This window comes from Rahnella bonaserana (genome assembly GCF_019049675.1).
In the GTDB taxonomy this organism is placed as follows: Bacteria; Pseudomonadota; Gammaproteobacteria; order Enterobacterales; family Enterobacteriaceae; genus Rahnella; species Rahnella bonaserana.
In genome coordinates this window covers 115,343-503,987 of sequence record NZ_JAFMOW010000067.1, presented here as the reverse complement: position 1 = coordinate 503,987, position 388,645 = coordinate 115,343, and the positions used below count along the sequence as shown (strand labels likewise).

The 388,645-nt window shown below is 52.1% G+C and carries 333 protein-coding genes, 4 tRNA genes, 1 rRNA gene, 1 other RNA gene, 1 riboswitch and 1 other annotated feature; of the genes, 181 read left to right on the top strand and 158 right to left on the bottom strand.

The features are described from left to right. Positions 1 to 4 precede the first annotated feature (4 nt). From rrf to aceK, 5 genes are all read left to right on the top strand, one after another. A 5S ribosomal RNA gene (gene rrf, locus J1778_RS21740) occupies positions 5 to 120 on the top strand. Between the two features lie 459 nt (positions 121 to 579). Then, entirely contained in the window at positions 580 to 1,509 is a 930-nt protein-coding gene (gene metA, locus J1778_RS21735) for a homoserine O-acetyltransferase MetA (RefSeq protein WP_217174923.1), read from the top strand. Between the two features lie 365 nt (positions 1,510 to 1,874). Then, positions 1,875 to 3,473 (top strand): malate synthase A, encoded by a 1,599-nt coding sequence (aceB, locus tag J1778_RS21730; RefSeq protein WP_217174922.1) that lies wholly within the window; start codon positions 1,875 to 1,877, stop codon positions 3,471 to 3,473. Between the two features lie 40 nt (positions 3,474 to 3,513). Continuing rightward, on the top strand, positions 3,514 to 4,836 hold the full coding sequence (aceA, locus tag J1778_RS21725) for an isocitrate lyase (RefSeq protein ID WP_217174921.1): 1,323 nt from the start codon (positions 3,514 to 3,516) through the stop codon (positions 4,834 to 4,836). A gap of 54 nt (positions 4,837 to 4,890) precedes the next feature. Further along, the gene (gene aceK / locus J1778_RS21720) at positions 4,891 to 6,603 is read left to right on the top strand and encodes a bifunctional isocitrate dehydrogenase kinase/phosphatase (protein WP_217174920.1); all 1,713 of its coding nucleotides are present in this window, start codon (positions 4,891 to 4,893) and stop codon (positions 6,601 to 6,603) included. Between the two features lie 46 nt (positions 6,604 to 6,649). On the opposite strand, the gene iclR is transcribed toward aceK, so the two are convergent. Beyond that, positions 6,650 to 7,492, bottom strand: a complete 843-nt coding sequence (iclR, locus tag J1778_RS21715; protein WP_217174919.1) for a glyoxylate bypass operon transcriptional repressor IclR — start codon at positions 7,490 to 7,492, stop codon at positions 6,650 to 6,652. A 266-nt stretch (positions 7,493 to 7,758) separates the two neighbouring features. Here iclR and metH point away from each other — a divergent pair, with 266 nt between their 5' ends. Further along, positions 7,759 to 11,442 (top strand): methionine synthase, encoded by a 3,684-nt coding sequence (metH, locus tag J1778_RS21710; RefSeq protein ID WP_217174918.1) that lies wholly within the window; start codon positions 7,759 to 7,761, stop codon positions 11,440 to 11,442. A 235-nt stretch (positions 11,443 to 11,677) separates the two neighbouring features. Here metH and J1778_RS21705 read toward each other — a convergent pair whose 3' ends face one another. Then, positions 11,678 to 12,388, bottom strand: a complete 711-nt coding sequence (locus J1778_RS21705) for a UTRA domain-containing protein (protein WP_217174917.1) — start codon at positions 12,386 to 12,388, stop codon at positions 11,678 to 11,680. A gap of 204 nt (positions 12,389 to 12,592) precedes the next feature. On the opposite strand from J1778_RS21705, the gene J1778_RS21700 reads away from it, so the two are divergent. From J1778_RS21700 to J1778_RS21670, 7 genes are all read left to right on the top strand, one after another. Beyond that, positions 12,593 to 13,651, top strand: a complete 1,059-nt coding sequence (locus J1778_RS21700) for an ABC transporter substrate-binding protein (protein WP_217174916.1) — start codon at positions 12,593 to 12,595, stop codon at positions 13,649 to 13,651. Between the two features lie 85 nt (positions 13,652 to 13,736). Next, positions 13,737 to 14,534: an alkaline phosphatase family protein gene (locus J1778_RS21695; protein ID WP_217174915.1), complete on the top strand. Its 798-nt coding sequence runs from the start codon at positions 13,737 to 13,739 to the stop codon at positions 14,532 to 14,534. A gap of 26 nt (positions 14,535 to 14,560) precedes the next feature. Further along, positions 14,561 to 15,403, top strand: a complete 843-nt coding sequence (locus J1778_RS21690; RefSeq protein WP_217174914.1) for an ABC transporter permease — start codon at positions 14,561 to 14,563, stop codon at positions 15,401 to 15,403. A gap of 22 nt (positions 15,404 to 15,425) precedes the next feature. Then, the gene (locus tag J1778_RS21685; RefSeq protein WP_113876665.1) at positions 15,426 to 16,211 is read left to right on the top strand and encodes an ABC transporter permease; all 786 of its coding nucleotides are present in this window, start codon (positions 15,426 to 15,428) and stop codon (positions 16,209 to 16,211) included. A 2-nt stretch (positions 16,212 to 16,213) separates the two neighbouring features. After that, entirely contained in the window at positions 16,214 to 17,206 is a 993-nt protein-coding gene (locus tag J1778_RS21680) for an ABC transporter ATP-binding protein (protein WP_217174913.1), read from the top strand. Beyond that, positions 17,203 to 17,859 (top strand): HAD family hydrolase, encoded by a 657-nt coding sequence (locus J1778_RS21675; protein ID WP_217174912.1) that lies wholly within the window; start codon positions 17,203 to 17,205, stop codon positions 17,857 to 17,859. The genes J1778_RS21680 and J1778_RS21675 overlap by 4 nt, the downstream gene beginning before the upstream one ends. 15 nt (positions 17,860 to 17,874) lie before the next feature. After that, on the top strand, positions 17,875 to 19,527 hold the full coding sequence (locus J1778_RS21670) for a Na/Pi cotransporter family protein (RefSeq protein ID WP_217174911.1): 1,653 nt from the start codon (positions 17,875 to 17,877) through the stop codon (positions 19,525 to 19,527). A 65-nt stretch (positions 19,528 to 19,592) separates the two neighbouring features. Here the strand turns inward: J1778_RS21670 and panS are convergent, their stop codons facing one another. Together panS and lysC are read right to left on the bottom strand one after the other, a co-directional pair. Beyond that, positions 19,593 to 20,510: a ketopantoate/pantoate/pantothenate transporter PanS gene (panS, locus tag J1778_RS21665; RefSeq protein ID WP_217174910.1), complete on the bottom strand. Its 918-nt coding sequence runs from the start codon at positions 20,508 to 20,510 to the stop codon at positions 19,593 to 19,595. Between the two features lie 92 nt (positions 20,511 to 20,602). Then, complete coding sequence (gene lysC / locus J1778_RS21660) at positions 20,603 to 21,991, bottom strand: lysine-sensitive aspartokinase 3 (RefSeq protein ID WP_217174909.1); 1,389 nt, start codon at positions 21,989 to 21,991, stop codon at positions 20,603 to 20,605. Positions 21,992 to 22,100: 109 nt separating this feature from the next. Beyond that, a riboswitch (Lysine riboswitch) is annotated at positions 22,101 to 22,288 on the bottom strand. Between the two features lie 228 nt (positions 22,289 to 22,516). Here lysC and pgi point away from each other — a divergent pair. The 4 genes from pgi (at position 22,517) to ubiA (ending at position 26,359) form a co-directional block, all read left to right on the top strand. Then, a complete protein-coding gene (gene pgi / locus J1778_RS21655) occupies positions 22,517 to 24,163 on the top strand; it encodes a glucose-6-phosphate isomerase (RefSeq protein WP_217174908.1) in 1,647 nt (548 codons plus the stop codon). Positions 24,164 to 24,414: 251 nt separating this feature from the next. Beyond that, entirely contained in the window at positions 24,415 to 24,822 is a 408-nt protein-coding gene (gene psiE / locus J1778_RS21650) for a phosphate-starvation-inducible protein PsiE (RefSeq protein WP_217174907.1), read from the top strand. An 89-nt stretch (positions 24,823 to 24,911) separates the two neighbouring features. After that, positions 24,912 to 25,451 carry a chorismate lyase gene (gene ubiC / locus J1778_RS21645; RefSeq protein ID WP_120163848.1) on the top strand — a complete coding sequence of 180 codons (540 nt, stop codon included), beginning with the start codon at positions 24,912 to 24,914 and terminating at the stop codon, positions 25,449 to 25,451. Between the two features lie 41 nt (positions 25,452 to 25,492). After that, positions 25,493 to 26,359 carry a 4-hydroxybenzoate octaprenyltransferase gene (gene ubiA / locus J1778_RS21640; protein ID WP_217174936.1) on the top strand — a complete coding sequence of 289 codons (867 nt, stop codon included), beginning with the start codon at positions 25,493 to 25,495 and terminating at the stop codon, positions 26,357 to 26,359. Between the two features lie 102 nt (positions 26,360 to 26,461). Here the strand turns inward: ubiA and plsB are convergent, their stop codons facing one another. Beyond that, positions 26,462 to 28,945, bottom strand: a complete 2,484-nt coding sequence (gene plsB, locus J1778_RS21635; protein WP_217174906.1) for a glycerol-3-phosphate 1-O-acyltransferase PlsB — start codon at positions 28,943 to 28,945, stop codon at positions 26,462 to 26,464. 130 nt (positions 28,946 to 29,075) lie between these two features. Here plsB and J1778_RS21630 point away from each other — a divergent pair, with 130 nt between their 5' ends. The 4 genes from J1778_RS21630 (at position 29,076) to J1778_RS21615 (ending at position 32,236) form a co-directional block, all read left to right on the top strand. After that, positions 29,076 to 29,444, top strand: a complete 369-nt coding sequence (locus J1778_RS21630; RefSeq protein WP_217174905.1) for a diacylglycerol kinase — start codon at positions 29,076 to 29,078, stop codon at positions 29,442 to 29,444. 119 nt (positions 29,445 to 29,563) lie between these two features. Further along, entirely contained in the window at positions 29,564 to 30,172 is a 609-nt protein-coding gene (gene lexA, locus J1778_RS21625) for a transcriptional repressor LexA (protein ID WP_047605531.1), read from the top strand. 298 nt (positions 30,173 to 30,470) lie between these two features. Then, complete coding sequence (dinF, locus tag J1778_RS21620) at positions 30,471 to 31,835, top strand: MATE family efflux transporter DinF (protein ID WP_217174904.1); 1,365 nt, start codon at positions 30,471 to 30,473, stop codon at positions 31,833 to 31,835. Positions 31,836 to 32,026: 191 nt separating this feature from the next. Continuing rightward, the gene (locus J1778_RS21615; RefSeq protein ID WP_112287077.1) at positions 32,027 to 32,236 is read left to right on the top strand and encodes a CsbD family protein; all 210 of its coding nucleotides are present in this window, start codon (positions 32,027 to 32,029) and stop codon (positions 32,234 to 32,236) included. 159 nt (positions 32,237 to 32,395) lie between these two features. On the opposite strand, the gene zur is transcribed toward J1778_RS21615, so the two are convergent. Further along, complete coding sequence (zur, locus tag J1778_RS21610; RefSeq protein WP_217174903.1) at positions 32,396 to 32,905, bottom strand: zinc uptake transcriptional repressor Zur; 510 nt, start codon at positions 32,903 to 32,905, stop codon at positions 32,396 to 32,398. Positions 32,906 to 33,251: 346 nt separating this feature from the next. Between zur and dusA the strand changes: the two genes are divergently transcribed. After that, positions 33,252 to 34,259, top strand: a complete 1,008-nt coding sequence (gene dusA, locus J1778_RS21605) for a tRNA dihydrouridine(20/20a) synthase DusA (RefSeq protein ID WP_217174902.1) — start codon at positions 33,252 to 33,254, stop codon at positions 34,257 to 34,259. A gap of 193 nt (positions 34,260 to 34,452) precedes the next feature. Next, a complete protein-coding gene (gene pspG / locus J1778_RS21600; protein ID WP_217174901.1) occupies positions 34,453 to 34,689 on the top strand; it encodes an envelope stress response protein PspG in 237 nt (78 codons plus the stop codon). A gap of 395 nt (positions 34,690 to 35,084) precedes the next feature. On the opposite strand, the gene J1778_RS21595 is transcribed toward pspG, so the two are convergent. Further along, positions 35,085 to 36,068: a quinone oxidoreductase gene (locus J1778_RS21595; RefSeq protein WP_217174900.1), complete on the bottom strand. Its 984-nt coding sequence runs from the start codon at positions 36,066 to 36,068 to the stop codon at positions 35,085 to 35,087. Between the two features lie 182 nt (positions 36,069 to 36,250). Here J1778_RS21595 and dnaB point away from each other — a divergent pair, with 182 nt between their 5' ends. Both dnaB and alr read left to right on the top strand, forming a co-directional pair. After that, complete coding sequence (gene dnaB / locus J1778_RS21590) at positions 36,251 to 37,657, top strand: replicative DNA helicase (RefSeq protein ID WP_113876676.1); 1,407 nt, start codon at positions 36,251 to 36,253, stop codon at positions 37,655 to 37,657. Positions 37,658 to 37,836: 179 nt separating this feature from the next. Then, on the top strand, positions 37,837 to 38,916 hold the full coding sequence (gene alr / locus J1778_RS21585; protein WP_217174899.1) for an alanine racemase: 1,080 nt from the start codon (positions 37,837 to 37,839) through the stop codon (positions 38,914 to 38,916). A 3-nt stretch (positions 38,917 to 38,919) separates the two neighbouring features. Here the strand turns inward: alr and J1778_RS21580 are convergent, their stop codons facing one another. Beyond that, positions 38,920 to 39,699 (bottom strand): transporter substrate-binding domain-containing protein, encoded by a 780-nt coding sequence (locus J1778_RS21580; protein ID WP_217174898.1) that lies wholly within the window; start codon positions 39,697 to 39,699, stop codon positions 38,920 to 38,922. A 135-nt stretch (positions 39,700 to 39,834) separates the two neighbouring features. Between J1778_RS21580 and J1778_RS21575 the strand changes: the two genes are divergently transcribed. From J1778_RS21575 to J1778_RS21560, 4 genes are all read left to right on the top strand, one after another. Beyond that, complete coding sequence (locus J1778_RS21575; RefSeq protein ID WP_217174897.1) at positions 39,835 to 40,299, top strand: Lrp/AsnC family transcriptional regulator; 465 nt, start codon at positions 39,835 to 39,837, stop codon at positions 40,297 to 40,299. A 245-nt stretch (positions 40,300 to 40,544) separates the two neighbouring features. Continuing rightward, complete coding sequence (locus J1778_RS21570; protein WP_217174896.1) at positions 40,545 to 41,177, top strand: YitT family protein; 633 nt, start codon at positions 40,545 to 40,547, stop codon at positions 41,175 to 41,177. 150 nt (positions 41,178 to 41,327) lie between these two features. Next, positions 41,328 to 42,521, top strand: a complete 1,194-nt coding sequence (locus J1778_RS21565; protein ID WP_217174895.1) for an amino acid aminotransferase — start codon at positions 41,328 to 41,330, stop codon at positions 42,519 to 42,521. Between the two features lie 268 nt (positions 42,522 to 42,789). Then, positions 42,790 to 43,143 (top strand): MmcQ/YjbR family DNA-binding protein, encoded by a 354-nt coding sequence (locus tag J1778_RS21560; RefSeq protein ID WP_217174894.1) that lies wholly within the window; start codon positions 42,790 to 42,792, stop codon positions 43,141 to 43,143. On the opposite strand, the gene J1778_RS21555 is transcribed toward J1778_RS21560, so the two are convergent. Continuing rightward, the gene (locus tag J1778_RS21555) at positions 43,125 to 44,045 is read right to left on the bottom strand and encodes a pyridoxamine 5'-phosphate oxidase family protein (RefSeq protein WP_217174893.1); all 921 of its coding nucleotides are present in this window, start codon (positions 44,043 to 44,045) and stop codon (positions 43,125 to 43,127) included. The two genes, J1778_RS21560 and J1778_RS21555, sit on opposite strands and share 19 nt — an antisense overlap. 6 nt (positions 44,046 to 44,051) lie before the next feature. Next, a complete protein-coding gene (locus J1778_RS21550; protein WP_217174892.1) occupies positions 44,052 to 44,672 on the bottom strand; it encodes a glutathione S-transferase family protein in 621 nt (206 codons plus the stop codon). A 101-nt stretch (positions 44,673 to 44,773) separates the two neighbouring features. Here J1778_RS21550 and J1778_RS21545 point away from each other — a divergent pair, with 101 nt between their 5' ends. Both J1778_RS21545 and J1778_RS21540 read left to right on the top strand, forming a co-directional pair. Then, positions 44,774 to 45,691: a LysR family transcriptional regulator gene (locus J1778_RS21545; protein ID WP_217174891.1), complete on the top strand. Its 918-nt coding sequence runs from the start codon at positions 44,774 to 44,776 to the stop codon at positions 45,689 to 45,691. Positions 45,692 to 45,806: 115 nt separating this feature from the next. Then, positions 45,807 to 46,988 (top strand): alpha/beta hydrolase-fold protein, encoded by a 1,182-nt coding sequence (locus J1778_RS21540; RefSeq protein ID WP_217174935.1) that lies wholly within the window; start codon positions 45,807 to 45,809, stop codon positions 46,986 to 46,988. Between the two features lie 84 nt (positions 46,989 to 47,072). Here the strand turns inward: J1778_RS21540 and uvrA are convergent, their stop codons facing one another. Next, positions 47,073 to 49,928, bottom strand: coding sequence for an excinuclease ABC subunit UvrA (gene uvrA / locus J1778_RS21535; RefSeq protein ID WP_217174890.1), 2,856 nt, complete (start codon positions 49,926 to 49,928; stop codon positions 47,073 to 47,075). Positions 49,929 to 50,254: 326 nt separating this feature from the next. Here uvrA and J1778_RS21530 point away from each other — a divergent pair, with 326 nt between their 5' ends. After that, positions 50,255 to 50,797, top strand: a complete 543-nt coding sequence (locus tag J1778_RS21530) for a single-stranded DNA-binding protein (RefSeq protein ID WP_015698972.1) — start codon at positions 50,255 to 50,257, stop codon at positions 50,795 to 50,797. A 99-nt stretch (positions 50,798 to 50,896) separates the two neighbouring features. On the opposite strand, the gene J1778_RS21525 is transcribed toward J1778_RS21530, so the two are convergent. Together J1778_RS21525 and J1778_RS21520 are read right to left on the bottom strand one after the other, a co-directional pair. Next, positions 50,897 to 52,309: an amidohydrolase family protein gene (locus J1778_RS21525; RefSeq protein ID WP_338019653.1), complete on the bottom strand. Its 1,413-nt coding sequence runs from the start codon at positions 52,307 to 52,309 to the stop codon at positions 50,897 to 50,899. A gap of 112 nt (positions 52,310 to 52,421) precedes the next feature. After that, complete coding sequence (locus tag J1778_RS21520; protein WP_217174888.1) at positions 52,422 to 53,276, bottom strand: LysR family transcriptional regulator; 855 nt, start codon at positions 53,274 to 53,276, stop codon at positions 52,422 to 52,424. Between the two features lie 319 nt (positions 53,277 to 53,595). Between J1778_RS21520 and J1778_RS21515 the strand changes: the two genes are divergently transcribed. The 5 genes from J1778_RS21515 to J1778_RS21495 all read left to right on the top strand — a co-directional run bounded on the left by J1778_RS21515 (position 53,596) and on the right by J1778_RS21495 (position 59,748). After that, positions 53,596 to 55,503, top strand: coding sequence for a metallophosphoesterase family protein (locus tag J1778_RS21515; protein WP_217174887.1), 1,908 nt, complete (start codon positions 53,596 to 53,598; stop codon positions 55,501 to 55,503). A gap of 299 nt (positions 55,504 to 55,802) precedes the next feature. Then, positions 55,803 to 56,960 carry an FAD-dependent urate hydroxylase HpxO gene (gene hpxO / locus J1778_RS21510; protein ID WP_217174886.1) on the top strand — a complete coding sequence of 386 codons (1,158 nt, stop codon included), beginning with the start codon at positions 55,803 to 55,805 and terminating at the stop codon, positions 56,958 to 56,960. Between the two features lie 127 nt (positions 56,961 to 57,087). After that, positions 57,088 to 58,662, top strand: a complete 1,575-nt coding sequence (locus J1778_RS21505) for a hypothetical protein (protein ID WP_217174885.1) — start codon at positions 57,088 to 57,090, stop codon at positions 58,660 to 58,662. A 199-nt stretch (positions 58,663 to 58,861) separates the two neighbouring features. Beyond that, positions 58,862 to 59,191 (top strand): hypothetical protein, encoded by a 330-nt coding sequence (locus tag J1778_RS21500; RefSeq protein ID WP_217174884.1) that lies wholly within the window; start codon positions 58,862 to 58,864, stop codon positions 59,189 to 59,191. A 17-nt stretch (positions 59,192 to 59,208) separates the two neighbouring features. Beyond that, positions 59,209 to 59,748 carry a hypothetical protein gene (locus J1778_RS21495; protein ID WP_217174883.1) on the top strand — a complete coding sequence of 180 codons (540 nt, stop codon included), beginning with the start codon at positions 59,209 to 59,211 and terminating at the stop codon, positions 59,746 to 59,748. Between the two features lie 54 nt (positions 59,749 to 59,802). Here J1778_RS21495 and J1778_RS21490 read toward each other — a convergent pair whose 3' ends face one another. Beyond that, positions 59,803 to 60,294 (bottom strand): hypothetical protein, encoded by a 492-nt coding sequence (locus J1778_RS21490; protein ID WP_217174882.1) that lies wholly within the window; start codon positions 60,292 to 60,294, stop codon positions 59,803 to 59,805. 54 nt (positions 60,295 to 60,348) lie between these two features. Next, positions 60,349 to 61,251, bottom strand: a complete 903-nt coding sequence (locus J1778_RS21485; RefSeq protein ID WP_217174881.1) for a LysR family transcriptional regulator — start codon at positions 61,249 to 61,251, stop codon at positions 60,349 to 60,351. A gap of 120 nt (positions 61,252 to 61,371) precedes the next feature. Between J1778_RS21485 and J1778_RS21480 the strand changes: the two genes are divergently transcribed. From J1778_RS21480 to J1778_RS21470, 3 genes are all read left to right on the top strand, one after another. Then, on the top strand, positions 61,372 to 62,112 hold the full coding sequence (locus tag J1778_RS21480; RefSeq protein WP_217174880.1) for an SDR family oxidoreductase: 741 nt from the start codon (positions 61,372 to 61,374) through the stop codon (positions 62,110 to 62,112). A 116-nt stretch (positions 62,113 to 62,228) separates the two neighbouring features. After that, entirely contained in the window at positions 62,229 to 62,483 is a 255-nt protein-coding gene (locus tag J1778_RS21475) for an AbrB/MazE/SpoVT family DNA-binding domain-containing protein (protein ID WP_232829799.1), read from the top strand. After that, on the top strand, positions 62,483 to 62,827 hold the full coding sequence (locus tag J1778_RS21470; RefSeq protein ID WP_217174879.1) for a type II toxin-antitoxin system PemK/MazF family toxin: 345 nt from the start codon (positions 62,483 to 62,485) through the stop codon (positions 62,825 to 62,827). Before J1778_RS21475 ends, J1778_RS21470 begins: the two co-directional genes overlap by 1 nt. A 21-nt stretch (positions 62,828 to 62,848) precedes the next feature. Here J1778_RS21470 and J1778_RS21465 read toward each other — a convergent pair whose 3' ends face one another. Together J1778_RS21465 and J1778_RS21460 are read right to left on the bottom strand one after the other, a co-directional pair. Further along, on the bottom strand, positions 62,849 to 63,229 hold the full coding sequence (locus J1778_RS21465; protein WP_217174878.1) for a tautomerase family protein: 381 nt from the start codon (positions 63,227 to 63,229) through the stop codon (positions 62,849 to 62,851). Between the two features lie 116 nt (positions 63,230 to 63,345). After that, positions 63,346 to 64,251 (bottom strand): DMT family transporter, encoded by a 906-nt coding sequence (locus J1778_RS21460; protein ID WP_217174877.1) that lies wholly within the window; start codon positions 64,249 to 64,251, stop codon positions 63,346 to 63,348. A gap of 188 nt (positions 64,252 to 64,439) precedes the next feature. Here J1778_RS21460 and J1778_RS21455 point away from each other — a divergent pair, with 188 nt between their 5' ends. The 3 genes from J1778_RS21455 (at position 64,440) to J1778_RS21445 (ending at position 66,595) form a co-directional block, all read left to right on the top strand. Continuing rightward, positions 64,440 to 65,318, top strand: a complete 879-nt coding sequence (locus J1778_RS21455) for an AraC family transcriptional regulator (RefSeq protein ID WP_217174876.1) — start codon at positions 64,440 to 64,442, stop codon at positions 65,316 to 65,318. Positions 65,319 to 65,403: 85 nt separating this feature from the next. Then, positions 65,404 to 65,937 (top strand): GNAT family N-acetyltransferase, encoded by a 534-nt coding sequence (locus J1778_RS21450; protein WP_217174875.1) that lies wholly within the window; start codon positions 65,404 to 65,406, stop codon positions 65,935 to 65,937. A 34-nt stretch (positions 65,938 to 65,971) separates the two neighbouring features. Further along, complete coding sequence (locus J1778_RS21445) at positions 65,972 to 66,595, top strand: glutathione S-transferase family protein (protein WP_217174874.1); 624 nt, start codon at positions 65,972 to 65,974, stop codon at positions 66,593 to 66,595. A 233-nt stretch (positions 66,596 to 66,828) separates the two neighbouring features. Here the strand turns inward: J1778_RS21445 and J1778_RS21440 are convergent, their stop codons facing one another. After that, positions 66,829 to 67,944 carry an SDR family oxidoreductase gene (locus tag J1778_RS21440; RefSeq protein WP_217174873.1) on the bottom strand — a complete coding sequence of 372 codons (1,116 nt, stop codon included), beginning with the start codon at positions 67,942 to 67,944 and terminating at the stop codon, positions 66,829 to 66,831. A gap of 454 nt (positions 67,945 to 68,398) precedes the next feature. Here J1778_RS21440 and J1778_RS21435 point away from each other — a divergent pair, with 454 nt between their 5' ends. Next, positions 68,399 to 69,256 carry a PA4780 family RIO1-like protein kinase gene (locus J1778_RS21435; RefSeq protein WP_112287042.1) on the top strand — a complete coding sequence of 286 codons (858 nt, stop codon included), beginning with the start codon at positions 68,399 to 68,401 and terminating at the stop codon, positions 69,254 to 69,256. A gap of 20 nt (positions 69,257 to 69,276) precedes the next feature. Here the strand turns inward: J1778_RS21435 and modA are convergent, their stop codons facing one another. The 3 genes from modA to J1778_RS21420 all read right to left on the bottom strand — a co-directional run bounded on the left by modA (position 69,277) and on the right by J1778_RS21420 (position 71,881). Further along, a complete protein-coding gene (gene modA, locus J1778_RS21430) occupies positions 69,277 to 70,017 on the bottom strand; it encodes a molybdate ABC transporter substrate-binding protein (RefSeq protein WP_217174872.1) in 741 nt (246 codons plus the stop codon). Positions 70,018 to 70,064: 47 nt separating this feature from the next. Continuing rightward, on the bottom strand, positions 70,065 to 71,153 hold the full coding sequence (locus J1778_RS21425; RefSeq protein ID WP_217174871.1) for an ABC transporter substrate-binding protein: 1,089 nt from the start codon (positions 71,151 to 71,153) through the stop codon (positions 70,065 to 70,067). 95 nt (positions 71,154 to 71,248) lie between these two features. Continuing rightward, positions 71,249 to 71,881 (bottom strand): LysE family translocator, encoded by a 633-nt coding sequence (locus J1778_RS21420; protein ID WP_217174870.1) that lies wholly within the window; start codon positions 71,879 to 71,881, stop codon positions 71,249 to 71,251. 156 nt (positions 71,882 to 72,037) lie between these two features. On the opposite strand from J1778_RS21420, the gene J1778_RS21415 reads away from it, so the two are divergent. Further along, positions 72,038 to 72,841, top strand: a complete 804-nt coding sequence (locus J1778_RS21415; protein ID WP_217174869.1) for an inositol monophosphatase family protein — start codon at positions 72,038 to 72,040, stop codon at positions 72,839 to 72,841. 246 nt (positions 72,842 to 73,087) lie between these two features. After that, on the top strand, positions 73,088 to 74,650 hold the full coding sequence (locus tag J1778_RS21410; RefSeq protein WP_217174868.1) for a methyl-accepting chemotaxis protein: 1,563 nt from the start codon (positions 73,088 to 73,090) through the stop codon (positions 74,648 to 74,650). A 16-nt stretch (positions 74,651 to 74,666) separates the two neighbouring features. Here J1778_RS21410 and J1778_RS21405 read toward each other — a convergent pair whose 3' ends face one another. Continuing rightward, positions 74,667 to 76,763: a putative bifunctional diguanylate cyclase/phosphodiesterase gene (locus tag J1778_RS21405; RefSeq protein WP_217174867.1), complete on the bottom strand. Its 2,097-nt coding sequence runs from the start codon at positions 76,761 to 76,763 to the stop codon at positions 74,667 to 74,669. 266 nt (positions 76,764 to 77,029) lie between these two features. On the opposite strand from J1778_RS21405, the gene J1778_RS21400 reads away from it, so the two are divergent. From J1778_RS21400 to J1778_RS21390, 3 genes are all read left to right on the top strand, one after another. Then, positions 77,030 to 77,698 carry a glutathione S-transferase family protein gene (locus J1778_RS21400; protein WP_217174866.1) on the top strand — a complete coding sequence of 223 codons (669 nt, stop codon included), beginning with the start codon at positions 77,030 to 77,032 and terminating at the stop codon, positions 77,696 to 77,698. A 546-nt stretch (positions 77,699 to 78,244) separates the two neighbouring features. Beyond that, positions 78,245 to 79,612 (top strand): NCS2 family permease, encoded by a 1,368-nt coding sequence (locus J1778_RS21395; RefSeq protein ID WP_217174865.1) that lies wholly within the window; start codon positions 78,245 to 78,247, stop codon positions 79,610 to 79,612. A 215-nt stretch (positions 79,613 to 79,827) separates the two neighbouring features. Then, positions 79,828 to 81,477, top strand: a complete 1,650-nt coding sequence (locus J1778_RS21390; protein WP_113876704.1) for a Na+/H+ antiporter — start codon at positions 79,828 to 79,830, stop codon at positions 81,475 to 81,477. An 81-nt stretch (positions 81,478 to 81,558) separates the two neighbouring features. Here J1778_RS21390 and J1778_RS21385 read toward each other — a convergent pair whose 3' ends face one another. Then, positions 81,559 to 82,437 carry a LysR family transcriptional regulator gene (locus J1778_RS21385; protein ID WP_217174864.1) on the bottom strand — a complete coding sequence of 293 codons (879 nt, stop codon included), beginning with the start codon at positions 82,435 to 82,437 and terminating at the stop codon, positions 81,559 to 81,561. A 144-nt stretch (positions 82,438 to 82,581) separates the two neighbouring features. On the opposite strand from J1778_RS21385, the gene J1778_RS21380 reads away from it, so the two are divergent. Further along, entirely contained in the window at positions 82,582 to 83,004 is a 423-nt protein-coding gene (locus J1778_RS21380; RefSeq protein WP_217174863.1) for a CidA/LrgA family protein, read from the top strand. Continuing rightward, positions 82,997 to 83,686: an LrgB family protein gene (locus J1778_RS21375; RefSeq protein ID WP_217174862.1), complete on the top strand. Its 690-nt coding sequence runs from the start codon at positions 82,997 to 82,999 to the stop codon at positions 83,684 to 83,686. The genes J1778_RS21380 and J1778_RS21375 overlap by 8 nt, the downstream gene beginning before the upstream one ends. Positions 83,687 to 84,303: 617 nt before the next feature. Here the strand turns inward: J1778_RS21375 and J1778_RS21370 are convergent. The 20 genes from J1778_RS21370 to msrP form a co-directional block, all read right to left on the bottom strand. Beyond that, on the bottom strand, positions 84,304 to 85,065 hold the full coding sequence (locus J1778_RS21370) for an amino acid ABC transporter ATP-binding protein (protein WP_274388783.1): 762 nt from the start codon (positions 85,063 to 85,065) through the stop codon (positions 84,304 to 84,306). An 8-nt stretch (positions 85,066 to 85,073) separates the two neighbouring features. After that, positions 85,074 to 86,183, bottom strand: a complete 1,110-nt coding sequence (locus J1778_RS21365; RefSeq protein WP_420804094.1) for an amino acid ABC transporter permease — start codon at positions 86,181 to 86,183, stop codon at positions 85,074 to 85,076. Positions 86,184 to 86,192: 9 nt separating this feature from the next. Then, a complete protein-coding gene (locus tag J1778_RS21360) occupies positions 86,193 to 87,371 on the bottom strand; it encodes an amino acid ABC transporter permease (RefSeq protein ID WP_217174861.1) in 1,179 nt (392 codons plus the stop codon). A gap of 216 nt (positions 87,372 to 87,587) precedes the next feature. Beyond that, complete coding sequence (locus J1778_RS21355) at positions 87,588 to 88,613, bottom strand: amino acid ABC transporter substrate-binding protein (RefSeq protein WP_112290395.1); 1,026 nt, start codon at positions 88,611 to 88,613, stop codon at positions 87,588 to 87,590. 417 nt (positions 88,614 to 89,030) lie between these two features. After that, positions 89,031 to 89,216 carry a hypothetical protein gene (locus tag J1778_RS21350; RefSeq protein ID WP_217174860.1) on the bottom strand — a complete coding sequence of 62 codons (186 nt, stop codon included), beginning with the start codon at positions 89,214 to 89,216 and terminating at the stop codon, positions 89,031 to 89,033. Positions 89,217 to 89,304: 88 nt separating this feature from the next. Next, positions 89,305 to 90,222 carry a kdo(2)-lipid IV(A) palmitoleoyltransferase gene (lpxP, locus tag J1778_RS21345; RefSeq protein WP_217174859.1) on the bottom strand — a complete coding sequence of 306 codons (918 nt, stop codon included), beginning with the start codon at positions 90,220 to 90,222 and terminating at the stop codon, positions 89,305 to 89,307. Between the two features lie 418 nt (positions 90,223 to 90,640). Further along, positions 90,641 to 91,069, bottom strand: a complete 429-nt coding sequence (locus J1778_RS21340; RefSeq protein ID WP_217174858.1) for a DoxX family protein — start codon at positions 91,067 to 91,069, stop codon at positions 90,641 to 90,643. Positions 91,070 to 91,289: 220 nt separating this feature from the next. Then, a complete protein-coding gene (fis, locus tag J1778_RS21335) occupies positions 91,290 to 91,586 on the bottom strand; it encodes a DNA-binding transcriptional regulator Fis (protein WP_004097144.1) in 297 nt (98 codons plus the stop codon). 21 nt (positions 91,587 to 91,607) lie between these two features. Next, complete coding sequence (gene dusB / locus J1778_RS21330; protein ID WP_112290402.1) at positions 91,608 to 92,573, bottom strand: tRNA dihydrouridine synthase DusB; 966 nt, start codon at positions 92,571 to 92,573, stop codon at positions 91,608 to 91,610. Positions 92,574 to 92,961: 388 nt separating this feature from the next. Continuing rightward, positions 92,962 to 93,699: a carbonic anhydrase gene (locus J1778_RS21325; protein WP_217174857.1), complete on the bottom strand. Its 738-nt coding sequence runs from the start codon at positions 93,697 to 93,699 to the stop codon at positions 92,962 to 92,964. A gap of 147 nt (positions 93,700 to 93,846) precedes the next feature. After that, positions 93,847 to 94,731 (bottom strand): 50S ribosomal protein L11 methyltransferase, encoded by an 885-nt coding sequence (prmA, locus tag J1778_RS21320; protein ID WP_217174856.1) that lies wholly within the window; start codon positions 94,729 to 94,731, stop codon positions 93,847 to 93,849. 43 nt (positions 94,732 to 94,774) lie between these two features. Continuing rightward, on the bottom strand, positions 94,775 to 96,220 hold the full coding sequence (gene panF, locus J1778_RS21315; protein ID WP_217174855.1) for a sodium/pantothenate symporter: 1,446 nt from the start codon (positions 96,218 to 96,220) through the stop codon (positions 94,775 to 94,777). Then, positions 96,210 to 96,452: a YhdT family protein gene (locus J1778_RS21310; protein WP_217174854.1), complete on the bottom strand. Its 243-nt coding sequence runs from the start codon at positions 96,450 to 96,452 to the stop codon at positions 96,210 to 96,212. Before J1778_RS21310 ends, panF begins: the two co-directional genes overlap by 11 nt. 98 nt (positions 96,453 to 96,550) lie before the next feature. Further along, positions 96,551 to 98,491, bottom strand: coding sequence for a M60 family metallopeptidase (locus J1778_RS21305; protein ID WP_217174853.1), 1,941 nt, complete (start codon positions 98,489 to 98,491; stop codon positions 96,551 to 96,553). A gap of 302 nt (positions 98,492 to 98,793) precedes the next feature. Then, positions 98,794 to 100,761, bottom strand: coding sequence for a M60 family metallopeptidase (locus tag J1778_RS21300; protein WP_217174852.1), 1,968 nt, complete (start codon positions 100,759 to 100,761; stop codon positions 98,794 to 98,796). Between the two features lie 275 nt (positions 100,762 to 101,036). Next, positions 101,037 to 102,386 carry an acetyl-CoA carboxylase biotin carboxylase subunit gene (gene accC, locus J1778_RS21295; protein ID WP_112290409.1) on the bottom strand — a complete coding sequence of 450 codons (1,350 nt, stop codon included), beginning with the start codon at positions 102,384 to 102,386 and terminating at the stop codon, positions 101,037 to 101,039. Between the two features lie 11 nt (positions 102,387 to 102,397). Beyond that, the gene (gene accB, locus J1778_RS21290; protein WP_013577296.1) at positions 102,398 to 102,862 is read right to left on the bottom strand and encodes an acetyl-CoA carboxylase biotin carboxyl carrier protein; all 465 of its coding nucleotides are present in this window, start codon (positions 102,860 to 102,862) and stop codon (positions 102,398 to 102,400) included. Between the two features lie 32 nt (positions 102,863 to 102,894). Then, positions 102,895 to 103,347 (bottom strand): type II 3-dehydroquinate dehydratase, encoded by a 453-nt coding sequence (gene aroQ / locus J1778_RS21285; RefSeq protein ID WP_013577295.1) that lies wholly within the window; start codon positions 103,345 to 103,347, stop codon positions 102,895 to 102,897. Positions 103,348 to 103,588: 241 nt separating this feature from the next. Beyond that, entirely contained in the window at positions 103,589 to 104,191 is a 603-nt protein-coding gene (gene msrQ, locus J1778_RS21280) for a protein-methionine-sulfoxide reductase heme-binding subunit MsrQ (RefSeq protein WP_217174851.1), read from the bottom strand. Between the two features lie 19 nt (positions 104,192 to 104,210). Further along, positions 104,211 to 105,212: a protein-methionine-sulfoxide reductase catalytic subunit MsrP gene (gene msrP / locus J1778_RS21275; RefSeq protein WP_217174850.1), complete on the bottom strand. Its 1,002-nt coding sequence runs from the start codon at positions 105,210 to 105,212 to the stop codon at positions 104,211 to 104,213. A 388-nt stretch (positions 105,213 to 105,600) separates the two neighbouring features. Between msrP and csrD the strand changes: the two genes are divergently transcribed. The 8 genes from csrD (at position 105,601) to tldD (ending at position 118,294) form a co-directional block, all read left to right on the top strand. After that, entirely contained in the window at positions 105,601 to 107,535 is a 1,935-nt protein-coding gene (gene csrD, locus J1778_RS21270; RefSeq protein WP_217174849.1) for an RNase E specificity factor CsrD, read from the top strand. Positions 107,536 to 107,890: 355 nt separating this feature from the next. After that, positions 107,891 to 108,934, top strand: coding sequence for a rod shape-determining protein MreB (gene mreB, locus J1778_RS21265; protein WP_013577291.1), 1,044 nt, complete (start codon positions 107,891 to 107,893; stop codon positions 108,932 to 108,934). Between the two features lie 275 nt (positions 108,935 to 109,209). Next, positions 109,210 to 110,217 (top strand): rod shape-determining protein MreC, encoded by a 1,008-nt coding sequence (gene mreC / locus J1778_RS21260; protein ID WP_217174848.1) that lies wholly within the window; start codon positions 109,210 to 109,212, stop codon positions 110,215 to 110,217. Further along, positions 110,214 to 110,702, top strand: a complete 489-nt coding sequence (mreD, locus tag J1778_RS21255; RefSeq protein WP_217174847.1) for a rod shape-determining protein MreD — start codon at positions 110,214 to 110,216, stop codon at positions 110,700 to 110,702. Before mreC ends, mreD begins: the two co-directional genes overlap by 4 nt. Positions 110,703 to 110,709: 7 nt before the next feature. After that, positions 110,710 to 111,303, top strand: a complete 594-nt coding sequence (locus tag J1778_RS21250) for a Maf family protein (RefSeq protein ID WP_217174846.1) — start codon at positions 110,710 to 110,712, stop codon at positions 111,301 to 111,303. Then, positions 111,293 to 112,762, top strand: coding sequence for a ribonuclease G (rng, locus tag J1778_RS21245; RefSeq protein ID WP_013577287.1), 1,470 nt, complete (start codon positions 111,293 to 111,295; stop codon positions 112,760 to 112,762). The genes J1778_RS21250 and rng overlap by 11 nt, the downstream gene beginning before the upstream one ends. Positions 112,763 to 112,860: 98 nt before the next feature. Next, on the top strand, positions 112,861 to 116,706 hold the full coding sequence (yhdP, locus tag J1778_RS21240; RefSeq protein ID WP_217174845.1) for an AsmA2 domain-containing protein YhdP: 3,846 nt from the start codon (positions 112,861 to 112,863) through the stop codon (positions 116,704 to 116,706). Between the two features lie 142 nt (positions 116,707 to 116,848). Further along, on the top strand, positions 116,849 to 118,294 hold the full coding sequence (gene tldD / locus J1778_RS21235; RefSeq protein WP_217174844.1) for a metalloprotease TldD: 1,446 nt from the start codon (positions 116,849 to 116,851) through the stop codon (positions 118,292 to 118,294). A 57-nt stretch (positions 118,295 to 118,351) separates the two neighbouring features. On the opposite strand, the gene aaeR is transcribed toward tldD, so the two are convergent. Next, positions 118,352 to 119,290: an HTH-type transcriptional activator AaeR gene (gene aaeR / locus J1778_RS21230; RefSeq protein ID WP_217174843.1), complete on the bottom strand. Its 939-nt coding sequence runs from the start codon at positions 119,288 to 119,290 to the stop codon at positions 118,352 to 118,354. 274 nt (positions 119,291 to 119,564) lie between these two features. On the opposite strand from aaeR, the gene aaeX reads away from it, so the two are divergent. From aaeX to aaeB, 3 genes are read left to right on the top strand one after another with little or no spacing between them, the layout of a single operon-like run. Continuing rightward, a complete protein-coding gene (gene aaeX, locus J1778_RS21225) occupies positions 119,565 to 119,768 on the top strand; it encodes a p-hydroxybenzoic acid efflux pump operon protein AaeX (protein ID WP_120508338.1) in 204 nt (67 codons plus the stop codon). 7 nt (positions 119,769 to 119,775) lie between these two features. Continuing rightward, positions 119,776 to 120,711, top strand: a complete 936-nt coding sequence (gene aaeA / locus J1778_RS21220) for a p-hydroxybenzoic acid efflux pump subunit AaeA (protein ID WP_217174842.1) — start codon at positions 119,776 to 119,778, stop codon at positions 120,709 to 120,711. 10 nt (positions 120,712 to 120,721) lie between these two features. Further along, positions 120,722 to 122,680 carry a p-hydroxybenzoic acid efflux pump subunit AaeB gene (gene aaeB / locus J1778_RS21215; RefSeq protein WP_217174841.1) on the top strand — a complete coding sequence of 653 codons (1,959 nt, stop codon included), beginning with the start codon at positions 120,722 to 120,724 and terminating at the stop codon, positions 122,678 to 122,680. Positions 122,681 to 122,745: 65 nt separating this feature from the next. Here aaeB and J1778_RS21210 read toward each other — a convergent pair whose 3' ends face one another. Next, a complete protein-coding gene (locus J1778_RS21210; protein WP_217174840.1) occupies positions 122,746 to 123,327 on the bottom strand; it encodes a maltose acetyltransferase domain-containing protein in 582 nt (193 codons plus the stop codon). Between the two features lie 185 nt (positions 123,328 to 123,512). On the opposite strand from J1778_RS21210, the gene J1778_RS21205 reads away from it, so the two are divergent. The 3 genes from J1778_RS21205 (at position 123,513) to J1778_RS21195 (ending at position 125,839) form a co-directional block, all read left to right on the top strand. Beyond that, positions 123,513 to 124,973 (top strand): NAD-dependent succinate-semialdehyde dehydrogenase, encoded by a 1,461-nt coding sequence (locus J1778_RS21205; protein ID WP_217174839.1) that lies wholly within the window; start codon positions 123,513 to 123,515, stop codon positions 124,971 to 124,973. A 117-nt stretch (positions 124,974 to 125,090) separates the two neighbouring features. Further along, positions 125,091 to 125,540 carry a ribonuclease domain-containing protein gene (locus J1778_RS21200; RefSeq protein ID WP_217174838.1) on the top strand — a complete coding sequence of 150 codons (450 nt, stop codon included), beginning with the start codon at positions 125,091 to 125,093 and terminating at the stop codon, positions 125,538 to 125,540. A gap of 5 nt (positions 125,541 to 125,545) precedes the next feature. Then, positions 125,546 to 125,839: a barstar family protein gene (locus tag J1778_RS21195; RefSeq protein WP_112290436.1), complete on the top strand. Its 294-nt coding sequence runs from the start codon at positions 125,546 to 125,548 to the stop codon at positions 125,837 to 125,839. 53 nt (positions 125,840 to 125,892) lie between these two features. On the opposite strand, the gene yjgA is transcribed toward J1778_RS21195, so the two are convergent. Beyond that, positions 125,893 to 126,444: a ribosome biogenesis factor YjgA gene (gene yjgA, locus J1778_RS21190; RefSeq protein WP_112290437.1), complete on the bottom strand. Its 552-nt coding sequence runs from the start codon at positions 126,442 to 126,444 to the stop codon at positions 125,893 to 125,895. A gap of 227 nt (positions 126,445 to 126,671) precedes the next feature. Between yjgA and pmbA the strand changes: the two genes are divergently transcribed. Both pmbA and cybC read left to right on the top strand, forming a co-directional pair. Further along, a complete protein-coding gene (pmbA, locus tag J1778_RS21185) occupies positions 126,672 to 128,012 on the top strand; it encodes a metalloprotease PmbA (RefSeq protein WP_217174837.1) in 1,341 nt (446 codons plus the stop codon). A gap of 159 nt (positions 128,013 to 128,171) precedes the next feature. Continuing rightward, on the top strand, positions 128,172 to 128,558 hold the full coding sequence (gene cybC / locus J1778_RS21180) for a cytochrome b562 (protein WP_217174836.1): 387 nt from the start codon (positions 128,172 to 128,174) through the stop codon (positions 128,556 to 128,558). Positions 128,559 to 129,186: 628 nt separating this feature from the next. On the opposite strand, the gene rnk is transcribed toward cybC, so the two are convergent. After that, positions 129,187 to 129,597, bottom strand: a complete 411-nt coding sequence (gene rnk, locus J1778_RS21175; protein ID WP_217174835.1) for a nucleoside diphosphate kinase regulator — start codon at positions 129,595 to 129,597, stop codon at positions 129,187 to 129,189. Between the two features lie 398 nt (positions 129,598 to 129,995). Here rnk and J1778_RS21170 point away from each other — a divergent pair, with 398 nt between their 5' ends. The 10 genes from J1778_RS21170 to J1778_RS21125 all read left to right on the top strand — a co-directional run bounded on the left by J1778_RS21170 (position 129,996) and on the right by J1778_RS21125 (position 138,921). Next, positions 129,996 to 130,346 (top strand): PRD domain-containing protein, encoded by a 351-nt coding sequence (locus tag J1778_RS21170; RefSeq protein ID WP_217174834.1) that lies wholly within the window; start codon positions 129,996 to 129,998, stop codon positions 130,344 to 130,346. A gap of 44 nt (positions 130,347 to 130,390) precedes the next feature. Then, positions 130,391 to 130,756 (top strand): glycine-rich SFCGS family protein, encoded by a 366-nt coding sequence (locus J1778_RS21165; RefSeq protein WP_217174833.1) that lies wholly within the window; start codon positions 130,391 to 130,393, stop codon positions 130,754 to 130,756. Next, complete coding sequence (locus J1778_RS21160) at positions 130,756 to 131,055, top strand: DUF4312 family protein (RefSeq protein ID WP_047605601.1); 300 nt, start codon at positions 130,756 to 130,758, stop codon at positions 131,053 to 131,055. Before J1778_RS21165 ends, J1778_RS21160 begins: the two co-directional genes overlap by 1 nt. 32 nt (positions 131,056 to 131,087) lie before the next feature. Next, a complete protein-coding gene (locus J1778_RS21155; RefSeq protein ID WP_056776226.1) occupies positions 131,088 to 131,864 on the top strand; it encodes a DUF4311 domain-containing protein in 777 nt (258 codons plus the stop codon). A 13-nt stretch (positions 131,865 to 131,877) separates the two neighbouring features. Next, a complete protein-coding gene (locus J1778_RS21150; protein ID WP_217174832.1) occupies positions 131,878 to 132,525 on the top strand; it encodes a DUF4310 family protein in 648 nt (215 codons plus the stop codon). Positions 132,526 to 132,605: 80 nt separating this feature from the next. Next, positions 132,606 to 133,739: an amidohydrolase/deacetylase family metallohydrolase gene (locus tag J1778_RS21145; protein ID WP_217174831.1), complete on the top strand. Its 1,134-nt coding sequence runs from the start codon at positions 132,606 to 132,608 to the stop codon at positions 133,737 to 133,739. Beyond that, the gene (locus tag J1778_RS21140) at positions 133,729 to 134,856 is read left to right on the top strand and encodes a DgaE family pyridoxal phosphate-dependent ammonia lyase (RefSeq protein ID WP_217174830.1); all 1,128 of its coding nucleotides are present in this window, start codon (positions 133,729 to 133,731) and stop codon (positions 134,854 to 134,856) included. Before J1778_RS21145 ends, J1778_RS21140 begins: the two co-directional genes overlap by 11 nt. Next, positions 134,853 to 135,593, top strand: a complete 741-nt coding sequence (gene dagF / locus J1778_RS21135; protein WP_217174829.1) for a 2-dehydro-3-deoxy-phosphogluconate aldolase — start codon at positions 134,853 to 134,855, stop codon at positions 135,591 to 135,593. Before J1778_RS21140 ends, dagF begins: the two co-directional genes overlap by 4 nt. A 120-nt stretch (positions 135,594 to 135,713) precedes the next feature. Beyond that, a complete protein-coding gene (locus J1778_RS21130) occupies positions 135,714 to 136,913 on the top strand; it encodes a lactonase family protein (RefSeq protein ID WP_217174828.1) in 1,200 nt (399 codons plus the stop codon). 88 nt (positions 136,914 to 137,001) lie between these two features. Further along, positions 137,002 to 138,921: a BglG family transcription antiterminator gene (locus tag J1778_RS21125; RefSeq protein WP_217174827.1), complete on the top strand. Its 1,920-nt coding sequence runs from the start codon at positions 137,002 to 137,004 to the stop codon at positions 138,919 to 138,921. 207 nt (positions 138,922 to 139,128) lie between these two features. On the opposite strand, the gene npr is transcribed toward J1778_RS21125, so the two are convergent. From npr to J1778_RS21070, 11 genes are all read right to left on the bottom strand, one after another. Further along, positions 139,129 to 139,401 carry a PTS phosphocarrier protein NPr gene (npr, locus tag J1778_RS21120; RefSeq protein ID WP_112288366.1) on the bottom strand — a complete coding sequence of 91 codons (273 nt, stop codon included), beginning with the start codon at positions 139,399 to 139,401 and terminating at the stop codon, positions 139,129 to 139,131. Continuing rightward, positions 139,398 to 140,252 (bottom strand): RNase adapter RapZ, encoded by an 855-nt coding sequence (gene rapZ, locus J1778_RS21115; protein WP_013577261.1) that lies wholly within the window; start codon positions 140,250 to 140,252, stop codon positions 139,398 to 139,400. The genes npr and rapZ overlap by 4 nt, the downstream gene beginning before the upstream one ends. A 67-nt stretch (positions 140,253 to 140,319) precedes the next feature. Next, positions 140,320 to 140,802: a PTS IIA-like nitrogen regulatory protein PtsN gene (gene ptsN / locus J1778_RS21110; RefSeq protein ID WP_192878634.1), complete on the bottom strand. Its 483-nt coding sequence runs from the start codon at positions 140,800 to 140,802 to the stop codon at positions 140,320 to 140,322. A 98-nt stretch (positions 140,803 to 140,900) separates the two neighbouring features. Continuing rightward, positions 140,901 to 141,188, bottom strand: coding sequence for a ribosome hibernation promoting factor (gene hpf / locus J1778_RS21105; RefSeq protein WP_013577259.1), 288 nt, complete (start codon positions 141,186 to 141,188; stop codon positions 140,901 to 140,903). Positions 141,189 to 141,211: 23 nt separating this feature from the next. Beyond that, positions 141,212 to 142,645 (bottom strand): RNA polymerase factor sigma-54, encoded by a 1,434-nt coding sequence (gene rpoN / locus J1778_RS21100; protein ID WP_217174826.1) that lies wholly within the window; start codon positions 142,643 to 142,645, stop codon positions 141,212 to 141,214. A gap of 102 nt (positions 142,646 to 142,747) precedes the next feature. Next, a complete protein-coding gene (gene lptB, locus J1778_RS21095; RefSeq protein ID WP_217174825.1) occupies positions 142,748 to 143,473 on the bottom strand; it encodes an LPS export ABC transporter ATP-binding protein in 726 nt (241 codons plus the stop codon). Between the two features lie 5 nt (positions 143,474 to 143,478). Beyond that, the gene (gene lptA, locus J1778_RS21090) at positions 143,479 to 144,036 is read right to left on the bottom strand and encodes a lipopolysaccharide ABC transporter substrate-binding protein LptA (protein WP_217174824.1); all 558 of its coding nucleotides are present in this window, start codon (positions 144,034 to 144,036) and stop codon (positions 143,479 to 143,481) included. After that, complete coding sequence (gene lptC / locus J1778_RS21085; protein ID WP_217174823.1) at positions 144,014 to 144,583, bottom strand: LPS export ABC transporter periplasmic protein LptC; 570 nt, start codon at positions 144,581 to 144,583, stop codon at positions 144,014 to 144,016. Before lptC ends, lptA begins: the two co-directional genes overlap by 23 nt. Then, on the bottom strand, positions 144,580 to 145,146 hold the full coding sequence (kdsC, locus tag J1778_RS21080) for a 3-deoxy-manno-octulosonate-8-phosphatase KdsC (protein ID WP_217174822.1): 567 nt from the start codon (positions 145,144 to 145,146) through the stop codon (positions 144,580 to 144,582). The genes lptC and kdsC overlap by 4 nt, the downstream gene beginning before the upstream one ends. A 16-nt stretch (positions 145,147 to 145,162) precedes the next feature. Further along, positions 145,163 to 146,149, bottom strand: a complete 987-nt coding sequence (gene kdsD / locus J1778_RS21075) for an arabinose-5-phosphate isomerase KdsD (RefSeq protein WP_217174821.1) — start codon at positions 146,147 to 146,149, stop codon at positions 145,163 to 145,165. Positions 146,150 to 146,168: 19 nt separating this feature from the next. Continuing rightward, positions 146,169 to 147,146, bottom strand: coding sequence for a calcium/sodium antiporter (locus J1778_RS21070; RefSeq protein WP_112288373.1), 978 nt, complete (start codon positions 147,144 to 147,146; stop codon positions 146,169 to 146,171). Positions 147,147 to 147,453: 307 nt separating this feature from the next. On the opposite strand from J1778_RS21070, the gene mlaF reads away from it, so the two are divergent. The 7 genes from mlaF to murA all read left to right on the top strand — a co-directional run bounded on the left by mlaF (position 147,454) and on the right by murA (position 152,344). Further along, the gene (gene mlaF, locus J1778_RS21065; protein ID WP_217174820.1) at positions 147,454 to 148,257 is read left to right on the top strand and encodes a phospholipid ABC transporter ATP-binding protein MlaF; all 804 of its coding nucleotides are present in this window, start codon (positions 147,454 to 147,456) and stop codon (positions 148,255 to 148,257) included. Positions 148,258 to 148,272: 15 nt separating this feature from the next. Further along, positions 148,273 to 149,055, top strand: coding sequence for a lipid asymmetry maintenance ABC transporter permease subunit MlaE (mlaE, locus tag J1778_RS21060; RefSeq protein WP_217174819.1), 783 nt, complete (start codon positions 148,273 to 148,275; stop codon positions 149,053 to 149,055). A gap of 3 nt (positions 149,056 to 149,058) precedes the next feature. Then, complete coding sequence (mlaD, locus tag J1778_RS21055; protein ID WP_217174818.1) at positions 149,059 to 149,625, top strand: outer membrane lipid asymmetry maintenance protein MlaD; 567 nt, start codon at positions 149,059 to 149,061, stop codon at positions 149,623 to 149,625. A 41-nt stretch (positions 149,626 to 149,666) separates the two neighbouring features. After that, complete coding sequence (gene mlaC / locus J1778_RS21050; protein WP_217174817.1) at positions 149,667 to 150,299, top strand: phospholipid-binding protein MlaC; 633 nt, start codon at positions 149,667 to 149,669, stop codon at positions 150,297 to 150,299. After that, positions 150,296 to 150,589, top strand: a complete 294-nt coding sequence (gene mlaB / locus J1778_RS21045; RefSeq protein ID WP_112288378.1) for a lipid asymmetry maintenance protein MlaB — start codon at positions 150,296 to 150,298, stop codon at positions 150,587 to 150,589. The genes mlaC and mlaB overlap by 4 nt, the downstream gene beginning before the upstream one ends. 173 nt (positions 150,590 to 150,762) lie before the next feature. Then, complete coding sequence (gene ibaG / locus J1778_RS21040) at positions 150,763 to 151,017, top strand: BolA family iron metabolism protein IbaG (RefSeq protein WP_013577246.1); 255 nt, start codon at positions 150,763 to 150,765, stop codon at positions 151,015 to 151,017. A 67-nt stretch (positions 151,018 to 151,084) separates the two neighbouring features. Beyond that, a complete protein-coding gene (gene murA, locus J1778_RS21035; protein ID WP_217174816.1) occupies positions 151,085 to 152,344 on the top strand; it encodes a UDP-N-acetylglucosamine 1-carboxyvinyltransferase in 1,260 nt (419 codons plus the stop codon). Between the two features lie 71 nt (positions 152,345 to 152,415). Here murA and degS read toward each other — a convergent pair whose 3' ends face one another. The 3 genes from degS to zapG all read right to left on the bottom strand — a co-directional run bounded on the left by degS (position 152,416) and on the right by zapG (position 155,493). After that, complete coding sequence (gene degS, locus J1778_RS21030; protein WP_217174815.1) at positions 152,416 to 153,483, bottom strand: outer membrane-stress sensor serine endopeptidase DegS; 1,068 nt, start codon at positions 153,481 to 153,483, stop codon at positions 152,416 to 152,418. Between the two features lie 87 nt (positions 153,484 to 153,570). Beyond that, entirely contained in the window at positions 153,571 to 154,938 is a 1,368-nt protein-coding gene (gene degQ / locus J1778_RS21025) for a serine endoprotease DegQ (protein ID WP_217174933.1), read from the bottom strand. Positions 154,939 to 155,091: 153 nt separating this feature from the next. Further along, on the bottom strand, positions 155,092 to 155,493 hold the full coding sequence (gene zapG / locus J1778_RS21020) for a Z-ring associated protein ZapG (protein WP_217174814.1): 402 nt from the start codon (positions 155,491 to 155,493) through the stop codon (positions 155,092 to 155,094). 285 nt (positions 155,494 to 155,778) lie between these two features. On the opposite strand from zapG, the gene zapE reads away from it, so the two are divergent. From zapE to J1778_RS20980, 8 genes are all read left to right on the top strand, one after another. Continuing rightward, on the top strand, positions 155,779 to 156,915 hold the full coding sequence (gene zapE, locus J1778_RS21015; protein WP_217174813.1) for a cell division protein ZapE: 1,137 nt from the start codon (positions 155,779 to 155,781) through the stop codon (positions 156,913 to 156,915). Between the two features lie 319 nt (positions 156,916 to 157,234). Next, complete coding sequence (rplM, locus tag J1778_RS21010; protein ID WP_013577239.1) at positions 157,235 to 157,663, top strand: 50S ribosomal protein L13; 429 nt, start codon at positions 157,235 to 157,237, stop codon at positions 157,661 to 157,663. Between the two features lie 16 nt (positions 157,664 to 157,679). Then, positions 157,680 to 158,072, top strand: a complete 393-nt coding sequence (gene rpsI, locus J1778_RS21005) for a 30S ribosomal protein S9 (RefSeq protein ID WP_013577238.1) — start codon at positions 157,680 to 157,682, stop codon at positions 158,070 to 158,072. A gap of 333 nt (positions 158,073 to 158,405) precedes the next feature. Further along, on the top strand, positions 158,406 to 159,047 hold the full coding sequence (gene sspA / locus J1778_RS21000; protein ID WP_217174812.1) for a stringent starvation protein SspA: 642 nt from the start codon (positions 158,406 to 158,408) through the stop codon (positions 159,045 to 159,047). 3 nt (positions 159,048 to 159,050) lie between these two features. Next, a complete protein-coding gene (gene sspB / locus J1778_RS20995) occupies positions 159,051 to 159,545 on the top strand; it encodes a ClpXP protease specificity-enhancing factor (RefSeq protein ID WP_217174811.1) in 495 nt (164 codons plus the stop codon). 164 nt (positions 159,546 to 159,709) lie between these two features. Beyond that, on the top strand, positions 159,710 to 160,507 hold the full coding sequence (locus tag J1778_RS20990) for a transcriptional regulator NanR (protein WP_217174810.1): 798 nt from the start codon (positions 159,710 to 159,712) through the stop codon (positions 160,505 to 160,507). A gap of 165 nt (positions 160,508 to 160,672) precedes the next feature. Then, positions 160,673 to 161,572 carry an N-acetylneuraminate lyase gene (gene nanA / locus J1778_RS20985; RefSeq protein WP_217174809.1) on the top strand — a complete coding sequence of 300 codons (900 nt, stop codon included), beginning with the start codon at positions 160,673 to 160,675 and terminating at the stop codon, positions 161,570 to 161,572. An 89-nt stretch (positions 161,573 to 161,661) separates the two neighbouring features. Beyond that, positions 161,662 to 163,155, top strand: a complete 1,494-nt coding sequence (locus J1778_RS20980) for an MFS transporter (protein WP_217174808.1) — start codon at positions 161,662 to 161,664, stop codon at positions 163,153 to 163,155. Positions 163,156 to 163,233: 78 nt separating this feature from the next. Here the strand turns inward: J1778_RS20980 and J1778_RS20975 are convergent, their stop codons facing one another. Together J1778_RS20975 and gltB are read right to left on the bottom strand one after the other, a co-directional pair. Next, positions 163,234 to 164,652 (bottom strand): glutamate synthase small subunit, encoded by a 1,419-nt coding sequence (locus tag J1778_RS20975; RefSeq protein WP_217174807.1) that lies wholly within the window; start codon positions 164,650 to 164,652, stop codon positions 163,234 to 163,236. A 9-nt stretch (positions 164,653 to 164,661) separates the two neighbouring features. After that, on the bottom strand, positions 164,662 to 169,119 hold the full coding sequence (gltB, locus tag J1778_RS20970; RefSeq protein ID WP_217174806.1) for a glutamate synthase large subunit: 4,458 nt from the start codon (positions 169,117 to 169,119) through the stop codon (positions 164,662 to 164,664). An 871-nt stretch (positions 169,120 to 169,990) separates the two neighbouring features. Here gltB and arcB point away from each other — a divergent pair. Next, a complete protein-coding gene (gene arcB, locus J1778_RS20965; protein WP_217174805.1) occupies positions 169,991 to 172,330 on the top strand; it encodes an aerobic respiration two-component sensor histidine kinase ArcB in 2,340 nt (779 codons plus the stop codon). An 895-nt stretch (positions 172,331 to 173,225) separates the two neighbouring features. After that, complete coding sequence (gene mtgA / locus J1778_RS20960) at positions 173,226 to 173,948, top strand: monofunctional biosynthetic peptidoglycan transglycosylase (RefSeq protein ID WP_217174804.1); 723 nt, start codon at positions 173,226 to 173,228, stop codon at positions 173,946 to 173,948. A 69-nt stretch (positions 173,949 to 174,017) separates the two neighbouring features. Here the strand turns inward: mtgA and dolP are convergent, their stop codons facing one another. The 4 genes from dolP to J1778_RS20940 all read right to left on the bottom strand — a co-directional run bounded on the left by dolP (position 174,018) and on the right by J1778_RS20940 (position 177,689). Further along, on the bottom strand, positions 174,018 to 174,593 hold the full coding sequence (dolP, locus tag J1778_RS20955; RefSeq protein ID WP_217174803.1) for a division/outer membrane stress-associated lipid-binding lipoprotein: 576 nt from the start codon (positions 174,591 to 174,593) through the stop codon (positions 174,018 to 174,020). Positions 174,594 to 174,602: 9 nt separating this feature from the next. Next, positions 174,603 to 175,193 (bottom strand): DnaA initiator-associating protein DiaA, encoded by a 591-nt coding sequence (gene diaA, locus J1778_RS20950; RefSeq protein WP_217174802.1) that lies wholly within the window; start codon positions 175,191 to 175,193, stop codon positions 174,603 to 174,605. A 30-nt stretch (positions 175,194 to 175,223) separates the two neighbouring features. After that, entirely contained in the window at positions 175,224 to 175,592 is a 369-nt protein-coding gene (locus J1778_RS20945) for a YraN family protein (protein ID WP_217174801.1), read from the bottom strand. 63 nt (positions 175,593 to 175,655) lie between these two features. Further along, positions 175,656 to 177,689 (bottom strand): penicillin-binding protein activator, encoded by a 2,034-nt coding sequence (locus J1778_RS20940; RefSeq protein ID WP_217174800.1) that lies wholly within the window; start codon positions 177,687 to 177,689, stop codon positions 175,656 to 175,658. Between the two features lie 61 nt (positions 177,690 to 177,750). Between J1778_RS20940 and rsmI the strand changes: the two genes are divergently transcribed. From rsmI to J1778_RS20925, 3 genes are all read left to right on the top strand, one after another. Continuing rightward, the gene (gene rsmI / locus J1778_RS20935) at positions 177,751 to 178,620 is read left to right on the top strand and encodes a 16S rRNA (cytidine(1402)-2'-O)-methyltransferase (protein WP_217174799.1); all 870 of its coding nucleotides are present in this window, start codon (positions 177,751 to 177,753) and stop codon (positions 178,618 to 178,620) included. A 25-nt stretch (positions 178,621 to 178,645) separates the two neighbouring features. Further along, an RNA gene (rnpB, locus tag J1778_RS20930) (RNase P RNA component class A) lies at positions 178,646 to 179,024 on the top strand. Between the two features lie 251 nt (positions 179,025 to 179,275). Then, on the top strand, positions 179,276 to 180,907 hold the full coding sequence (locus J1778_RS20925) for a methyl-accepting chemotaxis protein (protein WP_217174798.1): 1,632 nt from the start codon (positions 179,276 to 179,278) through the stop codon (positions 180,905 to 180,907). A 78-nt stretch (positions 180,908 to 180,985) separates the two neighbouring features. On the opposite strand, the gene J1778_RS20920 is transcribed toward J1778_RS20925, so the two are convergent. Continuing rightward, positions 180,986 to 181,690, bottom strand: coding sequence for a pirin family protein (locus tag J1778_RS20920; RefSeq protein ID WP_217174797.1), 705 nt, complete (start codon positions 181,688 to 181,690; stop codon positions 180,986 to 180,988). A 110-nt stretch (positions 181,691 to 181,800) separates the two neighbouring features. On the opposite strand from J1778_RS20920, the gene J1778_RS20915 reads away from it, so the two are divergent. Further along, positions 181,801 to 182,706 (top strand): LysR family transcriptional regulator, encoded by a 906-nt coding sequence (locus J1778_RS20915; RefSeq protein ID WP_217174796.1) that lies wholly within the window; start codon positions 181,801 to 181,803, stop codon positions 182,704 to 182,706. A gap of 41 nt (positions 182,707 to 182,747) precedes the next feature. On the opposite strand, the gene J1778_RS20910 is transcribed toward J1778_RS20915, so the two are convergent. From J1778_RS20910 to J1778_RS20865, 10 genes are all read right to left on the bottom strand, one after another. Next, positions 182,748 to 183,731 carry a glutathione S-transferase family protein gene (locus J1778_RS20910; protein ID WP_217174795.1) on the bottom strand — a complete coding sequence of 328 codons (984 nt, stop codon included), beginning with the start codon at positions 183,729 to 183,731 and terminating at the stop codon, positions 182,748 to 182,750. A 173-nt stretch (positions 183,732 to 183,904) separates the two neighbouring features. Then, positions 183,905 to 184,297 (bottom strand): DoxX family protein, encoded by a 393-nt coding sequence (locus J1778_RS20905; protein WP_112288087.1) that lies wholly within the window; start codon positions 184,295 to 184,297, stop codon positions 183,905 to 183,907. Between the two features lie 239 nt (positions 184,298 to 184,536). Continuing rightward, positions 184,537 to 184,821, bottom strand: a complete 285-nt coding sequence (locus J1778_RS20900) for a YqjK-like family protein (RefSeq protein WP_217174794.1) — start codon at positions 184,819 to 184,821, stop codon at positions 184,537 to 184,539. Beyond that, on the bottom strand, positions 184,818 to 185,225 hold the full coding sequence (locus J1778_RS20895; RefSeq protein WP_217174793.1) for a phage holin family protein: 408 nt from the start codon (positions 185,223 to 185,225) through the stop codon (positions 184,818 to 184,820). The genes J1778_RS20900 and J1778_RS20895 overlap by 4 nt, the downstream gene beginning before the upstream one ends. A gap of 2 nt (positions 185,226 to 185,227) precedes the next feature. Next, positions 185,228 to 185,530 (bottom strand): ElaB/YgaM/YqjD family protein, encoded by a 303-nt coding sequence (locus J1778_RS20890; protein ID WP_013577208.1) that lies wholly within the window; start codon positions 185,528 to 185,530, stop codon positions 185,228 to 185,230. 158 nt (positions 185,531 to 185,688) lie between these two features. Further along, the gene (locus J1778_RS20885) at positions 185,689 to 186,066 is read right to left on the bottom strand and encodes a DUF1090 domain-containing protein (protein WP_217174792.1); all 378 of its coding nucleotides are present in this window, start codon (positions 186,064 to 186,066) and stop codon (positions 185,689 to 185,691) included. A gap of 141 nt (positions 186,067 to 186,207) precedes the next feature. Continuing rightward, a complete protein-coding gene (gene mzrA, locus J1778_RS20880; RefSeq protein WP_217174791.1) occupies positions 186,208 to 186,591 on the bottom strand; it encodes an EnvZ/OmpR regulon moderator MzrA in 384 nt (127 codons plus the stop codon). Beyond that, a complete protein-coding gene (locus J1778_RS20875) occupies positions 186,588 to 187,271 on the bottom strand; it encodes a DedA family protein (RefSeq protein WP_217174790.1) in 684 nt (227 codons plus the stop codon). The genes mzrA and J1778_RS20875 overlap by 4 nt, the downstream gene beginning before the upstream one ends. Positions 187,272 to 187,665: 394 nt before the next feature. Then, complete coding sequence (exuR, locus tag J1778_RS20870) at positions 187,666 to 188,442, bottom strand: transcriptional regulator ExuR (protein WP_217174789.1); 777 nt, start codon at positions 188,440 to 188,442, stop codon at positions 187,666 to 187,668. 189 nt (positions 188,443 to 188,631) lie between these two features. Then, positions 188,632 to 189,924, bottom strand: coding sequence for an MFS transporter (locus J1778_RS20865; protein ID WP_217174788.1), 1,293 nt, complete (start codon positions 189,922 to 189,924; stop codon positions 188,632 to 188,634). A 960-nt stretch (positions 189,925 to 190,884) separates the two neighbouring features. Between J1778_RS20865 and uxaC the strand changes: the two genes are divergently transcribed. From uxaC to J1778_RS20790, 15 genes are all read left to right on the top strand, one after another. Then, a complete protein-coding gene (gene uxaC / locus J1778_RS20860; RefSeq protein ID WP_217174787.1) occupies positions 190,885 to 192,297 on the top strand; it encodes a glucuronate isomerase in 1,413 nt (470 codons plus the stop codon). Positions 192,298 to 192,464: 167 nt separating this feature from the next. Beyond that, positions 192,465 to 193,916: a tagaturonate reductase gene (locus J1778_RS20855; RefSeq protein ID WP_217174786.1), complete on the top strand. Its 1,452-nt coding sequence runs from the start codon at positions 192,465 to 192,467 to the stop codon at positions 193,914 to 193,916. A gap of 10 nt (positions 193,917 to 193,926) precedes the next feature. Then, entirely contained in the window at positions 193,927 to 195,417 is a 1,491-nt protein-coding gene (locus J1778_RS20850) for a UxaA family hydrolase (RefSeq protein WP_217174785.1), read from the top strand. A gap of 96 nt (positions 195,418 to 195,513) precedes the next feature. Further along, on the top strand, positions 195,514 to 196,068 hold the full coding sequence (locus tag J1778_RS20845; protein ID WP_217174784.1) for a YgjV family protein: 555 nt from the start codon (positions 195,514 to 195,516) through the stop codon (positions 196,066 to 196,068). 183 nt (positions 196,069 to 196,251) lie between these two features. After that, positions 196,252 to 197,931, top strand: coding sequence for an alpha-amylase family glycosyl hydrolase (locus tag J1778_RS20840; protein ID WP_217174783.1), 1,680 nt, complete (start codon positions 196,252 to 196,254; stop codon positions 197,929 to 197,931). 106 nt (positions 197,932 to 198,037) lie between these two features. After that, positions 198,038 to 199,330 carry an ABC transporter substrate-binding protein gene (locus J1778_RS20835; protein ID WP_217174932.1) on the top strand — a complete coding sequence of 431 codons (1,293 nt, stop codon included), beginning with the start codon at positions 198,038 to 198,040 and terminating at the stop codon, positions 199,328 to 199,330. A gap of 30 nt (positions 199,331 to 199,360) precedes the next feature. Then, a complete protein-coding gene (locus J1778_RS20830) occupies positions 199,361 to 200,242 on the top strand; it encodes a carbohydrate ABC transporter permease (RefSeq protein WP_217174782.1) in 882 nt (293 codons plus the stop codon). Then, positions 200,229 to 201,074, top strand: coding sequence for a carbohydrate ABC transporter permease (locus tag J1778_RS20825; RefSeq protein ID WP_217174781.1), 846 nt, complete (start codon positions 200,229 to 200,231; stop codon positions 201,072 to 201,074). Before J1778_RS20830 ends, J1778_RS20825 begins: the two co-directional genes overlap by 14 nt. 44 nt (positions 201,075 to 201,118) lie before the next feature. After that, on the top strand, positions 201,119 to 202,171 hold the full coding sequence (locus J1778_RS20820; protein ID WP_217174780.1) for a D-guloside 3-dehydrogenase: 1,053 nt from the start codon (positions 201,119 to 201,121) through the stop codon (positions 202,169 to 202,171). 12 nt (positions 202,172 to 202,183) lie between these two features. Further along, the gene (locus J1778_RS20815) at positions 202,184 to 202,975 is read left to right on the top strand and encodes a sugar phosphate isomerase/epimerase family protein (RefSeq protein ID WP_217174779.1); all 792 of its coding nucleotides are present in this window, start codon (positions 202,184 to 202,186) and stop codon (positions 202,973 to 202,975) included. 15 nt (positions 202,976 to 202,990) lie between these two features. Then, a complete protein-coding gene (locus J1778_RS20810; RefSeq protein ID WP_217174778.1) occupies positions 202,991 to 204,049 on the top strand; it encodes a Gfo/Idh/MocA family protein in 1,059 nt (352 codons plus the stop codon). After that, complete coding sequence (locus J1778_RS20805; RefSeq protein ID WP_217174777.1) at positions 204,046 to 206,292, top strand: glycoside hydrolase family 65 protein; 2,247 nt, start codon at positions 204,046 to 204,048, stop codon at positions 206,290 to 206,292. Before J1778_RS20810 ends, J1778_RS20805 begins: the two co-directional genes overlap by 4 nt. Further along, positions 206,282 to 206,965, top strand: coding sequence for a beta-phosphoglucomutase (pgmB, locus tag J1778_RS20800; RefSeq protein ID WP_217174776.1), 684 nt, complete (start codon positions 206,282 to 206,284; stop codon positions 206,963 to 206,965). Before J1778_RS20805 ends, pgmB begins: the two co-directional genes overlap by 11 nt. Positions 206,966 to 206,974: 9 nt before the next feature. Beyond that, on the top strand, positions 206,975 to 208,063 hold the full coding sequence (locus tag J1778_RS20795) for an ABC transporter ATP-binding protein (RefSeq protein WP_217174775.1): 1,089 nt from the start codon (positions 206,975 to 206,977) through the stop codon (positions 208,061 to 208,063). A gap of 54 nt (positions 208,064 to 208,117) precedes the next feature. After that, positions 208,118 to 209,128, top strand: coding sequence for an OmpG family monomeric porin (locus tag J1778_RS20790; protein ID WP_217174774.1), 1,011 nt, complete (start codon positions 208,118 to 208,120; stop codon positions 209,126 to 209,128). 45 nt (positions 209,129 to 209,173) lie between these two features. Here the strand turns inward: J1778_RS20790 and J1778_RS20785 are convergent, their stop codons facing one another. The 13 genes from J1778_RS20785 to arcA (J1778_RS20725) form a co-directional block, all read right to left on the bottom strand. Next, complete coding sequence (locus J1778_RS20785) at positions 209,174 to 210,205, bottom strand: LacI family DNA-binding transcriptional regulator (RefSeq protein ID WP_217174773.1); 1,032 nt, start codon at positions 210,203 to 210,205, stop codon at positions 209,174 to 209,176. A gap of 100 nt (positions 210,206 to 210,305) precedes the next feature. Continuing rightward, complete coding sequence (locus J1778_RS20780) at positions 210,306 to 211,037, bottom strand: proteasome-type protease (protein ID WP_217174772.1); 732 nt, start codon at positions 211,035 to 211,037, stop codon at positions 210,306 to 210,308. A 24-nt stretch (positions 211,038 to 211,061) separates the two neighbouring features. Continuing rightward, positions 211,062 to 211,856 (bottom strand): transglutaminase family protein, encoded by a 795-nt coding sequence (locus tag J1778_RS20775; protein ID WP_217174771.1) that lies wholly within the window; start codon positions 211,854 to 211,856, stop codon positions 211,062 to 211,064. Then, on the bottom strand, positions 211,856 to 212,797 hold the full coding sequence (locus J1778_RS20770) for an alpha-E domain-containing protein (protein ID WP_217174770.1): 942 nt from the start codon (positions 212,795 to 212,797) through the stop codon (positions 211,856 to 211,858). The genes J1778_RS20775 and J1778_RS20770 overlap by 1 nt, the downstream gene beginning before the upstream one ends. After that, positions 212,791 to 214,242: a circularly permuted type 2 ATP-grasp protein gene (locus J1778_RS20765; protein ID WP_217174769.1), complete on the bottom strand. Its 1,452-nt coding sequence runs from the start codon at positions 214,240 to 214,242 to the stop codon at positions 212,791 to 212,793. The genes J1778_RS20770 and J1778_RS20765 overlap by 7 nt, the downstream gene beginning before the upstream one ends. A 208-nt stretch (positions 214,243 to 214,450) precedes the next feature. Next, positions 214,451 to 214,837 carry a 2-iminobutanoate/2-iminopropanoate deaminase gene (ridA, locus tag J1778_RS20760; RefSeq protein WP_217174768.1) on the bottom strand — a complete coding sequence of 129 codons (387 nt, stop codon included), beginning with the start codon at positions 214,835 to 214,837 and terminating at the stop codon, positions 214,451 to 214,453. A 55-nt stretch (positions 214,838 to 214,892) separates the two neighbouring features. Further along, on the bottom strand, positions 214,893 to 215,357 hold the full coding sequence (pyrI, locus tag J1778_RS20755; protein ID WP_013577172.1) for an aspartate carbamoyltransferase regulatory subunit: 465 nt from the start codon (positions 215,355 to 215,357) through the stop codon (positions 214,893 to 214,895). Positions 215,358 to 215,376: 19 nt separating this feature from the next. Continuing rightward, complete coding sequence (gene pyrB / locus J1778_RS20750; protein ID WP_112288103.1) at positions 215,377 to 216,312, bottom strand: aspartate carbamoyltransferase; 936 nt, start codon at positions 216,310 to 216,312, stop codon at positions 215,377 to 215,379. A 245-nt stretch (positions 216,313 to 216,557) separates the two neighbouring features. Beyond that, positions 216,558 to 217,064 carry an arginine repressor gene (locus J1778_RS20745; RefSeq protein WP_217174767.1) on the bottom strand — a complete coding sequence of 169 codons (507 nt, stop codon included), beginning with the start codon at positions 217,062 to 217,064 and terminating at the stop codon, positions 216,558 to 216,560. A 61-nt stretch (positions 217,065 to 217,125) separates the two neighbouring features. After that, positions 217,126 to 218,529, bottom strand: a complete 1,404-nt coding sequence (locus J1778_RS20740) for a YfcC family protein (RefSeq protein ID WP_217174766.1) — start codon at positions 218,527 to 218,529, stop codon at positions 217,126 to 217,128. Between the two features lie 53 nt (positions 218,530 to 218,582). Next, positions 218,583 to 219,590, bottom strand: a complete 1,008-nt coding sequence (gene argF, locus J1778_RS20735) for an ornithine carbamoyltransferase (RefSeq protein WP_217174765.1) — start codon at positions 219,588 to 219,590, stop codon at positions 218,583 to 218,585. A gap of 31 nt (positions 219,591 to 219,621) precedes the next feature. After that, positions 219,622 to 220,533: a carbamate kinase gene (arcC, locus tag J1778_RS20730; protein WP_217174764.1), complete on the bottom strand. Its 912-nt coding sequence runs from the start codon at positions 220,531 to 220,533 to the stop codon at positions 219,622 to 219,624. A gap of 22 nt (positions 220,534 to 220,555) precedes the next feature. Continuing rightward, entirely contained in the window at positions 220,556 to 221,776 is a 1,221-nt protein-coding gene (arcA, locus tag J1778_RS20725) for an arginine deiminase (RefSeq protein ID WP_217174763.1), read from the bottom strand. 703 nt (positions 221,777 to 222,479) lie between these two features. Between arcA (J1778_RS20725) and J1778_RS20720 the strand changes: the two genes are divergently transcribed. Further along, positions 222,480 to 222,950, top strand: coding sequence for a NanQ anomerase/TabA/YiaL family protein (locus J1778_RS20720; protein ID WP_113876795.1), 471 nt, complete (start codon positions 222,480 to 222,482; stop codon positions 222,948 to 222,950). Here the strand turns inward: J1778_RS20720 and J1778_RS20715 are convergent. Both J1778_RS20715 and argF (J1778_RS20710) read right to left on the bottom strand, forming a co-directional pair. Next, entirely contained in the window at positions 222,931 to 224,733 is a 1,803-nt protein-coding gene (locus tag J1778_RS20715; protein ID WP_217174762.1) for a sugar phosphorylase, read from the bottom strand. The two genes, J1778_RS20720 and J1778_RS20715, sit on opposite strands and share 20 nt — an antisense overlap. Positions 224,734 to 224,908: 175 nt before the next feature. Beyond that, positions 224,909 to 225,916: an ornithine carbamoyltransferase gene (argF, locus tag J1778_RS20710; RefSeq protein ID WP_217174761.1), complete on the bottom strand. Its 1,008-nt coding sequence runs from the start codon at positions 225,914 to 225,916 to the stop codon at positions 224,909 to 224,911. A 168-nt stretch (positions 225,917 to 226,084) separates the two neighbouring features. On the opposite strand from argF (J1778_RS20710), the gene rraB reads away from it, so the two are divergent. Then, on the top strand, positions 226,085 to 226,510 hold the full coding sequence (rraB, locus tag J1778_RS20705) for a ribonuclease E inhibitor RraB (protein WP_217174760.1): 426 nt from the start codon (positions 226,085 to 226,087) through the stop codon (positions 226,508 to 226,510). Between the two features lie 110 nt (positions 226,511 to 226,620). On the opposite strand, the gene J1778_RS20700 is transcribed toward rraB, so the two are convergent. From J1778_RS20700 to J1778_RS20685, 4 genes are all read right to left on the bottom strand, one after another. Then, positions 226,621 to 228,054 carry a 6-phospho-beta-glucosidase gene (locus tag J1778_RS20700; RefSeq protein WP_217174759.1) on the bottom strand — a complete coding sequence of 478 codons (1,434 nt, stop codon included), beginning with the start codon at positions 228,052 to 228,054 and terminating at the stop codon, positions 226,621 to 226,623. A gap of 64 nt (positions 228,055 to 228,118) precedes the next feature. Further along, entirely contained in the window at positions 228,119 to 229,651 is a 1,533-nt protein-coding gene (locus J1778_RS20695; protein ID WP_217174758.1) for a PTS transporter subunit EIIC, read from the bottom strand. 147 nt (positions 229,652 to 229,798) lie between these two features. Continuing rightward, positions 229,799 to 230,539 carry a MurR/RpiR family transcriptional regulator gene (locus J1778_RS20690; RefSeq protein ID WP_112289436.1) on the bottom strand — a complete coding sequence of 247 codons (741 nt, stop codon included), beginning with the start codon at positions 230,537 to 230,539 and terminating at the stop codon, positions 229,799 to 229,801. Between the two features lie 41 nt (positions 230,540 to 230,580). Beyond that, positions 230,581 to 231,084, bottom strand: a complete 504-nt coding sequence (locus tag J1778_RS20685) for a GNAT family N-acetyltransferase (protein WP_217174757.1) — start codon at positions 231,082 to 231,084, stop codon at positions 230,581 to 230,583. Between the two features lie 257 nt (positions 231,085 to 231,341). Between J1778_RS20685 and J1778_RS20680 the strand changes: the two genes are divergently transcribed. Both J1778_RS20680 and J1778_RS20675 read left to right on the top strand, forming a co-directional pair. Further along, the gene (locus J1778_RS20680) at positions 231,342 to 232,532 is read left to right on the top strand and encodes a YjgN family protein (RefSeq protein ID WP_217174756.1); all 1,191 of its coding nucleotides are present in this window, start codon (positions 231,342 to 231,344) and stop codon (positions 232,530 to 232,532) included. Positions 232,533 to 232,535: 3 nt separating this feature from the next. Then, entirely contained in the window at positions 232,536 to 233,561 is a 1,026-nt protein-coding gene (locus J1778_RS20675) for a M48 family metallopeptidase (protein ID WP_217174755.1), read from the top strand. 63 nt (positions 233,562 to 233,624) lie between these two features. Here the strand turns inward: J1778_RS20675 and J1778_RS20670 are convergent, their stop codons facing one another. From J1778_RS20670 to pepA, 3 genes are all read right to left on the bottom strand, one after another. Then, complete coding sequence (locus J1778_RS20670) at positions 233,625 to 236,480, bottom strand: valine--tRNA ligase (RefSeq protein ID WP_217174754.1); 2,856 nt, start codon at positions 236,478 to 236,480, stop codon at positions 233,625 to 233,627. Then, a complete protein-coding gene (locus J1778_RS20665; RefSeq protein WP_112289445.1) occupies positions 236,473 to 236,958 on the bottom strand; it encodes a DNA polymerase III subunit chi in 486 nt (161 codons plus the stop codon). Before J1778_RS20665 ends, J1778_RS20670 begins: the two co-directional genes overlap by 8 nt. Before the next feature lie 116 nt (positions 236,959 to 237,074). Further along, on the bottom strand, positions 237,075 to 238,586 hold the full coding sequence (pepA, locus tag J1778_RS20660) for a leucyl aminopeptidase (protein WP_112289446.1): 1,512 nt from the start codon (positions 238,584 to 238,586) through the stop codon (positions 237,075 to 237,077). A gap of 277 nt (positions 238,587 to 238,863) precedes the next feature. On the opposite strand from pepA, the gene lptF reads away from it, so the two are divergent. After that, the gene (gene lptF / locus J1778_RS20655; RefSeq protein ID WP_112289447.1) at positions 238,864 to 239,958 is read left to right on the top strand and encodes an LPS export ABC transporter permease LptF; all 1,095 of its coding nucleotides are present in this window, start codon (positions 238,864 to 238,866) and stop codon (positions 239,956 to 239,958) included. Then, entirely contained in the window at positions 239,958 to 241,028 is a 1,071-nt protein-coding gene (gene lptG, locus J1778_RS20650) for an LPS export ABC transporter permease LptG (RefSeq protein ID WP_112289448.1), read from the top strand. Before lptF ends, lptG begins: the two co-directional genes overlap by 1 nt. Positions 241,029 to 241,105: 77 nt before the next feature. On the opposite strand, the gene ampH is transcribed toward lptG, so the two are convergent. Further along, a complete protein-coding gene (gene ampH, locus J1778_RS20645; RefSeq protein ID WP_217174753.1) occupies positions 241,106 to 242,245 on the bottom strand; it encodes a D-alanyl-D-alanine-carboxypeptidase/endopeptidase AmpH in 1,140 nt (379 codons plus the stop codon). 219 nt (positions 242,246 to 242,464) lie between these two features. On the opposite strand from ampH, the gene J1778_RS20640 reads away from it, so the two are divergent. After that, a tRNA-Leu gene (locus J1778_RS20640) sits at positions 242,465 to 242,549 on the top strand. A gap of 186 nt (positions 242,550 to 242,735) precedes the next feature. Then, complete coding sequence (locus tag J1778_RS20635) at positions 242,736 to 244,031, top strand: tyrosine-type recombinase/integrase (RefSeq protein WP_217174752.1); 1,296 nt, start codon at positions 242,736 to 242,738, stop codon at positions 244,029 to 244,031. Positions 244,032 to 244,068: 37 nt separating this feature from the next. On the opposite strand, the gene J1778_RS20630 is transcribed toward J1778_RS20635, so the two are convergent. Beyond that, a protein-coding gene (locus J1778_RS20630) for an IS3 family transposase (RefSeq protein WP_217174751.1) occupies positions 244,069 to 245,144 on the bottom strand; the annotation gives its coding sequence in 2 pieces (ribosomal slippage) (positions 244,069 to 244,886 and positions 244,886 to 245,144; 1,077 coding nt in all). A gap of 237 nt (positions 245,145 to 245,381) precedes the next feature. Between J1778_RS20630 and dptF the strand changes: the two genes are divergently transcribed. The 3 genes from dptF to dptH are packed head-to-tail and all read left to right on the top strand — an operon-like array spanning position 245,382 to position 253,364. Further along, the gene (dptF, locus tag J1778_RS20625) at positions 245,382 to 246,980 is read left to right on the top strand and encodes a DNA phosphorothioation-dependent restriction protein DptF (RefSeq protein WP_217174750.1); all 1,599 of its coding nucleotides are present in this window, start codon (positions 245,382 to 245,384) and stop codon (positions 246,978 to 246,980) included. Continuing rightward, positions 246,980 to 248,335: a DNA phosphorothioation-dependent restriction protein DptG gene (gene dptG, locus J1778_RS20620; RefSeq protein ID WP_217174749.1), complete on the top strand. Its 1,356-nt coding sequence runs from the start codon at positions 246,980 to 246,982 to the stop codon at positions 248,333 to 248,335. The genes dptF and dptG overlap by 1 nt, the downstream gene beginning before the upstream one ends. Then, positions 248,316 to 253,364, top strand: coding sequence for a DNA phosphorothioation-dependent restriction protein DptH (gene dptH, locus J1778_RS20615; RefSeq protein WP_217174748.1), 5,049 nt, complete (start codon positions 248,316 to 248,318; stop codon positions 253,362 to 253,364). Before dptG ends, dptH begins: the two co-directional genes overlap by 20 nt. Positions 253,365 to 253,648: 284 nt before the next feature. On the opposite strand, the gene dndE is transcribed toward dptH, so the two are convergent. The 17 genes from dndE to J1778_RS20530 form a co-directional block, all read right to left on the bottom strand. Continuing rightward, entirely contained in the window at positions 253,649 to 254,008 is a 360-nt protein-coding gene (gene dndE / locus J1778_RS20610; RefSeq protein WP_217174747.1) for a DNA sulfur modification protein DndE, read from the bottom strand. Beyond that, a complete protein-coding gene (dndD, locus tag J1778_RS20605) occupies positions 254,008 to 256,017 on the bottom strand; it encodes a DNA sulfur modification protein DndD (RefSeq protein WP_217174746.1) in 2,010 nt (669 codons plus the stop codon). Before dndD ends, dndE begins: the two co-directional genes overlap by 1 nt. Next, positions 256,007 to 257,641 carry a DNA phosphorothioation system sulfurtransferase DndC gene (dndC, locus tag J1778_RS20600; protein WP_217174745.1) on the bottom strand — a complete coding sequence of 545 codons (1,635 nt, stop codon included), beginning with the start codon at positions 257,639 to 257,641 and terminating at the stop codon, positions 256,007 to 256,009. Before dndC ends, dndD begins: the two co-directional genes overlap by 11 nt. After that, positions 257,638 to 258,723, bottom strand: coding sequence for a DNA sulfur modification protein DndB (gene dndB, locus J1778_RS20595; protein WP_217174744.1), 1,086 nt, complete (start codon positions 258,721 to 258,723; stop codon positions 257,638 to 257,640). Before dndB ends, dndC begins: the two co-directional genes overlap by 4 nt. Before the next feature lie 461 nt (positions 258,724 to 259,184). After that, entirely contained in the window at positions 259,185 to 259,814 is a 630-nt protein-coding gene (locus J1778_RS20590; RefSeq protein WP_238484824.1) for a hypothetical protein, read from the bottom strand. Then, positions 259,811 to 260,536 carry a hypothetical protein gene (locus J1778_RS20585; RefSeq protein WP_217174743.1) on the bottom strand — a complete coding sequence of 242 codons (726 nt, stop codon included), beginning with the start codon at positions 260,534 to 260,536 and terminating at the stop codon, positions 259,811 to 259,813. The genes J1778_RS20590 and J1778_RS20585 overlap by 4 nt, the downstream gene beginning before the upstream one ends. Before the next feature lie 17 nt (positions 260,537 to 260,553). Next, positions 260,554 to 261,654: a type VI secretion system baseplate subunit TssG gene (gene tssG, locus J1778_RS20580; RefSeq protein WP_217174742.1), complete on the bottom strand. Its 1,101-nt coding sequence runs from the start codon at positions 261,652 to 261,654 to the stop codon at positions 260,554 to 260,556. Beyond that, positions 261,618 to 263,393, bottom strand: coding sequence for a type VI secretion system baseplate subunit TssF (gene tssF, locus J1778_RS20575; RefSeq protein WP_217174741.1), 1,776 nt, complete (start codon positions 263,391 to 263,393; stop codon positions 261,618 to 261,620). Before tssF ends, tssG begins: the two co-directional genes overlap by 37 nt. Beyond that, entirely contained in the window at positions 263,393 to 263,926 is a 534-nt protein-coding gene (gene tssJ, locus J1778_RS20570; RefSeq protein WP_217174740.1) for a type VI secretion system lipoprotein TssJ, read from the bottom strand. The genes tssF and tssJ overlap by 1 nt, the downstream gene beginning before the upstream one ends. Then, entirely contained in the window at positions 263,913 to 267,281 is a 3,369-nt protein-coding gene (locus tag J1778_RS20565) for an ImcF-related family protein (protein WP_217174739.1), read from the bottom strand. The genes tssJ and J1778_RS20565 overlap by 14 nt, the downstream gene beginning before the upstream one ends. Continuing rightward, positions 267,274 to 268,689, bottom strand: a complete 1,416-nt coding sequence (locus J1778_RS20560; RefSeq protein WP_238484823.1) for a hypothetical protein — start codon at positions 268,687 to 268,689, stop codon at positions 267,274 to 267,276. Before J1778_RS20560 ends, J1778_RS20565 begins: the two co-directional genes overlap by 8 nt. Further along, positions 268,686 to 268,940 (bottom strand): PAAR domain-containing protein, encoded by a 255-nt coding sequence (locus tag J1778_RS20555; RefSeq protein WP_217174738.1) that lies wholly within the window; start codon positions 268,938 to 268,940, stop codon positions 268,686 to 268,688. The genes J1778_RS20560 and J1778_RS20555 overlap by 4 nt, the downstream gene beginning before the upstream one ends. A 112-nt stretch (positions 268,941 to 269,052) precedes the next feature. Next, positions 269,053 to 269,784: a T6SS immunity protein Tli3 family protein gene (locus tag J1778_RS20550; RefSeq protein ID WP_217174737.1), complete on the bottom strand. Its 732-nt coding sequence runs from the start codon at positions 269,782 to 269,784 to the stop codon at positions 269,053 to 269,055. Beyond that, on the bottom strand, positions 269,781 to 270,512 hold the full coding sequence (locus J1778_RS20545) for a T6SS immunity protein Tli3 family protein (RefSeq protein ID WP_217174736.1): 732 nt from the start codon (positions 270,510 to 270,512) through the stop codon (positions 269,781 to 269,783). Before J1778_RS20545 ends, J1778_RS20550 begins: the two co-directional genes overlap by 4 nt. Then, a complete protein-coding gene (locus tag J1778_RS20540) occupies positions 270,509 to 271,246 on the bottom strand; it encodes a T6SS immunity protein Tli3 family protein (protein WP_217174735.1) in 738 nt (245 codons plus the stop codon). Before J1778_RS20540 ends, J1778_RS20545 begins: the two co-directional genes overlap by 4 nt. 10 nt (positions 271,247 to 271,256) lie before the next feature. Next, the gene (locus tag J1778_RS20535) at positions 271,257 to 273,419 is read right to left on the bottom strand and encodes a T6SS effector phospholipase Tle3 domain-containing protein (protein WP_217174734.1); all 2,163 of its coding nucleotides are present in this window, start codon (positions 273,417 to 273,419) and stop codon (positions 271,257 to 271,259) included. Positions 273,420 to 273,421: 2 nt separating this feature from the next. Beyond that, a complete protein-coding gene (locus J1778_RS20530) occupies positions 273,422 to 275,929 on the bottom strand; it encodes a DUF2345 domain-containing protein (RefSeq protein WP_217174733.1) in 2,508 nt (835 codons plus the stop codon). Between the two features lie 699 nt (positions 275,930 to 276,628). Here J1778_RS20530 and J1778_RS20525 point away from each other — a divergent pair. Then, positions 276,629 to 277,549: an alpha/beta hydrolase gene (locus tag J1778_RS20525; RefSeq protein WP_217174732.1), complete on the top strand. Its 921-nt coding sequence runs from the start codon at positions 276,629 to 276,631 to the stop codon at positions 277,547 to 277,549. Here J1778_RS20525 and J1778_RS20520 read toward each other — a convergent pair. After that, a complete protein-coding gene (locus J1778_RS20520) occupies positions 277,503 to 277,862 on the bottom strand; it encodes a hypothetical protein (RefSeq protein ID WP_217174731.1) in 360 nt (119 codons plus the stop codon). The two genes, J1778_RS20525 and J1778_RS20520, sit on opposite strands and share 47 nt — an antisense overlap. Before the next feature lie 629 nt (positions 277,863 to 278,491). Here J1778_RS20520 and J1778_RS20515 point away from each other — a divergent pair. Beyond that, on the top strand, positions 278,492 to 279,628 hold the full coding sequence (locus J1778_RS20515) for a porin (RefSeq protein WP_159281382.1): 1,137 nt from the start codon (positions 278,492 to 278,494) through the stop codon (positions 279,626 to 279,628). 66 nt (positions 279,629 to 279,694) lie between these two features. Here the strand turns inward: J1778_RS20515 and J1778_RS20510 are convergent, their stop codons facing one another. Continuing rightward, positions 279,695 to 279,916: a hypothetical protein gene (locus J1778_RS20510; protein WP_217174730.1), complete on the bottom strand. Its 222-nt coding sequence runs from the start codon at positions 279,914 to 279,916 to the stop codon at positions 279,695 to 279,697. Positions 279,917 to 280,437: 521 nt separating this feature from the next. Here J1778_RS20510 and J1778_RS20505 point away from each other — a divergent pair. Further along, positions 280,438 to 281,271 (top strand): HNH endonuclease, encoded by an 834-nt coding sequence (locus J1778_RS20505; protein WP_217174729.1) that lies wholly within the window; start codon positions 280,438 to 280,440, stop codon positions 281,269 to 281,271. Positions 281,272 to 281,303: 32 nt separating this feature from the next. Here J1778_RS20505 and alsS read toward each other — a convergent pair whose 3' ends face one another. Together alsS and budA are read right to left on the bottom strand one after the other, a co-directional pair. Further along, on the bottom strand, positions 281,304 to 282,980 hold the full coding sequence (alsS, locus tag J1778_RS20500; protein ID WP_217174728.1) for an acetolactate synthase AlsS: 1,677 nt from the start codon (positions 282,978 to 282,980) through the stop codon (positions 281,304 to 281,306). A 26-nt stretch (positions 282,981 to 283,006) separates the two neighbouring features. Then, positions 283,007 to 283,789, bottom strand: a complete 783-nt coding sequence (budA, locus tag J1778_RS20495; RefSeq protein WP_129639670.1) for an acetolactate decarboxylase — start codon at positions 283,787 to 283,789, stop codon at positions 283,007 to 283,009. Between the two features lie 103 nt (positions 283,790 to 283,892). Here budA and J1778_RS20490 point away from each other — a divergent pair, with 103 nt between their 5' ends. Then, entirely contained in the window at positions 283,893 to 284,780 is an 888-nt protein-coding gene (locus J1778_RS20490) for a LysR family transcriptional regulator (protein ID WP_112289474.1), read from the top strand. On the opposite strand, the gene yfiB is transcribed toward J1778_RS20490, so the two are convergent. Genes yfiB through yfiR form a run of 3 tightly spaced genes read right to left on the bottom strand, consistent with a single transcriptional unit; the run spans position 284,767 to position 287,150 of the window. Beyond that, positions 284,767 to 285,264 (bottom strand): outer membrane lipoprotein YfiB, encoded by a 498-nt coding sequence (gene yfiB, locus J1778_RS20485; protein WP_112289475.1) that lies wholly within the window; start codon positions 285,262 to 285,264, stop codon positions 284,767 to 284,769. The two genes, J1778_RS20490 and yfiB, sit on opposite strands and share 14 nt — an antisense overlap. Before the next feature lie 15 nt (positions 285,265 to 285,279). Further along, positions 285,280 to 286,560 (bottom strand): diguanylate cyclase DgcN/YfiN, encoded by a 1,281-nt coding sequence (gene dgcN, locus J1778_RS20480; protein ID WP_217174727.1) that lies wholly within the window; start codon positions 286,558 to 286,560, stop codon positions 285,280 to 285,282. 2 nt (positions 286,561 to 286,562) lie between these two features. Next, complete coding sequence (gene yfiR, locus J1778_RS20475; RefSeq protein WP_217174726.1) at positions 286,563 to 287,150, bottom strand: regulatory sequestration protein YfiR; 588 nt, start codon at positions 287,148 to 287,150, stop codon at positions 286,563 to 286,565. Between the two features lie 597 nt (positions 287,151 to 287,747). On the opposite strand from yfiR, the gene J1778_RS20470 reads away from it, so the two are divergent. The 3 genes from J1778_RS20470 to J1778_RS20460 all read left to right on the top strand — a co-directional run bounded on the left by J1778_RS20470 (position 287,748) and on the right by J1778_RS20460 (position 292,315). Further along, positions 287,748 to 289,031: an HAAAP family serine/threonine permease gene (locus J1778_RS20470; protein WP_217174725.1), complete on the top strand. Its 1,284-nt coding sequence runs from the start codon at positions 287,748 to 287,750 to the stop codon at positions 289,029 to 289,031. Positions 289,032 to 289,136: 105 nt separating this feature from the next. After that, positions 289,137 to 290,504, top strand: a complete 1,368-nt coding sequence (locus J1778_RS20465) for an L-serine ammonia-lyase (RefSeq protein WP_217174724.1) — start codon at positions 289,137 to 289,139, stop codon at positions 290,502 to 290,504. Positions 290,505 to 290,662: 158 nt separating this feature from the next. Further along, a complete protein-coding gene (locus J1778_RS20460) occupies positions 290,663 to 292,315 on the top strand; it encodes a dihydroxyacetone kinase subunit DhaK (RefSeq protein ID WP_217174723.1) in 1,653 nt (550 codons plus the stop codon). Between the two features lie 70 nt (positions 292,316 to 292,385). Here the strand turns inward: J1778_RS20460 and J1778_RS20455 are convergent, their stop codons facing one another. After that, entirely contained in the window at positions 292,386 to 293,861 is a 1,476-nt protein-coding gene (locus J1778_RS20455; RefSeq protein WP_217174929.1) for a SulP family inorganic anion transporter, read from the bottom strand. 429 nt (positions 293,862 to 294,290) lie between these two features. Between J1778_RS20455 and J1778_RS20450 the strand changes: the two genes are divergently transcribed. Continuing rightward, positions 294,291 to 296,465 (top strand): YgiQ family radical SAM protein, encoded by a 2,175-nt coding sequence (locus J1778_RS20450; protein ID WP_217174722.1) that lies wholly within the window; start codon positions 294,291 to 294,293, stop codon positions 296,463 to 296,465. On the opposite strand, the gene rhaM is transcribed toward J1778_RS20450, so the two are convergent. The 5 genes from rhaM to rhaB form a co-directional block, all read right to left on the bottom strand. Then, complete coding sequence (gene rhaM, locus J1778_RS20445) at positions 296,440 to 296,754, bottom strand: L-rhamnose mutarotase (RefSeq protein WP_217174721.1); 315 nt, start codon at positions 296,752 to 296,754, stop codon at positions 296,440 to 296,442. The two genes, J1778_RS20450 and rhaM, sit on opposite strands and share 26 nt — an antisense overlap. A gap of 227 nt (positions 296,755 to 296,981) precedes the next feature. Beyond that, on the bottom strand, positions 296,982 to 298,130 hold the full coding sequence (fucO, locus tag J1778_RS20440) for a lactaldehyde reductase (protein WP_217174720.1): 1,149 nt from the start codon (positions 298,128 to 298,130) through the stop codon (positions 296,982 to 296,984). 248 nt (positions 298,131 to 298,378) lie between these two features. Further along, positions 298,379 to 299,203, bottom strand: a complete 825-nt coding sequence (gene rhaD, locus J1778_RS20435) for a rhamnulose-1-phosphate aldolase (protein ID WP_217174719.1) — start codon at positions 299,201 to 299,203, stop codon at positions 298,379 to 298,381. A 52-nt stretch (positions 299,204 to 299,255) separates the two neighbouring features. Then, a complete protein-coding gene (locus J1778_RS20430; RefSeq protein ID WP_217174718.1) occupies positions 299,256 to 300,512 on the bottom strand; it encodes an L-rhamnose isomerase in 1,257 nt (418 codons plus the stop codon). Then, on the bottom strand, positions 300,509 to 301,993 hold the full coding sequence (rhaB, locus tag J1778_RS20425) for a rhamnulokinase (RefSeq protein ID WP_217174717.1): 1,485 nt from the start codon (positions 301,991 to 301,993) through the stop codon (positions 300,509 to 300,511). Before rhaB ends, J1778_RS20430 begins: the two co-directional genes overlap by 4 nt. Before the next feature lie 339 nt (positions 301,994 to 302,332). Between rhaB and rhaS the strand changes: the two genes are divergently transcribed. Then, positions 302,333 to 303,160 carry an HTH-type transcriptional activator RhaS gene (gene rhaS, locus J1778_RS20420; protein ID WP_217174716.1) on the top strand — a complete coding sequence of 276 codons (828 nt, stop codon included), beginning with the start codon at positions 302,333 to 302,335 and terminating at the stop codon, positions 303,158 to 303,160. Between the two features lie 81 nt (positions 303,161 to 303,241). Further along, positions 303,242 to 304,114, top strand: coding sequence for an HTH-type transcriptional activator RhaR (gene rhaR, locus J1778_RS20415; RefSeq protein WP_217174715.1), 873 nt, complete (start codon positions 303,242 to 303,244; stop codon positions 304,112 to 304,114). Between the two features lie 45 nt (positions 304,115 to 304,159). Here rhaR and rhaT read toward each other — a convergent pair whose 3' ends face one another. Next, positions 304,160 to 305,194: an L-rhamnose/proton symporter RhaT gene (rhaT, locus tag J1778_RS20410; protein WP_217174714.1), complete on the bottom strand. Its 1,035-nt coding sequence runs from the start codon at positions 305,192 to 305,194 to the stop codon at positions 304,160 to 304,162. Between the two features lie 585 nt (positions 305,195 to 305,779). Then, a complete protein-coding gene (locus J1778_RS20405; RefSeq protein ID WP_217174713.1) occupies positions 305,780 to 306,871 on the bottom strand; it encodes a GGDEF domain-containing protein in 1,092 nt (363 codons plus the stop codon). 303 nt (positions 306,872 to 307,174) lie between these two features. Here J1778_RS20405 and J1778_RS20400 point away from each other — a divergent pair, with 303 nt between their 5' ends. Further along, positions 307,175 to 307,456 carry a DUF1435 domain-containing protein gene (locus tag J1778_RS20400; protein ID WP_112289049.1) on the top strand — a complete coding sequence of 94 codons (282 nt, stop codon included), beginning with the start codon at positions 307,175 to 307,177 and terminating at the stop codon, positions 307,454 to 307,456. Between the two features lie 133 nt (positions 307,457 to 307,589). On the opposite strand, the gene J1778_RS20395 is transcribed toward J1778_RS20400, so the two are convergent. The 4 genes from J1778_RS20395 to J1778_RS20380 all read right to left on the bottom strand — a co-directional run bounded on the left by J1778_RS20395 (position 307,590) and on the right by J1778_RS20380 (position 309,056). Continuing rightward, positions 307,590 to 307,676 (bottom strand) — tRNA-Leu (locus J1778_RS20395). Positions 307,677 to 307,716: 40 nt separating this feature from the next. Continuing rightward, positions 307,717 to 307,802 (bottom strand) — tRNA-Leu (locus tag J1778_RS20390). 36 nt (positions 307,803 to 307,838) lie between these two features. Beyond that, a tRNA-Leu gene (locus J1778_RS20385) sits at positions 307,839 to 307,924 on the bottom strand. A gap of 193 nt (positions 307,925 to 308,117) precedes the next feature. Beyond that, entirely contained in the window at positions 308,118 to 309,056 is a 939-nt protein-coding gene (locus tag J1778_RS20380; protein ID WP_217174712.1) for a LysR family transcriptional regulator, read from the bottom strand. A 125-nt stretch (positions 309,057 to 309,181) separates the two neighbouring features. On the opposite strand from J1778_RS20380, the gene J1778_RS20375 reads away from it, so the two are divergent. Continuing rightward, positions 309,182 to 310,174 (top strand): aldo/keto reductase, encoded by a 993-nt coding sequence (locus J1778_RS20375; RefSeq protein WP_217174711.1) that lies wholly within the window; start codon positions 309,182 to 309,184, stop codon positions 310,172 to 310,174. A gap of 4 nt (positions 310,175 to 310,178) precedes the next feature. Here J1778_RS20375 and rsmC read toward each other — a convergent pair whose 3' ends face one another. Then, positions 310,179 to 311,225 (bottom strand): 16S rRNA (guanine(1207)-N(2))-methyltransferase RsmC, encoded by a 1,047-nt coding sequence (gene rsmC / locus J1778_RS20370; protein ID WP_217174710.1) that lies wholly within the window; start codon positions 311,223 to 311,225, stop codon positions 310,179 to 310,181. 114 nt (positions 311,226 to 311,339) lie between these two features. On the opposite strand from rsmC, the gene J1778_RS20365 reads away from it, so the two are divergent. From J1778_RS20365 to deoD, 12 genes are all read left to right on the top strand, one after another. Further along, positions 311,340 to 311,753 (top strand): DNA polymerase III subunit psi, encoded by a 414-nt coding sequence (locus tag J1778_RS20365; protein ID WP_217174709.1) that lies wholly within the window; start codon positions 311,340 to 311,342, stop codon positions 311,751 to 311,753. Continuing rightward, positions 311,722 to 312,165: a ribosomal protein S18-alanine N-acetyltransferase gene (gene rimI / locus J1778_RS20360; protein WP_217174708.1), complete on the top strand. Its 444-nt coding sequence runs from the start codon at positions 311,722 to 311,724 to the stop codon at positions 312,163 to 312,165. Before J1778_RS20365 ends, rimI begins: the two co-directional genes overlap by 32 nt. A 145-nt stretch (positions 312,166 to 312,310) precedes the next feature. Further along, positions 312,311 to 313,900: a peptide chain release factor 3 gene (gene prfC / locus J1778_RS20355; RefSeq protein WP_217174707.1), complete on the top strand. Its 1,590-nt coding sequence runs from the start codon at positions 312,311 to 312,313 to the stop codon at positions 313,898 to 313,900. 414 nt (positions 313,901 to 314,314) lie between these two features. Next, complete coding sequence (locus J1778_RS24755; RefSeq protein ID WP_217174706.1) at positions 314,315 to 316,870, top strand: PKD domain-containing protein; 2,556 nt, start codon at positions 314,315 to 314,317, stop codon at positions 316,868 to 316,870. 437 nt (positions 316,871 to 317,307) lie between these two features. Beyond that, the gene (osmY, locus tag J1778_RS20345; RefSeq protein WP_217174705.1) at positions 317,308 to 317,898 is read left to right on the top strand and encodes a molecular chaperone OsmY; all 591 of its coding nucleotides are present in this window, start codon (positions 317,308 to 317,310) and stop codon (positions 317,896 to 317,898) included. A gap of 317 nt (positions 317,899 to 318,215) precedes the next feature. Then, a complete protein-coding gene (locus J1778_RS20340; RefSeq protein WP_013577105.1) occupies positions 318,216 to 318,377 on the top strand; it encodes a DUF1328 domain-containing protein in 162 nt (53 codons plus the stop codon). Positions 318,378 to 318,601: 224 nt separating this feature from the next. Next, positions 318,602 to 319,831, top strand: a complete 1,230-nt coding sequence (locus J1778_RS20335; RefSeq protein ID WP_217174704.1) for a patatin-like phospholipase family protein — start codon at positions 318,602 to 318,604, stop codon at positions 319,829 to 319,831. Further along, entirely contained in the window at positions 319,828 to 320,613 is a 786-nt protein-coding gene (locus tag J1778_RS20330) for a TatD family hydrolase (protein ID WP_217174703.1), read from the top strand. The genes J1778_RS20335 and J1778_RS20330 overlap by 4 nt, the downstream gene beginning before the upstream one ends. Positions 320,614 to 321,168: 555 nt before the next feature. Further along, positions 321,169 to 321,948 carry a deoxyribose-phosphate aldolase gene (deoC, locus tag J1778_RS20325; RefSeq protein ID WP_217174702.1) on the top strand — a complete coding sequence of 260 codons (780 nt, stop codon included), beginning with the start codon at positions 321,169 to 321,171 and terminating at the stop codon, positions 321,946 to 321,948. 90 nt (positions 321,949 to 322,038) lie between these two features. Beyond that, entirely contained in the window at positions 322,039 to 323,367 is a 1,329-nt protein-coding gene (deoA, locus tag J1778_RS20320; RefSeq protein ID WP_217174701.1) for a thymidine phosphorylase, read from the top strand. Positions 323,368 to 323,454: 87 nt separating this feature from the next. Next, a complete protein-coding gene (deoB, locus tag J1778_RS20315; protein WP_217174700.1) occupies positions 323,455 to 324,678 on the top strand; it encodes a phosphopentomutase in 1,224 nt (407 codons plus the stop codon). A 160-nt stretch (positions 324,679 to 324,838) separates the two neighbouring features. Beyond that, positions 324,839 to 325,558: a purine-nucleoside phosphorylase gene (gene deoD, locus J1778_RS20310; protein WP_013577098.1), complete on the top strand. Its 720-nt coding sequence runs from the start codon at positions 324,839 to 324,841 to the stop codon at positions 325,556 to 325,558. A 68-nt stretch (positions 325,559 to 325,626) separates the two neighbouring features. Here the strand turns inward: deoD and J1778_RS20305 are convergent, their stop codons facing one another. After that, entirely contained in the window at positions 325,627 to 326,415 is a 789-nt protein-coding gene (locus J1778_RS20305; RefSeq protein WP_217174699.1) for a YtjB family periplasmic protein, read from the bottom strand. Positions 326,416 to 326,562: 147 nt separating this feature from the next. Between J1778_RS20305 and serB the strand changes: the two genes are divergently transcribed. The 5 genes from serB (at position 326,563) to J1778_RS20280 (ending at position 333,104) form a co-directional block, all read left to right on the top strand. After that, positions 326,563 to 327,531 (top strand): phosphoserine phosphatase, encoded by a 969-nt coding sequence (gene serB / locus J1778_RS20300; RefSeq protein ID WP_217174698.1) that lies wholly within the window; start codon positions 326,563 to 326,565, stop codon positions 327,529 to 327,531. 28 nt (positions 327,532 to 327,559) lie between these two features. Continuing rightward, the gene (radA, locus tag J1778_RS20295) at positions 327,560 to 328,942 is read left to right on the top strand and encodes a DNA repair protein RadA (RefSeq protein WP_217174697.1); all 1,383 of its coding nucleotides are present in this window, start codon (positions 327,560 to 327,562) and stop codon (positions 328,940 to 328,942) included. A 101-nt stretch (positions 328,943 to 329,043) separates the two neighbouring features. Then, the gene (gene nadR, locus J1778_RS20290) at positions 329,044 to 330,303 is read left to right on the top strand and encodes a multifunctional transcriptional regulator/nicotinamide-nucleotide adenylyltransferase/ribosylnicotinamide kinase NadR (RefSeq protein WP_217174696.1); all 1,260 of its coding nucleotides are present in this window, start codon (positions 329,044 to 329,046) and stop codon (positions 330,301 to 330,303) included. Positions 330,304 to 330,648: 345 nt separating this feature from the next. Then, positions 330,649 to 332,229: a DUF3300 domain-containing protein gene (locus J1778_RS20285; RefSeq protein WP_217174695.1), complete on the top strand. Its 1,581-nt coding sequence runs from the start codon at positions 330,649 to 330,651 to the stop codon at positions 332,227 to 332,229. A gap of 17 nt (positions 332,230 to 332,246) precedes the next feature. Further along, on the top strand, positions 332,247 to 333,104 hold the full coding sequence (locus tag J1778_RS20280; protein WP_217174694.1) for a DUF2950 domain-containing protein: 858 nt from the start codon (positions 332,247 to 332,249) through the stop codon (positions 333,102 to 333,104). A 66-nt stretch (positions 333,105 to 333,170) separates the two neighbouring features. On the opposite strand, the gene J1778_RS20275 is transcribed toward J1778_RS20280, so the two are convergent. Continuing rightward, entirely contained in the window at positions 333,171 to 334,172 is a 1,002-nt protein-coding gene (locus tag J1778_RS20275) for a zinc-binding alcohol dehydrogenase family protein (protein ID WP_217174693.1), read from the bottom strand. A 99-nt stretch (positions 334,173 to 334,271) separates the two neighbouring features. Between J1778_RS20275 and J1778_RS20270 the strand changes: the two genes are divergently transcribed. Continuing rightward, entirely contained in the window at positions 334,272 to 335,180 is a 909-nt protein-coding gene (locus J1778_RS20270; protein WP_217174692.1) for a LysR family transcriptional regulator, read from the top strand. Between the two features lie 65 nt (positions 335,181 to 335,245). On the opposite strand, the gene ettA is transcribed toward J1778_RS20270, so the two are convergent. The 3 genes from ettA to J1778_RS20255 all read right to left on the bottom strand — a co-directional run bounded on the left by ettA (position 335,246) and on the right by J1778_RS20255 (position 340,851). Then, positions 335,246 to 336,913 carry an energy-dependent translational throttle protein EttA gene (gene ettA / locus J1778_RS20265; RefSeq protein ID WP_217174691.1) on the bottom strand — a complete coding sequence of 556 codons (1,668 nt, stop codon included), beginning with the start codon at positions 336,911 to 336,913 and terminating at the stop codon, positions 335,246 to 335,248. 200 nt (positions 336,914 to 337,113) lie between these two features. Further along, positions 337,114 to 337,794, bottom strand: coding sequence for a transcriptional regulator RcsA (rcsA, locus tag J1778_RS20260; RefSeq protein ID WP_217174690.1), 681 nt, complete (start codon positions 337,792 to 337,794; stop codon positions 337,114 to 337,116). A 318-nt stretch (positions 337,795 to 338,112) separates the two neighbouring features. Further along, complete coding sequence (locus J1778_RS20255; RefSeq protein WP_217174689.1) at positions 338,113 to 340,851, bottom strand: cation-transporting P-type ATPase; 2,739 nt, start codon at positions 340,849 to 340,851, stop codon at positions 338,113 to 338,115. Between the two features lie 593 nt (positions 340,852 to 341,444). On the opposite strand from J1778_RS20255, the gene sltY reads away from it, so the two are divergent. Together sltY and trpR are read left to right on the top strand one after the other, a co-directional pair. Next, positions 341,445 to 343,364, top strand: coding sequence for a murein transglycosylase (gene sltY, locus J1778_RS20250; protein ID WP_217174928.1), 1,920 nt, complete (start codon positions 341,445 to 341,447; stop codon positions 343,362 to 343,364). Between the two features lie 54 nt (positions 343,365 to 343,418). Then, the gene (gene trpR, locus J1778_RS20245; RefSeq protein WP_217174688.1) at positions 343,419 to 343,754 is read left to right on the top strand and encodes a trp operon repressor; all 336 of its coding nucleotides are present in this window, start codon (positions 343,419 to 343,421) and stop codon (positions 343,752 to 343,754) included. A 23-nt stretch (positions 343,755 to 343,777) separates the two neighbouring features. Here trpR and yjjX read toward each other — a convergent pair whose 3' ends face one another. Continuing rightward, positions 343,778 to 344,311, bottom strand: coding sequence for an inosine/xanthosine triphosphatase (gene yjjX / locus J1778_RS20240; protein ID WP_217174687.1), 534 nt, complete (start codon positions 344,309 to 344,311; stop codon positions 343,778 to 343,780). A 51-nt stretch (positions 344,312 to 344,362) separates the two neighbouring features. Between yjjX and gpmB the strand changes: the two genes are divergently transcribed. Then, positions 344,363 to 345,010, top strand: a complete 648-nt coding sequence (gene gpmB, locus J1778_RS20235; protein WP_217174686.1) for a 2,3-diphosphoglycerate-dependent phosphoglycerate mutase GpmB — start codon at positions 344,363 to 344,365, stop codon at positions 345,008 to 345,010. A gap of 12 nt (positions 345,011 to 345,022) precedes the next feature. Here gpmB and robA read toward each other — a convergent pair whose 3' ends face one another. Beyond that, the gene (gene robA / locus J1778_RS20230; RefSeq protein WP_095924588.1) at positions 345,023 to 345,886 is read right to left on the bottom strand and encodes an MDR efflux pump AcrAB transcriptional activator RobA; all 864 of its coding nucleotides are present in this window, start codon (positions 345,884 to 345,886) and stop codon (positions 345,023 to 345,025) included. A 208-nt stretch (positions 345,887 to 346,094) separates the two neighbouring features. Here robA and creA point away from each other — a divergent pair, with 208 nt between their 5' ends. After that, positions 346,095 to 346,577 (top strand): protein CreA, encoded by a 483-nt coding sequence (creA, locus tag J1778_RS20225; RefSeq protein ID WP_217174927.1) that lies wholly within the window; start codon positions 346,095 to 346,097, stop codon positions 346,575 to 346,577. Between the two features lie 108 nt (positions 346,578 to 346,685). Here the strand turns inward: creA and arcA (J1778_RS20220) are convergent, their stop codons facing one another. Next, positions 346,686 to 347,402: a two-component system response regulator ArcA gene (gene arcA / locus J1778_RS20220; protein WP_112168192.1), complete on the bottom strand. Its 717-nt coding sequence runs from the start codon at positions 347,400 to 347,402 to the stop codon at positions 346,686 to 346,688. A 664-nt stretch (positions 347,403 to 348,066) separates the two neighbouring features. Between arcA (J1778_RS20220) and J1778_RS20215 the strand changes: the two genes are divergently transcribed. The 5 genes from J1778_RS20215 (at position 348,067) to thrC (ending at position 353,832) form a co-directional block, all read left to right on the top strand. After that, on the top strand, positions 348,067 to 348,753 hold the full coding sequence (locus tag J1778_RS20215) for a tRNA/rRNA methyltransferase (RefSeq protein ID WP_217174685.1): 687 nt from the start codon (positions 348,067 to 348,069) through the stop codon (positions 348,751 to 348,753). 216 nt (positions 348,754 to 348,969) lie between these two features. Beyond that, positions 348,970 to 349,038: a thr operon leader peptide gene (gene thrL / locus J1778_RS20210; RefSeq protein ID WP_071823645.1), complete on the top strand. Its 69-nt coding sequence runs from the start codon at positions 348,970 to 348,972 to the stop codon at positions 349,036 to 349,038. Beyond that, positions 348,977 to 349,093 (top strand) — a sequence feature (Thr leader region). (Overlaps the previous gene by 62 nt.) 34 nt (positions 349,094 to 349,127) lie before the next feature. After that, positions 349,128 to 351,587 carry a bifunctional aspartate kinase/homoserine dehydrogenase I gene (gene thrA, locus J1778_RS20205; RefSeq protein WP_217174684.1) on the top strand — a complete coding sequence of 820 codons (2,460 nt, stop codon included), beginning with the start codon at positions 349,128 to 349,130 and terminating at the stop codon, positions 351,585 to 351,587. Between the two features lies 1 nt (position 351,588). Further along, positions 351,589 to 352,518 (top strand): homoserine kinase, encoded by a 930-nt coding sequence (gene thrB, locus J1778_RS20200; RefSeq protein ID WP_217174683.1) that lies wholly within the window; start codon positions 351,589 to 351,591, stop codon positions 352,516 to 352,518. A gap of 24 nt (positions 352,519 to 352,542) precedes the next feature. After that, positions 352,543 to 353,832: a threonine synthase gene (thrC, locus tag J1778_RS20195; protein ID WP_217174682.1), complete on the top strand. Its 1,290-nt coding sequence runs from the start codon at positions 352,543 to 352,545 to the stop codon at positions 353,830 to 353,832. Between the two features lie 68 nt (positions 353,833 to 353,900). Here the strand turns inward: thrC and yaaA are convergent, their stop codons facing one another. Further along, on the bottom strand, positions 353,901 to 354,674 hold the full coding sequence (gene yaaA / locus J1778_RS20190; RefSeq protein WP_217174681.1) for a peroxide stress protein YaaA: 774 nt from the start codon (positions 354,672 to 354,674) through the stop codon (positions 353,901 to 353,903). Between the two features lie 112 nt (positions 354,675 to 354,786). Further along, positions 354,787 to 356,214 (bottom strand): alanine/glycine:cation symporter family protein, encoded by a 1,428-nt coding sequence (locus tag J1778_RS20185; RefSeq protein WP_217174680.1) that lies wholly within the window; start codon positions 356,212 to 356,214, stop codon positions 354,787 to 354,789. Between the two features lie 275 nt (positions 356,215 to 356,489). On the opposite strand from J1778_RS20185, the gene tal reads away from it, so the two are divergent. The 3 genes from tal (at position 356,490) to J1778_RS20170 (ending at position 359,620) form a co-directional block, all read left to right on the top strand. Further along, positions 356,490 to 357,443, top strand: coding sequence for a transaldolase (gene tal, locus J1778_RS20180; RefSeq protein WP_015698727.1), 954 nt, complete (start codon positions 356,490 to 356,492; stop codon positions 357,441 to 357,443). Between the two features lie 124 nt (positions 357,444 to 357,567). After that, positions 357,568 to 358,155 carry a molybdopterin adenylyltransferase gene (gene mog, locus J1778_RS20175; protein ID WP_217174679.1) on the top strand — a complete coding sequence of 196 codons (588 nt, stop codon included), beginning with the start codon at positions 357,568 to 357,570 and terminating at the stop codon, positions 358,153 to 358,155. Between the two features lie 142 nt (positions 358,156 to 358,297). Further along, positions 358,298 to 359,620, top strand: a complete 1,323-nt coding sequence (locus tag J1778_RS20170) for an MFS transporter (protein ID WP_217174678.1) — start codon at positions 358,298 to 358,300, stop codon at positions 359,618 to 359,620. 60 nt (positions 359,621 to 359,680) lie between these two features. On the opposite strand, the gene satP is transcribed toward J1778_RS20170, so the two are convergent. Beyond that, a complete protein-coding gene (gene satP / locus J1778_RS20165) occupies positions 359,681 to 360,280 on the bottom strand; it encodes an acetate uptake transporter (RefSeq protein WP_217174677.1) in 600 nt (199 codons plus the stop codon). A 317-nt stretch (positions 360,281 to 360,597) separates the two neighbouring features. Between satP and dnaK the strand changes: the two genes are divergently transcribed. From dnaK to nhaR, 4 genes are all read left to right on the top strand, one after another. Beyond that, a complete protein-coding gene (gene dnaK, locus J1778_RS20160; protein WP_112287001.1) occupies positions 360,598 to 362,499 on the top strand; it encodes a molecular chaperone DnaK in 1,902 nt (633 codons plus the stop codon). A 99-nt stretch (positions 362,500 to 362,598) separates the two neighbouring features. Continuing rightward, the gene (dnaJ, locus tag J1778_RS20155; RefSeq protein WP_217174676.1) at positions 362,599 to 363,732 is read left to right on the top strand and encodes a molecular chaperone DnaJ; all 1,134 of its coding nucleotides are present in this window, start codon (positions 362,599 to 362,601) and stop codon (positions 363,730 to 363,732) included. Between the two features lie 228 nt (positions 363,733 to 363,960). After that, a complete protein-coding gene (gene nhaA, locus J1778_RS20150) occupies positions 363,961 to 365,136 on the top strand; it encodes a Na+/H+ antiporter NhaA (RefSeq protein WP_217174675.1) in 1,176 nt (391 codons plus the stop codon). Between the two features lie 66 nt (positions 365,137 to 365,202). Then, a complete protein-coding gene (gene nhaR, locus J1778_RS20145; RefSeq protein ID WP_217174674.1) occupies positions 365,203 to 366,090 on the top strand; it encodes a transcriptional activator NhaR in 888 nt (295 codons plus the stop codon). 83 nt (positions 366,091 to 366,173) lie between these two features. On the opposite strand, the gene rpsT is transcribed toward nhaR, so the two are convergent. Beyond that, entirely contained in the window at positions 366,174 to 366,437 is a 264-nt protein-coding gene (rpsT, locus tag J1778_RS20140; protein WP_013577064.1) for a 30S ribosomal protein S20, read from the bottom strand. A gap of 439 nt (positions 366,438 to 366,876) precedes the next feature. On the opposite strand from rpsT, the gene ribF reads away from it, so the two are divergent. From ribF to J1778_RS20105, 7 genes are all read left to right on the top strand, one after another. After that, positions 366,877 to 367,815 (top strand): bifunctional riboflavin kinase/FAD synthetase, encoded by a 939-nt coding sequence (ribF, locus tag J1778_RS20135; RefSeq protein WP_013577063.1) that lies wholly within the window; start codon positions 366,877 to 366,879, stop codon positions 367,813 to 367,815. A 61-nt stretch (positions 367,816 to 367,876) separates the two neighbouring features. After that, on the top strand, positions 367,877 to 370,693 hold the full coding sequence (gene ileS, locus J1778_RS20130) for an isoleucine--tRNA ligase (RefSeq protein WP_217174673.1): 2,817 nt from the start codon (positions 367,877 to 367,879) through the stop codon (positions 370,691 to 370,693). Continuing rightward, positions 370,693 to 371,199: a signal peptidase II gene (gene lspA, locus J1778_RS20125; RefSeq protein WP_217174672.1), complete on the top strand. Its 507-nt coding sequence runs from the start codon at positions 370,693 to 370,695 to the stop codon at positions 371,197 to 371,199. Before ileS ends, lspA begins: the two co-directional genes overlap by 1 nt. Before the next feature lie 5 nt (positions 371,200 to 371,204). Further along, entirely contained in the window at positions 371,205 to 371,675 is a 471-nt protein-coding gene (gene fkpB / locus J1778_RS20120) for an FKBP-type peptidyl-prolyl cis-trans isomerase (protein WP_112286994.1), read from the top strand. Beyond that, positions 371,656 to 372,609 carry a 4-hydroxy-3-methylbut-2-enyl diphosphate reductase gene (gene ispH, locus J1778_RS20115; RefSeq protein ID WP_217174671.1) on the top strand — a complete coding sequence of 318 codons (954 nt, stop codon included), beginning with the start codon at positions 371,656 to 371,658 and terminating at the stop codon, positions 372,607 to 372,609. Before fkpB ends, ispH begins: the two co-directional genes overlap by 20 nt. A gap of 137 nt (positions 372,610 to 372,746) precedes the next feature. Beyond that, on the top strand, positions 372,747 to 373,325 hold the full coding sequence (locus J1778_RS20110) for a glucose-6-phosphate isomerase family protein (protein WP_217174670.1): 579 nt from the start codon (positions 372,747 to 372,749) through the stop codon (positions 373,323 to 373,325). Positions 373,326 to 373,374: 49 nt separating this feature from the next. Next, positions 373,375 to 374,103: a glucose-6-phosphate isomerase family protein gene (locus J1778_RS20105; protein ID WP_238484836.1), complete on the top strand. Its 729-nt coding sequence runs from the start codon at positions 373,375 to 373,377 to the stop codon at positions 374,101 to 374,103. 74 nt (positions 374,104 to 374,177) lie between these two features. Here the strand turns inward: J1778_RS20105 and J1778_RS20100 are convergent, their stop codons facing one another. Genes J1778_RS20100 through J1778_RS20080 form a run of 5 tightly spaced genes read right to left on the bottom strand, consistent with a single transcriptional unit; the run spans position 374,178 to position 378,504 of the window. After that, positions 374,178 to 374,999 carry a PTS system mannose/fructose/sorbose family transporter subunit IID gene (locus J1778_RS20100; protein ID WP_217174668.1) on the bottom strand — a complete coding sequence of 274 codons (822 nt, stop codon included), beginning with the start codon at positions 374,997 to 374,999 and terminating at the stop codon, positions 374,178 to 374,180. Continuing rightward, positions 374,999 to 375,796 carry a PTS mannose/fructose/sorbose/N-acetylgalactosamine transporter subunit IIC gene (locus J1778_RS20095; protein WP_217174667.1) on the bottom strand — a complete coding sequence of 266 codons (798 nt, stop codon included), beginning with the start codon at positions 375,794 to 375,796 and terminating at the stop codon, positions 374,999 to 375,001. The genes J1778_RS20100 and J1778_RS20095 overlap by 1 nt, the downstream gene beginning before the upstream one ends. Positions 375,797 to 375,808: 12 nt before the next feature. After that, positions 375,809 to 376,303: a PTS sugar transporter subunit IIB gene (locus J1778_RS20090; RefSeq protein WP_217174666.1), complete on the bottom strand. Its 495-nt coding sequence runs from the start codon at positions 376,301 to 376,303 to the stop codon at positions 375,809 to 375,811. A 9-nt stretch (positions 376,304 to 376,312) separates the two neighbouring features. Then, on the bottom strand, positions 376,313 to 376,741 hold the full coding sequence (locus J1778_RS20085) for a PTS sugar transporter subunit IIA (RefSeq protein ID WP_217174665.1): 429 nt from the start codon (positions 376,739 to 376,741) through the stop codon (positions 376,313 to 376,315). Positions 376,742 to 376,743: 2 nt separating this feature from the next. After that, complete coding sequence (locus J1778_RS20080) at positions 376,744 to 378,504, bottom strand: class I mannose-6-phosphate isomerase (RefSeq protein WP_217174664.1); 1,761 nt, start codon at positions 378,502 to 378,504, stop codon at positions 376,744 to 376,746. Positions 378,505 to 378,740: 236 nt separating this feature from the next. Between J1778_RS20080 and J1778_RS20075 the strand changes: the two genes are divergently transcribed. After that, positions 378,741 to 379,754 carry a LacI family DNA-binding transcriptional regulator gene (locus tag J1778_RS20075; protein ID WP_217174663.1) on the top strand — a complete coding sequence of 338 codons (1,014 nt, stop codon included), beginning with the start codon at positions 378,741 to 378,743 and terminating at the stop codon, positions 379,752 to 379,754. A gap of 41 nt (positions 379,755 to 379,795) precedes the next feature. Here J1778_RS20075 and J1778_RS20070 read toward each other — a convergent pair whose 3' ends face one another. Together J1778_RS20070 and J1778_RS20065 are read right to left on the bottom strand one after the other, a co-directional pair. Then, positions 379,796 to 380,662: an SMP-30/gluconolactonase/LRE family protein gene (locus J1778_RS20070; protein WP_217174662.1), complete on the bottom strand. Its 867-nt coding sequence runs from the start codon at positions 380,660 to 380,662 to the stop codon at positions 379,796 to 379,798. A 160-nt stretch (positions 380,663 to 380,822) separates the two neighbouring features. Continuing rightward, positions 380,823 to 381,968, bottom strand: a complete 1,146-nt coding sequence (locus J1778_RS20065; RefSeq protein ID WP_217174661.1) for a porin — start codon at positions 381,966 to 381,968, stop codon at positions 380,823 to 380,825. A 684-nt stretch (positions 381,969 to 382,652) separates the two neighbouring features. On the opposite strand from J1778_RS20065, the gene dapB reads away from it, so the two are divergent. From dapB to carB, 3 genes are all read left to right on the top strand, one after another. Next, on the top strand, positions 382,653 to 383,474 hold the full coding sequence (dapB, locus tag J1778_RS20060; protein ID WP_217174660.1) for a 4-hydroxy-tetrahydrodipicolinate reductase: 822 nt from the start codon (positions 382,653 to 382,655) through the stop codon (positions 383,472 to 383,474). Between the two features lie 477 nt (positions 383,475 to 383,951). Next, on the top strand, positions 383,952 to 385,124 hold the full coding sequence (carA, locus tag J1778_RS20055; RefSeq protein ID WP_217174659.1) for a glutamine-hydrolyzing carbamoyl-phosphate synthase small subunit: 1,173 nt from the start codon (positions 383,952 to 383,954) through the stop codon (positions 385,122 to 385,124). A gap of 17 nt (positions 385,125 to 385,141) precedes the next feature. Further along, positions 385,142 to 388,366 carry a carbamoyl-phosphate synthase large subunit gene (gene carB, locus J1778_RS20050; protein WP_217174658.1) on the top strand — a complete coding sequence of 1,075 codons (3,225 nt, stop codon included), beginning with the start codon at positions 385,142 to 385,144 and terminating at the stop codon, positions 388,364 to 388,366. Positions 388,367 to 388,645 lie beyond the last annotated feature (279 nt).

Genomic DNA, 388,645 nt, shown 5'->3' with positions numbered 1-388,645 from the left:
TTTGCCTGGCGGCACTAGCGCGGTGGTCCCACCTGACCCCATGCCGAACTCAGAAGTGAAACGCCGTAGCGCCGATGGTAGTGTGGGGTCTCCCCATGCGAGAGTAGGGAACTGCCAGGCATCAAATAAAGAGAAAAGCCCCGTACGAAAGTGCGGGGCTTTTCTCTTTGTTGCTATCAGGTGGTTGGCTGCACGAGAAGAGAGTAGGACAAAAGGCACAGCCTTTTGAACGTTGCGCAGCAACGACCCGAAGGGTGAGCCACGGAGTGGGTCATCAACTGCCAGGCATCAAATAAGTGGAAAGCCCTGTACTGACGTACAGAGCTTTTTGCTATGTAAAATTTGGGGTGTTTTGAACGTTATTTGTCCTAAAACCTTAAGCATATCCTGATCCTGCCACTCCTATTTATCTCTCATCTTCTCTGAATTTTCATCCTTTATAACCATATCTTCTAATTTAATGACGGAAGCTGAAACATTTTCACTTACCACTTGCAGACTCGACATCTTAGTCAAAACCCGCTATCTTCGGCTATCTAGAAGTCTAAACGTATAAATGGATGCAGTGAGGAAGTTGTTATGCCGATCCGGGTTCCAGATGAACTACCAGCCGTGAATTTCCTGCGCAATGAGAACGTCTTTGTCATGACGTCCTCACGTGCGAAAACGCAGGAAATCCGTCCTCTTAAGGTGCTGGTTCTCAACCTGATGCCGAAGAAAATTGAGACTGAAAATCAGTTTTTGCGGTTGCTTTCCAACTCTCCTCTGCAGATTGATGTGCAGCTACTTCGCATTGATAGTCGTGAGTCTAAAAATACCCCTGCTGAGCACCTCAATAACTTCTATTGCGACTTTGAAGACATTCAGCATGACAACTATGACGGCCTGATCGTCACCGGTGCGCCTCTGGGATTGGTCGACTTTTGCGATGTGGCCTACTGGCCAGAAATCGAGCGCGTCATTCACTGGGCGAAAGAGCATGTGACATCTACGCTGTTTGTATGCTGGGCGGTTCAGGCTGCACTGAATGTGCTTTACGGTCTGCCTAAAATGACCCGTGAGGCTAAGCTCTCAGGGGTGTATCCTCATCAGACGCTGCAACCCCTGGCGTTACTGACCCGCGGTTTCGATGAAAGCTTCCTGGCTCCTCATTCGCGTTATGCAGATTTCCCCGCTGATGTGCTTCGCCAGCATACGGATCTGGATATCTTCGCGGAATCCGATGAAGCCGGTGCGTATCTCTTTGCGACGAAAGATAAGCGTATGGCCTTCGTGACGGGACATCCTGAATATGACGCTGGCACGCTGGCCGGAGAGTATCTGCGAGACGTCTCTGCGGGTTTATCGCCTGATATGCCTTATAACTATTTCCCGCAGGATAACGCCGAGTTGGCGCCAAAAGCGACCTGGCGTAGTCATGGTCATCTGTTATTCACTAACTGGTTGAATTACTACGTTTATCAGATCACTCCGTTTGATCTCCGCCAGATGAATCCGACACTCGAGTAAATCCCCCTGATCCCTTTTAGCAGACGAGCTTACCGTTCGTCTGCTCTTACCCCTTCGATCCCTTTCTCAGAACTACTCTCTTTCTCACACGTATTACTGGATCCGAAATTCATTACCATTTCATGAAAAATTTATTTCATCTTATCTTATTGATTAAAAAAAGAACTTTTCAATTTAAAAAATAAAATGGAAATCGTTTTTGATTTTATAGAATTGCTGATTACGCTTAAATCTATCGGGCAATAAATGACCAGAGAAAAATTGCCTCAGGAACATGAGTGCATCTCCGGTGTATTTCAAACCGTAATAGTGTCTGTTCAGTGAAGCGGTCTGGCAGATTAAGCAGATAAATCAGGAGAAAAGCGATGTCAGAGCAAATTACACGCAGTCATCTTGGCTTTACGCGTCGTTTTGGCGAGAGCGAAACGCAAATTCTGACCGAAGATGCCGTGGATTTTTTGTCCGAGCTGGTCGTACGTTTTACCCCGTTGCGTAACCGCTTACTGGCCGACCGTATTGCCGTACAGCAGAAGATAGATCAGGGGACGTTACCTGATTTTATTTCGGAAACTCATTCCATTAAAAATGCAGACTGGAAAATACGCGGTATCCCGGCTGATTTGCTGGATCGCCGGGTAGAGATCACCGGCCCTGTCGAACGCAAGATGGTGATTAATGCGCTCAATGCCAATGTGAAAGTCTTTATGGCGGACTTTGAGGATTCTCTGGCTCCTGACTGGCAGAAAGTCATCGAGGGGCAGATCAATTTACGCGACGCGGTGAAAGGGACAATCACCTACACCAATGAATCCGGAAAAATTTATCAGCTCAAACCTGATCCGGCCATCCTGATCTGTCGCGTCCGCGGGCTGCATTTACCCGAAAAGCATGTGACCTGGCAGGGTGAAGCGATTCCCGGCTCGCTGTTCGATTTTGCTTTGTATTTCTTCCACAACTACCGCGCTTTGTTGGCAAAAGGCAGTGGCCCTTATTTCTATCTGCCAAAAATGCAGTCTTATCATGAGGCTGACTGGTGGAGCCAGGTCTTCAGTTTTGCCGAAGACTATGCCGGGTTATCGCGCGGTACGATTAAAGCGACGGTACTAATTGAAACCCTGCCCGCCGTTTTCCAGATGGATGAAATCCTTTATCACCTGCGTGATCATATCGTCGGCCTGAACTGTGGTCGCTGGGATTACATCTTCAGCTATATCAAAACATTGAAGAATCATGCTGATCGCGTATTACCCGATCGTCAGTCTGTGACTATGACTCAACCCTTCCTCAGTGCGTACTCACGCCTGCTGATTAAAACTTGTCACCGTCGTGGCGCATTTGCCATGGGCGGCATGGCGGCCTTCATCCCCAGCAAAGACGTCAAGCGCAATGAATGGGTGCTGAACAAAGTCCGCACAGACAAGGAGCTGGAAGCTAATAACGGACATGATGGTACCTGGATCGCACACCCCGGGCTGGCTGACACCGTGCTTGAAGTGTTCGACAAAGCGTTGGGTAACCGTTCAAACCAACTGGATGTCTTACGGGAAGAAGATGATGAAATTACTGCCGGACAATTGCTCGAACCCTGTTCCGGCGAACGCACCGAAGAAGGTATGCGCGCCAATATCCGCGTCGCAGTGCAATACATTGAGGCCTGGATTTCCGGTAATGGCTGTGTGCCGATTTACGGGTTGATGGAAGATGCCGCCACCGCTGAAATCTCCCGGACATCGATCTGGCAGTGGATCCATCATGGCAAGTCGCTAAATGACGGTCAGCCGGTCACCAAACCGCTGTTCCGCCGCCAGCTCAATGAAGAAATGCTGGTCATTCAGCAGGAGTTGGGCGAGCAGCGTTTCAGCGCAGGCCGCTTCACACAAGCCGCTGCACTGATGGAAAAAATCACCACACAGGACGAGTTAATCGACTTCCTGACCCTGCCGGGCTATCAGCTGCTGGCCTGAACCTTCATACCCTACACATAAAAAGACCGGAGCATTCGCCATGAAAACAACCCGTACTCAGCAAATTCAGCAGCTTGAAGAAACCTGGAACCAGCCACGCTGGAAAAATATCACCCGACCTTACACGGCGGCAGAAGTGATCAGTCTGCGTGGCTCAGTAAATCCTGAATGTACGCTGGCTCAGCACGGTGCGACCCGTCTGTGGAATTTACTGCATGGCGCTTCGCGTAAAGGTTATGTGAATTGCCTCGGCGCGCTGACCGGCGGGCAGGCATTACAGCAGGCGAAAGCCGGGATTGAAGCCATTTATCTGTCCGGCTGGCAGGTGGCTGCCGATGCTAATACCGCTTCCAGTATGTATCCGGATCAGTCGTTATATCCGGTGAATTCGGTACCTGAAGTGGTGGCGAGGATTAACAATACCTTCCGTCGCGCGGATCAGATCCAGTGGGCGAATAACATTGAGCCCGGTCAGCAGGGTTATACCGACTATTTCCTGCCGATTGTGGCTGACGCTGAAGCCGGTTTTGGCGGCGTACTCAATGCCTTTGAGCTGATGAAATCCATGATTGAAGCCGGTGCTGCAGCGGTTCATTTTGAAGACCAGCTTGCCGCTGTTAAAAAGTGCGGACATATGGGCGGAAAAGTTCTGGTGCCAACACAGGAAGCCGTGCAGAAACTGGTTTCCGCGCGTCTTGCCGCCGATGTTCTCGGGGTGCCGACGTTGCTGGTGGCGCGTACCGATGCCGATGCCGCAGATTTACTGACGTCCGATTGTGACCCTTATGACAGCCAGTTTATTACCGGCGAAAGAACGCATGAAGGTTTCTACAGAACGCATGCGGGTATTGGACAGGCTATCAGCCGGGGGCTGGCTTATGCGCCATACGCTGACGTGGTGTGGTGCGAAACATCAACGCCGGATTTGAAACTGGCGCAGCGTTTTGCCGAGGCCATTCATGCCAAATTCCCGGGCAAACTGCTGGCCTACAACTGTTCGCCATCGTTTAACTGGAAGAAGAATCTCGACGATAAAACCATCGCCAGTTTCCAGGATCAACTGGCCGCAATGGGCTATCAGTACCAGTTCATCACGCTGGCGGGCATTCACAGCATGTGGTTCAACATGTTCGATCTGGCTCATGCCTACGCACAGGGCGAAGGGATGAAGCACTATGTCGACAAAGTGCAGGAACCGGAATTCGCTGCCATCAGTCGTGGCTACACTTTCGCTACCCATCAGCAGGAAGTTGGAACGGGCTATTTCGACAAAGTCACCACCATCATTCAGGGCGGGCGCTCCTCGGTGACCGCGCTGACCGGTTCTACCGAAGAACAGCAATTCTCATCCACATCGCACTGACTCTCTTCCTGGCCCGGGGAAATCCGGGCCTTTTTCTCTTTTGGAGTTGCCACTATGCGTATAGAACTGTTGATTGCACAGACTATTTTGCAGGGATTCGACGCACAGTACGGCCGCTTTCTGGAGGTGACATCGGGGGCACAGCAACGCTTCGAAAATGCCAACTGGCCGGCGGTACAGGCGGCGATGAAGCAACGTATTCATTTGTATGATCACCATGTCGGACTGGTCGTCGCCCAGCTTAAATGCATCACCGGCCAGCACTTTTATGATGCCGCATTCCTGATCCGCATAAAGGAATGTTACTCCGAATTACTTCCTGATTATCCCCGGGCAGAAATTGCCGAAAGTTTCTTTAATTCAGTGTATTGTCGGATATTCAAACATCGTGATCTGACGACAGATAAGCTTTTTATTTTCAGCGAGCAGCCTGCCCGGAAACCACATAATTGTTCCCGTCCCCTGTCACGTGAATATCCGGTGCAGAGCAATCTGATAGCAGTATTATCAAAAGTGCTTGATGACCTGCCGGTACGTTTACCATGGGAAGACGCGAACCGGGATGTTGATTATATTGCCACGGCAGTGCAGCAACGCTTTTCCGCTGAGTGGCTTGCGGATGCAGATATCGAGATCGCCACCGAGATTTTTTATCGCAATAAGGCCGCGTGGATTATCGGAAAAATCAGGGCAGGGTCGCAGGTATTTCCGCTGTTATTGCCGGTTCATCTCAGCCATCAGAATCAGTTATTTGTGGATACCTGTCTTACTGAAGGTAATGATGCCAGCATCGTTTTCGGTTTTGCCCGCTCATATTTCATGGTGTACGCCCCACAGCCCGGTGCGCTGGTTGAATGGTTGCGTGAGATATTACCGGCGAAAACCACCGCTGAACTTTACAGCGCCATCGGCTGCCAGAAGCATGCAAAAACTGAGTGCTACCGGGAGCACTTACGCTTTATGGCGCAAACCGACGAGTCGTTTATTATTGCGCCGGGTGTCAAAGGCATGGTCATGCTGGTCTTTACTTTGCCCGGCAGTGATCGGGTATTCAAAGTCATAAAAGATAATTTTGCGCCGCAAAAAGAAGTAACTGAAGCGCAGGTCATGGCCTGCTATCAGTTAGTGAAAGAGCATGACCGCGTAGGGCGGATGGCTGACACTCAGGAATTCGAGCATTTTATTCTGCCAAAGAAAAACATCAGCCCTGAACTGAGGGACGAATTACGGCGCGAAGTGCCCGCCAAAATGGAGGATCTGGGTGACAGTATTGCGCTGCGTCATCTGTATATCGAACGACGTATGACACCGCTGAATTTATATCTGGAGCAGGCGAGTGAGGCGCAGCTTCATGATGTGATTGAAGAATACGGTAATGCCATCAAGCAACTGGCGGCGGCAAATATCTTTCCCGGCGATATGTTGTTTAAGAATTTTGGCGTGACCCGTCATGGTCGTGTGGTGTTTTATGACTACGACGAAATCTGCTATATGACCGAAGTGAATTTCCGCGACATTCCCGCACCACGTTATCCTGAGGATGAACTGGCCAGCGAACCCTGGTACAGCATTGCGCCCGGTGACGTTTTCCCGGAAGAATTCCGGTATTTCCTGTGCAGTGACAAGCGTCTTGGCCAGATTTTTGCGTCGCTGCACGACGACCTGTTCAGCGCTGGCTACTGGCGCGGTTTGCAGCAGCGCATCCGTCAAGGGCATGTCGAAGATGTGTTTGCTTATCGCCGTTCCCAGCGCTTTAGCCGTCGCTAAAACGCGTATTCATCCCGCCACATTCCGGCGGGATTTCATCAGCCTGTCAGTGTTTCCCGCCGCCATATGCCTGCGTAATTTCTTTCGCAGCATGGATCACCAACGCACCCAACTCCGTCACCCGGTCATCGGTAATCCGCGAGATCGGGCCCGAGATGGAAATGGCCGCGTACGCATCATTATGCTCGTCGTAAATGCAGGTCGCCACGCAACGCAAGCCGAGGGCATGTTCTTCGTCATCAAAGGCATAGCCACGCTTACGCGTATCCGCCAGTTCCTGCTTCAGGTTCGCCGGAGAGGTTTTTGTCAGCGGCGTATAGCTGTGCAGGCCAATTTTATGCAGTAGTTTTGCCAGACGTTCTTCCGGTAATGTCGAAAGAAAGGCCTTGCCGGCACCCGACGCATGCATCGGTAATTTTCCGCCAATCGGCGCGGACATTCTCATCAGCGCATTACATTGCACCTGATCGATAATGATCGCCTGATAATCACTGTGATCCAGCACGGCCAGATTCACCGTTTCGCCAGACTCTTCCATCAGGCGGCGCAACATCGGGTGCACCATCGCCAGTAAATTCCGGCTCTGCAGGAAACTGCTGCCGACGACAAAAGCGTGCGAGCCAATGGTCCACAGACCCAGATCGCCGACCTGACGGACAAAACCCTGTTGCTGCATAGTGGTCAGCAGGCGATGGGTCGTGGAATTCGGTAATCCTGCCTGCTGAGCAAGATCTGTCAGCGCCACGCTGCCCTGGGCTTCAGCGATATATTCCAGCAACTTAAGGCCACGTGTCAGTGACTGGACCTGCCCGGTTGCGGCACTGCTTGTTGCAGTCGCGCCTTTGGTTTTCTTAGCACGTTTGGCCGGAGCCGATACGGACGTTGCCATGAGCCTGTTCCTTGTAAGATGCGCCAAACGCTGGCGAAGAAAAAATCATTTTTGGAATTGGTTTTCGTTTTTACAGTATGGATCGCAACCTGCCTTTGCGCTCATCCGATGTGTTGCATTGCATTTGCGGGAGGCGTTCCTGTATTGAAAAAGTCTCATGTCTGCGCGGACTTTTGGTCAGGGAAGGTATGCTAGGATGTTGACCATAATTTCCGGCGCATGAATGCACAATTTGCCGGGTGTGAGTGACGGGTGATGAGGTGAAAGTGACTAATCGAGTTGAGGCGCTACATAAGCAACTGGCACAGCGCATTTTGGTTCTGGACGGCGGCATGGGCACCATGATCCAAAGCTACCGTCTGGAAGAAGAAGATTACCGTGGCGAACGTTTTGCTGACTGGGAAAGTGATCTTAAAGGCAATAACGATCTTCTCGTGCTATCAAAACCTGAAGTGATCGTCGAGATCCATAACGGTTATCTGGCTGCTGGCGCCGATATTCTCGAAACCAATACGTTTAACTCCACCACCATCGCGATGGCCGATTACCATATGGAATCGCTGTCGGCTGAAATTAACTATGAAGCCGCACGGCTGGCACGTCAGTGCGCCGATGAATGGACCGCCCGTACGCCGGATAAACCACGTTACGTCGCCGGTGTGTTAGGCCCGACCAACCGTACGGCGTCGATTTCCCCTGACGTCAACGATCCCGCCTTCCGTAATGTGTCTTTCGATCAACTGGTCCAAGCCTATCGCGAATCGACCCGTGCGCTGATTGAAGGCGGCGCAGATCTCATCATGATCGAAACCATCTTTGACACGCTCAACGCCAAAGCCGCCACATTCGCGGTTGAAAGTGAGTTCGAAGCGATGGGCATTGTATTGCCTGTGATGGTTTCCGGCACCATTACTGATGCGTCCGGCCGCACATTATCGGGCCAGACCACGGAAGCATTTTATAACTCACTGCGTCACGTTAAACCGCTCACCTTCGGCCTGAACTGCGCGCTGGGGCCGGATGAATTACGTCAGTATGTTGCTGAATTATCCCGTATTGCAGAATGTTATGTGACGGCTCACCCGAATGCCGGTTTGCCCAATGCCTTTGGTGAATACGATCTGGAAGCCAAAGAAATGGCGGAGCACATAGCCGAATGGGCGCGCTCGGGCTTTCTGAACATCGTCGGCGGCTGCTGTGGTACCACGCCTGCACATATTGCGGCGATGGTGAAAGCCGTCGAAGGTGTGCCGCCACGTGCGTTGCCAGTTATCCCGGTTGCCTGCCGTCTGGCGGGGCTTGAACCGCTGACTATTAACCCGCAAACACTGTTCGTTAACGTCGGTGAACGCACCAACGTCACAGGTTCCGCACGATTTAAGCGGCTGATTAAAGAAGAAAAGTATTCGGAAGCTCTGGCTGTAGCCCGTCAGCAGGTGGAAAGTGGTGCGCAAATTATCGACATCAACATGGATGAAGGGATGCTCGACGCCGAAGCGGCGATGGTGCGTTTCCTCAACCTGATTGCCGGTGAGCCGGATATCGCCCGTGTGCCGATCATGATCGACTCCTCCAAATGGGACGTCATTGAAAAAGGTCTGAAATGCATTCAGGGCAAAGGGATTGTTAACTCCATTTCCATGAAAGAGGGCGAAGAAGCTTTCCTTCATCACGCCCGCATGGTGCGCCGCTATGGTGCTGCCGTAGTCGTCATGGCATTCGATGAAACCGGACAGGCGGATACCCGCGCCCGCAAAATTGAAATCTGCCGTCGGGCCTACAAGTTGCTGACAGAAAAAGTCGGTTTTCCGCCGGAAGATATCATTTTTGACCCGAATATTTTTGCCGTTGCTACTGGCATTGAAGAACACAACAACTACGCTGTCGATTTCATCGAAGCCTGCGCCGATATCAAAGCACAGCTGCCGCATGCGCTGATTTCCGGTGGTGTTTCCAACGTTTCCTTCTCGTTCCGTGGCAACGAACCGGTGCGTGAAGCCATTCATGCTGTGTTCCTGTATCACGCCATCCGCAACGGTATGGATATGGGCATCGTCAACGCCGGTCAGTTGGCGATTTATGATGATTTACCTGCTGAACTGCGCGACGCCGTTGAAGATGTGATCCTCAACCGCCGCGACGATGGTACTGAGCGTCTGCTTGAACTTGCCGAAAAATATCGTGGCAGCAAAGACGATGGCGAAGCGAGTAAACAGCAGGCGGAATGGCGCAGCTGGGAAGTCAAAAAACGCCTTGAATATTCTCTGGTGAAAGGCATTACCGAATTTATCGAACTGGATACCGAAGAGTGTCGCCAGCTGGCTGCGCGGCCTATTGAAGTGATTGAAGGTCCGCTGATGGACGGCATGAATGTTGTCGGTGACCTGTTTGGTGCCGGTAAAATGTTCCTGCCGCAGGTGGTGAAATCCGCACGCGTAATGAAGCAGGCCGTGGCCTACCTCGAGCCGTACATCGAAGCCAGCAAGGAGAAGGGCCAGACCAACGGCAAAATCTTGCTGGCGACGGTCAAAGGCGACGTGCATGACATCGGCAAAAACATCGTTGGTGTGGTGCTGCAGTGTAATAACTACGAGATTATCGATCTCGGTGTGATGGTGCCGACCGACAAAATCCTGAAAACGGCCATTGAAGAAAATGTGGATATCATCGGGCTTTCGGGTCTGATTACGCCGTCGCTCGACGAAATGGTCAACGTGGCGAAAGAGATGGAGCGACGTGGTTTCACCATGCCGTTGCTGATTGGCGGCGCGACCACCTCAAAAGCGCACACCGCGGTTAAAATCGAACAAAACTACAGTGGCGTGACTTGTTATGTGCAAAACGCATCGCGTTCTGTCGGCGTGGTGTCTGCGTTGCTGTCAAAAGATCAGCGTGAAGCCTTTATCGAAAGAACACGCAAAGAGTACGACACCGTGCGTATCCAGCATGGTCGTAAAAAGCCCCGCACACCGCCGGTCAGCCTTGAGGTCGCCCGCGATAACGCGATGATCATCGACTGGGACAATTACACGCCGCCTGTCGCTCACCGGCTGGGTATCCAGAAAGTGGAAGCCAGCATTGAAACGCTGCGAAATTACATCGACTGGACGCCGTTCTTCATGACCTGGTCGCTGGCCGGTAAATATCCGCGCATTCTTGAAGACGAAGTCGTCGGTGAAGAGGCAAAGCGGTTGTTCAAAGATGCCAATGACCTGCTGGATAAACTATCCATAGATAAATTGCTTAACCCGCGTGGTGTCGTCGGTTTGTTCCCGGCAAACCGCAAGGGCGATGACATTGAAATCTATAGCGATGAACGTCGTGAAGACGTGCTGGTCGTCAGCCATCATTTACGTCAGCAAACAGAAAAAACTGACTTCGCCAACTACTGTCTGGCGGACTTTGTTGCGCCTAAATCCAGCGGCAAGAAAGATTACATGGGCGCGTTTGCCGTTACCGGTGGGCTGGAAGAAGACGCGCTGGCTGAGGCGTATGACAAGCAGCATGATGATTACAATAAAATCATGATTAAAGCGCTGGCAGACCGTCTGGCAGAAGCGTTCGCAGAATACCTGCATGAAAAAGTACGTAAGGTTTACTGGGGCTTTGCGCCGACAGAAAATCTGAGCAATGAAGAACTTATTCGCGAGAATTATCAGGGGATCCGTCCGGCTCCTGGTTATCCTGCCTGTCCTGAGCACACTGAAAAAGGCCAGATCTGGAAACTACTGGATGTGGAAGCCAACACCGGTATGCAACTCACAGAATCCTTTGCGATGTGGCCGGGCGCGGCGGTATCAGGCTGGTATTTCAGTCATCCTGACAGCAAATATTTCGCCGTGGCGCAGATTCAGCGTGATCAGGTTGAGGATTATGCAGTGCGTAAAAATATGCCGGTCGCAGAAGTCGAACGCTGGCTGGCGCCAAACTTAGGTTATGACGCCGACTGATCTTGTAAATGTCCGCGGATTCACGGGCATTTACAGCTGGCAGATAAACCTTAATACTCCCGCTCTCTGGAAGTGAAAACAGGCAGAAGAGTAAAGCGTCCGCGCCATGAATGGCGCGGTTCGAGCCATCAGGGGTGATTTTACGGCGTCTTTACGATCTGCTTGTTTTCATTGATTCTGACATTCATCCTCAGCCCTCGTCCGTTTCCACCGGCCATTTCTCTGCTTCTTTAAATCAGTTCACTTCCACATCAATGTGCAGCGCGTCATAGCGCCAGTATTCCAGATCGCAGTCGATGACCCGGTCATGCTGGTCACGGTTAATACGCGTAATAAACAGCGCCGGACTGCCGGAAGCGACTTTCAGTGCATGTGACGCTTGTTCTGGCAGCAAAGTTGGCACCATGTCGAAACGCACGCGGCCATAATGGATGTCATAGTGGGATGCATACAAATCAGTCAGTGATGTCGTGAGATCTGCGTCAAGAATGCCCTGAAAATACAGCGGATTAAGATAGTGCTCGACGTACAAAACCGGGCGTTTATCGATATAACGCAACCGGCGGATACATATCACCTCACTCTCTGACGGTAACAGTAACTTCTGGCAGACCGTATCACTGGCCCTGCAATGCTTCGCATCGATCACTTTGGTCTGCGCGCTACGTCCCTGATCTTTCGCCATCGCGTGAAAGTGACTTCTTTGCAGCGGGTTGTAGACAATGCGCGGAGGTGACACAAACCAGCCCCGGCGTACTTCCCGGTAAATCAGCCCCTGTGCTTCGAGCTGGCTTAATGCTTCCCGTAACGTGATACGGGTTGTGGAAAATTGTTCACTCAACGCCCGCTCAGAAGGCAGCCTTCCCTCGGCAGAAAATGCCCCGGCCGCAATACTTTCGCTCAATGCCTTGCAGATAACAGCAAGGGTGGTCTGCGTTTCACTCATCGGTCAGCAAGCCTCATTTCAGTGCATTTTTGCACCAATCTGAATCTTCATTGTGTAAATAGTGTGCGCTTGTTAACAGCTATAAGCTTAAAACTGCTGCTTTTTCACGCTGACATATAATTATCACAATTGAGCGTTAGATTGGCTTGGTTCTTGCTGGACTAGACCAGCACTTCACACACACTACCATCCGGAGCATCCGTTATGAAACAGTTGTTCGCTTCTGTGTTAACCAGCGCGCTTGTCCTCTCCGCTTCTTCGGCATTTGCCGCTGAACCTCCTGCTGCACTCCTGAAAGCGGCGCAAGCCGAAGGAACCGTAAACAGCGTCGGTATGCCTGATGACTGGGCGAACTGGAAAGCCACCTGGAGTGATCTGAATACCAAATACGGCCTGAAACACAGCGATACCGACATGAGCTCCGCGCAGGAAATCGCGAAATTCCTGGCGGAAAAAGACAATGCCAGCGCCGATATCGGTGATGTGGGTGCGGCCTTTGGTCCGGTTGCTGTTTCTAAAGGCGTCACTCAGCCTTATAAACCCACCACCTGGGATCAGGTGCCAGACTGGGCGAAAGATAAAGACGGTATGTGGGCACTCGCTTACACCGGCACAATTGCGTTTATCATCGACAAATCACAGGTTAAAGATGAGCCGCACAGCTGGGCTGATTTGCTGAACAGCAAATATAAAGTCACCATTGGTGATGTGAGTACCGCAGCACAGGCCGCGAACGGTGTTCTGGCGGCAACCTACGCGATGGGCGGGAACGAAAAGGATCTGAAACCGGGTCTGGAATATTTCGGCAAACTGGCGAAAGCAGGGCGTCTTAGCCTGACTAACCCGGTCATTGCTTCTCTGGAAAAAGGTGAAGTGCAGGTTGGCGTGGTCTGGGATTTCAATGGTCTTAGCTATCGCGACAAAATCGACAAGACCCGCTTCGACGTGGTGATCCCCTCTGATGGCACCATCACTTCCGGCTATACCACCATCATCAACAAATTCGCCAAACACCCTAACGCCGCCAAACTGGCGCGTGAATATATCTTCTCAGATGCGGGACAGATCAACTTAGCGCAGGGTTATGCCCGTCCAATCCGTGCTGACCACATCACTCTGCCTGACGATGCAAAAGCCAAACTGCTGCCTTCCAGCGAATACAAAAATGCTCACCCGATTGCCGATCCGGCTGCCTGGGATAAGAGCGCAAAAACCTTGCCTCGTCTGTGGCAGGAAAACGTCATGATCAACATGCAGCAGTAAATCTTTAAGCAAAAATAAGAAAAACCGGACAGCGAAAGCATTGGTTCAATTACAACACCTGTATGAAACGAAAGGCATAAGTGTAATGAAAAGTATTCTGGTAGTACTCGACGGCCTGAATTATCAGGTCAGTCGCGACGCAATGGGTTATTTACAGGCTCAGTGTGCCGCAGGACGCGGCCGCTTGTACCAACTGGAATGCGAACTGCCATCGCTGTCCCGGCCACTTTATGAATGCATTCTCACCGGCATCACGCCGGTAGTGAGTGGTATTGTGCATAACCATGTTGACCGGTTATCCACGCAACGCAGTATTTTCCATTATGCCCGCGAAGCCGGTCTGACGACGGCGGCTGCGGCTTATCATTGGGTCAGCGAGTTGTATAACCGCACACCGTTTGACCCGCCGTGTGACCGCCATACCAGCGATGAGTCGCTGCCTATCCAGCACGGTCATTTTTATTATGATGACGCTTACCCTGATTCGCATTTGTTCGACGATGCAGAAAGTCTTCGCCGCCGCCATGATCCCGATTTTCTGCTGATCCACCCGATGAACATTGATGATGCCGGCCATAAATTCGGCCTGTCGACGCCGCAATATCGCAACAAAGCGCGAACGGCGGACGGTATTCTGTCGCGCTATCTGGGCGGCTGGCTGGATGCGGGTTATCAGGTGATTGTGACCGCCGACCACGGCATGAATGATGACCGCAGCCACGGCGGTATTTTGCCGGAAGAGCGCCAGGTGCCGCTGTTCGTCTTCGGCAGTGCGTTCAGCTTCAAAGATGCCGCACCGCTGCAGACTGAGCTGTGCGGAACCCTTTGTCAGATCCTGAATATTGCCCACGACAAGCCACATTGCACGGCATTACTGGCCTGAATCCCGTCACTTTTAGAGGATAACCGATGAAAGCTAAGTGGATTGCGGCGCTGTTTATGTTGCCATTTCTGGTATTTTTCATCGCTTTTCAGCTGGCTCCGCTGGCCTGGATTGCGGTGAGCAGCTTTTACAGCGAAACCTATGAAGCCTGGGGACTGGGCAATTACAGCGACATTCTGACGTCACCGTTTTATTTGCAGGCGATGCGCTTCTCGCTGGATATTTCCATCTGGTCGAGTTTGTACGGTTTGCTTATTGCGTTAGTGGGCAGTTACTCACTTCGCCAGTTAGGGCCGACAAAGCTTCATGATTTCGTAATGTCATTTACCAACATGACCAGCAACTTCGCGGGCGTACCGCTGGCGTTCGCCTTTGTGATTCTGCTCGGCCTGAACGGCTGCCTGACATTGCTGCTGAAAAAATATGGCCTGATGGAACATTTTGACCTGTATTCGAAAGACGGGCTGATTGTTCTCTATACCTATTTCCAGATCCCTCTTGGGGTGTTGCTGATGTATCCGGCCTTTGATGCCCTGCGCGAAGACTGGCGTGAATCTGCGGCGTTGCTGGGTGCGGGGCGCTGGAGTTACTGGCGGCATATCGGCATTCCGGTGCTGTTCCCGGCGCTTCTGGGGACCTTTGTGATTTTGCTCGCCAACGCACTGGGCGCGTATGCCACGGTGTACGCGCTGACCACCGGCAACTTTAACGTGGTGCCGGTACGTATCGCCGCGCTGGTGTCGGGAGATATTTCACTCGACCCGAATATGGGCAGTGCGCTGGCGATGTTACTGGTGGTGCTGATGGCGTTTATCACGCTGATTCATCAGTGGTTATTACGCAAAAGTTATCTCAGTCAGCGCAGCTGATTGCCTTAATAAGGAACGTAAGATGTCGCGCTCTGAAGCGATTTACCACCGTGTGGTGATCTGGGTTTTACTGATTGTCCTGATGTTGCCGTTGCTGGCGACGCTGGTGTATGCGCTGGTGCTGGAATGGGGAGCTACCATTTTGCCGAGCGGTTTTACGCTCAAATGGCTGGTGGAACTGTGGAGCGATCCGCGCTTCCTGATTGCGCTATGGCACTCGCTGCTGGTTTGTTTCGGCACGCTTTTCCTGTCGCTGGTGTTGATCCTGCCACTGATGTTTGTGATTGCTTACTATTTCCCGAAGCTCGATGCGCTAATGAATATCCTGATCCTGTTGCCGTTCGCCGTGCCGCCGGTGGTGTCATCGGTGGGGCTGATGCAGCTCTATTCCGCTGAGCCGCTGGCGCTGACCGGCACACCGTGGATCCTGATCGGCTGTTATTTCACCATCGCCTTGCCGTTTATCTATCGCGCCATCTCCAACAATATGCAGGCGATAAACCTGCGTGATCTGATGGATGCGGCGCACCTGCTTGGTGCCAGCACCTGGAAAGCCGCGCTGCTGGTGGTTTTACCGAACTTACGCAAGGGAGGAATGATTGCCGTGCTGCTGTCGTTCTCGTTCCTGATCGGGGAATTCGTATTCGCCAATCTGCTGGCGGGCAGCCGCTATGAAACGGTGCAGGTTTATCTCTATAACATGCGCAATGGCAGTGGCCATTTCACCAGCGCATTGGTCATCTCCTATTTCATGGTCGTCCTGATTTTCACCTGGGTGGCGAACATGCTGAACAAAGGAAAGAGCTGATTATGTCGTATTTGCAGGTCACTCAACTCAATAAGTCTTACGGTCCGACGCAGATTTTCAACAACATCGATTTTTCAGCAGAAGAGGGCGAATTCGTCACGCTGCTGGGGCCAAGTGGCTGCGGGAAATCCACGTTGCTGCGCTGTCTGGCCGGCCTGACGTCGGTCGATAGCGGAAAAATTCTGATCCAGGGGCAGGATATCGTGCCGTTACCCCCACAACAGCGCGGCATCGGCATGGTCTTCCAGAGCTACGCGCTGTTTCCTAATATGACGGTGGAAGCCAACGTCGCGTTTGGTTTGAAAATGCAAAAGATACCTGCTTCCGAACTTCATCGACGCGTGGGCGAAGTGCTGGAACTGGTGGAGATGAACGATTACGCCAAACGTTATCCGCATCAGCTTTCCGGCGGTCAGTGTCAGCGTGTGGCGCTGGCGCGCTCGCTGGTGACTCAGCCGCGTCTGCTTCTGCTCGATGAACCCCTTTCCGCGCTCGATGCCCGTATCCGTAAGCATTTGCGTGAGCAAATCCGCCGCATTCAGCGCGAAATGAACCTGACGGCGATTTTCGTCACTCACGATCAGGAAGAAGCGCTGACCATGTCAGACCGGATTGTGCTGATGAACAAAGGTCAAATCGTCCAAAATGCCGATGCCGAAACCCTGTATACTGAGCCCGTGGATGCGTTTGCCGCGGGCTTTATCGGCAGCTACAACCTGCTGAGTCCTGAACAGGCGATGGCACTGACCGGCATTACGTATACGGGCCGCGTCGCCATCCGTCCGGAGTCGGTGACGATATGCGAACTGATTGAAGGCATTCCGGCTAAAATTCTCAGCCACAGCCTGCTTGGCAACGTGGTGCGCTATCGTGTTTTAGCGCACGGTGTCGAGCTTTCTGTGGATGTCTTAAACCGATCTGTGGCTTCACTTCGCGCCGATGGCAGCGATATTGGTCTACAGTTAGATCTTGTTACGTTACGGGAAGTTGCATGAAACTGGCGCTGTTTGATCTCGATGAAACCCTGATTAGCGGCGACTGTTCCAGTCTTTGGTCTGCCTATATGGTGGCGAATGGCTGGGTGGCAGATGAGCAGGCTTTCCTGCAACAGGATGCCGCGCTGATGCAACAATATGCCGTGGGTAAGATGGATATGCAGGAGTACATGCGCTGTACTTTGGCACCACTTACCGGACGCAGCGAAAGTGACGTCGCGGCAATGGTCGCGGGTTATATTCAGGCTGTGATTGCACCGCGCATTTATGCGCAGGCGCGTGAGTGTCTGGCCGCTCACCGCGCACAGGGCGACCGGACTGTGATTATTTCCGCGTCCGGAGAGCATCTGGTGCAGCCGATTGCCCGTTACCTCGGTGTTGAGGAAACGCTGGCGATTGGTGTGGAAATAAAAGACGGGCGCTTTACCGGCGCCACGCAGGGGACGATGACCTATCGTGAAGGCAAAGTTTCGCGGTTGCTTGAACTCATCAATCAGGACGATTCCCTGCTGCAACAAGCCAGTTTCTATTCGGATTCCCATAATGATCTGCCATTACTGACCCGTGTGGGTCAGCCGGTGGCGGTGAATCCGGACGCCATCCTGCTCCAGCACGCCCGGCAGGCAGGATGGCCGGTCTATGCCTGGCGTTAATGGAGCTGTTCTTTCGTGTTAACCCTTTTGCATCTGTTATCTGCTATTTCTTTACTCGTATGGGGTACGCACATTGTGCGTACCGGCATCATGCGCGTTTTTGGCGCCAATCTGCGGCGTGTTCTGAGTAACAGTGTCGAGAAAAAACCGCTGGCGTTTGTCGCCGGTATTGGCGTGACCGCACTGGTACAAAGCAGTAATGCGACGGCGCTGCTGGTCACTTCATTTGTGTCGCAGGGGCTTGTTGCTCTGGCACCGGCGCTGGTGATTATTCTCGGCGCAGATGTCGGGACCGCCGTGATGGCGCGTATCCTGACGTTCGATCTCTCCTGGCTTTCCCCGCTGCTGATTTTCGTCGGCGTGGCCTTCTTCCTCAGCCGTAAACAAACCCGCGCCGGACAAATGGGGCGTGTCTGTATCGGGCTGGGTCTGATTTTACTGGCGCTGGAACTGATTGTGGGCGCGGCAACGCCGATCATGCAGGCGTCCGGCGTGAAAGTGCTGTTTTCATCCCTGACCGGTGATGTGCTGCTCGATGCGCTGACCGGCGCAGTGTTTGCGATCATCAGTTATTCCAGTCTGGCGGCGGTGTTGCTGACGGCAACGCTCGCAGCGACCGGCGTTATCTCGCTCAAAGTATCGTTGTGTCTGGTGATTGGTGCCAACCTTGGCAGCGGGCTGCTGGCGATGATCAATGCCAGCAAAATGAACGCCGCAGGCCGACGTGTCGCGCTGGGCAGTACGCTGTTTAAACTGATTGGTTTAGTGATTGTGCTGCCGTTTGTCGGGCCGCTTTCGACGCAACTGGCGCGTCTTGGCATTCCGGACGAAGAACTGGTGATTTATTTTCACATGTTCTACAACCTGATCCGCTGTCTGGCGATGGTGCCACTGACCGCGCCGATGGCAAAGATTTGCCAGATGATGATTGCCGATGTGCCGGAAGATGATCCACGTTTGCGTCCGCGCCATCTGGATGTCAGCGCGATCGATACCCCGACGCTGGCGCTGGCTAATGCCGCGCGTGAAACGTTGCGTATGGGTGACGTGGTCGAGCATATGCTGATCCTCAACCGCGAAGTGATGCACGGTAAACTGGCGCAGGACCGCGAAGTACGCCGTCTCGACGATGATGTGGATGTGCTTTACACCGCCATCAAGCTGTATCTGGCACAAATCAATAAAGAAGGTCTTGGCGAAGATGATTCCCGCCGCTGGGCTGAAATCATTGAAATGGCGCTGAACCTCGAACAGGCCGGTGACATTATCGAGCGCATGACCGGCGATATCACTGCCAAATCTCACGCCACGCGCCGGGCATTTTCGCCGGAAGGGCTGGTGGAGCTGGATGCTCTACATGAAAAATTGCAGGATAACCTGCGTCTGAGTCTGGGTGTTTTTCTGTCGAATGACCTGACCAGTGCGCGCCGTCTGCGCCGTTCTAAACACCGTTTCCGTATTCTCGACCGGCGTTATGCGCACGCCCACGTTGACCGTTTGCATCAGCATAACGTGCAAAGCATCGAAACCAGTTCGCTGCATCTCGGTCTGCTGGGTGACATGAAACGTCTGAATTCGCTGTTCTGTGCGGTGGCGTATAACGTGCTGGATCAGGACGAGCAGGAAGATGAGCAGCGCGAACCGAATGACGACATGAAACGGGTTTAACATCATTGTTCGTCAAGAAAACAACGGGTGCTGTAAAAAGCGCCCGTTGTTTTATGGATGGTCAGTTAGTCTTTTTTAACCGGTTTACCGGACCAGTAACCGGCCAGCAACGAGCCTGAGAGATTGTGCCAGACCGAGAACAGCGCGCCCGGCAATGCAGCCAGCGGAGTGAAGTAGATTTTCCCCAGCGTGGCAGCTAAGCCTGAGTTCTGCATCCCGACTTCCATCGCCAGTGTGCGGCAGGTGGTTTCGTCAAAGCCAAACAGCTTCCCGCCCCAGTATCCGCTCAGCAGGCCAATACCGTTGTGCAGAATGACCGCTACTATCACGATAAGTCCGACGGAACCGATAAAGCCCTGACTGCCCGCTACCACGGCGCTGATAATGGCCACGATGCAAATCATGGAGAAAAGCGGCAGCAGCGGTTCAATACGTTTCACGGTTTTCGTGAACAGATGATGAATAATCAGACCGGCTAAAATCGGGATAACCACGATCTGCAAAATGCTCAGCAGCATGCCTTCCACATCCACTTTGATGTGCGTATCGACATACAAACGTGTCAGCAGTGGTGTAGCGAAAACGCCCACCAGCGTGGAAACCGCAGAAATGGTCACGGAAAGCGCAACGTCACCTTTGGCAAGATAAATCATCACGTTAGAAGCCGTTCCGCTGGCAACGCTGCCGACCAGGATCATGCCCGCCGATAAATCTGCAGGCATATGGAACAGCTTTGCCAGCACCCATGCCGCCAGCGGCATCACCAGATAATGCAGGAACGTCGCCGCGGCAACCGGGCCGGGACGGGAAAGCACGCGTTTGAAATCACCGAATTCGAGGGTAACGCCCATCGCGAACATAATCAGCATCAGCAGTGTGGAAACGTGCGGGCCGATTGGGGTGAATGTGCCGGGCGAATAATAGGCCGCGACGGATAACAGCAAGGCCCACAGCGGAAACAGGCGGGTTATTTTGGCTAACATTGAGGATGATCCTTGTCTTTGTTGTTTTGCAAAAGTACAGACAAAAAAAGACCGGGCACATGGCCCGGTCTTCTCAGATACCGCGCCCGTCGTTATTCGAACAGGTTACGGTGTAGAGTTTTAACGACCTGATCGGCATCATTGCCCGGCACCAGGAAGCACAGGTTGTAACTGCTTGCGCCGTAGCAAATCATGCGGATATTGAACGGATCCAGCACGCCGAATACTTCTTTGCCAACGCCACAGGCCTGCGACAGCTTGTTGCCGATGATGGCGACCAGCGCCAGATTTTCTTCCACTTCCACGCGGCACAGTGAGGATAATTCTGTCAGCAGCGAGGTGGTCAGCAGGCTGGCATCAGAAGAGGTCGAACCGGTGGTATCCAGCGTCAGCGCTACGCTGACTTCGGATGTGGTAATGAGATCCACGGAAATGCTGTGACGCGCCAGAATGCCAAACACTTCGGCGAGGAAACCGCGTGAATGCAACATGCTCAGGCTGTGCAGCGTGACCAGCGTTTGTCTGCGACGCAGGGCAATCGCGCGGAATAGCGGCGGGTTGTCAGTGGTATCACACACTAACGTGCCACCGCCCGACGGATCTTTGCTCGACCCGACAAACACCGGGATCCCGCGACGTACTGCCGGCAGTAATGTGGCAGGATGCAGAACTTTCGCGCCAAATGTCGCCATTTCAGCGGCTTCTTCAAAGGCGATATGATCAATGCGTTTTGCCGCGGGCACCAGACGTGGATCGGTGGTGTAAATCCCCGGTACGTCCGTCCAGATATCGACACGGACGGCGCTCAGCGCTTCGCCCAGCAACGCCGCTGTATAGTCACTGCCGCCACGGCCAAGTGTCGTGGTGCGGCCTTTGCCTTCAGAACCGATAAAGCCTTGTGTGATGACCAGCGCGTCCTGCAGGCGCGGTTGCAGTTGCTGCACGGTGAGCTCGCTCAGTGCCTGCGTGTCCGGCTCTGCACGACCGAAACGATCGTTGGTGCGCATGATTTTACGCACGTCGAACCATTCCACCGGCACGTTGCGCTGGCGGATGATTTCAACAAACAGCAGGGTAGACATCAGCTCGCCGTGGCTGACCAGTTCGTCAGTCAGCGCCGTTGATGTCGCGAGGCTGGCGGCTTCGGATAACATCGCGATGTTTTCCAGCATGCGGCCCAGCTCTTCGCGGATCACCGTCGGATTGTCAAGCCGGTCGATAATGGCATTCTGGATACGGCGAATTTCATCAAGCAGGAACGCCCGGCGCTCAGCTTCTTTGCCTTCGGCCAGCTCGACTAATAAATTGGTGACGCCCGCAGAGGCGGAGAGAACAACCAGACGCACTTCAGGGCGCGACAGAACGATATCTGCACTGCGATTCATGGCGTCGAAATCCGCTACGCTGGTACCGCCGAATTTGGCGACGATAACGTTGCCCAGAGGCTGCGGGTTGGCGTTGCGGGTTGCTGCGTAATTCATGTAAAACCTCGTGTCAGGGTCGTCATACCAGACGGCCATCTATTCCATAAACTTTAAGAATTGGCACAAGGGGAGAGCGGGAAGGGGGCAGACGTAGAAATGCTACGATACACCCAGAAGCGCCCCACCTTGTCGACATCCTCTCGGATGCCCGGTGACAACCCAGGGGATTCAGCCCCTGTAGTCGATCATATGCCTGCCGCGGGCTTCAGACCTCGGCGTCGCTCCCCCTGATGTACCTTCGTAGGATTCGGCTCCTCCGATACACTTCCTGGGCGACGCGCCTCTTCTGGCTCACGCGACACGCGCGTGAGTTAGGTGCTTAGGAATAACGGGTTATGGCGCGTCTGTCAACGGTCTCGCGGCCCCTGCGCCACATTTTGAGCGATTCTCATCTAATATTGTTCTCTGTCATTGTGATTTAGCAGATCTGACCTATCGCAAGAAAAGGCATCTCTTCCCGGGAAGTTCAGGATACAATCGGGACAGTTACCTCATATTTATTCTCAGCCTAAGAGCATTGCTATGAAAAATATCAATCCAACTCAGACCGCTGCCTGGCAAGCCCTGCAGCAGCATTTCGACAAGATGAAAGATGTGCAGATTAGCCATCTGTTTGCTGAAGATGGTGATCGTTTCTCCAAATTCTCTGCCACGTTTGAAGACCAGATGCTGGTCGATTTCTCCAAAAACCGTATCACTACAGAGACGCTGGACAAACTGCAGGCGCTGGCGAAAGAGACCGACCTTCAGGGTGCCATCAAATCGATGTTCTCTGGCGAGAAGATCAACCGCACAGAAGACCGCGCCGTGTTGCACGTTGCCCTGCGTAACCGCAGCAACACGCCAATCGTCGTGGACGGCAAAGATGTGATGCCGGAAGTGAATGCGGTTCTGGCGAAAATCAAAAGCTTCACCGAACGCGTTATCGGTGGCGAGTGGAAAGGTTATACCGGCAAAGCCATCACTGACGTGGTGAACATCGGTATCGGCGGTTCAGACCTCGGCCCGTTCATGGTGACCGAAGCGCTGCGTCCGTACAAAAACCACCTGAACATGCATTTCGTCTCCAACGTGGATGGCACACACATCGCCGAAACGCTGAAAGATTTATCACCGGAAACCACACTGTTCCTGGTCGCATCAAAAACCTTCACCACCCAGGAAACCATGACCAACGCCCACAGCGCGCGTGACTGGTTCCTGAAAACTGCTGGCGACAACAAACACGTGGCGAAACACTTCGCGGCGCTGTCTACCAACGGTAAAGCGGTGAGTGAGTTTGGTATCGACACCGACAACATGTTCGAATTCTGGGACTGGGTCGGCGGCCGTTATTCACTGTGGTCCGCAATCGGTTTGTCCATCGCCCTGTCTGTTGGTTTCGATAACTTCGAACAACTGCTGAGCGGTGCCCATGCGATGGATAAACACTTCGCCAATACCCCGGCGGAGAAAAACCTGCCGGTTCTGCTGGCGCTGATCGGTATCTGGTACAATGATTTCTACGGCACCGAAACCGAAGCAATTCTGCCATACGACCAGTACATGCACCGTTTTGCTGCTTACTTCCAGCAAGGCAACATGGAATCCAACGGTAAGTTCGTTGACCGTAACGGCAACCCGGTGGATTACCAGACGGGCCCGATCATCTGGGGTGAACCAGGCACCAACGGTCAGCACGCGTTCTATCAGCTGATCCACCAGGGAACCAAAATCATCCCTTGTGACTTCATCGCGCCGGCTATCAGCCATAACCCGCTGAGCGATCACCACGCTAAACTGCTGTCTAACTTCTTCGCACAGACTGAAGCGCTGGCATTCGGTAAATCTCTGGACGTCGTCGAGAAAGAATTCGCCGAGCAGGGTAAAAAACCGGAAGACGTTAAACACGTCGCACCGTTCAAAGTGTTTGAAGGTAACCGTCCGACCAACTCCATCCTGCTGCGTGAAATCACGCCTTACAGCCTGGGTGCGTTGATCGCGATGTATGAGCACAAAATCTTTACTCAGGGCGCTATCCTGAACATCTACACCTTCGACCAATGGGGTGTGGAACTGGGTAAACAGCTGGCGAACCGTATCCTGCCAGAACTGGAAGGCGACAAAGATGTTACCGGCCACGACAGCTCGACTAACGGCCTGATTAATCGCTTCAAAAACTGGCGCTAATCCCTCGTCATCCTTCGCGCTGCCTCGGCGTTGGCTGCCTTCATGAATCCCGGTCACATACTTGTGTATGCTCCCGGGAGTTCACTCAGTTGCCGCCTGGATGCAGCACGAATGATTTAGAGGAACGTGCCGAATTATTTCTAAATAAAAGGGTTAGCTTTCACCGGCTGGCCCTTTTTTAATGCTCGTTTTCTGGTGCGGACTCTGTGGTATTCTGCGGGTATTCATAACAAAAGTGGGATGTAGATCACATGGCAGGATCAAAACGCGCAATGATGATATCCGTCATTATGCAGCGAATCTTGAACATTTTCTTATTGGGACTGGCCGCGATCCTGATGATTTTTATCGGGCGCGAAACCTATCATCTGGCGATGGTGTTGTTCGTTAATAACGACCAGTCTTCGTCGTATTTGCTGATAGAGGGAATTGTCATTTACTTCCTCTATTTCGAGTTTATTGCGCTGATTATTAAATACTTTTCTTCGGGCTATCACTTCCCGTTACGTTATTTTATTTACATCGGTATCACCGCGATTATCCGTTTGATTATCGTCGACCACAAAAGTCCTTATGACACACTGGTTTACGCCTGCGCGATCCTCGTGCTGGTCGTGACGCTGTTCCTGGCTAACGGCGAACGTTTGCGCCGCGAATAAAACAGGCCATTACTGCCCCGCATTCATGCGCTAGAATGCGGGGCAGATAATTCATTGGAGGTATGAATACCTTCATTACGGAGCCGTTGATGTCTGATTCCCATTCCCCCGAACAATCCCCGATCCACTGGTTTGACGATCCCTCGCAGGTGCCTGCGGATGTCGCCGACTGGCTGATGGAAATGGGATCCATGACCCGCCGGTTTGAAAAGCAGGGTGTTACCGTCACCGTGAAGCCGCAAAACGAATGTTTTGTCAGCCGCGAGGAACTGGGTGAAAGTGAAGCACAGCAGTTGCCGGAAAGTGCCCGTTACTGGATCCGCGAAATCGTGCTGTTTGGTGATGCCGAACCCTGGCTGTTGGGCCGCACGGTCATTCCTGAAGAAACGCTGACCGGGCCTGATCTGGCGCTGGTTGATCTGGGCACTGTGCCCCTCGGGCGCTATCTGTTTAGCGGCAACAACCTGACCCGCGATTACATTCACCTGGGGCAATTGCAGAGTGAACAGGGCGATTTATGGGCGCGTCGTTCCCGTCTGCGTCTTTCAGACAAGCCGCTGCTGCTGACTGAAATTTTCCTGCCGGACTCGCCGGTGCATCGCCCCGAGGGTAAAGTGAGCAAGGCATGAGCCAGACTAATCAACAAGGAGAACAGAGAGTGTCAGGAAGTATGACTCAGGGCACATGGCGTGATTACTGCCGCCTGATGCGTATTGATAAACCTATCGGCTCGCTGTTGCTGCTGTGGCCAACATTATGGGCATTGTGGGTCGCCGGTGGCGGAATGCCGTCGGCTAAGATTTTGCTGGTTTTCGTGCTGGGCGTTTTCTTTATGCGTGCAGCTGGTTGCGTGGTCAACGACTACGCAGACCGTAAATTTGACGGTCATGTAAAACGTACCGCGAACCGTCCGTTGCCGAGCGGTGCGATTAGCGGCAAGCAGGCGAAAATGCTTTTCGTCGGGCTGGTGCTGGTGTCCTTCCTGCTGGTTCTCCTGCTTAACCGCATGACGATTTTGCTTTCTCTGGCCGGACTGGCGCTGGCATGGATTTATCCGTTTATGAAGCGGGTCAGCCATCTGCCACAGGTCGTTTTAGGCGCTGCATTTGGCTGGGCAATTCCGATGGCGTACGCGGCGGTAAGCGAAAGCGTACCGCTCAGCTGCTGGCTGATGTTTGCTGCCAATATCTGCTGGACAGTGGCTTACGATACGCAATATGCCATGGTGGATCGTGATGATGATTTGAAAATCGGCGTGAAATCGACAGCGATTCTGTTCGGACGTTTTGACACGCTGATTATCGGGCTGCTGCAACTGGCGACGTTAGTGCTGATGGGCATTGTCGGCCATCTTTCCCAGCTTGGTGCGCCGTTCTACTGGTCGCTGCTGCTGGCTGCTGCGCTGTTTATGCATCAGCAGAAGCTGATTGCTAAACGCGAACGCGATGCCTGTTTCCTGGCTTTCCGTCAGAACAACTATGTCGGGCTGGTGCTGTTCCTCGGCATTCTGATGAGCTTGTCATCGTTCAGTTTCTGAGATTTCCAGACCTTAGACGGTATCCATAAAAAACGCCCGGACTCTGTAAAAAGTCCGGGCGTTTTGTTTTTGCCGCCTGCTGGTGGCTGGCGCTAATACCGGTTAATGATCGGTATCGCGCACATCCATCTTCGGCTCAGCCGGTGGCTCCGTCGGTTGCGGCAGCTCAGAAGGCATTCCCGCACTCTCGATCGTCAGCTTGATATCCGGCGTCATCAGGTCACTGAGCATGATGTAAATCTCACGTGTTTGTTCCTGAATAGCATCTCCGGTATCACTGATATAACCTTCTGCGCGCAGTGTGCCGACCAGTGTAGAGAACACCGCTTTGTCGAAGAACTCCGGTGCATTTATACCGTGCAATACCGACAAACGCTGCGCCATAATCCGGCTCTCTTTCTCCAGCGCACCGCGGTTGATGCTTGGATTATTGGTGAGCAGGGAGAAGGTAATCGCATAACGTTGCAGCGTTTCACGCACACCTGCGGCCAGCAGTTGCAGGGTACGGATACGTGCAGGATTCAGCGTCAGTTCATCGTCTTCCAGATGAATGATTTGCTGACGCGCCAGTTCCAGCGTCAGAACATCCAGCACCTGCGGCAGTTCAGCCGTATCGTAGTGCATAAACAGTTCGGCTTTCAGCATCGGATAAATCAGTTCTACCTGATGCAGTAATTCTGCGCGGGTGACCTGACGGTGATGCATCACGATGCTTGAAATCAGGGACGGCAACACCAGCATATGATGGATGTTGTTGCGGTAATACGTCATCAGCACGGCCTGCTCGCGCGGCAGAACGATGATGTCACCGATGTTGTCTTTCTCGACCTGGAACTTGTTCATGTTCAGCGCGTGATCGAGCAACTGATCTGCGGTCAGATCTGGCACGGTAGAATCCGCGTTGTAAGGCACGTTGCGCAGCAGTTGCAGATAGCAGTCGATTTGTTCGGTCAGCTGTTCACGGGTCAGTGAACGCTGGCGCGATGCCAGCAGTGCGGTACAACACAGGTTCATGGCGTTAGCCGCGGCTGAGTTGTTGATACGCACCATAATCTGCTCTGCCAGATCCTGCACCGTCGGCGTCAGCCAGCTCGGACGTTGCGCTTCGATCGGGTCGATCGCTTCACGCCAGGTGGGTACGTTCTGGTTCAGATAAGTGGTCAGATGCAGCGGCTCACCGAAGTTCACATAACCCTGACCGAGGTTGCGCAGTTTACGCAGCCCGTTCAGCATCTGCGTCAGGCTTTCTTTCTCTTTGGTCGCCCCGCGTAACTCTTTGGCGTAGGTACCCACTTCCATCACGTGCTCATAACCGATGTAAATCGGGACTAACGTAATCGGACGTGAACCGCCACGCAGCATGGCCTGAATGGTCATCGCCAGCGTACCGGTTTTCGGTTCCAGCAGACGTCCGGTTCGCGAACGGCCACCTTCCACAAAGTATTCGACCGAATAACCGCGGCTGAATAACTCGCCCAGATATTCGCGGAAAACAGTGGAATAAAGCTTGTTGCCTTTAAAGGTACGGCGGATAAAGAACGCACCCAGACGACGGAAAATCGGGCCAGCCGGCCAGAAGTTCAGGTTGATACCGGCAGCGATATGCGGCGGCACCAGCCCCTGGTGATAGAGTACGTAAGACAGTAGCAGGTAGTCCATGTGGCTGCGGTGGCAGGGCACATACACAATTTCCTGACCATCAAGCGCCAGCTGACGGACACGCTCAGCATTGTTGACGTTGATACCTTTATACAAACGGTTCCACGTCCAGCTCAGCACGCGATCTGACAGACGCACGGCCTCATATGAGAAGTTCGCCGCGATTTCTTCCATCAGTGCGATAGCATTCTGCTGGGCTTTTTCGTGGGAAATTTTCTTGCTGCGGGCTTCGTCTTCAATCGCTTTTTCGATGGCTTTGGAAGCCAGCAGTTTATTGAATAAATCCTGACGAGCCGGAAGACGCGGGCCGACTGCCGCCAGACGCTGGCGGGAGAAATGCATACGCGCCACGCGAGCCAGTTTCTGGGCGATGGTTTTGTCTGTGCCGTGCTCTGTCGCCATATAGCGCAGGGAAACGGTATTGGAGAAACGGACAAAACTGTCACGTCCGAGCCACAGCACAGCGAAGAATTTCTGGATACCATTCAGTACGCGCAGATGCGGCGTATCATCCTGACCTTCACGGCCGGGTGCCCGACCAAACATCACGGAAACCGGCAACATCTGAATGTCTAATTCCGGGTTGTTGCGGTGCAAATCCAGATAGTCGTGGAACAGCTTTACGGATTCCTGCTTCGGCGTGTAATACGAGAACACACGCGGGCCTTCAGCAATGAAAACATGACTTGGCAGCAAATTTCCGTCGATTTCCAGCGGAATAAGGGGATCGGGCAGATTCTCTGCCAGACATTGCGCACGCAACGTCAGCAAGTCCGCTTTGGAGTTGTAAGGCAATACGTACAAAATCGGGCGCGTCGGGTCTAAATGCAACTCGGTAACCGGATCTGAAGGTATGACCTTGCTCTTTACCAGCAATGAGAGTGGTAAATTCAATAATGTGTAATAAAGTCTACGCCAACCTGACATAAAAACGTGAAGCCTCTTGTTAGCCATTTCGCCGCAAGGATACCAGAAAGATCCGTGGAGATCTGTGGTCATATAAAAGCTAAAATACGGCACACTTTTAAGGACAACCCTTCAAGGATCAGTACCCGAAATGGCGAACCAAGTCACTGGATTTACCCGAATTTATAAAGCAGCCGGTTATTCCTGGAAAGGATTGAAAGCCGCATGGCAAAACGAAGCGGCTTTTCGCCAGGAAGCCAGCGTCGCTATCCCGTTAATTTTGCTATCTTTCTGGCTCGATGTGAGCACGGTTGAACGCATTTTGCTGGTAGGCTCCGTGGTGCTGGTCTGCGTCACCGAGTTGCTCAACAGTGCAGTGGAGTGCGCGATTGACCGTATCGGCTCTGAATTTCACGTGCTCTCAGGTCGTGCAAAAGATATCGGCTCAGCTGCCGTACTTCTGACCATCATATTGGCGATTTTTATCTGGGTCAGCATCTTTTGGCCGCGATGGTTCTGATCTGGAAGCTGTATTCCAGGAATCACCGTTATGCCCTGTTTTTATTCAATCTTAGGTTTTCATTGACCGTTTAGCTGTATATACTCACAGCAAGACTGTATAAACAACCAGGGGGCGGAATGAAAGCTTTAACGACCAGACAACAAGAGGTCTATGACCTTATTCGCGATCATATCTCCACCACCGGTATGCCACCGACTCGCGCAGAGATTGCATCGCGTCTGGGTTTCCGTTCTCCCAATGCGGCGGAAGAGCACCTGAAAGCGCTGGCACGTAAAGGCGTTATCGAGATCGTTTCCGGTGCATCTCGTGGTATCCGTCTGCTGATGGAAGAAGAAGAAGGTTTACCGCTGATCGGCCGCGTTGCCGCCGGTGAACCGTTGCTGGCACAGCAACATATCGAAGGGCATTATCAGGTTGATCCCGCGATGTTCAAGCCGAGCGCTGATTTCCTGCTGCGCGTCAGTGGGATGTCGATGCGTGATATCGGTATCCTGGACGGCGATTTGCTGGCTGTGCATAAAACGCAAGATGTGCGTAATGGACAGGTTGTCGTGGCGCGTATCGACGATGAAGTCACCGTTAAGCGTCTGAAAAAACAGGGTAGCGTGGTGCAGTTATTGCCTGAGAACAGCGAATTCCAGCCGATCGTGGTGGATTTGCGTGAACAGAATTTCAGCATTGAAGGGCTGGCCGTAGGCGTCATCCGTAACGGCGACTGGATCTGACCTTCGTACTTCGGGCTATCTCTGCGTTGGCTGCCTTCGCGAACCCCGGTCACATACTTGTGTATGCTCCCGGCGTTCGCTTAGTTGCCGCCTTGATATAACTCGAATTACTCGGTCAGATATGACTGAGTCAGAAATTGCTGTGTCAGATAGAGAAGACTAAAACACATTGAATATGGATGGCGGCCGCCTCTGGCATCCATGTGAATTCAAAGAGAAATGCGTTTCTCTCATCATCGCCCCGAAAGGGGCGATGTCATTTACAGGCATAACCTGAACCTCCGGCATGAAATTCTCTATGCAACATCATTCCCTGCGGCAATCATTCAAAAACACCTTTTTAAGCCCCGCCGATAAAGCGCTCTGGACGCTGGCGTTGCCAATGATATTTTCAAATATCACGGTGCCTCTTCTTGGTCTGGTGGATACCGCAGTGATCGGTCATCTCGACAGCGCGGATTATCTCGGTGGCGTGGCGGTTGGTTCGATGGTGACGACTTTCCTCTTCATGATGCTGCTGTTTCTGCGCATGAGCACCACCGGTATGACCGCGCAAGCGCTGGGCGCACAAGATAACCAGTTGCTGGCGCGCGCTTTCGTGCAGCCTTTTCTGCTGGCGATACTGGCGGGCGTCTTCATCCTGTTGTTCCGCCATCCACTGATTGCACTGGCATTTCATATCGTCGGGGGCAGCCAGCCGGTACTGGAACAGGCGAAGCTGTTTATCGACATTCGCTGGTACAGTGCGCCAGCATCTCTGGCGAATCTGGTGATCCTCGGCTGGTTGCTGGGGATTCAGTATATTCGCGGGCCGGTGATTTTGCTGATTGCGGGAAATCTGCTGAATATTATCCTGGATATCTGGCTGGTAATGGGGCTGGGGCTGAATGTTCGTGGCGCGGCGATGGCAACCGCCAGTGCGGAGTATTTCACGCTGTTCATCGGGCTGTATTTTGTCTGGCGGGTGATGAAACGACGCGGTATTACCCGTGCAGAAATCACTTCCGCATGGCGCGGTAATTTGCGCCGTCTTCTCGGACTTAACCGCGACATCATGCTGCGATCATTGCTGTTGCAACTTTGCTTTGCCTCACTGACCGTACTGGGCGCGCGGCTGGGCAGTCACATTGTGGCGGTCAACGCCGTTCTGATGAATCTGCTGACCTTTACCGCATTTGCACTCGATGGTTTTGCTTATGCCATCGAGGCGCATTCCGGTGAGGCGTTCGGAGCGCGCAATCGCGAAAAGCTGCTGAACGTATGGCATGCCGCATGCCGTCAGGCAGGGCTGGTGGCGCTGGCCTTTGCGCTGATGTATGCCTTAGCAGGCGAGACAATCATTAATGCACTGACGTCTTTACCGCAATTACGTGAGCTGGCGGATCATTATCTTGGCTGGCAGATTGTATTACCGCTGGTGGCAGTGTGGTGTTATCTGCTCGACGGGATGTTTATCGGCGCCACGCGCGGGCGGGATATGCGGAACAGCATGCTGGTAGCAGCGCTCGGATACGGACTGACGCTCCTGACCTTACCGGTGCTGGGAAACCATGCGCTGTGGCTGGCGCTAACCGTTTTCCTCGGCTTGAGGGGGCTTTCACTGGGATGGATATGGCGTCGTTACTGGCAGCGCGATACCTGGTTTTCTTCTCCCGGACACTGAATTCGAAGTGTTTTATCAAAGAGATAAATCTCTTGTTGCCGTTATTTCCTGCTTTGGAATAATCCTAATAATGGTTTTTAGCCCTGTTCGGGGAGGATTAATCCAGATTCTCTACTAACCTTAGAAGTGTTAAGGACGAGCTGCCGGAACAAAACGCAGCTCCATAAACCCAAGGTAACAGGAGATATTTTATGAATAAGGACCAAGCCGACGGTAACTGGAAACAGTTCAAAGGGAAAGTGAAAGAAAAATGGGGCAAACTGACCGATGACGACCTGACAGTGGTTGAAGGTAAACGTGATCAGTTGGTTGGTAAGATCCAGGAGCGTTACGGCTATCAGAAAGATCAGGCCGAGAAAGAGCTCAAGGAATGGGAAACCAGCAACAAATATCACTGGTAATACGCGACTCCCCCTCGCGTGTCAGTGACGTATCCTGAGATTTAGCTGCTCCTACCCGGAACGCTTCAGGATACGGGTACAAGGATGTACCCAACTTTACGTCTTTACTTCGTTATGCCTTACCTTTACCAATTCCCCCTGCTCAAGCACCTAAATCCCTTAGCGTTTTTTAACCACAATACTGTGGTCATGATCGCAGTGCTCATGGCTTTCACAGGTTTCCACGACCTTACATTCCGCGCATAAACCGTGGGCTTCCACGACAGAATGGCGAAGCTCAAAGCCGGATTCCGACGCCAGTTTCGCCAGACGTTCTTCAATACCGTCAGTGGTTTTTTCCGTCACCAGCCCGCAGCGGTCGCAGATAAACAACGCTGACGTGTGGCTCGGCTCTTCGAAATGGTGGCAAAGCACGTAGCTGTTAGCCGATTCAACCCGATGGATAAAGCCTTGTTCAAGCAGAAAATCCAGCGCGCGGTAAACCGTCGGTGGTTTTGCCTGTGGCTCACTGACACGCAGCAGATCCAGCAAATCATAGGCGCTGATGGCACCGGGTTGTTGCGTCATCAGGCGCAGTACTTCCAGCCGCTGCGGCGTAAGACGAACATTGCGCTGCTGGCAAAGTTCTTCAGCTTGCGAAAGTAATTTTTCCGGATTATTCAGGGTCATAGCAACGTTCTCTGAGCGCAGATTGGGTTCGATAGGCCACATCATGCGACCATTGTTGATTTTATCATGCTTAGGCTAAAACGACGAATTATGCGCCATTCAACCCGCCATTGCGTCCAGCGCCTGTCTCCCGGCGACTCTCTTACCCAGCAAATGTCGCTGAACAGCACGACGATTAACATTGCGGAATGGGAGTGCTATGTCTGCAAGCCAATAAACCACGCAAGATGCCGAATCTTTGTTCTGTGGTATAATCACCGATTAACTTCCCTCTGGCGTTGCGCCGGAGGGAGCGCCACGAACCCCTTCAGCGAATGTCAGGCCGATGTCAGAAACTCAACACGCAATGCCCCAAACCACTCCGTTCTCCGCCCAGCGTTTTTCCGTTGCGCCGATGCTCGACTGGACCGATCGCCATTGTCGCCATTTTCACCGGCTGATGACCGGCCAGACGTTGCTGTATACCGAAATGGTCACCACCGGTGCCATTATTCACGGCAAAGGGGATTATCTCGGGTTTGGCGATGCTGAACATCCGGTGTCATTGCAGCTGGGTGGCAGCAATCCAGCTGATCTGGCGCATTGCGCAAAACTGGCAGAAGAACGGGGTTATGACGAAATTAACCTCAACGTCGGTTGCCCGTCAGATCGCGTGCAGAACGGCATGTTTGGTGCCTGTCTGATGGGGCAGGCGTCACTGGTAGCGGATTGCATCAAAGCCATGCGCGATGTGGTTTCAATTCCGGTGACAGTCAAGACCCGTATCGGTATTGACGATCAGGACAGCTATGAATTCCTGTGTGATTTCATCCGTCAGGTGTCTGAAAACGGCGGCTGCGATACCTTTATTATCCATGCGCGTAAAGCCTGGCTTTCCGGCCTCAGCCCGAAAGAAAACCGTGAAATCCCACCGCTCGATTACCCGCGTGTCTATCAGCTCAAGCGTGATTTCCCGCATCTGACGATGGCGATTAACGGCGGTATTAAAACCCTCGAAGAGGCCAAAACGCATCTGCAATTTATGGATGGCGTGATGGTCGGTCGCGAGGCTTACCAGAACCCGGGCATGTTGCTGAATGTCGATCGTGAGTTGTTCGGCTGCGACGCGCCGCTGAAAACGGGTCCGGATATTATCCGCGCGCTCTATCCGTATATCGAAGCTGAACTGAGCAAAGGCACCTATCTGGGCCACATTACCCGCCATATTCTTGGCCTGTTCCAGGGCGTGCCGGGGGCGCGTCAGTTCCGTCGTCATCTGAGTGAGAACGCTCATAAAGCCGGCGCGGGCATTGATGTCGTTGAACAGGCATTGCAGATGGTCGCTCACCCACAGGCAATGACGGCGCAGGCCTGAAAAATCAGGTGAGTAAAATCACTATCTGTTAGTCAATTTTACTATTTTTTCGCAGGTCGTTCGTGCCTGCGAATTATTTTCTCTCTGTAATTCAATCTGTTATTTATCTCATCACACTGGCACGTTTCTTGTAATAACTAGCTTGTGTTCTGACATCACGTCTTATTGCACATGGCTTATTAAGGAGCACCCGATGCTGGAAATTCTCTTCGTGCTTGGTTTTTTCTTTATGCTGATGCTGACCGGCATTTCGCTGCTGGGCATGGTCGCTGCGCTGATCGTCGCATTTGCGTTCATGATGCTGGGTGGGTTTCTGGCGATTGTTATAAAAATGTTGCCTTGGCTGGTTTTGGCCGTGGTTGCCGTGTGGATTTACCGGACATTTATTAAACCTGATCAGCCAAAATATCGCCGCCGCCGTTTACCGTAATTTTTAATGTCGATAAGTGGTTTCTGTAACTGCATGAAATACTGGCGATTAACGCGGCTCTTTTGAGCACAAAAAAATGTAATCGTTGCAGCAATAACTTTTGCTTATGTGCTAGCGATCACAAGCTGGGTCAGAATGTGCGGTCGAAATGCATAAATCATATTTTTTAACATGGGTGACTGTTAGGATGGAATTCATTGGCAGCCAGCAGGCTGTAAACCGAATTCATCAAGTCCGCTGAGGCACACAATAGTCACTTAAGTGACATCGCCCTGTGGATTTACCTGGCAGTACCCCTACAGCAGTACCCGTCTGAAATCAGAGGTCGTCTGAGTCAGACAGTAAGAAAGGCTTCCATATTCTGGAAGCCTTTTTTGCATTGGTTTAGGGAACTGTTATGGGATCAGTAAACTTGAGCCTTGCGTTACGCGGCTTTCCAGCGTTTCATGCGCGCGTCTGGCTTCAGAGAGCGGGAATTTTTGTGCGTCGCTGACGTCCACTTTTATCGCGCCGCTGGCAATAAGTGAAAACAGCTCGCTGCTCGCATGTGCCAGTTCTTCGCGATTGGTCACGTAGCCATTCAGGGAAGGGCGCGTGACGAACAGCGAACCTTTCTGATTGAGGATCGCCAGATCCACGCCTTTCACCGGCCCTGAAGCGTTACCGAAACTGACCAGCAAACCACGGCGTTTCAGGCTGTTCAGCGATTTCTCGAAGGTGTCTTTACCGACGGAATCGTACACCACACCGACTTTTTCACCGCCGGTCAACTCCGCCACGCGGGTGGCAATATCTTCTTTCTGATAGTTAATGGTTTCCCATGCACCGGCCTGTTTAGCACGTTCGGCTTTTTCGTCCGATCCTACGGTGCCGATCAGTTTTACACCCAGCGCTTTTGCCCACTGGCAGGCAATCAGGCCTACACCACCGGCAGCTGCATGGAAAAGAATGGTTTCACCCGCCTTTACCTCGTGGGTCTGGCGCAGTAAATAGTAAACCGTCAGCCCTTTAAGGAAGGACGCCGCCGCCTGTTCAAAACTGATGGCATCCGGCAGCAGGGCAATTTTTTCCTGCGGCACGTTATGGAATTCACTGTAAGCCCCGAGCGCCGATTGCGCGTAGACCACGCGGTCGCCCGGCTTAATACCGGTCACGTCGCTGCCGACTTTACTGACAATCCCTGCCGCTTCAGTCCCTAAACCGGCCGGAAAACTGGCGGGCGCATACAGACCGCTGCGCACGTAAGTATCGATATAGTTAATACCGATGGCCTTATTCTCAACCTGAACTTCGCCAGCCTGCGGATCTTGTGGCTGATAATCAACGTATTGCAGAACCTCGGGGGTACCTGTTTCAGAAAACTGGATGCGCTTTGCCATGTTTTTCCCTCGTGATGGAGTCTGATTTCAACCCTAGGCTAAATGTCCGGGACAATCCAGATTTTCGGCACGAAGGGTTAATACCCTTTTGAAATGGTTTATACTGTCGCGCGAGTCTGGCTCCGATTTTTGGAAACCGGACGCTCATAAAACAGGCGCTTAGAGCAGGAACTAATCCACAGATGGCAGCAAAAAAACCGACCAATCAACAGAACGAAAACCGCGATCGCCAGATGGAAGGATTGAAACTTCCGCCGCATTCGCTGGAAGCTGAGCAATCCGTTCTGGGCGGGCTGATGCTGGACAACGAACGCTGGGATAACGTCGCCGAGCGTGTGGTCAGCAATGACTTCTTCAGCCGCCCGCATCGCCTGATTTTCACCGAAATGCAGCGTTTGCTGGAAATGAGCAAACCGATCGACCTGATTACGCTTTCTGAATCTCTGGAACAGAAAGGGGAACTGGACTCCGTCGGCGGTTTCGCCTATCTGGCAGAACTCTCGAAAAATACACCCAGTGCGGCGAACATCGGTGCTTACGCCGACATCGTGCGTGAACGCGCCGTGGTGCGCGAAATGATTTCCGTCGCCAATGAAATTGCCGATGCGGGTTATGATCCGCAGGGCCGCAGCAGCGAAGACCTGCTGGACTTAGCCGAATCCCGCGTATTCCAGATTGCCGAATCCCGCGCCAGTAAAGACGAAGGTCCGAAAAGCATTGACCGCATTCTGGAAAGCACCGTTTCGCGTATCGAAGAATTGTTCCAGCGCCCGCACGACGGCGTGACCGGAGTTTCAACCGGCTATGCCGATCTTGATAAGAAGACCGCCGGTCTGCAAAAATCGGATCTGATTATCGTGGCGGCGCGTCCGTCGATGGGTAAAACCACATTTGCGATGAACCTCGCCGAAAACGCGGCGATGATGCAGGACAAACCGGTTTTAATCTTCAGTCTCGAAATGCCCGGCGACCAGATCATGATGCGTATGCTGGCGTCGCTTTCCCGCGTTGACCAGACCAAAATCCGTACCGGTCAGCTTGATGACGAAGACTGGGCGCGAATTTCCAGCACTATGGGCATTCTGCTCGAAAAACGTAACATGTATATCGATGATTCCTCTGGCCTGACGCCAACGGAAGTCCGTTCGCGCGCGCGACGTATTTTCCGTGAACACGGCGGTCTGAGCCTGATCATGATCGACTACCTTCAGCTGATGCGCGTTCCGTCGCTGTCTGATAACCGTACGCTGGAAATTGCCGAAATCTCCCGCTCGCTCAAAGCGCTGGCGAAAGAATTACAGGTGCCGGTGGTAGCGCTGTCGCAGCTGAACCGAAGCCTGGAGCAACGTGCCGATAAACGCCCGGTCAACTCCGACTTACGTGAATCCGGCTCCATTGAGCAGGATGCCGACTTAATCATGTTCATCTATCGTGACGAGGTTTATCACGATAACAGTGAAGAAAAAGGCATCGCGCAAATCATCCTCGGTAAACAGCGTAACGGCCCGATCGGTACCGTCCGCCTGACCTTTAATGGTCAGTGGTCGCGATTTGATAACTATGGTGGCCCGCAATACGACGAAGACTAGTGCGGAGCTAGCTTACTTGCCATTTTGAACCCGGGCAGTGCTCACTTTTTTTGGAAAGATTGGCTCACGTACTTTGTGTACGCTCCGGTTTTTCCGCGCTGGCCGAACGCAAACTGGCTGCGCCAATAACGCGCCTTTAGGCTGCTAAAACCTCAATAATTTCATGCAAAGGACTCAAAATGAAAGCGGCTACGGCTGTCATTGATCGCCGCGCTCTGCGACACAATCTGCAACGGGTGCGTCATCTGGCACCACAAAGTCGTCTGGTTGCGGTAGTGAAAGCAAACGCTTATGGGCACGGTCTGCTGGAGACGGTGCATAGCTTGCAGGATGCCGATTATTACGGCGTTTCCCGTCTCAGCGAAGCGCTGATGCTGCGCAAAGCCGGTGTTGTAAAACCTGTTCTTCTGCTCGAAGGCTTTTTTTCCGCCAGTGAATTACCGCTGCTGGTTGAACATCAGCTCGATACCGCGATCCATAGCATCGAACAACTGGAGGCGCTGGAAAATGCCGACCTCGCGCGTCCGCTGAATGTCTGGCTAAAACTCGACACCGGAATGCACCGTTTGGGCGTCCATCCGGCGCAGGCAGAAGCCTTCCATCAACGCCTGAGTGCCTGCAAAAATGTCGTTCAGCCGGTCAATATGATGAGTCACTTCTGCCGTGCCGATGAGCCGGAAAGCGATGCCACAACGAAACAGCTGAACAGCTTTAACGCGTTTACCGAAGGCAAGCCGGGGCAGAAATCGATCGCGGCTTCCGGCGGGATTTTGCTGTGGCCGGAATCGCATATGAATCTGGTTCGCCCCGGCATTATTTTGTACGGCGTCTCACCGATGGAAACCGGCGCGGCCAGCGATTTCGGGCTGCAACCCGCAATGACGCTGACCTCCAGCCTGATCGCCGTGCGTGACCATGCTGCCGGTGAACCGGTCGGTTATGGCAGCACCTGGGTCAGCGACCGTGATACCCGCCTTGGCGTGGTCGCGATGGGGTATGGCGACGGTTTTCCGCGCAGTGCGCCGAATGGCACGCCGGTTTTAGTCAATGGCCGCGAAGTGTCGATTGCAGGACGCGTATCGATGGACATGATCACCGTCGATTTAGGGCCGGAAGCAACAGATAAAGTCGGTGATGAAGTGATTTTCTGGGGCGAGAAATTACCGGTTGAGCGCATTGCGCAGGCAACCGGTATCAGTGCTTATGAGCTGATTACCCAGCTTAGCGAGCGCGTTGCCCGCATTTACATTGGCGATTAAACCTTAGTTCTTAACGCCCAGCCACTGGCTGACAATCTTCTGATAGTCGCCGGTGGCTTTACTCAGGTGCAGCCACTGGTCGACATACATCTTCCAGCTCACGTCATCACGCGGCAACATGTAAGCTTTCTCGCCATATTGCAGCGGCTTTTTCGGGTTTACCGCACAGAGTTTCGGGTAATGTTTCTGCTGGTATAGCGCTTCTGACGCATCCGTAATCATCACATCGGCTTTCTTATCCAGCAGCTTCTGGAAGATGGTGACGTTATCGCTCAGCGTCAGCGTGCCTTTTGGCAGATGGCTGTGGACAAAGGCTTCGTTGGTACCGCCCTCCGGTTCAATCAGGCGCACGGATGGCCGGTTCAGCTGTTCAATCGTCTGGTACTGACGCACATTTTCGCAGCGCACCAGTGGGATTTTCCCGTCCTGATCTAACACGTTAGCGAACCAGGCTTTTTGCTGGCGTTTCAGCGTGACGGAAATTCCGCCCATCGCGATATCACAATGACCTGCGTTCATTTCGTCCGGCAATGATTTCCAGGTCACTGGCACCCAGTTCACTTTTACGTCCAGACTCGCGGCCAGTGATTGCGCCATGGCGATATCAATGCCTTCATACTCGCCGTTTTCTTTTAAAAAAGTATAAGGTTTATAGTCGCCGGTGGTGCAGACATTCAGCGAGCCTTTCTGTAATACGCGCTCAAGATGGGAAGACGTGGTATCCGCTTTTGCGAAAACGGGCAAAGCAGACAGTAAGGCGAGAGAGCAGAGTACTTTTTTCATTATTTTTTCCTTGCGTTTAAATCTTGCGCAAGTATAAGAAAAAACAGCCGATAAGTATTTATAACTCGTTATTGTGGGAATGCTTTTTGCAATAAGAATGCGACATATAAAAATTAAAACGACAGGAAAGGTGCCATGTACAGCGTTGATGATTATGACCTGAAAATTCTGACCTTATTACAAGCTAACGGAAGACTGACCAACCAGGAATTAAGCGAACTGGTCGGGCTGTCTGCCTCGCAATGTTCACGTCGCCGGATTGGTCTGGAACAGGCTCAGTTAATCCTCGGTTATCACGCGCGTCTGGCACCGGAAGCTCTCGGTTTAGGGATGATTGGTCTGATTGAAGTCAGACTTATCAACCATTTGCCAGCGCAGGTTGATGCTTTCCACAGCATGCTGGGGGAAGTGACTGCGATTATTGATGCCTATAAAACAACCGGTGATGCGGATTATTTGCTGAAGGTCGCGGTGAAGGATTTAGCCGGTTTAAGCACGTTGATCAGCCAAATTCTGTCAGTGCATAAAAGTGTGGCTCATGTAAAAACATCGGTAGTCCTTAACCGTTTAAAAGAAAACGGGTTATTAACGCTGAGCTGAGAATATTACCCCTCTGTTTTGTGCGCACTGTTATGGTGATTTGTTTTGGTGCAGCCTCACTATAATGGTGCGTTATATTGAATTAATATGCGTCATTTGTGCATGTAAAGAATAATTAACGCGTTATAAAATCTTATTTTCGATTTTTAATGCAAATTTTGTGCGCGAATATTGCCTTAATTCCTTATCTCATTAATTATCTCAAAATCTGTCTTTGGTATTATTATTTTGGGGTACGGGGAATTATGGCAAATGTTGAGGACATCAAACAGCCGGTGGAGCAGCCGCGCATCGGGCATACGCTAATTGAAGATGCCCTGGCGATCATTATCGGTACGCTGATGGTTTCTTTTGGCGTCGTGATGTTGCGTCAGGTCGGCGCGCTGACGGGCGGCACAGCGGGAATGGCATTTCTGGCGCATTACGTGACACAGATTTCGTTTGGTACCGCCTTCTTTATTATCAACTTACCTTTCTATTATCTTTCTTTCCGCCGCATGGGGTTGCCGTTCACGCTGAAAACCTTTGCTGCCGTTGCGCTGGTTTCCGTGTTCTCCGATCTGCATCCGCTGTTTGTGCATTTCGATCATCTTCAGCCGTTCTACGCCACGTTATTTGCCAACGTAATCATGGGGATCGGCTTCATTGTGCTGTTTCGCCATAAAGCCAGCCTCGGCGGCGTAAACATTCTGGCGTTGTTCCTGCAGGACAAATACGGCATTCGCGCCGGTAAACTGCAAATGGGCGTGGACTGCTGCATCGTGCTGGCGTCACTGTTTGTCGTCAGTTATGAGATGCTGATTGCTTCGGTGCTGGGCGCGGTGATCGTCAATCTGATCATCGCGATGAATCATCGTCCCGGGCGCTACAGCGTCTGAAGAAATCACTGCACAAAAAATGCCCGATAGATGACAACATAGTTGTCATCTTTTTTAACGAACTTTGATAGTCTGTGAAACAGTTGCGATGCGCCGGGCTGCCGGACGTGGATCGCCGCGCCACTCAACCAAACCAAGGAGATGTATACCGTGTTCCAACATGTCGATGCCTATGCCGGTGACCCGATTTTGTCGCTGATGGAAAGCTTCAAGACCGATCCGAGACAAGATAAGGTAAACCTGAGCATCGGTCTTTATTACGACGAGCAGGGTATTATTCCGCAACTGGCTGCGGTGGAAAATGCAGAGAACCAGCTGAACGCCGGTCCACAGGCTGCGTCAGTGTATCTGCCGATGGAAGGTCTGCCGGCATACCGCGCAGGCATTCAGGAACTGCTGTTTGGTGCCGATCATCCGGCGCTCAAACAACAGCGTATCGCGACCATTCAGACCGTTGGCGGTTCCGGCGCGCTGAAAGTCGGTGCAGATTTCCTTAAGTTTTATTTCCCGAATTCAGAAGTTTACGTCAGTGACCCGACCTGGGAAAACCACGTGGCTATCTTTGGTGGCGCAGGCTTCAAAGTGCATACTTATCCGTACTTTGATGCAGAAACGCTGGGTGTGAATTTCACCGCGATGATTGAACGCCTGAAAACCTTGCCGGCGCAAAGCATCGTGCTGCTGCATCCGTGCTGTCATAACCCGACGGGTTCTGACCTGACACCAGCGCAGTGGGATCAGGTGATTGAAGTCACTAAACAGCGCAAGCTGATCCCGTTCCTCGATATCGCTTATCAGGGTTTTGGCGCGGGTATTGATGACGACGCTTACGCCATTCGTGCGATGGCGACGGCAGGCGTGAACTGCTTCGTCAGCAACTCCTTCTCGAAAATTTTCTCCCTGTACGGTGAACGCGTCGGCGGATTGTCCGTGGTGTGTGAAGACAGCGAAGCCGCAGGCCGCGTGCTGGGCCAGCTGAAAGCGACCGTGCGTCGTAACTACTCCAGCCCGCCGAACTTCGGTGCGAAAGTGGTGGCGAAAGTCCTGAGTGACAGCGCCCTGAACGCGCAATGGAAAGCCGAAGTTGAGAAAATGCGCACCCGTATTCTCGAAATGCGCCACACGCTGGTCGACAGCCTGAAAACTGCATTGCCAGGCCGCAATTTTGACTACCTGCTGCAACAGCGCGGGATGTTCAGCTACACCGGTTTCAGCGAAGCGCAGGTCGTTCGTCTGCGCGAAGAATTCGGCGTGTACCTGATCCTCAGCGGGCGTGTCTGCATGGCGGGTCTGAATCACCATAATGTGAAACAGGTGGCTGAAGCTTTCGCCGCCGTTCAGTAAATCCCCGTCATACTTCGGGCTACGGATGCGTTGGTCGCGTTCACTCACCCCGGTCACAGGGTACGTCCCTGCTCCCGGGGCTTCCTGAACTTACCGCCTTTCCGTAACCCAAATTATTTAGGGGATTGGATGTGTATAAGGCTGACAGAAATGTCGGCCTTTTTCGTATTTGCGATCTGCTACCTTTCTTTTTTACGATGTTGCTGCACACTAAATAGACGATTCCGGTTCGCGGGATCGTCATCATCAGACAAGGAGAAAGGCCAAAATGACCAGTGCGGAATTGCTCGACTATTGCATGGGAAAACCCGGAGCAGAACAAAGTACCCAAAATCAGCTCGGTGCAAATCAGATAAAAGTGGGCGGCGTCATGTTCGCCATGTTTTGCGATTGTCAGGGACATGAAGCGGTTTCGCTGAAAACCAGCACCGGCATGGCCGGCAAGTTACGTGCTGAACACACCTGCATTCTTCCGGGTAAGAATCTCAACAAAGCGCACTGGAATACCGTGGTTCTCGATGGCACTTTGCCGGATTCTCAATTTTATTCCCTGATCGACAGTTCTTACCAGATGGTCGTCGCCGGCTTAGAAGAGCATCTTCGTCAGGAAATTGGCAGCTGATCGCCTGACCAGTTGCCGGTTTTCAGCGTCGCGGGTGAGAAATCCGCTGATGCCGCACGCCAGGGTAATGCGGCGCGAAAGCGCCACGCGCGGGTGATGTCCAGACTCCAGTAGCGTTCCGCGCCTTCCGGGCCCGGAAACTCTTCCGGCTGCCAGTGGATCTGCGTATGTCCCTGAAGATGCAAAATATCGCCGTTGTCGAAATCGATAAACAGCAACGCTGCGCGCGGTTCTGCCAGCAAATTACCCAGCGTATTCATGTACCTGTTACCGCGAAAATCCGGCACCCACAAACGGTTCCCGACCAGATGTGCGAATCCCGGCCGACCGCCGCGATGTGACACATCCGCGCCGCCGTGCGCGTGACTGGCGATGAAAAAGGTGTCAGAGCGGGCAATCAGCGCACGTGCGTCGGCATCCGGCTCCGTCATATCCTCCCGTGCGGGTAGGGGGAAACTGACCGGTACATCGGTCAATTCGCGGATCTGAATATACTGCGGACAATTGCCAAAACTCTGATCGACGACGATCTCGATCCGATTCTTATCGATACGCCCGATCCTGCCGTTCACGCGATTACGCCGCCGGTTGGAAAAGTCGATCCCCAGTCCGCCGATCTGTTTCCCTGGCTCTAAGGCGGCCAGCGCAGGATCGTCTGCCCGCCTTGGCGCATTAATGCGTAAATGCGACTCGTCAGGCGTGCGGATAAATCCGGCTGGCCCGGTCAGCAGGGTCGCTACCGGCCAGCCGTTTTCGTCCAGCGTTGAGATAAACAGATAGGGCAGCGCGGCGAAAAACAGCCGGTGCTGTTCCGGCATGGCTTCACGGATGCCGTGTGCTTCGACGTCAAACCCTGCCATGTCCTGAGCCAGGATTTCGTCTGCATGGAAAGGGTTCTTCATCGTGTTTTACCCCACAATTTCAGGCAGCGGCAACGCCGGAAGTGGCGTAAACCCCGGCAGACTTTCAATCCGTGCCAGCCAGCGCTGAATAGCCGGATAACCCGTCAGTGAAACGCCGCCTTCCGGTGCGGTCGCCACATAGCTGTAACAGGCCAGATCGGCAATGGTGGCGCGTTCGGTGGCCAGAAACTCACGGCTTTCCAGATGCTTTTCCAGCTGCGGCAGGAATTTCGCCGAAATCTGCAATGCGCTTTCGTAAATTTCCGGTGCAGAAAATTGTTTCACCATGCGGGCAGACGCCGGACCGAAACGCACTTCACCGGCGGCGCGGGACAGCCATTTCTGCACCTCAGCGGCCTGCAACGGATCTTCCGGCAACCAATGGCTGTCCGGCGCATAGCGTTTTACCAGATACACCAGGATCGCATTGCTGTCGGTGAGCACGTGCCCGCCGTCGATCAGAACGGGGATCTGGCGCAGCGGATTCAGCCGGGCAAATTCTTCTGTCTTGCGCACATCGGCTCCGGCTTCAGTGGCCTCAAATGGCAGACTGAGCATGTTCAGCAACAGGGTCACGCGGTGGCAGTGGCCGGAAAGCGGCGTGCTGTAAAGTGTAATAGCGGGCATGGGCGGTCTCCTTTGTGGGTCTGAAATAAAGATTACTCTTGCGCCAGATGATTGTGATCCACGAAGATTGAAATTGAGTGTTTCACTTTGTGGAAGAATCTATGGATCGTTTAGACGAAATGGCGATTTTTGTCGCCGTACTTCAGTATGGCAGCCTGGCGGAAGCCGCCCGTAAACTTCACCGGTCGCCGCCCGCGATTACCCGCGCCATTGCCTCGCTGGAACACCGTTTCGGCGCAAGACTGGTCGAGCGCACCACGCGCAGCCTGGCATCGACTGAGGCGGGCGCACGGCTGGCGGAAAAGGCACGGGTCCTGCTCAGCCAGTATCAGGACGCGGTGGAAGACACTGCCGAAACTCAGCTCAGCGGCCTGTTGCGTATCACCGCGCCGGTGCAGTTCGGGCGTAAACATGTCGCGCCGCTGGTGATGGAATTTCTGGCGCAACATCCTGATATGCAAATCGAAATGATGCTTAATGACCGCAATCTGGATCTGATCGACGAAGGGTTGGATTTGGCAGTGCGTATCGGACATCAGGAAGATTCAGGCAAAGTGGCGCGTAAGGTCGCGGAAGTCACCCGCGTTCTGGTCGCCAGTCCCGCATATCTGGCGCAGCATGGCGAACCGCAGCATCCGTCAGAACTGGCCGCGCATCAGACGGTGATGGGTACGCTGCGTACGCAAATCCGCGAATGGCGTTTCGGGCCACATGAGGATGATCTGCGCGTCCGGCTTTCGCCGCGCTTGCTCACCAATGACGTCGAATCACAGCTGCTGGCGGTGCGCAGCGGGCAGGGGATTGCCCGATTACTGTCTTATCAGGTGAGCGACGATGTGCAGGCGGGCCGCATGATCCGGCTGCTGCCAGATTTTGAACCGCTGCCGTTGCCGGTTCAGCTGGTCGCGCAACAGGTGCAGCAAATGCCGCGCAAGGTACGGACATTCTGGGATTATGCTTATCAGCGGCTGAGTGCGCTTCCCCAATTGCATGCGTTAAACGCATCCTCAGAACAGTGACGCTGATCACGCTTATATGCGGTAAAAATAACCTACTCTGAGAGTTGTGCAAAAACAGTGAGTTACTTCAGGACAGGTTGTCCGTTTGCTCACGCCAACCCAGAAGGAAAGGATGATGACCCGTAACCGGCTGAATCTTGCCACGCTTTTAATCCTGGCGCTCAGTGCGCCGGTCTCCCTGACTGTCTCCGCGCAAAGCCTGCCGCAAGATCCTGATGCATCGGTGGCCGCGAAAAACTACATCACCGTAGTAAATCCCGATTCAACCATCACTTACCGGCTGTATGCGCCGACCGCCGAACACGTTGACGTGGTGACCGGCGCGACGCCGGTGACGTACATTCCGCATCAGATGACCAAAGATGATAAAGGCGTCTGGAGCTGGACGTCGGATGCGCAGAAACCAAATCTCTATGAATATTTCTTCAACGTTGATGGCTTGCGTATTGCCGATCCGGGCAGTGCGATGCCCAAACCACAGCGTCAGGTAAACACCAGCCTGATCCTGGTGCCGGGCAGCATTCTGGATGTGAAAAACGTGTCGCACGGTGAAGTCCGCACGCTGACCTATCATTCCGCTGCGCTCAATTCCGAGCGTCAGGTCGCGGTGTGGACGCCGCCGGGTTACAGCGATGCATCACAGCCATTGCCGGTGCTGTATTTCTACCATGGTTTTGGTGACACCGGTCGCTCGGCGCTGGATCAGGGACGCATTCCGCAAATCATGGATAACCTGCTGGCGGAGAAAAAAATCGCGCCGATGCTGGTCGTCATTCCTGATACCGAAACCGACGCCAAAGGTGTGGTGCCGGAAGATTACGTCACCAAAGATCGCCGCAAGGAATTCTACCCCCGTAATGCGGCGGCGGCCGATAAAGAGCTGACCGGCGACATTATCCCGCTGATTTCCAAAACCTTCCGTGTGCGCGATGACGCCGCCGGACGCGCACTGGCCGGGCTTTCACAGGGTGGTTATCAGGCGCTGGTCAGCGGCATGACCCACCCCGACCAGTTCGGCTGGCTGGCGACCTTTAGCGGTGTCAGCACCACCACCGTACCCAATGCGGATGTGGCGAAACGCTTCTCTGAACCGGAAAAAATCAACGCGCAGCTGAAAAACTTCACCGTCGTGGTGGGGGAAAAAGATGTGGTGACGGGCAAAGACATTGCCGGACTGAAATCTGAGCTGGAAGAGAAAAAGATTAAATTTGATTACCACGAATACCCGAATCTGGGTCACGAAATGGACGTCTGGCGTCCGGCCTATGCGGAGTTTGTGCAGAAGATATTTAAGTAAGGTTTCAGGAGTCGCTCCTTCCCCTGCGAAGAGGGAAGGAGCTGATTGGCGCTATCACCTCTGCGCCGGGGAGGCGCTAAACCGTTAAGCGCTTTTCTTCGCCTGCTGGCTGTGACGTTCCAGTAACGGTTTCAGGAAACGTGCAGTATGCGATTCTTTGCATTCTGCGACGGTTTCCGGCGTACCGGCGACCAGAATTTGACCGCCACCTGCACCGCCTTCCGGGCCGAGATCGACAATCCAGTCCGCGGTTTTAATCACGTCCAGATTGTGTTCAATCACCACGATGGTGTTGCCCTGATCGCGCAGCTGATGCAGCACTTCCAGCAGTTGCTGAATATCGGCAAAGTGCAGGCCGGTGGTCGGTTCGTCGAGAATATACAACGTCTGACCGGTGCCGCGTTTGGACAGCTCACGCGCCAGTTTCACGCGCTGTGCTTCACCGCCGGACAGCGTGGTTGCTGACTGGCCGAGGCTGATGTACGTCAGACCGACGTCGATCAGCGTCTGCAATTTACGCGCAAGCGCAGGGACGGCATCGAAGAACTCACGCGCTTCTTCAATCGTCATCTCCAGCACTTCGTGGATGCTCTTGCCTTTGTATTTAATTTCCAGCGTTTCACGGTTATAGCGTTTGCCTTTGCACTGATCGCACGGCACATAAATGTCCGGCAGGAAGTGCATTTCGACTTTGATCACGCCGTCACCCTGACAGGCTTCGCAGCGTCCGCCTTTGACGTTAAAACTGAAACGCCCCGGCGTATAACCGCGTGAACGGGATTCCGGCACACCGGCAAACAGTTCGCGAACCGGCGTGAAAATACCGGTGTATGTCGCCGGGTTAGAACGTGGTGTACGACCAATCGGGCTCTGATCGATGTCGATGACTTTATCGAAATGTCCCAGACCTTCAATTTCACGATACGGCGCCGCTTCGGCAATCGTCGCACCGTTCAGCTCGCGCTGAGCCAGCGGGAACAATGTGTCGTTAATCAGCGTCGATTTACCCGAGCCGGACACGCCGGTGATACAGGTAAACAGGCCTACCGGCAGCGTCAGCGTCACATCTTTCAGGTTGTTACCCTTAGCGCCAGACAGCTTCAGCACTTTGGTAGCATCCGCAGGTACGCGCTGTGCCGGTACAGAGATTTCACGTTTGCCGCTCAGGAACTGGCCGGTCAGTGAATTTTCCGTCGCCATAATGTCTTCAGCGGTGCCTTCTGCCACCACTTCGCCACCGTGAACGCCGGCACCCGGACCGATATCAATAATATGATCGGCAGCGCGGATCGCATCTTCGTCGTGCTCGACCACAATCACCGTGTTACCGAGGTCGCGCAGGTGGATCAGGGTTTCCAGCAGCCGTTCGTTGTCGCGCTGATGCAGACCGATAGACGGCTCATCCAGCACGTACATTACGCCCACCAGACCGGCACCAATCTGGCTTGCCAGACGGATACGCTGGGCTTCGCCGCCGGACAGCGTTTCCGCAGAACGGGACAGCGAGAGGTAATTCAGGCCGACGTTCACCAGGAATTTCAGGCGATCGCCAATCTCTTTCAGCACTTTCTCAGCAATTTTGGCGCGCTGACCGCTGAGTTTCATATTGCGGAAGAAATCCATCGCATGGCCGATGCTGAAATCAGAGATTTCCGGCAGCGTAGTTTCCTCGACAAACACGTTACGCGCTTCTTCACGCAGGCGTGTGCCGCGGCAGGACGTACACGGACGGTTGCTGATGTATTTCGACAGTTCTTCACGTACCGCGCTGGATTCCGTTTCTTTATAACGGCGTTCCATATTGTGCAGCACGCCTTCAAACGGATGGCGACGGATAGACGTATCACCACGATCGTTAATGTATTTGAATTCAATAGTGGTTTTGCCGGAACCGTGCAGGATCGCGTGTTTTACGTCGCTACTCAGTTCGTTAAATGGCGCTTCCACGTCGAAATCATAATGCTCGCCAAGAGAGCGCAGCATCTGGAAATAATAGAAGTTACGGCGATCCCAGCCGCGGATTGCGCCACCGGCCAGTGACAGTTCCGGGTTTTGCACCACGCGTTCAGGGTCGAAGAACTGCTGCACGCCCAGCCCGTCGCAGGTCGGACAGGCACCGGCCGGGTTGTTGAACGAGAACATGCGTGGTTCAAGCTCGCGCATACTGTAGCCGCAGACCGGACAGGCAAAGTTAGCGGAGAACAGCATTTCATCGGCTTTCGGGTCATCCATATCGGCGACCACGGCGGTACCGCCGGAAAGCTCGAGCGCGGTTTCAAACGATTCCGCCAGACGCTGTGCCAGATCATCACGCACTTTAAAACGGTCAACGACCACTTCAATGGTGTGCTTTTTCTGCAATTCTAATTTCGGCGGATCGGACAGGTCACACACTTCACCGTCGATACGCGCACGGATATAGCCCTGCGATGCCAGGTTTTCCAGGGTCTTGGTGTGCTCGCCTTTGCGGTCTTTAACAATGGTCGCCAGCAGCATCAGGCGCTGGCCTTCCGGCTGCGCGAGCACGTTATCCACCATCTGACTGACGGTCTGGGCTGACAGCGGAATATTATGATCCGGACAGCGCGGCTCGCCCACACGGGCAAACAGCAGACGCAGGTAGTCGTGGATTTCGGTGATCGTCCCGACGGTCGAACGCGGGTTGTGCGACGTTGATTTTTGCTCAATCGAAATCGCCGGAGACAGACCTTCAATATGGTCGACGTCCGGTTTTTCCATTAAGGATAAAAATTGGCGTGCATAGGCAGACAGCGACTCGACGTAGCGGCGCTGGCCTTCGGCGTACAGCGTATCGAACGCCAGAGAGGACTTGCCTGAACCGGATAAGCCGGTGACAACAATCAGTTTGTCGCGCGGGATAATCAGGTTGATATTCTTGAGATTATGGGTGCGTGCGCCCCGAACTTCGATCTTATCCATTCATCATTCCCGGATTAACTTGATAGCTCACCGTGCCGGTGACCGCCGTGAAAACCTGTTTCGCGCCAGCCATCGAATCGGGCACAGAGAAGAACGTAACGCGCAATTATGACACAAATCACAGCCTGTGCCACCCCAAAACCTGAATGTATATCCAGTACTGGATGTAACGATGGAATGTTTGCTGAACAATCTGGAAAGAAAATCGCATCCTCAGACATCCATGGTACGAAGGTATCGTTTTATGGTTATAATGCTGCAAAGTGTGACCTTCCACACCTCGGATTGTGGTTTCAGCCACGACATACATCATCAGGAGAATCCACATGGCCAGCAGAGGCGTAAACAAAGTTATTCTCGTCGGTAATCTGGGACAAGACCCGGAAGTCCGCTACATGCCTAACGGCGGCGCGGTTGCCAACATCACTCTGGCAACGTCTGAAAGCTGGCGTGATAAAGCCACCGGCGAGCAGAAAGAAAAAACTGAATGGCACCGTGTGGTGTTGTTCGGCAAATTAGCGGAAGTCGCAGGCGAATACCTGAAGAAAGGTTCTCAGGTTTATATCGAAGGTGCACTGCAAACCCGTAAATGGACCGATCAGGCTGGCGTTGAAAAATACACCACCGAAGTCGTCGTTAACGTGGGCGGCACCATGCAGATGCTCGGCGGTCGTGCCAGCGGCGGCGCACCAGCAGGTGGCGGTCAGCCATCCGCAGGCGGCCAGCAGGGCGGTTGGGGTCAACCTCAGCAGCCACAAGGCGGCAACCAGTTCAGCGGCGGCCAGCAGGCTCGTCCGGCTGCGCAAAACAACGCGCCAGCACAGAACAATGAACCACCAATGGATTTCGACGACGATATCCCGTTCTGATTGGTTGCCTTCGGGCATCAATGTCGGACATCGTGTCAGAAAAGCAAAAAGCCCCGAAAGGGGCTTTTTGTTGTCCGGCGTTTACTGCTGTCTACTCCTTCACACTTTCCCCACCGCACCGAACACTAATCTGCCCTGATGGAACGTCGCCTTAACCTCTGACACCCGCGCGACCGCTTCGGCGGAGCAGCTGGCGTCGACCAGGATCATTTCGGCGTTGTCGTTCACCGCAGGCCACTGGCGTTTGCCACTGTCGTCGAGCGGCAGGACGTTGCCGGTGGCGATGGCGAGAGAGCGGGTCAGGCCGAATTCGTCGGAGTTGCCGTAGAGCTGAGCGTAGAGGCTGGCTTTTTCCAGCATGCTGCCGGTGCCGAACGGTGACCAGTGGTCGATCACGCTGTCGGTGCCGGTCATGACGAATACGCCGTTCTGGCTGAGCTGCAGCAAAGGCATGTTCAGTTTGCCGAGTGGAATAGTCGAGGCGACAGTGAACTGCTGTTCGGCAAGTCCGGCGATCACGTCGTCGAGTTCCGCGCCCTGCATCATCGCCAGCGCGAAACCGTGGCTGAGCGTCACCTTGCCTTTCAGTTGCGGGTTTTTCTCCACGGTCTGAATCATGTATTTCACCGCCGCAATCCCCGCTGGCGTGGTTTCATGCAGATGAATATCCACGCCTTTGTTGGTATCCAGCGCAATCTGGAACATCGCGTCGAGGGATTTTTCCATCGCGCCGTCCACGTTGGTCGGATCCAGCCCGCCGACGTACTGCACGCCCATTTGCATCGCTTCGCGCATCAGGCCATCGACTTTCGAATGCAGTAAACCGTGCTGCGGGAACGCCACGATTTCACAGCTGAAATCCTGCTGATGTTTTTCCAGCGCAATCTTCAGATGCTCAAGACTTTTCAGGCCGCTGACCGGGTCGATATTGCAATGGCTGCGCGCCACAGTGGTGCCTTTGGAATGCAGCAGACCGATGATTGCTTCCGCGTGTTCCACCGATGTTGGTAACAGTTGGGGGATCAGCACCTGTTCGCGGGCAATCATGTCCATGATGGTTTTGCCTTTACGCGGGCGCGGCGCTTCCCATTTGCCGCCGTAGAAGGTCTTGTCGAGGTGAATATGCATATCGCGCGTGGCGGGCAGCAGAAGTAATCCTCTGGCATCAAAAGCAGTCAAGGTGCTGGCAGGTGCATCTTTGGCTGGCTGGATCGCCAGGATTTTTCCGTTGTTGATTTCCAGATTGTACAAACCGGTTTTGGTGGCAACAACGATATCGCCTTCGCGCTCAAAACCCTCTTCCAGCCGCACATTGCGCAGCTGGTAATGCCGTGCAGAGATCGCGTTGATCTGGCTGGCATCATCACACTTTTCGTCCATGGCGCCTGTTTTAAACGGCGCGGCCGATGCGATGCCGGAGGCCATCCCTGCGGTGAGCAATGCGCCGGTGGCGGTGATTTTGGCGCTATGAGAGAGAAAGTTTCTGCGGCTTTGTTGCTGAGGATTTTGCACGTCGAATTCCTTAATCATGATGCGGGAGGATGCTGTTTCCCTTTCACCCTAAAAGATATCGCCGGTTCCGGCTGCGATTTTTCCCACTGTCTGTCAGTGGGAAACCTAATGGCTAACAAAGCTTGCAAAAATCCTTTAATTTTCCGGCCAGTGCGATTTGTGCCGGCGTCGCGTCGGGGCGATAAAACAACGCCAGTTCGACGTTATCCACCGGCGGCAAGCCGCTTTCGGCACCTAAAATCCGGTGCTCCGGCAGGCGGCAGCTGGCCGGCAATAAGGTGACGCCCAGTCCGGCGCCACTGGCGGCGACCAGCGCCGCGAGGCTGGCGCTGCTGTAACTGATGCGCCAGCTGCGTCCGAGGGCATCCAGCGCCTGACACAGTTCTTCGCGATATAACCCGTTGAGTGGAAATAGCACCAGCGGGATCGGATCTCTTTCAAACGCCGGAAATGCGGCGCTGTCGAGCCAAAGCATCGGCTCGGGGCGCGAGGCATTGGCTTTCTCGCCGGTCAGTTGTTTCACCAGAATGATATCCAGCATCTCCTGTTGCCAGGCGCGGCGCAGTTCGTGGCTCAGGCCGCTGGTGACATCGAGGCGGATATGCGGATGGGCGCGGCTGAACTGGGCCAGCAACGATGTGGTTGCGGCGGCAAAATCTTCCGGCACGCCAAGACGCACCACGCCGTCCGGCCACTGGTCACTCAGCGCGTCGTGCGCTTCACCGTTGAGGGCAATAATCCGTCGCGCATAACCGAGCAGCCGTTCGCCTTCTTCGGTCAGTTGCACCTGATGTGAGGTACGTTCCAGCAGCGGTTTTCCCAGCGATTCTTCCAGGCGGCGGATTTGCTGGCTGACGGTGGATTGCGACAGATACACACGGTCGGCGGCTCGCGTAAAACTGCCGGTCTCACAGACGGCGACAAAACTGAGTAACTGCTGCGGGCTGAACATCGGATAGCGATTCATTTAATAAATACTTATGGTTTACGTATTCAAAATATCAATATTTATCAGAGTACCAATCTTCGGCTTTGTACACCAGACAGACTATGAGGCTAAGAAGGTATATCAGAAGAGAGTTATTAATTATAAAGATTAAAACTAATTTCCCTGAGACCTGCTGATGGAAATTGATATTAGAATGGAAAGTGAAATTAACCTCTGGTAGCTATTAATATAGTAAGTCAACTTAATTGTATTGTTAGTAGAAAGAATAACTTTAGATTATTACATTGCGGTACAATCTCTTACTCATTGAAATGTTTTTTTCTAAAAAGTGAACAATATGTTTATATCTGGGAATAAAAATAAATATAATAAGTTAGCAGCTGTTATTGCAGTATGCTTGCCTCTTTATGCAGCAGCGGGTACGGACATTTCCCCTGGCAGTGCCGCCGGAGCGTATGTAACAAGCGGCTCTATATCGCCTAATCCCGCGCCGCGTCCTGATAAAAACGCTGATCCCCATCGGGATAAGTTGCCAATACCTGATGACACGAACGACTATGGCCGGATGAGAATTTCTACCGACATATCCCGTTATAGTTCCTCGGGCACACTTAAAAATGTGGATAATCTGCAATCAGGCGGCGTATCCGGTAGTAATGATAAATATATCCTGGATACCAAGACAACGGACCATAGTGATAATAATATCACCCCTATTATTGCAAAAGGGGAGATGAATTACATCGATAAAACGGGTAAAGAACATATCCGTCCTTACGAAGTCTCGACAGACAGTGTTGCAGAAACATTTGAAGCACTGAGTAATATGAAAGAAAAACTGAGGCAAGATGTTTTCGATGAGGCGCTGGAAACAGCCTCGACTTACGGTTCAATTGCTGCCCCTAAATCCTGGGGAGCTGACACTACCGTGGGTGAAATACATGCCCGTGATGTCAATGGTAAAAAAGAATTCTTTGAAGCGAAATTTAATGGTAATGCAAAATCGAAAAGCTGGTATTACCCTGAAAATAAAAAAGATAATGCCTGGTGGCGGGTTATTCATCCTGTTGAATATTATGCTATTACCTCTGACTGGCATTTTGGAGCGACAGAAGCCACCCCTCCTTATGATATGGTGCCAAGCAAAGCTAACTTCAAAAAAATAGATGCTATTAATAAACTGAAAGGTAAATATGGCGATGCTTTTCGCGGTACAATTATTAACGGCGATATCACCCACTGGGGACATGGTGGTGAATGGTCGGATGCTAAAGATGCCTTTGGTAAACTTAACGCACCTTACTGGTACGGTCTGGGAAATCATGATTACGACGGAAATATAAATGATTGTGGATTATGGGAAAACCGCTGTGCAATTCGCAGCATCCGTAATTTAGTGGATCATATTAACAGCAGAAAAGATGTCGTTTCTGTCGATTATGACGTCATGAATGGTTATAAATTCCCGACTCTGAGTACAAACTATATTGGTAGTTTTAGCTACAGCTTTGATATTGCAGGTATCCGTTTCATACAACTTAACAATGCGCTGGGTTATACCAAAGATATTTCCGGATTTAACTCTGACACTGCCCGTTATTATGATATCAAAGTCAGGAGTGGCGAGGGGTGGTTCCGCGATCAACTACGCGATGCCAGACTAAAAGGTAAAGCGGCAATAGTTCTTGAGCATGGCGGGGACAGTTATAATAATGACGCACCGTCAGCATGGGAACTGGAAGAAGAATATGATGCCACTATGGATTTTGATGGTCATTCACATATGCTCACATCAACCAACAGTGGCGCAGCTTTTTTTGGCGACATGTTAATTCTTGAACTTGATTATAATAATCAAACCGCAAAAACGTATCTGGTGCGTAATGATAAAATTGATGAAATGTCATTAGGTGATCAGGTGCCTTTGAAATTCAACGTCAGGGAGATCCAGCCTGTCGCTAAAAGCTTTGTTTTAAGTTTGCGGAATAAAGGCGGTTATACGGGGTATTATCGTGTTACTTATACCAACAGCAGTACGAAAAGCAATTTCAATCAAGAATATAAATTATATCTTGGGAATACCAAACAGATCATTATCCCTGCTGAAGCAACCAATGTGAAAGTCAAAGGCGTGACCGGAACCGGCAGAGCCTTATATACCCAGTCTCTCACTAAACAGGAAAATACCTGTATAGAAACATGGGGAACCTTGCCTCGTAATCTGCACTGGGGCTGGTGTAATTAATTTACTTTCGATTTTGTGAGTTCATATAACCACTCCCTCTGTCGGGGGAGTGGTTCGAGTATGTTTGTCTTCTACTACCCGCGCTTCAACATCTGGCCGCTTCTTGTGCCTTTTAACTTCATGCACCAGACTGGCCCGACTTCATACACTTGCTCCAAAACGGCGCCTCGTTTTAGCGCATTTCGCTTTCGCTTCGCCAGTTCCTGATTTCACTTAATATTGTATACAAGGCTTTGGCGGCAAATCGTCTTTCTGGTACAGAAATTGCTTTTCCCTAAGGAGACTCAGGGGAGAAAAATATGAAAGCGATCGTGATTGGTGGCGGTATTGGCGGTGCGTGTGCGGCGATTGCGCTGAAGCGTTTTGGCATCGAAACGGCGGTATACGAGGCGGTGAAAGAGATTAAACCTGTCGGCGCGGCGATCTCCATCTGGCCTAACGGCGTGAAGTGCCTTAATTATCTCGGCATGAAAGACGCGCTGCGTGAACTCGGCGGCAACATGCGTTTTATGGCCTACAAAGAATACCAGCAGGGTCAGACCATGACGCGTTTCAGTATGGATCCGCTGATCAAAAGTGTCGGCGAACAGCCATATCCGGTAGCACGCGCGGAACTTCAGTCGATGCTGCTTGATACTTATGGCCGTGATCAGGTGCAGTTTGGCAAACGCGTCACGCACGTTGAGGAATCTGCCGGCAGCGTCACCGCCTGGTTTGACGACGGCACATCCGCGACCGGCGATTTACTGATTGCCGCTGACGGCACCCATTCCGTTATCCGCCAGCATGTTCTGGGCTATGCGACAGAGCGCCGCTACGCCGGTTACGTCAACTGGAACGGTCTGGTGGAAATTGACGAAAGCATCGCGCCTGCCGATCAGTGGACGACGTTTGTCGGCGAAGGCAAACGCGTTTCGCTGATGCCGGTGAGCGGCAACCGTTTCTACTTCTTCTTTGATGTGCCGCTGCCGAAAGGTTTACTGCAGGATCGCACTACCGTGCGCGAGGATTTGCAGGGTTACTTTGCGGGCTGGGCGGAACCCGTGCAAAAGCTGATCAGCCAGATCAATCCTGAAACCACTAACCGCGTTGAAATCCACGACATCGACCCTTTCATGCAGCTGGTCAAGGGCCGTATTGCGCTGCTCGGCGATTCCGGCCACAGCACCACGCCGGATATCGGACAGGGCGGCTGTGCGGCGATGGAAGACGCGGTGGTGCTGGCAAATATGCTACAAACCAATTCGTTAGGCATTGAAGATGCACTGTTGCGTTATCAGGAAAAACGCGCGTATCGCGTCAAAGATCTGGTACTGAAAGCGCGTAAACGCTGTGATGTTACCCACGGTAAAGAGATGGCTGTGACCGAACAATGGTATGAGGATCTGAAAACCGAAACCGGTGAACGCATTCTTTCCGGAATGTGCGAAACCATTCTGGGCGGCCCGCTGGAATAGCGCAGTGACAAGCAGGAAATAACTTTTTACACCTCCTTAAAGTTTCCTGTGTTTTTGCCGAAAATAGCATCAGAAGGATCAAGGTATCCACTGGCGCTATGACGCAAAAACATAGGGACTCATCAGGATGACAGTTATCTCTGCGACAGGTAATCAGACGCTTAATACGCTGGTTACGTCAACAAAATCACTGACGGCCGTCAGTACTGCAGCCAGTCAGCAGCAGGCTTCGACGGCGCAATCCAGCGCAGTGATGATCGGCCAGACGGACACCACGTCGCCTGTCTACAACATCACTAAACCAGTACTGGTCTGGGAACGATCTTCCAGTGACCTGATGTCTTCAAAGCTCGCATCCAACTTCAGTAACGCCGGCAATGCGGCGCGATTTACCGGACTCGGTGCGGCTTTGCTTGAACGTTTTACTACCGACAGCAGCAGTTATTCCCAGTCAGTGATGAAGCAGACTTCCGCTCAGTCAGCCAGTTCGGCGGCTAACGTCGCCGCCCAAACTCAACTTCATACCAAAGCTGATAATCAGATAAGCCTGAGCATTAAAACCGCCAGCGGCGCGCTGGTGGATATCACTCTGGGCAGCGATGATGACGGTCTCGGCGTGCAAGTGAATGTCAGCAAAGGCACGCTCAGCGATGCCGATCGCAAAGCGCTGGCCGGTCTGGCAGAAGGTTTTCAGAAAGCGATTGATGGCCTGACGGCGCAGCCGCCGAAGCTGGATCTGAGCGGCCTGACAAAATTTGATACCTCGGTGCTGTCATCGGTGGATCTACACGCCACGCTGGGCACTACCCACACCCAGACGCTGGATTTCCATGCTGATGCCACTACCCGCTCAGTGAAATCTGCCGGTAACGCCGGAACGGTGGATATCAGCGTAGACATGAGTAAGCGCGCACTGCTGGGCACCGACAGCCAGCAGAAGCAGGCGCTCAACAGTTATCTGAAGCAAATCAACAGCGCAGGCAATCGCGGCAATGCCGATGAATCGCTGATGGCCATGTTCAAAGATGCCTTTACCGCCCTGAACAGCAATTACGGCGATACGGCGACGACGTACAAAAGCCGGGGTTCTGAGCCGGTCTATTTCTCGCTGACCAAAACCGATAAAAACATGATGACCGGGCTGGCGGATTTCACGGCGTCCATCTCGCAGACGCCGGTCGATACCACTAATCCGATGCGCCCGGACGAAACCGATACGTTCTCGTATCAGGTTTCACAGGCCAGCACGATCACCGGTACGGGTACGCAGGATCGCAACATCACCCAGAAGCAACAGTCACATCTGGTCGCCCGTTACCATCAGTCGCTGACGCCGGGTTTACAGCTGAATCTGACCAGCGACCGCAACTCGCAGAATTACCTTTACTATCAGATTGATGATAAGTCAGAAAGCACGACGTCTGTGCAATATCACAAGGGAGCGCTGGTGAGCGCGTCGGTCGATCAGTCGGCCAGCCACTTAACGCATATTCAGAAATATGTGAAAGGCGCGCTGGAGTCCGATATCACCACGCCGGAGTCCACCTCGAAAACCACTGACCTGCTCGGCAAGCTGCAATCCGCCTGGGAAAATAATGCCCCGCGCATGTCGTTCCGGGATTATCTGAATCATCAGGCCCTGCCTGATCTCAGCAGTCTGGTATTGATGGAGTCTGATCCTGCGGCATTAAAAAATAAGTAATATCTTGCAGTGACGTTATTAGATAATCGGAAAATATAAGCCTCTCTGAATATTTAAGTGAGGCTTTTTATTTCTGGAAGTGTGATATTTGTTCAGTTAAAAATCTTTTTTCCCAATATCCTATAAATGAAGTTATCTGATGGATCATGTGAATGTATTTATTATGAATGATATATTTCAATAATAGCTGAGGTCTAAAATGATAGAATGTGGTGGAGGTTCCGTAACTTTCGGCCAGCAGAGTATCAATACCATTGAAGAAATACGTCGAAAGAGAAAATTGGGAACATTACTTCAGGCACTGAATGCAACTAGTGTTTTTTATTCTATTTTCGTTAAAAATAATTCATTAACCAGTAGTTTTTACGTTACACAACAAGATTTCTTTATGTTTTCTAAGGCAGCGAAAGGAACCGGTGACCTTGTCAGGAACTTGATATATAGAGATATCGAAATGCTAATATTAACAACTGGATTGCAAGGTGAGGAACGTGCTTTTTGGATGTGTATGAAGGACAGTCTTCGTTAAACATTTAAGGAATGAATGTGAAGCTCTCACCATTAACCGCACTCTTACTCTTTTTTCCTCTGAGCGTATTTGCCACTCAGGGACTCTCGCCGGAACAATTAAGACTAAAGCAGGCAATGCTATCTGCGATGGACAGCCTGGGCAGACAAACCACGCTGTGTGACAAAAAAGAGCAACAAAAGCCGAAAATCACCGCAGAAGATTTGAAGCCTTTTGAACGGGAAACAATATCTACTGCGCTTATTTACTTTAAAAATGAATCATTGAAATCCTGTATTCAACAACAGGAATATGAATATATGCTGAGTATGATTGCCTATGCGGGCAGTTTTACTGAAAGCGCACATAGCGGGCAAGATTTTCAAACAGTGATCGAATCTTTGATTGTCCTTTCGCCGGGCGCAAATCCCTCAGTGGTAAAAACAGAAAGTCGGTTTTTAGCTTTACCGGCATCTTTACAGGAAAAACTTAAACAGACGTTCCAGTCGAAAACTTTCGATCTTGAATTTGTTCTCAATTATTACGACACCCACGGGCAGGGAAAAAGTAAATCCTGAACCAGTGCTGACGTATTAACAGCCCCATCGGGGCTGTTCTTTTCTCTTTAATGCTTATCTGGGTATCTCAAACTTCTTGCCTTTCACCACGATTTCATCAAATTGCAGATGATGCATAAATTCTCGCAAAATCAGCAAGGTGGCGGCGAAATCATTGCCGTCAGGGATCCCTTCGAAATGCGCAGGGCGGCCATTAATCACCAGCGCCAGCCGGTCGAAAGTGCGTTCCACGGCGTCGAGCGACAGCGTCATTATTTCGTTTTCCGCCTCACCGGCAATGCGGGCCAGCGCACGGATATCGTTGTCTGTGCTGAACAGTCTGGCGCCCGGTGGAATGTCATGCCGGATGCGGATCACTTCGTCTTCGACCACCATAATGGCGGTTTCCATTTCATCCGGCGTCGGCGGAGAATGGCGGAAATACCCGACGGATGTCAGCTGTGAGCCCAGTGTCAGCAGCAAATTCTTATCTTGGTTATCATCATTGCGGACGATAACCCGCGTTTCTTCGCTGCCGATATGCAGCAATACAGCAGGTGTGGTCATCGGCGTCTCCAGTCGTTAACGTTGTGACGTCATGCTTTCAGAGCAGAAAAACTATCATGTCAGATGCGGATCGCGTCGCGCAAATTCTTTCACCATCCAGTCGATAAACACCCGCACGCGCGGTGAAAGCTGGCGGTTACGCGGGTAAAGCAGGGAAACCGGTAACGAACCGGCCGGGAAATTTGCCAGGATTTGTACCAGATTTCCCTGTGCCAAATCCTCCAGCAGCCCGTAATGTGGCACCTGAATAATCCCCATTCCTCGCCGCGCCGCTTCCTTCATACTCTCCGCACCGTTGACCGAAAAACTGGTCGGCAGCTGGATTTCACGTCTTTTCCCCTGCACCTGAAACACCAGGGGCAACAGGCCGCCGGTGGCACTGGAACGAAAACCAATCATCCGGTGACCGGCGAGATCGTCCGGTGTTTCCGGTATGCCAGAACGTTGCAGATAGTCCGGGCTGGCGCAGGTAATTTCCGGCAGCGTACCGAGCGGTCGCGCCACCATATCGCTGTCTTTCAGTTCACCGGCGCGGATTACGCAATCTATCCCTTCACGAACCAGATCCACCAGCCGGTCGCCTTCGCTCATGTAAAACTCAATGTCGGGATATTGCGCCAGAAAATCCGGCAGGCCGGGCAGCAAAAAATGGCGCGCCATCGAACCGTGGACATCCACCCGCAATAACCCTTTCGGCTGCGCACCGGCAAAGGCCATTTCGGCATCTTCCACATCCGCCAGAATACGCAGACAGCGCTGATAATAAGCTTCGCCATCCAGCGTCGGGCTGACGTGACGGGTAGTGCGTTGTAAAAGCCGGATGTTGAGCCGCGTTTCCAGCTGCTTAATCGCGTCGGTCACCGTCGAGCGTTTCAGATTCAGCGCCTGCGCGGCCTGCGTAAAACTGCGCAATTCCACCACGCGGGTGAACAGCTGCATGCTGTCGAGTTTATCCATGATGATTGTTCGCTTTTTCCGGATAGTGATAACGAATATCAGGGAATTATCCGGCAGCGTCAATCGGCTACTCTTTCTTCAGCGACACCGAATCCGAATCACTGAACAAGGAAACTCCTCATGAATTCATCTGAACAGAAAGTCGCGCTGGTCACCGGCGCATCCCGTGGTATTGGCGCGGCGATCGCAGAACGTCTGGCGCGGGACGGGTTTACCGTGATCGTGAACTATTCACGCGGTGCGGCAGAAGCTGACGCGGTAGTCAGTAAAATCGAACAGGCGGGGGGAAAGGCCATCAGCGCGCAGGCAGATGTCAGCGATGCTGCGGCGGTCAGCCGGATGTTTGCCAGCGCGAAACAGGCATTGGGTGGTGTGGATGTACTGGTGAATAACGCGGGGATCATGACACTTTCCGCCATTGCCGACACCGGGGATGCCGCGTTCGATCGCCTTATCGACATCAACCTGAAAGGCACTTTTAACACGCTGCGCGAAGCGGCGAAACATCTGCATGACGGCGGGCGAATCATCAACTTCTCATCGACCGTGGTCGGTTTATATCAACCGACGTACGGCGTGTATGCCGCGACAAAAGCGGCTGTCGAAGCACTGAGCCGCGTGATGACCAAAGAAATGCGCGGCCGTCAGATAACCGTCAATACCGTTGCGCCCGGCCCGACAGCCACCGATTTATTCCTCAACGGCAAGTCGGATCAGCTGGTGGAAACCATCGCCAAAACGTCGCCGCTTGAGCGCCTCGGTCAGCCGGAAGACATCGCCTCCGTCGTCGCGTTCCTTGCCGGCCCTGACGGAGCCTGGATCAATGGTCAGACGCTGAAGGCGAATGGCGGGATTATTTAACTCACCCGATTAACGCAGAAAGATAAAAAGTCGGAATACAGCTCGCAAAAGCCCGTATCAGTCATACTGCGACGGGCTTTTGGTTGTATACTCTTTGTAGATACAACGGTGGAGAAATGAACATGCGCACTCGGGCCACATTACAGAAATGGGGTAACAGCATCGCCTTAAGGCTGTCAGGAAATTTGAAGTCAATTCCACAATTTGAGGAAGGCGATGTTGTTGATATCGAGATTTCGGAAGAAGGGCTGCAGATTCGGAAAGCCGATAAGCAAAAGGTCACGGAGGCCAGCCTGTTATCGGGGCTGAGCGCGTATAATGCTCATGCTGATGAATTGGCAGAACCGACTGACAAGGAGCTTGATTACTAATGTATTTACCGAAGCGCGGGGATATTTGCTGGCTGGATTTTGAGCCAACTAAAGGAAAGGAAATAGGCAAATATCGACCGGCGCTGATCCTGTCTCATGAAACCTATAATCAGGTTACCGGTCTGGTGATGTGTATGCCGGTGAGCAGCAGCATCCGCGGCGCACCGACCGAGGTGCCGGTCAACAATCTGAGCGCACCTTGCGTAGTTGCCACCACGTTGATCCATACGATGGACTGGCGTCACCGGCAGGCTAAGTTTATCGCTGTTGCTGAGGATGGCGTATTTAACGATGTGCTTGCCCGGATTATTCCGCTCATTGGCGGTGAGAGCTTACTGGCCTGAAGTTAATCTTCAGGCCAGGGATCACGCGTATTGCGCTTCACCGTTGCCGAAGGACCAGTTTTCTTTCGGCACTTCGACCAGGCTGATGAACACGTCTTCGAGGCGCAGTCCGGCTTTTTCGTGCAGTCCGTACGCCACGGCGTGATAGAACGCCTTTTTCATCTCGGTCGTGCGGCCGGAGTTGAGGGTTATCTGGATGACGATACAGTTCGGGCTGCGCTGGATATCCAGATAGTCCGGTGAAATCATCATTTCTGCCGGAGAGTGTTCGGATATAACAATAAACTTGTCGTTTTCCGGCACATTCAGCGTGGTGCGCATGGCGTCGTAGACCACATCGCCAACGGTTTTGCGGTAGGTTTCGGGTTTTCCTTCGACCATATCAATACGTACAAAAGGCATTTTATTCTCCTCATTATTTTCTGTAGGGCGCGCATCTTTGGGGATGCGGCCTTTCAGGTATGCAACACGAAGAGCCGGTGTGTCGAGCGATTTTTTGTACGCACCGGTAACCTGCCTTACGCTACAACGGTCTTCCTCCTGAACATCTCCAGCCAGGCCGGACGGCAGAACATCACCAGATTGCCCATCAGGATCAGCACCAGCCCGATAACCGCATTAGCGTGCCACTGATAACCTTCATAAAACGTGGAAACTGTCAGCGCGACCAGCGGGAACAGCAGGGTGCTGTAGGCTGCCTGACTGGCACCGATGCGCCCGACCAGCGTGAAGTAAATGCCGAAGGCCAGCACCGAGCCAAACACCGAAAGATAGACCAGCGAGCCGAGATATTGCGGCGTCAGGACGATGGCGAAAGAAGCACCCTGTATCAGACTCAGTGCGCCCATCACCGCGGTGCCGTAAAACATCGCGTAAGTATTGGTGGAAAGGACATCCAGGCCGTGGCGCTGATGGCGTGAGCTGATCATATTGCCGAGTGAGAATCCGTAGGTGCCGAGCAGGCTGAGGCCGATGCCTTTGAGCAGTTCCGGCGCGATATGTGCAGCGCTGAGATCATGCCAGAACAGCGTGATAATTCCCGCCAGCCCGAGAATTGACGCCGGAATAACTGCCGGTGCCAGTTTCTGGCGGAAAAACAGCATGCCGTTGAAAGCGTTAAACAGAACGGCCATCGAGAAAATCACCGATTCCAGCCCGCTGGTGATGTAAGCGGCCGCATGATAGAAGCAGTAAAAATTGAAGCAAAAAACGCAGCAACCCTGAACCATGCAAAACAGGTGATCTTTCAGCCCCAGGCGGCGCAACCGGCGTGTAGCCAGCAATGCCGCCAGCATGATCACCGCAGCCAGCAGGAAACGGTAGAAAATCGATACCGTTACAGGCACGTCTCCCTGTTGCAGGTAGATGGCAAACCAGGTGGTGCCCCAGATAATAATCACCAGAATATAAAGCAAAGCGTTCATGGGTTTCTCTCACTCAAAAAAGTAATGGCTGAGAGAAGTCTGCCGGAACCGCCGATTACAGGCTTTTAACGACTTGCGCTAAGTTGCATATTCTTGCGCATTTTTTTCGGCGGCGGGCAGCAAAATGTGGCTCTGCGGCGGTGAAAAACCGTAAACTGAACCTCTTCTTTCCTCCGCACGGACATGCCATGACTAAGGTTTATCAGGCTTTCGAAACGCTGCGTCAGCACAAAGCGGTTCTGCATGACTGTGTGGAGCTCGGTTCCGGCATTCAGCTGGCAGCGTGGTCGAACAAAAATGACATCGTGAATCAGGAAAGCGCCGATCATCACACGCTGAGCCTGTATGTTGCCGACGGCTATGAGTGTTATCACAAAACCCGTGCAGGGTGGCGCAACGGCGGCGGACCGGATCGCTTTTGTCTGATGCCGAAAGGCAGCATGTCGAGCTGGGACGTGCGCGACGATTTGTCATTTGTCCATCTGTATTGCACCGACGAACATCTGCGGCATCTGGTGGAACAAACCTGGGATCGCAGCCCGGCGGTAATCAATCTCGAAGAACGCACGTTCGAAGAAGATCCACAGATTACACTGTTGTATCGCCACTTTTTGCTCAGCAGTCAGTGGCAGGAAAACAGTAATCAGCTGATGCTGAGCAGCGCCGCCAATCTTCTGCTGGCGCATCTGGTCAAAAATTATACCCATCTGCAATGGGCAATGCCGACGGTGCGCGGCGGGCTGGCACCGCATATTCTCAATCGCGTGAAAGAGTATATTCACACCCATCTGGCGGAGCCTCTGTTGCTGCCTGAACTGGCCGCGCTGGCTGAACTCAGCGAATTCCATTTTGCCCGCATGTTTAAGCAAAGCATGGGCATGGCACCACATCAGTACGTGATGAACGCCCGGCTGATCCGCGCGGAAAATTTGCTGAAAACCAGTCAGATGGACATCACGGCTATCGCGCTCGAGTGCGGATTCAGTTCCACCAGTCATTTCAGTAACCGCTTTAAATCTGTCCGTGGCATGACGCCTTCAGCGCTGCGCGGCCGCATTATCGTCTGATTTTCATATCCCGTTAAAACCCCTCTTCCGGTCTGTCTGATTCCAGTGCTAATTTAATGGAAACTCATTTTATTCAGGGAAAACCATGCTGACCCAGGCACCCGTTATCGAAACCGAACGTCTGATTTTACGCGCCCATCATGTTGATGATTTTGAACATATTGCTGCGCAATGGGCCGACCCGGCGGTGGTGAAATATATCGGCGGCACACCGTCGGGTCGCGAAGCCAGCTGGAGCCGCCTGCTGCGTTATCCCGGCCACTGGCAGATGCTCGGTTTTGGTTACTGGATTGTGTTCGAAAAAACGGAGGGCGCCGAGGGCGCGTTTGTCGGCGAAATCGGTCTGGCAGATTATCAGCGCGACATCACGCCCTCGCTCAACGGTATGGCGGAAATGGGCTGGGTGGTTTCTCCGGCATTTCACGGCAAAGGTTATGCCTCGGAAGCTGCGCAGGTGGTGATCCGCTGGGCAGAAACAAATCTGGATCGTCAGCTATGCTGCATTATTGCGCCGGAGCATCAGGCTTCGATCCGTCTGGCGGAAAAATGTGGTTTTGTGACGAAAACCGATACCACTTATCACGGCTCAGCCACACGGATTTTTGTTCGTCCGTCGTGACCGGCCATTTGCATTCCACTTAACAGGGCAAATCATGCTGAAGATTCTGGGTAAATCACCGTCAATCAATGTGCGTAAAGTGTTGTGGACCTGCCACGAGCTGGGGCTGGATTACGAGCAGGAGCAGTTTGGTTCAGGTTTTCAGTCCACGCAGACAGCGGAATTTAAAGCGCTGAACCCGAATGCGATGGTGCCGGTGGTGCTCGACGGCGAGTTCGTGCTGTGGGAATCCAACGTGATTTGCCGGTATCTGGCGGCGCGGGAAGGGCGTGAGGATTTGCTGTCATCTGACCCGAAGCGTCGTGCGCTGACGGAACAGTGGATGGACTGGCAGGCCGGCGAGCTGAATAACGCCTGGCGATATGCATTTCCGGCGCTGGCGCGTAACAGTCCGCAACATCAGGATCCGGCGCTGATTGATGCCGGTGTCAGCGAGTGGAACCGTCATATGCAGATGCTGGAAGAACAACTGCAGCGCAGCGGCGATTACGTGCTGGGGGATAATTTTACGCTGGCAGATATTCCGCTCGGGCTGGCGGTGAACCGCTGGTCGATGACACCGATGCCACGCCCGGCGTTACCGGCAGTGACGGCGTATTACGACAGACTGAATCAGCGCGAAGGTTTTCGTCTGTATGGCCGAAACGGCCTCGTATAATCCCCGTCATCCTTCACACTGCTTCTGCGTTGGCTGCGTTGGCTGCGTTACTCGGCTCATCCGTGGACCTCGCTCCTGAAGGAGCCGCTGCAAGCAGCGTTCCAATCTGCTCCCTGCAGTTTGGTCATTCACCCCGGTCACTTACTCATGTAAGTGACCGGGGATTCATTCAGTTGCCGCCTTGATGCAACGAGAATGATTTAGGGGAGGTTAATATTTAACAGACACCGGTTTTATTTAAAATCCACCCGCATCAGTTCGCTGATAGATTGTCCGCGGGTAGAGGAAACACATTTATCAATATAACTTTTAAAAGCGGCAGGTTTAGGAATACCCATATTCAATAAGCGTGAGTTATCAAATTTAACGTTTAACTGGGCAAAGCCGCCGTAAAGTTTAATGGCGCGTAAAATGATTTTGTCATTACACGGGCCGAGCACATCTTTAAATTGCTTGCGGATGCCGGTAAAGTCCTGATAACTGATTTGCTCATATTCACTGATAATACGCGGCGCATTATTCGCTTTCGCCACAGACGTATCAATTTCATGGAAGGGGGTACACATCTCTTCGCCGGAAGAAATATGATAAAAGTTATGGCTGAGTTCAGTCGCCAGACATAATTTTGCCAGCACCATCGCGCAGTAATCTACCGGGATCACATCCACCTGATCGTCGAGCGTACAGGTAAATTTCTTCAGTTTTATCGCCATCATAAAGACCCAGAAAATGCTGCTCGAAGGCTGGCAACCGAACTGGGTATGACCGACGATAATCGACGGACGAGCGACGACAAACGGCAGTGACGGACATTCTTCCCGCACCAGATTTTCGATGGCGCGCTTGGACGCGGTATATTGCACCAGGTCTTCGTTCTGCTCGTTATCCGGCATACCTTCATAAAATACGCTGTCTTTATCAGGCATTGAGGCCATCGCCGTACCGACATGCACAAATCTTTGCAGCCCTTTAACCTGCGCCATGCGTTTGGCAAAGACCAGCGAGCCTTCAACATTCACACGCCACATGGCCGGGTTATTACCGAATGAAGCTATGGCGGCACAGTTAATGACATGCGTGACATTATCTAACCGCGAGTCCTGAATAAAACTTTCAGGGTCAGCTAAGTCACCGGTTAATATTGACTCTTCGCTCAGCGCAGAAAGTTGTTCATCACTGAGTTCAAATTTCTTTAAGTTATCGATAATTCTGGTGAGTCCCGTCGCATTATCGTCAGCCCTGACTAAAAGTAATAATTTATTTTGGGTGGTTAATTGCTGACGCAGAAAATATTCAACAACGGCTCCGCCAACAAAACCAGTGGCACCGGTAATTAATAGAGTGTTCATAATAGACAACCTGCAACGGGAAATTACCGGCACAGTACCACCTCCATTCTAAACGGAGCGTATACCGTTTCTTGCCCTTAATAAACGAAGACTAAACAGCACGAAAAGCTCAAGTCAGGGAAAAAGTTCCGGCGATATGAAAATATAATAACTGGCAGAGCTTATTTACAGAATGAAATGATTATCAGTCGTGAAATCATCATTTAAATCAAATACCCATCTGATGATGATCAGCGGGAAAACACCAGCAATGTCACACTTCTTTTTTGCGCAGAATGACAAGAACCTGTGCGCAGAAAGTATCCACTCCATCGCCACTACGTTAAACTGTACTCCTGAAGGCAGTAAGCGATAAGGATCAAGAAAGGATGACGCGAACGCGGTGTCTGGTGTGTAATGAAGGGAATATTGCGCAGGTCATTCCCTCATGCGCTGAAATAAGGTACAAGGCTGCATGAAAATCCCAAATAGAATCCAACCTCTGGTGGATGACGGCCTGATTGACGATGTGGTCCGTCGACTGAAAAGTGGCAAAGAGGCCGACGTGTACACCGTTTTATGCGGTGAAGAGATCCGTTGCGCCAAGGTTTATAAAGAAGCGACGCAGCGCAGCTTCAAACAGGCCGTACAGTATCAGGAAGGCCGTAAAGTCCGTAACAGCCGCAACGCGCGTGCGATGCAAAAGGGCACTAAGTTCGGACGTAAACAGCAGGAAGAATCCTGGCAGACGGCGGAAGTCGATGCGCTGTTCCGTCTGGCGAATGCCGGTGTGCGTGTTCCGCAGCCTTACATTTGTCTCGATGGTGTATTGCTGATGGAGCTTATCACCGACGCTGACGGTGTGGTCGCGCCACGCCTCAGTGATGTCATCCTGAGTGAAGAAGAAGCGGTGGCTGATTTTGAAACCATGATCCGTAATATCGTGCGCATGTTGTGTGCCGGTATCGTGCATGGCGATTTATCAGAGTTTAACGTGCTGATGGATGCTGACGGGCCGGTGATTATCGACCTGCCACAGGCCGTGGATGCCGCAGCCAATAACCATGCCGAATCGATGTTTGAGCGCGATGTGAATAACATGACCGAGTATTACGGTCAGTTCGCGCCGAAGTTGCTGGAAACGCGCTATGCCAAAGAGATCTGGGCATTGTACGAAGACGGCAAACTGACGCCGGAATCGCCGCTGACCGGCCTGTTTGCCGAAGATACGCATAAAGCGGATGTGGATTCCCTGCTGGATGAAATCATAGCCGCCGAAGATGAATACTATGATCGTCAGCGGGCAATGAAGGAAAGGGACCTCGATCACTGAGGTCTATTTTTTTCTTTTTTCTACTCCGGCATCACAGAATGCTTTCCGCAAAAACCGGCGTTCTGCAAAATATGCTGGCCGGTTTCTGAAAGAATAAATTCCGCCAGCGGTTTACCTTTTTCGGTGCAGGTGGCCAGCGCGTAGATAGCGCGGACATTATAATCGGCCGGAACGTTGAACACTTCCAGCTCGTCATTTTCCCGCAACAGCGTGGCATAACTGGTATAGCCGATAAACACATCGGCTTGCCCGCTGCAAATCAGCCATTCCGCTGCCAGTTTGCTTTCCGGCACTTTTGCTGAATTTTCACCGCCCACCAGCCGTAAGGCCTTATTGCGCAATGTTTCACCGGCGCCCGGATGGCGACGCTCAATATTTTCAAACATTTGCCAGGTATAGTCGCCGGAAGGATCACTTTTTGGCGTGGATGTCGCCAGCCGGAAACGCGAGTCGAGCAACACTTTCAGCCAGTTGAGCGTCTCCAGTTCCGGCACTTTACGCGCCGTCACACACAGGCTGTTGCCGCAAAAGTTGTCCACTGACAGCGCTTTACCATGCTGCTGTAGTGCCAGCGGGTGAGAAGTGTTGGCAGAAGCAAACAGATCGACTTTCTCACCCTGTTCGATGCGCTCACGTAAAAGCCCGGCAGGGCCGAATTCCGCATTGACTTTGGTGCCTGTTTTTTCCGTAAATGCTTCACACAACGGCTGCCATGCCCGGCGCAGGCTACCTGCGGCCAGCACTTTGATTGAATTTGTCATCAGGTCTCCTTGTCACATTGCCTCAACAATAAACGCCGGGGACGAGGTTATTTCCCCGCGCGCGCCGCGTCTGCCGCGGGTTTAAAATCCGTCCGGTAGAAGCGCTGGTAATAAGCGTCTGCCTGTTTTTGCATATCAATGTCTGCGAATTTTTGCGGATACAGTTTTTTCGCCATCCACAGTTCACCAAGCGCCAGTGCTTCGGGCATCGGGTAGCCCCAGGCTTTGGCATATTCAGGCATCAGATAAACCCGATGATTTTTAACGGCATCAATACTTTGCCATTGCGGATCACTGTTGATCTGCCCGACCACTTCCGGATATCTGTCCTGCACGAAGATCACCTGCGGATCCCAGGCTAACACCTGTTCCATCGCCACCTGTTTAAAGCCTTTCACGGTCGCGGCAGCCACGTTCATCGCGCCGGCATGTGACATCATCAGGCCGGTATATTTACCGGAACCGTAAGTGGTCAGGTCTGGATTTGCCATGTACGTGCGGATCCGTTTTTCAGGCGGAATACTTTTCAGACGATCGGCGGTCAGCTTGCGCTGTGAAAAAGTATAGTCGATCAATGCCTGAGCCTGTTTCTGGTGATTAACCACCTCGCCAATCAGCGCGATGCCTTTCTTCAGCCCTTCGGTGTACGCCTTATCTTCATCAGGCAGCACCGGATTCATTTTATGTTCTTCGCCTTTCGGATCGTCACGCAGTGAAATTGCCACCACCGCGATGCCGGTCTGGCTGATCTGGTCGATCATTTCCTGCGGCGCATAGTTGGTGATGAAAACCACCTGCGGATGCAGCGCGACCACGCTTTCCAGATTCACGCTGGTCAGGTCGCCCACTTCCGGCGTTTTTAATAATGCTGGCGCGAGGCGTGCATAACCGCTGCCCAGCTGTTTCTGCCAGTTATTCAGCACGCCCACAATGTCTTTGGTGGCATCGAGCTGAACCAGCAGATTCAGGGTCTGATGTTGCAGGACGACCACGCGATCCACGTTATCCGGGATCGTGACCTGACGGCCTAACTGGTCAGTTATCTGGCGTGAGGCCAGAGCGGAAGGGGAAGCAAAGCTCAGAGCCAGCCCGAGCAAAGCGAGCGAAGGTAAAAAGCGGGATGATAATGCGCGCACGAATAAATCCTCTGGTTTCGTTGTACAGAGGATTATATAGCGTTAAGGGGAAACTGAATATGACCGGTGACAACTGACCGGTGACAACTGACCGTTTATTTACGACCGTCGAGCAGCATACGCACCGCCAGCCCGCCCAGTACCGCACCCATAAACCAGCGCTGAAGCACCATCCACAACGGGCGTCCTGCGAGGAAAACGGCGATATAACCCGCAGAAAGGGCGATCAGCGCGTTTACCGTCGCACTGATCAGAATCTGCGAGCTGCCAAGAATCAGCGACTGCATCAGCACATGGCCCTGTTCCGGCACAATGAATTGCGGCAACAGTGTCAGATATAACACGGCGGCTTTCGGGTTCAGAAGGTTGGTCACCAGACCCATAGTGAACAGCTTTTTATTGCTGTCGCGCGGTAAATCTTTGACCTGAAACGGCGAGCGGCCACCGGGTTTCACCGCCTGCCACGCCATATACAGCAGATATGCTGCGCCACCGATGCGCAATGCGTCATAAGCGAACGGCACCGCCATCACCAGCGCGGTAATACCGAGCGCGGCAAAAAGCATATAAAACAGAAAGCCCAGCACCACGCCACCGAGCGAGATAAGACCGGCTCTTGGCCCCTGACACAATGAACGCGAAATCAGGTAGATCATGTTTGGACCGGGCGTTAACACCAGGCCAAGGCAAATCAGCAAAAACGGGATCCAGTGGGCGGCATCAGGCATGGCAATCTCCGGCGGAAAGCAGAAAAGTGAAGCACACAGATATAGAGTGTTTTGCGCTGTTTAAGCAAGCGTCAGGTTGTCATTTTTTATTCATCGATTCCGGTGCATTCTATGGAAATGACTTTTCTCCTTCAGACTGAATATTCAGGATTTATGATGACCAACACGACGATGTCCCCCCGTCTGGCGATGGCCAGTCAGATCGCGGCGCAGGCGGCTGAACTGGCGCTGGGCTTTTTTAACCGCCGGGACACCATTGAAGTCAGCAGCAAACGCACGCAGGATTTCGTCTCTGAGGCGGATGTGGCGGTCGAGCAGTTTATCCGTCGCCAGCTTGCAGAGCATTTTCCGTACGATGCCATCATCGGTGAGGAACTGGGCGGCGTGCTGACAGACGCGCCTTGCTGGGTGATCGACCCGATTGACGGTACCTCGAATTTCCTGCGCGGTTCGCCGCTATGGGGCGTGTCGCTCGGCCTGGTGGAGAACAAAAAGCCAGTGGCGGGCATTGTGGCGTTGCCGGTATTAAACGACCTGTTTGCCGCAGAATCCGGAAAGGGGATTTTCCTGAACGGAAAGCCATTCCGTCGCGATGATCGTTTTGGCGACGTGCAGATTGTATCGCTGGGTGACAGCTCGGACGACAAACTGGACGAAGCTTCGGCATTCTATCGGGGGCTTCGCGCCGCAGACTGGTCGGTGCATTGTTATCGCTGTACCACCATCGGCATGGTGTTTGCCGCCAAAGGCATTATCGACGGGCATCTGCAACGCCGCACGACGCTGTGGGACATTGCAGGCGGCGCAGTGCTTTGTCAGGAGGCCGGACTGCACACCCTGGTGAAATTCGCGAAAACGCCGGACGACACTGACAACTACCGGCATATGTCAGTAGCAGCCGGAACGCCGAATCTGATGTCTGACATCGCGCCGTTATGGCCGGATTATGACCCCCGGTAAACCTGAGTCGCCCGAAATATTGCATCGATTTTGCCCTCCCGCCCTGAGAGGGCAAAAAACGCAATGTGTGTTGCTGATCATCTTTTTAGCCCCGCGCATAACATGAAAAATTTGTCCAGTAACCATGGGGTTACATTTCGAAAGCCAGTGTTTAACAAAATGAAATATAGTTTCATTTTGCCATAAAGTTCCCTTTTTTCCGGCCGTTATGAGAGTTTCCTTTCACTGACTTTCTGATGTGTGCAGATGAAAAAATTCACCAATCTCTCCGTTCTTACCCGTTTACTCGGCGCTTTTGCGCTCGTGATGGCACTGATGCTTACCCTTGCCGCGATGTCTGCCTGGCTGCTCAACGGCAGTAATCAGCAGATCGAAAACTACCGGGCCTATCGTCTTCCCGGTGTGCAATATCCGCTGATTATGCGCGGCACACTGGCGGAATTACGCCTGCAGCAGGTGCAATACATTGCTTCGCCGCAAGGAGCGCCGCGCGACGGGCACCGGGTGGAAATTCAGCAAGCCATTAATACCTTCAAGACCGCCGAAAATGCGTATCAGAAGCTGAACAGCGGAGGCAGTAAATCCGACCTCTTTAAGCAAATCGTCAGGAATTTCGAACAGTTTTCGCTGGCAAATGATGAAGTTATTGCAGCAGTGGAACGCAACGATATTGCGCAGGCCACACAAATCAGCGGTGACAATTCACGTAAATACCGCACCCAACTGATGGCCGATCTGGCGAAGCTGGTCAGTGACGAACTTGCCAACAGCGAGAAGGCGGCCGCACAGACGCACAGCAGTTATCGAAATGCGAGCGTGATGTTTTTAGTGCTGGTCGCCGTGGCCTTTATTATTTCCCTGCTCATGGCGCTTTTGCTGGCACGAAATCTGATTGCACAGCTGGGCGGAGAACCGGCTTACGCGGCTTCGATTATGCATGAGATTTCGGCGGGTAATCTGGCAGCGAAAATTGCCCTTAAACCGGGAGATGAGAGCAGTTTGCTGGCTTCGCTGAATGGCATGAATGTGCAACTGAACAAAACCATTCATCAGATCATGCAGGGCAGCGAGTCGATAAATCACGCCGCCAGTGAAATTGAGCAGGGCAACGTGGATCTGTCGCAGCGCACGGAAGAGCAGGCGGCATCGCTGGTACAAACCAGTTCGAATATGCAGAACCTGACGGCGACCGTCAGCCAGAATGCTGAGAATGCGCGGCAGGCCAGCCAGCTGGCACACGAAACCTCGAAAACGGCCTCACAGGGCGGGGCGATTGTCAGCGGTATGCAGGCACATATGCGCGATGTTTCCGGCAGTTCCAGCGAAATCATTAATATTATCAGCGTCATCGAAGGCATCGCTTTTCAGACCAATTTACTGGCGCTCAATGCCGCCGTGGAAGCGGCACGCGCGGGGACGCAGGGTAAAGGTTTTGCGGTGGTGGCGAGTGAAGTCCGGGTGCTGGCTCAGAAAAGCGGGCAGGCGGCAAAAGAGATTAAAGATCTTATTCAGGACACGGTGAGTAAAATTTCCGAAGGTTCAGAGCAGGCCGATCGTGCCAGTAAAGCGATGAGCGAAATCGTGATTTCGGTGAATAAGGTGGCTGAGATTGTGAGTGAAATTTCGACCGCCAGTTCGGAGCAACACAGCGGGATCCATGAAGTGGGCATTGCGGTTGATCAGATGGATCAGGTGACGCAGCAAAATGCGGCGCTGGTTGAACAGGCTGCTGCTGCCGCGCAATCGCTGACGGAACAAAGCGTCGAATTGCGCAACGCTGTGCGGTTTTTCCGCACAGCGACCGCGTGAAGTCCGACGCCCTGGGTTAGTCAGGTTTATGATTGATGGAGAGCTGAGGTTCCCAGTCGGTATCGGGATGCTGGGCAATCTGTTGCGGCGTCATCGGACGACCCAGCAGATAGCCCTGCAACGTGTCGCAACCCAGCTGCGTCAGGAAATCCTGCTGCTGGGTGGTTTCCACGCCTTCGGCCACCACTTTCAGATTAAGGGTCTGGCCCAGAGCGATAATCGCCGAAACAATGCTGGCGTCTTCGCTGCCGGCAATCAGGTCATTAATAAAGGCCCCGTCGATTTTCAGCTCGCTGGCCGGCAGGCGCTTCAGATACAGCAGACTGGAATAACCGGTACCGAAATCGTCAATCGAGGCTTTCACACCGTATCGGGTCAGACGTTCGAGAATTTCTACACTGACGTCCGGATTACGCATTGCGGTGGTTTCTGTGACTTCAAGCGTCAGCATTTCCGGCGGGATCTGATGGCGTTCGATCGTCTCAATGACCATTTCGACCAGATTCGACTGCTCAAATTGCAGCGTGGACAGATTGACCGCCACCGTCCAGGTGGTGTGCCCTTCCAGATGCCATTCGCGCAGCTGGCGGCAGGCTTCATTCAGCACCCATTCGCCAATCGGGATGATCAGGCCGGTTTTCTCTGCCAGTGGCAGGAACACATCAGGACTGAGCGTTTTGCCGTCACGCTCCCAGCGCAGCAGCGCCTCGAAACCGCTGACCGGCCCGTAAGGGGCGATAAATTTTGGCTGATAGTGCAAACGTAGTTCATGGTGCTCGATAGCCAGACGCAAATCATTGAGCATCTGCAGCTGGTTTTGCGCGTTGGCATTCATTGAAGGCTGGAAGAAACTGTGCCCGTTGCGGCCTGAATTTTTGGTGTGATACATCGCTGCATCAGCATTGAGCATCAGCTCGCGCTCGTTTTCGCCATCGCCCGGATACACAGCGATGCCGACGCTGGCGGAAACCAGCAGTTCGTAGCGGGAGACGTAAAACGGACGGGCAATCAGATGCACCAGTTTATCGGCCAGCTGGGAAGCATCCGTTGGATCGGTGATTTCCACCAGCAGGACAAATTCATCACCGCCCAGACGTGCCAGCGTATCTGTCGCGCGCAGCTGGGATTTCAGCCGCTCAGTGACGGAAATTAACAGCTGATCGCCGATGTGATGACCAAACGCATCGTTAACGGCTTTGAATCCGTCGAGATCCAAAAACAGCACTGCAAACTGAGATTCTCCCCGCGAGGCTTTCTGAAACGCCTGACTGAGGCGATCTTCCAGTAAGAGACGGTTTGGCAAACGGGTGAGATTGTCATGCAGCGCCAGCTGAGTCAGTTCGCGATTAGCCTGCGCCAGCGACGAGGCCAGAATCGACGTGCGCGCCTGCATCCGGCCATCAAGAATAGAAATAATCAGGGTAATCGCCAGAATGGCCAGCGTCACCACAATCACCAGCAGCGCCAGCCAGTTGTTATCCACGCCGCTGAACGCCGCCATGCTGTGGCTGTCCATCGGGAATTGCGCCGCCGCCATGCCGATATAGTGCATACCGACAATTGCCGTGCCCATCACCACGGCGGCACTGATGCGCAACAGGCGCACATTCGGCGACTGCTGGCGCAGATGGAACGCCATCCACAGCGCCGCCCCGGAGGCGACAATAGCCACCACGACGGATAATGTGACCCAGCGGAAGTCATAAACAATCGGCGGCATCATCAGCATCGCTGACATTCCGGTGTAATGCATGGCCGCAATGCCGCCACCCATGAGTAATGCGCCCGCGAGTAAACGCAGGACAGGCAACTCTTGCAGGCACACCAGCCAGAGCGCAAACGCCGAGGAAATAATCGCAATCAGCATGGAAAGCAAGGTAATGACCGGGTCGTAACCCATTGGCATAGAGGAATTCAAGGCCAACATACCGATGAAATGCATGGACCAGATACCGATGCCCATTGCAATGGCGCCACCAATTAACCAAAGTCGGGAAGCCCTTCCCTCCGTGGTGGCAACCCGGCCAGCCATATCAAGCGCGGTATAAGAGGCAAGCATTGCAACAATGAACGAAAACATGACAAGCACATTGTTGTAATTACTGGAAAACATGTAAGGCTCCACAAACATAGAGTCGAAAGCGACGGGCTGATTTTTATCCGGCGATAATGGCATTAAGAATTATTAAAGGCGAATGAAGTTACGATAATTTTTTTCGTGTAATTAAGATTAATCCGTAAGTGATTTTAATCAAATAAAAAGATTTTCGCGTTATTAATCCTGATAAAAGAAAGGGTTTTTAAGCGAATGTGATACGGGCAGCGAAACCGTTGTCTATAGTTAACAAATAATTAAATACGACAGGGCAGAAAACATTCATGTTAACAGTTCATCATTTGGATAATTCCCGATCACAGCGAATCTTATGGATGCTCGAAGAACTGGGCGTACCTTACGAAATCAAACGTTATCAACGCGATAAAAAATCCATGCTGGCACCGGAGACGCTGAAAAAAGTGCATCCGCTGGGCAAGTCGCCGGTGCTGGAAGATAACGGCATGATCCTCGCGGAATCCGGCGCCATCATTGAGTATTTGCAGGAAGTGTACGATGAGGCCGGTGTGATGAAACCGACGGCGTTTGCCGAGCGGCAGCAGTACCGTTACTGGATGCATTACGCCGAAGGTTCGCTGATGCCGTTGCTGGTGATGAAACTGATTTTCAGCCGTCTGGGAAAACCGCCGATGCCGTGGCTGATCCGACCGGTGGCCGGGGCGATCGGGCAGGGCGTGCAGAAAAACTATCTGGATAAACAGATTTATACCCACATGGATTATCTGGAACAGCATCTGACCACGCATCCTTATTTCGCCGGTTATCAGTTCAGCGCTGCGGACATTCAGATGAGTTTCCCGGCAGAGGCCATAAATGCCCGTACAGGTCTGGATAAATACCCACATTTAAATGCATGGCTTTCAAATGTGACTGCCCGACCGGCTTATCAGCGTGCTCTGGAAACCGGTGGCCCTTTGAATATCCTGCGTTAATGGTTTTTAAGTCATCAGAAATTTATAGGGGAAGCGTTTTGGTTTTTTTCATCGCCGGAACGTATTCCCTTTTTATATTTCAGAGTGTTGAAAAGAGGGCGCATAACTGGCCGGAAATTTGCGCAATGAATGGCATCAGAAAATAAACCTTAATAAACGTCCTGTTATTTTTATTTCCTGTCTTTTTCTTCCCGGCATACCGTCTTCGTTCAGATTTATCTTCTCTGATTCCCTTCACGTGATGTCCGTGCGCAACCGTTACCGCACAGCAAACCGCCAGGCGGATACATTTCCACCACAATCGCGTTTTTATTGACCAGACAACGGTAAATTGTCGTCATTCGCAGTTGATGTGTGGTAATTAAAAACGAGATAATCGTTTGCGTTAATTTTTGTCCCGCCATACGCGATGCGAGTTAAACGTTTGCCTTGCCGTTCTGACGCCGTTTTCGGCGATTTCAGGCGACATATAAGGAAGTGAACGTGCTGAAACGGTTTCATAATGACCACGCCGGCTAATCAGTAGAGACATTCAGAGGATTTTCCATGTCGAGTCAACACACTCAGACGGGCAGCGCTGTTGCGCCAAAGGGCCCGTTTGATGCTTTTTTCAAAATCAGTGCGCGTGGCAGTAACGTCCGCCAGGAAGTGATCGCCGGCTTAACGACGTTTCTGGCGATGGTGTATTCGGTCATCGTTGTACCGTCAATGCTTGGCAAAGCGGGTTTCTCGCCAAGCGCCGTGTTTGTCGCGACCTGCCTGGTTGCCGGTTTCGGCTCCCTGCTGATGGGCCTGTGGGCTAATCTGCCGCTGGCCATTGGTTGCGCCATCTCTCTGACTGCCTTTACCGCCTTTAGTCTGGTGCTCGGCCAGCACATCAGCGTACCGGTTGCCCTTGGCGCGGTATTCCTGATGGGCGTATTGTTCACCATTATTTCGATGACCGGCATCCGGTCGTGGATTTTGCGCAACCTGCCGACCGGCGTTGCGCACGGAACCGGCATCGGTATCGGTCTGTTCCTGTTGCTGATCGCGGCCAACGGCGTGGGTCTGGTGGTGAAAAACCCGCTGGACGGTTTACCTGTCGCGCTCGGCGCCTTTACTTCTTTCCCGGTGATCATGACATTGCTCGGACTGGCGGTGATTTTCGGCCTTGAGAAACTGCGTGTGCCTGGCGGTATTTTGCTGGTGATTATCGCGATTTCCATTATTGGTCTGATTTTCGATCCTGCCGTGAAATATCAGGGTTTGTTCGCGATGCCTTCTCTGGCAGGGGCTGACGGCAAATCGGTGATTTTCGATCTCGACATCATGGGCGCCCTGAAAGCCGCGGTATTGCCAAGCGTGCTGGCGCTGGTGATGACGGCGGTATTTGATGCCACCGGCACCATCCGCGCAGTCGCCGGTCAGGCAAACTTGCTGGATGAAAACGGTCAGATCATCAGCGGCGGCAAAGCGCTGACCGCAGACTCCGTAAGCAGCATTTTCGCCTCACTGGTTGGCGCATCACCGGCAGCGGTTTACATCGAATCGGCAGCCGGTACGGCAGCGGGCGGCAAAACCGGCCTGACCGCGACGGTCGTCGGCGTGCTGTTCTTACTGATGTTGTTCCTGTCTCCGCTGTCTTATCTGGTACCGGCTTACGCCACCGCACCGGCGCTGATGTACGTGGGTCTGCTGATGCTCAGCAACGTGACCAAACTGGATTTCAGCGATTTCGTCGATGCGATGTCCGGATTGCTGTGCGCGGTGTTCATCGTGCTGACCTGTAACATCGTGACCGGCATCATGCTCGGTTTCAGCTCGCTGGTGATTGGCCGTATTTTCTCCGGCGAATGGCGGAAACTAAACGTCGGCACGGTGGTGATCGCCGTGGCGCTGGTGGTATTTTATGCGGGTGGATGGGCGATTTGATGCCGGCTGCATTTCTCCCTCCCCTGCGAAGGGGAGGAGCAAGAAAAACCCTTCATTCCGGCTCCGGAGAAAGGTGAGAAGCAAGCACCTCTCTGATGTAACCGCACGCACTGATTTAAATCACATCCCCTTTTGATCTACTATTCCTTAGTTCGCTCCGGACTCACTCACCTGCGTCTGGCTGAAATTCATAAAAACAAGAGTCTAAGGAAAGCATGGAAATATTCTTTACCATTCTGATTTTGATTCTGGTGGTGTCGCTCTCCGGTGTCGTCACCAGAATGTTGCCGTTTCAGGTTCCTCTTCCATTAATGCAGATTGCCGTCGGTGCTTTGCTGGCGTGGCCCAATTTTGGCCTGCACGTGGACTTCGATCCGGAACTGTTTCTCGTTCTGTTCATCCCGCCATTGCTGTTTGCCGATGGCTGGAAAACGCCGACCCGTGAATTCCTCCACCACGGGCGCGAAATTCTCGGGCTGGCGCTGGTGCTGGTATTACTCACCGTCGTCGGTATCGGTTATCTGATTTATATGATGGTGCCGGATATTCCGCTGGTGGCTGCGTTCGCGCTGGCTGCGGTGCTTTCACCGACCGATGCCGTGGCATTAGGCGGGATTGTCGGCAAAGGCCGTATTCCGAAGTCGATCATGAGCGTGCTTGAAGGTGAAGCGCTGATGAATGACGCGTCCGGTCTGGTGTCACTAAAATTCGCTATCGCTGTGGCGATGGGCACGATGATCTTTACCGTCGGGGGTGCCAGCGTTGAGTTCCTGAAAGTGGCGATTGGCGGCCTGATGGCGGGTGTGGCGGTGACGTGGTTGTACAGTAAATCGCTGCGCATCATGAGCCGCTGGAGCGGTGATGATCCGGCGACGCAAATCGTCTTCCTGTTGCTGCTGCCGTTTGCCTCTTATCTGATTGCTGAACACATTGGCGTGTCGGGCATTCTGGCCGCCGTCGCTGCCGGTATGACCATCAGCCAGTCCGGCATTATCCGTAACGCACCGCTGGCGATGCGCCTGCGTGCGAACAGCGTCTGGGCGATGCTTGAGTTTGTGTTCAACGGCATGGTGTTCATCATGCTGGGCCTGCAATTGCCGGGCATCCTTGAGAACTCAATCGATCAGGCAACGCACGACCCATCTATCGTGACGTGGCATCTGTTTGCTGACGTCGGGATTATCTACTTTGCGCTGCTGATCCTGCGTTTTGTCTGGCTGTGGGTGATGAAAAATTTCAGCAACCGTTTCCTGAAAAAGAAACCCCTGCTGTTTGGCAGCTACAGTACGCGTGAGTTGTGGGTAGCGTCTTTTGCCGGTGTGCGCGGGGCGATTACGCTGGCCGGTGTGCTGTCGATTCCGTTATTCCTCGCAGATGGCTCGGCCTTCCCGTCACGCTATCAGCTGGTGTTCCTGGCGACCGGTGTCATTCTGTTCTCGCTGATTGCAGGTGTAATTGCCTTGCCGTTCCTGCTCAAAGGCGTGGTGGTAGCCGATGGTACCGCTTATCGTGAAGAAGAACGGATGGCGAAATCTATCGCGGCAGAAGTGGCGATAGAAAGCCTGCATAAGATGGAAGAGCGTCTGGCGGCAGATACCGAAGAAAACATCGATGAGCAGACGCTGAAGGAAATCAGCTCACGGGTTATCGGGACTCTGCGACGACGCACGGCCAACCGCGATGATATGGAAACCGCGCTGAAGCTGGAAAACCTCGAGCGCCGCTTCCGTCTGACCGCACTGCGCGCTGAACGTGGCGAGCTGTATCACCTGCGCGCCACGCAGAAAATCAGTAATGAGACGCTGCAAAAACTGCTGCATGATCTCGATTTACTTGAAGCGCTTCTTGTAGAAAAAGAGGTGTAGCTTCTGCCTGAAATAAAAAACCGCGTGCGCTGCAACGTTCACGCGGTTTTTTTATCAACCGTCACTTCCCGCCACTTCCCGCTATTTCCAGTAATCCCTGCAAAGCGCGATCCACGCCTGGGCGCTGTGTGAAAGATAACTGCCCTGATGCCAGATAAGGCCCAGTTGCCACGGCATCAGCGGATCCAGCGGCAGCCACATCAGCGCATTTTTATCCAGCCGCTGACAGATAGGCTCCGGCAAAATCGCTACGCCCATGCCGGTTTGTACCATCGCGGCTAAGAAATCCCACTGACCGCTGCGTGCGGCAATTTTTGGCGTGAAACCGTGGGTGGAAAACGCATCCATCAGCTGGCGATACAACGCAAAATCTTCGTTATAAATCAGAATACTTTCATCAGCCAGATCACTGAACCCGATGCGCGTGCGGTTCAGCCAGTGCGGCGTACGGGGCACCACAACGCACATCGGATGACTGAACAGCAGCAGCGAGGCGATGGAAGGCACGGCGTCGGCAGGCAGGGCGGTGATCGCCAGATCCAGTTCGCCGGAGATCACCGCCTGTTGCACAGTCAGCCCGCCAAATTCGGAAATAATCAGTTCGATGCCCGGATATTGCTGGCGGAAACTGCTAATGAGCGGCGCGATTTGTGTGCCAACCATCGGCGGAATACCCAGCCGCAGGTGGCCGGATTTAAGCGAGTTGATATCTTCGAGTTCGGCTTCCAGCTGGCGGAATTCTTCAAGGATATTCAGCCCGCGCTGATACAGCGCCTGACCGCTGTCAGTCAGCCGCAAACGGCGCCCTTCACGGACGATCAGCGTGCATTCCAGTTCTTCTTCCAGATGACGCAGCATTTTGCTGATCGTCGGTTGCGTGACGAACAGCTTTTCCGCCGCGCGGGTAAAACTCTGCTGGCGAACCACTTCGACAAAATAGCGTAAGGTACGGACGTCCATGGGCTGATATTTCCCCGGTCAGATCGGCGAGTAACAAAGTATTCCAAACTGGAATCATTTTTATGATTTTAATTCATTTCTTTACCGGTTTCCTGCCAGCGTATACTTCATTTTCACTCTTTTCCCTCTTTCGAGGTCGTCCCCATGTTGCTGGCGTTGCGCACTAAAGCGCCGTCCCTGCTGACCCGCTGTCAGATCCCCGTTCAGGTGGTACTGTACGCGGTGTTATTCGTTATCGCCGATCGTCTGGTCACCGCATTACATCTGCCGTTACCTGCCAACATTGTCGGTATGCTGATGCTTTTGCTGCTGATCATGTTCCGTATTCTGCCGGTGAAATGGGTGAAAGCCGGATCCCGCTGGCTGCTGGCGGAGATGCTGCTGTTCTTCGTGCCTGCCGTGGTAGCGGTGGTCAATTACGCTCAGTTACTGATGATTGAGGGCTGGAAAATCTTTCTGGTGATTGGTGTCAGTACCGTGCTGACGCTCGGTGCGACGGCGGTGGTGGTCGATAAAGTTTACCGTCTGGAACAACGTCTGGCGGTAAGGAAGGCGAACCGTGACTGATTTACTCATCAGTATTTTGTGTTTTGTCATCACGCTCGGGCTGTATTACGCCAACAAGAAACTTTACCGTCAGAAACGCACGCTGCTGCTGATGCCGCTGGTGTTCACACCGATTGTACTGGTTGTCTTACTGGTGGTGACGCACACCTCGTATCAGGATTACATCGGCGAAACGCACTGGCTGTTATGGCTGCTCGGCCCGTCAACCATCGCGTTTGCGGTGCCCGTTTACGAGAATATGGCGGTGATCCGCCGTCACTGGATGTCGCTGAGTGCGGGCGTACTGACGGCGATTGTAGTTGCTGTCTGCAGCTCAGTCTGGCTGGCGCGGATGCTGACGTTGCCCGAAGAAATCCAGCGCAGTCTGGCAGTGCGCTCCATCACCACGCCGTTCGCGCTGGCAGCCGCGAAGCAAATGGGTGGTCAGCCGGATCTGGTGGCGCTGTTTGTGGTGATCACCGGCGTATTCGGCATGGCGGTCGGCGATATGCTGTTTCTGCGTCTGGCAGTGAAAAGCGGCCTGGCGAAAGGCGCCGGGTTTGGTGCGGCGTCACACGGTGCAGGGACTGCGAGAGCTTATGAACTGGGCGCGGAAGAAGGCGTGGTATCGAGTCTGGTAATGATGCTGGCGGGAGTGGTCACCGTGGTGATTGCGCCGGTGATCGGAGGGCTGATGTGGTGATGATCTTTTGAAAAAGATCTGAAACTTTAAGTTCAAATTCAAGGTCGTGGGCGTCGGCCCACACCGACCAGAGACCCGGTAACGCGCGGGCCTCTGGACTCCGCGCTTTTTTTACTGCGTGCTCCGCTCGCTGGCTATGTTTCAGGTGCCGCAGCGATAGCCGCAAAATTCCGCCGCTGCGCGGTGCCCTCCGTTCGGGTTACAACCCGCGCAAAAAGACGCGCGGTTTTCCACCTCTTCTCCGGCGGTATTTTGGAACCGGCCTCAACGTTAACTTCACAACCTCACTGATTTTTATATGAAGAACCGATTGGTTTTGAATTTAAGATCGTGCGGGCGATTCAGAAAGCTTGCTGCGCGAGAGGTTCGAGACGCAGGGCTCGAAACCCGAGCAAAGATACCGCGCAGCGGCAAGCTTTCCAGCCTGTCACTGTGGTGGCTGAAACATAGCCAGCGAGCGATAGCGCGCAGTAAAAAGACGTGGGAGATCCAAGAGGGGCTCGTCATGGCCCCTTTTGGGCGGTTTCGGCGCAGCGCGATAAGTGATCATCGCTATTGAGAAACCGAAATTTTCACACTTCTGTTCTTAAACGGCGCGCTTAAACACCGCCCGGTGTTTAATGAATCACCTGGGACAGGAACTCCCGCGTTCTTGCTGACTTCGGATTCGCAAAGAATTCCAGCGGCGGGGCTTCTTCCACGATCTCCCCGCGATCCATAAAGATCACCCGGTCGGCGACGGTTCTCGCAAAGCCCATTTCATGCGTCACGCACAACATGGTCATGCCTTCTTCTGCCAGCGTGATCATGGTATCCAGTACCTCTTTCACCATTTCCGGATCAAGTGCAGAAGTCGGTTCATCAAACAGCATGATTTTTGGTTTCATGCACAGCGAGCGGGCGATCGCCACGCGCTGCTGCTGACCGCCGGAAAGCTGGCCGGGGAATTTATTGGCATGTTCGGCAATACGCACGCGTTTCAGGTAATGCATCGCCAGCTCTTCGGCTTCTTTCTTCGGCATCTTGCGTACCCAGCATGGTGCCAGAGTGCAGTTTTGCAATACGGTCAGATGCGGGAACAGATTGAAGTGCTGGAACACCATGCCGACTTCGGTACGTACCCGTTCAATATTGCGCAGATCATCGTTCAGTTCAGTGCCGTCAACCACGATGCGGCCTTGCTGGTGCTCTTCCAGATGGTTAATGCAACGAATGGTCGTTGATTTCCCTGAACCGGAAGGGCCGCAAAGGACGATACGTTCGCGCGGTTTGACGCTCAGATTAATGTCTTTCAATACGTGGAATTGTCCGTACCACTTATTCACGTTTTCCAGCGTGATCATCATATTTTGGTTTTCAGTGACGTGATGGTCGCTCATGGTTTACCTCAGTGTGCGGAACGTCCGGTGTGAAAGCGTCTTTCCAGATGCTGGCTATAACGCGACATGCTAAAACAGAAAATCCAGTAGACGGCGGCGGCGAAGACGTAGCCTTCAGTCGACATGCCGAGCCATTCCGGATCGACGGTGGCTTGCTGTACGCTGCTGAACAGGTCAAACAGGCCGATGATGATCACCAGACTGGTATCTTTGAACAGCGCGATGATGGTGTTCACCAGACCCGGTATCACCATTTTCAGCGCCTGAGGCAGAATGACCAATCCCTGCGTTTTCCAGTAACCCAGCGCCAGTGATTCGGCGGCTTCGGTCTGGCCTTTCGGCAGCGCCTGTAACCCGCCGCGCACAACTTCTGCGACATACGCCGACTGGAACAGCACCACACCCACCAGTGCGCGCACCAGTTTGTCGATACTCGTCCCTTCAGTCATAAACAGCGGCAGCATCACCGAGGACATAAACAGCACGGTGATAAGCGGCACACCGCGCCAGAACTCAATGAACACGACCGACAGAATACGCACAATCGGCATACGTGAACGGCGTGCCAGCGCGAGCATAATTCCCAACGGTAATGCTCCGGCGATACCGACTGCGGCGATAATCAGCGTCAGCGTCAGGCCGCCCCACTGGCGGGTTTCAACGCGGCTCAGGCCAAAGAATCCGCCATACAGCATGAACCAGGTGAAAATCGGGAACAGTACCATCCAGCAGGCGATATAACGTCCGCGGCGCGGCGTGGCTTTGAAGAAAATGGGTGCCAGCGTCAGCAATCCGACAATCAGCGTCACATTGATGCGCCAGCGCTGATCAAACGGGTATAAGCCATACATAAACTGGCCGAAACGCGCGTGGATAAACACCCAGCAGGCACCGGCTTTGGTACAGTCAGTTCGCGCTGTGCCGACCCAGTTAGCCTGGAAAATCACCCAGTTCAGCAGCGGAGGGATCACCAGCCACATCAGCCATAAACAAAACAGCGTCAGCAAACTGTTGAACCAGCCGGAGAACAGGTTTTTACGCGCCCAGAGCACGGCGGTACCGAGTGGTGTACCGGGCTTCACGGCTCTGACTCCGGGAGGAAGTGTTGTCATCGTCATGGGTTTCCCTTAACGCTCGACCAGCGCGATACGCCGGTTGTAAATATTCATCAGGAACGAAATCACCAGACTGATGATCAGGTAAACCGACATAGTGATGGCAATGGTTTCAATCGCCTGACCGGTCTGGTTGAGTACCGTACCGGCGAACAGCGACACCATGTCCGGATAACCGATAGCGGCGGCCAGAGAGGAGTTTTTGACGATGTTCAGATACTGGCTGGTCAGCGGCGGGATGATCACCCGCATCGCCTGCGGCAAAATCACCTGTCGCAGCGTGACCGGATTCGGCAGACCGAGCGAACGGGCGGCTTCATGCTGACCGTGCGATACCGACTGAATACCGGAGCGAATAACTTCCGCAATAAATGTCGAGGTATAGACCGATAACGCCAGCGTTAACGCCGCCAGTTCCGGGATAAGCACCATGCCGCCGCGGAAGTTAAAACCGCGCAGCGCAGGAATATCCCAGTGCAGGGCAGGCCCGAAAATCAGGTGCGCCAGCGCCGGAAAGATCACCAGCATGGCAATCGCCCACGGCCAGATATGCCAGACGCGTCCTGTGTGGATCTGGCGGAAATGGTTGTAGCGTTGCAGCGCGACGATGCCAAAAATCGCCAGCAGCAGGGCGATAAAGCCTGCCAGACTGCCCGGCGCCAGTTCCGGCGAGGGCAGATACAGGCCGCGGTTACTGACGAAAGCCAGGTCAAACGCATTCAGGCTCTGACGCGGGCCCGGCAGATTACGCAGTACGGCGAAGTACCAGAAGAAGATTTGCAGCAGCGGCGGAATGTTACGGAACGTCTCGATGTACACCGTCGAGACTTTACGGATCAGCCAGTTATCGGAAAGGCGTCCTAAGCCGATAATGAACCCGAGGATGGAAGCAAAAACGATACATAGCGCGGAAACCAGCAGCGTATTCAGCAGACCGATAACAAATACGCGGGCGTACGTGTCGCCTTCCTGGTAGTCAATAAGATGCTGAACGATGCCAAAACCGGCACCCTTTTCAAGAAACGCAAATCCCGAGGTGATCCCTCGTGTTGTCAGATTGGTAATGGTGTTGTGGAGCAGGTAACCCAGACAGGCTACCAGCAACACCACCGCGAAAATTTGGTAAATCCAGGCCCGTACCGCTGGGTTGGTCAGCGAGAACGAGACTTTTCCGGTTGGGCGTTGCGACATTTTAACCTCGACCTGCAGGTAAAACAGTGGAAGTGATGCACCGGGGAACGACCGGTGAATCAGCTTCCTTTATCAGACTGAACTTTTGTTTATCCGAAGTAACTGGCGTTGCAGCAAGGCGGCAAGGGAGCCAATCCCGATGAGCTGACACTGGTCAGTGATTCGGGTGACCGAATGCCGCCAACGCCGCTACAACGTCAGGTACGAAGGGTAAAATCAACGGACAGGTGGTGCGTACTGGATCCCGCCTTTATTCCAGAGGGCGTTCTGACCACGTTTGATTTTCAGCTCGCTGCCCTGACCGACGTTGCGCTCGAAGCTTTCGCCGTAGTTGCCGACCTGTTTAACGATTTTAACCACCCAGTCATTAGGCACTTTCAGATCAGCGCCGTAAGTGCCGGTTTTGCCCAGCAGGTTGCTCATGTCAGGCGTGGTCGGGTTTGCCGCCAGTTGATCGACGTTGGCAGAGGTGACGCCCATTTCTTCGGCGTTCAGCATCGCGAACAGTGACCAGCGCACGATCGCCAGCCAGTCTTCGTCGCCACGGCGAACTACCGGCCCCAGCGGTTCTTTAGAAATCACTTCTGGCAGAACGATGAAGTCATCCGGTTTACCCAGTTTGATACGCAGTGCGTACAACTGAGACTGGTCAGATGCCAGGGTGTCACAACGGCCTGAGTCCAGCGCTTTGGCGCTTTCGTCTGAACGGTCGAAGGTCACCGGGGTGTAAGTCATTTTGTTGGCTTTGAAATAGTCAGCCACGTTCAGCTCGGTATCCGTACCGGCCTGCAGGCAGACGGTCGCGCCATCAAGTTCTTTGGCGCTTTTCAGGCCGGCTTTCTGGTGAGTCAGGAAGCCGATACCGTCGTAATAGTTTACGCCGGCGAAAATCATGCCCATGCCCGCATCGCGGGAAGAGGTCCAGGTGGTATTACGTGACAGGATGTCCACTTCGCCAGACTGCAGTGCAGTGAAACGCTCTTTCGCGGTCAGCGGGGTGTATTTCACTTTTTCAGCATCACCAAACACGGCGGCAGCCACCGCGCGACAGAGGTCAACGTCGATACCGGTGAATTTGCCTTTGGAGTCAGCGTAAGAGAAGCCCGGCAGGCCGTCGCTGATGCCGCACTGAACAAATCCTTTCTTTTTAACTGCATCCAGAGTGGTACCTGCATGAGCCTGACCAGCGAGTGTCACGAAGCTTGCTGCGGCAATCAGCGTTGAGAGCAATATTTTTTTCATAAGCGTCCTGTGAGACAAAACTGAAAATTATTATTGTATGAGTGCCGGAGCACCCTGTCTGTTTATGGGGCAACGCCCTCTGCACCTGTCATTGCAAAGGTAGTGCCAACATGAAAAACGCCCCATCAATCAAGTTACGCAGGGGAATTGCTCAGTAACATTGACGAGACGTATAAAATTTATTGCCCTGTTTAAGTGCGCGGTCAATGTGAGTGCTTTAAAAGGGGGCGGATTATTTCAATATTGGAGTGCAGATCGCGGTCTTTGAAGGGAAGGGAAATGCGGTGTCATATTTGGAAAAAAAATGAGATAAAACGATGAGTAATTCTCTCAGACCGGATGGTCTGAGAGACATTCAGAAACAGACAGGATCAGAGCAGGAGCTTTATCAGTGCAACGGAGAGAAAGGCGGGCGTGTTATTTAGCCTCTTCGGCGTTGCCTTTGATGAGTTTACGCGCGGCGGCAATTTGCTCGCTGTCCGGCGCTTTAGGTTTGGCTTTGTTCAGTGCGGTACTGAGGCCGGAGCGTCCCCAGAGGTCAAAACTGTCTTCATCTTTGAGATGGTCAAAGATAGAAGGTGTCGCGTCAGGTTTTTTAGCCATGAAAATTACAAATCTCTTATGGATGCTGTTCAAAGAAAAAGCCCGACGCAGTGGCATCGGGCTTCTGTTTTATCACGTCTGGCGCTAATCAATAAAGAGAAGGCGTTCCTGCCGGACGGGTTTTAAAGCGGCGGTGCAGCCAGAGATACTGATCAGGCGCACGCATAATTTCTTTCTCGATGACACGATTCATGTAAGCCGCAGCAGCCATTTCGTTGTCAATCGGGTAATCCTGCAACTGAGGCTGGATCACCAGCTCATAGCCTTTACCTAAGGCTTTGCGTACCAGTACCACAGTGACCAGCGCCGGTTTTGCCAGACGCGCCAGCATGAAGGTGCCGCTGGTCGTTGCCGCCTGATCAACGGCAAACAAAGGTGCAAAGACGCTGCCGCGCGGGCCGTAGTCCTGATCCGGTGCGAACCAGACCGCTTCGCCTTTTTTCAGCGCGTGAACCATACCGCGTAAATCTTTGCGATCGAGCATGGCCTTGTTGGAGCGCATACGTCCCCAGGTCTGGACGAATTCCATCGCTTTATTGTTGTGCGGACGGTACATGGCCATCATCGGCTGACATAAGCCCATCGCACGACCACCCAGTTCCAGCGACATGAAATGCACGCCAATCACCAGTACGCCTTGTTTGTTTTCCTGCGCCTTTTTCAGGTTGTGCAGACCGCTGACGTCAAACCAGCGTTTAACACGGGCATCTGACCAGAACCAGGCCATGCCGGTTTCCAGTAAACCCATGCCGAGGGATTCAAAATTGCTGACAATACGGGCTTCAACCTGATCAGAAGGCAGATCCGGGAAGCATAATTGCAGGTTACGGCGCGTTATCGATACCCGGCGTTTCAAAAAACGCATCGACGTACGGCCAAGCCAGATACCCAGGCGGTTTAACACCGGATAAGGCAGCTGAACCAACAGGAACAGGACGCCAAGGCCAAACCAGGTCAGCCAGTAGCGTGGATGTAAAAATGAAGCACGAAAGCGAGGAGAAGTCATAAAAGCCTAATCATCTGCATAAAAAACTGGGGTAACGCGTAAGGAGTTGGCTCATTCGCGATACGGATTGTCTGACATAGAGTGGGACAGCGCGTGTCGGCAAACGTTTTTGAAAAGACACAAGTTGACGCAATTTTTACTCTGTGAAGACACTTTTACAAGGCGGGATCGCGAAGCTGAAGGGCTGTCCGTAGGCGTTGAGCGAGCGAATACGACTCTTACGCAGAGTATAACATGCTGCCTGATCTAACCGGAGGGGGAAATTGTCCGATAAACGGGCTCTTTACCATTTATTTACGTCCATTTTTGGACGGTCAAATGAAAACGCTACGTTAAGAAGGGATTAGCTTTTGGAAAACAAAATGGTCTGTATGCGGTTTCAGCATGCCTGAGGAATCAGACATGCTGAAAAGGAATATCAGCGGTAGAGCGGGTTGCTCATAATGGAATAACGCCCGCTACCGTACAGTGCGATCACGATGGCTGCCATGAAGTAATAGACGATGTCTTCAATGGCCCAGGCACCCACCGGTGACAATGCAAATGTATGGTGTATACCCACCATCAGCCAGGCGACGACCATCGTCGCTGCAGCAGACAGGGCGGCGAGACGGGTGAAGATCCCCAATATCATCATGATCGGGGCGATGACCTCACCGATAATGACGCCGTAGGCGACAAACGCCGGAATCCCATAACCCGCCAGCATCCCCTGGATGCCGCCCAGCCCGTCATGCAGCTTATGCCAGCCATGAAAAATCAGCAGACCGTAAGTGATACGCAGAAGTAAAATAGCCAGATCAGGTTTGTTCATTGCCGCGGTAAAACGTAGATAAAGTTGCTTCATCAGTGTGACTCCCGGAGACGTTTTTATTGTCCGTATAAGGTAGTGCTTTATCGCAGAACGCAGGGGAGAATTATTCTCATTTGGGTTGATCTGGGTTAGGTTTTGAGCAAATTTTGGGCTAACGGTTTGCTGCTAAAGAATCGGTAAATATAAAAAACAGAAAACAAAAAGGCGCTCCCCTTGCGGAAAAGCGCCTTTTTAAGACACAGACTGATTAGTATCAGTTCATGCCGTATTTTTTCAATTTCTTACGCAGCGTACCGCGGTTGATACCCATCATCAGGGCCGCACGAGTCTGGTTGCCACGGGTATACTGCATCACCATGTCTAACAGTGGCTGTTCAACTTCAGCCAATACCAACTCATACAGGTCATTCACGTCCTGACCATTCAATTGAGCAAAATAGCCCTTAAGTGCTTGTTTTACCGAGTCACGCAGGGGTTTTTGGGTTACCTGATCCTGAGAATTAACGGTAGAAACGGTCAGTACGTCAGAATTCACGCGTTGTTCGAACATAGTTCTGTCAGCTCTTTTTTGTTACGCAAGATTTTCGAAATATGCTTCCAACGCCTCCAGCTGTTCGCTGGCATCCTCTATGGCGTTGAAGGAGCGCCGAAACTGGTCATTTGGGGCATGCTCCTGGAGATACCAGGAAACATGCTTACGAGCGATACGAAATCCCTTGCCTTGACCGTAAAAGTCGTGCAATTCCCGTACGTGCCCTAGTAACAAGCGCTGAACCTCACCCATAGGAGGTGGAGGTAACAGCTCCCCTGTGTCCAGATAATGCTGGATTTCCCGGAAGATCCAGGGTCTCCCCTGAGCGGCACGTCCTATCATCAGAGCATCAGCTCCGGTGTAGTCGAGCACCGCTCTGGCTTTATGCGGGTCAGTTATGTCGCCATTCGCGATAATCGGAATGGAAACACTCTGCTTAACTGTCCGAATACTGTCGTACTCTGCTTCTCCATTGAAGAGACAGGCACGGGTTCGGCCATGAATAGTCAGGGCCTGAATTCCACAGTCTTCAGCCAATTGGGCAATTTGTACACAGTTACGGTGTTCCGGTGCCCAACCAGTACGAATTTTCAACGTGACTGGCACATCTACCGCATTCACAACGGTAGTGAGGATTTGTTTGACCAAATCCGGATACTGCAATAATGCAGAACCCGCCAGTTTGCGGTTCACTTTCTTGGCCGGGCAGCCCATATTGATATCAATGATTTGCGCACCGCTTTCCACGTTAATTCGTGCAGCAGCCGCCATATCTTCGGGGTCACAACCGGCAATTTGCACGGCGCGGATCCCCGGTTCATCGTTATGTACCATGCGCAAACGTGACTTATCCGTCCGCCACACCTCCGGATTGGAGGAGAGCATTTCAGATACTGCCATTCCAGCCCCCATCGCATGACATAAGGCACGAAATGGTCGGTCAGTGATACCGGCCATCGGGGCCGCAATCAGGCAATTTGTAAGCTGGTGGTGTCCGATGCGCATGAACTAGGAATGACCATACTGATGTCCGCAAGGGCGCGTATATTACGCATTTTCGTTGCGATATGAAAGGCCAAACTTTGAGCAATTGGCTAAGAAAATGCCTCGCCAATGGCGAAATTCAGCGCAATTTGTTTTTTTATCTTGGTTTTACATTGAGTTATGTGACGTCGGTCAAATTGTGCGCTTGTGCAAATTCCTAATTTCTCTCTGAAACATCCTGTTATATCAGTTGAATCTAAGGGCAGATTTGACGTTTTAAGCATCAACTACCACAAAATTCCGTGATGCAGATCGTCTTTTGGTCAAAAAGTGACTCATTTTCAGAAACAAAGAAAGGCAACAGAAAGAGACGCAAAAGCGATTTCTGCGTCTCCTGGCTCTGACAAGATTATTCGTCGACCACCACACGGCCATGCAAACCCTGGACAGGGCGGTTATTTGCATGGTGCATGGCATGCCGGAATTTCTCCAGTTGCGCTTCTGACAGCGTCTGAGGTTGTTTCACGACCAGCCAGCGAACGCCTTCAGTGCACGGCGGCGTGGTCAGCGATCCGCTGAAGCGGTAATGGGTGAGATTTTTGGGCAGCAGACCTTCAAGACTGACTTTCTCTTTCAGCGTGACAGAATCGCCGGCTTTTTCCGGCATTTGTTGCCAGATCTTTTCCAGTTGCGGATTGGCCTTACCAGTTTCAAACATCACGGCAATCACCGCAACTTCCCCATCTGCATCCATATGCACAAAGTGCGCTTCCATCGGGAAGGATTTACCGTTGAGGGTATTTTCGCTCGGAGAGTGGAAGTGGAATTGCTGAAGGACAAACTTATCCCCGTCCAGCGTGGCAAAATCCCCCTGCTGAACGTTGACCTGCACGCTGTGGCCATTATTAATGACACTCACCGGCGGTAACTTATAGCTGAGTTTAAGCGGGCGGGGGTGCACCTGTAACGCCTCTTTAATATCGATAGGCGACTGCGCTTTGCCTTGCTCGCAAAGATGGAAGTCCGGGCTGAGTTTTGACCAGTTTTGCGGAGCAGCGTCGCCATCATAGGACCAGTGTGGGGCATTGGTCTCAGTTGCAGATACCGAAAATGCAGCGAGTGCAATAAACAGCAATTTTCCTTTCAAGAGATATCCCTTTCATTCGTTGAGTAATAAAAACCATGCGAAGTGTAAGGGTTAGGTGCGGCAGGGGAAATATAAGAAAAGGTCAGAAAAGGTTTTTGGGGCAAAACCCGCTCTTTATGCACAAAGATAAAGAGCGGGTGACAGCTATCAGGCTTTTTTAACGCCGGTGATACGGCACCATTCTTCTTTCTCGGCCACCGCATCCAGTTCGAACTTATCTTTGTACGCATCCGCCACGCTTTGCGCCTGGCTGGCGAGTACGCCGGAAAGTCCCAGATGGCCGCCTGCAACGGGCAGCACGCCAATCAGCGGTGCCAGTTCGCGCAGAGGACCTGCAAGAATGTTAGCGACGACCACGTCGGCTGACAGGTTCTCAGGCTGGTCTTTCGGCAGGTACAGGGACAGGCGCTCTGAAACACCGTTACGCTCGGCGTTATCACGGCTGGCCTGAATCGCCTGAGGATCGATATCGATCCCGACGACGTGTTTTGCGCCGAGTTTCAGCGCAGCGATTGCCAGAATGCCCGAACCGCAACCGAAGTCGATCACCGTTTTATCGGTCAGATCCAGACTGTCGAGCCATTGCAGACACATGGCGGTGGTCGGATGGGTGCCGGTACCAAATGCCAGACCCGGATCGAGCATCACGTTGACAGCATTCGGATCCGGCACATCGCGCCAGCTTGGACAAATCCACAGGCGCTCGCCAAAACGCATTGGGTGGAAGTTATCCATCCATTCACGTTCCCAGTCTTTGTCTTCCAGCTGTTCGATTTTATGCACAAAACCTTTGCCCAGCAGCGGTTCGTTTTCCAGCATGGCGACCACTTCTTCCATGTCGGTTTCCGCATCATACAGGCCGATGGCATCGGTATCGCCCCACAGCAGGGTTTCGCCCGGCAACGGTTCGAACACAGGATTATCGTGCGTATCCTGGAAAGTCACGGACACGGCGCCACTTTCGATAAGCGCGTCGCTCAGCGTTTCCGCGTCGTTACCGGTGGTATTAATTTTTAGTTGGATCCAAGGCATAGCCATTCTCTTCTTAACTATCTGTAAAATCAGTGCCGCCCGTTCAGGACGGCTTGAGTACGGTTTCGCGTGGCTGTTTGCCGAATTTATTGCCGACATAAAACGCCAGCAGGCTCAGCGACAGCGACGGCACAATCGGATGCAGACCGGCGATGTGCAGGTCGATACTGGCAAGCAGGGTATAACAAACTGCGCCAACAATCATTGAGCTCAGCGCCCCCGTGGCGTTGGCGCGCTCCCAGTACAAACCGAGCACCAGTGGCCACAGGAATACAGCTTCCAGTCCGCCAAATGCCAGCAAATTCAGCCAGATAATCATTTCCGGTGGACGCCAGGCGGCCAGCAGAACCAGTAATCCCAGCACAAACGTAGCCCAGCTCGAGAAGCGTTTAAGCTTACGCTCGTTGGCTAACTGTTCCGGCTTAATGCCGAGGTATAAGTCTTTAACGATAGTCGCTGATGACTGTAAAAGCTGTGCGTTGATGGTCGACATAATCGCCGCCATCGGCGCGGCAAGGAAAATACCGGCGGCAAAAGGCGGCAGCACGGTAATCATCAGCGTCGGGATCACCTGATCGGGAATTTTCAGATCAGGTAAGACCGCGCGCCCGAGCGCACCAGCCAGATGCATACCGAACATCAGAATGGCGACCACGATCGTGCCCAGCACAATGCCACGATGCACCGCTTTACTGTCTTTATAAGAGATACAACGCACGGCAGTATGCGGCAGTCCTATCACACCAAAGCACACTAAAATCCAGAAGGAGGCCATAAATGGCAGCGAAAGAACGTCATCTCCGCCGTGAACGGAAACCAGTTTAGGGTCGATTTGCTGGAGTTTATCGACCGCGCTGTGCAGACCACCGGCGGCATGAACGACGCCCACCAGCAGCAAAATGGTGCCCAGAAGCATCACCAGCCCCTGCATGGCATCGTTAAGTACACTGGCGCGAAAACCACCAAACGCGGTATACAGCGCGATACTGATGCCGAAAATCAGCAGACCGGTGTCGTAAGGAATACCGGCGGCGGTTTCCAGCAGGCGTGCGCCGCCGATGAACTGGACGGTCATCGCACCCAGAAACGCCACCAGCAGGCTCAGACTCGCCAGCCAGACCAGCAGACGGCTCTGATAGCGCGCAAACAGCATATCGTTCAGAGTGACGGCATTATAGCGCCGCGCCAGAATGGCGAATTTCTTGCCCAGAACGCCGAGCGACAGCCAGACCGCAGGCAATTGAATCATTGCCAGCAACACCCAGCCGAGGCCAAATTTATAAGCCGCACCGGGACCGCCGATAAATGAACTGGCGCTGATGTAGGTGGCAGTCAGGGTCATGGCCAGCACGAAGCCGCCCATTGAGCGATTACCGAGAAAATATTCGGTGAGGAAGTTGCCCTGCTCGCGGCGGGTATAGGCATAAACTGACAGCCCGAACACCAGCAGCAGATAGGCGATAAGTGGCAGCAGAACTTCAGTCTTCATCACTGTCCTCCAGCGGAATATCGCGGTAAATCACGCGAACCATCAGCCAGCTTAAAAGCACGAAAATCAGCGGAACCAGCAGGCAGGACATTTCAAACCAGTGTGGCAAGCCGGTGATACCCTGTTTGTTGTCAGGAATATAAGCGGCAAAACTCCATGCCAGCAGATATGCAATCGTCAGCCCAAACGCCCAGCGGGCTTCGCGGTTGGCTTGTAAGAAACGTTGATCCATAGGTTCACCGTAAAATGAAAATAAGGGAGGATTTTACGGATTATGACATTTTTAGCAGTAACTATTTGCCAGGCGATGAACTCGCCTGGCAAGGGGGGTTATTTAAGGATATTAATATTGAGTTTTAATTCAGATGCCCAATCAGCCTTGTACATGTCACGCCCCAGGATATGCGCTGTGCCATGATAAGTTCCAGCCGGAAGAGAAGCGTTATCCTCTGTTTTGTAATCAATTCGGATGAATTTAGTGGAACCCGATCCACAGTGTGCCGCACTGTTTAAGGTATAATTTCCACAGTTCCCCACGGATTTCTTACCGTGAAGTTTTACTCTAAACGAACGCTGCTTGCTGTCGGTTACATCAGCATAAAATACACTATCACCGTCTTCGAACCACACTAATGATGTCGGGCCCTCGTTAGGCGCAGGCAAAATAAAACCAATGTTATTAGCAACAGGATCAACCATGGTTGTTGTGGCATAAGAAGAGGAATAATCGCTGTTAAGTGTCATCTCATGTGTTTGCGCAGGTTGATAAGGTTTTGGCAGCTTCATTGCATTCACCGTATCGCTGGCTTGCGAAGAATAGGTGAGTCCCCAGTGATCATAAAACTCACGCAGATCGTTTTTAGAATACTTACTGGTATTCACAACGAACCAGTCTCTCAGTTCCTGCGGAGAATCCAGTTTAGAGCGGTTTTTAGCGTAGTCATAATCCGCACGGAAGGCTTTGCCTAATTGTGGATAAAGTTCAGGGTAGCTGAAGAGTAACTGGGCGAAGAGCGTCGCCCTTTTAAATTCGGTGCCAGACCCTGGATTATCAAAGTTGTAATGTTCCCCGGAAGCAATAAAGTTCCCCACCGCGTAAGCACTCCAGTCTAAGGCCTTGATATCTTTATTCCCATGACATGGCGTTGCAGGTTTTTCTCCACGGAAAAGAGTGCAATTTGCGACAGAGTAGAGATTCACTGTCACTTCGGTTAATGCTGACCATGACCAACTCTGTTGGTTATGATGACCAAATTCATGCCAGTCTCCCCAGTCGGTATTATCGGCCAGCTTGCTATTGAACCCTATCGCGGTAAAGCCCTGGCCGCCGACGGCATAGCAGCAATCATTATAGGTGGCGACGATTAAACCGCGAGATGGCTGGTTTAATGGGCCCGAACCGTCAAAACCATTAAGCGAGTCATCTTTAACTGTCATTGACAGGTACTGACTCATCGAATGGACCATGTTTGTAGCCGTTGATTTTTTCGCCGTTGCCGTTTTTACATTCATTCTGGAGCGACCGGTGAACATGAATATCTGACCAGACTTTGAATTGCTCTGGCTTAATCTCTCCCAGTCAGCCTGTGTACTTTGTCCCAGAATAAAGAAGAGCTGTTTGACCCCCCCTTCGAGAATTTCAATATTAACTGCCTTATCAACGTTAGGCATTTTAATATTACCGTCTGAGCAACCAATCAGTATTGTGCCGTTTTGTTTTACCTGATAAGTAGTGACTGTGCTCTTTGGCAAACTTTGAGAATCAAGCATATGATCCCCCTGATCGAAGCCGACGCCTGTTGCCACTGTGCACCATACGCCAGAAGGCATATCACCCACCATAAGTTTGACACTTTGTCCTTTGGTGACATATTCACGAGTCAGGAAATAGTTATTCCGGCCATGTGCACCGGTTCTGTCTCTGCCCTGGCTGTGAGTCTCCGTTATGGGAATATTATAAACATTTTCATTTTCGACCGGATAGACCTCGAAATTTCTTTTCAGCCAAAACAAGGGATCATTGACATTATTCGATCTGGCAGTGGTATTTTGCGAGTTTTTATTTAATTCATCTATGCTGGTTCCCAACTCAACTAATGCTTCCCTGAAACCATCGTTGTTAGCATGTTCATTCCACCAGGTTATATTTGGGGAGATAGTGTCATACGTTATCTCGGAGGATATACTTTCATATGTTGTGGCAAATGAATGAGTGGAAAGACTTAGACCAATAGATAAAAACAACGTGGTTCTGTTCGATAATATTCTCATATAAATTAATCTTCCTTGTTAATGTAAAAACCGCAAGGATAATAGCAGATGTTTTTAATGAATATAATTATAGATTCAGGTAATAGAATTGGGGTGAGTTATTAATAAAAGGAATTATTTACGATGGAACAAAAATAATCTCAGCCTGTTAGGCTGAGATTATGAGGATAATTATTTTTTCTGCAAACCGAGTTTTTCTCCAGATAGCGGATGTTAGTTCCACCGTGCTGGAATTTATTCATCCATTCGCATTCCAGAATTTTCTGTCGCATTTTTAATAAATGCGGCAGAGATTATGCGAGTTACTTGGTGATATCGAGGTTGATATTGACGTTTGCTGACCAGTCTTTCTTATACCAGTCACGGGCAATCAGCGCTACTTTGCCTTTATAGTGACCTGGCGGAAGACTCAGATTATTTTGGTCTCTATACGAAATATGCAGGTTCGATGATGTTCCTGACGGGCAAGTTTTCGCTGAGTTATAAGATAGTTGAGGGCAATCGCCATGGGAGTTTGTGGCAAGTAACTTCACGATAAAGCTACGATGCGCACTGTCCACAACGATTGCCTTTACATAACTATCTTCATCATTTTCCCAAACCAGTGACATTGTATTTTCATTGCCGTGATTAGTAACAAAGGCGGTATTAGTGCGATCGCTGTCGCCGTCTATGCTCAACGTTACTTTTGCCGACTCATTACCGCCTGTTTTAGTCAACGTGGCCGCATAACTTGTCGCTGGCTGAAGTGGTGCAGGCAATTGCATTGCAGCGATGGCACTGTCGGCTAAAGTACTAAAGTTTAATCCCCAGCGAGAGAAAAATTCGCGCAGGTCGTAACCGGAAAGACGACTGGTATTAGTCACGAACCAGTCCACTTTTTTCTGTGTACTGTTCAGTGTTGAGCCGTTTGCACCAGCCTGATCGGCTTCACGATAGGCCTGGCCAAGTTCTCCAAACAGGTTAGGCCAGGAGGTCATCAACTGACCAAACATCGTTGCTCTGCGGAAGACGTTGCTTTCACTTGAATAGTGCTGACTTTGGCCGGACTTCAGGAAATTACCCACCGCCTGTTGATCCCAGGTAAAACCTTTCAGGCCACTGTTGCTATGACATTTACTGATATCAACATCACCGAAACTCAGATAACAGTTTTGCAGGGCGTAAAGATCTTCGGTAACTTCTTCCTGGCCACTCCAGCTCCACTCCATTTGGTATTGGTGACCATATTCATGCCACTCCCCCCATAAGCTGTGAGACGGTATCGTATACTTATGATCGCCAATACCGACCTGACCCTGACCATCAGATGACCAAAAACCAGAGTTATAGTTAACGTACTCTAACCCACGGCTTGGCTCATGCAAATACCCCTTGCCACTTTGCAGTCCGTTTAATATGTCATAACGAACCGTCATCGTCAGATTCTCACGCAGAGTCTGGAGGATATTAGTATTGGCGGATTTTTTGAAGTTTTGATTGTTAACAATATAACGTGTTCTGCCATCGAAGAAGGCGGTAAAGCCTGAATTCGCGGCAGCATTAGCAGCTTCTTTCCACTCACTGTTGGTATTTAAGCCAAAGGTAAAGAGATCTCTTTCATAACCGCCGCTTTTTATCGTGATAGATGCCTGCTCATCTTTATGCTCGAGTGCCTTAGTTTGATCGACACAAGCGAACAATACCAACCCACTGGTGGTGGCTTTATAAGTGCTCAAGCCATTGGCTGTCAGGTGTTGTGTTTTTTCCGGGCCGGTTATATCTTCCAGTTTGCTATCTACAGCAATATCGCAGTAAACATGACTTGGGAACGCACCTGACTCAATAGTTAAGGTGTCGCCTGAGTTAACCCATGTATGGGTCGGGAAGAAGCCATTTCGGCCCGCAGAAGTGGTGCGATTGCGGCCATTAGCATGAACTTCCGTCATAGGGATGTTATAGCGTTTGTTCGCTGAGTTGTAATCCTGATAAATACTCAGCGTCCTTTTTAACCAGAACAGCGGATCATTAGAATCTGTAGCGCGCATTCGTATATCTTCAGCATTATTTTGCAGATATTCATATGTCAAACCTAATTCTTTAAGCGCATCATTGAAACCCTGATTGGTGTCATAGGGAGTCCACCAATTTTCTGCAGATGAGAGATTATTTACCGTTGAGAGGGATGATGAATTAAATATATAGGTTGAGTTATCTGACGCAGCGTATGTACTGGCTGATAATACGCTAACGATTAATACAGAGAGCGGGTTTTTCCATTTACTTATCACGAGATATTCCTTTAAATAATAGAGATAAAGCAATTCATCCTATCACCTTTTTAAAAGGGAATATCATTAAATTAATGGCTTAATTATATATTTAAAATTCTTTATTGATAACTATTCGTTTGATCAATTAAATAATGGGAAATGAATTATTGAATGAATTATTGTATGAGTGTTGAAGTGTTATATTAATAATAACAGAGAGGCATTATGTGGGGGATAAGATATCCCCGCTAATATAGTTAAGCGGGGATATTATTAAAAAATATCAGTAAAATTTATTTTTCCTGCAAACCGAGTTTTTTCTCCAGATAGTGGATATTCGTTCCACCGTGCTGGAAGTTCTCGTCGTCCATAATGCGCATTTGCAGATCAATGTTGGTTTTGATGCCGTCGATGATCAGTTCTGCCAGTGCATTTTTCATGCGGGCAATCGCCACTTCACGGGTTTCGCCGTAAGTGATCAGTTTACCAATCATGGAATCGTAGTACGGAGGCACAGTGTAGCCTGCGTAAATGTGCGATTCCCAGCGAACACCGAAGCCGCCAGGTGCGTGGAAGCGAGTGATTTTGCCCGGGCTTGGCAGGAAGGTGTTAGGGTCTTCCGCGTTAATACGGCATTCCACCGCATGGCCTTTGACTTTCACTTCGCTTTGTTTGATCGACAGCGGCTGGCCGGAAGCAATGCGCAACTGCTCTTTGATCAAATCCACACCAGTGATCATCTCGGTAACCGGATGTTCAACCTGGATACGGGTGTTCATTTCGATGAAGAAGAACTCGCCGTTTTCATACAGGAACTCGAAAGTACCTGCGCCACGGTAGCCGATATCCACACAGGCTTTTGAACAACGTTCGCCGATGAAACGACGCAGTTCTTCAGTGATGCCCGGTGCTGGCGCTTCTTCCACGACTTTCTGGTGACGACGCTGCATAGAGCAGTCACGTTCAGCCAGATAAACCGCATTGCCCTGACCATCTGCCAGTACCTGAATTTCCACGTGACGCGGGTTTTCCAGGTATTTTTCCATGTAAACCATGTCGTTGTTGAAAGCCGCTTTGGCTTCCGCACGGGTCATGTTGATGGACTGCTCGAGGTCTTTGTCGCTGCGAACAACACGCATACCGCGACCACCGCCGCCGCCAGAGGCTTTGATGATGACCGGATAGCCGATGCGTTTAGCGAAGGCACGGTTTTGGTCCATGTCGTCGCCCAGCGGGCCGTCAGAGCCAGGTACGCAAGGTACGCCAGCCGCTTTCATCGCGTGGATCGCAGAAACTTTGTCACCCATCAGGCGGATAGTTTCAGCTTTCGGGCCGATGAAGATAAAACCAGAACGCTCAACCTGCTCTGCAAAATCAGCATTCTCGGACAGGAAACCATAGCCTGGGTGAATAGCCACCGCGCCAGTGATTTCTGCCGCAGCGATAATGGCAGGGATGTTCAGATAGCTTTTTACTGAAGGTGCAGGACCGATACAGACGGTTTCGTCCGCCAGCAGCACGTGTTTCAGGTCACGGTCAGCGGTGGAGTGCACAGCAACGGTTTTGATGCCCATTTCTTTACAGGCACGCAAAATACGCAGGGCAATCTCGCCGCGGTTCGCGATAACAATTTTATCTACCATGGTACGCCTCGTTATTCGATGACGACCAGCGGCTCGTCGAACTCAACCGGTTGGCCGCTTTCTACCAGAATTGCTTTAACAACACCGGATTTGTCTGCTTCGATTTGGTTCATCATTTTCATCGCTTCAACGATACACAGGGTATCGCCGGCGTTCACTTTCTGACCCACTTCGATGAAGGCTTTAGCGTCCGGGCTTGGCGTACGGTAGAAGGTACCTACCATCGGTGAGCGAACGATATGACCGCTGATGGCAGCCGGAGCTGCTTCTGCAGGCGCAGCAGCTGGCGCGACCGCAGCAGCCAGACCTGGCTGTTGTTGTACAGGCATAGCGTATGCCTGTTGCATCATAGGATAAGCCTGCGCAGGTGCAGCACGGCTGATACGTACTGATTCTTCGCCTTCAGAAATTTCCAGTTCAGAAATGCCTGATTCTTCAACCAGTTCGATCAGTTTTTTGATTTTACGAATATCCATGGGTGTGATTCCGTACTCTTTTTGCGTAGAAATTAGTGGGTTTTTGACAAGCGATTAACCGCTGCCTGTAATGCAAAGTGGTAGCCATCTGCGCCAAGTCCGCAAATAACGCCCACTGCGATGTCGGAAAGATAGGAATGATGCCGGAACGCTTCACGGGCATGTACATTCGACAGATGGATCTCGATAAACGGAATCGACACCCCCAGTAATGCATCGCGCAGCGCCACGCTGGTATGGGTAAAGGCCGCGGGATTGATCAGAATAAAATCGACGTTTCCGCGTGCCTGATGAATGCGTTCAATCAGGACATGTTCTGCGTTGGATTGCAGATGGCTGAGTGCTACATCAGCAGCAGCAGCCTGAACTTCCAAACCTTTAACAATATCGTTGAGCGTGGTGTGTCCGTACGTTTCAGGCTCACGGGTGCCTAACAAATTCAGGTTAGGACCGTTCAGTAGCAAAATGTCAAACTTATGCGCCATTGTGAGCCTATCTCCGGCAATTAGACAAAGATTGTAGAAAATACCCTGATGTCACCGATTTGTCACCTATTTCGCGGCAAATCAGCCCGTCTCTTCAGCATGAGGTCGGGCATTATAATGATATCGTGGCAATTCGCAGCTAAATACTGGTCTTATCAGCGAAGATAATCAACCCTCGGCCGGTTAAGAGGCGCGCGATTGTCGATATTATGAGGGACAACACACATAAAAGTTCCACGGCTTATCGTAGCCACTGGCGGAATTTTTTATAACGAAATGCCAACAAGATGACGGCAAGTGTTGCATAGATGACCGGTTGCGGTGACAACACTTTTACCGACCAAAGGTAGTGGATCGGCGCAAGTATCGCGATGAGATAAATGAAATTGTGCAACTTCTGCCATGTTGACCCCAGTTTGCGCTGTGCCCACATTGGTGAAGTACAGGCCAGTGCCAGCAGGAGGATCCAGCAGATGATACCCAGCGTCAGATACGGGCGTGATACCAGTTCGCTGCCCAGCAGCCGGAGATTACTGATGCCCAGCTCGAGGAAGGAATAGCTGAGAAGATGCAGCGTTCCCCACGCGAAACACCATAAACCCAGTAAACGGCGGGTGCGGATCAGAAGTGGTTGTTTTCCGTAACGTGCGACAGGCGTGACCAGCAACGTGACCAGTAAAAATTTCAGAGTCATCCTACCGGTAAAATGCTGAATATCTTTGGCGGGATCGGCGCTGAACCAGCCCTGATTAATCGAAAGCACAATCCAGAAAAAAGGCAAAATGGCGCAAAGATAGATGATCACCTTCAGCCAGGTAATATTTGCAGGGCTTAAACGACGCATAGGTGAAACTTCCCCTTCCTTAATAGAACTTACGTAAGTCCATACCGTGATACATCGACGCCACCTGTTCTGCATAGCCGTTGAACAGCAAGGTTGGCTGACGCTGCACGTCGAGCAATCCGCCCGAACCGATAAATCGCTCCGTCGCCTGCGACCAGCGCGGGTGATCAACATCCGGGTTCACATTGGCGTAAAATCCGTATTCATTTGAGGCAATCTGGTTCCAGGTTGTCGGCGGCTCATCCTGGGTAAATTTGATGTTTACGATGGATTTAATCCCCTTAAAGCCGTATTTCCACGGAATGGTCAGGCGGATGGGCGCGCCGTTTTGCGGCGGAAGGGCTTTGCCATAAACGCCGACTGTCATCATTGCCAGCGGGTTCATCGCTTCATCTATACGCAATCCTTCAACGTACGGATAATTGAGCCCGCCGCCGATAAACCGGTCTTTCTGCCCCGGCATATGTTCAGGGTCATATAAGGTAGTAAACGCGACATAACGCGCATTGCTGGTCGGCTCGGCGAGTTTAAGAATTTCACTGAGCTGGAATCCAACCCACGGCACCACCATTGACCAGGCTTCCACGCAGCGCATGCGGTAGATCCGCTGCTCAAGCGGGAAGCGCTTCATAATGTCGTCCATATCCAGCGTCATCGGTTTAGCGACTTCACCTTCTATTTTTAACTTCCACGGCGATGTAACTAGTTGCCCGGCATTGGCTGCCGGATCTGCTTTATCCAGTCCGAACTCATAGAAATTGTTATAGCCGGAAACTTTATCTTCCGGTGTCAGCGGCAGATCATTCTGGTAGGCAGCAGGTTTGGTGAAATCCAGCGGCTTGCCCGCAGGCGCGGGCGGGCGGTCATGGCCTTTAAACCAGGAAAGCAGGTCCGCCCGGGCATTTTGCGGGATGGCCAGCGCCGCCGCACTGATACCCAGCGCCTGGAGTACTTTGCGCCTGTCATGGAAGATGTCTTCGGGGGTGACATCGGCTTCGGTTAGTTTGCGGGGCTTGAACATAGCATTCTCCGGCATTCTCTTTTATATGGTTCATTTTTATGGTTATAGACAGAGCATGGCGTGAAACCGGGGGTTTTGCGAGATGAACTCTCTAAATACCCGACTTAAAAAAAACGCCTTTGGCTGATTTTTAGCCATTTGCATAAGAATTCTGAATTGATTGTATTTTGCATTGCTATGATATCAATGTAAGCAAAGGGCACATTTCGGCCTGATAATGGATTGAAAGCGTGCCCGATGCGGCAGAAATAACGAAATATTCGATTAATCCTTTTTCGTAAATTTCTCCAGTCCCTCCCTTTTTCTGTTTTATAGTAGCGGCGTTTTTACGCAGCAGGCTCAGACAACGGGTTTGTGTTCACCTAACCGTAGCGAGTAAGGCACAGGGATGCGATTTACTACCAGACTATCGGCACTGATTTCGATGTTAGTCGCGCTGGCAATGCTGTTGATGTTGCTGGGCGTCACTTTCAGTTTTCTCTATCTCAATAAACAAAGTACAGAGCAACATCTTCAGGCGCTGGCGACGACCTATGATCAGGCGCTTCTGACGCATACCCCTGCGGAAGCCGAACGCTGGATGCCCCAGGCGATGCGCATGCTTGATGTCACTGATGTTGAACTCAAACTCAATGACACTACCGTTTATCAGTATCATGAAAATCCCAATTTGCACCGCTCATGGGACAGCGTAATCCCTGAATTCGAGACGGCAATTTTCCCGCTTATGCAGAACCATGCGATGTCTCTGCAGATGTCCTATATCGATCCTATCAGCACTTATATCCGCTCCCTGCGTTCTACGTTTGCGATTGGTCTCGCCATTCTGGTGATGCTGGGCATGCTGATGCTCAGTTTCCGCTGGTTGCGTCAGGAAACCGATGGCGTGGAAAAACTGGAAGACCGCGCCGTGCGGATATTACGCGGAGAACGCGAGGGACTGACCGGTGATGTTGGCGAATGGCCCCATTCTGCCAGCAGTGCTATCGATGTTTTGCTGACCGACCTCAACGAGGCCCGTGAACAGCGTAGTCGCGTGGACACGCTGATACGCGCGTATGCCCAGCAGGACGCACAAACCGGGCTGAGTAACCGCCTGTTCTTTGATAACCAGCTCGCCACGCAGCTGGAAGAAAAGGGCGCGCATGGCGTGGTGATGCTGCTGCGTTTACCTGATTTCGATATGATGCGCGAGACCCACGGTCAGGCGGTGGTGGAAGAATTACGCTCGGCGATGGTGAATTTATTATCGACGTTTGTCATGCGCCACGTGGATGCTTTACTGGCACGCTATTTCCACAGTGACTTTGCCGTGTTGCTGCCGCATCGCACCCTGAAAGAAGCGGAAGTGATGGCGGCTCAGCTGGTTAATGCGCTGGGCGTGTTGCCAACATCTTCGCTGATCGACCGCGACGCTCTGATGTACATCGGCATCAGCGCGTATCGTTTCGGTCAGACGCCGGATCAGGTCATGGATATGGTCGAGCAGGCCACCCGGCACGCGGCCTTCCAGGGAAGTAACAGCTGGTTTATCTACGATAAAAATGTGCCGGAAAAAGGCCGGGGAAGTGTGCGCTGGCGGACTTTGCTGGAAAACACTCTGGCGCGCGGCGGCCCGCGTTTATACCAGAAACCGTCATTCTCAAAAGGCGGTAAGCTTGACCACCGGGAAGTGCAGCGTCGCGTCTTTGACGGCGAACAGGAACTGCTTGCGGCAGAATTTATGCCTCTGGTGGTACAGTTTGGCCTGTCTCAGAGCTTTGACCGGGTCATGTTAAGTCAGATTATTCCGTTACTTAACCGCTGGCCGGATGAAACGTTGGCATTTCACCTGACGGTTGATTCATTATTGCAGCGCTCGTTTGTTCGCTGGTTGCGCGATACGTTGCTTCAGTGCGAAAGAACCCAACGAAATCGAATTTTGATTGAACTTGCAGAGGCAGATCTCTGTCAACATACCGACCGGCTGCGTCCGGCTATCAGGCTCTTGCAAGGTTTAGGCTGTCGTCTGGCCGTTACGCAGGCAGGTTTGTCGGTAGTCAGCACCTCTTATCTGAAAACTTTCCCGGTGGAGAGAGTCAAGCTTCACCCGGGGTTAGTGCGCGATATTGATAAAAGGGTGGAAAATCAGCTTTTTGTGCAAAGTTTGATCAGTGCGTGTGAAGGAACTCAGGCCCTGGTTTTTGCCTCCGGAGTGAGGACAAAAGAGGAGTGGGCCGTCCTGCTGAAAAGCGGGATCCACGGCGGTCAGGGCGATTTATTTGCTGTGCCGGAGCCTGTTGAACCGGTCGGTAAAAAATATTCACATAACCGCGATGTTTAAGTGACCGTTATGGGATTATTTAACGTAGAATGAGCCAGCTTTTGACCGACTCCCTTGCCTGGCCTCCGGTGCTAATTATCAGGCCGCAGATAAGCGGAAAATTTCGGTAAAAGTGTAAGAATTTATGTGCGGTGTTGCTACTTCGCCTAGGTGCCTGCCCGAGGTAAACCGAGCCTGCGATTCAGAATTATTTCGCAGTGCCATCAGCCTCAAAAAGTAACAACAAGTGAATGGCGACATCGCTGACAATTTTCACGGAAGCAGGACGTTTTTGCGCCTTGTCGCTGCTTCGCGTGGTTGGTAAAGTAGGCGGATTTTATTTTCCGCCCCCAGCTTGCAGGATTATCCTTTCGTTATGTTTAAGAAATTTCGTGGCATGTTTTCCAACGACTTGTCCATCGACCTGGGTACCGCCAATACCCTTATCTATGTAAAAGGACAAGGCATCGTGCTGAATGAGCCATCTGTAGTGGCTATTCGTCAGGATCGTGCTGGTTCACCTAAAAGCGTTGCTGCTGTTGGTCACGACGCTAAACAGATGCTGGGCCGTACTCCCGGTAATATCGCAGCCATTCGTCCTATGAAAGACGGCGTTATCGCTGACTTCTTCGTGACTGAGAAAATGCTGCAACACTTCATTAAGCAAGTTCACAGCAACAGCTTCATGCGCCCGAGTCCGCGCGTGCTGGTCTGTGTGCCAGTCGGTGCAACGCAAGTTGAACGCCGTGCTATCCGTGAATCTGCACAAGGTGCAGGCGCGCGTGAAGTGTTCCTGATTGAAGAACCGATGGCTGCGGCAATCGGTGCAGGCCTGCCAGTATCTGAAGCGACCGGTTCAATGGTGGTGGATATCGGTGGTGGTACGACTGAAGTTGCGGTGATCTCCCTTAACGGCGTGGTGTATTCCTCTTCTGTCCGTATTGGTGGTGACCGTTTCGACGAAGCTATCATTAACTACGTTCGTCGTAACTACGGTTCACTGATTGGTGAAGCAACGGCCGAGCGTATCAAGCACAGCATCGGTTCTGCTTATCCGGGCGATGAAGTGCACGAAATCGAAGTGCGCGGCCGTAACCTGGCTGAAGGTGTTCCGCGTGGCTTCACGCTGAATTCCAACGAAATCCTGGAAGCCCTGCAGGAACCGCTGACCGGTATCGTCAGCGCGGTGATGGTTGCACTGGAACAGTGTCCGCCAGAACTGGCTTCTGATATTTCTGAGCGCGGCATGGTGCTGACCGGCGGTGGCGCATTACTGCGTAACTTAGATCGTCTGCTGATGGAAGAAACCGGTATTCCGGTTGTCGTCGCAGAAGATCCGCTGACTTGTGTAGCCCGCGGCGGTGGTAAAGCATTAGAAATGATCGACATGCACGGCGGCGACTTATTCAGCGAAGAGTAATCTGAGCGAAGACTTGTGGTTTTGGGCAGGGTTTGTTGTAAACAAGCCTTGTCGTAGTGAACAAAATCAGTCTGCCCGGGAAGGTGGTTGTCCGTCAGGTAAAACCTGCAACGTGAAGTGTGCAGTGTTCAATGTGGATCCGCGCAAACACTGGCTGAGCGATAAACGCTTTGCCGGTGTTTTGTCTATCCCATGAGATTGCCGCCTTTTCTGTCAGGGGAAGTCTTTACTTCGACTGGCTGAAACCTTCTGTTGCCGAGGAACTCGCATATTTTATGAAGCCAATTTTTAGCAGGGGACCTTCCCTGCAACTGCGACTTTTTTTGGCTATTCTCACGGCCATTGTCCTGATTGTTGCCGACAGTAAAATAGGTACGTTTGTTAAAATTCGCACCTATATGGATACTGCCGTCAGTCCCTTCTATTTTTTGTCCAATGCCCCGCGTGAATTCTTAGATCAGGTCTCTTCTACATTTGCCACTCGTGGTCAGATGGAGCTCGAAAACCGCGCTTTGCGTCAGGAACTGTTGCTGAAAAACAGCGATCTGATGCTGCTTGGCCAATACAAACAAGAAAACGCCCGTCTGCGCGAACTGCTGGGATCTCCGTTGCGTCAGGACGAGCACAAGATGGTGACGCAGGTTCTTTCTACCAGCAACGATCCTTACAGTGATCAGGTGGTGATCGACAAAGGCAGCAACAATGGCGTGTATATCGGGCAACCGGTTATCAGCGATAAAGGTGTTGTCGGTCAGGTTGTGGCCGTTGCCGCACTGACCAGCCGCGTATTGCTGATTTGCGATGCGTCACACGCATTACCGATTCAGGTGCTGCGTAACGACATCCGCGTGATTGCTGCCGGTAGCGGATGTGCTGATGACTTACAACTTGAGCATCTGCCAAGCAATACCGACATTCGTGTCGGCGATGTGCTGGTCACGTCAGGTCTTGGCGGCCGTTTCCCTGAAGGTTATCCGGTGGGTGTGGTGTCTTCGGTCAAAGTGGACAACCAGCGTGCTTATACCGTGATTCAGGCGCGTCCGACCGCCGGTCTGCAACGTCTGCGTTATTTGCTGCTGTTGTGGGGTTCCGACCGGAATGGTGAGCACCCGTTGCCACCGGACGAAGTCCATCGCGTTGCCAACGAACGTCTGATGCAGATGATGCCGCAAGTCCTGCCACCTCCGGGTGATATGGGGCCTCCGGCACCGGTTCCGCCACCGGCCACCGGCACGGTTACCGCACCTGTCAGCACGCCTGCTGTTCAGGGAGTGACACGATGAACAGTTACCGGAGCCACGGGCGTTGGATTATTTGGCTATCCTTCTTAATAGCCATGTTGTTGCAGGTAATGCCGTGGCCGGAACAACTTTACATGTTCAGGCCGTCATGGCTGATGCTGATCCTGATTTACTGGGTGATGGCGTTACCGCATCGCGTCAACGTGGGTACCGGTTTTGTTGTCGGTTTCATCATGGATCTGATCCTGGGATCGACGCTGGGTATCCGGGCGCTGGCATTTGCCATCACCGCCTATCTGGTCGCGTTCAAATTCCAGTTATTCCGTAATCTGGCGCTCTGGCAACAGGCGCTGATTGTCATGGTGCTTTCACTGGCCGTGGACGTGATGGTGTTCTGGGGTGAATTCCTGGTCGTTAACGTTTCGTTCCGGCCTGAAGTTTTCTGGAGCAGTGTGGTTGACGGGATTCTGTGGCCATGGCTGTTCCTGCTGATGCGTAAAATTCGTCGTCAGTTTGCCGTGCAATGAGGATGTTATGACCGCACTTTATCTGGCCTCCGGGTCACCGCGTCGCCGTGAATTACTGACGTTGCTGGAGTTGCCTTTCGAGCGCCTGTCTACGGACGTGGCAGAAGAACGTCAGCCCGGCGAAGCACCGCAAGATTATGTTCTGCGGCTGGCGAGAGACAAGGCGCAGGCCGGTGTGGCGGTAGCAGCAGAAGATTTGCCGGTGCTGGGTGCAGATACGATTGTGGTACTTGACGGTAAAGTGTTGGAAAAGCCACGTGACGAAGCGCAAGCCGCTGTTATGCTTAATGCATTGTCTGGCAGGCAGCATCAGGTGATGACCGCGATTGCGTTTGCCGACCGGCGGGATTGTCTCAATACGTTGGTTGTGACAGATGTCACTTTCCGTTCACTATCCTCCGACGACATTGCACACTATATTCTGAGCGGTGAGCCCATGGATAAAGCGGGCGCTTATGGTATTCAGGGAAAGGGCGGTTGTTTCGTCCGTGAAATTCGCGGCAGTTACTATGCAGTTGTGGGTCTTCCTTTAGTGGAAACTCAGGAACTGCTAAATGAATTTTCTGCCTTACGCGAGCTTAGGAGAAAACATGACAGCTGAATTACTGGTCAATGTCACCCCGTCTGAAACCCGCGTGGCCTACATTGACGGTGGCATTCTGCAGGAAATCCATATTGAGCGTGAGACCAAACGCGGGATTGCCGGCAACATTTATAAAGGACGTATCAGCCGGGTTCTGCCGGGTATGCAGGCAGCATTCGTGGATATCGGCCTTGAAAAAGCAGCGTTCTTACATGCTTCGGACATCATGCCTCACACCGAATGTGTGGCGCGTGACGAGCAGAAAAATTTCCATGTGCGTGATATCGCAGAGCTGGTGCATCAGGGCCAGGATCTGATGGTTCAGGTGGTGAAAGACCCGCTGGGTACCAAAGGCGCGCGCCTGACGACTGACATTACCTTGCCTTCCCGCTATCTGGTGTTCATGCCCGGCGCTTCTCACGTTGGGGTTTCCCAGCGTATTGAAAGCGAAGCGGAACGCGACCGTCTGAAACGTATCGTCTCCGAATATTGCGACGAGCACGGTGGCTACATTATTCGTACCGCCGCCGAAGGCGTGGGCGAAGAAGAGCTCAAGCAGGATGCCGCCTACTTAAAACGCTTGTGGACCAAGGTGATGGAGCGCAAACGTCGCAACAAAACCAAGTGCAAGTTGTATGGCGAACTGGCGCTGGCGCATCGCGTTTTACGTGATTTTGCCGGTGAAGCGCTGGACCGTATCCGCGTTGACTCCCGTCTGACGTACGAATTGCTGGTGGAATTCACCAGTGAATACATGCCTGAAATGACCAGCAAGCTGGAGCATTACAGCGGCAAGCAGCCTATTTTCGATTTGTTCGATGTTGAGAATGAAATCCAGCGTGCGCTGGAGCGCAAGGTGGAACTCAAATCCGGCGGCTACCTGATTATCGATCAGACCGAAGCCATGACCACCGTGGATATCAATACCGGTGCGTTTGTCGGCCATCGCAATCTCGAAGACACTATCTTTAACACCAACACCGAAGCGACACAGGCTATTGCCCGTCAGCTGCGTCTGCGTAATCTCGGCGGCATTATCATCATCGACTTCATTGATATGTCGAATGAAGATCATCGCCGTCGCGTGTTGCACAGTCTGGAACAGGCATTGTCGAAAGACCGCGTGAAGACCGGCATTCACGGTTTCTCTGCGCTCGGTCTGGTGGAAATGACCCGTAAACGCACGCGTGAAAGCGTCGAACATGTGCTGTGCAGCGATTGTCCGACGTGTCACGCACGCGGTACGGTAAAAACCGTTGAAACCGTCTGCTATGAAATTCTGCGTGAAATCGTGCGTGTGCATCATGCCTACGATTCCGACCGGTTCCTGGTCTACGCATCTGCTGCGGTGGGAGAAGCCCTCAAGGGAGAAGAATCCCATGCGCTGGCCGAAGTGGAAATTTTCGTCGGCAAGCAGGTTAAGGTGCAGATTGAGCCGCTCTACAGTCAGGAACAGTTCGACGTCGTCATGATGTGATGTGCTGATGACTGGCTTGAAGCATCTGGTTGTTCAAGGTTTCCATTGCCGTCTGTGCGGGTGAAAACCAGCATGGAATGGAAAACAAGGAGAGAGGTTTGAGGCGACTGCCCGGTATTTTATTAACCACCAGCGCAACCCTTGTCGTGATAGTGGCTTTGGTGATCAGCGGCTTGCGTCTGGCATTGCCGCAGCTTAGCCGTTTTCAGGATCAACTGGTCGGGAAAGTAGAGGCGGTCACCGGCGTACCGATTGAACTGTCGCAAGTCAGCGCCAGCTGGAAAACCTTTGGCCCGATCATGGAAGTCCGTGGTCTTCAGGTCACATTACCGGAGGCCAAATGGCGGGTTCAGCGCATCACTATGGCGCTGGACGTCTGGCAATCACTCCTGCATTTTCGCTGGCAGTTCCGTGACCTCACCTTCTATAACCTGCAACTGGATTTAAACACTCCGCTCGGTGGCGAGGCCAATAAAGGCAACGGCATCAAGCCCGGCCGTGTCAGCGATATTTTTCTGCGTCAGGTTGACCATTTTGACCTGCGCAACAGCCGTATTACGTTCCCTACGCCTTCCGGTTCGCGTGCCGAATTCGATATTCCCCAGCTCACCTGGCTGAACAGCCGTAACCGCCACCGCGCCGAAGGGCAGCTCAGCCTTTCGAGCTTTAACGGTCAGCACGGCGTTGTACAGCTGCGTATGGATCTTAACGACTCAAACGGTTTGCTCAATAACGGCAAGATTTATATGCAAGCCGATGATATTGATATGAAACCGTGGTTCAGCCGGTGGCTGCGCAATAACACCGGTCTGGAAAGCGCAAACTTTAGCCTGGCGGCATGGCTGACAGTCCACAATGGCGATATTTATGCCGGTGATGCGCTGCTGAAAACGGGGTCCGCCACCTGGAAAACCGGTGACGATGAGCACCGCCTCGATGTTGATAATCTCACCTTACACGGCAGCCGTCAGGGAAATGGCTGGCAGGTTGGAACACAGCAACTGAACCTGAAAACGGATGGCGTCGCGTGGCCAAAAGGTCGCCTTGAAGCGCTTTATCTTCCCGAAAATAATGATTTCCTCGGCCCCTCGCAGGGCGAAGAATTACGTATCCGCGGCGCAAATCTGCAACTCGAACGCTTAGGACCGGTGATCCCAACCTTCTCATTCCTGACTCCCGCCATACTGGAGCGTTGGCAGGATTTAAAACCTGCCGGTAACGTCGACAGGCTCGCGCTGGATATCCCGATCAAGCAGCCGGATCACACCCGTTTTGATGCCAGCTGGCACGATGTCAGCTGGCAGCGCTGGGAACTGCTGCCGGGCATCAATCATTTCAGCGGCAGCCTCAAAGGCAGCGTGGCAGGCGGTCAGCTGGCGGTTAATCTCAAAGACAGTGTCTTAGCTTATGGCGAAATGTTCCGTGCGCCGCTGGAGATAGGCGCAGCAACCGGAACCTTTAACTGGACTAACACGAAAGACGGCTGGGCGCTGTCGGGCAAAGATGTGGACGTCCAGGCTAACGCGTTGTGGGCGAAAGGTGATTTCCGTTACGACCAGCCTGTTAAAGGCGAGCCGTGGCTGAATATTCTGGCGGGTATCCGCTTATATGATGCCGGACAAGCGTGGCGTTATTTCCCTGAGCCGCTGATGGGTAAACATCTGGTGGATTATCTGAGCGGCGCCATTCAGGCCGGACAAGTCGATAACGCAACGCTGACGTTCAACGGCAATCCTCATGATTTCCCGTTCAAAAAGAACGAAGGGCAGTTTGAAGTCTGGGTACCACTGCGCCACTCAACCTTTGAATTCCAGCCCGGCTGGCCAGCGCTGACCAATCTGGATATTGACCTCGACTTCCTCAACGACGGTCTGTTCATGAAAGCCGCGAATACCAAACTAGGCAATGTTGATGGCAATAATGTGGTCGCCAATATTCCTGATTACCTGAAAGAAAAGCTGTTTATCGATGCCGACCTGCGCGGTCAGGGTAAAGATATTGGCGACTATTTTATGGATACACCGCTGCATGATTCGCTGGGCTCGGCGCTACAGGAATTGCAGATTGGCGGCGAAGTGAATGGTCGCTTACATCTTGATATTCCGCTGGATGGCGAGATGGTTCGCGCTTCAGGCGGGGTGACACTAAAAGACAACAGTCTGTTGATTAAACCGCTGGACAGCACAATCAGCCATCTCAGCGGTCAGTTCAGCTATGACAACGGCAACCTGCAAAGTAACCGTCTTACCGGTGAATGGTTTGGCCAGCCGGTAAACGTGATGTTCAGCACGCAGGAGCTGGCGGATGACTTTAAGGTGCAAGTCGGTCTGGATGCTAACTGGCAGCTGGCAAAAATTCCTGGTTTGCCGGCAGCCGTAGCCAGCAAAATTTCTGGTGGTACCCCGTGGAAATGCGATGTGAATATCACGCTGCCGCACAAAGGTACGCCAACCTATACCGTCGATGTGAACGCCGACCTGAAAGATGTGAGCAGTCACTTACCTGATCCGCTGAGCAAAAAGGCCGGGCATGCGATGCCGCTGGTGGTCAATGTGAAAGGGGATTTGCACAGCTTTAATCTGGAAGGCGTACTGGCCGGAAAAGACCGATTCAACAGCCGCTGGTTGCTGGGCAAACAACTGAAACTGGATCGCGCATCCTGGCAGGCTAACGCGAAGAAAACGCCGCCATTGCCAGCAGACAGCAGCCTGACGCTGAATCTGCCGCCGCTGGATGGTGAAAACTGGCTGGGCCTGCTCTCGCCGGATAAAGCGACGCAGAGCACCAGGGGCGCCAAGGGTGCCAGCAGCAAACTTAGCGGGTTCAGCTTCCCGCATCTGATAACCCTGACTACGCCTGCACTGACACTGGGCGGACAGGTATGGAATGACCTGGCCCTGACTTCGGTGCAGGGGCGTCAGGGAATGGAAATCATCGCCAAAGGCAAAGAAATTGACGGTCAGCTGAATATGAATGACAACGGCCCCTGGCTGGCGAACCTGAAATATGTCTATTTCAATCCGCAATGGACCGTGGACGATGTCACCAGCAGCGGTCAGCCGGGCGGAAATCCGTTTGCGACCAGTAAGATTTCCTTTGCTAACTGGCCTGCGTTACAACTGCGTTGCGAGGCCTGCTGGTTCCTCGGACAGAACTTCCGCAGAGTGAATGCCGATCTCACCCCGCAGGGCGATCAACTGATGCTGCGCAACGGCCTGATCGACACCGGCGTAGCGCGGCTGAACGTTCAGGGCGACTGGAAGCAGAACGCACAGGGCGAAAATACCGGTCTGAAAGGCAAACTGACGGGTAAAAATATTGAACAGGCGATGTCATTCTTTGGTGTGACCACGCCACTGAAAGGCGCGCCGTTCGACATTAACTTCGACCTGCACTGGAAATCGGTGCCGTGGAAACCGGATATCAGCACGCTTAACGGCACGCTGAAAAACACGCTGGGCAAAGGCGAAATCGCTGATGTCGGCACCGGCCGGGCCGGGCAATTACTGCGTCTGGTCAGTTTCGACGCCTTGCTGCGTAAACTGCGTCTCGATTTCAGTGATACCTTCGGTCAGGGATTCTATTTTGATTCCATCAAATCCACGGCCTGGATTAAAGACGGCGTATTGCATACCGATGATCTGCTGGTTGACGGTCTTGAAGCGGATATTGCCATTACCGGTCAGGTGAATTTTGTTAATCAGCGCCTCGATCTGGAAGCGGTTATTGCGCCGGAAATCTCAGCGACCGTCGGCGTGGCTACCGCTTTCGTCATCAACCCGGTGGTGGGCGTGGCGGTATTTGCTGCCAGTAAAGTGCTGGCGCCGCTGTGGAATAAAATTTCGCTGATTCGCTATCAGATTAGCGGCACTATCGCAGATCCACACATCAACGAAATTCTGCGCAAACCGGTTGAACATCCAAAAGCCGCTGCCGCTCAGTAACGTCACCGGCGAAGGTGGCAGGAAACCTCGTTCGGGCTGTGTTAGGCTGTTAATAACCTTGTAACAATGGATTGTCCGGCGGGTTGACGTTTATATAACGCTCAGCCCGCCGGATTTTCGTCTAAAAAGAGAGTGAACATCTATGAGTCTGGCCTTAGTCAGTGAGCAGTTACTAACTGCTAATAATCTGAGTCATCAGGATCTGTTTTCCGTTTTGGGCCAGTTGTCAGAACGTCGTCTCGATTATGCCGATCTCTTTTTCCAGTCCAGTTTCCATGAAGCCTGGGTTATCGAAGACAGCATCATCAAAGATGGTTCTTACAATATCGATCAGGGCGTCGGCGTCCGTGCGGTAAGCGGTGAAAAAACCGGTTTCGCCTATGCTGACCAGATTACCCTGAATGCCCTGAATCTCAGCGCCACCGCGGCCCGCAGCATTGTTCGCGAGCAGGGCAATGGCAAAGCCCATACGCTGGGCGAAATTGCGTACAAATCTCTTTATTCTCCGCTGGATCCGCTGCAAAGCCTGCCGCGTGAAGCGAAAATCGACCTGCTGCACCGCGTAGACAAAATTGCCCGTGCGGCAGATAAGCGCGTGCAGGAAGTCAGTGCCAGCATTACCGGCGTGTACGAAACCGTGCTGGTTGCGGCGACGGATGGCACGCTGGCGGCGGATATCCGTCCGCTGGTGCGTTTGTCTGTCAGCGTTCTGGTCGAACAGGACGGACGCCGTGAGCGCGGCTCAAGCGGCGGCGGCGGCCGTGTCGGTTATGACTACTTCCTGGAAACGGTGAACGGCGAAGTCCGTGCCGAAGCTTTTGCCCGTGACGCCGTGCGTATGGCGCTGCTGAACCTGACCGCAGTGGCCGCTCCGGCTGGCGGCATGCCGGTAGTGCTCGGCGCAGGCTGGCCTGGCGTGCTGTTGCACGAAGCGGTAGGTCACGGTCTGGAAGGCGATTTCAACCGTCGCGGCACCTCAGTATTTAGCGGTCAGATGGGCAAACTGGTGGCGTCTGAACTCTGTACCGTTGTCGATGACGGCACCATGCCGGATCTGCGCGGTTCACTGGCGATTGACGATGAAGGTGTGCCGGGGCAGTACAACGTACTGATCGAAAACGGTGTGCTTAAAGGTTACATGCAGGACAAACTCAATGCGCGCCTGATGGGTGTTGCACCGACCGGTAACGGCCGCCGTGAGTCTTATGCGCATTTGCCGATGCCACGTATGACCAACACCTACATGCTGGCCGGGAAATCGACACCGGAAGATATCATCAGCAGCGTGGAATTTGGTCTTTATGCGCCAAACTTCGGCGGCGGTCAGGTGGATATCACGTCGGGTAAATTTGTGTTCTCGACTTCAGAAGCCTATCTGATCGAAAAAGGCCGCATCACCAAACCGGTGAAAGGCGCGACGCTGATTGGCTCCGGGATTGAAGCCATGCAGCAGATTTCTATGGTCGGTAACGATCTGGCGCTCGATAAAGGCGTTGGTGTATGCGGTAAAGAAGGTCAGAGTTTGCCGGTCGGGGTCGGTCAGCCAACCCTGAAACTGGATAATCTGACGGTGGGTGGTACTGCTTAAATTTTTTCCTGCCCTTGTAAAAGGGGAGGTCAGGTGGAGTTTTGTTTAGAGACGAACTCAACTCCACTGGGCCCCCTTTTTCCCCTGCCGGTAGCCCTGATAAACCTTGCTGACCCGTTTGAAATAATCCGACAGATAATCAATGCAGACCTGCACCTTTAGCGGCAGTTTGTCCTTTTCGGTATACAGCGCGTAGACCGGTCGCGGATCGGACTGATAGCTTCTGAACAAAATCTCCACTTCGCCTGCGTTAATTTCCTCAATCACCCACATCAGCGGCACATAGGCGATACCTACACCGGCTTTCAGCCAGCGGATCATGGTTTGTGAATCGTTGGTGACGAAGCGGCCTTGCGGTGTAATGCGGGTCGAAATGCCCTCAGGGGCGATCAGCTCAAATTCACTGTCGGGACGCACGCTGTATTCCAGCCACGAGAAATTCACCATATCGGCGGGCTTTTCCGGCGTGCCGTGCTGCGCCAGATAACTGCGCGCCGCACATACCACCATTGGCATTGAGCCTAAGCGGGTGCAGAACAGGCTGGAATCCTGTAACGCGCCGACGCGGATCACTACGTCCAGCCCGTCGGCGATTAAATCGGGCGCGGGTATGCCGGTCACAAGATTCACCGTCAGGCCGGGGTATTCGCTGAGCATTTCGGCGGTCATCGCAGCAAGAACATTTTGTGCCATTGTTGATGAACTGCCGATGCGCAATGTCCCTGTCGGGGTGTTGTTGAAGGCGTATAATTGTTCATGCACTTCACGCACATCGTGCAGCATTTTCCGGCAACCCTGATAGTAAAGCTTGCCCGCTTCCGTCAGACCAATACTGCGGGTGCTGCGATTTAATAATTTGATTTGTAACTCATTTTCCAGCTTTGAAATCGTCTGACTGATGGCGGAAACGCTCATGTCGAGGCGTCTTGCAGCGGCAGTAAAAGAACCGCTTTCCACCACCTGAGCGAAAATCGACATGCGTTTTAATCGGTCCATTGTTAACTCTGGCTTAAAAGTGATTTAGATCACGGAACGTTGATTACTTGATAATAAGCACGCTAATATACCCTTCCGGGCGATAATGCTCAGGTTTCAGTATTCCTGACATAATGCTTACTTTCGCACACTTCCCTGGCAACTCCACGGCTTCATTGATCTGCTCCCGTTGAATTATTTTCCTCCGGGGTCGCGTGCCGTTGCCTAAAATAATGAATAATGCGTGCGCGGGACGATACGTGTTTGTCCGTCGTAATAATGTAAGGATTTTTTGATGAGTTTGCTTCCGGTAATGGTGATTTTCGGATTGTCGTTTCCTCCGGTGTTTTTTGAAATACTGCTGGCGCTGGTCGTATTTTTCCTGCTGCGACGCGTGTTACAGCCCACCGGTATTTATGACTTTGTCTGGCATCCGGCGTTGTTCAACACAGCTTTATACTGCTGTCTTTTCTACCTGATCTCCTGCTTGTTCGTCTGAGGGCGTTGTGAAAAATTTCTCTATAAAAATAATACGTTATGCAATAACGTTGATTCTGGTCGTGCTGGCTGTCATCGCAATTTTCAAAGCCTGGGCGTTCTATACCGAATCTCCGTGGACCCGTGATGCCAAATTTACCGCTGATATCGTGTCTATCGCGCCCGACGTCACCGGTCTGATTACGGATGTGCCCGTGGTCGATAACCAGCTGGTGAAGAAAGGCCAGGTGCTGTTCAAAATCGACCAGCCGCGCTATCAGCAGGCGCTGGACGAAGCCAGCGCTGACGTCGCGTATTATCAGGCGCTGGCGGCAGAGAAAAAACGCGAAGCCGGACGTCGTGTAAAACTGGGCGTGCAGGCCATGTCGCAGGAAGAAATCGATCAGGCCAATAACGTGCTGCAAACCGCTGAACATCAGCTGGCAAAAGCGCAGGCGGCACGTGATCTGGCAGTGCTGGATCTCGAACGTACTGTCGTGGTTGCGCCAGCCGACGGCTGGGTCACTAACCTGACCGTACATCCGGGTAACTACATCAACCGTGGTTCGACAGCCGTGGCGCTGGTGAAGAAAAATTCGTTCTACATTCTCGCCTATCTGGAAGAAACCAAACTGCCGGGCCTGAAAAAAGGCGACCGTGCGGAAATCACCCCGCTGGGCAGTAACCGCATCATGCATGGTACCGTCGACAGCGTGGCCGCTGCGGTCACCAACAGCTCTTCCTCAGCCGCAACCAATGGTCTGGCGACCATCGACAGCAACCTCGAATGGGTGCGTCTGGCGCAGCGCGTGCCGGTGAAGATCCTGCTCGATGATGAAGACCAGCAGCATCCATATCCGGCAGGGACGACCGCGACCGTGGTTATCACGGGTCAGCATGACCGTAAGCAAGATGAAGGTTCTCCGTTCCTTCGTCTCCTGCATCGCCTGAGAGAGTTTGGTTAAGGCCGGAAAGATGAATAGCGTACTTATCCCGCGCATACGTTTTGCCTGCAAGCTGACGTTCGCGATCCTCGGCGCTCTGGTTCTCGGGTTCTATCTGCAACTTGAGACACCGCGCTGGTCGGCCATGACCGCCGCCATTGTGACCTCCGGCCCTGCGCTGGTGGCCGGCGGTGAACCCTTTGCCGGTGCTATTCGTCACCGTGGTTTCCTGCGTGTTATCGGGACTTTCATCGGCTGTATCGCGGCGCTGGTGATTGTTATCGCCACCGCCCGTGCGCCGGTCGTGATGCTGCTTTTATGCTGTATCTGGGCAGGCGTCTGCACCTGGTGGTCTTCGCTGGTGCGTATCGAGAACTCGTATGCGCTGGGGCTGGCCGGTTATACCGCGCTGATTATCGTGGTGACATCCGCCAGCGCACCGTTACAGACACCGCAGTTTGCCGTCGAGCGTTGCAGTGAAATTGTTATCGGGATTTGTTGCGCCATCGTGGCTGACCTGCTGTTTTCTCCCCGTTCAATCAAAAAAGATATCGACCGCGCCGTCAGTCAGCTGATGTTGGATCAGTTTGCGCTGATGCGGATTTGCGTAAATATCGGGACGAAAGAAGACATCGATAAGTCCTGGAATAACCTGGTGAAAAGCACCACGGCGCTTAACGGTATGCGCGGCAGTCTGATGATGGAATCCTCGCGCTGGCAGCGCTGCAACCAGCGTCTGAAAGCGCTGCACAGCACTTCGCTGAGTATGATCACCCAGGCCTGTGAAACCTACCTGATTATGCAAGACACGCCGGAAAGGTTGTCTCCTGAACTTAAAGCGCTGTTTGCAGAACCGGCAGACACCGTTGCCGATGTTCACCGCCGCCTGAAACAGCTGCGCCAGATGATTACCGGAATGCACAGCGATAACGTGCTGGTGACGCTCAGTGCCTGGACCGGCGCCGGAACGCGTGCGCTGTTGCTGATGAAAGGCGTTCAGACCAACAGCAGCATCAGCAGTATTGAAAGTGGCGTGCTGGAAGGTGAAGTGGTGATTCGTCCGGTGTCGGCAGAACGTCACCATGCGCTGATCAACGGCCTGCGTACGTTTACCGCGACGGCGATTGGTTGCCTGATGTGGTTATGGACCGGCTGGACCTCAGCCAGCGGCTGCGTGATTATTATTGCCGTGGTGACCTCGCTGGCGATGCGTACCCCGAACCCGAAAGGCATGGCGATGGACTTTATCGTCGGCATGTTGCTGGCGATCCCGGTCGGCTCGATGATGTTTATGTTGATCATGCCTTCGACGCAGCAAAGTCTGTTCCTGCTGTGTCTGATGCTGGGGATTTTCACCTTCTTTATCGGTATAGAAGTCACCAAGCGTCGTCTCGGTATGCTCGGTTTGCTGGCGGGCACCATCAATATTCTGGTGCTCAGTAATCCGATGAAATTTAACGTGACGTCTTTTCTCGACAATGCGCTGGGGCAGGCGATTGGTACGGTGATTGCGATGGCGGTGTTGCTGATTATTCGCGATAAATCCCGCGATAAAACCGGGCGTACATTGCTGAACCGTTTTATGAGCAGTGCGGTTTCGGCGCTGACCACCAAGGCGTATCGTCGTCGTGAAAACCACCTTCCGGCGCTTTACCATCAGCTCAATCAACTGCTGGTGATGTTCCCGAATGACATCGGTAAATACCGTCTGGCGCTGATGCTGATTATCGCTCACCAGCGCATGAAACTGGCCGAAGTACCGGTGAATGATGAGCTGTCGGCGTTCCACAAGAAAATCCGTAACACCGCTGATCATGTGGTTTCGGCGTCAGGCGAAGGTAAGCGGACTTACTATTATCAGCGTCTGCTGAAAGAGCTGGGTGAGTATCAGCAAAAGCTGGTCGATTACGACGCGCCTCTGAAAGTCACCGAGCCGGTGCGACGTCTGACAGAAATGCTCCATCGTTATCAGCATGCGTTTGTGGCGTAATTGCCCGTTAAAATAAAGGCCGGTGTTTAAAAGCTCCGGCCTTTTTTATCGCCTATATCAGGGCATTATTTCGTGAATGTTTCACGGTCAGCGGCGGTAATCGGGCGTATTACCCGGCACGGTACGCCAGCCGCGACCACACCGGCGGGAATGGACTTTGTCACCACGCTGCCCGCACCAATCACGCTGTTGCGCCCGATTGTCACGCCCGGATTTACCATCACTCCGGTGCCCAGCCAGACGTTATCTTCAATGACAATCGGCAGGGAGAATTGCTGTCCGGTGGCGCGGATTTCCGGGTCGATTGGGTGACCGGCTGTCGCCAGGGTGACGTTCGGCGCAATCATCACGTTATCACCGATTGTAACGGTAGCATCGTCCACCACCGTGAGATTGAAATTGGCGTAGAAGTTATTGCCGATATGAATATGGGTGCCATACGCGACACGCAGCGGCGGCTCAATCCAGCCGTTATCGCCCAGACTGCCCATGATGTCTTTCAGCATCCGCTGGCGTTTTTCTTCTTCTGAGGGACGGGTCAGGTTGTAATCGTACACCCGCTCTTTTCCCGCACGCCGTTCCTCCGGCAACCCTTCGCCCATGTCTGTGTAGAGTTCACCGATATTCATTTTTTCGCGCGTCGACATGCCTTCTTCCTTTGTAAAAATGGGGTGGAGTTCACTGCAGTTTACTGAGGGGTGTGAAAATTGTGAACGTATGACAATTCACTTTGCGATCTGTGTCTCTCAGTGCTGTCTGACTGACGCTTCTGCTCAAGCCGCTATACTTACTGAATAGATCGCTTAAAACGGCATAAATTAGGAGGATCCTCATGTCAGCCCAATCTCATAAACTCTCTGCGCATCCCTTATTTAAGACCGGCTATTTTGTCGGCGGAAAATGGCTTGAGGCCAAAAACACCTTCGATGTGCTGGATCCGGCGACGGGCGATGTGGTCGCCAAAGTATCAAAAGCCGGAAAGACGGAAACGGAAGCCGCCGTCAAAGCCGCCAGTGATGCTTTCCCAGCCTGGCGCAAAACCACCGCCAAAGAACGCTCCGAAATTTTGCACCGCTGGTATGAACTGATGCTGGAAAACAAACAGTTTCTCGGCGAGCTGATGGTGGCTGAACAGGGCAAGCCGCTGAAAGAGGCGCTGGGCGAAGTCGATTACGCCGCAAGCTATCTGCAATGGTTCAGTGAAGAGGCCAAGCGCGCCAACGGGGAAATCATTCCTCCGGCTAAACCGGGCTCGCGCATTCTGGCGACACGCGAACCGGTCGGCGTGGTGGCGGCGATTACGCCGTGGAATTTCCCGCTGGCGATGCTGACCCGCAAACTCGGTCCGGCACTGGCCGCGGGCTGTACCGGCCTCATCAAACCCGCCAGTAATACGCCGCTCTCGGCGTTTGCTCTGCTGCAGCTGGCAAAGGATGCGGGTGTTCCCGATGGCGTGATCAACGGCGTGGCGGGCGATACAAGCGCCATCAGCGAAGTGATTATGGCCAGTGACGCGGTGCGCAAAGTGTCCTTCACCGGTTCTACAGAAATCGGCAAAACGCTGGTGCGTAACAGCGCTGACACCATGAAAAAGGTGTCGATGGAATTGGGTGGTAACGCGCCGTATATCGTGTTTGATGATGCGGATATTGAAGCCGCGGTAAAGGGCGCCATTACCTGTAAATTCCGTAACACCGGACAGGTTTGCGTGTGTATCAACCGCATCTACGTGCAGGACGGCGTCTATGACGCCTTCACCTCACGTCTGACGGAGGAAGTGCGCAAACTGAAAGTCGGTAATGGCATGGACGAAGGTGTGACCGTAGGGCCGCTGATTAACATTCAGGGGCTGGAGAAAGTCGAAGAACACGTCAAGGACGCGCTGGAGAAGGGGGCGAAACTGATGGAAGGTGGTGAGCGACATAAACTTGGCGGCAACTTCTTCCAGCCGACGGTGATTATTGACGCCACCGACGACATGAAAGTGGCGCACGAAGAAACCTTCGGACCGCTGGCGGCCTGTTTCCGTTTCAAAACGGAAGACGAAGTGATTAAACGCGCCAACGACACACCTTTCGGGCTGGCGGCCTATTTCTATAGTCAGAATCTGCAACGTATTTTCCGCGTGGCTGATGCAATTGAAAGCGGCATGATCGGGATAAACGAGTGTGCGATTTCCAACGAGGCCGCGCCGTTTGGCGGGGTGAAAGAATCCGGTCTGGGGCGTGAAGGCTCGGTGCTGGGGCTGGAAGAATATCTGCAGGTGAAAACGCTGCATCTGGGAAATCTTTAAGTCAGCTTTCCAGAAATCGCTTTTTGAGAAACAATAAACAGGAACAGATTCATTCTGGCTACCGTTATTTGGCTACAAAAACTGGCTACAAAAAACTGGCTACAAAAAAGGACGTCAATGAAGGCATTTAACTGGCTGCGTGCGCGCAGTCTGATGATGGCTGCGGCTGTGATTGTCGGGCTGTGCGGGGGCGCGGGGCAGGTTGTCGCGAAATCGACATACAACCAGGGCACAATCGTTGCGGGCACCGATGAACAATCCGTGGTGAGTTATTTGCGCCAGAATCACAGATTGCCTGATAATTACATCACCAAGAAAAAGGCGCGTGAAGCGGGCTGGGATGCGCGTTCCGGCAACCTCTGTGATGTGTTGCCGGGCAAAGCCATCGGTGGCGACCGTTTCTCAAACCGGGAAGGTCGTCTGCCATCGGCCAATAAACGGGTATGGCGTGAGGCGGATATCAACTATCGCTGCGGGCGTCGCGGAGCAGACCGCGTGCTGTTTGCCAGCGACGGGCTGATTTACGTCAGTAAAGACCATTATCAGAACTTCGTTCGGGTGGAGTAATGTCGATGAATAAAGTGAGCTTCGATTTTAATCACATCCCGGATTTACCCGCATTCTACGCCGAGTTTGTCCGTCAGTTTGGTCTGACCGACAGCTTCGGTGCGAATCTGGATGCACTCTGGGATGAGGTGACAGGCGGGATTGCGCTGCCGGTTGAGATAGATTTCATTAATCTGAATGCCAGCCGCAAGCGGCGTTTCGGCGCGCTGATTCTTTTATTTGAAGAAGCTGAAGAAGAGCTGGAAGGGGATCTGCGGCTGAATCTGCTGGAGAAACCGGCAGTAAAGGCCAAAGGCTGAAAAGAAAAAACCCGCCATTTTCTGTTATGTAAAAAGGCGGGTTTTGGTTTTTTTTAGTCCTGACCTTCAGCCAGTTCGCGCAGATACTGGAAGATCTGGCGGTAAGATTTCGGCGGCTTATTCGCAGCTTTCTCTTTCTGTGCGTTGCGGATTAGCGCACGCAGCTGCTGGCGGTCAGCCTCCGGATACAGTTCCAGCACCGGCGGGATCGCATCATCACCTTCTTCAACCAGACGGTCACGTAGCATTTCCAGTTTATGGAACAGCGAAACCTGCTGGTTGTGGCGGTTTTTCAGTTTATCCAGTGCAGTCTGGATTGGCTCGACATCGCGGGAACGCAGCATTTTACCGATCAGCTGAAGCTGACGGCGGCGGCCTTCTTTCTTGATCTTCTGCGCTAAGTCGATCGCAGCGCGCAGATCGTCATCCAGCGGCAGTTTGTCCAGCGAGTTTTTACCCAGCTCAACCATTTCTGCACCGAGATCTTTCAGCGCCTCGGCGTCACGTTTGATTTCACTTTTACTGACCCAGATGATTTCTTCTTCATCTTCGTTCTCGTTGGTTTCGGGAACGTCATCGTGCCAGTCGTCAATTTTCTTTGTCATGGGCGCTTCCTCTTAACGAGGTAATCCTGTCAGTTTGATTGTGCTTTATTGCTTCGGCGGCATTATGCAGGGTTATGCCCCATACATCCATGTTCTGTTGCAACTTTGGGCATAACAACGCCGGAGGTAATGCGAAATTGTGGCGAGTCTCTGTTAGACTCAAAGGTATAAGTTTCTCAATACCAGTGTAGAACAATCCCTTTTATCTCATAAGCGATGACATGCCGATGAACGTAGTGAATCAAGTAGCGCAGCAGCGTAAAACTCTGGAACAGGCCGTATCTCAGGCTCTGGAACTGGCGAAAGCGGGTTCAGATGCCGCAGAAGTGGCGGTCAGCAAAACCACCGGTATCGGCGTCAGCACCCGTTTTGGTGAAGTCGAGAACGTGGAATTCAACAGCGACGGCGCACTGGGCATCACCGTTTATTATCAGAACCGTAAAGGCAGCGCGTCTTCCACCGATTTAAGCCCGGACGCTATTTCGCGTACTGTACAGGCGGCGCTGGATATCGCCCGTTACACGTCACCAGATCCCTTCGCGGGCGTGGCCGATAAAGAGATGCTGGCGTTTGGCGCGCCGGATCTGGATTTATTCCACCCGGAAGAGCTGGATCCCGATCGCAGCATTGAGCTGGCTGCCCGTGCTGAACAGGCGGCGTTGCAGGCTGACAAGCGTATCACTAATACCGAAGGCGGCAGTTTTAACAGCCATTACGGCATCCGCGTTTTCGGTAACAGCCACGGCATGTTGCAGAGTTATTGCTCGACGCGTCATTCGATTTCCGCCTCCGTGATTGCGGAACATGAAGGCGACATGGAACGCGATTACGCTTATTCCATCGCCCGTAAGATGAGCGACCTGAAAGACCCTGAATGGGTTGGCGCAGAGTGCGCACGCCGCACCTTATCGCGTCTGGCTCCGCGTAAATTACCGACCATGCAGGCTCCGGTGCTGTTCGCCTCGGAAGTGGCGACCGGCCTGTTCGGACATCTGGTCGGCGCAATCAGCGGCGGCAGCATTTACCGCAAATCGTCCTTTCTGCTCGACAGCCTCGGCAAGCAAATTCTGCCGGAGTGGCTGACTATCGAAGAACATCCGCATCTGTTGCAGGGCCTGGCTTCGACGCCGTTCGACAGCGAAGGTGTGCGCACCGAACGTCGCGATATTGTCAAAGACGGCATCCTGCAAAGCTGGCTGATGACCTGCTATTCCGCGCGTAAACTCGGTCTGCAAACCACCGGCCACGCAGGCGGCATCCACAACTGGCGCATCGCCGGTCAGGGGGATGATTTCGCGGGTATGCTGCGCAAGCTCGATAAAGGTCTGGTCGTGACCGAGCTGATGGGGCAGGGCGTCAGTGGCGTCACCGGTGACTACTCACGCGGCGCGGCCGGTTTCTGGGTCGAGAACGGTGAAATTCAGTATCCGGTAAGCGAAATTACCATTGCCGGTAACCTGAAAGACATGTGGCGCAATATGGTTGCCATCGGCAGCGATATTGAAACCCGCAGCAACATCCAGTGTGGCTCCGTACTGTTACCGGCAATGAAAATCGCTGGCGAATAATCCCCTTTAAAGCAGCGATCGCCCGATCGCTGCTTCTCCTCCCGCTACCATTCTTTACAAAAAATTCATCCCGTTTTCCTCTCTCTCAGCCTATTTTTATAAAGCCTTACAAGCAATGTCGTTTTATCTAACAAATAAATAACAATAGAGAGAAAGCTCATGCGTAAACAACTGATGGCGTTAGCGGTAGTCGCAATGCTGGGAAGCAGCACGGTGGCACTGGCAGCAGATTTAGAAACGGACATGGACACGATTTCTGATAACTACAGCAAAGTGCTGAAGACCAGCGATCAGGCCGAACTGACGACCAGTCTGGCTAATATGAAAGCCGCTGCGGAAGATGCGAAAAAAGCCACGCCCCCGAAACTGAAAGGCAAAGCGCCGGACAGCCCGGAAATGCAGGATTATCATAAAGGGCTGGATACGCTGATTGGCCAGATTGATAAAGCTTCAGAGCTGGCTAAAGCGGGCAAGGTAGATGAAGCGAAGAAAGAGGCAGAAGGGTTTAAGGCGACAAGGAATGAGAACCACAAGAAGTTTAAGTAAGCAGATGGCCGGTGTCTGAGCGGCATTCTCAATGCTGCGGGCGATGAAAATTTCGGTTTTTCAAACGCGGTGATCACCCGGCCTCTCGCGCCGAAACCGACCAAAGAGGGCTAAGACGAGCCCTCTTTGGAATCTCCACGTCTTAAACTGCGCGCTCCGCTCGCTGACTATGTTTCAGATACCACCGCGACAGGCTGGAAATCTTGCCGCTGCGCGGTGCCTTCCTTTCGGGATTGCAGCCTAAGGTCTGCAACCTCTCACTCAGCAAGATTTCTGAATCGCCCGTAGGATCTTAAATTCAACGGCAGATTGTTTGCATCTTTTAGATAAGTTTATTGGCGTGCTCAAAAATGGCACCGAATGAATGGTTCGAGACCAATGGCTCGAAGCCTGAAATGAGGGAATCGCGCAGCGATGACATTTTGCGCCACTCACCTATGCAGCAGAACATGTCCGTTGTACCAGCGATAGCGCGCAGTAAAAAGCGGAGGGAGATCCAAGAGGGAGAAAGCACTTCTCCCTCTTGGGCGGTTTCGGCGCTGCGCGTTAAGCGATCACCGCAGGTGAGAAACCGAAATGTTCTCGGTCTTTAGTAAAGCAGTGCAGCGGCTTCTGCAAAAGAAAACCCTTAACGTCTCAATTCCCCAGCCGCCTCTGGCTGAAACAACAATTCCAGCACTTCAATCCGGCTGTTCTCGCCATTCGGCATTTCCCACGTGATGCTTCCACCCACGCGCAACCCCAGCAGGGCGGCACCTAACGGGGCCATCACGGACAACTGCTCGTTGCTGTCTTTCAGCGCCGCCGGATACACCAGTGTGCGGATATGTTCTTCGCCGTCTTTACCTTCAGTAAAGCGAACCTTGCTGTTCATCGTAACCACGTCGGCCGGTATTTGCTCGGGTGGCAAAATCTCTGCGCGATCCAACTCTTCATTCAGTGCGTCAGCGACCGGGCTGCTGGCAAAAGCAGGTTGCGCCAGTAGTGTGTCCAGGCGTTCTGCGTCAAGTTCATTGATGATCAGTGTCGGTTTACTCATAACATTCTCCGTGGTTCCTTTCGCATCACCCGCTTCATGCGAGTGGGGTGCCGGTCGGCAAAAAATAACACCCCCGCGGGTTAACGCAGGGGTGTCAGTGATTTGCATGTGTTCTTTGATACTAGGCACTCTTAAGCGGAAATGAAAGCGTTGTGAGGGAATTAATCCGCATTGCGAAAATTCCGATTACCAGTGAAATACGCTGCTACAAGCGGCAATATTCAGTGATATGACGACTTAACTTTTCATTATGCGAATTGGATCTGCTCAGCGCATTGTATTTCCACTTCGAACTGGAAAAAGACCCACTACACAGGAAATCTTCCCGGAGTTAGGGTAAAGACAGACGAAATAAACGGCTGAAATAGTGAGTCAGGTAAGGAGAGAGGTAATCGCGAGTGAATAACGCAAGCGCATCTGTGAAAGGAACCGGGCGGATTGAATTGAAAGATGCCGCGGCGATAACAGAGCAAGTATTAAAAGATATTCAGACTATGCAAAGCGCTAAGAATATCTATACCACAGATGTTCAGTTGCAAATGTTAACGTCTCACGTAAAAGCCATGGTATTACGCGCCATTACCGGCGAGCCGTTACCTGAAGTCGAGAAAGATTTATTTGATGAAATTTCTGCCGAGTCAATGCAAATGGCAGAAGAAGTGGTCAGCTGGTTCGGAAATTTACCGATTGAGGAAGCCTATTTACTCTCGGTGCATTTTGAAGTCGCAAGAGACAACGAACCGAAATAACTTTTTTAGAATACAGCGAATTAATTAATCTGGAGATGTGAATTATGGGACAAGTAATAGTTGTGATCGGCGACCGTTTAGGTAAAGGCCAGAAAGTGGCGGCAGGCGTGGAAGCGGCTGGCGGAAAAGCCATTGTTGTCCCAGGTATGGCAGCAGATATGAAACTCGGTGACGTGATGAAAGCGGAAGGTGCCAGCTTAGGTATTTCCTTCTGCGGCAGTGGCGGCGCAGGTGCGATTACCGCACAAAACAAATACGGATATAAAGCCAAATACGGGATGCGTTCAGTGGATGAAGGCGTCACGGCAATTAACGAAGGCTGTCTGGTATTAGGGTTCGGATTTATGGATAAAGAAGAACTGGGTCAGCGCCTGGTTGAAGCTTATAACAAGAAGTATGGTCAGGCGTAATGAAGCAACAATTAACCACGACAGTTCGGGTTGAGGGAAAAGGCGAAAATAAGGCTGCCGCCTTTTCTTCCGCACTGAGTCAGGTTCAGAGAACTGTTCTCAAATCTTCTGCCAATAATGTCTTGCTGCGTATTGAACCGCAGGACGTCAAGGTAATAAAGGCAGAAGAGTCAGTTAAAAGAGAAAAGTTTCTGTTCTTTTTTCTGGCCAGGGAAAGAAAGAGTTATTACGTGGCGTTAGACATTACCGTCAACCTGACTGTTATTAATACGGAACAGGTAGTTTTTGTCACGAAATAAAAACGTTAGCTATAAATGACAAGGATATACTGATGTTTTTAATTATTTTATTTAAGTCGCTTATTATCGGCGGACTGGTTGGCGTGGGCGTAGGTGCGGGTGCCGCACGTATGTTCCATGCGCCTACCGTGCAAGGGATGGGGGCTTTTCGTACACTTGGGGAATTAAACTCCTGTGAAGGCGATCCGGCTTCGCATTTCTCATTTGGTCTGGGCTTCTTCTTTAACGCCTGGGCATCTTCCGTTGCAGCAGGTTCTTTCACGCAGGACGTTGACCATCGCATTATCCCTCACTGGGCTACCGCGGCGCTGATGTTCAAAAACCGCAATGTCGCCGAAACCATGCACGATCCGCGCAAGATGGCGATTGCCGGCGGCATCATTGGCATGATTGTGGTGGCCTTCCTCAACACCACGGCGTCAGCCGTTCCTCCGGCGTTACAGGTTACCGCGATTAAAGTGCTGGTGCCTGCGGCTAACCTGCTGGTGAACACCGTCATGCCGGTGATTTTCTGGCTGGCAGCGATTGATGCAGGACGTCGTTCCGGTTTCTGGGCCACCATTTTTGGCGGTCTGGCGCAGATGATTATGGGTAACGCCGTACCGGGTCTGGTACTGGGTATCCTGATCGGTAAAGGCGTCGAAGAAAGCGGCTGGAACCACGTGACCAAAGTGATGATGGCGGCGATTATCGCGCTGTTCGTCCTCAGCGGCTTCTTCCGTGGTTTCGACGTCAAACTGTTGCAGTCATTCATGCTGGATGTCCCGACATGGCTGAACGGCATTCACAATTCACTCAGCGGCAAGTAAGAGGAACATGACAATGGAAGAACAAGCCAAACGTGGTTTCTGGTACGCCGAGTGGTCGTTCCCGATTTTTGTCGGACTGCTGTCTTCCGGCGTTTTCGCCGGGACACACATGTATTACCTGTATGGCATCGGCGCGTTTAACGAAGTGGCGTTTGTGTCGATGTTGCGATCAGGCATGGACACCGGCGTGTACGGCGCAGTGGCGGCCTTCGGTGCCAGCTTCCTGTTTGCCCGCATCATTGAAGGTTCACTGGTCGGTATTCTCGATATCGGCGGCGCAATCCAGACGGGTATCGGTCTGGGTGTACCGGCGATGCTGCTGGGTGCAGGGTTTATCTTCCCGGTGGCTAACTTCGCAGCTTCACTGGTAACCGGTCTGATCCTCGGATTAGCCGTTGGTTACATCATCATTCTGGCACGTAAATTCACCATCAATCAGAGCAATTCAACCTACGGCGCTGACGTGATGATGGGCGCGGGTAATGCCTCCGGTCGCTTCCTCGGGCCGCTGATTATCCTGTCGGCCATGGCTGCCTCGACTCCTATCGGTCTGGGCTCCTTGCTCGGCGCGCTGGGGTTCTATCTGTGGCAGAAGCCAATTACCGGTGGTGCGATCCTCGGTGCCATGATCCTGGGCGCTATTTTCCCGGTTTCATTGTAAGAACAGCAACATAGCAGCAACTCAGCAGTAAAGCGGGCGGCGGGAACACTCCTGACGCCCGAGATTATGGAGAACGTCGTATGTATGACTTAATCATCCGCCAGGCATTACGCACAGACGGCAGCCTGACCGATATTGCTATTCAGGACGGCAAATTCGCCGCCATTGGCACGCTGGCAGCCGATGCCACTGCCCGCCAGACTCTCAATCTTCAGGGCAAGGTTTACGCCAGCGCGGGCTGGATCGACTCCCACGTTCACTGTTACCCAAAATCGCCGATTTATCACGACGACGCCGATCTGATTGGTGTCGCTTGCGGCGTCACTACCGTGGCGGATGCCGGCAGTACCGGCGCGAATGATGTCGACGATTTCTATCAGATCACCCGTGTGGCGAAAACCAACGTGTACGCGTTTCTGAATATCGCCCGCACCGGCATTGTCACGCAGAACGAACTGGCGGATATGACGCAGATCGACAAGGTCGGCGTGCGTGACGCCATCGCGCGAAATCCCGGTTTTATTATCGGCATCAAAGCGCGCATGAGCAGCAGCGTGGTCGGCCAGAACGGCATTAAGCCGCTGGTGCGTGCCAAAGAAATCCAGCAGGAAAATGACGACCTGCCGCTGATGGTGCATATCGGCAATAACCCGCCGAATCTCGATGAAATCGCGGATTTACTGACCTCCGGCGACATTATCACCCACTGCTATAACGGCAAGCCGAACCGCATTCTCTCGCCTGAAGGCGTACTGCGCGATTCGATTAAACGTGCGCTGAGCCGCGGTGTGCGGCTGGATGTCGGTCACGGTAGCGCGAGTTTCAGTTTCGAAGTGGCTGAACTGGCCATTAAACAAGGTATTTTGCCGCACACCATCAGCTCCGATATTTACTGCCGCAATCGCATGAACGGGCCAGTGCATAGCCTGGCGACCGTTATGTCGAAGTTCTTTAGTGTCGGTATGACCCTGACGCAGGTGATTGATTGCGTCACCTCGCACGCCGCTGATGCGCTGCGCCTGCCTGCTAAAGGCCGCCTGGAAGTCGGTGCTGATGCCGACCTGACCTTGTTTGAACAGCGTTTTGCGCCACAGGTATTTGTCGATTCCGAAGGACAGTCCGTGAAGGGCGAAAGTTTGCTGGTGCCTCTGGCCGCTGTGGTCGCGGGCGTCACCCTGTTAACCGAAGAAGGGAAATCTGCTCATGTCTTCTGAACAATCTTTATATGAAAAATATGATTTAAAACAGGTTATTAACGCCTCTGGTCGTATGACGGCGCTGGGGGTCTCTACGCCGCGTGAAGAAGTTGCAGCGGTAGTGAATACCGGTCTGAATCATTACTTCGAGATGAAAGATCTGGTGAATAAAACCGGCGCTTACATCGCGAAACTGCTGAACGTGGAAAACGCCGTGGTGGTGTCCTGTGCTTCCGCCGGGATCGCGCAGTCCGTAGCGGCTGTGATCGTCAAAGACGATGCCTGGCTGCTGGAAAACCTGCACACCGCACCGCTGGAAATCCCGCACGATATCGTGCTGCCAAAAGGCCATAACGTGAATTATGGCGCGCCGGTGGGCACGATGGTCACCATGGGCGGCGGCAAAGTGGTGGAAGCCGGTTACGCCAATGAATGTTCTGCCGCGCAGCTTGCTGCCTGCATCACACCGCGTACCGCCGCCATTCTGTACATCAAATCACATCACAGTGTGCAGAAAAGCATTCTGTCGGTGGCGGAAGCCGCTGCCGTTGCCCGTGAGCATAACCTGCCGCTGATCGTTGATGCTGCCGCAGAAGAAGACCTGACCTGTTATTACGAAATGGGCGCAGATCTGGTGATTTACAGTGGCGCGAAGGCCATCGAAGGGCCGACCAGCGGTCTGGTGCTCGGCAAAAAACAATACGTCGAATGGGTAAAACTGCAATCGGGCGGGATTGGCCGCGCAATGAAAGTTGGCAAAGAAGGCATTCTTGGCCTGACGCAGGCAATCGAAAGTTATATCACGCTGCCGAAAACGACCGGGCAGGAAATGGTCGACAAGATGACGCCATTTATCGCCAGCCTGAATGAAATCAACGGTGTCACCGGTCGCGTAGTCTGGGACAGCGCCGGGCGTGATATCGCCCGCACGGAAATTACTTTCGATGAAGCGGTGCTGGGCTGGAAAACCAAAGCCATTGTGGACGCCATGAAAAACGGCGACATCGCGATTTATTTCCGTGGTTACCGCGCCAACGAAGGCAAGATCGAAGTCGATGTGCGCAGCGTAACGCCACCGCAACTCGCCATCGTCGCACAGCGTTTTAAACAACTTTTCAGTGGAGAGAAAGCATGAAGCTGACCCCAAATTTCTACCGTGACCGCGTGTGCCTGAATGTGCTGGCGGGCTCGAAAGACAATGCCCGTGACATCTACGAAGCGGCTGAAGGTCATGTGCTGGTCGGTGTGCTTTCCAAAAATTATCCGGACGTCGCGAGCGCGGTGGCAGACATGAAAGAGTATGCCGCACTGATTGAAAACGCCTTGTCCGTCGGTTTAGGCGCAGGCGATCCGCGTCAGTCGCTGATGGTCAGCCAGATTTCTGCTCAGGTTCAGCCGCAGCATGTCAATCAGGTCTTTACCGGCGTGGGTACCAGCCGCGGGATGCTGGGGCAAAACGACAGCGTGGTCAACGGTCTGATTTCGCCGACCGGTAAACCCAGCTTTGTGAAGATCAACACCGGACCACTGAGTTCTGCTTCTGCTGACGCCATTGTGCCGGTGGAAACCGCCATTGCACTGCTGAAAGATATGGGTGGCAGCTCGGTAAAATATTTCCCGATGGGCGGACTGAAAACCCGTGACGAATTCGCTGCCGTGGCACGTGCCTGTGCAGAACAGGATTTCTGGCTGGAGCCGACCGGCGGTATCGATTTAGAAAACTTTGAGCCGATTATGGAAATCGCGCTGGCGGCGGGCGTGACTAAAATCATCCCACATATCTACAGCTCAATCATCGACAGCGCGTCGGGCAATACCCGTCCTGAAGATGTGAAAACCCTGCTGGCCAGCGTTAAAAAGCTGGTGGGCTGACGGCTCTGACCTTTCCTGCGCGGTAAGCCGTCTGCGCGGTTAAACACCCTGCATTCCTCAGCGACTGAGCGGGTGCAGGGTTCCCTCGTTTGTCTGATATCCCAAATTCTGAGGAAATGTATGAGAAACTGGTTTCTGATTTCAGGTTTAACCACCGCGATGCTGGCAGTGTCTGCCGTGCCGCTTTATGCAGCAGAAAAAACAATGACTTCGATGACTCCGCATTTTGCTTACGTCGGCACCTATAACCCGAACGGGGAAGGTGTCTACCGTTTTAAATTCGATCCGAAAACCGGCGCGCTGAGTGATAAAACCCTCGCCAGCCAGCTGCCGAATCAGGCGCAGATGGTGCTCAGCCACGACGGTAAAACGCTGTTTATCGGCAGTGAAATTGATAATTACAACGGCGGCAAACATGGCGCTGTGGCGGCCTATCGCATTGCGCCGGAAGACGGCAGCCTGACGCTGATTAACCAGGCGGATTCGCAGGGTGCAGGGCCGGTGTATTTATCGCTGACGCCAAAAGGTGATCATTTGCTGGTGGCGAACTACATCAGCGGCGTGGTGGCAGTGTTCCCGGTGGATGCCAGTGGAAAACTGAGTGAAGCCAGCAACAGCCAGCAGGATTCCGGACCGGCGGGAGCAGGGAAACCGGCGGCAGCGGCGGAGGGCAGTTTTGCTGTCAGCGATCATAACGGGCCGCACGCGCACATGATCGCCACCGATCCTTCCGGCAAGTTCGTGTTTTCAACCGATCTCGGCCTTGACCGGATCTATCAGTGGAAGCTCAACAGCGAAACCGGCGTGCTGGAAGCCAACGATCCGCCGTTTATCAAAGCCTCTTCAGAAGGTGCAGGACCGCGCCATTTTGTGTTTCATCCGAACGGCAAAGTGGTTTTCCTGATCAACGAGGAAGCCTCGACCCTGACCAGTTATCGCTTTGATACTACCCAAGGCACCCTGACGGAGTTGCACAGCCTGTCATCGTTACCGGCCGGTTTCAAAGGCACCAACTTTGCGGCCGGTATTGTGCTGAGCAAAGATGGCAAGCATCTGTATGTGGCGAACCGCCTGCATAACAGCATCGCGCAGATCAACGTGACCGGCGAAGGCGCGATGACGTGGAGTGACGAAACCTGGACGCGTGGCGATTATCCGCGAACGCTGACGTTGTCACCCGATGGCAAATATATTTACGCAATGAATCAACGAAGCGATAACATCACCAGATTCAAGATTTCTGGTGAAAACGGCAAACTGTCATTCGTAGATGATTATGTGGCTGTGGGCAGTCCCTCACAGTTGGTGATTGCGCCCTGACATCGTAATGCGTTAGAACCAAACCCTCTGTGTGGCAACCTTCCGGGTTTCTGCGCAGAGGGCGTATCCGCAATAATATGGAAGAACAATGGTGAGATTTCCCAATCAACGTCTGGCGCAATTGTTTGATGCGCTGCAAACCGAAACCCTTCCTCAGGATGAACTGGCAAAACGTTTGTCCGTTTCGACGCGCACGGTGCGTGCCGATATTACTGCGCTGAATGAAATCATCGCCGATTTTGGCGCGACGTTTGTACACAGCCGAGGCAGTGGGTATCAGCTGCGTATTGACGATCAGACGCTTTTCTCAACGCTACAGCAATCGACGCAACGAAAACCGAATCCGACGCCGCGCACTGCCGCTGAACGGGTGAAAACGTTGCTGATCCGCTTTTTGACCTCAGCTTTTTCATTGAAGCTGGAAGATCTGGCCGATGAATGGTTTGTCAGCCGGGGAACCCTGCAAAATGATATGGCTGAGGTGAGGGAGCATCTGGCTCGCTATCATCTGAATATCGAAACCAAACCGCGCTACGGTATGAAGCTGTTCGGCGCAGAACTGGCGATCCGCGCCTGTCTGACCGACCTGCTGTTTCAGCTTGATGCCGAAGAACAGGCGAATCCGCTGCTGAAGGCGGAAAGTCTGGAACCCGAGGCTCTGATACCGCTGACACGCTTTATGCATCAGGTGCTGACGCAGTCTTCTGTTCAGCTGACTGATGAGGGCGAGCAGTATCTGATCCTCTATTGTGCGGTGGCGATCAAGCGCATTACCGGCGGTTATCCGCTGACCGATTTTGATGCTGAAGACGGCGACCCGGCGGTGAAACAGGTCTCCATGCGGCTGGCTGCTGAGCTGAGAAATCTGGTCGGCAAGGAAATTCCGGCCTCTGAGGAAGCTTATCTGCGGGTGAATATCGCCGCACGTCGCGTACAGCAAATTCTGCCGACCGACATTAACGCTGATGATGACGAATCGCTGGTCGATTACATTCTGTCGTATATCAACTCGCACTATAACTATGATCTGCAGGGCGACAGGCAACTGCGCGCTGACTTGCTGACGCATATCAAGACCATGATTACGCGGGTGAAATATCAGATTAATATTCCCAATCCGCTGCTGAATAACATCAAACAGCATTATCCGATGGCCTATGACGTCACGCTGGCGGCAGTTTCCAGCTGGGGAAAATACACGCCTTATACGCTCAGTGAAAACGAGATTGGTTTTCTGGTGCTGCATATCGGCGTCGGACTGGAGCGACATTACAATATCGGCTACCAGCGGCATCCGCAGGTGATGTTTGTGTGTGACACCGGCAATTCAACCATCCGTATGATCCAGGCGCAGATTAACCGTAAGTATCCGCAACTGGTGATGAAACAGGTGGTTTCGCTGCGTGATTACGAGCAACTGGAGCATATCGACGAAGATTTTATTATTTCCAACGCCCGCATCACCGAGAAGAATAAGCCAGTGGTGGTGCTGTCACCGTTCCCGACTGAATACCAGATGGAGCAGCTCGGCAAGCTGGTGCTGGTCGACCGCACACGTCCTTATATGCTGGAAAAATTCTTCGACGAAAAACACTTCATGATCGTCAACGAGCCGATGACGCAGGCGGAGTTATTCCGCCATGTGTGTTCGCAGCTGGAAGAAGAAGGGTATGTCGATCAGGCGTTTTACCCGTCGGTGGTCGAGCGTGAGGAGATTGTCTCGACCATGCTGGGCGAAGGGATTGCACTGCCGCACTCGCTGGGACTGCTGGCGAAGAAAACCGTGGTGATCACGCTGCTCTCGCCGCAGGGCATTGCCTGGGGAGAAGGGGAAACCGCGCACGTGATTTTCCTGCTGGCGATCAGCAAAGCAGATTATGAAGAAGCGATGGCGATTTACGATTTGTTCGTGACGTTTGTGCGGGAACGCTCAATGAGCCGTCTGCTGAGCAGTGAAAATTTTGAAAGCTTCAAGGCCATTGCAATAGATTGCCTTTCCCGCATTTAGCCTGCGTCCTTGACGCCGCAGCGGCGTGAGCGGCGTTCGTTCACCCGAATCACTGACTGATGTCAGCTCATCGGGATTAATGAGCCTCGTCCCTGAGGCTCACCCTGCGGGCCAGCGCGAGCGCTGTTCAAATCGGTTCCTGACCGATTTGTCTCTCGCTTGCTGCCTTGCTGCAACGTCAATGACTATGGCTAAGAGTGAGGATTATTAGTCTTCGTCAAAACCTGAATTAATCAGATTTACGACGGCGCTGAGAGCCTGCTCTTCATCTGGCCCGGTGGCTTCGATTTCGATTTTCTGACCTTTCGGGGAATCAAGCATCAGCAGCGCGATCACGCTGCTGGCTTCTGCTTCAATGCCAGTGCCGTTGCGCAGCATCACTTCTGATTCAAAGCTCTGCACCAGTTCAAACAACTTCATCGCCGGACGGGCATGCATCCCTAACCGGTTTTTGATTTCTACCGTTTGTTTTACCGTCATGATTTGCGTTTTTCCAGCGTGCGATGGCGGGATTGCACATTTTTCCCGCGGGAACGGAAATAGTCGGCCAGTTGCTCGGCGATGTAGACCGAACGGTGCTTACCGCCGGTACAGCCAATGGCGACGGTCAGATAGCTGCGGTTGTTGGTTTCCAGCATCGGCAGCCACTGTTCGAGATAACTGCGGGTCTGGTAGATAAAGTTATGGACTTCGGTATGACGGTCGAGGAAGGCCGCCACCGGTTTGTCGAGGCCGGTCATCGGGCGCAGTTTCGGATCCCAGTGCGGGTTCGGCAGAAAACGTACGTCAAACACATAATCCGCATCAATCGGAATACCGTGTTTAAAACCGAAAGACTCGAACACCATCGTCAGTTCACGTTCGCGTTTACCCAGCAGGCGGGTACGCAGCATTTCTGCCAGTTCGTGCACGGACATTTCGGACGTGTCGATGATGAGATCGGCAGACGAACGCAGAGGCTCGAGCAGATCGGCTTCTTCATCAATGGCACTTTCGAGGGAGAGGTTTTTGCTGGAAAGCGGGTGCAAACGACGGGTGTCGCTGTAGCGGCGGATCAGCGTATTGCGGTCGGCGTCAAGGAACAGCAACTGCGGTGAGAAACTCTCCGGCAGTTGTGACATCGCATACTCATAAACTTCCGGGGTTTCCGGCATGTTACGCACGTCGATGCTGACGGCCGCTGACGTATTACGTTCAACGAGGGTCTGGGCAAGCTGCGGCAATAACACCACCGGCAGGTTATCCACACAGTAAAAACCCATGTCTTCCAATGCCCGTAGGGCAACCGATTTCCCGGAACCGGAACGGCCGCTGACAATCATCAGCACCATGGTGTCACTCCCCTGGCATTCAGTGTTCAGAATTCATTTTCCCGGCACCGTACCGGGAATCAGCAATTTATTCGTTTTCAGTCATTATCTGGAACAGTTCTTCGTCGCTTTGCGCACCACGCAGGCGGCGACACACTGTTTTATCAGCTAACTTCTTCGCGACCAAAGATAATGTATGTAAATGGGTTTTACATTGATCTGCCGGTACCAGCAAGGCAAAAAGTAAGTCTACCGGCTGATTATCGATGGCATCAAAAGCGATCGGTTGTTCCAGCTGAATGAACACCCCGACGGCACGTAAAGTATCTTCTTCCAGCTTACCGTGCGGGATGGCGATCCCGGCACCGATCCCGGTGCTGCCCATGCGTTCACGGGTCAAAATGGCGTCGAAAATCACCTGTGGCGACAAATTAAGTTGTCTGGCGGCCAGTTCGCTGATGATTTCCAGTGCGCGTTTTTTGCTGGCGCAATGAACGCCGCTTTTGGTGCATTCGGCATTAAGCACCGACGTTAATTGCATTGCTATATCGTTGATCATGTCATCTTTCACTTTTGCGCTGTTTCACCCTTAAAGCTATATCGGCTCGTTTCCCGAAGGTCACAAGCCGATGCCCGAAGGTTTGTAGCACAGGGTTGGCTACATGAATGTCAGTGCTGTTTCAGTTTGTCTTTATGTTTATTCAGCTGGCGGGCCAGTTTATCAACCAGTCCGTCAATCGCTGCGTACATATCCTGATGTTCCGAGGTGGCATGTAACTCGCCTCCATTCACATGCAAAGTCGCTTCGGCAACTTTTTGCACCTTTTCCACGCTCAACACCACATACACCTGATTAATCCTGTCGAAATACTGCTCAAGCTTGGCCAGCTTCGACGTGATGAATTCTCTCAGGGGATCCGTGATCTCAATGTGATGTCCGGTAATGTTGAGCTGCATAATGTCTTCCTTCTCTGTTGAGGTCAAACTAACTGTTTACGTTGGTTTGAGGGCGGGATGGACAAAGACTCTCGGTATTTGGCGACAGTTCGGCGTGCAACCATAATTCCCTGATCGGAAAGCAGGGTCGCTAACTTACTGTCACTGAGCGGTTTTACAGGATTCTCCGCTGCGATTAATTTCTTCACCAGCGCCCGGATCGCGGTTGACGATGCCTCGCCGCCGCTGTCTGTACTGACATGGCTGGAAAAGAAATACTTCAGTTCGAAAATGCCACGCGGGCTGTGCAGAAACTTCTGCGTCGTGACGCGTGAAATCGTCGATTCGTGCATTTCTACGGCGCTGGCGATATCGGCCAGCACCATAGGTTTCATAAATTCTTCACCCAGTTCAAAGAACGCCTGCTGCTGCTCAACGATACAGCGCGTGACTTTCAACAGCGTGTCGTTACGGCTTTCCAGGCTTTTGATTAACCACTTGGCTTCCTGCAGATTGCTGCGGATAAATTGCCCGTCGCTGTCGCTGCGTGCGGAATTACCCATCGCGGCGTACTGCTGGTTAATCTTCAGACGCGGAATGCTGTCGGAATTAAGTTCAACCGTCCAGACCCCTGACACTTTGCGCACCAGCACATCCGGGATCACGTATTCGGATTCGCCGGTATTGATCGACTGGCCCGGACGCGGATCAAGAGACTGGATCAGGAGCATCGCTCCTTTCAGTGTATCTTCTTTTAACCGGGTTGATCGCATAAGTGCGCGGAAATCATGGTTCGCCAGCAAATCCAGATGTTCGCTGATGATAAGACGGGCTTCGGTGATGAAAGGCGTGTCGGTCGCATACTGGGAAAGCTGGATCAGCAGGCAGTCGCGCAGATCGCGCGCGGCCACGCCGACCGGGTCAAAGCGCTGTACGCGTTTGAGCACGGCTTCCACTTCATCCATCGTGACGTTTTCATCCCCGACGCTTTCCAGAATGTCGTCAAGAGAAACGGTGAGATAACCGGTGTCATCGACCGCATCGACAATGGAGGTGGCAATGGCCGCATCAGTGTCAGAAAACGGTGTCAGCTCGACCTGCCACATCAGGTAATCCTGAAGGGTCTGGGTGGTTTCACCCTGATAAATCGGCAGCTCGTCGTCGCTGTAATCATTACCGGTGCCGGAAGGCGTGCCCGCGGTATAGATTTCATCCCAGGTCGCATCCAGCGGCAGCTCTTCGGGCATGTCTTTTTGCTCGAGTGCTTCGCGGGTATCTAACCCTTCGCTGTCGGTGGCTTCTACCGAGTCGATTTCTTCATGGAGGTCGGTTTGTTCAAGCAGAGGGTTGCTCTCCAGCGCGAGTTGGATCTCCTGTTGGAGCTCAAGCGTGGACAATTGCAACAGGCGGATGGCCTGTTGTAACTGTGGAGTCATTGCCAGTTGTTGGCTGAATCTGAGTTGCAAACCTTGCTTCATATCTTGGCTTTATTTCCGTTGATGAGTGAAAACGGCAACACTTCTGTCAGAGACGGCCCGTTTCATTTTAAGGCGAAACAGGCACGGTTCCGGCGGCACAGATCACAGACGGAATTCTTCACCAAGATAAACACGTTTAACTTGTTCATCAGCAAGAATATCGGCGGGTGTGCCGTGGGCGATTAATTTGCCCTGACTGACGATGTAAGCGCGTTCACACACGTCGAGCGTTTCGCGAACGTTATGGTCGGTGATCAGTACGCCGAGGCCGCTGTCACGCAAATGCTCAATGATTTTTTTGATGTCGATAACTGAAATCGGGTCAACACCGGCGAAGGGTTCATCCAGCAGGATGAATTTAGGGTTCGCTGCCAGCGCACGGGCGATTTCAACACGACGGCGTTCACCACCGGACAGTGACTGACCGAGGTTATCGCGCAAATGAGAAATATGGAACTCTTCCATCAGTTCATTGGCGCGATCGTTACGCTGTTCTTTATTCAGATCATCGCGGATCTGCAACACAGCCATCAGGTTATCAAAGACACTGAGGCGGCGGAAAATGGAGGCTTCCTGAGGGAGATAGCCAATCCCGCGACGGGCGCGGGTATGCAATGGCAACAGGCTGATGTCTTCATCATCGACGACAATACGGCCCGCATCACGCTGCACAATGCCGACGACCATGTAAAACGTGGTGGTTTTACCGGCCCCGTTTGGGCCCAATAACCCGACGATTTCGCCGGAGTTGACCATCAGGCTGACATCTTCAACGACCTTGCGGCCCTTGTAAGCTTTTGCCAGATTCTCTGCGATTAATTTAGCCATAACAATCAGTTACTCTTTTTGGTCGGCTGGCCCGCCGCTGCAGGTGTTTTCTGTTGCAGCTGCGAAGGAACCAGAACGGTCGTCACACGGTTACCTTTATCACTGAAGGCTTGCATTTGCTGTTTCTGCACCAGATAAGTAATACGGTCGCCTTTGACGTTGCTGTCGAGCTGTTCAAGATAAGCGTTGCCGGTCAGGGTCACCAGATCGTTTTCCACTTCATAGCGGACTTTCTGCGCATGACCTTTCACCGGCTTGCCGTTGTCCTGCATCTGATAGAACGTCACCGGGTTACCGTAACCTTCAACCACTTCTTTGCCGGAAACGCCTTGCGGACGAATGACCACAACTTTGTCCGCTTTAACCTGGATCGTGCCCTGATTTACCACCACATTACCGGTAAAGGTCGCGGTATTGGTATTCACGTCCAGCGCCTGATTAGCCGAATCAATGGTAATCGGTTTGGTCGTGTCATCTTTCAAGGCGAATGCCGGCACGCTGACGGCTAACAATGAGCTGACGATCAGGAGATTACGGATTTTATTTTTTGCTTTGAATTTCATAAGAGGTCGTTACCTTTTCGATCAGCTCTGCTGTTTTATCACGCAGATTACCACGCATTTTCATGCCGTTAGATGTAAAACCTGTACCATAAAGCGTTACTTCATCGTCTGAGGCAACGTCCTGTGTCGTCAGGTTAACCCGTGCATTGTCCGTTTTGATTCTTTGCAACTGCGAAGTCTCAGGTGTCAGGCTGTCTGCCTGCACATGCCCGTAAAGATAGAGCATTTTATCCTGAGTCAGCTTGGCCTTGTCAGAATGCAGCACCCACGTCGGGACTTTATTTTTGTCGTACATGGTCGCTACCGGATTGGTAAACCATGTCACCTGATCAGTGGTGTAATATTTCACCTGATCTGAAACCAGTTTATATGTCAGGCTACCAAGAGGATCGTACACCATCGTGACGGTGTGGGAGCTCTGGTATGTCGGATCCTGATCGTTGACTGCCGGCTGGATGTCATCGCTGTTGTCAGACATTGACCAGCCGATCAGAACCAGAACGATGGCGGTCAGCGCCAGAATAATCCAAAGTCTTGTTTTACTCATATCGAGAGCCCTTTGGCGTCCTCCAGCTTACCCTGTGCCAGTAAAATTAAATCGCACAATTCGCGTACTGCACCACGTCCGCCGGCAATGCGGGTGACATAATGCGCTTTCGGCAACAGGATAGGATGCGCGTCCTGAACGGCAACCGAAAGACCGACTTGTGCCATAACCGGCCAGTCGATCAGGTCATCACCGATGTAGGCCACTTCTTCGGCCCGCAAAGACAGTGTATCTAACAGTTCGCGGAAGGCCAAAAGCTTATCCGATTGTCCCTGATACAAGTGGCGTATACCGAGGGTTTTAGCGCGATCTTCCAGTAATTTCGCATTGCGGCCTGTAATAATCGCAACCTCAATGTCAGAAGTGAGCAGACAGCGGATACCGTAACCGTCGCGAACGTTAAAACTTTTCAGCTCTTCTCCCTGATTTCCCATGTAGATCAGGCCATCAGACATCACGCCATCTACATCGCAAATCAGCAGGCGGATAGCTTTCGCCCGTTCCAGCACTTGCGTGCTGACCGGACCGTAGCAAGTTTCCACCAGGGCTGCGCTATTACTCATTCAGGGGATTCCTCAATTAAACTACGCCAGCGCGCAGCATGTCGTGCATATGTAACACACCCAGCAACTGGTCACCATCAGCAACCATCACGCAGGTTATGTTTTTTTCCTGCATTAAATTCAGCGCATCCACCGCCAGAAGAGAAGGGCGGACGCGGATACCGCCTGTCGTCATCACATCGGCAATCGAGGCTTCATTGATGTTAACGCCCATATCGAAGATGCGGCGTAAATCACCATCGGTAAAGATACCTTCGATGCGCATCAGGTCGTTGCAGATAACCGTCATGCCCAGATTCTTGCGCGTGATTTCCAGCAAGGCGTCACGCAAAGAGGCGTCGCGGCTGACATGCGGAATTTCGTCACCGGTGTGCATAATATCGCTCACGCGCAGTAAGAGCTTGCGACCCAGTGCTCCGCCCGGATGGGAAAGGGCGAAATCTTCAGGTGTGAAACCGCGGGCTTCCAGCAGGGCCACTGCCAGCGCATCGCCCATGACCAATACCGCCGTGGTGCTGCTGGTCGGTGCCAGTCCCAGCGGGCAGGCTTCTTTGGGTACTTTCACGCAAAGATGTACATCGGCTGCTTTGCCCATGGTGCTTTCCGGATTAGACGTCATGCAGATAAGCGTGATGTCCAGACGTTTGAGTACCGGGATCAGCCCGAGAATTTCATGAGCTTCACCGGAATTGGAAATCAGGATCACAACGTCCTGTTTCGACACCATGCCCAGATCACCGTGGCTGGCTTCGCCCGGATGGACAAAGAAAGCCGGTGTGCCGGTGCTGGCAAAGGTCGCCGCCATCTTGCGCCCGATGTGGCCGGATTTACCCATTCCCATGACGACGACTTTGCCGTTGCAGGCGAAGATTTTTTCGCATGCACGGGTAAAATCGCCGTTAATGTATTGATCTAACTGCTCAAGTCCTTCACGTTCTGTTTTCAGCACATCACGCCCGACTGCCTGGAAATCAAAGTCGGAGGCGAAGGTAAAGTTAGCCATAATCAGTTCCTGACAAAGTTCAGAAGGCAATGCTGTCCGGTAACAGGAACAGAACCGCCATATAGGCGATAAATCCACACAGTAACAGTGCGCCGGCGAGATGTCCGATACGGTGTTTACGCATCAGGCACAGCCCTGAAAGCACGATACTGACCGCCAGCATGACCCAGTAATCGCGATGAAACGCGTCCGGGTTGAACGAGCCTGGCGCAACCAGCGCGGGTAAACCCAGCACCAGACAGGTATTAAAAATATTCGCACCAATGATATTGCCCAGTGCGATATCATCTTCGCCTTTAATGGCACCGGCGATAAACGTCGCGAGTTCCGGCAGGCTGGTGCCGATGGCGATAACCGTCAGGCCAATCACCAGTTCGCTGACGCCAAAGTAACGGGCAATGACTGTACTGTTATCGACAATCATGCCTGACGCCAGTGGCATGATGATAAAGCCCAGAGCCAGCCACAGAAATGCCACGGTGTTGCTGCTGTCCTGGGGAAGTTCGGACATCTGCTCGTACGTCAGCGTATCCAGCCCTTCTTTTTCGGCCGCGCGGGCGATTTTTATCACCAGCATCATAAACACGGCGGCACTGGCCAGCAGCAGAACGCCGTCAAACCGGCTGAGTTCCCCGTCACTTAGCACAAAACCACAGAGTGCTGTGACCAGTAACAATAATGGGAGTTCGCGGCGTAATATATCAGAACGAACGGAAAGTGGATGAATCAGGGCTGCACCGCCCAAAATCAGAAGAATATTAATGATATTCGAACCAATTGCGTTTCCGACGGCCAAATCCATCTGATCATTGATGGCGGCTGTGGTAGAAACCACCAGTTCCGGGAGAGATATTCCGACGCCGACGACGGTCATGCCAATCACCAGCGGAGGTATGCCTATTGAGCGTGCCAACACTGCGGCTCCGTACACCAGACGATCGGCGGCGTAAACTAACAGTAACAAGCCGACAATCATCAGTACGATAGCGAGAAGCATGAAACATCCTTTATTGGGTATAATGCGAGGTTCGTTGCCTTTGCAGGCAGGCGATTCCTTCGTCAACATGAGCTAAGGCAACATTTTCTCTGAAAACAAGGCCAGCAGGTTCCTGTATGTTAGACGATGAAGGCTTTTATTTTAAAATGATAATTCATCGATTTTGACCGTCTGTGGCGGAAAAGTAAAACGATGGCAACTTTGGTAACGAAACCGGGGTAAGTTTTTGTAAAAATACCAAAGTTATACGACACCCCATCAGGGTCAGACGTATTCTTAGCGAAAGCATTCCGAAGGGATAAACTGAATGAGTCAAAGCGAATCGAATCTGGTTGAGATCAAGGGCATGAGTTTCGTGCGCGGCGATCGTCCCATTTTCGAAGAGATCAATATGACCGTGCCACGAGGCAAAGTCACCGCGATCATGGGGCCTTCGGGGATCGGTAAAACCACCTTGCTGCGTCTGATCGGCGGGCAACTGACGCCTGACAGCGGAGAAATCTGGTTCGACGGAGACAACATTCCGACGTTGTCACGCCGTAAGCTGTACGAATCCCGCAAGAAAATGAGCATGTTGTTTCAGTCCGGTGCATTGTTTACTGACCTGACTGTGTTCGAGAATGTGGCCTTCCCGTTGCGTGAGCACAGTAAATTGCCGGAAGAACTGTTGCGCAGCACCGTGACCATGAAACTCGAAGCGGTAGGTTTACGCGGTGCCGGTGACCTGATGCCTGCTGAGTTATCTGGCGGGATGGCGCGTCGCGTGGCGCTGGCGCGTGCGATTGCGCTTGATCCGGAACTCATCATGTTCGATGAGCCTTTTGTGGGTCAGGACCCGATCACGATGGGCGTGCTGGTGAAGCTTATCGATGAGCTTAATCATGCGCTGGGCGTGACCTGTATCGTCGTCTCTCATGACGTACCTGAAGTACTCAGTATTGCGGATTATGCGTATATTGTGGCGGCACAGCATGTCATTGCTGAAGGTACACCAGAGGAATTGCAAAATAACCCTGATCCGCGAGTTCGCCAGTTCCTCGACGGTATTGCCGACGGACCGGTGCCTTTCCGTTTTCCTGCCGGTGATTACAAAACCGAGCTGCTCGGATGATGGAGTTCCTAATAAATGTTCATTAAGGCCTTAGCCTCTGTCGGGCGCCGCGGAATAAACACCTGTGCGTCTTTTGGCCGTGCCGGTCTGATGCTCTTTCGGGCGTTGGTCGGTAAGCCGCAATTTGCCAAACAATGGCCGCTGCTGATCAAGCAGCTCTACAGCGTTGGCGTGCTTTCCCTGCTGATCATCCTGGTTTCCGGCCTGTTTATCGGCATGGTACTGGGCTTGCAGGGATACCTGATTTTAACCACCTACAGCGCTGAGGCCAGCCTCGGTATGATGGTGGCGCTTTCCCTGCTGCGTGAGCTGGGTCCTGTGGTAACGGCGCTGCTGTTTGCTGGTCGTGCGGGTTCTGCCCTGACCGCTGAGCTGGGGCTGATGAAGGCCACCGAGCAAATTTCCAGTCTGGAAATGATGGCTATCGATCCGCTGCGCCGCGTTGTGGCACCGCGTTTCTGGGCCGGTCTGATTTCCATGCCTCTGCTGACGGCGATTTTTGTCGCGGTGGGGATCTGGGGCGGCTCGCTGGTCGGCGTGGACTGGAAAGGGATCGACAGCGGATTCTTCTGGTCAGCGATGCAAACTTCCGTAGACTGGCGGACTGACCTGCTCAACTGCCTGATTAAAAGCCTTGTTTTCGCTATCACCGTGACCTGGATTGCGTTGTTCAATGGCTATGATGCGATACCGACGTCCGAAGGGATCAGCCGGGCAACGACACGTACTGTGGTGCATTCGTCACTGGCGGTGCTGGGATTGGATTTTGTGCTGACAGCACTGATGTTTGGAAATTAAACCATGCAAACGAAAAAGAGTGAAATCTGGGTAGGCGCATTTTTGATCATCGCATTGATTGCGGTGTTATTCCTGTGTCTGAAAGTGGCCGACATCCGTTCAATCGGCTCAGACCCGACTTACCGTATTTCTGCGGACTTCGACAATATCGGCGGCCTGAAAAGCGGTTCTCCGGTCAAAGTCGGCGGCGTGGTGATTGGTCGCGTCAGCAGCATATCGCTTGATAAAAACTATTCTCCACGCGTAGAAATGGATATTGACCAGAAGTACAACCAGATCCCGAGCACCAGTACGCTGGCTATCCGCACCTCGGGTTTACTGGGTGAGCAATTCCTGGCGCTGAACATTGGTTTTGAAGACCCTGACATGGGAACGACTATCCTTAAAAACGGTGGCGTCATTCAGGACACCAAATCGGCGCTGGTTCTCGAAGACCTGATTGGCCAGTTCCTTTATAAGAGCGGCGACGGGAAAGCGGATCCGGATGCAGGGTCTGCGCCCGCAGCACCTGCGGGCGATTCTGCCCCTGCGCCTGACGCTAATACGGCTCCACAACCGGCTGCTCATTAAGAACTTGCTACTACGGATTCTCCATCAAAGAGGAAATGATTATGTTTAAACGTTTAGTGATCGCCGCACTGCTGGTGGTTATGGCTCCGCTGGCCAATGCTGCGGTTGATAAAACCAACCCTTACAGCGTGATGAATGAAGCGGCGAACAAAACCTTTACCCGTCTCAAAACCGAACAGCCAAAAATCAAGCAGGATCCTAACTACCTGCGCCAGATCGTGCGTGAAGAACTGCTGCCGTACGTGCAGATCAAATACGCCGGTGCGCTGGTGTTAGGTCGTTACTATCAACAGGCGACCCCCGCACAACGTGATGCGTATTTCGCGGCGTTCTCTGACTACCTGCAACAGGCTTATGGTCAGGCGCTGGCAATGTACAACGGGCAGAGCTACACCGTGCAGCCGGAACAGTCTTACGCAGATAAAGACATCATTGCTATCCGCGTGACCATTACCGATCCAAACGGTCGTCCGCCAGTGCGCCTGGATTTCCAGTGGCGTAAAAACAGCCGTACCGGTGAATGGCAGGCATACGACATGATCGCCGAAGGCGTCAGCATGATTTCGACCAAGCAAAACGAATGGGCGGATATCCTGCGTCAGAAAGGGATTGACGGTCTGACTGCGCGTCTGAAACAAGCTGCCGCAGAACCGATTACTCTGGATAAAAAATGAGTGAAGCATTGCGCTGGGAATCGCAGCCGCCGCGACTGACGTTGCACGGTGAACTGGATCGCGAAACGCTGGTCCCCTTCTGGGATGCGCGCAAAAAGCTGATGTCCGGGATTACCTGTCTGGATGTATCCGGGCTGGAGCGTGTGGACTCATCCGGTCTGGCGCTGTTAGTGCATTTGCGTGAAGAGGCCAGCCAGCAGGGCGTTTCTCTGACGGTTGCCGGTATCACCGACAGACTGAATACTCTGATTGCGCTCTACAATCTTCAGGACATTATTCCGGCTGCCTGAGCAAATAAGCCAGCAGTTCCGGTAGGTTAGGCGGCGGAATACCTGCCGTCGCCTGACGCTCTCCAAAGCCCCTGTGCGAAACTCTTGCTCAGGGGCTTTTTCGTGGTTTAAGAATTGCGCCGATCCCTATAAGATATCGGGCTGTTATGATTCTTTAGAAGAATAGATCCCCTATGGAAACGAGTGAAATTAAAGACGTGCTGATGAACGCATTGGCACTGGACGAAGCCCACATTACTGGCGATGGCAGTCATTTTCAGGCCATTGTCGTTGGTGCGATGTTTGATGGCATGAGCCGCGTGAAAAAACAGCAAACCGTTTACGCCCCGCTGATGGAATACATCGCCGACAACCGAATCCACGCACTGTCTATCAAGGCTTATACCCCTGAAGAATGGGCGCGTGACCGTAAACTGAGCGGTTTATAAGACTGCCGGAGTTCCGGCAGCTTCCTCATATCTGACCTGTCGTTTAAATGAATAGAGAGCAGTCATAATGGATAAATTTCGTGTACAGGGTGGGACTCGTCTAAGCGGCGAAGTCACTATCTCTGGTGCAAAAAATGCAGCACTTCCTATTTTGTTTGCCGCACTGCTTGCTGAAGAACCTGTTGAACTCCAGAACGTTCCTCACCTGAAAGATATCGATACCACCATCAAACTGCTGAGCCAGCTGGGCACCAAAATCGAACGTAACGGTTCGGTATTTGTGGATGCCAGTGCGGTAAACGAGTTTTGTGCACCATACGATCTGGTGAAAACCATGCGTGCTTCCATCTGGGCGCTGGGTCCGCTGGTGGCGCGTTTTGGCCGCGGTGAAGTTTCCCTGCCGGGCGGTTGTGCTATCGGCGCACGTCCTGTTGACCTGCACATCACTGGTCTGGAACAGCTGGGCGCGACGATCGTGCTTGAAGAAGGCTACGTGAAGGCGTCGGTAGACGGTCGTCTGAAAGGCGCGCACATCGTGATGGATAAAGTCAGCGTTGGCGCGACAGTCACTATCATGAGTGCCGCAACCCTGGCTGAAGGCACCACGATTATTGAGAACGCCGCGCGTGAGCCGGAAATTGTCGATACCGCCAATTTCCTGAATACGCTGGGCGCGAAAATTACCGGCGCGGGCACCGACCGAATCACCATCGAAGGCGTCGCACGTCTGGGTGGTGGTGTGTATCGCGTGGTTCCGGACCGTATCGAAACCGGGACTTTCCTGGTGGCGGCGGCGATTTCCGGTGGCAAAATTGTCTGCCGCGAAGCTCGTCCTGATACGCTGGATGCCGTTCTCGCTAAGCTGCGCGAAGCCGGTGCGGAAATTGAAGTGGGCGAAGACTGGATCAGTCTCGACATGCATGGCAAACGTGCTAAAGCGGTGACGTTCCGTACTGCGCCGCATCCGGGCTTCCCGACTGATATGCAGGCCCAGTTCAGCCTGCTGAATCTGGTCGCTGAAGGCACCGGTGTTATCACCGAAACCATCTTCGAAAACCGTTTCATGCATATTCCTGAGCTGATCCGTATGGGCGCTCACGCTGAAATTGAAGGCAGCACTCTGATTTGTCATGGCGTTGAAAAACTGTCTGGCGCTCAGGTGATGGCGACTGATTTGCGTGCTTCAGCCAGTCTGGTTCTGGCCGGTTGTATCGCAGAAGGCGTGACCGTGGTTGACCGTATTTATCACATCGATCGTGGTTATGAGCGTATCGAAGATAAACTGCGTCAGCTGGGTGCACAAATCGAGCGTTTTAAAGGCGAGTAATTTCTGAGCCTGACGCAATAAAAAAGCCGGAAGGGGAGACCTTTCCGGCTTTTTTCTGTATTCAACCTTTGTCAGTGATCAGGATATTCCTGCACAGTGACCTGCAGGGTCATCTCCTGGCCATCGCGGATGATTTCAACCGGGATCACCGTGCCAGGGCGGACTTCCGCCACTTGATCCATCGTCTCGATAGCGGACACAGCCGGTTTATTATTCACGTTAACAATCACATCCCGAACCTGCATTCCTGCATTTGCCGCCGGACCGTTCGGGGTGACTTCATTAACCACAATCCCCTGAATGCGATCCAGCCCGCTGTTCGGCCCGTGCAGAGGAGAAACCTCGCGACCGCTGATGCCGATATAACCGCGAATAACGCGACCATCACGAATAAGCTTGCCCATCACTTTGGTAGCCAGCGCTGTCGGGATTGCAAAGCCAATGCCTTCCGGCGTCGCGCCGTCATTACTCTGGTCAAATGACAGCGTGTTAATCCCCATCAGCTCACCCAGTGAGTTCACCAGCGCACCGCCGGAGTTCCCCTGGTTGATTGAAGCATCTGTTTGCAGGAAGTTCTGGCGACCGGACGGGCTCAGGCCAATGCGACCGGTGGCACTGATAATGCCTTGTGTGACGGTTTGCCCGAGGTTATACGGGTTACCAATCGCCATCACGACATCACCGACATGCGGAGTCCGGTGTGAATTAATCGGGATCACCGGCAGATTACCGGCGTTAATTTTCAGCACGGCCAGGTCAGTCAGGCTGTCAGAACCCACCAGTAAGGCTTCAAATACGCGGCCATCCTGCAACGCCACGATGATCTGGTCGGCATTATTAATGACATGTTTGTTGGTCAGGATATAGCCATTGTCATTCATGATAACGCCGGAACCCAGCGTACGAATGGCCAGTTCATTTTGCGAACTGTTGCCCATGTTGCGGTTATAGACGTTCACGACGGCAGGCGCGGCATGACGAACGCCCGAGTTATAGCTGACAGGTTCTTCGCTGGTTTGGGCGAAATTGCGTTCGAACAGCGGGTCTGTGATGTTTTTACGCAACATAGGTACCGCTGCCAGCAGAATGCCAGCAACAATCAGGCCGATAACAGCGGATCTCAATAGCTTAACAAACATGGGTGTATGGGATGCGAGATGAAAAGTGAGGGAAGAATAGCATGAGTTAATCGGACGCAGCAGCACCTGCGTCCGATTTTCAACGCTTTACGGCATGAATAAGTAGATATTTTGCCCTTTACGCACAATGCTCAGCGCAATCAGGTCCGGTTTGCTTTCCAGTATTTTGCGGAAGGCAGCCAGATTTTCGAGTGGTTCACGGTTTACGCCGATAATCACATCGTCTTTTTCCAGACCTATCTGATCCGCCGGTGTGTCTTTCTTCACGTCATCAACATGCACGCCTTTCGCGTTTTTATCCGCCGGATCACTGAGTGTCACACCCTGCAATGCAGGATTGAGTTTCTCAATGCTGACTTCCACGGCCGGGCTTTTATCCAGCGTGACATTGACGGTCATCGGTTTGCCTTCGCGCAACAAACCTATCTGCATGGTGACGCCCGGACCGGCGGTACCGACTTTCGCGCGCAACTCAGCAAAGCTGCTCAGTTTTTTGCCCTGAAGGGTGACCAGCACGTCGCCGGATTTAATCCCGGCTTTTGCCGCCGCCGAATCAGGCAGCACTTCATTGACGAACGCGCCACGCTGGCTGTCTAGTTTAAATGCCTGTGCCAGTTCCGGCGTCATTTCACTGCCGCGGATCCCCAGCAGGCCACGTTTCACTTCGCCGAATTCAATCAGCTGATGGCTGAGGTTTTTCGCCATGTTCACCGGGATGGCAAAGCCGATACCGACGCTGCCACCCTGGGAAGAAATAATGGCGGTATTGATGCCAATCAGTTCACCTTTCAGATCCAGCAGGGCGCCACCGGAGTTGCCTCGGTTAATTGAGGCATCAGTCTGAATAAAGTTTTCCAGCCCTTCCAGATTCAGGCCGCTGCGACCGAGAGCGGAAACAATGCCGGACGTCACGGTCTGACCGAGGCCAAACGGGTTGCCGACGGCGACAGCAAAATCGCCCACGCGCAGATTATCTGAATCGGCCATGGTGATTTGTGTGAGATTTTTCGCATCGATCAGCTGGATGACAGCGATGTCAGACTGATCGTCTTTACCGATAAGCTTGGCTTTATATTCGCGGCCATCATTGAGCTGGACGCTGATCTTGTCAGCGTTATTCACCACGTGATTGTTGGTGAGTACGTAGCCTTTAGCGGCATCAATGATCACGCCCGAGCCCAGGCCTTCAAAAGGCTGCGGCCCCGCATTTGGCTCCGGGTCTTGCTGACCAAAGAAGAATTTGTATTCCGGTGGCACATCCGCACTCGGCGGTTGAGTGCCTGAAACCTGAACGCCCACGACCGCCGGCAGCACTTTCTCCAGCATCGGCGCCAGGCTTGGTAAAGGTTGTCCCTGAACTTGTGTCGGTAAAGCAGCATTCGCCATAGGCGCAGAAGCGAAAGTTAATCCAAGGCTAACAGCTAACACACTGAGCAAAAATGACTTTTTCTTCATCACGATAACTCTCTCGCTTTCTGTAAGGGACGTCAGTTATGGACAATAGAACGGTGATTCACTGCACGGGAAGGGGCTTGAGAACGGCACATGCACGGAACATGTGCCGTAAATACGCCTGCACAACGATTGTCGTGCTGGCAGGCACGTCTGTTATTTACGAACCGGACGCTCGCCACGCAGCAAACCCGATGCGCCATCAGAATAATCACGCGGCATCTGTACCGGCACCTGATCGTTATCGGCTTCGGAACCGGTCAGGCGATAGTTGAACGGATTATCCTGTTCTGGCATATCAGGCAGCAGATTGTTGGAGCTTTTCGCCATATGCTGATAAAGCTGACGATAATCTGTCGCCATGTTATCGAGCAATTCAGCGCTGCGGGCAAAATGGCCCACCAGCTCCTGACGGTATTCGTCGAGTTCGGCTTTGCTTTTCTCCAGCTCGTTTTTCATGACTTGTTGATCACGTAATTTACGATTACCAAAGCGCATCGCTACCGCACCAATCGCGATACCGACCACTAATCCAATGACTGCATACTCCCAGGTCATAATGACTCCTATTTTGACTTCGTTGTCCCGCAGGGCTTTTTCACGTAACTTTTATGACTTAACTTTTTTACACAATGGTTTTAACGTAATTGTCACACGCATTCGTCATGCAATAGCTCCACTATAACCGTTAACCTTGTCAGAGTGGAATCCTGCCGGGAAAATCACTGCCGTCTGATGGTTTTTTAGCACACAGACAGCCGGGAAAAGCGGCGAACCTACGGCAAAAAAGCGGCTAAACGACGTGAAAAACTTAAAATTTTTTTCTCAGGGACGTTAACTAAGATGCAACCCAAATCACCACTTTTCGTTTATCAGAACGCCGTTGATGCTGGCGAGTTCCAGCCGGACGCGGTTCAGAAACAGGCTGTTGCCCAGCTCGACGCTATCTATCAGGCATTATCTTCCCGCCCGGCAGCGGAATCTGCGACCAGCCGCGGTGGTTTGCTGGGGCGATTTTTTGGCAAAAGCGCGCCAAAAACCACACAACGCCCGGTTCAGGGCTTATACATGTGGGGCGGCGTCGGGCGCGGCAAAACCTGGCTGATGGATTTGTTTTTCCACAGTCTGCCGGGAGAGCGCAAACTTCGTCTCCACTTTCACCGCTTTATGTTGCGCGTTCACGAAGAACTGACGCAGCTGCAGGGGCAGGAAGATCCGCTGGAAGTGATCGCCGACCGTTTCAAAGCGGAAACCGACATACTGTGTTTCGATGAGTTTTTTGTCTCGGATATCACCGACGCCATGCTGCTGGCCACGTTGCTGCAGGCACTGTTCGCCCGGGGTATCACCTTAATCGCGACGTCCAACATTCCGCCGGATTCTCTGTACCGGAACGGCCTGCAACGTGCGCGATTCCTGCCGGCTATCGATCTGATTAAAGAATATTGCGATGTTCTGAATGTGGACGCCGGGATTGATTACCGCCTGCGTACCCTGACTCAGGCTAATTTATGGCTGACTCCCGCTGGCGACGACACGACGGCAGCGATGCAAAATATGCTGGGAAAACTGACCGGCAATCACAGTGGTGAGGCCGGTACTGAGGCTGTCACGCTGGAAGTGAATCACCGCCCGATGCGGGCGATTGCTGCCGTCGATGGCGTGCTGGCGATAGAATTCCATACATTATGTGAAGAGGCGCGCAGCCAGCTCGACTACATTGCGCTGTCGAAAATCTATCACAGCGTACTGCTGCACAATGTGCCGGTGATGAAGGCGGACAATGAAAACGCAGCGCGGCGCTTTCTGGCTCTGGTGGATGAGTTTTATGAGCGCCACGTCAAACTGGTGGTTTCTGCCGCGGCGCCGATGTTTGAGATTTATCAGGGCGAGCGGCTGAAATTCGAGTATCAGCGCTGCCTGTCGCGTCTGCAGGAAATGCAAAGTGAGGAATATCTCAAGCGACCGCACCTGCCGTGATTATTGACTGATTATTTTTTGCTCGATTTGTGGTATAAGAACACGCAGTCCATCCTGCATGACGAACCCTTCTGTTGTCCTGAAGGAAATCTTCCTTTTCGTCGAAAAAGGGTTCGATCTTTGCAGGAGACTTCTCTATAATCTTGCGACCCCACGTTACTACAAAGTTTTTTTCCCGAAACTTTATAAGTGCCAGCATTGGCTATTCGAAGGGGTAGGTTTGCTGGACGATGGTCGTGTGAACCTCAAATACTTATTTTATAAACAAGTAAGCGTTCGGGTGTTCGCCAACGTGTAACTTTAATTGGGTAAGCTTTTAATGAAAACTTTTACAGCTAAACCGGAAACCGTACAACGTGACTGGTTCGTAGTTGACGCTACCGGCAAGACCTTAGGTCGCCTGGCCACTGAACTGGCTCGCCGTCTGCGTGGCAAACATAAAGCGGAATACACTCCGCACGTTGATACTGGTGATTACATCATCGTTCTGAACGCAGAAAAAGTTGCTGTAACCGGCAACAAGCGTAACGACAAGATTTATTACCATCACACCGGCCACATTGGTGGTATCAAGCAAGCGACCTTTGAAGAGATGATCGCTCGCCGTCCTGAACGCGTGATCGAGCTCGCGGTTAAAGGCATGTTGCCAAAGGGCCCGTTGGGTCGTGCAATGTACCGTAAAATGAAAGTTTACGCGGGTAACGAGCACACTCATGCGGCGCAACAACCGCAAGTTCTTGACATTTAATTCGGGATTATAGGCAATGGCTGAAAATCAATACTACGGCACTGGTCGCCGCAAAAGCTCCGCCGCTCGTGTTTTCATCAAACCGGGTAGTGGTAACATCGTAATTAACCAGCGTAGCCTGGAACAGTACTTTGGTCGTGAAACTGCCCGCATGGTAGTTCGTCAACCACTGGAACTGGTCGACATGGTTGAGAAATTCGACCTGTACATCACCGTTAAAGGTGGTGGTATCTCCGGTCAAGCTGGTGCTATCCGTCACGGTATTACCCGTGCACTGATGGAATATGACGAAAATCTTCGTGGCGAACTGCGTAAAGCTGGCTTCGTTACTCGTGATGCTCGTCAGGTTGAACGTAAGAAAGTCGGTCTGCGTAAAGCACGTCGTCGTCCTCAGTTCTCCAAACGTTAATTTTCTGCTGCTTTGCAGCTCAGTGCTTCGGCACGAAAATCAGCGTCAAAAACCCGGTGCTTCACCGGGTTTTTTTATGCCCTTTTTTTAGCAATTGCAGGGGAAATGATCTCCTGACACACAATTCCCCACGAAATCGTCTCACCGTCCACCACAGCCCGCGTAAAATCTGGTAAACTATCACACACTTTTGTGCCTATTCGCCGAGCAGTTGACGTTGCCGCGCTTCCTGGCTGGGTTCGCCTTGCCGATGGTTGTCTATGAAACTACGGGACAAAAACTGCAGGCTGGCGATAACTCGCTGTAATATTCTAGATAAACTTGGAGGTTTTCATGGCTGTCGCTGCCAACAAACGTTCGGTAATGACGCTGTTTTCCGGCCCGACCGACATTTTTAGCCATCAAGTACGTATCGTACTGGCGGAAAAAGGTGTCAGTGTCGAGATCGAGCAGGTTGAGATGGATCACCTGCCGCAGGATCTTATTGACCTCAACCCTTACCGCACTGTACCAACGCTGGTTGATCGTGAGCTGACCCTGTTCGAATCGCGCATCATCATGGAATATCTTGATGAGCGTTTCCCGCATCCGCCGCTGATGCCGGTTTATCCGGTTGCCCGTGGTGAGAGCCGTCTGATGATGCACCGCATCGAAAATGACTGGTATTCACTGATGCGTCAAATCGAGCAAGGTTCTGCGATTGAAGCGGACGCTGCGCGTAAGCAACTGCGTGAAGAGTTGCTGGCGATTGCGCCAATCTTCTCGTACATGCCTTACTTCAAAAGCGAAGAGTTCAGCCTGGTCGATTGCTACCTGGCTCCGCTGCTTTGGCGTTTGCCAGAGCTGGGCATTGAGTTGTCTGGTGCCGGTTCTAAAGAGCTGAAAGGCTACATGACCCGCGTCTTCGAACGTGATGCTTTCCTGGCTTCCCTGACCGAAGCAGAGCGCGAAATGCGTTTGCATACCCGGGGTTAAGGTATGGAGATGACCGACATGTCTCCGCGTCGCCCCTATCTGCTGCGGGCTTTTTATGACTGGTTGCTCGATAATCAGTTAACCCCGCATCTGGTGGTTGACGTGACGATGCCTGGCGTGATGGTGCCGATGGAGTTTGCGCGTGACGGACAAATCGTTCTGAACGTTGCGCCGCGTGCTGTTGGCAATCTCGAACTGGGTAACGATGATGTACGCTTTAACGCACGTTTTGGCGGCGTACCGCGTAACGTGTTTGTACCGATCGCTGCTGTTCTGGCGATTTACGCCCGTGAAAACGGTGCCGGTACCATGTTCGAACCTGAACCTGCTTATGAAGCCGAAGGTGCCTTTGACGGCGACCTGAGCGCGGATGAGCCTGCAGAGCCGACCATGTCAGTCATTGATGGCGATTTGCCGGATGTGGCTGAAGAAGACCCGGATGATGAACCGCCGACTCCGCCACGCGGTGGTCGCCCGGCATTGCGCGTTGTGAAATAACAACCCGACTCAGCCCGGTTTTACGCTTAAACCCTGCGATATTCGCGGGGTTTTTTATTGCCCTGAATTCATGGGCCTCTCCTTTCGCCTGTGCAGATTTGCTGTGTTATCATTCAAAAAATCATTCGCACACCTTCCATTAAACAGGGTCTGATCCCAACGCTATGAGCACATTCGACGAACAACCGGCAGATACCAGTGATACCTTCGGGCATGCAATGCGCCGCCGTCCGCTCACGCGCAAGAAGCTGTCGGAGATGGTGGAAGAAGAGCTGGAGCAGATGATCCGCAGGCGCGAATTCGCCGAAGGTGTGCAACTGCCATCCGAACGTGAGCTGATGACTTTTTTCAACGTCGGTCGTCCTTCGGTGCGTGAAGCGCTGGCGGCGCTCAAACGCAAAGGGCTGGTGCAGATCAGTAACGGCGAGCGCGCCCGCGTTTCCCGTCCTTCGGCTGAAACCATTATCAGTGAACTGTCTGGTGTGGCGACAGACTTTCTGGCGCGCCCGGAAGGGATTGCCCATTTCGAACAGTTGCGGATGTTTTTCGAGTCCAGTCTGGTACGCTACGCCGCAGAATTCGCAACCGACGAACAGATCGCACGCCTGGGTAAAGCGCTGGAAATGAACAGCCAGTCACTTGATGACAATGACTTGTTTATCCGATCCGATATCGAATTTCATCGTGAGCTGGCAGAAATCCCTGCCAATCCCATCTTCACGGTCGTACATGTTGCCTTGCTGGACTGGCTGATCGCGGCGCGTCCTTCCGTTCCTCAGGAAGAACTGCATGCGCATAACAACGTCAGTTATCAGCAGCACATCGAAATTTTCAATGCTATCCGTTCGCGGGATCCTGATGCGGCCGATGCTGCGCTGAAAGCTCATCTGAAAAGCGTGTTCGCGGCATATTACGCGGCAAAGCCCGGGCATGGATCGAAGAAGTCATCCGATCTGGACTGAGATCTTCCCCGCAATTTTTTTGATCGCCTCTGATCAGCCATAACTATTTCATATGCACGAGATCACATCTGAGGCTTCAGTTGTATTGTGTTTGTTTTTTGGTCTGGTATAACAGGTATAAAGGTATATCGATTTGCCTGAAAACCCATCAATTAAGAGGCGTATATGAAACAGAATCTGCGGGGCGTAATGCCGGCATTGCTCACCCCTTTTAATCAGCAACAGCAAGTGGATACCGACAGCCTGCGCCGTCTGGTACGTTTCAATATCGAACAGGGGATCGATGGCCTGTATGTTGGCGGCTCCACCGGCGAGGCTTTTCTGCAAAGCCCGCAGGAGCGCGAGCAGGTACTGGAAATCGTGGCGGAAGAAGCGAAAGGGAAGGTGACGTTAATCGCCCATGTTGGCGCCATCAGCACCCATGAAAGTCAGATGCTGGCCGCCGCTGCGCACCGTTACGGATTTGATGCCGTCTCGGCAGTGACGCCTTTCTACTATCCTTTCAGCTTCAATGAACATTGCGATCATTACCGCGCGGTGACGGATTCCGCCGAAGGCCTGCCGATGGTGGTATACAACATTCCGGCACTCAGTGGCGTGAAACTGACGCTGGAGCAGATCGGCACTCTGATCACACTGCCCGGCGTTGGCGCGCTAAAACAAACGTCCGGGGATCTGTATGAAATGGAAAAAATCCGCCGTGCGCATCCTGATTTAGTGCTCTACAACGGCTACGACGAAATCTTTGCCTCCGGTTTGCTGGCAGGAGCAGATGGCGGAATTGGCAGTACGTACAACGTGATGGGCTGGCGCTATATGGCGATCAAAAAAGCCGTACAGGAAGGGGACGTACAGCGCGCTATGCATGTGCAAAGTGAATGCAATAAGGTCATCGACCTGCTGATCACAACGGGTGTGTTCCGCGGACTGAAAACGATTCTGCATTACATGGATATCGTGACTGTACCGCTGTGCCGCAAACCTTTCGCACCGGTAGATGAACAATATCTGCCAGCCCTGAAGGCGCTGGCCGTGCAGCTTCAGGCGGAACGTAGCGCGTTCTGATCCCCGATGCCGGTCTGTCCGGCATCAGCAATCCTTTATCAGTCCTGACCAAAGGGCGGGTTAGTGCTAATCCGCCCGGGGGGTGACTTATGCGTAACAATTCCCGGAAGATCTCATGGTTTCACCATTTGACTAAACCGCAATGGAAAGCATTTTCGGCCGCCTGGATTGGCTACCTTTTGGATGGTTTTGATTTTGTCCTGATCGCATTAGTGCTGACAGAAATTAAAAGCGAGTTCGACCTGACCGGTGTTCAGGCGGCGAGTCTGATTTCTGCGGCGTTTATTTCCCGCTGGTTTGGCGGATTACTGCTTGGCGCAATGGGCGACCGTTACGGCAGAAAGCTGGCGATGATCACCAGTATCGTGCTGTTTTCTGTCGGAACGCTGGCCTGCGGTTTTGCGCCCGGCTTTACGGTAATGTTCCTTGCGCGCCTGATTATCGGTATGGGCATGGCGGGAGAATACGGCTCAAGTGCCACGTATGTCATTGAAAGCTGGCCAAAGCATTTACGGAATAAAGCCAGCGGATTTCTGATTTCCGGTTTCTCAGTGGGGGCAGTGATTGCCGCGCAGGTTTACAGCGTGGTAGTACCGGTCTGGGGCTGGCGTGCGCTGTTTTTCATCGGCATCTTACCGATTATTTTCGCTCTCTGGCTGCGGAAAAATATCCCGGAAGCGGAAGACTGGCAGGCAAAGTTTGCCCATAAGAAACCGGTCAAAACCATGGTGGATATTCTCTATCGCGGTAAGCATCGGGTGATCAACGTTGGTATGACGCTCGTCGCGGCCACCGCGCTCTATTTCTGTTTCGCCGGTGACGTGGGCAGTGCCGCTGTAATTGCTATACTGGGGCTGGTTTGTGCAGCTATTTTCATCAGCTTTATGGTGCAGGGCAGTGGCAAACGCTGGCCAACCGGTGTCACGCTGATGGTCGTCGTCTTCTTTGCCTTTTTATACTCCTGGCCGATTCAGGCACTCTTACCGACTTACTTAAAAACCGAACTGGCCTATTCACCCACGCTGGTGGCTCACGTGCTGTTCTTCAGCGGATTCGGCGCGGCGGTAGGTTGCTGCGTAGGCGGTTTCCTTGGGGACTGGCTGGGAACACGTAAAGCGTACGTGTACAGCCTGCTGGCCTCGCAGCTGCTGATTATTCCGGTATTTGCGATCGGTGGCGGGAATATCTGGGTGCTGGGATTACTGTTATTCCTGCAACAAATGTTGGGGCAGGGCATCTCAGGCATTCTGCCAAAACTGATTGGTGGCTATTTCGATACCGAACAGCGTGCGGCAGGACTTGGCTTTACCTACAACGTCGGGGCGCTGGGTGGCGCACTGGCACCGGTCATTGGTATAACGATCGCCCAGCATTTGGATCTCGGTACCGCGCTGGCCTCTTTGTCCTTCGGACTGACGTTTGTGGTGATCCTGTTGATCGGGCTGGATATGCCCTCGCGTGTTCAGCGCTGGATCCATCCTGACGCCTTGCGTACGCACGATACAATTGATGGCAAACCTTTCAGCGGTGCAATGAATAAAGCGAAGCCAGAAAATCCGAAAAACGGATTGATCAGAAACTGAATTTTGCAGGGATTTTCGTTCTGCCTAAAAACAACGGGGCCGCCATCGCTGGCAGCCCCGTTTTCATGACCGGCCGGATCAGACTTCGAGGAAGTTCATAATCCCTTCGGCCGCTTTACGACCTTCGGCGATGGCCGTTACCACCAGATCAGAACCGCGAACCGCATCGCCACCGGCGAAGATTTTCGGGTTGCTGGTCTGGAAGGCGTTGTCGCTGCCTTCAGGAGCAAGGATGCGTCCCTGGGAGTCCAGCTCGACGTCATGGGCTGCCAGCCATTCCATTTTGTGAGGGCGGAAACCAAACGCCATCACCACGGCATCAGCTTCCATCACATGTTCGGAACCGGCCACGATTTCTGCACGGCGACGACCATGTGCATCCGGTGCGCCCAGTTCGGTACGCGCCATCCGCACGCCACATACACGGCCTGAATCGTTCAGTTCGATGCTCAGCGGTTGCAGGTTGAATTTGAACTCCACACCTTCTTCGCGCGCATTCTTCACTTCACGACGTGAGCCCGGCATGTTCTCTTCATCACGACGGTACGCACAAGTCACATGGGTTGCGCCCTGACGAATTGACGTACGTACGCAGTCCATTGCGGTATCACCACCGCCCAGCACCACGACGCGTTTCTTATCCATCGTCACGTAAGGTTCTTCCTGGCTGTCATCGTAACCCATCAGTTGCTTGGTGTTAGCGATGAGGAACGGCAGGGCATCGTAAACGCCCGGCGCATCTTCGTTCGCCAGACCACCGCGCATGGACTGATAAGTGCCGACGCCGAGGAACACAGAATCGTATTCCGCCAGCAGCGCATCAATGGTGATGTCTTTGCCGACTTCGGTATTGAGCTGGAATTCGATACCCATCTCAGTGAAGATTTCGCGACGCTTGGTCATCACTGATTTTTCCAGCTTGAAGGCCGGAATACCGAAAGTCAGTAAGCCGCCGATTTCCGGATGGCGATCGTAAACCACCGCTTTCACGCCATTACGGGTCAGCACGTCCGCACAAGCCAGACCTGCCGGACCTGCGCCGATAATCGCCACACGTTTGCCGGTTGGCTGCACGTGAGACATATCCGGACGCCAGCCCATTTCGATGGCTTTATCGTTAATGTAGCGTTCGATATTACCGATGGTCACCGCACCAAACTCGTCATTCAGGGTGCAGGAACCTTCGCACAGTCTGTCCTGCGGGCAAACACGTCCGCAGACTTCCGGCAGGCTGTTGGTCTGGTGAGCGAGGTCGGCGGCTTCCATGATGCGACCTTCATTCGCCAGCTTCAGCCAGTTCGGAATGTAGTTGTGAACCGGGCATTTCCATTCGCAGTAAGGGTTACCGCAGGACAGACAGCGGTCTGCCTGCGATGCAGCCTGAGTTGCTGAGAACGGCTCGTAAATTTCCACAAACTCAATTTTACGGATCTTCAGCGCTTTTTTCGGCGGATCAACACGCTGTAAGTCGACAAATTGATAAACGTTTTGACTCATCTTAACCTCTTACTGCGCTTGTACCCGCAGCTCAGCTGCGGAACGACTACGGTGACCCAACAATGCTTTGACATCACTGGACTTCGGTTTTACCAGGGCAAATTTAGGCGCCCATTCCGGCCAGTTCGCCAAAATTTCTTCACCACGGGTCGATGCGGTCAACTGTACGTGTTCGATGATCAAACCGCGCAGATGCTCTTCATGGATAGCCAGATCGGCCACTTCCAGGACTTCAACCAGTTCCGGGTTAACGCGTTTGCGGAATTCGCCGTCTTCATCAAGAACGTAAGCGAAACCGCCTGTCATGCCTGCGCCAAAGTTGACGCCGGTACGACCCAGCACACACACAATGCCGCCGGTCATGTATTCACAGCCGTTATCGCCAATGCCTTCGACTACGGTGATCGCACCGGAGTTACGGACTGCGAAACGTTCACCCGCACGACCCGCTGCAAACAGCTTGCCGCCGGTTGCGCCGTACAGACAAGTGTTACCGATGATACTGGCTTCGTGGCTGCGGAACGCTGAACCGATTGGCGGGCGGATTGCAATACGGCCACCGGCCATGCCTTTGCCCACGTAGTCGTTCGCGTCGCCGGTCAGCATTAAATCGACGCCGCCTGCGTTCCAGACGCCGAAGCTCTGACCCGCGGTGCCGTTGAAATTAATACGCACCGGATCAGCCGCCATGCCCTGATCGCCATGTTTCTCAGCAATCGCACCTGACAACATTGCACCCACAGAGCGGTCCGTGTTGCGGATATCAAAGTAGAACGCTTTGCTCTGCTTAGAATCGATGTGCGGCGCGGCCTGTTCCAGAATGTCTTTGTTCAGCTGACCCTTGTCGAACGCCGGGTTGCTTTCGGTGCAGTACACCGCTTTACCTTCATGCGGCGTGGCGGTTGCCAGCATCGCAGAAAGGTCGAGATTGTTTTGCTTGGCGGTGAAACCATCCAGTTCAGTCAGCAAATCAGTGCGACCAATCAGGTCAACCAGCTGGCTGACGCCTAGTTCTGCCATGATTTCACGGGTTTCCTGCGTGATGAACCTGAAGTAGTTCACCACTCGTTCTGGCAGGCCGTGATAATGGTTACGACGCAGTTTGTCGTCCTGAGTTGCCACGCCGGTTGCGCAGTTGTTCAGGTGACAAATACGCAGGTATTTACAACCCAGCGCCACCATTGGGCCGGTACCGAAACCGAAGCTTTCTGCGCCGAGAATCGCGGCTTTGATGATGTCGAGGCCAGTCTTCAGGCCGCCATCCACCTGCAGACGGATTTTGTGACGCAGGCCGTTGGCGACCAGTGCCTGTTGTGTTTCCACCAGACCCAGTTCCCACGGACAACCGGCATATTTCACGGAAGACAGCGGACTTGCGCCGGTGCCGCCATCGTAGCCGGCAATAGTGATGAGATCCGCGTAAGCTTTCGCCACACCGACCGCGATAGTGCCGACGCCTGGTTCAGAAACCAGTTTCACCGAAATCATCGCTTTCGGGTTGACCTGTTTCAGGTCGAAAATCAGCTGTGCCAGATCCTCGATAGAATAAATATCGTGGTGCGGCGGCGGGGAAATCAGTGTCACACCCGGCACGGAATAACGCAGCTTCGCGATGTACGGCGTCACTTTGTCACCCGGCAGCTGGCCGCCTTCGCCTGGTTTTGCACCCTGCGCGACTTTGATCTGAATAACGTCAGCATTCACCAGATACGCGGGTGTCACACCGAAACGACCGGAAGCCACCTGTTTGATACGAGACACTTTATTGGTGCCGTAACGTGCAGGATCTTCGCCACCTTCACCGGAGTTCGAACGTCCGCCGATGCTGTTCATCGCTTCGGCCAAAGACTCATGCGCTTCCGGGCTTAACGCACCGATAGACATCGCTGCGGTATCGAAACGGGTATACAAACCTTCCGCCGGTTCAACCTGATCCACCGGGATAGGCTGCCCTTTCGGGGTCACTTTCAGCAGGTCACGCAGTGTAGCGACCGGACGTTCGTTAACCAGTTTGGCGTACTTTTTATAATCGTCGTAATCACCGCTGTTCACTGCGGCTTGCAGGGTGGTGACCACGTCCGGGTTATAGGAGTGATATTCGCCACCGTGGACAAATTTCAGCAGGCCGCCCTGATCCAGTGTTTTGCGTTTCAGCCACGCACGTTTGGACAGGTTCAGCAAATCCTGTTCGAAGTCGCTGTAACCGGCACCGCCGATACGGCTGACCACGCCGTTGAAGCAGGTGTTGCACAGATCCTTCGCCAGTCCGACCGCTTCAAACAGTTTTGAACAGCGGTAAGAGGCGACGGTTGAGATGCCCATTTTGGACATGATCTTGTACAGGCCTTTGTTGATGCCATTACGGTAGTTCAGCATCACTTCACGGTATTTCTTCTCGATAACCTGCGTATCGACCAGCTTGGCCAGCGTTTCGTAGGCCAGATACGGGTAAACCGCAGTCGCACCGAAACCAATCAGTACGGCGAAATGGTGCGGGTCGCGGGCGCTGGCGGTTTCAACAATGATGTTGGCATCGCAGCGCAGGCTTTTTTCCACCAGACGCAGTTGCAGCGCGCCGACGGCCATTGGCGCAGGCAACGGCAGACGGTTTGGTGCGATGTTGCGGTCAGACAGCACCAGCAGAACCGCGCCGTTACGTACTTTCTGTTCGCCTTCGTCACAGAGTTTCTGGACGAACTGCTCCATGTTTTGTTCGCTCGGATCGTAAGTCAGATCCAGCGTTTCTGCGCGATAGTGTTTGCTGTCGAGCGTGGTGAGCTGTTTAAAGTCAGACCACAGCAGGATTGGCGATTTGAAGCTCAGACGGTGCGCCTGACCTTCGGCTTCGCAGAACACGTTCATCTCGCGGCCAATGCTGGTCGCCAGAGACATTACGTGAGCTTCGCGCAGCGGATCGATTGGCGGGTTGGTCACCTGCGCAAACTGCTGGCGGAAGTAGTCATAAACGATACGCGGACGACTGGAAAGCACGGCGAATGGCGTATCGTCGCCCATTGAGCCGACGGCTTCCTGACCGTTTTCACCCAGAACGCGGATGATCTGATCAAGTTCTTCGCTGCTGTAGCCGAACTGCTTCTGGAAAGTTTCCAGTAACGTGTCTTCCAGCTCGCGGCTGCCGACCTGATCTTCCGGAAGATCTTCGAAAGGCACCAGACGCTGAACGTTTTTCTCCATCCATTGTTTATAAGGATGGCGGCCTTTCAGGTCGTTATCGGTTTCCGCTGAGTGGTGGATCTTGCCGCTGCGGGTGTCGATTACCATCAGTTCGCCCGGTCCGACACGGCCTTTTTCGACCACTTCGTCTGGCTGGTAATCCCAGATCCCGACTTCGGAGGCGCAGGTGATCAGCTTATCTTTGGTGATGACATAACGCGCAGGGCGCAGACCGTTACGGTCGAGGTTACAGGCGGCGTAACGGCCGTCTGACATCACGATCCCTGCCGGGCCGTCCCATGGCTCCATGTGCATGGAGTTAAAGTCAAAGAACGCGCGCAGATCATCGTCCATATCCGGGTTTTGCTGCCAGGCTGGCGGAACCAGCAAACGCATGGCGCGCAGCAAATCCATCCCGCCGGCCAGGAACAGTTCCAGCATGTTATCCAGCGAGCTGGAGTCAGAACCGGTTTCGTTGACGAAAGGCGAAGCGTCTTGCAGATCGGGGATCAGCGGCGTTTTGAATTTATAGGCACGGGCGCGCGCCCACTGACGGTTACCGGTGATGGTGTTGATTTCGCCGTTGTGTGCCAGATAGCGGAAAGGCTGAGCCAGTTGCCAGCGCGGGACGGTGTTAGTCGAGAAGCGCTGATGGAACAGACAAATTGCGGATTCCAGACGCAGGTCGGCCAGGTCTAAATAGAAGCGTGGCAGATCCGCAGGCATACACAGGCCTTTATAAATCGTGACCACGTTGGAGAAACTGCACACATAGAAGTCTTTATCCTGAATGCGTTTCTCAATGCGGCGGCGCGCCATATACAAGCGGCGCTCCATGTCACGCGGACGCCATCCGGCAGGCGCGTTGACAAAAATTTGTTCGATACGAGGCAGGGAGGAAAGCGCGATTTCACCGAGTACGTCCGGATTGGTCGGAACGTCACGCCAGCCCACCACGGACAGCGTCTCGTTTTGCAATTCTTCTTCTACAATGCGGCGGCTCGCCTCAGCTTCTTTTTCATCTTTGCTGAGGAATAACATGCCCACGGCGTAGTTTTTCGCCAGACGCCAGCCGCGTTCTTCGGCAATCATGCGGAAGAAGCGGTCAGGTTTCTGTAAATGAAGGCCACAGCCGTCGCCGGTCTTGCCGTCAGCAAGGATCGCGCCACGGTGTTGCATACGGGCCAGTGCGTGGATCGCAGTACGCACGACCTTATGGCTAGGTTCGCCTTCTATATGGGCGATCAGGCCGAAACCACAGTTGTCCCTCTCTTGGGATTTATCGTACAACATAACGTGAACCTCCCCAGGCTCTGCGAGACTCTCACACCAATCGCGAGCGGTCTTATTCACAGAGTTTGTCCGCAATTTCGCGCACTCTTGCGGTGCGTTGATTGCCCGGACATCTCCGTCAAAGGCCTCTCGTGATGGTTCTCACAAGTGGTGGTTGACTTGTTTTAATGAGGGAGTCTTCAATTACTGCATAAATATGACGAGTTGCTCACCCGTCGAGATTGCTTCCAGCGGACTCCCAACTTAGCGAGAAAGCACCATCAGGTCAAATGGCGAATTAACTTATATTAAAAGTGATATAAACGAGTTTAATTATTTGATTTATATGAACTAATTGCCATTTTTAATGGCATAATATCGGTGTGGTAAAGCGTGCAAAGTGTGAGCTGACTCACTATAGGAAAAGCCTCGGATCTCCGCACCGTGCTGGCAGGTGCTTATTTACCAGTATTTTATACTGGAAAAGTCTGCGGGCATGCGGTTTGTCACTGTTTTTAACGTGACAGTAATAATGTGTCTGAGCGAGGTTTGTAATAAGAATTATTCATATTGCCGGGAATGACTTTATTTGCAGTAATAATGAATAGTTATGCCTGCGCGAAAAGCGCCGAGAGGGAAGGGATTCGGAGAATAAAAGGAAAAGATGTTAGCCACAGGGCAGTTGGCGACTTTATCAGCCTCATAAAGCCGGCCGATATTAATAATATCCCCCCGTAAAATAGTCAATAACTCTGCCCTTATTTCCTGCATTGCACCATGACCAGCCCTTGTACGGTGCATCTCACAAACTTCACGCTCAATGATGACCCCGCCATCACGCCGGGGAGGTTTTGCGGTATGATTCAGCCGTCTTCGTTTTAAGGGAACCGTTATGAAGCAAATCCGGGTTTTAGCGCAGTATTATGTCGATCTGATGGTCAAGCTGGGGCTGGTGAGATTCTCACTGCTGCTGGCGTCTGCGCTGGTGGTGCTGGCGATGATCGTTCAGATGGCGGTCACCATGCTCCTGCGCGGGCAGGTGGAAAGTATCGACGTCGTTCGTTCTATCTTCTTTGGTTTGCTGATCACGCCCTGGGCGGTTTACTTCCTGTCGGTGGTGGTTGAGCAGCTTGAAGAGTCGCGTCAGCGTTTAGCGCGCCTGGTTGATAAGCTGGAAGAGATGCGCCATCGCGACCTCGAACTGAATCAGCAACTCAAGGACAACATTACCCAGCTGAATCAGGAAATCGCCGATCGTGTGAAAGCGGAAGAAGCGCGTCTGGCGGTGGTGGATAAGCTGAAACTGGAAATGCAGCATCGCGAACAGGCGCAGATCGAACTGAGCCAGCAATCGGCATTATTACGCTCTTTCCTCGATGCCTCACCGGATCTGGTGTATTACCGCAACGAAGACAAAGAATTCTCCGGCTGTAACCGGGCGATGGAATTGCTGACCGGCAAAAGCGAGAAGCAGTTGATTGGCCTGACGCCTGACGATGTTTACACCCCGGACATCGCCGAGAAAGTAGTTGAAACCGACGAGAAAGTATTCCGTCACAACGTTTCCCTGACCTACGAACAATGGCTGGTCTATCCGGACGGGCGCAAAGCCTGCTTTGAACTGCGCAAAGTGCCGTTCTATGACCGTATTGGTAAACGACATGGCCTGATGGGTTTCGGACGCGATATTACCGAGCGTAAGCGTTATCAGGACGCGTTAGAGAATGCCAGCCGTGAGAAGACCACCTTTATCTCAACAATCAGCCATGAGCTGCGTACGCCGCTTAACGGCATTGTCGGGTTGAGCCGCATTCTGCTCGATACCGAACTCGACAAAGAACAGCACAGCTATCTGAAAACCATTCACGTCAGTGCGATCACCCTCGGCAATATTTTCAACGACATTATCGAAATGGACAAAATCGAGCGTCGCAAAGTGCAGCTTGATAATCAGCCGGTGGATTTCACGGAATTCCTGTCGGATCTGGAAAACCTCTCCGGTCTGCTGGCTCAGCCGAAAGGTCTGAAGTTCGTGATGGAACCGGATCTGCCGCTGCCACGCAGCATCACCACGGATGGCACGCGCTTGCGTCAGATCCTGTGGAACCTGATCGGCAACGCCGTCAAGTTCACCCGCGAAGGCGAAATTGTTCTGAGTGTGCATTACGAACCGAACGATATGCTGCGTTTTGTGGTGCGCGATTCCGGTATGGGGATCCCGCAGGACGAGCAGGACAAAATTTTCGCCATGTATTATCAGGTGAAAGATCAAAACGGTGGCAAACCGGCGACCGGCACGGGCATCGGGCTGGCCGTATCAAAACGTCTGGCGCAGACAATGGGCGGCGATATTACCGTCAGCAGTGTGCCGGGGCAGGGTTCCAGCTTCACGCTCACCGTACGAGCACCTAAACTGGATGCACCGTCAGAACAGGTGGACGAAGAAGAAGATATGCCACTGCCTGCGCTGCATGTGCTGCTGGTGGAAGATATCGAGCTGAACGTCATCGTGGCGCGTTCGGTGCTGGAGAAACTGGGTAACAGCGTGGAAGTGGCCATGAACGGGCACGACGCGCTGGAGATGTTTGATCCTGACGAATTTGATCTGGTGTTGCTGGATATTCAGTTGCCGGACATGACCGGTCTGGATATCGCCCGCAAGTTACGCACTGATTACGCCGGTAAGCATCTGCCGCCGCTGATTGCGCTGACGGCGAACGTGCTGAAGGACAAAAAAGAATATCTGGATGCAGGAATGGACGACGTGCTGAGCAAGCCGCTGTCTGTTTCCGCACTGACTGCGATGATCCAGCAATTTTGGGATCATCAGCCTGAAGTTTCCGTTTCTGAAAAGGAGCCTGTAGTGATGAAAGACAGCGAATCGTTGCTTGATACCGCCATGCTTGAGCAGTACATCGATCTGGTTGGCGCGAAACTGATTTACCAGAGTGCAGATATGTTTGAAAAGATGATGCCGGGTTATCTCGCGGTTCTCGATTCGAATATGACGGCGCGCGATCAAAAAGGCATTGCAGAAGAAGGTCACAAAATCAAAGGCGCCGCAGGTTCCGTTGGCCTGAAGCATTTGCAGCAACTGGCGCAACAGATTCAGACCCCGACGCTGCCGGCCTGGTGGGATAATGTTCAGGAATGGATTGATGAGCTGAAGGCCGAATGGCGCAATGACATCAAAGTGTTACGTGACTGGACGGCAAACGCTGAAAAAAAATAACCCCAGCCGAGGCCGGGGTGCGCGAATACTGCGCCAACACCAGGGAAAGAGGTAACCCACGATAGTTTTTAGGGTTCGGTTTTCGCAGGTCTTGGAATTCAGTCTTAAAGTCTAATACATCCTGTAGCTATCAACATAACAAATATAAGCAGAACTGTTACAACATTCATTAAAAACTGTGATGTAGATTAGTCTTTGTCTATACAAAACATCAAGCCTTTATCGCAGGATTTTTGGCAGAATACAAATGAAGCATGTTGATGATGTATTGGTGACATGCAATTTTGCTTATGGAAGTGAACAGCCACAGGCTATTTAGCCGGTGGTTTTGCAACATTTACGGCTATGTAACCGGTTCTATAAAATGCAAAATCACTGGCAACTTACTGTAATTCATCGTTTATGTGTGATTTTTACTGAAATGCCATTTTTGGGCCCGAAAGAGATCTGAAATTTATTTCAAATGAAAAAATTTCACTTAGGGAACTGCATTTTTTTTCGGTTAAAAAGACGTACACAATGCTGATTTGATATGGTTTACAGGTGCCAGATTTGACTTAGGTGATCGCTTGCGATGGAATAATCGATGAGAATTTATTCACTTTCACCGATATTAATCATAAGCATTGCTTACGTTTCTGTTATGGGTTCATTCACAAGTATTTTACTTGTTTGTTTAAAAATACATCAGCGGGGGAAAAGTAACAATTCCCGACCCTTTGCCGGAACTCCTTGATGGTAGTGGGTAAATCGGAATTTTCCGCTCTGAATGTAAGCAAAAGTTTCATTCATATTGCTCAATTGTTAGCAGTGTTGAACTGCATTTCGCTAGCCTGTTATTGCAGGTTATTATCGAGATTGATTAGATGGTCGGATGTGTTGTGGAAAGCGCTAAATGAATAAAATTACTCGAAAGGGCCTCTGGCGCAAGCCACTCTTATGGCTGAAACGTGCGCTGATACTGTTACTCAGCTTATGGGTAGCAGGCATTCTTCTTTTTTCTTTTCTACCGGTCCCTTTCTCCGCAGTTATGGTGGAGCGGCAGGTTTCAGCCTGGCTGACCGGTGATTTTGGCTATGTCGCACATTCTGACTGGGTGCCGATGAGTGAGATTTCCTCACCAATGGCGCTTGCCGTGATGGCTGCTGAAGATCAGAAATTCCCTGAACACTGGGGATTTGATGTGGATGCAATTCAGTCCGTTCTGGATAAAGAGAGCGGAAAAATGCGCGGTGCCTCAACGTTATCCCAGCAAACGGCCAAGAACCTGTTCCTTTGGGACGGGCGCAGCTGGGTGAGAAAAGGGCTGGAAGCGGGCCTGACGGTCGGCATTGAAACGGTGTGGACTAAACGCCGGATACTGACGGTATATCTGAATATCGTGGAGTTTGGTGACGGCGTTTTTGGGGTGGAACAGGCTTCGCAGCATTTCTTCCATAAACCGGCCAGCCGCCTTACGGCTTCACAGGCGGCGTTACTGGCAGCGGTGTTACCAAATCCGCATCTGTTCAAAGTGAATGCGCCTTCCGCTTATGTACTGCGTCGCCAGCAATGGATACTGCGCCAGATGAGCCAGCTGGGTGGCGAGTCTTTCCTGCAAGAGCATAAGCTTCATTAGCGCCGGACGTTTTTGAGGAATAAAAAAGGACAGCCTGAGCTGTCCTTTTTCGTTATCACTTTCACGCCATTATTTAACGTAAGTAAATGCCGTGGTGACGTGTTTGACACCGCTGACGCCAGCCGCAATGCCTGCCGCCGATTTACCTTCTTCCTGAGTGACCAGACCCAGCAGGAAGACTTCACCGTTTTCAGTGGTCACTTTTACGTTAGAGGATTTCACTGAATCGCTGGTCAGCAACTGAGAGCGAACTTTAGTGGTGATCCACGTATCCGTTGAAGCCGTGCCCATAGTGACTGGCTTGCCTGTACGGATCTCGTTATACACTTCTGTCGCACCGTCTACACCCACAGCAATCTGTTTGGCGCGGGCGGCCATGTCAGGTGTCGGAGCCTGACCGGTCAGCAGGACTTTACCCTGATAGGCAGTCGCTACAATACGGGCTTCATCTTTCAGCTGTTTGTCTTTACTGATGGCATTGGAAACACGGGCTTCCAGAGTGCTGTCATCAACCTGAGTACCCACGGTACGCGGGTCAGTGGTCGTTTTGGTGGCCACGCCAGCCACACCAACCACAGCGGCTGCAACACAGCCTTGTAACAGAAGGGCGCTTAACAATACAGCAAAGAGAGGACTCGCCTTCATTGGATCTCCTTAATCGTCCTGGTGTGGGAACAGCGTATTATCTATCAGGTCACAGAGGCAGTTAACTGTGAGCATATGCATTTCCTGAATACGGGCGCTGCGATGGGATGGAATACGGATCTCAACATCGTGAGGGCCAAGTAAACCAGCCAGTTCGCCGCCGTCATAACCCGTCAATGCAACAATCGTCATATCGCGGGTCACCGCTGCTTCAACGGCTTTGACAATATCACGGCTGTTGCCGCGGGTAGAAATAGCCAACAGAACGTCACCCGCCTGACCTAACGCGCGCACCTGTTTGGCATAGATTTCTTCATGCAGACGATCGTTAGCAATTGCGGTCAGCACAATGTTATCTGCACATAGTGAGATTGCAGGAAGGCTCGGACGTTCAGTTTCAAAACGATTAATCAGACTGGCGGAAAAATGCTGAGCATTCGCCGCAGAGGTGCCGTTACCGCAGCACAGAATCTTATTGCCGTTGAGCAGCGATTGCACCAGCGTCATCGCGGCGCGTGAAATCGCGTCAGGCAAGGCTTCTGCCGCTGCAATCTGAGTTTGGATACTTTCTGTAAAGCAGACTTTGATTCTTTCCAGCACGGGTTTTGGTCCAGTCAGTCGTCGTAATATTTATTCCGCATTGAAAGCATCACGCAGCCATTCTACCTGGCTGCCTGTGATGGCTAATACATCAAAACGGCAAGATGATGTGTCAAAGCTTGCATTTTTTCCTGCAAGCCAAAAAGACGCCGCGCGTAACAGGCGCTGCTGTTTTTGAACTGTCACGCTGGCCGCCGCTCCGCCAAAATCAGCGTTACGCCGGTAGCGGACTTCTACAAACACCCAGGTTTGCTGGTCACGCATGATCAGGTCAATTTCGCCTGCACGGCAGGCCACGTTGGCGGCCACGAAGATTAACCCGGCTCTTTCAAGATAACGACGGGCAAAGGCTTCGTATTTATCGCCGCATGCCCGCGTTTTGGATAAAAAAAGTTTCATCAGTACGTCCTTGTACTTGCTAAGGCTGAACGTTCCCGTCTCAGCGGCGCGGTCTGGTTTCCCTTATGAAGAAACCGGCACCAGCGAGCCCTGGCGGTATTGCAGCCACGGCAGTTTGCGATGGATAACGCAATTCTCATTAGCGCTCAGATCGCCAGTGCTACCGGAAACCTGGAAGCCAGGCAAGGTGCGCATCTGGGAGAAATGATTCGCCAGACTCCAGGCATCAATCCCCATCGCGTAGAGGCGAACCAGCGAGTAGTCGTTGCCGAATTTCGCGGCTGCCTGCTGCATCAGCGCCGGGTTACTGCCAGCCAGTAACGGAATATCGCTAAACTGCACGCCTTCCATTTCCAGACGATAGTCCGGACCGGCACCTGCCTGATAGCTGCGGGAGCTGGCGTACACTGAAGGACGAACGCGACCATTCACGGCCAGATCCAGCATCGGTTTAATCAGCGTCAGCTCACCTTGTGTCGCCACCACGTAGACGGAGTCCACAGCGCCACCGGTGCTGCCCTGGGTAATCTGGGCATCTGTCGGTGGCGCCGGGATGGTAATGCCACCAATCGTCACGCCCTGTGCTTGTGCCGGTGCGGCAGCGTCACTGGCGATGACCGGTGTACCGGTCAGGCGGATACCGCTGCCGATAGAAGAACGCAATTCACTGCCTGAACCGAGACCTTGTTTCAGAACGGTGCCACCGCCCAGCTTCTGCCATTCGTTAGCAAAAGCCTGCGCGATGCGGTCGCCAAAGTTGCCACGCGGCACCAGTAACAGCGGCATACGTTTTTGCTCCGCCCACATATGGCGCGCAGCGTCCTGTGCCTCGTCTTCCGGCGAGAGCGCAAAGTAACAGATATTCGGGCTGTTTTTCTCAGTTTCTGGCTGATTAAGCGCTAAAACATTCAGCGGAGTCTGATCTGAAGAGAGTTCATTGACCTGATCTTTGAGCAGCGGGCCGACAACCAGTGTGGCGCCATCCTGCTGAGCTTGTGTCAGAAGCGCCGCCAGAGGCTGACCGTTGGTGTCATACACTTTCACCTGCGCATTGCTGCTGGCGGCAGGCGTGGTAACAGGTGCTGCCGGCGTCGCAGCAGGCTGTGTCTGAGCAGGATCGGTTTGCGGCTGGCTGGCATCCGGTGCGGAAGTACTCACCGCCGCGTTCGGGTCTGCCGGTGGCTGCGTCTGTGCATTCGGATCAGCAGGCGCTGCTTGTGGTGCAGGCTGGCTAAGCTGACCGTTCATAGCCGCATTGAAACCTTGCGAAATCGCATTCCCGTAAACCTGCGCCGGACCGCTCATCGGCAGGAAAAGCGCAATTTTGCCGGTCGAGGCTGGCTGGAAGCTCAGTACGTTATTAAGTTGTGTCGGCAGGGTTTTCGCTGCCGGATTCACCGGATAACGACGCTGCCAGTCTTTGATCCCGGCTTTCAGCAGATCAGGATCCTGCTTGTTGCTCTGCCAGACGCTCAGTAAATCCAGCCATCCCTGCAACGTGTTTTCATCGGCATTAATGACAATGCTGTTGACGTCCTGCGCGGACATTTGCGTCAGCGCTGTCCAGGTCTGGTCGATGTTGTCCTGATGCAGTTTGCCCTGCAACAGCGGTTCCTGAGCGATATACGCGCGGATCAGCCCGAGACTGGTGCGTCCCTGGCTGGTATCAATTTGCGCCTGATAGTAACGCGCTTTCTGATCATTGGTCAGATTGGTCGGGTCTATCTTACTCAGGCTGGTGGCCGCGGCCTGATAGTTTTTCTGCGCGACCTGCACTTCCGCGCTGGTCAGTTGCTGCTCGAGAGTTTGTGCGGCGGTCAGATTTTGCGGCACTTTAGCCAGTTGTTCAGCGGCCTGCGGCACTTTGCCTTCACGTATCAGGGCACGCACTGCAAGCAATTGCCAGTCAGCCTTGTTATCATCACCGCTTTGCTGTGCCTGTTGCAGATAATAGTCAGAGCTGCCGGACGCTGCACCCTGGACACTTTCTGTCGGCGCCTGTGGTGCCTGACCGGAACAGCTGGCGAGAAGCATAGCCACGATAATGGCAGGGAGTAAACGTCCCGAACGGGTACGAAAGGTCATTGAGGAAGGCATTCAGTTTCCAGTGATGTTTTTTCAAGATGCTCAATATTAAATCGGCAATCCGGATGAAACAATGAATCAAGACGATCAAGCAGATATTTCTGCCTCAACGCTGTATATCGTACCGACGCCAATTGGCAATTTAGGGGATATTACCCAACGCGCGCTGGCCGTACTGAACAGTGTAGATTTGATTGCCGCAGAAGACACCCGCCACACCGGATTGCTGCTGCAACATTTCGCGATCACCGCCAAAATGTTCCCGCTGCATGATCATAATGAACAGCAGAAAGCCGAGCATTTGCTGGCAAAATTGCAGGAAGGGCAGACCATCGCGCTGGTTTCCGATGCCGGTACGCCACTCATTAATGACCCCGGTTATCACCTGGTGCGTCGTTGTCGTGAGGCGGGTATCCGTGTGGTGCCGTTACCGGGTGCCTGTGCAGCAATCACCGCGTTATGCGCCGCAGGTTTACCTTCTGACCGTTTCTGTTACGAAGGGTTTCTGCCGGCAAAAACCAAATCACGTAAAGATACGTTGCAGGCTTTAATCGAAGAGCCGCGCACGTTGATTTTCTACGAATCGACTCACCGTCTGATCGACAGTCTACAGGATATGGTGGAAGTGTGGGGGCCGCAGCGTTATGTGGTGCTGGCGCGCGAACTGACTAAAACCTGGGAAAATATTCACGGTGCGCCGGTCGGCGAACTGCTGGCCTGGGTGCAGGAAGTTGAAACGCGCAGACGCGGTGAAATGGTGCTGATCGTTGAAGGCCATAAAGTCGATACTGAAGCGCTACCGGCAGAAGCACTGCGTACTCTGGCGCTCTTGCAAAAAGAACTGCCACTGAAAAAAGCCGCTGCGCTGGCTGCTGAAATCCACGGCGTGAAAAAGAATGCGTTGTATAAATACGCGCTTGACGAGCAAGAGGGTGACAAATAGGGCGTAATACCCTATTATCCGCCGCGGAGTTGACCAGACAGTCGCCGCTTCTTTGCCGTCCCTTTCGGGGGAGACAGAAGGAGGGGAGGAAAGTCCGGGCTCCATAGGGCAGGGTGCCAGGTAACGCCTGGGAAGCGCGAGCTTACGACAAGTGCAACAGAGAGCAAACCGCCGATGGCCCGCGCAAGCGGGATCAGGTAAGGGTGAAAGGGTGCGGTAAGAGCGCACCGCGCGGCTGGCAACAGTTCGTGGCATGGTAAACTCCACCCGGAGCAAGGCCAAATAGGGGTTCACATGGTACGGCCCGTACTGAACCCGGGTAGGCTGCTTGAGCCAGTGAGCGATTGCTGGCCTAGACGAATGACTGTCCACGACAGAACCCGGCTTAACGGTCAACTCCCTCGTCAAAAGAAAGCCCGCATAGTTAACACTGTGCGGGCTTTCGCCTTTTCCCCGTCCTGTCATTGAGCAGATTAATATCCGTCTGTATTTTGAGCCCAACAGCGATATTTATAGGCTTTTCACCATTTAATTCTGACTGAGAATTTTGCAGGATATTGTAATGCTCAGTTAAATAATTCAGTTTCTGGCAAAAGTTTTTCCGCAATACACCGATATTGTTCTTATTGATTCTTTTATTAAGGAAGAAAAGAACATGTTATTAAGTCGCATGAAAGTTGTAACGAGTTTGATGGTTATTGTTTGTTTATTCGGATTTTTGCAATTAACTTCCGCCGGGTTGTTCCTAAAGTCGCTGAAGCATGACAATGAAAATTTCAACGCTTTACAAACTATCCGCCAGCAGCAGTCCTTACTGAACAACACCTGGGTGGCGCTTCTGGATGCCCGCAGCAGTATCAGCATCGCTGCGATCCAATTTCTTGTGGATGGCAAAAAAGGTGATGCTGATATTGATGTAGATGATGTCCTTAATCTGGCCAGTCATTCCCTTAAAGAGGCAGAAACGCACTGGAAAAAATACTTATTACTGACTAAGATAGCCGGGAGTAATTCAGCAGAAATTCAACAAAAGTACGAAACCTTCCACCGTGCTTTGATTGAACTTCTTGGTTATATGAGAGAAGGTAATATTACCGCCGCCAATAATCAGCCTACGGGGAAATATCAGAAAGCATTTAGCGAGGAATATGATAAATATCTCGCACAAATTGACAGTAATTTCGCAAATGCAATGGTTGATAGCCACCAGTCTTACCAAACGGCTAAATGGGTCACGCTCAGTGTTCTGTTGGTGGTTCTCACGATATCCATCATTGTCTGGAAAGGCATCCAAAACGCGCTCATTACTCCCCTGAATAAAGCGATTGATTGCCTCCGTCTGATCGCCTCCGGTCAACTGAACACCCCGATAGATATTCACTCCGCTCATGAAATAAGCCAGCTTGTCAGTACAATTCGTCATATGCAGGACGAGCTGTCGCGAACCGTCGGCAATGTACGTGCAAGCGCTAACGTAATTCTCAGCGGTGCCGTTGATATTTCAACCGGGAACAAAGACCTTTCTTCACGTACAGAACAACAAGCTGTTGCGCTGGAAGAAACGGCGGCCAGCATGATTGAGCTATCAGCAACGGTAAAACAGAATGCCGAAAATGCGTCCCAGGCCAGCAAACTCGCGCTCAGTGCATCAGATATTGCCAGCCACGGTGGTAAATTAGTTGATAACGTTGTTCTGACGATGGGTGAGATCGCCAGCAGTTCGCAGAAAATTGCCGATATCACCAATATCATCGACAGCATTGCGTTTCAGACCAATATTCTCGCGCTGAATGCCGCGGTTGAGGCGGCGCGTGCGGGAGAAGAGGGACGAGGATTTGCCGTGGTGGCGGGTGAGGTTCGCAATCTGGCACAGCGCAGTGCAGAAGCGGCGAAACAAATTAAAACGCTGATCACTGATTCTGTCGATAAAGTCGGTACCGGTTCTGAGCTGGTGGAAAGTGCGGGTGAAACCATGCATGAGATTGTGCGTGCCGTTACGCGGGTGACGGACATTATGTCGGAGATTGCGTCGGCATCTGATGAACAAAGCCGCGGTATTGACCAGATAGGCATTGCTGTAACTGAAATGGATGGAGTGACTCAGCAAAACTCTCTGCTGGTACAAGAATCTGCAACTGCGGCGGTGTCACTTGAGGAGCAGGCAAAGAGCCTGACACAGGCGGTATCCGTATTTGTCATTAATACGCAGTCTGAGAGTTCAGCAGCATTTGACCCGTTCAGTGACAGAGCCGTCGACACGCCGGCCACACTTCCGGCATCTGCTTAAACAGCGTGTGGACTGGCTGTTAATCTCGCCTTGCAGGTTTGACGGCAAGCTTCGCTAACGGCGAAGCTTGCTGAAAATTCACACCGGCATATCAATCAGCAGTGCCCGCAAGGGTGTCATGGCGGAAACCGTCAGGCTGTTTTCCTGATGGATAAACGCGCCATCGCCACAGGCCAGTTTTTGTAGCTCGTGGCTGACCGAACCCTGCGCATCAATTTGACCGTGAATTGATTGCAGATAGGCGCGCGGTCCGCGTACCGGCAGCGTGATTTGCTCACCTGCTGCTAAATCCAGATGGTGGATCCACACATTTTGCCGCAGTTGCAGGCTGCCCTTTTCTCCGTCCGGTGAGGCGAGCAGGAAATGCGTGGTGTCCGGCAGCGTCATCTTCTGCGTGAGTGCATTTTCATGCTCGGGGCAGGCATCAAGCCACAACTGCATCCGCGTCAGCGGCTGACTGGCGCTGATGTTCAGTTCGCTGTAACTGACATTGGGCTGTGTCGATAATAATGCCGCTTCACCGGCTTGCGCCCGGATGCTGTTGCCTGCGCTGTCGCGATATTCCGCTGCGCCTTGCAGGATGATATTCAGAACATCCACTCGCGGATAGGTACGTGGCTGAAAACTGGCACCCGGCGCCAGCACTTCCTGGTTCAGGACGCGCAGTGACGCGTAACCCATCAGTTTCGGATCAAAGTAATGGCCAAAGGAAAATGTATACCGTGCCTGGAGCCAGCCAAAGTCAGCGGTACCGCACTCTTTTGCCGTTCTGCTGGTGATCATGGCGGTCGCCTCTCTTAAAAATTTCGATGTATAAATGGTAAGCGTCTGGACGTGCGATTGTTAGCCAGTTAATCTGGTCGCTATATTCAAATTTCCTGAAAGAGAAAAGAATGGCTAAGGATCGCGCACTCACACTGGAAGCCTTACGGGTCATGGATGCCATTGACCGCCGGGGCAGTTTTGCTGCTGCTGCCGACGAGCTGGGCCGCGTCCCGTCTGCGTTGAGCTATACCATGCAGAAACTGGAAGAGGAGCTGGATGTGGTGCTGTTTGACCGTTCAGGTCATCGGACAAAATTCACCAATGTTGGCCGTATGTTACTCGAACGTGGACGTGTGTTGCTGGAAGCGGCCGATAAGCTGACCGTCGATGCTGAAGCCTTAGCCCGCGGCTGGGAAACCCACATTACCATCGTGTGTGAGGCGTTATCGCCTGCTGCGCAGTTGTTCCCGCTGATTGAAAAGCTGGCGCTGAAAGCTAATACGCAGGTGTCGTTGATCACTGAAGTGCTGGCCGGTGCATGGGAGCGTCTCGAGCAGGGGCGTGCGGATATCGTTATCGCGCCCGATATGCATTTTCGCTCTTCCACCGAAATTAACAGCCGCAAGCTGTACAAACTGGTCAGCGTGTATGTGGCCGCGCCGGACCATCCAATCCATCTGGAAGCCGAGCCTTTATCTGACGTCAGCCGGGTGAAATACCGCGGGATTGCCGTGGCAGATACCGCCCGTGAGCGCCCGGTGTTAACCGTTCAGTTGCTTGATAAACAGCAGCGTCTGACCGTCAGCACGATTGAAGAGAAACGCAAAGCGCTGCTGGCAGGATTAGGCGTGGCGACGATGCCTTATCCGATGGTCGAGAAAGACATCGAGGAAGGGCGTCTGCGGGTGGTCAGCGCGGAATATAACCGTGAGACAGATATCATCATGGCATGGCGCCGTGACAGCATGGGCGAGGCAAAGGCCTGGTTCCTGCGTGAAATTCCAAAGTTACTGGCGACGCGGGAAGCGAAATAAACTGTCCTTCCCCTCGTGAAAGGGGAAGGAGTATAACGAAATCAAAAACGCGTATCGCGGCCGTGTTCAGACTCTAAATCCTGTGCCGGTCCGGTCGAAATAATCCCGTAAGGGTTGATGGTCGCGTGGCTGCGGTAATAGTGATTACGGATGTGTGCAAAATCCACCGTGTCGCGAATGCCCGGCATCTGGTAGATATCGCGCAGGAAACCGTACAGATTCGGGTAATCGCTGATGCGGTAACGGTCGCACTTGAAGTGCGTGACATACACCGGATCAAAACGCACCAGCGTGGTCCATAAACGCAGATCGGCTTCAGTCAGCTGGTTGCCGGTCAGATAACGGTGTTTACTCAGCAGTTCCTCGGCCCGTTCCAGCGCGGCGAAAACACCGTCAACGGCTTCATCGTACGCGCCCTGAGACGTCGCAAAACCCGCCTTATAAACGCCATTGTTGATCTGCGGGTAGACCCACTCATTAATTTCATCAATCGCCGGGCGCAACGCCACGGGATAATAATCCCCGGCTTTTGCACCCACGGCATCAAACGCGCTGTTAAACATGCGGATAATATCGGCGGATTCATTGCTGACGATGGTTTGCTGTTTTTTATCCCACAGGATTGGCACGGTGACACGGCCTGTGTAATCGTTCTGCGCCCGCAGATAGATTTCGTAAGCGTAGTTGAGATGATACAAATCATCGCCGGTTGCTGCCGGGAAATCAGTAGCGAAAGTCCAGCCATGTTCAAGCATCAGCGGGTGAACGACAGAAACGGGAATGATGTCTTCCAGTCCTTTCAGCGTGCGCATTACCAATGTGCGGTGCGCCCACGGACAGGCCAGTGAAACATACAGATGATAGCGGTCGCGCTCTGCGGTAAAGCCACCCACGCCGTGATCGCCAGGTGTGCCATCCGGCGTTATCCAGTTGCGAAACTGTGCTGCTGAACGTTTGAAATGACCCCCGGTCGACTTGGTGTCGTACCAGGTGTCCTGCCAAACGCCATTGACGAGTTGTCCCATATTTCCTCCTTCCCCATTATCCTTCGCGCCGCCGTGATGCAACCCGAAGGATTCAGGCGAGATTTACAGATAAATAATAAAAAAGGGCGAGGTGATTAATCACATCGCCCTGCAGGTCGCTCTTTTGTCTTATTTAATTATAGCTTGGTTGTTGCTCCCTGGTGCCGGGGCAATTACCAGTTTTTCTTGATCAGGCGGTCGATGCTGAATGCGCCCGGGCCGGAAGCGAACAGTACGAAGAAACCACCGGCGATAGACAGGTTTTTCATGAACATCATCTGGTTCACGCCCTGTGCGAAATCAGTGTGGAAAATCAGCGCAGTCAGAATGGTGAAGATTGCTGTGATCAGCGCTGTGGTACGGGTGAAGAAACCAAACAGAATCGCCAGACCGCCGCCGAATTCCAGCAAGATTGTCAGTGGCAGGAAGAAGCTCGGCACGCCCATAGACGTCATGTAACCGGCAGTCGCGGTATAACCGTTGATTTTGCCCCAGCCAGCAACGATGAACAGGATTGGCATCAGAATACGTGCAACCAGCAAAGCAGTGTCTTGTAACTTGTTCATTTTCTACTCCAGATTAATGTGCCCAAGGCGGGCTAAAATGTTACCGGTCCGGTCAGAAAATGTTTCATGCCGTTACCGCATCAGTTGATGACGAGATAATAAGTCGGATGGTTACGCTTTGTTAGCAAGTAAAACTGTTTGAATGCTTCAAATAAATTGAACAGTTGAGGGATTGTTATTCAAAAAGAAAAGGGCTGATTGATTTCCAATCAGCCCTTTTAACAGGAGGAGGTTTGAGGCTATTTATTGCCGATGGTTTTACGGAACAGCCTGATGGTGCCCCAGATGCCAAAAGCACGCCGTGACCAGCGAACAACCGCACTGGGGTGCCGGATACCGTAAACAGCCAGCAGGCTTGAGCCCACGACCAGATATTTACGCATATCCACCAGTTTTACCCAGTAATGATCCACTTTGGCGGTGGCCTCCAGCCAGTCAGAACCGGCCTGAGAAAGCTCGCCACGCTGACGCTCGATTTTGCGTAGCAGTCTGACTTTTTCGATAGCGCGGTCCGGAATACTCATTGCTCGTCATCCTTTTCCAGCAGGGCGCGATCGACATCCAGTTGCTTGCGGGTGAGGCTAAGCAGTGTGGAGCGCCTGGCTTTCGCCAGCGTCATTGCACCCAGGATCACTGCCAGGAGCAGCAATACGCCAGTTGTCGTGGCTATCGCCGTAAGACGATAGGCCGGATCGATGGCCCAGAATAAAACCACCAGCAAACTCATAAGACCAAAAGCGGTAAATATCAGGGTAATACCGGCCATGAGCAGTAATTGGAAAATATTGGCCTTTTCCTCTTCCAGCTCGACAACGGCCAGTCTGACACGGGTCTCAACTATGCTCACCACGACAGTGGCAATGCGTGAAACGATGTCAAACAACCCTTTACCCGGTCCTTGTGGTGCAGGTTTAATTGGCTCAGCCATAATTAGCGGCGGGCTAACAGAACGCCGATGACAACGCCGACTGCGGCACCAATACCGACGCCAGTCCAGGGTTTTTCATGCACGTAATCGTCGGCTTTACCGGCAATTTCTTTGGTCTGGTAGGCAATCTTATCGCCCGTATCGCTCAGACGTTCGCGGGTATCTTTGAGCAGGGATTCTGCTTTGCCACGCAGTTTATCGAGTTCAGCTTTCGGCTTATCGGTAGAGGTCTGAAGAACTTCTTCCAGCGTGTCTGCCAATGACTTGAGTTCAGCGCGCAGTTGTTCTGATGTATTACTAGCCATGTGTAAGTCACTCCATACGTTAACTGATTCGAACTTTTAACATAGCGGATATTCAGGTGATCGCAAATACGAATTATCTGTTACCACCCACAGAAACCCTGAAAAATCCGCTATATCGCGGTAAATCGAACTCCGGAAATCGACTCTGGCAGAAAGGATTACATAGCCTCAGCTTCTTTCAGTTCAGACTTCGCTTCGTCCAGTTTATGCTGTTTTTTGATGACTTTGTCATGATCGCCTTTTGCCTGAGCTTCTTTCAGCTCCTGCTCACGCTCCGCAACTTTCTCACGTTTTTCTTCAATTTTTTTCTGCTTTTCAGCTTGCAGACCGGCTTCGGTGCAATGTTCTTTATTCTCGCGCAGCGCTTTTTCCAGTCCGTCTACACGGTTCTGATTGTTGTGCACACGAGCTTCGTCGATTTGCTTCTGGATTTCGTTTTGCTTAGTGGCACAGGTTTCCGGCTGCGATGCCGCAAAGCTGGCCGTGGTGAACAACAGGGCAGGGGTTAAAACGAGGGCGGTTAACGTCAATTTCATCTTGTAGCTTCCTTTTGATAGTTAAGTGAGTGTGGCACTTAATGTCCTAAATGATTAGTTGAGTGAATAACTCGCTTTGAATGATATCACCGCTGAATGAGCGGTGATATCAGATGAATCCCCCTTTTGTCGCTAAGGGAATTATCCAAATTTCAGACTGTCGCGCTCCAGTTTATGGAGCCACTCTTTCGCGTGCGGCGGTTCGCAATACTGGATCATAAATCCCGGCGGCAAAATGTCCTGCAGGGCTTCTTCTGCCAGCTCGCGCTGAGATGAAGAATCCAGCTGAACCACCAGCCCGTCATTGAGCGGGGTGATACTTTTGATATGGATGCCCCGCTGACTGAGGCTCTGGTATACATAAAAGCCGTCAGGCAGTGACGTTCCGGTTCTGGCAGGACGGATTTGCAACGCGCTGGCAGGCACCGGCAGGTGCGATAATGCCAGTGCAAACATCGCCACAATCGCTATCAGCATCAGCATCCCCGGCCAGATAAATGACCGGCTTTTCAGCCTCTGGCTCATGATGCGCTCTTACCTTTGTTCTGACGGTCTGCATGTTTTTTCCGCCACAACACGACGATTGATCCCACCAGGCCGCCGATTAACAACAGCACCGGTAACAACATCAGGCAGTTCATGACCTGATCCTCATACTTGAGGAACAGCGGCGTTTTACCGAGGAAATATCCCAGCGAGGTCAGGATCAGGATCCACAACAAGCCGCTGACCCAGTTGAAAAACTGAAAACGGCTGTTGCTCAGTCCTGACAGGCCGGCAATCGTTGGCAAGAGTGTGCGGACAAATGCCAGAAAACGGCCAACTAACAGCGCCGAAAGGCCGTGTTTATGGAAAAGAGCATGTGCGCGTTCGTGGTAATGCACGGGGAGATGTGCCAGCCAGCTTTGTACTATTCGCGTATTTCCCAGCCATTTTCCCTGCGCGTAACTGAGCCAGCAGCCGAGACTCGCCGCACTGGTGAGCAGGAAAAGCGTTAACGGGAAATTCATCGCATCTTTGGCAATTAGTACACCGACCAGGATCAGGAGACTGTCACCGGGTAAAAAAGCCGCGGGAAGCAGGCCATTTTCCAAAAAAATGATCATGAATAAAATCAGGTACAGCGCCCAGACCAGTGAGGGGTCAGCGAGGGTTTTATAATCTTGTTGCCAGAGGGCATCGATGAGCGAGCTGATAATTTCCATCTGTCTTGTGAAACTCCATCATTTTCAGTGAGTCAGCAAAAGCATCAGCGGAGAAATTGTCTCGACGCTGTCTGCCGGGCTGATAGGGTAGCCAAGTCCCTGGCGGGTTGATTGTTCTGATGCCGTTAGTTTTGATGGCATTGTATTTACGCGTCATTTTGCTTTCTTAAACGCGGCTCAGACGGGTAAAAAAAGTGGTCTAACTGTAACAAAATACCAATAGCTCAGACAGGTAAATATAGCGCGTTGAGACCGATCATTTAAGTCTGCAGCGCGTTTGGGAAAGGGTTTTACATTGGCTGACACTACTCGACAGTGTCTGACAGGTTCAGCGAGGGAGAGAGCAGAAAGAGTAAAATGGCAGGTTGGGGGAATTAACCTGCCTTAAAGGGAATTATTTGGTATTGAGCACAGGGGGATCGAGATGCACAACCGGGTTTTCTGAGTACAGATAACGGTCTACATTGAATTCGAAATCATCACTGGTCGCGCGGAAAAGCATTTGTTTAGTGTTTTCCAGATGCTGCCACATCGCCAGTTTCGCAGCGTGCGGATCACGGCGTATCAGCGCTTTCAGGATCAGGTCATGATCCTCGCACCAGCTTTCAATGGATTTCTCATCGATATGCTCATGCAGTTTGCGCCAGTAAGGGTTGTGCAAACGCTGGCTCCACATCTTCTCGACAATGGTCGCCAGTGCGCTGTTTTGCGTCGCCTGGGCAACCTGCACGTGGAATTTCAAATCCCACTCAGAATCACGAAAACGATCTTCCTGCCGCGCGTGTTCCTGAATTTCCATCAGACGCATGATGTCTTGTTTCGTCACCTGAGTCGCGGCGAATTCAGCGATGTTACTTTCAATCAACTGCCGTGCCTGTAAAAGCTCAAACGGACCGGAGGTTCCAAACTCACTCCCACAATCCGGCACCACCAGATGGCGCTGCTGGTTTGACATGACATGGATGCCTGACCCTTTACGCACTTCCACGTAACCTTCAACTTCGAGCATGATAATCGCTTCACGCACCACGGTGCGACTGACATCCATTTCATCGGAAATCAGACGTTCGGCCGGTAACTTCTCGCCTACCGGATACAAACCTGTTTCGATGCGTTCCTTGAGCGTAGCAGCCAGTTGTTGATATAGACGTCTGGTGTCTGTGGATTCCATATGAGTGCTCTTTAAAGTAGTGAAACCTGTAAGAAGTAAGTGTCAGACAGACCTGTGAACTTATTATACAAGTGCCAGTATACGATTTACGAAAGGCTGTTGCACCGTGCATTGGGCAGAAAGGTTTTGGAGAAATGTCAGAAAACAGTAAAGCCCGGTAAAAGAGTTACCGGGCTTTAATACGACGGATCAGGCTTTTGCGGTTTTGAGCGGAGCCGGAGCCACTTCTGCTGCTGAACGGTTTTGCAGAACAGTCCAGATGATGATGGCACCGAGCAGGTCGAAGACCGCAAGCGCTGCAAACAGCGGGCTGAAACCAATGGTATCGGCCAGCGCACCCACCACCAAAGCAAACATGGTACTTGCCATCCAGGCCGCCATCCCGGTCAGACCGTTGGCTGTCGCCACTTCGTTACGACCGAACACGTCAGAAGACAAGGTGATCAGCGCGCCGGACAGTGACTGGTGAGCAAAGCCACCGATACACAGTAAAGCGATAGCCGCGTAAGGGCTGGTGAACAGGCCGATCATGCCAGGGCCAATCATCAGAACCGCACCCATGGTGACCACCATTTTACGGGAAACGATCAGGTTAACTTTGAAGTATTTCTGGAATAACGGTGGCAGATAGCCGCCCAGAATACAGCCGAGGTCAGCAAACAGCATCGGCATCCAGGCAAACATCGCGATTTCTTTCAGGTTAAAGCCATACACTTTGAACATGAACAGCGGGATCCAAGCATTGAATGTCCCCCAGGCAGGTTCAGCCAGGAAACGTGGCAGCGCGATGCCCCAGAACTGACGGTTACGCAGGATCTGCATGGCAGACATTTTCTTGCCATTGTTAGTCTGATGCTGTGCTTCCTGACCTTCCAGAATGTAATCACGTTCTTCATTGCTGAGTTTCTTCTGATCTTTAGGATGCTTGTAGAACACCAGCCAGCCCAATGCCCAGACCAGGCTTAACGCACCGGTAATGATGAAGGCCAGCTGCCAGCTGTGCATCACGATGCACCAGACGACCAGTGGTGGCGCAATCATCCCGCCGATAGAGGAACCGACGTTGAAGTAGCCGACGGCAATAGAACGCTCTTTGGCCGGGAACCATTCACTGCTGGCTTTCAGACCGGCAGGGATCATAGCGGCTTCGGCCATACCGACCGCACCGCGGGCGATAGCGAGGCCACCCCAGCTGCTTGCCAGCGCCGTTGCCATACAGAAGATGGCCCACATGATGGCGAACATGGCGTAACCGACTTTGGTGCCCATCACATCCAGAACGTAACCGGCTACCGGCTGCATCAGGGTATAGCAGGCGGAATAGGCGGCGATAATGTAAGAATATTGCTGTGTGCTGATGTTCAACTGGCTCATCAGCGTAGGTGCTGCGGCGGCAATAGCGTTACGTGTCAGATAACCCAGTATCGTGCCGCAGGTAACCAGCGCGATCATGTACCAGCGTAACCCTTTAATCTTAGCCATTTAACTCTCTCCCAGTAAATAATCCGGCGATGACAGCGACAGGCTGTCAGGGCGTATTTCGCGCCACCTCAATAAGCGTGGGGTTCTGGCTTTCCTTAACGTTTTCCGGGTACCACGCCGCCAGAGGATTTCACTGGGAGCTGCCCGATACTTATACGCACTGCGTTATTGTTATTTGTGCGTAAGGATCCGATGAACGTCCTGAACACCAGAATGAATACTTCGCCATGGTCTGATCGAGCCCGGGAAGTAATTTGCCCGGGCAACAGCGAAAGGACGTGGCAGGTAATCTCTGACGCTCTTGTCCGGGCGATGCAAAGATAACTTGTCATACAGATTTAAAATTTGAATGACATCACAAAACCACATTTATATTGTGTGGTTACTTAACTTTTTTAACTACAGAGTTATTTACTTGATTTTACAATGAAAAGTGAATTTATCTTGATGGGCTTCACACTTTTCAGAAAGTGATTAACAAAGATAACGAAATTAGCGAAACGTAATTGGTGTAACAACTTCACCAAATGATCACATTTAATCTGAACAGTTAATGAACAGGATTATTTGTCCAAAAATGACTGATAAAGTGTTTACCGGATGAAGACATCATTCGCTGAGGCCTGAAAGACGGGCTGGCGGCGGAATATGAAGCGCAGACTAAAAAGGAGTAAGCGGCAAAAGCCGTTTTGTTACATCTGGTACGAATTAACTTGTCATACAGATTTAAAGTTTGAGTGACATCACAAAATGACACTCTGATTGTGAGGATAATAGACAACAGCGGTTTTTAGCTTTAACGCTATTATTTTACAGAGAGTTAGTGGGTTTTTATGGTCTTAAATCGCTGGCTTGTGCAGGGTTAGCCCCCTAAAAAGAGCTGGACGACAATCTAAATTGGTGTGATAACTTCGCACCATTGAGTGACAACTCTACAGAATTCATGATGAGGAACCTAAGATGGCGCAGTTTTTAACGGAAGACTTCCTTCTCGACACAGAATTCGCACGTCGCTTGTATCACGACTACGCGAAAGATGAGCCAATTTTTGATTACCACTGCCATTTGCCGCCTGAGCTGATTGCCCAGGACTACAAATTTAAAAACCTGTATGACATTTGGCTGAAAGGCGATCACTACAAATGGCGCGCGATGCGCACCAACGGTGTGCCTGAGCGTATGTGTACAGGTGATGCCAGCGACCGCGAGAAATTTGACGCCTGGGCTGCAACGGTTCCTCACACTATCGGTAACCCGCTTTACCACTGGACGCACCTTGAATTGCGCCGTCCGTTTGGTATCACCGGCAAACTGCTTTCCCCGTCTACAGCAGGCGAAATCTGGGAACGCGGTAATGAACTGCTGGCGCAGGATGACTTCTCTGCCCGCGGCATCATGAAACAGATGAACGTGAAAATGGTCGGCACCACCGATGACCCGATCGATTCTCTGGAGCATCATAAAGCGGTTGCGCAAGATCCCAGCTTTGACGTCAAAGTGCTGCCAAGCTGGCGCCCGGATAAAGCCTTTAACATTGAAGCCGCGACCTTCGTCGATTACATGAAAAAACTGGAAGCGGCGGCCGATGTTTCCATTACCCGTTTCAGCGATCTGCGTGATGCCCTGAAAAAACGTATGGATCACTTTGCGGCGCACGGTTGCAAAGTTTCTGACCATGCGCTTGACGTTGTCGTGTACGGCGAAGCGGATGACGCGACGCTGGACGGCATTCTGTCCCGTCGTCTGAACGGTGAAACGCCGACTGCGCAAGAAATTGCTCAGTTCAAAACCGGTGTTCTGCTGTATCTGGCTTCTGAATATCAGCGTCGTGAATGGGTACAGCAGTACCACATTGGTGCGCTGCGCAATAACAACACCCGTATGTTCCAGCTGATTGGCGCAGACGTCGGTTTCGACTCCATTAACGACCAGCCGCTGGCAGAACCGCTGTCAAAACTGCTGGGCGCGCAAGGTCTGGCCGGTGGCCTGCCAAAAACTATTCTGTACTGCCTGAACCCGCGTGATAACGAAGTGATCGGTACCATGGTTGGTAACTTCCAGGGTGAAGGGATGCCGGGCAAAATGCAGTTCGGTTCCGGCTGGTGGTTTAACGACCAGAAAGACGGCATGCAACGTCAGATGACACAGCTTGCCAACCTGGGCTTACTGAGCCGTTTTGTCGGTATGCTGACCGACAGCCGCAGCTTCCTGTCCTATACGCGTCATGAATATTTCCGTCGCATCCTGTGCCAGATGATCGGCCGCTGGGTGGAAGACGGCGAAGCGCCGGCAGATATGGAGCTGCTGGGCAATATGGTGAAAAACATCTGCTTCGATAACGCCAAACAGTATTTCCAGATTGAACTGAACTGATCGGCATGAACTAAACAGTAATCACTAAACAGTACAACGGAGCGCAGGTTCCTGCGCTCCTGAAAAAACATATTTAATCAATAATTATCCCAACAGAGAACGACGGCCACGGGGCATTTATCCCGCCCTCAAAGACCGGAGTCTGAGCAAATTAAGGTGAATGTGAGATGCAAAGGTTAAATCGCCGTGACTTCCCTGGCCGTCAGCACCCGGACAAAATTATTCAATTTGGTGAAGGTAACTTCTTACGTGCGTTTGTTGACTGGCAAATCGACCTGCTGAATGAACACACTGATCTTGATGCCGGTATTGTCGTGGTTCGCCCGATCGATACTGATTTTCCACCTTCACTGAGCACTCAGGATGGTCTGTATACCACCATCATCAGCGGTCTGAACGAACAGGGTGAAACGGTGCGTGATACCCGCATCATCCGTTCCGTAAACCGCGAAATTAATATCTACCATCAGTTTGATGAATATCTGGCGCTGGCCCGTGACCCGAATATTCGCTTCGTGTTCTCCAACACCACGGAAGCCGGTATCAGCTATGTCGAGAGCGATCGTCTGGAAGATGCGCCTCCGGCCAGTTTCCCGGCCAAGCTGACCCGTTTGCTGTTCGAGCGTTTCACACATTTCTCCGGTGCGGCTGATAAGGGCTGGGTTCTGCTGCCCTGCGAACTGATCGACTATAACGGGGAAGCGTTGCAGGAACTGGTATTACGTTATGCGCAACAATGGGCGCTTCCGGCGGCATTTACTCAGTGGCTGGAAAACAGCAATACATTCTGCTCAACGCTGGTTGACCGCATCGTCACCGGTTATCCGCGCAGTGAAGTCGACAGCCTGCAGCAGGAACTGGGGTATCAGGACAGCTTCTTCGACAGCGCTGAACACTTCTATCTGTTCGTGATCCAGGGGCCGAAAAGTCTGGCGCAGGAACTGCGTCTGGACAAACTGCCGCTGAATATCCGTCTGGTTGACGACATCAAACCTTATAAAGAACGCAAAGTGGCGATCCTCAACGGCGCGCACACCGCACTGGTGCCGGTGGCCTTCCTGGCAGGACTGAATACTGTGGGCGAGTCGATGAATGACGCGCAAATCAGCCGCTTCGTCGAACTGGCGATCGCCGAGGAAATCTCGCCGGTGCTGGATCTGCCGCAGGATGAGCTGACGTCGTTTGCACAGGCGGTGCTCAGTCGTTTCCGCAACCCGTTCATTCAGCATCAGTTGCTGTCGATTGCCCTGAACGGCATGACCAAATACCGCACCCGTATTTTGCCGCAACTGCTGGCGAGTCAGGAAAAGAATCAGCTTCTGCCTCCGCGCCTGACCTTTGCACTGGCGGCGTTACTGGCGTTTTACCGGGGTGAGCGTAACGGTGAAGTTTATCCGCTGCAGGACGATGCACACTGGCTGAGCCGTTTCTCCGGCCTGTGGAGCGATGTGCGTAACGGCAGCCTGCCGTTAATCGGGCTGGTCGAAACGGTGCTGGCGGATGAAGAACACTGGGGACGTGACCTGAATACCGTGCCGGGTCTGACGGCGAAAGTGACCGGGCAATTGCAGGCGATTGAAGATCGCGGCATGCGTGATGCGTTGGCGGCTTACAGCTAAGAGAGCAACTATGCAAAGTATCATTCAAATTCATACCGCTGATAACGTCGCTGTGGCTTTGCGCGATATCGAGGCGGGCGAGCAGGTCGAAGCGGGCGGATATTCCGCTGTTCTGGCTCAGCCTGTGGCCCGTGGTCACAAGTTTGCCCTGCGCCCGATTGCGGCCGGGGAAAACATTGTTAAATATGGTTTGCCGATCGGGCATGCGCTGGCTGACATCGCGCCGGGTGTGCATATTCACTCGCAAAATGGCAAAACCAATCTCAGCGATCTGGACGAATATCAGTATCAGCCTGATTTCGCCACTTTGCCTGAACAGATGGCGGATCGTGATGTGCAGATCTTCCGCCGTAAAAATGGTCAGGTCGGGATCCGTAATGAGCTGTGGCTGATCCCGACCGTGGGTTGCGTCAACGGGATTGCCCGTCAGATCCAGACTCGTTTCCTGAAAGAAACCAACGACGCGGAAGGTACCGACGGCGTTTACCTGTTCACGCATCCGTTCGGTTGTTCACAGCTGGGCGACGATCACGTGAATACCCGTACCATGCTGCAAAACATGGTGCGCCATCCGAATGCGGGTGCGGTGCTGGTGATCGGCCTCGGTTGTGAAAACAATCAGGTGGATGTATTCCGTGAAACGCTGGGCGACGTTGACGAAGAACGCGTGCGTTTCATGACGCTGCAAAAATTCGACGACGAAGTGGAAGCCGGTCTGGAACGTCTGCGCGAACTGTATGCCGTAATGCGTGACGATAAACGCGTTCCCGGCAAACTCAGCGAACTGAAATTCGGCCTGGAATGCGGCGGTTCAGACGGCTTGTCCGGTATCACCGCGAACCCGCTGCTGGGACGTTTCTCTGATTATGTGATCGCCAACGGCGGGACTTCCGTGCTGACAGAAGTGCCTGAAATGTTTGGTGCGGAACGCATTCTGATGAGCCGTTGCCGCGATGAAGGTACGTTTGAGAAAACCGTTCACATGGTGAATGATTTCAAACAGTACTTTATCGAACACAATCAGCCAATTTACGAGAATCCGTCTCCGGGTAACAAAGCCGGTGGTATCACCACGCTGGAAGAAAAATCGCTGGGCTGTACGCAGAAAGCCGGTCAAAGCCCGGTGATGGACGTGCTGAAATACGGCGAACGTCTCACTACACCGGGTCTGAACCTGCTGAGTGCGCCGGGTAACGACGCCGTCGCCACCAGTGCGCTGGCGGGAGCCGGTTGCCATATGGTGCTGTTCAGTACCGGACGCGGCACGCCTTACGGTGGATTTGTTCCGACGGTGAAACTGGCAACCAACAGTGAACTGGCGGCGAAAAAACCGCACTGGATCGATTTCGATGCCGGACAACTGATCCACGATGTCAGCATGGATCAGCTGCTGGGTGAATTTGTGGATCTGATCGTGGCGATCGCCGATGGCCGCAAAGCCAAAAACGAACTCAATGATTTCCGTGAATTAGCCATCTTTAAAAGCGGTGTCACATTGTAACCACTCAGGTTTATCGTTAGGATGAAACGGCGTTTCAGTTATGAAGCGCCGTTTGCTTTTGCAGCGCAAGACCTCCACGTATGAGACTCCTGACAAATGACGTATTACTGGTTTGCCCAGTCAGTTGGTGTTGTGGCCTTCGTGGTCGGCATCACGATGTTTTTCAACCGCAGCGACCGCCGCTTCAAACAACAGCTTTCTGCCTACAGCGCCATTATCGGCGTGCATTTCCTGATGATGGGCGCAGCCCCCGCGGGCATGAGCGCCTTACTGAACTCACTGCGCACGCTGATTTCACTGCGCACCCGTAATCAGTGGATCATGGTTGTTTTTATCGTGCTGACGCTGGTGTTAGGGCTTAGCCGTGCCCATCACTGGGTAGAATTATTGCCAGTCGGTGCGACGGTGGTGAGTACCTGGGCGCTGTTTCGCACCAGCGGGCTGACCACGCGCTGCATTATGTGGTGCTCAACCTGCTGCTGGGTGGCGCACAATATCTGGCTCGGCTCGATTGGCGGATCGCTTATCGAAGGCAGTTTTCTGGTGATGAACGGCTTTAACATCATCCGCTTCCGCCGCCTGCAACTGCGCGGTATCGACCCGTTCGAGGTCGAGAAGAAGATAGTCCAGAAGATGGATGAGCAGGGGTAATCCCTGCTTTTTTAGTTCTCTTTTCGTATTCCTTCTTATTTTGAATCTGCTCACAAATCGCAATAATAATTCTGCGTTTCTTCCTGCATTGATTACTTCCTCCGGTTTGCCTCGTTGACAACTTCAGGTCTCAGGAGTAGTTTTCGATTCCGTGGGAGCGGTCCCACGGAAAAGGGAAAAATCATGGACGTTATTCAGGGATTACTGAAAGAGATATACGACGGGAAACTGACACCGGTATTATTAGATGATCTGATTACACGTATTGAAGTTGCCAGAAATCAGATTTCCTATACTGCCAAACAGGGATGGGATGAAAAAGATGTGGTATTGATTACCTATGCTGATCAGTTCACGAATAAAGAAGAAAAAACACTTTCAGTATTCGACGGTTTTTATCAGCAGCATCTGGCGGATATTTTTAATATTGTGCATTTTTTGCCATTCTATCCTTATTCATCTGATGACGGTTTCTCGGTTATTGATTATCAGCAGGTCAATCCGGTGGCGGGGGACTGGAAAGATATCCGTAAGCTCGGCCTGTCTGCACGGCTGATGTTTGATTATGTCTGCAATCATATTTCCGCGAGCAGTGAATGGTTTTTACAATATCTGGCGGGCAATCCGAAATATGAAAACTATTTTATTAGCCTGAACGAAAATAGTGATTTATCTGCCGTGACCCGTCCCCGCAGATCGCCGTTGTTAACGCCTTTCCGTTGTGAGAATGGCGAAACCCGTCATGTCTGGACCACCTTCAGCGCGGATCAGATCGACCTGAATTTTGCGCATCCTGACGTACTGCGCGACATGCTGGACGTGTTGCTGAAATACCTGTCGGAAGGCGCTGAATATGTGCGTCTCGATGCGGTTGGCTACATGTGGAAGGAACCCGGCACCTCCTGTATTCACCTGTCAAAAACACATCTGCTGGTGAAGTTATTCCGCGCCGTGGTGGATTATGTTTCACCCGGCACCGTGATTATTACCGAGACCAACGTACCGCATCAGGACAACATCAATTACTTTGGTAACGGGTTTGATGAGGCGCAGATGGTCTATCAGTTCCCGCTGCCTCCGCTGGTCCTGCATGCCATTCACAGTGAAAACGCTGAAACGCTGAAACGCTGGGCTGCCGGCCTGGAGGCCTGCACACCCGCGACCACCTTCTTTAATTTTCTTGCCTCCCATGACGGTATTGGCCTGAATCCGTTACGCGGATTATTGCCGGAATCAGAGATCCTGCAACTGGTGGATGCGTTGCAACAGGAAGGTGCGCTCGTCTCCTATAAAAATAATCCGGATGGCAGCACCAGCCCGTATGAAGTCAACGTCACCTATATGGATGCGCTGAACCGGCAGACGGACGACGATGATATCCGTCTGCAACGCTTCATGCTGGCACACGCCATTTTGCTGGCATTCCCTGGTGTTCCTGCGGTGTATATTCAAAGTATTCTCGGTTCACGTAACGATATTCAGGGGGTCAAAAGTGCTGGTCATAACCGGGCAATTAACCGGCAGAAATATGATGTCACGAAAATTGAACAGATATTGTCTGAACCTGACTCATTACGCGCGCGGGTATTTAGTGAACTGAAAAAATTAATTGCCTGCCGGACTGAACAGGCGGCATTTCATCCTTCCGCCCCGATGCAGGTCATCGCGTCGCATGAAAGCGTGTTTGCCTTTATCCGCGGGCAGGAAAATGAAGAAGTAATATGCCTGTTTAACCTTTCCGCTAAACATATCCAGGCCACTCTTCCTTCGGGGGATTATCAGGTCTTATCTTGTGATCATTCACTGAAGTGTGACGGGGGAATAACATTAAAGCCTTATCAATATATCTGGTTACGTCATTGAGTTAGTCATCATTCTAATGCTTGGTATTTAAAAGGGTGTGATATTTCACAGGCCAGCGATTCCGGCTGGCTATAAATTAGCAAAGGAGATGTCCATGAATATAAAAATGAAAAGAAAATATATCCTTATAACCCCGTTATTATTATCCACATTATGTTTATCAGCCTGTGAGGATGCCAAAGAGAAACAGGTCACCATTGAGTTTATGCATTCTTCGGTGGAACAGGAACGCCAGGTGGTGATTAATCAGCTCATCACGAAATTTGAACAGGAAAATCCGCAGATCACCATCAAGCCGGTGCCGGTGGAAGAAGATGCCTATAACACCAAAGTGATTACGCTGGCCCGTACCGGCGCACTGCCAGCCGTTATCGAAGTCAGTCACGATTACGCCAAAGTGATGGATCAGGAACAGCTGATTGACCGCGATGCTATCAGGCAGGTGATCGACGGCATTGGCGCTGATCAGTTCTATCCCGGCGTATTGCGCATCGTGCGCACGGAAGAAGGCCAGCATTATACCGGCGTGCCTATCCACGGCTGGATCCAGGGGATTTGGTACAACAAGTCACAACTGGCCGACGCCGGATTCTCTGCGCCACAAAACTGGCAGGATGTCACCCGCATTGCTGCGGCATTTAATCAGCCCGCGCAGAAAAAATATGGGATCGCGTTACCGACTGCCGAAAGTGTTCTGACTGAACAGGCGTTCTCGCAGTTTGCGCTTTCCAACGATGCCAATGTTTTTGATGCGCAGGGGAAAATTACTGTCGATACGCCTGCCATGCAGCAGGCACTGGATTATTACCGTCAGCTCGCCACTTTCTCGATGCCCGGTTCCAATGACGTCATGGAAATCAAAGACGCCTTTATGAACGGCACCGTGCCAATGGCGATTTACTCCACTTACATCCTTCCTGCGGTGTACAGCGAAGGCAAAGCGGCCAGTCTCGGGTTTGCCGTACCGACCGAAAAATCCAAAGCCGTCTACGGCACCATTACCTCCCTGACCATTTCCAACGGACTGGATACACCTGAACGTGAGGCTGCCGAACGTTGGGTGAGCTTCCTCGAAAAACCCGATAACGCGACAGCATGGGTGCTGATGTCGCCGGGTGCCGCGTTGCCGGTGACCAAAGGCGTGACCGGCAATGCTACCTGGCAGAACAATCCGGTGATCAAAGCGTTTGGCACATTGCCGCAAATGCTGGTTAACGAGTTTGCCAACGTTCAGGTGTTCGGCTCCGTCGGGGAGAAAAACTTCGCAGCAATGGGCGATATCACAGGCTCCGCAGTGCTCAGCGAAATGCTCAATGGCGTGACCGTCGGGAAAAAGGATCCGCAGCAGTCGCTGGCGGAAGGGCAAAAGCGTATCGAAACACTGATGCAAAAACGCTAAACGCAGGAGCCTGAATTCTCAGGGATGATCATGAAACCACGTAAATTTAACCATTCTGATGGCCGTTTTGCGCTGCTACTGCTCGCCCCCAGCATCTTTTTGCTGGGGTTGCTGGTGGCGTATCCGATGCTGTCGAATATCCAGATCAGCTTTTTGCAAATCCCGCTGAATCCTCGTCTCGATAACCGGTTCGTCGGGCTGGATAACTACATCAGCATTCTCACGGATCCCGGCTTTTATCAATCGCTGTGGGTGACGTTCTGGTACACCGCACTGGTCGTCGCGGGCAGTACCGGGCTGGGATTGGGTGTCGCGCTGTTTTTTAACCGTGAGTTCCGCTTTCGCAAAACGGCGCGTTCGCTGGTGATTTTATCCTACGTCACGCCTTCCATTTCGCTGGTATTCGCCTGGAAATACATGTTTAACAACGGCTACGGCATTGTGAATGTGATCGGTGCTGACATGCTGCACCTGTTCGACGATGCCCCGCTGTGGTTCGACAATCCTGTCAGCAGCTTCATTCTGGTGGTGCTGTTCGCTATCTGGCGCTACTTCCCCTACGCCTTTATTTCGTTTCTGGCGATTTTGCAGACCGTAGACAAATCGCTGTACGAAGCCGCAGGCATGGACGGTGCCAATGCCTGGCAGAAATTTCGCATCGTCACGCTGCCCGCCATTATGCCGGTGCTGGCTACGGTGGTGACTCTGCGCGCCATCTGGATGTTCTACATGTTTGCCGACGTCTACCTGCTGACTAATAAGGTCAACATTCTGGGTGTGTATCTCTACAAAACCGCCTTCGCCTTTAACGATTTAGGTAAAGCAGCCGCCATATCCATGGTGCTGTTTGCCTTGATCTTTATCGTTATCCTTCTTGCCAGAAAACGGGTGAATATCAATGGCAGCAACTAACCGCAAGATCCTGCGCAAAGCGGGCTTTTATGCCAGCCTGCTGATTTTTCTCGGTGCGATGTTATTTCCCTTTTTTATCATGCTGATGACTTCGTTCAAAAGCAGTGAAGAGGCAATTTCGCGCCATCCGACGCTGTTCCCGCAGCAGTGGGATTTCCATCATTACGTGGATATTTTCAATCCGCAGATTTTCCCGTTCCTCACTTATTTCAAAAACAGCCTGACCGTGTCAGTACTGGCCTCCGTGATCGCCGTATTTTTCGGCATCCTCGGCGCTTATGCGTTGTCGCGGTTGCGGTTTAAGGGGCGTATCACCATCAACGCCAGCTTTTATACCGTCTATATGTTTTCCGGCATTTTGCTGGTGGTGCCGCTGTTTAAAATTATTTCGGCGCTGGGGCTCTACGACACCACTACCGCGCTGGTGATCACCATGGTGGTCCAGACCTTACCGACAGCGGTGTTCATGCTCAAAAGTTACTTCGACACCATTCCTCACGACATAGAGGAAGCGGCGATGATGGACGGCCTCAACCGGCTGCAAATCATTTTCTACATCACCGTGCCGCTGGCGATCTCCGGCATCATTTCGGTATTTGTGTACTGCTTTATGGTGGCGTGGAACGACTATCTCTTCGCCTCGATTTTCCTCTCCAGTTCCGCCAATTTCACCCTGCCTGTCGGCCTGAACACGTTGTTCAGCACGCCGGATTATGTCTGGGGAAGAATGATGGCCGCCTCGCTGGTGACCGCGCTGCCGGTCGTCCTGATGTACGCGCTTTCGGAACGGTTTATCAAAGGCAATCTCACCGACGGCGGCGTAAAAGGCTGACGTTAATAACTCACATTGACTGATTAAAGATGAAGGAATATCCGATGAAAAAACTGGTCGCAACCCAGCCACGGGTGGCTGAACTGATGGATTATGAGGACCGCCCGGTCGCGGCAAATGAAGTCAAAATTCGCGTGAAATTTGGCGCACCGAAACACGGTACCGAAGTGGTGGATTTCCGCGGCGTCAGCCCGTTTATTGACGAAGAATTTTCAGCTGAATGGGGAATGTTTGTACCCCGTCCGGCGGATGCGCCGCGCGGTATCGTGTTTGGCGAATTCCAGCTCGGCAACATGGTGGTGGGCACCGTCTGCGAAAAAGGCGGCGAGGTGACGGATTACGAGCTGGGCGATGACGTCTGTACCTACGGGCCGTTAAGCGAAACGGTGATCGTCAACGCGGTGAACAATTACAAATTACGCAAAATGCCCGCCGGTTCCTCATGGAAAAACGCCGTCTGTTATGACCCGGCGCAGTTTGCCATGAGTGGCGTGCGTGACGGCAATGTCCGCGTTGGCGATTTCGTGGTGATTGTCGGTCTGGGTGCGATCGGGCAGATCGCTGTGCAACTGGCGAAAAAGGCCGGCGCCAGCATCGTGATTGGCGTCGATCCGCTGCAAAAACGCGGCGAGATTGCGCTGAAAAACGGCGCAGATGCCGTGTTTGATCCGATCGGTACTGACATCGGGCTGGAGATCAAAAAACTCACCGGCAAACAAGGGGCAGACGTCATTATCGAAACCAGCGGCAACGCCCAGGCATTGCAGGCGGCGCTGCGGGGTATCGCTTACGGCGGCACAATTTCTTATGTCGCCTTTGCTAAACCCTTTGCCGAAGGCTTTAACCTCGGACGGGAAGCCCACTTCAACAACGCCAAAATCGTCTTTTCCCGCGCATGCAGCGAACCCAATCCCGATTATCCCCGCTGGAGCCGTAAACGCATCGAAAACTCCTGCTGGGAACTGCTGATGAACGGCTACCTGAACTGTGAAGACCTGATCGATCCGGTGGTCATGTTCAGCAACAGCGCAGAAAGCTACATGAAATACGTCGATCAACATCCTGATCAGAGCATCAAACTCGGCATCACTTTCTAAAAGGACTTAGACATGAAAATCGGTACACAAAATCAGGCATTCTTCCCGGAAAATATTCTGGAGAAATTCAAATTTATCAAGGCAATGGGTTTTGACGGCTTTGAAATCGACGGCAAATTGCTGGTAAATCATCTCGACGAAGTGAAGGCCGCTATTGCTCAAACTGGCCTGCCGGTGATCACGGCTTGCGGCGGCTATGATGGCTGGATCGGTGATTTCATTGAGGAGCGTCGTCTGAACGGATTGCAGCAAATCACTGCGATTCTGGAAGCCCTTTCGCAGGTCGGCGGTAAAGGGATTATCGTGCCCGCCGCCTGGGGAATGTTTACCTACCGTCTGCCGCCGATGACCTCACCGCGCAGTCAGGCGGGCGACCGTCTCGCCGTCAGTGCATCGCTGCGGGAGCTGGAAAATGTCGCCAGACGCACCGGCACCACTGTCTATCTGGAGCCGCTGAACCGCTATCAGGATCACATGATCAACACGCTGGCAGAGGCACGTCGTTATATCGATGAAGGCCAGTTAGAGCACGTCAAAATCATCGGTGATTTTTATCATATGAGCATTGAGGAAGATTGCCTCAGCGCCGCGTTCCATCAGCAACGCGATCTGCTTGGTCACGTACATATTGCTGACAATCATCGTTACCAGCCGGGCAGCGGCAGTATTGATTTTGGTCGCGTATTTCAGCAACTGAAAGACGATGGCTACGACGGTTATATCGTCTACGAATGCCGCGTACGGGCAGACAATCCGGCGCAGGCTTATCAGGATTCACTGACTTATCTTCGCACTTTACTCTGACGGACAGACCGTAAAATGGAATTTATAACGAAACCGGCAGGCAAACTGAAAGTGGCGCTGGTCGGCGCCGGTCAGGTGGCGGAAAAGGTCCATGCGGCCTGCTACCGTCCAATTCCCGGCGTTGAACTGGTGGCGGTGGTGGATTGCGATCAGGCGCGAGCGGAGGCATTTGCCGGGCGCAACGGTATCGCCCGTGCCTGCACCTCGCTGGAAGAAATGCTGGAGGCTGAACGGCCCGACATCGTCAGCATCTGTACGCCCAACCTTTTCCATCATCAGCAGGTGATCACCGCATTGCAGCATGGCTGCCATGTTTTCTGCGAAAAACCGCCTGCCATGACTGCCGCGCAGGCGCTGGAAATGTGGCAGACAGCGAAACAAGCCGGAAGGCTGCTGGCCTATGATTTTCATCATCGTTTCGCCGAAGATGCGCACATTTTGCGTCAGAAAGTGGCAGCGGGTGAACTGGGCGATGTTTATGTCACTACCGCGCGGGCATTGCGCCGCTGCGGCGTGCCCGGCTGGGGAAATTTTACAGATAAAACGCAGTCCGGCGGCGGCCCGCTGATCGACATCGGCATCCATATGCTGGATGCCGCGATGTACGTGCTCGGTTTTCCGGCGGTGCGCAAAGTGACGGCGCAGATGTTTCAGAAAATCGGTAACCGCAGAAGTGAAGGCCAGTTCGGAAGCTGGGATCCGCAGAAATACAGTGTGGAGGACTCGGTATTTGCTGCCATTGAGTTCTGCAACGGCGGATTGCTGCGTCTGGAAACGTCGTTTGCGCTGAACATTCAGCCGCAGTCGGTGATGAACGTTGAATTTTGCGGTGATAAAGCCGGGGCGACGTTGTTTCCGGCGCAGGTGTATACCGATGAAAAAGGTGAACTGGTGAGATTATTCCACCGTGACGTTGCCGACGATCAGCGCCATCTGCGCAGCGTTCAGGCATTTGTGGCGGCGGTTCGCGGGGAAACGGTGAGTCTGGCGGATGCGGAACAGGGATACCGGATCCAGCAACTGGTGGCGGCTGTCTATAAGTCGGCAGAGTCAGGGGAGAGCGTGTATCTATGATTCAGCCTCAGATACTGCACGAAGCCCCGTTCTCACCGCATCGCCTGAATAAATACGCCAGCCTGCACGCCTGCGGTAACGGGCGGATCGGCATCCGTGGCTGTCATGAAGAAGCCTATACCGATCAGCAACGGGGCATGTTTGTTGCGGGTTTTTATCACCGAGCCAATGCGACCGAAGTCACCGAGCTGGTAAATCTGCCGGACATTACTGGCATGCGCATTGAGCTGAACGGCGAAAGCTTATCGCTGCTTTCCGGTACGCTCGAGTCCTGTAAGCGCGAGTTGCGCACCATGAACGGCGAGCTTTACCGCGAACTGGTCTGGCAGTCAGCTGGCGGTCAGCGGTTCAGAATCGAAACCCGCCGTTTTGTGTCGCTCTCCAGGCTGGCGCTGGTGGCCAGCCGTCTGACCGTTACCGCGCTGGATGCGGATGCGCATCTGAGCATGAGCACCGGCATTGATGCCACGCTCACCAACAGCGGCCGGCAGCATCTGAATGAATGTTCGGTGCGGGTTTTCGATCAAAACGTTTTACAGGGCGAGTACGGGACAACTGATGGACAGCAAAAGGCGATCATCACCAGCCAGTGCCTGTTTCCCGCCCGCGCCAGCAGCAGTTTTTCGGCGAAAAATCGCCAGTTACTGCAACATATCAGCCTGCCTTTAACTGCCGGTGAAGCGGTAACGCTGGAGAAATTCAGCTGGATTGCCACCTCTCTCGACGCGGATTTCCTGCCAGAAAACACCTTCGCAGCACGCTGTCTGGAGGCCCTGCTGGCACACGCGCAGCAAGGTTACGGACACCTGCTGATGGAAAATACCCGCCACTGGCAGCACTACTGGCAGACGTCGCGGGTCTGTGTTGAGTCAGATGATCCACAAGATCAATGTGCGCTGGATTTTGCGCTTTATCACCTGAAACTGATGATCCCGGCGCATGACGCACGCGCCAGCGTGGCGGCGAAAGGGTTGACCGGCGAAGGCTACAAAGGGCATGTGTTCTGGGATACCGAAATATTTATCCTGCCTTTTGCGCTGCTGAATGCGCCGGAACAGGCACGGAAACTGCTGGAGTATCGTTATCTGAACCTGGTGCAGGCGCAGGAAAAAGCCCGGCGCAACGGTTATCAGGGCGCGCTGTTCCCATGGGAAAGCGCATTCAGTGGTGAAGAGGAAACGCCTGAATTCGCCGCAATCAATATCCGCACCGGCCAGCGGCAACGGGTTGCGTCGGCACTGGCGGAGCATCATCTGGTGGCGGATATCGCCTACGCCACGGTGGGCTATTTTCAGGCCACGCTTGACCGTGAGTTTATGCAAGAAATGGGGCTGGCGTTGCTGAAGGAAACGGCGCGTTTCTGGATGAGCCGGGCTGAACGGCGTGGTAACCGGCTGGAAATTCTCAACGTTATCGGGCCGGATGAATACACCGAACATGTTGATAATAATGCGTTTACCAATTATATGGCGCAGTACAACGTGAAGGCCGCCTGTGTCTATCTGCGCGAATTCGATCATCAGGATGAGGCCTTCTTTGGGCAGGCCGCTGACTTTCTGACGCAACTGTATTTACCGCAGCCAGATGAACAGGGCGTGATCGCGCAGGATGATTCCTTCCTCAGCAAACCGCAGTGTGATCTGACAACCTATAAATCGCAGCAGGGCACCCAGGCCATTTTACTGGATTATTCCCGTGCCGAAATCAACGCGATGCAGGTGCTGAAACAGGCCGATGTGGTCATGCTGATGCATTTGCTGCCCGCGCAATTCACGCCGCAATGTCATGCCGCCAGTCTGAATTTTTATGAAGCACGTACGATCCATGACTCTTCGCTGAGTAAATCGGTGCACGCGGTTGTCGCTGCCCGGAGCGGGCAGGTCGCACAGGCATTGCAGTTTTACCGCGAGGCGTGCCGCATCGATCTGGGTGAAGAACCTCACTCTTCAGACGACGGTATTCATGCGGCAGCCACAGCCGCTATCTGGACGGGTGCGGTAATGGGTTTTGCCGGGCTGGATTATCAGTCAGGCGAACTGCATTTCCGGCCATCGCTGCCGCAGGGCTGGACGCGGTTACAGTTTCCCCTTTGCTGGCGTGGAACGCGCCTGACAGTGTCTCTCGAACGACAGCAATTTACCCTCAGCAAAACGGATGCTCAGCCGCTGAAGGTCTGGATCAACGGCCTCTCTCACACATTTACGGAAAGCCTCGTTCTGAAAGGATCTCATGATGAAAACTGAACCCCTGCCGCGAGCCGTGATCTTTGACCTTGATGGCGTGGTAGTCGATACCGCGCACCTGCATTTTATCGCCTGGCAACGGCTGGCGCAGCGTATCGGCATCTCAATCGACACGGCGTTTAATGAGCAACTCAAAGGAGTCAGTCGTCAGGCATCGTTGTTGAAAATTCTCGCTGCTGGCGGACAAACCGGAACTTTTACACAGGCAGACATTGACGCAATGGCAGCGGAGAAAAATGCAGATTATGTCGGATTACTCACCGGCCTGACGACGGCGGACATTTTGCCGGGGATCCGTGAATTGCTGCTCACATTGCGTGAACAGGGCGTGCTCACCGGCCTGGCGTCCGTTTCACAAAATGCCCCGCAGGTGCTCAGGGCGTTAGGTCTGGAAGGGGCTTTCGATTATGTCGCGGATACCCGCCGGATTGCGAATTCCAAACCGCATCCTGAAATTTTCCTCAACGTCTGTGAGGCGCTCAACATCGCGCCACAACAGGCCGTGGGGATCGAAGATGCCCAGGCGGGGATTGATGCATTACGTGCCGGAGGGATTTTTTCCATCGGCATTGGCGCCACGCTGGAAGGGGCCGATTACCGTCTGGATTCTACCGGCGGGCTGACGTGGGCCGTCATCAGGCAACAATGGTTTCGCCATCAGGCTGATATTTAAGGAAAAATTATGGCTCAGATTTCACTGCAACATATTCAGAAAATTTACGACAAGCAGGTTCACGTGGTGAAGGATTTCAATCTGGAAATCGCAGATAAGGAATTCATCGTGTTTGTCGGCCCGTCCGGCTGTGGTAAATCCACCACGCTGCGCATGATTGCAGGACTGGAGGAAATCTCATCGGGTGAATTGCTGATCGACGGCGTGCGCATGAATGACGTCGCGCCAAAAGATCGCGAGATCGCGATGGTGTTTCAGAACTATGCGCTGTATCCGCATATGTCCGTGTACGACAACATGGCGTTTGGACTGAAACTGAGAAAGATTGCGCCGGAAGAGATCAGTCAGCGGGTGGAATATGCAGCACAGATCCTCGGGCTGAAGGAGTATCTGGCGCGACGTCCGGGGGCGCTATCCGGCGGACAGCGTCAGCGGGTCGCGCTCGGGCGTGCAATTGTGCGTGATGCCAAAGTCTTTCTGATGGATGAGCCGCTGTCGAATCTCGATGCCAAGCTGCGGGTGCAGATGCGTGCTGAAATCAGCAAACTGCATCATAAACTTAATACCACGATGATTTATGTCACCCACGATCAGACCGAAGCCATGACCATGGCAACACGAATTGTGGTGATGAAAGACGGTGTTATCCAGCAGGTCGGCGCGCCAAAAGAGGTCTACAACCATCCGCAAAATATGTTCGTTGCTGGTTTTATTGGGTCACCGGCGATGAACTTCATTCGCGGGGCACTGGACGGTGACTGTTTTGTCACTGAAAGTCTGCGCATTCCGGTGCCGCAGGAGCAACTGGCGATACTCAATGCGCAAGGCTATCAGCGTAAGCCACTGGTACTGGGGATCCGTCCGGAAGACATCGCCGGAGCGGATCCTCAGAATGCCCATTTTGAGGCAAGAATTACGGTGGCTGAACTGACCGGCGCGGAATTCATGTTGTATTGCTCGATTGGCGGCCATGAATTTGTCTGCCGCTCAAATGCGAATAGCGACTATCAGGCCGGACAATTATTATCCCTGCGCTTCGATATGGCTAAATGTCATTTCTTTGATTGCGATTCTGAAAGCGTTATTTCCGATTTTTAAAAGAGGTTACCCGTTGTCTTAATATCTGTCCCTACTGTAAAAGGAATTATTATAATGAAAATAAAAGTAGCAGCCGCATTAATTTGTGGCGCATTTTGCTCGTCTGCATTTTCTGCAGAGAGCGAAAGTATTAATAAAAATGAAGATCATAATACACCTGAAATGCTGACACCGGTTCCCATCGGTAATGCAGCACTGCCTTCTGAACCCTGGAAGATTCAGATCGGCGCGATGCAGGAAACGGAGAACACAGAAGGTCAGGGCGATAAGGATGGCGCTTATGAACCCACGGTCTTTATCAACTTCAGCAAAGGGAAATGGAATCTGTACGGCGCGTTTTATCAGGAAGATCATAACGTCGATTATTCCGAAGATACCCGCAGCGACTGGTTTAATCAGATCGAGTTCGATGCGCATTATCAGTTCGTCGACAACGCAGATTATGCTCTGGGACTGATGCTGGGGTTCAGAAACTATCAGTGGCAATATAATGATGACAAAAAGAAAGATGATAAATCTTATCATACCCAGCGTTATACCATTCAGCCCGACTGGTCGGTGTCATTGAGTCCGGCATTAAAATTTAACGGCTGGATGGCGTTATATAATTATTACAATAATATGGATAATAACGGTTATCTGAACAAAGAATTTGAAGGTGAAACTGGTTTGAAATACAGCTTCACCGATGATATCGCGGTGCAGGTGAATTATTATTTAGATCGCGGATGGAATACCGGTGACAGTCAGCGCGGAGAGTTTTCCAAACAGGAAGCGCGCGTCTATTTGCCGCTGAGTGTGGATCTCTTCGCCAGTGGAAAAACGGTGCTGACGCCGTATGTTCGTCGCACGCTGGATACGTATTATTACAATGATGACCGGGGCGAGCGCGAAGGAGAAACTGATACCCGTTTCGGGCTGTTAATTAATCAGCCGTTACCCAACGGCTTTGCCATATCGCTGGAATATGCCTACGAATTGCAGCTGCACGATAATACCGATGCCAGCGCCAATGCGAAGACTAAGTTCCACTATACCGGTGTCGGCGTAACCTATTCCTTCTGATGCAGTGATTACTCCAACAGGAAGCGGTTCTTCCTGTTGGATTTTTTATTTTGCTGAAGACAGGCTTCTGGCCGAGCGATTTATCACTAACTGGGTGGGCACCAGCGTGCGGGAATGCGCGCACGGGCGGTCAAAAATTTTATCGAACAATACTCCGCAACCCAGCCAGCCTAATTCGCGGATCGGAATTTCAATGCCTGTCAGTTCGGGAGACAGTATCGGCGAAATATTATCACTGCTGTAACCGGTGACGGAAAGCTCGTCGGGTATGGATTTCTTCTGTTCATGCGCGGCGCGGTAAATACTCATGACTTTCACCGCATCGGTAGCGAAAACCGCGGTCGGTGCAAGGGGGCTTTTGAGCAAGGCCGTCGCGGCCAGACAGGCGCTTTCGGCGGTATAGCCTCCGTCAATCATCAGACCGGATTGCAAAGGCAGGCCGGCATCCTGCATGGCGCGTTTATAACCGGCAAGGCGATCAATGGAAACATGGTAATCCAGTGGCGCGTGAAGGCAGGCAATATCACGATGCCCGAGAGAAATCAGATGTTCCGTCAGCCGGTAACTGTCCTGAAAATTATCGGTGTCGACGGAGAAAACATGCTGATAAGTTCCCTCGATATTCCCGATGACTACTACGGGAACCTGATAATTATCGAGCTGCTCCAGAATATGTTCGTCGGCGGGTGAGCTGAGCATAATGACGCCTTTCACCATTTTCTCGGTTATTTTGGCGACACACTTCTGTAAATCTTCTTCGCTATTTTTAGACGTTTGCAAAATAACGTCAAAGCCTTCTTCTTCAGCACGAACGGCAATTGATTGCAGTATTTCAGAGAAGAAGGGATTACCGGAGGTTGTTTTGGTCGGGCGGGTAGAGATCACTAAAATCGCATCAAAACCGTCAGACGTCAGCGCACGTGCCAGTTTGCTGGGCTGATAATTCAATGTGCGGATAGCGTCCAGCACTCGTTCACGGGCGTCAGGCGAAATATTAGTTTGGTTGGTGATAACTCTGGAAACGGTAGACTTGGATACTTTTGCCAGACGGGCAATATCATAAATAGTCACTGCCACGATATTTTCACCTCAAATATCCGTATTAAGGACGGGATAGTGATAATACGGGCGTGGTCTGAGGTTGTCCATTTTCCCCAGACCTGATGAAGCGGATTATTTATTCTTCCAGTTTCAGCGGCGGTAACTGACCAAAAATACTCAGCAGGCCTTCGCCCCAGCCTTTACGGATCATGTCGAAATACGGGTGCGTTTCGGTGATGCGGTGCTGTTGCGCGGCGCTGAAGCTGTCGGTCGGATAGGTCATCACATCCAGCGGCAGGCCGACGGAAAGATTACTGCGCAGCGTCGAATCCATCGAAATCAGCGCACATTGCATCGCCTGATCCAGCGCGGTGTCGTAACTCAGCACGCGATCAATAATCGGTTTGCCGTACTTACTTTCACCGATCTGGAAATACGGCGTGTCGTGTGTGGCTTCGATGAAATTTCCCTGCGGATAAATGTGGAACAGCCGCAGGCCTTCCCCTTTTATCTGGCCGCCGAGCAACAGGTTGCAGCTGAAATCCGTGTTGCCGCCCTGATTCGCGCCGCTGTCCCGTGCAATTACTTCCCGTACCGTTTCCCCCAGCAGGCTGGCGGCATCGTACAGCGACTTCACGTTCAGCAGGTTTTCCCGCTCATCGTCTGAGCAGCGGCGATGCAGCAGGCTGATAATGCTTTGTGTGGTCGCCAGATTTCCGGCGCTCTGGATCACCAGCACGCGTTCATCGCTTTGATGAAAAACATGCAGTTTACGGAAGGTGGAAATATGGTCCACTCCGGCATTGGTGCGTGAGTCTGAAACAAACACCAGGCCTGAGGACAAGCGCATGGCCACACAGTAAGTCATAAAAATTTTCCTCAGGCGTCAGGTTTATTGTGGTACGTCGAGAATGGCAACGGCCGCGACAGTGCGCATGTCTTCACTTCCTCCACCCAACCGGATACCGCGGACCGGGCATGCATCAAGATAATCTATGCCGATAGCCAGTTTCAAATGCTGATTCGGCTTGCAGGTGTTATTGGTGACATCAAAGCTCTGCCAGCGGTCATCCAGCCAGGCTTCCGCCCAGGCGTGCATGGCCACATGTGCCGAATCTTCCGAGTAGAGATAGCCGCTGACGTAACGCGCCGGAATGCCCAGACTGCGGCAACAGGCCAGGAATACGTGAGTGTGATCCTGACACACGCCGGTTTGCGCCGAAAACGCCTGCGAGGCGCTGTCTTTCACCGTGGTAGTGCCGGGGTTATACGGCATTTTCAGCAGCAGTTCGCCCATCAGGTTACACAGGCTTTCATGCTGCGCCTGCGGACGGTAATAGCGGCTGGCGAAATCCCTGATCGCGCCGTCAGCCAGTGTCAGCGGGCTGGTGCGTAAAAACACCAGCGGTGAAAGATGCCCGCAGTTGTCATCCTCCGTATTGTCTTCGATCTCCACCACGCCGTTGGCGACAATAGTAATGGCCTGATGGGGCTGATCGAGAGTCAGGACATGCAGCACATTGCCATACGCATCGAGCGTGCGGGTGGCGTATTCCGGTAACGTCAGATCCCAGGACAATATCTTCTGATGGCTGGAATCCTGTGGCGTAAGGCGCAGATATTGCGTGCTGTGTTTAACCTGCTGCGCATAGCTGTAATGCGTCTGATGCGTGACATTGAGTTTCATTATTGAGCCTCCAGATAGGTTTGATGAATGCTCTCAGCGATGGCATTAGTCTGGTCAAGGAATTGCATTAACCAGGGGCTGAGGCCCATCTCAACAATTTCTTCCATTTCGGTGAAACGCAGCTGAGCGTGAAGGGTATGAACACGGCGGCGGGGCAGATTACCCGCCGTGCCGCCGATTTCCTCCAGCTGTTCGGCCATAATTTCGATGCACGAAAGCAGTGAGCGCGGTAACTCGCGGCGCAACACCAGCAGTTCGGCGATACGCTTCTGGCTGAGTTGTTGCTTGTACAGTGTGTGGAACGCTTCGCGGGCGCTGACGGCACGCAGCAACGTGTCCATCCGGTAGTATTCGCGCACCGGATCTTCATCGGCATTCAGCAACTGGTTTTTAGCATCCAGCAGGCGCGCGGTGCTGTCTGCACGTTCCAGCATGGTGCCGAGCCGGATGAAGTTCTGCGCATCGCTGCGCAATAAGGTACCGAACATCGCGCCGCGGAAAAGGTGTGAGCGCTCCTTAACCCAGTCAAAGAACGAGTCTGCACCGGCAGAACCCACGCCCTGACGGCGGATCAGTTTCATCTCAATCCAGGTGGCATTGATGCTTTCCCACACTTCAGACGACAGGCTGCCGCGCACCGCATGCGCATTGTTCCAGGCCATTTGCAGGCAACTGAAAATGCTGCTGTGGTTGAAACTGTCCAGTGCGAAAAAGTTGAGAAGGTTACTCATCGTCTCCTGCGGATAGTGCTCACTGAATAATGTGCGTGTGCCGGTCATGGTCAGCGGTACCAGCAGATCATTGTTTTCATCGCGGGCGTTGACGTCACGGATCGACATCATCGACAGCTTGTTAGTCACGTCCAGCAGGCGTGCAATATTCTCGGCGCGTTCCAGATAACGCGCCATCCAGTACAGTTCGCTGGCTGTTCTGCTTAGCATGCGTCATCCTCCGTTGGATTTTCTTCCAGCACCCAGGTGTCTTTGGTGCCGCCGCCCTGAGATGAATTCACCACCAGCGAGCCTTCCGCCAGCGCCACGCGGGTTAAGCCGCCGGGCACCAGACGGATTTCCGCACCGGTCAGGGCAAAAGGTCGCAGGTCGATATGACGCGGTGCCAGCCCGTTGCCGACAAAGGTCGGGCAGGTAGAAAGCGCCAGTGTTTCCTGTGCGATGTAGTTTTCCGGGCGGGTACGCAGTAATTCGCGAAAGCGTTCGATTTCCGCTTTGCTGGCGGTCGGGCCAATCAGCATGCCGTAACCGCCTGCGCCATGAACCTCTTTCACCACCATTTTTTCCAGATTCGCCAGCACGAAAGACAGATCGCTTTCCTTGCGGCATTGCCAGGTCGGCACGTTATTGAGGATCGGATCTTCCGCCAGATAGTAGCGGATCATCTCCGGCACATACGGGTAGATCGATTTGTCATCCGCCACGCCGGTACCGATCGCATTGGCCAGCACCACGCCACCGGATCGATAAACCGACAGCAGGCCGGGAACGCCAAGCATCGAGTCGGCGCGGAAGGCCAGCGGATCGAGGAACGCATCGTCGATACGCCGGTAGATCACGTCAATTTTGCAGGGACCGGCGGTGGTGCGCATAAACACCGCGCCGTCTTTGACGAACAAATCGACGCTTTCCACCAGTTCAACGCCCATTTGCTGAGCGAGAAAACTGTGTTCGAAATAGGCGCTGTTAAAGCGACCCGGCGTCAGCACAACTACGGTCGGATCGTTGACCGGCGTGCTTTCACGCAAGGTTTGCAGTAAGTGGGAAGGGTAGCGGGACACCGGTGCGATACGTTGTTCGGCAAACAGTTCGGGGTATAACCGCATCATCATCTTGCGGTTTTCCATCATGTACGACACGCCGGACGGCGTACGCAGATTGTCTTCCAGCACGTAATATTCGCCATCGCCGCCGCGCACCATGTCGGTTCCGGCAATGTGGGCGTAGGTATCGCGATGAAGATCAATGCCCTGCATGCACGGCTGATACTGATCGTTGGCCAGCACCTGTTCCGCCGGGACGATCCCCGCTTTGAGGATCTTCTGGTCGTGGTAAATATCGTGCAGAAAAGCATTCAGCGCCTGAACCCGCTGGCAGATCCCGCGATCGAGCATTTGCCATTCGCTGGCCGGAATAATGCGCGGCACGCTGTCGAACGGGATCAGCCGTTCTGCACCGTCATCTTCGCCGTAAACGTTAAAGGTAATTCCCACCCGATGGAACAACAGCGCAGCTTCCTCTTTTTTGCGCTGGACTGCCTGTTGATCAGCTTGCTGCAACCACTGCCAGTAGGCCTGATAATGGCTGCGGTGTTTGCCATCAGCCATTAACATCTCATCAAAAAAGGGTGAATCGGAAAGGTCAATCTTGATCATCATCACCTCACAAACTGGACAGGCTGCAATTGAATCGTTCAATAACAATGAAGATCAGGCATAAAGTGTGCCAGCGTGCAAAACGGGCTGAAAATCAGGGGAAATAAGGTGGGACTGCTTAATTATAGAGCGTGAAAGGGTTTCTTTGCCTGAAAATGGGGCAAAAAAAACCAGCCCGCAGGCTGGTCTGGTGCATGGCTGGCGCCAATTAACGGCGGACGGCGATGGCTTCGATTTCGATTTTCACGTCTTTTGGCAGACGGGCCACTTCAACGCAGGAACGCGCCGGGAACGCAGCGTTGTGTTCAGTGAAGAATGCTTCGTACGTGGCGTTAACCGTGGCGAAGTCATTCAGATCTTTCACGAAAACGGTGGTTTTCACGATGTCTGAAACTTTCAGGCCAGCGGCTTCAACGATCGCCTGCACGTTTTCCAGTGACTGACGTGCCTGCGCAGCGATATCGTCGGCAACTGCACCGGTTTTAGGATCCACAGGGATCTGACCGGAAGTGATGATCATGCTGCCCAGATCCACGCCCTGAACGTATGGACCGATAGCGGCTGGGGCGTTTTCAGTGCTGATTTCGCGGGACATAATGTCTCCTGATTTGAGTTAAGGTGAATAAAAAATTATCCCTCAGTATAAAGGGTTAATCATTGTTCAGCACCACCTGATGCTCAAACTCTTTCTCGCAGTATTTGCATTTCAGGTGCACACCGTCTGCGCGCTGTTTGACCGCAAAGCTGGAATCTACCGGTTCAAAACGGCTGATGCAGTTGCCGTTCGGGCAGCGCAACACGCCGACAATCCGGTCCGGCAGCGTCGGCATCAGTTTCTTCACCACGTCGTAATTGTCGATGCGGTTCACCGTCGCACGCGGGGCATACACTGCCAGCTGATTGACCTGTTCATCAGTCAGGAAGGTGTTTTCAATTTTGATGATGTCTTTGCGACCGAGCTCGCCGGAAGGCAGGTTCAGGCCGACGGTCACACGTTGCTCAGTCTGAGTAAACTTGAACAGAGACAGTAGCTTAAACCCGACCTGCGCCGGAATATGATCGATAACGGTACCGCATTTGATCGCTTCAACCTGAAGTTTATTGTCGTGAGTCATGATCGTTTTCTCCTCAAGTTTACTGTGCAGTGTCTGCGTTCAGAACCAGCGCCAGCAAAGCCTGACGCGCAAAAATCCCGTTACCGGCCTGCTGGAAATACCAGGCGTAAGGCGTTTTATCCACATCTGGTGTGATTTCGTCGATACGCGGAAGCGGATGCAGCACTTTCAGGTGCGGCTGAGCATTCGTCAGGTCGGCGGCGCGCAGGACAAACTGGGCTTTCACGTTGGCATATTCCGACGGATCCAGACGCTCTTTCTGTACGCGGGTCATGTACAGGATGTCGATTTCAGAAACCACTTCATCAATGCTGCTGTGCAGGCTGTATTCGATGCCTTTTTCTTCCAGCAGGCTCAGGATATAGCCCGGCATTGCCAGCGCATCGGGGGCGATAAAGTAGAAGCGGTTACCGTTAAATTTCGCCAGCGCCTGGGCCAGAGAATGCACCGTGCGGCCATATTTCAGGTCGCCGACCATGGCGATTTTGATGTTGTCGAGACGCCCCTGCGTTTCCTGAATGGTGAACAAATCCAGCAGGGTTTGGGTCGGATGCTGGTTCGCACCGTCACCGGCATTCAGCACCGGAATACCGCCGGAGAATTCGGTCGCCAGACGCGCCGCGCCTTCCTGCGGATGACGCATGACAATCGCATCGACATACGTGCTGATGACCGAAATGGTGTCGGCCAGCGTTTCGCCTTTTTTGCCGAGTGAGGTGTTGCTGCTGTCGGAAAAACCGACCACCGACGCGCCCAGACGATGCATTGAGGTTTCAAACGACAGACGGGTGCGGGTTGAGGCTTCGAAGAAACAACTGGCGATCACTTTGTGTTTCAGCAATTCAGGTTGCGGGTTGGCTTTCAGGCTGGCGGCGGTATCGAGAACCAGCTCCAGCTCTTCGCGACTGAGATCGTTGATCGAAATGATGTCTTTCTGATACAGCGGATTGGCCATAGTCATTCTCCTGTTCTTTACGCGTAAAAAGTGAGGCGCTCAAATTCCGGACAAAAAAAAGCCCCTCAATGAGGGGCTTTCAGTAAAACGGTAATACCACGGAAGAACAACGGCAGCGGGCTGCCTGATGGCACGGTGTCTGGTCGGTGATCTGAGCACAAAACGTGGCAATTGTTCATGGGTTCTCCCGGCAAATTGTCGCGCATTATAGGCGGCTCACTGACGGCGTCAAGCGGAAAAATGACCTAGGGCAAACGGTTGCTGCTGGGGTTTTCCTTTATCGCCAGTATCCGCCTGATTGTGCTGCAAACTCTGTCCAGCGCTGTCGTTTCCCGTGGTGCTACCAGCACGGAAGTGCTCGACGCGATCACCCCGAGCACTTCCGGCAGGCGGTGCTGATCGATAATCCGCCCCACAGCCCGGCCATAGCCCGACATGACATGAACCACTACAAACTGAGGATTGTGATCCACATCGGTGACCATTTCACTCACCGATCTCATGGCATCAGGAATAAGCTGAGACTGCTCATTCAGGGCATAAATCTTTTTGCCTTTGGCATTCTGCACCTTCACGACGCCCAGTGTTTTCAGTAATTGTGAAATGGTGGACTGGCCGATATTCCGGTATCCCGCGCGCTGGAATTCCTGCCGCAATTCTTCCTGTGATGAAAAACTCCGGCTGGCAATAAGCTGATGGCAGAGGATCAGTTGCTGGTGTTCTTTTTCAAGTGTAGACAACGTTCTTTTCATGGTTATGTTCCCGGTAAATAAAGGACGTCAACATGGCAAAAAAATCATTTTCTACAAAGACTTAAATCAAAGAACCGAGACTTAGCGTTAACATCAGCAATACCAGTAATATCCCCAGTAAGGGGGCGACCCATTTCAGCCAGCGAATATAAGGCACCCGTGCGATGGCCAGACCGCCCATCACCACGGCGGAAGTTGGCGTGACCAGATTCACCAGGCCGGAGGCGGACTGATACGCAGTGACCACCAGCTCTCGCCCGACATGGGCAAAATCAGCAAGCGGCGCCATAATCGGCATGGTCATCACCGCCAGACCGGAAGAAGAGGGCACCAGAAAAGACAGCACCACTTCGAGCAGGAACATGACGTTGATGAAAATCACGTTGGATAATCCTGAAACGATGCCTTCGGCGCTGTGCAAAATGGTGTGGGTAATCATGCCGTTGTCCATGATCACCACAATGCCGCGGGCAATGCCGATGATCAGCGCCACGCCGAGCAGGTCGCGTGCGCCATCGATAAAGGTCGAGGTCAGCTCCTCTTCACTCATCCGTGCAATCAGCCCTACCAAAATGGCTGCGGCAAGGAAAACGCCGGAGATTTCCCCCATCCACCAGCCTTTTACCGATACGCCATAAATCATCACCACAAAAGCCAGCGCGAAGATCAGCAGGATGATTTTGCGCACGCCGGTAAAGGGCAGCAGTTCATCGCTGCGGTTACCGAGGAAGTGGGCGCGGTTGCTGTCCCATTGATCAGCCACGATGGAGAGTGAGGGATCGCGGCGCACTTTGCGGGCATAGCGCATCACCCAGATCACGCAGATCAGCCAGCCGATGATCAGAATTGCTACGCGCAGGCCGATCCCATGGGTAAAGGGGATCCCGGCTGCATTGGCGGCAATCACCGTGGCGAAAGGATTGATCGTTGAGCCGAGCGTGCCGATGCCTGCACCGAGCAACACGGTCGCCGCAGCCACCAGCGGATCGAAACGTGCCGCCATCATCACCGGCACCAGCAGGGTATAAAACGGCAATGACTCTTCGGCCATGCCGTAAATCGTGCCACCGGCGGCGAACAGCGCCATCAGGATGGGGATCATCCACTCTTCTTTGCCTTTCAGCCGGACAGTGACCCGTTCAATTCCGGCATCGATGGCTCCGGTTTTGGTCACGATGCCGAGAAAACCACCGATGATCAGAATAAATAAGGCGACATCAATCGCGCCGGCCTGGCCGGTGGTGTGGTTGTACAGGCCATCAATGGGCGCGAGGAAAATATCCACCAGCCCCTGCGGGTTGCCGGTCACGGCGTGATAGGTGCCTGAGACGGGCACCTCTTTACCCAGGCCGGCATTCATCGCCATATCGTACTGACCCGCAGGAATAATCCAGCTCAGGCCGGCAACCAGCGCGATAAGCACAAATAAAATGGTGTAGGCAGAAGGAAATTTGAAGGTACGCATAAACGTAATCCTTAAAAAAAGGCGTGAAGGCATAACGCCTTCACGCAAGGGACTTAGTCATCGCCAAGTGTGGCGACCATGACCGCTTTTATGGTGTGCATACGGTTTTCGGCTTCATCAAAAACGATGGAATGCGGGGACTCAAAAACGTCATCCGTCACTTCCAGCCCTTTCATGCCGTAAGCGATTTCCAGCTCTTTGCCGAGGGTGGTTTCTTCGTTATGGAAAGCGGGCAGACAGTGCATGAATTTGACGTCAGGATTGCCGGTGGCGTTAAGCACCGCGGCGTTAACCTGATACGGGGTCATCAGGCTGATGCGTTCTGCCCAGGCGGTTTTGGCTTCGCCCATCGACACCCAGACATCGGTGTAAAGAAAATCAACGCCCTGTACGCCTTCTTCAACGTGCTCTGTCAGCAGGATCCTTGCGCCAGTGGTGCGGGCGATATCGCGGCAGACAGCGACCAGTGTCTCTTCCGGCCAGAAGGATTTTGGCGCGACCAGACGGATGTCCATCCCCATTTTCGCCGCACCGACCATCAGGGAATTCCCCATATTGTTCCGGGCATCGCCCAGATAAGCGAAGCTGATCTGGCTGAGTTTTTTACCCGGCGAGTGTTCAAGCATGGTCATCAGGTCGGCCAGGATTTGGGTAGGATGAAACTCGTCAGTCAGCCCGTTCCACACCGGCACACCGGAGAATTCCGCCAGCTCTTCTACAATTTTTTGCGCGAAACCCCGGTATTCAATGCCGTCGTACATTCGCCCTAACACACGGGCGGTATCTTTCATCGATTCTTTGTGTCCGATCTGGCTGCCGCCAGGGCCGAGATAGGTCACATGTGCGCCCTGATCGAACGCGGCGACTTCAAACGCGCAGCGGGTGCGGGTGGACGTTTTCTCAAAAATCAGCGCAATATTTTTTCCGCGCAGGCAGGGACGTTCCAGACCCGCTTTCTTATCGTCTTTCAGCGCCAGCGCCAGGGTAATCAGTTGCTGGATTTCTTCCGGTGTAAAATCGAGAAGTTTAAGAAAATGACGGTTTTTCAATGTAGTAGTCATAAATTATCCTGAATAATAAAGTGAGGGCGGGCTATTGCGCGCGGATACAGGTGCCTTTCAGACCGGCCAGAATGGCTTCGCCATCTTCCAGTGCACCAATCCCTGCCAGCCCGTGGCAGGCGTCGACAAACTGGCAGGCAGCACTCACTTTCGGTCCCATGGAACCGGCATCGAAGGCCATACCAGCGAGATCCCGCGGCGTGATGTGATGCAGCGGCCGCTGCTCAGGCGTGCCCCAGCCCAGGTACACCGCATCGGCATCGGTCAGGATCAACAGCGCGTCGGCCTGTAACTGACGTGCCAGCAGCGCCGCCGAGAGGTCTTTGTCGATGACGGCTTCCACGCCTTCCAGCCCGTCTGCGGTCTGATGAACCGGTACGCCGCCACCGCCATTGCAGATGACCAGATAGTGCTGATCCAGCAACGCACGAATGGCATCAATCTCGAAGATGCGCTGCGGTTGAGGAGAGGCGACGACGCGGCGAAAATGCTGCCCGTCGGCTTTCATCGCCCAGCCTTTTTCGGCAGCCAGATTTTCCGATTGCGCCTGCGTATAAACCGGGCCGATGTATTTCGTCGGGTTATCAAATGCCGGATCGAGCAGGCTGACTTCCACCTGCGTCAGCAGGGTGCAGACGCGGCTTTCCGGCAGACAATTTTTCAAAGCCTGTTGCAACAGATAGCCAATCATCCCCTGCGTTTGCGCCACCAGAATGTCGAGCGGGTAGGGCGCGACGGCCGGATAGGCGCTGTTTTGCAGTGCCAGCAATCCGACCTGCGGGCCGTTGCCGTGCACCAGCACGACGCGCCATTTCTGGCATAGCGCAGCCAGCGTGCCGGCAGCCAGACAGATATTTTTGCGCTGCAGCTCGGCCTCAAGCGGCTCGCCACGGCGTAACAATGCGTTGCCGCCCAGGGCGACAACCAGAACAGGTTTATTCATGAGATTTCCCCGGAGTCAGTGATCAGATGCCATCGCGTTCAAGCGGGCAGCTCATGCAGCGCGCACCGCCGCGGCCTCTCCCCAGTTCATCGCCCGGAATGGGGAGAACGGTGATCCCGGCTTTGTCGTATTTTTCGTTCGTCCAGGTGTTGCGTTCGTAGCCGATTACCACGCCGGGACGCACGGTGAGGACGTTATTGGCGTCGTTCCACTGTTCGCGTTCAGCCTCGAAGCTGTCACCGCCGGTGGTGATAAGTTTGATGTCATCAATGCCCAGCGCCTTACCGATCGCCCGCACGAACTGCGGTTCTTCGGTGCGGCGCAGGCCGCCGTGGCCGTCGTCGGTCAGCGTCCAGCACTGGGTGGTATCGCGCACGACTTCCGGGTAGACAGAGAAGGTGTCAAAGTCGATATGGGTCATGACGGTATCGAGGTGCATGCAGGAGCGATGTTTGGGTAATTGCAGCGCAATCACTTTGGTGGCTTGCTGATGTTTGAACAGCGAACGGGCGAGGAACTCCACTCCTTGCGGCGTTGTGCGTTCGGACAACCCGATTAATACCGCGCCACGACCAATGACTAATACGTCCCCGCCTTCCAGTGTCGCGTGGTCATAATTAAATTCATCATCGCCAAAGTAAGTAATAAATTCGTTATCAGCAAAGTGAGGATGCCAGCGATATATAGCGCGCAGATTATTGGTTTCCCGTTTTCTCGCCTCTTTTGCCATCGGATTAACCGACACGCCGTTATATATCCAGCAGGAGGTGTCGCGGGTAAATAAATGATTGGGTAATGGCTTAATCACAAAATCATTTAACTGATGCGTATCTGTGACCATATTATGAAACGTATCGGGGATTTCACTGTAAGTTAATCCACCGCTCATAAACCGGGCCGTTTGCCGGTGGGGTAAATCTGCCAGCCAGCCGCGGATTTCTTCAGCAAACTGTGGCCCCAGCCGGTAATCCGAGATTTGCCGGCTGAGAAGCCAGTCTTTGGCCTCGCGGTTGTCGAGGGTTTCGGTCAGCAGGTCAGTCAGCAATAAGACTTCCACGCCTTGCTGACGCAAGGTCTGGCTGAAAATGTCATGTTCTTTCCCGGCCCGCTCAACAGACAGCACATCATCGAATAATAATTCCTGACAGTTGGAAGGAGTCAGGCGCTGTAAACTTAAATTTGGCCGGTGAAGCATCACGCTTCGAAGCTGGCCTATTTCGGATCCTACATAATGCCGTTTCATATTTATCCCTTTTAGAAGACGAAATAATGCTCCGGTAAATTTCAGCTAAATTTCACATAAAGAAATCCCGTGGAGAATAAAACGTGTTATTCAGCCTGGAATGAAGTTTGCCTGGAACGAAGTGAATAATATTCCGCGCAGGCATTTAATATGTGACGTCGGTCGCATCAGAATAAACCCATGGCGATGGTTATCTGTTGATTGATAAACATCATTGTTTTATTTATTAGCTTATTCAGCAAAGTGAATAATCAACGAAATATCAGGGTAATTATTTTCACTAATCATCAATGACCGTATGAGATAATATTTAATCAGTTTTAATTCATTAAAAAATAAGGAGTTTGTTTTCTGTGTGCATAGAATGTCTTTTTTTATGATTAAAGATTTATAACTTCTCTAAAATCTTAAATAACTATTATTAATTTGGACTGCTTTGGATTGAATTAAATTTGTGATCGGTGGGGGAGTTTTTAGAAATAGTCCGTAAGACCAACAGGATGAAAGCGCCATACTGAATATCTTTTCAAATTTTATGCAATCTGACTGCATAACCATTGTTTCCCGGTGACAGGTGATGTTCTGTCGCAAAAATATTTCCTGTGAAGTCAAAATCTTGATCCCGCTCTGGCAACCGGATACCAAACAGGATTAGTATTTATGAAACGCCGTTTCACTCATGCATTACAAACCCGAGGTTATGATGATCACAGGAAACATCCACGCGCTGCATCTCGTTCCTTATCTGCCCGCTGAACTGCGCGAGGCCATTGAATACGTTAAACAACACATCACAGCGGACACGCCGCTGGGCAAACACGATATCCGCGGCGACGATGTATTTGTGTTAATTTCCAATGATTCCACCGCGCCACAGGCCGACCGCCGCGCTGAATTCCACGCCCGTAATCTGGATATCCAGATTGTGCTGAACGGTACCGAAGGCATGACATTCAGCAACTTACCGGCGGGTTATGTGGATACTGACTGGCTGGAAGATAAAGACATCGCATTTCTGGCCGCCGGTGAGCAGGAAAAAACCATGATCATGCAGACCGGCGATTTTGTGGTGTTCTATCCGGGAGAAGTGCATAAACCGCTGTGCGCGGTGGGCGAACCGGCCCATGTGCGTAAAGCGGTGGTTAAAATGAACGTCAGCGCATTGTCCGCTTAATGCTTATCGTGTAGCGCTTCGTGCGTTTGATCAGCTTCATCCGCCAGCGACGCAGCCTGCCGAGTCGTTCCGGCGCTTTAAGTTTGTGTTTGATCCACACCACCTGCCACGGCTGGAGTCGCATCTGGCCGTTAAATGCTTCCCCGCTAATCAGATCTTTGCCTTCCACACTCAGTTTCAGCACCTGCGAACGATCGCTGATATTGAAGACGCAGCTGATCCGATCCTCGGTTTTTGGATCATATCGCTCCATGGCAAACAGCGATTTACCCAGATCAAATACCCGCTGACCAGCCTGCGGGGAAAATGCCGGGTGTTCGCGGCGGTGCTTTATCAGCACCTGTAAACCGTAAAAAACGCGGGCACTCAGACTGTCCTTTTTCTCCAGTTCTGCCTCGACTTTCCCCAGATCCAGCTTTTTACGGTTGATACGGCGGTTGATGCCCGACTGATGCATACCGTCGAGATCGTTCTCACTGCCCAGCAGGCTGTGGATATAAATAGCCGGTACGCCGATAAACGACAGTAACAGCGCCTGCGCCGCCAGAAACTTGCGCGCTTTCAGTTCGGTATCGTCATCCGCTTCGGTGAGCGCGCTGAGGTAATTGATGTTCAGTTCGTAAGGGGAATGCGTGCCGTCGCCGTTATCTTTATAGGATACGCGACCTTCTTTACGCAGGGTTTCCTGCGCCATGTATTTGCGTTCGTCATCGCTGAGGAAGGTTTCTGTCGGACGCAGACCGATGCCGTCATGACTGGCTAAAAAGTTGAAATACGTGGTTTCAGGATAACGCGCTTCGGCATTCAGGCTTTGCGCCCATTGAGTGAGGGTGGTGGTGTCCTGGCGCAAAAAGGCGTGCAACGTGAGCGGCGGCAGCGGGAACTGATACACCATATGTGCTTCATCGCCTTCACCGAAATAACTGATATTTTCGTGATGCGGCACGTTAGTTTCGGTGATGATCCGTGTGCCGGGGATCACTTCATCGAGGATAGTCCGCCAGACTTTAATGATGTTATGCGCCTGCGGCATGTGGATGCAGCGCGTCCCGGCTTCCTTCCAGATATAACCAATCGCATCGAGACGGATCGACTGCCCCCCACTGGCCGCGTACTGCAACAGCACATCAATGCTTTCCAGCAGAACCTGCGGGTTTTTAAAATTGATATCGACCTGATCTTCACTGAATGTGGTCCACAGGTATAACTCGGTGCCGTCGTGTTTGATAAACGGCGTCAGCAGCGGCGACGCGCGCGGGCGAACGACGCGGCTGTAATCCAGCTCAGGATTTGAAGCAATAAAGTAATCTTTGTAATACGGATCGTCGTGCAGATAGCCTTTCATCCATTCGCTTGAGCGGGAGATATGGTTGATCACGCAGTCGAACATCAGATTGAAATTAGCCGAAAGATGATGAATATCCGACCATCCTCCGAGATGTTCGTCGATACGCCGGTAGTCAATCACGCTGAAGCCGTCGTCGGAGCTGTACGGATACATCGGCAGAATATGGATGTCGCTGATTATTTCGCGCAGATAGGTATTGGCGAAGTGATTAAGTGTCGCCAGCGGCGGTTGTTCACCGTGACGGATATTATCGCCGTAAGTAATCAGATAAATGTTGGTGCCATCCACCCAATCGGTCGAGCGGTGTTTGCCGTAATTCCATTTGTCGGCGAGATGCAGGATTTTTTTCAGCAGGTCGGCGATGTGTTCCCTGGGGTAAATCCTGCTTAACAGGCTTTCCAGCCGCAGGACATACTCAAGATTAACTGAGCTCATATCGGTTCCTTCTTACTGCGTTTCTGTTTTTTCTATTGAACAGGTTAAAACCAAAGCGCTCTAAAAAGGGTAGTTGAAAATGAGGTCTTCTGACGGGAACGGGCGGGATAAAGTGCAAAACGTTGTAAAAATCGGGGGAAAGAGAAGGGCGCAGGTGAGCGCGCCCTGAACAAAATCAGACGTTGCCGAGTGTGGCGACCATCACCGCTTTGATGGTGTGCAGACGGTTTTCCGCCTGATCAAACACCACGCTGTGGCTGGATTCAAAGACTTCATCCGTGACTTCCATGCCGCCTTGCAGGCCGTATTCTTCCGCCATTTGCTTGCCGAGCGTGGTCTGGTCGTCATGGAATGCCGGCAGACAATGCAGGAATTTCACCTGCGGATTACCGGTCAGGGCCAGCATCGCGCTGTTCACCTGATAAGGGCGCAGCAAATTAATGCGCTCTTTCCAGACTTCTTTCGGCTCACCCATGGAAACCCACACGTCGGTATACAGAAAATCAGCGTCTTTCACGCCGGCCGAGATATCTTCCGTCAGGGTGATATTACCGCCATTTTCTTTCGCCAGATGCTGGCAGGTAGCGACCAGTTCGGCTTCCGGCCAGCAGGCAGAAGGCGCGACCAGACGCAAATCCAGACCGGATAACGCGGCGGCTTCCAGCAGCGAATTGCCCATGTTGTTACGGGTGTCGCCCAGATACGCCAGACGCATGCCTTTGAGTGGCTGGCCCGGTAAATGCTCCTGCATGGTCAGCAGATCCGCCAGCAACTGGGTCGGATGGAATTCGTTGGTTAGGCCATTCCAGACGGGCACACCGGCGTATTGCGCCAGAATTTCCACTTTATCCTGACCGAAACCGCGATACTGAATACCGTCGTACATACGGCCAAGGACACGGGCGGTATCTTTCATCGATTCTTTATGACCGATCTGGCTGCCACTTGGGCCGAGATAGGTGACTTTCGCCCCCTGATCGTAGGCGGCAACTTCGAAAGAGCATCGGGTGCGGGTCGAGTCTTTTTCGAAGATGAGCGCGATGTTTTTGCCTTGCAGACTGGCTTTTTCGGTACCGTTCTTCTTAGCGGCTTTTAATTCTGCGGAGAGTTTCAGCAGTGACGAAATCTCTGACGGGGTAAAATCCAGTAACCTGAGAAAATGACGTTTACTCAACAAACTCATGATGTCGCTCCATAGCGCGTAAGCATTTCGGATTGAATTAAAATTCAATTTAACTGGATGAATATGCAATTACAACCCCGCCGAGAAAACTTTCTCTTTAATAGTGGAGACGCGCCCTGCGGTGTGTGAAAATAGCGTACAAACGTCACATTGATTGAGGACAGAGATATGGCAAACCGTGAATTGCTGGAAGAACAACGTGAAGAGACTCGCTTAATCATCGAAGAACTGCTGGATGATGGCAGTGATCCTGACGCGCTTTACACTATCGAACACCACTTATCTTCAGAGAAATTTGAAGTTTTGGAGAAAGCGGCAGTCGAAGCTTTCAAGCTGGGTTATGAAGTCACTGACGCTGAAGAACTCGAAGTGGAAGACGGTTCTGTTGTGATGTGCTGCGACGTTATCAGCGAAATCGCGCTGAAAGCGGAACTGATCGACACACAGGTTGAACAGCTGATGAACCTGGCGGAAGCCAACGGCGTTAACTACGACGGCTGGGGCACTTACTTCGAAGGCGATGACGACGAAGAAGGTGAAGAAGGCGAAGACGAAGATTTCGTTGATGAAGATGATGACGGGAAACGTCATTAATCTGGGGCCCTCCCCTGCGAAGGGAAGGGCCGGGGCGGGGGTTTATTAGCTTTAGCTTTGCCTTCTACACTCCCTCTCATCCTCCCCCTTCACACAGGGGGAGGAGTTAATTAAAGCACTTCCCCGTTACTCTCAATCACTTTCTGATACCAGCCGAAACTCTCTTTTTTCGAACGCGCCATGGTGCCGGTGCCGTCGTCATTTTTATCCACGTGGATAAAGCCATAACGTTTGCTGTACTGACCGGTAGTAAACGACACGCAGTCGATGCAGCCCCACGGCGTGTAGCCCATCAGATCCACACCATCTTCCAGCACGGCTTTCTTCATCTGCTCGATATGTGCTTTCAGATAAGCGATACGGTAATCGTCATGAATGACGCCGTCATCACCCGCTTTGTCGATAGCACCAAAGCCATTCTCGACAATAAACAGCGGCTTCTGATAACGCTCATACAAGATATTCAGAGTGTAACGCAGCCCGACCGGATCAATCTGCCAGCCCCAGTCAGACGCTTTCACGTGCGGATTCGGCACGCTGCCCGCAAAACCTGACAAACCGTTATCATCACTTGGATTGTGCGCTGAAATCGCGTTGCTCATGTAATAGCTCAGACCGATGTAATCCGCGCAACCGTCGCGCAATGCCTGTAAATCGCCGTCTTCCATCTTGATGTTGAAGCCGCGACGCTCCCACTCTTTCAGGGCATAGGCCGGGTAATAACCGCGCATATGGACGTCGCTGAACAGGAAGCGTTCGTGCATCGCTTCAACGGAATACATCACATCGTCCGGATGGCAGGAGAACGGATACAGCGGCACCATGGCGATCATGCAACCAATCTGGAAATCAGGATTGATTTCATGACCGAGCTTGACCACTTTGGCGCTGGCAACGAACTGATGATGCAGCACCTGATACATGGTTTCTTCCGGATTTTCCTGCTCGGTAAACACTACGCCGGAGCAGCAATAACCGAACAGCGGATATTTCCAGTTACGCTGGTTATTGATCTCGTTGAAGGTCATCCAGTATTTCACTTTGCCTTTGTAACGCTCCATCACGACCTGGCTGAAACGCACAAAGAAATCCACCACCTGACGGTTTTTCCAGCCGCCGTATTCCTTCACCAGATGCCACGGCATTTCGAAGTGGGAAAGGGTGATCACGGGCTCGATATTATGTTTGAGAAGCTCATCAAACATGTCGTCGTAGAACTGCAGACCCGCTTCGTTGGGCTGTAATTCGTCACCGTTCGGGAAGATACGCGTCCAGGCAATCGAAGTACGGAAGCATTTGAAGCCCATCTCTGCGAACAGAGCGATGTCTTCTTTATAATGCGAGTAAAAATCGACAGCTTCGTGATTCGGATAGCTGTAGCCATCAAGCACGCCGTCGGTCATTACGCGGTCAACGCCGTGCGCGCCGCCGGAAAGGACATCACAGATGCTGATGCCTTTGCCGCCTTTGTTCCAGCCGCCTTCTACCTGATGCGCTGCGACTGCGCCGCCCCATAAGAAATCTTTCGGTAACTGATGACTCATTTCATTCTCCCTGGATACTTGATGAGGGCAGATTGCTTCTGCCCTGTAGATCGTAATGTCAGATTTAATTCATTTCTGCCTGAGTTGTACGTCGGGTTTCTGCCTGTACTTTTTTGGTCGCGGCAACGTCGGTTTCATCTTTAAATCCGACCAGCCAGGTAAACAGCGCACCAAGCACAAAGGCGACGGTAATCGACAGCAGGAAACCGAGGAACTGAGGCATGTGGCCTTCTTTGAAGAACACCGGCAGTACGGCGATACCCGGCAGACAGTAGCTCCACGATACGGCGTTAAAGGAACCGGCAATCGCACCGCCAATACCGCCTGCCACACAGCTGCACAGGAAAGGTTTTTTCAGGCGCAGCGCCACACCGTAAATCGCAGGTTCAGTGATACCAAACAGGCCGGTGACGCCAGCAGACAGCGAGATACCTTTCATTTCGCGGCTGCGTGTTTTCAGGTACACGCCAAACATACTGCCGGTCATTGCGAAGACCGCGGAAGCCTGCAGACCGGTAAAGGTGTCATAACCGAGCGTAGCGTAGTTGCCGACGGTGACCGGCGTAATACCCCAGTGAACGCCCAGCGTTACCAGCGGCTGCCAGAATGCGCCAACCACGAAGCCTGCAATGGTCGGACTCAGGTGATAAAGCGTGTTATAAACGCCGCCAATCGCGCCACCAATCAGGTTTCCGACCGGGCCAAACACCAGCAACGTCATCGGTACCATAATCGCGATACAGAACATAGGTGTGAACAGGTTGCGGATAACTACCGGAAGCACTTTATTGAAGAAGTGTTCGATATACGACATTGCCCAGACCATCAGAATGATCGGGATAACGGAAGCCGTGTAACTCAGGTATTTCACCGGAATGCCGAGGAAATCGAGCGTCGGCGCTGAAACCGGAATACCGACTACGTTTTGCAGGATATTCGCCATATCAGGATTGCTGACCGCTTCACGCATCAGCTGTTGCATGGCCGGATCGGCAGAGTTGACGGACGTAATCTTAAACGCCGTCACCATATTCATGTAATCGGGGCTGATCAGCGCACAGGCCGTAATCACTGCGGTAAACGGATTGACGTTGAATTTTTTGGCTGCGGTAAATGCAATCATCACCGGCAGGAAGGTAAACGCTGTCCAGGAAACAAAGTTGAGAATACGGTAGGTGCCGCTGTTTGCGTCCATAATACCGACGGCGGCGAGGAAGGAGATAATCCCCTGCAAAATACCGCACGCCGCAAGCTGGTAAAGGAACGGCGTAAAGATGCTGGAGATAACATCCATGACGCGGCTGACGATCCCGACGTCAGGCGCGGAAACCGGCGCATTCTCATCTACATGGATCAGTTTCAGTACGTGTTTATAAGCGTCGCTCACGTGGTTACCGATTACCACCTGCATCTGGCCGCCGGCCTCAATCACCGTGATCACGCCTTTTACGCGTTTTAATTCTTCTTTATCGACGGCTTTATTATCTTTCAGAACAAAACGTAAACGGGTGGCGCAATGTGTGATGCTAATCACATTATTATCGCCGCCAATATATTTAACAATTTCCTGAGCTGTCTGAGCATAATCAATGGCCATTATTTATTATTCTCCTGGGGATATACAGAGGTGAGCTTTTTTGTTTTTTTACTCGCTGGCAGGAGTGTAGCAAAAGAAAGGGTATTGTCACGATATAACAAAAAACATGTTGGGTGATTTGTTACATCTTAAAAACACCCTGTTTTTTCATTGCGCTGAGTCACGTTTTATTAAAGGTAATTTCTTTCCGATGGTTTCAATAATATAAAGTACGGGGATCTGAGTGGTAATATTATATTGCCCTTCCAGCACGATTTGCGGCATATGGTAGGAGATATTGAGGTCTGCCATCCGCGCCAGCGTTGACGTCTCGCTGTTGGTCAGGCTGATGATCTTGCAGTTATGCTGACTGAACTGTGTGGCAAAACGCAGCACTTCTTCCGTTTCACCGGAGACGGAGAGAATAATCGCGATGGCGTCTTTATACATATCGCTGTTGATCGGGAAATAAGGGTCATCAATAAAGGTGCTGAATTTCCCGACATTAGAGAAAAAGCGTGCGCTGTATTTTCCGAGTGAACCGGATGTTCCCACGCCAACAAATATAATGCGCTGGGCATTCGCTATTTGTTTTGCCGCTTCATCAAGTAATTCATCGAACTCACTGTTATTAATACTTTTGAAATAGCTGATGATTTCGCTAATGCCGAATGAAACAGGCGGCTTTTCTTCATGTTCTAAAAACAGTTTAAAACGGATACGAAACTCAGAGTAACCGTCACAATCCATCTTCTTGCAAAAGCGCAGAACGGTTGTCGTCGAGACACCTGCCGCATCAGCCAGTTCACGAATGGTCATGTACATGACCTTATCGCCATTTTTGACGATGTAGTTATAGACCGTCAGTTCCAGTTCGTTTAACGCTGAAATGGCTTTGTGTGTGAACATGTGATGCCTGTTTGCAAAGAGCTGATAAAGAAGAAACGGTGTCAGAGATGTTTTAACATCGTCACTTCACAGTCGACATGGCCGGTATTACCCAGCGCGCCGTCAATGTGCTGAAAACCCAGACGCTCATACAGCGCGATAGCCTGTGTGAGACTGGCGGTGGTTTCCAGATAGCAGCGGGCAAAACCCTGTGAGCGCGCATGTTCAATGGCCTGAAGTGCCAGACGTTTCGCCAGCCCCTGACCGCGCAGAGAAGGCATGAAATACATCTTCTGTAATTCACACAAATCGTGTTCTGCGTCTGAGAGCGGAGCCACACCGCCGCCACCTGCGACCACACCATCCAGTTCCACCACCCAGTAAGCACAACGCGGCTGGCTGTAGCTTTCATACAGATGATCTAAATTCGGATCAGCGACGGTATAGCCTTTATCGGCAGTCAGGCCAAATTCGGCTGAAACGTGGCGGATTACGTTAGCGATGGCGGCATTATCTTCGGGACGGATCGGGCGCACCAGCACGCTGACAGGAAAGGTGGTCGTCATGTTGCTCACTTAGTTCCCACAATGAATAATCAAACAGACCGTTTTAATACCATCTTAGGGCGTGCAGATGCAACGCCGCAGGCGTGTCCCGCTGATTTTACTTATCTCAAATGAGAATTTATTTCATTGGCAGCGACAATAATTCGTTGCCTGAAAGGTCAGGGACATGATTAAATCTTCAGCGCTATATATCGTGCTACGCAACCTTCTTTTTTTAAGAAGGGTGTTTCTCATTCCTTTCAGGACGAAAGATAAAAATGTCAGATAATAATCAATACAACGATAACCTGCATCAGGTGCGTTTTCATGGCAAGGGCGGGGAATATTTCGCAATATGGCTGGTTAATGCATTATTAACCATCATCACTCTGGGGATTTACTCTGCCTGGGCGACTGTCCGACGTCGTCGTTATTTTTTAGGTAATACCGAAATTAACGGGGATCGTTTTGATTATCACGCAAAGCCGATTCAAATATTGAAAGGTCGTTTGCTGGTGATTGGCGGGATTATTGTTTTCTATATTCTTGCAGCGATACTCCCACAGTTAGCATTGTTGATTGCGCTGGCTTTTCTGGCGTTATTGCCGTGGGTGGTTATCCGCAGCTGGCGTTATAACGCGATCATGACCAGCTTTCGCGGTGTGCGTTTCAACTATCACTGCAAAGTCGGGCGTGCTTACTGGACAATGTACCTGTGCCCCATTTTATTAATGCTGGCGTTGTATATTCCGATTACTGCCGTAGTGTTGATTGCGGTCCAGATGGCCAGTATCAGCGCCATATTGATAAGCGTCGTCCTCGTTGCCGTGGCGCTGGTTCCTGGCGTTGCAGCAGTTCAGGGTATTATCAGCGCGATGACGCATGACCTGTACATTAATAATCACTTTTTCGGAAATACCGCTTTCCGCGCAGAGCTGAAAAAGTCGGCCTTTATTAAATACAGCTTATTAGCCATCGTATTATTCCTGCCTTTCCTGATTGTCGCATTCTGGCTGATGGGCTCTTTCTTCACCACGATGTACCAGATGGTGGCGATGGGGGCGATGTCTGATGATATGGCCGGCGCGATGCTGTTAAGTAACATGTTCAGCTTCCTTCTGGCTATCGTCGTGCTTTTCGTCGGTGCATTGGTTGTGGCGAGCTATCAGGTGGTCGCCGTGCGTAATTATGTCTTAAATCAGACGCACATCGGTGAGCGTGTAAAACTGCGTTCATCCATGAAAACCGCCTCTTATCTGGGACTGCTTTTCTCCAATGCGCTGATTGTCGTCTTCTCACTCGGCCTGGCAACGCCGGTGGCGCACGTCCGTGCTGCGCGATATATGGCAGACCGCACTGCGGTGGTCGGTGATTTGTCGCTGCTGGAAGTCGTCGCCCATCACGATGCAGCCAACACGGCTGTGGCGGAAGAAATGGCGCAGGCGTTCGACCTTGGCGTCGGTATGTAAAACATGATCATCGAAGGCTTTTATCAGCCTCCGGGACGGGCAGCACGTGAGGCTGCCCGCCTTTTTTTGGACGACGATCAGCGTCTGACGCTTGATACGCCACCTGGAATTCAGGTTTTTTCTCTGCGTGATATTGAGGTTTCTGACGCGCTGGGCTCCATTCCCCTGTTTCTGACTTTTCCCGACGGCGGCCGTTTTGTGCCTGCTGATGACAGTGCGTTCCGGCGCTGGCTGCGGCAGCACCGCAGGCCGGGCTGGATATACCGCATGGAAAGCCATAAACGCGGCGTGCTTATCACACTGGCAGCGACCTGCCTGCTGGTGGTCTTTTATATCTGGGGCGTGCTGCCGTGGGCCAGCAATGTGATTGCGCAAAGGATCCCCGCGACGATAGAACAAAATCTTGGACGTCACACGCTGACACTGTTGAGAGCCAGTGATTTCCGGGATTCGGCGTTGCCTGAAGATAAACAGAAAGCCCTTCAGCAACTTTTTCAGCAGGTGATCCCGCCTTCATTACGCCATGACCGTACGCCAGTCAGACTGAAATTGATGAATATCCCGGACGTCGCCAACGCGTTTATGCTGGCAGACGGCACGCTGATCCTCAGCGATAAACTGGTGGCACTGAGCCCCGGAGATGATGCACTGGCCGGTGTGATGTTGCATGAAATGGGACATCACGCATACCGGCATCCGATGCGTATGCTGGTGCGATCTTCGCTGGTCTCGCTGACGTTGTTGTGGATGACCGGCGATGTCAGCGGTATAGGCGATACGTTGTTGCAGTCAGCATCACTGGCGAATGAGCTGCAGTTTTCGCGCGGGATGGAGCGTGAGGCAGATGACTGGGCGATTGTGGAAATGAAGCGGGAAGGGCGTTCGCTGGAGCAAATGGCTGAGATTTACAGCCGCTTGTCCGCAGAGGGGGAGAATGATAAAGCGAATGAATATCTGCCTGACTGGCTGAGTACGCATCCTGCTATGGCGTCGCGCATTGAAGATATCAGAGAAGCAGCAAAGCCGTAGACGTGTTTTTTGCCCATAAAAAAGGCCGCTTACGCGGCCTTTGTCATTTTTGTTTTGGCGATATTACAGCGCAGCGATCGTGGCTTTCTGTTCTGCCAGTTTCACTTTTGCATCACCACAAGCGGCCAGACGTTCACGTTCTTTAGCGACAACGGCTTCAGGCGCACGCGCCACAAAACCTTCGTTAGACAGCTTGCCTTCGATGGACGCAATCTCACCATCCAGTTTCGCCATCTCTTTGTCCAGACGCGCCAGCTCGGCATCTTTATCAATCAGACCGGCCATTGGGATCAGCAGCTCTGCGCCTTCCACCAGTTTGGTGACAGATACCGGGCCTTTGTCGCCGGCAGGCAGAATGGTGATGGATCCCAGACGCGCCAGAGACTTAATGAAGCTCAGGTTCTGTTCCACACGACGCTGTGCATCCGCACTCGCGCCGCGCAGCAGCAGTTCCAGCGGCTTGGCCGGAGACAGGTTCATCTCGGCACGCACGTTACGGATAGCGATGATCGCCTGCTTGATCCACTCGAGATCGGCCAGCGCCAGTTCGTCGGCTTTCGCTGCATCAAACTCAGGGAAAGGTTGCAGCATGATGGTTTCTGCCGTGATGCCTTTCAGTGATTTCACGCGCTGCCAGATGGTTTCGGTGATGAACGGAATGATCGGGTGCGCAAGACGCAGCAGACCTTCCAGCACTTCCACCAGCGTATGACGGGTGCCGCGAAGCTGCGCTTCGTTGCCACCGTTCATGACCGGCTTGGTCAGCTCCAGATACCAGTCGCAGAACTGGTTCCAGGTGAACTCATACAGAATGCTGGCAGCCAGATCGAAGCGGTAGTTATCCATCGCTTCGCGGTAAGATTTCACCGTGCGGTTGTATTCCGCAAGGATCCAGCGGTCAGCCAGTGACAGCTCAAGTTCGCCGCCGTTCAGGCCACAATCCTGATCTTCGGTATTCATCAGCACGAAGCGGCTGGCGTTCCACAGCTTGTTACAGAAGTTGCGGTAGCCTTCAAGACGCTTCATGTCCCAGTTAATGTCACGACCGGTTGATGCCAGCGCGGCCAGCGTGAAGCGCAGTGCGTCAGTACCGTGCGGTTCGATGCCGTTCGGGAATTGCTTCTCGGTGCGCTTGCGGATTTTCTCTGCCAGCTGCGGCTGCATCATGTTGCCGGTACGTTTTTCCAGCAGGTCTTCCAGCGAGATACCGTCGATCATATCCAGCGGATCGATAACGTTACCTTTGGACTTGGACATTTTCTGTCCTTCGTCGTCGCGGATAAGACCGGTCATGTAGACGGTGTTAAACGGAACCTGTGGTTTGCCGTTTTCGTCTTTCACGAAATGCATGGTCATCATGATCATGCGCGCGATCCAGAAGAAGATGATGTCGAAGCCGCTGACGACCACGCTTGAAGGATGGAACGCTTTCAGATCAGGCGTCTGTTCTGGCCAGCCCAGCGTGGAGAACGTCCACAGACCGGAAGAGAACCAGGTGTCGAGCACGTCTTCGTCCTGAGTCAGCACAACGTCTGCGCCCAGATTGTTTTCACTGCGCACTTCCGCTTCGTCACGGCCAACAAACACGTTGCCTTCGGCGTCATACCACGCAGGGATACGGTGTCCCCACCACAACTGACGGGAAATACACCAGTCCTGAATGTCGCGCATCCAGCTGAAATACATGTTTTCGTACTGTTTAGGCACGAACTGGATTTCGCCTTGCTCAACGGCTTCTACCGCCACTTTTGCCAGCGGCGCAGTACGCACGTACCACTGGTCAGTCAGCATCGGCTCGATCACCACGCCGCCACGGTCGCCGTAAGGTACGGTCAGATCGTGAGGTTTGATTTCTTCCAGCAGACCGGCTTCGTCAAACGCAGCAACCACGGCTTTACGCGCAGCAAAGCGCTCAAGGCCACGGAACTGCTCAGGAATATCATTGGCGCATGCATCGCTTTCTTCGCCGTTAGTATCGAATACCTCAGCGGTCTGGCGGATATCGCCATCGAAAGTCAGGATGTTGATCATCGGCAGGCCGTGACGTTTACCGACTTCATAGTCGTTAAAGTCATGTGCAGGGGTGATCTTCACGCAGCCGGTGCCTTTATCCATGTCGGCGTGTTCATCGCCCACGATTGGAATACGGCGGCCCACCAGCGGCAGAATGATTTCTTTGCCGATGAGATCTTTATAACGCGGGTCTTCCGGATTGACTGCCACGCCGGTATCGCCGAGCACGGTTTCCGGACGGGTAGTCGCAACTACCAGATAATCTTTGCCTTCAGCGGTTTTCGCGCCGTCAGCCAGCGGATAACGCAGGTGCCACATGGAACCTTTGGATTCGCGGTTTTCAACTTCGAGGTCAGAGATGGCTGTACGCAGTTTCGGATCCCAGTTCACCAGGCGTTTGCCGCGGTAAATCAGGTCTTCTTTGTACAGACGTACAAACACTTCGCGTACGGCGTTTGACAGACCTTCGTCCATGGTGAAGCGCTCACGCTCCCAGTCCACGGAGTCGCCCAGACGGCGCATCTGACGGGTGATCGTGCCGCCGGATTCTGCTTTCCATTCCCAGATTTTGTCGATGAAAGCATCACGGCCATAGTCGTGACGGGTTTTGCCTTCTTCGGCCGCGATTTTACGCTCAACCACCATCTGCGTTGCGATACCCGCATGGTCGGTACCCGCCTGCCACAGCGTATTTTTACCCTGCATGCGCTGATAGCGGATCATGGCGTCCATGATGGTTTGCTGGAAAGCATGACCCATGTGCAAGCTGCCGGTAACGTTCGGCGGCGGGATCATGATGGCAAAGCTTTCTTTACTGGTATCACCATGCGGCTTGAAATAGCCCTGTTGTTCCCAGTGCTCGTAAAGCGGCTGCTCGATGTCTTGCGGGTTATATGTCTTATCCATTTCGCTTCGTATTTTCGTCGGTCGATGTGGTGACTGAGGGCGGCGTGGCCGTCGTCAAAGAGAAACCCACGCTGCGATAGGCTTTGTAGCGTTCGCGCGCAAGCTGTTTAAGGGAATCTTCGTAAGGAACGAAGTCTACCACTTCATGGAAAGCAGTAGCAAAATCTGCAAATTCTGGCATCAGGCTGATCAGCAGGTCGCGTGGCGCATTGCCGCGTTTCCCGGGCCAGCATAACTCGACCGGCGCACCAAAGCGCGGGCCTTCACCGGCCAGATTGTGCGGGACAAAGTGACTGGGATCGCGCTGCCAGAGCGCTTCATCCAGACGCTCAGCCTGTTTCTGATCTTCACAGGCCAGCAGAACACGTTTGCCCATCCGGTAACGTTCAGCGGCGACCAGACAGGCCAGCGCTTCGTGTGAGCTAAGCTCGCCACTGGCGTCGGGCGCATCGAGAAGAAAGAAGGTTGCCTGTTTCATGATGAGTTCACTGTGCTGCTGAGAAAAAAACAGGGGCGCAACTGGTGCGCCCGCCTGTGAGAGGTCTGGCGAACCAGACCCTGATACCGAAGATTATAACTTATTTAGCCGGGGAATCACTCATCGCCATCAAGCCCTGCGCGGTTCAGCAGGAACTGTGACAGCAGCGCAACCGGACGACCGGTCGCCCCTTTGTTCTTACCTGAACGCCATGCGGTACCGGCGATGTCCAGATGTGCCCAGCTGTATTTACGGGTAAAGCGCGACAGGAAGCACCCGGCGGTGATAGCACCACCTGGACGGCCACCGATGTTCGCCATATCCGCAAAGTTGGAATCCAGCTGGTCCTGATATTCATCAGCCAGCGGCAGACGCCATGCGCGGTCGCCCGCCTGTTCGGATGCACCGATCAGCTCGTGCGCCAGCGGATTGTGATTCGACAGCAAACCGGTGATGTGATGACCAAGGGCAATCACGCAAGCGCCGGTCAGCGTGGCAACATCAATCACCAGCTCAGGATCGAAACGCTCAACATAAGTCAGCGCATCGCACAGCACCAGACGGCCTTCGGCGTCGGTATTGAGCACTTCCACTGTCTGGCCTGACATGGTGGTCAGGATATCGCCCGGACGGAATGCCTGACCGCCAGGCATGTTTTCACAGCCTGCCAGCACGCCAATTACGTTCAGCGGCAGATTGAGTTCAGCGACCACACGCATCGCACCGTAAACGGCCGCAGCACCACACATGTCGTACTTCATTTCATCCATATCAGCCGCAGGCTTAATGGAAATGCCGCCGGAATCGAAGGTCAGACCTTTACCGACGAGCACGATAGGCTTAGCGTCCGGATTAGGATTTCCTTTATATTCCATCACCGACATCAGTGATTCGTTCTTCGAACCCTGACCTACCGCCAGATACGCATTCATCCCCAGCTCTTTCATCTGCTGTTCGCCGATGACGCGGGTAGTGATGTTGGTGCTGAACGCATCTGCCAGCTGACGGGCCTGTGACGCCAGATAAGCGGCGTTACAGATGTTCGGTGGCATATTACCGAGATCTTTCGCCGCTTTAATACCGGCAGAAACAGCCAGACCGTGCTGAATGGCGCGCTCACCGCTGGTCAGTTCACGGCGCGTTGGCACGTTGAAGACCATTTTACGCAGCGGACGGCGTGGTTCGGTTTTATTGCTTTTCAGCTGATCGAAGGTATAAAGCGATTCTTTCGAGGTTTCGACTGCCTGACGCACTTTCCAGTAAGTATTACGACCTTTCACGTGCAGTTCGGTGAGGAAGCAAACGGCTTCCATAGAACCGGTGTCGTTCAGGGTGTTGATGGTTTTCTGGATCACCTGCTTGTACTGGCGCTCATCCAGCTCGCGCTCTTTGCCGCAACCAATCAGCAAAATGCGTTCTGAAAGAATATTCGGTACATGATGCAGTAAGAGGGTCTGACCCACTTTGCCTTCAAGTTCGCCACGGCGAAGCAGGGCGCTGATGTAGCCATCACTGATTTTATCGAGTTGTTCGGCAATCGGTGACAGGCGGCGCGGTTCGAAAACGCCGACTACAATACAGGCACTGCGTTGTTTTTCCGGGCTACCGCTTTTTACGCTGAACTCCATGCACTCTCCTGAATCTTAAAGACAAGGGCGGGAGGTACGGCTAGAATGAGTCGCCGGAGACACTCTCCCGTCATTGTGTTAACGACCTGTGTTAACCTAAACGGCGTTAGTTTTTATTTTGGCGGCTATAAGCAAGTTCCTATAGGACACCCCAATTCTCGGTGTTGTAATACTATTTTAGCTGCGAAGGTTGCCATATGATGAGAATAAATGACGGATTAGCGATGAAACTAGCGATTTTCCTTCAAAAAGACAAGTTTTCACAGGCGTATTAAGCGTGATCATCATTAGATATCTGGTTAGGGAAACCTTCAAGAGCCAATTTGCCATTCTGTTCATTTTGCTTCTTATCTTCTTCTGTCAGAAGCTGGTAAGAGTGCTCGGAGCAGCGGTTGATGGCGATATCCCAACAAATTTAGTCCTCTCTCTTCTGGGCCTTGGCGTTCCGGAAATGGCGCAGCTTATTCTGCCGCTCAGCCTGTTCCTTGGCCTGCTGATGACGCTCGGGAAACTTTATACCGACAGTGAAATCACGGTCATGCATGCCTGTGGTCTCGGAAAACGCTCACTGGTCATCGCTGCAATGGTTCTGGCGCTATTTACGTCAATCTTTGCTGGCGCGAACGCCATCTGGTTGAGTCCGTGGTCGTCCAAACATCAGGACGAAGTGCTGGCAGAGGCGAAAGCCAACCCAAGCATGGCCGCGATGGTCGAAGGCCAGTTCCAGCAGGCACAAAACGGCAATGCGGTTCTGTTCGTCGGCAGCGTGAAAGGCAAAGAATTCCATAACGTCTTCCTGGCTCAGTTGCGTCCGAACGGTAATCAGCGTCCTTCTGTCGTTGTGGCAGATAAAGGCCACATGCTTCAGCGCGCTGATGGCTCACAACAGGTGATGCTGGACAAAGGCACGCGTTACGAAGGCACCGCATTGTTGCGCGATTTCCGTGTCACGGACTTCACCGATTATCTGGCGGTTATCGGCCATCAGACGGTGCAGCTTGATCCGAATCAGTCAGATCAGATGTCCATGACGCAACTCTGGAACTCTAACGAACCGGAAGCCAGCGCAGAGCTGAACTGGCGTTTAACGCTGATCGTATCCGTGTTTATTATGGCATTGCTGGTGGTTCCGCTCAGCGTGGTTAACCCGCGTCAGGGCCGCGTTCTCAGCATGCTGCCGGCAATCCTGCTGTATCTGATTTTCTTCCTGCTGCAAACCTCGCTGCGCTCTAACGGCGCGAAAGGCAAGCTGGATCCGTTCCTCTGGATGTGGGGAACGAACCTGCTCTACTTTGCACTGGCATTGGTGCTTAATGCGTGGGATACCTTGCCGGTTCGCAAGATCCGGGCGCGTCTGAGAGGAGTTGCCTGATGTTTGGCGTATTAGACCGTTACATTGGTCGCACTATTTTCAACACCATCATGATGACGTTGTTCATGCTGGTGTCACTCTCCGGCATCATCAAATTTGTCGATCAGCTGCGTAAAGTCGGGCAGGGCGGATATTCCGCCGCCGGTGCCGGGTTATACACCTTGCTTAGCGTGCCAAAAGATATCGAGATTTTCTTCCCGATGGCGGCGTTGCTGGGCGCATTGCTTGGCCTGGGTACGCTGGCGACGCGCAGTGAACTGGTGGTTATGCAAGCCTCCGGTTTCACCCGTATGCAGATTGCCGCTTCCGTAATGAAAACGGCGATCCCGCTGGTGCTTCTGACAATGGCGATTGGCGAATGGGTAGCGCCGCAGGGCGAACAAATGGCCCGTAACTACCGTGCGCAGCAGATGTACGGAGGTTCATTACTTTCCACGCAAAACGGTTTGTGGGCGAAAGACGGTCATGACTTTATCTACATTGAACGTGTAGCCGGTGAGAAAGAGCTGACAGGCGTCAACATCTACCACTTCAACGATCAGAACAAACTGCAGTCAGTCCGTTATGCCTCTTCGGCAACGTTCGATGGCGGTGAGTGGAAACTCTCTCAGGTCGATGAATCTGACCTGACGGACAACCTGCAGATCACCGGTTCTCAGACCCTGACCGGTGTCTGGAAAACTAACCTGACTCCGGACAAGCTGGGCGTGGTTGCGCTTGACCCGGATGCGTTGTCGATCAGCGGCCTGCACAACTATGTGAAGTATCTCAAGCAGAGCGGACAGGAAGCAAAACGTTATCAGCTGAATATGTGGAGCAAAATCTTCTCGCCACTGTCTGTTGCGGTGATGATGCTGATGGCGCTGTCATTTATCTTCGGACCTCTGCGCAGCGTGCCGATGGGCGTGCGTGTGGTAACAGGGATTTGCTTCGGTTTCCTGTTCTACGTACTTGACCAGATCTTCGGTCCGTTAAGCCTGGTTTACAACATTCCGCCGATTCTGGGCGCACTGTTACCAAGCGGATTGTTCTTCGTCATCAGCATGTTCTTACTGCTGAAAAAACGATAACTCCCCCAGTGCAGATAAACAAAAAGCAGGCTTCATAAGCCTGCTTTTTTTACGTCTGAAGATTGTCAGCCTGAACGTCAGATCTCGTTATTACGCACCAGATCGGCGACCAGATCGTTCACGCCATCACTCATATTTTTAAACTTGGTCAGTTCGCTGCGGGTGACCACCACGAACACGCCCACACCGCGCTGCGGCACCATCGCGACATACGTGATAAAGCCGCCGCCGCCACCGGTTTTCTGAATGATGCGCGGCAGCAACGGCGTTGGTGCCATCGTTACCCAGCCCATTCCCAGCGAGTCCGCCATACCCGGCACATCCATCCCTTTGAGCGACACCAGATCTGAACGTTTGTAATACATTTTCTGCGCCATATCGGCGGTAGTGGTGCGTTGTCCCAGGAACTGACGCATCCAGCGGCCCATATCGGCAGGTGTGGAATAAAGCCCGCCGCTGCCCGCTGCTGCAATGGTGTTGATGCATGGACTCGGACGCAGACCTTCCATCAGGCGCGAACACTGGCTGGCGTTTGGCGTCAGCGTGGTATCGATCATGCCCAGCGGTTTGGTGATTTGATCGCGCAGCAGTTGTGTATAAGGCTGATTAGCCGCTTTTGACAAGGCATCGGAAAGCAGGTCAAACGCCAGATTGGAGTAAGAGGCGCGAGCACCCGGTGGCACAGTGAGTTTTGCGACACTCAGCCAGCTCCAGCGATCGCTTTTGGTCGGCCAGGTGAAGACGGCACGATGCGCCGCGCCGCCCGGCTGCTCACGCGGCAGGCCGCTGGTGTGCGTAGCCAGATTCAGCAGCGTAATCGGATTAGTGCCGCTGTAAGCAGGCACGCGCGCACCGGCGGGCGCATATTTACGCAGCGGGTCATTAATGCTGACTTTTCCCTGCTGCGCCATTTTCACCAGCACTTCGCTGGTAATGAGCTTAGTCAGCGAGGCGATACGCACCACGGAGTCTTCACGCGGACGGATATCAGAACCCGGCTTTGTTTCCCCGAAACTGCGGAAAACCTGCTGATTATTATCAACGACCACCAGCGCCATTCCCATTGCGCCACTGCCGTAAAAGATGTGTTCTGCATGGTCATCCACGACCTGCGACGCCAGACGCGCATTTTGCTGCGCGTGGCTCCATAAAGGCGTACTGGCGAAGGCCAGCGCGAGGAGCGAAAGTGAGAGTTTTTTCAACAAGCTGGTATCCATCAACAGGGCAAGATCTATTCGTGATTTGTATACTAATGCGAAGTTTGAAAAACGGCATCGGAAAAACGCGGGCAAAACGAAGATTTTTGTCAGCAAATCCTCACCAGACTGTTGTGTATGACTGTTTTTTCAACACTTAAACCGGACAACACGGGATAACTATTGCGTGACCCGCTGGGCTGGGTATAATGCCCACGTTTTCCGCATACTACTTTCAGTGCCGAAGTGGCGAAATCGGTAGACGCAGTTGATTCAAAATCAACCGCCGCAAGGTGTGCCGGTTCGAGTCCGGCCTTCGGCACCATTAGTATGTAAATAGACCTCAACTGAGGTCTTTTTTTATGTCTAAAATCCAGCATTTACCTACCTTTCTCGCTATATTAACTCTCTCAAGGTCAACCGACTTCAACGTACATCTACCAACAGATGTTGGTACAGATGATGGTATTTCCGATTCGATAATGCTTGTACCAACAGGGAGGGGATAAGCATGGCTCTAACAGATATCAAAGTCAGAACAGCCAAGCCAATGGATAAGCAATATAAGCTGACCGATGGCAACGGTATGCATCTTCTCGTCCATCCTAATGGTTCTAAGTACTGGCGTTTGCAGTACCGTTTTGACGGCAAGCAAAAGATGCTGGCACTTGGGGTATATCCTGAAATCACATTGGCGGATGCTAGATCACGCCGCGACGAAGCGCGTAAGCTGTTGGCGAATGGCGTCGATCCAGGAGACAAAAAGAAAAGTGATAAGGTTGAGCAGAGAAAAGCCCATACTTTTAAAGAGGTGGCGATTGAGTGGCATAGCACCAATAAAAAGTGGTCTGAAGATCATGCCCATCGTGTGCTAAAAAGCCTGGAAGATAATCTCTTCGCAGAGCTCGGGGAGCGTAATATCACGGAATTAAAGACTCGCGATTTATTAGCACCTATTAAAGCCGTGGAGATGTCTGGACGTCTTGAGGTTGCTGCCCGTCTTCAACAGCGAACCACAGCAATCATGCGTTATGCTGTGCAGAGTGGATTGATTGATTATAACCCCGCTCAGGAGATGGCTGGGGCAGTTGCTTCTGGAAACAGGCAACATCGTCCGGCACTGGAGTTAAAGCGCATCCCTGAGTTACTTGAGAAAATAGATGGCTATACCGGCAGGCCGCTAACCCGCTGGGCAACAGAACTTACTTTGCTTATCTTTATTCGCTCCAGTGAGCTGCGTTTTGCTCGCTGGTCAGAGATAGATTTTAAAACGTCAATGTGGACAATCCCGCCGGAACGAGAGCCTATTCCTGGAGTGAAACATTCTCATCGCGGTTCAAAAATGCGTACACCTCATTTGGTGCCGCTTTCAAAGCAGGCGCTGGCGATCCTGAAGCAGATAAAACAGTTCTGTGGCGAACATGAGTTGATCTTTATTGGCGATCATGATCCGTGTAAGCCAATGAGTGAGAATACCGTAAACAGTGCGCTCCGGGTGATGGGCTATGACACTAAAGCTGAGGTTTGCGGTCACGGCTTTCGTACAATGGCCTGTAGTTCGTTAATTGAGTCAGGGCTATGGTCGAAGGATGCGGTTGAAAGGCAGATGAGCCATATGGAACGCAATTCGGTGCGGGCGGCGTATATCCATAAAGCGGAACATCTGGATGAGCGCAAGTTGATGTTGCAGTGGTGGGCTGATTTTCTGGATGCGAACCGGGAGAAAGGGATTACGCCGTTTGACTATGCGAAGATCAACCGGGGTAATGGTGACCTGCCCCCAGTATTAGATACAACCTTCAGTTAGTAATGTCGGTTGATTTTTCTTCATGCTTCCCGTTTCGTCAGCCTGCTGCAAATTCAGATGGCGTCTGGTAATTCAGCGATGAATGAGGTCGACACTCGTTATAATCCTGCCGCCAGTCATTAATGATTTTCCGGGCATGAAGAACATCGCTGAACCAGTGCTCATTCAGGCATTCATCCCGAAAGCGACCGTTGAAACTCTCAATAAATCCGTTCTGAGTTGGCTTGCCCGGCTGGATTAAGCGCAACTCAACACTATGTTCAAAGGCCCATTGATCCAGCGCACGGCAGGTAAATTCCGGGCCCTGATCGGTTCTTATCGTCTCAGGATATCCACGAAACAGCGCAATGCTGTCCAGAATACGCGCGACCTGAATACCTGAAATCCCGAAAGCGGCGGTGATCGTCAGACACTCCTTCGTGAAATCATCCATAAAGGTCAGGCACTTAATCCGGCGGCCGCTGGCAAGTGCATCCATGACAAAATCCATCGACCATGTCAGGTTCGGCGCATCCGGGCGAAGAAGCGGAAGCCGTTCAGTCGCCAGACCCTTACGGCGGCGCCTGCGTTTTACACCCAGACCGTTAAGGTGATAGATGCGGTAAACGCGCTTGTGGTTGACGTGAAGGCCCTCCCGGCGCAATAACTGCCAGATGCGCCGGTAACCAAACCGGCGGCGTTCAAGTGCCAGCTCTGTGATGCGTAGAGACAGTTGTGCGTCAGCAGCCGGACGCTGAGCCGAATAACGGCAGGTTGAAAGTGACAGACCAGCCAGCCTGCAGGCACGGCGTTGCGACAGACCCGTTGTCTCACACATGACTTCCACGGCTTCCCGCTTCTGGTCTGTCGTCAAAACTTTCGGCCCAGGGCCACCTGAAGCGCCTCCTTATCCAGCATGGCTTCAGCGAGTAGCTTCTTGAGACGAGCGTTCTCCTCTTCAAGTGACTTGAGCCGCTTCACTTCGGGGACTTCCATGCCACCGAACTTCTTACGCCAGGTGTAGAAGGTGGCGTCTGAAATGGCATGCTTGCGGCAGAGTTCCCGGGCCGAAACCCCGGCTTCTGCCTCGCGGAGAATACTGATGATCTGTTCGTCGGAAAATCGCTTCTTCATGGGGATGTCCTCATGTGGCTTATGAAGACATTACTAACATCGCGGTGTATTAATCAACGGGGAGCAGGTCACAGGAGGAACATATCAAAAACAGGCAGATACACAATTTAAATTACAGTCTCTTTCATCGATTTTTGTCCATTATGATGACACTCTATATTCGTATTGAAATCACAGTAATACAGTGCATTTTTTAGTAATATTTAACCTATTGATTATTTCAAGGAATAATGACCGTTGAAATTTGCACAAGCTCTCAGCATTCTCTCAAAGTCTTCACCGTATGCGGTCAGTACCGAGAGAGAGCACTATCAAGATCACCTCGTTGGATTCAAGAGATACATATACATCACGACAGATATAGAAGCGGATTTTAAAAAAGCACTCCTATCTGCTAAGTCCAATCAAGTCATCTTCCTATGCGGAAGTAGTGGTGATGGCAAGTCTGAGATCTTGACGCAGTACAGCCAAAAGCACAAAGTGACTCATGACTTCCATTTGGATGCGACTCACAGCTTCAATCCAAGCCAGACAGCCATTCAAGCTCTTGATCAAAGATTCACCCAGTTCAAGCAAAGTCATAAACCACTTGTTGTGGGTATTAACGTTGGTATGCTCGGCAATTATGCAGAAGAAGGTTCCAATGAGCATAGCGACATCAAAAAGGTGCTCAGAGACTTTCTCTCTCGTAAGCGATCAGCAATTCCAAAGCAGTACGTATTCTTGGATTTTGAAGACTATCCAAAATTCACCTTCAATGCTGAGGGCTGTGCATCAGACTTTGCAGAAAAATTTCTAAAAAGATTGACAGCACAAACGCTTGAGAATCCTTTCTATGCGCTTTATGACAAAGAGCTCAAATCTCTAGGTCATACTCGCCTGACGGCAAACTATGCGCTGCTGAGTCGCCCTTCAGTTCAGGAATCTCTGATCGGCTTATTACTCAAAGCCCGTCTTATCAAAGATCAGTTCCTCACGGCCCGAGCGTTACTGGATTTCATTTTCCAGTTGCTCGCGGCGGATGGCTACTTGTTCGACAACTTGTTTGCAGGCAGTGATAACGAGCTGTTATCCCGTATACAGGGTTTTGACCCAAGTAATCTGCACACGCGCACCGTCGATGAGTTTGTGCTTCAGCATGAGCTGGGCATTGAAGATGAGCGTTTCAATGCGTTTAGATCTAAAATTAACGAGCTTGGTTTTTACGAGGTAACCAAAGCAACGTCTTTTCTTCGCCTTTTCTATTTGCTTCGGGGTGACAAAGAACTCAGCAATGAGTTTGTAACGCCTATCCAAAACGAGTTCACAAACAATCTGGTAGAAACCTATGCATCTGTCTGGATGCGACATCGTGATTTCGATGGTTCAGGAAAGATGCGCAAACTGCTTGGCAGTTTCTACAAAGAAACGCTGATCGCAGCGCTTCACCGCTATTGTAATCGTCATGCCCCAACACTCGACAAAGACGAGTATTTAGTTTCTGAGCTTAATGGCTACAAAACGGCGGTGTCTCTTGAAGTTAAGGCCGATTTTTCAGCAATACAAAACAGTACACTCGAAAAAATAGGCACCTTCAATGTGTATCTGAAAGTCGATGAACAATCGCTTAAGCCAATGCCAATTAGCGTCAAACTACTTGAGCTTTTGGTCAAGATTGGGCAGGGGTATCGCCCTAACAAGCACGACAAAAATGCTGTTTTGTTACTTGATGAAGCATTGGAACAGATGCTGACAGTAGCTAAGCAAAAAGAGACCTTTTTTATTCTCAAGGGTGATAAGCGCTACAAAATCGTGAAAGAAGAAAGTGACTATTTTGAAGTGAGTGGTATGCACTAATGACGACCGATAATTTAACATTACCGATAAAGGCCGGTTTGCCACAAACGGTAGCTGATAAGTTCCAAAATAAGAATACGTTGAGCAGTTACATTCCCATTCGTACGCAAGGCAATGATTTTGACTGGTCATCAGTCGTGGGCTTAGTCCTGCGTGGATTACTTTGTAAAAAAATAGAAAAGTACAATTACCAAGATTTTACTGCGGATTGCAAAAACAACTTACAAAACAAATTGGGTGAAGAGGCATTTTGGAGTGTACTTGAAGATATGTATTTCACTAATGAAAATATATTCTCGGTAACCCCTGAGTTTCTGTTGTTTAAGAGCCAGAAGAGTCAAGATAACAAGTACACGCGCGACATGCGAATGGCATCCTTGTTTATTAACTTACTTCAAGGACAGCAAATTGAACGATTTGAATCTAACTTGAACTTCCTCGAAGAGGAGTTTCTTAAAACGCTTTTAGACAAAACAGAGTCAGATCGTGACAAGGACTTCCAAGTGACCGAGTCACCATATTTGCCCTATATAGCAGAGGCGTTTAAACGTGACCTTGAGTTTTTAACTGGTTATCCGAAATACCTGTTGGATGAGTTCGAGCGTTTCTTGGCATTCTATGGCTTTGCTTACACGGCTCAATTAAGCCTATCGTTGTCGGATTGGAAAACAGGTGAAGCCCCAACCGCGAAACCGCTGTATTTCATCATGGATCATGAGCGCGCCAGCAGTGAACGTATCCATATCAAAAAGCACGGTTACAAGCTTTTTAGCGAATCGTCTTTCAAGCTGTTTCCCTTCCTCTCTATGCTGGAAAATCTTCAACCAAACCCAGAAAAATTAAAAAAACCTTTGTGGCAATTGGCAAAGGATATTAAGAGTTCAGAGCGGAGTGATCTAGCTGGGTATATTGAAAATTACGCAAAAATGTTTCGCCACAACAGAAAACTTGAAACAGCAATACCTGAAAAAGCAGAAACCGCAATTGATTGGTTGGAATATGCTTTGAAGCTTGCTGAAGAACAGTTCAGAGACCCTAAAACCGACCGTCCGGGGACTATCAAAAAATATATTAAAGCGGTTGAAGAAAACATGGCTACTGGCTTCGTGCAAGCTCGTGGTCGCTCTGGTCGGGTGTTAGTACTCACTCAAGACCACATTATTTTGCTTACTAACCTGGTGGTGGGTAAGGAAGAAAAGCTTCGCTTCCATGAGCTGATAATTGGCTTACAGCAAAGAGGGATTTTTGTTGATAAGCAGACAGAACAAGAGCTTATTAAGTTCTATGAGCGAATTGGCAACGTTGAACGCATGAGTGATAGTGGAGATGCAGTGTATGTGCGCAAAACAATTTGAATCGTTTCTGGTTGAGCAGTTTTTACTGCACGCGAAAGGAAACATCCGCGCAGGCTATCGCTACCAGTTTAACTCTCCTGACCATGCTAATAGTCAGCGACTTTTCGATGCGCTCTTAGCGCGAAAAGGAGGAGAGAGCGAAGCTCGCAATGGTGTAGCGCTGAGCTATTTAGACCTAGAAGACTGCAAAGTGGTGCCAGTGCTTCATAGCGAAGATGCGTGTGAAACGGGCTTTACCGAAAACTACATCTCTAATTTGCGTGACGAAATAGCAAGCCAGGAAGGTCCGTTGAAGGGCTGTGCACTGGTGGTGATTCACAATAGTCGCCTAGATACTCTCATCAACTCGGCGGAAGATCTTGGCCAGTCTGGCCAGGTGTGGAGTCCAGGGAACATCAAATTCGCTCTTAGTGGCTTTATTGAGCAATCTGACAAATCTCGAGACGTTTCGCTTTGCCTTTTGGACGACCAATTTGACGCGATTTTGGAAGATGGTGCGACCATGTTCGGTTTCGAGTCTTTATACAAGGCAGTTGAGGATGGCGAGCTGTGTTTCAGCGAGCTAGGCATGTTTGAGGATCCTTTTGTTGCTGAGTTATCGGGCAATAAAAAACAGATCAAACAGCGCCTAGAAGAAAACCGTACGCTTTACCAAGAGTTGTCGTTTGAAGTAGAGCATTTTGGTCAGCAACTCGAAGAAAGGCTGAAAGGCTTTAGTAGTAGGTTTATCAAAGAACATTTTTCTGACGATGGTTGGAAAGATGTGGAGTTTGAAACTTATCGAGAAGAGATCAAAAGGAATAAGATTCAGAACCTTAAGCATGAAGGTGAAGACGAGACCAATAATGCGCAAGTGATTGGTCGCTACCCAAAAGAAACTAAAGCAGGATTGCGTGACCGTCACTTGATTATTGCACTGGAAGAAGGGCAAAGTGAGTTTGAACTTAAACTGAGCTTTTCTGGCATCAGCGATTTAAGAAAAGAGCAGTTTAAAGTCTCGCCAGCGAATGCACTTGGCAAACAAGAAGTCATCAGCACGCGCCTAACTAGTAAAGGGGCAAACGCTACTCTAGCAGCTAGTTATGCCAATGAGCCTTTGTTTTTCACGCTAGCATTGAAGCGTGACAATACCTCTGAACACCATAATTTCCGTTGCTTGGTTGTCAGAAAAGGCGAGTTTCACCTCGAGGCATTCAAAAACATTTTCGCCGTTGAGCCTTCAAAAAAACGCCTTACCTTGAAAACGGTAGACAACAGCTTGGTTATCAACCCGGCGCTAACTGCAAACCGAAGCCTAGATGATGTCGGTGAAGTGGTTGACCGCGCAGAATTTGGTGTTGTCGATTTTGAATCTTTGGCCAACGAGTCAGAAGAAATCAGCTTTGTGGTGAAATCAGGTGATAATTCCCTGACATTTTATATTGAGGGTGAACAGGTAGAAAGCAGCCTGTCCTTCCCATTGCTGCTTAACCAATCTCGCTTCCACAAATTGTTTGACGATCACGTGTTTGGCGAGCTTTATCCGAGTAAAGACGTTGTCGCGATCGATCATAGTGAATTTCGCGTCATGGAGCCGCGCATTAGCCTACTTCGTTGGGAAGAGTGTTTCGTTCAGCAAAAGCAAGTCTACCTAGCGGAATCCAACAGCATGGCGTTGGAACAGTTAAGGTCTATTGATGACGGTCTTCACTCAGCATACCAAGCACTGTTTGACTATCTAGCGAGCCGACGAACAACTATTTCGTTGGTTTCGTGGGGGCCTATATTTACGGCACTCGTGAAAGCGACCGTGGATGCATTCCTTGATTATTTCAACGCGATCCCAACTGGTGGCATGCTTACCAAAGAGCAAAAGCTTGTGATGCAAATCGGTTTGGTTCGCGAGAATGGTGAAGAATATTACTCGCCATTCCACCCAATGGTGTTGGCTTACTACTTAAATCTTTGTAATGAAATGCAAAAAGATGACAGCTTTGCTGACTTGCCAACTGTCACGTTCAATCGCTTGGGGCCAAGTGGACTGCTTCCGTATGTCTATCATCCCAAGCATGGGTTTGCCTACAACCAGCAAGTAACAGAAAACGGGTTTTGGGTTAAAAGTGTCCCTCACCAGAAAAGTTGTCTGAAGTTCGTTCGCAAGCTGGTTAAAGAAAAGATCAACGAGTTCCAAAAAGCGTTTCGCCACTTGTTTACCGGCTCAGAGAAGAGTGTGTTGGTGAATGCCGTGAATCAAGATCGTGCAGAAGAGTTATTCCTCGGTTTGGTTGACTATGTAAAAGATAACCTCGATAAAGCGGCATCAATTCATGTCAACCTCTACGATGATGAGCTGGTTTTCAATGCATTTGACCAGTTTGCAGAAACGTTCAATTACGAAGAATTAAAGTCTTGGTTGGAATTGGACCGAGAGAAAGTGCGAGAAAATGCCGACACCATTATCGATATTCTGCGAACCCGGCTAACTTACAGCAAGTTTACCAATGCTCAAAGTGAACGCGAAGGGCAAGCCTACTCGCACCTGTCTTTTTTCAGAAACAACGACAACGTGAAGTTAACGACCTTGAGCGTTGACGACATGCCTAGTGGTATTGCGTGTGATGGTCTGCTGACGGGCGACGCTTCTAAAAGTGATGAAGGCTCATACTTCACTGCATTTGGTTTGCAAAACGTTCAATATAGTAACCAACCACACTTGGAAATAGCGAAGTATGTTGGCTCGTTAATAGAACCAGCATTTAAGCCCAGCACACAATACACGGGGGCCAATGCTCCTGCTCTTGCGGTCAGTGAAGACTTTAAATCTCTGCTAGCGCGCTCTTATGACAGCTCGATTTGGACCACCATCATCGACCCGAAAGTGACGCTAGACTTCTTCCACGCCAATCAATGTATCGTGCTTATTCATTATTCTGATCAGTACACCAGCTCAGCCAGCTACGATGCGATAACCGTGACGGCACAGCGTGGTTTGTTCGAAAGGGTGGTTGCACAAAGTGGCGGCAAGCAGATTAACGAGTTCAATGCCTTCAATGGTGATTGGCTACTGAAGATGTTGACTTGCAACGACACCATTCGCAAAGAGCGAACTGGCATTATCGGCGCCTATAAATTTGCGACGTGTCTGGTGCACCAATCTGATATCACCTGGGTTCCGCTCTCAGTTGGTGAAATGATCCGCGTGTCGGGTAACATCGGCCTGAAAATGACCGACAGTGACTTCTCACGCAATGTGCAGAGATATAAAAAAGGCGCGATTTCAGATGATATACTGCTGGTGGGCTTTAAAGAGGGTAACCTTTATTTGCTTCCTGTCGAAGTGAAAACAGGCTCCACGCCAGACTACAAAAAAGCAGTACAGCAAGCGAATGAGCTTCGCCGCTATCTAACAGAGCTTTTGAGCGACGAGATACTGGCGTCGAAGCTATACCGAGGCTTGTTTATCCGCCAAGTGTTGATGCAAATCGACAAATACCGTCTGTACAACGTATTCAGCAATGACTATTTCGAAGCCCTGCTGGCAGAGAAAGAAGAGTGGCTACGCGGTAACTACGCGATTGCGGAGCTTGAGAACTATCCAGCAGGTCTAGTGGTTAGCCACCTTGAAAGCGGAAGCTGTTTCGAACCTGGCTATAACATGCAGGATGGCGTGTTGAAGGTTGACCTTCCTATGTCTTTGCTGCCTTCACTGGTGCAACACCCGCTTCAAGTATTAATGAACGAAAAGGACATCGCACAGATCTGCCATGTGCCGGCGGAGTATATGTTGGTGGGGCAGACAGCTTTGAAAAAAAGAGAGTCGCTCGTTCCATTAGACGTTGTGGTCGATAAGCCAGAGGATTTAAAACCGAACCTCCAAACAGAGGAGCCGTCAAAGTTAGCTGCAGAGCCAACCCCAGATTATGCGAGTGAATGCCGAGTTGAAATTGGTCAGAATACGCTTACCGGCGAAAAAGTTTTCTGGGAGTACGGGCACAAGGATTTAGCAAACCGTCACCTGATCATTTTTGGTAGCTCAGGGCAGGGTAAGACCTACTGTATACAAGGTTTGTTGATGAGCTTGGCCGATGCTCAAATTCGGTCGCTGGTGATTGATTATACAAACGGATTCTTGCCGAATCACCTTGAGCCGGAGTTTATTGAACGAACAAATCCTAAATCCAATATTCTTTGTAATGAGCCATTTGGTATGTCGCCATTTAGAGCTCAAAAGCAAGATTTTGGCGGGATTTTTCTAGAAGAGAAGCCTCATATGGTGGCTGGAAGGGTAGCCTCTGTTTTTAACAAGGTATATTCGACAATTGGCGAGCGCCAGATCGCAGTGCTCAATGAAGTGATTGAATCTGGTGTCCAACGATATGGTAGTGCTTATAGCTTACAGAATATGTTGGATGACCTAAACGAGGAAGAAACTGCAGGACCAGCACTTGCAAGCAAGCTGGCTCCTCTTGTTAAGTCTAACTTGTTTTCATCTGACAGTGATAAAAGTTGGAATGATGTGTTTGAGAGTGAACATCACCGCTCAACAATTATGCAACTTGCGTCGCTTAACCACGATATTTCAATGCTTTGTACTGAGTTTTTACTTTGGGATCTATACTCCTACGCATGTAGTTACGGTAGTAAGGAAAAACCGATTCCTATTGTATTGGATGAAGTGCAGAACCTCGATCATCGCCTGGAGAGCCCATTGGGCAAAATGTTAACGGAAGGACGCAAGTTTGGGGTATCCCTAATTCTGGCGACTCAAACGCTAAGTATGCTGCGTAAAGATGAGCAAGATCGTTTATTCCAGGCGTGTCACAAGCTGATTTTTGCACCAGCAAAAACAGAGACAAAGACGTACGCGAAAATTCTTGAACTGAGCATGCCAGGTACAAAGCAGGCTGAGTGGGAAAAGCAACTAGGAGACCTATCCAAAGGACAGTGTTTATCAGTTGGCTACCATTTGGATAACGGTCAGTTGAAGATGAGTGTTAAGAAAGTGAAGGTTTCCTCCATGTTATCCCGCCTGAACAATTCTAAGGGTTGAGCCTGGTAGGTCTATGGATCTTAGCTTTCTGAAAAATTTAGTTAATTTCGTGCTGGCGGCGAGGGGACTAAAGGGCCCCTCATAATCCTTTGATGTTGTTATATGCACTGGTAATCCCCCCTGCATTCAGGTTAGGAGAAAATTCTACTTATGCCTGCATCGATTTTTCGGGGGGATTACCATATGTCAGATCAAGTCGCGACTAATACAGATTACCGTTGTTAGTGTGCCATTTTCATGCTTTGTTAGCAAAGATGGGGTGAATATCGACTTATTATTTTCCATTATTTGTATACTCCATATACAAAATCTTTTACCGAGCGATAGTTTCTTAACCCCGCAATCCCATCCTCAACATGTGCTGCCCAGGCTTTAATCATATCCTTCTGCGTCATCTGTGGATAAAGCATCTTCAACACCAATTCTGTAGTCTGTAATGTCTCCCCCAGCCAGGTTATTTTATCCAGCATCAGCGAACCATCCAGCTTCTTACTATCGCGCTCAGGCGAGTAGCGAAATTCGCTTTCAACCGAGCGAAAAAACGCCAGCCGGGCGGCTACATTAGGTGTCATTCCGGTATATCCCTTTAGCTTTTTAAGCTGTTCTTCAGTCTGACGGCTAAGTGCCATTCGATTTGGGAGCATCAGATTGCCTCCTTGGTTAATTCCCAAAAATAGCCTGGCTTGAGAGTCGATGACTTTGTATTCGCATTAAAAACAATCTCATAAGCATGAGAAATATCATCACGCAGCTGATCGACAAAATAACGTTCATCCACTTCAGTATCGGTAGAAAGAAGAACAACCTGATGACTGGCATAAGGGAAGTAATGGTTAATTAATTTATCCCTATGCTGAGAGTCCAGGCGACCTAGCGGCGTATCTATAATCACTGGTAAATCCCGACCAGAAGTTTTTGCAAGCGCTTCGAGAATAGCGATCGCATATATCTGTTTCTCACCAGCTGAAAGGAGCTTACGGTTAATAACAGTACCTTTTTCGTCAACAAGTTCGACATCAAATGTCTCAGGATTGATATGTGAATAAAGTTGCAGGTCTTCTTTACGGGCCAGTTTACGGTAGGCCAATTCAAAGTTCGTTGACAGCGTTCTGACTCTGGCCTGCGTCAATACTTCACTATAGCGGTCCAGTAAATTGATCGTCTCTTGAGCATTCTTAAATGCGCTGCTAAAGCTATGTTGATTTCTGGTTGAGTCATGGGCTTTTTGTATCTGACGGACACAATCCAGCTGTTGTTGTTTAGTCTGTTTTGCCTCTTCGAGAAGGGCGCGATATTTTTGTCGCTCAGCTTCCCGTTGGCGATCAAGTTCCCGCAGCTTCTCGAAAATATCGAGCAACTGATCATCTTCCGGTGCTCGTGCAATATTTGCAGCTGCCTGCTCCAGCTGCTGTTCTATTTCTGCTAGTTGGTTTCGATTAAGCTCAAACCGTTTCCAGGCTTTCTTACTGTCTTGTTTGATAGATTGCTGTAATACACCTACTTCACGCTCAGAGATATCAAATAGTAAATCCCCTGTAGGTTTAGCAGACATATACTCTTTCAGATTGTCTTCAATCGCTTCAGTGGCAATTATTTTTGTGCTGCTCTCGCTGCTGGAACGTAAGGAAATATCATTTTTAAGCTTAGATAAAAAAAGACTAAGCTCTTTCTCGAAATTTTTTGCCTGCTTAATCTCTGTTTCTTCAACAAGTTGGTTTAATAGGCGTGATAAAATGTTTGGGGCGAGAGCATAGGGTAAAGAACCATCACATTCATGTCGTAATTCCTTCTCCAAACGTTCTTTATCTTTTAACAGCGTCTCAACTTTCTGTTTTTCTTGTGTCTTCGTCCGCGCAAAGGCACCGCCTTGTGCATTTAACATGCCTTCATATCGACTAATATCTTTGGAAAGAAAATCAGCTCGTATTTTCGCGAAGTCTGCTTTTTCTAGCAATGCTTCTGTCTGATAAGACAGCATTTTGCTTTGATCCTCAAGCTCAGCCAGTTGCTGTTGTTGAGAGCCTTCTAACTGGCTCGATTGCTGACGCTTAACAAATATCACTAAGTCATTGCGCAGTTTATCGATTAGATCTAATCCCAGCAGACGACGTACAGCAGTTCTCAGAATATTTCCGGATTCATCTTCCGCCAACTCTGCAATTTTCTCACCATCAAAAAAGAAGAGATCAGCAATACCATGAGGGATTAACTCGTTTAGAAATCCCTGGCATTGATCATAGTCCAATTCACTACGAGGTTGCCCATTCTCTTGCAATGAAAGTTTATCTTTTTTGCCTTTGATCCAACTACGGGTAACGGTGAATTCTGACTCCTGACCGCCTTTGTTATAGGTAAATGTCAGTTCGATCATCGCGTCTTTTGGGCGCTGAGTGGTTTCAGCACCGTTATGAATCAACTCGCTCAGTTGCTCAATGTAGTCCTGTTGCTGTGTGGAAGAACCAAAAGCTAATCGACCATAAAGAGCCAATCTGATGGCAGATAAAATCGAAGTTTTTCCCGCACCATTCAAACCACCAAATAAAATAATTGGCCGGGAATGTGCCTCATGGGAACGCGTTCTTGGCGCTAGGTCGATGGTATGGGAACCGCTGAATACCCGGAAATTATTCAGCACGAGTTGCTTAATTAACACTTTCTTTTTCCTCACCAGCAAGAACAGGGAATTCACCAGCATCAACAATTCGGCGTTGTAGTTCGTGAAGTTCCTTCTCCAGTTTCATAACTTCTTCCTGATGAACATCACGCTCATTGCGAGTTTGCAACGCTACCTGCTGCTGTTTGATCTCTTCCAGGCTACCCCAATCTTGTTTCAGGATTGTGCCGAGTTTGTCAAAGATACCCTGACGGCGACTAAGACCTTCCATCGATACTTCAAGCTCGATCAGTTTCATAACCATTTCAGGAACAACATCAAATCCCTGGGCTATTTGCATGAGTAATTCAGCATCGCTGGCATCAAATCGAGACTGGTCATCTACCACCCAATCTAAATCCTTCTCGTACACTTCGCGATAAATACCAGGCAAAGTGTCGTACCAGTCGGGTTCATTAGGATCTTTCAACCATTCCTGGCGAATTGCATGTAGTTCAGGTTGAGTAATTAACGTGATGGTATGGCCTTGAGCATTCATATCACGCTCAATTTCAAGTAGATCTTTCAACCACTGTTGACGGTATTTCATCCAGTAAGGGCCAGGAACGTGCTTGCGTTCAGCACTTATTTCCTCACCGTCTTTTGCATACTGGTAACTGACCTTGCCACTACGACGCTTATAATTTCGGTAAGTGTCCTTATTTACAGGATCGGTGGTGAATGCCAGAAGATCCCGGTATTTCAGCAACGGCGACATCCATACTTCACCATTTTGGATCAGGCTTTCCATCGCCTTATCTTTTGTAACAACAGTACAGGTCCAGCAACCAAAGCGTGAACTTCCGCAAGATGGAGTACTGTCATCGATAACGAGTGGGCATTCTCCTTGCGCGGAAGAGTCCATATATAGCGTCCACAACGGGCGGTTGTTCCCCCCCCATGGATTTTCCCACTCATCGATATCATCTGGGCAATAACGGAATGCACCTCGAAGTAATTTCCATACGTCTTCAGTGTCCCAGGTATCAATAGGGGTATATATAAATGCATTAGCGAGTGTGGTGTGCCTCGCGAGGCGTGTGCCATCAATTTTGTGTTTGGCGATGACCTGTGCACGGGATGCGCTTTCGCTACTGCGTGAACCGAGAACCACAATGACTTCATCAAACTGGCTGACTTTATCTTTGATAAAATCACTGACCGGGTTGATTTTCATTCGCTCAGTACACCAGCGGAAACTGCGAGTTGGAGCCGGATAACCTTTACCCAGTAGATTAACCCAGAAGGTTTCATGAGTTTTCGGCATGACTGAATGCTGCGTTATCGGTAGCCCGGCGCGTTTTGCACCAGCTTCAATTCGCAACATAGTTTTCTTGATCAAATCGACGACGACAGGGGTTTCTACCAATGTGTCGGATGAAACCAGAAATACGTCTTTTTGCCGCATAGCTGGCGGTAGTCCTAACAGAGCGAGATATACCAAGGTAATGACGGCACTGGAATCTTTCCCCCCGCTATAACCAATTACCCACGGGCGCTTATCAGCACAATAGATACGTTGTACTTCAGATACATATTCTGCCAGGGGTCTCCCGGCAAAGTTCTCTTGATTGATGAAGTCTTCATAATCGCCCAGATCGTGGGCCTGAACTAGTTTACTCATGAGATAGCCATTTGAGCTTCAAGCTCTTGTTCTTCGTTAGAAAGGGGAAGCGATAATGCGATTTTTAGAGCATTACAGGTAAGCTGAATAGAAGCCGTAGTTTTGCTAAGTTTACCATGTTGCATGGCGCGTTTGGTTAGATCTGGGCTACTTTTTCGCCAGTCAAATTCTCTTAGTGTCGCTATTTTTTTTTGCCATAAATCAGGGTGTTCAGAAAGTAAGCAATTTCCTAGCAACCCTAGAGCCTGTAGCCCTATACCGTGCGCATGGACATACTCTTGGCGAAGCTGTGCAGGAGATACCTCTTTTTTTGCAGCTAGTTGCCAGTCTGGCATGACGTGAAATATCGCTTGCCAATATTGGGCTGCAAGGTCAGAACACTGCTCTACATCGTTGGCCTTGGGATCTTTTCCTAGCAGAGAGCGCGTAGCTTGCTTGATGCTGCTGAGGGTGAATAGCTTATTGGAAAACTTGCTGATGCTGGATTTTTCCATTTCAGTCAACCCGATAAACGGCTCAATGTTCATTGCCAGGTATCGTGATAAATTCGAACTAATATCTCTGTGATCATAGAGTGTCGCGAGAGAGGGGCTTGGCCTAATTGCGTATTTATTTAAATCAGCAAACATTTGCTGACTGCGTTTAAGTCCTTCATCTACAAAAAATAAAACGGGGATGTTGTCTTGTCCCAGCTCGGGCCGTTCTTCCAGGGCATCTTCGATCGCTTTCCTACGGTGCTGGCCATCGTTGATTAAAATCTGGGCTTCCATAGGCACTCGTAGCGTTCCTAAGTTATTAGAATTTTCAAACTCATCAAATTGCACATCAACCGCAATGGAGGCTGTGAGAGCTGAGAAAACATAATCACTCGGATTTTCAAGCAAGTAGCGGACCATTTCTGGAATGCGAGCTTTATTTAGCGTTCTTTGTGCACGCAACTCAGGCGGTACTTCATTCTCGTCGAAACTGAAGATTTTGGGAATGATTCGCATAGGGCAAGTGGCGATGTAGAAGGGGCGACCTGCCTGGATCCCTCGCACCGCAGGGAAGGAGTAGCAATAATCAGTGTCAAAGGTTGCCATATTCTTGCTTCCTGAAGAAAAATTTTTACGTAAAAAAAAACGTTTGCTACCTTAATATTATTGTTTTTTACGTAAAAAAGACAAGGATTTGATAAGGATTTTATTGAATTCTCTTCAAAGATAACGCTTTTAACGTTACTGGTACTAGGCACTCACAAGGGCTGATGGTGGAACTAAAGCCAGAGATAAACTTCTGATAAGGGGAAGTGGTTTTTGATTTTTTTAACTAATTTCAAGTGGTTAAATTTGGTGAATGATTTTAGGAAGCGATAAGTCTGGTCGCTGATACGGCATCGAGCAGGAATGGGGGGAAGAACTTTTAAACTAGACTTAAGCTGCGGAGTATCGATTTATAGCCATGAGTTGACACTCCGCTGAGGAATATTATTAGGTCTTCTAATTAACTTAACCGGTGTTCGATATATGAGTTTCTTTTTTTATCTACGGACTGTCACCGAATCTCAGCGTCCCATAAGGCATTTCCTGTGCTCTGAAATCTTATCAACTAGCCGATTCACCCCACCATCATCAGCAATCTCGGCCAGCGGTACAGAAAATCCGATGCCTTTGATGCTCTTATCATCCGATAACTGCATCTTTGAAACGGTCTCAGGATATCCGTCATAGTTGCCCCACAGGTCTTCGGGGGATGCGTAAGTGGCATCATCGTTTACCGCAGAAAAGAGATACACATTCAGATAGCTTTTGGCTTCTTCCGACGTGGTTTTCAATCCTGTGGCTGGCGGTTCGTCATCTTCACCGTATTGCAACACACGCTGGTCACATTCCAGTTCGCTGTCCGTCACCAGCTTAAAGTCCAGCACATAGTCGGTCGCTTTCATCGGCGTGTTGGGTTGTTGCTGTTTACTGAACACAAACGAAACGTCCATTATAGGCAGGAAGTCCCATTTCCAGTTTTCCAGCGGATTTGCCCCGCGGCGGGGCGGCTTGTTGAAACTCCAGGTGTCCCACAGCAGAAACGATGCCTCCATTTTCTGTGCGACTTCGTTGATCATCGGCAGTATATGCTGGTAATACGCCCCGCAGATGCGGTGGGCTTGTCGGACCTGAGCAAAAGGGTCGTGCATCATTGTTGTTCCTTCAAAAATGAGAAATTATTGGAAAGCGGTGTATCTGCCATAAATTGATGGAATCGTTGCCAGGGGAGCAGAGGTTCCCGGATGCCGTAGAGCGCAAGGGCCTTCAGGCAATCTGCGACGATGCGCTTATCCTGTGGCGCTTCCCACTCTGCGTACTGGAAAACCTCCCGAACCCTGCGCCATTCCGTGCCATGAAACTCTACCTGCGGAAACTGTGTTTTTAGTTCCTGAAACCAGTTCTCTGCAGTGGCCGGTAAATTGCCCAGCGCCAGAAAGTGAACGCTGTCTTTGGCGTTGTCATCCGCCAGATAGGTATAGAGTTCTTTCCGCCATTGCTGCAGATATTGCCTGCCGCCAGCCGGTGGTTTGACTTCAATGATCAGCGCCGTATGCTCAAAAGCGATCACCAGATCGGGTTCGGCAAATCGTTCGTCTCCTGAAAGAAAGGGTTGCATCTTCTCATCAGCAGGATCAGGGAAAACATATTTGGGCCAGAAAGTGATGGATTCAAATTTTCCCCAACTGTCCCTGTTAATTCCCAGCATCGCTGAAAAAAACTGATCCATTGCTGCCGGGGATAAATAGCTAACGCGGCTCCAGATTGCTGCTGTGAGTAAATCCTCATAAGACTGAAAAACGGTTCGCCAGCTTTGTGGTTCACCGCCATCGAGCATTATCCTGCCCGCTTTTCCTTCCAGAATGGCATTTAACATGTGGCACTCCTTGTTAATTAAATCATTTTGTTATTTTTCTTATCCCGGATCCTGCCCAACTTCATCGTCACCTCTGCCGGCATGTCATCCAGATTATCTTCCCGCAACCCCATCACCACGTTATATCCCATCAGCAACGAACGGTCGCCCAGGCGTGGCAGTGGAGCCAATTCTATCGGGATGGTCAACTTCAGGCTGGCGTCATAATCACATCCCAGATACACACGCAGCAGGGTAAAAACGTCTTCACGCAACTGACCGCCGGGCAGCCAGCCTTTGGCCTCGATCGGATCCTCGGTGAACATCTCTACGCCAATGCAGTAATTCGCATCCTCAGTATGACTGCCCAGAACCAGATGATCGCCCAACCTTTGTTGCTCTGAAAGCGAGAATCTTGCCCGTTTTCCTGCCAGCATCCGCGTGACCTTGTGCGGTTTCACGGTGACCCTCGTGTTCGGTGCCTGCGTACGGATCACGCTCACAATCCCTTCCGCCGTGCGGGTGGTTCTGACCAGCGGCTGCAATAACGCCAGTAATCGCGAGGCGGGCACGTCGCCGCTGTCGGTGATGCCGGTCAGGGCCATCAGGCTGCGCGACGTTTTGTCGGTACCGCCGTTTTTAAAGGTGGCGGGATAATTGTACTTTCGCCAGATGCGGTAAAACTGCGTCATCATCCGGTGGTTGAAGATATCTAAAAAGGCTTCCAGCGCCTCGTGACCTTCGCGTCGCTGGGTAATGTCATCGATGTAGCCGGTCGGCAGCGGCGAGTCCACGCCGTACAGTCCCATAAAGGTGGTGCGTACCGTCGGCGGTGCGTCCGGGCGTTCTTCGCTCGTTTCGACGGCTTTAAGCTCGCTGACCGGAAAACCCATCCCCGGATGCGGGCGAAAGCGCACCGCGTCGTTTTTCGGCGAGAAGGTGCTGCCGAGAGGTTCACTCCCGGTCAGCTGTTTTTCCAGCAGCTGGCAGAAACGGTAGAAATTAAAGGCGTGCGCCCGGTCGTTACCGTCTTTGTCCTGCCAGAATTCCTTCAGGATGTTCTCTTTCTTTTTTGCATCGTCATCAAAATCATCTGGCGTCATCAGAACAGCACCCGCGTCAGGCGGCGTTCCGGCCATGACCATTGTGTCCCGGACTGACTGAGCGTCACCGTCAGCTGAATGAACCGGCGGATATCGGCGTACTGGGTGTAGAACTGCTCCAGTATCTCGCAAAACAGCAGGGCATCGCCCTGACCGCAGAACTGATGTTCGTCCAGCGTTACGCGGATGGCCACGCCGTGCCAGCCTTCAGCGGGGTAGTGCGACGGTACGTATTCAACGTGCGTAATGCCTGCAATGCGTCGGGCATTGTCCGGGTTATACGTCCAGTCCAGCAGGCTGAGCGCGTGACGCAGCGTGTCGGTTTCCATCAGCCCGGCGATGGCCTGCGGATGCAGCAGCGACAGCACCTGCCACTGATAAAGTTCAGCGGTCGGCGGGTAATACGGCATCGAGGGACGCGTGCGGGTCGCACACTTCAGCTCAAGATTACCCAGGGTAGTTTCGCCGTCGAATACGCTCTCCTGCAATGCCATGCGCGGCCAGGCGCCGTTGGTACAGGTCATGTTCAGGCGCATTTTCAGGCCGTTCTGCGCCTCGTGAGTGCGTCCCCCGAGCATTAAAATGGTCTCGTTCAGTCCGGACGTTCCGCGGTACATGCGGGTGTGGTAATAACGGTCGGGCCAGTTTTTCTTATACTGGAGCATGCCGCCTTTCTGGCGAAACTGGCTGTAGGGCACGTAGCTGAATTCAGCGTTGTCTTCGGTCACTTCCGCGACGTCATTGACCGCATAAATCTCGGTATGGCCGTCGCTGAGCCGGTGCGGCCGCAGGCGGTAATCGCAGACCGCGGTGGTCACGGACAGCGGCTGGGCCAGCAGGCGGAACAGGTTAATCACCGGTACACAGTGCATGCGGATGGCATCCGGCGGCACGGCCAAATCGTACGGCCAGCGTTCGCTGAGCGTCACCTCGATATCAAACGAGGTGGTGTCAGACGGGAAGGTCAGGGCCTCCAGCCCGCGCAGCTGCATAAAAAAATAGCGTTCGGGGGAAGTGAAATATTCCAGCCACGGGCGCACTTCGCCGCACAGGGCCGGGCTGTCGCTTTCCGGCCAGACTGAGGCGTCATTTTCTGCCTGCCAGCGCGGCAAAAACTGCACGTCCACCGGCGTCAGCTCGGTTGATTCCTGCCAGAACCGCACGTTCACCCGCTTTACCTGACGGCTGAGAGCCAGATACAGCGCAGACTGCAGCACGCGGTCGCCGTTGAGATACAGGCTGATGTTTTGCCAGTCGGCGCGGCGGATTTCAGTGAGGGCGGGCAGGGTAAAGCGCAGTTTCAGCGCCTGCTGGCCTTCCTGCAGGGTGAATAACGAAACGTTGTCGAGTGCAAAAGGATGCACCTTCAGGTCACGGGTGGTGCGATAAACGCAGCGCTGACGGGCGTTGCCTGACGGCCGGGTTAACAAATCGCTCTCAGCAGGCAATATTTCCTCACGCACATGCAGCTCCGGCTCGGCAGGGGTCAGTTCGACAATCGCGGTGGAGGGCAGGGTGCGGTTGATCACCGGCAGCAGGTGCGAGAGCAGCGGCTCGGTAAGCTCGGGAATATCGTCATCTATCTTCTGCCGCAGTTTCGCCATCATCAGAGAAAAACCCTGGAACAGCCGTTCGACCGAGTCATCGCGCGGAACCGGAGTGCCGTCCAGACCTAACGCGCGTCCCAGTTCCGGGAATTCTTTGGCAAACTCCAGCCCGGCTTCCTTCAGGTAGCGCATTTCGCCGTCAAAATATTTTAAGAAATCGTCTTCCATTACTGATTTTTCCTGAGCTGCAGCCGGTTGTCATTGAGCTCAACGATCCGGTCTTTACTGTCATCGAGGTCATTGCGTTCGAGAACCAGCCGCCAGGTGTTGTTGGTGACATCCGGTGCCATAAAGAGGGCCACCACAGCGACAAACTGCGCGTCGGCATGCAGCGGCACGGCCACCGTCGCCTCTGCGTCCGGCATCACCTGGACAACCTGCCGGTCGAGCAGGTCAGCGGCCAGCACGGAGTTGTCCTGCCTGAGCAGGGCGGCGTAGCTGGCCGTATCAAAGGTTTTACGGTCTTTGAGCTGATAAACGCGCACCACCGTCGGCAGCGCCTCGCCGCCTTCGTTGCTGTTGAGCGCGGCGCGGGAGGTCAGCTTCAGATGCAAGGTGTCTATTTTACGGTAGAGCACGGCATCGGCGACCGAAGAGGCGCCGTTGCCCACGCGCTGCGTCAGGCCGCAGCTGCTTATCAGCAAGGGCAGTAATAACAGCGCGGTGCCGCGTCTTAGTCGCTGGACATTATTGGGCGTCATGGCGCGTTGTGTCCTCCGCATTGTCCGTGGCCATGCCCGGAGAGGTAAATATTTGGGCAGGCAGCTTAAAGCGTCGCAGGGTAAGCAGTTCCAGCGGGCCGCTGCCGCTTTGGGTGCGTAACACCACGTTCAGCGTCTCTCTGGTGGCGGTTTGCCAGCTCAGGCGATAGCGGCTGCTGTCGAGCTGTTCAACCTGCGCCTTATCGAGTAAACGCAGCCAGGCCCAGCCGCCGTCCGCCTGAAAATAGTTCTGGAAGGCGTCGGCGCTTTTCCCTGATGCCGCGACCCGTGAGTACGTCAGGGACACCTGCGGGTGATCGCTGGCGGCGTCTGGCCAGCGGAACGTCTGCCAGCCCGGCAGCTGGTTAAAGTACTTCAGGACAGCGTCGTCAATCTGCAGGTCGGTTTCCACCACGTTAGGGGTTGGGCGGATCTGCAGCTCAAAGGTCACGCCGGGTTTACCCTGCGGGAAGACGCGGCGGCCGAGCTGGCTCAGCTGGTTAACCGCGCTGAGGAAGTCCGGGTTGATGCGCATTCCCTGGGTGTTGAGCGGGTCAGGTACCCAGCTGTCACCCTGCTTTTCCAGCACGCCGGCCAGTTGCCGGGTAATAAACTGGTCAATCAGGCCGGTATCCGGCGTCAGGTAGTGAGCCAGCTGGGTGAAGTCGGCGTCATTTTTGGTGTTATCGAACGGGTAGCGTCCGGTAAATTCCGCCTGCCACGGGTTCTGCACCTGAACCTGCCAGGCGCTGTTGATCCCCTGCTGTGCCGGAGTCATCACGCCGTTCCACGCCTGTTCCAGCGGCTGGACAAACGCGGCGTCGGCAAAGCTGCTCCATTCGCCACCCAGGCTGGCTGCCAGAAGCTGCGCGTAGTGACGGCCCTGCGACAGCGTGGTGTCACCGTTGTTGAAGGCGGATTTGACCAGGCTTTGTGCCATTGCCTGCGGGTCTGAGGCATTGGCCACCTGCATCAGCTGCAATCGCGTTTGTGACACCTGCAGCAGGTAGTTGCTGACGGAGACGCCGGCGGTATTCTGTGCTGCAGGCGTTTCACCTGCCGCCGGGGTTTCCGGCGGTAATACGGCCAGCAGCGGGGCGAAGGTCTCGCTCAGCACGCGGGTCGGGTCATTGCGCCCGCCGGCAAATCCGGCGTCCGGCGTGGTTTTCGACACCAGCTTTTGTGCCGATTTCAGCAGGGAGTCCCCCATTGCTTCGCGATGCTGACCGGCCGCGCCCTGATAACGCAGGGTGCGGCTCAGGGCCAGCAGCGGCGACTGGCGGGCATCGGCCAGCCGGGTCAGCTGATCGAGGGAGGTGCTCAGCGAGTCGCTGGTGTTCCAGCGGATGCTGTTGAGGAAATTGAGCCAGGCGCTGGTGTAATCGGCAAAGTAGCGTTCGGTCAGGCGGTACTGCAGCTGGTCTTTGGTCAGCAGCTGCTGTTCGCCTTTATCATCCAGCACCCAGTCGGAGGTGACGTGGCGTGCCGCAGCCGCTTTATCAATCGCGTCGCTGACTTCCCCCTCCCAGGCTTCACGGGTGAACATGCCCGGCAGGGTGTCATCGGTGGAGAACAACTGACCGCCGGCAGACTCTCCAAGTAGGCTGTCGAGCGTGACGTCGGCATAGTGCGGCGACATGCTCAGTAACACCTGCTGATACAGCGCGTTTTCGCTGTTGCTGATACCTTTCTGGCTGCGCAGAATGGTGCGCACGTTGGCCACCAGCGGGTCATCGGCGCGCAGCTTCCACTGCGGATGGTGCGGCAGCTGTTGCAGGTAAAAACCGAGCAGTTTGTCCGAACGGGCCAGCCATTCTCCCGGAGCCACGCCGTCCGGCGCCGTCCACAGAGGAGACAGCACCGGCTGCATAAAGGCCGGATCGGCGTGCTCAGGATGCATCAGCATCAGGTAGGCTTTCAGCTGCTGATAGGCCACTTTCCCGGACAAACGTCGTTCGGCAGAGCCGGGCGGCAGGGACACAAACGCCTGCAGCCGGTCTTTCAGCGCGTTAACCATAGGCGTTAACAGCAGAGCCTGACTTTGCCGGGTATAGGCGGGCCACAGTGCTTCGATCACCGCGTCGCGCTGATCGAGACCGAAGCGGTGCAGCCACGGCGAGCCGTTTTGCTGCCACCACAGCAGGCGGTCAATGTTGTCCTGCAGGGCGACGCTGCGGGTCAGCGTGTCGGACATCGGAGCCGGCGTGCGGGCCGCCTGCAGCAGCGCCTGGCTGTCGGCGATAAGCGTGCGGTTGGCACAGGCAGATATTCCCATGCCGAGTACCCACAGCCCCGCCAGCGTCAGCGTGCCGATGGCCAGTTTGTCACCGGTAGACAGGTGGTCGCGGCGACCCTGCTGCGTCCGGCTTTGCGCGATAACGCCGTTCCAGGCGGGGGACAAATAGCAGGCGTGGGAGCTTTGCTGAACAGAAGCTGATTCAGGGGCAGCAGGCATAAAGAAGATGCCGCCGGCCAGCACGCGCTGATGCTCACCGAGCCACGGCTGAAAACGCTGCCTGAGCAACGCGCCGGTGTGGTGTTTCAGATCCCCTGACAGCTGCAGCAACCAGGCCCAGCGTTTGTTCTCGTTCAGCTGCGCAATGCACTGTGGAATGAGCGTGGCGGCCAGCTGACTGAGCTGGTCATCAAGGGAGACCGGCGTGCCCGCCGGCCAGTGACAGCCGATACTCTGCACCGGGCGGTCGTCCTGTTCCCACTGCGGCTCACTCAGGCACACACCAAACACTGGCGGACGCCAGCTGAGGGTGCGCCCGAGCGCGATAAACTGACGATAGACTGCGTCGCTGTTGCCCCCCGGCAGCGTCTGATTAGGCACCGGCTGCGTGGTCCACAGGTATTGTGGCTCTGCCGTCACATCGGTGACCCACAGCACGGCGTTAAAGGCGCGGCGCCCGCGCATGTCGCGCAGCTGCGTGACGGCGGCTAAATCCAGCGCGTCAGCCTCGCCACACCAGATAAGGACGGCATTCTGGCTTTCCTGCCAGCGCGCCTGCGTTAGGCCGGGGGCGACTTTTTCCACCACCGCCGCCTCACCGGTGACCAATAGCCACGGCTGTTTGTGCTTCCAGTGCCAGCCACAGCGGTGACGCAGGGTGAAACGCAGGGTATCAAACGCCGTGATGCGCGCGTCGTCCTGTGTCTCGGGCGGGCGGTTAAAATCGAGCAGTTCCAGGGCGAAGGCGTAGCGGGCCAGCAGAAAATAGCTCAGCAGGATGACGCCGGTTGCCCACCAGACCACGCCGTGGGTGAGGGTTTCTCCGTCCGCGTTCAGCCACAGGAGGCTCAGGGCCAGGGCGAGCATCACCACCAGCATCAGGTGAAGGCTTTTAGTCATGACGTTGTTGTTCCAGCAGGTGCCATTCCACATCGAGCCGCTTACGCCATAAGCGCAGTGCCAGAGGGACAGAGAAACTCATTAAGGCCGCGACAACCACCAGTCCGCCACCCAGCCAGGGCAGCATGCCCATCTGCGTATCACGATCGGCGGGGAGTAATATCAGTGCCAGCATCACGGCCACGATCCCCGCCAGATAGGCCAGCGGATAGCGTGAAATCGTATCGACAGGCATGTTCACGGGCGCAGCAGGTTGGGTGCTGAGCTGAACCAGGCTGATGGACTCCTCAGACTGTACAGCGACCAGCTGGCCGCGCTGGCCTAAATCGCATCCCTGCGCCGCGAGGCACAGAGCAAGCCAGAAGGAGGCAGGACTTGCAGGGCCTAACAACAGGGACAGATCGTGACGCCCCTGTGCCGGCAGCATCACGTCGTGTTCATCCAGCAGAGCCAGCAGGGCGCCGCGCTCCCGGCTGTGCAACCCGGCATCCCACAAATGGCTCAGACGTTTGGCCCCGGTTTGGCCGGTGGCCAGAAATCGCGGGAAGTCCGCATCGAGGTCGTGCGACTGTGTCACCAGCGGGCGGAACAGGTATACCGGTCGGAAAGGCGGGGCTTTTATCACCGGCCCGGAAGACCTCTGGAAGAGCAGGGCGGAGCTGCTGGCACTGGCCTGGCTTTTGCCGTCAAGCAAATGCAGGGCAATCACCAGGCGTGGGATGGAAATGTCTTCATCACACCAGGTATGCAGTAATGTGGCGTCAGGAACCTTATCCTGCAGGTGGATATTCTCAGGATTAATTCGCTTGTTAAGCTGTTGATTCCAGTAATGCTCTATGGCCGGAACTGTCTGCTTTTCGTCGACATTACCATAAAGCCATATCTCCACGGCGGGCAGGGCACGCAAGGCGCTGTGCATTGGCGTCAGCGTTTGGATGATGACACTTTTGAGCGGTGATTCACCGATCAAGACCGGAACGGTCAGCATAATATCTTCGGACTTAGACGGTGCCTGCGGCGGCATACCCTCCAGGCCGAGGGTACGACTGGCCACGTCGGATTCAGGCGTCAGACAGTGGAATGCCACCAGTCGCAAAGACCGGCGTCCCCAGTGCTGCCAGTGGGCATATTTGCGGTCAATAAACAGATGCCGCCAGTCAGTCTGACGACTTGCCTGTAAAGCCGCACTGAGCACAAAGGCCATCACCGCAGTGGAGACCAACACCGGCAGCAGCAACAGCCAGAACCAAAATCGCAGATTGGTAAATCCACGCTGAACCGGCCAGGTGAAAAACAACGCGATAGCAGCGAGTGCGACACATGCTGACGGTATCGCCAGCCACCACCACCAGGCAGGAAGTTTGGGCAGGGTTTTGCGGTCCATATCCGGAAGACGCCAGTTCATCATAGCGCTCCGGCGTTCGGCAGGGTTGTTGTGAGAATGCAACCACACTGCGCAACACAACCGTCCACAATCACGGCTTTGCCGTTCATTTTCCAGGTCGGATGCCCCTGATTCACCGGTACAGTGCCATGCTGAGAACAGCTGACGGTATCACCGGCTAACATCACCGGTTTCCCCTCAAAGATGGCACCTGACGCTGAGCTGACTTTGCCACCGTGCGTATGGGGATCGCCTAAGCGAATGACTCCGCGCATAAAGGACTCCTTTCCTTAATAGATTATTTTTTGCTGAATTCAGCGATAGTCTTATCCGGTACTGAGTTGCTTGTTCTGTTCACTCGATGACTCTCATTGGGTGCGATGGACATCACTTTCCCTGTTCCGAAGCAGGTAATCCTAAATCGGGATTACAGCGCATCTTGTCCCAACCTGTGTAGTTTTTGACTACAGGAACTTTGTTGGGGATGCCCTGAAAGTTTTTTCTGTCTGAATCGATTGTCCAGCGTTCAGGACCAGCAAATGAATTCCATGAAGCATATTCTTTGCCCCATTTTCCACCGTGCCCCTCTGGGTCATAGGCGTCGAAAGGCTTGGAGCTCATATAAATATCGCCCCATTTTGTCAGGACAAAACCCTGATCGGCGACGACAGTTAATGAGATTATGTCTTCATACAGAGGGGAAGTATTTTCCCCTGCTACTACTTCCATTCCGGACGCAGTTTTTCTTGCTGGGATTCGTTTCCCATAAGGATCTGCACCGGCTCCAGGGGAATAACGCGCTCTTTCCCAAGTTTTCCCGTAATCTTTTGAAATAGTGAAAGTACTCAGATCCTCATACTCAGGGATGACGATATAGCGTTCTGATGGATGAATATAAATTTTGGTATAGACCCGATAACCTGAGTAACCATCATAGACATCAGTAGTAATATTCCTTTTTGTATCGATGTACTGAAGACGCCCTTCACAGTTAAAACCGGTGAGTTCGAGAAAGCGGTTATCGTCAAAACGGTAAACCACTTGCGTTGGCGGCGGCTGTTGAGCTGCTTGGCATGCGCTAAGTGCCGTGAAGGCTGAAAGTATGATCACCCGTCTCATTTTCCCTGCTCCGATGCAGGCAATCCTAAATTAGGGTTACAGCGCATCTTGTCCCAACCTGTGTAGTTTTTGACTGCAGGAACTTTATTGGGGATGCCCTGAAAGTTTTTTCTGTCTGAATCGATTGTCCAGCGTTCAGGACCAGCAAATGAATTCCATGAAGCATATTCTTTGCCCCATTTTCCACCGTGCCCCTCTGGGTCATAGGCGTCGAAAGGCTTGGAGCTCATATAAATATCGCCCCATTTTGTCAGCATAAAACCCTGATCATTGATGACAGTAAAAGAAACAATATCATCGTAAGTTGGAGAGTCAGCCTCGCCTGCGACTAAATCAATTCCATTTCTTCCCTTTCTTGCAGGAATACGTTTTCCGTAAGGGTCCGCACCTGCACCGGGAGAAAAACGCGCGCCTTCCCATGTTTGTCCGTAATCTTTGGATATGGTAAGGCTTTCGCTTTCACCATATACAGGGATAACAATGTAGCGCTCTGAAGGGTGGATAAAGGTCTTTGTATAGACCCGATACCGGTCTGAGTTTTCATAAATTACGGTATGGATATTTTTTTTCGTATCGGTGTATGTAAGTCCCCCTTCACAGTTAAAACCGATGAGTTCCAGGTAACGATGATCGTCAAAACGGTAAACCACTTGCGTTGGCGGCGGCTGTTGAGCTGCTTGGCATGCGCTAAGTGCCGTGAAGGCTGAAAGTATGATCACCCGTCTCATTTTCCCTGCTCCGATGCAGGTAATCCTAAATCGGGATTACAGCGCATCTTGTCCCAACCGGTATAATTTTTGACTGCTGGGACCTTAGTAGGTAAATTTTGGAAGTTCTTTCTGTCAGCAAATGTTGAACGGTAGTTCTGAATTGCGTCCAGTGAAAGGTAGTCTTTCCCCCACTTGCCGCCATGCGTATTGGGTTCATCAAATGGTTTGGAGCTCATGTAGATATCGCCCCATTTGGTCAGCATAAACCCCTGATCGTTGATGACAGTAAAAGAGATTACGTCTTCATACAGAGGCGAGGTATTTTCGCCTGCAACAACGTCCATTCCATATGCTGTTTTTCTGGCGGGGATTCGCTTACCGTAAGGGTCTGCGCCACCGCCCGGTGAAAAACGCGCCCCCTCCCATGTTTGTCCGTAATCTTTGGATATGGTAAGGCTTTCGCTTTCACCATATACAGGGATAACAATGTAGCGCTCTGAAGGGTGGATAAAGGTCTTTGTATATACCCGATACCGGTCTGAGTTTTCATAAATTACGGTATGGATATTTTTTTTCGTATCGGTGTATGTAAGTCCCCCTTCACAGTTAAAACCGGTGAGTTCCAGGTAACGATGATCGTCAAAACGGTAAACCACCTGTGTAGGGGGGGGAGAGGTATTATTGGCGCTGTGAACGCAAGCGGAGATACCGAACAGGCTCGCCAATATCAAAAATCTATTTAACATTTTCATTTAACCTTCCTTAAACCAGTGGCTTTGGCATAGCCCATTGCAATTCAGTAATTATCTCATTGGTATTAGCGCCAATTTCGCCGTAAATATCTTTATTGGGGGTTTGGCGAGTTTTAGATGGCGCGTAATCGTTATCAACTCCTAATTTTCCTTTCGGAATGCCGTTTTTTTGTTCTGGCTTATTCATTAAAATTTTAAATTCATGAGGTAGTTCACCATACAGGTAATATTTTTTAACTGCAGGTCGCGGATTTGCCGCCTGCCGCCAGTCAGCCTCCAGTAATAACCCCTCCCAAAAATCCTTATACTCAAACGCCTGACATTCCCCAATTGCTAGGTCATACACCATCGCTTTTTCAGGGACATCTTTACTGGTCACAATGGATGAATGCTGGCTGATCTGAATGTTATTTTTGGCATTCATAACGGCCTCAGTTAACTCAGCATCGTTCATGCGGCGAGTGATCTCGACCTGGGTGGCCATCATTTGTCTGGAAGGCCCTATCGCGGTAGCGCGAATAGCATCTATCTGATAAATCTCACTAAGAGCAGCCAGTTCTGCGCCGCTGAAATTATGTTGATCACGCATGAAGCCAAACCCGTCAGGAATCGCGCGAGTTTCATGTATAAATTGCTCATCAGCCAATGCAGTTTTTGCGACATCGGGATCAAGACCCTCAAGAGTTGTTCGGTACTGTTCTTCAGGAATTTTGGGGTTTTTTTTGTGTTCTTCGGCGTTATTTTGTCTGCCCAGTTTGAACTGAAATGTGACGGGTAAAATAGGTGCATCAACGGTGATGTCTTTGAAATTGTAGCTGGCATTCTTAGCACCCATTTGCCCTGAATCACTCAGCGCTTTGGAAAATTCAAAACGTTCCCCGGTGTTATGCCCAACATATAAATCCTTACAAAACACTCGCTGATTAAAATTGGCGCCGAGTTTCGCCCGCAACGGGTCTGAAATACCGCTCCAGCCAAAACCTTGGACCTGTTTCATGGAAACAATGGTGTCATTAGGACAGAAATAATTGTAAACCTTACCGAAATTGTTTCGACTATAGCGGGCATCGCTCCACTGGGCATTATTTGACAGGCAAAGTGTATCTTTCAGTTTTTGCAGATCATCACCAGAGTACTGCCCGTTTGGAGAATATTTCGGGTTAGTCGCCATTAGTTTGCAAAAATTAGTCAGCGTCTTTTCACGTCCGGCCGTGGTTTGCTGATTGCCAGGGCTCCAGCTTTCAATAACGCGAAAATCTGTAGAATAAGGAGAATGATTTAGGATCACACAATCAGCAGGCTTTTCACCCGCATCCTCAACCCACATATTTGCCAGCATAGTGATAATGGTGCCCTGGCTATGGGCAACAATATTGATTGTATCTTTTTTGGTTTTTGGGTTTGTTCGAATAGTCAGGATCAGATCAGCTAAACGACGGGCGGCGAAAGCTTGATAGATACGATGTGGGTTGTCATAAATTGGATGGCTCCAGTCGCCACTATTTGTGATATGGGAGCGGGAAACCCAGCCAGCAGCTGTCATCGTCCAACCTGTACCTCCCGGGCCGAACATATCAGGTATGTTTGTCGTTGCATTAGCAAAAGTGCCACCGCCCTTAGATTTGGCTGGATCGAGCCAGTTAGCGTAATTATCAATTTTAGCTTTGTTATGGGCTTTAATTTTCAGTGCATCATTTTCAACGAACGAGTCAAAAGCTAAATCTGCCTCATTTTTTTTCTCGCGCAGTTCTGCCTTGTATCGTTTTTGGTCTGCTTCCCAAACATCCTTTTCAACCGGCCGATATCCCCAGTAAAACGGGATAATCGGCGAACGATTTGCCTGCCCGACACAGGTCTGATTATCAACAGAGCACTCTTGCGTGAAAACGTTACCGTCAGCATCTGAAATCTGAAACTTTTGATTTTTCCAGCTGTGAGGGAATAAGTCCGTACGTCCCAGGCGGGTATTCAGACCTTTGCAAATGCCTTCATCCTGATTTTGGTAGGCTTCCCCGACATCGTTGACGCCATGTACCAGAATAACAATACACGGCAAGGGACGTTTTATGAGGCAATTCTGTTTGACCATCTCGCCTGCAGTGACCGGTCGGCAAACATCTCCAGCCGACAAAAAACCGTCATTACGTAAACTATCGTTTTGTGAGTTACTCATATTCATAGTCCCTTAATTAGCTCAATCGCCGCATTTTCCAGTTCGTTCATATGGAGTAAGGACGATTCGCCGTTGGCATCCGTAGCCCCTTCGGTTATGGATCCATCCTGGCGGTGGATACGGAATTTCTGATTTTTAAGCACCTGAGTCGGGTCATCTTCAGCATGAAGACGATACTGAATGGCGTACTTGCCCTCTTCAAATGACGGCATCGCCTGCTTCACGGTATCCCCACCCTGATACTCCAGTACCGGCGATTTTTGGGTAATACGGGTAGGAGCAAGCTCTTCGATCGTTCCATCCTTAATGCGGATCCCAGCCCCGCCACACATCAGCAGCAGCTCTTTTTTGGCGTTAAGCACGATGCGGCCGTTGGTACTGGTGATCTGCATGTCCTCGAAGGAGGTCAGCTCCATCTGGTCTTTTTGCGCCTGTAGCTGCACCTTTCCTGCAGCAGCGATGAGCTTGATGCCTAACTTGTTCGCAAATACGGAGAACAGTTCACCGGCGGCAACTGAGAAGCGACGGAATACGCTGAAACTGACATCCTGGCCGGCGGTGGCCACCAGATTCTTACCTGCAGTTTGTTGGATCGTTTTCGGCGTGGTGTGCGCAATACCGGCATCGCCATAGACGACGACACCTGGCTGAGCGAGTTTGGTGAGGTCTGTCTTGAGCAGCTCCTGATCGGTGGTTTCTGCCGGAGACGCCTGAGCGATATCGGCGGTACTCTTCAGGGTTTTGGCCAGAGCCAGGGCTTTTTCAAGCTGGGCAATGGCGGCATCCATATCCAGTTGCTGTCCCTGAGCACTGTTCTTCGGCTCGGTAGAAAGCAGCACGCCTTTACCGCCGCGAACGGCAACATAGGCATCAGTTCGCAATTCTGCGCCTTCACCTCGTTGTTTTCTGGCACTGTCCACCAGGTGTCCCAGACTGAGCTGGCTCTTACCTGAATGTACCGTGCTGATTTTTATATGTTCTTTGCCCCGCTGGTCCTCAAGTCGAATCTTATTTCCAGAAGGAGTGCGGATGACGTTCCGCTTGTAGTTCGGTAACGCCACATGATCCGGGTGCGTTGAATCATGCAGCGCATAGGCGATATAAGGCCGGTCAACGTCACCGTTCTCGAAGGCAATCGCCACGCCGGTGGAATCCAGCAGTGGCATATGGAAGCCGCAGGTATCACCGGAATACGGTTTGGCCAGACGCAACCAGCAGCTCTCGAAGCCTTTCTGCCATTCGGTGCGGTCGAAGCCGAACTGCGCACGGTACAAACCGTCGGCGTTGATGTGCGCGTAAGGTTCATCCGGATGCGCGCTGGAGATACGGGCAGGCAGCGTGCCGGTGACAGTTGGCCACGGCAACAACGCAGGGCGGTACGGATGCTGTGTATTACGCGGAACCGCGGTGAAGGTGACGAAGTACGCCGTATCGCGGGCGACGTTCGTAGAGTTGGTGGAAACTATCAGCAGACCGTCCGGCGCTTCCGGCCAGTCTTTGCCGGGCGTAGTGATGACCATCCCCGGACGCAGCGTCATGCAGTTGGACTTACCCTCAAAAACGATCTGCTCACTGAGGTAACGTTCCTGACGGCGTCTGGCGTACCACATGCCCTGTCCGGGCTCGCTGCTGTATTCCTTGCCCGGTTCAGGATAGTACTCACCCCAGCGGTAATCTTCGGCAACCAGCGCCGGATAATCCGGATTGGTCTGTGTCGTGCCGGTCATATCGCTTTGCGCAGCGGGATAATAGTCGTCGTTAACCGTGACTGACTTCGGAATGGCCTTGCGGATGACCGACATCTCCCAGACTGATTCCAGGCCGCCGTCAAACAGTCCCGCCGGATTTCGGAAAGGGATAGCAACAGGCTCTGGCCAGGCGTAAGAATGGTCGGCAAGCACCATGACGTCGCAGTTGTTCTCTTCGTCATATTCGAAGAAGTACGAGATGCCGCTGTCTGCCAGACGTCGCGCAATGTGGGCGTACTCACTTTCGCCGAACTGCATCATGAATTTTTTCAGCGGATACTGATCATTGAGCGCGAATCGAAAATCCAGCCGGTCCATGTTGTAACGCAGGAAGGTGTTTTCGGTCATGCTGATGACGCTGTCGTTCTGGTAAATCGCGTTATTGCTGCCCTGATTTAACCGGGTGACGCGGTGTTCCAGCGTGGCGACGTAACGGGTTTCATCGGAAGAAGTGTTGCACTGGCGGAACTGGGTGATGACACCGGGGATGATGCGCGGCTTAACCGATTCCCACGGCTTGCCGTCGGGGTACATCAGAAACAGGGCGGTATAGTTGATGATGTGCCGGGCGGGAATGTCTTTCACTGCGCTGGTAAACTCAATCTCATAGCGCAGGATATCGCTGATGGCCTCGCTGCCGCTGAACTTGAGCACCGATATATCGACGCCGGGCTGTTGGGATTCAAGCCGTTTAAGTCTTAACTGATAATGGTTGTGGATCGGTAATTTACTGCCTGCAAGAATGTAATCCTGAATGCTCATCGTTTAAGTCCTTTTAACGCTCATGGGCGTGAATACCAAAACTGATACCAAATAACGGTCAATCACGTTAGGTAAACAGCAATGATTACGTAAAGCTCTTCCTGCTTATCAATCCATAGTGCAGCAGTGGAAGGCGATGATAATTGATGGTCATAACCCAATAATAAAACATTGATGGTGTGAATATATCAATGAGTTTAATTTTTCTGCTCCCACAGCATACCGGCAGCGCGCTGCATTACCTTTAAAACATTCAGCTCCGAAAGCGGAAAAATACCATATAGCAATGGATCACTAAAGCTAGCTATGTCACGAAAATATGTAACGAAATTACTTGCGGGAGATAATTATCAATTTATCAGGATGCTTCTCTGGAATTTATAAGATTTTTCTTTGCTATAATTCTGAGTGATTATGTATTTGCTAATAATTAATTGAAGAGCTACGCCTCCATTACGTGGGGAGTTTTCCCATAAGTTTAATAAATAAAATATATCGTTAGTGTTACTTATTTCTTTAAACAGAAGCGCAGAGGTATTTTAGCAATAAAATTAGCTTCTGTGCCTGAAGTATCCTGAGTGCTGTTCCGGTAATAATTAAGAACTGATCGCTAATACCGATCGACTTGTTGCGGGAAAATATCGTAGCCTGTCATCATCTTATTCGCGCTTGAACATCCATCATCAGGAAGAGATCATCATGGCACTTGAACCCACAATTGCTGAGCTGGTAAACGACTTCATCGCTGCTGGCCGCCCGTCGTCCCGCCGTCAGACTTTCGCTGAGCGCCGTGCCGGATATATCGCCAGCACAGTATTAGCCGGGGATATCGAGCAACGCGTAGATATACACGATGTGACGATTGAAGGCTTATCGTTACGCGTTTACTCGCCGCTGGAAGCGCATGGTGCATTACCTGCCGTTATCTATTATCACGGTGGATGCTTTGTCAGCGGTGGATTTACCACACATAATAATCAGCTGCGTCAGCTCGCTTTTTACAGTGGCTGTCGGATGATTGCGGTTCAGTATCGTTTAGCGCCTGAACATACTTATCCCGCAGCGCATGACGACGCTGAACAGGCTGCAAACCTTATCTGGCAAAATGCGGAAACTCTTGGCATACATCGCGACCAGATTACATTGATGGGCGACAGCGCAGGCGGGCATCTGGCCCTGATCACCGCTCTGCGTTTACGAGATGCCGGGCAGTGGCTGCCGCGTCAGCTGGTGCTGATTTACCCGATGCTGGATGCGACAGCGTCCTGTGAAAGCCACAAGCGGAATGGTGAGGATTACGTGCTAACCAGCGACACTTTACTTAGCGGTTTTGAGGCTTATTTCCCGCAGACTGACTTCATGCACCCTGAAGCCAGCCCTTTGTGGCGTGATGACTTTGCCGGATTGCCGCCGGTTCACATCATCACGGCGGAATACGATCCCTTATGTGACGAAGGCGAGGCGCTGTACTCCCGGCTGACTGAGCAGGGTGTTGAATGTAGTGCTCAGCGCTATCTGGGTGTCATTCATGGTTTTTTCCAGCTCGGTGGGATCAGCAAGACAGCGCGAAATGTTATGCGGGATATCGCCGCGCACGTCCGTTCATCGGATAAACCGTAATTTTTTTCATACGCATCAGGCTGCTGTTGGCCTGCTCGCATAATTCAAAGAGCACAGGGATCAGATGCGCTGATGCTTTCAGGTAGCCGCTGACCTGTGCAATCCCCTCCGGTGGAATTACCTCGCAGTTCTCCAGTCCTTCACTCAAACACAACAACCCCTGGCAGAGTCCGCCGGCGGACTCTGATGCCAGTGCGCTGAGATCATAAAGCTGTCCTTCCCCGAAGTGGCTGAGATCCAACCCCTCAATCAGTGAACGAAAAACGGTGACAGAGTTTGCGGTAAAGGCCGTGCTGTTTTCAGTATTAGTCATGAAGATCATTCCATTGTCAGTGAGTCGAGGCCCCCTTTACTGGCGGGGTGATTGCCGCTGCCAGAGAACTTTATGCCTGTTCATGCTACAAAGAAATAACCTGTTTATATTTACAGTGGTTTGTTGTCAGAACTGGAAGATGTCTCGCAAAATTCGCACAGAGAATCGGGGATATTCACCACCAGAACGATATCCATGAGATAAAAATTGAAATTGGTTAATTAATAACTGCCTTTACCGGATATTATTCTGGCGATTTTGAATTAACTCAAATTCAATGTAATAATATTAAGTGGTTGTCACGTAATGTCATTATCACGCTGGCATGATTTACTTATTGATGCTATTTTTAGGATGTAATTGTTATTAAATATTTCAATTTTTAGTTGCCGTAAGTTTACAATTGCTCGTATTTTTATCATGTTGTTCTGTATTTAATCACTAAAACATAAAAATTTTCTTATAGTTACATATCACAATATTATTGTTTACTAATTACTCCCTATATATAATTTCCTTATAAGGAACTTTCTGAATTTTCACTTTGTCCCCCGTCATACCTATGTTAATTATTTATACGCGGCGCAAGACCGCACACACATCACATAAATAATAAAGACAGGGTAATAATGAGCAATTTAAAAGCGTCAATCTTAATTGGCGGCGTCGTGCTGTCGGCATTATCTGCCAGCGCCCGGGCCGAAATTACTGTTTTAGATAAAAATCCTCAGAGTAATGCTTTGCTGGCGCCATTAAGCTTGCAGGTTGGCGGCAGCATCCGTCCTGAGTGGATTTTCAATAACGGTCCGGAGCCTGGCTATTATAAAAATGGTCACGATGGTGGCACCCGTTTCCGCTTCCGTGGTGATTATAAACTGACACAAGATACCTCAGTCATCGCCTACTACGAGCTGGGTGTGGACATGGCGAACCTGCTGGGCATGAATGGTCACTATCCGGAAGGTGGTCAGCGTGATACTCAGCGTCAGTTATATGCAGGCTTTAAAGATGACCGCTACGGGACATTAACCTACGGCCACCAGTACGGTATTTATTATTCTGTCGTCGGGATTAAAAGTGACGTATGGGATAACGATGGTCATGCGGGCGGTACCGGTATTGGCATTAACGGCAGTTACGATGGTGCAAATAAGCCCAAAAACAGCATTAAATATACTAACGACTTTGGTCCTGTGACGTTATATGCCAACTACTTATTACCTGAAGATGAAATTCAGGCGGGCGAGGATCAGCACTATCGCCGTAATAATGGTGGTGGTTTAGGCTTCGATTATAAACTCACCAAAGATTTGGTCTGGAGTGCGGCGTATAGCCTGACTGACGCCACGGTGAAAGATAATCAATATAACGAAAAAGATTATCATCAGCAGTTGTCTGGTACCGCATTAACCTGGCAGCCAAACAACTGGTACATCGTCGGCACCGGCAGCTATTACAAAGATTTTGTGCCGAGCACCCGTGAAAATCCTGTCGAACATTATTTTGCTGGCAGCGGTTACGGTGTGGAAGGGTTCGTCGGTTATACCTTTAATATCGACAAACCGTTCCTGAAATCTATCCAGCCATACGTTGCAGCCGATTCCCTGCAACTGAAAGGCGGCGAAGAATATCACGCGAACCACGTCTATCTGGGCGCGGGTACCACCATCGGTTACGGCTTGTCTGTTTACGTGGAACGCACATTAGCGCACACCACCGACGACGAAGCAGACGCCACCTGGGTTACCGTCTTCTACGATTTCTAATTCACCCGCCTCGTGGATCATCAGGCCAGCGCAGTTGCGCTGGCTTTTTTACGTCTGTAAATCCGCTTAGTGTGTGAGTGCTTCCGTCACTTCTATAGCCACCACGTCGTCATCGCCAAAGGGCATTTCCAGCGTCTGATACAGCACTTCCAGCCGTTCACACAGAATATATCCCAGCAGGTCTTTCGCCTGCGGATTATCCAGCGACACAATGGCATAAGACAACGCACGACAGTGATCGACGATCTCTTCCAGTTCCAACGGGGTATTGTCGTAAAGGTTAGGCATTGTGGGCCTCCGGTGCGGAGGTGTTTGAAAAAGCAGTGTTAGAAAATTCCATTTTAATACTCCAGCTGATAGTTGATTAACTACCTCCAGAGACGCTAATCCCGATGGTGGCAGCTCAAACAGCGTTAGCGTTCCGGCCAGTCTGGAATCCGGTGCTTCGTGAGAAGCCACTGTCTGAGCCACCATAATTTGGGTGAGTGCAGACCGTACCATATTCACCCTATTTTCATAGAGTTGATGGCACCAAACTGGGACAGAACGCTAATTCTAACTGCGGATTTTGCCGCAGCGAAGAGAGTCTAATACGTGGGAATTTATACAGTGAGAGGAATTTTTAGGCAGTTATCAGTTTTGCGAGATGTCTTGGAAAAGGGATGAAACTGAACGTGTAAATACGTTATTTACTGAGTCTTTCGAGAGGAAGAGTTGCCAAACTATTCAAAAATTAAATGCATGAGTTGTAAGCAATTAAGAACCCATTATACTTCCAACCTATTGATTCAATTAACAGGTATCAGTAGATGATGGACGAAGAGATGTGTGTCGTTCTTGCGGAGAGTGATGACTCCAAATGGGATGACAAAACTGGCGAGCGATATCATTTTCCTAAGCAGTATCAAAAGTCACTCACCCCTGGAATGCGTTATGTGTATTACAAAGGGAGGCTAAAGCCAGGGAACAAAGAGTATTCGTCAAAGCGCTTGTCAGATGCACCGCACTATTTTGGGATCGGGCGAATAAGCGAGATCAGACCGGATGAAGCCGGTCATCTATATGCAGTACTGACAGAGTTTCAACCGTTTGAACAGGCCGTTCTGGCTAAAAATGACGGTGTTTATTATGAAGAAATTCCCGAGCAGCAAAAATCTAATTACTGGCGTTTTAGCGTTCGCCCCATTTCAGGGGAAGTCTTTGCTGATATTACTGTTGCGTCTGCGCTAACTGAATCACGCTTTATTATGGACGACATCGAGAGTGAAGAAATCCTTCAAGAAGATGCAACCGATGAGGAATCTCTGGTTTCATATGAGGAAGGGAAGAAAACTTCGAAGTTCGTTACAAAGTATGAAAGAAACCCAAAGTTGAAGAAGCTGGCAAAAAGTATACATGGCACTACCTGCTTCGCTTGTGGCTTCAACTTCGGTGATTTTTACGGAGAATATGCAAAGGACTTTATTCATATTCATCACGTTGTACCTGTTTCAGAATTTGGGATGTCTAAGATTGTAAACCCCAAAACAGATCTCGTTCCCGTCTGCGCTAACTGCCATGGGATCATACATCGCAAAAAAGATCGTACGCTCTCGATTGATGAGCTGAAAGATATGATTGCCGCGAGTAAGAAAACGCCCTAACAAGGGCGTTTTAACCTTTCCTGAAATCCCCCCTAAAAAATCCTTCCCATCTCCAGCTGCCCCATCAGTAACGCGTTATCACTGTAATCCACCGGGACGGCGACGACGGCGGGGCCTTGTACGTCCATGGCGGCGCGGAGGGTGCTTTCCAGCGTTTCGGCGGAGGTGACGGCAAAACCTTTGGCGCCGAAGGCGTCGGCGTAGGCTTTGAAATCAATCGGGCCGAACTGGATGCCGGAGGTGCGCTGGTATTTTTTCTCTTCCTGGATTGCCACCATGTTGTAGGCCTCATCGACCCAGATGATGTGCAGCAGGTTGACGCCCAGACGGACGGCGGTTTCCAGTTCCATGCTTGATTGCATAAAGCCGCCGTCGCCGGATACGGAAACCACTTTGCGGCCGGGATCGACCAGCGCAGCGCCGATTGCCCACGGCAGTGCGACGCCCATGGTTTGCTGACCGTTGGAAATCAGCACCTGACGGGCGCGGAAGCTGTAAAGGTAGCGGGCGATCCAGATGTGGAAACTGCCCATATCGACGCACAGGGTGACGTCGCTGTTGACGATGTCCTGCATCGCGCGTACCAGACGCAGCGGGTGGATCGCAAACTGGTTCAGGCTGCGGCCTTTCTGGGCCAGCAGTTCACGTTGCTGGCGGCGATCCTCGAGGATAGCGATGGCTGAGGCGCTAAGATCGATGCGTTGGGGGATCTGTTCCGTCAGCAGATCCAATGTGTCGGCAATGTCGCCGACCAGTTCGACGTCCGGCAGATAGTCGCTGTCGGTCTCGGCAGGTATGACGTCGATGTGCACCAGTTCAGCGGTGCCGTTACTCCATTGCGCCGGTTCATATTCGACCGGGCTGTAACCGATGGTGATCACCAGATCTGCATTGCGAAGCAGGCGGTCACCGGCCTGATTGTTGAACAGACCGACGCGACCGGCGAAGCGGTGGAAGGAAGCCTGATCGATAACCCCCGCCGCCTGATAGGTGCTGGTGACCGGCAGATCGCTTTTGTGCAACAGACGGCGTATTGCTTCGGCGTTACGCGGCTGGCTGGCCATCAGGCCCAGCAGCAGCACCGGATTTTTTGCCTGTTTCAGTAACTTTGCGACCTGCAATATTGCGTCGTGCGGCGCGCTGCCCAGTACCGGCGGTTGCGAGGTGAGTAATTTACCGCTGGCTGGTTCGTTGACGATATCCATCGGCAGGCTGATAAATGCCGCACCCGGACGCCCGAACTCGGCGGCGCGAAAGCCGTTTGCCAGCACTTCGGCCAGCGCAGAGGGCGAAGTGACTTCGGCAGAATACTTGGTGACCGGGCGGAACATCGCCACGGTGTCCATGGTCTGGTGCACCTGTTTCACGTGGTCGGCGCGTTTAACGGCACCGCCGAGTGCGACCAGCGGATCGCCTTCGGATGTCGCGGTGGCGACGCCGGTGATCAGGTTTGAGCAGCCGGGGCCGGAGGTGACCAGCGCGACGCCGGCTTTTCCGGTCAGGCGGCCAACGGCACCGGCCATAAAGGCGGCGTTGGCTTCGTGGCGTACCGGAATAGTTTTGATGTGGGAATCGACCAGCGAATCAAAAACCCGGTCGATTTTAGCGCCGGGAATACCGAACACGTGTTTGACGCCCTGTGCTTCAAGCTGCGCGACGACCAGATCCGCACCGCAATTCCAGTCGGTTTTACTGTCTGAGTTTTTCATGGTTTTCATCCTTCTGTCTGCGGCTGTTAACTTTCAACCGACTGAATCGCATCATTTAAATCATCAGGGCATAAGTTGGCATGCAGGAAATCGCTGTCCTGCGGAAAGTCGATCAACAGCTTTTCGACCGTGCCGAAGGTCAGCACGCCGCGCTCAACCTGATAATCCAGCACATGGCCGCCGCTGCTGCGTTCCTGATTGATAAAATGCTCGTGATAGCCCGCCACGTTAATGCCCTGCATATAGGCCGGTGTCAGAAATCCAATCAGCACGCCCTGGCTGTGTTCGATATGAAACGTCGGCTGGGCTTCGATGGCTTCCAGCATCGGTTTATACGGGCGGTGCTGTTCCGGCACGGTACGGGTCTCGACGCGGCTGAACTCGCCATCAATGCGCAGGGCGCAGAAGGTGTTCTGGCTGGCGACGACGTCGTCGATCACCTTGTGGATTTGCTCGCGGCTGTGCGGGCGATCAATCACGTATTCATCAGTCGGGTTAAAGAATGTCATGACGGCGAAAGGTGTTTTTTGTTCAGGAAGGGCGCGCCGGGCGCTGCCGTCGCCGCGTAACTGGAAGATGTTGCTGTTGAACGCGATCAGTTCGCCGTCGAGATGGTTGAAGGTACCGAGACCAAAATCGCCGTGTTCCAGCAGGTCTGCCATTGTGGTGTTGCCTTCATACACACCGCTCAGCAGGGCGCTCATCAGCGACGACTGATATAAAACGCGGTCAGGATGCTGATGTTTAAACGCTGTTGCGGTGCGGGCAATGTCCGCCATGCAGGAGCAGGATTCGGAATGGTTTTTCATGCAGGGGTCTCCGTCGAATAATTAACTTTGCTAACTAAAAGGTTGACCCCATTCCGCCCTGAGTTCCAATATGAGGAGGTGTTCACTTTGAGACGTTTTTGATATGGAACTTCGTCACCTGCGCTATTTTGTCGCGGTAGCAGAGACGGGACACTTCACCCGTGCTGCCGAACAGCTTGGGATCTCCCAGCCTCCGCTGAGCCAGCAAATCCAGCGGCTCGAACATGAAATCGGTACTCCTTTACTCAAACGCCTGACCCGTGGCGTCGAACTCACCGAAGCCGGAAAAGTGCTCTACGACGACGCACAAACGATCATCAAACTGACCGATGCCGCCCTTGAGCGCACCCGCGCCGTTGCGCGTGGTATGAACGGTACGCTGCGACTCGGCTTTGCCACGTCGACGGCGTTTAACCCGCAGGTTTTTGCGTTGCTGCATCGCTTTCGGGATAAATATCCGGGCATGGTTCTCGAACCGCTGGAAAAGGACATGGCGGGGCTGATGACGGCAATGAGCGAGGGCGCGCTGGATGCGGCGTTTATCCGTCTGCCATGCGAGCGCAGCAAAGAGTTCAGTTTTAAGGTGCTGGATATCGAGGAAATGATGGTGGCGCTGCCCAAAACCCATCCGCTCAGTCAGGGAAAGGAAGTCCGGCTGTCGGCGCTGCGCCACGATACGCTGATCACCTTCCCGCGAGATTTATCGCCGGGGCTTTATGATGCCGTCACGCATGCGTGTGAAGAGGCTGGATTTTCGCCGCGCTACGGGCAGCAGTGTCCGCAGATTACCTCGGCGCTGAGTATGGTGGCGACAGGATTTGGTTACGCGCTGATACCGGCGTCGCTGAGTAAGATTGATGAAGCCAATGTGAGGTGTCTGCCCCTGGCAGGGCAGACATTAACGACGCAGATCGCGCTCGCCTGGCGCAGAACGGATAACTGCAAGGCGGCGCTGCATCTGGTGGGATTGTTGTCGGTTAAACCACAATAATCACAGACACGCGGCGGTTCTGAGCGCGTCCGGCCTGGGTTTTATTGCTGGCGACAGGTTTGCTCTGGCCCAGTCCACGGGTATGGATATTGGCGCGCGGCATTCCGGCATCGGCAAAGGCGGCGGCGACGGTGTCAGCGCGGCGCAGCGACAAATCGTTGTTGTAAGCCGGATCACCGTAGTTATCGGTATGGCCGTCGAGATTGACCTTGTTCAGGCCGACGTGCAGAAGTTCGCCCGCCAGTTTTTCCACTGACTGCTTACTTTCGGCGGAAAGCTTATCCTGATTATTGCCAAACAGAACTTTGGCATCCAGTCCCAGTTCCCAGCCCGCATCGGTCTGGGAGAAACCGTTCTTTTGCAGCACGGCGATCTGTTCCGGTGTTAATCCCGCAGGTTTACTCTGACAGGCGGCCAGCAGCACAATGCACAGCCCCATTGCGGCGAACTGATACCAGGATTTGAACGTATTGCAGGTCTTCATAGTCATTAATTCCTTTTAGTGTTTCATCGCGACAGGAAGCGGCATGCCTGAAGACACATGCCAGCAACTGCCGGATATTCTTTTAGAGCGATACATGGCCTCATCGGCCTTTTCGAGAATTTCTTTCGCACTGTTTGCCTGTGAAGGCGAAAGCGCAATGCCGATGCTGAGTGACACATCCAGCGTTTTGTTGTTGAGCAAAATGACCGGCGTTTTCATGATCTCGACAATCCGCTCGGCGAACGCCACTGCTTCGGCGGTAGAGATCATCGGCTCAAGCAGAATGGCAAATTCATCGCCGCCCAGACGGGCCAGCACATCCCCCTTACGCAGGGTTTTTGCCAGTCTTTCGCCAATCACCATCAGCACCCGGTCGCCGGCGGCGTGCCCGAGTGAATCATTGATTTCCTTAAAATTATCAACATCGATGAACAGCAACGCCAGCGATAGCGGTGCGCGCACCGGATTGAAACACTGATTAAGGGTATCAATGAAAAACGCGCGATTATGCAGACCGGTCAGGCCGTCGTGCAACGCTTTTTTTGTCAGCGAAACGTTCTCGTTCCTCATGTGATTTTCCCAGGCTTCCAGCTCGGTCAGCAGGCTGTTGAAGTCCTGGCTCAGTGTATGCAGCTCGACAATCGGCGCGGAAGGAACGCGCAGATTAAACGACCGGTTCGCACTGACTTCATGGGTGACATGCGTAATGTGGCCGAGAGCATCGACGATGCCTTTTTGCATCCGGCGGGAAAAATACAGCGCGACCAGCGCGGTCAGCACCAGACAACCGAGCAGGCTCAGGATAGTTTCCGCCAGGAAGCCAATCAGACTGCTGCCGTTACCCTCAAGCCAGATGGTGCCGATGACCGAGCCGGAATGCACCACCGGGACGGTTACGGGCTCGGGAAACGCCACATGGCCGACGAACTGACCCAGTTTGTCCCAGTTGCTGTGGATCGGACGCTGCCACTCGGTGAATGTCGCACCCGCCGGCGTCAGAATTTTTGCCTGCGTGAAATCGCCGCGTCTGGCGATAAATTCCAGCGAGTCATGCGCCGCCGCAGGGTCATTAAAGACCAGTGCGGCTTCCGTGGTGTAACCGATGGCGCGCGCGGTCAGTTGCAGATTGCTTTCCGCGTGAGAACGCAGGGCGATTAACGCCAGCAACGTCAGCAGGAAACCGGCGAGACCGATCGCCGTTAAAATCACAATCACATGAATTCGGTTCAGTGCAGCGCTCAGCGTCGGACGCTGGCCTGACTGTTCAACCTCAGGAACAGGAATTTTGTTTTTCATGGTCACTCCTTTTCCCTGGCAAGTTGTAATACGGCGGGATTTACCCGCACGCCGCTGCGGGACAGCGTGTCCAGATTCAATTTGAATCCGGTGTGAAGTGGCGTCATCACCAGACAAAACGCATTCAGTAATGCACAGGCATCATCCTGTTCACCGATAGTGAGAATTGCATGGCCTTCCAGGCGCTGATGTAAATCTGCCTGCTGTTCCGTTGTCATGTTGCCGGAATAAATAGCATCGCACTCCGATGTGAGCAGCGGGCTGTCGAACGGAAGCGTCATGACTTTGAGTGGCCGGCCGGTGAATGCGCTGCCATCCGGGGTAAGTTGCGCGGCGTATTTCACGGGAGGGATGATGCAAAGCGTTAAGACGGACGTGGGGGTTGCGCCCGGCCAGCGCGAATAGCTCAGGATGCCGTTGACGGTCTGCGCGACAGCCGCATCCGCCTGCGGATCGCTTTCTTGTGCAACACCCGATGTCAGCGGAGCGACCATCAGCATCAGCAGCAGGACAATGCCATACGCAGCCTTAATAAAACGGCGTAGTGATGTCCCTGCTGGCGGGCAAAAAGGTGATCGGGCTTTTCCCATTGAGTCGCTCTGTGTTTCTTCCGGTTGAAATGATTTCCCCAGCGTAAGAATAACTTTATCGGCAATAGTTCCGAAAGCGTAAGTGTAAAAAATTTCCTTCTGTAACTGCGGTGGAGTTGTGGCGTATTTTTTACACAAGTCAGAAAACAGAGGAAATTCAGAAGGAATGTTAACGTATTCCGTTTTTTTAAGAGGTGAAGGGATCGGTTAATTTATGAACAATTTAGTTCAGGGAGTCAGACTATAAATAATACATGTTGCTGGTATTTCAATCGTTATTTAAATAATAGTCACGGGCATAACAAAATATCACAAAAAATAGATGTTACCGTAATCACTATTTGATGAATTTAAATTAGAGAAAATGTTAATGGTTTGGAATTTAAAGGAATATCAGTCCGCGTTTTAAAGATATTCGTGACCATGATCTCAAAGCTATGCGGTTATCCAGATTTTTATGCTGCTGATAGGTATCATGCCCGCATTAATGGTATGTTTTATCCGTCAGGGTGGTTTTTTTGATGACGGGTGCAGTAAAAAAACATCAACCATTCCTGGGGAAACGGAATTATTTTTATAATTAGGTGCTGAGGAATCATGGATAATACAACAATCGGGACGCTGTCTAAAAAATCGGTAAGTTCCTGGCGTAAAACTGACACTATGTGGATGTTAGGTTTATATGGAACAGCAATTGGTGCAGGTGTTCTCTTTCTTCCTATTAATGCCGGTATCGGCGGTCTCATTCCATTAATCATTATGGCGATTCTCGCCTTCCCAATGACATTCTTCGCTCACCGCGGATTAACCCGGTTTGTATTATCCGGAAAGAATGCCGGTGAAGATATTACGGAAGTCGTGGAAGAGCATTTCGGTATTTCGGCCGGTAAATTAATTACCCTGCTTTATTTCTTCGCCATTTATCCTATTCTGCTGGTTTACAGCGTGGCGATCACCAATACGGTTGAGAGTTTTATTACTCACCAGATGCATATGAATGCGCCACCGCGTGCGTTGCTGTCTCTGATCCTCATTTTGGGCTTAATGACGCTGGTGTATTTCGGTCAGGATATGATCGTAAAAGCGATGAGTATTCTGGTCTTCCCGTTTGTTGCGGTGCTGATGGCGCTGGCGCTGTACCTTATTCCTAACTGGAATACGTCAGTGTTTGAAAACGTCTCTATGTCCGGCAATGGCGTAGGTCACGGCATGCTGATGACATTGTGGCTGGTCATTCCGGTGATGGTGTTCTCCTTTAACCACTCGCCGATTATCTCCTCTTTCGCTGTCGCAAAACGCAAAGAGTATGGCGAAGACGCTGAGAAAAAATGTTCACGTATTCTGGCATTTAGCCACATCATGATGGTTATCACCGTGATGTTCTTCGTCTTCAGCTGCGTACTGAGCCTGTCTCCGGCAGACCTGATGGAAGCTAAATCGCAGAACGTGTCTATTCTGTCTTATTTAGCCAACCACTTCTCTAACCCGGTCATTGAATATATCGCGCCATTTATTGCCTTTATTGCGATTACTAAATCTTTCCTCGGCCATTATCTGGGTGCGCGTGAAGGTTTCAACGGCATGGTAATTAAGTCATTACGTGGTAAAGGGAAAACTATTGCCCTGCCAACGCTGAACCGTTATACCGGCATCTTCATGTTATTAACTACCTGGTTAGTCGCTACCCTGAATCCAAGTATTCTGGGTATGATCGAAACGCTGGGTGGTCCGATTATTGCGATGCTGTTATTCCTGATGCCTATGTATGCGATTCGTAAAGTTCCTGCGATGAGAAAATACAGCGGCCATATCAGCAATGTGTTCGTGGTGATTATGGGGCTGATTGCTATGTCAGCCATCGTATTTAGCCTGATTGGTTAATGAATAAAATATTTAAAGCTAAGTGAAATAAAGTGGGCGGGAATTTTCCTGCTCACTTTCCTCCCGTATTTTTGCCCGTCATCTTATTCACATGGAGTGCCCACCGTGATCAGCGTCTTCGATATTTTCAAAATTGGTATTGGTCCTTCCAGTTCGCATACTGTTGGCCCGATGAAAGCCGGGAAAATATTCACTGATGAACTTATCTCTTCTGGCCATATTACTCATACCACCCGCGTGGTCGTCGATGTCTATGGTTCTTTATCGTTAACCGGTAAAGGCCACCACACCGATCTGGCGATCATCATGGGGCTGGCCGGCAATATGCCGGATGATGTGGATATTGATGCGATCCCGGCGTTTATCCGCCAGGTGGAAACGTCCGGGCGACTGATGCTCGGCAAGGGTGCCAGGGAAGTGGATTTCCCGGCCGGTTCCGGCATGAATTTCCATTTTAGTAATCTGCCGTTGCACGAAAACGGCATGACCATCAGCGCGTTCAACGGCGATGAACTGCTGTACACGCAAACCTATTATTCCATTGGCGGCGGCTTTATTGTCGAAGCCAGCAAGTTCGGCCAGCAGGACGAGAACCCTGTGGTGCGCCCGTACCCGTTCCGTTCGGCCAGTGATTTGCAAAAGCATTGCACCGACACCGGCCTGTCCCTGTCGGCGCTGATGCTGCAAAACGAGCTGGCCAGCCATACCCGCGCAGAAATCAGCGAGCACTTTGCGGCTATCTGGAACGTAATGAGCGAAGGCATTACGCGCGGTATTCATACCGAAGGGCTGTTGCCAGGCCCGATGAAAATTAACCGCCGCGCCGCGGCGCTGCGTCGTATTCTGGTGACGCAGGATAAAAACAACGTTGATCCGATGGGCGTGGTGGACTGGATCAATATGTACGCGATGGCGGTGAACGAAGAAAACGCGGCAGGCGGACGGGTTGTAACGGCACCGACCAACGGCGCATGTGGCATCATTCCGGCGGTGCTGACCTATTACGATCAGTTTATCCGCCCGATCAGCCCGGATTCATACAGCCGTTTCTTCCTGGCATCCGGCGCAGTCGGCATTCTGTTCAAAATGAACGCCTCCATTTCCGGTGCCGAAGTGGGTTGTCAGGGCGAAGTCGGCGTGGCGTGTTCCATGGCGGCAGCCGGTCTGACTGAGCTGCTGGGCGGCAGCACGGCGCAGGTGTTTATGGCGGCAGAAATCGCTATGGAACATCACCTCGGGCTGACCTGTGATCCGCTCGCCGGACAGGTTCAGGTGCCATGCATCGAGCGAAACGCCATTTCGGCAGTAAAAGCGGTGAATGCTTCACGTATGGCGCTGCGCCGTACCAGCGAACCGCGCGTGTGTCTCGATAAAGTCATCGAAACCATGTACGAAACCGGCAAAGACATGAACTCTAAATACCGTGAAACCTCAACCGGCGGACTAGCGATTAAAGTGTTAGCGTGTAATTGATTTCTTTCTACATCATTTCCTAAAAAGGCGGGAAACCGCCTTTCTCGTCTCCTTCCTGATTTTTGTCCTGTGCTATGTTTTCAGATACCTGCATTACGCAGAGGTATGTTTTTTCTGCCTCAAAACACCTGGAAAACAGTTAAAAGGAAAGATCCGGCATGTCTAAATTCTTTATGAATGACCGTAAGTCTCTGATTAACGATGTTATCGAAGGGGTGATCCTGACCTCTCCCTACAAAAACCTGGCAAAACTGGACGTCGATCCGGCAATTCGTGTGGTCGTTCGCCGCGACTGGGATAAGAAAAAAGTCGCCCTGATTTCCGGCGGTGGCTCCGGTCACGAACCGGCACACGTCGGTTTTGTCGGTAAGGGCATGCTCACCGCGGCAGTGTGCGGCGAAGTGTTTGCGTCACCGAGCGTGGACGCCGTACTGAACGCGATTGTGGCGGTCACCGGTAAAGCGGGCTGCCTGCTGATTGTGAAAAACTACACCGGCGACCGTCTGAACTTTGGTCTGGCGGCCGAGAAAGCCAAAGGCATGGGCTACGACGTCGAGCTGGTGATGGTATCCGACGACATTTCTCTGCCGGACAACAAGCAGCCTCGCGGTATCGCGGGGACGGTGCTGGTGCATAAAATTGCCGGTTATGCCGCAGAGCAGGGAAAATCACTCAAAGACGTCACCAAAATTGCGCAGCAGGCCATTGATGCCACGGCGAGTATCGGTGTGGCGGCCGCGGGATGCAGCCTGCCGGGCGGCGGCGAAGATGAAGAAGAACAGCGCATCGAATCGGGCCACGTTGAGCTGGGATTAGGTATTCACGGCGAGCCGGGCGTCTCGACGATGAAAACTCAGAACAGTAAAAAAGTGGTGGATACACTGGTTGAAAAGCTTCAGCAGCATGTCAAAAAAAGCGACAAGCTGGCGGTATTGATCAATAACCTCGGCGGCGTTTCACCGCTGGAGATGAATCAGATCACTAAAGAAGTGGTGCATTCAGCGCTGGGCAGTTCGGTGCGTTATCTCATCGGACCCGCTTCACTCGTCAGTGCGCTGGATATGAAAGGTTTTTCGCTTTCCGTGATCGCGCTGAAAGGCGGAATTGAAGAAGCGTTGCTGGCAGAGGTGGAGGCCGCCGGCTGGCATCCGCTGGTTAAGCTGGAAAAACTGGCGACTAAAAAAGGTAAAGCCATCAGCGATAAAAAATCCGTTAAAGCGTCATCGAATGCCGAAGTCGGCAGGATCGTTGAAACCATCACACAGACACTTTCCGGTCTGGAAGATGAACTGAATAAGCTCGATGCCAAAGTAGGGGACGGCGATACCGGTTCGACATTTGCGACCGGCGCGCGCGATATCCAGAAGCAGAACAAAGGCAAAAAACTTCCGCTGAATAATGTTGCCGATCTTCTTGGCGTAGTCGGCGATCGTCTGGCAACCGTAATGGGCGGATCGAGCGGCGTGCTGATGTCGATCTTCTTCACGGCTGCCGGTAAGAAAGTCGCTGAGGGTGAGAAATTACCGAAAGCGCTGCTGTTTGGTCTGGAGCGCATGAAGCATTACGGCGGCGCGGATCTTGGCGATCGCACGATGATCGACGCACTTCAGCCCGCGCTGGAGGCTTTGGGCAAAAAAGATGCACTGAAAGGCGCTGCGAAAGCCGCCGCTAAAGGCGCCAAAGACACGGCCAGCATGAAAAAAGCTAATGCCGGGCGCTCATCCTATCTGAGCAGCGACAGCCTGAAAGGCGTCAAAGATCCGGGGGCCGTTGCGGTCGAAAAAGTGTTTGAAGCACTGGCGAAGAAATAAGATTTTTTCCTGATAAAAGAAAGGCCTGCGGGGAAACCGGCAGGCCTTTTTGTTTATCATCGTTTTGAAATCAGTGCCCGACTGGCCAGCGATCCAGCGTGATATTGCGATCCAATGCCTTTGCCCTGAAATCTGACAGTACCGCTTTTACATCCGGATCGATATACCCGACATTCTCGCGTTCGACGCGAACCACACTGTTATCGGGGATCTCCGCCAGCAGACTCTGCAAACGCGGGTTATGCAGGAATGTCAGATTCTGATGAAAACGCATCACATAATGATTTTCATCGCGCGTCAGTTGCATCGCATTGTGATGACTTTTGTAAGTGCTCGACAACAACTGCGCGAGCAGGCCGATGCCAATCCCGGCCAGCATACCGAAGACCAAAATACCGGCCAGCGTGGCGATAAACGGCAGGAACTGTGGCAGGCCAAGCCGCCACTGGGTCAGGAAGAGCGCCGGTGAGGCCAGTTTGTAACCGGTATACAGCAGAACCGCCGCCAGACAAGCCAGGGGGATGGTATTAAGCATGTCGCTGAAAAACATGCCGCATAGCAGCAATAGCACACCGTGAAGCAGGATCGACACTTTGCTACGTGCACCTGTATTCACGTTCACCGAACTGCGCACGATCACTGCGGTGATCGGCATGCCGCCAAGAAATCCACTGATTAAATTCCCGATCCCCTGGGCACGCATTTCTTTATCAGGTGATGGCGCCGGCGTTTGCTCCTTGAGCTTCTTCAGCGCTTCCTGACTCAGCAGGGTTTCCAGGCTGGCGACCAGCGCCAGCGTCGCGGCAATCACGTAAATCTGCGGATTATTCCACGCACTCCAGTCCGGCTTTTCCAGCTGCGAGGTCACTTCATCCACACTGTCGAATTTCGGCAGCGCAATGCGCGGCATAGCCTGTATTGCATCGGGCACAATACGATCACCGAAGATCATCGCCAGACTTCCCCACAACACGGCCACCAGCGGACCGGGCACATAAGTCATCAGTTTGATGCGCTTAAACGGCGGCGTGGTCCACAGCCACAAAATGAGCAAAGCGACAGCCGAAACGATCAGAATCGCGGGCGACAAACTGAACGCCGGATCGCTGAAAATACCGCGCAATCCGTCTTCCCCCTGATAACCCAGTGCGACCGGGATTTGCTGCATAATCAGCAAAATACCGATCGCCGCCAGCATGCCCTGGATAACAGAACCGGGGATCAGTGAAACAAAGCGTCCGGCCTTGATGATACCGAATATGATTTGCAGAACCCCCGCCAGCATCAGCGCCAGCAGCAGTGTGGAGAAAGATCCGAGCGTCTCCATCGCGCCAACGACGATCGTTACCAGCCCGGCAGCCGGTCCGCTGACCGCAAAACGCGAGGGGCTGAGCAGGGTGACGATCACCCCGCCGATAACACCCGTCAGCAGGCCGACAAAAGGTGGCAATCCGCTGGCCTGGGCAATACCAAGACTCAGCGGTAGCGCGACCAGAAATACGACAATCCCGGCTGGGATATCGTAACGCAGGAAATTCATGTTCAGACTTTCAGGGGATTTCATCGTCATGATGCGGTCTCCACTGCGTATGAGAGGGTCAGGGCGGGGCGTGGAAGTAATGCGGTCACAATAGGCTTCTCTCTGTCAGGGGGCGGCGAAAAATTCGCGATGGCCCGGTGGCGGTCAACGTCTAAAGTTAGAAATTCTTTAGTTACGATTTGAAGCTTTCTGATGCACTTTCTAACATGGTAGTCGGCAATGTCGCATAAGGGAAATCTTAGATTGGTGAGGGAGTGATCACGGAAAATGGGATTTACGGCCTGAAAAACTTGATCTGACGCATGACAAACTCATTCGCAACAGCAGGCGTTTTTTCGTCCAAGTATAATCTCCGGCCTTGATTTTCTGGCTGCGAAATCACGATGCATTAGCCGTGCTTAAGCAAATTCCCTCTTCTTTCAGCGAAAACTCTTTATGCCAATCAGCCTGATCCAACCCGATCGCACCCTTTTCTCTTACCCGCGTTACTGGGCCGAATGCTACGGCACTGCGCCGTTTTTCCCGATGACCCGGGCGGAAATGGATGAACTGGGCTGGGATAGCTGTGATGTGATCGTGGTGACCGGAGATGCGTACGTCGATCATCCGAGTTTTGGCATGGCGATCATTGGCAGAATGCTGGAAGCGCAGGGGTTTCGTGTCGGGATCATCGCCCAGCCGGACTGGACCAACAAAGAAGATTTCATGCGGCTTGGTAAACCGAATCTGTTTTATGGCGTGACCGCCGGCAATATGGATTCGATGATCAACCGTTATACCGCCGACCGGAAGCTGCGCCATGACGATGCCTATACGCCGGGTAACGTGGGCGGTAAACGTCCGGACCGTGCGACGCTGGTTTATACCCAGCGCTGCAAAGAAGCTTTCAGCGATGTGCCGGTTTTGCTCGGCGGTATCGAAGCCAGTCTGCGGCGTATTGCGCATTACGATTACTGGTCCGATACCGTACGTCGCTCGGTGCTGGTGGATTCGAAAGCTGACATGCTGATTTACGGCAACGGCGAAAGGCCACTGGTGGAAGTGGCGCACCGTCTGGCCGCGGGCGAATCCATTACGGATATTCACGATGTGCGCAATACGGCGGTGATGCGTAAAACGGCGCTGACCGGCTGGAGCGGGGTGGATTCCACGCGCCTCGATAAGCCGGGTCGCATTGAGCCGATCATGAATCCGTATGGCGAGGACTTACCCTGTTCAGAAGGAGAATTGCCTGCGCCGGGTGCCCCGCAACCTGTGACGGTGCGCGCGCCTAAGCCGAAACCGTGGGAGAAAACCTACGTTCTGTTACCGTCATTTGAAAAAGTGAAGGGCGACAAAGTCCTGTATGCCCATACTTCGCGCATTTTGCATCATGAAACCAACCCGGGTTGCGCCCGTGCATTGATGCAAAAACACGGCGACCGGTATGTGTGGATCAACCCACCGGCGATCCCGCTTTCCACCGAAGAAATGGATGAAGTCTTTGGTCTGCCATTCCAGCGCGTGCCGCATCCGTCCTACGGTAAAGCGACCATTCCGGCATATGACATGATCCGTTTCTCGATCAATATCATGCGTGGCTGTTACGGCGGTTGTGCGTTCTGTTCGATCACCGAGCATGAAGGGCGGATCATTCAGAGCCGTTCGGAAGAGTCGATCGTGCGTGAAATCGAAGAGATCCGCGACAGCGTGCCGGGATTCACTGGTGTGATTTCCGATCTCGGTGGTCCGACTGCCAACATGTATATGCTGCGCTGTCAGTCGCCAAAAGCGGAGCAAAGCTGCCGGCGCGCTTCCTGCGTTTACCCTGAAATCTGCACGCACATGGACACCAACCATGAGCCGACGATCAATCTTTATCGCCGTACGCGCAGCCTGAAAGGTATCAAGAAAATCCTCATCGCTTCGGGCGTACGTTACGATCTGGCGGTAGAGGATCCGCGTTATATCAAAGAGCTGGCAGAACATCATGTCGGCGGTTATCTGAAGATCGCGCCGGAGCACACCGAAACCGGGCCGCTGTCAAAAATGATGAAACCGGGCATGGGCAGCTATTACCGGTTCAAAGAACTGTTCGACAGTTACTCAAAACAGGCCGGAAAAGAACAGTATCTGATCCCGTATTTTATCTCCGCGCATCCGGGCACGCGCACTGAAGATATGATTAATCTGGCGCTATGGCTGAAGAAAAACCGCTTCCGTCTGGATCAGGTGCAGAACTTCTATCCGTCACCGCTCGCCAGTGCGACCACCATGTATTACAGCGGCAAGAATCCGCTCAGCAAAGTGGATTATAAAAGCGAAGATGTGGTGGTACCGAAAGGGGATCGTCAGCGGCGGTTACATAAAGCATTGCTGCGCTATCATGATCCGGTGAACTGGCCGGTGATCCGCGAGGCGCTGACGGCGATGGGGATGCGTCGTCTGATTGGTATCCGGCCTGATTGCCTGGTACCACCGGACGGTTTTGATCCAAAGTTTGCGCCATCACGTTCGGGGAAAGTGAAACCGGCAGCTACGCGATTTACCGCCTCAAAAGCGCAAAATCCGGGTACAGGAAAAGGAAAACCCGCCGGTCAGCGGGCTAATCGAGGTAAAAGACCGGTTTAAGATCGCTACTGATCGGGCTGTTATCGGCATTGGCAGGCATTACGTCTGCCATATGCTTCCACCACTTCTGGCAAATATCCGTTTTTGCCACGGCATTCCATCTTTCTTCCGATTCAATTTCCACATAGCCAAACAGAAGGTTGCGTTTTTCATCGAGAAAAATGCTGTAGTGATGTGCGCCGTGGGCTTTCAGGGTTTCCGCCAGTTCTGGCCAGATTGGCGAATGACGGCGCTGATATTCCGCGTGCGCATCGGGATTGACCTGCATAACGAAGGATTTACGGATCATGTTTTTCTCCGGTTAGATTATCGGGGGGGAGAGGGAAAGCGCCTCCCCCTGCGAAGGGGGAGGCTGGGAGGGGGTTTTGAAGATAAACGCCTCGTCAAAGTACACTTCAACACATTAGCTTTTATTTAATACCCCACCCCAGCCCTCCCCTTCGCAGGGGAGGGAGCAGACCGAGCTGTTTTCGTGTTTGTTTTAGCTCTCCCCTTTCAGTGGGGGGAGCAAAAAAGTTACATCGCTTTCAGATACAGCTCGCGAACTTCTTCACGCGTTGGTGTTCTCGGGTTACATGGCGCACAGGGATCAGCCAGTGCTTTATCCAGCCAGCCTTCGATATCGGATTCCTTAATCCCCAGTTCTTTAAAACCGGACGGGATCCCCACGCGGGCGGATAATTTACGGATGGTGTCAATAGCCGCCATGCTGGCCTGCGTTTCGCTGATGCTTTGCGTATGCACACCCATTGCGCGGGCGATATCGGCAAAACGGTGCGGAGCAGAAGAACGGTTAAACTCTTCAATGACTGGCAGCAAAATCGCATTACACACGCCGTGCGGCAGATTATGTGTCGCCCCTGGCTGATGCGCCATCGCATGGACCAGTCCAAGACCGGCGCTGTTAAATGCCATCCCGGCCAGATATTGCCCCTGTGCCATTTTCTCGCGAGCTTCAATATCGTCGCCGTGTTCGACGGCTTTCGGCAGCCATTGCGTAATGGTAGAAATGGCGGCGAGCGCAGTCGGGTCAGTCAGCGGATGTGCGCCGAGTGAAACATAGGCTTCAATCGCGTGAGTAAGCGCATCCATTCCGGTTGCCGCGGTAATGCCTGCCGGGATCTTGAGCATAATCGACGGATCGTCAACGGCGATATCGGGGATCAGATTCGCATCAATGATCACTTCTTTCACCTGACGCTGACTGTCGATGATCACCGCATTACTGGTAAGTTCAGCAGCAGTTCCCGCGGTAGTGTTGATTGCGACCAGAAATACACCCGGTTTAGTGACTTTGCCGACACCGGAATACAGGGTGGCGGGGCCAGGATTGGCAGTCAGAATTTTGATACCCTTGGCGGTATCAATCGGGCTGCCGCCGCCGAAAGCGATCAGGTAATCGCACTGGTTTTCCTGATATAAACGGAAACCTTCGTCAACATGAGCCGAGGTCGGATTGGGCACCACGCCACCATAAATAGCGTACGGCATTCCGGCCTGTTTGAGTGCGGAAAACAAGCCGTCGAGCAGACCGAGTTCAATTAACTGGCCGTCGGTGACGATAAGCGCTTTGCCGTGTTGTTTGGCCGCCAGCATCGCAACCATATCTTCGATTGCGCCCTGACCGTGGAGGCTGATTTTAGGAAGTGCCAACATAAAACTCATAAAAATTCCCTCTATTTTTCCCGTCGTACTCCAGGCTGCAGAGGTGTTGGCTGCGTTTAAGAACCCGGATCACAGACTCGTGTCAGCTCATCGGGATTCTTGTCATTGCCGTCTTTCTGCAACCCGCATGACTCAGGGAAAGGTTAAATGATCCATACCTTGCGGTGCTCTGTTTTTGGTCTTCGCCAATCTTAAGCGAGGAGCATCCGTTGCTCCCCTTAAAGAATTATTAAACAGATTTTTTTACATCAGACTTTCAGTGCGGCCTCGAAAGGTGTGACCTCAAAACGTTTGCCGAGGGCAATCAGTTCTTCAGTCTGGATAGTCTGTTTCATGCCACCCATCGAAATCACTTTCACCAGGATCTCTGCTGATTTTTCAGCGGTGTCGATCAGGCCGAATGCATCATCCAGCGTCGGGCCGCAGCCAAAGATGCCATGGAACGCCCACAACACCAGGCTGTGATGTTGCATCTGATCGGAAGTGGCGGCGCCGATGCCGTCGGTGCCCGGCACCATCCACGGCACGATACCCACGCCGTCGGGGAAGACCACCAGACACTCAGTGCTGCATTCCCACAATTTGCGGGTGATTTTGGCACTGTCGAGTTCCAGCACGTAGGTCAGTGCGATCAGGTTGGTCGCATGGCAGTGCATAATCACGCGATCCTGACCGTGAGTAACACGTTTACGGACAGCATGAGACTGAAGATGTGATGCCAGTTCTGACGTCGGCAGACCGCCTGCGGTCAGGCCCCAGAGGATTTTGTAGCTGGCGCCTTTATCATCGAGCTGAATAACGGTCAGCGCTTCTGAAGGTGCGAGTTGCACGTTGCGGAAGAATTTACCGGAACCGGTCACGATGAAGTATTCGTTGGCCAGGTCTGGCGCGTGCTGTGTCAGTTCGACCTGACGCGGTTGGGCAAAGAAATCATTTTTGTAGGGAGCAACGTCTTCCGGTAAAAGACGCATACTGACGTTGCCGCCGTTGCGCTCATCCCAGCCTTTCAGCCACATATCGGTGGTTGCTTTAACCATGCCCTGCACAAACCACGAGTTAAATAATGTTTTCATCAGTTCTTTCCTGCAAATAAGGTGAATGCGTGTCTGTTTTGATCTGCGGTAATTAACGTTTTGCCAGTACGCTGGTTTCGTAGTGGCGAACGGTATCCAGCCACTGGCCGCCAACCGGTACATCGTGACGCTGGCAATACATATCCCACACGGCCTGCCAGGGCAGGGATTTTTGTTCTTCCAGCAATGCCAGACGCGCGGTGTAATCGCCTTCGACTTCCAGCTTTTTCAGTAAGTCTGTCGGTTCCAGCAGCGCTTTGAGCAATGCTTTTTTCATGTTGCGGGTGCCGATAACCCAGGCGGCGATGCGGTTGATCGAGGCATCAAAGAAATCCAGCCCGATATGAACACGGTTAAACAGGTTATGGCGGACAATTTCGCTGGCGATGGCCTGCGTTTCGTCGTCAAGCAACACCACGTGGTCGCTGTCCCAGCGTACCGGACGGCTGACGTGCAGCAGCAGGCGTGGCACATACAGCATGGCGGCGGAAATTTTGTCGGAGATCACTTCAGTCGGATGGAAGTGACCGGCATCAAGGCACAATGCGGTGCCACGGCTTGCGGCGTAACCGAGATAGAATTCGTTAGAGCCGACGGTGTAGCTTTCCGAGCCGATACCGAACAGTTTGCTCTCGACGGCGTCAATGTGTTCGCTCAGATCAAACTTCTCAGAAATGACTTCATCCAGCGCACTCATCAGACGCTCACGTGGTGCGAGACGATCCACTGTGAGGTCTTTCATCCCGTCCGGTACCCAGATATTCATCACGGAAGGCGTGCCCAATGCGCGACCAAATGAGGCAGAGACGCGGCGGCTGGCCTGGCAGTGTTCGATCCAGAACTGACGGACTTCGGGATTAGCACTGGAGAGCGTAAAGCCGTCGGCGCTCATCGGGTGTGAGAAGCAGGAAGGATTGAAATCCAGACCAAGTTTGTTTTTCTTCGCCCAGTCCACCCAGTTAGCAAAATGCTTTGGTTCGATTTCATTACGCGCAACGGGCTTTTCGGATTCCAGATAAATCGCATGCAAATTCAGCCGGTTAGGGCCAGGTATCATCGAGATGGCCAGCTCTAAATCAGCGCGAAGCTGCTGAGCGTTACGCGCTTTACCGGGATAATTACCGGTCGCCTGAATACCACCTGTCAGATTGCCTTCCGGGTTTTCAAAGCCAGCGACATCATCCCCCTGCCAGCAATGGATAGAAACGGGCAGGGTATCGAGTTGCTTGATTGCAGCTTCTGCATCAATACCCAGCTGTGCAAAGCGTTCTTTGGCAAGTGTCCATGCCTGATCGATAGATGAAGTCATACTGCGAGTTCCTCATTGGCGTGACAGAGCGCCTGGAAACGGCGCCAGTGAATAGCGAAATCCGCGTGAATAAGTGGAATGTAGTGGTGTTGCTCAAAATTCGTGGCAACGATGCGACGAAATTCGGCGTTATCTTTGACGGCGTTGAGCGCCATTAGCTGGCAACCGATGTTGCCCAGGGTTGAAGCTTCAACCGGACCTGCGCTGACGCTGACCTGACAGATATCAGCACAAAGCTGGTTCAGGAACTGGTTCTGACTGCCACCGCCGACGATGTGAATATCTTCCAGCGGCGCACCCTGTAAATCAGCAAGTTGCAATGCGATTTTGCGATACAGCATGGCAAGGCTGTCGAAAATACAGCGCGCCAGTTCTGCTGGTGACTCCGGCACCGGATCACCCGCCTGACGACAGGCATCGCGAATGGCATCCACCATGGAGGGCGGATTAATAAAACGATCTTCGTTCGGGTTAATCAGATAAGTGAACGGGGTAACATGTTTGGCAAGTGTGATTAAGGACGGCAGGTCCTGGATATTCAGTTCGCGGCAAACACGCTGGAATAACCACAAGCCCATGATATTTCTCAACACCCGATAGCTGCCGTTAATGCCGCCTTCGTTGGTGATGTTGTCGTGGAGTGCCTGCGCATGGTTGAACGCTTTCGGGCTTTCAATCCCCATCAGCGACCAGGTACCGGAGCTGAGATAGGCGCTGCGTGAACTGGTCAGCGGTGCGGCAACCACCGCGCTGGCGGTATCGTGAGTTGCTACACTAAATACGGGCACGCTGCGTCCGCGAGGGCTTTTCCACACCCCCGGAGAGTTGCCCGGCTGTGTCGGTTTTTGCAACCAGCGGCGTGGCACACCAGCCAGTTTCAGCAAATCTTCATCCCAGTCGCCGGTGGCGAGGTTGAGCATCTGCGTGGTGCTGGCGTTGGTATATTCCCAGTTCAGTTTGCCGGTGAGGCGGTAAAGAAAATAGTCCGGGATCATCAGCATGTGTGCCGCTTTTCTGACGATTTCAGGCTGTTGTTCGCTCAGCGCGCACAACTGATAAAGCGTGTTAAATGGCATGAACTGAATACCGGTTTTCTGGTACAAGTTCTCGCGGCCAAACTGCTGCTCCATTCGTGCCATCACGCCTTCTGTACGGTTGTCACGATAAGCCACTGGCAAACCGACCCGTTGCCCCTGTTCATCAAGCAGCACGTAATCCACACCCCAGGTATCAATGCCAATACCGTCAAGCTGAACGCCGGATGCGTCGAGGCGATTCAGCCCCTCAAGAATGTGTTTCTCCAGCGCATCAAGATCCCAGGTATCGTGGCCATCAACGCGGATCAGGTTATTAGAAAAACGGTGGATCTCTTTCAGTGTCAGCGTCGCTGCCGGCTGCGGATCCTGACGGGTAAACGTCGCCAGCATCACCCGACCGCTGGAAGCGCCGAGGTCAATAGCGGCAAGATGGTGAGTTCTCATAGCGGCCATTCCTTATTGAATATGTGGCCAGTGTAGGGGAGGCGTTGTGGGGGTACCTTCCGGTGATTGCCACCGGTTTTGGCGGGATGGCAGCATTAAAAAGGTAGATGCGAGGCAGATCACATTACGGTTCAAAGCTGGCTGAAACAGCGTTTTTCCGCGTCTGCGTAATGCGGCCAGGCGATTGTGATCTTTGCCGCAGATCTGCATTACGACAGGGGGAATCTTTGAAATATGACCGTTTATGACGTTTTTAACGCTGCGGTTTGAAGGTAAGAAGGCGGGGCACAAGGTAGGGTTGTTTTCCGACACACAATGATTTTGAACCGGAGGCGATAAATGACGTTACTGAGAGGTGATGATTATTTTGCGGCACCTGAATTGACCGTGACGGTTGAACGGCGGCTTCCGCAAGACGTATTCCCGGAGCATTACCATGATTTCCACGAGATTATGCTGGTGGAAAGCGGCTCGGGTGTGCACATTTTTAATGACAATCCCTACACTTTGACCGCCGGTACAGTTTGTTTCGTCCGTGCCAGCGATCACCATCTTTTTGAAAATGTGGATAATCTTCGTCTGACCAATGTGTTGTTCCGTTCACCGAAAGCGTTCCGTTTTATTCAGGACGTCGGTCATTTTTTGCCGCAGGAACATCATTATCAGTCGCAGATCCACTGGCAGCTCAGCCCGTGCGTACTGCAACAGGTACTGAACTGCATTACTCAACTGGAAGCATTGCCGGACAGCGTTGAGATGGAACACATCGCCACGCGCGAAAGTCTATTTTTGCAACTGCTGATCTTGCTTTATCAGGATTGTTTCCAGCCACAATTGCGAGATACCTCGGAAAACCGTGTCAATCAGCTTTTGCAATGGCTCCAGTCACATTACAGTGAGGATGTTAACTGGACCGAAGCCGCAGAACGTTTTTCGCTGGCGCTGCGAACCCTGCACAGGCAGATGAAGCATTACACCGGCATGACGCCGCAGCGTTATCTCAACCGGCTGCGTTTACTTGAAGCGCGCCGTCGTTTACATCATAGCGATCAAAGTATTACCGATATCGCTTATGCCTGCGGGTTCAGTGACAGTAACCACTTCTCGACACAATTTCGTCGGGAGTTTTCGGTGTCGCCCAAACTCATGCGTGATCAGTTGCGTTAAACGGCACCTCTCGCAGTTTCAGGTTTGTTTATCTGAACTGCCTCGTTTATTTTGTCGTCAAACGGGTATGAGATTGCCGCTATGTCGCTAAGACTTTTTAAAAATGACTTCTTTCTGACAGGAATGAATTCGGTTGTGGTGGCGGAACGTCATCCACAGGTGGATTTCCCCAGTCACGATCATGATTTTGACGAGCTGGTGATTGTCTGGCGCGGCAACGGCCTGCATATCTGGAACGATATCCCTTATCCCATCACCTGCGGTGACTTGTTTTATATTAATTCGCGGGATCGCCACAGTTATGAATCGGTCAACGAACTTGCGCTGGATAACGTGCTGTTTTGCCGTGATCGCTTCGGACTGGCGGCAGACTGGTCGCAATTATTACCCGGCGAGAATGTCAGTCAGGAGCAACGCTACTGGCGGCTGAGTACGCTCGGAATGTCTGTTTTACGCGATAAAGTGGATGAACTGGCAAAAGAATGTATGAAGTCTGAGCCGCTTTCCGTGCAACTGAGCGAAGCGTTACTGCTGCAACTGGCACTGTTATTACTGCGTTTTCGCCAGCGGCCTGACAGCGGGGCATTACCAGATGCCCATCAGCTGGATTTATTGCTGATGGCGCTGCGAGCAAACATCTCTGAATCGTTTCACCTGGAGACGTTCTGCCAGCAGCATGAGCTGAATCCCCGTGCTTTACGCGCGTTGTTTAAGCAGCATACCGGCATGAATGTGAGTCATTATTTGCGTCAGCTGAGGCTTTGCCGGGCGATGAGTCTGTTGCGCTATGGCAACATGACGATCAGTGATGTCGCGGCAGAATGTGGCTTTGATGACAGTAATTATTTCTCAGTGGTCTTCAGCCGCGCCTGTGGAGTATCGCCGCGTGATTACCGGCAGCGCTTTATCGGGCAGGGTGGAAAAACATCTTTGTCGCTGATGACGGCAGAATAATTTCTGCCGTTTTTATTGAGCGGTCTTTTAAAGTATGTGGTGGATTTACATCGCCATTCCCAGACCGACGATATTCGCCGCCAGAATAATCACCAGCGCGCCGATACACAGAACACGCACCGGTTTTTTACCGACACCCAGCCATTCTTTCAGCACCAGACCCACGATGCCGCCGCACAGTACGTAGAAGCTCATGTGCAACATCCAGCTCATATAATCATATTCTGCCGGTATGCTGGCGTGGCCCCAGGCGTAGAAGAAGAACTGCAGATACCACATCACGCCGCCAATAATGGAAAAAATAGCATTGGTGAGCAGCAGGGATTTTGCCACAGACATATCAGCCCGGAACGAAATGGTTTTGCGGGTTGCCAGACGGATGAAGCAGAAACCCAGGTTCACGATGGCGCCGCCGCCCATGATCACAACGTAACTCGGCAGTGCGACATACAGCGGGTCAATACCCAGTTCGCGCGCGGCCTCATGCATCGGGACAGCGGCACTCATGGCAAAAGACATACCGGCTGAGAAAATCCCGCACAGCACCGCCAGAATCAGCCCTTTTCGCAGATTGAACTCTTCGGCTTTGATACCCAGTGCTTTTTCTTTCAGGAAGCCTGCGTAGCTGACAATGGCTACGCCGATAACCGCAACAAATACACCGAGCAGCGTAAGCTGGCCGCCGGTTGTGCCAAACAGCATGCCAATTTTACCCTGGAGAATTGGTGTCATCAGCGTGCCGATAATCAGGGTAATGCCGATCGCGATGCCGATCCCCATCGACATGCCGAGATAGCGCATGGTCAGGCCGTAGTTGATGTTGCCGATGCCCCACATGGCGCCAAACAGGAAAACAGGCAGCAGTGTCGCGAAGGTGAATGAACCGTAATAGGACCAAAAATCAGGCAACAGAACGTAGCTGACGGCCCACGGCAGAATGATCCAGGAAAAGAAGCCGCCCAGCGACCACATGGTTTCCCATGACCAATGTTTTACTTGTTTGAATGGCGCATAGAAGCAAGCTGCGCTGGCTGCTCCTATCAGATGCCAGATAATCCCTAACACTATCGAACTGTTCATGCACTGGACCTTTTATTATGTAGAGTGATGAGATAAGCAAAAGCGCTGCTATTAACTGATCCTTCAGAAACAAGGCAGCGGCTGGGCGATAGTGTAAGAAGTGTCCGTCAGAGCGACCTTCCGGTCAGTGCCACGGGAAAATAAGCGCTGGCACTCGCCGGAAGGTCAGGGTGAGTCAGTTCACAGATTAACAAATGGCGCGAATAATGAAGTTAAAACAAGAGAGTAGCGTGATTTTTGGCGCAGGGAATGAGAAGGCTGGTGCCGCAGGCAGGTCGGTCACTACATTGAAAAAATGACGTTTAGGATTATCTTTATCGGGGTTATTAAGGCAAGGCCGAACGATGACTATGGATTATTTAAGCAGATTGATGAAATCGAAAAGTAACATTGTTCAGTAACATTCGACATGATAAATAAGCTGTTTAGCTTTCAGCCAGAATCGTTAATCTGGCTGAAAGCTGAATGATTATGCAAAATAAATGAATGTCCGGCATTTAATAACGACTTTTTGTCCAATTTAAATATGTCGCAGGAAAATAAAAACAATAAACCCGCTGTTATCATTGTTACTATCAAACACCATCAGGCCATTCTTTCTTCAATGGATGCCTCAACGGTTTCCTCTTCCCACGCATAAAATATCTTATTGCGTCCGCTATTTTTTGCGTGATAGAGAGAGGTATCTGCTTTGCCTAAAGCCTGAATAAAGTCACCTTCCTCCAGTGCAGCCAGCCCGGCACTGACTGTGACGTGGGTCGAGACCTGCGCATTAAACAAATGCGGGATATTCAGCCCGAGGACTTTATTCTGGATACGTTCGGCCATGCGAACTGCGTGTTCCTGTTGCACGTTGGACATCAGCACCAGAAATTCTTCTCCGCCGTAGCGCACAACCACGTCGCGCGAGCGCACGGCATCACGGATGGCAGCTGACACGCGCACCAGCGCCTGGTCGCCCATTGTATGACCATAGTTGTCGTTGTAGGCTTTGAAGTGATCGATATCCAGCAGCATGACGTAGTGACCGGAGGCCTGATTAAACAGGGTTTCCAGCTTGTTTTGCAGTCCGCGGCGATTGTACAGACCCGTGAGCGGATCCAGCATGCTCAGGTCGCTGAATTTCTCCCGCTCACTGTACAGGTTGGACAACATTCGGCGTGTAAATTCATCGCTGCGTTTTAACATCAGATGATGCAACCATAACCCTATCAGCGGCAGGGAAACGGTAAACAAGATACGCCCGACATGCTGAAAATCGTCCAGAAAGATGACGCAAATAGTCGAAGGTACTGCATGAAGGCAAAAAGCCAGAAAATTATCTGATAAAGCGATAGCACTGATAAAGAATATACTGAGTAAGCTGACCAGAAGATAATTTTTATCTGTCTGACCAATTTCAGCAAAACGAAATGCTATTTGCCATCCCCATAGCAGACCGACGATGACGGAACACATATTCAGATGGGCAGAAAAATTTTTCTTACTTAAATATGAAAATATTAACCCCGCGCAGCAAAGAGCAAAAATCAAGACTAGCGGAAAAGGCATTGAGGATGAGCCTTCTGGCGGATAAACCATAGAAAATAGTGCAGTGGCACTATTTAAAAAAAAGAATAGCAACATCGCCAGCCGATGTTTGCTTTTCAGCAGCTCATCATAGGAATGAGATATCATCAAATTTACTCTATTTAGCGTGTGTTGGTCTGAATAGATAAAGTGTCTTATCGCCTAATACCGCGGTTGTATTCCGTGTAAACAGGCTAATAGTTCTAACAGGTAATTATTAGGAATCAATAAAGGTCTTATTAGTGTCACTATTTTAATAGGGCTGCATGAGCTAATTTGTTTTACGGCTCCAAAATTAGCACTTTTGTCGTCAGGTGTCACCCTAACGGAGGGCACCGCTGCAAATAGGTGGTAAATGAGAAAAAATCCTATATGATATTGGTTCTCATTATCAACGTTTGGAGCAGGGTTATGATACCGGCGATTGTCATAGCATGTGGGATCTGGGCGGTTGTCTGGATATTGGGTAAGCGTCTCACCAGTGGCTGGGGTGTGTTGCTGCCCTGTGCGCTGATGCCTTTGCTGGCGCTGACGCATATGACGCTCGACCAGCTGCGGATGCTGGTGGTAGTCGCAATGCTGGCGACGCTGGTCATGTTGTTTCATCGTACGCTGCGTCACTATATGCTGTTGCCGTCGTTTATGGCGCTGGCAGGCGGACTGGCGGCGGTCACGTTGAATTTTAGTCTATAGTGATAAGTGATTGTTACTGAAAAGGAATCAAAAGAGATGAAAAACAGGAAGCACAGTAAAGCCGCTGGGATTTTTTATTTTCTGAAAACGAGAGAGTTGATGCAGGAAGGAAAAGCCGGAGAACAGAATCATGTGGTGCGAAGAGAGGGACTTGAACCCTCACGTCCGTAAGAACACTAACACCTGAAGCTAGCGCGTCTACCAATTCCGCCACCTTCGCACAGATGATTTCTGCTTACTGCTGATTTATATCACCGGAGTGGTGCGAAGGGAGGGACTCGAACCCTCACATCCGAAGGACACTAACACCTGAAGCTAGCGCGTCTACCAATTCCGCCACCATCGCGTACCGTGCCGTGCAATATAAATCTTGTGGTTGTTTTGGTGCGAAGGGAGGGACTCGAACCCTCACATCCAAAGGACACTAACACCTGAAGCTAGCGCGTCTACCAATTCCGCCACCATCGCTTCCAATTGATTACTGTGTTGATGCATTCATCGGAATGTCATCAGCAAGTAACACAACCACGGGGGCGAATTCTAGAGATTTTCCCACAGGCGTCAATAGTTATTTCCCCCATTCCGGGCGTTTGATGTAAAAAACAGCATATTCACCGTGAATGATTCAATGTGTCAGAGAGTACTCAGGGTAATCGATGGTTTAATCAACGATTTTACCCGGAATGGCTTTCTGATTGTCCGGTTGAACGGGGCTGGAAAACAACGCGATCAACCAGTCGAGCAGCACACGGATCCTCGGCGCAAGAAAACGGCCAGGCGAGTACATGATGTATAACGGCATCGGTGGCGGAAGATGCTGATGTAATACTTCCACCAGTTCGCCCTTTTCCAGTTCCTGAGCCATCGCCAGTTCGGAAGCCTGTATCAGGCCGAAACCGGCTTTTGCGGCGGCGACATAAGCATCAGCGCCGCTGACAGTCAGTTTGTCCGGTAATTGCCGCTTTACAACCTTTCCGCCTGTCACGAATTCCAGATGCGAATCTGCCCGCTGATGGGCAAAAAAGTAGCCTACGGCTTGGTGTCCGGCGAGATCCTCCGGCGTTTCAGGTATGCCGAATTTCGCCAAATACTCAGGTGAGGCACAGGTGATTTGTTTCAAATCCGCCAGATGGCGCGACTGTAAATTGTCATCTTCTGAAGGCCAGGCGCGCACGACACAATCCACACCCTGATCGAGCAGGTTGATCGCGTTGTCATTGGCGCTGACGCTCAGGGTCATTTGCGGATAGCGCTGGTAAAACCCCGGCAACGCGGGGATCACCATCACACGTGCCAGAGAATGCGGCATGTCGATGCGGACAATGCCTGCGGGCTGATTTTTATGATGCGCAAAAAGGGCGTCGGATTCTTCCAGCGCCGAGATCAGTTGCAGACAGCGCTGGTAGTAAATTTTGCCTTCGTCGGTGATTTTCACCTGCCTCGTGGTGCGTAAAAACAGGCGGACACCCAGACGTTGTTCAAGGCGTTTAAGCGTGGTACTGACCGTGGCGCGGGGCAGATTCAGGTCTTCCGCTGCACGGCTAAAACTTTCCAGTTCGGCAATACGGATGAAAACTCTCATCGCCTGAATTTGGTCCATAACGTCCCCGCTGATTGTTTGCGATTTATGAACAGTGTTGCACGTTTTCGCTGATTTATCTTTTCTGACATAACAACCACACTTCACTTCGTTACTTCTCTCTTAGAGTCAAAAAGGAAAATTCGATGAAACAACGTCAGCTGGGTAAAAACGGTCCGATGGTGTCAGCCCTGGGGCTGGGCTGCATGGGCATGAGCGACTTCTATACCACCGGTCTGGATGATAAAGAATCGATGGCAACGCTGGAGCGTGCGCTGGAAATGGGCGTGACGATGCTGGATACCGCCGACATGTATGGCCCGCATACCAATGAAGAACTGCTCGGGCGTTTTCTGAAAGGGCGTCGCAATCAGGTCTTTTTAGCCACCAAATTCGGTATTGTGCGCGATCCATCCAATCCGCAGGTGCGCGGGACCAACGGCCATCCGGACTATGTCCGCAAATCGGTAGAAGGCAGCCTGAAGCGTCTGGGGACTGACGTTATCGACCTCTATTATCAGCACCGTCCGGATCCCACCGTGCCGGTCGAAGACACCATGGGCGCACTCTCCGATCTGGTGCGGGAAGGCAAGATCCGTTATATCGGGCTGAGCGAAGTGCCGGTGAACATTCTTGAACGGGCGCATAAAGTGCATCCGGTCACCGCGCTGCAGACGGAATATTCGCTGTGGTCACGTGATGTGGAAGCCGATATTTTACCGGCGTGTGAGCGTCTGGGGATTGGTTTTGTGCCTTACAGCCCGCTGGGTCGGGGTTTTCTGACCGGACAAATCCGTTCAGTGGACGATCTGGATTTGGATGACTACCGCCGCGACAGCCCGCGTTTTCAGGGGGACAACTTCGCGAAAAATCTGCAACTGGCGGAAAAAATCAGTGAACTGGCGCAGGAGAAAGGGGTGAAACCCTCGCAGCTGGCGCTGGCGTGGGTACTTGCACGTGGCGACAACATAGTGCCGATCCCTGGCACCAAACATCGTCATTATCTTGAGGAAAACATCGCCGCGCTTGATGTCTCCCTGAGTGAAGCCGAAATCGCGGCGATCGAAGCAGTGTTTCCTTTCCGCGTAGCAGCGGGTGATCGCTACAACGCGGAACTGATGCGTTTCCTCAGCGTCTGACTGATTAACGTTTTTTCTTTTTCAAATCGCGCGGCGGACGGCCACGGACGGCTTTATAAACCTTAAAGCGGCCGTTCTGTGCCAGCACTTCATGGCTGCCAAACGCATCATCGAGCAGGGCGGCATACGGCAGGAAGGCATTAGCCACAATGCGCAGTTCACCGCCAATGTTCAGATGGCCCACTGCGCCACGGATCAGTTGCTCAGCCGCTGTCAGGCTGGTTTGCAGACCTTCGTGGAATGGCGGGTTGGAGATGATCATGTCAAAACGACCGGCAATGTCGGAATAGACGTTGCTCGCGATCACTTCACCTGGCAGGTCGTTCGCCGCCAGTGTGGCGCGGCTGGCTTCGATAGCGGCGGCGCTCACATCACTGAGCGTGATTTTCATCTTCGGCGAGTACATGGCGAGTACAGAAGCCAGCACGCCGGAACCGCAAGCCACATCCAGCACTTTGCCTTTCACCGGTTCTTCAAACGTGTTGATCAGCAGCAGACTTCCGCTGTCCAGACCTTCACGGCTGAACACGCCCGGCAGAGTTTTAATGGTCACTTCTTCAACCATGTAATGATCCCACCAGCCGTCAGCATCAAATTCAGGCTGCTTTTCCAGACGACCATGATACAAACCGCAACGACGTGCGCTGTCGACTTTGCTCAGTTCACACAGACCTTCCAGCGTGGTTTCCGCACTGCGTACGCCACTGCGGTTTTCGCCGATGACAAACACATCAATGCCGACCGGCAACTGTGAAAGTAAGTTGAACAGCTGGAATTTCGCTTCCAGTTTGCTCTTCGGCCAGTAATACACCAGCACATCGCACGGCGCGATAAACTCAGCATCTGCCACTAAACCAAACTGAACGTTTTCACCCAGCGCTTTGCTGAGCATCTGCCAGTGGTGATACATATTGGTGTGGACGCGAACTTCTTCGGCGTCGATTTCAGCAGGCAGGCTGTCTTGTAAGTCGCCGGCGAATAATACACGGCGACCTTCGAATTCTTCGCTATGGCGCAGTATGACTTCGCTGGCCGGAGTTAATGCAGACATCAGGGTGAGGCTCCTCAGGAATTAGCTGGCGATTATAGAGGTTTATTGGCGCATGTTCGATGTGTTTGCTAGCATAGCCGGGCTTTTTCGGTATTCAACGGGCAGGAAACAGGCATGGCATCCAGACGAGACACACTGTTACAGCAACTGGGGATCACCCAGTGGACGCTGCGCCGGCCCGCGGTTTTACAGGGCGAAGTGGCGGTCAGCCTGCCTGCAGACACTAAACTGCTGATTGTGGCAGATGTTCCCCCGGCGGAAGATGACCCGCTGGTTAGCGATGTCCTGCGCAGTCTGGCACTGAACGCACAGCAGGTTTATCGTCTGACGCCGGAGCAGGTCACTATGTTGCCTGAAGATACCCGCTGCAATATCTGGCGACTGGGGTTAAGCGAACCGCTGACTCTCGCCGGTCCGCAGTTATCCAGTCCGGCTCTGGCCGAACTTTATCAAGACGCCGGCGCAAAACGCGCGCTCTGGCAGCAGATCTGTGAAAATGAACAACATTTCTATCCTGACCACCGCTGATCTTCCCCGTGCATTTGAAATTGAGCAGGCCAGCCATGCCTTTCCGTGGACGGAAAAAACGCTGGCCAGCAATCAGGGCGAGCGCTATCTGAATCTCAAGATCATGCAGGACGAAGTGATGGCCGGTTTTGCTATCACCCAAATTGTCCTCGACGAAGCGACGCTTTTCAATATTGCCATCGATCCGGCTTTTCAGCGTCAGGGCTTAGGCCGCACATTGCTGGAAGAAGTGATACAACAGCTTGAGCAGAAAGATGTTTTCACGTTATGGCTCGAAGTCCGCGCCTCTAACGCTAAAGCGATCGCGCTCTATGAAAGCCTGGGCTTTAACGAACTCTCCGTTCGCCGCAATTACTATCCCGCCGCACAAGGCCGCGAAGATGCCATTATGATGGCGCTGCCGCTGGGATAGAGTACAAAAAACCATTGATTGCCCATCCCGGCTAAATCAGTGAAAATAGCCGGCTATAACTTTTATTACCGCTTTGCCTGACGTCATCTTCTGACGTGATGTGAAATCCTATGCAGGGCGGACCAACCGCAGAAACGTGAAAAACATGTCTCCAAGTGAATACGCCCTTGAAGTGGCCAAGCGCCGCACATTTGCCATCATCTCTCACCCCGATGCCGGTAAAACCACTATTACTGAAAAAGTTCTGTTATTCGGACAGGCGATTCAGACCGCCGGTACGGTAAAAGGCCGCGGCTCCAGCCATCACGCCAAATCCGACTGGATGGAAATGGAAAAACAACGTGGTATCTCCATTACCACGTCCGTGATGCAGTTCCCGTACAAACAGTGTCTGGTTAACCTGCTCGACACCCCGGGGCACGAAGACTTCTCCGAAGATACCTACCGTACCCTGACCGCCGTTGACTGCTGTCTGATGGTGATCGACGCCGCAAAAGGTGTCGAAGACAGGACCCGTAAGCTGATGGAAGTTACCCGTCTGCGTGATACGCCGATCCTGACTTTTATGAACAAACTCGACCGTGACATCCGTGATCCGATGGAAGTCATGGACGAAGTGGAGCGCGAGCTGAAAATTGCCTGTTCTCCGATTACCTGGCCGATCGGCTGCGGTAAATTGTTCAAAGGGGTTTACCACCTCTATAAAGATGAAGTGTATCTGTATCAGACCGGTAAAGGTCATACCATCCAGGAAGTTCGCGTCGTGAAAGGCCTGAATAATCCTGAGCTTGATGCTGCGGTTGGCGAAGATCTGGCTTTGCAACTGCGTGAAGAGCTGGAACTGGTTCAGGGTGCATCCCATGAATTCGATCACGAAGCTTTCCTGCAGGGCGAACTGACGCCGGTGTTCTTCGGTACCGCACTCGGTAACTTTGGTGTCGATCACATGCTCGACGGTCTGGTGGACTGGGCGCCTGCGCCGATGCCACGTAAAACTGACCTGCGCGAAGTGAAAGCCGATGACGAGAAATTCACCGGGTTTGTATTTAAGATTCAGGCCAACATGGATCCGAAACACCGTGACCGCGTGGCGTTCATGCGTGTTGTGTCCGGTAAATATGAAAAGGGCATGAAACTGCGTCAGGTGCGTACCGGTAAAGACGTGGTGATTTCCGATGCGCTGACCTTTATGGCTGGCGATCGTTCACACGTAGAAGAAGCCTATCCGGGCGATATCATCGGTCTGCACAACCACGGTACGATTCAGATTGGCGACACCTTCACTCAGGGTGAGAACATGAAGTTCACCGGCATTCCTAACTTCGCCCCTGAACTGTTCCGACGTATCCGCCTGCGTGACCCGCTGAAACAGAAACAGTTGCTGAAAGGGCTGGTACAGCTTTCAGAAGAAGGTGCGGTACAGGTCTTCCGTCCGATCTCTAACAACGATTTGATCGTTGGTGCGGTCGGTGTGCTGCAGTTTGAAGTGGTCGTGGCGCGTCTGAAAAGCGAATATAACGTCGAGGCGATTTACGAATCGGTGAACGTTTCCACCGCGCGCTGGGTGGAATGCAGCGACGTGAAGAAGTTCGAAGAATTCAAACGCAAAAACGAAACTAACCTGGCACTGGATGGCGGCGATAATCTGGCGTATATCGCACCCACCATGGTGAACCTGAATCTGGCTTCAGAGCGTTATCCTGAAGTGAAATTCCGCAAAACCCGCGAACATTAATCTGTTCCAATTTCTGAAAAGGCGACATTTATGTCGCCTTTTTTATTACGGCTTAATTCTTTATTCATAAATTATATATTAATTTATGTCGTTAATTAGGTTTATTTATTACCTTGCTGAATACTTAATGAGAAATAACATTCCTTAGTTATTAAATAATCTTAATTGTAATTGTTAGTCGGGTATTTAGTTTTAGATGGGTTTCTTTCTGAATAAATGTGTCATCATATGTGGGTCACAAGTTACTCCATGTTTATTTAATATGTATCACTATAAATACATGCTTCGAATTTATGGATTAATAACAAAATTCTCAATTACCCATAGTTTAAAATAGGTTTTCTCGCGAAACATATATGTATTCTATGAATATCCCGCCGTGGTAATGATATATATATATAAGGAATGTAAGTTATGAAAATGAATAAAATCACACAGATGCTGTGTATTGCCGGTCTGACGATGGCTTCAGCCAGCGCCTTTGCGCTTGAAGCGTGGAACGGACAGGAAGGCGGCGACACTTATGAAGTTATCTTCGACGGCAGTGTTTACTCCAATGCGTGGTGGGTCGGTGCAACCAATTGCCCGGGCACGGCAGAACAAGATGAGGGTGCCAACCCGTGGCGTAAAGTTCGCGCCGCATCTGCAACTGAAATGAGCCAATACGGTAACCCGACCGTTTGTGAAATCGCCGGTGACGGTACCCAGAATAATTATGTTAATTATGACAGCAGCCGCGATTATTTAGCCGGTGATATTGTTCTGGCAAATGGCATGACGTACAAAACGTCTAAAGCAACGCCTGCACACAGTTTCGCACCAGCAGAAAATAATCCGTGGGTAGCCTATGCACCGACGCCGGTCTGGAGCACCAGCACAACCTATAATCAGGGTGATAAAGTTCAGAAAGACGGAGTGATGTATGAAGCTCTGTTCTATACCGTTAATAATGATCCGTCTCTGGCAATCAATCAAAACCCTGAAGGAAATAACGGCCATCCGTGGAAACCGTTAGGTGCAGTACAAACTTATTCTCAGGATCAAATTGATAACGCGCCAACGTTGGATATCAATACATTATATCCTGCTAATTCCCTGGTGAAATATAACGGCAAGAATTATCAGTCTTCTGTAATTGTTCAGAAAGTGAAACCAGACGATGTTACACCATGGGCTGTTTATATGGACTGGAGCGGCACCAAAGAGCGTGTGGGTACGCCGAAGAATCCATGGCCTGCTCAGTTCTATGCGCCATATGTCGATTTCACTTTAAATATGCAACCTGACCTGGTGGGTCTGGCGAAAAACCAGAACGTTAACCACTTCACCATGGCCTTTATGGTAGCGAAAGATGCTAACACCTGTGTACCGACATGGGGCACTGCTTATAGCGTCACTAACTACGCGCAATACAGCAAAATCAAAGCATTGCGTGAAGCAGGCGGCGATATCATGGTATCGATTGGCGGCGCGAACAATGCCCCTCTGGCTGCTGCCTGTAATAACGTGAATGATCTGGCACAGCATTACTACGATATCGTCGATAACCTGAATCTGCAGGTGCTTGATTTCGATATCGAAGGGAACTGGCTGGCGGATAAAGAGTCTGTTCAGCGTCGTAATGCTGCTGTCAAACTGGTGCAGGATCGTTGGGCTGCCGAAGGCCGTCACATTGGCATCTGGTATACCTTACCTGTGCTGCCAACCGGTCTGACCCATGAAGGGATGGAAGTGTTGCAGGATGCCAAAGAACAGGGCGTGGTGCTCACCGGCGTAAACGTGATGGCAATGGACTACGGCAACGTTCAATGCCAGTCAGCCAACACTGAAGGCCAGAATATCCACGGTAAATGTGCGACTTCGGCTATCGACAATCTGTTTACTCAGGTGAAAGGTTTATACCCTGAGAAAAGCGCGGCGCAGGTTTATGCCATGTTGGGGACGACCCCGATGATTGGCTATAACGATGTGCAAGGCGAGGTGTTCTATCTCTCCGATGCCCGCCTCGTTTACCAGCAGGCGAAAGATTACGGACTGGGTATGATTGGCGCGTGGTCTATGGCGCGCGATCAGCCAGGCGTTTCAGGTCAGGTCTCCGCAGAACACAGTGGTATGACGCCGGAACAGGCTCCGCTTTATGCGTACAGCCAAATCTTTGCGCCAATCACCAGCGGTTCAGCCGCGCCGGTTGCTACCAATACGCCACCGGTCGCGAATGCCGGTATGGCTCAGCAGGTTAACGGCACCGGCGTGATCACACTGGACGGTTCTGCCAGCACCGATATAGACGGCGACAGCCTGACTTATCAGTGGAAACAAGTTTCCGGCCCGGCAGTGACGCTGCAAAACAGCAACTCTGCCAAAGCGACATTCAGCGTGGCGCAACCGGTGACCAATGCGGTGTATACCTTCTCTCTGACCGTGAGTGACAGCGAAGGCAGCACCACTGCGCAAACCAGCGTGAATGTGATTGATGCATCTCAACCTGTCGCACCGTCGGTTACTCTTGAATCCACGTACACCGTGACTTCTGGTGAATCCCTGACGCTGACAGCAAAAGTGACCGATCCGGATACGCAGGCTGCTGATTTGCATTATCAGTGGACTAATCCGGCCGGATTGCCAGTCGCACCGTCTCAGGGTGACGCGACTAATACTGAAGTGATCACTGCACCAGACGTGACGGTTGATACCCGCTTCACTGTTGACGTAACTGTTACTGATAACACCGGTTTAACGGATACCGCGACCACCACCGTTGTGGTAAAAGCCAAAGCGGCGGCGGCAGGTTACGACTATGTTTACCCGCAAAGCAGTGAGAAATACGTGGCAGGTACCAAGGTATTAGGCAGTGATGGCAGCATTTATCAGTGCAAACCTTTCCCATACTCTGGCTGGTGTGGTCAGGCGGCGTGGGCTTATGCGCCAGCCACCGGCACTAACTGGCAGGATGCGTGGGACAAGCAGTAATTTAAAACTGAAGTCTCATCGTTAATGCCTGGTTTTTAACGCTGTAATTTCAAATGGCTCCTTTTAAAGGAGCCATTTTTTTTATCAGAGGCGGGTTGGCCTCCAGATATTTCTTATCACTATGCCGATATTTTGCGCAGATCCGGGTGAAAACCTTCGGACTTGTCTGCATTAGAGTCCCTATTCGACGATCTTCCTACACATTTGATCATTCTTGACTATATTAAATGTGTGTTCAGGAAATGGTGGCTTAAAGCACTACTTTAAAGTCACTCAACAGAGAGTTATATCGCTAGGCAATTAAAAGCCAGAATAAAACGATATCCTCTGCTACAAGGATAGTAAAAACAGCAGCAATACAAATTGTTAGAAGGCGTCACCAAGAATGTGACGTACAGAGCCGAAATCAAGGCTTATAAACCGAAAGGAAGAAATCGATGAAAAACTCTAAATTTGCCTATTCCATGATGGCCGTAGTACTGGGTACCGCACTGATGAGCGGTAGCGCTCTGGCTGCAACGACTACTGATAGCGCAGGTGCAAAAATCGATAGTTCCATGAAGAAAGTTGATAACTACATGGGCGACAGCGCCATCACAGCGAAAGTTAAAAGTGCACTGGTGGATGATAAAGCCATCAAAAGCAGCGACATCTCCGTAACCACCAATTCTGGTGTGGTCACGCTGAGCGGCTTCGTTGCCTCACAGGCTGAAGCTGAGCAGGCTGTTGCTGCAGCAACTAAAGTTGAAGGCGTTAAATCTGTCAGCGACAAACTGCACACCAAAGACAGCAAAGACCAGAGCGTGAAAGGCTATGCCGGCGACAGCGCAACGACAGCGTCTGTAAAAGCAAAACTGCTGGCCGATGACATCGTCCCATCACGTAATGTCAAAGTTGAAACCACCGACGGCGTAGTTCAGCTTTCAGGTGCAGTGAAAGATCAGGCACAGTCTGACCGTGCTGAAAGCGTTGCGAAAACCGTTGATGGCGTGAAAAGCGTCAAAAATGACCTGAAAGTCGCACCGTAACGATATTCTGCTCTACCTGTAGTACCAGGCGCCTTCTCACGGGCGGGCGCCTCATCTTTTGAATAACGCATAACAATATTTGTGTTGCCCGCTGAGTATTCGGGACGGATAAGATTTGCCTGATTTCGGAAAAAATATCGTGTCAGAAGCTCTAACACTTTAATTTTTCGACTACCTTTATTAAGTAAGAAGTTTTGTTCCCGGCATACGGTCGGGAGATAAAGTGTCAAAAGGCAGATGTTTAACAGTGAGTCCGGCCCGAAGCGGGGCACCACCTTTTAAACTGGCAAAGTGAAAATAGGGTAAAGGAGAAGCTTATGTTTCGTTGGGGCATTATTTTTCTAATCATCGCGTTGATCGCGGCGGCTCTCGGTTTCGGTGGTTTGGCGGGTACAGCTGCCTGGGCTGCAAAAATCGTCTTCGTAGTCGGTATCATTCTGTTCCTGGTCAGCCTGTTTACCGGTCGTAAACGACTCTGACCGCATCAATGATTTGATGCCAAAAAGCGTTAATGAATGACATCGCCCCCTTCTCTGAAGGGGGCGATTCTTTTATGGGGGCAATCTGGCCGTTAACAGGACGTAACGATTTTATCGACAAAATTTGGCAAGAATTTCACGTAAATCAGTCAGACAAGGTATGCTCAGAAATGAAGGCCACTGAGCAAGGCCATGTTTGATGCCGATTTTGTGAGGATAGCCCGTTGGGATACAGAATACCTGTCACGCTGGGGAACATAGAACCACTGGCGTATAAACCGTATACACCGGGCAAAATAGCACTGGTGTGCGAAGGCGGCGGACAGCGGGGTATTTTTACTGCCGGTGTACTGGATGAGTTTCAGCGCGCGCGCTTTAATCCCTTTGATTTATATCTGGGCACGTCTGCCGGCGCACAAAATCTCTCTGCTTTTGTCTGCGGGCAACCCGGTTATGCCAGAAGAGTCATCACCCGCTATACCACCAGCCCCGACTTTTTCAATCCTCTGCGTTTCGTGCGTGGCGGGCACCTTATCGATCTCGACTGGCTGGTGGAACAAACTGCCAAAAACATGCCGCTGGCAATGGAAACCGCTGAAAAGCTGTTGATTGACGGCCGTGAATTTCTGATGTGTGCCTGCCGAAGTGATGATTACGCGGCCAATTATTTCTCGCCGACGCGGGAAAACTGGCTGCCGGTGATCAAAGCTTCCAGCGCTATTCCGGGCTTTTACCGCATGGGCGTCGATCTCGATGGCGTGAGTTATCAGGACGGCGGCATCAGCGATGCTATCCCGGTTGAAGAAGCCTGGCGCCGTGGCGCAGATACTATTGTGGTGATCCGCACCGTTCCCTCGGCGATGTTCTATACACCGCAATGGATGAAACGCATGGAACAATGGCTGAGCGAAAGCAGTCTGCAACAGCTGGTGCGTATGATGCAGCATCATGAAGAAAGCTATCACCGCATCCAGCAGTTCATCGAGAATCCGCCGGACGATGTGCGTATTTTCGAAATCTTCCCGCCGAAACCTCTGGCCAGTCACGCGCTGGGCAGTCGTCTGCCCGCTTTAAATCAGGATTACCATCTGGGCCGTCGATGCGGGCGTTATTTCCTGTCGGCAGCAGCACACTGGTTGCTTCCGCGTGAAAATGAACGGCCTTATCCGCACATTGAACCGCGTGTGACTCGTCACCCTCAGCGGATTGTGGTACCGCAGGATGAGCCTGAAAACGTTATTCCGCTGGCCGCCACAGCCAGCACGGTGGAGCAAATCATTTTGGATCCCGCCGTGCTGACGGATATGGTCGCCGACGGCGGCGTTGTACGCCCGGCCGCCTTTAAAGACAACATGGTTCATGACCCGCAACCGAAACGCGCGGCGTCTGAAATGCCACCGGTAGAAAACGGTTCATCAGAAACCTATCCCGCCAGTGAGGGTGATAAGTTGTGAGTTATACCTTCGTCGATACGCACTGTCATTTCGATTTCCCGCCTTTTACCGGTGCGGAAGCTGAAAGTCTGCGTCTCGCCGGAGAAGCGGGCGTCCGGCAGATTATCGTTCCGTCGGTCACGTCAGATCGTTTTCGCGGCATTCTTTCACTGGCAAAAACATTTCCGCAGTTGCACGCCGCGCTGGGTTTGCATCCTCTTTATATTGCCGAACATCAGGACAGCTGCCTGGAATTACTGGATTCGTTGCTGAGTCAACGGGATCCGCATCTGGTGGCGGTCGGGGAAATCGGGTTGGATTTATTCATGGAAGCGCCGCGATTTGAGCAACAACAACGGCTGCTGAAAGCGCAGTTCGCAATGGCAAAGCGTGAAATGCTGCCGGTTATTCTGCATTCACGGCGCAGTCACGATCAGCTGGCGGCAATGTTACGGCAGGCTAAATTGCCTGCTACCGGTGTGGTACATGGCTTTGCGGGCAGTCTTTCGCAGGCGCAGGCGTTTATCAAACTGGGTTTTGCGATAGGCGTGGGCGGCACCATCAGTTATGAACGCGCGCAGAAAACCCGTCAGGTGATGGCGCAATTACCACTGTCTTCTTTGCTTCTGGAAACTGATGCGCCGGATATGCCGTTGCAGGGTTTTCAGGGACAGCCTAATCGTCCGGAGCGTGCCGCGAACGTGTTCGGGATATTGTGCAGTCTGCGCAGCGAAACCCCCGAACAGATTGCCGCCACCTTGCTCGACAACACTCGTCGTATCTTCAATTTATCTGCTCTGTAATCCCTTTCTTCCTTATTTTGTGATTTAAATAACATTCAAATTTTCCTTTCATGCTTTCCTGTTAAAGGATTTGCTCCGGCCATGCGATTTATGTTCTCTTTGAAATGTTATTATTATAACATTGCTCGTAAGATCGCCGGTCGCCGGTCGGCGATCGCTGTATATCCGTGCGCACTCCGTTTGTCATGAATCGGGTATACACTCTTATCTGGGCCAAATACTGAGCATAACGCCAGTGAAGTGTGATTTAGGTCTCATTTCATTAAGCAACGTTGCAAACGGTTTTCATTTTGTGTGAAATACTGCACACAGGAACCAGATGTGACGTGTTCAAATAGTCACAACGAATTGGCGTCAGCCAATCAAAGCGCGGTGAGAAGGATCTCAGTTGCCGCGTAAGCCATGACACGCCGCTTACGCACGCTATCTTCAAGGAACCAAGTCCGCTCGCCAACCGTGCAGAATTCATTTCCGGTCGATTTACGCCGGAACGAATTCATGACTGTATGCTCAGTTCTGGCCGGTCGCTGGAATTGAAAATTGTTGGAGAGTTATATGACCGATTTAACCGCCGCAGCGCAACGTGCGCTGAACCTGATGGATTTAACCACCCTGAACGAAGACGACACCGATGCAAAAGTGATCGCGCTTTGTCACCAGGCGAAAAGCCCGGCAGGTAACACCGCTGCTGTCTGTATTTATCCTCGTTTTATTCCTGTTGCCCGCAAAACTCTGCGCGAGCAAGGTACGCCGGATATCCGCATTGCGACCGTGACTAACTTCCCGCACGGTAATGACGATCTGGATTTTGCACTGGCAGAAACCCGCGCGGCAATCGCTTACGGTGCCGACGAAGTTGACGTCGTATTCCCGTACCGTGCACTGATGGCCGGTAACGAGCAGATCGGTTTTGAGATGGTCAAACAGTGCAAAGAAGCCTGTGCAGCCGCCAACGTCCTGCTGAAAGTGATCATCGAAACCGGCGAACTCAAGCAAGATTCTCTGATCCGCAAAGCCTCCGAAATCGCCATTAAAGCGGGTGCTGACTTCATCAAAACCTCTACCGGTAAAGTGCCTGAAAACGCCACTTTGCACAGCGCTGAGCTGATGATGAGCGTGATTGCTGAAATGGGCGTGGGCAAAACCGTCGGTTTCAAACCGGCCGGTGGCGTGAAAACCGCTGAAGATGCCGCGCAATATCTGGCACTGGCTGATCGCCTGCTGGGTCGTGAATGGGCTGACGCACGTCACTTCCGTTTCGGCGCATCAAGCCTGCTGGCAAGCTTGCTGACCACATTGGGTCACGCTGGCCAGAAAGCCACCAGCAGCTACTAATCACTGTTGTTATGCCGGTACTGTGGCGCTGTTTTACAGCGTCCGGTACTGGCGTTCACATTTAGCGTTCAGCTCAGGCAGGGGGATACCTTGTTTCTCGCACAAGAAATTATTCGTAAAAAACGTGACGGTCAGCCTTTAAGCGACGAAGAAATTCGTTTCTTCATTAATGGTATTCGCGACAGCCAGGTTTCTGAAGGACAAATTGCCGCACTGGCAATGACTATCTATTTCAACGACATGACCATGAAAGAACGTGTTTCGCTGACCATGGCGATGCGTGATTCAGGGACCGTGCTCGACTGGAAAAGCCTTAACCTGAACGGCCCGATTGTCGACAAACATTCGACCGGCGGTGTAGGTGATGTGACCTCCCTGATGCTGGGCCCGATGGTGGCAGCATGCGGCGGTTATGTCCCGATGATTTCAGGCCGTGGTCTCGGTCATACCGGCGGTACGCTGGATAAACTCGAAGCCATTCCGGGCTTTGATATTTTCCCGGATGACAGCCGTTTTCGCAGCATCATTCAGGACGTCGGCGTGGCAATTATCGGCCAGACCAGTTCGCTGGCACCGGCAGATAAACGCTTCTACGCGACCCGCGATATCACCGCCACCGTCGATTCTATTCCGTTGATCACGGCGTCGATCCTCGCGAAGAAACTGGCCGAAGGTCTGGATGCACTGGTGATGGACGTTAAAGTCGGTTCAGGCGCGTTTATGCCAACTTATCAGCTGTCCGAAGATCTGGCGCAGGCGATCGTCGACGTGGCGAATGGCGCGGGTTGTAAAACCACGGCGCTGCTGACTGACATGAATCAGGTGCTGGCATCCAGTGCCGGTAATGCGGTGGAAGTGCGTGAAGCCGTGCGTTTCCTGACCGGCGAATACCGTAATCCGCGTCTGCTGGAAGTCACGATGGCGCTGTGCGTTGAAATGCTGCTGTCCGGCGGACTGGCGAAAGATGACGCCGACGCCCGCAGTCAACTGCAGGCAGTGCTGGATAACGGCAAAGCGGCGGAAGTCTTTGGCCGTATGATTGCCGCGCAAAAAGGCCCGACCGATTTCATCGAAAATTACGACAATTATCTGCAACAGGCCACGCTGAGCAAACCGGTTTACGCCGAAACGAACGGCATTGTCAGCGCGATGGATACCCGCGCGCTGGGGATGGTGGTGGTTTCACTGGGTGGCGGTCGCCGCCGTGCCAGCGATCCTATTGACTACAGCGTCGGTCTGACCCACATGGCGCAACTCGGCCAGCAAGTGGATACCCGTCAGCCTCTGGCGATGATCCACGCGAACAGTGAAGCGGCCTGGCAACAGGCGGCGCAGGAAGTGCGGGCGGCCATTGTCCTGAGTGACAAAGCGCCGGAAAGCACGCCGGTGGTTTATCGCCGGATCAGCGGCAAAGCTTGATTTCAGGCTATATCGCCCCCATTTAAGAATGATCAGGTACGCGCAGTTCCGCGTGACCCAATGCGTAACCATTCGCAGGAGAGCAAAATGAAACGTACATTTATCATGGTGTTAGACTCATTCGGTATCGGTGCCAGTGAAGATGCCGAGCGCTTTGGCGATGCCGGTTCTGATACATTGGGCCATATCGCGGCTGCCTGTGCGCGTGGCGATGCAGACAAAGGCCGTAAAGGTCCTCTGAATCTGCCGAACCTGACCCGTCTGGGGCTGGCGAAAGCCGCTGAAGAATCCACCGGTAAAATTCCTGACGGCATGGACGGTAATTCTGAAATTACCGGCGCGTATGCTTACGCCAGCGAATTGTCTTCCGGTAAAGACACCCCGTCAGGCCACTGGGAAATCGCCGGTGTGCCTGTTCTTTTCGACTGGGGTTATTTCAGTGATACCACCAACAGCTTCCCGCAGGAACTGCTGGACAAACTGGTTGAGCGCGCCAATCTGCCGGGTTATCTCGGCAACTGCCACTCTTCCGGTACCGTGGTACTCGACGATTTGGGCGAAGAGCACATGAAAACCGGCAAGCCGATTTTCTATACCTCCGCTGACTCGGTCTTCCAGATTGCCTGTCACGAAGAAACCTTCGGACTGGATCGCCTGTACGAATTGTGCGAGATCGCCCGTGAAGAACTGACTGAAGGTGGCTACAACATTGGCCGCGTCATTGCCCGTCCGTTCATCGGCGACAAAGCGGGTCATTTCGAACGTACCGGTAACCGTCACGATTTAGCGGTTGAACCACCTGCACCGACCATCCTGAAAAAACTGGTTGATGAGAAGAACGGCCACGTTGTGTCTGTCGGTAAAATCGCGGATATCTACGCGCAGGTCGGTATCACTAAAAAAGTGAAAGCCACTGGTCTGGATGCGTTGTTTGACGCGACCATCAAAGAGATGAAAGAAGCGGGTGACAAGACCATCGTCTTCACCAACTTTGTTGATTTCGACTCCTCTTACGGCCACCGCCGTGATGTGCCGGGCTACGCTGCGGCGCTGGAGTTGTTCGACCGCCGTATGCCGGAACTGCTGGAGCTGGTGAAAGAAGACGACATCATTATCTTTACCGCTGACCACGGTTGCGATCCTACCTGGCGCGGCACAGATCATACCCGTGAGCACATCCCGGTTCTGATCTATGGCCCGAAAGTAAAACCGGGCTCATTGGGTCACCGCGAAACCTTCGCGGACATCGGTCAGACCGTCGCAAAATACTTCGATCTGACTCCAATGGATTACGGCAAATCAATGCTATAAACCCTGCGTCTTTCAAGTTGTAGCGTTGTTGGCTTCGCGCCTTCACCCCAGTCACTTAGTTGTCTAAGCTCCTGGGGATTCACGCGCTTGCCGCCTGGCTACCACTCGAAATCCATTGGGTTTACTTCGTTAATTTTTATACCAATTTTAGGAAAAGATAATGGCAACTCCACACATTAATGCTGAAATGGGCGACTTCGCTGACGTAGTGCTGATGCCTGGCGATCCGCTTCGCGCCAAGCACATCGCGGAAACTTTCCTTCAGGACGTGAAACAGGTGAACGACGTGCGTGGCATGTTGGGCTTCACCGGCACCTATAAAGGCCGCAAAATTTCCGTTATGGGTCACGGCATGGGCATTCCTTCCTGCTCAATTTATGCCAAAGAATTGATCACTGAATTCGGCGTGAAGAAAATCATCCGCGTGGGTTCTTGTGGTGCTGTGCGTGCTGATATCAAACTGCGTGATATCGTGATCGGTATGGGTGCCTGCACCGATTCCAAAGTGAACCGCATGCGCTTTAAAGACCACGATTACGCGGCTATCGCCGATTACGACATGGTGCGTAACGCCGCTGATGCAGCGAAAGCCAAAGGCATTAATGCCCGCGTGGGTAACATCTTCTCCGCTGATCTGTTCTACACGCCAGACCCGCAAATGTTCGACGTGATGGAAAAATACGGCATTCTGGGTGTGGAAATGGAAGCCGCCGGTATCTACGGCGTGGCAGCAGAATTCGGTGCAAAAGCGCTGACCATCTGTACCGTTTCCGACCATATCCGTACCCACGAGCAAACCACTGCCGCTGAACGTCAGACGACCTTCAACGACATGATCGAAATCGCACTCGAATCCGTTCTGCTGGGCGACAAAGAATAAATCCTGCCTATATTGCAGAAACTAAAACGGGCGCCGAATGGCGCCCGTTTTGCTATGCATAGCCTGAATCACTTCGGCCTGCTGCGTTTCAGGCTGCGGTAAGCGGCTTGCGCGGCTTCTTTAGTTTGCGCTTCAGTGGCGGGTTTTGCCGGTGCGACTTCAGATTCCGGTTCAGGAATGTTCAGCACCGGCGGCGGGCCGAACTCGTCCGGTTCTTCTTCCTGTTCGTCATCTTCCTTGAGCGGTTTGCTGGCGGTCAGCAGGAACGGTGATTGTTGCCAGCGTGAACGGCGGCCTTGCAACAGCGTACGGGCCAGAATAATACCCACACCCAGGGCTGCGAGCATCATCAGACGCAACAGGTTGGTGGTGTTATCCACCTGCTTGGATTCAGTCGCCAGTACGTGCGTATCCAGCGTGATACGTAAAAATCCGCTCGGACCGTTCTTATCTTCAATTGGCACTACAATCTGATGATTGAAGTAGCTGCCTGCGCGTTTACCATCAAGCGATAATCTGTCGCGCACCGGCACCTGTTCGCCGGCATGGGCGACCAGAGAGCCATCCGACTCATAAACGCTGGCATCAAGAATGCGGCTTCCGTCGGTAAGCTGACTCAAAATAGTGGAAATTTGTGCGATATCGGCGCCATCATTAGTGCTGTCCATCAGCGGCGCGAGGGAAAACGCCACCTGTTTGGCGAGCGTCTGGGCAAGCTGTTCCACCTGCGTCGAACGCGCCAGTTGGTGTCCAAGACTGAAATAGGATGCGCCTTGCATCAGAATGACTAATAACGCCAGGCTAATCAATACGATAGCAGCGCGGTGCAGGCGAAATTTAAGTTTGGCCTTGGCCATTCTGTTTCCTTGCGTTTTTCGAAGACTTTATGTTGCCAGATGCTGTGGCGATAAGGTAGCTTGATGCCTGTTTTTATCGACGTTGCCTCTGCCTTTTCAGCCATTTTATTAATAATCGTTTTAACCAAACAATCTACCGGAGCCATCATGCCAAACAGTCTGACCTATTGCGATCTTCCTGCGGAGATCCACCAATGGCCGGGACTTCCCCTTTCATTGAGCGGTGACGAGGTCATGCCGCTGGATTACCGGGCCGGACATACCGGATGGCTGCTCTATGGTAGAAAACTCGATAAAACGAGCATTACGCAGTTCCAGCGCCGGTTAGGTCGTGCTCTGGTGATTGTCAGCGCCTGGGCGGTGGAAGGTTATCAGGTTGTGCGCCTTGCCGGTTCGCTCACCGCTGATGCGCAACAGCTGGCTGAATCTTTCGAATTTGATGTTACCCAGCTTGGCAAAGTGCCTTATCTGCGCACGCCAGGTCTGCTGGTGATGGACATGGATTCTACCGCGATTGAGATTGAATGCATCGACGAAATTGCCAAACTGGCAGGCGTCGGTGAACAGGTGGCGGAAGTGACCGAGCGTGCGATGCGTGGTGAGCTGGATTTCTCCGCCAGTCTGCGCCAGCGCGTTGCGACTCTGAAAGATGCCGACGCGGGTATTCTTGAGCAGGTGCGCGAAACCCTGCCGCTGATGCCGGGTTTGACGGTTATGGTGAAACGCCTGCAGGAGGCGGGCTGGCATGTGGCTATCGCGTCAGGCGGTTTTACCTACTACGCCGAATACCTGCGCGATCAGCTGAATCTGATTGATGTCGCGGCGAACGAGCTGGAAATTCGCGACGGCAAACTGACCGGACGTGTGATTGGCCCGATCGTCGACGCGCAATATAAAGCAGATACCTTGCTGAAGCTGGCGGAAAAACTGGGGATTTCTCAGGAACAAACCATCGCGATTGGCGACGGCGCCAATGACCTGAAAATGATGGCGGTGGCCGGTCTGGGCATTGCGTATCACGCCAAGCCGAAAGTGTATGAACAGGCTTCAGTATGTATCCGGCATGCCGATTTGCTTGGGGTGTTGTGTATTTTTAGCGGCAGCCAGGCATTATAAATTTCTTTTAAATATCATCGAGGTAGTTGTGGCAAAAGCAGCAAAACGTGCATTTGTGTGTAATGAATGTGGCGCAGATTATCCGCGCTGGCAAGGGCAGTGTAGTGCCTGTCAGGCCTGGAACAGCATTACTGAAATCCGTTTAGCGGCTTCCCCGACTGTGGCGCGTAACGAGCGTCTGACCGGTTACGCCGGTGATGCAGGCGTCAGTCGCGTGCAGAAACTTTCCGATATCAGCCTTGATGAACTTCCGCGTTTCAGCACCGGTTTCAAAGAGTTTGATCGCGTGCTGGGCGGCGGCGTGGTGCCCGGCAGCGCAATCCTGATTGGTGGTAACCCCGGTGCAGGTAAAAGTACGCTGCTGCTGCAAATTCTGTGTCATCTCAGCGAAAACATGAAAACCCTGTACGTCACCGGCGAAGAATCTTTGCAGCAGGTGGCGATGCGTGCGCACCGCCTGGGTTTACCGACAGCCAATATGAATATGTTGTCGGAAACCAGCATCGAACAGATTTGCGAAATTGCGGATATTGAAAAGCCAAAACTGATGGTGATCGACTCCATTCAGGTGATGCACATGGCAGATATCCAGTCATCACCGGGTACGGTTGCACAGGTGCGTGAAACGGCGGCGTATCTCACCCGTTTCGCCAAAACGCGCGGCGTGGCGATCGTGATGGTCGGTCATGTGACCAAAGACGGTTCACTGGCCGGGCCGAAAGTGCTTGAGCACTGTATCGACTGTTCCGTGCTGCTCGACGGTGATGCGGATTCGCGCTTCCGTACGCTGCGCAGCCATAAAAACCGTTTTGGTGCGGTGAATGAGCTGGGCGTGTTTGCCATGACCGAGCAGGGGCTGCGCGAAGTCAGCAACCCTTCAGCCATTTTCCTCAGCCGTGGCGATGAGATTACTTCCGGCAGTTCCGTGATGGTGTTGTGGGAAGGAACGCGTCCGTTGCTGGTTGAGGTTCAGGCGCTGGTCGATCAGTCGATGATGGGCAATCCGCGCCGTGTGGCGGTCGGCCTTGAACAGAACCGTCTGGCCATTTTGCTGGCGGTCTTGCATCGCCACGGCGGTTTGCAGATGGCGGATCAGGATGTGTTCGTCAACGTCGTTGGCGGTGTGAAAGTCACCGAAACCAGTGCGGATCTGGCGCTGCTGCTCTCGCTTGTCTCCAGCCTGCGCGACCGTCCGTTGCCACAGGATTTAGTGGTCTTCGGTGAAGTCGGACTGGCCGGTGAAATCCGTCCGGTACCGAGCGGTCAGGAACGTATTACCGAAGCGGCGAAGCACGGCTTCAGACGCGCCATTGTGCCGCATGCCAATGTGCCGAAGAAAGTCCCTGCAGGTATGCAGGTGTTTGGCGTCAAAAAACTGGCCGATGCGCTGGCGATCCTCGATGATTTGTAACTGTTCTCGACTGTAGCTTTTCTCCTCTGTAAACAGGGGCTGTCTTTGTGCTATTTTTTGTTTAGCTATTTTGTTTAGTACAGCAAACCTGGGGACAAGGCATGTCACAGTTCGACTATCTAAAAACCGCGATTAAACAACAGGGACGCACGCTGCAGCAGGTGGCTGAGGCCAGCGGGATGACCAAGGGTTATCTCAGTCAGTTGTTGAATGCAAAGATAAAAAGTCCCAGCGCTCAGAAGCTGGAGGCTTTGCACCGCTTCCTTGATCTTGAGTTTCCCCGTCGTGAAAAGAATATCGGCGTGGTGTTCGGCAAGTTTTATCCGCTGCACACCGGCCATATCTATCTGATCCAGCGCGCCTGCAGTCAGGTGGATGAACTGCATATCATCATGGGTTATGACGAGCCGCGCGATCGCGAGCTGTTTGAAAACAGTTCCATGTCCCAGCAGCCGACGGTCAGCGATCGTCTGCGCTGGTTACTGCAGACATTCAAATACCAGAAAAACATCCGTATTCATGCCTTTAACGAAGAAGGAATGGAACCCTATCCGCATGGCTGGGATGTCTGGGGACGTGGCATTAAGGAGTTCATGAGCCAGAAAGGCATTGAACCCAATACCATTTATTCCAGCGAAGAGGCTGATGCGCCGCAATACCGCGAACATCTCGGTATTGAGACTGTACTGATCGACCCGAAACGTTCGTTTATGAATATCAGCGGTCGTCAGATCCGTCAGGATCCGTTCCGTTACTGGGATTATATTCCGACTGAAGTGAAGCCTTTCTTCGTGCGAACCGTGGCGATCCTCGGCGGAGAATCCAGCGGGAAATCGACGCTGGTGAATAAGCTCGCTAACATTTTTAATACCACCAGCGCCTGGGAATATGGCCGCGATTATGTGTTCTCGCACCTGGGCGGCGACGAAATGGCGCTGCAATATTCTGACTATGACAAGATCGCGCTGGGGCAGGCACAGTATATTGATTTCGCGGTGAAATATGCCAATAAAGTGGCGTTTATAGATACCGATTTTCTGACCACTCAGGCCTTCTGTAAAAAATACGAGGGGCGTGAACATCCGTTCGTGCAGGCGCTGATGGACGAATACAAATTCGATCTGGTGATCCTGCTGGAAAACAACACGCCGTGGGTGGCCGATGGCCTGCGCAGTTTAGGCAGCACTACCGACCGCATGTCTTTCCAGAATTTGCTCATCGAGATGCTGAAAGAAAACAACGTGGATTACGTACACGTTGAGTCCTCAGATTACGATCAGCGTTTTCTTGAATGCGTGGAACTGGTGCAGAACATGCTGGCTGCCGATACCAGTCGGTTAAATGAGCGTCCGGTTCCCTGACCTGGCATAAATCAAAAGCGTGTATTCTCCGGGATACGCGCTTTTTTATTATCATTCATGCAATGAATTATAAATCCATAATACATTTTATATAATTATTAATGAATTCATCTGATTATCTGCCCGCGCAATTTTATTAATTCATTTTGTAACGCCTTAAAATAAAATTCTCTTTTTATTCAAAGCATTGAGTGAGGCGCATTTTTTAGGGATTTTATTACGCATTTTATGTGTAAATAGCTGACCTGAAATAAAAATACAGTGGCGGCCGTTGAGTTTTATTTCTCCGATTATACTCATTCATTATGCCTCTCATTCCCGCTGAGGCTTTCTAAGGTGATCCGAATGAATTTATCATTCAAGCCCTGGGGTATCGCAGTATTGTGCGGCGTGGGGGCATTTGCTCTGGCCAGCGTGATGTTTATGCAAGGCTGGCTTCCGGTCAGCAGTCAGGCCGAAACCACGGCGCAGACTGCCCCGTTGGCTGCACCCGCGCCTCCGCCAGCAGCTCCTGTTCCTGCGCCCGTTGCCCCTCCGGCATTTACACAAGCTCAGCTCGATCAATGGGTCGCGCCAGTCGCACTTTATCCTGACAGCCTGCTTTCGCAGGTGCTGATGGCATCGACTTATCCGACTAACGTGATTCAGGCTGTGCAATGGTCGCGTGACCATCCGCAAAGTCAGGGGGATGCCGCAGTCACTCAGGTCGCGAGCGAACCCTGGGATCCGAGCGTTAAATCGCTGGTCGCTTTCCCGCAACTGCTGGCGCTGATGGGCGAAGATCCGGCATGGGTACAGAATCTGGGGAACGCGTTTCTGGCGCAACCTGATGACGTGATGAACACGGTGCAGAAATTTCGCGAAGTGGCGCAAAAGAGCGGGGCGCTGAAAAGCACACCTCAGCAAACGGTGACCGTCAAACCGAAACCGGCTTCAACTACAGTGGTGAAAAGTGCTCCGCAGCAAACCATTGTGATTGAATCCGCAGATCCGCAAGTAGTGTATGTGCCGAGCTACAACCCGAATGTGGTCTACGGTGCGTGGCCGACGCCGGCCTATCCGCCGGTATATCTGCCACCGCCTCCGGGGCAGCAGTTCGTGAACGGCGTGGCCTCGGGGATCGGATTTGGTGTCGGCGTGGCCGCGACGTATGCCATTTTCGGCAGCATCGACTGGGATGACGACGATCACCATCACGATGACCATCATGACGATCACCACGACGACGGACATCATGGCGGTTCGCAGAATAATTACGTTAATGTGAACGTCAATAATTACAACCGTATCTCCGGCAACAATAACAACGGGCTGAATCATCCGGGCGCAGCGAATACCGCAGGCTGGCAGCATAATCCGGCCTACAACGCCGGTTTGCCAAACCGCGGTGCGAACCTCAACGGGGCGACGCAAAACCGTGCACTCAATAACGCGGCGCAGCGTAACAACTATCGTGGTTACGATAACAACACGCGCGGCTTCAGCAACAATAATGCCGTCGGACGCAACGGTGGCGGTGTGCAGAATCAGAATCTGGACCAGCGCCGTCAGCAGGCGGCATCGGTGATGAATCAGCATCAGAACACCCCGCAGGCGCATACACAGCAGCGGAACCTGCCGCGTTCAGCACCAGCAGCCAGTGCCGCAGAACGTGCCGGTCCCCACAATGTCACGGGGCATCAGTTGCCTCAGCATCAGCAGTCGTTGTCTCAGCACAATACGAACCGCCAGCCGTCGCAGCAATTGAATCAGCATCAGCGGCAGAATCTGAATGCATCACACAGCACAGCATTCAGTGGCAATTCCAGTCGTAGTCCGTCGTGGCAACAGCAGCAATCGCGGGGTAATCAGAGCCGGGAGCATATGCAGAACTTCCAGCGGTCACGCCCTGCCAATGCAGAGCCAGCTCATTTACACCGTCGCTAGACTGACGAGGAAAGGTAATGAAGAGATTGCGTAATATTTTGATTTCCGCAGGCCTGCTGTTACTGCCCTTAACGGGTTTCGCGCAGCAGACATTTACCAGCCCTGAGCTGGCCGCGCAGGCGCTGGTCAAAGCCATTGAGGCACACGATGATGCGTCACTTGAACAACTTCTCGGTAATGACTGGCAAGTCTATCTGCCGCCAAAGGGTGTGGATCCGGATGAGGTTGCCCGCTTTCTGCGGGACTGGAATATCAGTCACAAGATTGCCGAACAAGGTGATATTGCTCACCTGAATGTCGGTCCGGAGAACTGGCAGTTGCCGATCCCGATGAAACACACGGCGCAGGGCTGGTCATTTGATATGGCCGCCGGTGCTGCTGAAATTGAAACCCGTACGATTGGTCGCAATGAGCTTTCTGCCATTCAGGTGGTGTCAGCGTATGCGGATACCCAGCACGAGTATCAGCAGATTACCGGGCAATATGCCCAGCGCTTTGCCAGCACTGAAGGACAACACGATGGCCTTTACTGGCCGGTGAAAGAGGGCGAAGCGCCAAGTCCGCTGGGGCCAGCCTTTGGTGATGCGAAGGCGGGGTCTGATTATCACGGCTATTACTATCGCATTCTGACGTCGCAGGGTGCGAATGCCAGCGGCGGTGCCTTGAGTTATATCGAAAATGGCAAGATGACCAAAGGTTTTGCGCTGATCGCCTGGCCGGCGGCGTACGGTCATACCGGTGTCACCAGTTTTATGATCAATCAGCAGGGCGAGGTGTATCAGCAGGATTTAGGCGAGAATACTGATGCAGCGGCAAAAGCGATCACGACATTTGACCCCGATACTCAATGGCAGAAAGTGGACGACGGCGAATAGCCGGAATATATGAATGAAATAGCCCCGGCATGAAAGTGACGGGGCTTTTTTTAGGCGACAGCGTATTTAGAAAGCGACGACGACTTTGCCCTGCATATGGCCGTCGAGCACTTTGGCGTGTGCCGCTTCGATGCTTTCCACGGTAAGGCCATGAAGGGTTTCGCTCAGTGTAGTTTGTACTTTGCCTTCATCTACCAGCGCGGCGACTTGTTTGAGGATCTCGCCCTGTTCGGCAATATCCGGCGTGGTGAACATGCTGCGGGTATACATCAGTTCCCAGTGCAGTGCGGCGCTTTTCAGCTTCAGCTTGTTCATGTCCAGCGGATGTTCGTTTTCAACGATGGTACAGATGTGGCCCATCGGTGCAATCAGGTCAGAAATGGCTTCCCAGTGGCCGTCGGTGTCGTTCAGACACAGAATAAAATCTACCTGTTTGATATCGTGCTTCGCCAGTTCACCTTTCAGATCTTTGTAATTCACGGTCAGATCCGCACCGCGATCCAGACACCATTGTGCTGATTCCGGACGGGAAGCCGTTGCGATCACTTTCACTTTGCTGCGCAGTGAGGCAAACGGGATCGCCAGTGATCCGACGCCACCGGCACCGCCGATGATCAGCAGGGTTTTATCCTCAGAAGCGTCCTGAATTTTCAGATGCTCGAACAGCGCTTCCCAGGCAGTCAGCGTGGTCAGAGGCATGGCGGCGGCTTGCGCCCAGTCCAGGTTTTTCGGTTTGACGGATACAATACGTGAGTCGATCAGCTGTTCCGTCGCATTGCTGCCGGAACGGGTGATATCCCCTGCGTACCAGACTTCATCACCTGCTTTGAAATTTTTCACCGCGCTGCCGACGGATTTCACGATACCGCTGGCATCCCAGCCCAGCACTTTAGGTGCATCCAGCCCGCTTTTCTGCACGCCTTTGTGCACCTTGGTATCGACCGGATTGATCGACACCGCTTTTACTTCCACAAGCAGGTCGTAATCTTTCGCGACGGGCTGGGGTAATTCAACAGCGATAAAGTGTGCCGGATCTTTCGGGTTTACTGCGATTGCTTTAACTGACATATCAATTCCTCCAGTGGGTATACAGACAGTCTAGTCCTCATGACGGAAGCTGATAAGATGGACAATAACTAACAAAGTGTTCGGCTGAGGTGAACAATCATGTTTAAACAATTGCAGGATATGGCGCTCTTTGCGCTGGTGGCGGAATGCGGCAGCTTCACCCAGGCCGCCACTCGTGCCGGATTACCTAAATCCAGCGTCAGTCAGCGTATCAGTCAGCTGGAAAAATCCCTCGGTCTGCGTTTGCTGAACCGCACGACGCGGCAGCTGAATCTGACGTTTGCCGGAGAACGCTATCTGATCCACTGTCAGGAAATGATGCAGGCCAGCGAACGGGCGGAACTGGCCATCCGCCGTCTGCGTGATAATCCGAGCGGACGGTTGCGCATCACCAGTCCCGCCGGTCTGGGGGCAACACTGCTGGCGCGGGTGAATGTGGAGTTTCAGAAACGCTATCCCGACGTGTCGCTGGAAGTGTCAGTTTCCGACGCGATGGTGGATCTGGTGCAGGAAGGATTTGATATCGCGCTGCGTACCGGTAAACCGCAGGATTCCTCGCTGATTGGTCGTGAGCTGGGGCACAGTCCGCGCTATCTGCTGGCGTCACCGGCGTATCTGGCGCAGCATCCGGCGATTGAAACGCCACAACAGCTGGCGTCGCATCACTGCATTGCACACCGGGCCTGGTCGGAATGGGTGCTGCATCATGGCGAAATTTATCACCGCTGGCTGCTGCCTTCCGCGCATACCACCGATAATTTGCTGTATGCGCGGGAATGCGCGCTGGCAGGCGCGGGCATCACGCTGTTACCGGCCTTTTTATGCCATGACGAAGTGGCAAAAGGCACACTGGTGCGCGTATTGCCGGAATGGGAAGCCGAGGGCAATGATCTGTATCTGGTCTATCCGGGGCGGAAACTGAATTCGCCGGCGCTGGCCTGTTTCATTGAGTTTATGCTGGAGGAATATGGTTTTGCGAAGAGCTACAGCGAGGCGCTGGCGGGATAGATTTCAGTGAATGACGGGATGAAAAAAAGGCCCGTTTCCGGGCCTTAGCAGTTTTATAAAGACGATTACTTGATCATCTTTTTGTACTTGATGCGCTTCGGCTCTAACGCTTCGGCACCTAAAGTACGTTTTTTGTATTCTTCGTATTCGGTAAAGTTACCTTCGAAGAATTCGACTTTGCCTTCATCCTGATAATCGAGGATGTGGGTCGCAATACGGTCGAGGAACCAGCGGTCATGGGAAATGACCATTGCGCAGCCCGGGAACTCCAGCAAGGCGTTTTCCAGTGCGCGCAGGGTCTCGATGTCGAGGTCGTTGGTCGGTTCATCGAGCAGCAACATGTTACCGCCAACCTGCAGCAGTTTTGCCAGATGCAGACGGCCACGCTCACCACCGGACAATTCACCCACGCGTTTGCCCTGATCAACACCTTTGAAGTTGAAGCGGCCGACATAAGCACGGCTTGGCATTTCAGTGGTGCCGATGCGCATGATGTCCTGACCACCGGACACTTCTTCCCACACGGTTTTGCTGTTATCCATTGAATCACGGAACTGATCCACAGACGCCAGTTTCACGGTGTCGCCCAGCTCGATAGTGCCGCTGTTAGCTTCTTCCTGACCCGACATCATGCGGAACAGGGTAGATTTACCGGCACCGTTCGGGCCGATAATGCCGACGATCGCGCCTTTCGGCACGGAGAAGGACAGGTCGTCGATCAGAACGCGATCACCGTAAGACTTGCTCAGGTTTTTCACTTCGACAACTTTGTCGCCCAGGCGTGGACCTGGTGGAATGAACAGTTCGTTGGTTTCGTTACGTTTCTGATATTCGGTGTTATTCAGCTCTTCGAAGCGTGCCAGACGGGCCTTGCCTTTAGACTGACGGCCTTTAGCGCCCTGACGAACCCACTCCAGCTCTTTCTCAATAGACTTACGACGGGCCGCTTCAGAAGAAGCTTCCTGCGCCAGACGTTCATCTTTTTGTTCCAGCCAGGTGGAGTAGTTGCCTTCCCACGGAATACCTTCACCGCGGTCAAGCTCAAGGATCCAACCGGCAACGTTATCGAGGAAGTAACGGTCATGGGTAATCGCCACAACGGTACCTTCGAAGTCGTGCAGGAAGCGTTCCAGCCATGCCACGGATTCAGCATCCAGGTGGTTGGTCGGTTCGTCGAGCAGCAGCATGTCTGGTTTTTCGAGCAGCAGGCGGCAAAGTGCCACACGGCGGCGTTCACCACCGGACAGCGTTGCGACTTTGGCATCCCAGTCTGGCAGACGCAGTGCATCAGCAGCACGTTCCAGCTGGCTGTTCAGGTTATGGCCATCGTGCGCCTGAATGATCTCTTCCAGTCTGCCCTGTTCAGCGGCCAGTTTGTCGAAATCAGCTTCCGGCTCAGCATACAGCGCATAGACTTCATCAAGACGTTTTAACGCGCCCACGACTTCAGAAACCGCTTCTTCCACGGACTCACGCACGGTGTGTTCCATGTTGAGCTGAGGTTCCTGCGGCAGATAACCGATTTTCAGATCAGGCTGCGGACGTGCCTCACCTTCAATGTCGGTATCGATACCGGCCATGATGCGCAGCAGGGTGGATTTACCTGAACCGTTCAGACCCAGTACGCCGATTTTGGCACCAGGGAAGAAACTCAGGGAGATGTTCTTAAGAATATGACGCTTCGGCGGAACAACTTTGCCGAGGCGATGCATGGAATATACGTATTGAGCCACGTTGTTTTGAGCCTCTTTCTGCGGGCCGCGCGCTGTCTGCGAAGGGCAGGCGCTGCGGCATATTAAAGCAGCCCCGCCTGATTGCGGCATGACTGATAAGGGTTCCGACTGCGAAGTTTAGCGTGTTTCAGTCGTGTACCCAACCATCAGGTTCACAGTAAGGCAAGAATGTTGCTGGCTGCAGATAAGAGAGGAGGCTTTCAGCCGAAAGGAACGGTGAATTCATCCGGTTCGCTGGCCGGACGTAAAGGCTGGACGCGCCCCACAAACATACCGGACGTCAGGATATCAGTGAGCTTAACAACATGATATATCGCTTGTTTATTATGTGTCTTCACTTTGCGTTTGATATTGCCTTTGTGCGAAGCCACGGTTTTCTGTTTGATATTCAGGTGCTCGGAAATGATTTGCGTATTCAGTCCTGACATCCACATTTTCAAAATACTCGATTCCGTCCGGCTCAGGCTGACCGGCGTAAGATCCAGTGATTGTTCCGTTTCACCCGTACGCGAAAGGTGCAGGTTGTGGGCGATCAACTGATAAATCGTGGTCGTCCCGATAGATTTCGACAAAATGATGATGTTTTTTCGGATCGGCACATAGTTCTGATAATTCAGGTTTTCTTTGGAGATAAAGACAAAGAAAAGCGTGCCCGGATGCGCGTCGATCACAGCCCTGAGAGCATGCCCGGAAGTCGCATCAGACGTAAAACAATCTTCATTCACAAAGATGAGTTCAGGCGTCAGGAAATTGCATGTGGCTTGCAGTTCGTTGATGTCCTTGAGCGAAAGAATGTCTTTCTGGTGTTGTCCGTTAAGTTGCAAGAGCGAATGCAATGCCAGCTGTGTGTAATAACACTTATCTACAATGAGCGATGACATTAGGATTTACCTGTTTTTTGGCCTCTGTATAACTGCGGTGCAGAGAGGCTCGTTTTTATAAAACTGATCGTATTGCGATGGGGTCTTCCCTTAAAAGCTGCCGGTTTGCGGCATAACTTAAATTGCTGTGAAACGGGATACCCTTGGCGAGAGTAATAGAGCGGTAAGAGATTGATGTAAATCACCGGAAAGGGGTTTGGGACGTTTTGTGAGATCTTTGAGATAAATTGAGTGCGGGAAAGGGTAAAGTTTCAGAATTGTGACGTTTTTTATGAAAAATGCCGGGTGACTGAAGGCCACCCGGCAGGTTCAATTATTTCAGTTTTTCTTGCGGATGAAGCGGTTAACCAGCCATTTCTCAATTTCGACAATCACGAAGATCATCGCACCGACCACCAGCGTGATGCCCCAGAATTTCAGCGGCATCGGCACGGTGCCAAACAACTGGTTCATGACTGGCAGATAAATCAGCGCCAGCTGCAGCACCAGTAATACGCCGGAAACAACCCACAATCCTTTGTTGACGAAGACTTCGCGGGTCAGCGGAAAGCGGTCCATCACGCGGCAGTTAAACATATACACCCACTGCGCGGTGACCAGCGTCTGCAACAGCACGGTACGGATCAAATCGCTGCTGTAGCCCCGCGGCTGCATCCAGGCTTCAAGAACGAAGGCGCTGCAGGCAATCAAAATACCGACGAAAGCGATACGCCAGACGGCATGCAGGTCCAGCACATGCTGACCCGGAGCGCGAGGACGGCGACGCATCATACCTTTCTCACCCGGCTCGAAGGCCAGACCGAACGACAGCGTGGTCGAGGTCGCCATGTTCATCCATAAGATCTGCACCGGCGTCAGCGGGATCACCGCACCGGCCAGAATCGCCAGGATAATCAGCAGTCCCTGCGCGAGGTTAGTCGGCAGAATAAACAGAATCGTTTTCTTCAGGTTGTCGTAAACGCGACGTCCTTCTTTAACCGCACTGGCGATGGTCGCGAAGTTATCATCGGTCAGAACCATGTCTGCGGCTTCTTTGGTCACCTCGGTGCCTTTGATACCCATTGCGATCCCGACGTCGGCCTGTTTCAGCGCTGGCGCGTCATTCACGCCATCGCCGGTCATCCCGACCACTTCGCCGGTTTCCTGCAAGGCTTTTACCAGACGCAATTTATGCTCGGGGCTGGTACGGGCAAAAATATCGTACTGGCTGGCAGCGACGGCCAGTTCAGCGTCATCCATGTGCTCAAGCTGGTAGCCGGTGATGGAGTCACCGCTGTTGCCGATACCTAACATTTTGCCGATAGCCATCGCGGTTTCCTGATGGTCACCGGTGATCATCTTCACGCGGATCCCGGCCTGCTGACACTGTGCAATCGCATCAATGGCTTCAGGGCGTGGCGGATCCATCATGGCGGCAATCCCGGTGAACACCAGTCCTTCCTGCAGGTGGTCATGGTTCAGATCGCCTGCAATTTCCGGCTCATCTTTGATAGCCGCAGCCACCATGCGCAGACCCTGACGGGCATAGCGCGCCATTTCTTCTTCCCAGTACTCGCGGCGGAAAGGCTGGACGCCGTTTTCAGTGAGCTCAAGTTTTGCTAAGGAGAACAGAACATCCGGTGCGCCGGTCACAAACAACTGGGTTTTACCGCCGATGCGCTGCAATGTTGCCATGTATTTATGTTTGGAATCGAACGGGATTTTATCCAGAAATTCAACCTGACCGGTATGCAGACTGGCTTTCGCCGCCAGCACTTTCAGTGCGCCGGACGTCGGCCCGCCGGTAATTCCCCAGTGGCCTCTTTCGTCCTGAATCAGCTGACTGTCGTTACAGATATCTACGGCAGTGATGAAGGTGTTGAGCACCGGCATACTGATGACATCCACCTGGCGCTGCGTTTGTGCTTCCACGATGCGGCCTTTCGGCTGGTAGCTTTCACCTTCCACATCGTAAGCACGGTCTGCCAGAATCACCGCTTTCACGGTCATTTCATTCATGGTCAGGGTGCCGGTTTTATCTGAGCAAATGACGGTCATTGAGCCCAGTGTTTCGACGGTCGGCAGTTTACGGATAATGGCATGATTGCGCGCCATCGACTGCACACCCAGCGACAGGATAATCGAGATAATTGCCGGTAAGCCTTCCGGAACCGAGGCCACCGCCAGGCTTATCAGCGAGAGCAGCAGTTCGCCCAGCGGCATATCGCGCAGGATGAAGGCGAAGACAAACAGGAACGCCATCATCAGCAGGATCAGCGCGAAAATGCCTTTGCCCAGTTTGTCGATTTGCTGCAACAGCGGGGTGCGCTGCGCTTTAATCGCCGACATCATCTGGCTGATGTGACCCAGTTCGGTGTCCTGGCCGGTGGCATAAACCACCCCGGCGGCGGTGCCGCCGCTGATCATAGTCCCGGAAAACAGCAAGTTGTGGCGATCGCCGATCATCACTTCATCGTCGATGACCTGAGCGTTTTTGATGACGACGGTGGATTCGCCGGTCAGGATAGCTTCTTCGACCTGCAGGTTATGCGCGCTGACGATACGGATGTCTGCCGGGATTTTGTCACCGGGGCGCAGTTGCACGATATCGCCGGGCACCAGCTGGTCGGCATTAATGGTTTGAACTTGCCCGTCACGCATCACTACGGCCTGACTGGACAGCATATTCTGAATACTTTTCAGCGATTTTTCGGCGCTGTTTTCCTGCAGAAAACCAATCAGCGCATTGATAACCGCCACGCCTAGGATCACAAAGGTATCGACCCAGTGTCCCATAGCACCGGTCACGACGGCGGCGGCGAGCAGGATGTAAATCAGGACATCATTGAAGTGCGCCAGAAAACGCATCAGGGCACTTTTGGATTGTTTTTCCGGTAATGCGTTCGGGCCATATTTAGTCAGGCGTTCGCTGGCTTCCTGCCGGCTCAGGCCATTTTCGCCGGTTTCCAGGCGCTGCATAGCGTCGTTACTACAAATCTGATACCAGTTTTTGTTATCTGTTGCGGCAGAAGAAGAGGGGCTGGCATTAGTTGTTACCGATGAAGTTGAATGAGTCATATACTTTTCCATAAGCGAAGAACGGGCTGTTATTAATATTTCAATCCTGACGGCGAAATAGTGAATATCAATAAATCAATTTTACAATAGGGTGTAATCATAATTAATTAGGAATTAATAAATTTGATCTGAGCCAATAAATATATTTTTATGGAGAGGATAATAATAAAAATCCTTTTAAAACAAAGGATTATTTAATTTAGGAATTTCAGTATTATTTGGTTCGTATTTAGCGTTTGTTTAGTTATTGGATAGCTAAGTAAATTGACGTAAATAAAACTGAGTTTTGTCAGCGTGGTTATTTAAGTTCGAATTGTAAGGCTGCTATCTAAATGCAATTTACCGGTGAATACCCGCTAATTATTTGCGGGTATAACCTCTGCCTCATTATTCCTGCCGCCACGTTCTGTGACAGAAAATAGATCTGCCGCCGTCTGGTAACTGTCGGACGCTTGCACCACACTGTGTAAAGTTTGTGATGCTGTCTCCGCATCGCTTCAATTTTAAAAATGAATCGATTAGCGTAGTGGCTGTCTACACAATGCAGAACAGTTTCGGCACAACCCGTGAGGATAAAGGTAAGTATGGTCAAGGTGGACAAATGGCACTCTCTGGCACTGAGCGTGTTGCTGGTAACAGCATCGGGCGTGGCGAAAGCGGACTCGCTGGACGCACAGCGCCAGCACTATATGCAGATTAAACAGGCGTGGGATAACAATCAGATGGACGTTGTCAGCCAGCTGATGCCGACGCTGGAAGACTATCCTCTTTATCCTTATCTGGAATACCGCCAGCTGACGCAGGAACTGGGGGACGCAACACCGGCGCAGGTGAACGCGTTTGTGAAAGCAAACCCGACATTGCCGCCAGCGCGTTCTCTGCCAGCCCGCTATGTCAATGAACTGGCGCGCCGTCAGGACTGGAACAGTTTGCTTTCATTCAGCCCGCAACCCCCAAAACCGGTGGCGGCTCGCTGTAACTACTATTACGCCAAATGGGCGACCGGCGATCAGAAAACCGCGTTTGATGGAGCGAAAGATATCTGGTTAACCGGCACATCACTGCCGAATACCTGCGATAAATTGTTCTCGGTCTGGCAGGGCGCTGGCAATCAGACCGCGCTGACCACGCTGCAACGTATTGGTCTGGCGATGAAAGCGGGTAACACCAGTCTGGTGAGTTATCTGGCTAAACAGTTGCCGCCGGATTATCAGACTATGCGCGACGCGCTTGTCGATCTGCAAAATAATCCTAATACCCTGGAAAGCTTTGCGCGCAATGTCGGTCCGACTGATTTTACCCGCAATGCGACCAGCATTACGTTCGCGCGAATTGCCCGTGATGATTCTGAGAATGCCCGTTCGATGATCCCGGTTCTCGTGCGTTTGCAGAAGATGAGCGACAGCGAACGGCTGGAGCTGGAAGAAGCCGTTGCCTGGCGTTATATGGGCAGCGATGCGACACCGGAACAGGCCGCATGGCGCGATAACGTCATTTTGCGCAGCCATTCCACCACGCTTGTTGAGCGCCGTATTCGTATGGCGCTGGCTGCGGGTGACCGTCAGGGACTGAACCAGTGGCTGCAGCGGTTACCGTCGGATGCCCTGCAGGAAGATGAATGGCAATACTGGCGTGCGTCAGTAATGATTGACAACGGTCAGCGCTCGCAGGGTGAAGCGATGCTGCGTACCTTAATGAAAGGCCGCGGATTCTATCCGATGGCAGCGGCGCAAAAGCTGAACGTTGCTTATCCGATGCAGATTTCTGTCGCGGCTAAGCCGGATGCCAGCATTGCGAAATTGCCGGAAGTGGCGCGCGTGCGTGAGCTGATGTACTGGCAGATGGACAATCTGGCGCGTACCGAATGGAGTTATCTGGTCAGCAGCCGCACGGGATCTCAACAGTCGGCGCTGGCGCGTTACGCGTTCGAGCAAAAATGGCCGGATCTCAGCGTGCAGGCCACCATTACCGGCAAGCTGTGGGATTACCTTGAAGAGCGTTTCCCGCTGGCATGGCCGGATGAATTCCGTCGTGCGACCAACGATAAAGGCATCACGCAAAGCTACGCGATGGCGATTGCCCGTCAGGAAAGTGCGTGGAATCCGAAAGCCCTTTCGCCGGTGGGTGCGGCTGGTCTGATGCAGGTGATGCCTGCAACCGCGCAGCATACCGTGGACATGTTTGGTTTACAGGGTTACAGCAATTCGGGGCAATTGCTGGATCCGCAGATGAACATTACGATCGGCACCAGTTATCTGGAATATGTCTATCAGATGTTTGGCCGCAACCGTATTTTGTCCAGCGCTGCGTATAACGCCGGGCCTTCACGCGTGAATACCTGGCTGGGTAACAGCGCGGGCAGAGTAGATTCAGTGGCGTTCATCGAGAGTATTCCTTTCTCCGAAACTCGTCGATATGTTAAAAATGTGTTGGCATATGATGCGTTTTATCGCTACTTTTTACATCAACCCGCCAAGATTTTGACGGATGCCGAATGGCAGAGGCGTTACTGATCTTTCGTGGTTTATGGTAAGCTGCTGTACTAGTTTAATAGTATGGCAGCCATCATGACCCAACGACCAATCAATGACCCTGCTCTTTCCCAACAAGGCAATGAGGACTGGCAATGCTTTCTGGCATTGCTGCAGCAATCTTTTGCTGAAAATCTGCATCAGGATTTGCTGCAACTGCTGCTTACGCCCGACGAACGTGCGGCGCTGGGTACGCGGGTGCGGATTATTCAGGAACTGATGCGCGGAGAGTTGAGTCAGCGTGAGCTGAAAAGCCAGCTGGGAGCCGGTATCGCTACGATAACACGTGGATCGAATGGCCTGAAAACGGCGCCAGCAGCACTTAAGGAATGGTTGAGTGAGCAACTGCTGACAGATAAAACGGACGACTGAAGCGTCCGTTATCACCTGAAATTTTAGTGCGTTTGGGTTCTGACCTGATACACCGAATTATGAAAAGGCGCTAAAGCCAGTACCAGCGCCTGATGATAAACGCTGGTGCGGGTGAGCTTTCCTGCTGTGAAGATTCCGATCGCGCCGCCTTTACGTTTTACTTCTGCGATACCCGTCAGTTTTTCCATCTCATCTCCCAGTTCGCTGCCCTGGTTAATTCCTTGTAAAATAATTTCAGGTAACATCAGGCTCGCTGAACGGGATTCACCGCGCTGGTGCATATTCTCAATCACCATCCAGGCGAAGGTCATATTGTCTTCGATACCCGCTTCCACGCCAACCCAGAAGTCTGCCTCGGGGCGAACCTGGCGGGCACCGATAACGCGGTGGCGCGCACCGGTACGGGTTTCATTACTGCCGATAGGTTGACTGGGAACACCACTGTCGACGTCAACGCCTTCAATGCGGAATGCCTCAGCGCCGAAGATATCTTCAAAAGCCATGGCGATAGCTTTGATCTTTGCCGGGTTAGTGGTTGCAGCGACAACATGGTACATAGAGTTTTAGCATCCTTTAGCAAATTTCACGCAGTATAACGGAAAACACTCATGTTACAGGTATATCTCGTCCGTCACGGCGAAACAGAATGGAACGCCGCACGCCGTATTCAGGGGCAATCAGACAGCCCGCTGACGGCCAAAGGTCTTTATCAGGCTCGCCAGGTTGCTGAGCGTGTGCGTAATGAAGGGATCACGCATGTCATTACCAGTGACTTAGGCCGCACCCGCCACACGGCGCAGATTATCGCTGATGCCTGCGGGTGTGAAGTGATCAACGAGCCGCGTTTGCGCGAATTACATATGGGCGTGCTGGAAGAACGTATTCTGGATGGCCTGACAGAGCAGGAAGAAGTTTGGCGTAAGCAGATGGTCGATGGTTCACCGAAAGGGCGTATCCCGGAAGGAGAAACCATGACGGAGCTGGCTGCGCGTATGCGTGCTGCACTCGACAGCTGTCTGGATTTGCCGGAAGGCAGTAAGCCTTTGCTGGTCAGCCACGGCATTGCGCTGGGCTGCCTGATCAGTACCATCCTCGGCTTGCCAGCGTATGCTGAGCGTCGTCTGCGTCTGCGTAACTGTTCACTTTCGCGAGTCGATCATCAGCAAAGTGCGTGGCTGGCGAGTGGCTGGATTGTGGAAACGGCGGGCGATGTATCACATCTGGAACTGCCCGCGTTAGACGAGTTGCAACGCTAACGCCAGAAGGCGTTAGCGGCGGATTGGGATCAGGTAATCACACTGCAGTTCGGTTGGCGTAGTGCCTGGGGCACGGCCATTCGTGTAGAAGCGTTCGATATCCTGTCCCTTTCTGCGGGTCAGTTTCAATGTTGGCAGACAGGTGCTGTACAACGTCAGAATGAATTCCTGCAAATGCTCCGGGGTACCATTGTAATGGAACATGGCGTACTCGCCGTGCTGCAATACAATCGGCTGACCTTCAACGTTTTCCGGCAAGTGCTGGGCTTCCAGAGCGGTCGTGTACAATACTTCCTGCTCGTCATCTTTTTCCTGGCTTGGACGCGAATGGTGCAGGCCATAAAGAATTGGCGGCAGCGTTTTCGCTTCACCAATATACTGACGCCAGAAATGACGACGCATCTCGTTACGGTACGTGGTGATTTGCTCCAGCGTACAGGCGTAACTCTGTGTCATCCCGACCAGATGCTGTTCCGGCAGTGAGATATATTCAGGCTGCGGCAGAATAAAAGCGCCCAGACGGATTGGTGGACAAATCCCAAACGAATGCCAGTCTTCAGCACGACGATACAGTGCCGGTGTTTGTGCAAATTGTTTTTTGAATGCCCGGGTAAATGTTTGTTGAGAATCAAAACGATACTGAAGGGCGATATCTAAAATCGGGCGACTGGTGAGACGCAAAGCAACAGCCGCTTTTGAAAGCCGGCGGGCACGAATATAGGCGCCAATGGCATTATTAGTGACATCTTTAAACATTCGCTGCAGGTGCCACTTGGAATAGCCGGCCTTGGCTGCAACATTGTCGAGTGACAAGGGCTGGTCTAAATGGGTTTCTAACCAGCTAAGAAGGTCACGAATGATTCCTGCTTGATCCATAGATCGTCCTCGTTGAACTAAGATAAATGCACAGAATGATGGGCGGCATAATAGCAACTTTTTACCGATAAGACTTCCTAAGATTTTTTTGGCTATCTGTGCTATTTGCCTGTGTTACAGAGTATTTCATTCCGAAAGTGTGAATACACGCTTTCTCCGCAGGGTTTCTTTGGAAAACAACGTCATGCTGATGACGTGGAGTAACTTAATGAATAGATGTTGGATTTTTGTTTTTTCGATGTTTGCTTTTTGTTCTACAGCGGCGCATGCAGAGCAGGTCGGTTCCGTCGATACCGTCTTCAAACTCTTCGGTCCCGACCATAAGATTGTCGTTGAGGCCTTTGATGATCCTGATATTAAAAATGTAACTTGTTATATCAGTCGTGCGAAAACTGGCGGCATTAAGGGCGGTTTAGGGCTGGCAGAAGATACTGCTGATGCCGCGATTTCCTGTCAGCAGGTGGGGCCGATTGAGCTGAGCGACAAGATTAAGCAAGGTAAAGACAAAGGAACGGTTGTTTTTCAGAAACGCACATCGCTGGTGTTTAAAAAGCTGCAGGTGGTTCGTTTTTATGACGCGAATCGCAACGCACTTATTTATCTGAGCTACTCCGATAAAGTGGTGGATGGTTCACCGAAAAACGCCCTGAGCGCGGTTCCGATTATTCCGTGGGCGCACACCGCTCCGTAAGTTTTCAGCAAGGCGCACAAAACAAAAGGCCAGCTTTCGCTGGCCTTTGACGTTTGGTTTCACAAGGTACTGTCTTACCGGATACAGTGCGGTTGGCAACCTTCTGTATTAGTCTTCCAGATCACCACAGAAACGATAGCCCTCACCGTGAATGGTGGCGATGATTTCCGGTGTGTCAGGCGTCGCTTCGAAATGTTTACGGATGCGACGGATAGTGACGTCAACGGTACGGTCATGAGGCTTCAGCTCACGGCCGGTCATTTTCTTCAGCAAATCGCCACGGGTTTGGATCTTGCCCGGATTTTCGCAGAAGTGCAGCATGGCGCGGAATTCGCTGCGCGGTAACTTATATTGCTCACCTTGCGGACTCACCAGCGAACGGCTGTTGATGTCGAGTTCCCAGCCATTGAATTTGTAGCTTTCAACCAGACGACGTTCTTCGCCGGTTGTGCCCAGATTCATGGTGCGGGACAGCAGGTTGCGTGCGCGGATAGTCAGTTCGCGTGGGTTGAATGGCTTGGTGATGTAATCATCAGCGCCGATTTCCAGACCCAGAATTTTATCAACTTCATTATCGCGGCCGGTCAGGAACATCAAAGCAACGCTGGCTTGTTCGCGTAGTTCGCGTGCCAGCAGCAGGCCATTTTTGCCTGGCAGGTTGATGTCCATGATAACCAGATTGATGTCATTTTCGGACAGAATATGGTGCATTTCTGCGCCATCATTAGCTTCATGTACCATGTAGCCTTCTGCTTCAAAAATGCTCTTTAACGTATTACGTGTCACTAACTCGTCTTCGACGATCAGAATGTGAGGGGTCTGCATGATTGCTACCTAAGATTGCCAACAAATAGAAAATAGGAGTACAGAAGTCCTTGTTATCCCAGAGAATTTTGATGCTTTATTGGGCATCTCACTCGTTACATGACTAAAGTACGTAAACGCGTTCTCGATGCAATTTCCATCAACGACAACAACATCGCAAGCTCGGTCAGGGATTCCACTTTCTGCAGTTCCACGGGGTCCTAAAGCGGCGCATATCCTAACCCTATTAACAGCAATATAACAGCGAGTGCCGAAATTACCACCCAACAAAATTACGGTTTGTTGACATATATCAAGTTCAATTGTAGCACGGTAACAGAACAGTGAAAAACACTTACAAGAATGCACGCTTGAGTCACATTTCGGCATTTATTGTACACGATTCAGCAAATGATTAAGAATCGGCAGATAAATGCAAAATGATGATGGTTCCTTATTATATATCCATATGAAAAATAATGATAAATTTTTCATTCATGTTTGCTTAATCGGGCCAGCACCTTTTTTACCTGCAAGGTAAGGTTTTCCGATAAAATAAAGGAATATATTCAGCCGACTGTTAAGTTCTTGTGAAGAATATAAGCCATGAATAGATTTGGAACAGGGTAAAATTTCATCGCTTAAATACTGACGGCAATTTCTTTCCCATTTGCAAAGGCCCGATATGCAACTTCATATTATTTTAGTTTCGCCGGCTCGCCCGGAAAATGTCGGTGCGGCAGCCCGTGCAATGAAAACCATGGGCTTCGCATCGTTACGTATTGTCGACAGCGAGGCGCATCTCAGGCCGGAAGCCGGTTGGGTTGCGCATGGGTCGCAGGAGATCCTGCAAAATGCGCTTCATTTCAATACTCTTGCCGAAGCGCTGGCTGATATCGATTTTACGGTGGCCACCACCGCCCGCAGCCGGGCTAAATTTCACTATTACTGTACGCCGCAGGAATTGCAGGTTCAGCTCGAAGAAAAGAGCGAATGGGTGAATCATGCTGCGCTGGTGTTTGGCCGTGAAGATTCGGGCCTGACGAATGAAGAGCTGGAACTGGCGGATGTGCTGACCGGCGTACCGATGGTGGCAGATTACCCGTCACTCAATCTGGGGCAGGCGGTAATGGTATTCTGCTATCAGCTCTCTTCGCTGAATCAGGTGACGTCCGCAAAACCTGAAATTGCCGAGGCAGGACAGCTTTCCGCGTTGCGTGCCAGAGTCGGGCGTTTGCTGGAAAATGTCGGGGCAGAAGATGACCAGAAATTGTCCGACTGGTTGCATCAGCGCCTTGGTCTTTTGCAGCAGCGCGACGCCGCAATGCTGCATACTTTGCTGCATGACATCGAAAAAAAGCTGACCTCATGATGTGAGGGGATTTTCTGCCTGAACAGTTCGATATCCGGTGTGATAAGAACAGAGTTGCCGATCGCACTGGAAAGGGTTTGAATGGCAGAGAATTATACAGTTGATTTTGTCCGTGGTTAACCGGGCAAAAACAGAAAAAAATTGACTTGTCGTGCCTTATGCTTTAGCTAATAGAGGCAGACAGAGTACAAACCCTAAGACAGACAGAAAATAAAAATGCGAATCATCAGCCTGAATACAACAATTATTACCACCACCGATACCACAGGTAACGGGGCGGGCTGACGCGTACAGGAAAAAGAAAAAAAGCCCGCACCTAACCAGTGCGGGCTTTTTTTTTACATTTAAACGAGAGCTTCAGGAGAGTACCAGAAATGCGAGTGTTGAAATTTGGCGGGACCTCAGTAGCAAACGCAGAACGCTTCTTGCGGGTTGCGGACATTATGGAAAGCAATGCGCGTCAGGGACAGGTCGCAACGGTTTTATCCGCGCCTGCCAAAATTACCAACTATCTGGTTGCCATGATTGAGCGAACTGTCGCAGGACAGGACATTCAGACCATCATGAGCGATGCAGAAAACATTTTTGGTCAGCTGATTACCGGTCTGGCAGCGGCGCAGCCTGGCTTTGATTTGCCAAAGGTGAAAGCGTTTGTCGATCAGGAATTCGCTCAGCTCAAACAGCTGATGCATGGCATTACCCTGCTGGGCCAATGTCCGGACAGTGTCAACGCGTCCATTATCTGTCGTGGCGAGAAGCTCTCTATCGCCATCATGGAAGCGGTATTTCTGGCGAAAGGTTTCGGCGTCACCGTCATTAATCCGGTTGAAAAGTTGCTTGCTCAGGGGCATTACCTTGAATCCACCGTGGATATCAACGAATCCAGCCGCCGTATCGCTGCCAGCGCCATTCCTGCCGATCACATTGTGCTGATGGCCGGATTCACTGCCGGTAATGAAAAGGGTGAACTGGTGGTGCTGGGCCGTAACGGCTCTGACTATTCAGCCGCCGTACTGGCCGCCTGTTTGCGCGCTGACTGCTGCGAAATCTGGACTGATGTTGACGGCGTTTATACCTGTGACCCGCGCACTGTACCCGATGCCCGCTTGCTGAAATCGATGTCGTATCAGGAAGCGATGGAGCTTTCTTATTTTGGCGCGAAAGTCCTTCACCCGCGTACCATCCTGCCGATTGCCCAGTTCCAGATCCCTTGCCTGATTAAAAACACCACTAACCCGCAGGCGCCGGGTACCCTGATTGGCAGTGAAAGTCTTGATGACAGCACGCCGGTAAAAGGCATCACTAATCTGAATAACATGGCGATGATCAACGTTTCCGGTCCGGGAATGAAAGGGATGATCGGCATGGCGGCGCGCGTATTTGCTGTGATGTCCCGTTCCGGCATTTCCGTGGTGCTGATCACGCAGTCTTCTTCCGAATACAGCATCAGTTTCTGTGTGCCACAAAGCGAACTGCAACGCGCCCGTAAAGCGCTGGAAGACGAGTTCTATCTTGAGCTGAAAGACGGCCTGCTTGAGCCGCTGGACGTCATGGAAAAGCTGGCGGTGATTTCCGTTGTCGGCGACGGCATGCGTACTCTGCGCGGTATTTCGGCGAAATTCTTCTCGGCACTGGCCCGCGCCAATATCAATATCGTGGCGATCGCTCAGGGCTCTTCCGAACGTTCCATCTCCGTGGTCGTCAATAATGACGATGCGACTACCGGCGTGCGCGTCAGCCATCAGATGCTGTTCAATACCGATCAGGTGATCGAAGTGTTCCTGATCGGCGTCGGTGGCGTGGGCGGGGCATTGATCGAACAGATCCGTCGTCAGCAGGCGTGGCTGAAAACCAAACACATCGATCTGCGGGTATGCGGCATCGCGAATTCCCGCGCATTACTGACCAACGTTCACGGTATTGCGCTGGAAACCTGGCGTGATGAGCTCGCTGCTGCGAAAGAGCCGCTGAATCTGGGGCGTCTGATCCGTCTGGTGAAAGAATATCACCTGCTGAATCCGGTGATCGTCGACTGTACGTCGAGTCAGGAAGTGGCTGATCAGTATGCTGATTTCCTTGCCGACGGTTTCCACGTCGTCACACCGAACAAAAAGGCCAACACCTCTTCCATGAATTACTACCATCAGTTGCGTAAAGCGGCGGATGGTTCACGCCGTAAATTCCTCTACGACACCAATGTTGGCGCGGGTTTGCCGGTCATTGAGAACCTGCAAAACCTGCTTAACGCCGGTGATGAACTGATGCGTTTCACCGGAATTCTCTCCGGCTCGCTGTCGTTTATTTTCGGTAAGCTGGATGAAGGCATGTCACTCTCCGCCGCGACCTTGCAGGCGAAGGAGATGGGCTATACCGAACCGGATCCCCGTGATGATCTTTCCGGTATGGACGTGGCGCGTAAGTTGCTGATTCTGGCACGTGAAGCCGGTTACAAACTGGAACTGTCGGATATCGATGTGGAATCTGTTTTACCGGCTTCCTTTAACAGCGAAGGAAACGTGAATGATTTTGTCGCGCGTTTGCCGGAACTGGACGCGGAATTCGCGCAACGCGTGGCTGATGCTACCGCCGCAGGCAAAGTATTGCGTTATGTCGGTGCTATCGAAGACGGTCAGTGCAAGGTAAAAATCGACGCCGTCGATGGTAATGACCCGCTATATAAAGTAAAAAATGGTGAGAATGCGCTGGCGTTTTACAGCCGCTATTATCAGCCGTTGCCGTTGGTTCTGCGTGGCTACGGCGCCGGGAATGATGTGACGGCGGCAGGTGTGTTTGCCGATCTTTTGAGAACGCTGTCATGGAAGTTAGGAGTTTAATATGGTTAAGGTGTATGCCCCGGCTTCAATCGGGAACGTCAGCGTAGGCTTCGACGTTCTGGGCGCGGCTGTGTCCCCGGTAGATGGCACTCTGCTGGGCGACTGCGTTTCTGTTGAAGCGGCCACAGAATTCAGTCTGAAAAACGAGGGCAAGTTTGTGTCTAAACTGCCTGACCGCATGGAAGACAATATCGTTTATCAGTGCTGGCAGCGTTTCTGTCAGGAAATCGGCAAGGAAGTGCCGGTGGCGATGACGCTGGAAAAAAACATGCCGATCGGTTCCGGGCTGGGTTCCAGCGCCTGTTCGGTGGTCGCCGGTCTGATGGCGATGAATGAATTTTGCGGTAAGCCGCTCAATGAAAACCAGATGCTGTTGCTGATGGGCGAGCTGGAAGGGCGTATTTCCGGCAGCGTGCATTTCGATAATGTCGCGCCCTGCTATCTGGGCGGCATTCAGCTGATGCTGGAAGAACTCGATATCATCAGCCAGAACGTGCCCAGCTTTGACGACTGGCTGTGGGTAATGGCGTATCCGGGCATCAAAGTGTCGACGGCAGAAGCGCGTGCTATTTTACCTGCGCAGTATCGCCGCCAGGATTGCATCAGCCACGGGCGCTATCTGGCGGGCTTTATTCATGCCTGTCACACGCAGCAACCAGCGCTGGCTGCGAAACTGATGAAAGATGTGATTGCTGAACCTTACCGCACCCGTCTGCTTCCGGGCTTTGCAGAAGCACGCAGCGCCGCAGAAGAAATTGGTGCGCTGGCTTGCGGAATTTCGGGTTCCGGTCCGACGCTGTTTACGGTGTGTAACGACAGCGCCACAGCGAAACGTATGGCTGACTGGCTGCAGACTCACTATCTGCAAAATGACGAAGGCTTTGTTCATATTTGTCGTCTTGATACCGCGGGTGCGCGGGTATTGGGATAACTCGATAATTTATTGGGATAACTAATGAAACTGTACAACCTGAAGGATCACAACGAGCAGGTCAGCTTTGCTCAGGCCGTCAAACAAGGGCTTGGAAAACAGCAGGGTTTATTCTTCCCGCTGGAACTGCCGGAATTTGAACTGACTGAAATTGACCGCTTGCTGGAACTGGATTTCGTCACCCGCAGCAGCCGTATTCTTTCCGCTTTCATCGGCGATGAAATTCCTGAAGAGGAATTGCATCAGCGTGTGAAAAACGCGTTTACGTTCCCTGCACCGGTGGCGAAAGTGGAAGAAGACATTGCCTGTCTGGAACTGTTCCACGGCCCGACCCTGGCCTTTAAGGACTTCGGTGGCCGTTTCATGGCGCAGATCCTGACGCAGGTTTCAGGAGATCAGCCGGTCACCATTCTGACCGCAACCTCCGGTGATACCGGCGCAGCAGTGGCGCACGCTTTCCACGGTCTGAAAAACGTTCGCGTGGTTATTCTGTATCCGCGTGGCAAAATCAGCCCGTTGCAGGAAAAACTGTTCTGTACGCTGGGCGGTAACATTCACACTGTCGCTATCGACGGTGATTTTGATGCCTGTCAGGCGCTCGTCAAACAGGCGTTTGATGATGAAGAACTGAAACACGCGCTGAAGCTGAACTCGGCGAACTCCATCAATATCAGCCGTCTGCTGGCGCAGATTTGCTACTACTTTGAAGCAGTGGCTCAGTTGCCACAGGAAGCACGTAATCAGCTGGTAATTTCCGTGCCAAGCGGCAACTTCGGGGATCTCACGGCCGGTCTGCTGGCGAAATCTCTCGGCCTGCCGGTGAAACGCTTCATCGCAGCGACCAACGCCAATGATACCGTGCCGCGTTTCCTGTCTGGCGGCGAGTGGGATCCGAAGAAAACCGTCGCGACGTTGTCGAATGCAATGGACGTCAGCCAGCCAAATAACTGGCCACGTGTGGAAGAGCTGTATCGTCGTAAAACCTGGCAACTGAAAGATCTGGGCTTTGGCGCGGTCAGTGACGACACCACCGAAGACGCGATGCGCGAGCTGGCGAATATCGGATATATCTCTGAACCTCACGCGGCGATTGCTTATCGTGTGTTGCGTGACCAGTTGCAACCGGGCGAATTCGGTCTGTTCATCGGTACTGCGCATCCGGCGAAATTCAAGGAAAGCGTGGAAGCGATTTTGGATCAGGACATCGGTTTACCGAAAGAACTGGCGGATCGCGCTGATCTTCCGTTGTTGTCGCATAACCTTCCGGCTGATTTCAGTGAAATGCGTGCCTTCCTGATGGCGCTGCCTGAATAACGACTGTGCTTCAGAAATGCAAAAGCCCTCTTCATGAGGGCTTTTTTCATGGTTGCAGCTCAGACAAATCAGCGCTCAGGACGGGTAAATACCAGCTCATTGCCCTGTGAACGTGATTCATCAAATTCGTAACCTTCCAGATTGAAATCCTGAAGCTGTTTCGGCTTATCCAGACGCTCTTTGATAATGAAACGGCTCATCAGGCCACGCGCTTTTTTGGCGTAGAAGCTGATGACCTTGTACTTACCGTTTTTCTCGTCGAGGAACACCGGCTTGATGATTTCGCCGTCGAGCAGTTTAGGCTTAACCGCTTTAAAGTATTCGTCAGACGCCAGATTCACCAGGACTTTGCTTTTTTGTTCGCTGAGTAACAGGTTGAGTTTCTCGGTCAGTAAATCGCCCCAGAATGCATAAAGATTCGCGCCCTGCGGGTTTTCCAGACGGATCCCCATTTCCAGACGATAAGGCATCATCAAATCCAGCGGACGCAGCAGGCCGTATAAACCGGACAGCATGCGCAGATGCTTTTGGGCAAAATCGAAATCTTTCTCGCTGAAATCTTCCGCCTGCAGCCCGGTATACACATCACCCTTAAAGGCCAGAAGCGCCTGACGGGCATTTTTCGGCGTGAAATCCGGCTGCCAGTCATTGAAGCGTTCGGCGTTCAGATGGGCCAGTTTATCGCTGATCCCCATCAGTGAAGAGATCTGCGCCGGGGACATTTTACGCGCCACGGTAATCAGCTGACTGGATTTATCCAGCAGCTCCGGTTGGGTATAGCGCGTTGTCGCAAGCGGGCTTTCGTAATCGAGCGTTTTAGCAGGTGAAATAATGGTCAGCATAGTCTCGTCCGTTGGTCAGTGACGGTTCAAATTCGGAATTTTTCGTTGCCATACTGTAGCAAAAAAGTCACTGCAATGGGGGCATGATACTGATAGGCAAAAGCTCAGGAAATCAGCGTGGAGATGAGGTTTTATCCCACACGCCTGGTTCGAGCTGGCCGCGTAATTCAGGGTAATGATCAGGATTGAAAACGGGTATTTTCCCCATCCGCCGCTGCCGCTCGTAATCCTTAACCACTTTTACCGCGATGCCGGAAAGCAGCAACAGGGCAGTGAGATTAAGTATGGCCATCAGTGCCATGAAGATATCAGCCAGCTTCCAAAGGATCTGGAGTTCCATCAGGCAGCCGCCAAAAACCATCGTAATCACCAGCAACCGGAAAATCAGCAACTTAACCGGTGCGGCTCTGTGAACAAAACTCAGATTGTTTTCGGCATACACGTAGTTGCCGGCGATTGAAGTGAACGCAAAGGCGCACACCAGCATCGCCAGAATAACCGAGCTCCACTCAGGCACTGCCGGGGCGATAGCCAGGTGGAGCAGGCGAACTCCGCTGGGAGCTCCGGCAATATCTAAAGCGCCGGACGTTAAAATAATTAGCGCAGTCGCCGTGCAAATAATCACCGTATCAATAAATACCGCCAGCATCTGGTTAAATCCCGCTGCCGCCGGGTGGCTGACGCCTGCCATCGCCGCGGCATTTGGCGATGAACCGACACCGGCTTCACTGGCAAAAGCCCCGCGCTGCATACCCTGAGTGATCGCCTGAGTTACGCCGTAAGCCAGCGCGCCGGACGCAGCTTCCTGCAAGCCAAAGGCGCTTTTGAATATCAGTACGAACACCTGGGGAAGTTTGTCAACGTGATGGCCAATGACCCAAACTGCCAGCAGCAACCAGGCAAAAGCCATCAGAGGGACCATCCATTTGGACAGCCAGGTGACAGCACGAATTCCACCGAAAATCAGCAATGCCACCAGTGCCGCTAAAATACAGGCGGTTGTCAGCGGCGGAACATGCAGGAGATGGAATGATGCCTGGGCAATCGAATTAGCCTGTAACGCACTGAAAATAAAGCCGCAGGAAAGTACCATCAGGAAAGAGAACAGGATCCCCATCCAGCGCATTCCCAGCCCTTTTTCCATGTAATCTGCCGGGCCACCGCGAAATTTGTTACGTGAACTGGTGCCTTTGTAAATCTGGGCGAGCGTGTTTTCTGTCAGCGCGGTAGCCATACTGAAGAGAGTAATAATCCACATCCAGAAAATGGCTCCCGGCCCGCCCAGCGCAATCGCAATGGTCACGCCCGTCAGGTTACCCGTACCCATTCGTGAAGCCATACTCAGACAAAGTACGCGCCAGGAGGATGTTCCGCGGGGAGCGGCGTTGCGTTTAAAAAGTGACGGAGAAAAAAGGTGGCCAAAACGACGAAACTGAATGAACCCAAGACGGAAAGTGAGATAAATACCGCTGCCAAACAGCAGGTAAATCAGGATTGTGCTCCAGAGAATTGTGTCGAAAAATTCCAGCAAGTCATTCATGAATTGTCCTTGGTTGATTTACCCTTCATCGTTTTTATTAATTGGCTTAAGGGCAATGACCACTTTGGATGGCTAACATACCTTTTTTATCAAATGGGTGACATATGCATTTTGGCTGAATTTGTGTGTTTTGGAAGGTGATAAATCCATAGATGTTCGTAGCCGAGCATGCCGCGAGATGCGCCTTGCGCGTGGCTTTTTGCATGTTATCATCAGCCAAAGGCAAGGCATGAAAATGCCTATACGAAAACGTCCAAACGATGAGATATGCCAAAATGACCGATAAACTGACTTCCCTACGCCAAATGACTCAGGTTGTTGCTGACACCGGAGATATCGCGGCAATGAAGTTGTACCAGCCGCAGGATGCGACCACCAACCCGTCACTGATCCTCAGCGCTGCGCAAATTCCTGAATACCGTAAACTGATCGACGAAGCAATCGCCTGGGCACGTGACCAGAGCAGCGATCACGATCAGCAGATTACTGATGCAGCTGACAAACTGGCAGTAAACATCGGTCTGGAAATTCTGAAACTGGTCCCGGGCCGCATTTCAACTGAAGTTGATGCCCGTCTGTCTTACGACACTGACGCGAGCGTGGCCAAAGCTAAACGTCTGATCAAACTGTATAACGATGCGGGCATCACCAACGACCGTATCCTGATCAAACTGGCTTCTACCTGGCAGGGTATCCGCGCTGCGGAAAAACTGGAAAAAGAAGGCATCAACTGTAACCTGACCCTTCTGTTCTCCTTCGCTCAGGCTCGCGCTTGTGCAGAAGCAGGCGTGTTCCTGATTTCTCCATTCGTTGGCCGTATCCTCGACTGGTACAAAGCCAATGGCGATAAGAAAGAGTTCGCGCCGAATGAAGATCCGGGCGTTGTGTCTGTGACCGAAATCTACGAATACTACAAACAACACGGCTACGAAACAGTCGTGATGGGCGCAAGCTTCCGTAACATCGGCGAAATCATCGAACTGGCGGGTTGTGACCGTCTGACTATCGCCCCTGCGCTGCTCAAAGAGCTGGCAGAAAGCGAAGGTCCGCTGGAGCGCAAACTGTCCTTCTCCGGTGAAACTAAACCACGTCCTGCGCCACTGACTGAACCTCAGTTCTACTGGGAACACAACCAGGATCCTATGGCTGTCGACAAACTGGCTGACGGTATCCGTAAGTTTGCAGTTGACCAGGGTAAACTGGAAAAAATGATTTCTGATCTGCTGTAATCAGCGCTCAGTTTTCGACAAAAAGCGGCTAATCAGCCGCTTTTTTTGTGCCTGCGATAAAACCACCGGCCGGTTACCGATATACTGAGACAAATTACGAAGAAAAATGCTGTGGAGAAATAGCATGAATACATTCCGAATTGGTCTGGTATCGGTGTCGGACCGCGCGTCAAACGGTGTTTATCAGGATAAAGGTATTCCGGCGTTAGAAGAGTGGCTGGAGAAAGCGCTTATTACGCCGTACAAACTGGAAACAAGATTGATCCCCGATGAGCAGCCGCTTATTGAACAGGCGATCAGCGAACTGGTCGATGAGAGTGGCTGTCATCTGGTCCTGACTACCGGCGGAACCGGCCCCGCACGCCGTGACGTTACGCCGGATGCCACGCTGGCGGTGGCCGATCGTGAAATGCCCGGCTTCGGTGAGCAGATGCGCCAGATTAGCCTGCACTTTGTGCCGACGGCGATTTTATCGCGTCAGGTTGGGGTAATCCGCAAACAGGCGCTGATCCTCAATTTACCCGGTCAGCCGAAATCAATTCAGGAAACGCTGGAAGGCCTGAAAGATGCAGAGGGGAAGGTGATTGTTTCCGGTATTTTCGCCAGCGTGCCTTACTGTATCCAGTTGCTCGACGGACCTTACGTGGAAACGCATGATCATGTGGTAGCAGCTTTTCGTCCAAAAAGTGCCCGCCGCGATACAAAAAACTAAATAGCCTGCGATTTCAAAATTAACAGAAGTTACGCGTCAGGCACTCTGGTGTGGAAAATATTTGCCGCTATAGTAATGATTACTTTACAAGAGGTGGCAAAACCTTTTTCCATTTTTCACTCTGGTGTCTGACGGTATCCCTATGCAACACGCACAATCGCGCCGGTTGAACCGGCAGGATTTCAAAACGCTGTCCCTGGCTGCACTGGGTGGCGCACTCGAATTTTACGACTTCATCATTTTCGTCTTCTTCGCTGCGGTCATTGGCGATCTCTTCTTTCCGGTCAACATGCCCGACTGGCTGCGTCAGGTGCAGACCTTTGGCATTTTCGCCGCCGGTTATCTGGCACGTCCGCTGGGCGGTATCATCATGGCGCACTTCGGCGATCTGGTTGGCCGTAAGCGTATGTTCAGTCTGAGTATTTTGCTGATGGCTTTGCCGACACTGGCGATGGGGTTATTACCGACTTACGCGTCCATTGGCATTGCAGCACCCCTGTTGTTATTGCTGATGCGCGTATTGCAGGGCGCGGCTATTGGCGGTGAAGTCCCTGGGGCATGGGTATTTGTGGCCGAACATGTGCCGCGCAGCCGCATTGGTTTTGCCTGTGGAACGCTGACGGCCGGTTTAACATTGGGGATCCTGCTGGGTTCTCTGGTGGCAACTTTACTGAACACCAGCATGACGGCGGCAACGATAAGTCATTATGGCTGGCGTATTCCGTTCTTTATTGGCGGAATTTTTGGTCTGATCGCCATGTACTTGCGGCGCTGGCTGCAGGAAACGCCTGTCTTTATCGAGATGAAAGCGCAAAAAGCGCTGGCTGAAGAGTTGCCTTTGAAAGCCGTCGTCGCTAACCACAAAAAGGAAATTGTGGTCTCAATGCTGATGACCTGGCTGCTATCCGCTGGCATCGTGGTCGTTATTCTGATGACGCCAACCTGGCTGCAGAAACAGTTTGGGATTCCTGCGGCAGTGGCGTTACAGGCAAACTGTCTGGCGACCGTGGCGCTGATGCTGGGTTGTATCATCTCGGGCAGCATTGTTGACCGACTGGGAGCCAGCAAAACTTTTATCTTCGGCAGCCTGTTTCTCGGGATTTGCACATGGTCGTTCTATCACATGGTTGCGGCAGATGCGTCGGTACTGATGGGCATGTACGCGCTGGCCGGACTGAGTGTGGGCGTGGTCGGTGCGGTGCCGTATGTGATGGTGCGGGCTTTTCCTGCGGAAGTGCGTTTTACCGGTATTTCTTTTTCATACAACGTGGCTTATGCGATTTTTGGTGGGCTGACTCCGGTATTTGTTACGCTGATCATGCGCCTGACGCCGATGGCTCCGGCCTATTATGTGCTGGCGCTGTCCGCAATTGGTCTGCTGACCGGTATTTATCTGAGCCGTGACCTGAACAGTGAAGCGGCGAAAGACGCGAAATTTGCCGAACGTGTCGCTTCCGGCCAGTAAGCGGGTTTCAGATATAAAAAAGCCCTGCAATGCAGGGCTTTTTCGTTTCAGGGATGCTCGTTATGCAACGACAGCATCAACTTGCGGAGCTTTTTTATTCGGCTCGCCGATGGGTAAAACAGTACGGCCATACTGTTCATTCAGCACTTCTGCCATCGCCAGATAAATCGCGCTGGCACCGCAGAAGATACCTTCAAAGCCGGCAAAATGAAGAACAGTGGTATTCCCTGTCATATTTCCGTAGCACAGCAGGGCAAACAAAATTGTCAGGCTGCCGAAAACAACCTGGATGCCGCGGTTCGCTTTCAGGGTGCCAAAGAACATGAATAAAGTGAAAACACCCCAGAGACCGAGGTATGCGCCCAGGAAACTTTCGCTGCTGGCTTCGGCCATGCCCATGCGTGGCAGCATCAGGATGCCAACCAGGCTCAGCCAGAATGCACCGTAAGAAGTGAAAGCGGTCGTACCGAACGTGTTTCCTTTTTTAAATTCCATCATCCCGGCGAGGACCTGAATCAGCCCGCCATAAAAAATGCCCATACTCACAATCACTGCAGTGAGAGGGAAAAAGCCTGCATTGTGTAAATTCAACAAGATAGTGGTCATACCAAATCCCATCAGCCCGAGCGGGCCTGGATTTGCTAAGGGTTTGCTGTGCATAGATCCTCTGTATCAGAATTATTATTAATTGATAATCGGGGGAAGAACGCTTGGAAATGGGTAAAAAAGCCACATATCTTTGGAAGCGCGCGGCATCATAAGGAGGGTTGCGTCAGCAAACATTGATCTGGCGTAACAGCAATTGAAGATTTTTTTTCACTTTGCCCCTTGATGCTGAGCAGCATGGCCCCATCTTATTCCCAACCGCAGTTGTTACCGTCGGGAAATCCGTTAAATGGGGCTGTTGAAATCGAAAAGATTGGCCACATATACAGTAGCAACCTGAACGAATATGAATTTAAGTGGAGACGTTTTAGATGGGTAAAATTATTGGGATCGACCTGGGCACCACCAACTCTTGTGTAGCTATCATGGATGGCACGACTGCTCGTGTACTGGAGAATGCTGAAGGCGACCGCACCACTCCTTCCATCATCGCTTATGCGGCAGATGGCGAGACTCTGGTAGGTTCTCCGGCTAAACGTCAGGCTGTGACTAACCCGCAGAACACCTTGTTTGCGATCAAGCGCCTGATTGGCCGTCGCTTCCAGGACGAAGAAGTTCAACGCGACAAAGGCATTATGCCTTACCAGATCGTAGGCGCTGACAATGGCGACGCCTGGATCGACGTTAAAGGTCAGAAAATTGCACCTCCGCAGATTTCTGCAGAAGTGTTGAAAAAAATGAAGAAAACTGCTGAAGATTATCTGGGCGAACCAGTCACTGAAGCGGTTATCACCGTACCTGCATACTTCAACGATGCTCAGCGTCAGGCAACTAAAGACGCCGGCCGTATCGCAGGTCTGGAAGTCAAACGTATCATCAACGAACCAACCGCAGCGGCACTGGCTTACGGCCTGGATCGTGAAATCGGTAACCGCACTATCGCGGTATACGACCTCGGTGGTGGTACTTTCGATATCTCTATTATCGAAATTGACGAAGTTGACGGCGAAAAAACCTTCGAAGTTCTGGCAACCAACGGTGACACACACCTCGGTGGTGAAGACTTCGACAGCCGCATGATCAACTATCTGGTCGAAGAGTTTAAGAAAGAACAAGGTATGGATCTGCGTAACGATCCACTGGCGATGCAACGTCTGAAAGAAGCTGCTGAAAAAGCGAAGATTGAACTGTCTTCTGCTCAGCAAACTGACGTGAACCTGCCGTACATCACTGCTGATGCGTCAGGTCCAAAACACATGAACATCAAAGTGACCCGTGCAAAACTGGAATCTTTGGTAGAAGACCTGGTTAACCGTTCTATCGAACCACTGAAAGTGGCTCTGAAAGACGCAGGTCTGTCAGTTTCTGATATTCAGGACGTCATCCTGGTGGGTGGTCAGACCCGTATGCCAATGGTTCAGAAGAAAGTAGCTGAATTCTTTGGTAAAGAACCACGTAAAGACGTGAACCCGGACGAAGCTGTGGCAATCGGTGCAGCAGTTCAGGGCGGTGTGTTGGCAGGCGACGTTAAAGACGTTCTGCTGCTGGACGTTACCCCGTTGTCTCTGGGTATCGAAACCATGGGCAGCGTGATGACTCCGCTTATCACTAAAAACACCACCATCCCGACTAAACACAGCCAGGTGTTCTCTACTGCGGAAGACAACCAGTCTGCAGTAACCATCCATGTGTTGCAGGGTGAACGTAAGCGTGCAAGTGATAACAAATCTCTGGGTCAATTCAACCTGGATGGTATTCAGGCAGCGCCTCGCGGTCAGGCACAGATCGAAGTCACCTTCGACCTTGACGCCGATGGTATTCTGCATGTGTCTGCGAAAGACAAGATTACCAACCGTGAGCAGAAGATCACCATTAAGGCATCTTCTGGTCTGAGCGAAGAAGAAATCCAGAAAATGGTCAACGATGCTGAAGCCAATGCTGAATCTGACCGTAAGTTTGAAGAACTGGTTCAGACCCGCAACCAGGCGGACCACCTGATCCACGGTACCCGTAAGCAACTGGAAGACGCCGGCGATAAACTGCCAGCTGAAGACAAAACCGCAGTAGAAGAAGCCCTGAAAGCACTGGAAGTTTCAGCTAAAGGTGAAGACAAGGCTGACATCGAAGCGAAAATCCAGGCGCTGGTACAGGTTTCCGGCAAACTGATGGAAATGGCTCAGCAGCAAGGCCAGGCCGAAGGCGGCGATAACAGCGCGCAGAAAGATGACGACGTTGTTGACGCTGAATTCGAAGAAGTTAAAGACAAAAAATAATCGCCCTTAAGCGGGCACAGTAAGAAGTTTTACTGATAACCAGCACGGGCGTCGAGGAAACTCTACGCCCGTGCACGCATGTTGAGGGTAGGTTAAAGCATGGCGAAGCAAGATTATTACGAGATTTTAGGCGTATCCAAAACAGCGGATGAGCGTGAAATCAAAAAGGCTTATAAGCGCCTGGCAATGAAACATCACCCTGACCGCAATCAGGGCGATAAAGAGTCCGAAAGTAAGTTTAAAGAAATTAAAGAAGCTTATGAAATCCTGACCGATGCGCAAAAACGTGCAGCCTACGACCAGTACGGTCATGCAGCCTTTGAACAAGGTGGCATGGGCGGTGGTGGCGGTTACGGCGGCGGTGGTGCAGATTTCAGCGACATCTTTGGTGACGTCTTTGGCGACATCTTTGGCGGCGGTCGCCGTCAGCGTGCCAGCCGGGGTTCCGATCTGCGTTACAACATGGATCTGACTCTGGAAGAGGCCGTTCGTGGTGTCACCAAAGAAATCCGCATCCCGACACTGGATGAATGTGACGTTTGCCACGGCAGCGGCGCGAAAGCGGGTAGCTCTCCGACCACCTGTCCGACCTGTCATGGCGCAGGCCAGGTTCAGATGCGTCAGGGCTTCTTCACTGTCCAGCAGGCGTGTCCGACCTGTCAGGGCCGCGGTAAAGTCATTAAAGATCCGTGCAACAAATGCCACGGTCATGGTCGCGTAGAACGATCTAAAACCCTGTCAGTGAAAATTCCTGCGGGTGTGGACACCGGTGACCGTATTCGTCTGGAAGGTGAAGGCGAAGCGGGTGAGCACGGCGCTCCGTCAGGCGATCTGTACGTTCAGGTTCAGGTTAAAGCGCACAAAATCTTTGAGCGTGAAGGCAATAACCTGTACTGCGAAGTGCCAATCAACTTTGCCATGGCTGCACTGGGTGGCGAAATTGAAGTGCCAACGCTGGACGGACGCGTAAGTCTGAAGATCCCTGCCGAAACACAAACGGGCAAAATGTTCCGTATGCGTGGACGCGGTGTGAAATCTGTACGCGGAGGTGCTCAGGGCGACCTGATGTGTCGCGTGGTCGTTGAAACGCCGGTCAGCCTGAGCGAAAAGCAGAAGCAACTGCTGCGTGATCTGGAAGAAAGCTTTGGTGGTGTGTCGGGTGAAAAAAACAGCCCGCGCTCTAAAAGTTTCCTGGATGGCGTGAAAAAGTTCTTTGACGATCTGACCCGCTAATCTGTCGCTGATTTCAGCGGCTGAAAGCCACATAGAATCCCCGGCAGCGGTTGACGCTCCGGGGATTTTTTTAGGATTTTTTTGAAGGAACGCATGACTAAACTGTTCGTAAAAACCGAGCTATACTTCAGAAATAATCGACTTTTTACGAAGTGATGAGCTGCGTAGAATGCGCATTTCATTGTGGCAATCCTTTTAACGCCACGGTTTTTCTAAAGGAGAGTCAGAATGTCGAATATCATTCGTCAGTTTTTACGCTTAGAGGCCGCAGGCGGTATCGTACTGATCCTTGCCGCTATCGTGGCGCTTATTATGGCGAATACCCCATTGCAGGGAACGTATCAGGCGTTTTTAGATATTCCCGTTACCCTTCGTTTTTCCGAACTGTTAATCGACAAACCGCTTTTACTTTGGATTAACGATGGGCTGATGGCGGTATTTTTCCTGATGATTGGCCTGGAAGTGAAGCGTGAGCTGTGTGAAGGCGCGCTGGCAAATCGCGAACAGGCGCTGTTCCCGGCGATTGCCGCGCTGGGTGGCATGATCGTTCCGGCTCTGATCTACTTACTGTTTAATGGCGGTGACGAAATTGCTCGTCAGGGGTGGGCTATCCCGGCAGCCACGGACATTGCTTTTGCGCTGGGTGTGATGGCGTTGCTGGGTTCCCGTGTGCCAACTGGTCTGAAAGTATTCCTGCTGGCGCTGGCTATCATCGATGATTTGGGTGCGATTGTGATTATCGCGCTGTTTTATAGCCATGATGTGTCGATGATGGCATTAGGATTATCGGCGGTCTGCATTGCGGCCCTGGTTTTCCTGAACTGGCGTGGTGTAACTAAGCTGACGCCTTATTTGCTCATTGGAGCGGTATTCTGGGTGTGCGTACTGAAATCAGGTATTCACGCGACGCTGGCGGGTGTGATCCTCGGATTCCTTATCCCGCTCAGAACCAAAGAGAATAAAACATCTCCGGCGCGTCGTCTGGAGCATGGAATTCACCCGTACGTTGCCTGGTTCATTCTGCCTGTTTTTGCTTTCGCCAACGCGGGTATCTCCTTGCATGGCGTGACGGCTGCCGGTGCGTTTTCAATGTTACCGATGGGTATCATGGCGGGGCTGTTGCTGGGTAAACCGCTAGGCATCATTCTTTTCGGCGGTCTGGCGCTGAAACTGGGCATCACCCGTATGCCCTCTGGCATTTCGTTTAGCCAGATTGCAGCAGTGTCTGTGCTATGCGGAATTGGCTTCACCATGTCTATTTTTATCGGCTCACTGGCATTTGCTTCACTGGATCCGGCGCTGCTGACTTACGCAAAAATGGGCATTCTGATGGGATCAGTGGCTTCAGCTGTTTTAGGTTTTCTGATGCTCAGCCGCGCTTTGCCGAAAAAAGCGCATCACTAAACCCTGTGCTGTGCGGGTAACCGCGCAGCACGATGCTGACTTCATACTGCAGGAAAGGATGAAACCATGCCTCATATTAATTACAACCATTTGTATTATTTCTGGCACGTGTGTAAATCAGGTTCTGTCGTGGGAGCCGCAGAGGCTTTGTATCTGACGCCGCAGACCATCACCGGCCAGATTAAATCGCTTGAAGAAAGGCTGGGCGGTAAACTTTTTAAGCGCCAGGGACGCGGACTGGTGCCTTCTGAGCTGGGGCAGCTGGTGTATCGCTATGCCGACAAAATGTTCACGCTCAGTCAGGAAATGCTGGATATCGTGAATTACCGCAAAGAATCGAGCCTGCTGTTTGATGTGGGCGTGGCGGATGCATTATCCAAGCGGCTGGTCAGCCGTGTGCTGGAAGCCGCAGTGCCTGACAATGCGCAAATTCACCTGCGCTGTTTTGAATCAACGCATGAAATGCTGCTTGAGCAACTGAGTCTGCATAAGCTGGATATGATTTTGTCTGATTGCCCTGTGGATTCCACCCAGCAGGAAGGATTGTTCTCCGTCAAACTGGGCGAAAGCCCGATCAGTTTCTTTTGCTGCCAGCCGATGTCAGGCATGAGTTTTCCTGCCTGTCTCGAGCAGCGGCCTTTGCTGATCCCCGGTCGTCGATCAATGCTGGGGCGCAAGCTTCTTAACTGGTTTAACACGCAGGGGCTGAACGTCAATATTCTCGGTGAATTTGATGATGCGGCACTGATGAAAGCCTTCGGAATGAACAATAATGCAATTTTTGTCGCACCGGCTATCTATTCGTCGACAGAATTTCAGGATGAAAATATAGAAGAAGTCGGGCGGCTGGAGGGGATTATGGAAGAGTACTATGTGATTTTCGCGGAGCGTATGATCCAGCATCCTTCGGTACAGCGGATTTGTCACACCGATTTCACGGCGCTGTTTGAGTAGCTTTACGCGTTGAGACTCAAATTTCAGATATAAAAAAACCGGCGTGAGCCGGTTTTTTTATCAAGCATTTCAGCGTAATGCGATTATTGCATTGCGTTGATTTGCGCAGTCAGGTTTGACTTATGACGCGCTGCTTTGTTTTTGTGGATCAGGCCTTTGCAAGACTGACGGTCCACGATTGGTTGCATTTCGTTAAATGCGTTTTGTGCAGCAGCTTTGTCGCCTGCTGCAATAGCCGCGTATACCTTCTTGATAAAGGTACGCATCATAGAACGACGGCTCGCGTTGTGCTTACGGCGTTTTTCTGACTGTACGGCGCGTTTCTTAGCTGATTTGATATTAGCCAAGGCCAACTCCCAAATATTTTTCTATTGATGAACAATTCAAAGGCCGAGGAATATGCCTTTTCGGTCTTCTTTTGTCAACGGATTTGTGCAAATAAGCGGCGTTTTAAAGAGTGAACTTTGATCGTCGCTTGTTACGTTGTGATGGCGCAGGATTTTAACAGCTTCCGGCATCGGAATACAGTCTTTCGCGAGAAAAATCGACAGGAGAGTGTACAAACTGCCCACTACGGCCATTAACGCTTTGTTTATGCGAAAAGTCACGCATTCCCTGTATGCAACGAAAGATTTTCATCGCCACGTCGCCATTTGAACCGCAATATCTGCCGTATGCAAGAGAGAATGGTGAGATCCTGCTAATCGCTGGTTAACCTTGGAGGCTGTACAAGGTATAATCCGCCGATTTCCATCGTTATGAGTCAGCATTGGATTTGAGCCAGCTATGGAGCTAATTCGCGGAATACACAATATTCGAGCACGTCATCATGGATGTGTGCTGACTATTGGCAATTTTGATGGTGTACACCGTGGCCACCAGGCCCTGATTGAACAGCTTAAGCTGGAAGGTCAACGTCTGGGGTTACCGGTGATGGTAATGATTTTTGAGCCGCAGCCTCTGGAACTGTTTGCTGGTGATAAAGCACCTGCACGCCTGACCAGCTTGCGCGACAAAGCCAAGTATCTGGCAGAGTGCGGCGTTGATTATCTTTTATGTGTGCGTTTTGAACCCCGGTTCGCCGCCCACATGGCGCAGGCCTTTATCTCGCAATTGCTGGTTGAGAAACTGGGCGTAAAATTCCTGACCGTCGGGGATGACTTCCGTTTTGGTGCCAGTCGTCTGGGAGATTTTGAGCTATTGCAGAAAGCCGGTGAAGAATACGGTTTTGAAGTGATCAGCACGCAAACTTTCCGTGAAGGCGAGAACCGTATCAGCAGCACGGCTATCCGTAATGCGCTGCGGGATGACGATTTAGCCCTGGCCGAAAATTTACTGGGCCATCCGTTCAGTATCTCGGGGCGAGTGGTGCATGGCGATAAACTGGGGCGAACTATTGGCTTCCCGACCGCCAACGTTCCCCTCAAACGAGTCGTTTCGCCGGTACGCGGCGTGTATGCCGTTGAAGTCTTAGGCCTCGGGCCTGAACCTTTGCCGGGCGTCGCGAATATCGGGATACGTCCGACAGTCGGTGGTGTGCGCAAGCAGTTGGAAGTGCACCTTCTCGACACCACATTAGATTTATACGGGCGCCACATTGACGTGGTGCTCCGCGCGAAATTGCGCAACGAACAGCGTTTCTCCTCGCTTGATGCTTTAAAGCAACAGATTGCGAACGATGAAGTGACGGCCCGTGAATTCTTTGGGTTAAAGACACTGCGCTAAACATGTACTGACAGGCGTGTAACAAAGCCTGGAATCCAGCCGAAAACGGAACCGAGAATCTATGAGTGACTACAAGAACACCCTGAATTTGCCGGAAACAGGGTTCCCGATGCGTGGCGATCTGGCCAAGCGTGAACCTGACATGCTGAAAAATTGGTATGACCAGGATCTGTACGGGATTATTCGTGCTGCCAAGAAAGGCAAGAAAACCTTTATTTTGCATGACGGCCCTCCGTATGCGAACGGCAGCATTCATATTGGTCACTCAGTTAACAAAATTCTTAAAGACATTATCGTTAAGTCCAAAGGGCTGGCGGGCTTTGATGCGCCGTATGTTCCGGGTTGGGACTGTCATGGTCTGCCAATCGAGCTGAAAGTCGAACAACTGATCGGCAAGCCGGGCGAAAAAGTCACTGCGGCAGAGTTCCGTGAAGCGTGCCGTAAATACGCAGCAGAGCAGGTTGAAGGCCAGAAGAAAGACTTCATCCGCCTGGGCGTATTAGGTGACTGGGATCATCCGTACCTGACCATGGACTTCAAAACTGAAGCCAATATCATTCGTGCGCTGGGTAAAATCATCGGAAACGGTCACCTGCACAAAGGGGCTAAGCCGGTTCACTGGTGTACAGATTGCGGTTCATCACTGGCTGAAGCTGAAGTTGAGTATTACGACAAAGCGTCTCCTTCTATTGATGTGGCGTTCAACGCGACTGACGCTGCCGCTGTGGCTGCGAAATTTGGCGTATCTGCCTTTAATGGCCCGATCTCTCTTGTTATCTGGACCACCACACCGTGGACCATGCCTGCGAACCGTGCGATTTCACTGAACCCTGAGTTTTCTTATCAGCTGGTTCAGGTTGAAGGCCAGTGCCTGATCCTGGCAACCGATCTGGTTGAAAGCGTCATGAAACGTGCCGGTATCGCAGAATGGACCATCCTGGGCGAGTGTAAAGGTGCGGATCTCGAACTGCTGCGCTTCAAACACCCGTTCCTCGGTTTCGACGTTCCGGCAATCATGGGCGACCACGTCACCCTCGATGCCGGTACCGGTGCCGTGCATACCGCACCTGGCCACGGTCCGGATGACTTTGTTATCGGCCAGAAATATGGTCTGGAAGTGGCGAACCCGGTAGGGCCGAACGGCTGCTACCTGCCAGGCACTTACCCGACGCTGGACGGTAAATTCGTCTTTAAAGCCAACGACCTGATCGTTGAGCTGCTGCGCGAAAAAGGCGCATTGCTGCACGTTGAGAAAATCACGCACAGCTATCCGTGCTGCTGGCGTCACAAAACGCCGATCATCTTCCGCGCGACGCCGCAATGGTTCATCAGCATGGATCAGAAAGGCCTGCGTCAGCAATCTCTGGAAGAGATCAAAGGCGTGCAGTGGATCCCGGACTGGGGTCAGGCGCGTATCGAAAACATGGTCGCTAACCGTCCTGACTGGTGTATCTCCCGTCAGCGTACGTGGGGCGTGCCGATGTCTCTGTTCGTCCACAAAGACACTGAGCAACTGCATCCGCGCAGCCTTGAGCTGATGGAAGAAGTCGCTAAGCGTGTTGAAGTGGACGGCATTCAGGCATGGTGGGATCTGAATCCGGAAGACATTCTGGGTGCAGAAGCTGCTGATTACGTCAAAGTGCCGGATACGCTGGACGTGTGGTTTGACTCCGGTTCAACGCATTCTTCCGTTGTGGATGTGCGCCCTGAATTTAACGGTCATTCTCCGGATCTGTATCTGGAAGGTTCTGACCAGCATCGTGGCTGGTTCATGTCTTCTCTGATGATTTCGACTGCCATGAAAGGCAAAGCGCCTTACAAACAAGTTCTGACGCACGGTTTCACTGTGGATGGTCAGGGCCGTAAAATGTCTAAATCCATCGGCAACACCATCGCGCCACAAGACGTGATGAACAAGCTGGGTGGCGACATTCTGCGTCTGTGGGTGGCGTCTACGGATTACACCGGTGAAATCGCTGTGTCCGACGAAATCCTCAAACGCGCTGCGGACTCTTATCGCCGCATCCGTAACACCGCGCGTTTCCTGCTGGCGAACCTTAACGGTTTCGATCCGGCGCTGCACAGCGTGGCTCCGGAAGAGATGGTCGTACTGGATCGCTGGGCTGTGGGTCGTGCGAAAGCTGCACAGGAAGAAATCATTGCCGCGTATGAAGCCTATGATTTCCACGGTGTCGTTCAGCGCCTGATGCAGTTCTGCTCGATCGAAATGGGTTCCTTCTATCTCGACATCATTAAAGATCGCCAGTACACCGCGAAAAGCGACAGTGTCGCCCGTCGCAGCTGCCAGACTGCGCTTTACTATATCAGCGAAGCACTGGTCCGCTGGATGGCGCCAATCATGTCCTTCACCGCAGATGAAATCTGGGCTGAACTGCCGGGTAGCCGTGAGAAATTCGTCTTTACCGAAGAATGGTATGACGGTTTGTTCGGTCTGGCGGGCAACGAATCCATGAACGATGCGTTCTGGGATGAGCTGCTGAAAGTCCGTGGCGAAGTGAATAAAGTGATTGAACAGGCGCGTGCTGATAAACGTCTGGGCGGTTCTCTGGAAGCGGCGGTAACACTGTTTGCTGATGATGCGCTGGCAGCCGATTTGCGTTCTCTGGGCAACGAACTGCGCTTCGTGCTGCTGACTTCAGGTGCGAAAGTTGCCGCCCTGTCTGATGCTGACGCCGCCGCTGTGCCAAGCGAATTGCTTAAAGGCCTGAAAATCGGTCTGGCGAAAGCAGAAGGCGACAAATGTCCGCGCTGCTGGCATTACACTACTGACGTCGGTCAGAACGCGGAGCATATCGACATCTGCGGCCGTTGTGTCACTAACATCGCTGGTGACGGCGAAGAGCGTAAGTTTGCATAATGAGTAAATCGATTTGTTCCACCGGACTCCGCTGGCTCTGGCTGGCGGTCGTGGTCATTATCGTGGATCTGGGCAGTAAGTTTCTCATTATGGGAAACTTCCAGCTCGGCGAATCCATGCCTTTGATCCCGTATTTAAATCTGTTCTACGCCCAGAATCACGGTGCTGCGTTCAGTTTCCTGGCAGATAAAGGCGGCTGGCAGCGCTGGTTCTTTGCGTTAATCGCCCTGGTTATCGTCGTGGCGTTAGTCGTGCTGATGTACCGCGGCAGCGCGAAGCAAAAGCTAAACAATATTGCCTTCGCCATGATTATCGGTGGCGCACTCGGCAACTTGTTTGACCGCCTGTATCACGGGTTCGTGGTCGACTTTATCGATTTTTATGTCGGTAACTGGCACTTCGCGACCTTCAATCTGGCCGACAGTTTTATCTGCGTCGGTGCGGCAATGGTGGTGCTGGAAGGATTTCTGGCTAAACCGAATGAAGCCACGAAGAGCAAAGGATAGGAATTATGTCTCAACAGGTGAAACACGACAGCGCCGTGCTGGTGCATTTTACGTTGAAGCTGGAAGACGGCTCGACGGCAGAATCAACCCGCGCCAATGGGAAACCTGCGCTGTTTCGCCTTGGCGACAGTAGCTTGTCTGACGCGCTGGAAAATCAGCTGTTAGGGCTGAACGTTGGGGATAAACGTGCATTCACGTTAGCCCCTGAATCGGCATTCGGGACTAAAAGCCCGGATCTGGTTCAGTTCTTCTCCCGTCGTGATTTTCAGGAAACAGGGGTGCCGGATGTCGGCACCATCATGTTATTCAGCGGGCGCGACGGCAGCGAAATGCCGGGCGTTGTCCGTGAAGTGACTGAAGATTCAATCACTGTAGATTTCAACCATCCGCTGGCAGGGCAACATATCGATTTCGATATTGAAGTGCTGGAAATTGACCCGGAGCTTGAGGGGAAACATGCAGATATTGCTGGCTAACCCGAGAGGGTTTTGCGCAGGCGTTGACCGCGCAATCAGTATCGTTGAGCGTGCGCTGGAAATTTACGGCGCGCCTATCTATGTGCGTCACGAAGTGGTGCATAACCGCTATGTGGTCGACAGCCTGCGTCAGCGCGGGGCGGTTTTCATTGAGCAAATCAGCGAAGTGCCGGATGGCTCAATTCTGATCTTCTCCGCCCACGGTGTTTCTCAGGCTGTGCGCGCAGAAGCGAAAGCACGTGACCTGACAATGTTGTTTGACGCGACCTGTCCTCTGGTGACCAAAGTGCATATGGAAGTGGCGCGCGCCAGTCGTAAAGGTACCGAAGCCATTTTGATTGGTCATGCCGGTCACCCGGAAGTGGAAGGCACGATGGGCCAGTACAGCAACCCGAACGGGGGTATGTATCTGGTTGAAGCACCGGAAGATGTGTATAAATTGCAGGTGAAAGATGAAAACAACCTGTGCTTTATGACGCAAACCACCCTGTCAGTTGACGATACTTCTGCGGTGATTGATGCGTTGCGCGAGCGTTTCCCGAATATTGTCGGGCCGCGCAAAGATGATATCTGCTACGCGACCACTAACCGTCAGGAAGCCGTGCGTACGCTGGCGGATGGCGCAGATGTTGTGCTGGTGGTGGGATCGAAAAACTCATCGAACTCTAACCGTCTGGCCGAGCTTGCTCAGCGTGTCGGTGTTCCATCTTATCTCATCGATTCGGCGGCTGATATTCAGGAAAGCTGGCTGAAAGATGCGAAAAGCATTGGCGTAACGGCAGGCGCATCTGCACCGGATATTCTGGTGCAGGACGTGATCAGCAAGCTGAAAACCTTTGGTGGCCTCGATGTGATTAACATCGAAGGACGCGAAGAAAATATCGTGTTCGAAGTGCCGAAAGAGCTGCGCGTAGATGTAAAACAGATCGACTGATATAAAAGCTTTCAGACTTTTGTTTCAGAGAATGGGATGCCCTGACCGGCATCCCATTTTTCATTTCATTGCATAGAGATTAATCGATTAACCTTTTATAATGAAAGTGTCTGTTTTTCCTTGGGCGGAGTTTACAGATGCGAAATGTAGAGTTTACTGCGAGTCCTAATTTTTCCGGGTGGGTTGACCTGCAGACCGGGCACTTTGATGCCGAAAATGTTCAGCACAAATCGACCTGCATCCGCGATCTGGCAGGCGTGTTTTCAGATGATGCAGCACGCCAGGCACTGCCAGAAGATTTTGAGGTTTACTGCGTTGAAATGCTGGTATCACCCCAGCAGGAAGGAGAACTCCACACCGGCACGACTCACCTGATGCCTGGCAAAGTGGGGGATGAGTTTTTCATGACACGCGGGCATTTCCATCAGCGCCGTGAGCAGGCTGAATTTTATTTTGGCCTGCGGGGTAAAGGGGTTTTATTGCTACAGCCAGAGAATGCCCCTGCATATGCGGAATACGTTTTTGCTGGCAGCGTTCATCATATCCCTTCTTTTACGGCTCACCGTCTGGTGAATACCGGCCACGATATTCTTTCAGCTCTGGCCGTCTGGCCTGTTATCGCAGGGCATGATTACCAGAGTTTGCAATCCGATGGCTTTCGGATCCGGGTGTATGATCGCGAGGGCAAAGTGTCACTGGAGGTCGCCAGTGACTGATTCCAGCTTTCAGGATTTCGGGTTGCCGCTGAGTATTACGCAGCAGCCAATGGGATTTATTTACCATGAAGATGTCATGGGGCCAGTGCCGGAGTTCCGAACGCTGGATCAGATCCGGCCTTCACTGCGCGATCCCGCCTGTGACGGGCCGGAGCATGTCTACGTCATTGCCATGGATGTCGCGCGCAAAATCCATCATCAGGAATTACAAAACCGGATGCTGCTCTTTGGCCTGGTGACCTATGCCTCAGGACGTCTGGGAGATGAACCGGTTCGCAGTCAGGGGCATATTCACCGTATCAGCCAGCACAGCGGGTGGTCGCCGCCGGAACTTTATGAAATCTGGCAGGGAAAGGCGGTGATTTACATGCAGGAGTATGTGGAGCAGGAGCCGGGCCGCTGTTTTGCTATCCATGCCGCGCCGGGAGATAAAGTGCTGGTGCCACCGGGTTGGGCGCATGCCACTATCTCCGCCGACCCTCATGTGCCGCTGACTTTTGCGGCCTGGTGCGATCGCGAGTATGGCTTTGAATATGATGCCGTTCGTCAGCGTAAAGGTTTAGCCTGGTATCCGTTGTTGCAGGGTGATCACATTACTTGGCAGCAAAATCCTCATTATTCGCCGACCCGTTTATATGCGACGCATCCCAGGCAATATGTAGAATTTGGTATTACGGATGAGCCGCTTTACCGGCAGTTTGAACAAAATCCGGCGCGCTTCCAGTTCATCTCTGATCCGGGGAGCGTAGCGAATAAATGGGTGAACTTTGTTCCCTGACGTAACGGAAAATCCAATAAAAACGGGCGAATCAATATGTCGCCCGTTTTATCTCAAAATGAATGTTTTACTCTTTACCCAAACACGCCCAACGCGACGCCAAGGGCTGCCAGAACCAGTAAACTTAACATCGCTTTCACCGGGGATAACCCGCGTTTAGCCATGAAATACCAGACCCCCACCACCACCAGCAATGGCATCAGCTGAGGGAAAATGCCGTCAATCATTTGCTGCACATGGATATTTACGCCATCTTTCGTGACGAACTCCAGGTTGGTTCCCAGTTTGACATAGCTGGCCGCTACGCCGCCCATGACGAATACTCCCAACAAGGAGAGCGCCTCACGCGCTTTATTCGACTTGTTGCTGACCAGCATTTCTACCGAACCCGATCCCATCCGGTAACCTTTCATGAAAAGCCAGTAGGAACCGCCGATCATAATCGCGTTAAAGGAGAGGATGTAAAACAGCGGACCGATAATGCTGCCACCGGCGGCAAGCGCCATACCAATACTGAGTAAAATTGGGATGAGCATTCCGGGGATCATCGAATCTCCGATACCGGCTATCGGCCCCATCAGCCCGACTTTCAGAGTGTTGATCGCTTCGCCATCAATCGGTTCACCGTTGGCTTTTTTCTCTTCTAACCCTACGGCCATACCATTAACAATCGCGCCGATTTGCGGTTCAGTATTATAAAAAGATGCGTGGCGGCGCATGGCTTCAATACGTTCTTTAGGATCGCGGTAAAGCTTTTTGATAGCAGGCATCATGCCCAGACAAAAACCAAAAGACTCCAGTCGCTCAAAACTCATGGACGAAAGGTTGTACATCATCCATGCCCGCCAGCAGCGGCGCAGATCCTTCTTATCAAGTAAAACCGGTGCGCTATTCATCAGAATTCATCCTCGTCATCAGCGGGTGCCGGTGATGCGCTGGCGCTGACCGGCTCCGGCTTGTAGTTATAGTGAATCAAAGACAACAAGGCACCGACGATGACCAGTGCCACCATATTCAGATGCAAAAAGACGATGCAGATGAAACCCACCAGAAAATAAATCCACAGCGTGTAGCTTTTTATAATCTGTTTGAGGAGGATGGCGATCCCAACCGCAGGCAGAATGCCACCGACCACGTTCATGGTGGTAATCATCATCGCCGGCAGGCTGTCCATAAAGGCGCTGATGTACTGTGCACCGAAAAACACGGCAATAAAGGTAGGGATGAATCTGAGTAAAAAGTTGGTGATCTGAGGGCCGATTGCGCTGTTGAAATAGACGCCGCGATCGTCGCCTTTTTCCAGCGAAACGTCAGCACGGTGATTCCAGTAGGAGTTCAGAACCATCATAGCGTTGAACAGGATGGTACCTGCAATACCAATGGTGGCTGCCAGCGCGACGGCGACATCAGTGCCTTTACCGGATAAGATCCCTAATGCGATCGCCGGGAAAGCGACAAAGTTGAGATCGGAAGGCATCGATCCTCCCGGCGTTACCAGTGCGATATACACTGCCTGAACGGCCACGCCGATGATAATGCCGGTCGTCACATCGCCCAGGATCAGGCCGACTAACATACCCGAGACTAAGGGGCGGGTGATGGTGTACCAGCCTCCAGTCAGGCCCAAAAGCCACGGAGTACTGAGCGCGCCGAGATAACACAAGATCCCGATAAGTGTTGCTTCAAACCACATAAGCCACCCCTGTTAATTGAGTTTTTTTTGGGCATCCTGCCACGTATAAAAGCTGCTATCGGGTACCAGTCGAAATTCGATCCGGTGTCCGAGTTCACTGAGATAGTTGAAAGCTTCTATTTCTTGCGGATTCACTGACTGATTGGGGCCAATGACCTGTGTATTGCTGCGTGAGCTCATCGGGCCGACATTGATTTTTTTATTCAGATTGGTGAGATCAATTCCGGCCTGTGCCAGACGCTGCAGAGTCACCGGCGATTTTCCGATAACGAAATAGCGTTTATCGCTGGCGATCACTTTGGGTAATTTGGCGATAGCCGTGGCGATGTCGAAAAGCCAGACCTTGGTATCAGAAACCGCCCCTTTCATTACAGAAGAGAGCAGCGGGTCAGCGGCCACCTCGTCATCAATAGCCACAATGCCGTCGCAGGGTAATTCTTTCGCCCAGCGGGTCACCAGTTGCCCATGAATGACCCGGTCATCGATGCGTACAAAAGATAAAGCCATAATGACTCCTTAGAATTCTTCGTCGGATTGTGCGAGCGGTGGTGTGGCGCAACACATCGTCTCTGCTGCTTGCCGGACCAGAGTTTTGGCAACATCAAAGACATCGTTGTCACCGATATAATCCATGCTCATCAGCAGCATAGGGAAATTTACGCCGCAGATAACGGCCACAGGTCTGAGTGTGTCCGGGGAAAAAGCATGACAGCACGCCACGTTCCACGGCGTACCGGATTGCATATCGCACAGCACCAGAATGCCGTCGGCTTGCTGACTTCTGAGTTCAATTTCATGGGCAAATTCCTGTTTAAAGGTTTCAATGCCGCCTTCTTCCCGCAGGCTGACGGAAGAGGTCCGCGCCAGTTCGCCGTAAACCATCCTTGCGCTGTCCAGAAGTCCTTCAGCGAGTTTGCCGTGGGTGGCTAAAATGACATGAATCACGGTTATCCCCTTACCCAGGCTTTGAGTGTTGCCAGCGTTTTCCCGTCCGGGTGAACTGGCCGGATGCGGTAGGCGCCCACCGCAGCAGGAACAATAAAGGTTTCAGCGTAATGGACGGTGAAAGGTTCGAAGCAGTGATCCGGGCTTTCAACAATGGCTTCGTCACCCTGAACCAGATTCAGAACGTTGACGCGGCCTTCAGTATGATGATCGACGGCCTCACTGAACCAGTGGCGGCGGGTTTCAATGAACTCGCGTTCATGTAAACCAGTTCGTTCTTCGCGCCAGCCTTTGCCTTGGGCCATTGGTTCGATATGGTTAATCAGATGGGATTGTACCCAGGCAGTATCGCGCTGCCAGTCAATAACCTGTTCACCATGCTCAAGGTGAACCGGGCGCGGAAGCCCGTCGAGGCCCAAGCGTCCCCAGTCCCAGAGTTTGAAAGTGAAAATATAGGGTGTGGCGCTGATTTCCAGCACCATTGTGCCTGCGCCAGAGCAGTGAACCGTGCCCGCCGGTATCAGAAAATGGTCGTGCGCTTTGGCCGGAAAGCGGTTGATGAACTTCTCATCGTCGAAGGCTTTTTCACCCCGCTGAGCGGCTCTGAGTTCCCCGAGCATTGCCTGGGGAACGACGCCGGTTTTAGTGCCCAGATACACTTCTGCATCCGGCTCAGCGGCGAGAATGTAATAACTCTCATCCTGCGTGTAATGCATGCCAAAATTTTGCTGAATATATTCAGTGAGCGGATGTACCTGGCAGCTCAGGTTCTGGCCTCCGATGGTATCGAGAAAATCAAAGCGAATCGGGAATTCAGCGCCAAAACGCGCATGGACTTTTTCTCCCAACAGAGCCTGCGGATAGAGTAAAACCAGGTCCTGAGAGGGGATCTCAACCCGAACGTTGCCGAAGCGCATTAGCAGGCTGTTTTCCTCGGGCACGCAATCAAAACACCATGCGTAGTTCGGGGCTTCCGGGTCGAGATCAAACTGGCGCTTCATCCACTGACCACCCCAGACGCCGGGGTCAAAGAAAGGGACGACGCGAAAAGGCCGGGCAGTGGTCTGGCGCAATCCTGCGTCAAAGGCTTCGCCGGAGACCATCACCGGATGCTGTGGGCGGTTGGTATCGAGAATGAAATCCGCTGATTTCAGCAGCGGTGTTTTGTGGCGGTCAAACACGCGCCATTCAACAAAAAAGGCGCGCTTATAGCGGCGCAAAATATCTTCATTGACGTTGTTCACGCCCCAGTTACCCAGTTCGCCACGGCGATACCGTTGCTGAATTTCCCAGCGCGCCAGATCGGCATAAACCAGAATATCGCCACGGGAAATCAGTGCTGCACCGGGACCGAACACCACAACCAGACCTTCCGCTGCGTTGATTTTCGCCTGAATCTCACTGATTTTTTCACTGTCAAAAAACTCCTCTAACTGATGGCATGAGATGACGCCAAATACACGATCGTCAGTCAGGTTGCGTTTGATCAGGGTGTGGACTTCCCCTTCAGGGCGTTTGGCCTGATCCGCATCGACGATCAGACTGGCTGGCAACAACTGAATCAGATGATTCTGCAACTCAGTGAGGTCCACGCCCGGATAGCAGTCAATCACCAGCACGGTTCTGGTCGCGGTACGCTGGGTAATTTTCTGCAAAAGCGTGCGGGCAATGGTTTCCCATCCTTCACAAGCGGCATGATCAAAACCCTGAACGCAAATCTCTGGGGATTTATCGTAAGAGGCAGTACGTAGTGGTGATGACATATTCCGCTTTCCCTCTGGTGTTGTATTTTTAAGCAGTTCTGATACTGAGATTAATCGATTAACTTCTATCAGCAACAGACTGCTAAATGGGATTAACCTCAAGAAACCGGATAAAACAGGTGGGTAGGGCACATGTTGTGAGAGTGCTCACGAAAATAATGATAAAAATGCTCATTTTTAGGTTAATCGATTTATCTTGTGCTTATTCTTACCGAAGATTCACACAGGAGGTTGCGATGGCAACCATTACGCTGGCGGACGTTGCTGCGCATGCACAGGTTTCAACGGCAACGGTCTCACTGGTTTTGCGCAACCAGGGGCGGATTTCGGACGTGACCCGCAAACGGGTGCTGGCCGCGCTGGAAGAGCTGGGATACGTGTATAACCAGACGGCGGCGAATCTGCGTAACCGCAGCAGTAATCAGGTCGGGTTGCTGCTGCACGACATCACCAATCCTTTCTATGCAGAAATGACGGCGGGATTAAGTGACGAGATGGAAAGTCATCAGATGATGTTATTTCTGGCCAATACGGCGGAATCAGCGCAACGCCAGCAGCGGTTTGTCGATTCTCTGCTACAAAACAATGCCAGCGGTATGGTGATGTGTGCGGCGAGACAAACGCCGGCGCTGTTTTATGAAAGCCTTAAGCGGCGCCAGATCCCGGTGATTATGGCAGTTCGCTCTCCGGCGGACAGCGGGTTTGATTATGTGGGCACGGATAACTTTCTCGGCATCCAGCTAGCGACGCAGCATCTGCTTAATCAGGGACACCGGAACATCGCATTTATTGGCGGGCAGGAAGGATCTTCCACCCGCGCTCAGCGCCTGGGAGGCTATAGCAGTAAATTGCTGGAAAATCAGATCCCTGTGCGCAGTGAATGGATCATCAGTTGTGAAGCGACACAGAGTTCAGGCGCACAGGCTTGTACGGCGCTGCTTGCTGCCTTCCCGCAGATTACGGCGGCGGTGTGCTATCAGGATATTGTGGCGTTGGGTGTCATGCTCGCGCTCCGGCAAAAAGATAAAGTCATTGGCCGCGATTTTGCGCTGGTAGGGTTTGATGATATTTCAGAAGCTTCATTGGTTCAGCCAGCACTCACCACGGTTTCCGTCGCCGCCCGTGAAATAGGGCGCAAAGCCGGACAGCTTTTGTTTAGCCGCATCCAAGGCAATGATGAACCGCCGAAGCGGATCATTCTACCCCCGTCACTGGTGATCCGTGAGTCCTGTGGTAGCGCAAAGTTCTGAAGAAGGAAGGGAAACGCCGGCTGCCCGGCGTCTGTGTAAAATCACAGTTTAAACAAATTCTGCGGCGCACCCACCGTGGTGGTTTCTACATGCAGTAACGCACCTTCCAGCGCATGCGGCGCGTCGAGGTTTTTACGGGCTGACGTGATAAACAGCTCTGTCATATCCGGCCCACCAAACGTGCAGCAGCTCGGTTGCGTCACCGGCACCGGTTGCGTGTCCAGCGTCAGTAATTCACCCTGATTAATCTGCTGACGCAGCAGGCATTTTGATCCCCAGCAGGCGGTGATCAGCCAGCCATTTTGTGTCAGTGCTGAGCCATCCGGTGTTTTATCGCCTGAAGAGAAGCAGGATATTTTAAGCGGATTGATCCGGCGGGAATTGGCCGAGAAGAAGCGTTTCTTCTTGCTGTCGGCAAACCAGACTTTACCTTCATGCCAGACCAGCGTATTGGTACAACCGACACCGTCGAGCATCATTTCAGGTTTATCAGCCCCCGCTTCATAGCGGAACCATTCGCCGTTGTCCTTCTCTTCCTTTATATCAAGCGTACCAAACCACAGTGAACCGTCGGGCGCGATGGCTGCTTCGTTCGGTCGCGTGCCTTCGGCACCGGGATAATCGCAAAGCTTCTGGCGGGATTTTTGCTCGTAATCGTAGAGGTGGATCCCGTCGACGGAAACCAGCAAAAAATGATTTCTTTTTTCAGTCAGCAACACTGCGCTGGTCAGCGCCGGGAGTTCATGAATTTGAGTTTGTCCGGTATCAGGCCAGTAGCGCAAAACGCGCTGAGCCAGAATATCGACCCAAAGCAAAGATTGTGTGCGCTGGCACCAGACGGGAGTTTCACCCAATTCGGCTCGATAGTCGCCAATGGCAGTTATGTCGGACCGGAATAATGCTGACATCGCAAAGCTCTCCTGCAGGTTACAAAATGGATATAGCGACAACTGTCTCTATGAGTCTAGTCTGGCTTTGCCTCTGCGGGATAGATGAAATGATGTAAAAAGAAAGGGCCAGCCCGTCAATAAGACGTAAAGCCGGCCCTTAAAGTTCAGTCGTAAAGGCTTAGAAGTCGTAACGCAGACGGATCAGGTTCATATCACCGAGGTTATCGGTAGAGGATGTGAACACGTGCTCGTAATCAACACGGAAACCGTAATCAAGCTGGAAGGACACACCCAGACCGTTATCAATACGCTGGTAATTACGGCCAGTCACATAGGTCAGACGGTCGCCCATGAAGTATGGCTGAATAGTTTTAACTGCCAGCTGATTGATAGGGAAGGCATAACCGAGGAAGTATTCCAGACCGTATGCATCACCTGCGAAGAAGCGATCTTCAGTTTTTACGCCAGTGGTCAGGAAGTCATGGTAGTAACCGCCGCCGAAGGATGCTGTCCAGTTGCCAGGTTTCCAGCTCAGCGCGGTACCGACAATGCTCTGGTTGTAGTCTTTAGACGTGTTATCACCCGGGTTTCTCATTTCTGCGTCGGTGTAGTTGTACGCCGTACCCCAGGTCAGGTCTTTGGTGATGTGGTAATCCACACCGACGGAACCGCCGCCGTTACGTTTGTAACGCAGGCCATTTTTGCCGGTCAGCAGCTCATTGTCCTCGAACAGGTAAGAGGCATACACGTCAGCATCGCCGAAGGTGTTTTTGTATTTCAGCATTTTACGTGAACGGTAAGAACCGTCGTAGTCGCCGTTCACACCATTACCTGGTGCCTGGGCGAGCATGTCGTAGTCCCAGATATCGGTTTTCGCACCGACCACATCGTAGTAAACGCTGTTTTGCTGACCAAAAGTCAGCTGGCCGTAGGTTTTGCTTTTCAGACCGGTGTAAAGCATACGGCGGCTGGTGTTATGCGCGCCTTCTGCATAGTGATTATCCCAGCCAGTCAGGGCAGGGATATTTACGCCCAGTTCGTAGTAGTTAATCCAGCTGATATCATCAAACAGATAATAATCGGCAGAGAAACGGAAACGAGTGCCGCCATCAAAACCGTTGGTTTTGTAGTTTTTCACGCCGTTCTGGAACTGGAACTGCGGACGAATACTGCCGCCAACCTGGAATTGCAGGCGGCTCAGCGGATCGTTCGGCTGCGGGTCTTGTTTGATCAGGGTGATTTCTGCGTGTGAAGCGAAAGAGGCAAAGCCGAAGAGCAGGCCAGCAGTTGTCGCCTGCGCGACTTTGTTTAAGTTGAATTTCATATTGAGTCCCTGTGCCAACATGCTGATTAGAAAATTCAGCAACAATATTGGCCCTGTATTTTTATTTTTCCCCTCACTGATGACTGTCTGGTGAGGGTGAAGACGCGCCTTATGGATCCAGGCTACTCATTTTGACTGCGTTTAAATCAAATTTCGGCAGTTAAAATTAGGTTGCTATTTATTACCACAATCATTGGTTTTATCAATATTATTTATCAACATATAATAAAAATTTAATGTTTCAGATCTAAGAAATGCTGCGTTTGGTGCTTTATTTGTCATTCCGGCAGCAGGAAAAAATTTGCGAATATTGCCGCCATATTCGCTTGTATCCTGAATCACATATTGTCAGACGGTGCCCTGAAGGACGGTGGTAAAATCACGAAAGTGGATGATAAGGTGACCGGGCTGTTTGAATAGCAGTGTTTATGCAGACTATTGCATGATTATGCGAATGGTGTTTTTACGGACTTTTTGGTGGATTTTGCCCGGTAAGTTCCAGTTTCGTCAGCGGGTTAACACAAAACCCTACGTTTAGTAACCTGAAACCAGATAGCTTTTACTGATATTAACCGGCCTGTATCATAATTTTCTAATTATGTGGCAATTTCGCTGGCTCCCTCATAGCGGGGCCGATAACCTGATTCTGTTTCATGGCAGAACCCCTATAAGAAGAGAGTAATTATGAGTAACGCTGATATTCGCATGGCCATTGTTGGCGCAGGTGGCCGTATGGGCCGGCAGCTGATTCAGGCCGTATCCGATGCCGATGGCGTGGTGTTGGGCGCAGCGCTGGAACGTTCTGGCTCTTCCTTAGTGGGTGCCGATGCGGGTGAACTGGCCGGTGTCGGTACTATGGGCATCAAAGTGCATGACAATCTGGACGCTGTGGCGAATGACTTCGATATTTTGATCGACTTTACCCGTCCGGAAGGCACGCTGGCGCATCTGGAGTTTTGCCAGAAGCACCATAAAGGCATGATTATCGGGACTACGGGCTTTGATGAGGCCGGGAAGGCTGCAATCAAGCAGGCTTCTGAGGTCATTCCGGTGGTTTTTGCCGCCAACTTCAGCGTGGGCGTGAATGTTGTTCTCAAGCTGCTGGAAAAAGCGGCCAAAGTTATGGGCGATTACACGGATATCGAAATCGTGGAAGCGCACCACCGTCATAAAGTTGATGCACCTTCAGGTACAGCACTGGCGATGGGTGAAGCGATTGCCGGAGCATTAGGCCGTGATCTCAAAGAGTGTGCGGTGTATGCCCGTGAAGGTCATACGGGTGAACGTGATCCAAAAAGTATTGGTTTTGCCACGATTCGTGCAGGCGATATCGTCGGTGAACATACCGCGATGTTTGCGGATATTGGCGAGCGTGTTGAGATTACGCACAAGGCTTCCAGCCGTATGACTTTTGCCAATGGCGCGGTTCGTGCAGGTAAATGGCTTTTTTCACATAAAAGCGGTCTTTATGACATGCGCGACGTGCTCGGGTTAGACGATTTGTAAAAGATGATTTAGATGTGATGTGGTTGTTTTGGTCATAATGTTTTGATAAAAGGGCAGTTCCTTGATTGCCCTTCTCTTTTTATTTAAAAATAATGGCTTTACTGCTATTTATGTTCGTATTGTCTTTTTTTGAGTGTTTTCTCTTATTTTGCACATTGCAATGCTTGTTTTTTGAGCATGGCAACTCTCCCGTTCTGTAACAATCCCACTTTCCTCGCCAATTTCCAGACATCCTCTCCCGCAAACGGTTACTATGCTTACTTAGGCGCTATTTTTATGGCAGTCATAGAGCCTTTTCTCTGAGTTGTACAAAAAGAAGAGAAATATTGGTGCTTTTGGTAGACAAACCGTACTGCCATCATTAGAATGCGCGCAATTTGCCAAAAATTGGCTTTGGGAGCGATTTTTGCATTGATTTAGATCGGGTTATCTGAATTAATATGCAGATATTGTGATTTATTATTCTTGGAGGATGCTTTGATAAAGTCAGCGCTATTGGTTCTGGAAGACGGAACCCAATTCCACGGTCGGGCCATCGGGGCAGAAGGGTCGGCAGTGGGGGAAGTGGTCTTCAATACGTCGATGACCGGTTATCAAGAAATCCTCACTGATCCTTCCTATTCCCGCCAGATTGTCACTCTCACTTATCCCCATATCGGTAATGTCGGCACCAATGCCGCTGACGCAGAATCCTCCGCAGTACACGCTCAAGGCCTGGTCATTCGCGATTTACCTCTGATTGCCAGCAATTACCGTAGTGAAGAAAACCTCTCTGATTACCTCAAGCGCAACAACATCGTTGCCATCGCCGATATTGATACCCGTAAGCTGACCCGTCTGTTACGCGAGAAAGGCGCACAGAACGGCTGCATCATCGCGGGCGATTCACCGGATGCTGAACTGGCGCTGCAAAAAGCCAAAGCATTCCCGGGGCTGAAAGGGATGGATCTGGCGAAAGAAGTCACGACGACAGAATCCTACAGCTGGCAGCAAGGCAGCTGGACGCTGGAAGGCGATCTGCCGGAAGCGAAGAAATCTGAAGAACTGCCATTCCACGTGGTGGCGTACGACTACGGCGCGAAACGTAATATCCTGCGTATGCTGGTGGATCGTGGTTGCCGTCTGACAGTAGTTCCTGCGCAAACTTCAGCCGAAGACGTGCTGAAGATGAATCCGGACGGTATCTTCCTGTCCAACGGCCCGGGTGACCCGGAGCCATGTGATTACGCCATTGCGGCGATTAAATCTTTCCTCGAAACCGACATTCCGGTATTCGGCATCTGTCTCGGCCACCAGTTACTGGCGCTGGCCAGCGGGGCGAAGACCGTAAAAATGAAGCTTGGCCACCATGGTGGCAACCATCCGGTAAAAGATCTCGATAAAGATATCGTGATGATCACCGCACAGAACCACGGTTTTGCAGTTGATGAAACGGATCTGCCTGCCAGTCTGCGCGTGACCCACAAATCTCTGTTCGACCACACAGTGCAGGGCATTCATCGCACAGATAAAGCCGCGTTCAGCTTCCAAGGCCACCCTGAAGCCAGTCCGGGCCCGCACGATGCGGCACCGCTGTTCGACCACTTCATTGAACTGATTGAAGCTTTTCGCGCTACAAATAAAAACGACGCCACTCTTATAGGCAAATAAATCAGGAGCAAGAAAAAATGCCAAAACGTACAGACATAAAAAGCATCCTGATCCTGGGCGCCGGCCCGATTGTTATCGGCCAGGCTTGTGAATTTGACTACTCGGGTGCGCAGGCGTGTAAGGCGCTGCGTGAAGAGGGTTACCGCGTCATTCTGGTGAACTCCAACCCTGCGACCATCATGACCGACCCTGAAATGGCCGATGCGACTTACATCGAGCCAATTCATTGGGAAGTTGTGCGCAAAATTATCGAGAAAGAACGTCCGGACGCCGTGCTGCCAACCATGGGCGGCCAGACCGCACTGAACTGTGCGCTGGAACTGGAACGTCAGGGTGTGCTGGAAGAGTTCGGCGTCACCATGATTGGTGCGACCGCCGATGCGATTGATAAAGCGGAAGACCGTCGCCGTTTCGACGTGGCGATGAAAAAAATCGGCCTCGACACTGCCCGTTCCGGTATCGCACACACCATGGAAGAAGCGCTGGCGGTTGCCGCTGATGTTGGCTTCCCGTGCATCATCCGTCCTTCCTTCACCATGGGTGGCACCGGTGGCGGGATTGCGTACAACCGTGAAGAGTTTGAAGAGATTTGCGAACGCGGTCTGGATCTTTCCCCAACCAAAGAGCTGCTGATTGATGAGTCGCTGATTGGCTGGAAAGAGTACGAGATGGAAGTGGTGCGTGATAAAAACGACAACTGCATCATCGTCTGCTCTATCGAAAACTTCGATGCAATGGGTATCCACACCGGTGACTCCATCACCGTGGCGCCAGCGCAGACCCTGACCGACAAAGAATACCAAATCATGCGTAACGCCTCGATGGCGGTACTGCGTGAAATCGGTGTAGAAACGGGTGGCTCTAACGTCCAGTTCTCGGTGAACCCGAAAAATGGCCGTCTGATCGTTATCGAAATGAACCCGCGCGTATCACGTTCTTCCGCGCTGGCTTCTAAAGCGACGGGTTTCCCGATTGCCAAAGTGGCCGCGAAACTGGCAGTGGGTTACACCCTCGATGAGCTGATGAACGACATCACTGGCGGCAAAACCCCGGCCTCGTTCGAACCGTCCATCGACTACGTTGTGACCAAAATTCCTCGCTTTAACTTCGAGAAATTTGCCGGTGCCAACGACCGTCTGACCACGCAGATGAAATCTGTCGGCGAAGTGATGGCGATTGGCCGCACCCAGCAGGAATCTCTGCAAAAAGCCCTGCGCGGTCTGGAAGTTGGCGCGAGCGGTTTTGACCCTAAAGTAAGTCTGGATGACCCGGAAGCGCTGACCAAAATCCGTCGTGAACTGAAAGAAGCCGGTGCCGAGCGTATCTGGTACATCGCTGATGCATTCCGCGCCGGGATGTCCGTTGACGGTATCTTCAACCTGACCAACGTAGACCGCTGGTTCCTGGTGCAGATTGAAGAACTGGTGAAACTGGAAAATGAAGTGGCTGAAGGCGGCTTCAACATTCTGACCCACGATTACCTGCGCATGCTTAAGCGCAAAGGGTTTGCGGATCTGCGTCTGGCGAAACTGGTTGGCGTTTCAGAAAGCGAAGTGCGCAAACTGCGCCACAAATACAATCTGCATCCGGTCTACAAACGTGTGGATACCTGTGCGGCGGAATTCTCAACCGATACAGCATACATGTACTCCACGTATGAAGAAGAGTGCGAATCCAACCCGACCAATGATAAGCCAAAAATCATGGTGCTGGGCGGTGGTCCAAACCGTATCGGTCAGGGTATCGAGTTCGACTATTGCTGCGTACACGCCTCACTGGCGCTGCGCGAAGACGGTTACGAAACCATTATGGTTAACTGTAACCCGGAAACCGTGTCTACCGACTACGACACCTCCGACCGTCTGTACTTCGAATCTGTCACACTGGAAGATGTGCTGGAAATCGTGCGTATCGAACAGCCGAAAGGTGTGATTGTTCAGTACGGCGGCCAGACTCCGCTGAAACTTGCGCGTGAACTGGAAGCCGCTGGCGTACCCATTATCGGTACCAGCCCGGATGCAATCGACCGCGCCGAAGACCGTGAACGTTTCCAGCAGGCGGTTCACCGTCTGGGGCTGAAACAACCGGCGAACGCCACCGTTGCCACTATCGAACAGGCTGTCGAAAAAGCGGCGGGTATCGGTTATCCGCTGGTCGTTCGTCCGTCTTATGTTCTGGGCGGCCGCGCGATGGAAATCGTCTACGACGAAATCGACCTGCGCCGTTACTTCCAGAACGCGGTGAGCGTTTCCAACGATGCACCAGTTTTGCTGGACCGTTTCCTTGACGACGCCGTTGAAGTTGACGTTGATGCTATCTGTGATGGTGAACGCGTGCTGATTGGCGGCATCATGGAGCACATCGAACAGGCTGGCGTTCACTCCGGTGACTCCGCATGTTCATTACCGTGCTACACGTTGAGCAAAGAAATTCAGGATGTGATGCGTCAGCAGGTCGAGAAACTGGCTTTCGAGCTAAGCGTTCGCGGCCTGATGAACGTCCAGTTTGCGGTGAAGAACAACGAAGTTTACCTGATTGAAGTTAACCCGCGTGCAGCCCGTACCGTACCGTTTGTGTCCAAAGCGACCGGTGTGGCGCTGGCGAAAGTGGCGGCTCGCGTGATGGCGGGTCAGACTCTGGCACAGCAGGGCATTACCGAAGAAGTGATCCCGCCTTACTACTCCGTGAAAGAAGTGGTACTGCCGTTCAACAAATTCCCTGGCGTTGACCCGATTCTGGGGCCGGAAATGCGTTCCACCGGTGAAGTCATGGGCGTGGGCCGCACCTTCGCAGAAGCCTTTGCCAAAGCGCAGCTGGGCAGTAACTCCGGCATGAAGAAAACCGGTCGTGCATTGTTGTCAGTTCGCGAAGGTGACAAAGGTCGTGTGGTGGATTTAGCCGCTAAACTGCTTAAACGCGGCTTCGAGCTGGATGCGACACACGGTACCGCAGTCGTGCTGGGCGAAGCCGGGATTAACCCGCGTCTGGTCAACAAGGTGCATGAAGGCCGTCCGCATATTCAGGACCGTATTAAGAACGGCGAATATGTCTATATCGTGAACACCACGGCGGGACGTCAGGCGATTGAAGACTCCAAGCTTATCCGTCGCAGCGCACTGCAATACAAAGTGCATTACGACACCACGCTGAACGGTGGGTTTGCTACCGCGATGGCGCTGTCTTCTGACCCGACCGAGCAGGTGATTTCAGTGCAGGAAATGCACGCGCGGATCAAGGACTAATCTTTTCACATTCTCTTATCAGCCGCAGGTTCGCCTGCGGTTTTTTTTGCATAAATTTCATCACCGCACCTTCAGATATCATCTTTTTTGTCGACAGTCGTTAGAAGTTCCGCAATGACACCTCACTTCAGTAATATCCCCCGGCACGATAAAATAGAGATAAATAATATCCGTCATTAATTTAAAATATGACGCATTATATAAAATGATGTTTTTGATGTAGTTTTTATTTCCCAGATCTCTTTTTATAACTCATTACTGTTTATGGTACGCATGTGA

Coding starts and splice junctions, on each gene's coding strand:
- metA (WP_217174923.1), top strand. CDS start 580: ATGCCGATCCGGGTTCCAGATGAACTACCAGCCGTGAATTTCCTGCGC.
- aceB (WP_217174922.1), top strand. CDS start 1,875: ATGTCAGAGCAAATTACACGCAGTCATCTTGGCTTTACGCGTCGTTTT.
- aceA (WP_217174921.1), top strand. CDS start 3,514: ATGAAAACAACCCGTACTCAGCAAATTCAGCAGCTTGAAGAAACCTGG.
- aceK (WP_217174920.1), top strand. CDS start 4,891: ATGCGTATAGAACTGTTGATTGCACAGACTATTTTGCAGGGATTCGAC.
- iclR (WP_217174919.1), bottom strand. CDS start 7,492: ATGGCAACGTCCGTATCGGCTCCGGCCAAACGTGCTAAGAAAACCAAA.
- J1778_RS21705 (WP_217174917.1), bottom strand. CDS start 12,388: ATGAGTGAAACGCAGACCACCCTTGCTGTTATCTGCAAGGCATTGAGC.
- J1778_RS21700 (WP_217174916.1), top strand. CDS start 12,593: ATGAAACAGTTGTTCGCTTCTGTGTTAACCAGCGCGCTTGTCCTCTCC.
- J1778_RS21695 (WP_217174915.1), top strand. CDS start 13,737: ATGAAAAGTATTCTGGTAGTACTCGACGGCCTGAATTATCAGGTCAGT.
- J1778_RS21690 (WP_217174914.1), top strand. CDS start 14,561: ATGAAAGCTAAGTGGATTGCGGCGCTGTTTATGTTGCCATTTCTGGTA.
- J1778_RS21685 (WP_113876665.1), top strand. CDS start 15,426: ATGTCGCGCTCTGAAGCGATTTACCACCGTGTGGTGATCTGGGTTTTA.
- J1778_RS21680 (WP_217174913.1), top strand. CDS start 16,214: ATGTCGTATTTGCAGGTCACTCAACTCAATAAGTCTTACGGTCCGACG.
- J1778_RS21675 (WP_217174912.1), top strand. CDS start 17,203: ATGAAACTGGCGCTGTTTGATCTCGATGAAACCCTGATTAGCGGCGAC.
- panS (WP_217174910.1), bottom strand. CDS start 20,510: ATGTTAGCCAAAATAACCCGCCTGTTTCCGCTGTGGGCCTTGCTGTTA.
- lysC (WP_217174909.1), bottom strand. CDS start 21,991: ATGAATTACGCAGCAACCCGCAACGCCAACCCGCAGCCTCTGGGCAAC.
- pgi (WP_217174908.1), top strand. CDS start 22,517: ATGAAAAATATCAATCCAACTCAGACCGCTGCCTGGCAAGCCCTGCAG.
- psiE (WP_217174907.1), top strand. CDS start 24,415: ATGGCAGGATCAAAACGCGCAATGATGATATCCGTCATTATGCAGCGA.
- ubiC (WP_120163848.1), top strand. CDS start 24,912: ATGTCTGATTCCCATTCCCCCGAACAATCCCCGATCCACTGGTTTGAC.
- ubiA (WP_217174936.1), top strand. CDS start 25,493: ATGACTCAGGGCACATGGCGTGATTACTGCCGCCTGATGCGTATTGAT.
- plsB (WP_217174906.1), bottom strand. CDS start 28,945: ATGTCAGGTTGGCGTAGACTTTATTACACATTATTGAATTTACCACTC.
- J1778_RS21630 (WP_217174905.1), top strand. CDS start 29,076: ATGGCGAACCAAGTCACTGGATTTACCCGAATTTATAAAGCAGCCGGT.
- lexA (WP_047605531.1), top strand. CDS start 29,564: ATGAAAGCTTTAACGACCAGACAACAAGAGGTCTATGACCTTATTCGC.
- dinF (WP_217174904.1), top strand. CDS start 30,471: ATGCAACATCATTCCCTGCGGCAATCATTCAAAAACACCTTTTTAAGC.
- J1778_RS21615 (WP_112287077.1), top strand. CDS start 32,027: ATGAATAAGGACCAAGCCGACGGTAACTGGAAACAGTTCAAAGGGAAA.
- zur (WP_217174903.1), bottom strand. CDS start 32,905: ATGACCCTGAATAATCCGGAAAAATTACTTTCGCAAGCTGAAGAACTT.
- dusA (WP_217174902.1), top strand. CDS start 33,252: ATGCCCCAAACCACTCCGTTCTCCGCCCAGCGTTTTTCCGTTGCGCCG.
- pspG (WP_217174901.1), top strand. CDS start 34,453: ATGCTGGAAATTCTCTTCGTGCTTGGTTTTTTCTTTATGCTGATGCTG.
- J1778_RS21595 (WP_217174900.1), bottom strand. CDS start 36,068: ATGGCAAAGCGCATCCAGTTTTCTGAAACAGGTACCCCCGAGGTTCTG.
- dnaB (WP_113876676.1), top strand. CDS start 36,251: ATGGCAGCAAAAAAACCGACCAATCAACAGAACGAAAACCGCGATCGC.
- alr (WP_217174899.1), top strand. CDS start 37,837: ATGAAAGCGGCTACGGCTGTCATTGATCGCCGCGCTCTGCGACACAAT.
- J1778_RS21580 (WP_217174898.1), bottom strand. CDS start 39,699: ATGAAAAAAGTACTCTGCTCTCTCGCCTTACTGTCTGCTTTGCCCGTT.
- J1778_RS21575 (WP_217174897.1), top strand. CDS start 39,835: ATGTACAGCGTTGATGATTATGACCTGAAAATTCTGACCTTATTACAA.
- J1778_RS21570 (WP_217174896.1), top strand. CDS start 40,545: ATGGCAAATGTTGAGGACATCAAACAGCCGGTGGAGCAGCCGCGCATC.
- J1778_RS21560 (WP_217174894.1), top strand. CDS start 42,790: ATGACCAGTGCGGAATTGCTCGACTATTGCATGGGAAAACCCGGAGCA.
- J1778_RS21555 (WP_217174893.1), bottom strand. CDS start 44,045: ATGAAGAACCCTTTCCATGCAGACGAAATCCTGGCTCAGGACATGGCA.
- J1778_RS21550 (WP_217174892.1), bottom strand. CDS start 44,672: ATGCCCGCTATTACACTTTACAGCACGCCGCTTTCCGGCCACTGCCAC.
- J1778_RS21545 (WP_217174891.1), top strand. CDS start 44,774: ATGGATCGTTTAGACGAAATGGCGATTTTTGTCGCCGTACTTCAGTAT.
- J1778_RS21540 (WP_217174935.1), top strand. CDS start 45,807: ATGACCCGTAACCGGCTGAATCTTGCCACGCTTTTAATCCTGGCGCTC.
- uvrA (WP_217174890.1), bottom strand. CDS start 49,928: ATGGATAAGATCGAAGTTCGGGGCGCACGCACCCATAATCTCAAGAAT.
- J1778_RS21530 (WP_015698972.1), top strand. CDS start 50,255: ATGGCCAGCAGAGGCGTAAACAAAGTTATTCTCGTCGGTAATCTGGGA.
- J1778_RS21520 (WP_217174888.1), bottom strand. CDS start 53,276: ATGAATCGCTATCCGATGTTCAGCCCGCAGCAGTTACTCAGTTTTGTC.
- J1778_RS21515 (WP_217174887.1), top strand. CDS start 53,596: ATGTTTATATCTGGGAATAAAAATAAATATAATAAGTTAGCAGCTGTT.
- hpxO (WP_217174886.1), top strand. CDS start 55,803: ATGAAAGCGATCGTGATTGGTGGCGGTATTGGCGGTGCGTGTGCGGCG.
- J1778_RS21505 (WP_217174885.1), top strand. CDS start 57,088: ATGACAGTTATCTCTGCGACAGGTAATCAGACGCTTAATACGCTGGTT.
- J1778_RS21500 (WP_217174884.1), top strand. CDS start 58,862: ATGATAGAATGTGGTGGAGGTTCCGTAACTTTCGGCCAGCAGAGTATC.
- J1778_RS21490 (WP_217174882.1), bottom strand. CDS start 60,294: ATGACCACACCTGCTGTATTGCTGCATATCGGCAGCGAAGAAACGCGG.
- J1778_RS21485 (WP_217174881.1), bottom strand. CDS start 61,251: ATGGATAAACTCGACAGCATGCAGCTGTTCACCCGCGTGGTGGAATTG.
- J1778_RS21480 (WP_217174880.1), top strand. CDS start 61,372: ATGAATTCATCTGAACAGAAAGTCGCGCTGGTCACCGGCGCATCCCGT.
- J1778_RS21475 (WP_232829799.1), top strand. CDS start 62,229: ATGAACATGCGCACTCGGGCCACATTACAGAAATGGGGTAACAGCATC.
- J1778_RS21470 (WP_217174879.1), top strand. CDS start 62,483: ATGTATTTACCGAAGCGCGGGGATATTTGCTGGCTGGATTTTGAGCCA.
- J1778_RS21465 (WP_217174878.1), bottom strand. CDS start 63,229: ATGCCTTTTGTACGTATTGATATGGTCGAAGGAAAACCCGAAACCTAC.
- J1778_RS21460 (WP_217174877.1), bottom strand. CDS start 64,251: ATGAACGCTTTGCTTTATATTCTGGTGATTATTATCTGGGGCACCACC.
- J1778_RS21455 (WP_217174876.1), top strand. CDS start 64,440: ATGACTAAGGTTTATCAGGCTTTCGAAACGCTGCGTCAGCACAAAGCG.
- J1778_RS21450 (WP_217174875.1), top strand. CDS start 65,404: ATGCTGACCCAGGCACCCGTTATCGAAACCGAACGTCTGATTTTACGC.
- J1778_RS21445 (WP_217174874.1), top strand. CDS start 65,972: ATGCTGAAGATTCTGGGTAAATCACCGTCAATCAATGTGCGTAAAGTG.
- J1778_RS21440 (WP_217174873.1), bottom strand. CDS start 67,944: ATGAACACTCTATTAATTACCGGTGCCACTGGTTTTGTTGGCGGAGCC.
- J1778_RS21435 (WP_112287042.1), top strand. CDS start 68,399: ATGAAAATCCCAAATAGAATCCAACCTCTGGTGGATGACGGCCTGATT.
- modA (WP_217174872.1), bottom strand. CDS start 70,017: ATGACAAATTCAATCAAAGTGCTGGCCGCAGGTAGCCTGCGCCGGGCA.
- J1778_RS21420 (WP_217174870.1), bottom strand. CDS start 71,881: ATGCCTGATGCCGCCCACTGGATCCCGTTTTTGCTGATTTGCCTTGGC.
- J1778_RS21415 (WP_217174869.1), top strand. CDS start 72,038: ATGACCAACACGACGATGTCCCCCCGTCTGGCGATGGCCAGTCAGATC.
- J1778_RS21410 (WP_217174868.1), top strand. CDS start 73,088: ATGAAAAAATTCACCAATCTCTCCGTTCTTACCCGTTTACTCGGCGCT.
- J1778_RS21405 (WP_217174867.1), bottom strand. CDS start 76,763: ATGTTTTCCAGTAATTACAACAATGTGCTTGTCATGTTTTCGTTCATT.
- J1778_RS21400 (WP_217174866.1), top strand. CDS start 77,030: ATGTTAACAGTTCATCATTTGGATAATTCCCGATCACAGCGAATCTTA.
- J1778_RS21395 (WP_217174865.1), top strand. CDS start 78,245: ATGTCGAGTCAACACACTCAGACGGGCAGCGCTGTTGCGCCAAAGGGC.
- J1778_RS21390 (WP_113876704.1), top strand. CDS start 79,828: ATGGAAATATTCTTTACCATTCTGATTTTGATTCTGGTGGTGTCGCTC.
- J1778_RS21385 (WP_217174864.1), bottom strand. CDS start 82,437: ATGGACGTCCGTACCTTACGCTATTTTGTCGAAGTGGTTCGCCAGCAG.
- J1778_RS21380 (WP_217174863.1), top strand. CDS start 82,582: ATGTTGCTGGCGTTGCGCACTAAAGCGCCGTCCCTGCTGACCCGCTGT.
- J1778_RS21370 (WP_274388783.1), bottom strand. CDS start 85,065: ATGAGCGACCATCACGTCACTGAAAACCAAAATATGATGATCACGCTG.
- J1778_RS21365 (WP_420804094.1), bottom strand. CDS start 86,183: ATGACGATGACAACACTTCCTCCCGGAGTCAGAGCCGTGAAGCCCGGT.
- J1778_RS21360 (WP_217174861.1), bottom strand. CDS start 87,371: ATGTCGCAACGCCCAACCGGAAAAGTCTCGTTCTCGCTGACCAACCCA.
- J1778_RS21355 (WP_112290395.1), bottom strand. CDS start 88,613: ATGAAAAAAATATTGCTCTCAACGCTGATTGCCGCAGCAAGCTTCGTG.
- J1778_RS21350 (WP_217174860.1), bottom strand. CDS start 89,216: ATGGCTAAAAAACCTGACGCGACACCTTCTATCTTTGACCATCTCAAA.
- lpxP (WP_217174859.1), bottom strand. CDS start 90,222: ATGACTTCTCCTCGCTTTCGTGCTTCATTTTTACATCCACGCTACTGG.
- J1778_RS21340 (WP_217174858.1), bottom strand. CDS start 91,069: ATGAAGCAACTTTATCTACGTTTTACCGCGGCAATGAACAAACCTGAT.
- fis (WP_004097144.1), bottom strand. CDS start 91,586: ATGTTCGAACAACGCGTGAATTCTGACGTACTGACCGTTTCTACCGTT.
- dusB (WP_112290402.1), bottom strand. CDS start 92,573: ATGCGCATCGGACACCACCAGCTTACAAATTGCCTGATTGCGGCCCCG.
- prmA (WP_217174856.1), bottom strand. CDS start 94,731: ATGCCTTGGATCCAACTAAAAATTAATACCACCGGTAACGACGCGGAA.
- panF (WP_217174855.1), bottom strand. CDS start 96,220: ATGAAGACTGAAGTTCTGCTGCCACTTATCGCCTATCTGCTGCTGGTG.
- J1778_RS21310 (WP_217174854.1), bottom strand. CDS start 96,452: ATGGATCAACGTTTCTTACAAGCCAACCGCGAAGCCCGCTGGGCGTTT.
- J1778_RS21305 (WP_217174853.1), bottom strand. CDS start 98,491: ATGAGAATATTATCGAACAGAACCACGTTGTTTTTATCTATTGGTCTA.
- accC (WP_112290409.1), bottom strand. CDS start 102,386: ATGGTAGATAAAATTGTTATCGCGAACCGCGGCGAGATTGCCCTGCGT.
- accB (WP_013577296.1), bottom strand. CDS start 102,862: ATGGATATTCGTAAAATCAAAAAACTGATCGAACTGGTTGAAGAATCA.
- aroQ (WP_013577295.1), bottom strand. CDS start 103,347: ATGGCGCATAAGTTTGACATTTTGCTACTGAACGGTCCTAACCTGAAT.
- msrQ (WP_217174851.1), bottom strand. CDS start 104,191: ATGCGTCGTTTAAGCCCTGCAAATATTACCTGGCTGAAGGTGATCATC.
- msrP (WP_217174850.1), bottom strand. CDS start 105,212: ATGTTCAAGCCCCGCAAACTAACCGAAGCCGATGTCACCCCCGAAGAC.
- csrD (WP_217174849.1), top strand. CDS start 105,601: ATGCGATTTACTACCAGACTATCGGCACTGATTTCGATGTTAGTCGCG.
- mreB (WP_013577291.1), top strand. CDS start 107,891: ATGTTTAAGAAATTTCGTGGCATGTTTTCCAACGACTTGTCCATCGAC.
- mreC (WP_217174848.1), top strand. CDS start 109,210: ATGAAGCCAATTTTTAGCAGGGGACCTTCCCTGCAACTGCGACTTTTT.
- mreD (WP_217174847.1), top strand. CDS start 110,214: ATGAACAGTTACCGGAGCCACGGGCGTTGGATTATTTGGCTATCCTTC.
- J1778_RS21250 (WP_217174846.1), top strand. CDS start 110,710: ATGACCGCACTTTATCTGGCCTCCGGGTCACCGCGTCGCCGTGAATTA.
- rng (WP_013577287.1), top strand. CDS start 111,293: ATGACAGCTGAATTACTGGTCAATGTCACCCCGTCTGAAACCCGCGTG.
- tldD (WP_217174844.1), top strand. CDS start 116,849: ATGAGTCTGGCCTTAGTCAGTGAGCAGTTACTAACTGCTAATAATCTG.
- aaeR (WP_217174843.1), bottom strand. CDS start 119,290: ATGGACCGATTAAAACGCATGTCGATTTTCGCTCAGGTGGTGGAAAGC.
- aaeX (WP_120508338.1), top strand. CDS start 119,565: ATGAGTTTGCTTCCGGTAATGGTGATTTTCGGATTGTCGTTTCCTCCG.
- aaeB (WP_217174841.1), top strand. CDS start 120,722: ATGAATAGCGTACTTATCCCGCGCATACGTTTTGCCTGCAAGCTGACG.
- J1778_RS21210 (WP_217174840.1), bottom strand. CDS start 123,327: ATGTCGACGCGCGAAAAAATGAATATCGGTGAACTCTACACAGACATG.
- J1778_RS21205 (WP_217174839.1), top strand. CDS start 123,513: ATGTCAGCCCAATCTCATAAACTCTCTGCGCATCCCTTATTTAAGACC.
- J1778_RS21200 (WP_217174838.1), top strand. CDS start 125,091: ATGAAGGCATTTAACTGGCTGCGTGCGCGCAGTCTGATGATGGCTGCG.
- J1778_RS21195 (WP_112290436.1), top strand. CDS start 125,546: ATGAATAAAGTGAGCTTCGATTTTAATCACATCCCGGATTTACCCGCA.
- yjgA (WP_112290437.1), bottom strand. CDS start 126,444: ATGACAAAGAAAATTGACGACTGGCACGATGACGTTCCCGAAACCAAC.
- pmbA (WP_217174837.1), top strand. CDS start 126,672: ATGAACGTAGTGAATCAAGTAGCGCAGCAGCGTAAAACTCTGGAACAG.
- cybC (WP_217174836.1), top strand. CDS start 128,172: ATGCGTAAACAACTGATGGCGTTAGCGGTAGTCGCAATGCTGGGAAGC.
- rnk (WP_217174835.1), bottom strand. CDS start 129,597: ATGAGTAAACCGACACTGATCATCAATGAACTTGACGCAGAACGCCTG.
- J1778_RS21165 (WP_217174833.1), top strand. CDS start 130,391: ATGGGACAAGTAATAGTTGTGATCGGCGACCGTTTAGGTAAAGGCCAG.
- J1778_RS21160 (WP_047605601.1), top strand. CDS start 130,756: ATGAAGCAACAATTAACCACGACAGTTCGGGTTGAGGGAAAAGGCGAA.
- J1778_RS21155 (WP_056776226.1), top strand. CDS start 131,088: ATGTTTTTAATTATTTTATTTAAGTCGCTTATTATCGGCGGACTGGTT.
- J1778_RS21150 (WP_217174832.1), top strand. CDS start 131,878: ATGGAAGAACAAGCCAAACGTGGTTTCTGGTACGCCGAGTGGTCGTTC.
- J1778_RS21145 (WP_217174831.1), top strand. CDS start 132,606: ATGTATGACTTAATCATCCGCCAGGCATTACGCACAGACGGCAGCCTG.
- J1778_RS21140 (WP_217174830.1), top strand. CDS start 133,729: ATGTCTTCTGAACAATCTTTATATGAAAAATATGATTTAAAACAGGTT.
- dagF (WP_217174829.1), top strand. CDS start 134,853: ATGAAGCTGACCCCAAATTTCTACCGTGACCGCGTGTGCCTGAATGTG.
- J1778_RS21130 (WP_217174828.1), top strand. CDS start 135,714: ATGAGAAACTGGTTTCTGATTTCAGGTTTAACCACCGCGATGCTGGCA.
- J1778_RS21125 (WP_217174827.1), top strand. CDS start 137,002: ATGGTGAGATTTCCCAATCAACGTCTGGCGCAATTGTTTGATGCGCTG.
- npr (WP_112288366.1), bottom strand. CDS start 139,401: ATGACGGTAAAACAAACGGTAGAAATCAAAAACCGGTTAGGGATGCAT.
- rapZ (WP_013577261.1), bottom strand. CDS start 140,252: ATGGTGCTGATGATTGTCAGCGGCCGTTCCGGTTCCGGGAAATCGGTT.
- hpf (WP_013577259.1), bottom strand. CDS start 141,188: ATGCAGCTCAACATTACCGGACATCACATTGAGATCACGGATCCCCTG.
- rpoN (WP_217174826.1), bottom strand. CDS start 142,645: ATGAAGCAAGGTTTGCAACTCAGATTCAGCCAACAACTGGCAATGACT.
- lptB (WP_217174825.1), bottom strand. CDS start 143,473: ATGGCTAAATTAATCGCAGAGAATCTGGCAAAAGCTTACAAGGGCCGC.
- lptA (WP_217174824.1), bottom strand. CDS start 144,036: ATGAAATTCAAAGCAAAAAATAAAATCCGTAATCTCCTGATCGTCAGC.
- lptC (WP_217174823.1), bottom strand. CDS start 144,583: ATGAGTAAAACAAGACTTTGGATTATTCTGGCGCTGACCGCCATCGTT.
- kdsC (WP_217174822.1), bottom strand. CDS start 145,146: ATGAGTAATAGCGCAGCCCTGGTGGAAACTTGCTACGGTCCGGTCAGC.
- kdsD (WP_217174821.1), bottom strand. CDS start 146,149: ATGGCTAACTTTACCTTCGCCTCCGACTTTGATTTCCAGGCAGTCGGG.
- J1778_RS21070 (WP_112288373.1), bottom strand. CDS start 147,146: ATGCTTCTCGCTATCGTACTGATGATTGTCGGCTTGTTACTGTTAGTT.
- mlaF (WP_217174820.1), top strand. CDS start 147,454: ATGAGTCAAAGCGAATCGAATCTGGTTGAGATCAAGGGCATGAGTTTC.
- mlaE (WP_217174819.1), top strand. CDS start 148,273: ATGTTCATTAAGGCCTTAGCCTCTGTCGGGCGCCGCGGAATAAACACC.
- mlaD (WP_217174818.1), top strand. CDS start 149,059: ATGCAAACGAAAAAGAGTGAAATCTGGGTAGGCGCATTTTTGATCATC.
- mlaC (WP_217174817.1), top strand. CDS start 149,667: ATGTTTAAACGTTTAGTGATCGCCGCACTGCTGGTGGTTATGGCTCCG.
- mlaB (WP_112288378.1), top strand. CDS start 150,296: ATGAGTGAAGCATTGCGCTGGGAATCGCAGCCGCCGCGACTGACGTTG.
- ibaG (WP_013577246.1), top strand. CDS start 150,763: ATGGAAACGAGTGAAATTAAAGACGTGCTGATGAACGCATTGGCACTG.
- murA (WP_217174816.1), top strand. CDS start 151,085: ATGGATAAATTTCGTGTACAGGGTGGGACTCGTCTAAGCGGCGAAGTC.
- degS (WP_217174815.1), bottom strand. CDS start 153,483: ATGTTTGTTAAGCTATTGAGATCCGCTGTTATCGGCCTGATTGTTGCT.
- degQ (WP_217174933.1), bottom strand. CDS start 154,938: ATGAAGAAAAAGTCATTTTTGCTCAGTGTGTTAGCTGTTAGCCTTGGA.
- zapG (WP_217174814.1), bottom strand. CDS start 155,493: ATGACCTGGGAGTATGCAGTCATTGGATTAGTGGTCGGTATCGCGATT.
- zapE (WP_217174813.1), top strand. CDS start 155,779: ATGCAACCCAAATCACCACTTTTCGTTTATCAGAACGCCGTTGATGCT.
- rplM (WP_013577239.1), top strand. CDS start 157,235: ATGAAAACTTTTACAGCTAAACCGGAAACCGTACAACGTGACTGGTTC.
- rpsI (WP_013577238.1), top strand. CDS start 157,680: ATGGCTGAAAATCAATACTACGGCACTGGTCGCCGCAAAAGCTCCGCC.
- sspA (WP_217174812.1), top strand. CDS start 158,406: ATGGCTGTCGCTGCCAACAAACGTTCGGTAATGACGCTGTTTTCCGGC.
- sspB (WP_217174811.1), top strand. CDS start 159,051: ATGGAGATGACCGACATGTCTCCGCGTCGCCCCTATCTGCTGCGGGCT.
- J1778_RS20990 (WP_217174810.1), top strand. CDS start 159,710: ATGAGCACATTCGACGAACAACCGGCAGATACCAGTGATACCTTCGGG.
- nanA (WP_217174809.1), top strand. CDS start 160,673: ATGAAACAGAATCTGCGGGGCGTAATGCCGGCATTGCTCACCCCTTTT.
- J1778_RS20980 (WP_217174808.1), top strand. CDS start 161,662: ATGCGTAACAATTCCCGGAAGATCTCATGGTTTCACCATTTGACTAAA.
- J1778_RS20975 (WP_217174807.1), bottom strand. CDS start 164,652: ATGAGTCAAAACGTTTATCAATTTGTCGACTTACAGCGTGTTGATCCG.
- gltB (WP_217174806.1), bottom strand. CDS start 169,119: ATGTTGTACGATAAATCCCAAGAGAGGGACAACTGTGGTTTCGGCCTG.
- arcB (WP_217174805.1), top strand. CDS start 169,991: ATGAAGCAAATCCGGGTTTTAGCGCAGTATTATGTCGATCTGATGGTC.
- mtgA (WP_217174804.1), top strand. CDS start 173,226: ATGAATAAAATTACTCGAAAGGGCCTCTGGCGCAAGCCACTCTTATGG.
- dolP (WP_217174803.1), bottom strand. CDS start 174,593: ATGAAGGCGAGTCCTCTCTTTGCTGTATTGTTAAGCGCCCTTCTGTTA.
- J1778_RS20945 (WP_217174801.1), bottom strand. CDS start 175,592: ATGAAACTTTTTTTATCCAAAACGCGGGCATGCGGCGATAAATACGAA.
- J1778_RS20940 (WP_217174800.1), bottom strand. CDS start 177,689: ATGCCTTCCTCAATGACCTTTCGTACCCGTTCGGGACGTTTACTCCCT.
- rsmI (WP_217174799.1), top strand. CDS start 177,751: ATGAATCAAGACGATCAAGCAGATATTTCTGCCTCAACGCTGTATATC.
- J1778_RS20925 (WP_217174798.1), top strand. CDS start 179,276: ATGTTATTAAGTCGCATGAAAGTTGTAACGAGTTTGATGGTTATTGTT.
- J1778_RS20920 (WP_217174797.1), bottom strand. CDS start 181,690: ATGATCACCAGCAGAACGGCAAAAGAGTGCGGTACCGCTGACTTTGGC.
- J1778_RS20915 (WP_217174796.1), top strand. CDS start 181,801: ATGGCTAAGGATCGCGCACTCACACTGGAAGCCTTACGGGTCATGGAT.
- J1778_RS20910 (WP_217174795.1), bottom strand. CDS start 183,731: ATGGGACAACTCGTCAATGGCGTTTGGCAGGACACCTGGTACGACACC.
- J1778_RS20905 (WP_112288087.1), bottom strand. CDS start 184,297: ATGAACAAGTTACAAGACACTGCTTTGCTGGTTGCACGTATTCTGATG.
- J1778_RS20900 (WP_217174794.1), bottom strand. CDS start 184,821: ATGAGTATTCCGGACCGCGCTATCGAAAAAGTCAGACTGCTACGCAAA.
- J1778_RS20895 (WP_217174793.1), bottom strand. CDS start 185,225: ATGGCTGAGCCAATTAAACCTGCACCACAAGGACCGGGTAAAGGGTTG.
- J1778_RS20890 (WP_013577208.1), bottom strand. CDS start 185,530: ATGGCTAGTAATACATCAGAACAACTGCGCGCTGAACTCAAGTCATTG.
- J1778_RS20885 (WP_217174792.1), bottom strand. CDS start 186,066: ATGAAATTGACGTTAACCGCCCTCGTTTTAACCCCTGCCCTGTTGTTC.
- mzrA (WP_217174791.1), bottom strand. CDS start 186,591: ATGAGCCAGAGGCTGAAAAGCCGGTCATTTATCTGGCCGGGGATGCTG.
- J1778_RS20875 (WP_217174790.1), bottom strand. CDS start 187,271: ATGGAAATTATCAGCTCGCTCATCGATGCCCTCTGGCAACAAGATTAT.
- exuR (WP_217174789.1), bottom strand. CDS start 188,442: ATGGAATCCACAGACACCAGACGTCTATATCAACAACTGGCTGCTACG.
- J1778_RS20865 (WP_217174788.1), bottom strand. CDS start 189,924: ATGGCTAAGATTAAAGGGTTACGCTGGTACATGATCGCGCTGGTTACC.
- uxaC (WP_217174787.1), top strand. CDS start 190,885: ATGGCGCAGTTTTTAACGGAAGACTTCCTTCTCGACACAGAATTCGCA.
- J1778_RS20855 (WP_217174786.1), top strand. CDS start 192,465: ATGCAAAGGTTAAATCGCCGTGACTTCCCTGGCCGTCAGCACCCGGAC.
- J1778_RS20850 (WP_217174785.1), top strand. CDS start 193,927: ATGCAAAGTATCATTCAAATTCATACCGCTGATAACGTCGCTGTGGCT.
- J1778_RS20845 (WP_217174784.1), top strand. CDS start 195,514: ATGACGTATTACTGGTTTGCCCAGTCAGTTGGTGTTGTGGCCTTCGTG.
- J1778_RS20840 (WP_217174783.1), top strand. CDS start 196,252: ATGGACGTTATTCAGGGATTACTGAAAGAGATATACGACGGGAAACTG.
- J1778_RS20835 (WP_217174932.1), top strand. CDS start 198,038: ATGAAAAGAAAATATATCCTTATAACCCCGTTATTATTATCCACATTA.
- J1778_RS20830 (WP_217174782.1), top strand. CDS start 199,361: ATGAAACCACGTAAATTTAACCATTCTGATGGCCGTTTTGCGCTGCTA.
- J1778_RS20825 (WP_217174781.1), top strand. CDS start 200,229: ATGGCAGCAACTAACCGCAAGATCCTGCGCAAAGCGGGCTTTTATGCC.
- J1778_RS20820 (WP_217174780.1), top strand. CDS start 201,119: ATGAAAAAACTGGTCGCAACCCAGCCACGGGTGGCTGAACTGATGGAT.
- J1778_RS20815 (WP_217174779.1), top strand. CDS start 202,184: ATGAAAATCGGTACACAAAATCAGGCATTCTTCCCGGAAAATATTCTG.
- J1778_RS20810 (WP_217174778.1), top strand. CDS start 202,991: ATGGAATTTATAACGAAACCGGCAGGCAAACTGAAAGTGGCGCTGGTC.
- J1778_RS20805 (WP_217174777.1), top strand. CDS start 204,046: ATGATTCAGCCTCAGATACTGCACGAAGCCCCGTTCTCACCGCATCGC.
- pgmB (WP_217174776.1), top strand. CDS start 206,282: ATGAAAACTGAACCCCTGCCGCGAGCCGTGATCTTTGACCTTGATGGC.
- J1778_RS20795 (WP_217174775.1), top strand. CDS start 206,975: ATGGCTCAGATTTCACTGCAACATATTCAGAAAATTTACGACAAGCAG.
- J1778_RS20790 (WP_217174774.1), top strand. CDS start 208,118: ATGAAAATAAAAGTAGCAGCCGCATTAATTTGTGGCGCATTTTGCTCG.
- J1778_RS20780 (WP_217174772.1), bottom strand. CDS start 211,037: ATGACTTACTGTGTGGCCATGCGCTTGTCCTCAGGCCTGGTGTTTGTT.
- J1778_RS20775 (WP_217174771.1), bottom strand. CDS start 211,856: ATGAAACTCAATGTCACGCATCAGACGCATTACAGCTATGCGCAGCAG.
- J1778_RS20770 (WP_217174770.1), bottom strand. CDS start 212,797: ATGCTAAGCAGAACAGCCAGCGAACTGTACTGGATGGCGCGTTATCTG.
- J1778_RS20765 (WP_217174769.1), bottom strand. CDS start 214,242: ATGATCAAGATTGACCTTTCCGATTCACCCTTTTTTGATGAGATGTTA.
- ridA (WP_217174768.1), bottom strand. CDS start 214,837: ATGTCCCGCGAAATCAGCACTGAAAACGCCCCAGCCGCTATCGGTCCA.
- pyrI (WP_013577172.1), bottom strand. CDS start 215,357: ATGACTCACGACAATAAACTTCAGGTTGAAGCGATCAAATGCGGTACC.
- pyrB (WP_112288103.1), bottom strand. CDS start 216,312: ATGGCCAATCCGCTGTATCAGAAAGACATCATTTCGATCAACGATCTC.
- J1778_RS20745 (WP_217174767.1), bottom strand. CDS start 217,064: ATGAAAAGAACGTTGTCTACACTTGAAAAAGAACACCAGCAACTGATC.
- J1778_RS20740 (WP_217174766.1), bottom strand. CDS start 218,529: ATGCGTACCTTCAAATTTCCTTCTGCCTACACCATTTTATTTGTGCTT.
- argF (WP_217174765.1), bottom strand. CDS start 219,590: ATGACTACTACATTGAAAAACCGTCATTTTCTTAAACTTCTCGATTTT.
- arcC (WP_217174764.1), bottom strand. CDS start 220,533: ATGAATAAACCTGTTCTGGTTGTCGCCCTGGGCGGCAACGCATTGTTA.
- arcA (WP_217174763.1), bottom strand. CDS start 221,776: ATGAAACGGCATTATGTAGGATCCGAAATAGGCCAGCTTCGAAGCGTG.
- J1778_RS20720 (WP_113876795.1), top strand. CDS start 222,480: ATGATCACAGGAAACATCCACGCGCTGCATCTCGTTCCTTATCTGCCC.
- J1778_RS20715 (WP_217174762.1), bottom strand. CDS start 224,733: ATGAGCTCAGTTAATCTTGAGTATGTCCTGCGGCTGGAAAGCCTGTTA.
- argF (WP_217174761.1), bottom strand. CDS start 225,916: ATGAGTTTGTTGAGTAAACGTCATTTTCTCAGGTTACTGGATTTTACC.
- rraB (WP_217174760.1), top strand. CDS start 226,085: ATGGCAAACCGTGAATTGCTGGAAGAACAACGTGAAGAGACTCGCTTA.
- J1778_RS20700 (WP_217174759.1), bottom strand. CDS start 228,054: ATGAGTCATCAGTTACCGAAAGATTTCTTATGGGGCGGCGCAGTCGCA.
- J1778_RS20695 (WP_217174758.1), bottom strand. CDS start 229,651: ATGGCCATTGATTATGCTCAGACAGCTCAGGAAATTGTTAAATATATT.
- J1778_RS20690 (WP_112289436.1), bottom strand. CDS start 230,539: ATGTTCACACACAAAGCCATTTCAGCGTTAAACGAACTGGAACTGACG.
- J1778_RS20685 (WP_217174757.1), bottom strand. CDS start 231,084: ATGACGACCACCTTTCCTGTCAGCGTGCTGGTGCGCCCGATCCGTCCC.
- J1778_RS20680 (WP_217174756.1), top strand. CDS start 231,342: ATGTCAGATAATAATCAATACAACGATAACCTGCATCAGGTGCGTTTT.
- J1778_RS20675 (WP_217174755.1), top strand. CDS start 232,536: ATGATCATCGAAGGCTTTTATCAGCCTCCGGGACGGGCAGCACGTGAG.
- J1778_RS20670 (WP_217174754.1), bottom strand. CDS start 236,480: ATGGATAAGACATATAACCCGCAAGACATCGAGCAGCCGCTTTACGAG.
- J1778_RS20665 (WP_112289445.1), bottom strand. CDS start 236,958: ATGAAACAGGCAACCTTCTTTCTTCTCGATGCGCCCGACGCCAGTGGC.
- pepA (WP_112289446.1), bottom strand. CDS start 238,586: ATGGAGTTCAGCGTAAAAAGCGGTAGCCCGGAAAAACAACGCAGTGCC.
- lptG (WP_112289448.1), top strand. CDS start 239,958: ATGTTTGGCGTATTAGACCGTTACATTGGTCGCACTATTTTCAACACC.
- ampH (WP_217174753.1), bottom strand. CDS start 242,245: ATGGATACCAGCTTGTTGAAAAAACTCTCACTTTCGCTCCTCGCGCTG.
- J1778_RS20635 (WP_217174752.1), top strand. CDS start 242,736: ATGGCTCTAACAGATATCAAAGTCAGAACAGCCAAGCCAATGGATAAG.
- dptG (WP_217174749.1), top strand. CDS start 246,980: ATGACGACCGATAATTTAACATTACCGATAAAGGCCGGTTTGCCACAA.
- dptH (WP_217174748.1), top strand. CDS start 248,316: ATGTGCGCAAAACAATTTGAATCGTTTCTGGTTGAGCAGTTTTTACTG.
- dndE (WP_217174747.1), bottom strand. CDS start 254,008: ATGCTCCCAAATCGAATGGCACTTAGCCGTCAGACTGAAGAACAGCTT.
- dndC (WP_217174745.1), bottom strand. CDS start 257,641: ATGAGTAAACTAGTTCAGGCCCACGATCTGGGCGATTATGAAGACTTC.
- dndB (WP_217174744.1), bottom strand. CDS start 258,723: ATGGCAACCTTTGACACTGATTATTGCTACTCCTTCCCTGCGGTGCGA.
- J1778_RS20590 (WP_238484824.1), bottom strand. CDS start 259,814: ATGATGCACGACCCTTTTGCTCAGGTCCGACAAGCCCACCGCATCTGC.
- J1778_RS20585 (WP_217174743.1), bottom strand. CDS start 260,536: ATGTTAAATGCCATTCTGGAAGGAAAAGCGGGCAGGATAATGCTCGAT.
- tssG (WP_217174742.1), bottom strand. CDS start 261,654: ATGGCCGGAACGCCGCCTGACGCGGGTGCTGTTCTGATGACGCCAGAT.
- tssF (WP_217174741.1), bottom strand. CDS start 263,393: ATGGAAGACGATTTCTTAAAATATTTTGACGGCGAAATGCGCTACCTG.
- tssJ (WP_217174740.1), bottom strand. CDS start 263,926: ATGACGCCCAATAATGTCCAGCGACTAAGACGCGGCACCGCGCTGTTA.
- J1778_RS20565 (WP_217174739.1), bottom strand. CDS start 267,281: ATGACTAAAAGCCTTCACCTGATGCTGGTGGTGATGCTCGCCCTGGCC.
- J1778_RS20560 (WP_238484823.1), bottom strand. CDS start 268,689: ATGATGAACTGGCGTCTTCCGGATATGGACCGCAAAACCCTGCCCAAA.
- J1778_RS20555 (WP_217174738.1), bottom strand. CDS start 268,940: ATGCGCGGAGTCATTCGCTTAGGCGATCCCCATACGCACGGTGGCAAA.
- J1778_RS20550 (WP_217174737.1), bottom strand. CDS start 269,784: ATGAGACGGGTGATCATACTTTCAGCCTTCACGGCACTTAGCGCATGC.
- J1778_RS20545 (WP_217174736.1), bottom strand. CDS start 270,512: ATGAGACGGGTGATCATACTTTCAGCCTTCACGGCACTTAGCGCATGC.
- J1778_RS20540 (WP_217174735.1), bottom strand. CDS start 271,246: ATGAAAATGTTAAATAGATTTTTGATATTGGCGAGCCTGTTCGGTATC.
- J1778_RS20535 (WP_217174734.1), bottom strand. CDS start 273,419: ATGAGTAACTCACAAAACGATAGTTTACGTAATGACGGTTTTTTGTCG.
- J1778_RS20530 (WP_217174733.1), bottom strand. CDS start 275,929: ATGAGCATTCAGGATTACATTCTTGCAGGCAGTAAATTACCGATCCAC.
- J1778_RS20525 (WP_217174732.1), top strand. CDS start 276,629: ATGGCACTTGAACCCACAATTGCTGAGCTGGTAAACGACTTCATCGCT.
- J1778_RS20520 (WP_217174731.1), bottom strand. CDS start 277,862: ATGACTAATACTGAAAACAGCACGGCCTTTACCGCAAACTCTGTCACC.
- J1778_RS20515 (WP_159281382.1), top strand. CDS start 278,492: ATGAGCAATTTAAAAGCGTCAATCTTAATTGGCGGCGTCGTGCTGTCG.
- J1778_RS20510 (WP_217174730.1), bottom strand. CDS start 279,916: ATGCCTAACCTTTACGACAATACCCCGTTGGAACTGGAAGAGATCGTC.
- J1778_RS20505 (WP_217174729.1), top strand. CDS start 280,438: ATGATGGACGAAGAGATGTGTGTCGTTCTTGCGGAGAGTGATGACTCC.
- alsS (WP_217174728.1), bottom strand. CDS start 282,980: ATGAAAAACTCAGACAGTAAAACCGACTGGAATTGCGGTGCGGATCTG.
- budA (WP_129639670.1), bottom strand. CDS start 283,789: ATGAAAAACCATTCCGAATCCTGCTCCTGCATGGCGGACATTGCCCGC.
- J1778_RS20490 (WP_112289474.1), top strand. CDS start 283,893: ATGGAACTTCGTCACCTGCGCTATTTTGTCGCGGTAGCAGAGACGGGA.
- yfiB (WP_112289475.1), bottom strand. CDS start 285,264: ATGAAGACCTGCAATACGTTCAAATCCTGGTATCAGTTCGCCGCAATG.
- dgcN (WP_217174727.1), bottom strand. CDS start 286,560: ATGAAAAACAAAATTCCTGTTCCTGAGGTTGAACAGTCAGGCCAGCGT.
- yfiR (WP_217174726.1), bottom strand. CDS start 287,150: ATGGGAAAAGCCCGATCACCTTTTTGCCCGCCAGCAGGGACATCACTA.
- J1778_RS20470 (WP_217174725.1), top strand. CDS start 287,748: ATGGATAATACAACAATCGGGACGCTGTCTAAAAAATCGGTAAGTTCC.
- J1778_RS20460 (WP_217174723.1), top strand. CDS start 290,663: ATGTCTAAATTCTTTATGAATGACCGTAAGTCTCTGATTAACGATGTT.
- J1778_RS20450 (WP_217174722.1), top strand. CDS start 294,291: ATGCCAATCAGCCTGATCCAACCCGATCGCACCCTTTTCTCTTACCCG.
- rhaM (WP_217174721.1), bottom strand. CDS start 296,754: ATGATCCGTAAATCCTTCGTTATGCAGGTCAATCCCGATGCGCACGCG.
- fucO (WP_217174720.1), bottom strand. CDS start 298,130: ATGAGTTTTATGTTGGCACTTCCTAAAATCAGCCTCCACGGTCAGGGC.
- rhaD (WP_217174719.1), bottom strand. CDS start 299,203: ATGAAAACATTATTTAACTCGTGGTTTGTGCAGGGCATGGTTAAAGCA.
- J1778_RS20430 (WP_217174718.1), bottom strand. CDS start 300,512: ATGACTTCATCTATCGATCAGGCATGGACACTTGCCAAAGAACGCTTT.
- rhaB (WP_217174717.1), bottom strand. CDS start 301,993: ATGAGAACTCACCATCTTGCCGCTATTGACCTCGGCGCTTCCAGCGGT.
- rhaS (WP_217174716.1), top strand. CDS start 302,333: ATGACGTTACTGAGAGGTGATGATTATTTTGCGGCACCTGAATTGACC.
- rhaR (WP_217174715.1), top strand. CDS start 303,242: ATGTCGCTAAGACTTTTTAAAAATGACTTCTTTCTGACAGGAATGAAT.
- rhaT (WP_217174714.1), bottom strand. CDS start 305,194: ATGAACAGTTCGATAGTGTTAGGGATTATCTGGCATCTGATAGGAGCA.
- J1778_RS20405 (WP_217174713.1), bottom strand. CDS start 306,871: ATGATATCTCATTCCTATGATGAGCTGCTGAAAAGCAAACATCGGCTG.
- J1778_RS20400 (WP_112289049.1), top strand. CDS start 307,175: ATGATACCGGCGATTGTCATAGCATGTGGGATCTGGGCGGTTGTCTGG.
- J1778_RS20380 (WP_217174712.1), bottom strand. CDS start 309,056: ATGGACCAAATTCAGGCGATGAGAGTTTTCATCCGTATTGCCGAACTG.
- J1778_RS20375 (WP_217174711.1), top strand. CDS start 309,182: ATGAAACAACGTCAGCTGGGTAAAAACGGTCCGATGGTGTCAGCCCTG.
- rsmC (WP_217174710.1), bottom strand. CDS start 311,225: ATGTCTGCATTAACTCCGGCCAGCGAAGTCATACTGCGCCATAGCGAA.
- J1778_RS20365 (WP_217174709.1), top strand. CDS start 311,340: ATGGCATCCAGACGAGACACACTGTTACAGCAACTGGGGATCACCCAG.
- rimI (WP_217174708.1), top strand. CDS start 311,722: ATGAACAACATTTCTATCCTGACCACCGCTGATCTTCCCCGTGCATTT.
- prfC (WP_217174707.1), top strand. CDS start 312,311: ATGTCTCCAAGTGAATACGCCCTTGAAGTGGCCAAGCGCCGCACATTT.
- J1778_RS24755 (WP_217174706.1), top strand. CDS start 314,315: ATGAAAATGAATAAAATCACACAGATGCTGTGTATTGCCGGTCTGACG.
- osmY (WP_217174705.1), top strand. CDS start 317,308: ATGAAAAACTCTAAATTTGCCTATTCCATGATGGCCGTAGTACTGGGT.
- J1778_RS20340 (WP_013577105.1), top strand. CDS start 318,216: ATGTTTCGTTGGGGCATTATTTTTCTAATCATCGCGTTGATCGCGGCG.
- deoC (WP_217174702.1), top strand. CDS start 321,169: ATGACCGATTTAACCGCCGCAGCGCAACGTGCGCTGAACCTGATGGAT.
- deoB (WP_217174700.1), top strand. CDS start 323,455: ATGAAACGTACATTTATCATGGTGTTAGACTCATTCGGTATCGGTGCC.
- deoD (WP_013577098.1), top strand. CDS start 324,839: ATGGCAACTCCACACATTAATGCTGAAATGGGCGACTTCGCTGACGTA.
- J1778_RS20305 (WP_217174699.1), bottom strand. CDS start 326,415: ATGGCCAAGGCCAAACTTAAATTTCGCCTGCACCGCGCTGCTATCGTA.
- serB (WP_217174698.1), top strand. CDS start 326,563: ATGCCAAACAGTCTGACCTATTGCGATCTTCCTGCGGAGATCCACCAA.
- nadR (WP_217174696.1), top strand. CDS start 329,044: ATGTCACAGTTCGACTATCTAAAAACCGCGATTAAACAACAGGGACGC.
- J1778_RS20285 (WP_217174695.1), top strand. CDS start 330,649: ATGAATTTATCATTCAAGCCCTGGGGTATCGCAGTATTGTGCGGCGTG.
- J1778_RS20280 (WP_217174694.1), top strand. CDS start 332,247: ATGAAGAGATTGCGTAATATTTTGATTTCCGCAGGCCTGCTGTTACTG.
- J1778_RS20275 (WP_217174693.1), bottom strand. CDS start 334,172: ATGTCAGTTAAAGCAATCGCAGTAAACCCGAAAGATCCGGCACACTTT.
- J1778_RS20270 (WP_217174692.1), top strand. CDS start 334,272: ATGTTTAAACAATTGCAGGATATGGCGCTCTTTGCGCTGGTGGCGGAA.
- rcsA (WP_217174690.1), bottom strand. CDS start 337,794: ATGTCATCGCTCATTGTAGATAAGTGTTATTACACACAGCTGGCATTG.
- J1778_RS20255 (WP_217174689.1), bottom strand. CDS start 340,851: ATGACTCATTCAACTTCATCGGTAACAACTAATGCCAGCCCCTCTTCT.
- trpR (WP_217174688.1), top strand. CDS start 343,419: ATGACCCAACGACCAATCAATGACCCTGCTCTTTCCCAACAAGGCAAT.
- yjjX (WP_217174687.1), bottom strand. CDS start 344,311: ATGTACCATGTTGTCGCTGCAACCACTAACCCGGCAAAGATCAAAGCT.
- gpmB (WP_217174686.1), top strand. CDS start 344,363: ATGTTACAGGTATATCTCGTCCGTCACGGCGAAACAGAATGGAACGCC.
- robA (WP_095924588.1), bottom strand. CDS start 345,886: ATGGATCAAGCAGGAATCATTCGTGACCTTCTTAGCTGGTTAGAAACC.
- creA (WP_217174927.1), top strand. CDS start 346,095: ATGAATAGATGTTGGATTTTTGTTTTTTCGATGTTTGCTTTTTGTTCT.
- arcA (WP_112168192.1), bottom strand. CDS start 347,402: ATGCAGACCCCTCACATTCTGATCGTCGAAGACGAGTTAGTGACACGT.
- J1778_RS20215 (WP_217174685.1), top strand. CDS start 348,067: ATGCAACTTCATATTATTTTAGTTTCGCCGGCTCGCCCGGAAAATGTC.
- thrA (WP_217174684.1), top strand. CDS start 349,128: ATGCGAGTGTTGAAATTTGGCGGGACCTCAGTAGCAAACGCAGAACGC.
- thrB (WP_217174683.1), top strand. CDS start 351,589: ATGGTTAAGGTGTATGCCCCGGCTTCAATCGGGAACGTCAGCGTAGGC.
- thrC (WP_217174682.1), top strand. CDS start 352,543: ATGAAACTGTACAACCTGAAGGATCACAACGAGCAGGTCAGCTTTGCT.
- yaaA (WP_217174681.1), bottom strand. CDS start 354,674: ATGCTGACCATTATTTCACCTGCTAAAACGCTCGATTACGAAAGCCCG.
- J1778_RS20185 (WP_217174680.1), bottom strand. CDS start 356,214: ATGAATGACTTGCTGGAATTTTTCGACACAATTCTCTGGAGCACAATC.
- tal (WP_015698727.1), top strand. CDS start 356,490: ATGACCGATAAACTGACTTCCCTACGCCAAATGACTCAGGTTGTTGCT.
- mog (WP_217174679.1), top strand. CDS start 357,568: ATGAATACATTCCGAATTGGTCTGGTATCGGTGTCGGACCGCGCGTCA.
- J1778_RS20170 (WP_217174678.1), top strand. CDS start 358,298: ATGCAACACGCACAATCGCGCCGGTTGAACCGGCAGGATTTCAAAACG.
- satP (WP_217174677.1), bottom strand. CDS start 360,280: ATGCACAGCAAACCCTTAGCAAATCCAGGCCCGCTCGGGCTGATGGGA.
- dnaK (WP_112287001.1), top strand. CDS start 360,598: ATGGGTAAAATTATTGGGATCGACCTGGGCACCACCAACTCTTGTGTA.
- dnaJ (WP_217174676.1), top strand. CDS start 362,599: ATGGCGAAGCAAGATTATTACGAGATTTTAGGCGTATCCAAAACAGCG.
- nhaA (WP_217174675.1), top strand. CDS start 363,961: ATGTCGAATATCATTCGTCAGTTTTTACGCTTAGAGGCCGCAGGCGGT.
- nhaR (WP_217174674.1), top strand. CDS start 365,203: ATGCCTCATATTAATTACAACCATTTGTATTATTTCTGGCACGTGTGT.
- ribF (WP_013577063.1), top strand. CDS start 366,877: ATGGAGCTAATTCGCGGAATACACAATATTCGAGCACGTCATCATGGA.
- ileS (WP_217174673.1), top strand. CDS start 367,877: ATGAGTGACTACAAGAACACCCTGAATTTGCCGGAAACAGGGTTCCCG.
- lspA (WP_217174672.1), top strand. CDS start 370,693: ATGAGTAAATCGATTTGTTCCACCGGACTCCGCTGGCTCTGGCTGGCG.
- fkpB (WP_112286994.1), top strand. CDS start 371,205: ATGTCTCAACAGGTGAAACACGACAGCGCCGTGCTGGTGCATTTTACG.
- ispH (WP_217174671.1), top strand. CDS start 371,656: ATGCAGATATTGCTGGCTAACCCGAGAGGGTTTTGCGCAGGCGTTGAC.
- J1778_RS20110 (WP_217174670.1), top strand. CDS start 372,747: ATGCGAAATGTAGAGTTTACTGCGAGTCCTAATTTTTCCGGGTGGGTT.
- J1778_RS20105 (WP_238484836.1), top strand. CDS start 373,375: ATGGGATTTATTTACCATGAAGATGTCATGGGGCCAGTGCCGGAGTTC.
- J1778_RS20100 (WP_217174668.1), bottom strand. CDS start 374,999: ATGAATAGCGCACCGGTTTTACTTGATAAGAAGGATCTGCGCCGCTGC.
- J1778_RS20095 (WP_217174667.1), bottom strand. CDS start 375,796: ATGTGGTTTGAAGCAACACTTATCGGGATCTTGTGTTATCTCGGCGCG.
- J1778_RS20090 (WP_217174666.1), bottom strand. CDS start 376,303: ATGGCTTTATCTTTTGTACGCATCGATGACCGGGTCATTCATGGGCAA.
- J1778_RS20080 (WP_217174664.1), bottom strand. CDS start 378,504: ATGTCATCACCACTACGTACTGCCTCTTACGATAAATCCCCAGAGATT.
- J1778_RS20075 (WP_217174663.1), top strand. CDS start 378,741: ATGGCAACCATTACGCTGGCGGACGTTGCTGCGCATGCACAGGTTTCA.
- J1778_RS20070 (WP_217174662.1), bottom strand. CDS start 380,662: ATGTCAGCATTATTCCGGTCCGACATAACTGCCATTGGCGACTATCGA.
- J1778_RS20065 (WP_217174661.1), bottom strand. CDS start 381,968: ATGAAATTCAACTTAAACAAAGTCGCGCAGGCGACAACTGCTGGCCTG.
- dapB (WP_217174660.1), top strand. CDS start 382,653: ATGAGTAACGCTGATATTCGCATGGCCATTGTTGGCGCAGGTGGCCGT.
- carB (WP_217174658.1), top strand. CDS start 385,142: ATGCCAAAACGTACAGACATAAAAAGCATCCTGATCCTGGGCGCCGGC.